This window comes from Peribacillus phoenicis, from assembly GCF_047238085.1.
In the GTDB taxonomy this organism is placed as follows: domain Bacteria; phylum Bacillota; class Bacilli; order Bacillales; family DSM-1321; genus Peribacillus.
The window spans coordinates 2,201,191-2,662,563 of record NZ_JBDFMF010000001.1; the positions used below are offsets into that span (position 1 = coordinate 2,201,191).

Below are 461,373 nucleotides of genomic sequence, written 5' to 3' on the forward strand. Positions count from 1 at the left end.
AAGCACATAGTCTTTTTCCATTTTTAAATACTTGCACAAGTCACGAAATGTATTTGTCTTACCATTAAAATTATACCATTTACTTCTTTTGTCCTTTAAATTCATGACCGATAAATATTGGCTTTCCAGTTTATTTCTATATTTTTCATCAGTCAGATCGGAAAATTGATTATTGATTTTTTCTTTTGTTATACCCAAAAATTCTCTAACTTCTCTTCCCACAAGCGTTTCTTGAGTAATAGAATCAAATAATTTCACATCATTTATTTTTTGTGATCTATAATAGCTTTCACCCCTATTCTCAGTATCTTTTTCAAGGATGAATTTCATAAATGTATAGTTTTCTAAAATCATTCTGCTCAATGCATCCGTACCATTAAAGCTATTATTTTCAATTAACACTATCAAAGAATTGGTTTTTCCAATCATATCTTCTAATAACCCAATAATAGCTGCATCATGTGTATCAAATTGCTTATCTGAATCAATTTTGCCAAAATGATTATCCATTACATTTTTTGCAACATTGTCTGCTTCCTTTAATAACCTCTTTAACATCTTCACGAAGTAACACTACTCCTCTTTAAACTCCTTAAATCTCAACGTGTTTTGAGTAGGGGCTTGTTTAATCTTAATAATATTATTATCATACTTTTTTCAATATTAAATCGTAAATATATCCCCATGCTTGTTGTACTTCCTTTATTTCTAATCCCAATAATTCTGCCTGCTTTTTGTACTTACCAATTAATGAAGGGGCGCTTTCTAACAGTTCTAAAACTTTCACTACATTTGGATATGGTGTGTAATTTATATCATTATGAAGTAATCTGTAAGTTCCTGGTGCCTCTTTGACTATGGCATTATACTTAGCTAGAATTTTTAATCTGTTACTTACATTTGTTGGACTAATACTCAAGCGAGATGAGAGTTCTTTTTGAGATATATTAGAAATACCATCTTCATTTTGACTTGTTTCAAAAAGGTCTAAAATATCCATAAATATTTTAAACCGACTTTTTAGTTCATCATTCATTACTCTCACCTACAACCAATTATTTCCTATAAGTCCTATATACACGTTCAGCAATATCTAACCTGTATTGTTCACACACATCTTCATTCATTTCCTTTAAACAATATGCCAGTTGTACAATCAGTTGAGCCCTATCTTCAATATTAGTTAAGAACATTAAAGTGAGTAACGACACTAGTAAATCATTATAATCTATATCTGATTCATCATAAATAACTGTTTCTCCGTTAGTTGGTGAAATTTTAGTGGTTCTAACTTCTACTCTTGAACGAAATGGTTTGTTTTCTGATTCTGTAATAATCAACTCATCTATTAACTTAATAAGTTGTGAATTCTCCAAATCTCTATATTCATTCTTATAATTATCTACTGTTTCATTTCCGCCATGTTCATCGAGAATATCTGTCCAAATTAATAATAACCTTTTGTCATCCATACATACTTCTCCTCTAAACTTAGTTTACTCAAATTAAATCAACCATTATAATCAGCTATCAAAATTCCCGGCTCCAACTTCTTGATACAATTTAAAATACACATCAGCTACTGTCTGAAAGTGTTTTCTAGATTCTTCTACACCACCATTTTCAAACTTTTCAGCTTCACCTTGATGATACACATGCATTTCCCATAAGTGATCAAGTAGTTTTTCTTTATTCAATTTGTTCAACTCCTTATAAAATATTTCTTTAATCAATTTCCAATGTCGCTTCTGGGTTTTTTCTTTTTAATTCTTTTGCTTCTGGTACTATATACTTCTTCAACATGGAGCTTTTCTCAATTTTACCGTCGCACTCCAGATTCCAAGTACCTCTATCCTTATATACCTTGATTGAATTAATACGTTTCTTTTCAAAACTTCCTCGGTTCATAAATCTTATAAATTCTTGCTCAGTATCAAAATCATCACGACAATACCTATACATATCCTTTTCGGTTAATTCATGAACAACTTTATCTTTATAAGGAATTTCTCCTTCAATCCTAAACATAATAGGATCTAATTCAAAGTCATGTTCAAACTCTAATCTGCGATAAATTAAGTGATCATCATATTTAATCTCTTTTAAGTGATTTAAATAATCTTCATAATCATCTGTAGTGCAATTATTTACCTTCATAAAATGTTGTATCATTTTTTCTTTTCCTATTTCATCATACACCCCTAAACTCCTACCAATGTGCTGAAATGAATGGCAATCTTTACAAATTAATGATAACTCCTTAAGTGTGACAAGAAATTCATCCTTATGGTGCTCTTCGATTTCATGAACATGTAAGTTACGTAATTCTGACTTTTCATTCGTTGAGTATCCGCATATTTGACAGGTGTTATTATTTTGCTTAAGAACTTGTAATCTTATTTTCCTCCAAAGAGTGTGAGATATATTATTTCTGACTACCTGACCATTATAAATCCTTGATTTCCAATCAATCGTAAGTTTAAATGAACTGAAATCTTTTGACATGTAAAACCTCTCACCCCTTATAGAATGATTATTTCATTCCAAAAAAAATACCATATTCAATGGTATTGAACTCCTATCTTTACTTTTTTTCTTTCTAATAATTTACTCTCCTAAAGATATAGGTATAATAACCTAATATATATTTAAAGTTTAACAGTTATGGATATGTTTGTGAATGAATTTTATTTTTTTAGCTTCAACGATCCACCATTAGTTTGAATTACATTTTTAACAGGTAGAGGCTTAATTTGTAGTGTTGATTCTCCAGACCTGCTTTCTATAAAGTCAGAAATGGAAGGGGATTGATATATTTCAAGCTTTGCACTTTTAACTGCATATCGAGTAGGAGTAATAATTAGGATAGACGGGAACACCTTTTTATCTGGTTTTTGCCAAGGTTCATCTTTCCAATCTCCTGAATCATAATAAGTTTCATAAAGATCAATTTTCTTTTGCATGACTTCTTTTGTATAAACATTTCGTTGAACTTCGATAAAAATGGGGTTAAACCAAATAGCGAATATATCCGGTTCAATTGTTCCCTTGTCACCATATTTAGGTTCAATCATAAGGTTTTTGGTTTCTCTATGTGTTTTCATTTCAATAACAGTATCGACTAATTCAAGGAAGTGGGGGATTTTAATTGAGTCTGGTTTAATATTGCAGTCAGAGTTGAAGTAAACGTATGGAGAGTGAAGAGTACTGCATTTGATAAAGTTATCCCTTGTTAAACGTTTTAAAACACTATTACAAGAATTTATAGGATTCTTAAGATGCTTAAAGTGTAATTCAACTATCTGGTTTCTTGACATCATTCTGAATTGTCTCAAGTCGTTAATAATCGCTTTATCTCTTTGGTTCACTATCAAACACCTCATCTAATGAAAATTCATTTACCTTTCGTTCTGCGACATCTTCAAGTTCTAGTTCATCTTGTTTCACTTTTAATGGATCAAGTAACCCTTTAGCTGTTTTCTTATCCATGTAAGGGACTTGAATCACTCTTTCTTTACTTGCAGTTGAAAGTATCATCCTACCCGGAGAATCTAAATCAACTGATTGCTTCAATCCACTTATTTTTGCATTCGTTTCATCTGACTGTTTACCTGATATTCTAAAGGTAAGGTTATTCTTCAATTGTCCACCTAATGACTTCGCATCACCACGTTGCATTGACAACAACAGATAAACACCATTAGAACGACCTATACAGGATATATTTTCAATTATCTTCATTATTTTTGGTTTATCTTTGAGCAATATAACTTCATCAATACACACCACAATTGTAGGTGGCTTATCTTTTAATTCATAAATACTCTCTACGTCCATCTTATCAAGCAATTTACCTCTTCGAACCATTTCCTTCTCAATTAATTGAAGTGGAGGTAGTAAAGTCTTAGCATCCATAAACACACCCATTACATGAGGTAGTCTTTTGTATATACCGAATTCTGAAAACTTCAAATCACCTAGTAAGAATAGTATTTCATCTGGTGACTTATGCAGAATCAATGAGGTCAATATTCCCCTAATTAAAGAACTCTTACCACTTCCTGTTGTTCCTGTGAGCAACATATGATGTTCTTCTGTCATGTCCTTTACATTCAACTTACCTGACCTATCTACACCGCACATAATAGGGATTATTTTACCCTTCAAATGAGATTGAATTTTTTCAAACTCGTATGGAATATCTTTTTCCATGTCCTTTGAATAACACCACAAGATAAACTTCTTCACCTTACCATCTATTTCAATGTTATTTCCAAAGCACTGTTTGAATACCCATTCTTGTTTCAAAACCAAATCAGGATTAGCACCATCGGGTAAGGTAAAAGTGAATCTGACAGCTTCATTTTCCTCATCAATATGGACATCATGAATCTTGGGATAACGTGTATACGTCTTTGATTGCGTTTTAGTTTGCTTGTGGATTCCACCAAGTTTAAATGCCCTCATTAGCGAACCACGCAGCTTCATCTTTGCTCTCCATAGCTTCATCATAGGAAAGCACCACTAACAGCGAGCATTAGTTTCCATATAAATCCGAATGCTATACAAGGTATAGCTATATTAAAGCCTATGTGGAGTGCTTCAGCTAGGTCATAATTTCCTTGATGTTCAAAAAACTTTTCCAATAAGGCAATGGATACAAGCCCAACACCCATAAGGCAAATTGTTGGATCAAATAAAATAAATGGACTGACAGAATATAGGTTAATATTCGGACTGGCTTTCCTTTTTACCTTCTTTTTATCCTTAAAACTTCGATCCATAAATGAATGTAACTCTATAGTATGCTTTCTTCTCATTAGAATAATTCCTCCTTTTAAATATTCAGTCAATTACGAATTAAATAAATCCCCCTCGCGCTCCCCCTTAATCCCTCACTCCGTTCATCCTTAACAAATTCCTTCAATGCAGTGATACCAACGGATTAAACTTGTTTTTCTTTGGTAATGATAATAAGTAAAAACAAAGTAACTGATCAGTCGATAATTAGTTGATTTTTTTCAGATAATCAGTAGTTGATTCAATAATGGAATCGTATCTACTTTGGTAAATGATATGTAGAAAGTTCGTAGAAGTTGCTTGTACCTACGAGAAAGGGGAAATTTATTTACAATGGTAGAATATGTGGTGTTTTTTGGACTTGTCCTATCAGGGTTTGTCTTTCTAGGCTTGGACATACGAAGAAGCAGAGGAGTGACTGTGGATCAATACATTCCCCCATACTTTGTGGAATTGGATAAATGTCAAAGTCCTATTGAGAAGAGGGTCTTGAAAGCATTATGGATGAGGGATTATAAAGTAACTACACAGTATCCAATAAGAAGGTATAGAATTGATATAGCACTACCAGAGTATCGGTTAGCCATTGAATGCGATGGTAAAGATTTTCATTCAAGTAAAAAAGCTAAAGCGCACGACAGGAAGCGAGACGCATACCTAAGATCAATTGGATGGAAAACGCTGCGGTTTAGTGGAAGCACCATCAATGGGAATATGAGCAAGGTAATTACTCGAATTGAATCTGAAATACAGAAGAAACACTCTGATTAAGAAGTGTTTGTTACGTTTTCTGTCACAAATAAAAATTAATTCCTAATTTATTCACAATACTGTCACGAGGACTTTTTACCTATATAATGAATATATAGGCAATGGGGAGGTTGGTTTTGTGGAATTGAAAGAATTGAGTTTTGAGCGAACCGGTTACATAAAGGCTAAGTTACAGTTATTTGATGATCATGTATTCTTAATGGCTGAGGATTGTATGCCTGTAAAGCTGTGCCGTGAAAAATATGGTGAAGAAGAAGCAATCCAATTTGCAATAAAGGAATTTGAAAAACTGAATAATGTAATTCTGACGTCAATCGATTGATATTTGGAGGTCTAAACATGCGCAACCTAGAAGGATTAAAAATAATTGATACCGAAGAATACACTTATATAGAGGGGATTGGTACAGCTACTGAAGAGGGTACTCTGGATTTAGAGGGGTTAATTAAAACATTGTTACAGGAAAAGTATCTACGTCATCTTTAAGAAGGGAAATTTTCCCCTTCATTTTTTTGACTAAATTAAGAACAAATGTTCTATAATGTAGTTATAGAATGAAATGGAGATGTTCTTATGTCTATAAAAGATCGTGGAAAACTTAAATGGCAACCAGCTTTGATGCTGCCTGAATACGTTAAGTTACTTAATGATGTAAATAAGGATTATTACCGTCAAGTAAAGCCAATACTTGATGAGTACCAGTTGGAGGAGTTTGAGAACAAAATACACACTGCTATGGAGTTTGCTTCACCAGTAAAGTTTACTGTTTGGGAAGATGGATTTGATTGGGAATATACAGGGATGATACATAGACTAGATCAGTTTACAAAGTTAATCCATTTAGAGTTGGAAAAAGAGAAGGGACATATTATCAGGGTGAAATTTGAAGATCTTGTAGACATTCAAATCATTGAATAACAACTTAAGTATGTTTGAAAATTAGAGGAATACCTCTTTTTTTGTCGAATTTTCTTCAACATTAGGGGGATTAAAATGGATAAAAAAATGCAAAGAAATTTATTACTTATTGTAATCTGTACCATGATAGCTTTTCCAATAATTATAAATATTTTAATGTTTATTCAAGTGTTTCCGGTTGCTGGTGATCAAGATTCTTGGATAAGTACTTTAGGTTCTTTCTGGGGAGCCATCATCGGGGGAGTTCTAACTTTATATGGAGTAAAAAAATCTATTGACCATAATGAAGAAATAAGAAGAAAGGAAAATTTTCCTCGTAGGCTATATCATTTAGAGAAAGCATTGTCTTATTTAGAAGAAGTAAGAAAGGAATTTGATAATATACTATCCTTAAGTTTCGGCAAGAATAAACCGAATTTTTTTATGATAAACACAAATTTAAACGTAGAAAAATTAGAAAAATATCATTTATATACTGCTAAACTGTTTGAAAAACTTAATGAGGATTTAATTTATGTTGATTCAAAATCGTATCGTATGTTTTTTGAATTTCGAAGAAGTGTCAATGATTTATTTAAGGAAATAATGGCAGAGGCGAGTATAGAGTTATTTAATTTTTCTCAGACATTAATTACTAAAGAAGATGATGTGCTAAATATTCCTTGGGGTGAACTCCCTATGAGTGAAGAACAGAAAAATCAATTAAATACTATTAAGAAGAAATTTAATAACGCTGAAAGTGAATATATTAGTTCGGAAAGTATATTAATAACCGCATTGTATTTTGATTTAACTGAACATTATTTTAGCTTAATCGAAGAAATGAATTACTAATAGATATAAGCCTCTTAGCTAATTAAGGGGCTTTTTTGTTTGTTAAAATCTGTATTTTATATAATTTTACGTATTACTATTTTTATAGAAACTTTAGGTAAATTTGAATATAAGCTATTTTATTTGGAGATTATTATGTAGGACAGGAGAGTGATAATTGATTGGATAAAAAGTCAAAGAAAATTAATCTTACTGATGTCGATATGACCGACGTAGAAGTTGTCTCAACGGAGAATATCGATATCAATGAATATTTTAGAAAGAAGCTTATCGAGTGTATGGCCAAAGAAGAAAACAGATTATTCTTGTTCTCTAAAAAAAATAAATGATTTATCTAGTATAGGAGGATTGAATTATATATGGCTTATAAAAAGTACATAGATGAACATGGGCGATTAATTGAAGAGCGTACTAATGAAAATAATGAAACAATAACTGAATACGTTGGTGTATTTGTTGAGGAATACATTGATGAAAGGAATTCGAAATGCAAAAAGTATATTGATAAAAATGGAGTTGTTACCCTAATTTGCGAAAAACCTGAAGGGTATAAAGGGCTGTGGATAAGAGAAACTAGATTTTTAGGGGAATTTTCTATTGAGTCTTATAAATTAAAACAATACGCCCTTCTTGCTGAAAAACATGATCTTGATGCAAGAGGAATAAGAAAGGAAATGATTAAGGCTAACAAGGATTTTGAAATAAGAAAACAAGAGAACCTAGAGTTATACGAGAAATTAGCCAAAAAGATTGAAGATGATAAAAATAAAAGCTAATTGATAGGATTATATCATGGCGAAAAAGTGGCCTAAACAAGAAGAAACTAAACAAAAAGGTATGAATAAGCCTCCAATTACTGTGAAGAGAATAAATGAACCTAACTTAAGATTAATAGCAATGGCGTTTTCGAATTTGTATCATCAAACAAAAAATATTGATAAACGATCGAATGATGAGGAATGAAAAAAAGCTAAGGAATATACCTCAGCTCAGTAAAGGGGAAATAATAAAGAAAGAAAAGCTAGTGATGATAATATTATTTACAATTAATTCCCTTTTATGAAGAAAACCACCAGTCCTTTACGATTGGTGGTTTTCTTCTGTACCATCTTCAATTAGGATCAATATGTCACCAATTTTTATTTCCAAAATTTCACAAATTCTTCCAATGGTATCCCTTTGATATTGTTTTGTGTCGTCATTATATAGTCTTCTTAGTGTTTCAAATTTCAAATCAGTCATGGAAGCTAACTGCCTTATAGATATATTTCTCTCATCTAGAATCTTTTTTAAGTTAGATTTAACTCTAATACCCATGAATAACCCACCTTTTTTTTTACATAAATCAATTATATCACATAGAAAAAGATTGACTACAGAAAGTAGTAAGATAAACTACGGAATGTTGTTGACAAACAAACGTAGTCGTAATATACTTTGAATAACAACAACGAAATGTAGTCAGGGAGTGAGATAATGGAAGACAAGAGGACGGTGACTTAAACTCCAAGTCCTCTACATAAGTCAGTGTTAGGTTCAATGTGAACCTAACAAAAATCGAATTTAAAAGGGGATAACCAAAATGATAACTCAAACATTTGAAGCTAAAAAGGTATTTGTATCAGTTGATAACGCTGCACAGTGGATAGTATTTGAAGAAGAAATTCAAGCTGGGTTCAATTATCAACTTGCTTCTATAGAAGATCTTCACGATTATGTGGCAGCTTGCGGTGAAGTATTTACCTACAACATTCAAACATCTGAGGGTGTAGTTCAGTGGTTTACAGAAGAATTTCCTGAAGAATCCCCACTTGATTATGTATGTGAGTATCGGGTGATTAACTAATGGGTCACACCATAAATAACATTAATGAAACTAGGTTAATATTTTATTTACAAGAAAAAACTACTAACTAACAGTTAGTAGTTATGATCAAATTTAGAGTAAATAATGGCGGTTTGAGAGTTTGAATTTTTGTATAAATATTGGTCACAAAATTGGTCACAGATTTGTCTGAAACCCTTGTTATTAAGCACTAATTAGAGTCACATTCCGAGTCACATAACTGCTCACATTTTTGCTCACAAATCATCAACTTTTATTTATGATTTTTTCAATTAGAACTTGCAAATCATCCGGCTTATGAAACTCAATCGGCGAGACACCTTTATCGAACTCTATCGTATCGGATTCTATCATCAATACATACTTCCCATTAATCTTTCCTAAATGGATGCTATCGCCAAAATCGGCTAACAGTCCTTTGACGGATGTACTGCCTAGCTTCATTCGCATTTCGGCTTCAGGTGTATGCTCGACAATCTGGGCTGTGGCTTCGACGACCTGGTGGGTTTCAAGGCGTTCCTGGATTTCCCGTTTATCACTCGTTTCCCAGATTTCCAGGTCCTGTTCGAATTTGTGCAGTTCGTCACTGTTATCTTCGAATTGAGCGGATACATGTTCATGGACCATATGGATGACCTGATTTTTCATGATTTCCGGCATCGATTCGCCATATTCGACGAACTTCAAGAAGTCCTCGAAGTAGCGGGCATGTGAGGCCTGGTGGATTTTCAGTTCGCCTTCTTCGACCATACCTTCTTCGGGCATGTATGGGTATTGAATGGATTTCATATTTTTAGTGGTGATTGCCATTTCAACGTGCCTAATCAAGGTACGTTCATCAGAAATGGAAGCAACTTTCGGCTCGAAATCACATTTTAATAAGAAAACGAATGGTTCATCAAGATATTTCGTTAATTTTGCCGATGCGATTATGAAGACACCGCCACGGACGGCACTTGTATCAATATAAGAGCGCGTGAATTGTTCGTTTTCCTCTTGGAATTCTTGTTTTGTTTTTGCATAACGAACACGGTTAAATACATTGTAATTAGGGTTGGAATCAAGTGCATGTCCTTCTTCGACAATAAAAGAACCGATTTTCGTCGGTATTTGTTCAGTTTTTGGATGACGGTCGACTTTCCGTTTGGAAATCTTCATCAATTCCCCATCCAAAAAATCCTTTAGAGGACTTTCTTCGTATTCTTCAGTATCAAGAGTTTGGAAATGTTTAAAACGCTTATCAGCCTGATCGCCTTTGCCTTCGACTTGGATTAAATAAAAAGACAGATAGGTAATCTCAAAATCCATCAATGTCACCTTCTTCAATTATTAAGCATGATTCCCGTACTTTTTTTAAGACTTAATAAGTATAGTTATGTACTTTGATTCCGTCAAACTATTGGTACATGAATGATTAGCATAATTTTGGTGTATTATTTCATAATAATACATAGAAGAAAATAAATAATGATTCTTTATAGAATTAAAAAAATTAGAACTTTTACAAGATAAATTAATGGAATACTTCAGTAGCTCGCTTTATTAATATTAAAATAATGAATTGTTAATTATACATTGTTAATAATGCATAATTCTGTTGGATAATAAAGCTTTCGTTCTGAAAAATATTAAAAAAACAGAATTTTACAATAGTAAGTCATTGACGATAATAAGGTTAATACGTATAATTTAAAAGTCAGATAATTCAGGAATTGCAGAAATTTGTCGAAATTTCTCCGATATAAATGGTAAGTGAAATTATTTGTCTATAGTTTTCAGAATAGTTTATGTAATTATGGAGGATAGAACATGAGTATTTTTAGAAAGAAGTCCATTGAGGACTTGTTGAAAAACGCAGGTTCCGGCGGTAGGGGATTGAAACGGGAACTGGGAGTATGGGATTTAACGATGCTAGGAATTGGAGCGATTATTGGGACAGGCATTTTTGTTCTAACAGGCACTGGTGCAGTGAATGCTGGTCCTGCACTTTCAATATCTTTCGTCATTGCTGGTCTTGCCTGTTTATTCGCTGCACTTTCTTATGCAGAATTTGCAGCTTCCGTGCCGGTATCAGGTTCGACTTATACGTATGCTTATGCAACTTTAGGTGAATTCGCCGCTTGGATAATCGGCTGGGATTTAATCCTTGAATACTTATTGGCTGTCAGTGCCGTATCGGCGGGGTGGTCGGGCTATTTCCAATCATTTTTAAGTGGATTCGGAATTAACTTTCCGAAAGTATTGACGGCAGCACCGGGTTCGGTCGAAGGTATTACGACTTATATGAACTTACCAGCCCTTTTGATAGTCATGGCGATTACCTTTTTGATATCCATAGGTACGAAACAAACGACTAGAATCAATAATATAATGGTCGTTATTAAAGTGTTGGTAGTCTTGTTGTTCATCGTTTCTTCTATATATTATGTGAAACCGGAAAACTGGCAGCCATTCATGCCATTTGGAATCGATGGGGTATTTTCAACTGCCGCATTAATGTTCTTTGCCTTCATCGGCTTTGATGCAGTTGCATCAGCGGCTGAAGAAACAAGAAATCCAGGTAGGAATTTACCACGGGGAATTCTCGGTTCATTAGTCATTTGTGTGGTGCTTTATATGGCGGTAAGTTTGATCATGACAGGTGTGGTACCGTATGCACAATTCAGTAAGGCTCTTGACCACCCGATTTCTTTGGTCTTGCAAAGCGCAGGACAAAATTGGGTTGCAGGTATCATCGATCTAGGTGCCTTCCTCGGAATGACAACGGTAATCTTGGTTATGTTGTATGGACAAACCCGAATCATGTTTGCGATGTCACGAGATGGGCTGATGCCTAAATCCTTATCAAAACTTCATAAAAAATATAAAACACCATATGCGGCTTCATGGATATTCGGTTTGATAGCGGCCTTATTGGGGGCATTCATACCGCTTGGTGAATTGGCTGAGCTGGTCAACATTGGAACATTGACTGCGTTTACGATGATTTCCATTGCGGTCATCGTGTTACGGAAAACAAGACCTGATATGAAACGTGCTTTTTATTGTCCGGCTGTACCGCTCGTTCCAGGTCTGGCAATCGTTTTTTGTGTATTCTTGATGGTTCAGCTAGGGAGTCATACATGGATGAGGTTCTTGATCTGGATGGCTATCGGAGTAGTCATTTACTTCACTTATTCCCGTAAGCACTCGAATCTTAACCAGCAGGAAAATGAACATTGAAAAAGACACTCTCTGGAGTGTCTTTTTTTTATTTGGACATAAATAGTTCATAAGTCTTGTGTTTAAGAAGAAAATTTATCAAAGTGAATTAAGATTAACAGACTTTATGTCGAAATAGTATATATGGGTAGAAAAAATTGGAGGCAATTCAATCATGAAAAGTATATGGAGAAGTAAACAAAAGATAGATTCGATAGACTATATGCAATATAAGGAGCACGTCGGTATCAATATCAGGGAATATCCGAGCGTATTGAATCAAGTGGAAATGATTCATTTGACGATGGGGGATTTGTGCATAATTCGTTCTTTACAGGAAGAAGTGAAGAAACATTTGACCCAAATAGTAGGGAATTTCTATAAAAATCTAGAAAATGAACCCTCATTAATGAAAATCATATCAGACAATAGTTCTGTTGATAGGTTGAAAAAGACACTGCATCGTCATATGTACGAAATGTTTAGCGGGAACATTGATGATACGTATATTAAACAACGTTATATTATCGCACAAGTACATGTGCGAATTGGATTGCAGCCAAAATGGTATATGAGTGCTTTTCAGGATTTATTGCAGTCATTAATCATTCATGTAATTTCGAATATAAAGAATATAGAGCAATATCAAGAAAACATTCTGGCTGTCACTAAAATTTTTAATCTGGAGCAGCAAATAGTTTTAGAGGCATATGAACTTGAAAATGAGAAGATTCGCCAAAATAACCTAGCAGAAAAAGAAACGATCAAACTGCAGGTCAATCATAATGCAGAGGAATTGGCAGCAATCAGTGAAGAGACTAGTTCAGCAACTCAATTAATGGCAAATAAGGTAGTCGAAATTCATGATTTCACTCAAAAGGGCTCAGAGATTGCGATACATGCAGAGGGAAAATCAAAAGAGGGAGTCGAACTGTTACAGGGATTAGAGAAAAGATTGGTAAAAACGCAGGAGCAAATGACGATCATCTCAAAAGATATGGAACAGCTATCCAATACTTCAAAGGAAATTGAACGAATTGTCACGATCATCACTTCAATTGCAGAGCAAACGAATTTGTTGGCATTGAACGCAGCGATTGAAGCGGCAAGAGCTGGTGAAAATGGTAAAGGATTTGCGGTTGTGGCTGGTGAGGTAAGGAAGCTGTCGGAAAATACCAAGGACTCAGTTTCGGAAGTAGTGAAACTGGTTAATGGAATTGCTCATTTTACCAATGTCATGAACACGTCAATTTCCATGGTTAGCGGGGAAATTACTAAAGGAACGAAACAAGGAAAAGAAACTGGCATATTTTTTACTGATATAGCAAAGGCCATGCTTTCTGTTAAAGAGCAGAATATTAAGATCACCAAGGAAATGACAGAGCTGAATGATATATTCGACGAAATTAATGAAGCATTCAATCAAGTGGCCGTTTCCTCGGATCAATTGACTCAAATGACGATAAACTTGTAATGAAGTTCAACATTTTTGTAAGAACGGCTTTATGGGACTTATTCGTATTTTAATAAACAACTCGATAGAATATTTCTGAACAAACCCCAAGCGGTTTATAGAATAAGAACATACTTTGAAAAAATGAAAAAATGAAAATCAATTCCAAGGGATGCCGTTAACAGACTGCTCAATAAATCACTTGATATAAAATAAGTTTAATGTTATATTAATAAAGCGATGAGCTAATTTGTGTAAGTCGAAGAACATGCTTTTAGCTAAACGTCGGGATGTGGCCTGACGGTTCTGCGCCACAAACGCATCAAAGACGCCTGCTGCGTGCAGGCGTCTTTTTCATTTTATCGATTCTTTTCTTGCAGCTTGTACGTCATCCTTGAATTCCTCTTGTATTTCTTCTGTTATTCCCTTGGTTGCATCCTTAAACTCCCTAAGCGAAGTGCCGACTGCCCGTCCGATTTGAGGTAGCTTGTTCGGTCCAAAAACAATTAAAGCTAAAAGAAGGATTAAAATTAAACCGGGAAAACCAATGTTTGAAAGCATAACTAGTCACTCCAATCAATTCTATTAGTTAATATTATAGACTCCTTCCATGTATTTGCAAATGTTATTTAGGATATATTATAGAGTTCAGCAACCGATGATTCTTACAAGAAACAAGACAAACACTTTCAATCCCGTCCAATTTTATCTTGCACATTCTATCTAAAAATTACTTACCCGAGTATGCTATTACTTAATAAGATATCAATGAAAGTGGGGGACGGTAACAGAGATCAGAGTGCAGCAGTTAATTTTGACGTTTGGGCATGAATAATTTGGCTTCACCTGCTTAATGTGTAACATGAAATTTTTTTTATTGTCCGGGAATGATTAAACTTGCATGATTGAAGATATTTCGGTATTATAACTATACAAGCTGCGTTGTTCGTAATGATAATTAAGTTTTAACCTTTAAGCTGTAATAGGGAGTTTTATATCGAAACAGGAATGTTATGCCTCGTCACTGACTTGGACAACAGGATTGCTTCTGCAAACACCCACTTTGAGGAGTGGTGGTTTAAAACTTTCTTACTTGAATACGGCAATGGCGGCTTCCTACTTTACTAATTAGAAACCAGTTCCGATAAGGGACTGGTTTTTTGTTGTTTTTACGCATGTTCAAAACTTGTAATTAACGATAGCATCAGAAAACATATTAAGACTTTATGATAAATATGTGAAAGTTTTTATTGAAATATCAGATAATTAGCACTTATAATAACAATTAGATAACTCAGTTCACTATTTGTATAAAATTATGCGGGTTAATATTTTTTAAATGATTACGTAAGCGCTATCATTTGGATGGAGTTACTGCAGTCACCTAGAGAGGAGAAAATTTTATGGCTAAAATTAATACGACCGAGGTAATTAGCAACAGTAAATTTAACCGCTTTCATTTTGGATTGCTGGCATGGTGTTTTATCATTATCCTTTTTGACGGCTATGACCTTGTCGTTTACGGTACGGTCGTCCCGTTATTGACGGAGGAATGGAACCTTACTTCCGTGGAAGCGGGGGCTATGGGCAGCTACGGTCTATTTGGAATGTTGTTCGGGGCGATCTTCTTTGGTACATTAGCAGATCGGATTGGCAGGAAAAACGTAATCGCGATTACACTCATTTTATTTAGTTTATTTACGCTTTTATGTGGATTTGCGGATACGCCTACGATGTTTTCAACTTTCCGATTTCTAGCGGGATTAGGGCTTGGGGGCATTATGCCGAACGTCATTGCCTTATTGACGGATTATGCACCGAAAACGATGCGGAGCATGGTTGTTTCAATCGTATTATGCGGTTACTCATTCGGAGGGATGCTTGCTCCGATACTGGGTATCCTGGTTATGCCGACACTAGGTTGGGAATCAATATTTTGGTTTGCAGGAATACCATTGTTATTTTTACCCTTCATGATGAAGCGTTTACCAGAGGCTTCGACGCATCTGATCAGAATTAACAAAAAGGAAGAACTGATCAGAATATTATCCAAGGTAAGTCCGGAAAGTAAATTCGACATAAGGGACGAACTTGTGGAAGTGAAAAAAACAGAAGCCAATATGCCGATTGTTGGATTGTTTAAGAATTCCCGTGCTCTAAGCACATTGATGTTCTGGATCGCCTTTTTCATGTGCCTTTTGATGGTATATGGATTGAATACATGGCTTCCAAAGCTAATGATCGAGGCAGGGTATGCGCTGAATTCAAGCTTAGGTTTCTTGATCGTTCTTCAAGGGGGAGCTATCGTAGGCACGCTTATCATCGCTAAACTTTGTGATCGTTATGGATCAAAGAAAATGCTTGTGCCGATGTATGCGCTTGGGGCTGTCAGTCTGACGCTCTTGGGAATGGGCGGAAGCTCTTTTGTCATTTACACATTGGTAGCGATTGCAGGAGCCTGTACCATTGGTGCCCAAAACCTTGTACAAGCCTATGTTTCCCAGTACTATCCACCAAATATTAGATCGACTGCACTAGGGGTGGCATCTGGAATCGGAAGGATTGGAGGTATGCTCGGTCCCATACTCGGCGGATTTTTATTATCCATCTCGCTACCCATCCAATTGAATTTCATAGCCTTCGCCATTCCGGGTCTCATTGCTGCGGTTGCCTTATCATTCGTTCCAGTGAAAATGGCTTATTATAAACATGATCATTCCGAACCAACTGAAGAAATGGCGGTAGAATCCAATAAAATGAACGTCTTATGAACTAAATGCATGAAATGCAGTGCTGGGATACCAACGCTGTCATTTCATGCATATTTGTTTTATTGGCCTTTTTTGTCATAGTAATGAAATTGCAAATTGACAAGAGATAGCGTAAAGATTTTCCAGGGCTTGACCTATTCTTGAGAAAAGTTGCTTAAATGTTCATAATTTCGCAATACGAGTCACTCTTAATATAAAGAATAAATGTTAGAATGATGATATGGATAATTAATTCCTCCTTGAAGTGGAGCGAACTATACATTAATCTCATCTTTTGTGAGGAGTCATTACTTTGAAAATTTTAATACATGTAATTTTTTGGTTAAGCATTATAGGGACATTATTCTCTATGATTTATTTCTTTGTAGCGGACATTCCGTTATATGTTAAATTGTTAGGCGGAGCCATCATCCTTTATCTCGGTTATGATCTTATAACGGAATCAAGGAAAAGAAAGCGTAAAGAAGCCTTGGACGCTTAATCTTATATTCATTAAAAGCCCTCTTTGATAAGAGGGCTTAGTTTGTGTATAAAAGGGGTTCGGAATGGGATAGGCAAAGTAAATTAATCATGGAAAAACTACGGAAGATCAGAATGACACATCAAGAATGAGAAAAGCTCTTTGATGGCCATATAGGGGATAACTCTTTTCTTTGCACTGATAGTCATAAGCGTTCAAAACATAGATTCTGTTCACAGCAAATTAATGAAGTGGGTTAATAGGTTTAATGGTATTGCAACTAAATATATCAGTAACTATATGTACTGGTTCAAATGGATGGAACTATTTGAAAATGATAAAGTACCAATTAAGGTAAAGAACTTTATGATTCAATGTAATGTAGCCTATGCTTACACAAAAATAGCAGATTTTAAAGAAAGAGAGCTAATATTCGTAAAGGAGATTAAGGTATGACAGAAATCTGGGAATCAAGTTTTATAGAAAATCAAATGATGTGGGGATTTGAACCTTCAGACTCCGCAATCTTGACAAAGGACTTTTTCCTTGAAAAGAGAGTTAAGGATATATTGATTCCTGGTATTGGATATGGTAGAAATGCAAAGGTTTTTATTGACAACGGAATGAATGTATCTGGTATTGAAATTTCAAAAACAGCGATTGAATTGGCAAGGCAAAATGGGCTTAAGATTAATATTTTTCATGGTTCAGTAACCGATATGCCTTTTGATAACAAACTTTATGATGGTATATTTTGTTATGCACTTATTCACTTATTGAATAATCGTGAAAGAGATAAGTTTATTAAAGCTTGTTATAATCAGTTAAACCCAAATGGATATATGATTTTTACTGCTATTTCAAAAGAAGCCCCAATGTTTGGAAAGGGAAAACAACTGGGTAAAGACTATTTCGAAATAACGAAAGGGGTAAAAATGTTTTTTTATGATTCTGACTCGATAAAACAAGAATTTGGAAAATATGGACTGATAGACTTTTCGGAAATTGTTGAGCCACATAAGAATATGGAAAATAAACCTCCATTTAAATTTATAATGGTAAAATGTCAAAAAGAACTATAATTACAATTGCATAACATATCAAAAATAGTAAATTGTTAATTTTAAGGCTATGTGTAACCTATTCACTAAGTCAAAGGACTTACCTTGAAAATCGCTGTAGCCAAGACCCCACTGCCGCTTACGGTGAGGAGGCTTGATTAGACAGTTGGCGGATAGGAAGCGGATTCTGAAAGCAACTGAAACGTTAAAAACGAATATTGCAGGTAAGCTTGAATTTCTTCCGAGTTTGTATATAGCCTGAGCCCTCTTTTATAAGAGGGCTTTTTGTTGATTATTGACAATATTCTAAAAAATAAGTTAGTATATAGTGAACTAAGTTCTATATACGTATAATTAGTATTTGTGATCTGTTGTCATTAAATGTTAGCTCGAACAAAAAAAGAGAAATCCTTAAGACTATGTCAAAAGGAATAGCAGAAAGAGGGGAAGGAAATGCGCACGATCCAAGTGTCTGAAATAATGGATGAACAAAAATTTAACCGTTTTCATTTACAGATTTTATTATGCTGTATCTTTATCATCATCTGTGACGAGTATGATATGTTCATGCTTGGGACAATCCTGCCATCTTTGATGGCGGAGTGGAGGGTAACTGCTGTAGAGGCAGGGTTATTCAGCAGCTATGCTTTGTTTGGAATGATGATAGGAGCGTTGGTCTTTGGGCCGCTGGCCGATAAATCCGGCAGAAAGAAAGTAATATTGATTTGTACGATCATTTTTTCCATATTTACATTTACTTCAGGTTTCGCCGATAATCCAACATCTTTTGGAATACAGCGTTTTATTGCAGGCCTAGGCTTGGGAGGAGTCATGCCTAATCTAATTGCAATCATTACTGAATATGCCCCTAAAAAACTTAGAAGTACCCTGGTAGCAATCATGTTCAGCGGGCACGCTCTAGGGGGAGTTGTCGCATCACTGGGAGCGATGTACCTGATTCCGAACTTTGGTTGGCGGGCAGTGGTTTGGCTAGGTGCACTCCCATTAATATTCATGCCAATATTATATAAATTGTTGCCAGAGTCAATAAATTTTTTCATGATAAATAATAAAAAAAGCAAATTGGTGGACGTTCTGAATCAAGTGAATGTAGACGGGCAATACACGATGAAAGATCATTATGTCCTTCAGGAGCAACTCAAAAGTGAAATGAAAGGGTTTTCAGTTAAACATTTATTCAAAAATGGGAGGACTTTAAGCACGCTCATGTTCTGGATCGCATTTTTCATGTGTTTGTTCGTAATGTATGGTTTGAGTACATGGCTTCCAAAGATCATGGGTGGGGCAGGATATGAATTAGGTTCAAGCCTGACATTCTTAGTCGTATTGAACCTTGGAGCGGTTTTGGGAGCGATCGTTGGAGGCAAGCTTGCAGACAGATATGGTTCCAAGAGGATTCTGGTTACTTTCTTGGTCATTGGATTCATTACCCTTACGATGCTGAGCTTCAAGCCAAGCATGATCATGCTTTATATACTGATTGCCATCGCAGGAGGTACGACAACAGGTACACAAATTGTAACGAATGCATATGTATCCCAGTATTATCCGAATGAAATCCGTTCTACGGGAGTCGGATGGGCATTGGGTATCGGCAGAATTGGCGGAATACTCGCTCCTACTTTTTGCGGGTTCCTGCTTGATATGAAGTTGTCATTGCAAATCAATTTTTTAGCTTTTGCCATACCATGCATCATTGCAGCAATGGCGATTTGGTTCATTCAGGATACCATCAGCAATATGAGGGCAAACAGGCAGGAAAAGAAATTGATATAATGTAAATGTTCAAATGAAGAACCCAAACAACAAGTTGAGATCTTGGTAAAAGAATTAAAGAGCCTTATGCCCTTTAATTCTTTTACTGTCTAGGGCCCCATATAATGACTGAAACCCCGACCAGGCAGATTGAAGCTCCAATTCAATCATATAAATCAGGGGTTTTCTTATCGATGCCCCATCCCCATAAAACCGATAAAACGATGAAAATCCCGCCATATGCAGCATATACACGTCCAAAGGTAGGGAACGTTTGTAAAGTTGCAATGATGCCGTATTATGTATACCTCTCTTTTTGGTTGAAATTTTATCATATATGAAACTGCAAATGACATACTTTACAGAGTTCTTACTAATTGAAAGTTAACTGGCGCATTTCTGTTAATGCATGAAAATGATCTTTAAAAAGTTATTATTAAAAGGTTGATTGTGAGTTGAACAGTTTAGCTTAAAAAAATGCCATATTTATTTTTTGACTCTAACTTGGATTGCAATACAGATGCAAAGGGTACTATACCTAAATAGGAATATAGTAATTTAGTTGAGGAGTTGCAGCCATGAAAACCCGAACATTTGCATACATGTTAGCGCTATTTCATTCAAGTATTGTCGGCCTATCTTTCTTATTCACGAAAATGGCGATTGCAGAATCGAATCCGCTGGATACTTTGGCGTTCCGATTTTCCGTTTCTTTCGTCATCATTTTATTCCTGGTTGCCGTTAAAGTCATTAAGGTGAATTATTCCTGGGAGTCGGTTAAACATCTTGTTCCGTTATCTTTGTTATTCCCAACTCTTTTCTTTGCCTTTCAAACTTTCGGACTTAAGTATTCACAATCCACTGATGCCGGAATTCTGTCTGCCGTCACCCCGATTCTAACATTGATGATAGCTGGATATTTCCTTAAGGAAAAAACATCTTTATATCAAAAACTTTCGATTGTCTTGTCGGTAGTTGGGGTCATATTTATTTTTGTGATGAAAGGGAGTACAATCAATTTTTCCGACATGCTAGGGATGGTGTTGATCCTGCTATCCTGTATTGCAACTGCATGTTATACAACGATGACCCGTTCCCTTGCAAAGGACTATACACCAGGTGAAATGTCCTTTTTCATGATGGGAACAGGCTTTGTCATTTTTAACGTGGCTGCGTTCTTCTCCCACTTAAAACAAGGAACGATGCCGGAATTCTTTACACCATGGTCGAGCATCGAATTCATCAGCTCCATTTTGTATTTGGGAATATTGGCTTCATTGGTCACTTCGTTATTATCCAATACGATCTTATCAAAAATCAAAGCGTCCCAAATGAGTGTGTTTGCAAATCTTTCCACTGTAGTAACGATAGCAGCAGGAGCTCTCATACTAAATGAAAAGATTACAATCTACGATATATTGGGTTCGATACTAATCATTTTAGGTGTGGTAGGCACGAATTATTTTGGAGTGAAGAAAGAGCATTCAATAAAAGTGAATCTTGAGTATAATGAAGGGAAAATGTGAATGTATGAAAATGGTCCATCCCATTAGGAATGGACCATTTAGTTAAACTGAAATGAGTTGTCTACAGTTTTTTAATGGCTGTACAATTTAGCCGTTGATTTCCGCTCCAGGCACTCGCTTTCCGCGGTCGGGGAGCCTCCTCGGCTTTCACCTGCAGCGTCTCCCTTGGACGCGCTTTTTCCGCAGGAGTCTCGCACCTTCCTATCCAATCAACTTAGATATAACATTTAGATAGCAACCATTCCTGAGGAAAGGTATGGTTTTGGGTCAGTTGGTTAGGGAACATTATTTGAAAAGATACGTTTTCCGCACCCTTTTTTTCTACAAACGGAATGGTCCATCCCATTTGGGATGGACCATTTCATTTCCACCATCTTGTTTGAGGGAAATCCGTTGAACCTATCACTACAGGTTCGCCTATTTGAGGTGTGCAGATCTGGACGCCAAGATCATTGGCCGCTTTTGTTACCCGTTCTATCGGATCTGTCCAGTCATGAAAAGACAATGTGAAACCAGCCCAATGAATGGGGAGCATCCGTTTTCCTTGTACATCGATATGTGCTTGAACAGTTTCTTCTGGAATCATATGGATGGTTGACCAGCGTTCATCATATTGGCCGCATTCCATTAAAGTCATATCAAAAGGCCCGAATTTTTCGCCGATTTCTTTAAAATGGCTGCCATATCCACTATCTCCGCTGAAAAATACCTTTTCTTGTTTGCCTTTAATTACCCAAGAACACCAAAGTGTCGTATTGCCATCTCGTAAACTTCTTCCAGAAAAATGCCTTGCAGGCGTACAGACAAATTGCAAATCCATGAATGAAACCTCATCCCACCAATTATGTTCCTGAATCAGCTCTTGTTTAACGCCCCATCTTTCTAGGTGTCCGCCGACACCGAGTGGGACAATGAACTGACTGACCTTATCTTTTAATTTCTTTATCGAGAAATAATCCAAATGATCGTAGTGATCATGTGAGAGCAGGACGGCATCGATAGGAGGCAGCATATCCATATCAATAGGCAGCTCCCCGCTAAAACGCTTGTTCCCGAACCATGGAAAGGGAGTGGGTGCTTTGCCAAACATGGGATCCACTAAAATGGTTTTCCCATCTATCTCCAACAGTAATGCAGAATGACCAAACCAGGTGATTTTATTGGAATTCATAGATCCAGGTTCTTTTGTTCCAATTACGATTGGCTGGTCTGGCCTCCTTTTTGGATTAGGTTTTATGAAATCACGTAAAATCGAACCAGTATGCTTAAGACTCATCGCTTGACTGGCTGGAATCTGATTTTGGAATTTACCCTTGGAAAAATTTTCTTTTGTAGTGAAACTTCTCACTTTTTCTTTGTTTGTCCGTCTTCCAAGTGGAGGATAGAGGTTTAGGAAAAGTAATAATATTATAAAAGAAGAAATGAGGATCTTAATAATTTTCATCATGATAGCTTCCTCCCATATTAATCATGCCTTTTTGTTAGAACATATCATATCACAGAATATATAAAGTTATTTACTATGATGTCCCACAAGAAAAATGATTAAAATATACCTTTCTGAAAAAAAGGGCAATGGATGCTGAAACATATGATTCATTTACTGTAAACCCACATTGGGAGGAGTGTTTTTCAGCTAGTGAAAACTTCTGGCAAGTGTTTAAGTTTCACCCGTCTTAGGCAGGGAATAGAGGTATATATAATGAATAATATAGAGAGCGGGATATGGAATGTAGCAGCTGAAGGGTAGGGTGATAAATCGATTGTTAATGTTTTTCAGAGTCTTTGTATGGGTAGTATTTATTGCTTTATTAGCTTATGTCATACTTTCTTGGAAATATAAGGACAAGGTAAGTAAAAGGATTGAAGCGATTCGAAAAACCTGGTATATCATTTTTATACTGGGAGCTTTGATTTACTGGAATTTCTATCCGATGAGCATTTTTAATGAGTGGAAAAATTTCTTGATTATGGCTATCGTATTCATCCTGATTGATATGTTTGTGTTCTTGAGCATGTATATATCGAAGATTGGCGATAACGAGCTGTCCTATGCAACAAAAGCGGTTGCGGAGAGTGACAAACTTTTAACGGATAATAGGGAAAAGGTCAAAAATATGTTTCATCTCCTAAAGAAAGAAGGAATACCTGAGTATTATCAATCAAATAAGGAATACTTGGCTTATTTGAGCATACTCCTTCAAGCGTATGCAGCTAAGGAAGGGATGAACGTGAAAATCCTTCCTTTCAAAACGGAACAGGACAAGCAATTGGTGATAAATGGGCATCCGAACTTGAATGGCAGTACCATCCGTGCTACATTGGAAAGAGAAGATACGTATTATAATGATGAAGAAAAAATGGCTTTGCAGCCTGTAAGCATTTTGATGGAACCCTATATCCTTGACGTTAAATCGGAAAGCTTCGTTTCAGAAGTCGATTGTTTATTAATAGCATTATTAATCATGATGTTCGATATGGTCATAAAACAAAAACCAGGTGGTGAGGATAAATGAGCATTTATGATAAAGCCGGCAATGATGTGTCAGTTGCTGTAATCAAACCACAGGTAAAAATACCCGATGTAGGTTTAAGTCCCCACACTAAAAAAGTGATGAAACAGAACGAACGCATTATCCTGAAACAAAAAGAAAAAGCTGCACGCTTCAGCCGGTTAAAAAATGTTTTATAAGAGGGAAGGGGTTTTTCCTTTCCTTATGATATTTAATGGAAAACCCGCATATACTATTCAAAATCAAAGTATAGGAAGGGTCTTTCTGAAAATGAACAAAAAACCCGAGAGAGTTAACATCCCGAACCCCTCCGCTTCACCATCCGAAAAACGGATACATAAGGGAAATGCTGATCTGCTCAAGCTTTTGCAAAGGCTGAAAGCTAAACGTTGGATTTTTTTAAGGTAAAAGAAAGCCAGTCTCTAAGGAGAACTGGTTTTTTTATTTTTAAGATAATCACTGCGGGTGGAAGTATTGAATATTCTTACGGCCGGATTTCTTAGCCATATACATGGAACGGTCCGCTTTTTTCAAAAGTGAGTCCATTTCCGTACCATGATGAGGATAAAAGCTTATCCCTATGCTGGCTGATACAAAATGATCATTTCCATTAATGGTAATCGGCATGGTGGATAAACGTTTCAATATTAATTCCGCGTTTTGCTGAGTGCTTTTCATTAAATCCTCACAATGCGCTGTATGTAACAATACAATGAATTCATCACCACCAATTCGAGCCACATGACTGCCTTCGGGAACGGTTTGCAAAAAACATTCGGCTGCCTTTTTAATAACGTCATCACCAGTATCATGACCATAGGAATCATTAAAAATTTTAAAATGATCAAGATCGATGTAAAGAAGGGCCATTTCATCGTTTGATTTATCTTTATGATAATCAAAATAATTATAAATGAAGTTCCGATTATAAAGACCTGACAAAGGATCCCTGATAATCCCTTTTTCAAGATTGATGGTATGACTAATCAAAGTTGCCAAAGACTTAATGAGGATCAGATCATATTCTTTAAATTCATGAGGTTTAATGTCGAATGCACATAATGTTCCAATGATTTCACCCTCATTAATAAGGGGAGCTCCCATAAAACACCCATTCCCTATAAACTTCGTTGCGGGGTGGACACTAGTCAATTCATGTTCCACTAAATTAGGAATAACGAGTGGTTCCAAGCCATTCTCAGCAACTAATTTGCAATAAACCATATTATAAGGAAGGATGTCACCTTCACAAATTAACTTTGCATTTCTATTGAAGGATTTGATCATGAAACTATGTATGGGATTCAATATAGAAACGAAGAATGTATTGACCTCAATGGTTTGACCTAATAGAGCTAATACTTCTTTAGCGATGGAATCGAAATTCTTATAATAGTTGATATCTTGCTGAATCATTCTCAGGCTCCTCATTTATTAATAGTCTTTTTAGATTTCCGGATGTAATTCTCATATTGAACGCCTAGGACACAAAAGCGGAATCTCAATACCGTGACAGTTGTCCGAATTTCCACTAAACTTAATTTAGGGGATGGATTCGTTTTATGGATGAATAATGTTATCGAGAAAGTTTAAAAATTGACCTTTACTTTATTTTCGGCTTTTTTTTAATATCATTAAATTTTTATTTGCCTGATTACAAAATAGCTAAACCTATGTATCCATTTCTGGATTACCGGGATGGGCTTAAACCATAAAGTCCAAGTCAATGATCAGTCTATTCTTGATGGATTATACTGTAAATGAAATGGTAAGAGTAACTCTCGATGTACATATTTGATAGCTTTTTCATATTTACCTTGGAAGTAAAGCATCTTGGCATTTCTTCACCTTCCATGATAACAGAGCACTTGAATTTAAATAGATAAAACGAATGTACCCGCGCTCATTTTAAACAAAAATTTGGGGAGGATAAAAGGAAGTAATAAAGTACATATTGGATAATTCAAAAGGGGATCATTATGGGAAAATTAGAAAGTATATATCCTATTGCGATTGAGAATACAAAGGAAAAAATAATCCAGGATATGGATTTTTATTTAGAGAATCAAGAGACAATGCCTTCTTATTCAGCATATATATCAGACAGGACGACCTTTATTGAGCAAATTTGGATAAATGTTTGGATAAATAAAGCGTCAAATGATGTGCCCAGAAAGGAAAAAAAGGCGTTTTTAAGCGAAAGGGGTTTTGTAACGGAAGGTTCAGATCATAAGCTGATCAATAGCATGTTCCGGAACGAATTAAAGAAGTATCGCCCGTTTGATGGCTTAACATGGATTAAAAAAACCTTTGCTGACAATCAAGAAGAGTGGGAAAAGAGATATAAAAATGCAAGGGAAAAATTCTTTAGGCGACAAGAAGAACAGCGGCTTGCCAAGCAGCGTTGGAAGATACGCGCGAGGCTTCAAGAAGAGGCCAATACATTTTTCGAAAATAACTCCCTTTTATTATATTTACATGTCAGGTATTATATTGCCGGTATATTGACAAAAGATCTTAAGAATAAGCCTAAATTCCAATATGTCGATCCATACTTACTTGAAGAACAATTGGTGGAAGAGGGGGGCTTTCAAGCTGCCGAATACCTAATGGTCACTGATTTTTTTGAAGAGCTTACAGGCGATATTCACTCGTTAGTCGGTTGGGGAAGGAACCGTTATGAATATGAAAATTACTTCTTCAGGTATGAAAGATTAGTTTCGGATTTCATAATGAAATTAGCCCCTGACAAATACTTGAACCATCTATCTGCTGCACTGCATCATGATTTTTTGGAGTCATATGGGGAAAGGCTGACGGTTGATGCCCTTCAAAGTATACTAAGCGATGAATTGGCCGATTTGTCTCAGTCCTGTTTTGATGAACTTCAGGAAGAATACCTTTCTGATTTACTGAAGCTTGAAGGAATTCCTTTTAATGAAACATTGCACGAAGAAATATACGAAAAAGACGTGGAGAACAGAGAGAGAAGAAAAGCTGAAGTATTGGCAGAGCAAGCCAGGAAGCGGGCAGAAGAGCAAAGGATGATCGATGATATCATCGGTAAGGCGTATACTCCATCATTAGGGAAAAAAGTTCGATATGTTTTGCATATAGGAGAGACAAATACCGGGAAAACGCATAAGGCCCTGGAAAAAATGAAAGAAGCGGAAAGCGGTTTGTATCTAGCTCCCCTTAGACTGCTGGCCCTTGAAGTGTTTGATAAATTAAATGCTGACGGTGTACCTTGCTCATTAAAAACCGGTGAAGAAGAAAAGGCAGTGGTGGGTGCTAAACATGTCTCCAGCACCGTTGAAATGTTTCATGAAAAAGACTACCATGAAGTAATCGTCATAGATGAAGCCCAAATGATTGCCGATAAAGATCGAGGCTTTTCATGGTTTAGGGCAATCACGCAAGCTAATGCGAAAGAAGTACACATAATCGGGAGCAATAATATCAAAATGATGCTTCTGAACCTTCTGAATGAAGCTGATTTGGAACTCCACGAATACAGACGGGAAATACCGCTTGAGGTAGAACAAAAGGAGTTTGGACTGAAGTATACGAAAAAAGGGGATGCGCTTATTTGTTTTTCGAGAAGGCAGGTACTCGAAACCGCTTCCCGGCTAAAAGAGAGTGGACATAATGTCAGCATGATATACGGAAGCATGCCTCCTGAAAATAGGAAACGGCAAATAGAGCTATTCAATCGCGGTGAAACATCAGTTGTCGTTGCCACCGATGCAATTGGAATGGGATTGAACTTGCCAATACGCCGTATCGTCTTTCTTGAAAATGAAAAATTCGACGGGACACGAAGAAGAAGGTTGACTTCTCAAGAAATCAAACAAATCGCAGGCCGAGCGGGTAGAAAGGGTATTTATGACACTGGAAAGGTAGCATTTACAGCAGATATCAAAATCATGAATAAGTTGCTCGAACAAGTAGATGAGCCAGTTCAAACCTTCACAATTGCCCCAACCTCTGCTGTATTTGAACGTTTTCAAAAATATTACCGGAACCTAGGGACATTTTTCGAAATGTGGGAGAGGTTTGAGCCCCCTAAAGGCACGAAAAAGGCATCGCTATCCGAAGAAAGGGAGCTTTACGAACTAATACGGGATACTGAAATCGAAGCGCGTTTTTCTTTAATGGATTTATATGGTTTCCTGCATATTCCTTTTTCGGCAAAAGAACCAAGTCTTATCAGACAGTGGCTGGAAACGGTCGAAGCTATTGCCGAGAACAGTGACCTTCCTGAACCGGTCATCAAGACAAGGAATCTGGAGGAATTGGAGTTATCTTATAAAGCGATAGGTCTTCATCTATTATTTTTATATCGGATGGGTAAACGGACCGAAGCTGTTTATTGGGAGCGTATCCGTGAAGAAATCAGTGATGGCGTTCATGATCAGTTAAAAGACGAAATGTTGAATTATCAAAAAAAATGCAAGCGCTGTGGAAAAAGGCTGCCGGATGACTCGCGTTTTCAAATATGTGACGCTTGTTATCATAGAGGGCTTAGGAAGACGCACAGATTCAATTAAACGAATTCTTTCGATAGTAATAACCCGAATAAAATGCACCTTGGTGCTTCATTCGGGTTATTAGTGGTTGTCTAAATCACTTAGTCGTTTGTTTCGATTTAGAAATAATTGCTGTTTGCTGCTTCATTCGTTTATCAGCTTTCTTATCATGCACCACTAAGAGTGCATGAATTAAACCAGGGACATAAAAAAATAGTGTGAGGACCAAATTAAGCACAGACTGAACGGGTTTACCGGCTAATAATACGGCTAATGGAGGGAAAATAATCGCAATTAAATAAAGAATGGTGAACACTCTCCAATATATTGATTTTTATCTACTATTACGGTTTGACTTTTATTCTAAAACAAATGCTTGTTTTACTGATGATACCTCTTGCTATCGCCTTGATAAATATATGCTTGAAAGCCGGATTCATACCAACTGAGCCTTCCTCAAAGAAGCAGTCTTTTACCCCTCATAATGGCAGGAGAGGGCTATGGCTAATGATCGTTTTTCCCGGCAGCGGTCAATGTACCGCTGCTTTTTGTGTTAGAATAATCAGAATACTAACTGATGAAGGCGGGAGATTTATGAAAAAAAAGATAGGCTGTTTGCATGCTCACTATACAAATATAGAATACATAGAAGCCGCATTCTCGAAATACGATATTGAATGGCTTCATTTTGTTGATCCGGGATTGATGCATCGGGTGTCATCTGATGCAACTTTTAACAATTCGGATGCTCAAAAAAGGGTAAAAGAACAGGTCGAATGGATTGCCGAATGTAAAGTGGATGCCATTCTTATAACCTGTACAAACTACATCGCCTTTTTAAACGAAGAACAACTATCCTTACCTATGCCTATCATTAAAATCGATGAACCATATTTTGAGCAAATTTGCCAATTACAGCAACCGCAAATGATTTTATTCACGAACCCAGCAACTGTTGAAGGAACAGTCAAACGATTAAAAGCCCATGCTGAAAAATATGGGGCTGTGGATTTTGAAGTTATCATTATCGATAATGCCTTTGAATTGATTATGCAGGGATTGGGAGAGAGATATAACCAGGAAATCATGAACTGCCTATACCAGTTTAATAACGAAGAAAGACCGCTGTCGGTGGCTCAATTATCAATGGTCGAAGCAGCTATGAGATATGAGCTTGAGACAGGAAAGACAGTTTTAAATCCATTGCATGCATTAGTGGATTACATGATCGATCAACTGGAACTAAGGTCATTGAAAGTTGAATAAAGGATTTCTGGTATCACATATAACGTAAATTCAAAAATATGTGTTTGTATATAATAAGAAAGTAAAATTCCCTGCATGATCAGGTTAAATCCCGATGCAGGGATTTTTTTTATTATGCCTTTGTACGGATTTGTTCACGGATGTTTTCAAGTTCTTCAAGGGATAGATCCGTCAGGGAATTTTTTATTTCTTCTTCGACCCGTTTTCGATCAAGCTCCCTATATTCGCTCCACCAATCTCTCAGCCCTGCGGTGTTTTCGAGAAGATACTCTATATCAATTTCTTCTTGCTCATCATCTGATAAATATCGCATGACCGCACCTAATAATCGATTGAGTTTGTCTGTTTCACTTTCCTTATCAGGTGAAGCCGGGGTATCTTTCACTTCTAAATCATCTTTAGCAGGAACATTCCGAGGTGTCATAATATCCTCCTGTTTTTAATACTAGTGTGCCTAAAAAAAGGGGTTTCAATATATGCTTTTGGTATTTTAAAAATTTTATCTTTTAAAATATTTATTGCCATTAAAAAATTTCAACATATACCTCGCTAGAATATATTTAATATATCATCATCCCTTAATAGATTTAATAGAAGAATGGGTAGGTAAGAGGGAAGATTAATCAAAGGAATAGCTTATTGCTATTCCTTACATCAAGCGACTAATTTTCTGCATTCTTCTGCGCATCTCAAGCATGCCTCAGCACATTTTTGACAATGTTCATGATCGTGTTTTTTACATTCGTTTCCGCAGCTTTCACAAATCTTGGCAAACACTTCAGCCAACTCTGAAATAAACGGTGTTCCTCTTGCTATCGCCTGTTCTAAATAAGAGCAAATATCCGCACATTCCCGATCCAAGCGAATGCATTCCACCATCATGTTTACATGATCTTCTTTTAAGCATGCGTCGTAGCAATGATTACACGCGGACATACAATCATTTAAAGTTTGGATAACAGATGAATAATTCTCATGTGGCATGAACAAATTCCCTCCTAAATATGGTCTCTCCCTTACTATTAACCTTTAAACTACCCTTTAAACTTCTAGGAAAAAGGTTCTTTAAAACTGACCGGACAGAGTGATGTACTTTAGGGAATGATTGGAAGGGACAGTGCATAAATTTAAATGAAGGGAGTGGATATATGAAAATGTTTATTAAATTAAGTGTGGCCAGTGTCTCCGGAGCTGTCGTGTATTTGATATATAATGTCAACCAAACGCTGCGTAAAGGAATGGGAACACTTGAAGAAACAAATAAAACACTGGAAGAGGTAAGGAATGCAGTACATGGATTGACGCAAGAGTCCAAACAATTGATCCACTCTGCCAATCAAATTACTGCGGATGTAAAAGGGAAGATGGAAAATGTCGATCCATTGCTAGAATCCGCTCAAGATGTTGGGGAAATGATTCATAATGTAACCAATTCCATGAAAGAAGCCAGTTTGGAAGGCCGCCACAAGGAATTATCCGCTCCGACAGCTCCTTTGATTCGAACTGAAGCTGAGGGGGTTCAAATCAAAATCAAGTAGTACCATTTTACTTTAAAAACAGGCACCCCGGGATCCACTAACATATTTGAAGCAATTGATTCTACTATTTAATTTAGAGGGGGAGCTTTATCTTGATTATTGAATATAGTGTAGCTGCGATCGCCTTAGCCTTCATTTGGTTGGTCGTATTTTTAATCAGTACCCTTCAAAAGGGAATGGTCACGATAGGAGAAGCCAATCAAACCTTGGCTGAAGTGAGAAAAGCCATCCACGATCTATCCGGCGAATCGAAACAACTTTTGCAAACTGCAAATGAAATCACCGACGATGTAAAAACTAAAATGAAAACGGTTGAACCATTATTGGATTCTGCCCAGGATGTTGGTGAAGCGATACATTCAGTTACAGACTCTGTTAAAAAAGCCACTAACGGTTTTCGTACAGAGTTTTCCCCGAAAAAAATCAATGCCATCAAACCCAAAAGCCAATTTAGATAAAAAGAAAATATTAAAAATGCGAAAGACACTACCGGGAATTGGAGTGTCTTTTTTGATGGTATGTAAATGAGCCGTACTTCTTAAGCTTCATATGGATATCGTGCGTGGTTTATATCTATAATACCCATTTATCTCATACAGATCTCTTAACACCCTGTATGAGAATATGGAACAAACATAAAATTTTTTGTGGGTTTTAGGACAAGCACTTATTTATCTGTCTTGTCGCCTGCAGCATGACCGGATGCTTTTGAGTCATTGGAATGTTTGACGCCTTTACTTACATATGGTTTGGCGCTTTTTTTCTTATTGGCACTTGTTTTCCAACGATTCCAGCCCTTCTTGCCCGTTCCTGTGCCGGTACCTTTACCCGTTCCGCTCTTAGCCTTAGCTTTACTCATGAAATCACTCCATTACTATTGTATGGTTAGTTTAAACCATTTTACTTGATTATTACCCAAGTATGTTGAAATATACAGTAACGAAGATGATATGTACAGGGAAAGGCTCAATTTTTTTAAACTAAATCTTTATATACCAATAACAGCAAGAGATTTTGCTTTGGTTTTGCCTCACTTTATCGATATCGATCTTGATTTCGTCAGTAAGATGCTTATGCCGATTTTTTTGCAAATGGTCAAGTAGTGCATGAAAGTTAATAATACAGCGCCTGTATTCATTCCTAAAATGATTCCTCCCATATTAAGAGAAGCCTGAGACCCTAGGATATACATCATTAAAAACGCAACAATATGGGACCATACGGTATGGATGAAAGCATCCTTCACTAAACCAAGGCCGATGAGATAGGCTTGCATGGGAATGACAAAAAAATGAAAAAGGAAATAAGGACATAATAACTTTAAATAGTATGCGGCAGATGTTGAAGAAAAAAAGAGGGAGGTCAAAGGTTCCGCAAAGAAATATATGAAGATCACAGCCGGAACTCCATACAGTACGGTGAAAGACATCGATTTTTGCAATAAAACCCTCAATTTTTCCTTATCCTGCCTCTTGTAAGCATTCGAAACATTCGGAATGAGCATGATCATTAAGGAATGTGCGATAAAGGCTGGGAAGAAGCCGATCGTCATCGCTACTCCAGTGAGCATTCCAAAATGCTCTGTAGCCACTACCGCACCGAATCCTGCAGATAGAAGGGCGGTGTGGATCAAAAAAGGTTGGATCGCATTTGTTATCGCATGAAAGATCCTTAACCCCATGGTGGGCAGCGAAACCGCCAATAACTTTTGCCGGGCATGTTTACCGGTTGTCCGTGAGTTTGTACCGCGCCTCATGATTCGCATTTGAAGAACCAAAAGGTTGATCAAGTATAGAAAAACGAGGAACTCACTGCCAATCAAAACAAAAAAGGCCATCAACAATGACTTTTCCTGGTTAAAATGAAATAAGTCAAAGATGAGGAAAAGCAAGCCGAATTGAATGATATCCTTTAAAAAGTTGGAAAAGGCAATTTTACCCATTTGCTGAACACCCATGAAATAGCCTCTTGCAATCGACGAAAAGGCAACTATTGGGATCAATGTGATGAGCAGCCATTTAATATAGGGATGGTATTTGTCCATTATGGATGAGAAGGAAAGTATGAAAGGCATGATTACACACATTACCAATACGACGACTGCAGCCATTTTAAGTGCATGAATGATAAGATTATAATGCATTGCCTGTTTATTTTCCGCAACGAATTTTGAAATAGAAATATGTAATTCAAGGCTGGCGATCACATATATCAAAAAGAAAATTGGCAATATCGACATATAAAGCCCCATGCCCTCTTCGTGTAATTCCCTGGCTAGGAGCATGTTCACTAAAAATTCGATACATTCACCAAAAAACGCTGCAACAATCAAAATGAGCGTTCCTTTATAAAAAGACTTCATGTTGGTCCACTCCTAACAAGGTGTTTGTATAAAGATATGAGACATGCCATGGAATATTCATGAGGAACTGCATATCCTGGCGATACAAAATGCGGTTATGCCTAGGGCAATCCTTATTAATCGCTGTTGAAAGATAAAAAATTAAATCATGGTAAAGGTGGGAAAGTGGATGAAATCGATTGGTTACACTCATTTCTAATGGGGGATCCTTACCCAAACAATCTTCATCAAAAGGCTTCATACGGGTGATATTCCAAACAAGGGCAATTTTTTATGTCATTTTCCTCTTCAAAAGTGTCATATGAATCATGAATATATGAATGGGACATGAATTTCGCTTTGAAATTCATGCTTTATTTTGCTATCCTTTAGCAGAGGGGATGATCAATATGAAATTCACATCTATTAGTCAATCAAATATAGATGAATTGTGCATTGCGTTTGAAAGTTGTCTTACGAAACATGACATTGCATTTAAATATGTAGATATGAAGGAAGATAACGGAATCATATCGTTTATTTTTTGTGATGACCCGGAAAATGCGAGATCGGTCGACATGGAAAGTGAACGCTTCATTGGATTGGATACCGATTACATAGCCAAGGAAATTTTAGAGCCAATCCTGCCTAAATTAAAAGAATTTGCACAATATAAAATCATCGATTAAGATGATTTTTTTGTTTTGATATTTGTTTTTATTGCCTAGATGGAGCTGAAAATTTAGCTTCCTATTATATGCGTAATTTTACAGGGAATAGTTTGGGGAACTAAAAAGCTGGAAGGGAAAAGGAAGGTTTCTTACAGTGGATTACCATTACCTAGCTATTTAAGGAAATGGTGATTAAATAAAAGAAATACCCTGGGTGTGATAACATCCAGGGTATTTCTTCTTTGAAAAGCAATCTTAATGAATTGTGAAGATCGCTTTTCACCACTTACTCTACTCCGCGGAATTCTGGATCAAATGACCATTTTTTTACCGGCATTTAATTCAACTTCCTGCTTGGGAGTTTCTATTTTCTTGATTTTCTTCACTCTAAAGTGATAAACCGCATAACATCCAAGGAAGAATGCTCCCCCGCAATAAAGAGCCATTCGCTGCTCAGGAACAAATGCTAAACTGATCATGACGATGCAGTTTGTTATTAATGCAAGTATGGGGATGAATGGGTATAGCGGAACTTTAAATTTCAGATCTTCTATCTTTCCGCCTTGGCGGGTATAGGATCTTCTAAAAGCAAGAAGACTAGCCGATATGGCAATCCAGCCAATTTGTGCACCTAACCCTGCAAGGGAGAGAAGAAAGACAAATATTGTGTCTGCAGCTACTACACTTGAAAGTAATGATAAACCGGCAATCGCCAGGGTGATGAGCAGGGCATTGAGCGGAATCCCTCTCTTATTCACCAAACCGAGCTTCGGACTTGCCATACCTTCCCTTGAAAGCGAGTAGAGCATACGTGTCGCAGCATAAAGACCGGAGTTCGCCACTGACAATAGTGCTGTAAGAATGATGAAGTTCATGATGTCAGCTGCATACGGAACTCCGATACTATCAAGTACAACAACGAATGGACTTTCTGAGATACCGGCTTTTTCCCTTGGGATCATCGCCGAAAGTACAGTGACAGAAAGAACAAAGAAGAAAAGGGTTCTCCAAACGGTTTGTTTGATGGATTTTGGTATGACCTTTTCCGGGTTTTCACTTTCTCCAGCGGCTATTCCGATTAATTCAGTGCCCTGGAAGGAAAAGTTTACTGTAATCATTGTGATTAGCAGGGCCGATATCCCATTGGGGAAAAGACCCTCAGCGAAAAAGTTAGAGAAAAATGGAGCTTCTTGTCCACCTTTCATATCAATCATACCAAACATAGCAGCACCGCCAACGATGATGAAAAGAATGATGGCCAATACTTTTATGCTGGAAAAAACAAACTCCGATTCGCCAAATGCCTTTGCTGATAAGGCGTTCAGTGAAAAGATGAGAAAAGCAAAGATTGCGCACCACATCCAAACGGGTGATTCAGGAAACCATCTTTGCATTAGCTGTCCTGCTGCCAGAAACTCTAAGGCAACTGTAACGGCCCAACCTAACCAGTATAGCCATCCGATGGCAAATCCGGTTCCAGGACCGATGAACTTAGTCGCATATGTCTGAAACGAACCGGATACAGGCATGGCAACTGATAGTTCACCAAGGCAAAGCATCGTTAAATACATGATGAAGCCGCCGACTATGTAAGAGAGGATAGCACCGAAGGCTCCTGCTTCATGAATGGTATAGCCTGAACCGATGAAAAAGCCCGTACCAATACATCCCCCTATTGAAATCATAAATAAATGTCTTGCTTTCATGCTCCGTTTTAATTCATTTGGTTGATTTTCTGCTGTTTTCATTGAAAAACTCCTTTACCTGATGGGTGCAAACGGTTTCATTTATGTTGGGACGTTATTAGGGAATTTGTGTTTTTACAAGTCTAATAGCTTTGATTCTGATTCTTAGATGATGTCGAATTCCCTCCGAAAAGAGATTACTTCTGCATTAAAGAAGCATGAGTCAATGAACATAGGTACCTATGCAGAATTAATTTCGAAAGCGCCGCTTAATAAAGAAAGAGAAGCCAAGCGTCAGGAAACTAGGGATGTAAATTGATTCATGTCGATCATCCGCTAATGGGAAGAAGCTCATAAAAGAAGTATGGGCTTTTCCCATGGAGCATCACTTTAACGAACTCTCTATATTTCTATCAAAAACATAGAGTCCGATTATTTAACATGAGCCAATAAATCAGGAGAGATATGATCTTCCGCTCCATATAGTAATTTTTCCCCAAGCAATGAGCCCATTAATGCGACAGCAACTTCAGCCGTTTTATTATGCTCGTCCAATATTGGGTTTATCTCAACAAACTCTGCTGATGTAATGATATTAGCTTCAGCTAGCATTTCCATGGCAAGATGGCTTTCACGGTAACTAATGCCTCCCATTACAGGCGTTCCGACCCCTGGTGCATCATCTGGATCAAGACCATCAAGATCAAGTGATAAATGGACAAGGTCCGTACGTTCTTTCAGGTAGGCAATCGATTCTTCCATCACTTTTGTCATACCCATTCTATCAATCTCATGCATAGTATAGACTTTAATTCCTTTTTCCCTGATTAACTCTTTTTCACCTTGGTCTAAAGAACGGGCACCAATGATGACAATATTCTCTGGTTTGACTTTTGGAGAATATCCGCCAATTTTAGTCAGTGCAGGGTGGCCAAGGCCCAAACTTACTGCTAAGGACATACCATGTATGTTTCCTGATGGTGATGTTTCGGCAGTATTTAAATCTCCATGTGCATCATACCATATTACTCCTAAGTTTTCAGTATGCTTCGCTAAACCGGCTAATGTCCCGATAGCAATGCTGTGATCTCCCCCTAAAACTAAAGGAAAACGATTTGCTTGGATGACTTCATCCACTTTTTGACTCAATTTTTCATTACCTTCTGCTACGTCCTGCAGATTCTTCAAATTTGTGTCACTATCACTTTGTGCTCTTTCCTGTATTTCTACTTTAATATCACCTTCATCACGGACAGTATAGCCAATGTTTTCAAGTCTTTCACTCAATCCTGCATATCTGATGGCACTAGGCCCCATATCCACTCCTCTTCTAGTTTGACCAAGATCCATTGGCACACCAATGATTGAAATTTCCTTTTTCATATGTAATTCCTCCTTCGATTTTTCTACCCTAGTATAAGGGTAAAAGGAGTGATGACTCAACTCGACATTTTTTTGAATATTTATACGATTGAGAAAAGGGTGAAAGTCCTGGGGTAAAATTCCTATTATTGATTTTTTATGAACATAATATATTACCTTAAGGGGTATTAGTGACAATGGATGAATCCTTGTAAAAACTGCAATTGTTGAGATTTTTAACCCAGGAATGGAAGTGATAGCGCTACCAATCAGAATCTTTCGCTAAGGATGATTCAGAAGATATTGAATATAATTTACTAGATACATTTATTCAGGAAATGGGGCAGTTACACCTATAATGCATGGAAGGATTTTTCATTTTTATATGGAATATATAAAAAAAAACTAAAAATATTTAGTTGCATTTAAAATATCATGACTTTTTTTCATCTAAAACACTGAGTACTTTGTATTTAGACGCAGTTTGAACTAGGAGGTATTCATGTTGAATAGCAATGAGAGACAGAGTGGAAAAATGGAATCGAACCAAAAAAATGAGAGCCTTAAGTATTTATCGTACCGCTGGTCAAGCAAAATTAATAATTTTTTGGTTCTTTGCATATATGAGCAAAACAATCAATATCATGATTTCAATAATAAATTCAAAACACACAAATTAAAAAATTCAAAGGGGTTTCTAACCTTTAAAGATGGATTGAACAATAAAAGTTTTGTTATTTGGGAACAAGCATATAAAGAGAATGAAGAGCTATTTGCCAAGCTGAGGTTAACGGCGAGAAACGAAACATTGTCACATATTGCCCAACATGTCGTATTCTATCTATTAAGTGAATATGAAAGGGTTTCTACAAAAAAACATGCTGTTTTAAAAGATAAACATTTAATGGAAGATTCAATTTACCAAATGGAAAAAAAATTAAAAAATGAAACTTTTTTGGCTGAGAGATCGGTTTGGGAGGAATTTTACAGCTGGTTTAGACTGCTAGTAAAAGAATGGGTCCTTGAAGAAATAGCCTTATCAATAGGTGTTAATGAAATGGAAAGACTTGATGATCAAGCATTAAATAAGTTATTTTACGATCATCTCACAAAACATTTTACTGAAAACACTGGATTTTTATCGAGAGTAACAGATATCGTTAATGAATATATTAAAGAGTGGATCGATAAAATCATGATTGAATTTAATATTGAAAACAATACCATCGAAAAGATAGAAAACCTGCTATGTTTTAAGAGGGATTTTCAAACATCAGATTTATTATTATCCACAATGAGAGATTTCGCTTTCAACTTTACCGTCCAAGATCATTTGCTTGTTATGAATAGTGCTCCATATCAGTCGGTTAGAGATGCAATTTATAAAAAAAATTTCGAAATCATTGGAAACATTCCTTGGCCTGCAACACCAATATTAAAGGGGAATACAGAAGGTTTCATACAAATAATCCCTTTTGGTAACGATCATAAAACCTATGGGCAGACGAATGTGAAAGAAGCTTGGAACCGAGTCCACTCTTTATCTGATGTGGATGTAGATGTTTTTGATGCTCTTTGCAGCCTTTTCCTGTCAAAGGCTGCTCATAATGAGGAAACAGTGGAAATTTATTTAAATGACCTCCTTTCAATTCGAGGATTAAAGCCAAAACTTGGTGGGTTTGGGCGTCGGGGTGGTTACGAGGCCAAACAGCGTGCTCAAATTTTGAATTCGCTTACAAATATACAAAGCATATGGATTAACATTAACAAAGCTACCATCTATGATAAAGGTAAGCCTGTTCAGACAAAGCTACAAGGGAGGACGTTTATCTTTAAAGATCGTAATGGCGTGGAATATGATATATCAGAAGAAGCATGCAGGAAAAAGATAACGTTCACGATCGATAAGGTTTTCGCCAAATATCTTAATGGTTCTGCAAGACAAGTTGCCTTACTTTCAATAAAAGCACTTCAATATAATCCATATAGGCAAATTCGGGAAAAACGGCTTACAAGATATTTAAGCTGGCGTTGGAGGACCCAAGCAAGAAAAGGAGACTTTTTACAACCGAATAAAACCAGTACCCTATTGGAATCGATCGGTGAAAAATTAAATGAACGAACACCATCGCGTACTAGGGAACGTTTCGAGAAAGCTTTGGATGTTCTACTAGATGACGGCGTAATTGCATCATGGCATTATGAAAAGTGGGATGAATCCATAGCCGATTATAAAGGATGGGCCAGTATTTGGCTGAATTCGATGATATTAATAGAACCGCCTGATATCATAAAAGAGCAATATCGCTCCATAGAAAAAAAACAAAGATCTCACACTGACAATCGTCTTGCAAAGCAAGACCCAGCTAACCTGAAGAACAGTAATCATATTGGTGAGCAAATAAGAATCACAAGAAAAAAACTTAGCCTCTCCTTATATCAATTAGCAGAAGAGCTGGAGATATCAGCCCCATATGTCAGTAACATTGAGAGAGGGATGAAAATTCCATCCTCTAAAATTCAAACGAAAATGAAGAAATGGCTGGAAAAACAGAAACATATTAATTGATCATGAACAAATTAACCCTATTCCTTTATCAGGAAGAGGGTTGTTTGTGTTGCCATATACATAAAAAGCAAAGGCGTTTATCTTGTTCCAATGTCGGGGCTATCAATGTAAGAAGTCGGGGTCATCCAGAACACATATTTTTCATACTATTCTTTTGACCCTGCTGTATAAGAGAATTTTCGTCTATTAAAAATAATTAACTGCCTAATGTTTTAAATGAATTTAACAAACTATGATTTTTCAGGATATTAACGCCCTCCATGTAAGATTAGTTCAAAGATATCTTTTTAATGTAGGAGGGAAGATTCATGATAGAAAACCAACATTTAAACAATTCCCATGAAACTCTTGAGCCGTTATTCAATCCAAGATCCATCGCAATCCTAGGTGCCTCCAAGAGTGAATACAAAATCGGGAATTTACAGGTCAAAGCTCTTTTGGAGGGTCATTTTAAGGGAGAGATTTACCCGATCAATCGCAATGCAAAAGAAATTGAAGGGATAAAGTGCTATGAATCATTGTCAGATGTTCCTTATGAAATTGATTTAGCCATTTTTTGCCTTGGGGCGGAGCAAGTGCAGCAAGGTTTAGAGGAATGTGCTCAAAAGAAAGTGAAGGCAGCCATCATTTTTGCTGCTGGTTTTTCGGAAACAGGAAAAGAAGGCATTAAGCAACAGGAATTGCTAACCGATATTGCAAGAAAGAATGGAATACGGATAGTGGGCCCCAACTGTGTTGGATTAGTGAATTTGTCGAATGGTTTGATTGGCACTTTTTCCCCTGCCATTCTATCTGTGCCCTTTAATGACCAAAGAGGGGTAGGATATGTCTCCCAAAGCGGTGCATTTGGTGTTTTGACCTATATGGCAGCAGCTCAGAATGGATTGAGCTTCAACTACTTCGTGAGTGTAGGAAATGAAATGGAAACTGAATTCTCGGATGTAATTGAATATATGATCCATGATTCAAAAACAAGTGTGTTAAGCGGCTACTTGGAAGGTGCAAAAAATCCGGATAAATTACGAAGCCTGGCAAAAGAGGCATTGGATAGAAATAAACCCATAATTGTAATGAAAACCGGGAGGAGTTTGGCCGGAAGCAGAGCTGCTGCTTCTCATACAGGATCACTTGCGGGATCGGATAAAGTATATGATGCCTTTTTTAAACAAGCTGGCATCGTAAGGGCCGACGATTATGAGGATATCATATCTTTTTCAAAGCTATTCCTATCAAAGAAGCTTCCAAATGGACGCAATACGGTAATCATCACTAGTTCTGGCGGGAGGGGGATAAATGAAGCGGATCGCTGTGAATCATACGGACTTACCATCAACCCACTCAGCATAAAGACAACAACAGAAATCAAACGTAATATACCTGCATATGCAAGCGCTTCCAACCCTGTGGATTTAACAGCGGCCGCCTCTGTTTCCAATCCTGAGTTATTCCTTGCGCCATTGCGGGCACTTGTGGAAGATCCGGATGTCGATAACATCATTTTTACGGAATTTCCTTTTAATTGGACTGCCGAGCACCCTTTGCTTCAAGAGTTTATTGAAATTTGCAGAAGCTCAGATAAATTTGTATTCATTACAACTTTTCCATTAGATGGCATGACACTCCCGCATGCTACCGCTGAGCTCGTGAAAAATGGCATACCAGTCATTCCGGGAAACCTTAATCCGATAAGAGGGTTGGCGAAACTAGTTGAATACAGTGAATTTTATCGAAAAAATCTTGAATCTCAAGTTTCTGATAGTACAAAGAAAATAGAGAAACAAAGCTTACAGGACATGCTGAACCCCGGTGCTACATTAAGTGAATCAGAAGCCAGTCTGGTTTTGGAACGATACGGGATTGCTGCCACGAAGCGTTTTATAGCTGAAAATGAAAACGATGCAGTACAATTCGCTAACAGTATCGGTTATCCGGTTGTGTTAAAGGTCGATTCGCCGGATATCCCACATAAGACGGAAGCGGATGCGATTCGATTGAATGTAAGGACTGAACTTGAGGTCAGGAAAGCTTTCACAAATATTAAGCGCAATGCACTAAATTATAAACCTGAGGCTACAATAAACGGCGTTTCCGTTCAGGAAATGTTACCTGATGGAGTGGAAATCATTGTTGGAGCAAGTGATGATCCCGTATTTGGACCGGTTATCATGTTTGGTCTTGGGGGAATATTTGTTGAGATTTACAAAGATATTTCGTTTAGAATTGCTCCGCTGTCAAGACAAGATGCACTTGAAATGATTGAAGAAATCAAGGGGAAGGACATTTTAACGGGAGCACGCGGGAAAGCACCAGTTGATATCGAAGCCATCATTGATGTGTTATTAAAGGTTTCCGCGCTAGTTACAGATTATAAAGATTCCATCGACGAATTGGATATTAATCCTTTGCTGGTATATGAAAACGGTATCAAGGCAGCTGATGCCATGATTGTTGTAAAAAATAATGTGAAAGATAATACCGTTATTAGGGGGTAGAGAGCAATGGAACTCGATCATTTGAATGGTTTAACTGGAGCTGAATTTATATTTGAAGTCGAAAAGAGGCATATCCGTCAATTTGCTGAGGCGATTGGTGATTTTAATCCCTTATATATGGATGAAGAATTTGCTGCGAAAACTTCATATGGTGGCATTATAGCACCGCCAACCTTCCCGATTGCCATTGGTCAGGATAGCGGCGAAAGCCTTGACTTGGGCCTGGAACAAAGGAGAATGCTGCATGGTGAACAGGAGTTTATTTATTCCCGCCCCATTAGACCAGGGGATAGGTTGTACTGTCAGATGAAAGTTGCAAATGTATACGAACGGGAAGGAAGAAAAGGAACGATGCAGTTCTTGGTACTTGATACAGAAATGAAAGATGAGTCAGGTGAAATGGTGGTCATAAGCCGAACAAATATCATTTATCGGCCCATCAAGAGTGATCATGCTCCTGTTTGAATTCATGGCATTAAAGTATCAATATCAAATTCTAGCAAACTGCAAACAGGAGGAATCAGGGATGTTGAAATATGAAAATTTACATGAAGGGCAAAGACTTGAATCTTTCATCAAGCCACCTGTAACCAAGGTTCAACTTGTTAAATATGCCGGTGCTTCAGGAGATTTCAATCCATTGCATACAGATGATGCATTTGCACAAGAAATTGGCATGAATGGTGTGATTGCTCATGGAATGCTGGTAATGGGGTTTCTTGGTGAATATGTAATGAAACTGGCTGGTGATCATGCTGTACCAGCAAACTTTAAAATGAGATTTGGTGCTGTAACCGTACCAGGAGATCGACTCACGTGTTCTGCTTTTGTGAAAAGTTTATATGAAGAAAGAGGTCAACGCTTTGTAAGGCTGGACCTTATTGCTGAAAAGGAACCAGAGCAAATTGTGGGTTCAGGTGAAGTCGTTTTACAGATTAAATAAAGTTATCAAGTTATCAAATAGGAGGGTTTATTATGGAAAGCATTAAAAATCGCTATGCCATTGTCGGTGTAGGGGAAAGTGAGCGTTCTAAGAATTCCGGTACAACCCCGTTACATTTGGCGTTGGACGCTGCTCGAGCTGCATTGAATGATGCTGGGCTTCAAGCGAAAGAAATTGATGGGTTCATGAGCTATTCGGAAAACGATTCTTGTACATCTCATCAATTAGCAACATATTTAGGGGTCCGTCCCAAATATGTTAAGGATATTTTGGGCGGGGGAAGCAGTACCGAAATGCTGATAGCTGACGCTGTTGGATTAATCGAATCAGGTCAATTGAATACGGTGTTGATTTATCGTTCCATGAATGGACGCTCAGGGGTAAGGATGGGTGGAGGCGGATGGGATGTGAATATGCTTCAAACAGCCATAGAAGGCGGAAGCTTCATCATTCCTTACGGTGCTGGCAGTCCTGCTCAGTGGTTCGGACTTTTTGCGACGCGACATATGCATGAAACCGGGCTGACAGAGGAACATCTAGGGCATGTCTGTTTAGCTTTTTACGAACATGCTCAAAGGAATCCTAAAGCTTACTTTTATGGTAAACCACTAACGATGGAGGAATATCTTAAAACGCCCTATTTAAGCTATCCATTTAAAAAACATGATTTCTGCCTGGAGTCCGATGAAGCAAATGCAATCATTGTCACTTCAGCAGAACGAGCTGAAGGATGCAAGTCCAGACCGGTATACATCATGGGTTTATCTGCTAGGCAGTGTGTGTCCCATGCACATTATTGGAATGATTTAACCGAAGTGGCTGCTGACTATGTCGCGCCTGAGGTATATAAAATGGCTGGAGTAAAACCTGAAGATATTGACGTTGCATCCATATATGACTGTTATAGCTGGGTTGTACTTCGGCAGCTGGAGGCTTATGGATTTGCTCCGCGTGGAGAGGTCGGTAACTTTGTAGCCGAAGGAAACTTGCGGATCGGTGGGAAATTACCTTCGAATACCGCAGGAGGAATGTTATCGGAAGGATATACACATGGAATGAATAACGTATTGGAAATCGTTCGTCAAGTTCGCCATGAATACAAAGGAACCGTTCGTCAAGTTGAAAATTGTGAAATTGGAATCTGTACTGGCTGGGCTGGACCTGATATGGCCGGTGCCATGATTTTAAGAAATTAGGAGGGGACAAAATGGGATACCAAAAACCTATTCCGCTAAAAACACAGGATAATAGTCCATATTGGGATGGCGCAGATCGTCATGAACTGATTCTTCAAAAATGCAATAGCTGTCATCAATATTCCCACCCTCCCGGTCCGAGCTGTGCAAAATGTGGCAGTTCTGAACTTAGCTGGGAAAGCCAAGGCAGCGATATTAACGGTAAAGTCTATTCATATATCGTTTCCTATCGACCCTTTTTACCTGGATTCCAGGATGATTTACCGCTCGTAATTGCCATAGTCGAATTAGAAATGTTGCCCCAGGTCAAGTTAATCGGAAATATTTTGCAATGTTCACCAGAGGATATTGAAGTGGGTATGCCAGTAAAGATGGTTTGGATGGAAATTGCGGATGAACGGTCACTGCCGCAATGGATTCAGTTATAGAAGTGTAATTTGCAAGCATTAAAGGAGGAAAGTATCTATGGATTTTTCGTTTACAACCAAGGAAGAAGAATTCCGTCTTGAATTGAGGGCGTGGCTTGAAGGAAATTTACCTGAAGGTTGGCTTGAAGGAATCAGTAATGTTTCAAAAGATGAAGGTGAGTATGCCGTTTTCCTCAGGAATTGGCAAAGGAAATTATATGAAGGTGGCTGGGCAGCGATTGCCTGGCCCAAAAAATACGGCGGACGAGAAGCGACGTTGATGGAGGAAATAGTTTATCAACAGGAAATGGTTAGAGTAAAGGCTCCGGCGCTTGTGAATTATGTAGGCATCCATATGGTTGGACCCACTCTAATGCAGATTGGAACGGACGAACAAAAAGCAAAATATATCCAAAAAATTCTCACAGGAGAGGAAGTATGGTGTCAAGGATATTCCGAACCGAATGCTGGATCTGATTTATCCGCCATTCAAACAAGTGCCGTAAAGGATGGAGATCGGTGGATCATTAATGGTCAGAAGGTTTGGACAAGCTTTGGACACTTAGCTGATCGATGCTTTTTACTGGCTCGGACGAATCGTTTTGATAAAAAGCATAAAGGGATAACGGTTTTCCTATTGGATATGAATCAGCCGGGGGTGGAAACAAGGCCCATCATTCAAATGGATGGTCAGCATGATTTTAATGAAGTCTATCTGAATGATGCGATTGCATACGATGCTGAAATAGTTGGGGAGGTAGATGAAGGCTGGAAAGTTACGATTGCATTGCTTATGCATGAAAGAACGGGAATCGGAGCGCAAGTTTTTACATTGGAGCAACAATTTAATGAACTTGTAGGGTTAGCTAAAGAATTGAAAGAAGATGATAAGCCATTGTTGGGCAATCCGCTTGTTCGTCATACAATGGTAGATTTATATACTCGCTCCCGGGGTTCACTTTTGAACTATTATCGTAATCTAACTAAGACATTAAAAAACGGTCATCCTGGTGCAGAAGGTTCAATGGATAAATTGATGGTAAGTGAACTTACCAAGGAGCTGTTGTCCCAATCTATTTCATTACAAGGACATAAGGGCGTTCTATGGAAAGAAGATGCAATCTCCTCCAACTCATATTGGCAGGATAATTATCTTTATTCTTTTGGACAAACAATTGGAGGTGGAACGAGCGAAATTCAAAAGAACACTATTGGGGAAAGAATTCTAGGTTTACCAAAAGATATGGGACGTTAAGATGAAACGGGGGGAATAAAGGTGGATTTTTCTTTAAATCAAGAACAAGAAATGTTTCGCGGATATGTCCGGAAATATTTAGATGGTGCCGGGCAAACAAAAACGGCCCGTGCATACATAGAGGGTGAAACTGGATCTCTAAGGGCCTTATTATCGGGGCTTGCCGAATTAGGATGTACAAGCATCAATATATCGGAAGACTACGGGGGAATGGGCTTGGGTCCCCTTGATTTAATACCTGTACTTGAAGAAACCGGCCGTTCTTTATTCCCGGGTTTATACTTAGAAACGAATGCACTAGCTGTGCCATTATTAGAGAAATTCGGTACGGAAGAACAAAAAGGTAGGTATTTAGCAGAAATTGCGGCCGGTACAAAAACATTCTCACTAGCTTGGTTAGAACCAGGTCGAAGTTACGGTCCTTCTGGGATTAACTTGGAGGCAAGATCCCTAAACGGTCAGTTGATATTAAGTGGAGTGAAAACAATGGTTCCCGATGCTGAGTTGGCTGATCATTATATAGTGTTAGTCCGCACAGGCAAAGGTAACCGAAATGAAGGGATTACATTACTTATCGTCGATCGAAATGAAACGAATTTGACGCTTGAAAGCCAGAAAAACATTGATGAAACCCGACAATTGTCAGCATTGGCTTTCAATGATGTTGAAATTCCCATAGGTCAGGTACTTGGGTCAATGCATCAAGGATGGGATGCCCTCCAAGAAGGATTACTCTCTTTCAATGCAGCTCTCTCCGCAGTAATTGTCGGGTGTATGGAGAAAGTGGTAGAAATGGCAGCAGAGTATGCGAAGATTCGTGAACAATTTGGTCAGCCCATAGGAAGATTCCAAGCGATTAAACATAGAATCGTCGATATGAAAATGGATCTCGAAACAGCTAGATCTTTAGCTTATTATGCTAACTGGGCTTTGGAAAGCGGGGCAGAAGATCGTGTTCAAGCCATTTCCTGCGCACGAATATTTGCCACGAAAGCATTCGTACGAATTTCGTCAGACAATATTCAGATTCATGGTGGAATTGGGTTTACAGAAGAAATTGATTGTCACCTTTTTGTTAAGCGTGCAAGGTTCTATGAGAATTATTTGGGAAATACTGAACAATATTACAAACAGGCCGCTACGGCATTAGGTTGGTAGAAAAGTAGAAAGGGTTACACTCATGTATTACTAATCCGAAGGGTGGAGATGAACGTTGGAAATTTCATATAAAGTGAAAGAGTACCAGAATATGATTAATGGCGATCTGGTTCCAGCTTCTTCCGGGAAGCGGATTGAGAGCCACGATCCGTCAACAGGCAGGGTTTGGGCAACCATTCCTTGCAGTATGGCCCAGGATGCCGAAGCGGCGGTAGAAGCAGCCCGAAGTGCTTTTGCCGATTGGTCCTCGAGGCCAGCTATGGATCGGGCAGCTTACCTGAGGAAAATAGGTGACTTAGTCATAAAGCATGGTAAAGAGCTAGCTGAGTTGGAATCAAGAGACAATGGTTGGGTGATCAGGGAAACGAGCCACGGCCTCATTCCCAGCTTAGCAAGCCTTTGGTATGATGCAGCAGGTGCAACAGCTATTGGAAGTAAGGGTGATACTGTCCAATTGGGACCTTCAAGTGTAGGTTATTCATTGAGGGAACCTTTAGGGGTAGTAGTAGGAATCCTTCCATGGAACTCACCGCTTTTCACTTTTACCATTAAAGCGGCTTATGCGATTGCAGCAGGAAATGCTGTCATTATCAAACCATCTGAATTGGCTTCTATCGCTTCACTACGATATGGAGACCTGATTAATGAAATCCTCCCGCCAGGAATCCTGAATGTCGTATCAGGAACTGGAGCGGAAGTGGGGGATACTCTAGTAAGCCATCCAGATGTGAACAAAATCAGCCTGACTGGTTCTGGAGGAACGGCAAGGGCGATAGCACAATCGACCGCACGAAACCCTAAGCCCATGATTTTGGAGCTTGGCGGGAAATCGCCAAACATAGTCTTTGCGGATGCAAACCTTGAAAAAGCAGCACAAGGAGTGACAAACTATGGGATATTTAGCGGCAACGCAGGCCAACTATGTGTAGGCGGATCGAGGATTCTAATTCAAAGGTCCATATTCGATGAAATGATCATTAGGATGAAAGATGTGATAGAACAACAAATTCAACTGGGTGATCCAATGAATCCAGCCACTTCAATGGGACCGATCGCTAACGCTGTTCAATATGAAAAAGTCCTCTCATATATAGAATTAGGCCAAAAGGAAGGAGGGGAAATCATCATCGGTGGCCGTCATGGAGGTGTTAGCCTATTACCTGATGAACCCAATTTAGCTGATGGCTATTGGGTTGAGCCAACACTGATCAAGGTCAATAGTAATTCTCTCCGTATCTGTCAAGAAGAAATCTTCGGTCCGGTAGCGACCGTTATCCCCTTTGATACGGAAGAGGAAGCCCTCACCATAGCTAATGACAGTGATTTTGGTTTAGGAGCTGGAATATGGACCTCGAATTTGGATCGGGCACACCGGATGGTCCGTAAACTGGAATCGGGTAATGTGTGGGTGAACTTGTTTCGCAGGGTGGGACCTGAACTCCCATTCGGAGGCCAAAAAAGCAGTGGATTTGGAACGGATACCATTCTTGAATATACCCGTGAAAAGACCGTTTATATGGAAATAGGATGAGTTCTTATGAGATTAGCAGGGAATTCACTGTAAATAGTGGACTGGGGGTTCTGTAAATGGCACAAGATTCTAAAGGCATTTTTTATGGATGGTATGTTGTGTTGTGTGGCTTTTTCATAATGTTCGCAGGTTTCTCGATAATAAATTCCCTGCATAGTTTGTTCATGGTCCCGGTTACTGAGGATTTAGGAATAAGCAGAACCACTTTTTCCATTGCACTTTCCATTGCTGGCCTTGGAGTGGCTGTTGCTTCTCCGATCATGGGTAAATTACTCGCTAAAGGGAATATGAAATTGATCATGTCAATTTGCGTAGTAATGGCCGGAGCAGGATTCATGTCATACTCGCTTGCCAACTCAGCTGTATATTTTAGTATCATAGGCTTTGTAATTGGCATCTGTGTTGCAGGCTTTTCCAATATTCCCATATCAATCATGTTAACCAATTGGTTTTATGAGAAAAAAGGAAAGGCCATGGGTTTGGCATTTGCGGGATCGGGAATTGGGGCAGCAGTACTCAGTCCGATCATTACAAATTTAATCTCAAATTATGGTTGGAGAACGGCCTACGTAATAGCAGGGATACTGATAATTGTCTTAACATTACCCTTGGTTCTTCTATTTGCAAAGAAAAGTCCCGCAGAAAAGGGCCTTGTTCCATTGGGCTCTGACAAAATGGAAATGGCCGAAACTAATGTGGAATCTGAACAGAATGGCTTAACGATGGGGGAAGCAAAGAAGACAGCGATGTTTTGGATTTTCGTACTTGGAATCGTTTGTTTTGCATTAGTCGCTGGCGGGGTGCAAATGCATATCCCGGCATACTTGATCGATATAGGGCATCCAGCCATTTTTGCTGGCACCATTTTTGGAATACTATCTTTGGCAAATACGGTTGGAAAATTGATTTTAGGAGCTGTTTTGGATAAGTACGGTACGGCAGGAGGCGCCATTTATGTAGGCGCTTGCATGACGATTGCTATGGCAGCGCTATTGTTAGCTAAGACACAGGCATTCGCATTCTTATTCGCCATCGCCTTTGGCTTTAGCATTGTGATATCCACTCTAGGGCCTCCCTTCATGACAAATGATATCTTTGGAAAGAAGGACTTCGGCTCCATCTTTGGCATAGTGCAAGTTTTTTTTGTGGCGGCAGGCTCATTGGGTGTGATCGTTTCGGGTGTAATCTATGATTTGACAGAAAGCTATCGTGCAGCTTGGATCTTCTTTCTTTGCTTATTCATCTTCAGCATGGTTTGTGTACTAGCGGCAAATGGCATGAAAAAAAAGACGATCAGAAGAATCAAAAATATTTCCGACCAAAAAATTGGATAGTTTGCCAGAGATAAAAAACAAATGGAAGGGGGTATTTTCCGTAAATAAAACCGGGTAAAGAGCGGCAGTCTAGATTGCTGCTCTTTACCTTATTGTTAAAATTTTTCATTCCATTCTTCATCTTCAAGTGGCACACCATTGGTACTAATATATTCTACAATCATATTTCCATGTTTAAGAACTCTATCTTTTTTTAGTGAATTGATAATTTCGGTAAAGCGGTCTTCATCTGCGTCCTGTTTCTTACGTGAAAGGGTAATCCGTATGGTTGGGGAAACATCGTAATCTTTATAGCTGGCTGGTTTATTCGGATCAATTTTCAATTCTTTCCCGACACCCTCATCAAACACCAAGAGTAATTGATTATTATCGCCTATTTCTTCTTGAATCTCCTCCCAATCTTCCTTCTCTGTAATATCTCCCAGTTCCTTTGATATCAACACGTCACCCAGTTCCTTTTCAACATAAGGCCTGATTTCTTTTTCTGCATCATCTTGCCATTTATCAGATAGGAATGTATCCTCCATTTCCCCTGTTTCATCATTAAAGAAAACTAGAAAATGAGTCCCATATTTTTCATGTTTCACTTTAGCTGCGTATTCAAAATAGCCCCAATTCCCCATGTTATCGTATAAGACATCATATATTTCGGTTTCTTCATCAAAAGTTTTCTCTAAATATCGTTCAGCTTATCCCGGACTTTCTTTTCTTCATCAGGATCTGCTTTCATACTCTGTGTGAATGAAAACATAAGGATCATCACACCGGCCAAGATGATTAAAAAAACACCTAGTAAAGTCAGTAAAACCTTTTTTGTTTTGCTCAAGTAACACCCTCCTGTTATCTCTGTTACATCTCAATAATTACCATATTATTCTAACATTTTTATCGCTTATTTTACTATGCGAAATCTAAATTACCTGACCTCCAAAATATCGGGATACTTTGTTACAATATATAAATGGTTAGTACCCTAAAGGGAGAGATCAACTTGGAAACCTATCAAAGAAAAATGAATCATAATCGGGATGAATACAGAAAGTTGCGATGGAAACAGCATCGTCTACAAGTTACAGGGTTATTCGATGCCGTTTTTTCGAAAAAAGCGTTCGTTGATAAAGTGGCTATCGTTGGTGCAGGCAATTGCGATGATTTGGATTTAGAATATTTGGCAACTAAATGCAACTCTATATATTTATTTGATATTGATATGGAAAGTATGGAAAAGGGTACGGCGAATTTGCCTGAATGGACCCGGGAGAAAATTCAACTTGTTGCAATCGATGTAACAGGCCTCGATAAAGTGGATTTTGATCACCACCTATCTTCCATGCTGAATCGTGGTGAAACGGCAAAGGGAATTATCCAATATTTAAAGGAAACCGAAAATCGGTTAGGTCAGCTTTCTGAAAGGGTTTTTGCTAATTATTATAATGATTTTGATATCATGGCAACTTCCGCCATTTATACGCAACTATTTTATAATTGGGCCAAGGAACTGCTTTCTGATCATGCAAACCTCTATCAGAAAAAAGACGCAGAAGAGCTGAAAAATGGAATTTTAGATCTAAGGGATGAAATCGTTCGTACAATGAATCACTCTATATCTAAATGTACCAAGCAGAATGGATTCTGTATTACATGGTCTGATATCTTAAAAATCGAACCTGAGTATATGGATACCATTAATGAAGGGCTGAATGCCATCTTTGCCTTGGCCTCGAACGTGGGATATGGGGCTGCATTGATAGGGATGAAAACGTTTATTGAAAAAGTGGATAAAAGCGAATTAAGCCTTCGCTACTGGACATGGGATTTTAATGCAAACAAACAGTATTTGACCATTGGTATTATCGGGAGATTGAATGGGTTGTAAATTGAAAAATGGAAGGATAGATAAGCATATCAGCAGCTATCTATCCTTTTTTTGATCGGTTATAGTCCCTTATCCTTTAGGCGTGATAAAAAGGGGGCTTGGCCAGGAAACCATAGGAAATAAGACATAATTATATAAAAGGTATAAAAAAACGATGAAATTTTTGACTATTTGTCTAATGATTTCACTAACTGGTGTGGATATAATGAATCTGTTAAAAACAGAATATTCCGATTAGTAGAAGTGGGGAAAGCAAAGGTAGAGGAAGGTGTAATGAGGGTGACCAATAAAGAAAGGGGTGTTTTGTTTGAAAGCAGATATTGTGTTCATAAACGGCGAGGTCATAACCGTAAATCAAAAAAGTGAAGTCGCAGAAGCCCTGGCAATTAAAGGTGATCGTATTTCGGCAGTCGGAACGAATCAGGAAATCAAGGTATTTATCGGAGAGGAAACAAATGTGATTGATTTGCAGGGAAAGTCATTACTTCCTGGGTTTATAGATTCTCATATTCATCTAATATTGTACGGTGTCAATCAATTGGCAGTAAGTTGTAAAGCTGAACATATCAGATCTGTAGAAGATTTGTTAATCGATCTGAAGGAGAAAGCTTTGACGATCCCTAAAGGTGAATGGATTCGTGCCTGGGGCTTCAATGAGACTGCTGTGAAAGAAAAACGTTATCCTACAATAGCAGAATTGGATGCTATTTCAACAGACCATCCCATTATCGTAACCCGTACATGCAGCCATATTAGTGTGGTGAATAGCAGGGCCTTAGAGATTGCCGGAATAGATGAGAACTCAGAGAATCCAACTGGAGGGATCATTGAAAAGGATAGGGAGGGGAGAATTACAGGCAAACTCATTGAAACGGCAAATATGATAATGGCCGATAGAGCAAGTTATTCTGAGAGTGAACTGTTGAAAGCAGTGAAAATAGCATCTGAGCATTTCATCGCAGCAGGAATAACAAGCATTCATGAAGCAGGTGCTCATGGTCCTGAAAGTTTCCGTTTAATGCAGCAGGCCATAAAAAATAAGGATATTCGTGTCCGTATCTATGCGATGGTCGGTTCATTGAATAATTCTCATGAATTTGTAAATAAAATGATGGATTCGGGAGTGATAACCGGAGCTGGGGACGAAAGATTCAAAATCGGACCAGCCAAATTGTTTACGGATGGCAGCAGTACCGGTCCGACAATTGCTACCCGTGAGCCCTATTCGAGTGATCCAGGTTATTCCGGAATTCTTTATTATAAAGAAGAGGAAATCTATCAAGTATTAGGTCAAGCACATAAAAAAGGCTATCAGATCACAGTCCATGCCCAAGGGGACAAAGCGATAGAGATGTATTTAAATTGCGTGGAAAAGGCTTTGAATGAATCGCCAAGAAAAGATCATAGACATAGGATCGAGCATGCCGGAATATCTTCTCCAGATTTACAAATGAGGATGAAAGAACTTGAAATCATCCCAATCCCCAACCCCCCATTTCCTTATGAATTCGGTGATATATATATTGAACATTACGGCAATAGGGTCAACCACATGTACGCCGCCCGTGATTTTATTGATAATGGGATCTTGGCCGCAGGCGGTTCCGATGCTCCGGTTACTGATCACGACCCTTTATTAGGCATACACGTTGCTGTTAATAGAACAAGCAGGTCAGGTACGAAAATAGGTACGGTTCAATCTATTAGCGTTTTGGAAGCCATTAAACTATACACATGGAATGGCGCGTTTGCGAGTTTCGATGAAGATGTCAAAGGCAGCCTGGAGGCTGGTAAGCTGGCCGATCTAGTAGTTTTGAATGATAGTATATTGAAAGTGGATTCCCAAAATATCAAGGATTTGAAAGTTGAATCAACGATTCTGAATGGGGAGATTCTTTATCATAGGGAAACATTGGTAGAAATATAATCTAGTGTAACTACTCTAAAACATCAAGAGCTTCACTTTCATTTTTTTGGCTTAAGCGAACGTAAGTGGGATTTAGCAAGTTATTAAAAAAGGGGGATATTCGCTATGAAAAAGCAAAAATTATTAATTAATGGTGAGAGGCTGAGTCGTACGCTAGAGAAATTTGCTGATTTTGGACGAACAGAAAACAACGGAGTCACACGGCTATCCCTTTCCGAAGAAGATCGATTAGTCCGTGATTACTTTTGCGCTTGCTGTAAAGAATTGGGTATAACCATTAAGGTTGATGATATGGGGAATATTTACGCTACTTTGGCGGGACTTGAAAATAAACCTCCTATTGTAATGGGATCACATATGGATACCGTAAAAAAGGGCGGTCGGTTTGATGGTATCTTGGGTGTAGCTGCAGGCTTGGAAGTCGTGCGGACTCTGGTGGAAAATAACATCCAACCTAAAATTCCGGTAATGATCGTCAATTTTACGAACGAAGAGGGAGCCAGGTTTGAACCTTCCATGATGTCGTCGGGAGTTCTTTCAGGTAAATTCGAAAAATCCATCATGCTGCAAAAGACGGATAGTGAAGGAACCACTTTCAAGAGTGCTTTGAATGCCATTGGATATGCAGGGGATAAAGAGTCTCGTTTAAAAGAAGCGACTGCATTTCTAGAGTTGCATATTGAACAAGGGCCCATTCTTGAACGTGAATCACTCACGATCGGGGTCGTTGAATGTGTCCTTGGTATGGTGTGCTATGAGATAGAAGTTACAGGCGAATCCGATCATGCAGGAACCACCCCAATGAATATGAGAAAAGATGCTTTCTTCACTGCGAATAGCTTGATTATGGAGGCTCGTCAGAAGCTAGGCATGCTTGATGACGATTTGGTTTTTACGATGGGAAGGGTAAATGTGTTTCCCAATATCCATACGGTGATCCCTAATAAAGTGGTTTTTTCGCTAGAAGCGAGACATAAGGATTCCAAAGTCATCGAAAAGGTGGAGGAAGTCATTAAAAGCCTTATAACTACAGGTTCAGAAGACGGCTGCGACATCCAAGCGAAAAAATTGTGGGACAGGGATACCGTTTGGTTCGACAAATCCATTTGCAATTTGATTGAACAATCGACCAATTATCTAGGCCTACCTTATAAAAGAATGGTAAGCGGTGCAGGACATGATGCACAGTTTATTGCTAGTTATATACCTACTGCCATGGTTTTCGTCCCAAGCATCAACGGTAAAAGCCATTGTGAAGAGGAACTTACTAGTTGGGAAGATTGTGAAAAAGGCGTCAATGTAATACTGGAAACGGTCCTTGCCATCCAGTCATCTTAAGACAAATATATGGTTGGTTGAAAGCAGGTAATGAAAGTAAACAAAGGGTGCTATCAAACCATCAGTTTAGTATGAAAGTCAGCTTGACTGATGGTGATGCATCCGTGTAAGGAACCTAAAAGGGGGAGGGTATAATTTGGATGCTATTAAGCTATTACTTTTTGTTCCATTTATAGGGTTTTTAGGTTTTTTGCCATACGCAAATAAAATAGAACCGTACATATTGGGGATGCCTTTTTTGTTATTTTGGGTTGCATTTTGGATGGTGATGGCATCGATTATCTTAATGATTGTCTATAAGTTCGATCCTGATAATAAAGGGAGCGATTCTGAATGAATATCTCATTACTCATCATTTCCATCTTCTTGGTTCTAGCACTTTATTTAGGGATAAAAGCAAGAAAAGGGAAGGATATGGATATGGAGCAATTCGCCGTAGGGGGCAGGGGCTTCGGTACATTCTTCATTTTTCTCTTAATAGCAGGTGAAATTTATACAACTTTTACATTCCTGGGCGGAAGTGGGTGGGCTTACTCGAAAGGTGCCGCTGCTTATTATGTTCCCGCCTATATTTTCTTAGCTTACGTCCTATCATATTGGCTCGTCCCTAAAATATGGAGATATTCAAAACGTCATTCCATTATCTCTCAGCCAGAGTATTTTGCGTCTAAATATAAAAGCAGGTCAATGGGAATGATCGTTGCTGTATTGGGAAGCTTAGCCCTCGTGCCGTACATAGTCATTCAGCTCAAAGGATTAGGTATCATTGTTTCCGAAGCATCTTACGGAGCCATTTCACCAGTTGCTGCAAGTGTGATCGGTGCTGTGGTTGTAACTACCTATGTGATGATTTCAGGCATTCATGGTTCGGCATGGACAGCCATACTGAAAGATTTCATGATTTTGGTGGTTGTTATCTTTTTAGGGATTTACATTCCAGTTCATTACTTCGGAGGCATACAGCCAATGTTCGAGACCGTGCAGGCTGCTAAACCGGAAATGTTGGTTTTAGGAGATCAGGGATTGAGTCAGTCCTGGTTTGTGTCCACCGTTTTGCTCAATGCCCTAGGATTTTATTTGCTGCCACAAACATTCATGGTCGTTTTATCGTCCAATGGGGAAAGGACCCTTCGCAAAAATGCGATTGCGTTACCGTTATACACATTGTTATTGCTTTTCGTTTTTTTCATTGGGTTTACAGCCATCATGGAAATCCCGGGTTTGCAAGGAGCTGATGGGGATCTCTCACTTTTAAGGCTGGCGATTCAAACATTCGATCCATGGGTGATAGGGGTTATCGGAGCTGCAGGTTTATTGACGGCGCTTGTACCGGCTTCAGTCATGCTAATGGCTGCATCGGTAGGTCTGACAAATAGCTTTTTTAAAGTTTTGGTCCCTGCTGCGACTGAAACACATCAATTGATTGTCTCAAGGATCATTATTATTGGTATCTCAATCATTGCTTTAATTGTAACTGTTACAGGCGGCGAGGCTTTAGCCATCTTGAATATCATGTCATACAGTTTAATTACGCAACTGGCACCTTCCTTGTTTTGCAGTTTGCCAAAAACCAATATAATCAATAAGTATGGTGCGATGGCAGGTATATTGGCAGGTGTCCTGATTGTTTTATATTCGACAATTGCAGATGTGAAGGTTGCTACATTCCTGCCAAATACCCCGCATGTAATTAATGATATCAGTACAGGCGTCATAGCTTTGTTGATTAATATACTAGTAACATTCATTGTAAGTGGACTGACTAAACATATCTCCATGCAACAGACCGAAATGAATGATCTGGATAAGATATCCTGATTTCTTTAAAACAAGGCTAATGGAAGTACTGACTGGAAGAACGGATAAAGCATGATTTGGGAGGACTTTTGTGAAAATTAAAATAACGGCTTGTCAATTTCGTGTAGAAAAGGTGTCAACTTTCAATGAATTTCAGGAACAAGTAGAAGACTTGATCAGCCAAGTTCCCGAAGACTCGGATTATATCATTTTTCCTGAACTGTTGACCATCGGGTTATCAGCGGCCTTGGGAGAACAGGATGCTTCGTCCGTTACCAGGATTGATGAATATACCAATCAATACAAAGATCTTTTCAAGTCACTTTCAAGAAAAAGAAAACAGGTCATCATTGCCGGCACGCATCTGGAACGACGCGGAAAAGAATACTTCAATATTGCATATATTTTTGATAAAGACGGATCAGTCGTAGAGCATAAAAAAACTCATATCTTTCCTGCTGAAGCGAATTGGCATACTTCTGAAGGTGATGAACTGAAAGTTTATTCGATCGGTCCGGTTAAGATAGGAATAGCGGTATGTTATGAAGCGGAGATACCTGAAATTTCAAGGATATTATCAGTGAACGGGGCGGATATCATTTTTTGCCCATCATACACATTTACAGAGGCTGGTTTTTGGCGAGTTCGCCATTGCGCTCATGCGCGTGCAATCGAGAATCAGGTATATTTTGTTCATTGCCCCACTGTTGGTGAACCAGGGTCACCCCTGCCGAACGGGTATGGGAGCGCCAGTATTCTTAGCCCCTGTGACAGCGCTTGGCCAGCAAATGGAATAATAGCCGAGGCGGTAATGAATGAACATACGATCATAACCGGTACAGTCGATATGGACGAGCTTTATGAGAATCGAAAAAGTGGTGCAGCAACCACTTTCAAGGATCGCAATCGCCGAAAAGAGTTGTATGCGAAATATAAGCCGTATGAAGGGCTAAAATGATCTGTTGGATCCCGAACCATAGTCCGAATAAAGTGCGAGTTGTCGAATAAATTCATGACGGCCGAATAATGTGCGGGGTAGGTCGAATTAATTCATGAACGGTCGAATAAAGTGCGGGGTAGGTCGAATAAATTCATGAACGGCCGAATAAAGTGCGGGGTAGGTCGAATTAATTCATGAACGGTCGAATAAAGTGCGGGGTAGGTCGAATAAATTCGTGAACGGCCGAATAATGTGCGGGGTAGGTCGAATTAATTCATGACGGCCGAATAAAGTGCGAGGTAGGTCGAATAAATTCATGACGGCCGAATAAAGTGCGGGGTAGGTCGAAAAAGGACCCCTGAACATTAACAATACCTAGTATCTTTCTTGATTTTCCCCGTTAGATGGACGTATTAGCTATAGTACTTATCTATTCTCTTGCCGAAGGAATCGAGAATTGACTTAATATACAAAATATATTGTCAAATGCTTGCTGTATATATTAAAATATATTTAACCATTTCATATTGTAATAATATAGATAGTCACCCTATTTATACCTGTTATGATGTCTGTAATGGCAGGAGGCACAACAATCATGTTTGAACAGAATACAGTATATATAGTTGGCGAATCGAAGGCACCGTCCAATAATCCAATTACACAGCAATTCAACTGCTTTTTTATCGGGTTCGTCATTGATCGTGATACACATGAAATAGTGGATGCGGAATGCTCGACCACGATATCGATTACATCACGCTTCATTCAATCCATGTTAGTTGGTAAATCCATTCTTCGGCCCGATGAATTGGAGACAGAAATTGAGCAACGGTATTTTGGTTCATCTCAGAAAGCACTGACCGTCGCCCTAAGAAATGCCAGCATCAAATATCAGCAACTTTATAAGTTATAGCTGCTTCTTTTGTCAGTCGCAATTGAAATCCAGCTGTTGAAGAGTGTTTACGTGCTCTTTGGCAGCTGGATTTTTCTATTTAGCTCCATGCAATAGTTAATAGATGAGTGTGAATAAAATGGAAATTACCTTTTGTTATAAAATTTAAGGAGGTATGGAATATGATTCAAGATGGTGTGATGTTTGTCTGTTTTTTATTGGCATTTACTGCAGTGATTGCCGTAGCGGAAAAAAAGATCGGAGGAAAGTTCTTCAAGTATGTTCCTGGGATTGTCCTTATTTATATTGGAGCGGCTCTGATGAAAACATTCGGGGTCTTTTCAGATAGTGAGTCAGTTGAAAGTGCATATACCACCATACGGGGGCTCCTGCTGCCTGCCATGTTGATGCTTATGCTTTTGCAATGCGATATGCGGAAGATCATCAGGCTTGGACCAAAGATGCTGTTAACTTTTTTTGCGGCTTCATTCAGCATTATTGGAGGGTTCACTCTTACTTACGTTTTAATGAATGGCTTCTATGCGGAAGGAACTTGGAAGGCATTCTCGGCTTTAAGCGCAAGCTGGACAGGGGGCTCTGCCAATATGGTGATCTTGCAAGGCATACTCGATGTGCCGGAAAATATTTTTGGTTATGCGTTGATCATGGATACAGTCAATTATTCCATTTGGGTCATGTTCTTGTTTTGGCTGGTGCCTCTTGCTGGAAAATTCAATATTTGGACTAAAGCGGATACATCTTACATTGATCAAATGACTTCCGAGCTTGAAGCGGGGGAAACCGCCAAGACGGAATTTGGATTTGGGGAACTGATCGGTTTCTTGGCGCTGGCTTTAATTATTTCAGCAGGGGCAACCAAAATTGGGGAAAGACTGCCGGTACTCGGTGCCGCTGTGAATGGGACCACTTGGACGATCATTATCGCTTCAACCGTAGGATTAATTCTGGCTGTCACGAAGGTTGGACGTATTGCCGGTTCCATGGAAATTTCCAAAGTCATGCTTTATATCGTCATTGGTTTAATTGCTTCCCATGCCGATTTTTCACAGCTGTTTCAAGCACCTGTGTATATTATTTCCGGCTTTATGATTCTATTCTTTCATGGATTGATCATGGTCATTTTGGCCAAAATCTTTAAGTTGGATCTATTTACAATGGGAGTTGCCTCTTTGGCCAACATAGGGGGCGTGGCATCAGCCCCTATATTGGCAGGTGCATTCAACCGGGCGCTAATACCGGTCGGGATATTGATGGCAGTACTTGGCAGTCTTCTGGGCACCTATTTTGGAATTCTTACATCATATATACTCTCAAGCTTTTAAGGAAGGGTTGTTAATATGAAGATTGAAAGTTTACAAGTATCAGTGGAAACCTTGCCACTTATCAAGCCATTCAAGACTGCATTACGCACCGCAATGGAAATTGAAAACATCATGGTTTCCGTAAAGTTGGAGGATGGAACGGAAGGCTTGGGGGCTGCAGCCCCTACGGTTGCCATCACAGGTGATTCTACAAAAGGAATCATGACGGTCATTGAGGAAGTGATCACACCACATCTAATTGGCCGTGACATCGAGAATATAAATGCATTGTCTCAACTTATCCAACAATCCTGTGTAGGTAACACAAGTGCAAAAGCTGCTGTTGAAATCGCTTTGTACGACGCAGTCAGCAAACGATGGCAGCTCCCTTTATATCAATATCTTGGCGGTAAATCGAATGTCCTTAAAAATGATATGACAATCAGCGTTGGTGAACCCGAAGAAATGGCAAAGGCGGCATTGTCTCTCATTGATGGCGGATTTACTACGATGAAGATAAAACTGGGGAAAGATTGGGAGAGTGATGTGGAGCGGGTTGCCTGCATTCGTGCTGCTGTTGGCAACCAGGTTATGATCAGGATTGATGCAAATCAAGGGTGGACAACAAAACAAGCGATTTCCATCATTCATGAACTCGAGGAAAGAAAGCTGAATGTTGATTTGGTGGAACAGCCCGTCAAAGGCCATGATATCGAAGGATTGAAAGAAATAAAGAGGTCTGTCCAAGTGCCGATCATGGCCGATGAAAGTTTGTTTTCCCCTCGTGACGCCATGAAACTCCTGAATGAACATGCTGTCGATCTCCTTAATATTAAATTAATGAAAACAGGCGGAATTAGACGTGCACTCCAAATTGCCGATATGGCAGAAGCAGCCGGGGTGGAATGCATGATTGGGAGTATGATGGAATCATCCGTGAGTGTAGCGGCCGCGGCTCATCTGGCAACCGCCCATCCAAATATAACGAAGATTGATTTAGATGCCCCATTATGGATTAAGAATGAGCCATTTGAAGGTATTCAATTTATGAAAGATCAACTGCTAATTTCCGATAAACCTGGACTGGGAGTCAAGAGGAAATCCTCTTATACTCAATAAAAACAAATTTGAAAGGGTGATTATTTTGAAAAGGTTAACCGTTTTTGTGCTATCTTTATTTGCTATTGGTATTTTAGTATTCAGTCCCAATGAAGCTAGTTCAAGAGAGAAGCAGAGAAATGCCTATGTTGATGTAAGCGTGGCCACTCTTTGGACTGAGCCGGGATTATTAAGGGAAATCGATGCTCCTTCTGCATCGAATCCCGTTGATTTGAATGCATGGATCGGCTCGATGAAATATGAAGACAAGCTGTGGCTTGTAGGTAACCTGGAAACACAAGCTTTATATGGTTCTAAAGTGACGATTCTTGAAGGTCGGGGTGAATGGGTGAAAGTAGCCGTTGCCAATCAACCGACGCCCCGCAATGATATTGGTTATCCAGGATGGATGCCAAAGGCACAATTAAAAGACGGAAATTCTTTTGAGAAGCAATTTAAACGAGGATTTGCCCTTGTAAATGCCCCAAAGACTTGGCTTTATTCGGATTCGAAACTTCGGTCCGAATTCATGGAGGTCAGCTTCGATACCCGCCTCCCGTTATTGCAGGTGAAAAAAGATAAAGTGAAGGTGATGACACCGAGTAATGGAGCGAAATGGATAGAAAAGCAGGACGTATCAGTCTATCAAAATGACAATCAAATACCTGCTCCAACCGGAAAGGACATCGTTGAAACAGGAAAAGGTTTTTTAGGGCTACCTTACCTATGGGCTGGAATGTCCGGTTTTGGATTTGACTGTTCTGGATTTACGTATACCATGTATCATGCTAATGGAATAACGATCCCAAGGGACTCTTCCGTTCAGGCGCAACATGGAAAAAAGGTGGAACAAGAAAATCTTCAACCAGGTGACTTACTATTTTTTGCCTATGATAAAGGGAAAGGAAGGGTCCATCATGTCGGAATGTATATTGGTGACGGCAAAATGATCCATTCGCCTAACAGCTCAACACATGTAAGGATAGATGAAATAAAAACATCGGGATACGGAGAGGAATATGCCGGAGCAAGAAGATATATCGATTGATACTCAATAATATAAACTCCGATAAAAATGGAAATAGATTATTGTTTTGATAGTAAAAGTTATAGGAGAATCCTAGGTGATGATTCTGACAATAATCGAAAAAAAGGAATTTTATTGATATAATAATTTTGGGGATTTAATTTGAAAAGAAGATTATTAAACCGCTTTTATTTTCTAGCAGGTGGTTTAATTGGAGAATGTATGATGATAAAGATGGTTAAAAGAAAAGTTAACCATAAAAAACATCAGTAGGGGAAAATAATGATTGTCCCCCACTGATGTTTCTAAATATAAGTTTTGCTAAAAACTATTTTAATATAATATTTAAGTGGAAGAATTGTAACTTTTATTTGATGGTTTCAAAAAGACGTTCCAAATCCTTATCCATAATGAAAACTTCGATTCTTTCGCCTGTTTTAGTGCTAATATCACTGTGGGATGAAAGTACTTTACAACCGGTAAGATCTTCAACTATTTTTTCATAATCCTTAGTGTACATTTCACGAAGTAGTGAACGCATTTTTTTCACAAGTTTTTTGCCTGAATTGTGACTCACAAGGTGCTTTTCCTCTACAGTAAGGACACCCTTGAAACGGGTTATCAACATATCATTGATTATATATGTTTTAGTTTCCTGAGGTCCTCTTCCAATCAATTCACGCTGGAATTTAATGAATGCTTCGCTTATTTCAGCTTCGATCCTTTTCTTTGTAATTGACATAATGCCTCCAGTTAATCTGACGAATTTATGGGATTTATCATAATGCCACGTCTAAGTTCCTGTCAATGAAATTTTGTAAAACTTTAGAAAAAAGTGAAAAAGTTAGGAAATAGAAGAAATATATTATTCTTGCTGATAAATTGGGTGAATATCGTCTTAATTAATCAAATATGGAGGTTTTTAATGGTTTTTATTAGTTTACAAACCTTGAATGAGGAGCGTACAATAATCCTCATGAAAAACAATTAGATACCGGCCAAATCTCAAGTGATTGAGAACGGAGGACCCACTATTTTTGGGGTTAATTCTGCATTTGCAGAAGGGATGAGATACTCTTTCGCCATCCTACCCGTCAGCTAACTTCGTCGGCTAAAGCGAAGGAGGTCATAAGAACCACCTTGATTCAGGAGGCTTTTTTGTTATGCTATAGCAAATTGGCAATCTGACTTTTCCGTAGGTCTTTTTATTATGCCTATAATTGAAAAGGTTTCTTGGAAGACGGATCGTGGAGTAGGCGCTAATGCTTGCTGGGCGTTAAGTAGACCAATGATTACTTTTTCTCCAACAAAATGTTTGTTTCTGTATATCTTTCTTTTTCTGATGCGTCATGGTTCATGACGCTGTAGGAAGGAGATTGCATTTGTGCAGCGCTGCAAACTGGGGGAAAAGTAACATTGGTCTATTTTTTTTATGCCTTAAAGCACATCTTTCTGAGCAAAAGAACAGTTTAATGAAACGTATCTTAAAGGAGGTGAAGGAGAAGGAGAAAATAGGCTTTATAATGCGGGAGGAGAGAAGAAAAAAATGGATAGTATAGCAATTTCATTAATGGCTATACGGTTAGTATTCTTTTTAGGATTCATTCATTTTTGTAATAAAGTCATTGCAAAGGGAGCGTAGGGAGATGTTCTTATTGATAATCGTCGGGGCGGTAACATTGTATTTAATACATGTCCTCATATATCCGGAAAAATACTAAGGGTGACTTACGGAGGAGAAGTAAATGGATCTATTGCAAATCGTTGTGGTATTGGCAATTGCGGTTGTATTGGCGATACCAATGGCTAAATATTTAACGGATGTTTATTCCCTTGAATTAACGAAACAAGATCGCGTGTTTGGAAGGATGGAAAGGTTTATCTTTAAGCTATCCGGCATTAAAACGGGAGATATGAAATGGCAGCAGTACGCCAAGGCACTGCTGATAAGTAATTTAGTGATGTTCATAATCTCTTATATTATCATTCGCTTCCAAGGGGAGTTACCTGGCAACCCCAGTAAGATTGACAACATGGAGCCATTGTTGGCACTGAATACAGCTGCAAGCTTTCTTACGAATACCAATTTACAGCATTATAGTGGAGAATCGGGACTTTCTTATTTATCTCAAATGGCAGTGATCATATTCTTGATGTTCACGACCCCGGCCACCGGCATTGCTTTATGTATGGCTTTTTTTAGGGGCTTAACAAGCCACCGGAGTCTAGGAAACTTCTATGTGGATGTAATCCGAACGATTACCCGGGTTCTGCTTCCCTTATCGATATTGATTGGTTTAGTCCTAGTATCCCAAGGCGTACCGCAAACATTTAGCCCAACGGCAGTTGCGACAACATTGGAAGGAGACACCCAAAATATAGCAAGGGGACCTGTAGCGGCATTAGAATCCATAAAGCACATAGGCACAAATGGGGGAGGGTTCTTTGGGGTCAACTCAGCCCATCCATTTGAAAATCCTAATGGTTTCACGAATGTCTTAGAAATATTATCCATGTTTCTTATACCTTCTGCCCTTCCGTTGACTTTTGGATATATGGCGAGGAATAAGAAGCTAGGCTGGATCCTATTTTCGGTGATGGCATTCATGTTATTACTCTTCTTAAGCATTACGTATATTAATGAGAAAAATGGTAATCCAGCTTTGGAGCAAATTGGCCTCTCGCAAACGGAGGGGAGCATGGAGGGGAAAGAGGTGCGCTTCGGGGTGGCTCAGAGTGCATTATTCACCAGTATAACTACAGCTGCAACTACAGGATCGGTAAATAATATGCATGATACCTTAACACCGCTGGGAAGTATAGCTCCACTTGCAATGATGATGGTGAACTGTGTATTTGGCGGCGATGGTGTGGGTACGGTCAATATTCTCATGTACTCAATATTGGCTGTATTTCTTGCCGGACTTATGGTGGGACGTACACCTGAGTTTTTGGGTAAGAAAATTGAAGGCCGGGAGATGAAGTTAATAGCTATAGCGATTCTGATCCACCCATTGATCATATTAGTTCCATCTGCCATCGCTTTAGCGACACAAATGGGTTCAGCAGCTATATCAAACCCGGGCTTTCATGGTATTACTCAAGTAGTTTATGAGTTTACCTCTTCAGCAGCAAATAATGGTTCGGGTTTTGAAGGATTAGGAGACAATACCCCTTTTTGGAATGTTTCCACTGGTTTAGTCATGTTATTCGGACGTTATTTTTCAATGATTGCCATGATTGCAGTCGCAGGATCATTACTGGTAAAGAAGCGTGTTCCTGAGACTATCGGAACATTCAAAACGGATAATGGTACGTTCTTTGTCATTCTTTTAGCTTCAGTTTTGATTATTGGAGCTTTGACTTTCTTTCCAATAATTGCACTTGGACCAGTTGCTGAGTGGCTTACGATAAGATAAATGTTGAAAAGGGGCATTTCAAATGAGCATAGAGCGAATAGCGAATGTAAATAAGAATATTGTTTACGAGGCTGGTAAAGATGCACTCAAAAAAATGAATCCAAGAGTTATGTCACGCAATCCAGTCATGTTTGTAGTAGAAGTGGGGTTTGCCATAACGCTTCTTCTATCAATATTTCCTGCGCTTCTTGGCGGAGTGTCTGATAGGGGGTATAACGTTGCAGTAACCATCATTTTATTCGTAACGATCATTTTTTCTAATTTCGCCGAAGCTCTAGCAGAGGGACGTGGAAAAGCACAAGCCAATAGTCTCAAAAAGACAAAGCAGGATGCTAAAGCTAGGTTGATTCAAAAAGATGGTTCCGTAATGATAGTCGATGCCTTGCAATTACGCAAAGGCGATATGGTTTTAGTGAAGGCAAACGACATAATACCGTCGGATGGAGAAATCATTGAAGGAGTGGCCGCTATCGATGAATCAGCGATCACGGGTGAATCGGCATCCGTAATAAAAGAACCTGGGGGAGATTTCAGTTCGGTAACAGGAGGTACAAAAGTCATCAGTGATTTTATCAAAGTTAAAGTCGGTGCAGACCCTGGTGAATCCTTCCTTGATCGTATGATCAATTTGGTCGAAGGAGCAAAAAGGCAAAAAACACCGAATGAAATCGCACTTGGTACATTACTGATTAGCTTAACCATCATCTTTTTACTTGTATGTACCACTCTGGTACCGATTGCGTCATATATTCAAGTTACCCTTCCAACCGCTACCCTGGTAGCTTTGCTGGTTTGCCTGATCCCCACAACAATCGGGGGCTTACTCTCGGCGATAGGAATAGCAGGTATGGATAGGGTAACTCAATTCAATGTAATTGCAAAGTCTGGAAAATCGGTGGAAGCCGCAGGTGATATCAATACGATCATCCTTGATAAAACAGGAACAATAACACATGGTAACCGCATGGCATCTGCCTTAATACCGGCTATCGGCATTAGTCAGGAAGAGCTTAACCAATATGCCGTATACGCATCTTTACATGATGAAACCCCTGAGGGCCGGTCTGTTTTGGAATTAGCCCAAAAAAATGGATTACCTGAAAAATGGCTGGATAAAAACGGTACGGAAGGTATTGAATTTACGGCGGAAACCAGAATGAGCGGAACGGACTTTCCTGACGGAAAAAGGATCAGAAAAGGTGCAGTTGATACGATAATGAAATATATAATGCATCAGGGAGGGGAAGTGCCTTTCGGTTTGAAAGACACTTGTGATGAAGTGGCAAAAAAAGGCGGCACTCCATTGGTTGTCACAGAGGGAAGCCGTATACTCGGCACAATATATTTGAAAGATACAGTGAAACCAGGCATGAAGGAACGTTTTGACGAATTAAGAAAAATGGGTATTAAAACCATAATGTGCACAGGAGATAACCCGTTAACAGCTGAAACAATCGCCAAAGAAGCAGGTGTCGATGATTTTATCGCCGAGGCTAAGCCTGAAGATAAAATCTCTGTCATCAAGCGGGAACAAGAGGATGGCAAGCTTGTTGCCATGACTGGAGACGGTACAAACGATGCGCCAGCATTGGCGCAGGCAGATGTGGGATTGGCGATGAATACAGGGACAAACGCGGCGAAGGAAGCCGCTAATATGGTGGATTTAGATTCAGATCCCACCAAAATCATTGAAGTGGTAGCCATTGGCAAACAGCTGCTCATGACCCGGGGGGCATTGACAACCTTTAGCATCGCTAATGATGTAGCTAAATATTTTGCGATAATCCCAGCCATGTTCATGCTGGCGATACCTCAAATGAAAGCCCTGAACATTATGGGATTGGCGACACCCCAAAGTTCCATATTATCAGCTTTAATATTTAACGCCATCATCATTCCATTGCTTATCCCTTTGGCTATGAAAGGTGTTAAATATCTTCCTATGAGCGCAACAAGATTATTGACCAGGAATTTGTTCTTGTATGGATTAGGAGGAGTGTTAGTCCCCTTCTTGGGAATTAAATTAATTGATTTGCTTCTTGTTGTCTTAAAAGTGGCTTGAAAATATAAATTATGGGTGGGTGGAAATCCATGTTGAAAAATATCAGATTGGTTTTGGTGCTTCTAATCATTTGTGGGATGGCATATCCGATTTTGATGACGGGAATGGCACAGTTGATGATGCCCGCAAAAGCAGAGGGCAGTTTAATTAAAAATGAATCTGGTGAATGGATCGGTTCGGAAATGATCGGTCAATCTTTTAAAGATCCTGGGTATTTTCATGGCCGTGTTTCTTCTATTGAATATGATGCGGCTGGTTCAGGTACGCCGAACTTTGCTTCTTCAAATGAGGAATTCATAAATCGGACAAAAAAAGACATTTCAAAGTTTTTAAAAGAAAACCCTGCTATCGATAAGGCGGATATACCATCTGACTTAATGACGAATTCGGGTTCAGGACTTGATCCCAATATTTCCCCTAATGGTGCGAAGGTACAGGTTCCTCGTATTGCTCTCGAAAGGGGATTATCTGAAAAAACAGTATACCTTCTAGTGGAAAAACATACGAGCAGCCGATCAATTGGGATTTTTGGTGAACCCCGAATTAATGTTTTGGAGTTGAATATGGCATTGGATGAATTGAAATAACTATGTTCTGGAGAGTTTAGTAGACTCTCCTTTTAATATAATAATTGGAGGGCTAATATGTCGGAACAATTTCGAAGGAAAACACCAGATGAAATTCTAGAGTCGATTTCCAATATCAAAAGGGGAAGGCTCAAAATTATACTTGGTGCGGTAAGCGGTTCAGGCAAGACCTACCAAATGCTGCTTGAAGGAAATGAATTAAAGAAACGTGGGATTGATGTAGTTGTCGGTGTGGTCAACAAGTCCTGTAGTCCTGGAACACTTAAACAATTAGGCAGTCTTGAACTTATTCCCACTATAGAATGGGAGCAAAATGGACACATAGAACAGGATATTGATTTAGATAAGATTTATAAACGGAATCCCGAAGTTGTTTTAATTGATCGATTGGCACATGAAAACCATATAAATGCAAAAAACGCCACCCGTTTGGATGATGTTAAGGAACTGATTAATCATGAAATCAGTGTAATTACGACCATAAATATTTATGAGTTGAAAGGAGTGAAGAAAGTCGCAGAGCAATTACTGAATCTTTCACTTCACGTAGAGGTTACGCTTCCAGAAGATACATTGACAAAGGCTGATGAAGTACGTTTATTGGACGTCACACCTGAAGCCATATTAAAACGTCTGCAAAAAGGGGAAATAAGTGAAAAAGACGAAGGTCCATTACAGTTTTACAACAATGGTAATCTAGCCACTCTTAGGGAATTGTCACTTCGGTTTTTAGCGGAAGAAGTGGAAGAGGACCTGATTGAACAAAGGGAACAAGAAGGGCTATTGGGGCCTTCTGGTGCTACGGAACGAATATTGGTCTGTGTACAATATCATTGGAATGGCTCCATATTAATAAGAAGAGGAGATCAAATTGCCAAGCGGTTGGGCGGTGAATTTTTAATCGCCAGCTTTATCCCACTATCAAAAAAACTATCAAAAGAGGAAGAAATCTTTAAAAGCTCCATGCAAAAACTGGTCAATAAATTAAATGGGAGTTTTTTTGAGATTATAATGACTGGAGACGAAATAGCAGAAGAAATAGTCGGATTTTCCATGCAGCATCAAATAACACGAATTATCTTGGGTCAATCAAAAAAGCCAGTGTGGGAAGAAGTGGTCAACGGTTCAATAGTCAATAAAATAATGAGAAAGTCAAAAAGCATCGATGTATATATTATGGCAGACCGTGTAAAAGCATTTGGCGAGAGGATCATCCCCGCAATCAAGACGGAAAAAAAGAAGAAAAATCCTTATCGCAGACTCTCCCCTGATGAAATGCACGATAAAGTGGAACGGGTGAAAAAAGGGACATTTAAGATTTATCTCGGAGCTGCTCCTGGTGTTGGTAAAACCTATACAATGCTAAGGGAAGCAAATCAATTGAAGGAAAACGAAATTGATGTAGTGATTGGACTATTGGAGACCCACGGTCGAAAAGAGACAATTGCCCAAGTGGGAAATTTGGAAATCCTGCCTAAAAAACTAATTCGATATAAAAACGTATTATTGGAGGAAATGGATCTAGATACCATTATCATTCGGAATCCTGAAGTGGTCTTAATAGATGAATTAGCACATACGAACGTACCGGGAAACAAAAATCAAAAAAGATATCAAGATGTAATGACCATTTTGGACGCTGGAATATCGGTTATTTCCACGATGAATATTCAACATATAGAAAGCTTGAAAGATAGTGTAAAGCAAATTACAGGTGTTTCTGTAAGAGAAACAGTACCTGACAACATTCTCCAATTATCGGATGAACTTGAGTTGATCGATATTTCACCAAATGAGCTTAGAAAAAGGATGGAGGAAGGTAATATATATGCCATGGATAAAGTGGAACAGTCCCTTGGCCATTTCTTCAAGACAAAGAATCTTATAGCGTTGAGAGAACTTGCGCTCCGTGAATTGGCGGATGATGTGGATGACAGATTAGAATCAATGAAACGTAAGGAAGGAGTAAGGGGGCCATGGAGAAAAGATGAAGTGATATTTGTCTGTGTCAATCTTAGAGAGGATTCTGAGCGTTTAATTAGAAGGGGGTTCCGTATAGCCTACCGACTTAAAGCGGAGTGGTATGTTATTTTCGTCAAACATCAATATGAAATGCAATCTGATGAAAAGTTGATACTTGATAAACTGTTAAGCCTTACACATCGCTTAGGAGGCATTTTTGAAATATATACAACCAGGGATAGACGATCTGTGTTCAAGGAGATCAAGAAACAATTACAGACAAAAAAAGCAACACAAGTCATTTTAGGACAATCAGCAAGAACGAGATGGCAAGAAATTATGGGTGGATCTATTGTAGCTCGTCTTCTACGAGAAGTCAGACATCTTGATGTTTTGATCGTAGTTGATTAATTCATTTATCAGGCAGCAATTTTTTGCGGGAGTTTATTTACCTGTAGTTACAAGGAAAAATATGGTATAATTATTTACGGATATTTCTTAATATTATAAAAGTAAGGGGTTGCCAATGATGATCACTTTTCCAAAACCTGATGTTGAGCAATTTTTACGAACTTTTTCCATTGCTGATTTTGCCGTAAGTCCAGATGAAAAACATCTGGTTTTCAGCACCAATTTGAGCGGCAAGTATAATTTATGGGGAATGGATTTGCCAAACTCCTTTCCTTATCCGCTTACAACCATTGATCAAAGCTGCCAAGCACTGATATATGTTAAGAAAAGCCGGTTCATAATTGCTGGTTTCGACCAAGACGGTAATGAAAATACCCAGTTTTACGGTGTTCCTTTGAATGGCGGGACAATGAAGGAAATCGTTCATCATGAAAATACACGTAATTTCATGCCGAAATTATCCAATGACAGTAAAAAGCTTTATTACACGACATCCAGAGGAAATGCTTCCTTTCTAAATGCCTATTGTTTAGATTTAGAATCAGGACAGGAAAAGCTGGTATTGGAGGGGAAGGATGCAGCGACCTATTTATTTGGCTTCAGCCCTGATGAAGAAACCTTACTTTACTATAAACACTTTTCCAATACAAATACGCTTCTATATGCAAAACAAGGGAACGAAGATATCCTGCTCACTCCGCCCACTGAGAAACAGCATACAGTGAATGATGGTGTTTTTGTTTCGGATTCGATGATATATTTATTGACTGATTATGATTCGGACTTTACCTATTTGGCTTCATACAACCTTGAAACAAACAAATTCTGTAAAGTTAAAGAATTGGAGAATGAGAGTTTTACTGCCATTAATTATAGTAAAGAGAATCAACTTTTATATATAACCAGTCAAAAGGGTGTAGAGGATCAATTATATGAATTCAATCTGCAAAATGAAAATTGGAGAAACATCCCCGTACCATGCAGCGTCATTAATAAGCTTGAGGTTGCTGCATCAGGCACGCTTTACTTATTTGGCATGGGCGCAACAAAGCCTCATAATATCTATAAAAATACAGGTGATGAGTGGGTATCATTAACTAAATATACTGTTCCTGGCGTCGATTCTGATGAATTGGTTGAACCCGACATCATTACATACACTTCCTTTGATGGCCTGGAGATCGAGTCGTTATTTTTTAGGGCAAAAAAGGAAAATGACAATGGTGAAGTCATTTTTTGGCCTCATGGAGGACCTCAAGCGGCAGAACGGAAGTCCTTCAGAGCTTCATTTCAATTTTTCCTGAATCACGGTTACAGTATTTTTGCGCCAAACTTCCGCGGTTCTACTGGTTATGGCTTGGAATTCACGAAAATGGTAGAGGGAGATTGGGGAAATGGGCCACGACTTGATAATGTAGCCGGCCTTGATTGGCTAATAGACCAAGGATATGCACAAAAAGGTAATATCTTATTGATGGGCGGAAGCTTCGGAGGGTATATGGCACTTCTGCTGCACGGACGACATGCAGATTATTTTAAGGCAGTTGTCGATATTTTCGGTCCATCCAACCTCTTCTCATTTATCAATTCCGTTCCAGAAGACTGGAAGCCAATCATGGATCAGTGGGTAGGAAATCCGGAAAAAGATAAAGAAAAACTAATCGAGTATTCCCCTATCACCTATTTAGAATCGATGATAAAGCCAATGCTTGTCATTCAAGGAGCAAACGATCCCCGTGTCGTCAAAGAGGAATCAGATCAAATCGTTCAAGCCTTGAAGGATAAAGGAAGAGATGTCGATTATATGCTTCTAGAAGATGAAGGACATGGATTTTCCAAAAAAGAAAATGAAATTGCCGTCTACCAAAAAATACTTTCATTCTTAAAGCGATTCACAGCAGTAACAGAGAAGGTATAATCAAGCATCTAAATACTTCATTTATTTAAATTAGAAACCCTGCAACTCACGTTCAAAGTGATGAAGCAGGGTTTTTCTTGTTGTAAAACTGGATGTTTATTTTGTTCAGCGGTTTGGGGTGTATGTAAATAGGGGATTTAAAATTCAGAATTCCCCATTTTTAGAATAACACTCTCCCAGTCCAGCTTTCTGTGAAAGTAGATTACAAAAAGAAATTGCATCATTCCAAGAAATATTCACAACAGGTTTTAGATTCCGATCAAAAAAATTAGGTGATTTATTTGTAATGGCATAGTAGAAATCCACAGTAACAGGATAACGGGCAAGTAGGAACGGTCTTATTTCAGCTTTCCATTCGCTTTTAATTCTATCGTCCCTTAATTCTATTTCTCCTCCTGGAATTTTCTCCATTGGATAGTCAATGTAACTTATTAATTCTTTTGACAATCTACCTGCCTCCTACCGACTTTAATTTGAAAATTTCACTACTTTCAGAACGATTAAATCAATATAAATATAAGGTTGGTTTAAATTTGTATTAAGCAACTCCAATACCACATTAATTTGTTGGTGTGAGAGCAATCTGCTGGTATAGGATCAAGTTAAGGCTTCATTACGCCTTATATAATTTATATTAATATGTTTGTAGGTTTAGGAATATTATAAGTGAGTTTCTTATACTTTAAATTATGGGGGAGAGAAAATGAACGAGTTTTTGGAGAAAACAGCAAGATTCGAACATCGGTTTTGGCTGCAAATCTTAGGAGACCATGCGAGGTTCATCCATGAGTCTTTAGCTCCGGTTGAAGTGGAAAACATTGAAATTGCCTCTGAATTCATTCAAGTTTTTGATGCTCTCCTTGGTAAAGCCAATTCGGAAGAGATTTCGCAACTTACTGCCATCGCAGAAGAAGAGACATTAAGATTTCGGGAGTTTAAGTTAAGCCTGATTAAAGAACATCTGGTAGGTAAAATAAAAATACATCTTTCACCCTCATTCCTTAATCATATGGTGAACGAATTAGAAGAATATTTAAGATTATTGAAATACTTCAATTCAGATCAAATGCCGCCGGTTTTTCATGAACTTCATCATCATTTAGTTTGGCTGTTAGATGCAGCAGGACATGCAGGTGCAATATCATCCAATATGGATGAAGTTGAAAAAAGATTAAAAGAGAAAAGTGACCAATATAAAAAACATTTTAATGATTTTTATTTTAAAGCTGTTGAAATGGCTGGATTTTTACGAACCAATCTGTCAACATTCCCAGCATTGGAAAAAATGAATGCGGACGTCACATTGGAAATTAAATTCTTCCAGCACTTCCTGCTTGAATTGGAGGAGCTTGACCTTAGTGCGCAGGCTCTTGGAACGCTTTCGCCATTAATGGCAGATCATATGTGGCGTGAAGAATGTTATTATGTAACGAAACTCGCTGAATCGACAGACACGGAAAAGCCAAACTGCGATCCAGCGAAACCGAGGCTAGTTGATTAGAAAGTACACATGGAGCCCTTTATATTAAAGAGGCTCTAGATCTGTTGCATTTTAACTCTAAAATCAGTAGGGTATGTATAACTCTTCGAACCAAGCGATTGGACATTAAGTCTTTTTGAACTTTTCCATATAGGAAAATATGTTTTTCTTGGCTGGTTAGCATTAAGGATGTAATTTTTAAAGGAAGTTAATTCCTATCCTTATGTTATACTAAAACAACCACAATTAATTATAGAAGTATAGGAGTGCTGAAAGATGTTTGGAAATACTTCCAATTTAACAGATGGCATTTATTTTGGAGAATCGTTACCACAACAAATCGCTAAACATATTTTAAAAAAAATCATTGAAGGTGAAATAGAAGCTGGAGAGAAAATCGTCGAAGAAGACATTTCCAAAGAATTGAATACTAGCCGTGCACCAGTACGCGAAGCCCTTTATCTACTGCAGGTTGACGGTATTGTTGAGAGAATTCCGAGGCGGGGAACGATCGTCAAGCCATTTTCACAAAGGGAAATCATTGAATATAATGATGCTACGATCGGACTGATCCAGATGGGCATTGAATTTTCCCAAGGGAATTGGCACGCAGAAAATAAGCAATCATTACGAAAGCATTTGGAAAGCGCAACAGATGAGTGTGAAAAAGGTAATGTTATCGAGTATCAAAAAAGGGCTACACAGATATTTCGATATATTTTTTCAATCGCAAATAATAAAGCATTATCAAGATTTTTTGAAGAAGCCAGTCATATCCTCATGGTTTTTGCCCAAAGTCAATGGAATACAGAAACGATGGAAAGCTTCCATTTTAAATTAAAGATGTCCATTGAGGCCATTCTAGAAGATGATTTAGTTAAAGCAAAAAATGAAATTCATGAAGCCCTGAATCGTGGAGTGATGTAGAGTCTTTGACTCTAAAACCAAATTGTCGACAATCGACAAAAAGAATGTTATTATGTAATCGTATTCAAGCAAGAATATTATCACCAAGATCAAAGGGAGAAAGGGAGAATAATATGCAAGCATTTGATTTTACAGAAAAAGTAGCAATTGTTACCGGCGGCGGCGGGGGTATCGGTCGGGCAGCGTCTATTACACTTTCAGAAAATGGTGCCAAAGTGGTTGTTGTAGACCTTTCCGAAGAGGCGGGCATGCTAACGGTAAATAAAATCAAAGAAAAAGGCGGCGAAGCGAAATTCGTTAAAGCTGATGTTACAAAGGAAGACGATATAAAAAATTATGTTCAAAAAACGATAGATTTCTATGGGAAAATCGATATTTTCTTGAATAATGCAGGTTGGGAAGGCAAAATAATGCCGCTTATCGACTATCCTGCTGAGGTTTTCGATCAATTAATGTCAATAAATGTACGCGGTGTTTTCTTGGGCATGAAACATGTATTGCCCCATATGATTGAACAAAAAAGCGGGGCGGTCGTGAATACAGCTTCTGGAGCTGGTTTACTGGCAACGCCAAACATGGTGGCGTATGGCGCTAGTAAACATGCGGTTCTAGGAATGACGAAAACAGCTGGTGTCGAAGTTGCTCCACATGGTGTCCGGGTGAATGCCGTCTGTCCAGGTGTCGTCAACACGGCTATGATGCGGTCGATTGAAAGCGGATTTGGTCAAGGAGATTCCGCGGCAGCTGAAACGGCTAGAAAACAGTTGGAAGCAACGACTCCGGATGGCAGGTATGCTGAGCCGCAGGAAATTGCAAATCTAATGATGTACTTAGTATCCGAACTTTCCAGCCACATTACGGGTCAAGAACTTGTAATCGACGGAGGGGCCATTTTAATCTAATAAGCAACGAACTTTGTTATAGGGGGACGAATACATGAGTTTACTAGGAAAGGTCATAATAATTACAGGAGCGGGCAGCGGAATTGGGAAGGAAACGGCATATAAATTAGCTGACCAGGGAGCTATCGTCGTAGCTGCAGATTATAATGATATTGCCGCTAAAGAAACGGCAGAATCTATTCAACAAAAGGGAGGCACGGCATCTTTTGTGAAAGTGGATGTAGCTAAAGCGGAAGAAGTGGAAGCGATGGTCGAAGCTGCAATTGCCAAACATGGCACCATCAATGGCATTTTCAACAACGCTGGAATTGGACTAGTAAAACCATTTTTGGAGATGGATCCAGAATCATACCACAGAGTAGTTGATGTTGATCAACACGGTGTTTATTATGGCATGTATTATGCAGCAAGGAAGATGGTCGAGCTTGGTGTAACAGGCGCAACGATTGTTAATACAGCCTCAATATATGGGACGATGGTTTCTATTGGCAGCTTTAATTACCATGCTGCAAAAGCAGCAGTCATCGCGATGACTAAATCCGGTGCAATTGAACTTGCGCAATATGGGATTCGCGTTGTCGGTGTTGCACCAGGTTTTATCGAAACGCCGATCATTGGTGAAGATCCAGAGTTCCTGGACAGTTTGGCACAACTTCATATGAGGAAAAAATTGATTCAGCCAGAAAAAGTTGCTGAAGTTGTAACGTTCTTGTTCTCTGAAAAAGCGGATGCCATTAATGGACAAGTCATTCCTGTTGATGATGGATTCTTAAGCTTTAAGGGCTAATCAATATAATCAAATACAATTTTGAGATAACTTAAAAAGGGAGTTTTGACATATGAGCAAACGATTCGATGGCAAAGTTGTAATCATTACTGGGGCAGGGTCAGGTTTAGGACAAGCAGCCGCATTGGAAATGGCTAAAGAAGGGGCAAAACTTGCATTAGTTGATTTAAACGATACATCTTTGGAATCGACAAAAAAATTAATCTTGGAAATTGCACCACAATCGGAAGTGCTCCTCGTCACTGCAGATGTATCGGATGAAGAAGCAGTAAAGAACTATGTAGACCAAACAGTCAGCAAATATGGCAGAGTCGATGGATTCTATAATAATGCGGGTATCGAAGGTAAACAGGCCCCTATGGCTGAATACGATAGCAACGTTTTCAACAAAGTAACGGACATCAATATCAATGGTGTATTCTATGGTATGAAATACATTCTGCCAATCATGAAAGAACAAGGCTCAGGGGCAGTCGTGAACGTGGCTTCTGTAGGCGGGATTCGTGCTGTGCTTAACCAAGCTGCATACGTTGCAAGTAAACATGCTGTAGCAGGCTTAACAAAGACTGCTGCCATAGAATATGGTCAATATGGTATCAGCATAAATGCCATTGCACCAGGAGTAATCTTAACAGCGATGGTAGAGGGATCATTCAGGCAAATAGGCGGAGAGAATTGGGAAGAAGCAATGGCGGATTTCGTCAGTGTGAATCCTAAGAAACGCTTCGGTAAACCTGAAGAAGTCGGCCGTTTAGTCGCCTTCCTATTATCAGGGGAATCAGAGTTCATCAACGGTGTAGTCATTCCGATTGATGGCGGACAATCTTCACAATACTAATTGAGCAAGGGAGTGACAGTAGGTCACTCCCTTTTAATCGTATCCTTTTAGTTAATGACCAAATGAGTTTAATTTGGACAAAACGAAGACTTTCTCGGTTTTCGTTTTTTTGCATATTCAAAAATCAGTTCATATGAAACTATATACGAACTTTTAGAATATGAACACATAGAAAAACGCCATATAAAGCGATTTACAAATTTTCAAGAAACCCATCTTTACTTTTCTTTATCGTGTAGCTTATCTTCATATTCAGTTTCCAGCATACCATACAGACCATTCATTTCTTGTTCATCTGGATCTGCCCCAAACTCGTTTCTATATTTTTTCTTTTTATCATCAAGGATTTCTTCTTTTTCATTCTTCTTGTCCATACATATCACCTCCAACCAGTAGGGTGTCTCATAGTCAGATAAAATATGCACTGTGTGACTTTGTTCCTTTTAAGATTTTTGCGGTTAAGTTTAGAATTGAAGAAAATATATTAATTTCAATTACTGATAATCTCATTTGCAGAACATTTAATTGGGTATTCTAAATAGTTATTAGTCTTACTATTTGTTAAGATATAAATATATTAACTTATAGATATCGGAGAGAGAATGTGAAGAAGAAGAAACGTAAGAAATCAAAGAAAGTTTTTACCATTTTTATCCTAGTTTTTGCGTTTTTGCTCATTAAGGAGATTATGCAAACCCCCTATTCCGAAAATGTTACCACATCAGTAAATACGCTTGATTCTTTTGCGAACGTGAAAAAGTATAGTTCACTTCTGCGAGACGAGTTGGCTAAATACGGACTTGAGGAGCATACTTCGACATTGATTGCTTTGATGCAGCAGGAAAGCCGAGGACGGGGCGGTGACCCAATGCAGGCATCTGAGTCAGCGGGCCTTGATCCAAATACAATCACAGATCCAACGGAAAGCATTAAGTATGGAGTGAAACATTTTAAAAGGATCAATGAATATGGCAATGAAAAAGGCGTGGATTTTGCCACGATCCTTCAAGCATATAACATGGGAATTGGTTATATTGATTTCGTTGCGAATGAAGGGGGTAAGCATAATGAAGAGCTTGCAAAGAAGTTCTCCATGCTTCAGGTCGAAAAAAACCCCACGCTCTATGATTGCGGCGGTGACAAAGATAATTTTCGATACCCATATTGCTACGGTGACTACTCATACAGTGCGAAGGTATCTAAGAACATTGAGGATCTTGCCGACAGTATATCGGCTCAAGCTGATGGTGAGTGAGGGAGAACAAAAAGCCTACTGAATGAAGTAGGCTTTTTTTCATGTTGTCGAGTTTAAAGAATCAAAGCCAATGTCATTTGTTGTTCAGCAATGAAAGGAGGTCTTTATGTTTAAAGAGCTTCTCGGATTCTGAAATGGTTTGTGAAAGAAGAATATCAATGGAATCAAGTAAAGAGATTAGAACTTGTTTAACAGAACCACTCTCAAATTGCTCTAATGACACAGGTAACTCTTCCTCGTCTAAAATAAAATGTGCCCCACCCGGAAGCACCAAGATATCAATGATCAAATCCTCAAAGGATACCAACTTATCCGCCATATATGTATTTCTTACAATATTAAAATAGGATCCTAAATAGTTTCCGTCGTTATCTCTCCAAATGTATAAATTATAAGGACGGTCTTTCCAATAATAAGCAATCGTATAACTGCCTATAGGGATGGTTAATTTTATAGGACCCGCTTTCATCGTGAACGAATCCATGATTTCATGAAAAAGCACGACATGTTGATTTTTTGCTTTTAACAGCAAACAGATATGTTCTACTACTATGGAGTCGTAGCGGATTTTTCTTTCTATGATTTCATCGCCATGTTGTAGTGCTGTTATAAATATATTGTCCATTGTTTCTATTTCTCCCTTAAAACCATCTAGATCATTTATGATATTATACTTAAGAAAGTTTATCCTTTCTAATAGGGGCCATCGCCAGGAAAATCCGGATTTAAACTTTTAGGAAATTCAAATATCAAAACCTATTTTCACAGCTGTGAATACCGAGAAACTAGGCTTTAGTTACTTCAAAAGGAATGAATACAACTTACTAGTTAGATGTTTCTTAGGAACCTATCCTATATACGCCTGCTTTAAAGTTTTAATGTCAATTTTCTTCATTTGGAGCAGCGCTTTCATTACTCTTTCCGATTTTTCAGGGGCGGAGTCGTTTACCATCTCGGTTAGATTTTCAGGGACAATTTGCCATGACACACCAAATCGATCTTTCAGCCAACCGCACACTTGCGCCTTTTCATCTCCACCTTCGGATAGTTTTTCCCAATAATAATCCACATCTTCTTGGTCCTCGCAATTGATGATAAATGATATTGCCTCGGTGAATTTGAATTGCGGACCGCCATTTAATGCTACGAAAGCTTGTCCGTCCAGTTCAAACTCCACGGTCATCACTGATCCCTCTGGCTTCCCGTGGATTTGATTTCCTGCATTTCCATAGCGAGTGATTCTTCCGATCTTAGAATTTTCGAATATGGAAGTGTAGAAATTCGCCACCTCTTCAGCTTGTGTATCAAACCACAAGTTGGTTGTAATTTTTTGAATTTTATTTTTCATGATTTTTCTCCTTTATTGTTTTTCATGTTAGCCAGGAAAACGGTACCCTATTACTATATACCATTTATCATGACCCAAGAAAATTATGTAAGGGTTAGTGTAACGTTTTGTGTATTCTAACCCATCATTTAACTAATCCCCTTAATCCTATGCGAGTTACAATATCCTTGCCTCACGGTGATTGAAACACACAAAAGGATATAGAAACTTCTCACCAGTGAAAAGTCCTATATCCAAATTTCGTTTCTCAGCTCTCGAAGTTAAATTGCCATTGGATCCCGAATTTATCGGTTAACTGACCGTAAATTTTACTCCAGAATGTTTCTTGGAGCTCTAGCCCAACCTTGCCGCCTTCACTTAATTTGTTAAAAATCGATTTAATTTCATCTAAATCATTACTGACATATGCCAGGCTGATATTGTTTCCTTCTACAAAAGGCATACCAGGAAAAGTATCTGAAAACATGATATTGCTTCCACTAATATTTAGCCTTGTATGCATGACTAGATCTTTCGCTTCTTCTGGAAGGGGAAATTCCGGATTAGGGGGTGTTTCCCCAAAGGTCATGATATTTGGTTGTTCCGTTCCAAAAACCTCTGCGTAGAACTCTACTGCTTGTCGACAATTCCCATTAAAATTAAGATATGCATCAACTGACATTTATCTCACTCCTATTTTCTTATTTCTTATTCATTGCTCCAAATTTATTACATGATGAATTATTACCTTACGAAAAATTCCGGTGGTTCAATTCCGAGTGTTCTGAGATAGATATACCCCTGTCCCCTATGGTGGATCTCATTTTCCAAGGCATATTGAAGTCTATCAAAGTGGCTTTGTGAGGGACCGAAAAAAGGATCCTTTTCAACCACTCCAAGCGTTTCCTCGGTCATTTCCTCCCAGAGTTTCCTTGTATCATCCCTTACTACTTCGCATGCTGATACAAGTTCTTCTTTGGTAGAAATTCCGGCAAACGAATCTGGAAACTCCCAAACACCCAGTGCAATTCCACGCATATATGCAGTCTCAATGTTCATGATTTCTTTAACCATCTCTGCGAAAGGGCGAAGCTTCCCGGCCGGTGTATAATGAAACAATTCTTCTTCAGGGAAAGCTTCAACCACCCGCAACGTCAAGCTCCTGTTGCCTTCCAATATATTTAACAAACCCTCTTTCGATAGAACCACCATTTCACTCTCCTTTGAGAAATACTCTGTATAGAAGTTCTGTGAAAAATCGAAAAGTCCTGCAAATTTCTGTATATAAAGATTGCATAGCTTTTTTTATCTACCGGTGTAGACTAATAATTAACACTTCCTTAAATAGAACAAAATTGATTAAAAATGATTTAAAAGGCATTGCGAAACTAATGTATCAGGATGTATCAAAAGATACTTGGGATCAAGAGAACCTAACAAAGAGAAATTTAGATTTTAGATTTCACTATTGAAAGAATTCGCTATATAGATGCCTATACGAAAAGATTATGTACTACCCAAATGGGCAGTGAACTTTTAAAGAATCATTTTGATAATTTTGTGATAAGAATGGGTGCCTATATTGGAGAAATTATAAAAAGGAATATAAATCAAGATTTTAAATGGTATGAATATGATTCTGTATATCATTTTTCTGCACTTGATGGGTGAATAGGGGCATTAAAACAGAAACGGTTCTTTCCTCCAAAAAGAGTGATAGAGTCATGGTTCCATTAACTGTGGTAGCGCAATATCTGGAAGAGAAGTCGACATATACAGATTTTTTGGAATATGTAGAAGAAACAACTAAGCAAAATTTGTAAGAGATAACTGCTTTTCTAAGCAATTGTATAGGTTTCAAAAACCTCCCTAAAAATTCAATTTTGGTAAATATTGATTAAATCTTGCATTTATAATACGATTTAATCAGCTATATATTTCCAACCAACAGGATGCTTATACATAAATGATTCAATTAAAAACAGAATCATCAGAAAGGGAGAGAAGCAAATGATTAATAAAGTCGGTCAAATTATGTTATATGTAAATAACCAAGACGAGTCATTGAAATTTTGGACGGAAAAATTCGGTTTTAGCGTAATTTCTGAAGAAGATAATGGCCAAGGGCTAAGATGGATTGAAATAGCCCCAACAAAGGAAGCAGAAACGAGTATCATCCTGCATAATAAGGAATTCATTGCTAAAATGCAGCCTGAATTAAATCTTAATACACCTTCGTTAATGTTTTACTCGGATAATCTTGATGAATTATATAAAGACTTTTCAGAGAAGAATATCAAAGTGGGAGAGCTTGTAAATATGCCATCTGGAAGAGTTTTCAATTTTGCTGATAATGAAGATAATTACTTTGCGGTCATGGAAAAGAAGTAATTCTTTTGGCTAAAGATTAAAAAAACATCAAAACAATTGTTTTGATGTTTTTTGATTAAACTGCGACACTTATGAAACTATTCAGTCAGCAGGCCTTGGCCCAGCAGGAATTCCAGAGTTTTCTACCGTCTTGATCGGCCGAACGGTAATGTCTCCATTCACGTAAATTTGACAAGATAAACGTAAATGATCTTCCATTCCTTTTTCCTCAAAGATTTTTTTTTCTTTATGTGTCACCTCCAAAAAATCACCTGCCAATATTTCAACTCTGCAAGTTGTACATTTAGCCTTCCCGCCGCATCGGTGGAGAATATTTATACCGTTATCTTCCAATGCCAATACTAATTTTTTTCCCATTTCTACTTCAAACGTTCCTTGGTCAAATACTGTTACATTAGGCATCTAATACCACCTCTTATTATAGGATATCTATCAACAGGTCATTAATATATCTATTCTCTTACCTTGTCCATATGACATAAAAAAATGTGAAGTCACTACTGATTTCATAGTAAAGATGAATAATTAATTATCGTGAAGACAAACTTTAAGTACATTCATAATTATAAATTTAACAAAGCATATATAGAGCTAGGAAAAATAAGAAGGGTCTTTTAGAGGTAAATTAAGATTTATTGAAAAAAAGAGAGTGAATAATAAAGGGGAGGTGCATGCCTGTGAATAATGGCAATTGTGATTTTTCACCAATGAAACAAATGTTAAAAGAGGATTTACGACAAGTAATATCAGCATTACAGGATAACTTAGAAGCAATGGGGGATGAAAATTATTGTCTTCTTGGGAATTTCGAGAAAATAAAAGATAAATTTATATACATCGATATGAAAGCAGCTACATTTTATTTGAACTGTTATTTGTCACCGTTTACGGACAAATATCCCGAGTTATCAACTTGCGTACAAAATTTGTCGAATTTGAGACATGGCGGCTTGATTGTGATTCAACGGGGAGACCCTATTGATTCATTGATTCAACCCGGTATTTCAATAGGAGCGGAGTTAACCCATTCTTTATTGGAATCAATTTTTTTCCCTGGAAATCCACTGCATGATGGTGCCGTTTTGGTTAATAAAAATCAGATTGTTTCCGCAGCAAATGTCCTTCCGCTTTCAGACAGATCAACAGGGGGAAAAAAACTTGGAACACGCCACCGCTCTGCATTAGGTTTATCTGAACGAAGTGATGCCCTGGTATTGGTAGTATCAGAAGAAACAGGAAGAGTTTCATTTGCGTTAGATGGAAATCTGTACCCGATTAATACACATGGACCTATATAAAATTTTTGAGACAATTAAGTCCAATCGTGATTATAAATACCAGGTAATTCTCACCTGGTATATTCAATTGTGTAAAAAACGTAAACGCTGGCTTCCATTTTTTATTTTTCTCGGAATTAAAGGTACAAAAAAGGTCATGAATTAATTAACCCGGTGATTTTTACCGGGTTTTTTGTTGCTTTTTATATAAAAAAAGGCATATGATAAATAAGGAGTCTCAATCAGAAAAGTTATAAAACGAAAGAGGATTTTAAATGATAACCATTAAAAGTGAACGAGAAATAAATTTGATGCATGAAGCGGGCAAACTTCTTGCTGCGACGCATAGAGAAATTGCAAAAATGATAAAACCGGGCATCACGACTTGGGAAATCGAAGAATTTGTCGATAAGTACTTGGCTGAGCATGGTGCTACACCTGAACAAAAGGGCTATAACGGCTACAAATATGCAACGTGTGCGTCAGTGAATGATGTAATTTGTCACGGCTTTCCGCAAAAGAAAGCCCTAAAAGAGGGAGACATCGTAACGATTGATATGGTGGTGAACCTTAACGGCGGTTTGGCGGATTCCGCTTGGACATATGCGGTCGGTGAAGTTTCCGATGAGGCTCAGCGTTTAATGGATGTAACCAAGAATGCTTTATACAGGGGCATCGAAGTTGCACGTGCAGGAAATCGTCTCGGGGATATCGGGCATGCAATCCAGTCATATGCCGAAGGTGAGAAGTTTTCTGTAGTCCGCGATTTTACAGGTCACGGAATCGGTAAAACCATGCACGAGGACCCAACCGTCCTACATTATGGTAAGCCAGGTAAAGGTGCCCGTCTAAAAGAAGGTATGGTCATCACGATCGAGCCAATGCTGAATGCAGGAACATGGCATATGAAAATGGACCAAGACGGCTGGACGGCGAGAACTGCAGATGGAAAGCTTTCCGCGCAATATGAACATACCCTTGTCATTACAAAAGGTGAACCGATCATTTTAACGGAACAGTAAACCATAAGAAGAAACGGCCTTATCATGGACCGTTTCTTCTTTTTATTTTCAAACTATTTCATAATAAACCTCGACGGAATATTCAGAATCCAATCCATCCCACAATAGATCGAATCCGAAAAATTAGCACTAGGCAGTTAGGCATTAAAAACTTTACTATTATGTGGCAGCACAGGATAATAAGGGGAAGGAAGAAATATTTAATGATGTGTTATATAAACAGTATATAAAGGGGGTTTTGACAGTGAAGAAAGGGGAGAAACTGTCTGCAACGGTTGAAACTGTTGGTTTGAGCCAGCGGGAATTTTTAACGATTTTCTTACTTCACTCTTTGAGGTTAAAAGCGAATTATCCAAGGGCGATTCATCAGGACCTGAAAAATACGTTCACTGGAAAAGTGCATAGCTATGACTATTTATGTAAAATATCCAATACGCTAGTCGAATCCAATCATTTATCCTTATATACGAATAAGGGAAGAAATTATTATCAAATAACGGAAAAAGGCAAAGAGCTTTACATATGGTACCAAGAAAATTTCCTGGAACGGTTTTCCGAAGTGAAAAAGGTCATTGATCGCTTCATGTTCGATTTAAGGGGATCTGGTGAAAACCCACCGGTTGTTAATGAGCTTCCTGAAGAATACAGGTCGTATTTCTCGAAAATAATATCGGTGAAGGATCTTGTCCGTTATGTAACCTTAAAAGCCGCTTTCACTAAGAAGCCCATATACATGGGGGAAATTGGCGATCTGCTTAAAAATCAGTTCGGTTGGATCGCTTCTAACGGTTATTTATACGATTTATCTCATGAAATGGAAGAGAACGGGCTACTTGTCGGCAGGTGGGAAAGTGAAAAACGAACTAAACGCTATTTACGAATCACCGACGAAGGACAGCATCATTACAAACAGATTGCGGATTCTGCCGCCTTTCAAGTCCAGGAAGTCCAAAAATACATGGCCAGTGTCATTATGTTCTTAAAAGAAAAGAGTTAAATGAATAAAAGAAATGGGCCCCTTAATTTTGCAAGGAGAATGAAGTTACATGCTTAAATTGAATCGTTCAAGGGTAAATGTTACTTAAAACACTTCTTAACAAGGGGGAATGAGTGATGGTGGAAAAACACGATGAAATGGGAAGCATATTCAGTTTCATTAAAGGCCAGGTAGATAAGCTGCCCATTTCACAATCGAAAAAGAACAAAATGCTCGACCAGCTCTTAAAGCTTAAATCGATGACAGTTGATGCAAGGGAACCGCGAATTGCTCTTGTCGGTAGGCGTGGTTCCGGAAAATCATCACTGATCAATGCGATGTTTGGTCAGGAACGGCAATATGTCAGCTCCGTTAAGTCCGGAACGGGAAAGGGAAAATGGCTATGGTACCCGAGTGATGCCGAGCCCAAAATTCGTTTGCTGGACTCCCGGGGGCTTGGTGAGAGTGAAGCTCCTACGGAACAGTTCGAAGAAGAAACACCATTGGATGAATTGATAAAAGCGGTTACAGAAGAACAGCCTGATGTGTTTCTTTTCTTGATTAAAGCAAAAGAAACGGATTCACGGATTGAAGAAGATTTACAAGAATTGAATAAGCTGCGCAAGATCGTTAAAGAGAATCACCATTATGATGTACCAGTCATATGTGTGGTCACCCAAGTGGATGAATTAGATCCGCCACATTATAAACAAACGCCTTTTGATGCCAATCCTAAGAAAAAACAGAATATTGATGAAGCCATCGCTTTGATGTCAAAAAGATTTAAAGAGAGTGAAATACCACTTTTGAACATCATTCCTACTTGTTCATATATTGATTTTGATGATAGTGGAAATATTGAATATGATATGCGTTGGAACATAGATTTGCTGTCTGATTACTTAATTGAGGCCTTACCCAGTGAAGCGAAGCTGAAGACAGCCAAAGCGATGCAGAGCCAATTCGTAAAGAAGAAATTCGCGCGGACGATAGTGGGAACGTTTACGGCAATCGCAGGTTTAATCGGTGCAGAGCCAATACCTTTTGCCGATTTTCCCATTTTGACCGGCATTCAAGGTTTGATGATTGTGGTGATTGGTTTTATCGCGGATAAAGAAATCAATACAAAAACGGCAAGTGAATTCATTGCAGCATTAGGGATCAATGTCGGAATCGGTCTCCTTGTCAGGGAAGGTGTCAGGGCTGCAGTCCGTTTCATCCCAGGAGCCGGCCTAGTCGTTTCGGGTGCGGTAGCGGGCGCAGTCACATATGGAATCGGGCAAGCAGCCATAGCTTACTTTCTCGAAAACAAAAATATTGATCAGGCTAAGGAAGCTTACAAGAACGCGAACAAAGAATATAAAAATGAAGACATCGACTCTTAATAGGCAGTTTCGAACCATAAACTACACTATGGTGATATGATAAAGTGGAGTTAGCAGTTCTGTTTCTGCTGCTGGATGGTTCAGGATTTTTGTTTACTACAGGAGGGATGATCTTCATGTCGTTTTTTCAATCACAGAAGCAAAAAGAATATATCCAAAAATTAGAGGAAGCGATTCAGTCCTTTTCCGGCCGATCTGAGGCACTTGATGATTCTAAGGGATTTCCTTTTGATAACATTCAGGAGTTAAAGGAATTCGGATATCCCCAATTAACGTTAGCAAAAGAGGATGGGGGGTACGGCGGTTCCTTATATGATTTTCTTCTATGCCAAGAAAAAATAGCTCAATATTGCGGCCCAACAGCCTTAGGAATAGGCTGGCATGTCGGAACCGTCCTCTCCTTAACGGAGAAGAGACCGTGGGAAAAAGATGTCATGAAAGAGTTGTTTGATGAAGTGTCTAAAGGCGCTCTAATCAATACGGCTGCATCTGAGGCTGGAACGGGGAGCCCGACGCGCGGAGGCCGACCGGAAACGATCGCTATCAAAAAGGGTAAACAATGGAATTTGAATGGCAGAAAGACTTTTACTACACTCTCTCCCATCCTTGATATTTTTCTTGTAACGGCATGGGTACCCGAGGATGAGTGTTTAGGCACTTTTTTAGTTCATCGTGATGTAACGGGTGTAAGTATAGAAGAAACTTGGGATATGATCTCCATGCAGGGGACAGGAAGTCATGATTTGGTGTTAACTGATGTCAGCCTGCCTGAAAAGTATTATGTCATGAAAAGCAATCCTGGTGAAAAAAGAAAACCTGAAGCGTGGCTATTACATATACCGGCTTGCTACTTGGGAATTGCAGTGGCTGCCAGAAATTATGCAGTCGAATTTGCGAAAACCTATTCTCCCAATAGCTTACCAGGACCAATCAGGGACCTTCCGAATGTTCAACGTACAATTGGGGAGATGGAACTGGAATTGGGGGAAGCACACCATTTCCTCTACTCTGTCGCAGAAAAATGGGTGCGGCAGCCTGAAGATCATGATGAATTATCGAAGCAATTGGGTGCTGTTAAGTTATCGGTCGTCAACAAATCGATTTCAATCGTCGATAAAGCGATGAGAGTCGTTGGAGCTAAAAGTTTACAACGAAACAATCCCCTGCAACGGTACTATAGGGATGTACGCGCAGGTCTCCATAATCCTCCGATGGATGATGCGACTATAACGATGCTCGCAAAATCCGCTCTTTATTAAGTTCGTATTCGAATATGGCACTGAAATACTTCGTCGTTTTCAGTGTTTTTTTCTGTTCTTTTTCTAACGTTATTTTGTATTTGCGTTTCAAATGCAGTTTTTTAGGAGGGGGCTAGTAGCTATTAGGTGTAGTCTTTTTTTTCGTACACATGTACGACTTCTAGAGTGTGGGGGAAATTAGAACTAAGCATTTATAAAGTAAGGGAGGAAAATCCAGGTATTCACAAACTTAAGAACAAACATCTGAACGAGTTAAATGGATACAAATGCAAAATAAAAAGAGTCAGGAAAAAATACTATTCACACCTAATCAATGGGTAGGTGCCCTGCCACCCAAATATTGGTTAAAAGTAACCATAGGATAATTTTAAATATAATGTCCAGTATATTTGTTGGAGATATTCAAATTGCTTATTGTATGGATTATTTTCATAAGATATCCACAAATTTAAAGTTCTGTAATTAATTTTTAAATCTACTATAGACATATCAATTTCCGGAAGATGTTTGGGGTATTATAGATATTTTGTAACTTCTGCACTAATCCTGCATAATTTTGTAATGATAATGTAAATTAAGGTGTCACTTAAGGATGATAAAATTATAAAAAAGAGATTTTATCGGGGGAATATAGTAAATGAAAAAAATTATAGCTTCAGTTGTAGTGACTGGATTGTTACTTTCAAATCCTTTGGTTAGTAATGCTGCATTAGGAGATCGTACGTTAAAAAGTGGAATGACTCATACAGAAGTAAAACAATTACAAGGGGTTTTAAAGAATAAAGGGTACTTCACTAATAAAAACACTACTACATATTTTGGAACAATCACTAAAAGTTCGGTAGTGAAATTTCAAAAAAGTAAGGGCTTGAAAGCTGACGGTATTGTAGGTCCGAATACATATAAGGCGTTGGGGGTTAGGAAAAACACTGCTCAAAAGTCAAACGGTAATTCATCTACTAATCTGGTAAATAACGCTAAAAAATATTTGGGTGTATCCTATGTATGGGGAGGGAGTACACCAAAAGGTTTTGATTGCAGCGGATTTTTAAAATATGTTTTCGAAAAAAGTACTGATGTGAATTTGCCTAGAACTGTTGCGGAAATATATAAGAAGGGGAATAAGGTTTCTTCGCCAAAAGTTGGGGATCTTGTTTTTTTTGAAACCTATAAAACTGGCGCCTCTCATGCGGGCATTTATATTGGAGGGAACCAATTCATTCATAGTTCCTCCTCAAAAGGTGTAAGTATTACTTCGATGAATAATAGCTATTGGTCAGAAAGATATTTAGGTGCAAAATCATATAATTGATAGAGTGACTTTTAACTTTTAAGACATTAAATCCAGTTCTTTTTCAAAGGACTGGCTTTTTTTCATTAATCTACAAATAGGTTATTATATCGAGAAAGTCCTATGATGATGATAACCACCAACCCATGCAACTAAAATAACTCCTATTAATAGAAAGTCTCTGAATCGGTGCTTGGCTTTTTTATGTCTAGTGGGCATTGCATTAAAGCGATTAAAGGTAGAGTAGAGAAATTACCTGGAGTTAACGCTGTGAAAGCAAACTTGGATTGAGGGACCGTTGAAGTGGAATTTAAACCAGACATGTACAATAACATTTAATAAAGAACGTGCGAATTGAAGCACGATTTCTTTTAGAACAACATATACTTTACCAGGGTATGGTTTATCATAACCGTGGTCGTTAATTCTTTCCTAACATCCTTTGGAAAAAGGAATGGCGTTTATACTCTGAAATTCGACCTACCTGAATACTCTTATAAAACGTTTGTTGATATAAAACCTAGAAACCGGTTAGTCCGATTGAGCTGCATGTGGGGAGAGGTCATGGTGAACATAAGGGAAATCCACTTAGGGTTGATAAAAATTAAATGAAAACAGTAAATGAAAATACAATTGAATTAAACTACAAATCTGGGAAAAAACAAAGATAGAACGTTAAGTTGTGATACGAAAGGGGTTACTCCAGTTCCTTATCTGGGTGCTTAAGCCATGTTGTTATTTTGGATGATAAGGGTGAGAAATTTGTTCATGTGCACCCTACATCAGAAGAAAAGACTCTATTTGAAACAAAATTTGATAAACCAGGCATATACAAAGTGTGGGGAGAATTTAAATTTCATGATAAAGTCAATAGCTATCCATTTGTTATAGAGGTCAAAAAAAAGAAAAAAGGGGAATTTATATGAGCTTAGATGGGGTTAGCAAACATCTATTAATTTGCAACGGGAAAACATGCACGAAAAATGGAGCAGAAGAAGTAACAGAGACTATAAGGGCGGAATTGAAAAACCTAGAACTACAAAAGGAGATTCACACAACAAAAACATTATGCAACGGCCAATGCAAGCATGGGCCGATCGCTGTTCTATATCCACAAGGAACCTGGTATAAAGAAATGAATAAAACAAAAAGTAAAGAACTTATTCGTCAATTAAAAGAAAATGACAATGTTCATCTAGGCTCTGAACTTTATTACCATGATGGGAAAACATTCAAGAACCATGAGAGTGGATGAACTGTAACATCTTACTTCTATATCTAAAAAGGGTTTCTTTACAGGGTCTTTTGCGATATTCAATGGACTGATCATTTTTACCAATCAGTCCATATTTCCAAAATAGGGTTTACTTCTCCCCATTAATACTAATTGAAAATTGTTCTCTTAGAAAAAATTGAAGTTTTGAAAGGGCATTAACGTCTATGTCGAAAATTCAATAAGGGGGAACAATACCCGCTCGTAAAAGTACACTTTTATGAACGGGTATTTTTTTATAACATTACCTCAAATTCTTACCTGGATGGCGGAAGAGAAACTTTTAATCCCTCATGTTAATTACACTAGCTTATCATTCTCTAACTTGTTATGATTGATATACCTGTCTAAATCTTCGAAAAATATCGAAAGTTCGGTGTAAAAATGAATCTTATGACAAAAGATTTACTGATTAACTTTTTAATTATCCTTTTTCCGATCTTTTTATTGCAAATGAGCTATCTAGTGAAGTACGTATACCGTTTAGATGCATTAAAAGGATCCTTCCTATCGATTTTCCCTATTCTTTCACTTGTTCTATGCATGTTATTTCCCGTTGTTATAGAAGAGGATTTTGTTTGGGACCTTAGATGGATCCCTTTTCTATTAGGCGGTTTATATGGAGGCTACCGGTTAGGAATCATATTGATAGTCATCACTCTTGTTATCCGCTATTTATCAGGGGGTGATAATGGATTTTATATATCATGCATCACATTTCCACTAATGGGAATTTCCCTGTTTTTTATATCTAAGTACTACCTAAAAATGTCTGTCAGTAAAAAAATCCTTATTGGTATATCATTAATATTCATTGTCCATATTCTCACGCAGTTTATTTCAACAGTCGTATTTGAACTTACTATCGGCATAAGTCTATGGAAACAATACTTCACGATCCAAGTCATTGGAATCGTTGTTGTAATCTTACTATGGGAGGTCATCCTCACTAATTTTCAGGTTCTCGAAAAATTAGTGAAAGCGGAAAAATTGCAGATCGTTAGTCATCTTGCTGCAAGCATATCTCATGAAGTCAGAAATCCCCTTACAGTTACCAGGGGATATATTCAAATGTTAAGCGAAGACGTGTCTTCCCATACAAAGGTCAAATATGCAAATATTGCACTGAAGGAATTGGATCGGGCCACGGATGTCATTAATGATTATTTGACGTTTGCTGCCATAAGCCCTGAAAACACGGAGCGATTAAGGGTATCCGAAGAAATTCAGCATGTCGTGAACAGCATAAAACCCTTGGCTAGCAATAATGGAACAGAATTGAAATTATCCTTATTCGAAGATGGAGCTTATTATATCATGGGGGAAAGGAAGAAATTCCAGCAGTGCTTGTTCAATATCTTAAAGAATGGGATAGAATCGATGGACCATGCTGGCGAAATTTACATAGATTTACTTCGTGCTGCCTCCACCATCCAAATTAAGATCCAAGATCAGGGAATTGGAATGACACAGGAACAGATATACCGTTTAGGTGAGCCTTACTTCACGACAAAAAATAAAGGGACGGGATTAGGCATGATGGTTTCATATAGCGTTATCAAAAGCATGGAAGGAACGGTACATGTGTCAAGTGTACAAGGGAAAGGGACATGTTTCTCTATTAACCTGCCCATACATAAATACGAGCCTATTTAGTTTAGTGTAAATTGACGGTTTTACACTCATAGATTACAATTTAAGTAAAATACCAATATTATGAAATGTTTCAATGACGCATTTGATACCTAAGGGAGATGATTGTATGAAATCGCTTACAGATGGACAAATCATTTGGGAACCGACAAAGGAACAAATCGAGCAAACGGTATTGACTCAATATGTGAAATGGTTAAAAGAAAAGAAAGGTATAACATTTCATGATTATCATGAATTATGGAAATGGTCGGTAGATGAACTGGAGGAATTTTGGGCTTCAATTTGGGATTATTGTGATGTAAAAGCAGCCAGGAAATATGACAGGGTTTTAGCGGAGCAATCAATGCCAGGTGCGAAATGGTTCGAGGGGGCAAGGCTTAATTATGCTGAAAATGCATTATGGAATGAGCAAGAAGAGAAAACGGCGATTTTTTTTCGTTCCGAACACATCAGGCAGCAGGAAGTCAGCTGGAAAGAGCTGAAAGAAAAAGTAGCTTCTGTCGCCCATTCATTAAGGAAACTTGGTGTGAAATCCGGTGACCGTGTTGTTGCCTATATGCCAAACATACCTGAAGCTGTCATAGCTTTCTTGGCAACAGCAAGCATAGGTGCCATTTGGTCCAGTTGTTCACCTGACTTTGGGGCAAGAAGCGTCATAGATCGTTTCAAACAGATTGAACCAGTTGTATTACTGGCGGTTGATGGATATCAGTACAATGGAAATGTATATGATAAAACATCAGTCGTCTCCCAGCTTAAACAGGAATTGGTCACTGTAAAGCATACCGTGCTGGTTCCTTACATAGAAAAAAAGATTTTGGATGTGAATCTGGCAGATACGGTTCCTTGGGATGAACTTTTAAAAGAAAAGGCAGAATTATCTTTTGAAAATGTTCCGTTCGATCATCCGCTTTGGATTCTATATTCATCCGGTACAACCGGAATGCCAAAACCAATTGTACAAGGGCATGGCGGTATATTATTGGAGCATTTAAAATCAACAAGAATCCATCAAGGCATGACTTCCGAGGATACTGTATTCTGGTTTACGACTACAGGCTGGATGATGTGGAATCTCCTTATGGGCGGTTTGCTTAATGAAGGGACCATCGTCCTTTATGACGGCAGTCCTTCTTTTCCGAATATGGATGCCCTTTGGGAATTGGCTGAAGATACAGGCATGACCTTCTTTGGAACAAGTGCACCATTCCTTACGAATTCCATGAAGTTAGGAAACAAGCCAATGGGAAAATATGATTTATCAAAATTGAAGGCTCTTTTTTCAACTGGGGCTCCATTGTCTGGCAACGGTTATAAATGGGTGTATGAGAATGTCAAGAAGGATATCTGGCTCAGTTCATCCAGTGGCGGAACCGATGTTTGTGCCGGATTTGTAGGTGGCGTTCCAACATTGCCCGTAAGAATCGGAGAGATACAAGGAAGGGCATTGGGTGTTTGTGCAGAAGCTTTTGATGAGCATGGTCAAACATTGATTAGTGTAGTCGGTGAATTGGTCATTACCAAACCGATGCCATCCATGCCGCTATACTTCTGGAATGATCATGACGGGACAAGATACTACGAGAGTTATTTCGATTCGTATCCAGGCATATGGAAACATGGTGATTGGATAAAGATTGACGACAAGGGCAGCTGTATCATTTATGGTCGTTCCGACTCGACGATCAACCGTTCTGGTGTACGGATGGGAACTAGCGATATCTACCGGGTCGTCGAAGCGATCGACGAGGTGATGGAAAGCCTTGTCATTGATAGGGAAGTGCTTGGCCGCGGTTCCTCACTGCTGCTGTTTCTTGTCCTTAAGCCCGGTAATAGCCTGGATACAGCATTGACGGCAAAAATCAAGGAACAAATCAGAGGGCAAGTGTCCCCTCGCTTTATCCCTGACCAAATCCATGTCGTTGAACAAATTCCTAAAACGTTGAACGGAAAGAAAATGGAAGTCCCGATACGTAAAGTGTTATTAGGTTTCGAGTTTGATAAAGTAGTCAATGCAGACTCCATGGGAAATCCAGAATCGCTACAGTTCTTTAAAGAATTAGCTCTCGAGTTGAATGAGAAAAAAATATTCTAGCAATCAGGCGGAGCAAAATGCTCCGTCTTTTTTTAGACTGTTTAGTTTAGATTGTTATTTTTTCCACCTACTAACTTAACATTGATATAATCCGTTTTATAGGAGGCGTTTAGTGATGTGGGAAAATGTATACGAAGGTTTCAGCCAACTGCTAAGTCACAGCAAATGGCTTTATTTGAGGCCATAAAACAAGCTTTGTTTCCAGAGAATCTGATAGAATTGAAAAATTGTTCAGATCTATACGTGAAGCTCGATTGCTTCAAGTATAGGTTGCGTTCATTTTGGAAGTACACTGTAAAACGCAATGGGAGATTTCGTTCAAGGCAACGCTATTTATGTAAGGACTGCAATAAATCCTTCAATAATATGACTAATACTACATTTTCAGGCTCTAAATATCCAGAAAAATGGGTCAAAAATATTGAGTTTATGATTGAGGGTGTTACTTTACGCAAGATAGCTAAAAATACATATCTCCACTGCATTCTATTGGAGACATAAAATCTTGAAAGCAATCTTCAAACAATTAGAAGGTATTGTCGAGAGTGATTAAACATTTTTTCGTGAGTCTTTAAAAGGCCGCTGCATGATCAATCATAGAAAAATGAAAAAAGAAGAGAAAAGGATAAAAAAAGAGGAATTTCTAATCTAAAGATTGCCGTAGTAGTAGCTCAAGACCACAATGGAAATATGGTTGCACGTAAAGCCTGTACTGGGCGGGTTAAAGCTGAAGAAATTGAAGCAATTATAGGTGATTTTATTCACCCAACTGCTTTGTATGCACTGATACCGCAACAAACTATAAAAAATTTGCTTAGGTAAAAGGCTTGCTGCACGAGACGATTAATGAACGTGAGAAGCAACGTGTAAAAAAAGCTTTATTTCATATACAGCACGTTAATAACTTTCACAACAGACTAGAGGGTTGGATGGAGAGTTTTTAAGGAGTCGGAACATATTATCTTAATTACCTTTACTGGTTTTCGCTGTCTAGAAATAGGGGAAAATATGGCATATGATAAACGAGTTGAACAAATGCTTATTTCAGCTTGTCATAAATCTAAATATTATACTGTTGAGACGTTCAGAAGTTAACCAGCTTTGGGGATTCGGTGTACTAAAAAACGCTCAGAGTATTTTTCCTCTAAGCGTGATAATACAAGTGATCCGGTTACTCCATTAAAGCCCTCATTTTTTGAAAAGCAAATATTTAAAAATAAGCATTGTAGACTTTACCAATAATACCTTTTAATTGATGAACACCTAGATCGGTATTTATCATAATGACTAATCCCGTTTCTAAATAAGGATAAGCTACCATCATACATTGAAAACCAACGCCCCAACCAAGAGATGAAATCTCAATTCCCTTTTCGTTTTTATCTAGGAAAATTCCTAGCCCAGTCCACTCTTTATAACCTTGGGAATTTATAACTTCAATTGCTTTACTTACTGAAAGCTTAAGCTTACTTTCACCATTTAAAGAATTCATTAATTCAATGACTAAAAGAGCTAAATCTGTAGGCGTTGTCCATAACCCAGAAGCTGCTGGATATGGATATATTGGATATTTTCCATTTACTAATTCTCCACTTTTGTTATGACCGCAAGAGAAATATTTTTTGGTTGCTTCTGATGTTGGAAGTTCAAATGTGCTATTTTCCATATTTAATGGTTGAAAAATATGTTCAATCATTACTTCCTTAAAAAGTTTTCCAGTAACGTCTTCTATCAAAAGCTGTATAATGCAAAAACCTGCGTCTGAATATTGAAAGGTGCTCCCAGGCTCATACTTAATTTCAATAGGAGTTTTACAATAGGGTGTTCTTCCTTCTAAAAGCTCGACCATTGTGGGGTTACCTAACCTCGAATCGAGTTCAATAAAACTTCCTTCGGGGTCAATAACACCAGATTGGTGACTAAGTAAATTTCTTAAGGTAACTTTTTTATTTTTATTTAGTTCACTATGAGGAACCTTCCACGATGAAAGTTTTTCATTTACATTCTCATCTAAATCAAGAATATTTTGTTCCGTCAATTTCATCACTAGAATTGAGGTTAAAAATTTACTGATTGAACAAGCATTAAATATAGAATTACTTTCCACTCTTTTATCTGTTTCTGCTTCAAGAAAACCATAGCATTCTGTACTTCTTATGTAACCACCATCAATTTCTGCAATGCTTAATCCAGAAACATTATAATCTTCCATGAGCTTTTGAATGTTGATATTTTGTGTTTTCATACTAACAACCCCCAAATTAACTCCTATGTACAAACGTTTAAAATAAAACTCATTTAAACTGCCCGTTTGTTGAATAAGAACCACTTATATTTTACCATAAAATTCAAGTGGTTAGTTTTTATCCTGAGAGCAACAATCTTTTAGAAAACAGCCTTTTTATATAATTCTCTTGAATAATCTTGGTGATAATTCTAAAAGCGTGCAACTTGTCCATTTCTGGATATTGGTCTGGATTTTCGAACGTGATGCCAATCGGTCTCCCGTTATAATGGCCATCTATGACATGAAAGGCAACTCCTATGTTTGTTTAGGTAACTTTCGTATACAAGCAAGAAAATTGCTAACTGATAAAGCAATAAATGGTTGCCCCTTTTCCCGTTCTATCATTGGATCGGCCCACCATCTTAAAAAGAATATGTATTTCTGGGAATATTTTCTTGACATTTTTAAAACAGCTGAATAGAATAAAATGCATAGTCAGTAAGTACTGACAGTCCATTCAGAGGAAGTGAGAGCATGAGCAGCAGTAATAAGCTAAGTACCGATGATAAGCTGCTGTTGGCGGCAATCGATCTAATCGCAGAGAAGGGGTACAATGGTGTTACTACTCAGGAAATTGCTGGTGCCGCAGGTTTGAGTGAAAAAACACTGTTTCGTCGGTTTGGAAGCAAGCTAAATCTTCTAGAAACAGCATTTGATCGATATCATTATGCCGAAGAGATGACAAGACTTTTTAATGAAGAGCAAATCGTGTGGGATTTACATTCAGACTTACAACTGATCAGTCGAACGTATCATGAAATCATGAATCGTAACCGGAAAATGATTATGATAAGTATCAAGGAGGAAGGCAATTTACCTGGGTTTCGAGAAAAAACACAAAAGCACCCTCGACAGTTACTGGAAATTTTGACAAACTATTTTAACACGATGTATGAAAAAGGAAAGCTTATCAACACAGACCCAGAGCTTCAGGCGTTGTCGTTCATGATGATGAATTTTGGTGCCTTTATGAACAATCTGGATGGTGATGGAAACTATCCAACCGTGTCCCTGGAGGCATTTATAATGGGGAGTGTACAAACATTTACTAGGGCTTTAACGCCCTAGTTTTTCATTAAAAAATGACAGTCAGCACTGACGCACTTTGAGAATAAAAGGAAATGGCGATTATTAATGAATTGAAAAAAATATGTTAAATGACAGGAGATTATGAATATGAAATCAAGTAATACAATAGTATGGATTAATGTATTTACAGCTAAACCAAGCAAACTAGATGAATTGGTTGCTATCCAAGCTGAAGAACTACTCAATTTTAAGAAGGGATCACAAGGTGTTCCTGGTTGGATCAGTAGCCGTTGGCATCGTTCTGTGGATAATAATAAGGCAATTATGGTAACTACCTTTGAGAGTATTGATTTTCATGAAAATTGGTTAGAAAAAAGTGAATTTAGAGAACATCTTAACAAAATAAACCATCTCATTGAAGATACAGAAGGTGGGTACTACACGTTAGTGGAAGAGATTGAAAATATGTAAATTCATCAAATCATGAGGTTATATTCTTAAACAATTAATTTGCCAGTCAGTTTTTACGAGGAGGAGAAAAAATTGGAAAAATTAAAGATGGGAATTATCTTAGGAAGCACACGAATAGGACGCGTAAGTCCACAAGTGGGAAATTGGGTTAAAGAAATAGCTGATGAACGAGAAGATGCAAATTATGAAATCGCCGATATCGCAGATTTTAACTTGCCATTTGTTGGAGAAGGCACTGGTAAAGAACGTGGATTATTAGCTTGGTCAGAAAAACTTTCTAGCTTGGATGGTTTTGTGTTTATCGTACAAGAATACAATCACAGTATTACAGGGGCATTAAAAAACGCACTTGATTCCGCACGTGATGAATGGAACAACAAAGCTGCGGGCATCGTGAGCTATGGTTCAACTGGCGGAGCCCGAGCAGCCGAACATTTGCGCGGCATCTTAGGGGAATTACTAGTTGCGGACGTTCGGGTAAATCCAACATTATCGCTTTTTACAGATTTTGAAAACTTCAAAACGTTTAAACCAGCTGATTTACACCGTGGTAATGTCCATGCAATGTTAGATCAAACGATTGCATGGAGCGGTGCCTTAAAAAGATTACGATAAGCTTGATAGTTTACTAGCTATGTCCTTCCCCCTCCAACTTTTTAACAATATTCATGTTAGCAAGCACTAACACCTAAGCAAATGGTGCATAAAGAGCATATTCCTTAGACAGGCTGCATTCACATTCAAACCATCCTTTCACTTCAGTGATAAGTGATATGAATAGTATAGTTTAAAAAAACGAGACAAAACGAGACAACAATCTCATTTTGTCTCGTTTTGTTTCGGCTGAAAATAGATACATTCCCAATTTTACCGCCCCACATTTTGGCACGGCAATTGCAATATATAAAATTGACTCATTATTAATGATTGGGGGCTGAAAAATGGAAACGGTACAATCGAATGAAATAAAGTTATCTCAGGACAAGGCTTATTGGATGTACAAAAAAATGCTGGAGATCAGAAAATTCGAAGACCAGGTTCATGAATCTTTTGCAAAGGGGATTTTACCAGGGTTTGTCCATTTGTATGCAGGGGAAGAAGCGGTTGCTGTCGGAGTATGTGCTCACCTATCCGAAAAGGACAGCATCACAAGCACCCACAGGGGGCATGGCCATTGTATTGCAAAAGAATGCGACCTTAACGGGATGATGGCTGAAATCTATGGGAAGGTGACAGGGCTTTGCAAGGGGAAAGGCGGTTCCATGCATATTGCCGATTTGGATAAAGGGATGTTAGGTGCGAACGGAATAGTCGGTGGTGGCTTTCCGCTCGCATGTGGGGCAGCATTAACTGCCAAATATAAAAAGACCGATCATGTTAGTGTTTGTTTTTTTGGTGATGGTGCCAACAATCATGGAACATTCCATGAAGGGATAAATCTGGCGGCAATCTGGAAGCTGCCCGTTATATTCATCGCTGAAAATAATGGGTATGGGGAAGCCACGCCTTTCAACTATGCTTCAAGCTGTAAAACGATAGCCGATCGGGCGATAAGCTACAATATCCCGGGTGTCCGGGTTGATGGGAAAGATGTATTGGCTGTGTATAAGGCTGCTGAAGAAGCCGTTCAGAGGGCTCGCAGGGGAGAAGGCCCATCATTGATCGAATGCGTTACTTATCGTAATTATGGCCACTTCGAGGGAGATGCACAGAAGTACAAAAAAGAACAAGACAAAAAGGAGCATAAACAAGAGAAAGATGCGATTGCCCTATTTAGGAATTACTTGCTGAATCAGAATCTGCTGGCGGAAAAAGAACTGATTTCTCTTGAGAATGCCGTTGGGGAATCTATTAAACAAGCAGTCAAGTTCAGTGAAGATAGCCCGTATCCAGAGGCATCCGATTTATTAAACGATGTTTATGTATCCTATTAAACTATAAAAGGAGGAATTGAGATGAGTAGAAAAATCAGTATGTCACAAGCAATAAATGAAGCAATGGCCATGGCAATGAGAAAAGACGAAAATGTCATCCTTATGGGAGAAGATGTAGCCGGCGGTGCAGAAGTCGATCATTTGCAGGATGACGAAGCATGGGGTGGTGTTTTAGGTGTCACAAAAGGATTGGTTCAAGAGTTTGGCCGGGATAGAATCCTCGATACACCCATTGCGGAAGCAGGATATATGGGAGCGGCCATGGCAGCCGCTTCGACAGGCTTACGACCGATTGCCGAGTTAATGTTCAACGATTTCATTGGCAGCTGTTTGGATGAAGTATTGAATCAAGGTGCGAAGTTCCGCTATATGTTTGGCGGAAAAGCACAGGTTCCCGTGACGATCCGTACGATGCATGGTGCAGGGTTCAGGGCTGCAGCTCAGCATTCACAAAGCCTCTATGCTTTGTTCACCAGCATTCCTGGATTGAAGGTCGTCGTTCCCTCATCCCCCTATGACGCAAAAGGGCTCTTACTTTCAGCCATTGAAGATAATGACCCTGTCATCTTTTTTGAAGATAAAACGCTATACAACATGGTAGGGGAGGTTCCGGAAGGCTACTATACAATCCCAATCGGCAAAGCTGAAATTAAAAGGAAAGGCTCGGATTTGACGGTCGTTGCCATCGGTAAACAAGTTCACACCGCGATGGAGGCTGCTGAAAAACTCACAGCTAAAGGCATTGAAGTTGAGATTGTCGACCCGCGGAGCTTGTCACCACTGGATGAAGAATCGATACTCTCCTCTGTGGCAAAAACAAATCGTTTGATTGTGATCGATGAAGCGAACCCAAGATGCAGCGTCGCTACGGATATTGCCGCACTGGTGGCGGATAAAGGATTTGACACGCTCGATGCACCAATTAAGAGGATTACGGCACCACATACACCTGTTCCTTTTTCTCCATCGCTAGAAGATATTTACCTTCCAACATCGGAAAAAGTGATACAAGTCGTTTCAGAATTATTGGGGGAACCTTCCATTCTTGGGGTGTAATTAAATCAATATGATGCATGCTCCAGCTTTTTCGCATAGAACTGCAAAAGTTGGAGCAACAAAACCAAAGAGCCACAGAAACCAATCTGAAGGGAGAAATAAGATATGGCTGTCGAAGTGGTAATGCCGAAACTGGGCATGGCAATGAAAGAAGGCACTGTTTCGTTATGGAGTAAGGCTGTTGGGGACCCAGTCGAAAAAGGTGAAGCAATTGCCAGCATCAATTCAGAGAAAATAGAAATGGAAATTGAATCTCCAGCTGAAGGTACGATTCTGAATATAGCTGTTCAAGAAGGACAAGGAGTACCTCCAGGAACCGTTATCTGTCATATCGGTAATCCGAATGAAAAAATAAAGATCGATGAACCTGTTGCAAAAGAAACACAGTCGAAAATTGCTGTACAAGAAAAGTCGAAAACAAAAGACTCACCCATTTTGCCAATGGGAGATCGATTGATGATCAGCCCGGTTGCGCGAAAAATAGCACAGGCAGCGAATCTTGACATCGAGAAGATACAAGGTACGGGGCCAGGCGGGAGAATCACAAAAGAAGATGTACAGAAAGTAATTGAGAAAAGGGATTCCATGCCGGTAAATACAGAAAAAAGCATAGTTTCCCCACCCCAACCTGCTTTAGATAGTCCGCAGCAGATTCCTGTTACGGGCATGAGGAACATCATCGCTAAACGTATGAAGGAGAGCTTGCAAAGCAGTGCCCAATTAACTATAACGATGAAAGTGGATGTCACTGATCTAGTCATTTTGCAAAAACAGGCTGCTGAAGCACTGCAAAAACATGAATCAACTAAATTGACTATAACGGACTTTATTGCCAAGGCTGTCGTGATTTCACTTAAAGAGCATCCTAAAATGAATAGTGCTTATATTGAAGATAACATCATTTTGTATGAGCATATCCATCTTGGATTAGCGGTGGCCTTGGAGAATGGACTCGTTGTTCCCGTCATAAGAAATGCCGAAAATTATACCTTAAGGCAGTTATCGAATAAGGGGAAGGAATTGGCTCGATGTGCACGTGACTCTCAATTGCCTATTGAAGACATGCAAGGGTCCACTTTTACAATCAGTAACCTCGGGGCATTTGGAGTTGAGCACTTTACACCGATTCTCAATACACCGGAAACGGGGATACTCGGAATTGGATCTGCTTACGATACCCCGCTTTATATTGGCGAAGAACTGGAGAGGAGAACGATCCTGCCACTCAGTTTAACTTTTGATCACCGTGTACTCGACGGTGCACCCGCTGCTGCCTTTTTACAAACACTAAAACGGTATTTAGAAGAGCCGATCACCGTGATTTTATAGAATAGGAGGGAAAGGTCTTGAATCGTATAGCTATTATAGGCGGAGGTCCTGCAGGGTATGTAGCGGCAATCACTGCTGCCCAGCAGGATAAGGAGGTCATATTGGTAGTCGATGGGCCAATGGGGGGCACCTGTTTAAATGAAGGCTGCATGCCAACGAAGTCATTATTGAAAAGTGCCGATACGTATGACTTGGTGAAAAATGCCGGGCAAATGGGAATTCGCCTTCCCCCCAATTCGATAGAAGTCGATTGGGATACCGTACAGGAACGAAAGAGAGATGTCATATCTAAGCTAGTGAACGGCATTAGATATTTAATGAGTAAGAATAAAATAAAGGTCATTCAGGGAAGGGCTTCCATCCTTTCAAGCAATCTACTGCGGATCGAGAACGGAAATAAAAATGAAGTAATTGAAGCAAGTAAGATTATCATTTCAACGGGGTCAGAACCAATTCCACTACCTTTTGCGCCGTTTGATGGTGAATGGATCATCCACAGTGGCCATGCCATGTCACTTCCTGCCATTCCCGATTCACTGCTAATTGTCGGAGGCGGCGTCATCGGATGTGAATTTGCCAGTATTTATAGCAGGCTGGGCACCAAGGTCACCGTTATCGAAATGGGGGAAAAGCTACTTCCAGGGGAAGATGATGATATCACAAGCATTCTCCATGACGAATTGAAAAACCAAGGCGTTACAGTCCATACCTCCACATCAGTCAAAAACATCAATACAACCAGTAAGACGGTATATTTAGAGAATAGCGAAGGCAAATTGGAAGAAATGATTGCTGATTACGTACTCGTATCAATAGGAAGAAAACCAAGAGTGAACGGAATAGGCTTAGAGGGAAACGATATTGATTTTTCCCGACTTGGCATTTCGGTGGATGATCGAATGCAAACAAGCAATCCATCGATTTATGCCTGCGGTGATGTGATAGGAGGCATACAACTTGCCCATGTTGCTTTTCATGAAGGGCGAGTGGCAGCTCTGAATGCCTGCGGTCAATTTGCACAAGTGAATTACCGGGCAATACCTCGCTGCATTTATACCTCCCCGGAGATTGCCAGTGTAGGCTTGACCGAAAAAGAAGCGCGTAGAAAATATGGAGAGATTATAGTTGGTGAATTCGCTTTTTCGGCAAACGGGAAAGCTGTCCTTTCCAATAAACCGGTAGGAAAGGTCAAAGTCCTAGTGAACCCACAATATAATGAAATTCTAGGTTTTTCCATTGTTGGTCAGCACGCAACAGAATTGATTGGTCAAGGAACGGTCATGCTGCATGCAGAAATAACGGCAGATATGATGGAAGATTTAGTAGCGGCACATCCAACCTTGTCGGAATCCATACATGAAGCTCTTTTAAATGTTGTAGGTCAAGCTGTGCATTGCTAAAGCTGAAGGGGGAATTTGTATGGCTAGCGGTCAACGGACGGCGGTAGTCACTGGTGCAGGTCGTGGTATCGGACGTGCCATTGCATTAAGATTAGCTCAAGATGGATTGAATGTGGTCATTAATGACGTCAATCTGGATACGGCTGAATCGGTCGTGAATGAGATTAGGGAACTTGGACGTGAAAGCTTTGCCGTTAAAGCGGATGTAAGCAATAGACGGGAAGTATTCGAGATGGTGAAGCAAGTTGTGGAACGTTTTGGACAACTGGATGTTATGGTTTCAAATGCAGGAATTGCACAAATAAAGCCTCTGTTGGAAGTAACTCAAGAGGATCTGGAACAGATTTTCAATATAAATGTAAATGGTGTCCTCTTTTGTCTGCAAGCCGCGGCTGAACAAATGAAAAAGCCAGGAGGCGGGAAAATCATAAGTGCTGCCAGCATCGCCAGTTATAAAGGTTTTAGCTTACTAGGTACATACTCGGCCACGAAATTTGCCGTAAGAGGAATTACACAAGCGGCAGCACAGGAATTGGCCCAGTTTGGCATTACGGTGAATGCATATTGTCCAGGAATTGTCGGGACGCAAATGTGGGATTTAATCGATGAAAAAATGGGTCAATATATGAATCTTGCTAAAGGGGAAACATTTAAAAAGTTTACAGATTCCATAACCTTAGGACGCTCCGAAACCCCAGAAGATGTGGCGAAATTCGTCTCTTACCTCGCTTCACCGGATTCGGATTATATGACAGGGCAATCCATCATGATTGATGGAGGAGTTATTTTCTCATAAACTATATTTTTCAATGGAGAAGCATCATGTGAATGATCACATGATGCTTTTTTTTGCAAACTTAATCTATATATTGTAAGCGAATACATAATCTACTATAATTAAAAAGACCTCGATTAACATCCTAATTAATACTCCTTGGTATTTTTCCTCTAGATTGACTGGTCAAATGAAGGTATAAACCAAATGATTAGAGGAGGATTATATGCTATCCACTAGTTGTTATCTACGTACATGGGAACGCTTTGTCAGTGAAGGTGTTCTCGATTCAAATCGTCTGAACAAGCGAATAATGGAATCCTGGCATCGCTGCAAAAAAGGTCAAGTCAATCCATACCTTAATAAAGGCAACCACATTTTGACGAATGAATTATTGGACATTCAAAGAGAAAGAAACTCCTTTCTATTAGAAGTGGCATCACCCCAATTATCCAGGATGAATCAATCGATAAAAGAATCGGGAATGATGGCCTTATTGGTCGATCCGGATGGATATGTCCTTTCACTTTCCGGAAACGAGAAAATCCTCGATGAGGCAGGCAAAATAAATTTTGTGGAAGGTGTATGCTGGACGGAGGGTGAGGTCGGAACGAACGCAATTGGAACAGCGTTGAAAACGGGTGAAGCCGTAATGATCCAAGGTACCGAGCACTATTCAATTGCCTCACACAAATGGAGTTGCTCTGCGATGCCCATTTTAAATGAAGACGGTAAGATATTGGGAGTTTTGGATATATCATGTCCAGTAGAATATTTCCATCCATCCATGCTGGGTATGGTAGCCAATCTGGCGTATACGATCGAACAGGAAATGGGGGTGCGTTCCTATAAAAAGGAGCTGGCACTGACCCAGCACTCGATAGAACTTGCAGAGACCTATCCAGATCTGCCTTTTATCGTCTGTAATCATAAAGAAATGATAATCTCCGCCAGTAAACAGGTTCGCAAAAAAATTCCTCAATCCATTGGTATGGCATTGGCCGATCTGTTAAATCATGGTTATCGAATAATAAAGGAAAATCCGCTTCTATCCAAAGAGGATAATAGGATTTCCGGTAAGTGTTTATTCTTATCAGAGAATTATGGTCATGAAACCAATAGGCTTTTTCCTGCTTCAATGCCTTCAGAAAGGTTTGCCTTCAAAGGAGAAAGAGGGATTAGCGAGTCCTTTAGTAACACATTACATAAAGTGAAGCTCGTTGCACCAACAGAAGCAAATGTGTATATATCCGGTGAAACAGGGGTCGGGAAAGAGCTTATTGCCAAGGCTATTCATGAAAATGGCATGCGCAAAAAAGGACCGTTCGTCACGATAAATTGTGGAGCCATACCTAAAGATTTAATGGAAAGTGAATTATTCGGGTATGTTGATGGCGCTTTTACTGGGGCTAAACGGCAAGGGCACAAAGGGAAGTTCGAGCAGGCAAATGGAGGTACCATTTTTCTCGATGAAATCGGTGAAATCCCGTCAGCGATGCAGGTTGCCTTACTGCGAGTTCTTCAGGAAAGAAAAATCGTTCCGATCGGAGGGACAAAAAGCATTTCATTGGATATTCGCATTATCACTGCAACACACCGTAATCTTGAAGAGCTTGTCAATGAAGGGTCCTTTCGTAAGGATTTATACTATCGGTTGAACGTTTACCCGATTCATGTAACTCCATTAAGGGAAAGGATTGAAGACATTCCTTATCTAGTCAACTACTTGTGTTCGAAGAATAATTGGAATATTCCATTAACAGAAGAATTATTGAATCGTTTAAAGGAGTACAATTGGCCAGGCAATATTAGAGAGCTGCAGAATGTACTTCAGCGATTGACCATCTCACTTGCAGAAGGACCTCTGGATTATGTTAAAGTGTTGAATTCCATACATTCTCAACCCTTCACACGGCATGATGATTTCCCTGCATGGGAGGAACCGGGAAAAAAGGGCATCAAGGGAAATGAACTGACGATCCGTGAAAAAATTCAACGGGATCTAATGATAGAGGCATTACAAAAATCAAGAGGAAATGTCACTGCTGCAGCAAAGCTGATGGATATACCAAGAAGTACATTTTACAAGCGGCTCCATAAGTATGGTATATAGACATGCGTGTGTAATTATGTTTAAGAAAAGCAGACTTATAGAAATTCTTGAAAAATGAAAGGGGTATGGCAAATGAAAACGAGAATTACTGAATTATTGGGGATTGAATATCCGATTATATGCGGCGGGATGTTTCAAGTTGGCCGAGCCCCGCTCGCAGCCGCTGTTTCAGAAGCGGGGGGACTTGGCATCATCACTTCGAAAACACAGGTGACACCAGAAGGTCTCCGTGATGAAATTCGCAAAGTGAAATCTTTGACCAAGAAACCCTTTGCTGTCAACCTGAACCTGTTCCCAAGTCAAACGGCAACCCCGAATGATGAGTTCATCGATATTTTAATTGACGAAGATGTAAAAATTGTTGAAATGAGTGGCCGAAGCCCAGAAAGTTTAATGCCCAGACTTAAAGAGCACGGCTTTACCGTGATACATAAGGTAGCGAACGTCAAAAACGCAATATCGGCAGAGAAATTAGGGGTCGATGCCATTATTATTGTAGGGAATGAAACAGGCGGCCATCCCGGCATGGGTGATGTAGGAACGCTTGTCATGCTCCCTAGAGCTGTTGACTCTGTTACTATACCAGTAATAGCAGGCGGGGGATTTTCGGATGGCAGAGGACTTATCAGTGCCTTGTCACTCGGTGCTGAAGGTATCGTCATGGGGACTCGCTTTATGGCAACGCAAGAAGCGCCGATTCATGATAACGTGAAGCAGTGGATGGTATCGGCCAATGAAACGGATACCGTTGTCATCCAACGGAATATAGGCAGTCCGTCGCGTGTAGCATTAAATGCCGTCAGTAAAGAAGTGGACAAACTTGAAAATGAAGGTGCCACTTTAGAGGAATTGATTCCGCTAATTACGGGACAAAGAAGCAAGAAAGTATACTTTGAAGGAAATTTAGACGGAGGCATCTGGTCATGCGGTCAATCCGTAGGACTGATAAAAGAAATATTGACCGTCAATGAACTAATAAAACAAATCGTCCAAGAAGCAAAAACCTCGTTCGAATTCATCCAAAGCCGCATCGAATCCGTTCGAACATAAATAACCTAACAGGAACATGAGATCAATTGTGATTTCGTGTTCCTTTTTTTATCTATTAGACATAAGGTTCCATAGGTGGTCAAGTTCAAAAGTGCATTATCGTTATTTATAACAGAAAGTTGAAGGAAGGCTGATTTATTCGCAACGCGAAAAGCCAATTCAAGAAAGAAAAAAAGGTACATAATTCATCAATTACTTGCTAACCAACTTTCAGCAACTTCTTAATAAAGATATTCACATGTAAAAAAAACAAAGAAATAGGTAATCAACATTTCGTGATCAGTGTTTACATAATATTATTATTCCGCTTAATCAGACTACCTTAGATCTTTACTGGTATTTCTCAATGATTTTTAGAAACTTATTAAATACTTTTATATAGAATGTAAAAATCGACTTTTACGATTTACTTATAAATGAATTGCACTCATGATACCCAAGAACTGATTGCTGAAGGTAGGCAGTGTTTCTAAACAAATTCGTTTAAAAGGTTTACCTTAAAACTCTTAGCTGCTACCTACTGATTCTCAGCATGTTGTTGCACTTATGAAAGTGGTCAAAGGTTGAACATCATTAAGCTTTAAACACTTATTATAGGTTATTCATGCTATAAGTTAAGCGGAACTTTCATGATAAAAACTTTTGAATTGCCAATCAAGATAATTATATTTATATAATTTTTCAGAAGTGTTAACCCGTGATTTTTCTCATTTTGCCATTTAATTTATATATCATAATAACAAAATTGATAAATCAAGTCAGTTAAGCAGGATTAATTCATATTACTACAGAATTATTAGATAACGCTTTTTTAAATAGGTCTTTAGGAAAGGATAAGCAAATGAAGAAAAGGATTAGTGGGGCACTTACCATAGCTGCATTATTAATAATAGGCGGGGCAATCATTTATTACTTCATTTCTTCTTCATACACAACTACAGAAGATTTATACGAATTCCCTGTACCTAGAAATGCTGAATTGGTTCAGATAAATGAACAAGGGAATAGATATGAATGGTCAAGGGCTTCTGAAGAAAATGGCATACCATATGGATATGACTTAGCCCTTAAAGCGAATGGATGGAAAAGGGGGAAAAGTGAAGGAGCTTCCGTTTTTTACACGAAGGGAAATAATAAAATAGATTTAATTACTTCAACAAAGCAATTAGAGATTCTTAGAGTGAATGACTAATTTTGTTGTCTGGCATGACAACTTATTTACTTGATCAGGCATTTCATATCATTAACGGGCAACCGACTGCTGAAGATATTACCACATATTTTAGTAAGATGATTGTTCATTCTTTAATGGTTACGCTTATTAGTTTAATACCACTCTTTTTCTTTGGTATTTGGAAAAGAGAAACGATACCGACAGTTCTTTGTGCAATATTTCTAATGCAATTTCAAGATTTCTCTTTTCTACTGAATGTCAATCTTAATACTAATATTGTGAACATAGTGCTATGTTTATTAGGAGTAGTTAGTGTTTATCTCTCGATTAAAATGGTGGACAGAGTGGGGGACATTTAGTTTTGCCAATTCGTTACAAATTGATTAGAGCCTGGTATTATTCGGAATCATACATTGCTGGAACTTATATTAGTTAAGTGATTAAGAATGAGAATAAAGGAATGACTGGTTTTTTTGTAGAAAGTGGATTTTAAAGCAACATATTAAAGGATAATACATATTAATAATCATTAATATGTATTATCCAATATTATTTTTTAATCACACAAAGTAAGTATTGAAATAAATCTTAAATCCAATAAAATCTTTGTGCCAATGTTTAACTTTAACTAATTGATCAAACATTATTACTAAATAAATGTAACTGTAATTAGATAAAAAGATTATAGATAAATAATAGCCATGATTAAATATAAAAATTTGCATTTCGTCTCACTAAGTTAAGTATTCTTAAGATATGAGACGAAATTAACATTAAAAATATGACTTCCTATAATATATATTATGTAAACTAGAATAAAAATTATACGAAATGTTCACAGTTTCATATTCCCCTTTTGTACGGAGACACAAAGATAAGTACATTGGGGACATGAATTTGAGTACATAGAGTTATTAATCCACTCAAAACCGCACCAATTCAATCTCTAAACTGTTTTGAGATACAAAATCGAGTACATTATAAACAATATATTTTTAATCTTCTTGATTATTTTATAAAAAAGATTGATTATTTTTGTGATCCTTAATCTAACGCACCCGTTAGTGAAATAACTATAAACTCTCTGGTAAATGATGTTTATACATTTCTAATGTATCAGTATGTTCTTCTAACACAGCTATCGTTTTGGGATGTGGCTTTACATAAATAACTGAATAGTCCTTTTCATCAAATTCTTCATGAATAGGAAAAGCTAATTTTTCTTCATCAATTGAAAATTGGGCATCAATTCCCTTTTTATTTCCACGAGCATCTAATCTTATCCATTTATTAAGTGATTTTAAAAAAACAGCGTTTAAAGCGTGAATACAATACCCTTTTTCTGGTGTATCAAACAACATCAACCTTTGATAGCAGAAACCGGTTGGTATTCCTTGTGATCGTAATAAAGAAGCTAATAGATTTGATTTTGCATAGCAAATTCCCTCTTTATAGGCTAATACATCTGATGCATTACAAGTAACACGTTTCCCTTGAATATCCCAAGAATGAGATATTTCATCACGAACAAATTCAAAAGCTACTTTTGCTTTTTCAATTTCTGTTTGAGAAGGTTTGAAAAGTTCATCCACTTTTGCTCCAATTATAGGATTAGAATAATTAACTTCATTTAATTCAAGTAAATAATCATCCAATTTTTCAGACTCACAAATCATATTTATTAACCCCACTCCCTTCGTTTGTGTAAATATGTATATACTAGTATTATTATACAGTAAGAGAAGATGAATTTATAGGTGTACTGTTGAACTAAACTGCCCCGTTAGTTGCATAAAGAAAAAGCTGCCTTAAGACAGCTCAAATCTTCAGCTAAAGCACATGTTAGTTGAAGTAATTTTTAATTTCTTTCTTATTTGTCACAACTAATATCTTATTATCGTAAATCCCAAATTTATTATAGAAATTTGGTTTCCCTACTTCTTCAAAGTATCTATTCCACTTAAACATTTTAAAAAATATATTTAATGTGGGTTTATAGTTTGACCTTTCTAATCCAATCTTTTGTAAGATAAATCTTTTTATTATTCGATAGATTCTCACTGAATAATTTGTATCTAAGAAAATAATTAATTCCGCATTACGAAAACTATCAGACACCCATTCTTCATTATGAACCCCCTCTACGATCCATGTTTCAGAATGAATAATAGTATTAAAATGTTCTTCTCTTTCTTCTTCAGTTCTTCTAATATCTCCAGATTCATACCTTTTCCAAATAACATTATCCAATTCATAAAGTGGGATATTTAACTTAGAGGATAACTCTCTTGCTAAGGTTGTTTTTCCACTACCAACTGAACCAATAATATGTATTTTATTTGGAATATTTTTTTCAATTTTGACCACCACCACCGTTATTAGAGTTCTCTATATCAAATTTATTCTATTTATTTATTGGAATGTCCTCTTCCAACTTCCACTATCCTGCCCCGTTAGTGCCATAAGAAAAGAGCTGCATTAAAGACAGCTCCGATCTTCAGCTAACGCACCCGTTAGTTCATTAAGAAAAGCGAAAATTCTTCAAGAATCGCGCCCGATTGCAGAGGATTAAAAAGAATAGAGTTCTAATATTTTTTCTAAGGGTAATTTATTCGGATTACACATGTCAACAAAATAGGGTAACTGCCATTTTTGAGTTTTCATCGCTTGATTACTACTCGGACTATCCCAGCTAGGATAAACTCTTATTGCCATTTTGCCCTTTGTTGAAGTAGACCTAAGAATGTTCTGTTTTAAAAGAATTTCTTTTGGAAAAATAAATTGACCAAACTCATTTTCATTTTTAAAGGTAGTTATAACTAATAAATCAGGGGCTTCCTCATATAAGTAGGGTTGATTTTTATTATTTTCGTCTTTTTCCCAAAATGCAACAAACTGCCCTACTTTGGTAGGGGTTATATTCGCAACTCTGAATCGAACTGTTTTAGAAGATAATTGAAATGTACCAGCACCATACTTAGAATTTTGCTTCTCTTCTTGAACTGACTTTACAGTTAAGTGATTCGACTCATAAATCATTTTATTTACATAAGTTAATGCTGTAAAAAAATTATTCATTTCTTCACTCCTAAATTTCAAACAAAATGGCCCAATTGTTGAATAAAGATCAAACAGTACTCTTCAACTATCCTGCCCCCTTAGTTCCATAAGAAAAGCTGCCTTAAAGACAGCTCCGATCTTCAGCTAACGCACCTGTTAGTTCATTAAGAAAAGATGGTAGTTAGGATTCAATAGTTGCTATTGATGTAATTCGTATATAATATCCATCTGGGTCAATTAATCTAAAATCCTCTAATCCCCACGATCTTTTTGTTAACTTAGTCTGTATAGAGTACCCTTTTTCAACTACTTTGTTATAAATATCGTTTATATCTTCAACTTCTAATACTATTTCAACCCCTAATCCTGTTTGTTGACTACTATTAGAAACTTTAAGAGGATGGCTTTCAGGTAAATTTTTCATTTCTCCCAACCCTAATGTAACACTTCCTTTTTTAACTGGAACGTAAGTATGTATAATCTCATTTGGTGCATTAAATTCTAGTATATCTCTATAAAATTCCACTGATTTTTCTATACTTTCAACAAATAATTCAAGTCTTAAATTCACTTGTACATCTCTCCTTTTAAGAATTATTACATAAATAATTCTTGTTTCTTATTCAACTATCCTGCCCCGATAGTTCCATAATAAAAAGTTGCCTTAAAGACAGCTCCGATCTTCAGCTAACGCACCCGTTAGTTCATTAAGAAAAGCGATTCTTATTAAAGAATCGCGCCCTTTACTTGAATAAGACTTAATCTTTTCTACTTATCAAATTACTATTGGTTCTTTACACTTTTCAATGCAACAACAACTATTTCTGGACGATTAAAAACCCTTAAAGGAATAATACTATTTCCAAGTCCTCTATTAACAATCATCGTTGTCTTATCTACATCGTGCATTCCTGAAGAGTATTCTGGGAACAACCCTTGATTTGGAGCAACTAAACCTCCAACAAAAGGAATTCTAACCTGTCCGCCGTGAGCGTGACCTGAGAAAACAACATCAAATTCATATTGTGTATAAAGTGAAAATAATTCAGGCCTATGGGATAATAGAATTTTAAAATTCACTCCTTCTTCTAGTCCTTTGATTGCATTCTTAATATCTTCTTCAGCTATAGCTCGTTCTACATAGGACTCATTAACTTTTGCTGGATCATCAATTCCAATAATTTGAATTTTATCTTTTCCAATGGTTATTTCTTCTACTGTGTTTCGCATTACATGTACTCCTGTATCTTTTAATTTATCCTCTAATGAATTGAATTTCCCAGACCACCATTCGTGATTTCCAGTTACATAATAAACTGGAGCGATTTGAACCAATTTTCCCATCAACGTCAGACTGGTTTTCTCATTGTATCTGTCTGAGTCTATTAAATCTCCCGTAAATACAATTAAATCTGGCTTTACTTTTTTCACTTTTTTCACTAATTCGCTGTGGTTATTTTCAAAAGACTTACTGTGTAGGTCAGACAATTGAACAATTTTATACCCATTAAAATTTTGTGGAACCTTATCCGAACTAAAATTATATGGAGTTGTCACAATAGAATTGTTTTGAAAATAGAAAAAACAAGTCAATAAAACCAATCCAAGTAATAAGTATAACAATCTCTTTTTAATTTTTTTATTCAAAACTTGCCACCTCATGTTTTATTAAACTGTCAGTTAGCTTACGTACATTTCTTCACAATCTTCTCTATACTCTAACATAAATATCCAATTGCGTTTGAGATTCTTGCTACATTAAATGGCCCAATTGTTGAAAAAATCAATATGCACTCTTGAACTATCCTGCCCTGTTAGTTGCATAAAGAGAGAGCTGCCCTAAAGGACAGCTCCGATCTTCAGCTAAAGCACCCGTTAGTTCATTAAGATATTATTACTTATTCCAATCCTTAACTAACATACCGTAAACAATATGGTCAACATAATGGTCATACAACCATTCTGCTTGTCTGATACAACCTTCATTAACAAAACCTAATCTTTCAGGAATTCCTCTACTATTCTTATTCTCCACAGCAACCCTAATTTCAACTTTATCTAGTTTCAATTCTTTAAATGCATAATCAGTCAATGCCTTAGCTACTCTTGTCATAATTCCATTTCCTTGATATTCTTCTCCGAGCCAATAACCAATATATGCAGTTTTATTTGACCAATTTATTTGGTTATAACCTGCTATACCAACAATTTGTCCCTTATACATAATAAGTGTATTGACACTCTTGTTTTCAGCAAAACCTTTTAAACAAATATTAATGAACCCTTTTGTATCTTCAAGTTTTGTTGTATTATCCAGCCAAGGAAGCCATACTCGTAGATATTCTCTGGATTGATTTGTTATTTCAAAAACTCTTTCTGCATCCTTTAATTCTAATAGTTTCAATGATAACTCCTCATCAATCTTATGTAAGAACATACTCATCCCCCTGATTTTTTTATTGGTTTATTTTGTATATTACCATATATGATTAATAGATAAATTACTTGTTTATTATGGAGCTAACCTGCCCCGTTAGTTGAACAAGCAAAAATCCACACTAGAGTCATTAAATGAATTAATAACACAATGCTACAATAACACAAGTGTGTAATGTAAATTTTGAGTACACTCATAGTAGACAATTAAAAATGCTATTTTTTTCTTCATTTGTATTTTCTGTAGTTGCTTCTGCAGGAAACGATTCAATAGATGTTTCTAATAAATCAGTGCTAAATAATTTTCTTAAGAAAAAATACGCAGAAGAAGGAAAAACATTTAATGGGGGAGGGATTGAGGCTCCAGGGGAATTGCCTGGTGTAGTTACAGTGTACAACGCAGTTAAATAAACAAAAAATGAACTATGATAATCATAGTTCATTTTTTGTTTATTTAATGGAAGATATGGTGAATTCAATACATGCTCCCTGAGGTTTATTATTTCTAGCCTGAATTTCACCACCATGTTTTATAACCAACTCTTTTACAATATATAATCCCAATCCATGGTGAAGTTGGTCGTTCCTTGAAGGATCTCCTTGATAGAATTTACTAAATAAGAAAGGCAAATCTTTGGCGTCAAAACCTTTTCCTGTATCGGAAATAGAAAAAGACATCATATCTTTCTCTATTTGAACCTGAATATCAATACTTCCATTCATTGGGGTAAAACGAATACTATTAGAAATTAAATTAGTAAGAATTTGATGCAATCGTTTTGGATCTAATGCAAATTCGGAATTTCCCTCTCCAGACTTTCTATTCAAGCTGTAAGTGAACTTTATTTCTTCATCATCTGCCCATTTTTTAAATTCCTCTAGCATTTCTGGTAACATTTCTATAGGAATAACACTTTCAATCTCAAGCGTAAAATCTGGATTATCTACCTCAGACACTCTTTTCATTTCCTCTGTCAAATGCAATACTCTTTGGGTATTATTTTTTATTGTTTGCAAATATTGTGGCAAACGTTTCTGTCCATTTAATGATGGATCCATTAAGACCTCTACATGGGATAATATAATTGTTAGAGGTGTTCTTAAATCATGGGCAATCGAGGCAACCATATCTCGACGCTCTTGCTCTAATTTCCATTGAAGATAAAGTGACGTTTTCAACTCTTCTTTCATACTGTTAAAAGAGTCAATTAATACACCTATTTCATTTTCACTCTCATATTTAATCTCAAAATCCAAATCTTGATTTTTAATTTTCTGAGAAGCAGCACTCAATTCTTTGATCGGCTTATTTAATTCTTTTCCTAAACGTCTCGCAAATATGTATGAGTAAAGTGTTAAAAATAAAAAAGGAATCAATAATATTATAAGAAATATGTATTTTATATAATAATCAATAGATGATGCTAACACATATCGTACAGCTAGAACGCCTACCATTTGATTTTTGTCGAGGATAGGAAGATATTTTGTTATGACCTTTCCTTTTTGATCAGATCTATTAACTTTTTCATATATACTTTTGTTATTTTCTATTAATTGATCATCTAATGTACCATATATTTTATTTCCTTGAAGATTTATAACCTGATATGTAATTCCTTCCATAGGAATAACTTTTTCTAGATTTTTCTGAAAAGCTACTTCTACGATCTTTTCCCCTTTTAACTCGACAAACTTTTCTATACTAGGAACTTTTTTCTCGTAATAATTAGCAGGTTGGACTGACTTTTCATTATAAACGGAGAGAAAATAATATACTAAAACTAAGGTACCAATTGTACTTATGAGGCTTAAAAAAATTACTGAAGCAAAGGTTAAGATAAACTGATTTTTTAAAGATAGCCTTTTAATCATCAGCGTTTTTCCAATTTATATCCTACTCCCCACACTGTTTTAATGTGATAAGTTGACATCCCTGAAGTTAGTTTAGCTCTTAAATTGTTAATATGAACTATGATAGTATTTAAGTCACCCATTGCATCAATACCCCAAATTTTCTCATAAATCTGTTCTTTAGAAAATATCTGTCCTAAGTTTACGGTTAAGAGTTCTAATATCTTAAACTCTTTACTTGTTAAGTCTATCTTCTTACCATCCAATAAAACGTCATGTTGTGAATAATTAATAGTTAAATTGCCTAAAAGGCGTTGATTTTGAGTGCTAACTCGATCCCTCTGTTCACGTCTTAAGTGCGCCTCGACGCGGGCAATAAGTTCTTTCACTTGGAAAGGCTTTGTTATATAATCATCTCCCCCTAAAGTTAATCCCTTTACTTTATCCATCTCTGAGTGCTTCGCGCTTAGAAACAGAATAGGACAATGAATTTGTTCCCTAATGACTTTACAGAGATCAAAGCCATCCATCTGAGGCATCATAACATCTAATATTATTAAATCTACCTTCGCCTTTAACTGATCTAATGCTTGTTCTCCATTATAAGCTTTAAGAACTCTATAACCTCGATCTTCAAAGATATCAGAGATTATATCTACAATCTCCAGCTCATCATCGACCACAAGAATACTTTCTTGCATAAGTATATACCTCCCCGTCCCCCTAATATTTGAATTATCTAGGAGAGATAAATTAGTTAGTACTCTCCTAGACAAAAATACCTTCTTTTCATAGCACCTTTTTAGAATAAAAATAACTAGAAATAAGATAGATAATAAATTGAGACACTCCGAATATTAAAAATATTACTATTATAGAATAAACTGTAATTCCTTCCAATATATTTTGCAAGGCATTAGTAGCTATAAATAAATTTAATCCCCCTAAAGATAAAGGAACAAAGAATATGACTGAAATTTGAATGTACAAAGTCCTTTTAACTTCTTTATCTGTAAGACCAACTTTTCGTAATGAGTGAAATACTTTTTTATCATCATTCATATCTTCATACAGTTTAAACCAAAGCAGACTAGCTAAAGCAAGAAACAAAACTAAGCATATAAACAGTCCTGTAAGTCTCAGTATTGAAGATAATTGCACTGTATTTTCATAATCGAGAAGTCGAACATTATGAAGATTATCTGATTTTAACAAGGCTGTATCTGATAATTTCTTAAAAAGGTTATAACTTTTTGCATCCTCTTTAAAATCTAGTTTATAAAGTGACAATTTCTTTTCAGAAATCGTTGTTCTATATATTTCACTAAAAGTATTTTTCGGTACAGAGATAATACCCTCAATTCCATCTATGGGATTAAGAACTCTTTTACCGTTCATATCTTTAACTTTTAGATCTCTCTCCCTTTTTTCAGATTTTAATTTTACGATTCCATTAGTAATATCATTCTTTTTTTTATTATTAAAAATATAATTGTTATTTTTTAATGCATCTTCATTTTTTATAAAAGATGGGTCATTCTGTATTATTAAAAATTCCTTTTTCCCACTCTTTGAAGAAATTTTTAGTCCTTCCCATTTCTTCGTTTGTAAATCCTTTATTCCTTGTCTCTTCAATTCATTTATACTATCTTCTATTTTGTTTTCCTTCCCCTTTGATGCAACAAATAATGCTCCTTGAGGGTGAGTGCTTTGCATTCTTTGATTGTTCTTTTCTATATATAACTGAATAGAACCTATTGATATCATAATTGCAGATAATAGAATAGATACGATAAAGATAATTTTTGAATTATAATATAATTTTTTTCTTAAACTTATAAGAGTTAACATCTTTATCCCATTTAACTGCCGTTTTTCTTTATTATTTAAGTAAGATATTACACCTACTAAACCATTTGAACAGAATAGGTGTGTGCCTACTAGCACTAAGGCTAATAAGGGTAAAAAAGTAAATAATAGTATAGGTAAAGATGCGTAAGAGATAAATATATAAGAGGCTAAAAGAAAACAGATAGATAAAATGAATTTAACCCTAGAGAATTGAGCTGAAGGTTTAGGTTTTCTTTCTTCTTGAAATAACTCTAGAACTGCAATTCGTTTAATCTTTAAGTAACTTCGACACGAAACAAGTAAAAATACTATTCCAAATAAAATAACCGTAACAAAAACAGCCACGGGAGAAAAAGTATAAATGAACGATTGATTCAAAAATAGAATATCACTCATAAAATTAAAGAAAACCTTTGATAACAGCATTCCCAATAAAATACCCACTAAAATAGAAAACGTACCAACTACGGCGTTCTCTAAAACGATCACGTTAAACAATTGCCTTCTAGAGGCTCCAAATGTTTTCCAAATACCCATTTCTTTTTTTCTTTCTCTAAGGAAATGCTCATATGAATATGTAATAAAGAAACAAGAAAATAGCAAAATAATAATTTCACATACAATTAATAACTGTTCTGTTCCTGAAATCTTTGGATATAAAAGAAAGGCTGCGTACATATAAAAAAATGCTACAGAAAGAATGCTACTAAGTATGTATACTGTATAATGAGAAAGATTACGGGTTATATTCTTAGTTATATATTTCCACATTGACATCATTATCCTCCACTTCCTTAGCGATAAAAGATAAGATTCTTTGATTGAACTTAGACGTATCTTCTAATTTAGAACGCTTCATCTCATGGACAATTTGGCCATCCTTTAAAAAAATGACCCTGTTACAAAAGCTAGCAGCCACCGAATCATGAGTTACCATTAAAATAGTTGTTTTGTACTTATCATTTAACATTTTTAAAGTATGTAGAACATTTTGAGCAGATTTAGAATCTAAATTCCCTGTAGGTTCATCAGCAAATAATAAAGCAGGATTGTTAATAAGAGCACGAATGATAGCAGCTCTTTGCTGCTGCCCCCCAGAGACTTCATAAGGATATTTAGTTAAAAATTTTGTCACTTCCAATTCTTTAGCAAATGTTTGAAGTTTATTCTGTACACCTTTCTTATCTCCTTTTTTTAAAGCAGCAGGTAATAAAATATTTTCTTCAATAGTCAAATGATCTAACAAGTTGTAATTTTGAAAGATGAAACCAATATGCTCACGTCGGTAAATACCTAATTGTTCTTCTTTCATACCTGTAAGAGTAGTTCCCCCGACCTTGATATCCCCATCTGAGGGGATATCAAGGGAAGAAAGCACATTTAATAAGGTAGACTTTCCACTTCCCGAAGGACCCATAATTGCTACAAAATCGCCTTCTTCAATATCTAAACTTATATTCTTTAAGACAGGGTACGTTCTGTACTTAGTTTTATAAACTTTTGTAATTTCTCGTGCTTCCAATATAGCCATTTTAATTCTTCCTCCTATCTTTATTTAAGAAGTAAATTCTTTTTTACTCCAGATCCATACACAAGCACCAAAACCAACTAACATAATAATGAGTGCAAAAATATATAAAGAATTGCTAGTGGTACTCAGAGTATGAAAGATACTTTGAACTGATAATAAGAAAAATGAAAGTTGGCTAGAAACATACAAACAACCTACATATAACCCAATTAATAAGAAAAAGCTAATAACCGCATTTGAAATAATTACACTAATTAAACTAGCAAGAGCTAAACAGCACATTTGAATGATGAAAAAGAGACCATACACTTGTACTGTATATAATATAGCTTCTATAGCATTCTTCTGTTGACCATAAAAAGTAAAATCATTATCTGGTTTTAAGAAGATAAAACCAAACGCTATACCAACCCCTAGAATAATTAATAAATGTACTAGTACCATTAAGGCAAGAGAGAACCATTTTGAAATTAGAAATGATTTTCTTTTAAAAGGTCTAATTAAAAAAAGACGATATGCCCCTGAATTATATTCTACATTAAGGCTATTTAGAAAAAAAACAGGCATAAAAATCAATGTAAGTAAGAATGAAGATTCTTTTAATAAAAACCATGGAAAATTCCAAGTATTTAGAGGTACTTGCTGATCGTTATTATAAATTCCAACTCCATAGTATCTTAAAAACCATGCTTGAAGAAGTACAATTACAGTAAAGATTCCAATCATCCACTTACTTTTTTTTTGAATCCAAAGTCTCTCCCATTCGCTTATAAATAATGCTTTCAATTAAAACCCTCCCTAATTCAAATAAAATAATCTCTTTTCACAAATGTCCAATAAGCAATTAAACCAAATAGAGCAATGTATACCGTTTGAACTAAAATGATATAGGAATTTAGATTGTTAGTTGATGAAAGTAAAAATGCTATTCCCGTGTGCTGAATTTTCACAATAGACATGTACATAAGGTGAATCACTGTGCTGTGCCCGATAATCGTTTGCGTCGAGAATTCTAAGAGCTGAGGAATGGCGATTGATAAGAAAATAAAGCCAACCCCTGCCCCAAGTGTAATCATTGTACTTCTGCTTATTGATCCCAATAATGTAAAGACTGACACAACGCTAATCATTGTCACAAAACAAGCAAAGAAGTATTTAACGTTATATAATAAAGCTGCTGTCAAAGATAATTTCTGCTCATCTAAAAATGTTATTAAGGTATCAACCTTGGGAAAAAAGATATAACCAGCAACAGTATTTAAAATCCAAAATAGAGTTAAATACAAGAACATGGTTGTTAAAATAGTAGCTAATTTTGCTAAAAAAAGTTGAGTTGTAGAAAAAGGACGAATGAGGATCATTCTTAACTGCCCATTTTCTATCTCATTAGCTATAACCGTAGAAATTAGTATTATAGCTATGATATTAAAAGAAACAACGAGATGTTCAGAAATGCTGATTATAGGAAAGTTTAAGGAAGTTACATAATCTGGTTGCCCTGGTGAAACTCGTTCATTCCAACTCAAGTAATATTTAACTGAACCTATCGACATCAAGGGTATAAAAAATAGTATGATCCATGATATCTTTTGGGACCATAATCGTTCTAACTCTGAAGTGAAAAGTCCTTTCATGATGTCATCATCTCCACAAATATATCTTCTAGTCTCTTACTTGGATCTTTAATTAACTCCTCTTTGCTTCCTTGTGTAACAAGTTTACCGTTACGAATAATGACAAGACGATCACACATTTGTTGAATTTCGTCAAGTAAATGACTAGAGATGAAAAATGTTAGGTTTTTCTTTTCTCGAAGTTCAAGAATTAATTCCCTTAATTCTCTCATTCCCATAGGATCCAGACCGTTTGCTGGCTCATCTAATAAAATGACATCCGGTTCTCCTAAGAGGGCTTGAGCAATTCCCAGCCTTTGTCGCATACCTAATGAATAATTCTTGATTTTTACATCCGCATCCTCTGTTAGTCTTACAATGGATAATGCTGCCTCCACCTGTTCTAACTGTTCTTTTCTCGATAGGTCAGGATATAGTCTCGCTAGATTTTGTAACATCTTTCTTCCTGACATGTAAGGGAAAAAGATAGGGGATTCTATAATCGCTCCTACATTTCTTAAAGCCTGTTGTCTATCTTTATTTACATCTTTACCCCCTACCATTATTGAGCCTTCAGTAGGACGAATAAGTCCTGTAAACATTCGCATAACAGTTGTTTTTCCTGCTCCATTGGGTCCCAAGAAGCCGCATATATCTCCTTTATACACCTTAGTTGAGAATTGGCTTACAATATTCTTTCCACTCACTGCTTTTGTGATGTTATTTGCTTCTAAAACAATTTCTTTTTTCATATTCAATCCCTCCTTATGGTTTAATATAAAAGACAAATATAAATAAAAAATAAAGAAAAGAAAAAAACTCACATTTTTGTGAGTTTTTATTGAACTTCAACTTTTTCACAAACATTCAAAAGTGTATTTCTTTCTTCTAATTGTTTAGAAATGATATTTAATATATTTTGCGGATTAGGTAACACGTAGTTAGGCCTCAATGACATAGTTGCAATTTCAAAAGATGTGGTTTTACAGGAGGTACAATAATATGATCATATTGTTGTAGTAGCTTAACATTATGCTGAACTACTTTCTTTTCCGACATTAATTTATTCATGTTTGGGGTACCGCCACATGCCCATCAAGCTAAGTTTAAACAATACCTTCAAAAATGAAAAAACGCTATGCTTATCGTAAGAAGTTTACGAGAAAGGATGGTGTTTTTTTATGAATCCTATCGTCTCTATTGTAAAATTGTTCAATCTCAAGTGGTCTTTCGCAAAAAGTACTTATTTGTGGGTTTGTTTCAATCAGTACCCAAAAATCATATTCCAAATCACTAAATAAACGAACATTTCTTTTAACTTTTGGGCTATATGCTTCCCAATAGTTATTTCCAAACTTACTGCTTCTCTTGTTGGAATGGGTAAATACATGATATTACCCCCCCTCCTTAAACGTAGTTTCTGAAGCGTTGTTTTAAAAGTCAGATATTCTACATTACTTTACAGAAACCTTTGTCGAAATCTCGGTAATTTGTAGAAATATGCTGTTAAATGATAAAGAATTGCTTCATTCTACACTGCTTAAAATGATCACACTTTTGCCTTCCATATAAAGAATGTACTCACTTTTGGTTCCTACTGATTAGACACAAAAGTGAGTACATTAATTTGTGAAATAGTTGATTAATAAGCAATTATAGATACCTTAAATGTTCTTGCTTTTATGACCTTCTACACTTTTGTACACAGACACAAAAAGTTCAATACATTAAGGACATCCTCATCACATTCACTCTCTAACTGTTTTGATATACAAAATCGAGTTTATATACATCAATCGTATAAATTTAACTGTAAACACACATACCACCGTTCTGAAATTTCAGAACGGTGGTATGTGTGTTGCCCTTTTAACCTATAACTCCTCGCTGGATAACACATTCCAATCTAGGAAAAAGATATAATGTTCAGAGGGGCGGTTTTTTCTGTGTTTTAAACCCTCACGGTGATGATTCATGTTCCATCTTGCTTGCTGGATCGATAAAAAGCTGGTTGAATGAACTGAGAACAACCAACAGATCCGTCTGTCCTGATAGATGTTTGTTGCCTTTACTCCTCTTCATAGAGCGTAAGAAAGGAATCCGGCACGGCACGACCCTCTGCAATCGCGTTTACCCTGTCGACGTATTCCGGAAGAATCAGATGACGCAGAGGCTGGTCTACTTGATTCAATCGTTTAAATGCCTCCCGAGCCAACTCATCCCATTCCTTGTAGCGATGCAGATAATCATCCGGCATCACTACGGTGCTAGACGTCCCTTCCTCCGGTTCACACTCAAACGGTTCGTCTAACCCGAGCGTAGCATAGTCGCATGTGATTTGCTCTCCGGGGAGGATATCCCTCGACGCCAACTCAATTTCATAGACCGTCGAAACCACATTTGGACTGAAGCTGTGATTCATGTATCTGGCATGATCCCAGCACAGCACATAGCGGTCGTCATCGTTGAGGTAGGCATATTTATAGACGATTTCCTTTCGCACTAGATCAAGCGATTCAATCTCATCTTCCTCTAGGATGATGTCCAAATCATCCAATGCCCAGATAATCGTTCCTTTGGGAATCATTTTTGTGGCAAAGACCCCCACACCAATCTTTTCATTGACAAACCGAATCTCGGTATCTGGATGTATCATCGATTCTGTTCACCCTTTCTCAAAACTTACTATTATAATATATAGCAGATTCGTTTAATTGACTGTTCATTCGCGTATTTTATCCAAGTTCAATCAGCGGAATTTTCCACTAGAAAAATGAAATTGGTCGCTTTAATGGAAAAACCACAGAAATTTAGAAATAAACAGAAAAGAAGATGCATGATAACTTTCATCAAAACTTCACCGGAAAATATTGATCTTCATAGAATAAGTGAAGAGTATAATTATTAATGAAGGTGCTTACGGAAACAAAAGAATTTCTAGCTATATTACTTGATAGGTGAAATTATTTTGTAATTCATCATCATAGATCATCTTTTGAAAAATTCGAGGATAAAAAGTATGCAGTAAGCATCGACAAAAAAAGATGGTACTTAAATTTTAATTTAATAAGGAGAGTTCTCTAATTTGGTGACCTTACAGGAGCTTACAAATTAATACCTAAATATGATCCGAAGCCAATAACTAGTGAATTAATGATGGGGAAAGTTAATTTAGCAAATCAAACGATTTTAGATCGAGGAAAAAGAGAAAAGAACGCCACCTCCCCCTTCATCTCATTGCCTTACCGATTTCAAGACTATAAAGAAACACTTTTGGATCAGCAAAAACATTATAGTGAACCTTTTATAATCAGAAAAAATATGCCATTAAATCCTTGTGGACTGCACAAAATATTTAAAGAGATTTTAGAACCAGCTGATCTACCCCGCTCACCGATTTTCTCTGCATCATTTAAGGTATACTTTTGCTACCTTACTATTAAAAATTTGCAAATATCATATGTTTCAGTTGGTTCCTTATCTGTTTTTAACTCCAACAAGGACAAGTATTTTCATTCGATCACCTTAATTCCTACCTATCGTTCAATTAACATGCCCCTGTAGTTAAAGTAAAAAAGCCTTACTTCTTTTTGAAGTAAAGCACCCATTAGTTATATAAATTTTTGAGACAGTCAAATACAAATAAAGCTTCACCCCTTATGTCCTATTAGGAGCATTGACTCGTATTTAGGACTATGTTTTATTTGTTTTCCTTTTTTCAATTTCTTTTTTTACCAAAGGGATTACCTTTTCTTTTACTGTTTTTTGTACTTTTGGATCACTTATTAATTTTTTAAATTTGTTTAACACATTCATACCTCCGATTTATTAAATTTAGGATTTAACTAATATGGCTGTGTACTAAAAGGAATAAACGATTCTTCTTCTTGTCAAACATTTCACAAATGTTAAAAGTGGCAGGCCACTCTTAAAGTAAATTACCCAAAAGAATAAAAAAATCTAAAGAATTCCACAGTGCATAAATATATAATCCTCTTCTAAGAGCTGTTTTTAGTCGTTAAATCTACCTTCGTTTAACAACCACTTTATATACCATATATGCAATTACAATTATAGCTAGAATAAAAATTACTTTCATCCAAATCTACTCCCCATCTACTTTTTTCTATCCTCTCTTATACCCGTAATCTGTATTAAGAAACAATGAGATCAAGGAAAGGTTAATTAACCATAATTGATTTGTTATTAAATAAAACATAGTTTTCATAATAAATGTCTTGGTTGTAATAACCCAGGTAGAAAATGTATACGACGCTGAAAAAATAATGCGTTTAGCACCTTACTATACTCTTTGGACTTCTTACCAATAATGAGATATCAATTTGCAATTTGTAATCAGGTAGTTCCCACATTTCCTATAGTCAATAGGCAAGATTACAGGATTTTCTTCTGTAAGAGCCAAGTTAATTCGAACATTGGCATACATTATGACTATCCGCGAGGTGATGCACCACTCCCCCTCCTTTAAGTTTCTTACAGTATCTCGTAATTGGATTCAAAAAAAGAAAAATAAATAAAAATATTGCTTTGGTGTACATAATATAAGGAATAACCAATGATAGTAAAAGTGTTATGAAAAGGGTGAACAAATGGAAAGAAATAGCGCGATTGACTTTATTAAATTTTTTGCAATTTTTTCTGTTGTAGTCATTCATGTATTCCCAAAGGATAGCCAAATTGGTCTATTTATTCTCGATAACATCTCAAGGTTTGCGGTGCCATTCTTCTTTACTGCCTCTGGTTATTTGTTCGGTAAAAAGATGATACATACAAGGGATTCCATTGATTATTTTAAAAGGTATATTATAAAAATCTTAAAACTGTATTTATGCTGGCTCTTCTTTTATATGATGTATGATGTTCTTATTCTTTATAAAGTTGCTACCGATGCAGTAAAGGAATTAGCGCAATACATTAATCATTTTTCCTTTCTTGACCTTATATATTACGGAACTGGGACTAGCGGATACCAATTGTGGTTTTTAACCGCATTAATTTGGAGTGTTATCATTCTTTTCGTTTTTTTTAAATTAAAAAAAGTAAGGCTTCTTTTAACCATCAGCCTAATATTAAACTTGATAGGTCTTTTCGGACAATCGTATTCTGTGTTCTATGATTTTCCTCAAAGTACACGGGATGCTTTATTTATTGGTCTTTTTTATACAACTTTGGGATTCTTCTTAGCGGATGATAAATTCTTTAAAAAGTCAAGAGCAATAACAGCCAAAACCTACCTATTATTAATTTTTATCTTCTTTACTTTCCAAGTGGTAGAAGGATACTTATTAGATAAGGTATTATCAGGAAGCCATGGAGAATATTTTATTTCTACTATCTTTTTAACTGCATTTCTTTTTTTATTTGCATTAAATAATAAAACATTGGGGAAGGATTTGTTCATTACTAAAGTAGGAGGAAGAGCCCTAGGTATATACATTGTTCATGTAGTCTTCATCGATATTTTTGATTTGATTTTATCGGCAGTAAAAATGGATCATATATCCGACAATTTATTGTTAAAACTATTTGAGACACTCCTTATAATTTCTATGTCGTACATTTCTTATGACCTCCTTCAATATTTCAAAAGGCGTTTAAGCAAAATGATAAAAACCTGTTAGTGGAGAGTTACAACGATAAAAGCGCATGAGACCTCAAGTCCCAATAATTCTTCTTAAAAATTACACTTAAAAAACCACAGGTCCAAGCGTTATTAAGTCGATGTTCTCTCCTCTATAAATGAAAAAAATCTGTTTTTTGCTTTCAACTAAGTTTGACAGAAATTTGTTGTCACTCCCTTTTTTTGAGAATTTTATCTTTATATTTGCAAACCCTGAATTAATTCAATTATGTTAAATCCTTTTTTGACACTTCGATTTAACTTAGTGCGACCAAGACTTTATGATGCCAATTAAACAGATTTGCGGTGATATGGTTTGTTCTCCCGCTTTCTCATATATAAGTAATGATAGGTTTGATACTACTTTGCCCATTAAAAAAGCGCCTTTCTCAAAGGGCTAAGCTGGTTATTTATAGTTAAAAAATTGATCCCCTATACAAGTAAATGTTGGTTTTATCCTTTTGACATAGTGAAGGAATCAACGTTACATTCTTTTAAAGCATCATTAATCAATGTAAGCTGATCATTAATCATTGATAAGTAGGAAATATGATAATCATTTATTTGTTCCTTTAACTCCAACAGCAGCGTTTTTTCCCTAAGTACAAGGTAAATCTCGTCTGGATGTAACATATCACTTCTCCTTTTAGTCAAGATATTACCTTTTACCCAATTTATTACAATCATTAACTTGTAAATGGATGTTTTGTACCATATTTCACAAGGGATATTAAGAAGAAGTTGGACTATACGTTTTTTATTACAAACCATGCAACATAGTTTCATAATGGGCTCAGTGACAGTTCCTCCTTTTAGTAAAGTTCCGTCAGTTGAGGTAGCACAACGATAAGTATATAGAATATTTATTAAAAAAAGCTGTCGTATATTAGTCTTTAACGTCGAATATGCCCCCTTCTTAGATTGTTATGTTAGACTTAAAATATCAAACCATATTTTCTTGGGTTTGATAGACTTTTCTTAGTCACACTTGTATAAGGAAAGGAGTGTAGTAAATGGAGAAAATCAGCGTTTTTCTGGATGACTATCGGAAAGCACCCGATGGCTATGTGTTAGTCGAGACTATTGACGAATGTATAGAGCTATTGCAAAACTTTGATATTGAACATCTTTCTTTGGACCATGATTTATTAAATAAAACCAGGAATGGTTTTATGCTTGTTCAAAAGATGGTCAAAGAAAAACTATTTGCCAATCGCATTACTATTCACTCTGCCAATTCAGTTGGCGGTAAAGCAATGTACAACTGTTTAAAGCAAGCACAACGGAATTCAACTATGCCCCCTGCCATTATTGTATCCTTACGACCCTTGCCTCTCAAATTCTTCCCGTCAAAGGTTCTGCAACATTATATAGATATACGGTAAACTCTTCTCAATCTCAATTACATTTCATCCATTGTAAATGTAAAATAAACTATATTGAAAAGGCAACTTTATTCATAGTTGCTTTTTTGTATTTTTATTTTGACTGTTGTACAGATAGAAGCAATCCTTAATAAAAAAAGATCACTCCCTGATCAGAATCTATCAGGGAGTGATCTTTTTTGGTCCAAAAGCTATAAGCACCTTCTGTAACCATTGATTTAAATCATGATTTAACTTCATTAAAAAATTGCGGCAGGTCTTCTTTATGCGCTTCGAGCATTTCATCCAGTATTTTTTTGGCGATGGTGTCTGATGGTACTAAAGGATTTATGGTCATCGCCACTAAAGCTTTATGATAATCTCCTGTGACAGCCGCTTCAGCAGCCATCCTTTCGAAAGATTTAATTTGCTGGACCAATCCCCGGACTGCTACAGGCAGGTCGCCAATGGCGATTGGTCTTGGCCCTTCTTTGGTGATCACACAGTTAATTTCAATGGCTGATTCATTTGGAATACTCGCTATCGCCCCGTTATTGCGTGTGTTGACTGGCTGTATATCCCGCTTATCATTGTAAATCGAATTGATGAGACTGCATGCCGCTTCGCTGTAATACGCTCCACCGCGCTTTTCTAGTTGAGCCGGTTTAACATTCAGTTCAGGATCTCTATACAATTCAAATAGGTCCTTTTCCAGTTGTTGAACGACCTCGGCCCGCGTCCCATTTGTTGCTGAAGATTCCTTTTCTTCGGCAAGCATTTCATCGGTCTTGTAATAATAACGATGGTATCCGCAAGGAATAATGCCCATTCCTTTGATGAAATCACGATCCCAGGCAAAGCCCGCAATGTTTTTCATCGTCATTTCATTTTTTGGATCCCCAAGCGCATTTATTACTTTATCCTTCATGCTTTTTCCGTCCACATATACATCCAGTCCGAATACCATATGATTCAATCCTGCAAAATCGACTTGAACCCTGTCTGGCTCTACATCCAAAGCTTTTGCTATGCCCATTTTCATCCCGATGGGAACATTGCATAAACCAACAATTTTTTTGATGGTGCTATACCTTAAGACTGCCTCCGTAACCATTCCAGCTGGGTTGGTGAAGTTCACAAGCCAGGCATCCGGACAAAGCTCCTCCATATCCCTGCAGATTTCAAGTATCACGGGTATGGTCCGAAGTCCTTTGAAGAGACCTCCAGGCCCATTTGTCTCCTGTCCGATTACATCATATTTTAATGGAATCCTTTCATCCTTAGCTCTTGCATCAAGTAATCCGACCCGGAATTGGGTCGTTACAAAATCTGCATCCTTCAATGCTTCACGTCGGTTAAGCGTAAGGTGAATGTCAATTGGCAGACCTGCCTTTTCAACCATTCTCCTAGCAAGGTTTCCGACGATCTCCAGTTTTTCGTTACCTTTGTTTATGTCAACGAGCCAGATTTCACTTACAGGAAGTTCATCATACCGTTTGATAAAACCTTCAATCAGTTCCGGTGTATAGCTGGAACCGCCGCCTATTGTCACGATTTTTATCCCATTCTTCAAAATGACATCCCTCCATTCTTATTTTTGTCTCATTTCCCGATACATTTTAATCATTTCTGCAACTAGGTCCCTTATCGTCTCAGCACTCATCATTTGATCCTCTGCATGCATAAGTAGAAGCGAGAATTCCACCTTTTGTCCTGATGCTTCCTGCTGGATGAGCCCTGAATGGGCATGGTGGCCTTCAACCATATGAATCTGGGATTTCTTCAGTTTTTCCTCGGCCGCTTCATATCGTCCTTCTCTTGCCTCATACAAGGCTTCCATGATCAAGCTCTTTGCGGTCCCTACATTGCTGATCATTTCAAAAGCTACAGCTTCCAATCCTTCCATGACTATTCCCTTCTTCCTTGGTTTACATATGTTTGCAGATGATGAAACAAGGCACCGAACATGCCTGCATCATTGTTCAAAAAACATGCTTCAATACAATCTCCATTTATATATCCATTTAATGATTCGACTCTTCTTCTGAGCTTTGGTATCAATTCTTGCCTGGCACTTACAGCTCCGCCAATCAAGATTTTGCTTGGATTGAACATGAAATACAAATTGTGGATTCCAATTGCAAGGCTATCATAGAACCTTTCCACTTCATCGCGAGCTATAGGGTCTCCAGTTTCATATGCATGAAAAACATCCTGTCCGGTTACTTCCTCAACCAAAATTCCTTTATGTTTTGCATACCGTTCCCTGATGCCTGAAATAGATCCATTCCAACTCAAAGTATTTTTAAAAGCTGATCCATCTTTGCTACCATGGGTGATCATGAATCCAAATTCACCGGCCCCAAAGGAAATGCCCCGGTATAATTGATTGTTAAGGAAAACCGCTCCGCCAACCCCTGTACCGACAGTCATGCAGAGAAAGTGTTCAGTGTCCTTTGCGTTCCCCTTCCATTTCTCGGCTAGAGCGACACAATTCACATCATTTTCCACCGTGACAGGCAGATTCGTCCGTTCCTCCATATATGTTTTAATGTTGAAACCATCAAAATCCTTGATGGCTCCACCCATTTCTATAAAACCTGTCTGGTCATTGACAAAGCCGGGAGCGCTAATTGCGATTCCTCGTAAACTGGGAAAAACGGAAACTTTAGCTAAGATCGCTTCAAGGATAGCTTCCCCATTGTTGCGAACCGTCGGAAATCTTCCTTTTTCCAAAATATCGCCTAATTCTGTCAGCAATCCGTATTTTATTTCCGTTCCCCCTATGTCAAAGGCTAGATAGTTGGACATGATATCCTGTCCCCCTTACTAAATTTTTTTGATAGTATAATATAGACCAGGGCCGAACTTGGATTGCTGAAAGACCTGTTTAAGGTGCTTCACCGCTTCCTCTCCTTTGAGGGCGGTCATTGCTTCAAATATTGCCTGAACCCGATTTGAGGATAGAAGAGTTGTTTTTATGCGTTCATCTTCATATTCCGAGAAGAAATCACAAAGATATGATATCTGTCCGCAATTCATTTGAATTTGATAAGTATTCATGCATTCTCCTTTCTAAGCAGGTAAATCGTTATTGCCGGCATCCGTTGGTTGCTGTATGGCTGCAGCCTTATTGGAAGCTAGCACGAACGGTAGATAGACAAGCGTTGAAACAGCCAGACAGACGAATCCAATAACCAAGGCCATCCAGTTTCCGCCAGTACCAAAGAATGCAATAAGCGGACCAGGCGTCGTCCACGGCACAGTATAGGCTATCGGCGGTATCAGCTCTGTTGTGATCGCGATATAGCCGATCAAGTTGTTTACTGCCGGCACCAGGATGAAAGGGATGATCAATATTGGATTAAGTACAACTGGCAATCCAAAGATGATCGGTTCATTGATATTGAAGATGCCCGGTGCAATGGAAAGCTTTCCGATATCGTGATAATCCTTTCTTCTTGATGCGATGAAAATGGCAATGATCAATCCCAGGGTCATGCCTGATCCACCGTAATTGGCGAAAGCATCATTGATAGCCCAAGTAACAGGGTAGGGAGCTCCCCAGGCAGATCCATGTGCAGCGACATAGTTCAGGTTTTCAAGCGTTGCCTCCGCAAACATTCCTTCCCTGATTGCGGCAACTGTATTAGGACCATGAATCCCGAAGACCCAGAGGAGATTCGATACTATGGCCAGGATAATTAACGAGAATATATTGGTTCCCAAGTTTTTTAATGGGGTCTGGATCGCTGCATATATCAATTCATGGATCCCATTTGGGTAGATAGCTAGAATGATTGCATTACCAACTGAGAATAAAACTGTAATGATGACGATTGGAAAAAGAACCTTGAATGTTCTCGAGATGGCTGGCGGTACGGACGCAGGCATCGTGATTTGAAGACGTTTCGATTTGGATAAACGGCTGAAGATCTCGCCCACGAGCAAGCCGATGATCATGGCTACGAAGAGACCCTGTGCCCCCACCCATTGAGTGGAAAGGAAATTCGTCCCGTCAACCACCGTATAAGCGGGATATACAATGAAGAAAGTGGAAAGGGCAGTTAATCCGCAAAGAAGGTCATCCGCCTTCATGGCTAAGGCGATATTCCTGGCAATTAGAAAGACGATGAATATGGATAAAATACTGGTTGAACCATTCAATACTGGTGCGAATACCTGCTGGAAATCAGCCAAATTAGGAAATAGCTTATTCAAGAACAGCATCTTTGCAATGAATCCATCCGGAGCCAGTACAGCAAAATTCAGTAAAACGATCAATGAACCCGCAAGCGTGATTGGAAATGCTAATATAAAAGCGTCACGAATAGCAACAATATGCCTTTGAGAGTTCAGTTTAGCCGCGACAGGAACAAGGGCTTTTTCCATACCACGCTCAAAACTAGCCATGAATCCCATAAAATACCCCCCTGAATCATTCTTTTTTTTGTTTTATTGATCTTGACCAATAAGCTCTAATGCCCGATCGAGGATCGCGCTCCCGTTCATCGTTCCATATGCTCTCATTTCTATAACCTCTACTGGCACCCTTCCGTCTACAATGGCATCCACCTGTGCTTTTTGATATCTGACCTGAGGACCCAATAATACGACGTCCACTTCCTCAGCGGCTTTTGAGCATTCTGAAATGGGCAAGGCAACAATATCAATGGCGATGCCCTTATCCTTTGCAGCGTCATTCATTTTATTAACGAGCAAGCTGGTGGACATTCCAGCTGCACATACCAATAGTATTTTTTTCATTCATTATTCCTCCTTTTGAATAATAGATTGAATATTCTGTAAATTATTTCCGTTATTTTCTATCAATTCTTTATACCAATAGAAACTTTTTTTCTTAATGCGCCTTAAATCCTTTTCACTATGTTCATCTCTGTTCACATAAACGAAGCCGTAGCGCTTCTTGTAGCCATTAAGCCAGCTAAGTATATCCGTGAATGACCAAGTGCAATATCCAATTAGGTCCACACCGTCACTGATGGCATCCTGGCAGGCTGCTACATGACTTTTCAAATACTCAATGCGGTACTCATCATTCACCACATCCCCTTCAAGGAGCGTATCATATTCACCTAAGCCATTTTCAGTGATGAGGATAGGGAGCCTATATCTGCTGGTCAATCTGCGAAGTCCGATACGAAGGCCTGTAGGGTCGATTTCCCAATCCCAGTTCGTTGCATCCAAGTGAGGATTTCGCTTTGATTTGAAAAGTCCGGGAACACCGCTTTCCTCTGATGTTCCTTTCTTTCCGGTCGTATTCATGGTCCCCAGTTCAATGCCGTCAAGCGGGTTCATTTCGACAGTTCCCGATCTATAGTAATTGACTCCGATGAAGTCAGGCCTTCCAAAGGCCAGAAGTTCCATATCCCCATCCATGATGGACGGAGCCAGACCATTTCTCTCTAAATACTTCATGCTTATCATAGGATAGGTTCCCCAGCAATAAACATCCAGCCACCAATGGTTATTGAGGTCCTCGGCATTTTCATAAGCAAGGATATTATCCGGGGCACAAGTAAAAGGGTATGTCGGTCCAAAAGCAAAGCTGGGACCGATTTTGCCTTCAGGTACGAACCTTCTGAATGATTGGATGGCTTTAGCATTGGCCAAGTTTGCAATATGATTGGCTTCATACATCCTTTTTGCATCTTTCACACCCGGTGGATGCAGCCCTGTACGGTATCCTAATCCGATAAATACATTTTGCTCATTCAAAGTGACCCAGTACTTAACCCGTCCGCCGAAGCGTTTGAACAGCGTGATGCAATATTCGTTGAAGTCATGAATGATTTCCCTTGATTCCCAGGCACCATATTCCTCCATTAATGCTTGGGGAACATCCCAGTGGTAAACCGTTAAAATGGGCTCAATGCCGTGTTGTAGCAATTCATTAATGAGGTCATCGTAAAATTTCAGGCCCGCTTCATTGATTTTTCCTTTCCCTTCAGGATAAATCCGGCTCCAGGCAACAGAAAAGCGGTATGCCTTCAATCCCATATCGGCCATCAAGGCAATGTCTTCCCTGAAACGATGATAATGGTCAACCGCCACATCACCGTTCGTACTTTCATAAGTCGTACCATTCTTTTTTGCATAAATATCCCAGACAGAAAGACCCTTTCCATCCTCATTCCATGCTCCCTCCACTTGGTATGCTGCCGATGCAGAGCCCCATAAAAAGTTTTCTGGGAAGCGTTCACTCTTTTGATGAATCATTATCTCACCTCTTCCTAAGAAAATTGTATCCGCTTTCAATGTTGCGGTAAATACCATTCCCCCTTTCTGTTTTTTGTGACGTCAGTTGTCATCTGTTACATAAAAGAAACAGGATGTTTCTCGTGATCTATATCTTGTATATTTCTTTGGCAATCGCCTCTAACAGATAAACGACCGGAATTTGGGTGGTTATATTCGATTTACCGCTGTATTCCTCTGTCACGAAATAGGATATATTCAAATCTGATATCCTTGCAATCGTACTGACTTTATTATTGGTTATGCTGACGATGGTGCTTCCCTCTTCTTTTAAACATTTTATAAGGTCAATGATCTCTATCGTTTCTCCAGACACACTCAAGGCAATCGTTACACTGTTACTTGAATACTTTGAATGGATTGGAAAGAAAGGATCCTTAATATATAAGGAAGATTTCCCAAGGCTGGAAACATAGCGTGACCCATATTCAGCCATAATGCCCGAGCTTCCAATACCAAGAAAAATGACACTCTCCGCTTTGGCAATCAGCCTCGCCGTTTCTTGAATATATGACTCGAAGCTTCCCTTCAGTGTCCTCTCTACAAATTCCGACAAAGAATGTTGGGTACTCTTTAGCTTGACATGCTGTTTCTCACTTATATACATCTTAAGCTTCACTTTGAATTCAGAGTAACCAGCGCAATCAACCTTTCTGCAAAAACGAAGGATAGTGGAAGTAGAGACATGTGTCTCATCTGCGAGCTCCCTTATCCTCATATAAGAGACCTTTTCTGCGTTTTTGGTAATATAACCATATAACGAACATTCCAATTCATTAAAAGATGCAATGGCTTCTCTAGTAAACATATAAAAACTCCTTCTGAGTGTCAGTTAACGACCAAAGTCTCATTTTCATTTTCCATACTCGTATCTATATTTCGATTTCTATGCCATTTCTCCTTTTATTACTTATAATACATAGGTTATTTGGAAGATTGGTTCTGCTGGATAAGTTGCACAGTCTAAATAACGGCCTTTGAATAGCCAAATGTTGCGTAATACTCGTAAAATACAAAAAAAGCAATTCACATGAAGTGTAATTGCTTTTTAAAGAAGTGTATATTTTCGAGCTTCGTCCACTCCATAGTAGATTATTAGTTTTTTCATTAGCATCTGACATTACTTGTTTTTTACGATCGATAAAATCGTAATGGTGCTAATAATGCAGAGCGTGCCAAGCCACTCGGCAAAACCAAATGTTACATTCAGCCAGAAAACGGATATTAAGGTTGCGGATAATGGTTCAACCGAAGCAAATAAACTTACCTCAGAAGCCGAGATGAATTTGGTACTTTCCAAATAAAAATAAAAAGCAATGATCGTACCGAAAATGATGATGAATAAAACCGCTGAAAATGAAGGTAACGTCCAATTGCCTTCAAATGCCCATGGAGGATGGATTACGCTAAAGCATATGCCTCCAATCAACATGCCCCAACCCACAACAATCATCGCTCCCCATCTAGAAAGGAGTTTATAAGGCTGCAATGTATAGAACGCCAATGCAAAGGCTGATGTTACTCCCCAAAATACTGCCCAGCCGGAAATGGATAGTGTACGAATGCTTCCTCCCGTCACAAGCAAAAAAGTGCCTAAAATCGCTATGATTACAGCTACACTCACAGTAATGCTTGGAAAACGTTTGGAGCGAATGGCTAAATAACAAGTGATAAGCGCCGGTGCCAAGTATTGAAGGACTGTGGCAGTGGCTGCGTTGCCATGTTCAATCGCTGCAAAATATGTGTATTGAACAGCGAGCATTCCTAGAATGGCAAAAAGGATAATTTGAAGCGCATCTTTTTTGGTTTTCCAAATCTCAAAAACTTTCAGCCTTTCATTCTTATAAGCGACACCCAATAAGATGATTCCAGAAAGCAACAAGCGTATAACAGTGAGCCACTCAGGACTGAATCCTTGCTGCTGAAACAGATATTGAGCTGCCGTCCCTGACACTCCCCATAACGCAGCACCAGTCAGTACTAGTGCAATCCCTTTGTTTCTTGTAGGTGATATAGCAACTAAAGTATCATTACTCATTTTTTTCTACCCCGCTTTTTACACGTTCCGTATGGGCTTGAATTCTTAAATAACTTTCTTTCCAATTCTTTTCTATCACCTTAAGCACCATAGTGAGATTTCCATTCCTTAATGCGTGTATGATCTGATCATGCTCATCAACGGAAAGATGAACATCACTTACCTGATTGAAATAAAACAGTTCCATTCGTATAAGTTTTTGTTTGAGTCCCGATAGGATCCGCTTCATTTCATCATTTGTAGAAAGCTTGATGTAAATGGAATGAAAGTCATTATCTTTCTGAACGGCCACCATTTGATTTCCTTCGTCGATTGCTTTTTTCACTTCATGATTGATGGCTTCCATTTCTATTAAGTGTTTTTCTTCAATGAAATCAAAAGCCTGTTCCATAGCCAGCTTTTCCAGTGTCCAAACAATGGAGTATATGTCTAATACACCATCGAATCGTATAGGGGAAACAATTGTTGAACGGCTTGGCTTGGTCTCGACAAATCCTTCATCCTCAAGCCTTAATAGTGCTTCTCTTATTGGGGTTCTGCTTACACCCAATTGCTCGGCTAATTCTTTATCGCGTAATTGCTGGCCTGGCGTTAGGTTTCCCTGGACAATCCAATCCCGCAATATCATGTATGCTTCTTCACGTACAGAAGTACGTTTTATTTTTTGAGATGAATTTGAATGCTTCAACGGCTATACCTCCTTAAATTACCGATATATAATATGCAATATATCACATATTGCATGCCGTAAGAAAGAAATTATAGAAAATTTAAATCTGGATTCTTTGTTAAAACATCAAGCACATTTTAATAAAAGGGAATACTTCCATAGTAAAAACATTTTTTTCGAATGATGAAAGTAATCCTTCTACCATGAGTCCTCGAGCTTTAAGATTTACAACGATTCACTGAAAATAAGTTCTATTTTTCTGTATATCCATAGTATGTATTTTTAAATTTTTAGAACACTAGACTGAGACTTACGACATTTGTAGTTTAGTGCTCCTGGAACTCACAAATATTGGATAGTTTTCGCGAATGAATTGGATACTTCTCACTTTATGACCATTTCAAGTGAAATTTGGTGTTTCTAAAAAAATGTCTTGAAAATGTCTTGGTGCTGACCGCACTCATTACATGAATATTCTATTTCCAATGCATCTTCAGTTACTGTATGAACTGTCTCTTTTTTACAAGTTTCACAAAATCTCTTTTCGGATATTTCTTTCATTTATCATTCACACTCCGTTTTATCATCTTTTTTGTAGTCTTGTTAATATTATTTTGCGAATATCCAACAGAAAAAATACCTTTTTCCTGAAGGACCTAAAAAAGAAGGTAAAGAACTCAGAGAAAAAGGTACTCAAATTGTTAATTTAACCTTGGATTCCAATACATCAAAGCTGCATGAAACGGATATTCGTATTCGAAAACTCCCTCTTTTTCCAGCACATATTTATTTAGGATCGTTTTTACTTCATCGTAGGAAAAATGTTCATCAAGAATTTTTGTTGTATTATCTCGGATCACTTCTTCAAAGGTGTAATAGATTTTTTTACTTTTCAATTTAACGATCTTACAGTCCGCCAGTATTCCAAGTTGATACAAAACATTCAAGATGTGTATGTAATCCCGTTTTCTTAAATTGATTGTATATCCTTGTTGCTGCAATTCCATATAATGAGGTTTTTCAGGGCCGGTTGTCATACCTACTATCACTAAGCGGGCTGCAGACTCATTCATTTTTAATAAGGTTTGACCGATTTCTTTCATACGGTAATAACAATTAAAACCAAATACTACGTCAAATTTGTTTCTTTTGGTCTCACTTTCCCACTTATCATGAATCAACTCCATGTTTTCGAAACCTTTTTCGTTCGCCTGGGATTCCAAAAAATTGATAATGCTTTTGGAACTATCTATACAAGTTAGCTTCCTGACTTCTTTTGCAATATCAAATGTATAATTTCCCCATCCAGGGCCGATTTCCAATACATGATCATCCTGTTTTAATAATGCCAATAACTCCTGCTGTACAATTTTTGCATAAGGGTCCGCTTTATGTTGCTTTTTCGCTGCAACCTTGGAAGCCCAAAAAGCTTCTTCTGCAGCATCATCTTTTAGCCTGTTAGGTATATTCCCTGTATGATCCGCCATTGCCTGTTTCCAAAGTTCAATATAATCTGTCATCTTTTCTCCCCTGAATTCGTATGTATTTATCGGCTTTCACAGTGGTTTGGAGTTGCATATTAGTTTGTTTCAAATTAAAGCAAACAGCCAAATACTTCCTCTTTTAAATATATTAGCATACCATAGCTAAAACTTTGTTTTACACATAAGAAAAAGGAGCAAAAACTTTGCTCCTGCAACAAATATTGCTTATTATCCTTTACACTTTTATCTTTTCGATAAAGCTGACCACGTATTTTCAAGCCATTTATCAAAGTCTGCTCCTTTTTCACCCTCATATGTATCATATATATCCATTCTCATCTTCTGGAGTTTCTCTTTGAATTCAGTATATGTGTGATTTTCTGGTAAACTCTTCTTGATCCTGACTAAGATTTTGGTCAAACCTTCGACCAACTCTCCTTTTTTCCTTGCTGGCAATTGAACATCTTCACCTAAACTTTTCAATTGACGGTAGGCTGCCTCTTGAACTTTATATACAGAATCATTACTCATGATATGTGTGAGAATGTCGATTACTTGTTTATTTTTTGACTGGCCTAATTCTTCGATCGCATCTAAACGTTCTCTCCAATTAGATTTGCGATTGGCAGATTTTTTTAATTCCTCATAGTTGGCAGGTAACTCGATACCCTTTGTTTCTTTGTTATTCAAATGAATCATTTCTCCTTCTGTCTTAGTATTCCGGATATCAAAATGTTAATCCGCTACTACAATAATCCCATTACCAGGAATGGTTTATTACAATCCTTATTATACCCTTTTCCATATTTTAATATAGTTAAATTCCTAAATCATCTGTTGTATCCTCAAATCAGTCGGGTGCCGGGGGTGCGATGCTTTGCTCTACAAACTTACTTGCACCTATAGCTCCAAAAGTAGCTTCAACAGTAAAAGGCATAAATCCTGCCTGGATTCATGCCCCTATAGTTGACTATGAAGTATGCAGACAATAATAGCAAATCTAGTCCACGTAATGTTTTTTATAATCTGGATGGATAGAAAACTTTTTACGTAAATTGGCGAGATTTACACCAAAGCTTTCTTCTAATAGTTCTCTATGCTTCTCCATGATTTCCATCAGATACAAATCATGAATCATGACTTCTGTAATGGGCATCACTAATCCTACATGCATGGTCCATGCTGCACGGCTATCTTTACCAAGCGAGACAATGCCTGCTACTACTTCTGAATCATCTCCACTGATAACAAGCCATCGTCCGCCATACTCTTCTGTAATTGCATAACCCATATAATGGAGGTAAACATTAGCAAAATCACATACGATTTCCCCATAGGCAATAATTGTTACATTGACCCCTTTATTTGCTGCCTGTCTTAGTTCATACTCTAATTCTTCGAATTCGTCTTCCCAAATCTCTAAGAGTATTCTTTTTTTAGCAGATAATATACAAGCTTTTACCTTATCGAGTATTTCATTGCGTCCCATGATATTCCAGATATTTTCACGGTCATTTGCAGAACGTTCAAACTCCGCTAATGATTTTTCTGCCCGTTCAAAATTCTCTTCTGCTTTTATCCGTCGGTTTTTTATTAGTTCCTTTGCAGGTACAGGCGTATATTGTGGTATGTTTCCAGGACTAACCAGAATATCTCCTCTTATTGCGAGACTGTCCAGAATTTCATAGATTCTTGAACGTGGTACACCGGAGTTTTTTGCTACTGCATAGCCTGTTAATGGCGATTCTTCCAATAAGGTAAGATATGCTTTCGCTTCATATTCGGTAAAGTTTAGATTTTTTAATGTTTCTAAAATGTTTTCTTTCATAATCCCTCCAACACAACCTTAGTCGCTACCTTTGTAACTAATATTTTAACAAAATCTGTTGACGTTTTCCATTTTCATCTAATATACTTACATAAGTAGTTACTTGAGTAGCAACTATTAAAAAGAAGGGAGAAATAGTATGGATAGCTTACTTACATACATATCAATTGTTGCAATGATGGTTATTATACCAGGAGCAGATACTATGCTCTTAGTGAAAAACACGCTTAGCCATGGTACAAAAGCTGGACGGTATACGGTTCTCGGAATGGCAACGGGACTTTCTTTTTGGACGCTTATTGCAATTCTTGGACTATCTGTTGTGATTGCGAAGTCTGTGATTCTTTTCAGTGCAATCAAATATTTGGGAGCCGCCTACTTAATTTATTTAGGGATAAAAAGTTTTTTTGCTAAAAGCGTTTTTTCTTTAAAAGAAATTCAAGCACAAGCAAATACACCTGCAAAGCATTCAAACCGGCATAATAAAGATTCCTTTATGCAAGCATTACTTAATAATATTCTTAATCCAAAGACCGTTTTAGTTTATATTACAATCATGCCGCAATTTATCAATTTGAACGGAAATGTAAACCAGCAATTGATTATATTAGCCTTCATCTTAACCTTGCTCGCTGTAATGTGGTTTCTATTTCTTGTTTATCTAATTGATTACGCAAAAAAATGGATGAACAACTCCAAATTCCAGAAAGCATTCCAAAAATCAACTGGCTTAATTTTAATTGGTTTTGGGATAAAAACAGGAATATAAATTCATTTACTAACACATCTAATTTGATTCCATCCGTTCAGATAATTGAACGGTTTTTTTTATTTACGAACCGGCACCGATAATGGCATAAACTCAATCTTTTGTTCGTACATATGGCACTGCATTATTGATCTGCAAAGATTTTTCCGCCTTCATCATTAAAAACAAAAACGTCAGTATTTTGCCATAAGAGCAGGAAATACTGACGGGTAATGTCCTATGAAGTTTGAAGTATCCCTTTTTGTCAATCCAAGCCGCAAGCCTTGGCGAGTATTTCAACAAGGTGCAAACTTTTCATTTGGTTTGCCGCTCCCTCCCTTTGGATGCCAATGCTCATTTGCATTTGGCATCCAGGGTTAACCGTCACTACGGTTGTTGCTTTCGTTTCTTTTAAGTTCTTCATTTTCTCATCAAGAATTTTCATGGATTCATCAAAGTGGAGAAGATTGTAAATACCTCCAGATGCACAGCAGCGGTCAAACCCTTCCATTTCCACATAGGTAACCCCTGGTATGGATTGCAATAATAAAAGAGGTTCCTTTTGGACCTTTTGAACATTGCGTAAATGACATGAATCTTGATAAGATACGATGCCTTGCCATTCTTCAGTAAAAGGAAGCGGCCCCAATTGATGAAGAATTTGACTGATATCTTTTGATTTTTCCGAAAAGACCCTTGCCGCGCCAGCCCATTCGTGATCATCTGCCAATAGATGTCCATATTCAAGAAGTGAGGCGCCGCAGCCTCCTGCGTTATTTACAATGACATCAGCATCTGTTTGCATGAAGGCCTGGATATTCCTCTTTGCCAATGCTTTCGCTTGTTTTATTTCACCTTGATGGGAATGCAGGGCACCGCAGCAATTCTGATTTTCAGGGAGAATGACCTCACAACCCGCTAAGGTGAGCAACTCAATGGTAAGACGGTTTATTCGTGACATCATGGAATCCATGATACACCCAGCAAAAAATGCCACCTTTAATTTCGTTTCCCCTTTTGCCGGCATAATCGTACCTGTCCGGATACGTTTGGAGGAAGTCTCGATGGCTGGAAGTGCTTGTTCTAAATGTGCAAGGGCAGGGGAAACCTTTTGCAGTACATTTGATGAACGGATAAGCCTGGATAAGCCTGTTTTTTGATAGAGCTGTACTGCACTTCCAATCCTGTTCATTCGTTTTGGATATGGAAAAAGATGAACCAATGCCAGTTTTTTGATTCTTGTCATTTTGTTTTTTTGATTTGCTGACGGGGAGTTTTCAATGGCTTCTTTTGCCGCTTCCAGTATATGTCCGTATGGCACACCAACAGGACATGCTGTTTCACAAGCACGACAGCCTAAGCATAGGTCGATCGGTTCAGCTAAATCTTTTTGGAAATCTATTTTTCCTTCGGCTGCCATTTTCACTAGATTGATACGACCGCGTGGAGAGGCGGATTCCACCCCCATTGATTCATATGTAGGGCATGCCGGTAAACAGTATCCGCATTTTACGCATTGGTTTGTCCAATCATAGGCATCTGAATATAAATTTTGGACCGCAGCATTTGACTCGTTCGGTTTGGCGGGTAGATTCATGTAACCAACACGACCCTTGTCTGTCCTTTATCAGGAAAAATCTTCCCCGGATTCAGGATATTATTGGGATCCCATGCTTCTTTAATTTTTTTCATCATATTCACCCCTGTTATTCCTAATTCCATTTCCATATATGGTGACTTTAAAGTACCGATTCCATGTTCCCCCGAAAGTGTTCCGCCTAATTCGATTGCTGCTTCAAAAATTTCACTGACAGCAAGCTCCACTTTTTTCATTTCTGTAATATTTCGTTTATCGGTAATGATGTTCGGATGTAAATTGCCATCCCCTGCATGGCCAAATACAACCAAGTTCAATCCGTATTTCTCCCGGATATTGTTTAATCTCTCCATCATGGCCGGTATTTGACTGCGCGGAACGGTCGCGTCTTCAGAAATTTTTGTAGGGCCCATTTGTGTAATGGCCGGGGAAACCGATTTACGCGCACTCCAAATCGTTTGGCGCTCGTCCTCTGTCTCCGCTATCTTGACGTAGGAAGCACCCTCCGCCCTGCATATATCAGCGCATTTATTGATTTCTTCCTCAATCGCCAAAGGGTGACCATCTATTTCTATGATCAGAATCGCTTCTGCCTGAAGAGGCAAACCGGAAGGCCGATAGCTTTCAACAGCACGGATGCACGCATTATCCATCAATTCCAAGGCAGATGGTAGAATTCCTGACGATAAAATGCTGGTAATGGCATGGCCAGAGTCTATCAAATGATTGAAGTGGGCGACAAATGTTTGTTTAGATTGAGGTTTTGGTATCAAGCGGATGATTGCTTCTGTAACGATGCCCAGAGTACCTTCCGATCCCACGATCAATCGGGTCAAATCATACCCTGTTACATTTTTAACGGTCTTTCCGCCAGTACGAATGATTTCTCCGGTCGGGGTGACCACCTCCAGACCTATCACGTATTCTTTTGTCGTTCCGTATTTCAATCCCTTTGGCCCGCTGGAGTTTTCTAATAGATTCCCGCCTATTGTGGCTACATTGGAGCTGCTTGGATCCGGCGGATAGAATAAGCCGGCTTCTTCAGCCTTTTTATGAATATCTGCCGTAATCACACCTGGAGAGACAATGGCAAGCATATTTTCCCGATCAATGATCAATTTATCCCGCAAAAGGGTCATATCAAGAACCATCCCCCCTTTAACAGGTAAAGGGCCGCCGCTTAGCGAAGTTCCAGATCCTCTAGGGTAAACAGGTATTTTGTGAGTATTAGCCAATTTAACCACTTCACTGATTTCCTCCGCGTTTTTTGGCTGGATGACGATTTCGGGTAAATATTCCCCAAAAGAAGCGTCGTAGCTATAACAATACCTTTCTGCCAAATCAAGAAACATTCTGTCACCTGGAATTACCTGTCGAAGATCGACCAGGGCTTCTTTCTCCATGCTTCTCACTTCCTTTCTTAATAGAAATTGGAAAAGGTCTATCCGTATGTAATATAATGGCATTTTAAGATTCTGCTTGATATAATGATGAAAGAAAAGGAGGATTATATTTGAAAATCGCCCTGATTCATGCAACCACAACTGCACTAAAACCAATTGAAGTTGCCTTTCAGACCGTTGCACCGAACATTGAACTTCTTCATTTCATGGACACGGGTCTTCTCGCCTTGATGGAAAAGAGCGGCAAGTTAACTCCGGAAATCATCCGCCGCTTTTCTGCATTAGTGAATATAGCCTATGATTCTGATGTTTCATGCATCCAACTTACTTGCTCTGCTTTTAATGACATCACTGCAATTTTACAACCTTTATACCCTGTAAAGTTATTTCGTTCAGATGAGGCCATGCTTGATGAAGCACTTCGCTACACTAGCATCGGCCTGGTTTCAACCGTAAAAGAAACGCCGATCGCCCTTCAAAATTACTTATTAAATAAGAATCCGGACTGTATGATCGAGTCATTGGTGGATCCAGGAATCATTCATTTATTATCACAAGGAAAAAAAAGGAACATGACGATCGGGTTAAAAAGATGGTGAAACAATTGGATGGAAAGACAGAAGTGATTTTGCTTTCACAATATAGTATGGATCATATTGCAAAGCAGGTTAATCCTTCTGTCCCTGTCCTAACGGCGCCGCTATTGGCTGCCAAAAGGTGTTTGGCTCATTTGAATGGAACGTTTAAATAATTCTTTTCGTAATAAATCAGAGCTTAGCAAGAATGATCGTTTGTCACATCTTATATATCGTTTTTAACCGTTTGTATGATGCGAACCGCCAAAAACTTTCCCGACGCCTTGAATTTTTTCAAGTATGACGATCAGAAGGACTGATATGAAAATAACCACGCTTGACACGGATGCAACGATTGGATTGTAGGCATCCTGCATTTGCGAGAAAATCTCGATCGGCAGCGTTCTCATTTCCGGTGATACCATAAAGAGAGAGACCGTTACATTATCAAATGATGTCAAAAATGCGAATAATCCCCCTGAGATGGCCGCAGATCCAATTAGCGGCAGAGTCACTTTCATGAATACTGTTAGTGGATTCGCTCCTAGAATGGCAGCGGCCCGTTCGAGATTATAATCAAATCCACTTAAACCGGTCAATACGAGCCGCATGACATATGGTATGCAAATGACGATATGGGCAATTAAAAATCCTGTAGACGTACCGGCAAGCATCATTGGTGTAAAGTACATTAAGAGTGCAATCCCTAAGACTAATTGCGGCACACTTAATGGAGAAGTTAAAAGGGCCGTAATATACGATTTTCCCGGAATATCATACTTTGCGATGCCAAGGGCACCCAAAGTACCGAATATGACGGAGAAAAGGGCAGCTAATGCTGCGAACTTCGCACTGTTCAAAAATGCTTCCAAAAATTCAGGACGCTCCAAGATCTTGGCATACCATTGCAGTGAAAAGCCTTCAGCCGGAAAGCTTGGATAATTGGCACTTGTAAAAGAAGCGGGAATAACGACAATGAGCGGGATCAAGATATAGATAATGGCCAACACGGCAACGGCAATCCGCAGGCCGCCAAACGTTTTCATCATCGGAACACCTCCTTGAATTTCCCTTTTTCAAACGCTCTGGTAAAGACGGCTACCGATATGACAGTGGTTGCTAATAGAATATAAGAAAGAGCAGATCCGAATGTCCAATGCAGCAGGTTATTAATTTGATCATAAATGACGACAGGCATCACGGGCACGTTGGCTCCCCCCATTAGTGCAGGCGTAACATAAGCACTCATTGACAAACTGAATACGAGAATGCAGCCAGATACGATACCTGGGATGCTTAGCGGCAATGTAATGGAAAAGAATCTTCTGAATGGGCTTGCCCCAAGTATCGCTCCTGCCTTATCAAGAGAAGGATCGATATTATAAAGACTTGCAACGATGGATAAGATCATGAAAGGAAGATATGCGTTGGAAAGTCCAATTACTACTCCGATTTCCGAAAACAATAGTTTCAATGGTGCATCTATTATGCCAAGGGCCATCAAGGTTTGATTAATCGTTCCATTAGGCAATAGCAGGAGGTACCAGCCAAAATTACGGACAACTATACTTACCAAAAGCGGTGACACGATCAAGAGCGTGATATACCCTCTGATCCGCGCTGAACTTTTGGCCATCGTCAAGGCTACCGGATATCCAAGAAATAAAGCAACCAAGACCGAATATAAACTTATCTTCACTGTCAGCCATAAAGAAGATAAGTAATAGCTATCGGAAAATAATTGTGTATAGTTTTTTAGGCTATAAACTGCCTCCGCTCCTCCCAGATTATCTGTGGATATGAAGCTTAAATATAAAATGTATAACATCGGTATGACAAAGAAACCAAATATGAAAAGCAAAATCGGCGTTAAAAGGAGTAATCCTGGCACCCAGACTTTCCTTTTCTTGATTTTAGGTTTCTTTTGCGGCTCAATAGGATTCGTTTCCTGTTCTATTTCTTGACTAGCATAACTTCTGATGGGCTCCATCCTATCAGCACCTCACTTCCATTTTGCCATGATGAATCGAAAGCGGAAGTCAATACTTGGATACTTTTCCCCTGTAATCGAACATTGATTTCCCAAGAAGTACCAAGATAGTTAATTTGGCTGATCTTAGCACGATGGAAATCCAAAGGAGCTGTAGATTTTTCATCAAGAGAAACAATTTGCAGTTTTTCCGGTCTAATATAAAGCTTCACCTCATCACCGGTTTTCAAATCACGATCATTACCCATGATGTTATTTGCATCGACATGAGTGATATCAGGCCCTATCTTGACTGAAACTTTCCGCTTATCCACAGCAGACACATTCCCTTCAAAACAATTCGATTTCCCGATGAATTGAAAGACGAATTCTGTCTTAGGATGATTGTAAATCTCAGTCGGTGTACTGATTTGTTCAATCTTCCCTGCATTCATGACCACGACCCGATCAGACATGGAAAGAGCTTCTTCTTGATCATGAGTCACAAAAATGGTCGTTACGCCAATTTCCTTTTGTAAACGTTTTATCTCGGCCCTGAGTTCATGGCGCAGCTTTGCATCAAGGTTTGAAAGCGGCTCGTCAAGCAATAGGAGCTCCGGTTCCACTACCAGTGCCCTGGAAATCGCAACACGCTGACGCTGACCTCCAGATAATTCCCTTGGATAACGATTTTCCAATCCTGACATTTTCACTAATTCAAGAGCTTTACTTATTTTCTTTTTTTGCTCGGCTTTACCGACCTTTCGCAGTTTCAAGCCAAAACTAAGATTTTCATAGACTGTCATGTGAGGAAAAAGCGAATAAGTTTGAAAAACCATTCCTAAATCTCGCTTATAAGGCGGAACCTTCGTAACATTATTGCCCTTAATATGAACCTCGCCCCGATCTGCATCGAGGAACCCTGCAATGAGGTTCAAGGTTGTTGACTTTCCGCACCCGGAAGGCCCAAGAAGAGTGAGTAACTCTCCTTGTTTCACCTCCAAATCAATGCCATTCAGGACAACATTCGCTCCAAATTGTTTAAACGCGCCTTTTATCTCTACATCATTTTTATTTGATCCAAACCCCTGAACTGACTCCAGGTGCTGCCTATTAATTTCCACATCTTTTTTTAATACTTCCATGTGATCAACACGCTCCTTTTATTTGAGTTTTTTCCCTAATTCAGGAGTAACCTCTTTCGCCCATTTGTCTGACACCTCGGCACGGATCTCGGCAAACTTGGCGAAATCAGGTTTAAATGTTTTATCACTTGCTTTAAGGCCGATTGACTCTTCATATTTCTCTGGGATTTTCATGCCTTCCACCGTCGGATAAAATCCTTTTTCGGAAATTAATGCTTGAGCTTCTTCACTGATTACATAGTTGATGAATTCAAGGGCTTCTTTGCTATTTGGCGTATTTTTCACTAGACCAGCGCTGAAAGCTTGAAGCGGCACGCCTTCTTTAGGCACGGCCATCTTGATCGGAATACCTGAAACGGCTAGTTCACCTATGGAATAACTTCCCATGACCGTTACGTCAGCAGCTCCTTGCTGGATCGCTGGCATCATTTGCGTTGAGTTTTTATAAAATGTATTGGAATACGCTGCAAGATCTTTAGCCTTTTCTAGACCTGGCTCCATGTCTTCTGTACTGCCGCCGTTTGAAATCGCCAGACCATTAAGGGTATTGAAGCCCCAATCATTCGTAATATCTGAAAATGCCGTTTTACCCTCGTACTCAGGAGAGACAAGATCATTCCATGATTCAATTGATTTTAACCCTTTCTTTTTAAAGGTTTCCGTATTATAAGCAGGTGCAATGACTAAACCGAATGCTGGCGCGGCCGCCTTTTCAACCGGAATGAAACGTGAATCCACTAATTTCATATTGGGAACATTGGACTCATCAATTGGAACGATCAGTTCCTTCTCCTTAGCGCGAATTACATCAACCGGTACAAAAAGGGCAACATCTATTTGCGGAGCGTTTTTCTGTAATTCCACTTTGGATAAGATTTCACCTGATAAACCGGAAATATAATTGACAGTGATTCCCGTTTCTTCTTTGAACTTTGGTGCAATCACATCTCGGATGGCACTTTCAATGACACCGCCATTACCTGCTATTGTTATTTTCTTCTCTCCTTTTTCCCCTGTACTTGTTTGTACGGATTCCCCCGGCTTTTGCGGAGTGGGATTACCACACCCCGCAAGAGCGATCAATACTATTATCGATAAAATACACATCAGTTTTTTCATAGTCATTGCCTCCCGTTTTTCATTGATTTTCAATCATTCCTTGTTCGGTAAAATAATTCATGGCCCCTGAATGGAAATCCAGTGGAACTTGTTTGGTTGCTTCCTCTATTGAAATATCAGAAGCCGCCGGATGTGTATGCTGCAGTTCAGGGAGATGTTCATATAATGTTTTCACAAGATTGTATGCATGAGGGTCAGACATTTCCTTGTAGGTTACCAAGACATTTTTAATTGAAATCGTTTGGACATTTTTTTTCATTCCCCTGTATGTATCTCTGGGAATTTCATCATGAGTATAAACTTCATATTGTTTCTGAAGACGTTCAATGATGTCTCCCGGTATTGGAATGAAAGATAGTTCCATCTGCCTGGATATGAAAGCGATTTCATTATTCGGAATTCCCGAAGAAAAGAAAGCTGCATCAATGGTACCATTTCTTAATGCTTCTGCAGATTGAGAAAAAGAAAGATAGGATAAATTCAATTGATCAGTCGGTAAATCAGATTCTAACAGTATCCGCTCTGCAATAAGCCTTGTACCGCTTCCTGCCGTTCCCACACTAATGCGTTTACCAACTAAATCATCTAAGGAATCCAAATCATTTTGTTTAGTTGTAACAATTTGAACATAATTGGAATATAGGGCCGTTAAAGCTCTTAACTTGGATTTATCCGTCTCAGGCAAATCCAGTACATCCACTGTGGTAAAGCCAATTTCTGCCCGATGGCGGCTAACCAATTCAGTATTTTCGATGGAAGCATCGGTTACCTGGGTTCCTGACACAGCTCCATTATATTTTTCATACATATTTGATAATCTTTGTCCTAATGAAAAATAAACACCTGTCATATCACCGGTTCCAATGATTAGCATCCTATTATTTAAATCCTGTCCTTCAGAGGTTAGTTGACTCTGAATCAAGGTAGAAGCAGGTTTAGATATTTCCTGCTGCTCATTCATAAAAGAACATCCTGTCATGAAACAAAATAACAAAGCGACTTTTATAAAGAGTGCTCCATTCTTCATCGTGGCCCTCCTTTCTTAATGAATTTAGATGCAAATAGCATGCCAAGTCGATTTTCTGCTTTAATACGCAAATCCTGCCGATTTCTTGGATGTTATCCAAGTATAAATCGGCAATTTTTTCCGGTTACCCAGAAAAAATTGCCGGTTAACACAATAATCCTGTTATTCTCCATTTGAAATGAGCTTGATTTTATCACGAAGGCTTCTTTCAGAAATTTTTAAGATTTGAGCTGTTTTTTGCCGATGGTTTTTACAGTATTGAAGAGTGGCCGTTATGACCTTTTCTTCTATCTCTTTCATGGAAATGCCGATGGGAATCCTGAAACTGTTAAAATCGTCGTCATTGCCATCCGGCTGGAGAATGAACTTTTGTTCTTGTACATATTGCGGCAAGTCGGTTTCTTCCATTCTTTTCGAGTTTGATAGGGCAATAGCATATTCTATAATGTTACCAAGCTCACGGACATTCCCAGGGTAATGATAATCCAGTAAAATCCGACGTGCGGTTGCCGAGAACATCTTTTCTTCACGATTCATATCCTTAGCGTGTTTTTTTATAAAATAATCCATAAGGATCGGTAAATCTTCTTTTCTATCTCTTAAAGGCGGCATCAAGATGGGAATGACATTTAGCCTGAAAAACAAATCCTCCCTAAATTCCCCTTCCATCACCATTTGTTCCAGGTTTTTATTGGCTGCACTTATAATACGGACGTCCAATGAGATTTTTGTATTGGATCCCAGAGGCGTCACTTCCCGTTCCTGCAATACCCTTAATAATTTGGCTTGAAGTGGAAGGGGCATTTCACTAATCTCATCCAGAAAAAGGATGCCTCCATTAGCAGCAACGAATTTCCCTTCCTTCCTCTGAGTTGCACCGGAAAATGCTCCCTTCTCGTAACCGAACAATTCAGATTCCAGCAGCATCTCAGGAATTGCTGCACAATTGACAATCTGAATGGGATTGTTTTTCCTTCTTCCCAGCGTATGGATGTTTCGGGCTACAAGCTCCTTTCCAGTACCACTCTCACCCGTGATAAGAACACTGGAATCAATATCTTTCACTCTTTCGATCATTGAGAAAATACGCTGCATCGCCTTGCTGTTACCAAGGAAGTTACCAAATCCCTTTTGAATCTCTAATTCTTCATGTAATGTCTCCAATTGATTGGACATCTGTTTGAATTCGGCTGCCCTCATCAAGAGCAAAGAAAGCTCTTCTATATTAATTGGCTTTTCAATATAGTAGTAGGCGCCTTTTTTTATGGCCTCGATGGAAGTTTCAATGGAAGAATAGGCAGTCATCATGATGACTGTCACGTTAGGTGATATTTGTTTGATTTTCTGTAGGACATCAAGTCCACTTTTATTCCCTATTCTCAAATCAAGTAATACAATATCAAAGTGCTGATTCTCGATCTTCCGAAGACCCTCATCGGGGTCAGTAGTTGTTACGACTTGATAGGAATCTTCCAATGCAAAACTAAGAGCGGTGCAAATAGCAGGTTCATCATCAATCACCAATACATGCATTTTCATATTATTCCTCCTCTTTCCAGGCTTCTATTCGATATATAAAGGTAGTAAAATGGTGAATTTCGTTCCTGAATTAGGATAACTTTTCACATGGATATCTCCGTAATTCTCTTTAATTAGCCTATACGATAACGTAAGTCCCAAACCGACTCCCTTTTCTTTATTTGTGAAAAAAGGTTCGAAAATATGGTTCAGTTCCTCCTGTTTCATCCCTTTTCCTGTATCGGATATGGTAATCCGCCCTGTCTTTTCGTTCTCTTTATCAATGGTGATATTAATGGTCTTTTCCTTTGTTTCTTCAACGGCATGAATCGAATTCAACACCAAGTTAAGAAGTACTTGTTGAATTTGTTGTAAATCTATATAAAAAATAAGGTCCTCCTCAATCGTCTGCTCGAAATTTATTTGGTTTTTTTCCATTGTCACCTTATGAAAAGCAAGTAATGATAAAAGTTCATAAGCGTGGCAATTAGTAATATTGGGCGGACGCGGACGTGCATATTCAATTAAATCGGTAACAATTGCATTCAAACGATTAACTTCAGTAGGCAAGTGTTCCATTAGAACTTGTCGGAATTGAGGATTATCATATTTACTCGGAAGTAAATCAATGAATGTTTTTATCGATGTCAAAGGATTCCTTATTTCATGTGCGACACCTGCAACTAGTTGACCAAGAGCGTGCAGCTTTTCTTGTGTGACCAATTTTTTCTCCAATGTTTTCTTTTCCGTCTCATCACTCATGGAAAGCAAGTATCCGGTTTGCATATCTTCAGAATTGAACATCTTATGCATCGAATATGAAATCATCTTCTGTTCATTTCCCTCATTAAGTACCAAGATCCGAAAAGAACCCGTACGATTATTCTCATTTTGTTCTTGATGTAAAGCTTCGAAATTCTTCATTAATTGCGAATGATTCATAAAATTCAGAATCATTTCCTTGGAAATGTTGAGAATGTCCGATGCCTTTGCATTGCAGCTGGTAATCATGAAATTGAGATCGAATGCAATGATTCCATTATTGATATTGTTTAAGATTTGATCTTTGAATGCTTCAGCGTTAGCGATGTTTTGCCGTTGTTTCTCTAAATCCTTATTTAATAAATGTAATTTTAACGTCTGGTTATGAACGGATTTTTTTAGCTTTTGATTCCATATGTAAATGATTAAAAGGATAAGGGCTACCGCAGTTAAGCTGATAATCAACCAGAATATGAATTGCTCCAGCCTGGCAATTTTTTGATTGGATTGTGGCATGACCCATTTATCGATTATCCCATTGATATTTCGGTTTGCTTTAAGTTCTGTGAGTGTATTGTCCATCATGAAAAGAAGCGATTGATTCCCTTTTTTTACTGCAATCGTATAATCCGCGGGTTCAATGACTTCATCGAGAATGATGTAATTCTTTTCTTGGCGGAACTTTTTCAAATAGAAATCTGCAGTCCATTTGTTTCCGATGAATACATCTGCACGGTTGTTCAATAATGTTAAAATACCCGAGTATTGATTCGAAACGGTCGTTAAATTTGTATTCCTCATATTGAGAAATGTACTGATTACTGGAGTGTTATGGTCAAGGACAACATGTGAATCACGTAAATCAGTTAACGTATGAATATCCTGTTTCCTATTACTAGGAATGATTATTGATTGGGACATTGTAAAATAGGATTGAGTGAAATCAAGTTGGTTATCTTTTTCGGTATTATAGGTACTTCCAACAATTGCATCGATTGTTCCGTTACTTAAGGCTTTTTCGGCATCTTCCATCCTCATCGGAATATATTTGAAATCTACACCATTATATTTTGCTATTTCCTCCATTAAATCAATATTGATGCCTGTCAGCTCACCAGCTTCATTTTCATATGAAAATGGTGGAAGAGCACTTTCTCCAGCAATTATAAAAGTCTTTTGGTCAGCAAAAACAGCGGGAGACCAAAGCGATTGAACAAAAACTATCAAGCAAAATATACTTAGTTTAAACAGCTGCTTTTTAATTAAAAGCCCTCCTTCTGTGTCAAAATCCTTGCAGTCAGTAATCCTCGGCTAAAAACATCATGATTATATACTTCTCCAATTAAGACTTGAACCCTTTAAAATGGAAAGAATTCTTGACACAATCTAACAATTATCTACAAAAAGGTATGTGATTCTGTCTTACCAAATAAATATAACCCCAGCAACCTGTGAAGGGTTTTAAGATTAGAAATAGGTTTCTTATTTTAAATAGTAAGAAGATCCAGTTTGTTTTTTTAATAAATCCAGTTGATTTCAGAAATCCGCTTCCTTTCCACTACCTGTCTGCTGAACCTCCTCGACGCAAGCGTCTGTGGGGTCTCAGCTAGCCAGTTGAGCAGGGATGTCGCATATTTCTTCAATCTAATGAGGGTTTCATTCTAAAAACATTAAGGATAAACAAGTCTTTCTATAAAATCATGGTTTGTTTTCAGAACTTACGGAACATACAGATACATTGGCCAAATTTATGTTAAAGTATTTTCAATTTCAATGCTTTTTAACATTTGCCGTAACGCTCCAAGATGATGAGCCGAGTGGGCAATGGTCGCATTGACATTTGTCGGCCATTTTCCTATATAGAAATTTCAAAAAAAGCCCAATTTCTCAGTATTAAAATTGAGAAATTGGGCTTTTTGTTACTCGATAAAAGCACCCTATAATGGAATAACACTTTATTTTTATTAGGTAGTTTTGTTGAAGATCATTACTTTTTTTCTTATCGAATATACTAATCCTTTAATCCCTTTCCATTGAGAATATTCTGCATGCATTTTTCAACTCTTGACTCTCGAGTTTTGGATTGTTTTGGTTGAGAAAAATGAAGAATGTATGCTCTTTGCCGTCCCGGGGTCAATGCTTCAAATGCAGTTTTCAAGGCAGGGATTTCATCGAATTTGTTTTGAAGCTCTTCAGGAATTATGAATTCTGTCTTTTTAAAATCCACTTCCAAACCGGCTTTTTCAACTTCAATGGCTTCATGAATATAGGCTTTCAGAATGGATTCCGTTGCAACTATTTCTTGAAGATTGGTGAACCGAATCTGGCGCGCCCCCTGTACATTCTCCGTTTGTTGGATTAGAATCCCATGGGTATCCTTTAACAAGGCACCTTTGTGAAACAGAAGCGCACAATATTCTTTAAATCCATGTATTAAAACGATGTTTTTTTTCTCAAACGTATAACAAGGATGCATCCACTTAAATTCTTCGGTCAGCTCACAGTCAAGAACGATATTTCTCAGCGTCTCATATTCTTCCTTCCACTTTGTAGCTTTACTTAAAAATTCATCAACCTTAGGATTCATACTATTTGTCATCACGGAACACTCCTCTTTCCGAGCAGTTTGCTTTTCTTATACGTTAGCTAAAAACTAAAAAACTTACATTTCCTCTAACAATTTATTAAGATCTTCGCCCATTTTCGCCCAACCATATTTCGCACCATTGAACGCTTGATCTTCTTTTTCAAATCCTGATTGTTCAAGATGTAAATAGGTTGTTCCATCCTCGTGCTTTAATGTCCATGTGACTGTAGTATTTATCCCGCCACCTACCCAAGTGTAAGATAACCTATAAGGCTCCTCAACTTCAAGAACTTCGGAATCGATAACTAAATTCCACTGTTCATTCCGGAACTGAAATTTATGTCCGACGACAGGTTTAATATCATTAGCCATTACCCACTTCGCAAGAGTATTTGCATCCGTTAAGGAGTGCCATACCTTCTCGATTGGGCTCTTAAAATTAAATTCTTGTGATACTGTTAAATTCATCTTTTGTTCCTCCTCTAATATTTGGTTTAAAAGTAGCATTCTTTCACTCCAGAATTTCCTGTAAAACGATACCCAATCCTCAATTTCCCTCAACGGGGCAGCATTCAGCCGATAACGCGTTTCCCTGCCGACCTTTCTGCTGATTACGAGACGAGCCTCTTTAAGGATTGCCAAATGCTTCGAAACCGCAGTTCGACCCATTTCAAAATGAACGGTCAACTCATTGAGTGGCAATTCTTCCACGTCCGCCAACAAACGTAGCAATTTACGTCTTGTTGGGTCAGCGATGGCCACATAAATATCACGCTCTTGATTTTGATTTTGCTCGTTCAAAATCACCCCCCCTTTATTGGACACCAATTAGTGTCTTTTATTATATGACACCAATTGGTGTCCTGTCAATTTTATTATTGACATCAAGGTATTTGTTTTATTCGCCTATCATCAAGTATATAGGTTCCATCTTTAATAGTTGTTGAATAGAATAGGCTTCAAACTTATTAAATCCTTTTACAACTAAATTTCCCTGTTTGATAAACTACATTTCTTCACAAACTATCGCTTTTACATAAATGACCAGCTAATAGCCGCTTTGTTGCAAAAGATCACAAACGAAAACGGGCATCCTAAAAAATTTCGTGATCTTGGAATTGAACAGCGATATATCCTCATTGATAAGCAAAGTGGAAAGAATTTAACCGGTCCTCAATATCAGGCAATGCTCTTAATCATTTGCGAAGGCGGAGATTTATTATTACTTGATTCACTAGCAGAGGATAGAGATTTTGCTGGTATCATTCGAGAATGGAAGTATATTACCCGAGATCCGAACGCAGATATTGTGGTACTAGAAAATGAGACACTTTTGATAGGAAGAAATCCAGAGGGTGGGTGATAGCGGCAAATTAATGGAGGACCAAATTTTAACTCTGCTTTTATATGTTGCTGAGTAGGAACGTATAAAAATTAGCAACGACAGGCTTAAGGAATTGAAGTGGCAAAAGTAAAGACGTGAGATTGGGAAGAGGTGAGATTGGGAAGAGGTAAGTCTGAAATTAATAGACTTCATTCAAAAGGAATCAACGATCAGATTTTACAAACCCACAAATAAAAAGATCCAAGATTTTGCATCATATAAAATAGTGAAAAAATGAAGGATAATCAAGTTGTTTTAAAAATGAGGTAAAAATCCCCCTCGATAAAATCATGAGAGGGGTTGGGGATGAGTCCACTCCATTAGGTCGAGAAACTCACTGAAAAGCACCTGTTTTTTTTCATTTAAAAAACATTCAAGTTAATTGGAGAAGGTATACGAGACTCCTGTGGGGAGAGCGCGTACAGGGAGACCCTTTACGCGCAGGCGGAGTGCCCTCGGAAAGCGAGTGCCATACGTTCCAATCATTTTACAAACCCTCAATATGTTTCAAGGCTTTTTATCATTTGCCGTAACGCTCCAAGATGATAAGCCGAGTGGGCAATGGTCGCATTTACATTTGTAAGCCATTTTCCTAAATCGATTGTATCGATTTCTGCGAAAAGAGATACATATTCTTTATGTAATTCCTCTCTGATTTCAGCCCATTTCACCTCATCAACAGTAGCAATGGTCCAGCTTGCTTCCCAATCTTTTTCAAAGTCTGTGCCACTGATCATTGTTCGGATCACCCATAAATAATACCGTATGTGGTCTGAGTGAGCCGCAATTGTCGATCCGTTTATGAAATGTGAAGCATCTTCTGCGGTTAAATCATCAAGAGTACCAAAAATCCCTGTATTCGGTTTTGATTCAGTATAATAGCTCCCTTCATTTCCCGGTCCTTCAAACGTTTCTTTCAAAAGCATTTTTATGGAACTTGCCAACGTCTCGCTCATCTCAAATCCCCCCAATTAATTTAATCGACTTCATTACTTTATAATACAATAAGACAAACCATTAATCCTTTTTATTTTGTTAAATTAATCCAAAAATATCGCAAGTTTAAAGAATTACTCACTAAACTGGCATAAGGTAAGGGCTTCCTTTAACAGTTAACAACCTTATATGGTATTGACGCTGCTCTTAACATTGTAAATAAAATAAAAACACCTTAAAAAGGCCATTCCTTAAATAAACAGGAACGGCCTTAATTATTTATTTAAAAAGTTTAAAAAGTATAGAATGCTAAAACTAAAGTTTTAGTAGCTTTTCAAACGCTCTTCCAGGGACACAATTCTAAACTTTAACTCTTGATTCGAGTCTAAGCCCCCTATTACAATTTGATTATCTTCCGTAATGGTGACATATCTGAAGGTTTCTTCTCCGTGAATCTTGATTTTTGTCTCCAATGTCGTTTCCATTTTTGCAAAAACTTGATCTGTGTATGTAAGCGGAAGAAGATCATCTAAACCTTCTTCGGGGCTGCCGAGCCACTTAAACATGAAATCTTTCAATGAATATTGTTCAATCATCGATAAATGATCTTTAAAAATTAATTTGTCAATTGTTATCTCTTTCAACTTAACCACTCCTCAATAGTATCTAAAGTTTATATGGATAAACTCCTAACATCAAGGGCATTACAATGACAAACCATTACATTTTGATTACTTGCTTACTAAATAAACCCTTACCTTCCGTAAAATGGAGTTCTGTAACCTTGAAAACAGATTTTAGGTTTTATTTTTTCTTAAGAATACCCTTGGATTAACATGAGAGGGATTATTTTCTGTGATTTGCACGTTTTGGTATAGGTGATTATCCATGAACCGAGGATGTTCATTTCAGTCAAAACAGCCCCATTTACATAGGAAAATGGAGGCTGTTTTTCTTATATGGATGTAAAACAACTTTCTGTTAAATGATAGTCCCTTAAATTACACATTATAATTCTTTTTTTCCTTTAACACCATTTATTGAATAGCTGATTTTGATGTCGGCATTTAATGAGTGATATACTGAACAGTACGTATTTTTGGATAATTGAATCGCACGGACCACTTTATCTTCAGGCAGATCACCCTCCAAAAAATAGTGAATATGAAAATCGGTAAACCGTTTAGGGTGATTTTCAGATCGTGCCCCTTCTATTTCTATTTGAAAAGCCTTTGTTTCAAATCGCATTTTTTTTAATATCATTACAATATCAATACCTGTGCACCCAGCAAGAGAATGTAAAAGTAACTCCGTGGGTCTGGCTCCGCTATTTTTTCCTCCTACTTCTTCGGCAGCATCCATCTTAATTTCATGTCCCGACGGAGTTGTGCCAGAAAAGGCCATTTCCCCTGTCCATGTAATCATTGTCTTCATATATTTCAATTCCTCCCTTTCTTGATGTTTTGTTCTAAAAAAAGTCCGTATTTCTATTTAATGTAAATGCAGATCATTTAAGTATTAAAAAAATATTTCCGCAATGGGGTCAGAAGGCAAATATACAGTGCACTTAACTTCTGGATTTTTTTGATGACTTTCCATAGCTTATATTCTTCCCACAAGTCCTGCTTAGTTAGTCATACTGTAAAATTTGAACGTTGATTACCTCTTCAGGCTTTAAAACATGATCTCAGAAATCCGCTCCCTTTCCACTGACTGTATGCCAAGCCACATCAAAGCAAGCGTCTGTGTGGTCTCGGCTAGCCTGTTATTCGGCAGGAGTGTCGCAAATTTCTTAAATCTATTCAGGGTTTCATGCATATAAAGAAGTAAAAAAACCAGAAGAATATTAAGTTTACCTTTAGAAACATGGTTGTGAGAGCATTCCGAACCTCCTTTTGTCGACAAAATGGTTTCTATCTAAAATTTTAATCTTAGCCCTATATATCCATCTACCATGAAGTTTTATAGTTTCCTTCTCCATTCAAAGGAGTTTTATAACTATTATTTTCCCCATCTTGCCAAATTTTATTGCCATTTTCATCTTTCAGGACGAACTTGAATTCATAAAATCGATCTGCAGCTAAACGAAATGTTCCACTCCAGTTGCCTTCTGTGCTTTGAGTAAGTTTATATTCATAATCCTCAGGATTCCACCTGCCGATTTCCCCTCTATCCCCAATTAAGTAAACTCCCTGTGTGGCAGGTACATTTTCAACTGTGAATGTAACTGGAATCGACTTGCCTTCCAATTTATCAGCCATCATCCTGAATTCATTTGTTGGATTTCCTTCATCGTCGAATAAATAAGACATCCTTAGCAAGGTAAATCCCTCAAAACCATGGTTAAAAACCATTTCTGCTATATTGTCAAAGCCCGCTTCATTGTTGATCAGCGGGAGTGCATTTTCCCCGTTTAATGAAATTCCTTTTTCATTAGCCAAAGAGGCAATATGGGTCACCAACGTCTTAGGAGCGCTATAGGATGGGGCAGTATGTGCGTCTTGATCTCCCATTTCCAAACAGGTGAATGTGAGGGCCATATTCGATTTCTTAAATTGATTCAGTAATTGGGAGTAGTTATAATACCCGGCACTATACTCTGCAGAATGCGGCAGTACTGGATCATTCATTTTCCAATGGACTCCTGAGATTTTAGCTCCAATTGGAACGCCAAAGACTTCATCGAAATGTTTATGGGCAAATTTAGAGATTTTTGCAAGATGCTTTTCGAGTGCTCCTTGATACCACTGCATAAAGTCGTATCCAAATTGAGTGTCGATTGCTCCGCCCCTGGTGAAAAATTCATCCCCATTTCCTGGCGGCTGAATCTCATTCCAGTTTTTATACGTTTTGCCCCAAGCAGCATTTAATTTTTTTATCGTTGAATATTTTTCTCTCATGGTAAGTCTGAAATCACGTTTCGCTCCTTCTGTATAAGCTTGGAGCTGTCCTCTTTCAGGATAATCCCAGCCATCAGCATTTTGATAGGAGGGATATCTTAGTTCCCCAGCTGGTCCTGCACTTAAATATATTTTAGCTATTAAATCCTTCTTATCAGCAAAGTTCTTTGCAAAGGATTTATACAATTCGTTGTATTGATCGGCTGTACCTTCCCACCAAGGAGCAAGTACTTCCTTATTCCAGAAACCACTTTCACTCTTGAATGCCATGTTTTCTAGTGTGTCTTTATTCCAGAGCCAACTCGGGATGGGATAGTTGCAATCATCCCCCACATTACCGCCGCATTGGTGCGTAGACAAAATGGGCACCCATTTTAAACCGGAAGCTTTCACGGTTTCCGCATATTTTTTATAATAGGACCAATCAAACTGATTATCTTTTTTACTCTCGACCAATCCCCACCAGATATCTGTCGTAATTGCATATACTCCATTTTCCTTCAACTGGGTCAGCTCTGCTTTAAATGCCTCCCAATCTGTTATTTCACCCAATGGGGCCATCACATAAAGCTTGTAATCTGGTTGTACTTCTGCTATTACAGGTGTATTTGATAAAGGAACAAAATACAGCATAAAGGTAAAAACGCCAACAGATAATTTGTTCATGAAACGCCAACCTTTCCCCTATAACTTTATTTGTTTAAATTTCGGTTCATCACCGAAACCGCTTATATTTTTTTATTTTTTAGTCATTCCTTTACTAGAATTATATTTGTTATGGAAATATTTATCAATTATTTCATCGGAGGAATGTAGTTCAAAAATCGACAAAGTAAAAATGGATAGTCTAAGAGACTATCCAGAGCAGCTGGTTATAAAACTATATAAACATTATCATCTTCTATTTCAACATGGAATGTCTTTACACAACCATTATCAGGTTTTTGGACTTCTCCATTCTTGACACTGATTTTCCAGTCATGCATCGGGCAAAATACGTGATCACCACTCACAATGCCTTCCACCAGAACCCCACCTTTGTGTGGGCAACGATTTTCAATAGCCCGGAATTCACCATTTGCTAAATGAAAAAGAGCAATTTCATGAGAGCCTATGGTTACTGTTTTCCCTAGGTTTTTTGGCATCTCATTTACTGTTGAAACCTTTATCTTTTGAAGCGTTTTCCCCATTCAGGCTTCCCCCTTATTCATTTATTTGATATAGCTGGAATTTTCACTTTTTGAAATAAACCGGTTTGGATCGCATTGCTCTCAATGATTTCTTTCCACGGTTCTTGTAATACTGATAAGGCCTCATCCAAGTGTTGATTAAGCTCCATTCTTTTTTGCTTATCACCAATAATCGCCTTAATGGTATCGAACCCTACACGCTCAACCCAGACAGATGTTCTTTCTAAATAATTGGCAGTCTCTCGATAATGTTGGATGTATGCACCCGTAATTTCAATTACCTCATCACTTGTTTTCACTTTGCATAATAATTCAGCAGCTCTTAAATGGGTTCCGCCGTTGCCGCCAATATAAATTTCCCATGCACCGTCCACTCCGACAACACCAAGATCTTTGATGCCGGATTCAGCACAATTACGAGGACATGCCGACACAGCCATCTTAACCTTATGCGGAGTGCCTACACGTTCAAATTTCTTCTCCAGGGCAATGCCCAGCCCAATTGAATCTTGGGTGCCAAAGCGGCAAAAGTTTTCACCGACGCATGTTTTCACAGTTCGAAGGGTTTTTCCATAAGCATATCCAGAAGGCATATCCAGGTCAGCCCATACTTTTGGAAGGTCTTCTTTTTCAACGCCGAACATATCTATTCTTTGCCCGCCTGTAACCTTAAGTAACTTAACATTATACTTATCGGCAACATTTGCTATTTTCCGTAATTGATCAGGATTAGTGACGCCGCCATACATTCTTGGCACAACGGAAAATGTACCATCCTTTTGAATATTTGCATGTAGTCTTTCATTGACATAGCGGGATTCTTTTTCATCTTCATAGTCAACAGGATGGATCATGCCTAAGTAATAGTTCAGTGCCGGTTTACACTTCGAGCAACCATCACTTGTATTCCAGCCAAGAACATTCATGACTTCTCGAGTATGGGTCAGATTTTTTTCGCGTATTTCAGAAACAACCTCATCTCTGGATAATGTGGTGCACGTGCATATGGATTCCTTCTGGTTTGACTTACTGAATTCAGCGCCTAATGTCAGCTCTAGAATATCACCGACTAATGGCTTACACCCTCCGCATGATCTCGAAGCACTTGTGCAGCCTTTTACTTCCTCAATACTTGTTAACCCATTAGATTCGATAGCCGTCACAATATCGCCCTTGGTTACACCATTACAACCACAGATGATTTCTTCATTTGACATCGAAGTGACAAGGCTAACACTGGGTTCACTTGTTCCAGCATTTAAATACTCCGAAACGTCGGCATTTTTATTGATCATGCTCAATAGGTTATTGCTTTCCTTTGTATCCCCGAATAATACGGCACCAGAAATTTTCCCATTTCGAATCATTACTTTTTTGTAAGTGCCATTCCATTCATTAAATTCCTTGATTGATTTAGCTTGTTCATCCTCGAAAATTTCTCCAGCCGAAAATACATCAACACCAGATATTTTTAACTTAGTGGACAGCACTGAACCCTCGTAAGCTTTGTCTATCAACCCGCAAATCCTTTTGGCCAATACTTTGCCCTGTTCATATAGGGGAGCAACCAAACCATATACCATTTCACGGTGTTCCGCACATTCACCAACCGCAAAAATATTCGGGATTCTTGTCTCCATATAATCGTTCACGATAATTCCTCGATTGACAGGGATGCCGCAATTTTGGGCCATTGCAACATTTGGCTTAATCCCAACTGCCATGACCACTAAATCGGCGCTGATTTCCTCGCCATCACTAAAGCGTAATCCTTTGACATCAAATTCACCTAAAACCTCCTGGGTCTGTTTCCCAAGATAAAAATTCATTCCCTGACTTTCAAGTTCCCTTTGCAGCATTTTTCCTGCTGTTGGATCTAACTGCCTATCCATCAAATATTCAGAAAGGTGAATTACATCTACCTTCATACCTAGATTCAAAAGCCCCCTTGCTGCTTCAAGACCCAGCAATCCTCCACCAATGACTGCAGCCTTTTTATTGTTTTTGGAATATTCGATCATTTTTTCACAATCTTCAATATTTCGAAAGGCAGTCACTCCTTTTTTATCAGCCCCCTTTATCGGTAGAATGAATGGGATTGATCCGGTAGCTAAAATTAATCGATCATATGCGACTTCACGATTTGCATCTGAATATATGATTTGCTTAGTGGTGTCGATGTTCGTGACTGTTTCACCTGAAAAAAGTGTAATATTGTTTTCTTTGTACCAATTCCAATCATTTATTGTAATATCATCTATCGTCGTAGCCCCTTGCAATACATTCGATAGTTGGATTCGATCATAATTCGGATGCGGCTCACTTCCGAAGACAGTCACCTCAAACTTTTCCGGTTGAATTTTCAAAATTTCTTCTATACATCTTACTCCAGCCATACCATTCCCAATGAGTGCCAATTTCTGCTTAGCCATGTTTTGTCCTCCAATAAGATTTTTTTGAAAGGATGATATGATTGATTATAGGTGACGTCACTTTTTAATGCCATAAATGTGTTATAAAATCTTACATAGTTTTTTAAAATTAATAATTAATGTTAGTTTTTATTACAAATATTCAGAAAATTAGGATATAATATCCTTATTGATTCAGCATAAATCCAAAATGAGGTGATTTTCATCGTCCAGCAAAAAGAATCTTATTTAGACAGAAAAGTAATTTCCATAGGGGTTGTCAGAGAATTAACCGGACTATCCGATAGACAAATCCGGTACTATGAAGAAAGAAAACTCGTTTTCCCCGAAAGATCTAAGGGGGGGAACCGTAAATACTCTTTTTCCGACGTCAAGGCATTAGTGGAAATTGCCGATAAAATAGAGGATGGAGTGCAAACCAATGAAATTAGGCAGGAAAAATTAAAAGAAAACAGAAAAATTGAGCAGGAAAAAATGCGAAAAAAAATGCTGCAGGGCCAATTAAATGCACACTTCGGATTACGTAATTGATTTTCGCTAAGCAACCGCAATTATTAGCCGATTCACTTGTCCATATTTCATACTTCGATTAGCCAGGTAACAAATTCACCTTACATCTATAAAATAGCTGTTAACATTGTTAAACTGGACATGATGACTTTCATGTCCAGTTTTCCTTTTGCATTACAGTAAAAGTATTCTAGCTAATCATTCCTTTTCTAAGCGAAATCCTTATCTTTTGACTTCTCTGAAAACCATGATAATTTCTTGGATAAATTCACCACTTCTCCTATTACGATCATGGCGGGATTGGCAACCTGCTCTCTTGTAACGATCCCCACTATTGAATCAAATGTTCCTGTAAAAGTTCGTTGAAAACCGGTCGTTCCTTGTTCAATGACAGCAATGGCAGTTTCAGGCTTCTTTCCGCAGGAGCGTAATTGTTTACAGATATATGGAAGGTTTTTAATCCCCATATAAATAGCAATTGTGTCAACACCATGTGCCAAATGATGCCAGTTGATGTTATCAGGTTTGCCGGTCACGCAGTGTCCTGTGACAATTGCGAAGGAACTCCCCCATTCCCTGTGAGTCACGGGAATTCCAGCATAAGCTGGCGCAGCGATTCCAGATGTGATTCCAGGGACTATTTCAAATTGAATTCCGTGCTTTGCTAGCACTTCTGCTTCCTCGCCCCCTCGACCAAAGATGAAAGGATCTCCCCCTTTTAGACGAACAATCGTTTTTCTCTCCATTGATTTACTTATTAACAATTGATGAATGTCCTCTTGAGGGACACATTGTAGACCAGGCGCTTTACCGCAATAAATGTATTCAGCTTCAGGTTTACTGTACAAAAACAATTCACGATTTACCAATCGATCATACAAGATGACATCCGCTTCCGCGATGCATTTGATTGCCTTGACAGTAATTAAGTCCGGATCACCAGGACCGGCACCAACAATATAGACCTTACCTTTTTCCATCCTTGATCCCCTTTTGTTGTTTAGTCATGATTCGATTATGGTAGAACCAAAAAAAATTATGGTGAATGGGAAGAAAACCTCCCCTTAATGAGACGTTAACTCTAATATAGGATGTACTTTTACAGCACTGACTTTAAAGCCAGGCATTTTGCATGTCGGGTCTAAATCCTGTGAAACGAGGAGATTGACATTTTGGGAGTCTGCCCAATGAAAAGGAACGAAAATAGTATCATGGCGAATGGTTGCTGACAACTTGCTTCTTACAACAATACTTCCCCGCCTTGATTCGATTTTCACCAAAATATTGTCTGTAATATGATATTTCTTGGCTGTTTCCGGATGGATTTCCATATATGATTCAAAATATCTTGCGGCTAATGATGAGCTTTTTCTCGTTTGTACTCCTGTTAAATAATGTGACATGATTCTTCCTGTTGTTAAATAAAGCGGAAATTCCATACATGGCTGTTCTTTTGGAACAAGAGGCACATTATTAACCACAACCATGGCCGCCTTTCCATCCGGGTGGGCAAAAGAAGTTTCGAATAACCTTTTTGTCCCTTTATGGTCAATGGTTGGGCATGGCCACAATATGCCTCCTTCTTTTCTTAAGCGATCATACGTTATACCATAATAATCAGCGGTCCCTCCGCGGCTTGCCACTCTTAATTCTTCGAATATCTCATTTGCAGATTGAAAGGGAAAATGCTCCCCTTTTCCAAGAACTTTTGCTATATCACAAATGATTTGCCAATCATGCTTTACTTCCCCAGGAGATGAAAAACTTGCTTCCCGCAACGTTACACGTCCTTCTAAATTCGTCATCGTTCCCTCATCCTCTAAATAAGACGAAGTAGGTAAAATCAAATCAGCCAATCTAGCAGTTTCAGAAACGAACATATCTACTGCGACTAGAAACTTTAATTTTTTCAAAGCCTTTTTGACAAAGTTAGCATTGGGATTCGAAACAATTGGATTGGAACACATTAAAAACATGCCGGTAATTTCACCTTCATTTATCTTCTCTATCATTTCGTATGCCGATACACCTTTACGCGGCAAATCAGCCTCATCAATACCCCATATTCTTGCAATATGTAATCTATGTTCCTCATTTTCAATCATGCGATACCCCGGCAACTGGTCTGCCTTTTGGCCATGCTCTCTTGCTCCCTGTCCATTCCCCTGCCCAGTGATAGCTCCATAGCCCGAATTCACTTTTCCGATTTTTCCTGTAACAATAAGAATATTAAGAAAATTACGGACGGCCGCTGAACCATCTGTTTGCTGCTCAACTCCCCTTGCTGTAAAAATCATTCCTGATTCTTCTTTCCCGAACATTGCAGCCGCTTTTTGAATTTGGTCGCTAGGCACCCCTGTCATTTCTGCAATTTCCTCCAACTTTAAAGATGTAACATACTCTTTAACTTCGTTGTAGCCATTTGCACGTTCCCGGATAAATGCTTCATCAGTAAAATCCTCTTCAATGATCACTTTCAATAATCCGTTTGCCAAGGCGGCATCCATCCCTGGTTTTACTTTTAGATGTAAGTCGGCCATTTTCGTTGTTGCTGTTTCCCGTGGATCTACAGCAATGATATATGCCCCATTTTGTTTCGCTTTCTCAAAGTAAGGCATGATTGTCGGCTGGCATTCCGCAATATTCGTGCCCGCCAAGATTATGCACTTTGTGAACGGAATCTCTGATAAGCTGTTGGTAAGGCCCCTGTCCATACCAAATGTTTGGCTGGCTGCCGAAGCAGCTGCGGACATGCACAAACGGCCATTATAATCTATATACTTTGTTTTTAAAGCTACTCTTGCAAATTTCCCAAGCAAATATGCTTCTTCATTTGAAATGGATGCACTCCCATAAACAGATAATGCATATACACCATCTTCCGCTTGAATTTTAGTGAAATTCTCCTTAATGTGGCTTAATGCTTCCTCCCATGATATTCGAATAAATTCCCCATTTTTTTTAAGTAATGGGTATTTAATTCGATCTTTATGCAAAGCATGTTGGTGTGCATTCATTCCTTTAATGCATAAGCGCCCCTCTGAGGTTGGATTATCTTTTCCGATCGCCATATACTTTTTTCTTGTCACTATTGTTTGTTCCAAGAGCTGCATCTTACATTGCATACTACAAAATGGACATTGCGTTTCATATCGTTTTTCTGATTGGACCTCTTGTTGCTTCGTTCGGAAATACTTTAATAATAATTCGGTCAAGGCTCCTCACCCTTTACTCATTGATTTCTTATGTTACAAACATTTATCCGTTTATATAAAGGTATTTCCTCTTAGTTCATTCTCGGATCTACGCCATTTCCAATCGTTGAGACAGTTGCTGACTAAGTTCATTATCAAACAAAACTTCTCTAACATGAATTAAACCCACTCGTTCAATCCATTGCCAAGTCCGTTCTAAGTAATTGGCTGTTTCACGATAATATTGAATAAAACCGATGATGATTTCAATCGCTTCATCATTTGTCCCGGCTACACATAACAGTTCACCGGCACGAACATTACGCCCGCTGCTTCCGCCCACATATATTTCCCAGCCCCTGTCAACGCCCATAACACCTATATCTTTCGTTGTTGATCCTGCACCGTTATGCATACAAGCAGATATGCCCATCTTAATACGATAAGGTGTTGATACATGCTCCAATCTTTTTTCCAAATCTACAGCAAGTAAAAGGGATTGCTGTTTATCACAAGAACAAACATGCTCACCGATACATGTTTTGACGTTTTGAACGGCGTTACCATATTTCGAACTTAACGGCATGTCTAAATCAGCCCACACACCTGGAAGGTCTTCTTTTTTCACACCCATTAAATGAATCCTTTGTTCACTTGTTACCGCTACCTGAGATATATCATATTTATCTGCAACATTTGCAATTTTTCGCAAGTCCTTCGCATTCGTCATCCCGCCGTACATTTGCGGGATAACAGAGTATCGATTATCACTTTGAACTGTTGCATTCTTTTTTTCATTAATGAAGAGGGTTTGCTGTCTGATCTCGTATTCTGGATGAATCATCCCTAAATAATAGCTAAGGGCCGGCCGGCATGTTGAACAACCTCCTGTATTTTCCCATCCAAGAATATCCATCGCTTCTTGGACGGATGTTAAATCCTGGAGCTGCATTTTATACACGACTTCATCTTCCGTTAATGTCGTACACGAGCAAAACGCAGTTTGTTTCTCATCATGAGTAGAAAGATTACTTTGAATATAGGTCAAAAGCTCGGTAACTGCCGGCTTACATCCACCGCAAGAACCGGAAGCCTTTGTGCATTGTTTAACTTGTTCCACAGTTGTTAATCCCTTTTTTTGAACCGCTTCAATGATTGCCCCTTTTGAAACAGCATTACAATTGCAAATGATTTCATGGTTTGCCATCGAAGCGATTATTCCCTTACCCGTACTTGGTGATTGGAACAGTGCACGCTTTTCCTCTGACGATACTTCTTTCCGCTTTAAAATCATATCGAGTAATCGTGAACTCATGTTTGTATCTCCATAAAGAACAGCACCTATGATTTTTCTACCTTGAAAAACCAATTTTTTATAAACACCATCTAATTCATCAATAGTTGTGATTGATTTCGATGTTTCATCACCAAGGAAATCTCCAACAGAGAATAACTCAACTCCTGATATTTTCAACTGGGTCGATAGGACCGACCCTTGGTATCCGTTACATTTCATCTCACAAATATGCTTTGCCAGCACTTCACCTTGTTCATATAGAGGTTTCACCAGTCCATAAACAATGCCTTGATGTTCAGCACATTCACCAACCGCATAAATATTTGGGATGCTGGTTTCTAAATAGTCATTTACAATAATGGCACGATTTGTATCAATTCCGCTTTCTTTGGCCAACTGAATATTCGGTCTGACTCCCACAGCCATAACGACCAAATCTGCCTCCAGCTCCGTTCCATCTTTAAAACGGACGCACTCTACACGTTCGTTGCCGATTATCTCCTGAGTTTCCTTTTTTAAAAGAAAGTTCATTCCTTGGTTTTCCAACTCTTTTTGCAGCAAAAGTGATGCCTTTGAATCAAGCTGCCTTTCCATTAAATGGTCAGCAATATGAACGACATGCACTTCCATACCAAGGTTCAACAGCCCTCTCGCTGCTTCTAAACCTAATAAACCGCCTCCGATGACGACTGCTTTTTTATGTTTGCGTGAAGTTTCAATCATCTTTTGGCAATCTTCAATCGTCCGAAATGCAATGACGCCCTCTTTATCAACACCGGTAACAGGAAGAATAAATGGGACAGAACCTGTGGCAATTATCAGCTTATCGTAGTAAACTTCCCGTTCTTTGTCCGTTTTTATCTTCCGGGTCTCATTATCAATTTTTACAACCGTTTCCCCTGTGAACAATTGGATATTATTCTTCGTATACCAGTTTCGATCATTTATCGTAATATCTTCAAAAGAAGTGTTGCCTTGGAGCACAGTCGACAATAAGATTCGGTTATAGTTGACGTGTGGTTCACTGCCGAAAATAGTAATCTCGAAAGCAGCCGGATCATTCCTGATAATTGACTCAACACAGCGTAATCCCGCCATTCCGTTCCCGATAAGGACCAGTTTTTGTTTAAACATTTTATCCCCCCAAACAAGTACTGTAACAAGCCGATGTAATTAGTTAACAAAGTTCTAAATCTTAACTGAATTCTTTCCGAGTACCCACGTTTTTCTCCATGAAAGCTGAGCTAGACCCAGGATAAGCAACGCCACGATTCCAACTGCGGAAAATACTAAAAATCCTGTAGCATATGTGCCAGTAATCTGTTTTAACGTTCCTAGTATGTTTGGAACCAAGAATCCGCCAACACCTCCGGCAGCTCCTACAATTCCTGTGATAAAACCAATTTCTTTAGAAAATCGCTGTGGAACTAACTGAAAGACAGCCCCGTTGCCCATACCGAGAAATAGCATTCCGATGAACAGCAGGATCGTAACGACAGTAAGGGAATAAAGAAAACTAATCCCAAACATGCATAATGTGAGTCCAATAAACAAAAACATAAGCAGCTTAACTCCACCTATTTTATCGGCAATAAATCCTCCGACAGGACGAAAGAAGCTTCCGGCGATGACACATAATGTAACAAATTCGCCAGCCCTTATTCGTGTTAACCCATACTCATCAACAAAAAAGATGCTTAGAAAGCTAGTAAACCCGACAAACCCTCCAAAAGTCACACTGTAAAGAATACAGAAATACCACGTATCCGTTATTTTAAATACATTGAAATATTCCTTGAGTGGTTTTGCAGGCGGTTGAGATGGTGCGTCTTTTGCGATTAAAATATAAATGACAAATACAATGGTTAAAGGAATCAAAGCTAATCCCATAACATTATGCCAGCCAAGAGACTCTGCAATACGCGGTCCAAACAATGTCGCAAAAAGAGTTCCGCTGTTACCGGCTCCCGCAATGCCCATCGCTAGACCCTGCAAATGCGGGGGATACCAGCGGCTAGCCATAGGAAGTGCTGCAGCAAAACTTGCACCTGCCACTCCGAGCAAAATCCCAATTAAATAAAGCTCGGCTAAACTTTCGCCGAATAACCAACCCCAAAAAAGCGGTATCATCGTAACAAGCATCCCGCCGATTGCTGTTTTCCGCGGTCCGATGCGATCAGTCAATAAACCAAGGACGATTCGAAAAAACGAGCCTCCTAAAATCGGAATAGCTACTATCATGCCTTTTTCAGCTGGGGAAAGTCCGAAATCCTTGGTAATATAGACACCAAGTGCACCCAATAATACCCAAATCATAAAACTGATATCAAAATAAAGGAATGAAGCTAATAATGACGGAGCATGACCGCTTTTTTTCAATTCAGATATTTTCACTTTTCATCTCTCCAATACTTTATTAATTGAATATTCGTTTATTTTACTCTTATAAAAGCAAGATTTCTTTGTTTATGTCAGAAAACATTACACACTTTTTTTGTAAGTTATAAAATGTGAATACTTTGAAGTCGTTATTGGTCAAAATTTAATAATTTCATTTCTTTTTTCTTATATAAATTGAATGATAATGTGGTTTACTTAGGTGAGGTATAGTCCCAAGCTTGTTTAACTTTTCAGTTATGGCAGGTGATATACCAAGAATACCTCCAATAACTTTTCGAAATATCTCCATACAAAAAAAGAGAAGCCTAATGCTTAAGCTTCTCTTCCAGACTGTAGATAAACACGACTATAATAACTGAGTTTGTTTACAGTTGTAATATTTGTCCGTTAATTTCCACTCCACGCACGCACTTTTCCCGCAGGAGTCTCGAACACCCGCTCCAATCATGTTTTAACATCAAGATAAAACTCCTTTTGCCTCCAGTCTTTTTTGTTTAAAATAGAAGAAATAAAACTTGAGGTGATATCTATTCAGCGAGATTAACTTTAAATGATGATTGCATCTTCATTAGAAGGCGGGTTCTTCCCACAGCACGAAACAAGGACCTTTTTCATATGATGTGTTATGAGCGGCATGAGATTTAATAATCTGATTATATCCGGAGAAAGGTTGGGTGCAATAATATGAAGCAATATCCATTTCATAACATCCCATTTCAAAATCTTCAGAAAAAAGACATGTCATTTGAAGAGGTATTCGTTCATATTGTTGAGTTCATGAAATTAAACCCTTCCGGTAACTATCGATTAATGGTCGGTACAGATTCGCAAGTACATAAAAAACATACTGTTTTCATCACAGGCATCGTGATACGGCAGGTCGGAAAAGGTGTATGGGGTTGTATAAGAAAAGTGATGATTCCTAGAAGGATGCTGCATTTACATGAACGTATTTCCCAAGAATTGTCGTTAACAGAGGAGATTGTATCACTGTTTACGGAAGAAAGAAAAAATCAATTAATTGATATTGTCCTGCCTGCTGTATACCAAGGGGCAACGTTCACAATGGAAGGGCATATTGATATCGGGATTGGAAAGCGGAACAAAACAAGTGAATTTGTAAAAGAAATGGTAGCCAGGATGGAATCAATGGGCGTGGAACCGAAAATTAAACCCAATGCTTTCGTCGCTTCTAGTTATGCCAACCGGTATACAAAACAAGAGTAAATGTCTTTAGAAAATGTAATAAGCCAAAGCAACCTACACTGGATTTGTTATAGGGCTGTGAAAATAAATCAAAACGGTACATAGAATTATTGTACGGTATTTGAAAATAGCAAAAAACCGGCCTCAGACCGAGACCGGCTTCAACATTTAAAGATATAAGCCGCCATTGCCGTATTCAGTAAGAAAGTTTTAAACCACCACTCCTCAAAGTGGGTGTTTGCAGAAATAATCCTGTTGTCCAAGTCAGTGACGAGGCATAACATTCCTGTTTCAATATAAAACTCCCTATTACAGCTTAAAGGTTAAAACTTTATTATCATTACGAACAGTGCAGCTTGTATTGTTATAATACCTGAATTCCTCATATGTTACAATGTTAATAATCACCATATTAATAACCTATGGCTGACTAAGGGAATGGACGTCGTATTAACCCTTTATAATAGCATTCGTTAAAATCAAACTATTGATCAAAATAACCGATAAAGTCCGCTTCGTCTTTATTTTGCAGATATAATACCGTTTCTTTGTCAGAAATAGTAGGCAGTCCGAAATTTTGTTCATACTTCTCAATTCCTTTTCCTGTAATGATAATCCAATCCCCTTCCTTTCCAGCTTGTATCGCCTCCTGGATAGCAAGTGTCCTATCTGGAATAACTTTCCCATTTCCAGCAGAGTAATCGCTTTGCAGTTTATTTAGTGACGATTCCATCCCCTCCATTCCCTCCGAATTCAGATCATCCATCGTCAAAATCGAAACATCACTATGTTCAGATGATACTTTAACCATTTCAGCCCTTTTGGTTGTATCTCGTCCACCCCGGAAACCAAAGATATGATAAATCTTTTTGGCCCCGCATTCTTTGGCAGTTTGAAGCATGTGATGTATGGCATCTGCAGTATGTGCATAATCGATGACGATTGTCGGCCCATATTCTTTCTTATACATTTCAAACCTTCCAGGCACACCGGAAAATTGTTTCAATGAAGTGAGAATGTCCTCTCTTGAAATTGGAAACATCTTCGCTACGGAATAGGCAGCAGTTGCGTTATATAAATTATGAAGTCCAGGTATAGGTAACTCAATTTTCACAAAGTCATGATTCTCATTCAATATAATAAAGGGGTTTGTTGCAGTATTATAATTGGTGATGGTTAAATCGCAGCGTTTGGATTTTCCAAATACAAAGGCACTGACATTCTTTTCCCGTAAGTATTCTTGTAGTTTTTCTCCCCAAAAATCATCCCCATTGATGATCGCAAGACCATTAGGCTTCAATTTTTCAAAAAGAAGTAATTTTGCCAGGAAATAATCCTCCATCGTACCGTGGAAGTCGAGATGGTCATGATACAAATTCGTGAAGACACAGAAATCAAATTAAATTCCTTCTAAACGGTATTGAGCTAATCCATGTGAAGACACTTCCATTATGACAACCATGTCCCTACTTGCAGCCAGTAAGGAATTCAACTCCATGCTACCTGGAGTCGTATTATTGGAATCGACTTTGTTTCCATTGATAATATGCTGTATAGTACCAATGACGGAACAGGTTACCCCATTTTCTTTCAATATTTGCTGAAGCATATAACTCGTTGTGGTTTTTCCATTTGTACCCGTAATTCCGATCATTATTTTTTGCTTGCTTGGATCCCCATAAAACCTTTTGGCGATTAGCCCTAATGCTTTACGGCTGTTCTCCACTCGTAAATAAGGAACTTCCAACCCCTTAATATCGCGATCGCCAATCACAGCTGATGCCCCTAAACGAATTGCATCTTTAATGTAGTTATGGCCATCTGACTTATATCCGGTTACGGCAACAAAAAGGTATCCCTTTTTTATTTCTTTAGAGTTATCGGTTACACCTGTGATGGATATATGTTCAACGTCCTTCGGCAAATCCCAGTTTATCGCTTCTTTCAATATGTCTTTAAGGATCATTAACTTTTCTCCTTTTTCATTTAAGCTATTCACCTAACTTTTTTGAAAATGAAATGCATAAGTTCCAACAAGCCATTTTTAGTATTTACCAGTACTCTAAAAATAATTGTCAATCCAGAATTTGTTAGTTGAACAGTAAAAAGAAAAGCAGCCAATAAGGCTGCTTTTCTTGGCTATTGCTGTATAGAGGTGTGGGCACACCGCAGTATACTTACGATTGGATTTCCAGTGGTTTTGATTCGGCCTTTTGATTGTACAATGGCAAAATGAAAAACATCCCTAGAATAAAAAAGAAAGCGGCGGTTTCAAATATGGCGACGAGTGAAAATTGCTCTTTCAGCACGCCTGCCGCACTCATGGTCAAAACCATCGATCCAGTGAATAATGGGCTCAAGATTCCATTGACCCTTCCGATGAACTCGCCTTCGGTTCTCTGTAATATCAATGTATTGATCCCGATTTGGATACAAGGCAGCATTAGCCCATTAAAGAACTCGGCAGTAAGTGTAATCCAAAGATTTGTTGAAAGCCCCATTACCGCTAATCCTATGGCATTCACAAGCATTCCGAAAGCTAATAATCTCTGAGGTGCCACTTTTTTAGCAAAAATCATCACCCCAGCTCCGCCTAAAATCATACCAAACCCATTCACCATAAATAACCATTGCAGATTTTCCTTAGGAAGTTCCAGTTGTTCGGTAACAAGGAATATAGAAAGCGGCTGAATGAAACCCAGTCCAAGCCCGGCTGCCAGAAAACATAAACCAAGCAAACTTAGTTCTTTTTTTCGCAACACATAGCTCACTCCGCTTTTCATTTCCTGCCATAACGTTGTTTTTGCTGTCTCTTCATTCAGTTTACGATCTTTTGGAAGAAAGGCGAGTGCTCCAGCTGAAAGTAAAAACGCCAGACCAGTAATCGCAATAGAGATGTTTATCCCAAATGATTGGAAGGCAAATGTACCGAGAATCGGACCTAAAACCATAAATACTGCGAAGACGGTCTGATAAACAGACATCCCTGTCTGAATTTGACTTTCAGGCAAATGCATCTTAAATAGCTTCATGCCTGATGGCTGAGAAAATTGAGAAAGTATCGCCGAAATCAAAGTAGCGAAGAATACCATTTTCCAACTGCCAAAGATAAGCGAGATTAGCACAGCAAATACGGATATTGCACTTAATATATCACACCAAACCATCGTTTTTTTCGGACTCCAACGGTCCGCAAACGTCCCTCCAATGAATGAAAAAATAAAGATGGGAGCGAATTCCGCTACTGATATCATGGAAATGGCAAAAGCATCCCCGTTTGTCTTTTCCATGACGAATAACAAAACTGCAAAATTCCGTACCCATATCCCTATTTGTAAAAACAAGCCTGAAAAGATAATGGCCCGGAATACACGATTTTTAAAAATGTTAGGTTCTTTATTACTTAATGTTACGGACGTGTTTTTTTCCATATAAAAACCTCCTGTGAGATTTCTGGACAGGAGGCAGTACAATACAAAATTAACAAAACAAAAGAACCAAATGGACGGAACACAATGATCTTTGTTTGTATTTTAGTACAGACTAATCCTATCCAGAAAAAAGTTCGTATTTAGCACGCATTTTTTCTTAAGAATAGGATTAAATGATCATTGTTTAAAGGTCACCCTTCCATTTTATGCTAATTTGATAATAATCTATTCAATCTGATAAATCAAGGTAAAATTTAAAAATAAAATCATTTTCCGGAAAAGTTTGTTCAATTTCCCGCATAAAAAATAGGCTTCCTTTAAAGAAAGCCACAGACTGGAGACAAACCCAAAAAAAGCGAGTTTCACTCCAGATTTTTAACATTCGAATACTTTCTTTATAAGAAGCCGTTTAATATCCTTAAGTTCCCAGCACTGTCACTAATTTCGATCCTTTCTTACACTCACCATCATTAGTTCATGATAATTCCTGGAATACCTCAGGCAATTGCGTTTCTTCTTTTCAGTTCTCCAATATACGTTCTTGATTAGGATTGCCCTGTAAAAGCAAATGGGAAGATGGCATTAGAATTTGATGCTCATGTAGAGCAGTCATCATTTCAAACCTTACGCTTCTCGATGTTTCAAAGTAATCATCAGGTTTCACAAGGCCGACTATGCATAGTTCATATCCAACATATTTAAGATTCGGATTTAAATCCGTAATGCCGATGTATCTAAAATCCTCTTCAGGTGTACCATCTTCTAGCCTTAGAAGGCTTTCACCATACTTATCATTACAGATAATACATATATCCTCCAACAGCCGTTTTACCTTTTCAGGATTTTCTTGGTAACTTACTGTAATGCGTTCAATGATCCGCATTCTCCCTTTATTAAAATTTTGAATCGTCCTGATTTCACTGTGTGGGATGGTCAGCAATTTCCCTGACCATTCCCTGATCTGCATGAACCGGATACCTATTTCTTCTATTGTCCCAGAGCTTGTCCCATTGAATGTAACGAAATTCCCCACCCGGAATTCATTATCTGAAAGCCTTACAAATCCCAATAAGATATCCTTAAGCATTTGCTGAGCGGCAAAACCGATCACGACCCCTAAAATACCAGCTCCAGCTAAGATTCCTTTTAGGTCTATAAACTGTCCAATCAAATATATAAGGAAAAGCCCGGAAATACCGTACCTAAGAGAAGAACGAGTAACCCCCTGTATTGTTTTTTCGACTTCTTCGTCGAAAAAATTGGATCTTCTAAAGAACCATTCAACCAGTTTATTCAAAATATAATAAACCGCCAATAACAGTAAAGCCAATATGAAAAGCCTCAATAATAAAAATTCTTCCCAGTAATCCATAGCAAGCTCAGAAAATTTCAAGATATTCATGTTTTCACCTCCATTTTCACGTTTATTCAGAATCGATTAAAATCCAGTCATCATCCTTTCCTATTATCCCTTTATCAAGGATAAGTCTCGTTTTAAGGCGATAGGATACCCCTCGCTTATAAGGCTCCTTCAATATAGGCAGACAAAAGTTGAAAGGAATTTCGTTGCTTTCTCCTGAATTTATCTCCCTTGTAGATAAAATGGTGCTCGTTTTAAGGATCTCTTCCATTCCCGTAGAATGAGTATCCATGATCAAATCACATTCAATCCTCCTTATTCTTTGCGCAAGAGTACCACCCTTAATCAAAAAATATCCATTTATGCATTCACCAGATTTATACGTATTTTTCGGAAGGATTAAATCTATTTGTGCAGAACCTATCCCTAAAAGTAACAAAGATTTTCTAAGTATCAACTAATACACTCCATTTATATTTATTTGTTTTTCTACTAAACCCACATGTTTATACATTTCCGTAAGGGCTGCATGATCTGGACTACAAAAAAACCTTTACCATTTTGGTAAAGGTTTACTAAAAGAAAATAGACCTTTACCAATAGGTAAGGTCTGGCTAACAACAATATGCTGCCAACAACACCGAGAGCAAGAGCTCCGTAATGACGACATTGTTGTAAAAGCTACTCCCCTTTGGAGAATGTATTCAAGTATATAATTTATAATACGGTAGGATTAGAAAGTTTGTCAAACCTTTATATTTTATTTTTTTTAGGCGCTGCCCGGTTAATTCGAGGTCTTTGTACATATCTTGATATTAATGAAAATATAATGAATTAACATGTCCCGTTATTGAAAAAGAATTAACTGCTGGGTTTTAAATAGGCCAGTTCGTGGAATATGAAGTATGTAACAGTAGTGACCTTCTATTTACAACGCCGCTTTCAAAAAGAATAATATGAACAAACTATGTATATTTAATGGAAAACTAAAATTATATTTAAAAATTAACAAGATTTCTCTTTTACTTACGCCAATCATGTTGTAATATAAATGTAACAATTGTAATATTTATTAAACTTTCGTTACATAAGTATCCTATTAGGGATTGGGGAGATTAATTATGAAAAAATCTTTAGGTATGCTATTATCCATTATCATTTTATTTTTCACTCTAAGTGGTCAGGTTACCGCAAAAACGACATCACAGAATTTGTCTGATGCAAATGCATTAAAGATAGCCGATAATGCCAGCAAACATTTTTGGAATGCTTTACATGGATATAAAACCCGTTCATGTTCACAAAAAACTTTCAATTATAAAGGGACAGAGTATTCGTACCTTTGCCAAGAGTTTGATACAAAAGATAAATTGACTACCTACTTAGCAGAGACATTTACTAATAATGCAGTTGAAAAAGGGCTGACCAAATATAATTACATTACTCATAAAGGGAAATTAGCCCGTCCAATCGGAGACGGCTTCAGCATGTTAGAGTGGAGAAAAGCAAAAATTAAATTGGTTTATCAAAAACTAAACGTTAGGTCCTACAACTTAACTGTACCTACCGTCGACGGTGAGTCAGTAAAAAGAACGGTTACCTTTTATAAATCCGGATCCACTTGGAAAGTCAATCAGTTCGATGCAGTTCAATAAAAAGTTGGTTTAAATGTAACACCTCATATGCCGTATAGTTCGTTAAAAACTATATTCCATATGAGGTGTTTTTCTGTTTTCCCTTTTATCTTGAGAAATCTTTTCACATCATGGAACTTTAAAAACAAAAAAACACAGCTAGGTTGCTGTGCCTTAACGGATTTTTGCCTTTCGAAAGCCTTGATAGGAATCATAGGCGGCAAAAAAGATTGTGATGAGTATGAGACCCCAGTAAATCGAGGTTTTCCAATCATCGATTGAAAATAGTGTTATTTGGTATGCAATGAATTCAGGGTTCAATAAATTAGGATTACTGATGATGATGATGAAAGTCAAAGTCGACAACAGCTGGTATATAGCATGGAATATAGCTAATTTCAGGGTCCATTGTCTTAAAAATAATTTATAAATCGCCAAGAAAACCCCAATGATAACGACGCAAGATACCGGCAGCCAATAGGTATTCAACACCTCTTGATTAAAAGAGGGTGTCACGAAAATGAGACTGTCATTTCTTTTTTCATAGACGCCCAAGAGGTTTGCTGCATTGAAATAAAGGGCCGTGAATACAGAAAGACCTAACAAACTTGCAAATATCTCGATCATGGATATCGCTTTTTGCTTTGAAATGTTCGGAATATCTTTTAGGTTTTCCGGTGTCCATGGTTTCAAGTCTTTGGTTAAAGGCGACTGATCTTTTGAAGTATCCATGCGTTCTAAAATGGCAAATGAGAGCGTCAGCCAGAAAAACACTTGGATACCTGTACTGATGATACCGGAAATTCCTTTCCCGATTATTTTTAAAATTGCTTCCATAACCGTATTCCCCGTATCCCGAAGCGGATTATCCCCTAATAATGCGATTAGAGAAATGACTGCAGCGATTGGTAAAATCATTTTAAGCAGACTGATATAAACATCATAATAACGCGGTCCAATCAGATGCATTGGCCGATCGCGATAACCACTTGCCAGTGTAACCGGATCTCCTAATTTTAAAAGTACCGCTTTCACGTCTTGCTCCGTATGATCCTCCGGAAGCATATCTTCGATTGTAGATTGAAGCTCAAGCGCAATATCCACGCGGTTTTTTTCTGGCAGCCTGCGGGTAACTTCCTGAATATAAAGTTCAATCAGCTCCATCTTCTCCCTCTCCTTTTAATAATATATAAAGCTCTTGAGAAGTTTTTTCCCATTCTTCCTTTAACTGAGTGTAGATTTCTCCTCCATAATCACTTAAAGAATAGTACTTGCGCGGCCTACTTTCAGAAGTATCCCAGCTGCTGGTCACCAATTCTTGTTTTTCCAGGCGGCGAAGTAAAGGATATAAAGTACTTTGATCAATGGTAATTCCCGACTTCTCTAAACGCTGGACAAGCGAGTACCCATACTGAGGGGTTTTGAGCTGACTCAGAACAGCTAAGGTCAAAGTGCCTCTGCGCAGCTCAGTGGTTAATGAATTCAGTAAAGTGCTCATCCAATCACCTCTTCCCTATACTATGTGACGTACACCATACCTTATACTATGCATCATACACTATTTTAGTTCTTATAACACCATAAAAATGAAAATATATTCTATTTAAAGCATAAAAAAGAGAAGCGTTTCACGCCTCACCCAGACTGCAGACAAACTTGATGATAATTGAGTTTGTCTGTCTTTTTTAGTTTTTTTAATAATTGGCCGTTGATTGGAACGTAAGGCACTCGCTTTTCGCGGGCGGTCCAGGAGCCTCCTCGGAGCCTTTACGCCTGCGAGGTCTCCCTTGGACACGCTTTTCCCGCAGGAGTCTCGCACACCCGCTCCAAAAATGATTATTTTGGTTAACTGGTGCCAATAACATTTGATTACCCTCTATATTTAATCGCTGCTAAAAAAGTCCGCATTACCTGTTCGGCTAAAACTTCCAACAATTCTGCTCCTCTTCCCATGGCTTCCTTTAAAGGCATAGGAGCGTTCACCAAACTATGAACACTAGTTATTCCATGGTCATATAAAACTTCAATACCTGTTCCGATCGACCCAGCTAAAACAAATACAGGAATACCATGCTTTTTAGCTTCTTGTGCAACTCCCATTGGTGTTTTGCCCGAAACAGTCTGGTAATCGATTTGGCCCTCACCCGTAAAGACACAATCGGCATCGGACAATTTATCACCCAGTTTTGTGTACTCCATAACAATATCGATGCCCCTTTTTGTTTCTGCACGGAAAAAGGCTTGAAATGCACCACCAATTCCACCTGCAGCACCGGCGCCTGCTTTATCATGCAAGTGTATGCCTGTCTTGATTTCCACCAAATCAGCCCATGATGATAAAGCTTTATCTAGCATTTCAACCATGTCAGGAGTCGCCCCTTTTTGAGGTCCGAATACACTTGATGCCCCATCGGGACCGACTAATGGATTTTGGACATCCGAGGCAATCAAAAACTCGGAATCTGCTATTCTGGAATCAAAATCCTCCGTATTAATTTCTGATATCCGCGATAATTCGGCACCCCCGAATCCCAACGATTTACCATCTTCATCAAACACCTTCATTCCCAAAGCCTGGAGCATACCAACACCGCCATCATTTGTAGCGCTTCCGCCAACCGCTAAAATGAACTTTCGACAGCCATCATTCAATGCCATTTGAATAAGCTCCCCTGTTCCGTATGTTGTAGTGATCAATGGGTTCAACTCATCTGGATCGACTAGGCACAGACCGGATGCACTGGCCATTTCAATCACGCATGTTTCCTGATCGCCCAATATTCCATATGCTGCTTGAACTTCTTCAAGTAAAGGTCCCTTAACTGTCACTTCGACTTTTCGACCATTCGTAGCTGCAACAAGACTATCCATCGTACCTTCCCCGCCATCCGCTGCAGGAATTAATTCTGTCTTCGCATCCGGCAGTGCCTTCCTGACCCCTCGCTCGATTGCTTTGGAAGCTTCTAATGCTGACAAACTTCCTTTATAGGAATCTGGTGCAATAACAATTTTCATGCTTAATCCCCCTATGAATATATTTTTATAATAATTTAATTATAATCTTCGGAAATATTTTAATCATATACAAAAAATGATTTTACCTTCAAAAGTATAAGAATGCTAAAGGCGTAAACTAACGCCCCCCTTTAAAACGGGAAAGCCACTAATCATTCACGAAAATGATCGTCATCAATTGGGGGATCCTTCCCGGAATTAATTTGCCCATTTTTTAAAATGTAATTATTGGCGTTATCGGCATCACAGGGGGAATCGGTGATAATGATTAGTGAAATGATGCTTCATCAAGTTTTTATTGCGAAACATCTCGATGAAAAAAACACTAAAATTATTGGTTGATGACTTACTAAAAGAGCATTCGATTGATGGGAGACTTGAACGGATTGGAATGAAATTAGGACATCCCTCTCAAGTGGGAATGACGGATATGAAATTAAATCGGTTAAATAAGAGTGAAGTTGATCGAGTAACTGCAACAATTTATCCTTAGTAACTTAAATATCGGGGTGTGTACATCCAATAAAAATCAACTAATCACCGTTGCTGCATGATCTAAAACGTTGCAGTTAACCAAGTTGGATATGCCAATCGAAAAGGAGAAGTTGAAAAATGTTGTGAGAACAAGACTGCTTACGTTCTATTCCTATTAAGACCATGCATTGGATTCTGTATAATTGATCGAGTTACCGAGTAGATTAACAATACATGATTTTTTAACCAGGAGGGATTGAATGAGTGCTATCGCAAATCTTTTAATTATCCTTGGATTTACCGTTATCTTCATCATTATAATTGTCTTGGTTTTCCTATTACTTTATATGGTTTTCTTTGACCGAATGCAGAAGCATCATGCAATTTTAAGGAATTACCCCGTGCTTGGGAGAATTCGTTACTTTCTGGAAAAAATCGGGCCTGAAATGCGGCAATATTGGTTTAACAGTGATAACGAAGGAAAACCCTTTTCCCGGGATGACTATGAACATATGGTGAAAAGTTCAAAATATTTACGGGATGTCATAGGTTTTGGCTCAAAACGGGATTTTGATGAAGAAGGCTTCTTTGTTAAAAACAGCATGTTTCCAAAGTTAGCCGAAGAAGAAAAATACGATCGAGAAACAAAAGTGACGACTAAAAGATACATTCTATTAAAAGACCCACTTTTCTCACAGCGAGAGGAAAAATGGGGAGATGAAGTAACCTCTGCGTTCTTATTGGATGATGAAGATGCCGTGATCATCGGCCCAAACACCAAGAATCCCTTTCGATTAAAAGGGCTTATCGGTATGTCCGCCATGAGTTATGGTTCTTTAGGGAAGAACGCAATCACTGCCCTTTCTGAGGGATTGGCTGCAGCAAAAGGCACATGGATGAATACAGGGGAAGGCGGACTTTCTCCTTATCATTTAATCGGCGGTGTGGATATAATCATGCAAATCGGTCCAGCTATGTTTGGGGTTCGTGATAGTATCGGCGAAATGGATTGGGATGAGTTAAAAAGAAAAAGTGAAATACCCGAAATCAAAGCATTTGAAATCAAATTGGCTCAAGGTGCCAAAACTCGCGGAGGGCATATCGATGCTGAAAAAGTGAATCCGGAAATCGCTGATATCCGCAAGGTCGTACCGTTCAAAGCGATTGATAGTCCGAATCGGTTTCATCAATTCAATGACGTAAAATCCATGTGCGATTTTATCGAAAAAATCAGGGAACATACAGGTATCCCGGTCGGCATCAAAATGGTCATCGGTGGCAATGACAGTGTTGAAGAGCTTGCTAGCTACATGAAAGAAACCGGGAAAGGTCCGGATTTCATTTCATTGGATGGCGGTGAAGGCGGCACTGGTGCATCTTATCAGGAATTGATCGATAGCGTAGGATTACCGATAAAATCCGCCTTGCCGATTTTAGTATCTACTTTGGAAAAATACGGTGTCCGCAATCGCGTTAAAATCATTGCCTCCGGTAAATTGTTCACGCCTGATAGAATAGCGATAGCTCTAGCCATGGGAGCCGACCTTGTTAACATAGCTCGAGGTTTCATGATTGCAATAGGATGTATACAGACGATGAAATGTCAATCCAATGCTTGTCCTGTCGGGGTAGCAACCACTGATCCTGAATTGCAAAAGGCACTTGTCATTAATGAAAAGAAATACCGTGTGGTCAACTTTCTTGTTACGCTTAGAAAAGGATTATTTAGAATCTCAGCCGCTGCTGGTTTAGATTCGCCGATCCATTTTCAACCTAAGCACATTAGCTATAAGGACGATAAAGGAATTGTCACATCCCTTGAAGATATTATGAACGAAGTTAAGGGACAAATAGGTGTCAGGCAATGAACAATCCGCCGCCCAGATTATTTGATGGGCGGTGGTTTTTTCTTAATAAAGGATGCAAAAATATATCAGGCGTGTAATCGAAATATCCCCCTACCTCCCACTTTTCCCTTCCCATTAGCTCCCCATAGCGATAATAAACATAGGCTGCAGCAATAATAGCCGTTTTAGACGACAAGAGCTAAAATCTTTCGATACGTTAGCATTCAAAATATCAAATGGATTGATAATACCATTTGCCATCACGTTTAAACTTTCTGCATTGGTCATTTAAAAGAAGGTATTCTAGGTGTGCCAATGTTTCACCAACAGCAAACCTGGTCTCGTGAATGGACAGATTTCCAAATAAGATCTGGCAAGCACTATTTACTGTAATCGGCTCTTTCATGTTTTCATGAATAACATGCAACCGGTCCTGATGGTGATCCAACAATTCAACAATTCTTTTATTTGCATTTTGAAACGGTTTCCCATGTGAAGGGATGACATTTTCAACGTCCAGCTTTTGTATTTTTTTCAAAGAATTAAAAAACTCTCCCAATGGGTTGCTGAAACCTTTAAACCAATAAGAAATATTTGGAGATATCCTGGGCAATATATGATCTGTCGAAAAAAGGACACTTTCTTCCTTATTGTATAAAGTAATCAGGCCATCAGAATGTCCCGGCGTGAAGATCACTTCATACTCATATTTGCCAAAATGCAGTTTCATTCCTTCTTCAAGATGATGATTTACGGCAGGGTAGGGTTTTACTTGTGGCATGAATCCGCTTTCGTCACTGGATAAGGCCACGGATAAATCGTCTTCCATACCACATGCTTTATAATTTTCTTTAAGCAGATTCAGCGAATCCGCTTCCCAATACGTAGTTCCCGCATGTTCATCCACTTGTGTCATCCAAACATCCGCATCGGTTAATTGTTGTAATGTCCCTGCATACCCGAAATGATCTGGGTGATAATGGGTGATGATAATATCGGTAATATCGTGTTTTTCGATAATTGGGTTCCATAAATCCCTTGTCGTTTTGTTATTTAATCCCGCATCAATGATTGTCCACCCTTTTTCACCTTCCGCTAGGAAACAATGGACATGGTCCAGCCTAAAAGGCAATGGAATGGTAACTTGAGTAACTTTCAGTTCATTCAGCAAGTATAACTTCCCCTTCCGATGTAACTTCATTTACATAAAACAAAAAATTGAAATTGCTAAAAACAAAACATTTAAGTTTATTAAATAAATGTATATCATTAATCAATTCGACGAATTCTTTCAAGTTCCTTTTATCAATATCCAGAAGCATCGATTAAAATCCAGAAGCAAAGCCTAGGGGCATTGGTTAAATCAAGAAATAAAAAAACCGCCATTAATATTTATGGCGGCACCTCGTTTTACATATTTTCCTCGATTGTTTGAACAAGGATAAAAAGAAAATGATAGATTAAATTAAAAGCTTCCTCTAATGTCATGTCTTCTCGGAATCCTTTTACGTTATCCAAGGCTAAATTCACATCCCATAGCCCGTCGCCCTGGTTAAACATTAAACTGAACGAACCAATTTCTGCTTGGAGTTCCTTAGTTAAATACGTTTTTAAAACTTCTCCCATTTTTTTCTGGAATTTCAATCCGAACATCGCATTATACGTACCAAAAACATCATCGACTTCTAAAGAAAGTGCCTCAACACCGATTAATTCGAACCATTTTGACTCAAAGTAAAGGAACTCATCTTTGTTATTTTTCAAATACTCGATCGGTTGTGATAAAAATGCAGAGTTCTCTTCAGAGATTAATTCTTCGCTCTCTTTGTTACTGCGTTCCATATAAGCATCTGTAAAACGGGATGCATTTTCTTTTTCCACTATAATGATATCATCGGCGATTAATTTATGCATTTCGACATAATCCTTTTCTTCTTTAAACAACTCAACCTTGTTTTCGATTACGGATTTTGATATGTATGATTCCATTTGTTTTTTTAGCATGATATGTCCTCCTAGTATCTTTTCAAGCTTTCGCAATATCAATCATAGCATATTCACTATAGATAAAATAACTTTGTGAAAGAAATTACAATATCAGTTGTGGCAATCATTTCGTGTCTTCGATATAGTAGTGGTAAGCGTTTATACATATGAGAGAAATGAGATGTTGAATCATGCAAAAAATCATTGTAGTTGGTGCAGGAATTTTGGGAGCTTCCACTGCCTATCAGTTGGCTAAAACTGGTGTTGAAGTGATCATTATTGACCGACAAGATATCGGTCAGGCAACATCTGCAGCTGCAGGAATCGTTTGCCCGTGGATTTCGCAAAGACGCAACCAAGCTTGGTATCTCCTTGCCAAAAATGGTGCGGCTTTTTATCCGGGTTTAATTGAAGAACTTGAACGGGACGGGGAAACCGAGACTGGGTATGCCCAGGTCGGGGCCATAAGCTTACATACCGATGAAGATAAACTGAATGCCATGAAGAACCGGGCGGCAAAACGGAAAGAAGAAGCACCGGAGATCGGGACGATCACAATACTTTCCGCAGAGGAAACACGTGCCTTATTCCCGCCTCTTTCCAGTGAATATGCAGCCGTTCACGTGAGTGGTGCAGCGCGGGTCGATGGACGCGCACTACGTGATTCCTTATTGCGGGCATCACAAAAAAACGGTGCAAAACTTATGTATGGTGAGGCCATACTTACATATAACGGTGCACAAGTGACAGGTGTAACACTTGGAGATGAATTCATATCTGCCGATAAAGTGATTGTTTGTGCTGGCGCCTGGGCACCGCAATTACTGAAGCCACTCGGCGTGAATTTTCAAGTCACCTTCCAAAAGGCTCAAATCATTCATCTGGAAACGCCAAATGACAATACAACTGACTGGCCTGTAGTCATGCCTCCCAGTGATCAATATCTTTTGGCTTTCGATAATAATAAAATCGTTGCTGGGGCGACTCACGAAAATACGGAAGTTTTCGATACCCGAATGACCGCAGGAGGACTCCGGGAGGTTTTCGATAAGGCCTTGCAAACCGCTCCCGGTTTGACAGATAGTACGTTTGTTGAAGCAAGGGTCGGATTTCGTCCATTCACGCCGGGATTCCTTCCGGTCATGGGTCCTTTGCCTGACTGGGAAGGAATAATCGTAGCCAATGGTCTTGGAGCTTCAGGTTTAACAATGGGCCCCTATATAGGCTCACTATTGGCAAATCTCGCACTTGATAGAAAAATCGAAATCGATATAGAAAATTATGATGTCAGAGGTGCACTTTTCACATAACTTCCTCGTCCTTGAAAATTACCACCAGTTTTTTTCAAATACTCCTTTTCATAAAAAATCAAGGACCTTTAATTGGTCCTTGATTCAGACTGTAGACAAACTCGATGAAAATCGAGTTTGTCTACAATTTTTTTTGCTTGTACAAATTTGGACGTTGATTTCCACTCCAGGCACTCGCTTTCCGCGGGCGGTCCGACAGCCTCCTCGGCGCACTTGCGCCTGTGGGGTCTCCCTTGGACTCGCTATTCCCGCAGGAGTCTCGCACCTTCCGTTCCAATCAACTATGTTTAAAATTTCAGATAGAACTCCTTTTGCCCACAGTCTTTTTTGTTTTATAATAGAAGTATTAAAACTTGAGGTGATGAGGATGCTTTCGAAACATAATTCTATTCAGCGAAATCAACTTGAAATGAGTAATGTATTAAGATTCTTCTATGTTCAAATTTTTTTCATTTATTTATTAATATCAGGTTCACTTACTTCTTCATAAATAACTTTTAACTCTTCAATAGTGAGTGATTTTAAAAATTCCTCTAGTTCATCCATGTTAATGCCTCCTATAATAAAGAACATTTGTTCTTATTATAATCTCCAAAATAGCACTAGTAAATAGTTAATTTTACTTTTAACACTAAAAGATGAATATGAATTCTTAATCAAATGTTTCCTGTCCTTTAATACCTATATAAGTTTTATTGAGCACTGTCCTTTAACCAACGGTCATTTCCTTTGAAAAATAGTGCTGAAACATCATTTTCATTTGCTCTTTATTTGCTGCAAACCGCTTATGACGATGACCATTTCCCCAGATGGATGAGGAAATCCTAGAAGCATGTTGTTAGCATCTAAATAATTGTGACCAGCTAAATAGTTTAAGACCTTGGAAACATTAACGCCTAAAGGAATAATAAGCGTGATTTCAATCATCCCTATTTCGGCAGCAAAGCTTTCCATTATATTTTTTTAAGCAACTCGGTCTTTAATATGTTCGGAGTTGTTCCATTGTAGTTTTTCCCGTTATAAAAAACTGGATAGGTTAAAACAGAGGTAGTATGAACGAGGTGACTTGCTTCGTTAAAAAGATCCAGTGCGGACGATATGTTTAAGTATGTATGTAATCCAAGCTCATCCAACATTGAATTAAATTGTTTCTCATCGTTCCTTCAAAACTGGAATTCTTTTTTACTTCGTGCAGGATCTCTTCATCACTATGTATGTGCCTTTTTGCATTAATTACGGTAGAATAAGATTTTTTCATTTTATGTAATCCAGGAGTGATTCAGACAATCACCACTTTTGCCCGTTCATTTACATATTCAAAAGGTGCGTAATAGATTTCGAGCTTTTTCTTTTCATCTCTTTCAAGCAAAAATTGTTCGCTCTGTATCATTTCATCTGTATAGGCAGCAGGTAAAGCATTAATTAGATTCTTAAATCGCGTAAAATTAGAAAAATTAGCAATCCCCATAAAATACTATCCCCTCTTTCTTCTATTTATTTTGGTCATATCAGTATATCAGAAATTTAGATTTGCCCCGAACATTGGTTCATTAAGAATCTTGTTGAATCCATTAGTAAAACTTAACCCACTCAAAAAAAAGATAAATTGCTTCCAACCCTTGGGTTGAAAAGAATTTATCTTAAAAATGGTATTTGGGGATGAAAAAAATTAGGTTTACAAAATGAAACTATTGATTGAATCTTCCGCGCTGGCGAAGCAATTCACGGTTCAGGTTCGGATCTTTTTCAAATGCAGCGCGGCCATGAAGCCAAAATATATTGTTGACGACAACTAAATCTCCAACAGGCAGTTCCAGTTCTAGTACACTTTCATCGTTTTCTAATGAAGTAGATAAATCGCGTAAGTATTGGGCTTGTTCGATTGATTCAGGGTATACAAATTGATCGATAAAACATATACCAGGTTTGTTATTATGATTGAAGAATGTCAATCTTTCAATTTCCTGATCAATGTTCTTGCTTTTCGGTGCCTTATACGTGAATTTCTGGCTTGATAATGGATGATTTACATACATATCAAGCTCTTTCCAATCGTCTAGGTGCAATAAGCGTGATTCGCCACCGCGGGCATTTTGTTCGATCATCTTCATCATCAGTAACCAGTCCGTTGGTTCATCAACAAAGGTTCCGTCCGTATGAAGTGTAAATAAACGATAGGCCTGACGCAAATATGAATCACTGCTATCCGTGTCTTGAACACTAAAACGGGCATAATATTTTCCTGACATGGCATCATGATTTGGAGTTCCGAGCAAGTATGAAATGGCCGTTGCAAAAATGACATATTCATCTGTATTCTCCGTGACACCCTCCAAGCCAAGAGTGAAGCCGCCGGATTCTCGATCATGAACGATGTTACGAAGCAATTCACCAAAGTCTTCCCCTACTTGATCCAAAAGATATGAAGCAATGATGAGTCGTGCATATGGCGTATATTCCAGATGTTGAACAGACTGATTATCCTTGGATACCGTTTCTAAAAAAGCAGCAATCGCCTCTTTTGAAATTTCAATATGATATAAACGGCTGGATTGAGGGTGAACTATCACCTCGTATTTTTCTGTTTTCCTTTCAAACTTCGCTCTCTTTTTTTCTGCAATGTTCATGAATGATTCCTCCTGTTATTTGTAATATAGGTGACAAAGTTAACAGGAAATATAAAAAGCCAGTCGCACAAGATCCCCAAACAAAATGGGAATCCAACTGTACAACTGGCTTATATTCACTTCACTGCTCTATGCAAATAGAGTCACAGCGAATATGCAGTTTATGTATGATTTATTTTTCCTGTTTCCAATCATTAAGAGCTTTACACGATTCTGAAAAGGTATTTTCCAAAAGGTGTTAATGTCATAATATTGGCTTAATTACATTAAAACGTTTTTCCGTAAAAATGTCAACATCTTTTACAAATTATTCTGATAAATCATCTTACTAACTTGGTAGTTTCGTTTTTTCTGCCGCTTTAATTTGCTGAAAATGGAGATCCAGGTCCTTCAAGGCAGCAATCAATGCATTAGCCGCTTTCCCCCGATAATAAGATGTAATCGATTCTATCGCTTCATCAACACCATCATTTAAACTGATCCCTTTTAATAAACGCCCAATAAATTCCCGTCCATGCTCTGTTGCCAGTGTACAAGAAGCCTCCAGGACAACACCATATTTAGCATCGACTTCCGCGGTGATGGTCAATGTTTCAAAGACACTTTTCGCTGCCATCCCTTGAGGTAAACGTGCATGACCTGCAATGAAAATTGTTTTACCATTGAACATGTGGCCTCTTCCTCTCTTTAACGAATTTTATTTTGTATATGCAGCTTCCAATAAGTGTGATTGTTCCGGAATGCGATTAACAACCTCTTTTCCAATTTCAATTGATGCTGTTGCAGCAGGTGACGGTGCATTACAAACATGAATGGTCCGTTTCCCCATTATAATATGAAAATCATCCACCATATTACCATCATCCTGTAACGCTTGAGCCCGGACTCCAGCAGGTGCAGGGATTAAATCATCTTCTTGAATTTCCGGAATCAATTCCTGCAGGCTTTTCGTAAATTGCTTTTTACTAAAAGAACGGACATATTCATCCATCCCTTCCTTCATGAATTTACTGGCCAGTTTCCAAAAACCTTTATAGCTTAAAACTTCAGCTAAATCCTTCGCATTGAAGTCAGTTTTTTTATAACCCTCCCGCTTGAAACTTAGTACAGCATTTGGACCGGCATCTACTTCCCCACTAATCATCCGCGTAAAATGAACCCCTAGAAATGGAAATTTCGGGTTAGGTACCGGATAAATCAAATGATTGACAAGGAAGCGCTTTTCGGGCTTCAATTTAAAATACTCACCGCGAAACGGGACAATTTTCATATCTGTTTTATACCCCGCAGCTGCTGCGATACGGTCACTGTACAATCCAGCGCAATTAATGACCACCCTTGCCTTTATTGTACCGTTGTTCGTGTCGATGATGACTTCATCAAAATCCTCGTCAATCTTCTCCACCTTTGTATTCAGCTTGATTTCACCGCCGTTGCCTCGGATGATATCCGCCATCTTTTCACTTACCTGACGATAATTGACGATGCCGGCTTGCGGGACGCGAATCGCACCAAGTCCATTAACATGTGGTTCGATTTCCTTTAACTCATCCACACCAATTCTTTGGATAGCTAGCTCATTTTGCAAACCGCGTGAATATAAATCATCTAGAAGGGGCAACTCTTCTGGTTTTGTTGCAACAATGACCTTTCCGCAAATATCATGTTCAATTCCATGCATCCGGCAGAATTCCGTCATTGATTTGCTTCCTTGACGGGCAAACCGTGCTTTGAAGCTGCCTGGTTTATAATAAATTCCTGAGTGGATGACGCCGCTGTTATGCCCCGTTTGATGATCTGCAACAACAGCCTCTTTTTCAATGACTACCACTTTAGCATTAGGAAAACGCTGATAAAGAGCCATTCCCGTCGATAAACCTACAATTCCCCCACCAACAATTGCGAAATCATACACAATTAACACTCCTTTTATTGATGATTTTTAGTATTCAGCAACTCCATATACGTAATTAAATTGTTTTTAGTCCGCAAGATGTGAAATTCTACTGCTGCCCTTAGTTCTGCAGGATCCCCTCTTAGTGCCGCTTCATAAATCATCCGGTGTTCCCGTTGCGTTTCTGGGTAATAATCAATCAGCAAATTCGGCGCAATGGGTGAGATACCCAACGTTTCAACCATTTTTTGAACCCTTGGCCATGGGCACCCTTTTCGGAGGGTTTCATGAAAAGCCCCATTCAAAAGGATATAATGCTCATTGGTTTCGTCAGATAACTGAATCCCTTCCATTTCACTCAAAATACCCTTTAATTTTTCTTTGTCCTCCTTTGTTAAATAAGGAAGCGATTTTTCTACTGCAAGGCCTTCAAGCAGAGACCTGGTATGATAAATTTCTTCAATATCATCCCGGGTAATCGGTGTGACGATTGCTCCTTTATGAGGAACCATTTCCACCAACCCTTCCAATTGAAGCTGTGTAAGGGCTTCACGAATCGGCATCCTGCTTACTTCCAGGCGATCGGCCCACTCCTCTTGGATGAGTCGCTCCCCCTTTTTCAACGTCCCATTCAAAATCGCCTTCCTAAGACTTTTCGTTACGTTCTTAACGATAGTTGATTTATCTCTTTTAGAATTAGCATTATCCAATTCAGCGTCCACCTTTCGATATTGGATACAATTTAAACTATATCAACTTAATAAAGCGATTACAATACAGAAAATTAAATAAATTGTATCCAATTTAAAAAACACTGGATACAATATATAGAGTAAACAACTAATTCACATCTGAGGATAGATTGGTTCCCTTTAACTGTTTAAGCACCTTTGTATTGTTCAATTCACAAATTCCAAACCAGGAACTAACGCCAAAACTTTTCAAAAAATTCCATCATCATGATATCATTATTGTGTTATCCAAATTTATTTAAATAAGGGGTTGCTAGCTAATGAGTAAAGTAGTCTACTTGATTGGCGAAATAAGGACTAATAATTTCACCGATAAAAATCTTTTCGAGAAAATCGGATCCCTTTGGAGCAAAACAAATGTTCTTAATATTGAAAATGATATCAAATATGGGATATACCATCAGTACGAAAGTAACTATCATGGAGATTATACATTAGCTATAGCCACCGAAACCCCCGTATCGAAAGAAAATTTTGTCATCCCAGATCAAGAGTACGCGGTGTTTGAATGTTTACAAGATGAACATTCCATAACTGAAACCTGGAAAAAGATATGGCAGCTGGAGGAAGATAAAAATTTGAACAGGAAATATAGTCTGGATTTTGAAAAGTATTATCCTGATGGAAAAGTGGAAATACATATTGCGATTTTATAAAAGGAACCTACTATGTGAAAGAAACCCATAATAGCTAAAAACTTTATTTAGCAGCCTTAAGGGCTTGAATCGGTTCCCACCGAGACTCATGCCTTTTTATTTCACCTTTGTACACTAGGGATTTAAAATAATCATCTCATATTGTTCAGTTCATTATAGAGTAGTTTTTTGGGGAAGAACTTCTCTTTAAATACAAGTTTTTTTGTATCAGAATGCATTAATATCTTATCTGAAAGCTTCAACCGTGATAAAATCAAACAAATATGGTTATGAAACATCGAATATAAAAGATGAAATTGGCAAAAAGTCATTAGAATAAAGGGGAAAATATGAATGGCAGAATTAATCGATTGGAAAAATAGTGCTCGCGGTCATAAGTTCATAGCTTCTTTTAGCGGAGGAAAGGATAGTGTCTTAGCCCTTTATAAAGCAATGAACATTGGAGAAGCTGTAGGACTGATCGTCATGCTGGAGGAAGAAGGAAAACGTTCCAGATCCCATGGAATGCCTCCGGAACTCATACATGCCCAAGCTGAATCAATAGGATTGCCTGTATATACTGCAGCTGCCAGTTGGACTGATTATGAAGAAGTATTTATGCGCCTTTTGGAAAAAGCTAAAAATCAAGGAGCAGAAGTTTTAGTAACAGGAGACTTGGATATGCCTGCCCATGGCTGTTGGCATGATAAGGTTACGAAGAATGCCGGGTTGAAGCTTGGAATGCCTTTATGGGAAATGAATCATCGTGAAGCTGTCGAAGAGTTCATGAATCTAGGATTTGTAACGATCATCGTAACCGTTAATTTATCATTGGGAATGACAGAGGATGATTTAGGGCGAAAGTTAACCCATGAATACGTGAAGGAACTTGAAGCTCGCGGCATTGACCCCTGCGGAGAAGGCGGAGAGTTTCATACGACAGTAATTGATGGGCCTATTTTTAAACAGCCAATCCACGTTCGTAAATGTGAGATTATTAAGGACGGAGAATATGCTTTTTTACCTTTGGAGCTGGATAAAATGAAGAATATAAGTACCTTATAACCGAACTAATAACCAATATTCCTGGCAACCACCCTGTGCTGCACCCCAATTATGAGATTTTCTCTAACGATTGAGGTGCAGTTCATCTGCTGAGTCCTTTGACAGGAGCATAATATCGAGTAATAGTTGACATAACATTATTATAGTAACGTCATTTTGCAGCAACAATTCGTTACTGATACCTTTCTGTTTCATTATTTGTTAAACAGGAAAACAACAGAATTTTAGAAAAATAAATGTTTCTAATATACTAAATCGAGTGTTTCTTTTAAAAATCAGTACGGTGTTATCAAGAAAAAAAGACTATATATTCTAGTCTTTTTTGAGAAGTCATACGGTTGATTTAAAACACTGTCCATTAACCGGCCAAAACTCTTATAATTTTCAAAAATCCTCAGTGAAGTCGATATTCCTAGCAAAAGGCGCGTATCCCATTCCGAAAGCCCTTTCACCTCTCCACACCAATGATACTAGTTTTATCTACCCATTCAGATATATCGAAATAATGTTTACTCTGAAATAACTCCCAATTGAAGGATTGTTATAGCCCTATAAAATACTGAGTAACAGGAGTTGTCTTCGTCCGTTCAGTTAATAATAGAAATCCATTAATGTTTCGTCCATTAAATCTTGTGTGAGTCCTATGTAAATCATCGTATCTTTTGGATTGGAATGATTAAGGATTTGCTGCAGTAAAGCGATATCCTTGAATTTTTGGTAATGCAAATAGCCGAAGGTTTTTCGAAGGGTATGTGTACCGACATCTGGAATGTCTGCCATTTCAGCCGCCTTGTTCAAGACCCGATAGGCCTGTACCCTAGTGATTGGACCATTACCTTTTCGACTTGGAAATAAATACTGTTCATTTTTCAGGTTCGATTTGCGGACATACTTCCTAACTTCCTTCCGAAGTTGAGGATTGACAAGGAACCGCTTAATTTTATTTGTTTTTTGCTCCACAATGACAATATGCGTACCCTCAAGAATGTCTTTCACTCGCAATTGTAAAAGATCCCCTATACGTAACCCGATGTTTATTCCGATCGAAAACATCATATAATCCCTGTAGCTGCAATATTTTAATAGTGATTTTTTCATCTTTTCTATGTGATCCAACCTGCGTATCGGTTGGACATTTTTAATTCTTTTAGAGGTTGCTTGCATGAATGGCTCATTCCCCTTTCCCCTTCTTTCATTGTACGTGAACAGCTTAAAAAAAGGCAAGTTTTAAAAAATTTGATACGCTTATAAACCTTGATTTAATGCGTTTTCGAATGTATCAATAGAGGTCCTTTGTTACATTCGGAATATTCTTATAAATCCTTCTGTGAAACCCATATAATCTATTAACCGCCATTAACCGCTTATATAGCCTCATGGAGCGATTTTAATTAAATCTGGAATAAAGACTCTATGTATTTCAAACAATAGCTTTAAACCCCAAATATGAAGGTCGTTTTTTTGTCATTAATAAGACTTTTGTAAAATAATGTACAAAATATTAATCATCCTATCAATATTAATAATGACTTCCCTTTCCATTTATTATGCACCCCTAATATTAACGGTAATTATGTTATGTAAACTATTGCGTTAGATAAAGAGAAACTTATGCCTACCCTCTTTATCAAATCATACCGATTGATTAATGAATATAAAAACTGGCATCATCAATGATCTCTATGTCTTTGTGACTTTTCAGTTCATCCATCAACTGGAAAAGTGCTCCATCCTTTTGTTTAGCTTCAATCATGCAATCCAGCTGTGGTAAGCTTCCCTTTATTTGTTGTAAAAATTCCATGAACATTCCAGTATCCACAAAATCAGCATGTGCTCGAAATTCTTTATCGGACCTTGGACTTGAAATATGCATTTTAGGAGGTAGCTTGGAATTACTCCATGTATTCAATATTCGGTCCCAATGATCTTTCCAATCTTCATTTGGTAACTGATGTGCGAGGTAATGGTGATAATCAAACACCATTGGAATGCCTAATTTTTCACATAAATAAAGTGTTTCCGACAACGTATAGGTAGTATCATCATTCTCAAGAATGACCATTCTTTGAATCGATTCCGGAATCAAACCCCAATTATGGATAAACTGCTCTAATGCCTGTACATGCTCGCCATAACCGCCGCCAACATGCAAAACACAGCGATGCTCGGGATCCACTCCCATTTTTTTCAATAGAGTAAAGTGCATCCTTAATGTTTTTAAGGATGTCTTCAGTATATCGATATTTGAACTATTCAAGATGACAAAATGATCTGGGTGAAAATCTATCCTTACTTTTGGGTGATTCTTTATGAATGTTTTTAATTTAGCCAGTTCTTCTGAAATAGGATCTATGTAATCCCATTCTGGAATTTCTGGATGGTTGGCTAAAGGTATAAGTTTTGAAGAAAGCCTAAAGAACTGAATATCATTAGCTTCGTTATGAATCAGTAAACGCCAGCAATTATGAAGATTGGATATTGAAATGCGTTCGAGCTTCCTTATCGCTGCATCTCTGTCCTTAATTTTGGAAAACTGCGCAAAAGTCATCGTTTGGGATGGTGAACAGTTTGGCACATGATTACTCATGGCTACATAACCGAGGCGGATTAATGTCAAAGTGATAGCTCCTTTCACGTTGAATGTTTAATGGAAGTATTCCCCTATGTGACCAATATTATATATGTGAAAGAATCCATCAATACAAAAAAAAGGCCTTTTCCGAATGAATACCGGGCAAAAACCATTTTTCTAAATTATTATTTTTAAGCTAGAATTTCATAATTTTTTTACTTACACTTCGGGGGTAGGAGTTGGTTTGGCATATCCGCTTTTATATTTTTCATCGACTTTATTCCGGATCTCTTTGACGCTCATACCGTCATTCAAGTCCAATATGGATTGCGCAGCAATTTCCAAGCAAACTCCGCATCTTGTCCCGTGGTCATCCCAAACCACTTCACCATTTTTTTTATTCTCATGGATAAAACAATCATAATTATTTTTATGGTTAGCTGACTCTCCGCAACCGCAGTAACAAGGTATTTTTTCTAGTAAATCTTTATTTTGCGCAACAGCTAAATAGATTGTCTTCATATCCTCTGGTTTTTCAGCTAAGAAATCCGGTGCTATTTCCTTACTGCTGGTCTCCTCCTGAAGATCTCCGGATGCCGTATGCTCTGAATGGCCTTCATGACCGCTTTCTTTTTGTACAACACTTTCCTCTTCACTTGAACAGCCTGAGAGTATTAAAGAAGAACAGATCCCCAAAGTGACGGTCAATAATTTTAACTTCATTTATACACTCCTTGAACTTTTTTATACTCCCATTTTATGGTACGAAAGGTATTTCTACAAGCATTAGGTTCCAAAATTTTAAGGATTAATGACAAGTATCCATGCTACATAGACTAAATTGCCATTCTGGTACGACTCCGTACATAATTTTAAAGTATTTACCACACTTTAAGATAAAAGAATGAGGTGATACTGTGATAAGAGCGCTACCATCATTGTTAATTTTGTTAGGCACGTATTTACTTATTATACTCCTCGACAACCTACAGGGCTTGAATATATGGCACTCTTTCTATAGCTTAAACAATATTTGATAGTAGGACGTGGAGAAGATTACTTTCTGCTCTTGTTATATACCATAATTTTTTTATATTTTTTTATATCCTCAGCGATCAAAAACCGGCAGCCTCCCTCTTCATGAAGCAGCTGGTTTAATTTTTTGTTTTATATATGCGGTTATCAATAACAAAATGGGGATTCCAATGAGTAAAGGAAGATGTAAAAGGTAAGGGACGACTTTTAACCCTTCATTTATATGAGCCTGATAGCTAGGAGCAATCATTATCGAAGAGAAGAAAATAACACCGCCAACCAGATAAATGAATATAGGTGATGGTTTCATTTGAAATAAGTCCCCTGCGCCAATAATGGCACAAAAGAAAAAGATCGAAATTTTAATGAAGCCTAAAATGATCATTAAAACAAGTATAAAGGTATCCATTCTTTCAATAAAATCAGCGATATTAATATAACTCACGGCTGTAAGAGCTGGGAAATTAGACCTTAATACCGCCTCGGGACCTAATACAGACAAGAGAATGATCGAATTAAGAGTTAATGAAATCCCACCTATAATTATCGCAAAAAAGCCCACTTTAACGGCAGAACTCTTTTTATTCAAGTACGGAAGAATCATTGTAAACGTAATTAATTCTCCAAAAGGCACGGTGATACCTGTAGGAATCAACTCTTTCCATACCATTCCCCATCCGTTGCCTAATACAGGCTGAAGGTTTTCCAATTTTGTATATCCTCCTAATACAAACATAAAATTTAAAATCAAAAGGGTCACGATAATAATGGCAAAGCATAAGCATGCAACACGTGCAAATGCTTCCAATCCTAGATGAACTCCATAAATTAAAACAAGTATCATGCATATCCCCAGCGTTATAATGGAAGTGCGTCTATAAGTGGAGCTAATTAATAATTCTTCAAAATCGCGTAATACTCTTGAAGCAAGATAAACAAAATAGATGATATAGGAAAAACTCAATACGCTGCCGATATATTTACCCCAAATTTTCCGGACATAGCCGGTCATCGGTATGTCAGGATATTTTTTGAATAATGAAATATACACGAAATACAGTAAACATCCGAAAAGAGTTGATAAAAGGTTAACAATCCAGACATCCTGCTTGGCACCCTTTCCTATTATAAGCAGTAGATTACTGCCAAACATAAAAATGATCATCATACAAAATAACTGAAATCCATCAATTTTTATTTTAGGCAATGCATCCTCACCTCCCCATTCATTTATTTCGGTTCATAAGGTTCCATTAGCAATCCGGAATTGATAATCTCTACATGAACCTTCAATGATATCTGCGCATCTGAATATAGGTTATCCCAATTCTTTTTGTTTTGGCGCCAATAAACGGGATTTGTTCGGGACAGGGCATCACCAAAACCAAAAATATCTGACTTTTCTTTTTGAGTGATGCCAATCGTCTTTTTAATTTGCTTTTTTAATTCTTTTTCCATCTTTTTTTCGAATTTTTTTAACACTCTCGGATCACTTAAATTAAGCTCACATGATGTTTCCAACAGTTCTCCCATCACGTTGATATCAGTATGGATGACAGGTTTTTCATGATGGATTTCGGTTAACATTTTACTTTTCACACCGATTGTGTTGATTGTTACATTTCCTCTTTCACAAGGTAACACAACGGGGGTATTTTTTACTTTCGATGTAACGAATTGAACGGCTCGGGCCGTTTCTCCATCCAACCATCTCACCAATTTGCCTTTTCTGAAAACGGCTAATCCTTTAACCTTAATAGTAGTCGGGTTCGTCGTCTCTAAATTTCCTGTTTGCTTCCCCTTCTGGGAAGCATTGCTTATACTGATTCCCGGAAGTGATACATCTTTGCCTTCACTCAACAGTGAAGCAATGATTTCATATGCTAACACCTCACTAGATGATCCATACAACTTTTGATTATTTTGTGTTGTACTGATGATATTTTTACCTGGAGTAATCTCAAGAGGTTCAATTACTCCAAGTACATCCATCGCAGTCTTCCCGCGCGCAATAAAGATCGGGATACTTACCCGCGAATATTTACCTCTATCTAGACCATCGAATATTAAATCCAAATCATTTCGAGCTAACTTCTCGCCAATAATAATGAGCGAGAGATGTGTTGTATTATTTTCCCTCGGAATAACGGAAGCTGACTTACCTAAAGCCTCCAAAAGCGTTTTTCCTGTTATTGTATAGTTGATGACAGCGAGACCTTGTCCTCCTGTTGTGTTGGTTTGGGATAGGCCGCTAGGATTTATGACTTGATATGTTACTCGGTACGGTTGTTTTGGATCGTCATTTTGGTCAACTCCCATAGCAATTATGACACCTAGCTCGTTTAATTCCCGGTAATTCGAACAACCTGAAATCAATAAACAAAACGCTGCAATCCATAAAAGTGAAATATTAATTTTCATTTTTCATCCTCATTCTTTTTTAAACGAGTTTTATTTGTTTGTAGGTTTTTTCATTAGTGACTGTATGGGAAAACGAAAAAAACCATCTTTTTGCTCTTTGAAACGAAATGGAGCAAATGGGGCAAAATAGGGAACACCAAAAGACCTCAGGCTGCTCATATGAAGCCAGATACATAGAGTGAAAAGCAATATGCCATATAAGCCTATAAAAGCCGATATAAAAATCAACATAAATCGAATTCCACGAGTAACATTGACTAGACTGGTATTTGGCAGTGTAAAACTGCTGATTGCAGAGATGGCTACAATGATGACAACTGCCGCTCCCACAAACCCCGCTTCAACAGCTGCCTGCCCTAAAATAAGTGCACCTACAATTGATACGGCTGGTCCGATCGCCCTTGGCATTCGAATTCCCGCCTCGCGTAAAATCTCGAAGGCCATTTCCATGACCAGTATTTCGACAATCGCTGGAAAAGGAACATTTTCTCTTTGAGCCATTAAACTGACAAGTAAAGTAGTAGGAATAAGCCCCTGGTGATGAGTAATTAGTGCCAAATATATAGCGGATGCATACATCGATAGAAAAAAGGCTCCAAATCTTAACATCCTTAAAAAAGAGCTGATATATTGATTTTGATAATAGTCCTCCGGAGATTGAAAAAATTGAGAAAAAATCGCCGGGACGATTAAAACAAATGGAGTTCCTTGGATAATGATGGCGACTCGACCTTCCAATAAATTCCCAACTACCGCATCAGGACGTTCTGTATTCAAAAGAAGCGGAAAAATCGTAGTTGAATCATCCCGGATTAATTCCTCAATGTAATTCGATTCAAGAACCCCATCAATATCAATGCCCTTTACTCGTTCTTTGACTTCCTTCACAATACTCTCATCCGCGATTCCCTGAATGTACATGATTCCAATATCCGTTTGAGTGACGTTTCCGACTTTCAAGCTCTCTAAGCGTACATTAGGATTTTGAATCCTAGCACGAATTAAAGACGTATTGGTTCTTAAATTTTCAGTAAAACTATCTTTTGGTCCTCTTATGACCGTTTGACTTGTCGGCTCAGTTATCGCACGGGATGGCTGACTTTTCGTACTGGCGATGAATGCTTTTGTACTGCCATTCAACAATACAACCGTATCTCCTGTCAAAACCGCTGATACGAATTCCTGCCAACTTTCTTTAACGGTTAATTGGGATACCGTTAGAATATGGCTAGCTCGTTCTTCTATCTCTGTCAACATTTGTTTATTTTCTTTGAACCAATCTATTAATGGTTCAACTATGTTTTCATTAATGATGTTAGCATCAGCCAAACCGTCAAGGTGGATTACAGCTGCCTGTACCGATTTTTCGTGTGGAGACTAAATCATTCGAACAGACAAATCTGAACTGTTCCCGAGCTCGTTCTTCAATCTTTTTACATTTTCATTTACCTCGCAGGATAAGGTGCCATTGGTTGTAGATTTTTCTTTAGCTCTTTTAAGAGAACGTCCTATTTGCACTTTTCCGCCCCTTACTGATTAAGTGTGTGTATATGTTCGTTTCACTGATGATTGATTTTATTATTTGTATCTAATATAAATATATGTAATAAAAGGATGGTGAGAAAAATTTTGATATCACTTCCCATCGAAAAAAGCCGATGTTTCCTTATAAGGGAATCATCGGCTTTAATATTTTGGTGGAATTATTCACATCACTCAAGTCAAAGTCATTTTCGCAGACGATTTTACTTCATTTCAATAATATTAACGAGCTACTTTATTTCTTACCTTTAGATAAGGTTAGCGGAATGGTTACGAGCGAAACTCCTGCAGCGATCCAAAACCAGCTGGTGTTTCGTTTTTTTTCGCTTCCGCTTTTACTGGGTATACTCGATCCGTATGATTTTCTGGAGGTCGGCCGTTCTATGTCCGCTGTTTCATTCGCCCTATGCAAATGCTGATTCTCTGGTAATTGGGTGGTTCTTTCTAAATCGCTTGTATCTTCTCCCATTCCTTTAAGAAAGGTCATCAGAAAAGTCATAGCTTGTTTGACTTCTTGGTCATTCAAGGAACGCAGCAATGCTAGGTAGCTTGGCTTTTCCGGCATTTTATCAGACTCTGCCACACGGGCAATCCCTGTATTGACCTTGAGGATAAGCGGTTCAAGCTGCTGAACATTAAGTGTACCTAACGTGCCAAGTATGAGAAGCAGATTTTTTAGCATATTTGCCGTTTCTGGGGTGTCTGCTGTCTTGACAAGAATGTTCAGCACTTTGTCCCCTTCCTGCAACAAGCTGTTAACCATTGATAAAATCCCACGATCCTGCATGCCCTTCATGACTTCAAACGTTTCTTTAATCACTTCTTTATTTTCCAAAAGGGTACGCTCGATATCCTCGAGTTCAATTCTTCTTCTTTCTTCATCGCTAATGGAGATTCGATTGATCACTTTTGTCGCTTTAGCCACGGTTCCTCTCCTCCTTTTTGATCTTCAAGAGGTCACCAGGGAAAATATAATCTTCGCGGGCCCATTTTTTTTGTACTTGTACACCTATCTGCGGTTGTGGATTACCATTACGATGGTTGATACTCGGCAACGGATTGTCTCCTTTAACCCTGAGCACTTCCATTTTTGCTTGAACTTCCTTATAAGCAGGAGTATCAGTATCTTTATCTGAATGGCTGCTTGTCAATTGGTTGATTGCCCCATCACCTGAATCGTTCATCGGCAGATAAACTTCTTTACCTTTTACACGATCCGTAATCAGGCATTGCACTTTTGCATTTCCATATGGTGAAGTAAGCCGAACAAGAGTGCCATCCTCAAGCCCTCTATCTTTTGCCAATTCCCGGGATACCTCAAGGAAGACTTTTGGCGTTTTGGAAGTAATGCCTTTTGATTTATAAGTCATGTTTCCTTCATGGAAGTGTTCCAATAAACGGCCATTATTCACATGGATATCAAACTCATCCCCAAAGTCAATCGGTTTGGTCCATTCGACTGGAAATAACCTTGCTTTTCCATCAGGGAAAGGAAAAGCTTCCGTGAATAACAGTGGCGTATCTTTACCATCTGGAGTCACTGGCCATTGAAGACTGTTATAACCCTCCAAGCGTTCATACGTTACTCCTGCATATAATGGTGATAGTTTGGCTGCTTCTTCCATAATTTCACTTGGATGCTCATAATTCCAGCCGGCTCCTAACGAATTAGCGACATTCTTTATGATTTGCCAATCAGGCTTTGAGTCGCCAAGCGGTTCAAAGACTTGATAAAGACGTTGAATACGGCGTTCCGTATTCGTGAAAGTACCTTCTTTTTCAAAGCTTGGGCTTGCGGGAAGGACGACATCCGCGAATTCAGCCGTTCTTGATAAGAAGATATCTTGTACCACAAAGAAGGCCAGTTTTTCAAATGCTTTATGGACATGATTGATATTCGAATCGACCAGACCCATATCTTCACCTTTTAAGTACATTGCTTTGATGGTACCTGCATGTATCCCTTCGACCATTTCATGATTATTCAGGCCAGGGTTTTCTGGTATTTTTGCTCCCCAGATGTTTTCATATTTCACGCGGACCTTTTCATCCGTTACTTTTTCATAACCTGGCAGGCGATCCGGCATACTGCCAAAATCGCTGGCTCCTTGAACATTATTATGGCCGCGTAAAGGGTAAGTACCTGTTCCGGGTTTACCATAGTTGCCTGTTATGAGCAATAAATTGGAAATTGCAGTACTTGTATCGCTTCCTCCTCCATGCTGGGTAACGCCCATGGCCCAAAGCGATGCAACGCTTTCCGCTTCATGAATGGCCTCTGCCAACGTAATTAAATCTTCCTTAGCTACGCCTGTTACTTTTTCAGCATATTCCAATGTGTAAGGTTCCAAAGTCTTGATGTATTCTTCCATTCCATTTACACGATTTTTGATGAAGTCTGTATCTGTCCAACCTTTGTCGACGATATATTTAGTCACGGCCGACAGCCATATGATATCCGATCCCGGTGCAGGCTGGATGAAGAGGTCGGAACGTTCAGCCATTTCATGCTTTCTGATGTCCGCCACTATCAGCTTCTGTTTACCCAGTTTATGGGAACGTTTGATTCTTGTAGCCAACACGGGGTGTGATTCGGATGTATTGGAGCCTATGATCAATACAAGTTCGGACTTTTCGATATCCTTTATGCCCCCTGTATCTCCGCCATATCCAACCGTTCTGAATAGTCCTAAAGTAGCCGGTGTCTGACAATACCGGGAACAGTTATCCACATTATTGGTGCCGATGATTCCCCTAGCCAGCTTTTGCATTAAATAGGACTCTTCATTAGTGCACTTGGAAGAAGTTATGAAAGCCATCGAATCCGGACCGTGAGAATCTTTGATTTCAGTGAATTTACGGGAAATCAATTCAAGGGCTTCTTCCCATTCAGCTTCCCTGAACGCATCCCCTTCCCTAATTAAAGGTTTTGTGAGTCTTTCTTTACTATTCACGAAATCCCATCCGAATTTCCCTTTTACACAAGTCGAAATTCCATTAGCAGGTGCCTCCACTTGCGGTTCGATCTTAAGGATTTTACGATCTTTGGTCCAAACGTCAAAGCTGCATCCTACCCCACAGTATGTACAAACCGTTTTTGTCTTCTTGATCCTTGCATCCCTCATGGCGGATTCCATATCTGAAATCGCTAAAATCGAACCATAACCCGTTTCAACATTTTTTGTAATTTCTATCATAGGTCTAAGTGTTTGTTTGGCAATGCCGGTTAAAAATCCGGCTTCCCCTTCCATTCCTTTTTCCATCATTGCATTACACGGACATACAGTAGAACAATGTCCACATGACACGCATGAAGATTCATTGATCGGAACATTATCATCCCAAATGACACGCGGGCGTTTTGCTTCCCAATCAATGGTCAATGTTTCAGTGACCTGTACATCTTGACATGCTTCAACACAACGGCCACAAAGAATGCATTGATCCGGATCATATCGATAGAATGGATTTGACCGATCCACTTCATATGGTTTTTGATCAAAAGGAACACTTTGATGATTTACCTTCATTTCCTTAACCGTATTGTGTATTTCACAACCGCCATTGTTATAATCACAAACTGTACAATAAAGCTCATGGTTATACAATATCTTGTCCATCGCCATGACCTGTGCCTCTTTTACATCAGCTGCAACTGTATCAATTACATCACCATCCCTGATTATGGTGGAGCAAGATCTTACAAGTTCACCATTAACACTCACTAAACATGTATCACATGTTTCGATAGGACCTAGGCTAGGATGGTAACAAACATTCGGGACCTCAATGGAGCTATCCGTCAGCATTTGTAATATTGTTTGATTACCTTCCATACTGGTCTCAGCACCATTGATTTTTATATGCACTTTCTCTGGCATAATAATCGCTCCCCTCTTACACAACGATAAAATTCATCATTTTGTATTTTCTACCCCCGCACATTTTTTCTCAAACTTGCGAAAGTAAATAATGGAAGACTCCTTTAACCAATTTCATATCAGCAAATGAACAAAGCCGAAGTGAGACATAGTATTCCCTCACTTAGACATTATGTCATTGGTTAGAATTTGCTTTTAACACAAACGAACTTAAAGGGGCAACGGTTATCTGACTCCCTTTAATCCTTTCTATTTCTTCCAGGCCAGCCCGCTGACCATCCACTAGAACGGACCAATTATCTTCGTGGGGAAGATTAATCGTTATCGCATCCCAATTTGCATTATGAATCACTGCAATTGTTGAATCTTCTGTTTTTAAAGAGAATGCAACCACATTTGGCGGAGCATCAATGAATTGTAAATGCTCTTCAATTTCTTCGGGTGTGCTTAACCTAAAAACAGAATGATTTTTCCTGAGCGAAATCAGTCCTTTCATATACTCCACTTCCCGATCGAAATCAGCTCTTCTTTTCCAATCCAATCGGTTAATCCAATCAGAAGATTGATAGCTATTTTCATCTCCATCCTTTGTGCGCATAAACTCTTGTCCAGCATGTATCATTGGAATTCCCTGTGACAGTAAGACAATTGCCGAAGCTAATTTATGCATTTGTTTCCGTTTTTCTTCTGTCGCATCTGGATTAGTGATGAGAAGCTTATCCCATAAAGTATAATTATCATGTGCTTCAACATAATTGATCACTTGATCTGGTCTTTGATATGTCGCGATATCATCATCATATTCCAAACCACCAGCAATGCCTTTTTTTATAATATCTTCCATTCCTGGTTTGCCATTCACGAATCCTTTATCATGTTCATTCATTACAAACCCTTTTAAACCATCACGGATCGCATCATTAAAGTGAGCGATTCCAGGCATTTTAAAAGCATTCTTTTGATTTGCTTTCAGCTCTTTGGCCAAGGGTGTATCCATATCCCAGCCTTCACCCAAAACAATGAGGGTCGGATCAATTTCTGCCAGTGCCTTTTTCACTTCATTCATCGTTTCCACATCATGAATCCCCATTAAATCGAAACGGAAACCATCAAGGTTAAATTCCTTCGCCCAATAGGTTACGGATTCAACAATGAATTTGCGCATCATTTTACGTTCAGACGCGGTGTCATTTCCTACACCAGTTCCATTAGATAGGGTTCCGTCAGCGTTATAGCGAAAAAAGTAAGTGGGAACGAGTTTATGGAAGTTTGAGTCCTCCACAGAATAAACGTGATTATAGACAACATCCATGATGACTCGTAAACCGTGATCATGCATTCCTTGAATCATTTCCTTTAACTCCCGAATCCTGACTTTTGGTTGATACGGATCAGTCGAATAAGAGCCCTCGGGAGCGTTATAATTCTGTGGATCATATCCCCAGTTATATTGTGGTTCATTCAATTTCATTTCATTGACTGTAGCAAAATCGAATATCGGGATAAACTGAACATGAGTAACGCCTAGATCTTTAATATGATCAAGACCCGTTTTCGCTCCTTCTGGACCTTTGGTTCCGGCTTCAATTACTCCTATGAATTTACCTTTATTATTTATTCCGCTTTCTGGATGAATCGACAAATCCCGAGTATGCAATTCATAAATGACTATGTCCTCAGCTTTTTCGAGAGGTGGTTTATCCCGTGTCCACCTTTTTGGGTTCGTATCTGTTAAATCTATCACGACTCCTTTAATACCATTAACAGTAACTGCACGAACATATGGATCGACGGCTTCACTCCAGATTTCTCCCACTCTCACTTTATATGTATAAATCAATCCATCCTGATCACCGTCCAACTCAATCGTCCAGGTACCTTTTTCCGAACGAACCATCGGAATCTCCATTCCATCTGAATCATCCCAATGTTTATAAGTAACTAGCTTAGCTTCAGATGCAAGTGGCGCCCATAACCGGAATGCCGTTTTATCTTTAAGATAGGAATTTCCTAAATCTTTGCCTTCATAGAAATATAGGTCATCCAATTCCGACGGATTTACTGGATTAATATTAGCAATCGGCAGGGATTCCAACTGATTTTCCGTTTCATTATCCGTAGGTTTTCGATTATTTTTATTTTCCTCTTCAAAATAAGAAAGTGAATCTTTAATAGGTCATTCCTCCATTGAAATTCCCATTTCAGAACAGGAATTATTAATTTTTATAATCATGAGCGAATCTTCACTTATGTTATGATTCCACAGGCATTACCCATCAAAACATTTGATCGGCAAATTATGTCGAAAATTCAGAAATCTATATTTTTATCGAAAGCTGTAGGTCATTTAGCCGGACCTTACCCTTTTATGAAAACGAAGCCTAAAAAAGATAAAAAAATGCCTCCATAACAGTTTTACGGTCTTGGAGGCATTTCTAGTACTCTTTATGGTGTTTTAATAATTTTCACAGAGTTATCTTCAACAATTGCAGTGAAGTTCTTAACTTCGGGCTGCTCAAAGATAAAGTCAGTGATGCCGTCTTCGAGCTGTTCTTGTAGAACCCGGCGTAGCGGTCTCGCCCCGAAAGTTGGGTGATATCCGAGTTCAATTAGCCTTTGTTTCGCTTCATTAGTTACATCTAAAGATAAACCATTTGCAGCAAGTGTTTCGTCAAGCTCGTGAATCATGATATCAACGATTTGCAGAAGATCTTCTTTCTTCAATGCCGAGAATTCAATGATGCTATCGAATCGATTCAGGAATTCCGGTTTGAAGAAGCTGCCTAAAGATTGTAGGATTGAAGCTTCTTCTACAGCTGAACTTGTACCGAATCCCATTACTTTTTGTTTCTCACCGACTCCAGCATTACTCGTCATGATGATCACGGTATCTTTAAAAGTAACGGTCCGGCCTTGACTGTCGGTTAAGCGGCCATCTTCCATGATTTGCAGGAACATATGCATTACATCCGGATGTGCCTTTTCGATTTCATCCAATAAGATGATACTGTAAGGCTTTCGGCGAACTTTTTCCGTCAATTGTCCAGCTTCCTCATGTCCTACATATCCAGGAGGAGAACCGATTAATTTAGAAACACTGTGTTTCTCCATGAATTCACTCATGTCAAGACGAATCATCGCTTCCTTGTCCCCGAATAATTCCTCAGCAAGACTTTTTGCCAATTCGGTTTTACCGACTCCTGTCGGACCAACGAAAAGGAAAGAACCGGTAGGACGGTTTTTTGATTTTAACCCGGCACGACTTCTTCGAACGGCCTTGGACACCTTTTTGACAGCTTCTTCCTGCCCGATTACTTTTTTCATCAGCTCCGCTTGGAGGTGAACCATTCTTTCTTGCTCATCTTCTTGGAGCTTACCTACAGGTATACCAGTCTTTTGTTCGATGATATTTTGAATGTCTTCAACGGTAACGGTTGGCTTAATTGCAGCTTCCCCAGCCTGCAATGACTTTTCCAGTTTTTCTTCTTCATCACGAAGAACGGCAGCTTTTTCATATGCTTCTTCTTTTAAGGCCATTTCTTTTTCTTTATAGATTTGAGCCAGACGCTCTTTCATGTTTTCTACTTGGCCGTCTTCGATGGTCAAGTTCAATTTGGAACCTGCTTCATCCATTAAGTCTATTGCCTTATCAGGCAGGAAACGGTCTTGAATGTAGCGGTTCGAAAGTTCAACAGCCGCTTTAAGGGCTTCCTCACTATATGTCACACCATGATAAGATTCGTAACTATCCTTTAATCCACGTAAGATGACAAGTGCCTCAGCCGTTGTCGGCTCATTAACGTGTACAGGCTGGAAGCGCCTTTCAAGGGCACCATCTTTTTCAATTTTCCTATATTCTGATAAAGTGGTTGCTCCGACAAGCTGGAGTTCGCCGCGTGCAAGTGCAGGCTTCAAGATATTTCCTGCATCCATTGATCCTTCGGCCGAACCCGCTCCCACTAGCTGATGAATTTCATCGATGAATAGTATGACATTTTTTCTTTCCTGTAATTCGCTGATCAATTGCTTCATTCGTTCTTCGAATTGCCCTCTAATTCCAGTATTCGACACAAGGGACGCTACATCAAGCATATATACAAGCTTATTACGTAATTTAACTGGCACTGAACCTTCAACAATCGCTAAAGCAAGACCTTCAGCAATGGCTGTTTTACCGACACCAGGTTCACCGATTAAAACTGGATTATTTTTATTGCGCCTATTTAGAACTTCAATGACGCGTTTAATTTCTTCATTTCGTCCGATAACCGGATCAATAAGTCCTGCTTTAGCAGCATCGGTCAAATTGCGGCCATACTCCTCAAGCAATCCTCCATCCTCGCCATGTTCAGCTGAATCCGGTTTTGGTACACCATTATAATTAAATGGATTGAATGAATTTGGAGATCCGTTAAATTGGAATTTCCCTATATCCATTCCGCCCATAGCTGCTCCAAGTTTGTTTCGCTCTTCTTTATAACAAGTGGAGCACAGTTTCACATCATGCTCCTGACCATTCATATTTAGGTGAACTTGAATATTAGCTTGGTTTACATGGCATTTTTCACAAAGCATGTAGTACTCCTCCTTTAAAAAATGAATTTAAAAATCTTTGACCTTCTTTGACTTTCTGACTTTATTATACATTGACCTTCTTTGACTTTCAATAATTTTGTCTGGGAATTTTTTTGATAAAAAAAGAAATTACCTTGAATTGGTTTGCTAAGCATATTAAACTATCCATTTCCAGTCAAATAAAAAGATTCTATGTATGCCTCTTAGTATATTCAGTTAGTATTGATTACCCACTTCAGGACTCACCATAACCTTAACTATTAACAAAACGCCAATTCTATTGTCCATATGCACCTCATCCACTCTAATTTTTTAAAACAAAAAAAGACTTTATTAAGTCTCTTTAAGGTTTGTACAATTTTTAAACGTTGGATTTCCACTCCAGGTACTCGCTTTCCGCGGGCGGTCGGGGAGCCTCCTCGGCGTCTTCGCGCCTGTGGGGTCTCCCCTTGACGCGCTTTTCCCGCAGGAGTCTCGCACACCCGTTCCAATCAACTTTGTTTTAACTTTAAGATAGAACACTTTTGCCTACAGTCTTTTTTGTTTTTAAGTAGTATTAATACTTGAGGTGATATCGAACTTTCTAAAAAGTCCCCTCGTTGTCCAACCCATGCCATGCTTTCCTTTCCGCTATAGCTGCTTCAATTCCAATAAAAAATCAAAAAGGTTTCGGAATGAAACCTTCCGAAACCTTTTTGGCTACAAATTGAAAGAGACTTCATTAAGTCTCTTAGCTTTTTTATATTAAGAATGATTTTCTTCTATTATATACGTTTCGCACCAATATACTTTGGCTTCCAATAGGTATTATTGGTTTTAGCGTATGACACTCCTTTAGATGATGAAGAGTGTATGAATTCATTGTTTCCTATGTATATAGCCACATGTGTAGGTTTATTCGCTTTATTTGGTGCAAAAAACATTAAGTCACCTTTTTGCAGGCTTTTAACTTTCTTACCTTTTTTATATATGTCAGCAGCAGTTCTTGGTAAATTCTTACCAGCTTTTTGATATGAATACTTCACTAAACCGGAACAATCAAAACCTGAAGAAGAAATGCCACCCATTTTATATTTTGTACCTAATTCACTTTTAGCCACTTTAATAGCTTTTGTATGATATGAAGCAGCTTCCACTTGGTCCCCAGCAAAGGATGCGGTTACAAGCGTAATAGCCAATGACAATCCGACGACAATTTTCTTAAACAAATTATTTTACCCCCTGATGTGATTTGCTAAACCTAATATACTAGAAAAGGTATATCACTCGCATCACAGGATCTTTACAAATATGTTACATTTAGTAGATTTAGGAAGAATGACCATATAAAACATAAAAATAAGTCGAATGATGTGTCCATTTAGCTTAAAACTTACTTTTTCTCATAGAAAAAACAGTAGTTAGATAACCACTGTCCAGTTTATCGATAAAAGAAGATTCGAGAATTTTAATATCCTTCATGTTTTTTATTTGATTATACGAATGGATCCCGCTCTAAAATGAAGAAATTTGCGACGAAATCCAGCTAGCCGAGACCCCACGTCCGCTTGCTTTCATGGTCGGCGGGAGCGAATTTCTGGAATCAACTAACTGCAGGCAAACTGGCTCTACTCCAATTTGTCTGCAGCCTGAACAGCGATAAAAAAACACTGTTAAAATTCTTTTGAGAAAAATGGAAGAAATAATTTCACCCCACGTTTATTAAAAGGTAAACATTTCAAATCTGCAATTAAATGACTTATGTATCCTAATGAACAAGTTGCGAAAATTCCGTCAATCCCCATAAAGGCTTCGAATTGAAAGGCAATGAAACCAAAAAAAGCGATACCGGCAATCGAATGGGTATAACTTCTATGTGGTGTAAAGGATGCCAGGATAATATAGACGCCCAACAGCCACAACCAGCTTTCCTGCAAAGATAAACCGCCGCCTAAAACCGCTAATCCAGTCAAGGTCAGCATATGCCTTTGCCTAATGAATGAAGAAATAATGATGATTCCGATTCCTGCACCTACACCGATCCACTTTTCCGTATCAGAGCCTTCCAAAAGACTATAAATGATCATTAATATTCCAATCGTTTGTGCTATCGTTCGGATAAACTTATGTGAAAAGGTAATCCTATTACTTAACTTCCCATCAATATCCATATCGGGCATCAGCCCTGAAACTCCCCCGATGCCCACCAAGAATAAAGTGGTGGTTGGATCTGTTTGAAGTGTGTTTGCCGTCAAGAATCCAACTGTTGCCCCTATAGCCATGTGTGCTGTACCGTTCACTGTCTCTCTCCTGTCCCTCTAAGATGTAATCTGCTTCCAAGAAACGAATGTTTGTTCGAATCCCTGCATACTAACTATACAACATTTTGGGGAAAATTTCTCTAGTTCTTATAAATAAAGCCATAGAAATCAGTAATTAGACCATATAAAGAACGTTATCATTTTAGTTTCTTAGCTCGTTAATATAAAGTATACTTTCAACCTTTTTGGGTATTGGGAAATTAAATTCAGCCAGTAACATTTATTTTTGGAGATATAACCAATTACGAAGCTCAATTATGGAATGTTTAGGTGAATCAAAACTTAGAAATGAATAGTCAATGAAGTCCACATACTTATTGATTGCAGAATTCCTTTTGTTGAATAAAGTCGGAATATAGTAAGGAAACTCTTTAACTGAATGAAGAATAGGTAACTGCTCATATACAATCGATAACGTTCTGATGATTCTTTTTTTTGTTTTGTGACGCTTAGCATCCGCTAGTAATCTTTCAAAATCGATATCCAGGTTTATAAGAAGTTGAATGATATCTATAAAATACTTTAATGAATCCATGTTATGCCGCCACCCATGGAGACAAATCGTATAAAAAAGATGGTAATCGGAAAGTTGTTTAACATGAAGTGAGTCATTGATGAGATATCCTTCTTTCCAAAACTCGGTGATTTCCAAATTAGCCGTATCTTTCTTTAAAATATCCCAATGAAGTTCGATGGTTAGTGGTATTTTGGATTCAGGAAGGTATTTACTGAACGAAGTATGAAAATGATTAGGTATTTGTTTCTCCTTTTGTTTATACCCTAATTGTTTGACCGATTCAATTGCCTGATCCATGTCACTAGCTTTAATTAGTAAATCGATATCAGACGTGGGCCGAGCTCCAAGATGGCCGAACTGTTCCTCAGAAAAAAGCGTCCCTTTTAAAGGAATAACATCTAAGCCGTTATGTTCAAATTCACGCAAAACCAAATCTGTTTGACTTTTAATCAGGATATTTTGATAAAAGACACTTTGAAATTTTTCAATTATTACTTGCTGAAAGAACGCTGGAGTATCCATAAACCTCCCATTCCCTTTCATTAGGAACAATATTTGCGGATGAATTTTCGATTTTTCTATTTCATTTAGAAGCTGCCAATAATATTCTGAGTCAATTGGCAACTTTACTTGCGGTTCAAATAGTACCTGCAGTATCGTTGGATTCAATGGGAAAGTCTCCCCTTTACTCTTTGTTGTAAATTTAGGTGCTTTCGTAACATCCTCGATATAAACGGAAATGTAAGTATTAATCCACCCCATGCTTTTGCTAGAAAACCAGAAGCATGCAATTTGGAATTCCGTTTTTGGACATAAACAAGTTTACCAATCAATTGTTCCAATTGTACTGTATGATCAAAGCTTACATTAGTATCTCCTTTGAAAAGGTATCCGGGTTGCTGATCACTTTTCATTTCCTTATAATACCGGTGGGCAATCAATCGATTAGATGAAGTGTAAAACAAAATAATATCCCCTTTTTTTAAATGAAAAGGATTGCATTCATTAAAGTTACATATATCCCCTTCCTCTATAAAAGGATACATACTACATCCTTGCGCAGGTAAATTAAGTGAGCCCTCTTTTTTCAGTGTCATCTTAAATAATTCGACAATCTCTTTGTCAAATAACATGCTGAATTAATCCAAAGTGTAATAAATCCAATAAATACGACTCTATGTCATCTTTTGCTATTTCCTCTGCCGTTAAATATTGATCAGTTAATGTCTGAATCAAGGAGTCCACTGTTTGTGCTTGGTTTAAAAGCCCCCAGCAAAACCCACCGATTTCATTTAGCTTTGTCACTGTGAATTTTTCAGTATGTAAAATAATCCATTCATCACCAAGTTGCGTGGCTTCCACATGATTACTTTGAATATATTGGACCATTACGAAATCAACTCCCAAAAAGTATCGTTTTTCTGAAAAAAGAGGTTATATATAGGTACTTGGTTAACCAGTTCCGTTAACATCCCTAGTATCACTTTTTTATTTGCTGGATGATCTGACCAATAAAACACTTTATTTATCATTGTTATAAGCGAATCCGATTTAGTAAGTATTTCTCTTTGGTTTTGAAGAGACTGATGTAAGACTTGAATACTCCCTAATGGGAAAATTTCTTCTTCCCCAGCAGCTAGGATTTCACTTCGGAATGGCGAATTATATACTTCCATTTTTTCGGATGAAATTTTTAAAATGGTTGTTTCATCCGAGAGAAGGTTTCGCGGATAAGATAATTTTGCTGCCGTTGATTTTCCAGCACCAGAATGACCTGCAAAAATATGAGCTTTACCATTTTCTATTACGCAAGAAGAGTGAAGCAGCAGCCCCCATTCATGGTATACAATGAACGAACTGTATAAATTAATTAATGCATGCTTTAAAGCCAATTCATTATAAGCGGAAACATCTGCATATTGATATTCTGCATCTACTTCCACTAGGTAATCAGACCTTCGAAAATAAATTCTATCAGCCTGCCTATCTTCTTTCACATCATAGTTCACAAAAGGTGATCCAAAGTCCATCTGGATTGTTACGGTAAGGTCAGGCCGATAATTTGCGCCCTCCAATTCTCGGAACATCCCATTTATATATTCGGGGGCATTTTCAAATTGAATGAAATGATCCCCTATTTTAGTGTGAAATATTTTCATAATTAGATTCCTTTCTCCCCTTTTTTAGTGTTTAAACAGAATATCCAACATTAGGATAATACTCCTACACAGGCTATTATAATTCATTATATATTCTTTTTAAAGAACATTTTTAGCTACCTGAATTAAAAATATAAGAATATAAAGCACAGATATCTTATACATTACCTTATTATTTAATTGTTTTTACTGAATTAAATAATTTTCATAAACGCATATTGTTCTTTATGAAGAACGATGGTATTCTAAAAAAAGTCAGGTATTTAGTTCTAGTAAATATTATAAAAATGAGATGTAACGAATGAGTGAGGAAAACATACCACTACAAACATCCTGTTTTTTCTAGACTTATTCTTTATAAATAAAGGCTTCATGTGTGAAAAGGAGTGGATTTACAAGAAAATTCAGCTTATATAAACATTTAACACAGGGGGAAATTTCATGTCATTTGTAAGGAATATTAAAACGCTCACAATTTTAACGATTGCAATCCTTTTTTTATGTCTTGTGGGCAACTCGCAGGCATATGCGACAAATGGAGGTGGAAAAGGAAGTAAACCTGTTCATGTGACAGGGATTTCTCTAGCTCCAGAGACTATAAAAATGAAAATTAATGATAAAGATGTGGAACTTGTTGAAACGATCAAACCTTTTAATGCTTCAAATAAGCAAGTGACTTGGTCTTCATCAAACACTCGAGTCGCAACGGTTTCTAACGACGGTATAGTCCATCCGAAAGGTCCGGGTACAACAACCATTACAGTCACGACAAAAGATGGGAATTTTAAGGCGAGAACGAAAGTAATAGTATGTGAACCGGATATTGCCGTAAAAAGTGTTACGTTAAATCCGAAACTAGTAAATCTTACTGTTAATGATGAATCGCAATTAACAGCCAAAGTCATACCGGAGAATGCGACTGATCAAGAGCTTAGTTGGTTTTCTTTAAACCCACGAGTAGCTACCGTTTCAAACGGTAGGGTTCACGCCGTAAGGCCAGGAATCGCCATAATAAAGGTTTTCACTAACAATGGGCGGTTCGATTGGTCAATAGTTTCCGTTTGTGCTAGTAAACTAGTACCTGTTGAGAGTCTATCACTTAATCCGAAGAATATAGACATGACTGTTGGTGGAAAAGATGAGATCTTAACTGCGACCATCACTCCATCCAATGCAACAAACAAAAAATTAATATGGACTACATCCGACTCGAATGTGGCAACTGTTATAAATGGAATAGTCCATCCAGTAGGTCCAGGGTTGGCTACCATCACTGTTTCTACAGAAGATGGAAAAATACAGGAAACAGCTAAAGTGACCGTAACAGTCCCAGTGACTGGAGTAAACATTAGCCCGGATTCTTTGAATCTAACGGTTGACGGTGAGGATAAAGCTTTAAACGCCGAGGTTTCACCATCCAATGCAACCAACAAGAATGTCACTTGGTCAAGCTCAGATTCAAGTGTTGCCACCGTTGATAATGGTATCGTCCACCCTGTCGGACCAGGCCAAGCCACAATCACTGTTACCACGGAAGATGGCAGCTTCACAGCTTCAGCAACTGTTACTGTCAAAATACCTGTTACGGGTATTTCACTGAATCCTGCATCTCTGGAATTGATTGTTGGTGGAAAAAACGGAACCTTAACAGGAACGGTTTCACCATCCAATGCAACAAACAAGAGCGTCACTTGGTCCAGTTCAGATTCGGGTGTAGCAACAGTTGATAACGGTGTCGTTCATCCTGTAGGACCAGGCCAAGCCACAATCACTGTTACCACGGAGGATGGGAGCTTCACAGCTTCAGCAAATATTACTGTTACCGTACCAGTTACTGGAGTAACGGTTGACCCTGACACACTTGAACTTATTGTTGGCGGAAAAGATAAAAGTGTAACAGAAACGGTTACACCATCTAATGCAACAAACAAGAATGTCACTTGGTCCAGTTCAGATTCAAGTGTTGCCACCGTTGATAACGGTGTTGTCCATCCTGTTGGACCAGGTAAAGCCATCATCACAGTTTCAACAGAAGATGGCGGGTTCACGGATATTGCTACTGTCATTGTCACAGCCCCAATAGTAAGTGTATCTCTAGATCCTAAAAGCCTGAATTTCAAGCTTGGAGACGCAGATCAAAGTTTAACAGCAAAGCTTAATCCCTCCAATGCAACAAACCAAAATGTAAACTGGACTACATCAGATTCTAGTGTAGCTACAGTTGTAAACGGGGTTGTCCATGCGGTCGGTATAGGTCAAGCAACAATTACAGTCACAACCGAGGAAGGTGGCTTTTCAGACTCAGCTATCATAACAGTTGTCGATCCGGATACCATACCACCGATTACGAAAAATAAAATGACTCCTATTTTTAACGACAAAAATACCTATGTAATAGCCTTGACGGTTACCTACAATGCCTCAGATGATAAAACTGGAGTAAAAGAAACATTATATCGAATAAACGGAGGAACTTGGCAGGTCTATACAAAACCTTTTGATGTCACTGCCGATAAAACCCACACATTGGAATACTACAGCATTGACAATGCTGGCAATAAAGAAACAATCAATTTATATGATTTTGACAAAGGAACATGCCCATGTTCTAAATAATTGGGAGGAATAATTATGGAAAAGCAAATCAAAGCAAAAAAGAAATACGAAGCGCCTAAAGTATTGCATCATCAAATTGTTACCTTTGAAACAGCCATCTCTTCTGCAACGGGACATTGGGAATTTCAATATATAGATGGATGCTGGGTAAGGGTTTTTGTTCCTTGATGGTTATAATAAAGTAAAATAGCGCGTTAAGGTCTTTTCTAAAGATCTTAACGCGTTTTTTTGTGCAACTTTTTATATTATCTTGTTTACGTTCTGTAACTACACCTATCCCCCTCCTTTACGTTAGTGATACAAATTTGAAAATTGATGCATATAACTGTGCACTTTTGCCCTTACAACTTGTCCATAGATGAATATCATAATCATATAGATTCTTTAATCGATGCTATTTTGTGAGGATTTCTCGAATTACTAAGAAAATAAAGTGTGAGAAGTCTAATTCTTTTAAATGAAGGAGAATTTTTATGGAAAGTTCATATGTACTAGAATTGGACCGATGGAACGTGAAAAATAATAATACTGACCCTGTTAACACTTCTAAAGGTATAAATAGCGCATTAGACTGGGCAGCACAAGAAGGATATATAGAATTTGTATTACCAAAAGGCACCTATTTAATAGATGAAAACAATCCCATTCAGCCCAAAAGTTTTATGACATTTAATCTAGGCGGATCAGTTTTGAGGATTAGAGATAATAGCTTGATTGGATATGCAATAATCTCTCTTAAAAATAAGCAGCAATATGCCATAATAACAAACGGAAAAATTGAAGGTGACCGATACAATCATGATTATTCTAGTGGAGAAACCCATGAATTTGGAGTGGGCATTGAATTAAAACAAGGAGTTCGTTATATTACTCTAGATAACTTGGAAATTTATAATACTACCGGTGATGCAATTATTGCCATTACATCATACGGAGGTATTGTCGGTGGATACCCCTCAATTGGTGGAAATATAGAAAGTGGAGGAATAAATACTTCTAACGGCACATTAGTGAACGATACAAAGAGAGTACGCACAAGTATCAAGCTGCCCATCGTCAACCAGATATTAAACACAGGTTATTTTGGCTTATATGGAGATAGCTACGGTGGCATTGGTAATGAAATAACAACTGATATATATGACGTGGTTTTTTATAAAAGTAATGACACTTTTTTATCATCTGTGACAAATGTACATTTTTTTGATGAGGTAGAAGTCCCTTCTGGCGCAAGTTATGCTAAAGCAGTATTACATCAAAGTGCAGTGCCATCAAAAAACGGGAACACACTAGTTGTAAGAACCCCTGAGTTCCCCAAACATGTTTATATAGAAAAATGTAATTTACATCATTGTAGGAGGTTAGGAATTGCTATTTGTGGTGTTAAGCATTGTTATATCCGAGGCTGTGAGATTCACCATATTAGTGGGACAGCCCCAAGTGGAGCCATAGATATCGAAGATGGATATGACTTAAACCAATATATATATATAGACGGTAATAACATATATGAGAATTCCAATTATAACATTATCGCTGTTTCAGGGCGTCATGTAAGTATTACTAATAATAAAATAAAACTTGGATTATTCACTATAAACCCTGGTGTTAACAAAGCAATTGTGAGTAATAACTATTTTCATGAAGCGGGCCAACGACTATCTGGCGATACACTTTTCACTAACAATCATTTATATAATTGTAGGTTAACCCTATTAGAAGAAAAAGAGGCACTTATAGATAATTGTTTCTTTCATAATAGTCCCTTATCCTTTGATAAAAAGAAAGACTATGTTGCCCAAATCAATAATTGTAAATTTCTTTACGATGAAGATTTTTACTCAGCATCTGTGAATCCTGGTGCACCCTTAGTATTTAGTGCCAAACCTCAACATATATCTAATTGTGTATTTGAAGGTTGTGGCATTGAAGCATTTACAGCAGTACCAACTGGAACGTATGGATGGAGTTTAATCAATGTGACTTTTATAAATATTAAGCATCGAGAAAATAGAATAACTAGGCTCCCGGCTGGTACTTATATTGGGTGTAAGTTTGTTAATACCGGTCGTTTAGGCGAAGGACCTTCACCATTAAAACCAGTTTATCATTTTGAAGGTTGCTACTTTGAATGGGATGGTTATTCTCAATTCTATATGGGTCCCACTGCAAAAATAGACCATTTTAAAATCAATAACAGCTATTTTGCTGGGAAGTCTAATGCTTTTTATCTAAGTGGCGTTTGGAGGAACTTAGAGTTTCATAATAATATGTTTAATTATCCTGTGTCGTCTACTGGTCGAATGATAGAGCTAGTAAATACCCTAGCCGCTGAAACAGTTTTAATTACTAATAATAAATTTACATCTAACAATTCTCTGGTTGCTGTCTATGCTGAAAATTCTCCTTCTGTCCCTTTATTGTTTAAAGATAATGTTCTTCAAAATGTACAATTAAAGCTTAATTTTAATCATATTAAACTAAATAATTTTGTTAATGGAGTTTTAAATCCTAATTAACTTTGATAATTCCACTTAAACCAAATCCCATATTAATCCAAGAGGTTTTATTCGATGGGTTGTTCTCCAAGATGGAATTTCAGATAATAATTTGAAGTCGATAAATATAAAATAATCCATCTCTCTTGTGTTAGATGGATTATTTTTACATGAACGATTTTTTAATACTTTTATGATTAAATTTTCCCATTCAACACAATACTGCTCATTAATTTCTTATTAGGATAATCCAAAATTTCATACTGTTGAATAACTTCCTGAACATCATAATCAACTCTAATAATAGATGCTTCAAAACTATCTTTTTCAATATTAAGTAATGCATATGATGATTTTCTTAGTCCATCAAATGGTAAACCAACACTACCAATATTTATAATGCACTTACCTTCTATATATCTGATGTATGGTTTATGAATATGAGCATAAATGAATATATCGGCTGAATTATTTTTTATTAATTTTTCATTTATAGTTTCATCACTTTCTGAGGGCAAAACTACTTCGAATAAATCATCTGGAGTTGCATGAAACGCATGAATTTTAATATTTTCATATTCTAAGTTTAGTTTTAAAGGTAGATTTTTTAAGTACTCTTTATCTTCAGATGTGAGTTTAGAGTTTGTCCAATTTACTTCTGTGTTCATAATTTCCAACACCTGTTGAGGTACCTCTCCTTCATTTATACCCCGAACTACCCATTCATCTGCATTCCCTTTAATTACAGATGTCTTTAAAGAACGCACTAGGTCAAGTGATCGCTTTGGTTCAGGTCCGCGAAAACAAAGATCACCAAGAACAATAATTTTATCCACATTTTGTTTGTTAATATTATTCAATACTGTCTCTAATGCTATGGCATTCCCATGTATATCAGATATAAATGCAAGTCTCAAAATAAAAACTCCTTTGCTAAGTTAGGCTTGAGTATGATTTTAAACCGTGTTTCCCGCTAAATTATTTTAGTTTGTCCTTTTGAATGAATTTTACTTTTTATTATGTCTGTAAGCAACATGAATATATATTGAAACTCTTTGTTTCTGTAAAACAGTAAAAAATAAATTATATTTGGAACTATTAAACAAATTATCCCTTTAAATATTAGAGGCAATATACCCATGCCTTCTATTAATATATTACAAATAAAAGTTGTTATACTACATGCCACTACTGTTAAGATTACATAATATAAATAAATAAGGAAATATGAGTTAACGGGTTTCTTGAAAAGGTATTTATATACGATTATGGGCTGAGTCCAAAAAATAGTTAAAATAGTACTTATTGTGGTTCCCATAAATATCCCTGCTAAACCAAAATAGTTACTTAAGATTATAGAAGCTAATAAATTTATACCACCTTCTAATAATGGGATATACTTATCTTGAACAAATAAACCTGCCTTAATTTTAAAAGTAGAAATAGTTGTTCGCATTCCTGCTAAATAAAAATTGATTAATATTAGAATAAATGCATTATTATTAAATAAATATTGACTCCCAAGCCACCAAGAAATAAACGGTTCTAATAAATTATATAAAAAAATAACACATAATGAATAAATCCAAAAATTAACCAAATATGAAACTTTAAATATAGAGTAATTTTTCTCGTTACTTTCTGTTGCTATTAAATTACCCACGCTGGCTCCAATTCCACCTAAGATTGGGTTTACTAAAGCTGCTAGTTGTTGTGTTATCATTAAGTAGTTAGAATAAATTCCAACCATCGTGATACTAACCAATGAAGAAATTAGTATATTATCAGTACCAAATACTAAAAAACCACCGATGTTATGTAAAAACATAGCTTTTACATTCGTGATTAAATTCCCTTTCGTCTCAATGTCAATAGGATACTTCTTTTTTGTTAGAATATATGAGTATCTTTTATTCACAATGTTTCCATTCACAATATTTTGAATTATAAATAATAATAATTCTAGAGACAAATAAAGTATATAGTTATTGGTTAAAACTAAGATTATTATTTTGACAATTGTCGTCAATATCTGAAAAACTAGGTTAGTTTTTGCGATTACATAGCCTCTTTGATCTGCATTTATCAAGGCTAATTTGTATGCGTTCAAAAAGGAAACTATATTTTTAGCTATAAAAATATAGTATATTATCGTGAAGTTAGTTATAGATTCCCCACCTTTAACAAGGTTATCCATAAGTGGATATAAGCAAAGACCCAATATTAGAACGATTATAGCTAATACTCTATAAACTTTTTTATATAATTGAATGAGTGAAATAATTTTTTTCTGATCATTTTCTGAAAGAGGTTTATATAAATAATAAACAATGCTAATACCTATACCACTTTCAATTAGCGCAATAACAGATAAAACATTGGTTAATAATCCATCAATTCCTAAATAATCTATTCCTAAGCTATCTAGAAAAACTTTCCTTGAGATAAATCCTAGTAAAATGATTATTATTTGAGAAAGAATGCCTATTGATATATTTTTCATTGAAAGAATGGTTCTCATTTTATTTCCTCATTTAATTCAAGATTTATGATAGCCGTTCAAAAGTTTATTTTAAAAAAATTTTATTCTGGTCCATGTTAATAGTAGCTTTTCTATATCAGTTTATTTTTTCAGTTTTCTGAAAAAATATTTTATTAGTGATAACACATTTATTTTTTATTCACAAATTAAAAAGCAGCTTGTTCTAACTAGAATTTACTCATTGCTGGGAGTAAGATTCAATAATTAAGAGGTACTATAATACTGTTCATGTATCAATTTATAATTCCTCTTTACTTTATATATGCAATTAGCTTTTCAATTTCACGTCTCGTATCGAAATGCTGATTTGATAAATTTTTACTTAACTCGTTCCTTTTATCCTTATGATCTATTAAGTATTTTATTTTTTCGAATAAATCTTCTTCATTACAATTAGCTATTACCCCAGTCTTTCCATCGACAATTTGTTCAATAGCTCCCACAAAATTTGTTGCTACTATTGGTTTATTTAATATTTTTGCTTCTGTTAAAGCTAGACAGTACCCATCATGTAGAGAAGGCTGTACATAAATATCTGCCTTTGATATCTGAGGATAAGGATTAGTTGTTGAACCACAAAGAATGAAATCATGTTTTACTTTGTATTCAGTAATTAATGTTTCGAGTTCTTTTCTATAATTTCCTTCCCCAATGCAATACCACCTCACATCATATCCATTTTTTCTTAATCGTGATAAAACAGATATAGCAATATCTTGGCCTTTTTCTTTTGAAAGTCTCCCAACAGTGACAATCTTTATACCAGAAAAAGACCGATCTAAATACTCTTCCTTTTCCGACATTTCTTTAATTACTTTACTTGAGATAATATTCAAAAATGTACTTGTTTTTGATTTGTAATATGGGAATTTTTTAGTTAATTCATTCCTAGCCTCTTTTGATACGACATAAATTTTACTGAACTTTTTATAAATTTTTTTGTAGAACCTATCATTAATTTGATGATTGGAAATATCAAAGTGAACCCATGATATTTTCTTTTTTGCTTTCACTTTATTTATAATGTAATAATCATTAATATCTGTTGGTCCTTGATAAGAGATAGCTACATCATAGTAATCATTATGATTGGGAACATTTCGAAAAATATTTTTGTAGTAGAAATACCTTTGATTGAACTTTTTGTCCAGATAATAGCTAAATAAAAAAATCAAAAGTTCAAAAAAATTTTTATTATGAATGTAAGTTTTTACTGTCATTTGAGGAGGTTGCGTAATTATTGGCTTGATATATTTATACCAATTAACCTCCTCTACTTTTACCCAATCTGGTAGATAATTTAAAAACTCACCTTTTTTCTCTAAAAGTAAGATCGTTACTTCATAATTTTCTTTTGGAAAAACTGACAGAAAAGATAGTAGGGATTTTTCTACTCCACCTATATTCATACTACTCAACATAATTAAGATTTTTTTCATTTTTTCACCGATATTCTGAAATATTTCAAAAATTCTTTAATGAATTATTTGATATTATATATTCACTATTTTCTTTATCTCATTTTTCGTATCTATTGTTTCTGCAGACAAATTCTCTATGAGTTTTTTGCATCTATTTGTTTCATTTATCAACGTTACAATTGCTTGATATATTTCATCTTCATCACAGTTAACGATTACACCAGTTACGCCATTTTTTATTTGTTCCTTTGCTCCGGTAAAACTTGTAGTTATGATAGGCTTATTTAAGCATCTTGCTTCAGCAAGGGTAATACAATAACCTTCATGTCTAGACGGTTGAACGTAGATATCACAATTTTTTATATATGGGTAAGGATTTGGATCAGATCCTAATAAAATAAAATGTTCTGAAACGTTATTCTTCTGTATTAGTTTTTCAAAATTCAATCTTGAATTACCTTCTCCAACACAATACCACCTCGCTTTATATCCATTTTGAATTAACCTAGTTAAAGCTTGTATTGCTATATCTTGACCTTTTTCGAATGAAAGTCTACCAACTGTTAAAATTCTTACCCCTTCAAATTCGTCAGTGAATCCTCTTCCTTTTTCAGCTTGAAATTTAATTAACTCTTGTGAAAGTAAATTTGAAAAAACTTCTGTCTTTTCTTTTATAGAAGGAAGGATGCTAACTAAATGTTTTCTGCCCTCTTTAGATACGACGAAAATTTTATCGAATTTTTTATAAACCTTAGACGCAAAAAATTTATTAAAACCTATCTGACTAACATCAAAATGAATCCATTGGATTTTTTTTTGGGCATTTATTTTATTAATAACAAAATAGCTTATGAAATCCATTGGACCTGCATAAGCTACCGCTATATCGTATTCATCTTCTACAACTGGAAATCCTCTTAAAATATATTTATAATATAAACTTCTTTCCTTCGAAACCTTTGATATTAAGTAAAAAAACATTAAAACAAAAGATTTAATGAGATGCCCCTCTTTAAAAAGATCTAAAGCATACTTATGTAATGGGGTATTCAGTGAATTTTTAATGTGTTTATATTCTGGCACGATTTCAACTCGAACTCCATCAGGAAGATAATTTAAAAAGCCCCCGTATTTTTCTAACATTAAGATAGTAATATCATATTTATTTTTCTTAAGTTCTGAAATCATATTTAGCAAAGCCTTTTCAGTTCCCCCAATATTCAAATTTATTAACATAAATAATATTTTTTTATTCATGGATTGACTCCTTCGAATATGATGTTATCCTATTAAATTGTATATCTTTTCCATTTCCTCTACATTTCCTTTTTTTTCTGTTCTAAGATAGTTAATGATTTTTTCTTTTAACTTTTCTTCTTTAATCAAAGTACGTATACCTTCACTAACCGCATTAGAGTCCATATCAACAACTAAACCATTTTTTTTATCTATCATTTGATTGTAAACAGCATCAAATCGCGTTGTGACTACTGGTGTATTTAGCATTCTTGCTTCAGCAATTGCTAAGCCAAAACCTTCGAATCGAGATGTTTGTACATATATATCTGCATCTTTAATGAAGGGATATGGGTTCGCTTCAACCCCTAATAATCTGAAATGATCATTTAACCCCTCCTTTGCAATCTGTTCTTCCATTTCATCTCTTAATGGTCCTTTCCCTAAAACATACCACCTAAAATTCACTCCACTTTCTTTTAGTGTTTTACAAGCTGCTAATGCAATATCATATCCCTTTTGTTTAGCAAGTCTTCCGATAGTAAGTATTCTTATTCCCTTAAAACCATCCTCGTAACTTTTTCCCATTTCAGCCATTTCCATAATTAAATTCGCATTATTAATATCATAAATTACTTCAGTATTTAATTTGTATTGATTAAATGTTTCAATAAAAACCTCTTTTGCCGTTTCAGAAACCGCGATTATTTTATCAAATTGATCATAATATTTCTGTTGAAAGTTCTTCTCTACTTCATCTAATCGGTAAATTGCATTTACCCATGCAAATTTTTTCTTTGCTTTTATTTTTTCAGCAACATAAAAAGTGGGTACACCTTGTGCGTAACTTATAGCAAAATCATACACTTTAGTATTATGTTCAATGACATCACTAACGGATTGCCAAAAAATCCTAGCCTTTTGAGGATTGTTAAAATGTTTACGACGGATTTTATATGAATATTTCAATCTGGAAGATATCATCTTGAAATTCAATTTTCCTAATGAGTATTTGAATGCTGATGATAAACTAAGGTTTGAAAATTTTGTATAAGTTAGAGGTTCTAATATATTTACTTCTCTAGGTACTGATTTTATTAAAATTCCATCATGCGCAAATAACATTAAGTCTACCGAATACTCTGAGTAATCTAATAGTGAAAATAAAGAAACTAAGCTTTTTTCTGCACCAGCACAATCCAAAGAATCAATTACAAATAGAAGGTTTTTTTTCATTTTTCTCACTTCTCTTTTAATAATTTTAATAAAATATATATAAATATAGAATTATATATATTTTACTTTTGTTATACTTTGCCTAATTTTATTTTTAATCTAACTGATTCTTTTTTGAAAATATCTATCTTTAGATCCATCGTTTACAAAAATACTTCGCCTTAGTTAAAGACTATGAAATTATACTATTTTAAATATTCACTTAAATAATTATCATAGTTATAAATAGGTAAAGTTAGTTCCTATAGTTTAATTTTCTCTTTGACAATTGATGTGGAGACTCCCTTCGTATAAGGGAAATAGATGATGTCTACACCCACCTGTTTAAATTTCATTTCCAATTCATTGAATAGAGGGTCACCTTTCCAATCATCCCCTACAAACATCCGATTGAATTGAAGGCTTTCCCATGCAGTAAACTTATCCCGATTCGTTTGAGAAACTACTTTATCTACATATTTTATACCTGCTATGATTTCCATTCTTTCATTATGAGGGATTACAGGCTGTTGACTTTTATATTCCATCACAAGTTCATCTGTACTTACGCCAACAATAAGGTATTCACAGTTTTCTTTTGCTTTTTTCAAAATATTAAGGTGCCCAACATGAAATAAATCAAACACTCCTGTTGTATAACCTATTTTGTATTGATTCATCAATTTTCCCTCCTGGTTTATTAAAGCAAATTTTTTCTATATGATTTAATAAACTTTCACTTGCTTTACCATCTTCATATGTTTTAATTCGTTCAAGAAAGCCGCTCAATTCGTTTTCATACATTTCAGTATTAAATTGTAAAATTTCCATATTTAAATCTGCATTATTGGCTGAACTAATATACGGTAAATCTGAAATGTCATAGTACAGTTTTCGATCCGTGTTTGTATATTCCAATAAATCTGGCACATATAAAAAACATGGCCGTTTCGTGATTGAAAAGTCAAAAATCATGGATGAATAGTCCGAAATTAGAATATCTGATATAGATAATAGTTCTTGAATATCGTCATATGCTGTTACATCCATAACATTTTCACCCTTTATTAATTTATGCGCTTCAGAGAGTAAATGAGGATGTAGTCTAACTAAAAAAACCCAATTACCACTGAACTTTTCTTTCAAAGTTTTTAGGGTACTTGAGTAGTCAAGGTTATAAATTTCAGTGCTGTTGCCTTTTCTGAAAGTAGGAGCATATAAAATTACTTTAGTTCCTTCTGGAATGCCTAGTTTAGTCAATATTCCTTGTTTTTGTTTAGGATCGGAATGAAAAAGGAAATCATTTCTTGGTATACCCTTTTTGAAAATTTCTCCATTATACCAAAATGCTCTTTTGAGAATTTCCGTACTATCGTGACACCCGGATAATAGTAAATCACATTTTAAAGAATCCTTTTTAGCCATTTGAATATACTGTTCTGGTAAATTTTCTTCAGCGTCTTTTTCAATTTGTTTTAACCTTAAGGAACTGTGCCAAGTTTGAATGTAGTATTGATTTTTCCTTTTTATGAAGAATTCATTAGTTCTATAATTAGTTATGATTATCTTAGAAGTACATAATTCATAAAAATACTTAAAAGTCATGGTTTTAACTTTTCTGATGTTTGTTATTTCTGTTTTAGATTCTAAGTCATTAAAAGCCCAGACTAGATCGAAATAGTCTTGAGGGTAATGTTTTAGTATATATTCAGTAATATATTTAGGGTTACACCCATATTGGCTGCCATAATAACTATAAAGAAATATCTTATTTTTTTTAACAGGAAGCAGATTTAATAAATGAATAAGAAGAAAAGTGATTCTTTTTTTTAGAACTAGCCATAGTGTACCCATTATTCAGGAATCCCCTTTATGTTGTTTGATAAATTTATACGTTCTAGTTTAGGAGACTTTGCATGAAACCCTGCCAATCTAAAAAATTTGTTTACAGCCAAATATAAAGTATGCAGATAAGGGTGTATGTTAAAGAGATGTAATTGAGTTTGTAATTGGCGATTATACGAAACAGCTTCATTAATTTCACGATAATGAGTCTTTAAATAGTTTTGAAGATCTTTCCTTAACAATCCGCCTTTGTCTTTTGATCGGTTAGCTAAAAGGAGATTATAATGAATGAGAATATTCTTTAGAAGAGATTGGTACGAATCATTGGCCAAGTTTTCATAAAATTCTTCTATAAAACTATGTCTTTCTTTTAACCCTTGTATAATATCCAAGTTCCTTGTGGTATAAGAGGCAACGATGCTGTCATCTCTTTGAAAATAGTAACACAAGGGTTTATGAACAATTACATAAGAATTGACTCGCTGCATAACATGATGAGCCCAAAATACATCCTCGAATAAAACGCCCTTTTTGAAAGGTATATCCTTTATAATGCTGGTCCTATAGAGCTTCCCCCATGCAAAATTCTTCACTCTTTCATTAATGACTAACTCAGCCATTAATGATTGATTGTCTAATATTAATGGGGGGGCATCTTTGGTAAAATATCTATTATCAAAAATTAAATGATCTTCATGGGCATAATAAAAAGCAGATTGAACTATATCTGCTTTAAATGTTAAACTCGTACGGACAAGTTCTTCAATCATATTAAGCTCCAACCAATCATCACTATCTACAAAAATAGTTAATTCACCTGTAGCTATTCTCATCCCGTAGTTTCTAGCATCGGATAGTCCTCCATTTTTTTTATGAATTACTTGAATTCGGGAGTCCTTTTTTTCATAATCATCTGCGATTTTTCCACAGTTATCGGGTGAACCATCATCAACTAATATTATATCAAGATTAGTGAAGCTTTGATTGACGATACTATCAATACACCTTGTTAAGTATTTTTCCACGTTGAAAATAGGTACAATAACACTCACTTTCGGTAACATTATCATTGTAACCACCTAACTTTTATGAAAGCTTTATCTCATTTATTGGATGTGTTATTTTGCCATTTTATAAAATCAATTAATGGTTTGTACTGAGGAATATGTTCTTTCTCAAGACCATTCCTTTTTAGTTCTTGAACAAATTCAATCCATTCTTTTTCTAAATAATTTGGAGCGACCTTTGTAGTCTCTTGTAGAAGTGAAACAAAATCGACATTCAATACATGCGCAATTTTTTCCATAATGTGAAGTGAGGGATTGCGATTTAGATTGCGCTCAATGTTACTTAGATAAGACTTCGATATATTTGCCTGTTCAGCCAATTCAGATAACGTATATCCTCTTTTCTTACGCAATTCTGCAATATTTTTTCCAATCATTTGATTACCTCTTCATCCTTTTTTACCCATTTCCAACTGGATTCCCTTTGGATGGATGGGTGTTATCAATTCCTTCATTTATAGCATTTTTTATTGAATTGATGACTCTCATTTGATCATCCCGACTCATGTTTGATCCGGATGGTAAACAGATCCCTGTAAAAAATAACTGTTCAGAAACGCTCGTTTCTCTATAATGAGGGTAATAGACATACCCTTTAAAAATAGGTTGCATGTGTAGCGGCTTCCAAACATGTCTAGCCTCAATATTTTTTTCCTGTAGATCCTGTAATAATTTTTTTATGGAAATTCCAAATTCAGCTTCATTTATGGTCAATGCGGTCAACCATCTGTTTGAACGGGTATTTTCTAATTCGGGCATGAATTTTAAACCAGGTAAATCAGCCAATTGCTGATAATATAAATCATAAACCGCTCTCCTTGCTTTTACTCTTTCCTCCAATACCTCTAATTGCCCTCTTCCAATTCCAGCAAGAATATTACTCATACGGTAATTGTAACCAACCTCACTATGCTGATAATGAGGAGCAACATCTTTAGCTTGAGTAGCTAAAAACCGAGCTCGTTGTATTGCATTAGTATCGTTAGAAATTACCGCTCCGCCACCAGAGGTTGTGATGATTTTATTTCCATTGAATGAGTAAATTCCGAATTCCCCAAATGTCCCACTCGCTTTTCCTTTATAAGTGGCACCTAATGACTCGGCTGCATCTTCGATGATCGGGACTTCATACTGATTACAAATAGTTACTAGTTCATCCATTTTAGCTGGTTGACCGTATAGATTAACTATTATGACGGCTTTAGGGAGTTTGCCGGCATTAGCAGCTTCTTTTAATGCTCTTTCTAAAGCATTAGGAGACATATTCCAAGTTTCTGGTTCAGAATCTATGAAAATAGGTTGTGCATTTAAATAAAGAATCGGATTGGCGGTTGCCACAAAGGTAAGACTAGAGCAAAAAACAGTATCATCTTTTCTCACACTCAATAAAGAAAGAGCCAAATGAATTGCGGCAGTTCCTGAGCTGACTGCAAGCACTTCTTTGACTCCTACATATTTGGCTATATCTTTTTCGAAAGCATCCAGATTTGGCCCCAGCGGTGCAATCCAATTTGTTTGAAATGCTTCTTTAATATACTTTTCTTCATTTCCGCTCATATGGGGAGATGATAGTAAAATTCTTTTTTTGCTTGTTGCATTTAGCATTTCTACACATCTCCTATACCTATTTTTTTCATTTTTGCAGGGGTTCCGACTGCTAAACTATGGGATTGAATGTTATTTATAACAGTAGCTCCAGCACCAATCACGGACCATTCTCCGATATTCACATTTGGTATCAGTGTAGAACCGGCACCTACATGAGTCCCTTCATCTACTTTTACGGCACCAGTTAATGTCGCATGGGGTGATATATGTACAAAATCACCTATTTCGCTATCATGTTCTATGACTGAAGCTGTATTGATGATTGAATGACGGCCAATTTTAGCATCAGCATTGATGACAGTTGATGGCATGACTACTGTCCCAACTCCTATCTTTATGCTTGGACTAATAATGGAAGAAGGGTGAATCACCGATACATAATAAGAATCAGGTATATTCAATTCCTCTACAACTTTTTTACGAATATGGTTATTACCTATTGCAACAATGAATTTTATATCCTTGAATTGCTCTAATAAATCGGATACGATTGAAAGCGGTGCAAAAAACAGATGACTTTTCACGATTGTTCCATCATATTTATCGTCTAGATATCCAATTAATTCGTAACCATCAGCTCTATCAATCATATCCTTTATAACTTTACTATGACCGCCTTCCCCAATTAATACAATTTTCATCCCTGCCCCTCTCTTTCCTGATTATCAGATCCTCTAAAGGGAAGCATGGTTTCATTTGTCCCTGAATTTACTCCTTCAGATCTAACCACTTTTACTATCGTGAGTAATAATATTTTAAAATCGAGTAAAAATGATTGATGATTTACATACCAAACGTCCAATATAAATTTTTCTTCCCATGATATCGCATTTCTACCATTTACTTGTGCCCAACCAGTTATACCAGGACGAACATCATGACGTTTAGCTTGATCGTCGTTATATAAAGGAAGGTATTCCATTAATAAAGGACGTGGTCCGACTAAACTAAGATCACCTTTAACAACATTAACTAACTGTGGCAATTCATCTAGACTTAACTTTCTAAGCGTATTTCCAAATCTGGTTAATCTCAAATGGTCAGGAAGAGGTATACCGTGTTCATCGGTTTGATTATTCATGGAACGAAATTTATAAAGGGTAAAAGGCTTTCCATTAAAACCTGGTCTTGTTTGTTTAAAAAGTATAGGCGTTCCAAGGTTAAACTTTATTAAAATTCCTAGTATCACCATTATTGGACTTAGGATACCCAATAAAATAAATGAAATTAAAAAATCAATTATTCTTTTCATAATTTTCACTTCCGTGCTTTTTATTTACCATTTGTCATGACAATTTTTTGTTTGATTTCTTCTATTATAATAGATACTTTCATATCTGATTGATTACCCAAGTTGTAGGCAACTAATAAAATATCTTTAAAATGTTCCTTCTTTGCTTTTTTGCTCATCCTTTACACCATTTTTCTAATTATTTGGTATTAAAAAATCCTCGCTTTGTATTAAGCGGGGATTTTCCAATTCTTCATTTATTTTATATCCATCAGGATTACGTGATTGCCATCTCCAAGAATCCTCACACATATCGTGAATGCTTTTCTTTGCAATCCAGTTTAATTCTTTTTCCGCTTTCTTAGGGTCTGCATAACAAATGGCGGCATCTCCCGGCCTGGGATGTGTAATGTTAATGGGGATTTTCACTCCTGTTGCTGATTCAAAAGCTGACACTACTTCTAAAACGCTGTATCCTATTCCGGTTCCAAGATTATAAATATTAACACCGGTGGATTTTATAGTTTTATCCAGTGCTGCTACATGGCCATTTGCAAGATCAACTACATGTATATAATCTCTTACACCTGTCCCATCTTTCGTTGAATAACCATTCCCGAAAATATTAAGTACATTTAACTGACCTACGGCCACTTTAGTGATATATGGCATTAAGTTATTAGGGGTTCCGCTTGGATCTTCACCTATCATACCGCTTTCATGTGCCCCTATTGGATTGAAATATCTCAGGATTGTAATGCTCCATTCATTGTCTGAAATATATATGTCCTGAAGAATTTCTTCGACCATTAATTTTGTCCTGCCATATGGATTCAAAGCTTTTAAGGGAAATCCTTCTGATATTGGAACTGTATCCGGCAATCCATATACAGTGGCAGATGAGCTAAATACCAGTTTTTTCACACTATATTTTTGCATAAGGTCACAAATTATAATGGTCGTAGTGATATTGTTTTTATAATATTTCAAAGATTCTTTAACAGATTCACCTACCGCTTTAAGTCCGGCAAAGTGGATAACTGCATCAATTTGATTTACTAGGAACACTTTTTCTAAAGATTGCGAATCTAAAAGATCTAAATGATAAATCATGATGGATTTTCCTGTTATTTCACAAACACGTTTTAGCGATTCGGGTTTACTATTAGAAAAATTATCTACCACAATAATCTCATAACCTTCATTCAAGAGCTCTATGCATGTATGGCTGCCGATGAATCCAGCTCCGCCGGTGACCAGTATTGCCATTTATTAGTTTCCCTCACTTTCATTTAAATTTAATTGTTAATTAATCCATAGATTTTATTAATTTCATTTTCATTGCCATAATCCTTTGAAAGTACGTTCGAAACTATTGCCCCCCTAAATTCATCGTCTACAATCATTTTTGCAATCCCTCTGGCAATTCCATCCTGACCGCACTCTGTAATTAAAGCATCAAACCCATTATCCGCTTGGCTTTTTGCGGTAGGGAAATTGGTTATTACAACTGGTTTACCTAGTACTTGTGCTTCTCGTATTGTTACTGCTTTACCTTCATAGCGTGAGGGTTGAACATAAATATCACAAGCTGCAATATATGGATATGGATTGGTTTTCTTCCCTAATAATATAAATTGCTTTTCTACTCCTAATTTCTTTATTAAATTTCTTAACTCGTTTTCGAGAGGTCCATAACCTACCACATACCACTGAATGTCAAATCCCTCGTCTATTAGTTTTTTACAAGCTCTTATTGCTTCATCTAAACCTTTTGCATGTGTTAAACGTCCCACTGTTACTAATATGGTTTTTCCAGGCAAATTAATGATTTCTTTTGGAATATCTGCCTTTGCTTGTTCTCTAACAAAATCTGGAGAAAGAATATTTTCGATTACGGTTGTTTTTTCCTTGAAGTCAGGAAAAACATCTAAAAAAGTTTGTGAACATTCTTCAGAAACCACTACAATATCATCTATTTTCCCCCACATTTTCTTCTCTATTTTCTTATTCACATAAATATTGGAATAATCGGTATGAATCCAACCGATTTTCTTCTTGGCTTTGACTTTATCCCCGATAAAGTGATGCGGCCATAAAAAACCTATGGCAACATCATATTCTTTATTAAGATTTGGTAAATGACGGGTAGTTAGCTCCCAACCGTACTGAATGGATAAATAACCTGGTTCTTCAACCTTTTTTACTTTTCCATGTACTACACCTGAATACTTTGCGATGACTCTAGAGATAGCGATAGGATAAAAACCCTCTTTTACTATTTGTTGAATTGATTTTCTAAAGGTTGTATACGAAGGTTCTTCCGGTAATAAATTGGGACCGTCCGGGATATATGACAGGAATTCTCCTTCATGTTTAAATAATAATAAATCGACATCGTATTTAGCATAATCGATTTGATTTAACAATCCTATTAGACTTCTTTCGACTCCTCCGATTGCCAAGTCAAAAGATGTGATCAAAATCTTTTTCTTCATCGTAAAAACCTCTTTTTCAGGAAACATCATATAGCCTTAACCAATCCCTAACATTCCCATGTATATCATAACCCTTATTCGATATTTTTCTTTTAATAGTTTCATTGTCAGGTGTATCGATCAATAAGGATCTAATTACTTCGTTACACCAAACATCTAGTGGCTCCTGCAAACTAATAAATGATGCTAAGCCCAGGTCCATATCTATACTTTTTGGTAAAGTATCCGACATAATGCAAGGCGTTCCAGATCCTTGTGCTTCTAATGCAGCAATTCCAAAGCCTTCGAATAATGATGGGAATATGAAAACATCAAAAGCTTTCATTAATCTAGGAATATCCGTTCTTACACCTAAGAACTTGATATTTTCTTGAATTCCTAACGCTTCTGCTTTTTGCTCTATTTCCAGTCTTAAAGGACCATCTCCGATTAAAAGGGCAAAAAACCTTCTATCTTTCTTTAATAATGTATTTAAAAATTGCAAAATAAAAAGGTGGTTTTTCGACTCCGAAAACCGCCCCACATGTCCAATGATTTTTACATCTTCGTTTAAACCAAACTCTCTAATGATACTATCCTTACAATTTACATTTGTTTCAGTAAAGTCGTTTACATTTATTCCATTCTTTAATATCGTGACTTTTCCATTTTTTACTCTTTGTTTACCAAACATGAATTGAGCGGCCTCAGGACTACATCCGCAAAATCTATTAGCAGAAATTTTCATGATTGTTTGAAGGAGCTTAAGCGTAAATCTTTCTTTGAAATGGTTTCCTTTTGCCCAATTATTACTGTGTGAATGACAGATCCTTATTTTAATCCCTGCTATCTTTGCTGCTAATGCTGGAAAGCCTGCTTGATAATCCGTATGGGCATGAACAGCTTGGTAAGGGTTGGAAGACATAATTCTATTTAGTTCTTTAAGATAGGATATTGGACCAACTTTACCTAAGCTTGGTATTTTAATCAGTTTTCCACCTAAACCAATAATTTCATCTTCAAAATCTTCTTTCTTATTTGAATGGGTAACAAAGTCAAATTGAATCTTCTCTCTGTCCAGATTTCTATATATATTCATAATAATTGTTTCTGCCCCGCCACGATCCATTGCACTGACAATATGTAATATTCTCAAAGGAGCACTTAATTTAACCAATATATTTCCCCCCTTCCGTCAAAATAGGTTTTCTAATATTTCACTTTTATACAAAATATTCAAACTGGTAACATTTTCATAAAAATAAAGAACAAAAAATAAAGCAATTATTGAATAATATAATAGTTTTTGATCTTTCTTACTGAATAGCTCAATAAGCCAGGAAATCAGAATGAGTTGATATAAATTAAAGTAGATGGAAATCCTTGCAAATATCCATTGTTGAGTTGAAACAATCATAAAAATCAGACCCAACAATGCCATATTTACTATATAGTCACTTTTTGGAAATATTTCACGAAGTTTATCTTTACCTAAATATGCAATAACTAAGGGAGCGGCGCTTACAGCTACTCTGAGTATATTAGCTCCCCCTTCATTAAATTTAGAATAGTCACTATATTGTGAGTCCTCGATAGCTGAAAATAATAAGGAAGAGAATTGTTCATAACCCAAAACGACAATGACCGAAAAAGATAACCAGGCAATAGTGGACTTTGTCCAAGCTTTTGTTCTAACTAAAAAATAAATGGGTATAAGGATAAGAGCACTTTGGTGAAATGTAGATGCAATTAGTACAATTAATGTGTATTTCACAAAATTTCCGTTTAATAAATATTTGGTAGCTGTAAAAATAATGGCAGCTGCAAGCACTTGCCGTATTCCATTCATTGATACTAAATGCAAACCACCTGTAATATATACAAAGGTGCTTAGTTCAAAAAGTCGTGAATATTTATATAAAACCATGACAATTAAAACATTTGTGATCATAGCAGTTGTAAAAATCAGTATCTGAGGGTCATCCGAGAATTTCTTTAATAACATCTGCAGAATGCCAAATCCCATATCCTTTTGTGAAGATATATACTCCCAAGTAAAGTCATTTTCGATATAAATATTTTTATAATTGAAAGTATCACCAATATTTGTCCTGAGTCCCGAAACACATACTAAACATACAGCAGCTAAAAAAACCAACATCTTATTCGGTTTAAAGTCATATAATCCAGTCGGTGTTATAAGTGAATATGTTGAAAAATACCTACCTAAATATGAAAAAATAAATACGATGGCGAGATTGATCCAAAGTATGGTCATTTAACATTAATTCCTTTCAATTAACCTAGTCCTTGTTTTACTGATGATCAAAGCATATAAAAGTATGCCTAATGGAAAGGCCAAAACAGTGAGTGCTTTCTTAGGAGTTTCAATGAACAGCTTCGGGTTTTTCATTAGTAGGTTGCTTGATACATAATGAATGGCTTGCTTATATTTGAAAAGCTTCCCTCCAAAAGGTAACTTCATAAGCTCTTTCCGGTAAAATGAGAAGCCTCTAGGATTTTTAAGATATTGGTTATACATATTTCGAGAGGATCCATCAGGAAGATATTCAACATGACACAGCACTTCATTCATCAGTAACAATTCATATTTCTTATCCAGCATATAGTATTTATATGCTAGCCCTACATATTTCTCGTTTTTAAAAACAGGATAGGGATATTGCTTCGTCAATTCTGTTCGATAAACCAATTTCTTGTCTCCTGTTACACCATATTTGTTATAGAGATCAAACAATGTAGAACTTTTTAATTTCTCAGGTAACCTTGACCCTATAATTTGATGATCAATTGTTGCATCTAAAGCTGCTATTCCACTTACATTTTCGTTACCATGCTTTCTCCAAAATGAAAGGATACTTTCTGCTGCCCCATCCGCCATATAGTCATCGGAATCAATACAAACATTCAATTCCGTTTCAATTATTTTATAGGCTGTATTATGTGCACCATGCATTCCTTGATTTTCTTGCCAGTAATACTTAATATCAATTTTCTTTTCCTGAATCCAATGATGTGCCATTTCTTTTGTATTATCTGTTGATCCATCATCAATAATTAACCAAATAAAATCTTTATTGTTTTGACGTACTAAGCTCTTATAACATTTTTCTAGACAATAAGCCCTATTATAGGTTGGTGTAAACACTGTTAAAGTTTTCATATGATTCACCCTGACATTGATATATAAAAATCTTTTAGTTCATTGGCTGTTTCATTTATCGAATACCCCTGTTTGGATAATGAATCCGGTTGTATACTTCTTTTCGTATTGTTAGTAGTTAATTTCATTAAATGGGAGGTCCATTCTGATTTACTGGTAATGGGCAGAAATTTAATAAGATTGATACCCAAATCTACCTCTTTGGAAATTTGGTCCGAGATTAAGCAAGGCAGTCCAGCTGCCTGAGCTTCGATAAGTGAAACCGGCAATCCTTCATGTAAAGAAGGAAAGACAAAAACATCGAAGGCTTGTAGGACTTGATTTATATCACTCCGTATCCCAAGGAATTTAACTTTTTCTTCTAATTTATGAGCTTTAACCTTTGCTAAGATTTCTGGTTTCAATGGCCCATCTCCGACTAAAATCAAGTAGGAGTTTTCCTTTTCTCTAATAAAATTTGCAAAGATATCAATCAACAAAGCATGATTTTTTTGTTGAGCAAATCTTCCAACGTGTCCTAAAACACATGCATCACTTTCGATATTTAATTCTTTTCTTAATTTACATCTTGTCTCAGGTGAGAAAGAAAATAATTGGTATTCAATGCCGTTTTTTAAAATATTGGCATTATTTGTCTTATCTTTAAATAACCACTGTGCTGCCTGTCTAGAACAAGCTAATAAATTTGTAGCATTGGGCAGGATCAATGTCCCTGCATACCATTTATAAATCCTGGAAGCTAAGCCACCTTCACTTTGGGTGTTATGACTATGTGAAATTCTTTTTGGAATTCCTGCTTTTTTAGCTGCTTGAAGAACGATTCCGCTCATTTTATCCATATGGGCATGAACGACCTTATAGGAATGATTTTTCCTAAAGAATCCATCTAACTGTTTTTTATAAGCAAAGTGACCTACATCAGAAATATAAGGAATTCTATGAATCTTACCGCCAAGTTTTACGATTTCATCATCAAATACGCCTTCTTTGGATGTAAGAAAATCAAATTGAATTTTCGAGCGGTCCATATTGCGATACAAGTTCATGATCAAGGTTTCCGCTCCGCCCCTATTCATATTAACGACAACATGCAGGATCCTTAGTGGATTCCCCATACTCTTTCCTCCGTATCTTCCATGTATGATTTATAAAGTTGGCTTTTAGCTTCCAAGATTTTTTTTGTACTATATTTCCTTTCAACCATTTTATAGCTACTTTCACCAAGCATTTTTCTCATACCCATATTTCCAGCAATTTTTATGACCTTTTCAGAAAATGATTTTTCATCATTCCTGCCAATTAACCACCCATTTTGACCATTGAAGACCAACTCCCTATGGCCTCTATTTTCATTAGCTATTATTGGCAGCCCACAAGCCATTGCTTCCATGATATTTACCGGTAGTCCTTCTCTCAAACTTGACGCTACAGCGAGATCACTGATTTTTAATAATTCATCAATATCTTTCCGAAAACCAAGAAAATCAACCCTATTTCTAATTCCTAAAGAATCTGCAAGCATCTTGCATTCTTCTAATAATGGTCCATCTCCGGCCAATAGTAACCTTGCATTTGAAACCTCCTCTTTTATCAAGGAAAAAGCTCGAAGCAATAGTTGCTGGTTTTTGTTTTTATTGAACTCGGCTGCATAAAACATAAGGAAATCCTCTTCACAATACCCTTTTTCTAACCTTAGTTCAGTTTTCTTATTTGTGGAGACAGGATGATATTGATTTGTATCAACTCCAACACCAAGGATATGAGTAATCTCATGTGCCCTGAAGTTTCTTTTTATGGCAATTTGAAAATCTTCACTATTGATCGTAATCAAACAATCTGTCATTCTTGCTAAAAATTTTTCAATGGGATAGTAGACTAGCCAGTTTAGGATAGGAGCGCCTTTGAAAAAATGGAAGCCGTGTGCCGTATATAGCATTTTTGTATCACGTTCTCTCGCTTTCCGACCAGCAAGTCTGCCTAGAACTCCCCCCATTGGCGTATGACAATGAATGATTTGAAAATTATTGTTATCGATGATGTACTTTAATTCTTTGTATGCCATAATGTTTTCTTTTTTAAATGGAGACCTCTGAATGGGAATAACGTGCTTTTTATCAACAAATGGGAGATTCAAATCACCATGTGCTGCTGTATGAACCTTATACCCTTGCTCTTTAAACCATTTAAAATATGGCAAGTGAAACGCTTCAAAATGATAATCCTTTGTTGCACAAAATAGGACTTTCTTCTCCATCATTCACTATCCTTTCGATATCCTGTTCCTTGTCTCATTCCATGTTTCGTGCAGCAATATTTTCTTATATATAAGATCTTAATTATCGTTTAGTTGTTTAGTTGGAAACTTGCACAAGTAAAGGGGCAGTGTCACGCTCATTCGCCAGATCTACAAGTTTTTTTCTTAGTGATTCTTTATCCATATCAGGATAACTGTTTATAATATCTTCAATCTCCTTTGAATATAAATTCCCTGTCTTTCCTATGTAAATATTTGGATATATTTGTTTTTCATGAATTTCATCTTGATTCAACAGCTCTTCAAATAGTTTTTCACCTGGTCTTGTTCCCGTGAATTCTATTGATATATCATCTTCAGAATGTCCGGAGAGTTTAATCAAGTTTTTCGCCAAATCTACAATCTTCACTGGATGGCCCATATCAAGTACAAAAATCTCCCCGCCTTGTGCTAACGCCCCCGCTTGGATGACAAGTCTTGAAGCTTCAGGGATAGTCATGAAATAACGAATCATATCAGGATGTGTCACTGTGACTGGCCCGCCTTTTTCAATTTGTTTGGTGAATAGCGGGATGACACTTCCTCTGCTCCCCAGCACATTCCCAAAACGAACGGCTACAAACTTCGTTTTGCTTTCTTTATTTATTTGTTGAATCGTCATTTCCGCTAGCCTTTTTGTGGAGCCCATAACACTGGTAGGGTTAACTGCCTTATCACTGGATATCATCACAAAAGTCTTTACTCCGCTCCAGCTAGCCGCATTGGCAACATTCCTTGTACCTATTAAGTTATTTTTGACGGCTTCTTCAGGGTTTCGCTCCATCAATGGTACATGTTTATGTGCTGCTGCATGATAAACGACATCTGGTTGATATTCTGCCATAACAGCCAGCATTTTTTTTTGATCTTGAAGATCAGCAATTTCTGTTAAAAACTCGATTTTTTTGTTTTTATATGTTTCTTTCAACTCCATTTCTATTGTATAAATACTGTTTTCACCATGACCGAGTAAAATTAACCTTGATGGATTAAATTTAGAAATTTGGCGGCAAATTTCTGATCCAATTGAACCTCCAGCCCCAGTGACTAGAATTACCTTTTCGGTTACATACTCTGAAATTACATCAATATCTAATTCTACAGGTTCTCTTCCAAGAAGATCTTGAACCTGTACATCTCTAAATTTATTGACTGAAAGCTTTCCTGTTAATAAATCTTCTAACATTGGGAGGATTTGTGTCTTAGCATTTGTTTTTGCACATTCATGGAAAATTCGATTCATTTCCTGTTTATTCAATGAAGGAATGGCAATGATAATATGTTCGATATTCAATGCTTCAACTTTTCCGGAAATTTTGCCCACTCCTCCCACAACAGGTATGCCTAAAATATCAAGATTATGTTTTCGTACGTTATCATCAATAAATGCTACTGGTAATAAATCCACATCATTATTCTTTAATAATTGCCGGGCAACCATCGTACCTGCTGAACCTGCCCCTATTATTAACGTTCTTTTCTTATTTTCATATTTGATTAAGTATTGATCTCTAAACATCCTCCAACAAAATCTTGATCCGCCTATCAATAGCATGTGAAGTAACCAAGTTACCGCCAACAACCGATAATATACATCTTGAAAAAGGATTGCCTGTACGATTGATGTAATAAAAATGGATACCGTAACAGTTTTGAATATAATGACTAATTCACCTATGCTCGCATACTCCCATGCTTTTTTATATAGATGAAAGGTAATAGCAAAAATATGATGGCTGAGGAGAATCGTAACAGAGCTGAGCACAATCGGAATAGTAAAAACATAAATACTGGCATCTACTAAAAATCGCCCTAAAAAAATAGCTGATAAGACAATACATGAATCTATTAATATAAAAAGTGATAGTCTTTGCTGATATGTCAATACTTTCCCCCCTTTTAGATCAATTTATTGTTACAGTTAAACGGAATTAAATGATAAAGTGCTAATGAATGCTGTCTTATTAAGACAGCATTCATTAGCACTTTAATAGAATTATAGGGCATTTAACCCTCCCTCACCCCACACTCTTGACGACTGGCGTCTAAGGTCTATTAAACCCACAGCATGATCGAGTGCCTCCGTTTATAATGGCAAGGAGACATCACCAAATACTTTATTAATTTTATTTTTGTTCGCAATAAAGAACATTACTATAAAAATTTTTTCGTCTTTATAGGATTTTCTTCAATAAATTGGTAAAGAGATTTTCTGGATTATCGTTTAAAACGACTCCTACAATCTTTTCTTCAACAAATTGAAGGATTCATTTTGTAGCTAAAGCTTTTTTTAACTCTGTTTTGCCGTTATTGAACACCAGAATGATCCCATTGCAATAATTGGCCAAAATTTTTGTGTCTGTAACCTCCAATATTGATGGGGAGTCTATCAGAACAATATCGTATTGCTCTTCACACTTAACAAGGAAGTCCTGCATGATTGGCAACCCTATTATTTCGCCTGGATTGAAGGGTATAGGCCCACTTGTCAAAACATCTAAATCACCCATTCCCGTCCTGTATACAGCCTTTTCAAGAGATGTGAAATTTGAATCAGATAAAATATTTGTCAATCCTACTTTATTTGGAATCTTAAAAATCGAGTGAATTGCAGGATTCCTTAAATTAGCATCTATCAGTAAAACCTTTTCTTTGTTTTGGGCCATTGAAACAGCTAGATTTGCAGCAGTGGTTGATTTACCTTCTCCAGATGATGGAGAGGTTATCATGATGATATTCCGTTTTTTCGATACGGAGGAAAACTTAATATTTGTTCGAATCGTTCTATATTGTTCGGAGATAAAAGAATCCGGACTTGAAAAAGCTACAAGATTCCTTTTCTTTAGTCTATCCCCGATTTTTTGTTTATTCATCGTCATTCAAACCACCTCACAATTCTGCTCTTGTTTCTTTTGAATGTTTAGCTTGTTGCACTTCTTTAATTTTTTTTATATTGTTTTTACTGACATTCGAATTCTTTTTATTCATTTTAGATACATGTCCTATAACTGGAAAACCTATGATATCCTCTACTTCTTGCTCGTTACGAATTGTATAATCCAATGAATTCAATAAAAATGTCAGCCCGATGCCCAAAAATAAACCTATAATTCCGCTTTTTATAATTGTTCCATTATTGTCTCCGTTAATGGGCACTAAGTTTACCTTAGCCGGGGACAAGTTTCGTATTTTTTTAAAGTCCACTATATTAGGAGCCTCATTTTTAAATACTCTCGCCGTCGTATTGGCGATATCGGCAGCTGTATAAGGATTGGATGATGTGACGCTGATACTGACTACTTCTGATTCCTCTACACTGGTTACGTTTATAGACCCAGCCAATGCTTCTGGTGATAGCGGTAATTCCATTTCATCGATAACTTTCTGTAAAACTGTTGTATCTTTTATTATGACTTGAAGAGTTTTCATTTTATCTTGATTGGCTTCAATAATAATTCTCGTAGATGCCTGGTAAAGAGGGGTTGTTGTTAAAGTTTTCAAATATCCTGCCAGTATGAATAAGAGTGTGACAATAATGACGATCCAGATACGCCTACTAATGATTCCGATCAGTTCTTTTAAATTTATCTCTTTGGCAGGTTGTTGATTTTCAAAGTTCCTTTTTGAGTAATTTGTCATTGAACCACCTTTTCAACTTACTTTTCTTTATTAAGAACAATAGTGTTTTAAGCCTCGATGTAAAACAGCTAAAACTGTACTATTCTTCTTATGTGTTAATTTTCCTATGAATATATCCTTATTTTAGTTCTTTATAAAGAACGAGTCAACTAGTTATCTACTTTTATTTTAGAAATTCTTTCATGAATTTATCGTATCCACTTCTCTTGTTAGCAATTGTTTAAATAAACCTCTTTCTTTAGACAACTCACTATATTCACCGTTCTGTAAAATTTCACCTTTCTCTAATACGATGACTTGATCGGCATTCCTTATGGTGCTTAAACGGTGTGCAATGACAATGATGGTCATGCGGCCCTGTAAAGTTTCGATAGCTTTTTGAATTTTGGCTTCAGTGTCGTTATCAAGGGCGCTGGTAGCTTCATCCAAAACCAGAATCGATGGTTTACGTAATATAGCCCTTGCTAGAACTAGTCTCTGTCTTTCTCCCCCGGATAACCTAATGCCTCTATCCCCAATTACCGTATCTATATTTTGAGGCAATTTAATCACAAAATCAGCTGCGGCAGAAAATTCCAATGCTCCCCATATTTGTTGGTCGCTTGCCTTCGGATCGACTAAAAGCAAATTCTCCTTTATACTTCCATTGAATAAAAATGGATCTTGGGAAACATAACTAATCGATTTCCTTAAACCGATTAAATCTTTTCTAGAAAGTTTTTTACCATCAACTATAATCTCTCCCACATCAGGGAGCATGAGGCCCATTATTAGATCGATTAATGTGCTTTTACCTGCCCCGGATGGACCAACGATAGCCGTCAACCTATTAGCGGGTATTGCTATATTGATATTTTGCAGAGTATAGTCTGCTTCAGTTTTGTTATAACGAAAAAAAAGATCATGACATTCCAGTTTTTGTTCGATGACAATTGGCATGATATTCTCAAGACTATAAGCCTCTTTGTAGCCTTTCGCTTCACCTTCTATTTTCATAATGGATTTGAAAGCTGGTAAAGTTGAAGAAATATTTTCCATATTGCTTTGTATGGCTGTAAATCTAGGCCATAACCTTGAAAAAATAAGGATAATGAGTAAAAGTTCTTCCTGTTGAGCAGCAAAAAGTGTAATGGATAAAAAAACGAAAGATGCAATTAATAAGGCAGATGATACTTTATATGATAATTGAGATTTTGTGTTTAATTTAATATACTCAACTTGCTCGTTGTTCATTTCCTTAGTTAAAGAACTGATCCAATTTACATGTGATTTCTCTAAATGATAGCTTTTTATATCCTTAATTCCATTTAACTGATCGGTAACGCTGGCTAAATATCTTAGTGCTAATTGAGACGTCCTACTTCCTAATGACTTAGCTTTTCGGATGAATTTCCTTGAAAATAAGGCCAGGACCAAACCAGCAACCAAAACGAATATTGTAATTTTCGGAGCTAACCAAAACGCCACACAAATTTGAATGAAAGTAAAGATCACTGAGGCTAATAATTGTAAGATTAAATTAATTCCTGCACTAACTCGTGCTAAATCGTTTGTCATGATATTTATTAAATCCGATTTCCGTGTTTTAATAAAGAACTCCCAGTTGGCATGTAATAATGACTGATACAATTGAATCCTTAAATGACTTATATATGCTTGCTGCATTCTCACATCACGTATTGTAAGATTTCGTTGCAGGATGTTTTGGAGAATCACTAAAACAATATAAAAACCTAAAATAATTGATAGACTTATCATTTTAGGTATCTCGACTATCCATGAGAGCGTGGAAGGAAGATTATTTGATAGATCTATATCTATAATTCCACTAACACTTATCATCGGTACTAATAAAAGAATGCCTACACTGTCCAATAAGCTAACAATGACCATTCCTAGCATATTGATAAAAAGTATTTTCCCTGTGAAAGTGTATAGCCTTTTGAAAAAGAACCACAGCTGTTTCATCTTATCCTCCTATGACATTTCGTATTCTCGTTTTTCTCCAAAACCATAAAAAAGGCCTCAAAGGAAAATATAAAAAATGGAGCTTTTGAGGCAACGGCAAGGTTTTTGTATCCTCAAAATAAGGATGAAGAAAACTGAGGATGAATAACAGTTTATTCTGAAATGACATGAGTGAAAATAGATGCTTTTTATGATAACTAGCAATCTCTTCAGATAGTGGTTCATCATGAAGGTTAATGAATCGTTTAATATAAAATAGTGCTTCTTGTGCCAATCGATTGGAACGGTATTTTAATGTAAGATCGTTTACTTCCTTGTATATCGGTGTATTTAACAATTGGGAAGTCAGGACTAATGTTTGACCTGCAACATGCATATATTGATATTTTTTTAGCAGGCTAATGATTTTATCCCAATCCAATTTTTTTTGGCAAAGTCGGTCGATATCCACTAGCCAGCGAAGGCGTGACCATCCATGACGTGCCCCATGTGAAGTTAGAAATAAAAAGAGATCCTCATTACCTAAACAATATATCGGATATGAAGTAGTTAGTGAGCTAACCCTTTTTCTTAGCCATAATTCATTAAAAGTTGGTTCCTTGGCTGGACCTGGGTTTAAACGCCAATGAATTTCAAGTTTAATCTCTTTCTCGGTATGAAAATAGACAAAATGATGATGGCGCCACTTCCAATCATTTAATACGGTTTGTATATATTCATCTTTTACATATCCCATTTGAATTAAAAGGGACTCGATCTTTTCTAGATCATCGATGTTAACCAAAATATCAACATCACTTGACGTCCTTTGGGATATACCTCCATATAAGTCAGCTGCCAGTATAGGTCCTTTTAAAAAAAGCGTCGAAATTTCATTTTCAAAAACAACTCGGGAAATTCTTTCGATTTCCCCACTTAGCTTTAACATTTTAAAGGTGTTTTTTTGATAATCGTAGTACATCGATTGAGTTATAGGTGCAGGAATATAATTTGCGGATTTTAGTTTTGGATAAATAAGTGGGTAAACCCGATGATGCCTGGCTAGTTTCAAGAACAAATTCCAATCAAGGTTTTGTTCTACATTAAATGGAAACTGCTTGTTTGTTTCACTTTTCAGACAATCCAATAAAAACTTTAATTCATTAGATATGCTTGAAGAATCGAAATTGGTTTTGTCATTCATTTAATTCCCTCTTTTTAAGCTTTTTTTGTTTTAGCGAATTTCCCGACAACAATGAATTTACCCATTTCTTCTGCGCCCGTTACATAATACGGACCACTCCGCAACCAAGCATGAGCAATCAAATCACCTTTTTCATCTCTTGCCGTGCCAAAGTAAACTGTACTTTCCATTCCTCTTCTTTCAAGCATTTTCATTCCAGCTACCGCCTTAACTAAACATTGGCTCTCCCAGAATGTATAACGGCTCATGATATGTATGGCATCTGAAATATTCTTGATTACTTCTTTATCTAAATATTTTATAGAATAGCTGGTTTCTTCCATGTGGTTTCCCAATAATCGGGCACTCTTAATAAATGGAAACAATTTAAAAATACGGCCCACTGCTAAAAAAAATAAAGCTTCAAACAATAACCCCTTCATGCTCCTATTGAATGATATGAACGTGTTAATTTTTTTATAAAGATTCATATTTTGCCCCTATATAAACTGGAATATAAATGCTTAAATTTCAGCTGGTAAGATAATTAATCCCTCATTATATAAATCACTTAAAAACGATAACACTTCTTCTTCGCATTCTTGTTGACTGACGTCATACTGTGAAATCAATTTATCTAGTAAGTCACTAATTATAATTGGTTTTTCAATTAAACTCCAAATTTCCCCACCTAGAACTCCCAGATTATAATAATTCCCTTTTTCAATGCTAAGCATGACCAATTCCCCATCCATATCACTAACAATATTTCCCTGGCTTTGAGTAATTACTTTATTTTTTGATAGAACTGATGCGTTAATCATTTATTTTCTCTCCTTTAATTACACTTAGAACCGTGGTTACAATTTCGTGGGCTGTGAATGTTGAGGTTGGACGACTTAATCGATAAATCGGCACGGAATTCATACACTTTGCACAAATCTTGAAATGCCAATCCATCATATGCATTCTTTCAATTAGAGATCGTCTATAGGTATGTTCGTGCATTACTTGAAATCGATGAAGCTTTTCAATAGTTTGAAGTTCAATCGATTCTATATCAGCTCCAACTAATTCGAATATCCCTCCAAGTGGCAAAGGTTTGTTATAGAAGTCTGCTTGCACTGGTATCGAAAATTTTGTCGTCCTATCGAATAAAGGTTGGTAATCAGTTGAATTCAATCCAAAAGCGTTTAAACTTTCCTGCCATAACTTTTGTTGAGGGTATGAGGGGTTAACCCATGGCTGGTTTTCCTCCATTAGAGATATTGCCACTACATCATCACTTAAAAGTTTATACCCCTTGTTTACGAAAGAGGAAGCTAGAGTAGATTTGCCAGCTCCTGATTCACCAATAAAAGCATATGCTTTTCCTTCAATCGCTATTGCACTTCCATGCAGTGGCAATACCCTTTTTTGCATCAATAAAATTCCTAAACAGCTTCCTAAAATATAAAGCCGAATTTTATCGTCGTTATCATTGCCGTAAGTTGAAAACGTAATGGTTTTCCCACCTTCTATTGAAAAAACAGCGAGTCCCGGCACTTCGAACATAACCTGATTTCCTTCAACGATAAAACCTCTACTATTTAAAGGGTTTATTTCAGACCAAACATTTGATAAATCTTTCTTTGTGATCGTTAAATCTACTTCCCTCTCTTTATCTGTTACTTGCTCTAATTCAGGTAGGGGCAGTTCACTTTCTACAATTAACCCAAATGTGGTATACGTATATGTTTTTTTGGTGCTTAACATTCTTCTTCACTCCAAACATATCATCACTTTTTTCAATAGAAACCCTTACACTTTCAAGGTGTAAGGGCTTTAATCCTCTTTAAATGAAACTCAACTGTATTTTACCGGATCATCCGGATCTGGTTGAACCGCATCCGGAAGTCTCCTTCCTGGTCCAGCCATTGTCAAATTAACATTAAGTATTTCTAATTTTGGTTTTTCCCATTCTTGTTTCATCGTTTCACCTCCCTTCAAAAATGTTTTTTTATAAATCGTGACACGATTATGCTTCGCATTAAAATCCTGAAATCATCATCAAACACTTTTTCTGGAAGAGGGTTTTGTTCGACGCTACTAAGTGCTTTTCTAACTTCCTCCATATTTAAAAATTCGGACATGACTTCATCTTTACTAAGACTATGCATTTCATCTATGAAAGAACTCCATGATGATGCCATCCTATGAATTCCATCTGATCCTTGTATTCCGCGCGTTTTATTATTCAGCCTAACATTATCAGGCAGATAGTCCTTAGTGGCCCTTCTTATTAAGGAGCGATCCTGACCATTTAATACATATTGTGATTCTGGAACTGAATTGCAAAATTGGATGATACGCAGATCGTTAGTTGGATCACGTTCAGCTATAGAATGTCTTAAGGATAGCTTGGTGGAAATATTCCCATTGATATTCCAATAGTATAATTGTTCAAATTGAGTTCTTTTCATAGTAAAAACATTTTGTCTAATGGTACCTTTAACATCAATGTTATGTTCTTCTAATTTGGTGAATACTTTCGTTCTTCTTGCGAATTCAGGGTTTATTAACATTGGATAAGGTTCTCCTGCTGAGGATAATGATGGGAAGGCTTTTTTTCTTACCTCTGTCATAACTCTTGATTTGTTCACTCCATGATTTTCACAGAATGAATGTAATTCTTTGTAAAAGTGAACCAGTTTAAACTGCTTTAATAAACTAGCTTGATAGTCTAAAGCATGTCCCCATGATATGGTCCAATTACCTCTTTGACCATTTAGTAGCACCCTGATATTCTCTTGTGCAGCTTTTTCATAAATTCCTTTTAACCAAAAACTATTTTCATAATATTTATAAGGCATTTCTAGCACTTCAAGCCAATCATCCACCTCTGATAAAGGGCTTTTATCTTTAAAATCCAAATAGTGATCCCTGATATTTCCTACATGTTCAACAGTAGAAGAAATGAAAGGCCTTTCATCAGCTACTCTGCTTTTAGGAGTCCAATCGACAAAATCCTCAACTGGTACATAGCTGTATGTATATAACTGTTTTTTTTGCTCATCTAAAGCCCTGGCTGCAAAGCTAACGACGGATCCAGAGTCCAGTCCTCCACTTAAATGTGAACCAATATTAAATGTGGTCCTTAATTTGGATCTCACTACTTTATCGAAAACTTCTCTGAAAGCTTCCTCATATTCTTCATTAGTCTTTAACTTTAGCTTCACTTCGTTTTTAATAAAGGAATAACGTGAAAACGTTATATTTCCATCAATGATCGTTATTGAATGTGAAGGGGATATCTGTTTAATGTTTTGATAAACTGTTGAAGAGGAATCTACTGATTCCACATTAATGGGAATGGCCAAAAACTCCGATAACCACTCCTCATTCAATCTCTTTTCTATATATGGCAAATTAAGCAACGGTTCAACCGTAGTACAAAATGCTAATTTATCTTGATTTTTAAAAAAATAAAGAGTGCGACTTCCTGAAAAGTCACGAGCTCCAAACAATTTGCGTTGTTTTTGATCCCAAATCATGAAAGCAAATTCACCAACCAAATACTTTGGTGTTTCCTCTTCCCACTTATAATAGGCAAGCAGAATCAATTGGCTATCCGTCATATTCAGTCGGTCAGAATTCTTAACCTGTAATCGTTCAAATAATTCTTCCCGATTATCAATGATTGCGTCGGCGGTAATGGCAAGCTGTCTGGCATAATCATAAAATGGCAGAGTTTCATTCACCGATTCAGGGGTAATCCATTGATTATGGCAGCCAAATAGGACTCTCTCATCATTCCATATTTGAATGCTGTCTGCCGGAAATTTATGTAATGATTTCATTAATATATCCACATGATGGAGATTGATTGGTTCTTGGTTTAAATGATAGAGGCCAGCGATTGCACTCATATTTTTCCTCCTGCCGGTGAATGCTCAAGATAAAATACATCATATGATATGTACTTAAAAAAGAACTTCCCAAACCATAATTCTTGTAAGCTTTCAATATTCGTTCTTTATAAAGAACGCCTATGTATAAAGTACCACCTTCGTTAATCAACTGTCAATATACAACAAATATATTTTACGAATATTTTGATTTTCCTTTTTTATTGACATTTATTTTATTTTTCGGAAATCATCTTTTAATACTATATTGAACGCGGAACATCATAAAGGAAACAACATTAACATTTTTTAATAAATTGAGGTTTTTCATGAAATTTTATCCATCATATGAATATACTAATCTATAAGGGGAGTGATTCAGATAGCTTTTTTAAATGCCTTCAATAATTTTAAAAATGGGAAAAAGTCTAAGAAAATAAAGAACATGGATTTTCGGGAACAGCATGTCAATAAATCATCTGAGCTCATTGGGAACAATGAAATTGTCCAAAATATAATTAACAATCACCTTTCCAAAAAAAATAACCACTTGTAGGGTGGTTTTTTTAATTATTATGGGGAATGGTTTCATTCTTTTCCAACTTCTCGCTCGCTTCGTAAATATAGTTATATTGTAAATAGTAATCGTAAATGACGTTTTGCAGGATTTTTAGCAGTGATTTATCGAATGTATCAAATTCAGTTTGATAACTATTTAAGACAGTGACGAATTTCCCGTCCATGTTTTCGAAATAAAAAAGAAGGAAATTCTTGTAATATTCACTATCGCTGTTACTTTTATTCGTAATGCACGGATCGCCGGTTTGAATGGACTTATCAAGCATCGCTTTGATGGATTTAGGCAGCTTTGCTTTTTTGAACTGGTTCAGGGTATAGATATCATAGGTAAAGGAAAGTCCTAATTGATCGGAATAAAAATCCACGGCACAGTCCAATGTATAGACTAAGGGTGCTTTAAAATCCTTGCTGTTGGCAATTTCCTCTGATATCTCCAATTGAAATTCCTCGGATGTTAAATACGCAGCAAATTTCATTTTTGAACTGCTCATGCTGAATACTTCATAAACGGCTGCATCTTGTTTTTCAATTTCAATTTCGATATTAAAAAATTTAAAGTGTTTTAAACGGTAAAAAGCAATCGGTGCTAATAGGAAAAGCAATATCCAAACTAGGTAAAGAAATAACGTGTTAAAGATGATTTGATAAAATTCAGATGTTACGATCGGTTCGATGATTAACGATATCAATGTATGTTCAAAGCCTTGAGAAACAGGGGGGGCAGGTACAACGGTTTCCTCTGGCTTTTTCAAAGTTTGGATACCTAAATGAGCCATCGCAACTAGCGTATAAACAAAAATTAAAATTGTTCCAATCACATAAAATTTCGGCATGAATCCAATAATCCTGTCGAAAACAGAAATCCGTTTATCTTTCTGCTCCTCTATAGCCAATGTGGTTGCTCCTTTTAAGATTATTAATATCAGGAAAAGTCTACAGGGACTTAGAACTTCCTGGAGACTGCCTATTAAATTTATATGTTTGCTATTATGTTAAAATACGTAAAATTCGTTTAATCATTGACATATTCCAAATTACTTTCGACGTTTTCATTAAAATTAATAATATTTCGTCGTTAAAAATGCCCAACCTCTTCATTGAAAATGAAAGGATGAGCAAATGTTTAAGGTTTTATTTAGGACGGCCCTTTATCGCAAATTCTTCGACCTTCCTTAAAAACAACTCCATGGCTTTTGATGCTTCGAAGTCCAACTTTTTCACGATCGAAAAAGGTCTTATAATGGGCTCATTTTTCAAATGGAAGGTTTTCAATTCATTGGACTTCAATTCTTTTTGTACAGTCAATCGGGATAAAAGGGCAATGCCAAGCCCAGCCATCACCGCTTCTTTCACTCCTTGGATACTGGTGAAAATAAAGGTTTTCTTTATGTCTAACTCCAGACTGCTGAGAAGTTTATCGGAATATGTACGGGTTCCCGATCCTTGCTCCCTTAGTACCCATGTTTGGTTTTGGAGCAAGGTGCCCTCGATGAGATCCATCTGTGAAAGTGGATGATCAGGGGGGACGACAACTATCATCTCGTCATTCATGAATGGTCTGACATCTATATCTTTATAATCCGTTTCACCTTCAATCAAGCCGATATCAAGCTTATTCGAACGTATTCCTTGAATGACATCATTTGAATTCGAGATGATGATTTGTATGTCCACCATCGGATATTGAGCCGCAAATTCTGCCAATACTTTTGGAAGGTAATATTCTCCTATCGTGAAGCTTGCACCTATTTTCATCGTTCCGCTAACCACGTTATTAAATTCATTTATTTCTCTTTTTGCTGTCTCATAATGATTAAGCATTTGCTTTGCATGTCTATACAAAATTTTTCCCGGCTCTGTTATTTGAACTTGTTTGGGAGAACGATAAATTAATTTCGTTCCTAACTCATTTTCCAGATTCCTTATGTGAAGACTGACTCCTGGCTGCGACAGGTTCAGAATGTCCCCTGCTCTTGAAAAGTTTTTCTGTTCGATTACGGTTACGAATACTTTTAATGGATCCATGGTTACCTCCCTATTTACCTATGCGTTTCATTTTATCATAAGTAGAAGTAATCATTGAAATAGCAAAAATATATTTCACTTATTTTTAATTAAGCTTTAAAGTTAAGGCATCAACATAGATGGAGTGATCACACTGGAACAAACAAAGGTTATAACTAAAAAACTTGGATTTACAAAAGGAATAGCATTGACTTTGCTAATTGCCATTGCAGCAAAATACTTAGCAGAGCTTCCATTCCTTCATATAATGGGACAGTTAGTCATTGCGATACTGATTGGTGTTGTTTGGAAATCGCTAATTGGCGTCCCAGCCTACGCCGTTGCAGGGACAAATTATTCAAGTAAAGTCCTTTTGAGAGTGGGCATTATCTTATTGGGCATGCGCTTGAACCTAAAGGATATTTTTAATGCCGGTCCGAAAACATTTGCAGTTGGTGCCATTAGTCTTGCATTTGGTATATTAGTAGTTTATGGATTGACCCGCCTATTTAAAGTTGAGAAAAAACTTGGCATATTGACAGCTTGCGGAACGGGAATTTGTGGAGCTGCTGCCATCCTGGCAATTTCCTCGCAAATAAAAGCAAAGGAAAAAGATACAGCAATAGCTGTAGCGACGGTTGCTGTTTTAGGCACAACCTTCACTTTCGGATATACGATCCTATATCCATTATTGCAGTTATCCGATCAAGGATATGGTATTTTTTCGGGTGCGACACTCCATGAAATTGCTCATGTCATCGCTGCAGCAGCTCCAGGGGGAAATGAGGCAGTCGACTTGGCAGTGGTGGTCAAATTGACAAGGGTGGCACTGCTCATTCCCGTTGCCATTTTAATTGGGTTCATCATGAATTGGAAAGACCGATCAACAGTTACCGGAAAGAAATTTTCCTGGAATTCCATTAAGATACCGTGGTTCATTTTTGGATTTTTAATAATGAGTGCCATTTACTCTACTGGTGCAGTTCCTGAACCTTTAGCTGATAAACTTGTTATGCTTTCCTATATCCTCATGGCTATGGCCATGGCAGGACTAGGATTGAATATTGACCTTGTAACTTTTAGAAAATATGGAGGTAAACCTTTTTTAGCTGGACTGATCGGCTCTATCTTATTGACATGCCTCGGGTATGTATTGGTGCAGGCATTCCATTTAAATTAACTTTTCAAAAAAACAAGCATCCCTTAATCGGCATGCTTGTTTTTTTCTATTGGATGCGGAACATTGGCACCATAAAAAATTTCATCCATCTCCGTTTGAAGCCTTTCTATAATTTCTTGCCTTTCCTCTTTATTCAGCTTTTCCTCTGTATAACCGAATAAGTAATTATTAATATCAAATCTTTTCAGCTTACATTTTGTATGGAATATATTTTCCTGGTATACATTCACATCAATCATGTCATATAAACCCTTTACTTCATCAGGAATATAGTTTTGAATGGAATTAATATCATGGTCAATAAACAATTTTCGCCCATCTTTATCTCTCGTAAAGCCTCTCACTCGGTAATCGATCGTGATAATGTCGGTATCGAAGGAATGAATGAGATAATTAAGGGCTTTAAGAGGTGATATTTCTCCACAAGTAGAGACATCAATATCGGCCCTGAATGTGCTAATGCCTTCATTTGGGTGGTATTCAGGGTATGTATGTACGGTAATATGGCTTTTATCCAGTTGCATGACCACATTATCAGGTAAAGGTCCTGGTGATTCCTCATAAGTCCCCATAGGTACTTCGACGACAGGTCCTTCTGAAACAAGAATGGTTACACTGGCGCCTTGAGGGACATAATCCTGTTTGGCCGTATTTAAGACATGCGCCCCTATTAAATCCGCAACATTGTGCAAGATCTTCGAAAGCCGCTCTGCATTATATTGTTCATCGATATAATCCAGGTAGGCCTCCCTCTCTTCCCTGGTTTTTGTGTAACAAATATCATACATATTAAAGCTTAAAGATTTCGTAAGATTATTAAAGCCATGAAGTTCAATACGCTGCTCTGGTGTAAGTTTCATGATTGATTCCCCTTATATTTTTTTAGTACTATCCTTATAGTTACCCTTTTTCTGAAATAAAAAACTAAGCAGGCAGGGCTCAACTTCCATCTTCTAAAAGGAAAAAGTTATTTTCTGGTAAATAAACCTGATAAAAAGAGCCATTGCATCAGCATTGGCTCTGAGTCTGTAGACAACCGTTAAAATGAGTTTGCCTATAGTTTCTTCATGGCTTGTACATTTTGAACGTTGATTTCCGTTCCAGGCACTCGCTTTCCGCGGGCGGTCCGGGAGCCTCCTCGGCTTGTGCCTGCGGGGTCTCCCCTAGACGCGCTTTTCCCGCAGGAGTCTCGCACACCCGCTCCAATCAACTTTGTTATAAAATTTAGATAGAAACCATACCTGAGAGTTGAAGGCGTTGCTTCAAATCAGTTGTTTTGGAAACATCACTTGAGGAAAGATTCTATTAAACGAAGCAATCACACCTGCTTTACCCCTATACGTTCTCGCACAAAAGAAGGATTCTTTCACAACAAAAATGACTTTGTTTACGATGAACACCTTGATTGTTAATGTTACCTTTGCCCCTTCGGACGAAATTTTTAATTACTCAACAATTAAAGAAGGTTATCGCGAGTATCGCCAAAACAAATTAGTGCAACATGCTCATCTTTATCACGATGTACAGAAAGCAAAGACCATCAAAAGGTAGTGACACGGCATCTGGCAAGCTTATTAGAAGAAGCAGATTATCTGCGGGAATCATCAAGGTGTAAAACCTATATATGCGAAACGAAAAGTAACGAGCGTATTTTCGCAGATGCAACAGAAAACCAAAGGGAATTTTAAAAGGGGTTCGGAATTTTTTTAATTCCGAACCCCTTTTGCCTAGAAATTGAGAGCCGTTTCATCAGCATTGGCTCTTTAATTGTCTTGATTTTGTTCTATGCAGTATGAATTTTTTTCTTTTTTATCGGTGAAAGAATTCGTTCCAGCCATCCGAGTATAAGATCTGAGAGAATGGCCATCAATGCCGTCGGGATTGCTCCTGCAAGTATGATTGCCGTTCCATTTGAAGCATTCGTTCCCCTGACAATGATATCCCCCAGTCCGCCTGCCCCTACGAATGTACCGACAGCAGTTACTCCAATTGCAACGACAAGCGCTGTACGTAAGCCAGCCATGATGACAGACAGAGATAATGGCAGTTCGACCATTCTTAGTAACTGCAGCTTCGTCATCCCCATTGCCTTTCCAGATTCTAAATAAGCATGATCTATACTTGTAATACCGACATAAGTGTTCCTCAGGATCGGCAGTAAGGAATATAAAAACAATGATAAGATTACTGTATTTGTTCCTAACCCCATTACTAGCATCAAGAGTGCGAGCATAGCCAATGCTGGTGTGGTTTGTATGACATTCGTTATCGAAAATACCCAATTACTCAATTTCTTATGTTTAGCGATGAAAATGCCTATCGGGATGGCTACAATTGCTGCAAATAAAACCCCATATGCTGACATTAAAAAATGGCGATAAAATTCAGTAAGTACATACATCCAATTCTGTGAATAATAAGTTCCCAGCTGTTGCAAGGTTTCCATTAGTTTGCACCTCCCATTTATTCAAAATATTTATGTGCTTTAAGGAATTCTGAAGCTACGACCGATGGCTCCTTCAAGTTCCCATCAACTTCATAGTTCAGTTCCTGCATGGTTTCAGTAGTGATTTCGCCAATTAACTTATTAAGTTCATCTTCAATCTCAGGATATCGTTCCAATAATTCTTCGGTAACGACCGGTGAACAGTCATATGGTGGGAAATATTGTTTATCGTCTTCTAAAAGCTTCAAATCATTAACCTTAATCCGTCCGTCTGATGAGTATGCAAGAACAATATCCATCTGTCCATTTTTGACTGCATCGTATACCAGGCCAATCTGCATCGGATAAGTTTCCCCAAATTCCAATCCATATGTATCGACGAACCCTCTATAACCATCCCCTTTTCTTTTCAGCCAAGCACTATCTACACCTAACCTTAAATGATCTGCATCCTTTTCCAAATCAGATATTTTCTGATACCCTTTTTCCTCAGCCAATTCATTTGAAATCGTAAAGGCATACGTGTTATCGAACCCATAGGAATCAAAAAATTTGAACCCATATTGTTCTTTGAATTCCCTTTGAACAATTTCCATCGCCTTTACTGGATCCTTTTCGATTTCCTGTCCCAGGACACTCGTTAAATCCGTCCCTGTATATCGAGTTGCGGCAATGTCTATATCACCGGTCTCCATCGCTTTTTGCTGAACGAAATTGGAACCTAGATTTTTGATGATTTTCGTATCAAGTTCCGTATTCCTTTCAAGGAGTTGAGCAATCATGTTCGCAAGAATTTCGGATTCGGTCATGCTTTGGGCACCGATCTTGACAGTAGATTCAGAAGATGACCCTAAACCAGGTAAAGAACAACCGGTGATCATTAATGAACAAACTAAAAGGGCCATTAAAATTGTACGTCTCATTTTTTTATACATGGTAATCCTCCTCAAGCAACTTCCTTCATACCTTTCAATCCTTTTGGAACGACTTTTCGTTCAATGATCGAGAATACATAATCCACAAGGATAGCCATGATGATTACCGGAACTGCACCTGCGATGATATATTCTGTTTGGTATAAATTCAAACCGATAAAAATGTAATCTCCAAGTCCTCCGCCTCCAATAAAAGAAGCCAAGGTGGCCCACCCGATTAAATAGACGGAAGCCGTACGGATACCAGCCATAATGACTGAAAGTGCCAGCGGGAATTCTACCAGACGAATTCTCTCCCAGCTTGTCATTCCGATGCCGCGGCCGGATTCCAGCAGATTTTCATTCACGCCTTTAATGCCTGTGTATGTATTCCTGAGTATGGGTAAAACAGAGTAGAAAAATAACGCAATTATTGCGGGTGTTTTCCCAACGCCGAGGAAAGGAATGAAAAAGGCCAGGACTGCAAGGCTCGGCAGTGTCTGCATTATGTTTGCAATTCCGATTATTATCGAAGCGCTCCTTTTCATTCGGGTCAACATGATCCCTAATGGTACAGCAACTATTATTCCGAGGAAAACAGCGATCATGGATATATATAAGTGCTCCCATGCCTTATAAATCAATTCTTGCCAGTTCGTTTGTAAAAAATTGAGCAAAGCTTCCATCTGATTCACCTCCTAAAACATTTCTGCCATTTCTGCCATTTGATTTTCTTCCTCTCCCCAGATGCTGTCATATACGATGTCGACCAATGTTGCCCTAGTGACAATTCCGACCAAATGTTTATTCTGGTCAACCACCGGCACATATTTGAACCCTCGCTTTAAAATCTTTTGAACGGAATCACGGATTAAAGTATCCTGTTTCACTGAATAGATTTCAGTATTAATGACTTCACTGATAAATTTAGCTTTTTTTCGATATTCACTGATCGTTTCAACATCTACGAACCCTTTCAAAACATTTTGCTCATCGACCACAAGTAAAGAATCGACTCTTTTCTCCCGCATTATCGTTATAGCATCGGTAAGGGATTTTTCTTCTGTAATGGATATAGGGTTTCGACTCATGATTTGTTCGACCAACTCAACATTCGGTCTTGTTTGGAGCAATCGATCTTTGCCGATGAATTCTTCAACGAACTCATTGGCCGGGTTTCTTAGGATTTCATCCGGTGTTCCCACTTGGACTATTTCACCAGCCTTTAAGATGACGATCCTGTCGGCTAGCTTAATGGCTTCATCCATATCATGGGTAACAAAAACGATTGTTTTATCAAGTGTGCGCTGCAGATTTTTAAATTCCTCCTGAAGGGCATCGCGGGTGATTGGATCTAATGCGCCAAAAGGTTCATCCATTAAAATGAGTGGAGGATTGGAAGCAAGTGCTCTGAGAACGCCTATCCTTTGTTGCTGCCCGCCGCTCAATTCGTAAGGATACCTTTCCAGGTATTCGGGTCCCATATCGACAAGCTTAAGCAATTCCAGTGCGCGTTCCTTTTTTTTCTGTTCATTCCATTTTAGAAGTTTTGGAACGAGGGTGATATTTTCTAGAATCGTCATGTGAGGGAAAAGTCCGATTTGCTGGATAACGTACCCAATCTGTCTTCTTAGCTCGACTGGATCTTTATCCATGATATTTTCACCATTAATAAGTATTTTGCCTTCAGATGGTTCGATAAGGCGGTTAATCATTTTCATTGTCGTTGTTTTACCACATCCACTCGGACCAATGAAGCAAATGAACTCCCCTTTTTTAATATCCAAAGAAATATTCTTTACAGCTTTCTTTCCTCCCTTATAGATTTTCGATACATTTTCGATTTTTAACATAACAAGCACCTCCATCATTCGCATACAATTACAAATTTTACAAATATATTAATTTTTCATATGCACTGTCTCTTGTACCCATAAGATAAGCTGTATAAACCTTTTCATTTAAAAAACTAGTCATATGTAATTATATTGAAAAAATGGTATAAAAAAACCACCTCATTTTAATTGAGGCAGTTGATTGATTTAAAGTATTAATAATGAATTAAAACCCGATATTTTTAGCAATCAGAATTTTTACTGTTTCATCTGTCCCTGTAAAGAATGTTGACAAAGGAATGTCCCGGTGACGCCGGGTAATTTTATCGTCTTCCATATATCCGTATCCATCATGTAACTGCATGCACTTTTCAGATATTCGCTTAGACATCTCTGTTATCCAATATTTAGCCATCGATACTTCAGTAATGATATTCTCCCCAGTCATATGTTTACAGATCAACTCATCAACAAACGTCCTTCCCAGGTGAATATCGGTCGCTATTTCAGCAATGGTAAACTGTGCATTTTTAAATTTACTTATTTTCTTATCAAATGCTTTTTGTCTTTTTATAAAATTCATCGTTAAGTGAAGCATGTCTTTCGCTGCGATTAAGGACCTGATCGCACATATTAGTCTTTCCTGCTGCAGTTTTTGCATGATATATGAAAGACCCTTCCCTTCCTCACCAAGGAGGTTGCCAACAGGTACTAAAGCATCATCGAAAAAAAGCTCGGCTGTGTCTGATCTTCCCTGTCCTGCATTACCAAGCTTTCTTCCTCGTGAAAACCCTGACGTATCTTTATCAATGAGCAGCAAACTGATTCCGTCCTGAGAAGGAACAGCATTAAGATCAGTTTTGCATGCTACTATCATGAAGTCAGCTTTAAAACCATTTGTGACAAACGTTTTAGCTCCATTGACTATATAATACCCGTCTTTCTTGATGGCTGTGGTTTGAATATCCGCTATTTCCGAACCCATTCCCGGCTCTGTGAATGCAAATGCGGAAATCATTTCTCCTGTAATGGACTTTGGTAAATACCTTTGTTTTTGATCTATTGTTCCGAATGAAGCTATATAAGGGGCTACAACATCCGAATGAATGGATATTCCCCCTAAGGCTGATCCAACCATTTCCAATTCTTCTGTCAGCACAACTGAATATCCAAAATCTGCTCCTAACCCACCGAATTCCATATCAAGCCACGGACATAAAAATCCATTATCTCCAATCTTTTTCCAAAACGAGCAAGGTATCCCCCCTTCATTTTTCCATTGATCATAAAAGGGGACAGCCTCCTTGGCGAGGAATTCACGAATTGATTGTTTAAATAATAAGTGCTCTTCCGTTAGGAAGGAACGGGAATCATCTTTATTGATTGCCATCGTGCTAACCATGGGTTAACCTCCATTCGCTAATGGTTTTGTTAAATACATCAATGTGAAAATAACCTATAATCACTCCCACGAAAATATGTTAAATACCCAGATGTAAACGATTACAATAACACATCATCAAACAGTAAAAATGTTCCACAATATTCATGTTCAACAAAAGTATTGAATTCCCTTTAACAAATCTATTTTTTACCATTTTAATTATGTATTACTTAACTGCTTTGAATATGGTTTTATCATATATTCTACCGAGGTTATTTTTGGAATACTGATTGGAATAAATTAACACGACTTCTTTTTTAAATCCCATATCCCATTTTTTCGACAAAATGTTCAATTAAATTATCTCAATATAGATGTTAGCAGAATAAGAAACAGTTATATAACAACGTTTATGGTATAATTAACAGGGAAACCGCTTACAGAAACTAATTGTTCGGAAAATTCATTCTTTTAGGAGTCGATGAAAGTTGACAGTTAAAGAACAAACCATCTTTAATCATATTGGAAATAAAATTATAACAGAAGATCGAGAAATTAACGTAATTGCTAGATTAGAAGAACCTCTAATTGTAGTTTTAGGAAATGTTTTAAGTGAGGATGAATGTGACGAACTTATTAGATTGTCAAAAGACAAAATGCACCGTTCCAAAATTGGAGTTACACACGAGGTAAATGAAATAAGAACAAGCAGTAGCATGTTTTTTCAAGAAAATGAATTTGACATCATAACCAAAATTGAAAAAAGAATATCAACCATCATGAATATCCCCATTGAACATGGAGATGGTATTCAAATTCTTAAATATACTCCTGGTCAAGAATATAAAGCTCATTTTGATTTTTTTACATCTACAAGTCTGGCAGCAAAAAATAATAGAATTAGCACAATCATCATGTATTTAAATGATGTGGAGCATGGAGGGGAAACTTTTTTTCCTAAATTGAATTTTTCAGTGTCACCGCGAAAAGGAATGGCTGTATATTTCGAATATTTCTATAACGATAAAAACCTAAACGAACTAACTTTACACAGTGGAGCGCCAGTTATCACTGGTGAAAAATGGGTTGCAACACAATGGATGAGGAGACAAAAAAAATAGTCTGCAGCTTGATAATGTAAACGCTGGACTATAAATGTTTCAATTTTAGGTGCCAAATGAACTGAGGCACCTATTTGTTCATTTGGAATCTGTTTATTTAAAATGGCCAAATGAATGGAATCAAAATATTAATGTTCCCTTGAACTTCATAGCGCTCTGGATCCTAAACAATCGATTCGTTTCAAAACATGCTTTTTCCCTGGAATTCTCGTTAAGTTTGATTTGATCATACTTTGTATTATTTAAACACTCTCATTTACCTTTGTTGCTCTTTCTAAAATTATCGTAATCAGTCTTAATGTAATGAAATACCTTCGCGTTGCCATTATGGTCAGGATGAGTTATTTTTAATAACCCTTTATATTCTGCTAACACTTCTTTATTGCTCGCCATTTTAGAAAGCCCTAATTTTTTACTATAATCATTTGATTGAGCAGTGGTGTCAATATTGTAATTATTTCTGATGTTTTCTTTTAATTTTATCAATTCATTACGTAATTCAATATTTTCTTTTAATAAATCCTTTGTTTCATTTTGTAATTCACTTTTCTCATTCTTTAGTATGGCAACTTCCTTTTTGAACATATCCCTTTGCTGAATCAATATTCTTTTTGCAGTTTCATGAAGTTCTTCGATTCCTTCTATATGCTTATCTTGAGTTTGTATTTTCAATTTTAATCGGTGTATGATTTCGTCCTTATTTTGATCTATAAAATCATTTATAGCCAGCTTTGAAGCAGTTTCATCGCTTATGTATCCAGTGTTCCTCTTTCCGTTTCCCGCCTTTTTAATTTTACCTTCACGAAGCCAGCGCCTAACAGTTTGTAAGCTATTACTTTCTGTTATTCCTGCATCTTTTAACATTTCAAATGCTTGATCTGTGTCATCCATTATGTATCCAGTTTTTCTAATCCCGTTTCCTCCCTCATATTTAATCTTACCTTCACGAAGCCAGCGTCTAACAGTTTGTATACTGCTGCTTTCTGTTACTCCTGCATCCTTTAACAGGTCGAAAGCTTGATCTGTGTTCACGTTGTTCCCCCTTCCCCCTTATTACGCAATGTAATATTACTTCGATTGATATTAGCCTATTAAAAGGAATATATTTTACAAACAATGCGGCTAATTTGTATGCCAATGTTTTAAATGATAGCATAGCCATTTTCTAAACAAAGAACAAACAGATGAAGAATATATGACGAATATCACAGAGAGATAACGATAAGGTATCAAAGTTAAAAGTGGACCAGAACGGAGCACGGAAAATTGTAGATAAGGACAAATGACAGCGAGAGCCCGTATGGCAGTGAAGAAAGCACGTGAATTGACCCGGAGGAAAAGTGTTTTATTTTGGAATCTTTCTGAAGGCCTATATAATACATAAACGTGGTCTTACCTGACATGATATCCTACCGCCGGAATGAACTTAGACAGCATAGGAAAAGCGATAGGTATCATTCCTATAATTCCATAAGCAGTAAGGTTAAGGATACACACCAATATTAAAAATCCCAATCCCTCAGTGATATAAAATTGAGAAATTGGGTTTTTTATTAAAGCTGTTTTCGCATACTTTGTTGCTATTTACTAAGTAGTGCGGTGTGGTTGATTTCCCCTCCAGATGCTCGCTTTCCGCGGGGCGGGCGGTGAGCCTCCTCGGCGTAAACGCCTGTGGGGTCTCACCTGTCCCGCTGCTCCCGCAGGAGTCTCGCACTTCCGCTCCAATCAACCTTAAATAGTTTCGTTTTAAAAACAACAATCTTTACGAAAAGAGCCTTTAATAACAGTTGTAACTAATAATTACCAAAGCAGCCGCTATTATTTAACTAGAGATTATTGTTGACCCTCTGTATAAACTTGAAAGGTTACACCGAATTTGTCTGTTACAATTCCATATGCAGGGCTGAAAAAAGCTTCCTGTAGCGGCATTTTCACTTCTCCGCCTTGAGACAAAGTTTCAAAGATTCTTTTTGATTTTTCAATATCGTTTATTGAAATACAGATCGTGACTTGATCTCCAGATTGACTGGGTTGACCTGGAAAAGTATCGGAAAACATGAGGTCCGTTTCCCCAACCCTTAACATTGCGTGTGCCACAAGATTTTTTGCTTCTTCTGGCAGAGGAAATTCCGGATTTTCTGGCATTTCTCCAAAAGATTGATTAAAAAGGACTTTTGCATCCAATGCTTGTTCGTAAAATTGGATCGCTTCCTTCGCATTTCCGTTCATCATTAAATATGGAGACAGTCGCATGGTCATAATTAAATTGCTCCTTTTGCTATAATTTTTACAAAGCTTAACTCAGATATCCAGCTTCCTTTTGAACTGATCAATGGCAATAACCACTATACCATTATTACCCATGATTGTATTTTATAACAAGGAACAGGTGTTCGTCAAAAAAACTTGAATACTAACAATTTTTCAGGTGACAGACTGGTTTAAACTAGCTTAAAGTATTTTTTTGTTCATGACCACATTGTTACAAAACACTGAACCATTCACCTTGGAATTTTCTTCGATTAAACACCAACAGATGCTTTTGAATTAAAAAAATCTATTTTTTGTTTGTTATTCATAAAAGCTATAGAAGCAGGAGAAACCACGGTCCTTATCAAGCCTAATGATCATGACACCTAATTACGTTTAAGATGGAATTTCTTGAATCTCTTTTCTGGACTAATAGAAAAATCCTTCAGTGTTCCTCTATTTGCAGTACTTAACTAAAAAAGGAACCTGATGGATTTCATGGACCAATCAATTCTTTTTTCTTCCGCAGCCGATTCGTCTTAAAATTCCCCGCCCGGTACATGGTAGATTTTCTCTCCTGCACTTTGCCTTCCATATGCAGAGTACCAATAAAAAATGAAGCGAACAAAAAGTAGTCCCGAAATACACCACTTATGTAGTATATTTTGGGGCTACATTACGTTTACTTAATTTTAGCTTTCATAGTTTACTTAAATATTGAGTAGTCAGTCATATATTCCTGACTATCAGTTCTTTTCATTCCCAATTTTTTTGAAAGTTTGTCTAGTCTTTAATCTTTTGTAGCTTAGAATCGTACTAATTTGCCCCTGGTTGACCAATGGCTCTCAGACTAAATTTGTATCCCACTATTATTTAAGTTACGCATCTCGTTTAAATTCTCACGTTCTAAAAAAGATGGAAAATAGCTATAGAATGTTGATATATTAATCTTGAAAAAATAAGAGATTTATTGTTTGTAGCACAGATTTAACTATATAACCAAAAAATTAACGTTTTTCTTCTAAAAATAATAGAATGATGTCTTTAGTAACAAGCAAGAATTATAACCAATTTTACTTCCCAATTAACTATAACTATTAAATTATTTCATGTACAATTCCTAAACTCAAACCTTCGTCATTTGCAAACATGTACCATTCTTCATCTTCCTTTTCAGCATACAATTCTTCTGAAATGTTTGTATTTTCCACAACAAACTTCTTAATACGATTATCTAAACGATCATAGAAATTCATTGTATTTTTAGCCTTCTTAGAAGTTGATTGAACAGACATACTTCCATCATGAATAAGAATTATTGTATTGGGATATGCTTTCCTATAATGTCCACTAATCAACAGTAACGCACCCATAGAAACACAAGATCCTACACCAATGGTTTCAACTTTCGTTTTACTTGATTTAATTGCATCAATGGCAGAAAAACCAGCCACCACATCTCCACCATTAGATGTTATATAAATTTGTATTGTCTTTCTTTTATCTATTGGAATATTTAACTCTTCATCTTCTCGATTCCATTCTTGAATCCAATAAACAATTTTATTGACAATGGTTGTATCCACATCATAATTATAATAAATTTTCCGTTCTTTCAGTCCAAGGTAAAACTGATACTCCTCAAGAGAATCCGGTAAATTTCCGATTAATTCCAAATATTCTGTATTGAATTCAACTTTTTTCATTATTAATCCTCCTTAATAATATGCTGTGTTATAGGAAGAAAAAGGATTATACACAATCATATCTATTTATTAATTTATTCAGCAAGTACAATCTTCGCAACAACATTCATCATCATTTTAAAGTCCATTATTTTTAGAAAATAGATAAGTGAAATGAGAATGTAGAACCTTTACAAAGGGAAAAACACAATAGCCCAATTTTGAAATTCCATACCATTACACCTGACTCGATTTTCTTTAGCGATTATTTGCATACAATAGTAGAAAAAATCAAAGGTTCTGGTGCATTTCAACAGAATATCGATCCCTCAAAAAAAAGGACCTATTCGATTAGGTCCTTTTTGACTTTAGTCTATTCGTTTCAATTTGGTGAGCTATAAACTTAACACTGTGATATTGTTTATCTTTATTAACTTGCTTTCATTTCTGAATCTTGTCCCTTTTTAAGGGCAGGTAACTTAGAATCTATCGATAGGAATCGACTTCCATTTAAAACTAGATGAAGTGCAATAATCATAAGAACGAGATCCAGTTCGTACCCTGAAGCTTCTCCACTCCCCATAAAACCTGCAGGGAATTTCACATAAACAATTGCACCAGCCATGATGAATACAAGGAGGGCAGATATTATTCTTGTTCCAAGACCTAAAATTAAAGCAATTCCTCCAAACAATTCAATAACACCGACTACATAGGCCATAAATCCCGGAATGCCTATACTTTGAAACCATCCAGAAGTGTTCTCCAATCCACCTTGGAATTTTGACAATCCATGTAACAAAAATGAAATTCCCAACATAACTCTTAATAAAAAGGTACCGATCTCTTGTTTATTCATGTCACATCTCCTTTTTTTATTTTACACTACAAAGTGTAGTGTAATGTGGTAAAAAAATCAAGTGAAAGTCATCAGACAATCACTATAGTCATTCCCAAAAGTATAAGTAAAACATAAATAGAAACAAAAATCGTAGCAGTTTCAGCCCTCAAAGGAATTTTTTTATGGGGATCGATTAATTGCTGAAGTCTATAGTTAACTGATTCATTGGAGAAGTGGACAAGGACGGGCGAGGATTTATCAGTGTAACCATGTTTAATTAACTTCAACAAAGCAGTACTTATGCCTAATTCAGTCCCCATTTTATTTACCGCATTTTCGTCGGCAGATAATTCACTTATTATTTTGTAATTTTTATGACACCATTTTGTCAGTGGGACAAACCATAAAGCATCCGATATCAACTGTAAAATAAAGATTACCAGCGGATGATATTTTTTTTGGTGAAAGGCTTCATGCTCTACTACCGCTTCTAGTTCATCCAAATCCAATAATTTAATTAAACCCGAACTGAACACAATGAATGGCCGCCAAAAACCAAGCGTAAACGCAAGAGGCTGATCAGCATTCACAACTAAGATATCATCGTTGACCCGGTTGAATGTTTCATTTATAAACCTTGTCTTTTCAACATTTTTGGAAAGAAAAAGCTTTTGTTTAAACCTTCTGGATAAGAAATATTGCTCTGCAATTTTGAATAGGGTGCTCAATATGCTATAGGATATTATTATACTGAGCAGGGTGACGACTACAAAATAGTATACTGAATCTTCCTTGAATAGACTAAAGCAAAATTTAAAAAAGTTGGCTTTAATATTCACACCAAAAAAGATGTGTACCAAAAACGCTCCCATTTGGCACCATACTACACAGGCAATTAAAAGACTCAGGCTTATCACAAAAAAAGACTTCCTCTTCCACATTATAATTTATCCTTTTTTAACGATTGGATTTTTTGTTCCAATTTTTCAATTAAACCTTGGTCAGCGTCTTTCATGGCATCCAGCATATGGCTTATGACCGCTCCACCAAATTCATCGAGCAAATTCTCAGTCAGTTTCTTTGACTGCTCTTCTAAAAACTCCGCTTTTGATTGTACCGGGCGAAATAATGAGAGCCTTCCTTCAGACCTCTTTTCAAGTATGCCTTTTTCGACTAAACGATTCATTACGGTCATTACTGTGTTGAAATTGATAGGTTTGTCAAGTTCCAATGATTGCTGAACCGCTTTGATGCTCTGTTCATCTTTATCCCATAAATATTCCATGATATTAGCTTCCAATGGACCAAAGAAACGATTCAGTCCAACTTCATCATATTTAAAATTTTTAATATTCATCCTTTACCACCTCCCACTACAAATTGTAGTGGATATCACTGTTACAATCAAGTTTCATCTGGAAGATTAGTATCAAGGATTTCTCTAGATTGACTTTAATTGATATTAAAAAATCTTTTGGCCTTGCTTTTTCTTCTGGTTAACTGCCTCTATTACACTCCACTACCTTTTTACAGTAGCAAAAGGTCATCCGTTCTTTTTCCTTTTAAGCGTATTAGATTAAAAAACGAGCCTTTTGCAGGCTCGTTTCACTAATTAACCCTTTGTGCAAGTTTCTCTATTTCATCAGAATTATAAAAATGATATCCTTTTGCCGTCGTTTGGGCAGCAGCGTACATTGCAGCAGCTACTTTGTTTGCTTCTATTGCACGATATGGGCGTAAAGGGCCTACAAAGACAAATTTAGCAAAATTGCTTAACAGCCCAGAAATCTTTTCACCTGCCCTGAATTCCTCGCGTTCTCCAAGAAGTAAGGAAGGGCGGAATATATGTACAGTATTCAATTCCAGGTGTTGTAGTGTTTCTTCCACATCTCCCTTAACACGACTGTAAAAAAACTTTGATTTGGAATTGGCGCCCATGGCCGTTATGACGAGTAATTTTTCAACATTGGATGTCTTCGCCATTTTAGCTGCTTCGATTATATAGTCATAATCAACTTTACGAAAAGCTTCCTTCGATTTAGCCTTTTTGATCGTTGTACCCAAACAAATGAAAACATCGGTGACATTGAACAAATAGGCATACTGGGACAAATTATCGAAATCCACAACATGTCCTGTGCACTTGGGCTCCGCGAATTTCATTTCCCTTCTTGTCAGCAAATGGATTTCACTATATTTATTGCTGTTGCTCATTTCTTTAACCAACTGGGTGCCTACCACACCTGTAGCGCCTAAAATCAATGCCGTCTTATTAGTCATGATATCCCACTTTCCTTCATTAGCTACTGAATAATATAGGACTAGGATAAATGATTCACTTGATTGAAATCATCAATTATCCAAGAATCGACTTCAAATCTAATCGTACTCAAACATGCATTGAACAAGCGCATTTCATTTGATACGATTGACTCGTTTGACATCAAGCGTAAAATAAAATGAATGACTGCACCATGTGCAACAAGGATAACTTTCTTCTCAGGATACTCCTTCAGAATTTCCTGAAGTCCATTCATCAGCCTGCTTCGTAAAGATTCCTGATTTTCCTGACCAGGATATTCTTTATCAATGAATGTTGACGCCCTTTCAGCTGCTGTCATTCCTTCAGCGACGCCAAAGTTCTTTTCAATGAATTCCATTTTTTCAATGACCGGGACTTCAATATAATGCGAAATGATATCTGCCGTTTCCCTTGCCCTTTTTAGGGGGCTCGAGATAATCACATCCCAAGTAGCCTCTTTTGACAAAAATTCACCACATTGCCGTGCCTGTATCCTTCCTAGTTCATTTAAAGGAATATCAGTCTGCCCCTGCAGTTTCCCTAGTGCATTCCAATCTGTTTGACCATGCCGCACTAAACAGATAGTAGTAATTGTCCTCAAACCCTTCTATGTAGATTGTTATTTTTTCACTTCTTCAATGATGGAGTGTCCTTCAGTCTGTTCTAGATCTGACCATTTCCATTTTTCATGCAAGCGTATCCTACCATCTGGCAATAATTCAGGAGTGGAAAGACAGCTGCCTCCTCTAATTTCACCTTTTTCATTGATATGATTATACCTGAATTCTAAGGAACCATCCATATTGACAAGCCCTATTAAAGTTCCTTTAACAATCTCTCCACCATGATAACTTGCTGAAAGAATTGAGCCTTCTTGTGAATAGTGGAAGGAAGTATTTCCTGATACTTCTCCATTTTCAGAATTGACTAAAGCTTTGAAAATCCTACCATCATAATTAAACATCATCATTCCCCCATATGAATTAATAAGGATAATGATACCAAATTAATCAAAAAATGAATATTCAAAAATCTTATGGGATTTTAATTCTGTGTCAATGGAAATGACACAAAAAATACATAATATTCCCCATTGAATTCCCCTATTATGTTGTGGTTAGATTATGGAAGATGTTACTTATGGAATGAACAATTCCTTAGTTGAAACGTCTAATCAAACTGGAAGATGTTGGTGAGGTGCTCAATTGAAAGAAATACTTCTGATTCTACTATTACAACTTATTTATGTTCCGATTTATACGTTGCGAACCATTTTCTTAGTAAAAAATATTACCATACTTGCCTCGATACTGGGTATCGCAGAAATGTTAATATACGTTTTTGGATTATCCCTAGTATTTGGCGGTGACCAAAGCATACTCGCCATGGTTGTATATGCAGTCGGTTTTGGAATCGGAATAATTTTTGGTACGAAAATTGAGCAAAAACTTGCCATCGGTTTTATTAATGTAACCGTAAATACTCAAACCAAAAATGAACAGTTGGTAGATACATTGAGGAACAACGGATTTGGTGTGACTCTTTATACGGGCGAAGGCCGGGATAGCAACCGTTATCGGATGGAAATTTTGACAAAACGCAATCGGGAACAAGAATTGATAGCAACCGTTGAAAAGTACGAACCTAAGGCTTTCATCATTTCATATGAACCACGTTATTTTAAAGGTGGTTTTTTATTGGACCGGTTGAAAAATAAAGCAAGCTGAATGTAATGCAAAAGCCCATCTTTTTAAGATGGGCTTTTGCATTATTTCGTTTTTGATTTTCTAATCTTCACTGCCCTCGTTACCGGCTGTTTTTTGATCCACTTTAAGTATTTTTTTAATGCTTCATCATCTTTTAACAAAAGCACGGTATATAGTCGGATGGCCAGTTCTCGGTTTGAATACAGTGCGTGAATCTGTTTGTGACAAGGTTTACAGAGATAGGCAATGGGTAAATGGCTGCCACCTAATTCTCTAGGTGTTAAATGATGGATGGTCAGTTCTATCTCACCCCTGTCACAAAGCTCACAAGTACCTTTCATCTCATTAATCGACCGTTAAGGCTTAACGGATTTTCCTTCTTCAACAATATGAAACATCAAATGGGCAAGATGATGGATTGGTCCATACTCTTCATTGTCATCATCTTCTTCATCTTCCACTTCCACTTCATCCATGCCTTGTAAATAAAGTGCCATGAACTCATAAAAATCATTTTTAGTAAAAGAGTAACAATCACTTGGATCCTGATTATCTTCTTCATACTGTAAAACTAGATGAGATAAATCACCCTCATCATCTTCAGCATCAAAAAATACAAAATATCCAATATTTGTATCCAGTTCAAATAGTCTGCGAAAACCGCGTGATGTTGCTTTTTCAAACTCAGCCGCCGTCAATTTTTGCACTTGCATGCTGTCTACATTATCTTCTTGATGAAAGCCCACGATAAATGTGTTCATAATCAAACCTCCTGTTGAATATGGATAACCATTAGTATCCCCATTTAACCGAATTTATTCCATTTAGAGGTTTGTTTCCAAGACGACCGGGCAATGATCGCTGCCCATGACATCACAGTGAATATTAGCCTCTTTTAAATATTCCGCCAGACGTTTTGAAACAATGAAATAATCGATTCTCCATCCTATATTCCGCTCCCTAACTTTTGCCATATATGACCACCAAGAGTAAGCACCTTCCTGGTCTGGATAAAAATGGCGAAATGTATCGATAAACCCTGCATCAAGTAATTCAGTCATCTTTCCACGCTCTTCATTAGTGAAACCGGAATTCCCAATATTGGATTTTGGGTTTTTCAAGTCGATCTCCTGATGTGCAACATTGAGGTCCCCACAAAAGATAACCGGCTTCACCAAGTCCAGTTCACTAAGATAATCTATCATCCCATCTTCCCATTCAAGACGATAATCAAGCCTTGATAAATCCCTTTTTGCATTGGGGGTATAAACGTTCACCATATAGAATTTTTCGAATTCCAGTGTTATGATCCTGCCCTCCGGCTCCTCGTCCAGCTCCCCTACACCATATTTCACTGAAAGCGGTTTTTCCTTCGTGAAAATGGCTGTACCTGAATATCCTTTTTTCAGTGCATAATTCCAATATTGATGGTACCCTTCCAATTCAAGTGTAATCTGCCCTTCTTGAAGCTTAGTTTCTTGAAGGCAAAAAATATCTGCATCCACATCTTTAAAGTAATCTAAAAATCCTTTTTTAACACAAGCTCTAATTCCATTCACATTCCAGGAAACCAATTTCATATTCTCTTAAATTCTCCTTATGGCCAATTAATTTCTTTACATTTCAACTATACTATTTATCTGCTGTTTTTCCCATTAGAGTACATTCGAAAACAATCTGGCAAATGATTCTTTTGAACGTTCCAGCAAACCCCGATTGTTATATCTAATAGGATCTAGTTTGTCACTATCCATCATATCCTCTTTGTAGTGAGTGATGAGATCTTCGATGGAACGGCTGCCCATTAGAAAGACATTCACTTCAAAATTCAGGTGAAAGCTCCTCATATCCATGTTTGCCGTCCCTATGGAAGCCATATCACCATCTACGATAATAAGTTTCTGATGTAGAAAACCTTTTTTATACGTGTATACCTCTACACCGAATTGAAGCAGCTCCCCGAAATAGGAGCGACTGCCGTATTGGGTTAAAAACCCATCATTTACTGCCGGAACCATAAGCCTAACTTGTATCCCCTTAATTGCGGCATGTTTAATTGCTGCTTTAATCGCTTGATTTGGTACGAAGTATGGACTTGCAATCCAGATTGATTTTGTGGCGCTTGTAATAAGTGAATAGTAAAAATCACTCATGATTCCCTGTTGTGTATCAGGTCCGCTTGCCACCACCTGGACAGCTCCATCCCCTTGTTCCACTATATTGTTGAATTCTGGACGCTCTTCTAATACATCTTCCCCACTGACATATTCCCAATCCAAAAGGAAAACAGTATGAAGCATATATACCGCTTCACCTTTAAGGACCATATGTGTATCTCTCCAAAATCCGATCGTTTTATTTCGCCCTAAGTATTCCTCTCCTACGTTTAAACCTCCTACAAAGCCAACTTCCCCATCAATGATGATTATTTTCCGGTGATTCCTAAAATTAAACTTTTGATTAAAAAAACCATGTTTCAATGGTGAAAATGGATAAGCCTTTATCCCTGCATTTTTCATCCGTTTAACTTCATTATTTGAAAGGCTTAAACTACCGGCAGCATCAAAAATGAATAAAACTTCAACACCATTTTTCGCTTTTTCAATAAGGATATCTATAATTTCAGTACCAAGCCTGTCGGAACGAAAAATATAATATTCTATATGAATGAACTTTTCAGCTTTTTTTAACTGTTTTATGATTTCTGTAAACGTTTCATTGCCATTTTTCAATACTTCCGTTTTCGATGATGTACTAATGGTGGTCTCAGATGCATTTTTGGCAAAAGCTGCGAATGATTGCTGATGATCATTCAAGAACGATAAATCTGGAGAGGATACCCGTGTAACAAGACTCTTCCATTCTTCTCGATCTTTTTTCCTTTTACTTCGGAATAAATACCCCTTTAAATAGAGCTGACCTGAGAATAGATAAAACACATATCCAAATACCGGAAAAAACAAAAGCACATACATCCATAAAAGTGTCTCGTGGGCAAATCTATTTTCGAGCATGAGTGAAAATAGGGTAATAAACATGACCAAAATATATAATCCAATAAAAAATAGCTTCACGTCGAAGCTAACATGAGTGAACAGGATCATATAAACTGAAGCAATTAAAATAAATAAAAATACAATTTCCATCCTTCTTCTTTTCATCTTTTCATTCTCCTACACAGCAATATTTTATATATAAATTACATATACCCATATTTGATGGTAAAAGAAACAAAACACTTACGAAAACAATGTTCGCAAGTGCTTTGTGTATTACCTATCCAATTATCACTTCATGACAGGAATCAAACTTTCATACAGCTCCATATACTTTAATGAGGATGATTTCCAACTGAAGTCTAACTTCATTGCATTTTCGGCCATTTTCCTCCATCTTTTCGGCTGGAATTTGTACAGACCAACAGATTGCTCAATTGTATGGAGCATATCGTGTGCATTATAATTCGTAAAACTGAAGCCATTGCCTTCACCAGTAAATTGGTTATACGGTATGACCGTATCACGAAGTCCGCCAGTTTCCCTCACTAAAGGCAGTGTACCATAACGCAGTGCCAAGAGTTGGCCGATACCACATGGTTCGAATTGTGACGGCATCAGGAATAAATCAGAACCTGCATAAATCCTTCTTGCCAACCCCTCATCAAAATATGTATGGACTGAAACCTGATTTGGATATTGGTCAGCTAAATGACGAAATGCTGATTCATATTGCTCTTCACCCGTACCTAAAAGAATGAATTGAACTCCTTGGTTCATCATTTCATGAAAAACATGAAGAACAAGATCTATTCCTTTTTGATCAACAAGCCTCGTTACCATTGATAAAACCGGTACGTCATCATTGACAGGAAGACCCAGCGATTCCTGTAGCTGACGTTTATTCTCCATCTTACCCTCATAAGAATCGAATGGAACAGCAAGATGTTCATCTGCCGCAGGATTATATTCCTCATAATCGATTCCGTTGATAATTCCTTTAAGCTCACCTTTTCTCTTACGTAAAAATCCATCCAGATTTTCCCCGAAATAAGGAATCTGAATTTCTTCCGCATAACTTGGGCTTACAGTTGTGACTATGTTAGAAAAAGCTAGGCCGGCTTTCAAATAACTTACATTCCCATGAAATTCAAGACCATCGATATTAAAATATAACTCACTCAAATCGAGTAATTCAGCTAATACAGCTTTAGGATAAACTCCTTGATAGCGTAAATTATGTATCGTAAATATCGTTTTAATATCCTGATAGAACGGATGGTTATGATAATGGGCTTTCATCAAAACGCTGACAAGGCCCGTTTGCCAATCATGGCAGTGTATAACATCCGGTTTTTCTTCTAAATAGGGTAAAGCCTCTAAAATTGCACGGGAAAAGAAGGCGAACCTTTCGCCATCATCGAAGAAACCATAACTACCATGCCTTTTGAAATAATATTCATTATCCAGAAAATAATATGTAATTCCGTTAGCAACAAGTTTTTCGATGCCGCAAAATTGCTGGCGCCAACCAACAGGAACTTCAATACTCGTCATATGTTCCAATTCCTGTTTGAATCGGTTAGGAAGATCCCCGTATTTAGGAAGGATGACACTTACATGGACTCCCTGTTTTTTCAGCGCTTTCGGGAGCGCGCCTATAACGTCTCCGAGCCCTCCCGTTTTTATAAAAGGGGCGCATTCTGAAGCAGCAAATACAATATTCATTGCCGCACCTCCTCTATTAAATTACTTCCGCTTTTTTTATTACAGTAGGCTGTTTTAAACCAATAACTGATTTTTCACTAGTAATTCTCACTTCTTTATCAGTTATGATATTTTCAACGATGGCTCCTTCTTCAATCACGCCTTTTTGCATGATGATGCTGTTTCTTATTATCGCTCCCTTTTTCACCTTTACCCCACGGAAGAGTATACTGTTTTCCACAGTCCCTTCAATATCACAACCGTTGGCTATCAATGAATTGGTAACCTTCGAAGAACTTGAATATTTGGTCGGTGCCTCATGTTTGATTTTCGTATAAACATCCCAAGTATCCCCGAAGAAAGAACGGATTACCGAAGGGTTCAGGAAATTCATATTACTGGAATGAAAGCTTTCAATGGAATGAATGAATGGCATATCTCCAGTAAAATTGTAGCCTTTGACGGTAAAACGATGAAGATTGGCTTTCACGGCGTCTTTCAAAAAGTCATATTCCCCACTCGCAACACAGCTTTTGATCAAATTCACCAATAGCGTTTTACTTATGATGAAAGTTTCCAGACAAACATGGTCACCAGGTCTAGGGATCGTATAAAAGCTAATGTCAGTAATGTCTTCATCCGAATCTACCGAGCAGGTGTGATAGATTGGTTTTTCAATCAATTCCCCTACATAATCCTTATATACGACCGTGATATCCGCTTTATGTTTTTTGTGATAATCAAGCACTTCATTAAAATCCAATTTGCATACATGGCTGCCAGGGGAAATGATGACAGTATCTGCCTCTGCACGTTCGAAAAAGCTGAGGTGATCATAAAATTGCTTCATATCGCCTGTTACCGTTTCATCCGGGTGGATAGGGGGCAAGATGTATAAGCCTCCTGAACGCCGATCCAAGTTCCATTCTTTACCTGAGCCAAGATGATCCATAACTGAAAGATACTTTTCTTTTGGAAAAACGGCTACTTTTGATACATCTGCATTAATGAGATTCGACATCGTAAAGTCAATCAAACGGTAGCGTCCACCAAATGGCACGGATGCTACATTACGGTGAGCAGTCAGATCTTTTAAATGTTGTCTTTCATTGATTAAGTTAATAATACCCAACACATTTTCCATAGCATCTTCCCCTTTTTCTAGTTAAGAGTGATCTTTTTTTTGTTTGGATTGATAATGGTCTGATTTTCACCAATTAAGGTTATATCGGATGTAACCGCTGAATTGCCAACTATGGCACCATCTTCAATAACACAATTGCTGGCTATGATGCTTCTTTCTATATGAACGTTTTCACCAATCGTAACATTAGGCATGATGACTGAATCTTTTATGGTTGACCCGTAGCCCACCTGTACATTATAGGATAAAACCGAATGTTCAATGTTCCCATGAATCATGCACCCTTCATTGATAAGCGACTGACTGACCTTGGCATCCGGTGATATATATTGCGGCGGGTGATTTGCATTGCGGGCAAAAATTTTCCATTGCTGATCATCCAACTGGAAATTTGGCGTATCCTCCAATAAGTCCATATGGGCCTGCCAAAGGCTTTCGACCGTTCCAACATCTTTCCAATAATCATTAAAACGATAGGCAAATAGCTTTTTTCGGTCTTCAAGCATCTTTGGAATGATGTTGCTGCCGAAATCATTGGATGAATTTTCATCTTTTTCATCATTTATTAAATACCGTCTTAAGGTTTTCCAATTGAAAAGGTAAACTCCCATGGAAGCAAGATTACTCTTTGGATACTTTGGTTTTTCATCGAATTGAGTGACTTTATCATCATCATTGGTATTCATGATTCCGAAACGACTTGCTTCCTGCCATGGCACTTGAATGACAGCTATGGTAGCCTCGGCATTTTTTTCGATGTGATAATCCAGCATCTTACTGTAATCCATCTTGTAAATATGGTCACCAGAGAGAATCAATACATGTTCCGGATCATAGTTATCAATGTATTGGATATTTTGATAAACAGCATTTGCCGTCCCTTTATACCATTCACCGCCTTCTTTACCTTGATAAGGAGGAAGTACGGAAACTCCGCCAACATCAAGATCAAGGTCCCAAGCTTTGCCATTACCAACATAATCATTTAGAATCAATGGCTGGTATTGGGTCAGTACCCCAACCGTATCAATACCAGAATGAGTGCAGTTACTTAATGGAAAATCGATGATTCTATATTTACCGCCAAAGGGAACAGCTGGTTTTGCCAAACCGATTGTCAATTCACCTAACCTTGAACCCTGGCCTCCTGCCAATAACATTGCTATCCATTTTTTTGCTCCCATTATTCGTTCACTCTCCCCCGCCTTTTTTTTGTTTGCTTCATAAAAATAGAAATGCCTAATGGAGGTACAGTTATTTCCATGCTGTATGGTTGATTATGGTATGGTTCCTTTTTGACATTAATGGGTTCTTCATTGATCTGACCCGATCCACCGAAAGCTGCTGAATCACTGCTGAAAACCTCTATATATTTGCCTTGGGATGGTACACCTATTTGATATTGAGCATGAGCCTGCGCAGAAAAATTACAGACAACGATGCAATAGTCGCCTTTCCGTTTACCTTTTCTTATAAAGGTAATGACACTCTGATTACTATTGTTCGGATCTATCCATTCAAAACCTTCCGGGTCATGATCCAATCTCCATAAAGAGGAAGTTTGCCTATAAAAATCCTGGAGAGTACGGAAGTAATAGGCCAGCGTGTCGTGTGATTCATATTCCAAAAGCAGCCAATCCAATTGTTCCTCATCTTTCCATTCTATGAATTGGCCAAATTCACTGCCCATAAATAGAAGCTTCTTTCCAGGATGCGTCATGAAATACCCAAAGAGCAACCGTAAATTTGCAAACTTCTGCCAGTAGTCACCTGGCATCTTATTCAATAATGACTTCTTGCCATGAACCACTTCATCATGTGAAAAGGGCAAGACGAAATTTTCTGAAAAAGCATAGAAAAATGAAAATGTTAAGAGGTTATGATGATATGGCCTTTCATGTGTTTCAAGTTTCATATAACGAAGGATATCGTTAGTCCATCCCATATTCCATTTATAATTAAAGCCCAGTCCGCCTATATCGGTAGGAGAAGTAATGAGCGGCCGGTCTGTTGCTTCTTCAGCCATCATTAATGCATTGGGATATTTTTTGAAAACCACTTCGTTAAGTTTTTGCAAAAACTGTATGGCTTCAAGGTTTTCCTCACCGCCAAACTGGTTTTTCAGCTTGACCGGCAACGGATTATCATGATTAAGATAAACCATGGACGATACCGCATCGACACGGATCCCATCTATATGGTATACATCCATCCAAAACATAACATTTGAAATAAGGAAACTGATTACTTCCGGTTTGGTAAAATCAAAATTGTATGTCCCCCATAACGGGCGATCTGCTCTAGTGTGTTCAATTGGTTCATAGAGAGGCGTACCATCGAAACGGGAAAGTCCATGTGCGTCTTTACAAAAATGGGCGGGAACCCAGTCAAGGATCACACCTATGCCCTTTTGGTGGCAAAGGTTAATTAAATATTTAAAATCTTCAGGTGAACCGTACCGACTGGTTACCGAATAATAGCCCGTGACCTGATATCCCCACGATTTATCAAATGGGTGTTCCATTATAGCCATGATTTCAATATGTGTAAAACTATTATCAATCACATAATCAACTAATCTATCAGCCAATTCACGGTACGTATAAAATTCGCCATCTTCTTTCTGTTTCCATGTTCCTGGGTGCACTTCATAAATGGACATGGGTTTATGATAAATGTTTTCCTTTTTCCTATCGGCTATCCACTTCGAATCTTGCCATTCAAAATTATCCAGCTTTTTAATGACCGAGGCTGTATTTGGTCTGACTTCCGAATAAAAGGCATATGGATCGGCTTTTAGGATACGTTTATTTCCAGGTGTATGTATTTCATATTTATAGAGTTCCCCTTCTTGTAGCCCTGGTACGAACAACACCCAGATACCTGAACGCTCGATCCGTTTCATCGCATGATCTTTTCCGTCCCAATTATTAAAATTACCGACTACTGAAACTTGCTTCGCATGGGGGGCCCAAACGGCAAACCTTACTCCTTCATTACCTAATGATGTCACAATGTGTGCCCCAAGCATCTTATAGCTTTCATAAAGGGTGCCTTCATGAAACAAATATAAATCGAAATCGCTTGGATAATTCTCTTGCAGCTGGTCCATAATTGTACTCAATAAAACCCCTCCATCAGTATTAACTCGATAGTATTTTACCCATCCTTCCCCAGTTATTATATATATTCGGTAAAAATGGTATTAATCCTTCAAATGGAGGTGAAGTTATTGTAATAAATGCCCGTTTTTTTGATAAATAAAACATTTTTTTGCGAAAAATAGTCATTTATTGTAAAAATATTATTATACCAATAAAAACTCTTCCCATTTTTCAGGAAGAGCTTTAAGGTATCAAGTATGAATGCTTCATGTTATTTGTTCAGTTCGAATACTGTGAGTCTTCGTCAAGAATAAATAGGATAATGAGACTGACCATGCCAAAGGAGTATTCCTGTTTGGTACATTACTGCCTCCTATATATAACTCGGGAACTTCCCAATTTTCCGGTATGATCATTTTCGTTTTATCTATATACTCCTTAACTTTGTTCATCATGCCAAGTTCAAGGTAGCATAAGCCCAGCCATGGAAGCCCGAAACACCATTCCGCTTCTTGACCGTCATTATAATAAAGGTCATTTTCATATCTAATGCAACCTTTTGTTCTTTCTAGGCGCTCTGTGACATTCTTCAATATTTTAAGCGCTATTTCACGGTCTACCAGACGATAAGGATAAATTAAGGATAAAAGGGCTAAATCCGTCTCTTTTGAATAACTTTCCCTTGGAAGCAGGAAACGAAGAGTTTCTTCTCCTTTTTTAATCAGTTCTTCCTTGACGTTGACCAGCATTTTGACTGAATTCAAACCAGCAACACATGCCCCTATGCTTGAAGCATGGATTTCGATATTCTCTTCCCACATCCCGTTATCTTCCGCTTGCCAATATTGCAGGCATTCCAAGTAACTGACCAACTTTTGAACGATCTTTAAATCACGTTGGTTTCTTATCACCTTTTTCCCATGCCTATATCCTTCACCGACACCCCATAAAAAGGCACCTATCGCATCATTTTGGGCATGGCCCCACTCATCGGGCAGTTCTTTAAGCTCAGTGGAATACCGTGCATGGATATGTTCAAATAGAAACTGGGGTTTCTGTTCCGTATGAATATCTATCTTCCACTCATAGGATTGAAATAAGTCGAATAAAGCATGATATGCTTTCTCATAACGACTGGACGGATCATTTATAAAAGGTATTACTGTATAAACGACATCCCTTATCCAGACATAATTATAATCATCGGAAATACTTGCAGTATATGCGCCATTAGGAAGCCGCATCCGATCAAGAACCTCTAGGGCACCATTTACATTCATTAATTGAACACCTCCATAGTTATTTGCTTATTCCCATTGTTGACAGACTCCCATTTTCTAAACGTTGGTTGTTTCATTTTTCAATTAAAAGCGCTTTCAATTCAGTTATCCAAAACGACTTTTTCAGAAGTTCATTCACCATAGTTTATGTAATCACTGCCCTTTTTGATAATCAAGCTTCCAATGTTCATTAAAAAAGCGTCATTTGCCTAACCGTAATGAAGTTGCCGTTATGAAATACGTTCTTTGGAAAATAAAAACCCAGTAATGGCAATCCATTACTGGTTATATCGGCCTATCATTCAAATGTTTAGTAGTTATTAAAAGAATAATCGCAATATCATCAATGAAAGCACGCCAATCATTACCGTACCCAATAGACATCTCGTAAACATCGCAACCAGGAAAGCTGGTAAAAGCTGCGGCCAATTATAAAGCATTACCCTTAATTGAAAAGACCTGTTCCGCACAATTGATGCGCCAAGGATGGGGGCAAGGCTATACCCGCTTATTTCCATCTGTCAATCCTCATCGCTGAAGCTATTACCTTTGCAACTATGACGCCAGTACTGCCAGGAAAGAAGAAACCTACTGCAACATCGATTAATACGCTGCTAAAATCGACTGCAAGATCTATAAAAAGTTTTTTTACTCAATATTCACAAAACTATAAAGGCCGATGAACATGGCTGTCAGGGAGAAATCCATCCCATATTTTTCTCGGGATTTGAAACCCATTGGCGCAAAGAACCGCCGGCATATTTGGTAGTAACCAATTTAAATAGGCTCCAGATTCAGACCTAGCATCCATTTAAAATCAAGCTGTTTCCTCTGCTGTGCCGTTGTGACGGCCACTCCAAACGTTTCTTCAGATAGTAAGGCTCCAAGTTATCAGGTATTGTTTCAAACCTTGCTGCCTGAATTACGGAGCCAATGCAGCAATAGATGACGACTGTTAACAAAAAAATCGTAAAAATCATGGACGAGACTGGATGACTAGCAGCTATCATCCCTGCCGCTATGAATTGTCCAGAGCCTGCATAGAGAAAAAAGCGACATTAGTGCCGCTTCAATTATGCTTAATCCTGATGTATTTTTCGATTACCCCTACAGCGAAACCGATACATTACTCCTTGCTCAAAGCATTCCCCATAATTGGAAAAGCCATCGCTTTTCCAATCCACCCTTATATTAATAATTTCCTTCAATTGCTTTTCAGCTTGCCAAGCAGAAGTGGCAACTCACTATATATTTCGATGATCTCATCTATCGGCATTCTAACTAAGCCGCTGGAGGAAGGGGCAACGAATTCCATGGATTTATTCGATGAAGGTTCTTCTTGCAGCCCCCAAGAGATTTTTCGTAATTGACGGTATTCCTGATAAACACCCTTGCCTACAAAACAGACAAGTTTTGGTTTATACTTTTCAATTTTCCTTTTTAATTGATTCCTTCCTATTGTGTACTCTTCTTTAGTGATATCTTCCGCACCTTTTGTAGGCCTGGAAACGATATTGGTAAACCCATAACCTAACTCCAGTAATGACGAGTCTTCAGTTGGGGCATATTTCCTTGGTGTCAGCCCGGACTCGAAGAGGATTTTCCAAAAGCGGTTGTTTGGATTCGCATAATGATGGCCAGTCTCGCCTGAACGAATGCTTGGATTGAAACCTACGAACAATATATCCAAATTTTCCTTTAAATGATCAGAAATGCCTTCCATTTTAAAACTCCTTTTCAAATTTCCTATTTAATCATTGTACAAAACTGAAAAATAATTGACTACCTTTTCCGCCATTTACACAACATATATCCAAAACTTAACACGTTTCTTGGAGAATGAGGGATGATTGTTTCATAGTGATAACCTTATTATTGATGACATATAATTCCGCTTTTAATTTACATATAAGATAACTGCCTTTTAAACAGGAAAAAACCAAATTCATGTCTCTGTCTTGACATGAGTTTGGTTTAGAAGTATCAAGAATCATAGGTGATCCCGACCTTTATTAACACAGTTCCTTTTATTTACGAGTGGAATGGCTGATTATGAAATATAAAAGGTAGGGAAACGATGCATTTTACTCGTTCAAAAGAAACAGCCACCTTATAGATGGCTGCTTCTTCATATAGCTTATTGTGCGTGACTTACGCGAACATAATTTATTTGATTTAGTGGAATGGTTATGATATCTAGATTGTCTTCATAACCTGGTGACGTTTCTGTTAATCGGCAAACATCATCAGTTACTTCATGTAACACTCCCTCGAATAAATCACTGCTCGTTGCCACTGTGACCGTGTTCCCAATGTAATGTCTTAATTGTACATAAAAAATACTAGCTAACAATGCATTCTCCCCCTTATATAGGCTCTCTAACAGAATTGATGGCACGGAACGGAACAAATACTACAGTTCCTGCAGTTTCAGTAATTACAATATAATCAGTTTGAATTGAACTTAATATTCCCGTTACCGGGGCTAAATCAGTTGAAATAGTTACCGTTCTTCCTAATAATCTTCCTAAAACACTTCTCAAATCATAGTACAGATCCCCTGAAGTATCAGGTGTCCTTGGTGTTGTTTGACCATTTTCAACAAGCCATTTATAGTAAAGATAGTCGCAACTATTCTTTTTACATTGCTTCTCACTTTGCTTCTCAGTGTTCATTTTTTTACCACCTTTTTTATTGTCTATTTTATTACCTTCGTCATGGTTCTCTTCTTATTTCCTTCATCCCCATGCTCGCATTTCTTTCCCTTCTCTCCTTGTTGCAACGGTCCCCCCTTCCTTATCTTTACTGCAGCACTGAACTCGTTGTCGACCGAGAATGTGAAACCTTTTATGTCCAACCGAAAATGAATTTCGATTGAATTTTTGCTGAATATTTTGCCTGGATTCGATCTCCTTGAATTCCTTGATCCACTTGATTCCTTTGAGGATCTTGACAATTTGCTGCTGCTTCTATATCGCTTCAAAAGTAGTATATTGATGACTGATGTTTTCGGCTTGGACTAATCAACCTTTTTTTAAATTCCTTTACTTTTTTTTGAAGGTTTTACGAAATCATGTCCATTTCTTTAATGAATGAATATGATACGGTTGAGGTGATAACTATGACAAACAAACAAAAAAAGGATTACATAGGCATTGTAATCCCTTCATGTCACAAAGAGTCTGCATTAAAAGCAGAATGTATGGAACAATCAAAATCCCCATTTTTAAAATATTCTCTTCCTATTAATAAAGGTTTTTCTGAAGCGGACGATACTAATTGTTGCGCACTTATAAATGAGCCAGGTTCCCACATTAAATTGTTACTTTCACCATTAAAATCAAATAAAATTAAGCTTCATTCAATTCCTGGATCGGATGAATTTTCCCAAAGAGGTAAGGCATCATGAAATCCATAAGAGTCCTGATGGTGTTAGATACAATGGATGTAAGCGGAACGGAAACGCATGTATTGAGTCTTGTGAAGGAATTACAGTCTAGAGGAATATATACAGCAGTTGTTACTGGAAAAGGCAGCATGATTAGCCGGTTACGAGAAACGGGATGTAAAGTTCACCAAATGAATTTCCCTAAAACATTAACGATTAACTCGAATGAGGAATCTCCATTATTGAACAGCTTGGTAGAATTGTTACGAAAAGAACAGATTACACTAGTGCACGGGCACCAGATTATATCCGGCTACCTCTCTGCAAAGGCAGCTAAGCTCTCCAATATTCCCTTCGTCTTCACTCTGCACGGGACATACTTCCAGAAATCGGATATAAAAAGTGTGTTACAGTTTACAGATGCTGCGGTTGCAGTTAGTGAACCGGTAAAAAAACATATTCAGCCACTTTTCCCAAAGAATATTTCAGTCATTGCAAATGGAATTGATACAGCAGATTTTTCCCCTTCCCCTTCATTAGAATTAAGAAGAAAAATGAATATTCCCCTGAATGCAAAAGTAATTCTTTACTGCAGCAGGATAACTCGGCATAAAGCAAAGATCTGCATGCTTTTAATCAAAGCTTGCAGGGATTTAAAATTAAAGGATATCCCCAACCTTCATGTAATCATCATCGGTAACGGCAGCCAGCTCAAGGATATTAAGAATGTGGCGGCGAGCATCCAATCTTTATATAAAGAAGAATTCATTCATTTCACTGGGGAACAAAAGAATGTGAAAGACTTTTATGCACTTGCAGACTATGTTGTAGGTACGGGCAGGGTTGCTTTGGAAGCAATGGCATGCGAAAGACCCGTTATTTCTTGTGGAAATCTCGGATATTTTGGGGCAGTGAATAAGAAAAACTTTCAACAAGCCTGGGAATGCTACTTTGGGGATCACGCTGCAAAACAGACTTGCAGCCAAGCCATTCTTTATCGGGACTTACGCAACCTCCATCTATCAAATGCCGGTGCTCAAACAGGCAGGGATTTAAGGAAATTGGTATTGAAACAATTCGATATTAAAAAAAATATATTACCGCTTATTGAATTATATGAAAGTACAATTCAATCATTTGAACAGCAGCAGGCCATAAATTAATGGTTCTGCTGCTGTTCAAACTCTCACGATGGCCATCTTTAGTATAAGGGTTCTATTGATTCTTTATTAGGGGAATTAACTACATATATATTGGCGGCATAGATCTCTCGATTAAAAACAGCCAATAAATGGTTCTAGAAAATGAATGAATCTATTAAATAGAGTTTAGAACAATATTAAAATTTAAAGGCGGAATCCCATTTGTCAAATGGCTTTACTCGTAGGTATTTATGTACCTACGAGTTTTTATGTTACGTATCGCAATATACTTTTGAGTAAATTCGCTTCTATCAAACTCGGGGTTCAGGAAACATTCTGCCGTTGTTCGATATGATCATGTTTTCTCGCATTGGACATCTTATTGATGGTAACAAGAATTCCAGAAAGCCATATAATCACGATGCCTGTATAAATATATATGTGGGCTTCAATCGGAATCCATGTAGCTAATAATGTTCGTACATTGATCAAGATAATGAAACCACCGACTAAAACACCCATTAATTGAGCAGGAAGCATCCGGACTAACCAGGCTGCAATTGGTGCAGCAACCACCCCGCCAATTATCAACGCTACGACCCAAAGCCAATTGACAGCTTCCCATCCAAGCGAAATGATAAAACCAAGACTTCCGAAGAAAGCAATGGCAAATTCACTCGTATCAACAGTCCCTACAGCTTTCCTCGCCGTCATTCCTTTTTTTGACAATAAAACAGGCGTTGCAATAGGTCCCCAACCGCCTCCGCCTGTTGCATCACAAAAGCCTGCAAAAAGGCCTAACGGAATGGATTGTTTTGCGGTCAATGGCCTTACGGTTTCATTGTCCTTTGACGGTTTAAAAATAAATAAAAAGCGGAATAAAACGTATACACCCAGGCCAAATAAAAATATGGCAATATACGGTTTAGCTAATTCGGCTGGCAGGTTACTCAGGAAACATGCACCTACAAATGCACCAACAGAACCTGGAATGATCAAGCGATAGACCATATTCTTATCCACGTTCCCAAACTTTATATGTGAAGCTCCGGATACGGCGGTGGTCACTACTTCCGATAAATGTACGGATGCTGATGCTACTGCAGGGGCAATCCCGAATGTCAACAATAAGGAAGTGGAACTCACTCCATACCCCATTCCAAGCGAACCATCGATTAATTGGGCTAAAAACCCGATAAAGGCTAAAACGATTAACTTTTTCATGACATTCCCCTTTTTCCACTTAAATAGAACCTAGATAACATCGACCCGACGTTGCTGCCTGTATAGATTATTTTGATCTATAAGACACAAAGAGGCACCTAACCAACATGAAATGACATGTTGGTTAGGTGCCTTCAGTTTTTCTGATCAGCCCATATTTTTTTATTCAGCTTCTACTGGCATAAGCCTAGCTAAGAAACGATATCTTTCTTTTAGGGAATATTTATAAATATCCTCTATTGAATCTTTCAATAACTTAGATTTTTCCTCTTTTGAAAAGGAACCACTTTTAATGATCATCCTTGCTTCGAAAAGGAATTCAAGATAATCTTCATAAGATTCATCATATACTTTACCTAGGTCATTCCGAATTTTTTTTGCGAGAGTTGGACTTGCTCCATTGGTAGAAACACTAATGGAAAGCATGCCTCTATTCAATGTGGCCGGTATATGAAAGTTACCCAGCTCATGATTGCTGATTACGTTCACCAGCTGACTTTGGGATGCATTCTCGTACACTCGTTCATTAACTTCAGTAGAATTTGTAGCAACAATGATTAAAAACGCATCTTTATAGTCAGTTTCTTCCACTTCTTTAAGTAAGACTCGAATCTTACCTTCTTTCTCCAACAGTTGAAAACCCGTGCATATCTCGGGGCTTACGACGGTCACTTCGGCACCAGCTTCCAATAAGGGGCCCGCTTTAAAGTAACCTATTTTACCACCGCCGATGATGACACACTTTCTGTTCTCAATATTAAGCGTAATTGGATACATAGGCTCCCTCCCCACTCACTTCATGAATTCGTTCCGATATTGCTTGTTCAATCTTTGGATGATAACCTAGATATCGGCAAAGTATGATTTTTTGCTTCCCCTTTTTTTGGATCTTTTTTATACTATTTTCAATCGACTGCATTAAGAGACCGGTAAACAATAGGTAAGGAATGATAAATACTTGGTTTGATCGAGATTCCCCTGCAAATTCCAATGCTTCTCCAAAGCTTGGTGTGGCAGCTGTCAAATAACACTCTTGCACACGGATTTTAGGAAACCTGTTCCTTAGCAAATCAGCCAATCGAGACAAATCCCTTTTCACGTCGGGATCGCTGCTGCCCCTTCCAACCAATAAAACCAAGGAATCCTCCGAAACCCTTACATTTGTTTCCTCCAACCGTTCCACTAAAATGTCAACCATTTTATCACTGACACCAATCGGTCTCCCATATTTCAATTCAACGGCAGGGTACCGTTCTTTCATTTTGTTCAAAATGACCGGAATATCATGTTTTGCATGTATAGCCGTTAGCAATAGAACTGGAATGGCGATGATTCTCGTCGCACCTTTTTGCACGCATCGTTCGTAGGCCTCTTCTATCGTAGGAGTTTCCAATTCCAAGAAGCATTGCTCCTGAATGGAATTTGGCTGTGCTTGCATACAAACTTTAATAAAATCAATGGCTTGGGCTGAAGCTTCTTTAACGCGGCTTCCATGGCAAATATATAAAATGGCTTCCATTAAAAGGCCTCATTCGCCAACAAATTTTCGGTTTGTTTTCCTTCAAACCATTTAATTTTTTCCCGTAAATTAACGACATCGCCCACGACTATCATGCAAGGATTGGAAATCTGTTCGTTATTGGCGGTTTCCACTACATTAGCCAACGTACTGACAGCTGTTCTTTGCGTTGTTAATGTCCCCCAATGGATAAGGGCTACCGGAGTCTCTGGATTTTTTCCATGTTCCAAAAGTTTCCCTTGAATATATGGCAGGTTTTTAACACCCATGTAAATGGCTAGTGTATCGATACCTTTGGCAAGGGATTCCCACTTGATATTATCCTCTTCATCCTTTTTCCGATGACCGGTAACAATTGCAAAAGATGAAGCGTGGTCCCTGTGTGTAACTGGAATTCCCGCATAAGCTGTAGCGGCGATTCCGGCCGTAATGCCTGGTACGATTTCAAAGCTCACGCCACTTTTGGCGAGGGCTTCAGCTTCCTCCCCGCCTCTGCCAAAGACGAATGGATCGCCGCCCTTCAAACGGGTGACCACTTTTCCCTTTTTTGCATATTTGACCAGGAACCGATTGATGGTATCCTGTTGCAACAAATGATAATCCGGCAGTTTACCGCAATTAATCAGCTCGACACCGTCTTTTGCATGATTCAAAAGTTCTTTATTGACAAGTCTATCATATAAAATGACATCAGCTTCTTGAATGCATTTTAATCCTTTTAATGTAATTAAATCTGGATCTCCGGGACCGGCTCCTACTAGATATACTTTCCCCATTTTTGCAACCTGCCTTCCCTTAGAGAATCGTTTCGAATTCCGATAAAACGAAACCTGCTCCATTTTTAATTTTCTTTTTTTCGTATAATGAGATGTCATCCACTTCAGGCATTTTCAAATAATGCTTTTCCAGCTCGATATCAACAAGTTCAAACGCCTTTTCATCTGAATCGGCAACAATGATGACATGAATTGGTTGTTCCTTGATAGTGACTTCAAAACGGTATAGATTCATCGATTGCTTACCTTCCCCTATTAAACGGCCACTTCCGTTAATATATCATCAAGCTTACTTTGTAACTCGGATATCCCTACCCTTTCCACAAAATCAAGAAAGGTTTCCGATAGAAGTTTTGTTTCTTTGAAAAATAGAATCAGTTCTTTCAGAACATGATAGAGCTTTTCAGCTTCCACTTTCCCTTTAAGTTTTTCATTGAATTTCCCGCCCTCATTCAGCGTTCCACCGACGTATATTTCAAAAGCCTCGACCATCTTTTTGTCCTGGTTTTTCATTTTTATGCCTTGCAGGCCAATTTCGGCGATGGCTCTTTGACCGCAATTATTCGGACAACCGACCATATGCATCCTTACAGGAACATCGAGATCTATTTCCTTGTCCAATGATTCAGAAATGGTCCTCATTCGTTCTTTTGTTTCAACGAGTGCCAGGTTGCAATACTCGATGCCTGTACAAGAAACGGAATAACCAATGAATTTTTTTGGGTGGTATGGAAATCTTTCAAAGATGGATTCCTGTTTTAATTCCTCAAGTTTTGCATCCGGCACATTTGGAATGATAAGATTTTGAGAATTACAGTTTCGGATTTCACCATTTCCATATTTCTTCGCAAGTTCGGCAAACTCGATCACTTCGTCTGGGTTTAGGCGACCAACTGGTATATTGACTCCAACATAGTTCAGACCATCTTGTTTTTGTTTATGGATGCCGTAGAAATAACCTGCATTCCATCCCTCCACCGCACTTTCACCCTTTTCAGGAAGCGGACCGGTGTATTCCAGCAGCTTTTCCTTGAATTGTTCAGGACCCCAATCAGCGACAAGGAATTTCAATCGTGAGCGATGACGTTTTTCACGGTACCCGAAGTCACGGAATATCGTCGTGATGGCTGCCGCTACTTCGACTGTTTTTTCAGGTAAAATGAATAAATCAAGTTCCTCTGCCAGCATCGGAACGGAGGACAGCCCACCGCCTACTTTTACGTGAAAACCAACTTCCGTTACTCCATCAATTTCTTTAGTTGCTGGATTGAAAGAAACGCAGTTGATTTCAGCATTTGATGCATTATGGATATTAGCACTTATGGACATTTTATATTTCCTAGGAAGGTTCGAATAGTCTTCGTTAAGGCGGAAATACTCAAATACATCATATAGAACCTCGCGTGTATCGAAAAGTTCGTCAGGATCGATGCCTGCCAATGCATTCCCGATGATATTGCGTGTGATATCACCACAAGCACCAGCCGTAGTCATTCCAACCTTTTCCAAACGATTTAAGATATCCGGGACTTGTTCAATGGTCAGCCAATGGAATTGAATGGCTTGACGGGTTGTAATGTCATATACACCCCTCCCGTAATCTTTAGCGATGTTTGCCAGCGTAATTTGTTGATCATAAGTCAGGATACCGCCGGGAATAACGACACGCATCATCCAATAACCAGCTTCTTTTGGCCGTTGCAGGTAGAGACCCGCCCACTTGAACATATCCCAATTTTCCTTAGGGATGGAATCAAAACCATTTGCTGCGTAATGTGGAATATCATCAAATATCTTCAAGCCGTCTTTTTCCAATTTCCAGACTTCCGTTTTATTTTTAGCGATTAGTGGATTTTCCGACCAAAATTTCTCGTAAACCATTATATTATCCTCCTTGATTAAATCGCTTTCTTTGCTGACAAATAACCGATTACCTGTTCAACGCACTCTTCAATGCTGTACTGGTCGGATTCTAAAATGATTTCCGGTTGTTCAGGTTCTTCGTAAGGAGAGTCGATTCCGGTAAAATCTTTAATGATTCCCTTACGCGCCTTGTCATAAAGACCTTTAGGATCACGCACTTCGCACTCTTCGATCGGACACTTTATGTATACTTCAATAAACTCCCCTTCTTCAAGTAAATCACGTACAATCTGCCGATCTGCCCTGAAAGGTGATATGAAGGCGGTCAATACGAACTGCCCACTATCCACGAATAACTTGGAAACCTCACCGATTCGCCTAATATTCTCGGTTCTGTCCTCTTCAGAAAAACCTAAATCTTTATTCAAACCATGACGGATATTATCACCATCCAAAACATAACTTCGAATATTCCGATTATATAACTCTTTAGCGACTGCATTCGCAATCGTTGATTTTCCGGAGCCCGAGAGACCAGTGAACCATAGAACTGTGCTTTCATGGCCGTTCTGCTTCCGGCGGAGCTCCTTGGTCAATGACGTTTCATGCCAAGTGACATTCGTACTTTTACTCATTAAAAATCCCCCTCTTCATGTGATCCTTCAATTTATGTCCGATCAGTTATAAACTTCATTCTTTTTTAGACCTTCGATCAACACCTCGATGACTTCCTTACGGCTAAAGGTAGCTGGAGGAATTTCTCCGTTACGCAGCATTTCCCTTACCTTCGTTCCAGACAGGATGACATGGTCTTCCTTGCCATGCGGACAAGTTTTAGCGGAAGCCATATTGCCACATGCTTTACAGTAAAAGCTATGTTCAAAGAATAATAGCGTGATCCCTAACTCATCTGCGTTGAAATTCCCAAAGATTTTTTGAGCATCATATGTTCCATAATAATCGCCCACACCCGCATGATCACGTCCGACGATAAAATGTGTGCAACCATAATTTTTACGGACCATCGCATGGAAAATGGCTTCCCTAGGTCCTGCATAACGCATGGCAGCAGGGAAAACTGCAAGGGAGACGCGATCCTTAGGATAATATTTTTCAAGCAGCACTTTATAGCTTTCCATTCTTACATCTGCCGGAATGTCATCTGATTTGGTGGCACCTACAAGAGGGTTTAAGAATAAGCCGTCGACTATCTCCAATGCTGTCTTTTGAATGTATTCATGTGCACGGTGAACAGGGTTCCTCGTTTGGAAGCCGACAACCGTTTCCCAGCCTTTTTCAGCAAAAGCTTTCCTTGTCTCGACTGGGTCCAAATAGTGAGCTTGAAACTGCGGACGCTCTATTCTCTTGATCAACTTTATTTCCCCACCGACATATACATCACCGCGGTTATATAAATTTTTCACTCCAGGATGCTTCTCATCATCCGTTTGATATACTAATGTCGCTTCCAATTGCTTATCTGGCGTGTAAATATCGGAAACGGAGAGAATCCCGTATGTTTCACCTTCATGAGTCAACGTTACTTCTTCACCTATAGTAAGGGTTTCTGCAGTTTCTTCGGTCAAAGGAAGCGTAATTGGGATGCTCCATACATGACCGCTGCTAAGCCTCAAATCCTTGACCACTGTCTCGTAGTCACTTTTTGTAAAGAATCCTTTAATTGGACTGTAGGCACCAGTGCCTATCAATTCAAGATCACTTAAAGCAATTTGATCGATTTCGATTGACTTTGTTATTTTACTAATATCATAATTTGGTTCCCAAAGATCGATTAATGTTCCTCCGTGCGGTAAACTGATTGTCATGCTAATTTCCCCCTATGGTTTCTATTTATTTAAGCCTATGGTTTCTATTTATTTAAGCCTATGGTTTTTATTTATTTAAGATAAATGCAATCCGCATTCCGTTTTTTGAGCTCCTTGCCAACGGCCAGAGCGTAAATCATCTGCATTGAAGGCTGGTGCTGTACATGTTTTACATCCAATGCTCGGATATCCATTATCATGCAGGATATTATATGGAAGTCCGTTTTTGTGGGCGTAGCGCCAAACATCTTTCCATGTCCAATGTATGAGTGGACATATTTTAACTGACTTGAACTTATTATCCTTATTGATATACTCGGTTAAAGCCCTTGTTTCGGATTGCTCCCTCCGCAGTCCCGAAAGCCATGCTGTTGCCGTTGAAAGCACATCGGTAAGCGGAATGATTTTACGGATATTACAGCACTTATTTGAATCTCTAACCCATAATTCATCCCCATATTCCGCTGCTTGTTCCTCTAGCGTCAAGGCAGGTTTCTTCATTTCGATCGAAAGCTTTGGATATCGCTTTTTCACTTGCTCGATCAATTGATAAGTTTCCTCAAAATGAACATCTGTATCAAGGAAAACTATTTTGGCAGAAGGATTGACCTTCGCCAATAAATCCGTAAGCACGATGCCTTCAATGCCAAAACTGCAAGCATAAATCAGTTCGTTTCCAAAATGGTCATTCGCCCATTGCAGAACTTCCAAAGCACCTTTTGTCTCACTGTCTTCGGGAAATACAGGGAAATCCCCAGTGTTGAAATTTTCATAGTTTATTAATGCAGCCAACTTTGTAGCCCCCTCTAAAAACTTGCTGTATCAGGTTAGAGTAACTGTTGATCAATGCCCGTTGTAATCTTCTCCAGTTTGTTTGACTCTAGGAAAAAAGAGACGAATCTAACCAATACTCTCTCTATATCAGTTAAACCCGCCTCTAGTTTTTCTAGTCAGCAGATACCTTATTTAATTCTTAATTTTTCATTTCTTTCCATTTGAATGATTTTACCATCCTGGACAATAAGTGTAATGGATCCATATTTCATAGAATTAAGCATTTCTTGAAGTCGTTCAAATATTTCTTCAAGCTGATTCTCTTTATCCAAGCCTGTTCCTCCTTTAAGAAAATCCGCGAATTTCTTATTTTCACCGCTGGTTCAATGAATTTCTTAGATTTATATAATTCCAAACAACCTTACATTGTTATGGTTTGCCTACAACTTTCCCAAAAAACAAAAATCTTTCCATGATGGAAAGATCCCAAGGTAAATATCTTTACCTTATCTTCCAAAATGATCAACATTTTGTTGGAGGTAGCACCTTGCATCGATCATGCAGGTTGCTGGACTTCAAAGGGCCAATTCCCTCCGTCGCTCTGGATAAGTTTTATTATTTTAAATATTAACATATATTTAATCCTTGTCAATGGAGTTTTCTTATAAAATAACTTGGTTTAATATTATGGATGAACTGTTATTTTTATACACACTATTCCGATTATGATTTTATGTTCATGTAAATATGAAAATAGACTCGTCTTTTTAGATAAAGCATCCAAAAAAATGAGTCTATTTTCATTAACAAACCTATTATTGGCGCCTGTCATTCTTTGAAAAAATAATTTCTCGAATTCCAGTACTTTTTATAGAAGGAATTACTCGAATTCATTAATTTCTTAACTGTATCGCTTCTACAAATTCTTGAACTTGACTCTGGACGCGATCAATTAAATGCAAATCATTTATCGGGTTTTCTGAATTCTGTTTATCTATTTCTTTATCAACGAAATAAATCCCCTGCAGCGGCTCGCCTTTTAATATTGAAATTAATGGTTTAAGTGCATAGTCAATCGCCAATAGATGCCTGTTACTTCCGCCAATCATGATTGGCAGTACTGGCTTACCCTTAAAAGCACCTTCTGGCAACAAATCGATCAAGGCCTTCAATACACCTGTATAAGAAGCCTTATAAACCGGTGAACCAATAATGACACCTCTAGCTGCTTGAATTTTCTCTGAAAGCTTTAAGATATCTTCGCTATTATATTTGCCTTGGAATAAATCATCTGCTGAGAAATCCGTAATTGAGAAATAAGCTGTGGTAAAACCTTCGTTTTCAACTAATGATTGAATATGTTTTAGTGAAATGTCCGTTCTGGACGGAATAGCCGGACTTCCTGATAAAATTACGATATCGGTCATTTAATCTCCCCCTCCAATATTACATGATTTCCAGATAAAATCTTCGTAAGCATTTCGTACAGCATGCATTTATCGTAATAGTCTGAAAAATATAAGTCAAATCTTACACTCTGGTTTAAAAAATTTTCAAGTTTACTCCATCGGATCTTAAGGAAAATAAAACGGTCATATTGAAGGGCTTGAGCATCAAGCCGTAAATATGACCGTTTCATTATGTATGTTTTTGTTTGCCATGAATACCATATACCAAAAGTTGAGCAATGCTCTTAATTCGTTCAGAAGTAAAATATGGCTCCTTTTTCTGCTGATGGATCTCATAATGTGTAGATAATGCCAATGTGAAAGAAATGATCCCTACATTAAATAGGATAATATCAGAGATATACTGTATCTCACCACTATCTATTCTCTTCTGTATTTCAATATGCCTGGCATTCGGCTTGAAAATCTGATCTACATATTGCTTAGAAATATCTTGATCAAATTGTGTTTCCCTGAATAGTATCGAAAACTGTTCTTTATTATCAAGAATTTTATTTATCATGGTGCAAACATGATTCTCCACTAGATCATCCGTAGATAGATGGCTAGTCCCATCTTCAGATTCCTCTTTCTCATCAGGGGTAATGGTAGCCAATAGCAAATCTTTTTTGCTGTCAAAGTATTTGTAAATAGTAGCTTCGGAAACATTGCAAGCAGAGGCAATTTCATTCGTTCTTGTCATGTCAAAACCTTTAGTGGCAAAAAGAGTCCGGGCTACATTTATGATTCGTTCTTTCGTTTGCTGCCCTTTTTTCAAAAATATCAACCTTCTTTTATAATGATAAGACCGGTTTCACCAATCTATTTTCCATGATATCCCGATGGTATCAATCGGTCAATATTACCTTTGATTCATTAGAATTCAATATTCCCATATATCATAAATAGAAAACATCGTCTGATTGGGACGATGTTTTCTTATAGAGAAAATCACTTAAAGGATGCATAGCCATCATCGACCATGACTACACTTCCATTGATCGCATCCGCTTCCTCTAAAGATAATAGATAGACGGCATTTGCAACGGCTTCTGGCTTAATTAATTTACCGCGCATTTGACTTGCATTCAATTTATCGATGATTCCCATATCTTTATAGCCTTGAATGATAGGAGTGTCAACCCCGCCTGGCGCAATGCCCACTACCCGTATGCCATAAGCACCCAATTCCAAAGCAGCTGTCTGTGTCATCATTCTTACAGCTCCTTTAGTCGCCTGATAGGCAAAGGTTCCGTGGGAAGCTAAGTAACCAAACACAGAAGCCGTATTAATAATGACACCCTTGTTACCTAGCTCCTTCATTTTCCGTCCTGCTGCCATGATTCCAAAGGCAACTCCGTGCTGATTCACTCCAATCGTTTTGAAGTAACCCTCCATATCTTGATCGAGGATCATACCGCCTGCACCGATGCCGGCATTATTAAACATGATATCGATCCTTCCGAATGTTTCCACTGCTTTATTGATTAAGGATTCAACATCTTCCTGCTTAGAAACATCCGTTTTTACAAAAATGGCCTCTCCGCCATACGCTGTAATCTGTTCAACGGTTTCCTGTCCCATTCCTTCATTAAAATCCGCAACAACGACCTTGTCCCCTTTTGCTGCGAATTTCAAACATGTGGCCCGGCCAATACCGCTTGCTCCTCCTGTAATAACTGCAACTCTTGCTGTCATGTACATTCCCCTTTCAACACTAAAAATATAGTAAGTGTTTACTTACTTTTTTATTATAAAAGTAAGGAATATTTAATTCAAGCAATATGTATTTATATAGGGTTTTGAGCTTTCATAAGTAAAGCTGTCCTATTACTAGGACAGCTTCATTTTTTTAACAGGTTTTCAATTCGGCCTTACTTATGGATGTCTTCACCATTTCAATGAAAAGCTGCATAAAACGATCATCACCTGTTAATTCTGGATGAAACGCACTAACGAGGACATGGTCTTGTCTCGCAGCTACTACATTCTCTTCATAAACAGCCAATACTTCTACACCTTCTCCAATTCCATCAGCAAATGGCGCCCGGATGAAAACTGCCTTATAAGGGGTTTCCATTCCTTTGATTGATAGTTCAGCCTCGAAACTATCCTTTTGACGTCCAAATCCGTTCCTTTTCACGGAAATGTCCATTAGTCCAAGATAGGCCTTCTCATCGCCAGTCAATTCATTGGCCGCCAATACCATCCCTGCACATGTACCGAAAATTGGTTTTTTATCTTCGGAGAAAGTTTTGACTGGTTCCATAAATCCATAACGATCCATTAGCTTCCTCATCGTCGTGCTTTCTCCGCCTGGAATGATCAAGCCATCGATTTCCAGCAACTGCTCCGGCTTTTTTACTATAACTGCTTGTTCGCCGGCAGCTTTGATTTGATTCAAGTGTTCTTCAACTGCTCCCTGTAAACCCAAAACACCGATAGTTATCATATTACCATCCACGTTCCTGCATCCGTTCTGCCGGAGCTAGTTTGGAAATATCAATTCCTTTCATTGCACTGCCTAACTCTTTGGACAACTTGCCAATCAATTCATAATCGGTGAAATATGTAGTCGCTTGAACGATTGCGGATGCGAATTTTTCTGGAGTTTCAGATTTAAAAATACCAGACCCTACGAAAACGCCATCTGCTCCCAATTCCATCATCAATGCTGCATCTGCTGGAGTCGCAATTCCACCGGCTGCAAAATTAACTACAGGCAATTTACCTGTGCGTTTGATTTCTCTTAAAATTTCATAAGGGGCTCCAAGATTTTTTGCCTCTGTCATTAATTCATCATCACTCATGATGCTCACTTTACGAATTTGTGACTGTACCTTTCTCATATGACGCACAGCTTCCACAATATTACCCGTTCCTGGTTCTCCTTTTGTACGAAGCATTGATGCTCCTTCGCCAATACGGCGTGCAGCTTCACCTAAATCACGGCAGCCACAAACGAAAGGTACGGTGAAATCACTTTTTAGAATATGGTATTCTTCATCAGCAGGAGTCAGCACTTCACTTTCATCGATATAATCCACTCCCATGGATTCCAGGACCCTTGATTCAACGATATGACCAATCCTTGCTTTAGCCATGACCGGGATGGACACTGCATTCATTACTTCCTCTACAATTCGCGGATCTGCCATTCTTGCTACGCCGCCAGCCGCACGGATGTCGGAAGGAACCCTTTCCAATGCCATGACAGCCACAGCACCTGATGCTTCTGCGATTTTTGCTTGTTCTGCGTTAATGACGTCCATGATTACGCCACCCTTTTGCATTTGTGCCATTCCTCTTTTTACTGTGTCAGTTCCTAATAATTTTTCCATTTTTCTCTTCCCCCTAATATTTGCATTTTTTAGATTTGTTAGACTTAGTATAAAAAAGAGTTGACCGCATTGAAAGTGTCAGTTTTAATAAATTTAATGGGGTCAGTAAATTTATAAAAAAAGGTGGAAACAAAATGAATATGCTTTCTTGCGATTTAAATCGGTTAAGTGAAGTACCATTGTACGAACAATTATATTCATATATTAAAAAAGAAATCATTGATGGCCGTCTTCTTTACGGCACAAAACTGCCTTCCAAACGGAAATTGGCAGAGTTCCTTCAAATAAGTCAAAATACTGTCGAGACTGCATATGAACAATTGACTGCTGAAGGATACGTTGAAGTCATACCAAGAAAAGGGTACTATATTCAAACATTCGAGGATTTAGAGTATACACAAACTAACCAAGTTTCAGTGGAACAAATCAATCATAAAGAAGGGGAATTGCTATATCATTTTCATCCCAGCCAAATTGACACGGAACACTTCCCATTTGAAAAATGGAGAAAACACATGAAAAGCAAAATCGATGAATCACATCAAGATCTTCTTTTACTTGGGGATTCTCAAGGGGAATATGAATTACGATATGAAATTGCCCATTATTTGTATCATGCACGTGGTGTACAATGTGTTCCCGAACAGATCATCATTGGTGCAGGAATGGAAATTTTATTGCAGCAGCTTGTCCTTCTTTTCGATAAAAATGCCATCTATGGTGTTGAAGATCCTGGGTATCACTTGATTCACCGGATTTTACGCAGCTACCCAAATGAAGTCCATCCTCTGCAAATTGATGAAGAAGGCGTAAAAGTGAACCAAATTGAAGATTCAAACATCGACGTCGTGTATGTCACTCCCTCACATCACTTCCCCAATGGGACAATCCTATCCGTTAACAGACGGACGCGATTGTTGAACTGGGCTCAAGGGGCAGGAAACCGCTATATTATCGAAGACGATTATGATAGTGAATTTCGTTATAGTGGAAAAACAATTCCTTCCTTACAAAGTATGGATGCTGGTGATAAGGTGATTTATTTAGGGTCATTCTCAAAATCATTGATGCCATCAATTCGGATTAGTTATATGGTTCTTCCCGCTCCATTGTTACAAATGCATCAACAGGAATTATCTTTTTACCATTCAACCGTTTCTCGGATTGATCAGCATGTATTGACACAGTTCATGAAGGAAGGGGATTTTGAAAAGCATTTGAATCGGATGAGGAAAGTTTACCGTCGGAAGTTGGATAAAGTGATCGAGCTGCTTAAACCCCATCAACATATAAAAATCATTGGTGAGCGGTCAGGATTGCATATCGTCCTCATCGTTAAGAACGGCATGGATGAACAGACACTTATTCAAAAGGCAAACGAAGAACATATTAAAATTTATGGATTATCGACATATTCGATCGAAAAAATTGACGAACATCCTCCAAAAATCATATTGGGCTTTGCAGGGATCCCTGAATCCGAATTGGAAAAAGCCATTCACCTTTTATTGAACTCATGGGGTTTATAAAGAAAAAAGAAGTTCACTTTCGTGAACTTCTTTAAGCTTGTCGACAAAATGGGGTTCGGAATGGTCTCTTCCTAATTCCCTTTCATGATTTTAACCAATACTTTTATTTGGAATGAAACCACAATCGATTGAACCTACACTCTTGCCGAATGCTGGCTAGCCGAGACCCGCCTAAATGCTTGCTTTGATGAGGCTGGGCAGGAAGTTGACGGAATGGAACGGTTTCAATATATGGACCGCAAAATGAATGCACGGGGTCCGAATAATATGGTGAACGGTCGAATAATGTGCGGTGTGGATCGGATAAAATGGGTGAACGGTCGAATAAAGCACGGTGTGGGTCGAATAAACTGCGTGAACGGTCGAATGATGTGTGGTCAAGGTCGAAAAACTGCTTTGGCTGAAACAACTGAGACGTTTTTTCAATAAAAAACTGCAGGCAAACTCGCTTTTCTTCGAGTTTGTCTACAGTCTGATAAATTAACTCTAGTGAACATTTTTTACCTTTTAGATAAATACTGGTCCATCATATCCTTTGGCACCATGCTCCCGCCGGTCGCCCAGATGATATGTGTGGACTGGTTCATTTTATCCACCAGTTTTTGGTCCATGAGATATTTCTTTCCTTTTGGAGCTTTAAAAAGTTGTACCGGACCCAATGCTCCTGCGAGGGCAGATGGCTCTAAATAATGACCTTCCGTCTCTGCCATTCCCCTGAGCAGATCAAATAACCTTTTATCCTCTATGGTATAGCTGCCGCTTAACATGCTCGTCATCATACGGGAAACCAATGCTGAAGGCCTTCCGACAGCAAGACCATCAGCTTCCGTCTTATTATCGATGCCAAAGTCCTGCACCGAGATTTTGTCATGAAGGCCTGTCATCAATCCGAGCGTCATGCATGGTGAATGTGTCGGCTCTGCAAAAAAACAATGTACATCATCTTCAAATGCTAACTTGAGCCCATATGTAATACCACCGGGCCCGCCGCCGACTCCGCATGGCAAGTACACAAACAAAGGGTGATCTTCGTCTACTGGTATGGACATATCTTTCAGTTGTTTCTTCAGGCGCGTTGCAGCTGTCGCATAACCTAGCAGTAGATCCATTGAATTTTCATCATCAATAAAATGGCAATCGGGATCAAGTGATGCTTCATTACGGCCTTCTTCTACAGCTTTACTATAATCATCATCATATTCCTTTACAATGACTCCAAGACTTGTTAATTTATCCTTTTTCCACTGTTTGGCATCTGCCGACATATGGACCGTTACTTTGAATCCCAGCTTAGCGCTTATTATTCCAATACTCATTCCTAAATTGCCGGTTGAACCGACTGCAATCGAATATTTTGAAAAAAGCTCTTTGTATTCATCGCTCGCAAGTATCCCATAATTATCAGTCCGTTTTAAACCACCATGCTTCATTGCTATTTCCTCAGCACGTTTTAAGACCTCATATATACCTCCGCGAGCCTTGATGGAACCTGATATTGGTAAATGACTGTCACATTTCAGCAAAAGTTTCCCAGACATTTTAGTTCCATAGGATTTTTCCAAGTTTTTTTGCATGGAAGGAATCTCGACTAGTGGTGATTCAATGATCCCCTCCATTGGTTCGGTTTCTGGAAAAGCTTTAATTATATAATTGGCAAATCTATTTAATCTTTCTTCAGCAGATTTAACTTGTTCAGCTTGGACGATTGGGTTTTCTTGCTTGTTACCGTAATCTGGATTCGTCCAGAAGACTTCGTTCATCTTTATCACATTATTAAGTATAGGATCTTTCGCTTTCCAATCCATGATCGATAAACCTGCGATTTTATGCATCTCCACAGCAGTCCCTCCCGGAAATGTAGTTTTCATCTTCTACTATAACTCAACAAACTGCGATAAAGATTACAATTTTCACTTTTTTTCGAATAATCAGCTTAGAAAGTCAAATTCACTTTTAATTTCCCTCGCACACTATTAATAAACCAAATTTCCTCAGCGTTATTAAGGTCAGCCTTTGAAATGGGTTTTTCTATGATTTCCTTCTTCCTGATCAAGTCTTGACGAAATGTTCCAGCAAGCAGACCTGCTTCCACCGGAGGGGTATAGAGTTCACCATTTATCTTCACCACCACATTTCCGTTCGTGAATTCCGTGATGAATCCTTCTTCATTCCAAAGCAAAACATCATGGAAGTCAGGATTATTCATTTGAAAGCCTTCATATACATCACGATTGGTGGTCTTATGAAATAGAAATGGATTTGCACTTGATATTGGAGTTTCAGCCAAGATAGCCGTAAATTCTGAATCAAGGGGCTTGATTGCTTGTCCAGAGACTTCAATTTCACCATTTTCATTAAGTAATACCCTTACCTTTTGTAACGTCCCTTGATCCATATCCGCATACTTTTGGAGTTGATCTCTAAGATTCAATTCAGGGAACCGGTAATCGAAGTAATCAGCGGATTGTTTCATCCGATCGATATGATCAGTCAACAAATAATATTCGCCATCGCTGAGCTTCATCGATTCCAATAGTTTGTAAGCAGGCCTTTCCACCGTCAATAATTTGGCTTTTAAAAACGCTTCGTCATATTCTTCAGATAGCTCGGAATCCCAAGTGATTCCACCTCCTACCCCATACTCGGCTTTCCCAGTTTCGTTATCGATCACGACCGTACGAATCGGCACATTAAAAACGGCTTCGGATTCAGGGGTGATGAACCCGATTGCACCGCAATAAACTTCCCGTGGTGAATTCTCGATATCAGCGATGATTTCCATCGTTTTAATTTTAGGTGCCCCTGTTATCGATCCACAAGGAAAAAGAGCCCTGAATATATCAATGATTGTTGTTCCTGGATTCGTATCGGCCGTAATCGTGGATGTCATTTGCCAAACGGTCGGATATTTTTCAATTGCCTTAAGCTGTGGAACCTTGACGCTTCCTGGTTCTGCAATCATTCCCAAATCATTTCTGAGCAGGTCCACAATCATGTAGTTTTCTGCTTGATTCTTTTCCGAGGCTGCTAACCAGTCTGCATTAAGCTGATCCATTTTCAGTGTCGTTCCCCGCTTTACCGTTCCTTTCATTGGCCGAGTAATCAGCTGACCATCTTCCCAACGGAAAAACAACTCGGGTGAAGCAGATAGGATTCGATGTGTCCCCACATTCAAATATGCACTATAGTTCGAGCGTTGAGCTCTCTTCAAGCGATCAAAGAAAGCGAAGTCATCTCCTTCGAACCTGGATTGCAAACGCATCGTGTAATTGACTTGATACGTATTGCCTTTCTCGATTTCCGATTTTATCATTTGAAACCCGGAATGATAGTTATGTGAATTCGTTTCTGATTGCCATTCAGCTAAATTAAAAGCCCCTGTCATTTTTTCAGGTAATTCTTCTTCCGGTTTATCGAAAATCCCGAACCATAATAATGGCATTTTGGCTCCATCTTTTACTTTAAAAGATTTTTCAAAAGCAGGTGCCGCTTCATAGGAAACGTATCCCGCTGCATAATGCCCCTGTTCTATCGCTTCCTGGACTTTTTGGAATTGGGGAATGACATCCTCAATTGAATGGGCGGTGAACACTTTTTTCGGGTTCGTAAAATATAGAGGCCTGCTGTCACCTTGTTTATCTGTGAAGTGAAATATTAAGGATAAAGGATCTTCTCGTTTCATTCTTGTCTCCTAACTTTGTTTATGAAGTAAATCGGTATGTATTTTATAAAAAAGCTTGCAGACACGGAATCTGCAAGCTCATTCTTTGACACTTATTTCATTCCAGTAACCTCTGCAATGATTTCATAAGAACGAAGGCGTGCAACCTGATCATAAATGGCAGAGTTTATAATCATTTCGTCCGCCTGCGTTTCATTTAAAAATGCCTGCAACTGCTCTTTAACCTCTTTTGGATTTCCTATGATGGAAGCGTTCAGCTGCTTCATGACAATGGCCTTTTCATATTCTGTCCAAAGGCCTTCCATTGTATCAACTGGAGGAGCAAGTTGACCGGGCGTGTTCCGTATCAAATTCAAGAACTGCTGTTGATAAGATGTAGCAATCCTTTGCGCTTCTTCTGTAGTATCAGCTGCAAAAACATTGACACCAACCATGACATAAGGTTTATCGAGAACGTCGGATGGTTTGAAATTATTGCGGTAACGGGCTAAAGCTGGTTGAGTATTTTCAGGGGAAAAATGACTTGCAAATGAAAATGGTAATCCCAGCTGTGCTGATAATGCTGCACTGAAGCCGCTTGAACCAAGCAGCCAAATCGGGATATCCTGTCCTTCGCCAGGGATGGCGCGTACACGATTATGTTTGGAATCCGCATCTAAATAACTGCGGAGCTGCGCCAATTGTTCAGGAAAATCCTGACCGTTATTACGTACGTCACCCCTGAGTGCCATGGCTGTATATTGGTCGCTTCCCGGAGCTCGCCCAAGCCCTAAATCTATTCTACCAGGATACATTGCTTCCAATGTCCCAAATTGTTCTGCGATAACAAGCGGTGCATGATTCGGCAGCATTATGCCGCCAGAACCGACGCGAATTCTTTCCGTCTTTCCCGCAACATGGCCTATAAGCACTGACGTTGCAGAGCTTGCGATCCCTGGCATGCTATGGTGTTCTGCAACCCAGAAACGGTTATAATTCCATTGCTCCACATGCTTGGCTAAATCTACTGTATTTTTAAAAGCTCCCGAAACTGTACCACCCTCAACGATTGAAGCCAGGTCCAGAACGGAAAAAGAAATGTCGCTAAGTTTTTTTGCATGTTGATCAGCATTCATATCTTCATCTTCTTTCTTTCAATTATGATAAATTGGACGCAAAGCCATCATATAGAAAATGCACACAAAATGCACACAAAATGCTCGAACGGATTAACTGTTAAGAATTTCCCTGGCAATCAAACGAAACGAATTAAGCCTATCCTCCAACTTATGAGTGATGGTTATCAGCATGATTTCATCTGCTTGATATTTCTCCTGAATCTCGTATAGCCGATACTTCACTTGTGAAGGGGTACCAAAAATCAGTTTTTCATGCATCGTTTCCATCAGTGCTTTTTCTTTTTCAGTCCAATCATGGCTCCTTACCTCTTCTATGCTTGGAACCTGCTTTCTTCCACCTTGTCCACTTTGAATTTTCCATAGAATGTTGCTAAGGGCGATTTCTTTCGCATGTTCCTCCGTTTCTGAGCAAATGGCCGAAACCGTAACGATCGTTTTAGGTTCTTTAAGCAACCCTTTTGTTTGAAAGTGTTCACGGTACTGATGAAAGCTCTGCACTCCATCATTTTCACTCATGAATTCACCAAACGCGTATGCAGTTCCATTCTCAGCGGCAAGCTTTGCACTTTTCCCGCTTGTTCCCAATATCCATGGTTCAGGCGGCACCTTTGGGATAGGAGCAGCAGAGACATTTGAAAATGGATGTTCATTCGGAAATTCATCTCTTAGAAAATTCAACAGTTCTTGAACTAGTTCAGGCATTTTATAAACATTCTGAAGAAAATTATCGGATAATGCCATCGTTGCTTCGGCAGATCCACCAGGAGCACGCCCGATTCCCATATCAATCCGGCCAGGAAAAAGTGTAGCTAGCATATTATAAGTCTCTGCTATCCTGTATGGCTTATAATGTGGAAGCAGCACTGCCCCTGAACCAATTCGGATATTTTTTGTTTGTGCACCAATATAGCTTATCAAAACCTCTGGAACGGAACAGGCCAATCCTGGGAGATCATGATGTTCAGTTAACCAGATTCTGCTATAACCAAGTCTATCTCCTTCTTGTGCGAGTTGCAGTGAACCCTGTAAGGCTTCTTGTGCTGATTGTCCTGATGCAATTGGGGATTGATCTAATATACCCAGTTTCATTTTATTCCCCCTTTCTTATCTTTCGTAACTTAATAGTAAATCATAACTAGTCGAAAGTCGCCTGAAACGCTTGCTATGTTATTGTAGTTTGCAGCCTTTAGCAGAAAATATAAGGAGTTGAATCCAAATTGGGGAGTATAAGTAAATGGTATATTCTAGCGAGGTTTTTGATTTAATACATCAAGAAGGCAAGTGACACAAATGGTCGTCACTTATTCTATCGAGGTCTTTTTAGGGATATATGTAAAAAAGAAAAGCCCTTTTAAGGGGCTTTCCAGTTTGTAGACAAAAGGAGTTCACATGTGTTTGCCAGATATGCCGTGTCACCAGGTTTTAATACTTCTATTTTAAAACAAAAATGACTCTAGGCAAAAGTGTTCTATCTAAAAGGTAAGACAAAGTTGATTGGAACGGAAGGTACGAGACTCCTGCGGGAAAAGCGAGTCTAGGGGAGACCCCGCAGGCGAAAGCCGAGGAGGCTCACGGACCGCCCGCGGAAAGCGAGTGCCTGTAGTGGAAATCAACGTCCAAATTGTACAAGCCATAAAAATAGACAAACTCGATTTTCATCGAGTTTGTCTACAGTCTGAAAAGCCCTTATTAAGGGCCTTTCCCGAGCTATTCACTTTTTTTGAATTGAGATAGTAATTCATCTGCCATGATTATAGAATCCAAACGAGCCGCTATATATGGAGGCTGGACCCGATTATTGGACTCTACGGGCAAACCTAGCCAGACAACTCGTTTATCCAAGATGATAAACGAAAAGGAAACAGGTGAACAAATAAATTGATCAGAGTGGATATCAGGGTTTCTTTTTGCTGAAATGATCGTCAATTTCACTGCAGGGTTTCGTTTCATTAAATATTGCTGCCATTCTTCTGACAAACTGTTCAAATCCGGAACAGCGAAAACCATATCTTGTTTTGTTGATTCAATATCTTCCTGAAAGTCCCCCAATTTACGGGCATGCATCCATTGTAATCTAGGATGCTGGTGTTTAACCCATTTTCCAATGTCTTTCTTTGATACAATCTGATCATTTTGAATTTGATGATCGACAAGCTGACGAAGTGTTTTGCTGCGATAAACGTGTTTGTTAACAAATGAAGTGTCACATACATGTACGAACTTTCCCTTTGTCCTTGTTATGGCCACGTTAATGAGCCTTTCACTTTCTCTCCCTGTCAATAACATTCCAGCCCTGTTTTGCGGATAACTATCAACTGTGTCAAAAATCATCATCTCCCGTTCACTTCCCTGGAAACGATGTACAGTTGCAGCGATGATATCCGCCGTTTGCCGTTCTTTGTCATATAAGTCATCCAATAGTTTTTCCATCAAATCCGCCTGGGCACGATATGGGGCGACATAACCGATTGATCTTGCCCCACCCACATAAGCTTCATGAATCAGTTGAAAAGATAAAAGCAATTGCCATATATTCATTCTCGAGTGGGATGTGCGTTCAGTGATGCAATATTCCCCTGCTAAGCTAGTATCGAGCAGTGCCGCTGCCTTATTGGCAAATGGTTCCGCCAGCATTATTCCCTCCCTGCTGGTCGCAACACTTTTATGATCGCCAACATAATTGTTATAGACGACACGATTAGTGAATGCTGAAATATCCGGATGCATGCGGCGCTGTTCCTTTAATAGGAATAAATGGGGATGAAGTTCTCCTTCTTCAACAGACTGGGCGACACCAGCCCGATGAAAAATGTCTTCCTTCAGCCAAAGTTTCACTAGGGAATCTCGAGCCGAAGCAATAGGAGGCAATTGTTTGAAATCACCACAAACGATAATATGCTTGGCTAACGCTGCAGCAAAAGCCACCTGAGGTACGTATGCCATACTCGCTTCGTCCAAAATGACCAAATCATATTCCTTTTGATAAACCGTTTCATCATTTGCGGCTTTAGCCAAGGTCGTTCCGATGACTTTTGCTTCTTTTACGAATTGAATCTCTTTTTGGCGGATTTTCTCCAAGACTTTGGCCAGCTTTTTCTCTATCTCAATTAATTGATCTGTATCCCTTTTACTGAAGGACCCTGCCAAGTCATGCTTTAACAGACGTTTCTCTTCGCCAAGCTCTTCTTTTTCTTTAATTAATGTCGGTTCATGTTTACCTAATAATTGCCCTGTAACAATATCATCATGAATGGCTAGTGATTCACCGATTTGAGATCCATAGCGAAGCACATCGCCTTCTTTGAAACGATCTTTCTTTTTAATGAATGACGAAATTTCAGCCATCAAAACATCGACAGCCTGGTTGCTATGGGACAAAACCAGAACTTTTTTATCCTGTAAATAATGATTGGCTACTGTACGAGCCAATGTATAGGTTTTTCCTGTTCCAGGGGGTCCCCAAACAAAAGTGACAGGGTTGAATTTCGAGCGCGCATATAATTCTTTCACGCTGCTTTGTTTTTCATTTAAAGGATGTTTTTGCGGCATGGACGGATCCATCAGGCGCTTGATCCGAAGCCTTTTCCTTTTGCTTCTCTTGGTTTCATCCAAGCGGATGATCAATTGCTCAAGCAATTCCCAGGGGTCGTGGTATAAAAAGGCTTCATCGATCATATCACCTAGCGAGCGATCAAAAACAATGATTATACTTTTCCCTTCAGATGAGAGGATTCTTCCCTCCTGCTTAATTCCTCCCCATTCCAGTCGAACGAGGGAACCGACAGGGATTTTTATCGATGAACCTGTTTCGAAATAATAGTTGAAAGAATCGTCACCTGTAAGCAGATGGCCGTTCGAAACCAGGTATTTTGTACTGCCATATTTTTTTAAATGCAGGATTTCAAGTTGAAGCGCCTGCTGCCATTCTTTTATATAATTAACTGTCGAATTCATTTTTCACTTTCCTCACAAAATATGCCATTGAACAAAGAAACTGGCCCATTGGCTAGGCTCCGAAGTAGAAAGTAACGCTGTTACCCAGACTTTTTCGCGCATTTCCTGTTTCATAAGCATATAAAATAAGGCCCAATCAATAGATTGGGCCTCTCCTACGCCAATGTTTTAACTATAGCATTTTTTAAACACACATACCATGGGCTCTTTTGGAAGAAATGGTTTAGATTAGCCTTCTGTTAACTCAGTGAATTGGTCGACAAGATCGCTAAAAATCTTCATTGCGTTTTCGATTGGATCAGGTTTAGTTAAATCTACGCCTGTTTTCTTAAGCAGCTCCAATGGGAAATCGGAACTACCGCTTTTCAAGAAGGTCAAATAACTTTCAAGTGTTTTTTGGTCCCCAGAGAGGATCTTATCAGCGATAGTGATGGCTGAAACGTAACCAGTAGCATATTTGTAGACATAAAATGGACGATAAAAGTGTGGGATTCGTGACCAGCCATACTTCACTTCTTCATCGAAAATCATTTCATCTCCATTATAAGCCCGAAATATCGATTCATAGGCTGTATTAAAAACCTCGGCATTTAGAGGTTCATCATTTTCAGCTTTTTCATGTACGATCTTTTCGAACTCCGCAAACATCACCTGTGTGAAGAATGTTCCTTTAAAACTATCTATGAAATGGTTAAGTAAGTGTTTTTTCTTCTGCACGTCTTTTGTAGTCTTGATTAAATGGCGAATCAAAAGGATTTCATTCACAGTGGAAGCAACTTCAGCGACAAAAATGGAATACCCGGCACTTATTTGCGGTTGATATTTTGAACTATAGTATGAATGCATACCATGTCCAGATTCATGTGCAAGTGTAAAGACACTGTCTAAATCATCACGGTGATTTAATAAAATGAAAGGATGAACACCATAAAGTCCTAAATTGTAAGCACCTGACCGTTTTCCAGGTGTTTCCCTGACGTCGATATATCTTTTTTCCTTAAAGGTTTTCAGGATTGTGATATACTCTTCGCCAAGAGGCTTCAGTGCTTCAACCATCAAAGAAAAACCATCATCGTAAGAAATCTCCTCTTTAGCGCCTTCGACTAATGGCACACTTAAATCATAGGCACGCAATTCTTCTACACCCAGCAATTTTTTTCTTAAATGAATGTATTTATGCATGGGTCCGATATTTTGCTTAGTAGACATAATCAAATTATCATAAACCTCTTTTGGAACTTGATCCCCAAATAAGGATTTTTCCAAGGCTGATGGATAATTTCTTAGTTTTGAAAGATTCACATTATTTTTGATTGCCGTGGCAAGTGTGGAAGCGATTGTATTCTTCAACTGTACATATGGCTGATAATAGGCGAAATAAGCCTCTTTTCTTTTATCGCGATCATCGTCTTCAATCAATTTGGAATACATTCCCCGTGTCAGCTCTACCCTCTCGCCGTCTTCATTCGTAACTTCCCCAAATTTTATATCCGCATTGTTGATCATCCCGAACGTTTTTTGAGGTGCTGAAAAGGCTTCGCCTATTTGGGAAAGCACCTCTTCTTGTTCTTTCGTTAACACATGGGCTTTATAGCGGAAGGAATCCAATAAATCCTCTTCAAAATATTTCAAACCCTCGACTTCTTTTATGTACCCTTTTAATGTTTGTTCTTCCAGGCTTAGAAGAAACGGCATGAAGAATGCAGAAGCATTACTTATTTTCTGCCCTAACTTACCAGCTCGATCCAGCAATGCTTGTGATGAGGTGACCCGTGTATCCAAATCGGCTTGAAGCATGGCAAATACATATAGCTTGTTATAAATGTACCCAACTTCCTCACTTAACCGTAAATACTCGAATAAATCTTGAGCGGACTGAATATGCCCATCGTAAGTTTTTAATTTTTCTGTCATCTTAAGGACTTCTTGATAATCTTTTTCCCAATTAGCCTGATCTTCGTAGATATCCTTTAAATTCCAAGTTTCTTCTATCTTTAATTCGTCACGTGATTTAAACGTTTGCATATCGTCAGCACTTCCTTTCATGCTTATAGCTTACCCTTTATTATAATCGACTTTCAGAAAAATCTGCATAGAAAAACCAGTATGCTAAAAAATACATACTGGTTTCCCCTTTAAAGAATTAGAATTTTGCTGCAGTTTCAGCAACTTTCGCCAATCCTTCTGCAACGATATCCTGTGAGCGATCTGGATATTGATTATGTCCCTCGATTACAACTGTTTCTGGGTTTGATATGCCCCATAAGTTTAAATTCATCGTTACGTATTTCTCTGCCATTTCGCCAGCATCCATTCCAGGCAATGCATAATCGGATCCGCGTGCATTAAGTAAGGCCACTTTTTTACCTCCAGCTAAGCCGACTGGGCCTTCAGCTGTATATTTGAATGTTGTTCCCGCTTGAGCAAGATAAGAAATATAAGTTACTAAAGGTGCTGGAACCGTTGCGTTCCATAACGGGAAGGCAAATACCACTTTATCGGCAGCAAGGAATTGATTCAAGTATTGTTGCACGATATCAGCAATTTCCACTTCTTGTTCAGTCAATTCCATGCCTTGGTTGCGTTTATATAAGGCAGTGATTGCAGTATTTCCGTAGTAAGGCAAGTTCAGTTCAAATAAATCCAATTCAGTTATTTCATCGCTACTATTTGCTTCCTTATATGTGTTCAAAAACGTTTCATACATTTTGACACTGATTGCTTGATCCGCTGGACGGTCATTTGATTTAACAAATAATACTTTAGACATTTTTGTTCCCCCAATTGTTAATTTTGTATGTTTTTTTAAAAATAGCATTTAATCCATATATCTCGATTTAACTGCAATTACTACTTTCACATTATAAAACTGAAAATCTCATAAGGCAAGAAATATGTTTTTTATTTTCATTTTACATTTCATGAATTTGCGCGACTGTATTATTTTATCCCGACGCCCTCTAAGTAGCGCGAAAAAAACCGAGAGCATTTGCCCTCGGTTAAGTTAACTCTTTATGATTGAAGGGGCACTTACCTTTTATCGGTTCTATATCATCCCCTATGAAAAATTGTTTCCATTCATTATGATTTACATCTCCAAAGTGACTTATATCCGGATGTTTAGGAAGGTTATCCCATTTCTCCACTCGTTCACGAACTTTTTCACGCGACATGATTCCGCCTTTTTCCGTTCCTTCCAAGCCTTCAAATATCATCCGGGGTTGGAATCCAAGTACAAGGCTATTTCCTAAATCACGGGTTTTACGCTGTTTATAAGCAGGTGCATTACCAAAGACAAAGATTGGCTCCCCTGCAAAATGATAGTCCCATAAATAATGCTCAGGGTCTTTCGGCTTTTCAATTGGCCAAGGTTTTTCATCCGCTTTATGCAAGTATTGCAGGATATCCCAAAACCTTTTACGGTAAAATTCTATATCACCCTCTATTGATTCAGGCTCCATAAAGACGAAAAGGCCGTGCCTGATATATGGCGGTTCCTGAAATAAATCAAGAAAGCTTTCCACTGCTTTTGGGAGATTGGACCAATCTTTCTGTGTGATATAAGCATAACGAAGTTCCCCTTTATTTTCAGCTTTCATACCAAAATAACAAGGAAAGGTTTTATCGGTCACTGTATTATGGAATGTTTGATATTCCTTAATTAGCCATTGCGGCACTCGATCGGGATTTGTCATATCTTCTTTTGTTAACAAACTTGAATTAGCAGTCAGCATCATTTTTCTCCTTAAATCGTTTTATTATATGTTACCCGCTTTAAATAAACTAAAACTTCTTCGGAGCGCAAAGCAGCTCAATCAGGTGCCCCTATATAATTACTTCTTTATTAAAGAGTTTATGACTTCCTCAAGGTTCATCGTAATTCAATTAAAAAACATTCGATCTGCATGTTAATCATTTTTTTTAGGATAACCTAAGAAAAAAACAGGAGTGATTTTTTATGGCAAGGAGAAGGAAAATTCTAGTATCTGAAGCGAGAAAAGGACTCGATGATTTAAAAGCCAAAGTTGCTGGTACAAAGAATCCCGAAGAAGCAAAGTTTGAAGTGGCAAAGGAAATTGGCGTACCGCTGAAAAAAGACTATAACGGTGAGCTGACATCCAAGCAGAATGGAAAAATAGGCGGAAAATTAGGCGGAGGCATGGTCAAGGAACTTATAAAGATGGCACAGGAAAACTTAGGAAAAAAACATTAACAAGAGTCGATCCCAGGTGGTAGTGCTCCACTTCAAAAGCTCATATATAGAAACGAACAGACTTAACGAAAAAAAATTTGGGACTTAACACTTTGGATGGCATTAAACTGTAAAAAAAGCCAACCTTTACGGGCTGGCTTTTTAATATTAACTAATTCTCACGGGTGAAACTCTTGAAACTACTGACATTATTAATTCCTCCGACATCGGGTAATTAGTGGCAGCTGGATCCGTCCTTACTGCTTTAAGAATTCTTTCCATATCGGATTGGTTAATTCCATAGGCGCTGAAGTCGGAGGGCAGCCCAAGATCGGATAGGAAAACACGGAGCTTTTCCACCACTTTCGCTAAGGTCCCTTTTGAATCTTCATCATGGATTTTCACATTAAAGGCTTCGGCTATCAAATGGGCCTTTGGAAGATATAAATCCGGGGTTGATTCCATGACGACCGGTAATAACACAGCATTTGCCAATCCATGAGGAATACGGAATAACGCCCCATATGCGTGGGCAAAGTTATGAACAGGGATCGCATTCAATGCACTACAAAATGCAGTGATTCCCATCATGCTTCCATGAAGCATTTCCATTCTGGCCTCAATATTCGTTCCGTCCTTTACGGCCCTTGGTAAATTTCTTTCAATAACTCGAATGGCCTGAAATCCATAAGCATCGGTTATTGATGTCGCCGCAGGTGAAACGATCGCTTCCATTGCATGTGTCAATGCATCTGCACCAGTAAACGCCGTAATGTCAGACGGCAGTCCGACTGTTAACTCGGGATCTAGAATGGCAACATCCGAACTTAAAAAAACATTGTATATATTCATTTTCACTTTTTTATGTTCATTATATATGACTGCGATCGGGGATACTTCAGAACCGGTTCCTGCTGTTGTGGGTACGGAAATATGCGGGATACTCATGGATTGGGCTTTTGGAAAACCCTCGAACAGATAACCGCTTGGAATCGCATCTTTAATTTCCGTAATTCCTTTGTATAATCCGAATTTCAATGCCTTTGCGGTATCAATGACACTCCCTCCACCGATGGCCAGTATGGCATCGGCATTCACTTCGCGTGCATATTTCAATGCTTCATTTACACATACACTCGCTGCGTCTTGTGTAACACCCAGAAACTGTCCAACTATTTCAGCTTTGGCACCTAATTTCTGCTGATCAAAAGTTTCGGCAACTTTCTTAACTACACCTGCATTTTCCAAGCCCGCATCACTTACGAGTAGAATCCTTTTGGCCCCGAGACCATTGAAAAGGTTTGGAATGAGTGATCGAGTGTTAGTGCCACTGTAAACCGAAGTCCTTAGCCAAAAATTCGAATGAGCGTTTACGTTCATACAGATCACCTCAGATATATTAGTCTATATTCACAGTTAAGAATTGTTCATACCCTGCCTCAAAGTTCCTGATGGCCACAACTTAACAAATATACTAAATAGTAAGCTTGTATCTTGTATCGGCTTTACAAAACCCCATATTCCTTTTCGTTACTTTGATAGATCTCTTCAATCCCCTTCCCTTTTGCCCTGGCTAAAATCTCCATCCGCACCGTTAATTGTTTCATGGTAAAATTCAATATAGCTTGTTGGTCATTGCCAAATGGATTTCCTAACCGATCATATCCCTCCGTATTTAACGCAATGGCCAGAGGTGAAAGTTCCTCCATTCTCTTTTCAACCTGTTTAAAGATATGTGGATGTTTACTGATGATTCGCTGCAGCAGGAAGGTCCCATAAGCAATATGACGTGATTCATCCTTCTTCAAAAGACCCACGCCTTTTAATAAACCAGGCATCATTTTATTAGCTTCGAGAGTCTGATAAAACCCGAAATATCCAGTTTCTGCAAGAACACCCTCGGTAAACATATTATAAACAGTGGCTGCTTCTGCCAAAGCTTCAGGGGATTGGTCGGATAAAAGTTTCTCCATCGCTTCAGGCAATATTTCATAAAAAATCGATTTATAAGTGTCTGAGTGATAAACCGTCAAATCACCCGTTTCACCAATCTGATCTAATGTATAACGAAAGAACTCCATATGCTTCGCTTCCTCGAACAGAAATGTCGTTAAATACATTTCTTCTTCGATCCTGCCTTCTTTGGCTATCGTCATAATGAGGGGCAGCAAATCCAAGGTCACCGCTTCTTCTCCGCCCTGAAAAAGGGATATGATCCTTAATAACACTTGCCTTTCAATATCAGTAAATGACTTCCAATCTTCTTTATCCTGGCTGAAATCAATGTCACGAGGATTCCATATACCGAATTTCTTTGCCTTTTGATAAAGTTTAAATGGCAGGGTATCTTCTCTAAAACTCCGGCTGGTGGTCGTTAAAGTCTTTCTTTTCATGGTAATGCCTCCTTGAAATTATGAACTTTGATTCTCTAAGGAATTTTTTGATTTGTAAGAGTTTTCATTATATTGTAAGATATTAGTAGCATTTATCCTAGCACTGATAATGTAGGGAGGAATAAAGTCGAATGCTTGAGGAAACTCTGATGAATCATGTAAAAAAGATTTCCCATCAAAAAGATATGGCAAATAAATCACAAATGATCGTAAAGGGCTGTGTGGATTTTTTTTCATTTCAACGCGCTTCTTTATTCAGTTACTCATGTTTAACAGGAATGGGTGAAGGAATATGTGCATGTACAAGTGAAGATACCTTTTCATTACATAATGTTAAAGAAAATATTCATGATATATACCCCATCCACCAAGCAGTCATCCATAACAAACCCATATACTTAACCATCCAACATGCGAAATCCTCCATCCCTGCAAAATACGTTAAAAGATTTTCCATCTCTTCATTGGCTATCATTCCGATAAATGTGAATGACATGGCCATCGGTTTAGTGTTGGTTGATCCCATTCACGCCAACGAGCCTGTTACCAAGAATGATTTAATGAAGCTTTCCCATTATTTAAAACTGGCTGTCGGTTCGACATTGGATTCCGCCCCTCCAACTTACCTTCTAAGCAAACGTGAAGTGGAGGTCCTTCAATATTTAGCCAATGGGTTGGGTTTAAAGCAAATGGCACCAAAAATGAGCGTTAGTGAATTTACAGTCAGAGATCATATTTCTTCTGCTATCAGGAAATTGGGAGTGAATCACCGGACCGAGGCCGTCGCTGTTGCCATAAGACACAAAATGATTATGTGAAACAAAAAAAACCTTCAAAGATGGTTTCGGACTGTAAACAAACTCTATGAAAATCGAGTTTTTTACGGTTTGTACAATTTGAACGCTGATTTCCTCTCCAGGCACTCGCTTTCCCGCGGGCTCCCCTGGACTCATTTTTCCCGCAAGAGTCTCGTACCCTCCGTTCCAATCAACTTTGTTTTTTTTAGATGAACCCTTTTGCCTATAGTCTTGATTTTAAGGTGATGAGGATGCTTTCTAAACCAGGATTTTATTCAGCGAAGACACGGAGGTCTCGTTGAGCCCCAATACTTAAATCTAGGCCAAAATTCAAAGGGAGTTTCAAAAGGGGTTCGGAATTTTTTAATTCCGAACCCCTTTTTTTTAAGTCTCATTGAGTCACTTTTTCTTCAACTTTCGTAGTCCAATTCAATTCGTCTGCGACTTTACCTGTTTGGACACCTGTCAGTGTATCGTAAAGCTTTCTGGAAAGTTCGCCAGTTTCACCGCTTTGAACAATCATTTCTTCACCATTCCACAAAAATTCACCAATTGGTGATATGACCGCGGCTGTTCCCGTTCCAAAGGCCTCTTCCAAGTGACCTAATTTATGGGCTTCATGGACTTCCTCCATCGAAATGCGTCTTTCCGAGACGGGAAGACCCCAATGTTTCAGCAATTCTATAATGGAATCACGAGTAATGCCCGGAAGGATGCTTCCATTTAAAGCAGGGGTGATGATTTCACCATTAATTTTGAAGAACACATTCATGCTTCCAACTTCTTCGATATACTTTTTCTCCACTCCGTCTAACCAAAGAACTTGGGCATAACCCATCTTTTCGGATACTTCCTGGGCTTTTAGGCTCGATGCATAATTACCGCCCGTTTTGGCTTCACCTGTACCTCCATTAACTGCACGTGTAAAAGCTGACTCCACTGCAATTTTAACTGGATGAATGCCTTCTTTATAATACGAACCTACTGGTGACATGATGATGATGAATTGATACTTATTCGATGGAGATACTCCAAGATAAGGCTCAGTAGCTATAATGAATGGCCTGATATATAAAGATGTCCCTTCTACCTGGGGAACCCAATCCTTATCAACGCTAATTAAAGTCTTTAAGGCCTTCAACGCAAAATCAACGTCGATATCCGGTATGCATAATCGGCTATTTGAACTATTTAAGCGTTGGAAATTCTTTTCCGGACGGAATAAGATAATTTCATCCTCTGGTGATGCATATGCCTTCAATCCTTCAAAAACGGATTGACCATAGTGAAAAATCATAGCTGACGGCTCTAATGAGAGCGGTTGATAAGGAACAATTCTTGGATCATGCCACCCTTGCCCTTGTGTGTAATCCATAATAAACATATGATCGGTAAACTGCTTACCGAACTCAAGCTGGTCCGCTTGTGGTTTTTCTTTCTTTGTTGTACTAAGCGTGATTTGCATGTCATGTTCCTTCATTACCAAAACCCCTTGTTGATTAAATTTACAAGATTTCACTTCCATAAAATCTATCTTTAATTAGTTTACTCCTATAAGGAATCATAGTTCAAGTCTTTAAGACGAAATTTTCGGAATTTTTTTAAAATAAATGGGTTTTTCTTTGATTTCCAGACTATGATTCCTGAAAAAAGAACCAATTATCCTGAAACCTCTAAAAATATCAATTCCGAGTGTACGCTAAGATGTCTTGAATATTAGATTAATTTTATCAAAATAATCACATTAAAGCCAATGAGAATAATTCTGGTTCATGGCACCTCAAGATTAAATTCAATCGTTTCCCCTTTTTGTAACCAGGAAAATCGATAAATGAAAAGACTTTTAGCAGATTCGTGAATAAAACACTAAAGCAAATACCTGAAAACCTTATATGTATAATAAAAAACCTAAGAATATATAACATTTTTAACCCGAATCCCTAAAGTGTTTTTTTCTTACCATTCCCATTTTTAAGCCAATGGAATATAGAGGGAATTTTTTCATGAATTTCAAATTAGTAGTTTACTACTAATTAATATTCTTATATACTTATTCCACAAGATAGATAAAACGCATGCAAAACGTTATATTATAGATAAAACGCATGCAACTTTCTTATTTTTGACGAAAAGGGGTAACAATATGACAAAAAACAGATGGTTAATCGCTTTATCCGCTATCGCCATTCACCTTTCAATTGGTGGGGCATATGCATATAGCGTTTACAAAAAACCATTAGTTGAGACTATGGGATGGTCAGAAACTGAAGTAACGTTAGCATTCACAATAATGATGGCGCTTGCAGGAACTTCAGCTGCTTTCTTTGGCAAATTCGTAGAAAAAAATGGTCCAAGGAAGTCAGCCATGGTCGCTGCTGTATTATTCGGTTTAGGACAAGCTGGTTCCGGTTTAGCAGTAATGGTCGATTCACTTCCGCTTTACCTATTGACATATGGGGTTTTAAGTGGACTTGGTATGGGGATCGGGTACATTTCACCAGTATCCACTTTAGTCAAATGGTTCCCAGATCGCAGGGGATTGGCAACAGGAATGGCAGTATTAGGTTTCGGGGCCGGAGCACTCATTACAGCGCCAGTAGCTGCAAGCCTAATGGAATCCGTTGGCATTTATTCTACATATTATATTTTAGGCGCAGGCTATTTCATACTGATGTTCTTAGGGGCATCCTATATTGCCCCTCCAAAGGCCAACTGGCTACCTGAAGGAATGAAGAAAGATATTGAGTCAGGTAAGAAAGAACTGAAGAAAGACCTAAGGCAATTAACTGCAAAAGAAGCGGTTAAAACTAAACACTTCTGGATGTTATGGTCCATGAAATTGATAAATACAAGTGCAGGTATCATGATGATTTCGGTAGCTTCACCAATGGCTCAAGACGTTGTTGGTCTGTCTGTAGCAGGTGCAGCAACATTAGTCGGAATTATGGGAATCTTTAATGGCGGAGGAAGACTTGGCTGGGCAGCAGCATCAGATTATATTGGACGTCCAAATGTTTTCGTCATTTTCTTCATCATTCAAATCGGAGCGTTCCTTTTACTTCCAACGACTACAAATACACTATTGTTCCAAGGACTTATCTTGTTGGTCGTTAGTTGTTATGGAGGAGGATTTTCAAATCTCCCTGCATTTGCCGGGGATTTATTTGGAACTAAGGAAATTGGTGCCATCCACGGTTACCTTTTAACTACATGGTCTCTAGGCGGGGTTTGCGGACCTATGTTAGTTACCGCAATCAGGGAAAGTACGAACAGTTATATCCCGGTATTCTACGTTTTCGCAGCATTAATTGCAATAGCATTTGCCATCTCCATCTGGTTGCGTCTGGACATTAAAAAAATGCAAACAGCACAGAAACAAGGAGTAACGAACACATTCAGTAAAATATCCTAATTTAAATCCTTGCAAAAAGGCATTATCAAGTAAAGTTCCATAACCGGAATTTACCTTTGATGATGCCTTTTTTGTTTATGACCTAAACGGTGGCTGCTCTTAAAAAGCCTTCGTATACCTTCCGAGATTGAGATAATTCGAAATCTTTTTGGAACTTTTTATGATTTATCATCCCAGCAGGATTCTTTGCTGGTGCAATTTTCAGCATTGCTTAAACTAAATCGCAATAGTCTAGGGAAATGCAGTTATTGGGATTATCGACTTATGAACGTGAGGACAGGTAAAAGTCATAGTGACCAAATATTTTTTTATGTTGACCTTCATTTTGCAATGAAAGTCTTGTTTTCGTTTGCTTGCCGCTATTTTAACAGGCTGTATTCCCATTTCCTTCTGATCAGCCCAAACAATTTGAACAAGTTATTTAGTTTAACATTAAGCTAAATCAGGGAATCAAGTAAGAGATAGAATTAGGGGGGATTGTCTTGTGGATCAATAAACCGTTTTTCAAATATGCATGCGCGATCATTTTGATCATTTTAATTATTTTTTTACTAGGTAAAATTGATTATGTTCTGCAGCCGCTACAAAAAATCATTGCTGCCATGTTTTTCCCTATTATTGTGGCTGGGCTTTTATACTATATATTACGGCCGGTCGTTAACTTTTTAACTGAATTTATCCCGAGGTCAGCTAGCATCTTCATCGTTTTTTTAATTATATTTAGTATGGTTGGGATGGTAGGTTACTTTGGCAGTCCTGTAATCGTGGACCAATTTCAAAAATTATCTGAAAACCTACCCAGCAAAGTGAAGGAATTCTCTAAAGAATCTGAAGTCATGATTGAAAAAAATGATTTTGGCATGGTTAATATGGAAGAATGGAAAGAAAAAGCGGTCACACATTTGAAAAATTACTCTGAAAAACTCATAGTGAATGTCAATACGATTTTTTCCACGATCACTAGTGTATTAACAGTATTGGTCATTACACCATTCATTTTATTCTATTTCTTGAAGGATGGAGATAAATTAAGACCATTTCTATTAAAATATATTCCGACCGATGTAGAATCAGAGGGAAATACGATTTTAAAAGACGTCGATAAAACCCTTTCAACTTATATTATCGGTCAATTCATCATATCAATCGTCATTGGGACTTTAATGTATATTGGCTACCTTATTATCGGTCTCGATTATGCACTTGTATTAGCCCTATTCGCCATGATTTTTACCGTTGTACCATTCCTTGGTCCATTAATAAGCATCATCCCTGCCCTCTTCATTGCCTTACAGCAAGACATTGGGTTGGCAGTAAAAGTACTCATTGTCCTTACCGTTGTTCAACAAGTCGAAGGGCACTTGGTTACACCGAATATTATGGGAAAACGTCTTAACATTCACCCACTTACCATTATCTTATTGCTGCTTGCTGCAGGATCAATATACGGTTTCATTGGCATTTTAATCGCTATCCCCACTTATTCCGTAGTAAAAACGATCATAGGAAATTTCAGGAAGTTTTATAACTTACGGAAAAGGGTTGCATAATCAGGAATGGTTGTCTACACAATTAATTAAAGACCCTATAAAAAATAAAAACAAAAATCATTCATAAACTTTTCAGACGTAGACAAACTTTAGGATAGGTGAGTTTGCCTGCAGTTTTTTGATTTTAAAAACGTTCCAGTTGGTTCATCCACATAAAACAGTAAAAAACAAGAAGGATAACCTTCTTCCGTGCCTCCTTTTGTAGACAAACTAAAAACGTTGATAATTCTATCAACGTTTTAATAATTTTTTAACAAAGCGTTTAAAAAACGCTTTGAAGCTTTTCTTTTTGATAACTTGCTGGGCATGAAATTTCTTCTCGATATGAATTTCCTCTTTGTTTATGGCATTATTTTCTGCTAATACCAAACCCAAATCGGAGTTGTGATCTTTGTTTAGGACAATTTTATAAGGAATATTATGACTCATTGCCAATTTAATATATTTCCCTAAATATTGATAGTCCATCTGACCATTTAAAAACAAATTGGAACGGGGATACTGCTTCATCATTTGCTCTATCTCGGGATATACATTCGTTTCAAAGACTTGGCTTTTTTTTAGTACGATGACGACGCGCTCCCGTAATGTGCCCAGAAATTCCCTTCGTTCGCCTGGCTTTATTTCTTTTGGACCATGGATTCCTTGTTCTAGATAGTCCTCCACATTTAGGCGTGACAATTCTTTTCCTCCTCCGCTTTCACTTCAATAATGTATGTAATATGGCCAAAAATAGTGCCCATCATTCTTTAAGTATGCATAAAAGTGAAATTTGGTCTGAGTTTGACTTTTCCCATAGTTATTTAGTCTACTCTTATTTTAAAAAAATGTCACTTTAGCCTTACTTCATGCATAGGATAGTATATGTGTAAATGTAGGTTGCTTAAATGAGGGACGGGGAAAAACATGAAAAAATTAATTGTATTTGTATTGATATTCGCCTTTAGTTTTTTGGGGTTCAGTAATACTTCAGGTGCGGCAGCAAGACAACTGATTATCATCAATAAAACCAATAATCAGCTTGCCTATTACGAAAATGATAAATTGGTGAGGGTATTTATCGTGGCGACTGGTAAGAAAGCCTCCTACACTCCTGAAGGAAAGTTCAAGGTAGTGACAAAGATTGTGAATCGTCCCTATTATAAAGGCAACATTAGAGGCGGAGACCCAAAAAACCCTCTAGGTAAAAGATGGCTGGGGATCAATGCAAGGAATACACCAGGAAATACGTACGCAATACACGGCAATAATGATTCTACAACCATTGGGAAATATATAAGTGCCGGTTGTATTCGTATGTATAACAATGATGTTCAATGGCTTTACGATAGGGTGAGAATGAACACTGTAGTCTTGATAGCCAGTTCGAATAAATCATTTGCCAACATAGCTGCAACGAATGGATATAAAGTGAGCGGATCTGTGAGCCTACCTGTAAATACCAACTCTACCCTAAAAAAAGGAAGCAGTGGCCCCCAAGTAATTGAACTGCAAAAAAGATTAACTAAACTTGGATTCAGCACTAAAGGAGTAGATGGGTCATTTGGAAAAAACACAGAAACAGCTGTAAAAAAATTCCAAAGTTCTAAAAAGCTTACTTCTGATGGGATCGTCGGACCAAAAACGAAAAAAGCGCTTGGACTTAAATAATTTTCATTGCCGATATCCACTTTTAGAGGATATCTTTTTTGTGTTTTAACTTTCCGACCTATACATTATTACCCATATCGTCTTTAATTTTCCACCATCAGTTATTGACTTTATGTTATAATTTATACATCAACAGCTAATCATAATCGCACTGTCATTACATACAAGGAGGTATTACAAATGTACGATGAAATTCTCGTAAATTCCATTAAAGCAATTTTTGTTATTGGCACCATCTCGATGTTCGTGATATTAGGATTCGTAAAAGGACGACGGTTTTAACTTTATCCAATTCTTTAAAATATCCTCACTTGCCTGATTACTTGTATTTTTTTCATACCGGTAATCAGGTTATTTTCAGTCAGAAAAAAAGCATATCCTCTCTGGGCATGCTTTTCCTTACCAATTATCCGTTTTATCTAAAAGTTGATCGATGTCAAATGTATCAAGATGGAATGGAACTGACTCTTCTGCAATCGCTTCAGTGGCTAACAATAATTGGTCGATATCGATAATGGCCAAAACAGTCCTCTCCCTTTTTTAATGGTTTTACCCTCATTTTTAATACACTAAACAATTCGTTCAAAAGATATATTATTAGAGGGTATCCTTTAAATTTTACATTTGACAATTATTTAAGATGCAGAGAATCCTTTTCAGATCCTTCCGGAGAAAGCGTATGTATCAATTTAACCAGCTTATAAAAGGTCCCGCTGCATATTGTTACCTCGGGAAGATTATGAAATATTGATTTTTTATTAATATGATAATTGTCTTTCTCAGGTGAATACACAATAATTTTCTTATTTAAAGACAAAGCATATCCAAGCTCATATAGATTACCTTTTCCTGCTGTTAGGAAGATCAGCATGAAATCGGCTTCCTCAATCCCCTTTTTCTCATATTCTCCAATGCCGTCCGTTATTTGGTTTTTCTCATCATTCGTAATTAAATTCAAGTCATTCACACATGTAAACCCTTTTGAAGTCAATTTCTTGATCAATGATTTGACTTGCTTTAAATTTTTTTCATCTGATGCTATATAATATTTCACACATACACCTCCAAAAAATATAACTATTGATACTTTTTACCTACGTTACCTATACTATACATATTCGTTATAAAGAACGCAATATCCTTTCCCAAAAATTAAAAAATAATTAATTGGAAATTTTAAGCGAAACAAAAAACCATCATTCCTTTACAGGTCATGATGGTTTCAGACTGTAGACATACTCAATGAAAATCGAGTTTGCCTGTTTTTTTAGGGGTTTGTACAATTAGACCGTTAATTTCCTCTCCAGGCACTCGCTTTCCGCGGGCTCCCCAGGACTCGTTTTTCCCGCAGGAGTCTCGCACACCCGCTCCAATCAACTTTGTTTAACTTTTAGATAGAACCCTTTTTTCCAAAAGTCTTCATTGTTTTAAATAGAATGATTAAAACTTGAGGTGATGATGGTGCTTTCCCCTGGATAAATACTTGGGCGTCCTACTCTGAAAACATATCTTTCACCAAATCATAAATGAAAGTGAAGTCGATCCGGGGTATTTTATACAGGGAATCAAGATCACCGTCGAGTTCTCATTACTACAAAAAATAATACTATGTACGTATTGACATTCCGAGTTACAAAATTTCCATAGGATTTCAAGAAATACAAAATAAAAACCTTGTCCTTTAACCGGCAAGGTTTTTTATTTTTCATATGTGATATTTTCTATTTCAATCCTGAAGGGTGCAGCCTCACAAATATTGATTCCCCTATCCAGATTTACCTTTTCCATTTCACTTGCATCCGGAATTGTTTTTTTATCGTGAATAAAATGTTCGACCATGGATTCCAGCAATTCTTGAGCACAAGCTAAGGCATCTACCCGATTCCTACCGCTAACGGAAGAAATGATTCCTTCTCGCCTAAAATCCGGGAAACAAACCTGAACGGAAAAAGAGTCGATAATCAACGGGTGTTTTTCATAATAGAATACGGCTGGGTACTCAAAGATTTGAATGGTCAAAATATCATCCCTTCATACAAAATTTAGGCTTTTATATTAATTATAACATGAATTTCCATTTTATATAGGTTTAATTTACTTTTCTTTGTTTGTCAAGTTAATGTTAGCACTCAATAGGTTGTTATGTCCGTATTTACTGTGAAATAAAAAAACACCAGGAAAATCAGAATCACGAGAACATTCAAGATTATACCTACAATGCTGCACACTTTTCCAGCTGTCACCAATCCATCTCCAGATTCACCAGTAAGCTTAATTTCTTGTTTACTCTTCGATGCAAATATTAAACCGAGAATACCTAATATGATGCCTACGAATGGAATAAACAGGGATAATACCCCCATGATCAATGATACAATTGCTTTGCTATTGCTTCTTTTAATTTCCGACATGCATTCCACCTTCTTTCTTCCATTATATATACGGTTATTAAAAGCAAAAGATTCATTTTTTGTTTACTCATTCATCACTAATATTCCAGTTGATTCCAGAAGTCCGCTCCTTTTCCGCCGACTGTCTGCCAAGCCTCTTCAAAGCAAGCGCCTCCGGGGTCTCGGCTAGTTAGCTATCCGGCAAGATTGTCGCATATTTCTTCCATCCATTAAGGATTACAGTTATAAAACCATGAAGGATAACCTAGTCTTAAACTTAGTTTGGGATGAGTCCTGCCTACGGTTTCTTCTTAAAATAATATTCCAGTTGATTTCAGAAGTCCGCTCCTTTTCCGCCGACTGTATGGATCATGGAATATAAACGAGTCTTCTTTTAAAACAAGGTTGAGGGTAAGACACTTCCGAACCTCGTAGACAAGTAAAAAACGACTCATTTCTGAGCCGTTTTTTTTAGGTTCGTTTCAATTCAAGTCTCTGGGCTACCAAAGAAAGGCTATAATTCACAATGAAGTACATGAGAGCCACCAGGATCAAAATCGGTATTAAATACTTTTGACTTTGTCCATATATGATTTGACCATGATGGGTCAGCTCCGGCAAAGAGATGACAACAGCTAAAGAGGTATCCTTTAATAAAGAAATGAATTGGCTGACAATGGGAGGAACCATACGGCGCAGCGCTTGGGGCAGAATAATATGTATCAATGCCTGTGTATAGCTCAATCCTGATGAACGGGCAGCTTCCATTTGGCCTTTATCAATGGATTTTAGCCCACTTCGAATGACTTCAGAAAGCATGGCTGACTCAAAAATTGTCAAGGCAACTATGGCTGCTGGAATGATTTCCAGTTTAATCCGTATCTCCGGCAAAGCAAAATAGGTAAAAAATATTATTAATAACAGAGGCAAATTACGAACCGTTTCTACAATCAGAGCTAATATTTGTGATAACACCGGCACTTTTGCGTATCGGATTATACCTACAAGACCGCCAATAATGAAACTTAGAATAATGGATATAAAAGCTACCTGGAGCGTTACCCAAAATCCTTCTAATAAAAACTTAAGATTATCTGGTGTATAGGCACCTGCAAAATCCATATCTTATACCTCCCTCAATTACTCTTAGCCAGACGTTTTTCCAAATAACCAACGCCAAAACTTAAAGGAATGGTAAGAACTAAGTAAAACGCTGCAACGAAAATGTACACATCAAACACGACAAATGTCCTTGAAGAAATCAAATCCCCGTGGTACATAAGATCGAGTCCTGCAACAACGGCTAAAATGGAAGAATTCTTTACTAGATTGATAAATTGGTTTCCTAAAGGAGGAATGACTATTTTAACGGCCTGCGGCAGAATGACGAACCTCATTGCCTGTCCATATGTCAGGCCTGAAGAACGGGCAGCTTCCATTTGACCCTTTGGCACAGAAAGTATACCTGCTCGAATTGCCTCAGCTATGAAAGATGATGTGTAAATGGTCAAGGCTAATGTCCCGGCGTATAGACCGCTTAGTTTAAGACCGAGAAAGAAGAAAAAGGTAATGATCAATAACGGTATGTTCCGAATGAACTCGACATAGGCGGTACCCAGCCAGTTTAGTGGCTTTATTGGCGCAATCCGCATGATGGCAATTAGCACACCAAGAATCAAACTCGCTATCAACGCGACCAAGCTCGACATGATCGTATTTTTAAAGCCTAATAAATACATATCCAGATTCTCTGTTAAAATGGAGAAATCAAGCACGGCATACACTCCTTTAACTAGTAAGGATGAGCAAAACGCTCATCCTCACAGACAAATATTCAAATGTTATTTTAGGTCAGCTTTCCTTATCAATTGCTAAAATGTTTAATGTTTAATGTTTAATCCATTTATCATGGATTTCATCGTACTTGCCTGAATCTTTAAGTGACTTAAGGGCTTTATTCAACTCTTCAACAAATTCGGCATTTCCTTTTTTCACGGCAATTCCATAAGGTTCTTCCGTAAATGTACCGCCAACAAGCTCATAACTTGGATCTTCATCTGCCATTCCATAAAGGATGGAATCATCCGTGGTCAATGCATCTCCTTGTCCGGATTTAAGTGCAGCGAACGCTTCGGAATAGTTTTCAAATTCAAGCACTTGTGCCTCAGGAGCTTTTTCACGGATATTTATGGAAGAAGTAGAGCCCTTGACAGCCAATACCTTTTTCCCTTTTAAACTATCAATACCCTTGATATCGCTGCCCTTTTTGACTAACAAAGATTGTCCGGCGTCGAAATAAACATCAGTGAAGTCTACTTCTTTTTTACGATCTTCCGTGATTGTCATGGTCGCTACAATCGCATCAATATCACCATTATTTAATAATGCCATCCTGGTTTTAGATGTCACTTCTTTAAATTCAACTTTATTCTCATCACCAAGGATTTCTGCTGCAAGAGCTTTGGCAATATCAATATCAAAGCCTTCAACCTCTCCTGTACTAGGATTCTTCAATCCGAATAGCCTTGTATCATTTTTCACCCCAAAAACGATCTTATCCTTTTCCTTCACTTGTGCGAGAACATCTTTTTCTTTGTCTTTGCCTCCACCCTCTTCAGCTTTGTCTGAATCGTTCCCCCCGCCGCATCCAGCTAATAAAATGACAGCCAGTAAGGATAGCAAAGATAATTTTAACCATTTCTTTTTCTTCAACATGTAATTCACCCCTGTTTTTTTAATGATTTAATATACGGCTAAGGAATAAACGAGCCCTCTCTTCACGAGGATTGGCGTAAAACTCAGCCGGTGATGCCTCTTCTAAAACCCTGCCTTCGTCCATGAATACGATTCGATCCGCTACTTCACGGGCAAATCCCATTTCGTGCGTGACCACGACCATCGTCATTCCTTCATGGGCAAGTGCTTTCATTACATCCAGTACCTCGCCAATCATTTCTGGATCCAAGGCTGAGGTAGGTTCATCAAATAGCATGATTTCGGGGCCCATTGCCAAACCTCTGGCAATCGCTACCCGTTGCTGCTGTCCACCTGAAAGCTGAGAAGGAAATGAATTCGCTTTATCTCCAATCCCCACTTTGTCCAGATACTTCAGTGCAATCTTTTTCGCTTCCTCTTCAGATTGTCCTAGAACCTTCCTGGGAGCAAGCATGATATTCTCGAGCACTGTTTTATGGGGATACAAGTGAAAATGCTGGAAAACCATACCGATATTCCGACGAAGTTTGTTTATGTCCGTTTTTTTATCCGCTACATTTAGACCATTTATGGAAAGGGAACCTTGCGAAATGGTCTCTAGACGATTAATGCATCGAAGCAGTGTACTTTTCCCTGAACCGGAAGGACCGATGACCACTACCACCTCCCCCTTCTTAATTGTAAGATTAATTTCTTTCAATACATGGAAATCACCATAATACTTATTCACTCGGTCAAAAACTATCATAATTAGCCCCCTGCCCAAAACTAAAAATTTATAATAATCAGAATTCTAAAAGCGTAATATAGCACTCTCTTAACTCGAAACAAATCTTATGTATAATCCTTTCTTCAAATATTATTTCCCAATATTTCTTAATTCATAGTGAATAGTCCATCTCTATTGTTATTTTAAACTAGTAATTTAAATAATATATTCAATATTCACATTTTTTATTATATATAATATTTCTTAAAATTACCATATAAACTTTAAATTGTTAAAAACGATATTATATTTCATGATATTATTGCTATATTTCATAAAACTGATAAATTTAAACTGATATCCTATTAAAAAATTCCCTCTTTTTGTAAAAAAATATTTATTTCCCGAGGGCTTAATCAGCTCTTAAAAATACAAAAAGACAGCAATCGCTGTCTTTTTCATCATTCCTTTATCGCGTCTTCAAATGGCGCTGAATATAAACCCCTCGGCGCCAGCATATCCGTATCCGATTCACGGATTTCCCCGCCGTGAGTATATGGACCTGCTGGAAAAAAATCAAACAAATCACTTTCCTTATGTATGATCAAGAAATAATCGTATAAATCATCCATAAGTTCCTGATGTTCATCTATGTTCATGATTTCACCACATTCATCAATTTCAAAGTTTTCATTTATCGCATCCTGAAGTTCCTCATTATTTGAATACGCGATATAAAAATCGACATCACCGCACTCCATGCATAGCAAGAGTTTTTCTTCTAGTGACTCTTCATAGGTTTTCAGAACGATTCCCTTTAAAATGGTATCAATCTTTCCAGTATTAGTAAGTTCAATTTTAGTCTGGAACATAAAACCCCTCCAATCAAATACAGGCATTAAAAAAGTAAACGCCATGTTTAACAAGCTTGCCCTTTAAATTTAAATGAAAATTTTTGGACACCTAAATCCAGTTGCCAAGTCCGTTCACTAACCGCGAGGTCAAGGGTTATTCATATAATCTTTCCGGATCCCACTTTTAATTAGCCAGGATTCCTCCGCTTCTTGTATATAATAAGTTTGCCCACATAATTAGAATGATAATCTCCTATAATACAAAGAAAAAGATGATTGGAAGCGTAATCAGGCTTAATGATGTACTTATGAACGTAGCACTTGATACGAATTCAGGCTCCGTGTTGAATTGGAGCGCATACATCGTAGTGTTTGCCGCCGTTGGCATGGCAGCTACGATGATCATGATATGCCTGACCATTTCACCCACTGGCAAGGCGAGAGATAACAGGAAGGCAATGGCCGGTGACACGGCAAGTTTAAGGATCAGCGAAACTGATAGCTTCCGATAGGCTATTTTTTTCAGCGAAATGTTCGCCAGCTGCATTCCCAGTGTAATCATTATTGTGGGGATCGCTGCATTTGCAACAAGGTTAATAGCTTCCATAACCGAATTGCTTAAAAGTATGTTAACGAACTGAAATACTGTACCGGCAATAGCTCCATAAACAATTGGCATTCGACATACTGCTTTAATCGCCGTTTGAACTCCGTTACCTTCCGGGCTGCCCTTTGCTGCGAAATAAATGCCGATCGTGCACATCACTAACTGCTGTCCTACCATAAGGATGATTGCATAATCGAGTCCTGCGGCTCCGAATAACAGGAAAATGACGGGTGTTCCGTAATTTCCGTTATTCATGAATGCCGATGCCAATATCATGCCGCTCGTCTCAGTGACTGTATAATTGCGAAAATAAGATATGATGTAGACCACCAGTATAAGAGAAAGACAAAGTACTATCGTGAATAAGAACAGGTAGAAATAATTAATCGTAAATTCTGCGGAATAAAAAGTCCTGAACACAAGAAAAGGTGACATTAAATATAATGCCATCGTGGAAATCGATTTTGTATCAAGTTTGAACTTTTTCTGACCGATGAACCCTAAAACAAAAATACCGAATATCGGTAAAAGAACTCCCAAAAACCCCATGCACATCACCTTCATAATCCCAATGATTTTCTTCTAACAATATCAGTTTTATTATTATTTGTAAAAAATCTTTTAAACCATTTTGCTTGCACGTCATATATTCTAACACAAACTGATTTTTCTTTATTTTCAGAAAATAATATTCCATTTTCCCATGCATATGGTATATTGTTTATTATATTTACGTTATTAAACGTAACATCAGTACTTTGGGTTATAAATATATATGAAGGGGTGTTTTTATTGGATGTAAAATTCATGGAGATGGCTGTTCAGCTTGCAAATGAAAATGTATTGGCGAAGAACGGAGGTCCTTTCGGTGCTATAATCGTAAAAGATGGCAAAGTCGTAGGCAGAGGATGTAATAATGTGACAACGGCCAACGATCCTACTGCTCACGCCGAAGTACAGGCGATTCGTGATGCATGCAGGAACCTCGACAGCTTCCAGCTTACAGATTGTGAAATATACACTAGCTGCGAACCTTGCCCCATGTGCATCGGTGCTATTTATTGGGCACGTCCAAAAGCCATTTATTACGCATGCACTAAAGAAGACGCTGCAATTATTGGTTTTGATGATCACTTTATATACCAAGAACTTGCCCTGCCAATGGAAAATCGCAGAATTAAAATGAAACAATTGTCTTTTAATGATCATGATTTACCATTCCGAACATGGGAAACCAATACTGAAAAAGTGAAATATTAAACTATGATTGAGTAGAGTCGCGGTAAGTTAAAAGATATCGTGGGTAACTGTACCAGTCTGCACAGTGATTGTATAGCTGCATCTGCTGGGTATAAAAACCGAAAATTGTGCCAATCCGAACTGAGGATTATAAATTGATAATAGAAAAACATTATACTTTTAAACATTAATTTGTTCTGTATCTAATCCGCAATTCCTATTTTTTTAGGTGTGTGTTTTACCAGCATGACTCGCGGAGAAAATAATGCTGTGCCAAGTGCTGAGTTAATCGTGAAAGTGAACGATTAATACAAACAGTATTAAATGCAAAAGATTCAATGGAAGTGTTAAGATACAGGGGATTGGAAAAGCACGAGTATATTTATGAAAGAAGAGATGGATGAATACCTCCGCTCTTTTGCAATACGCAATTTACTAATGCCTTTAACTCCTGAAATCAAGGTAGATGATTTAATTCCAGCACCTGCGTGCGTCCGTACTCAGACAATAAAGGACGATGGAAATATGATGGGTGTTTTCACAGAATTATAAGAAAATTCACTTTATATGTATTGCACCATCGCCCGAAGCCACTACTTCTATTAAAAATTTAACTTGTTAATCCGAATTCTGAAACAAACACTTAGTAAAATAAATTACGCTGGGAGAGGATATACTTCATGTTTAAGGTACTTGAGTTAATGATTACGTAAAAGACAGTAAGCAACTACAGACGGAAAACGATATTTTTTAGAAAGCTGGGCTGATCTATGTCAACCTCATAAACATTGAAGCAAGGAGGAGTATTAGTTAATTATAAAATTCTTTCTCTGCTATTTTTTTGTAGATTAAACGTTTTCATTTTGTTATACAATGTTTTTCTAGTAATCCCGAGGAGCTGAGATGTTTTTGACATATTTCCGTCAAAGACATCTAATGCTTTTTGAATGAATTGTTTTTCCATATTTTCCAAAGAGGTTAATTCAATTTTTTTAGGCATAAAAACATGTTCAATCACTTTATATGGAAAATATTCCAATGTTAGCTTTTCACCTTGGGATAGCACAACCGCCCTCTCAATATAGTTTTCTAGCTCTCTTATATTTCCTGGCCAATGGAATGATTTCAAATACTCCAAAATATCGCGATCGAATTCAGGACATTTTTCATTTAGTCGCTTACAAATCTTATTTAATAAGTAAATAAATAATTCAGGAATGTCTTCCGTTCTTTCTCTTAATGGTGGGATTTGGAGTACAATAATTCCTAATCTATAATATAAATCTCTTCGAAAATCCTTTTTGTCTACTAATTTTTCAAGCGATTCATTAGATGCTCCTATTACTCGCACATTGATTGGAATGGGTGTTGTACCACCCACACGTGTCACTTCATTCTCCTGTAACACCCTCAGTAACTTAACTTGCATGTCTTCAGGCATACTGTTAATTTCGTCCAAAAATAGCGTACCGTTATTTGCCAGTTCAAACTTTCCTGGCATTCCACCCTTTTTCGCTCCGGTAAAAGCACCGTCATGGTATCCAAATAGTTCGCTTTCAATTAGTTGAGCTGGAATGGCTCCGCAGTTTACTGCAACAAAAGGATATTCACTTCTCTCGCTTGCATGATGTATGGCTTGGACAAATAATTCTTTTCCCGTACCACTCTCGCCTTCAACAAGTATTCTTGTGCTCTTTTTCGAAACTACTCTTGCCAAATTAATTGCAGATTGAATCCCTTCTCCACTTCCAATAATGTCTTCAAAAGTAAAATAGATTTTTTGTGATAGTTTGTTCTTCTTTTCTTTCTCTAAATTTTTTTCATTAAAAAGAAGTTCTTTTTCGATGACTTTGGCAAGAGAGACAACCATTCCAAGAGTATGAGTGTGCTTGAGTGAATAATGCCCGGAAAGAGTGAGGACACCCCTTAATTCCCCTTTGCTATCGTGGATTGGAGCTGCTGCACAAGAACCATTGATGAAAGTTGACGTTATAATGTTCAGGCCCTCCAATGTGTATAGGTTTTCCAGTAATAATCGCGACACTGATTGCATTTGTTCCAGCACCTTCGAAACGGTTTGCACCAATTACAAAATTACTTTTTTTGGCTTGCTCGACAACGTGTTTTTCACCTCTAACCTCTATCACATTTCCGTTTTGATCTGTTAACACATATAAAAAATTTGTTTCTTTAGTTAGATCACTAATTAGCTTAATAAAGGGTCCTACGACATTAATTAAGTATTGGTTTTTACTTATGATCTCTTCAATTTCATATTCATCCATTATAGGTGGTATTTTAAAGGGATTCACATTCAATTTTTTGCATCGCTTCCAAGAATCAGCTACTTCTTTCCTCAAATGTGAAGTATCGTTTCCACCGTTAATAAATATTTCCCATCTATTATACATCTCTTTGTATGAGTACTCAGTTGTCACAATGATATCCCCCCTTTTTTTAAATAGGGTTTTGTTAAACTAAAAATTATGTATTTGTACATTTCCACATAATAACAGATTTTCTTCAATTTCAAAAGTATATTATCTATTAATAAGTACTGAAATTCCCCTTATTATTTAATAATACTGTTTATAAGAATTTTGTCCTGGATTTCATAATTTTAGTAATTACTTAAACAAAAAAGCCTGCACTCGGTAGTTTGTACCTGAAAGTGTCAGGCACTTAGTTGATTGCCTCTATCATTATTACTCTATACAACGAACTATTAGAAAGAAACCAAATAGATTATTGATGAATTAAACATTTCTTTTTCTCTAGCCACGTTCTTGCGACTTCCCAGATTCCTTCTGATACAGTAGGATGTGGATGGATCAACGATGCTAGTTCATCTACAGTCCCTTCTAGAAAAATAGCTGTTGATACCTCAGAAATCATTTCGGTTACATGAGGACCAACCATTACCGCTCCTAGAATTTCGTCGTAGCTGTCATCTGCAATAAGCTTGATAAACCCGCTTGGCTCATCCATTGCCAATGTTTTGCCGTTTGCTCTTAACTGTATTGTTTCACACCGATAAGAATATCCGCTTTCTTTTGCCTCTTTTTCTGATAATCCAACACTAGCAATTTCAGGAAAAGTATAGATACAGCGAGGTACCACTTTATAATCAATTTCCTGATATATACCAGATGCGTTTGCGGCTGCCACTATACCTTCGGCACTGGCAACATGCGCCAATTGCCAGCCACCAATAACGTCTCCAACAGCATATACATTCGGAAAGCTTGTTTCCATTTGCTTATTCACTGCGATAAACGGTCCATTCATTGCCAACCCCAACTTAATTGTACCGTTTAAATTTGGCTTTCGCCCAGAGGCAAACAGAACTTCTTCGGCAGAAACTGTCAACAGCTCGGAATTCGCAAGTTCAACAGTTAATGTCTTTTCCGAATCATTTTCTCCTGCCTCTTTCAATCTTGCAGATGTAAGAATGGCGACACCTTTTTTCTTAAGTTCTTTGGTCATTAACCTCGACGCATCTTCATCTTCTGTGGCAAAAAGCCTGTCTCGCATTTCAATGATGGTCACGTCCACGTTTAAGCTTGAAAAAATACAAGCAAACTCGACTCCTATAATACCTCCACCAATAATGACGATCGACTTTGGAATATAGTCCAATTCAAAAATCGTATCACTTGTATGCGCTTTTACATGTTCAATACCCTTAACCGGAGGAATGAATGGTTTTGAACCAGTAGCAATGATAATTTTTTTGCCATACAACTCTGATTGTGAATTCTTTTCCTCTATTACAATGCGATAATCAGGAAGAACGGTTGCCATCCCATTGTATATATCGACATTAGTGCTTAATAGCAGGGATTCTACGCCTTTGCGCAAATTCTCAACAACACTGTTTTTCCGTTGCATCATCTTTTCAAAAGAAAGTGTGACATTTTCTGTTTCTATGCCCCATTCCTTTGCTTTTTCTAACATATCGAGAAATTCTGAATGCCGTAAAAGCGTTTTTGAAGGAATGCACCCAGTATTAAGGCACGTTCCTCCAAGGTATTGTTTTTCAATGAGTGCCACTGACAAACCCTGTTTTGCGGCATGCACAGCTGCAATATAACCGCCAGGACCTCCACCGACAATTACTAAATCGTACTTCTTCATATCAATCACCTCAAATCATTAATTCATAAGGATTTTCTAATAAATTTTTAAGTTCAGTGAGAAACTCGGCTGCAGGAGCTCCATCAATCACTCGATGATCAAAGGAAAGGCTTAAATTTACGAATTGCTTGGCCACAAATGACCCGTTGTCAGCTACGACTTTTTCCAATATTCGCCCGATTCCAAGAATAGCAGACTGTGGCTTATTAATAATTGGCGTAAAAACATCTACAGCATACATTCCTAAATTACTGATGGTGAACGTTCCACCCACCAAGTGTTCCGGATCCAGCTTATTTTCCCGTGCAAGTTTGACTATCCTCTTGTTTTTTTCTGTGAGATCTGAAAGCCCCATGATATCTGCGTTTCTGATAACTGGAACGACTAAACCATTGGGTATAGCAACAGCTACTCCAACATTGACTTCGGAATGAAGTTCGATTGTATTTCCGTTTAATGAAGCATTCATCATTTTATGTGCTTTTAATGCTTGTGCTGTCGCTTTAATGAAAATTTCAGTATAGGATAAACGATATCCTGTGACCTTGCTAATTTTGTCTAAAAGTTTCGTTCTTATTTCTGTCGCCGCCGTCATTTCGACTTCAGTTGTAAGTGTTACATGAGGCACAGTAGTAACACTATGTACCATTTTTTCCCCAATCACCCTTCTCATGCCAGTATATTGAATCGTATGGCTCTGGGGGATTAGACGATTTTTCACTACATCTTCTGTTATAATTTTTCCGTTCAAACCCGTACCTTTGATGGTTGCTAAATCAATATTTTGATCATTCGCAAGCTTACTAGCAAGTGGGCTGACTCTTTGTTGACTATTGATAAATAATTCAACATCCTTTACATGGATGCGTTTGTTTAGACCCGTACCTGTAATTTGATGCAAGTTAATGCCATATTCTCTTGCCAACTTCCTCGCTGCTGGTGTTCTTCTTGGTCTGTTAACCGTGATATCCATTTGCTTTTCCAAACTTGTTGAAGAACTGGTACTTTTTATTACTGGTTCGGATGCTCCCTCAATTTTGACACTGTTTTTTTGATAGCTTTGTATATCCTCAACTTTTTCACCAGGCTCGCCAATATAGGCAATTACCTCCAAAACAGGGACTTCATCATCAACATCAAACAATCTCTTTAACAAGATGCCTGAGGTCGTGGCCTCCACTTCAAGGTTAATTTTGTCAGTCATGATTTCAAGAATTGTTTCACCCTTTTCAACTCTATCCCCTTCACTCTTCATCCAATCCAATATCGTTCCACTCTCCATGGTTGCTCCGAGCTTTGGCATCAAAACTTGTTCAGCCATTGTTTCCCACCCCCATCAGGCATACGTTACTAACGTTGATTTAATAGCTTTCTTAATATCTTCAACTTGTGGAACAGCTTTCTTTTCAAGTGTTGGATTATACGGAATTGGCACAGCCTTTCCACCTACTCTGATTACTGGTGCATCAAGATAATCAAATGCTTCACTTTCGTTAATCATACTGGCAATTTCTGCTCCATATCCACCTCGTTGAACTGCTTCATATACGACGACAGCACGCCCAGTTTTTTTCACTGATTTAACGATTGTTTCCGTATCAAGCGGTACTAACGTACGTGGGTCAATGATCTCGACACTAATTCCGTCTTTTTCAAGCTCTTCAGCTGCTTGCAATGCCCTATGAACCATTATTGAAGTAGCAACAACTGTAACATCCTTACCTTCACGTTTAACATCCGCTTTGCCCAGTGGAATCATATAGGATTCTTCCGGTACATCGTCCTTCATTCCATACAAAAGCTTATGTTCATAGAAAATAACCGGATTGTCATCATCTAACGCTGCTTTAAACAAACCTTTCGCATCATAGGCTGTTGATGGCTGTACTACTTTTAAACCTGGAATGTGTGTCATCCAAGCCTCTAAGCTTTGTGAATGCTGGGCCGCAAAACCAGCTCCAGAACCTCCTGGAGTACGGATAACCATAGGAACTTTTCCCTTTCCACCATACATATAACGTAATTTAGCTGCTTGGTTTACGATTTGATCCATCGCAACCGTCACAAAGTCAGAAAATTGGAGTTCTAAAATGGGACGCATGCCCATTAAGGCTGCCCCAATGGCAACTCCTGTAATGGCTTGTTCTGAAATAGGAGTATTTAATACTTTTTCTGGCCCTAACTTTTCAATCATTCCTTTAGTTAATCCGAACGCTCCACCATATATCCCAATATCCTCCCCTAAAATAAAAACATCTTCATTTGCTTCAATTTCTTGGCACATAACCTCATTAATTGCTTCTGCATATGTTATATTACGCATGAATATTCCTCCCTTCTTACCTTTTCTTATGCAAATATGTCTTCTTCAAGCGAGCTAAGTGGAGGTTCAGGACTATTTTCCGCAAACTCAATCGCTTCAGCCAACACTTTCTTCACTTTTTCTTCTACTTCAACAATCTCTCCACTTGTGATAAAACCCTCGTTTAATAATTTTTCTTTGAACTGCTTGATTCCGTCTCGATTTGTCATCCAATCCTGTTCTTCATCACGGGTTCTGTATTTTCTAGCATCACTTTTGGAATGTCCTCTCCACCGATAAGTTTTTGCTTCTATTAAGGTAGGGCCTTCACCATGTCTAGCACGATCTACTGCTTTTTTTGTCTCTTCCATTACTGCAATAACATCTGTGCCGTCAATTGTAACGCCTGGAATTCCATACGAACTTGCACGGTCTGCTAAATTCTTGATATTCGTCATTTCTTTGATGGAACTAGACATTCCGTACTGATTATTTTCACAGAAGAAGATCACTGGTAATTTCCAAGCAGAAGCTATATTAACAGATTCATGGAAGGCTCCTTCGTTCGTCGCACCGTCACCGAAAAAACAAACAACGACAAAGCCTAAATCCTTCTTCTTAGAAGTAAGGGCTGCCCCACAACCAATCGGCAGGCCTCCTGCTACAATACCATTTGCTCCTATATTTCCTATGTCTAAGTCGGCAATATGCATGGAACCGCCCTTTCCTTTACAATAACCGGTTTCTTTCCCTAATAGCTCAGCCATCATATATTTCACTTCTGAGCCCTTGGCAATACAATGTCCATGTCCACGGTGAGTACTCGTAATTTTATCTTGATTGGTTAATACCGCACATGCACCAACAGCGCTTGGTTCTTGGCCGATACAAAGATGCATCGTTCCGTGAATTTTCCCTTGCATAAATTGTTTTTCAACCGCTTCTTCAAAATCGCGAATAAGTATCATTTGATATAATAAATCCTTCGATTTTTCTTTTCCTATCTTTTGTAAGCTTCCAAACATGCTTGTCTCCATTAGGGAAACCCCCATCTCATTTGCATTTTTATTGCTATAACGATACTTGATCAAAACCATCTCTTCATTCAAAGTCGTAATACATCAAAACTTTCCCGCATTCTCTTGATTCAATAATTTCAAAAGCTCTTTCCCATTGGCTAAGCGGAAAAACATCTGTAATAATGGGCTTTAAATCAATCTTATTCGTCGAAAGAATCTTTTTAACTTTTTCCCATGTTTTCATAGAGTGAGCATATGATCCGAATAGTTGAATTTGCTTATACAAAATGGAGTCCATATCCATCTCGACATCGCTTCCGATGATTCCAACTTGGATATATTTGCCCATTTTCTTTATTGCTTTTATGACCGCATTGACCGTTGAAGGAGCTCCAGAGCATTCAACTGCAATATCAACACCTACACCTTCAGTCAATTCTTCCACAATTTCCTGTAAATCTTCTATAAAAACATCAACTATAGTATGCGCTCCAAGTTCTTTGGCAATTTTCAGCCTTGTTAAATCCTGACTTGTCCCTGTAACAATTACATTGCATCCCTTTCTCACTAGTAAACTCAAACAAAGTAAGCCAATTGGTCCTGGTCCTGAAAGCAAGACCCAATCACCTGCATGAAACTCTGTCAATTCCTCAATCGCCTGTACTGCACATGCTAATGGCTCTGCTAGAGCTGCTTCTTGTAATGAGATGGCGGATGGTACCTTATAAACCATCTCTTCATTGACTACCACATATTCTGTAAAGCTGCCATTTACCCCACTCCCAATACTTCTGCGTTCAGAACAAAACATATAATAGCCTTGTTTGCAGTACATACAATTCTTACAAGTCCAGGCAATCGAAGGCAACACCATTACAATATCTCCTGGATTAATATTTTTTACGTTCTTACCGGATTCAACGACTTCTCCTGAAAATTCATGTCCTATCACAACTGGTGGATAGCTCTTATAGCTATCATGATAAATATGCATATCTGTCCCGCAGATACCTGAATACCGCACTTTTATTTTTATTCCAGTAGCATCACAAACCGGTTCAGGAATATCAAGTAAATGTAAATTTCCAAAACCGGGCTTCGTCTTCATAAGTGCTTTCATCTCTAAATCCACTCGCTTATATAAAATTGGTGTACCATTCATTCTAATAGGTGCTAACACAATATTTAATTTACCCCTACAATTGAGGGGAAATATCCTCCTAAAAGAACCGATTGCCCTTCCAGAAGGAACTTTCTGATCACTTATAGTTCAAGAGAAATATACTTCTCTTCTAAGTAATCTCTAATTCCTTGGTGTCCGCCTTCACGTCCGTATCCACTATGATTCATACCACCAAATGGAGCTTGAGCAACTCCAGGAACTGCATCGTTTAGTCCAATTACACCAAAGTTTAATGCTTCGGAAACTGTAACTGCACGTTGAATGTTTGAAGTATATAGATAAGCTGCTAATCCATATTCAGTATTATTAGCTTCGTAAATAACCTCTTCATCATTTTGGAAAGTAGTGATTGGAGCAACTGGTCCGAAAGTTTCCTCTGTCATGATAATCATGTCTTTTGTAACATTACCAAGAACAGTCGGTTCGTAATAAAAACCTTTCTGATCACCAGTTATTTTACCTCCAGTTAATACTTCTGCACCTTTTGATATAGCATCTTCTACATGCTCTTGTACCTTCCCAAGACCCTCTTTACTTACTAATGGTCCAATTTGTACAGTTTGATCTAAACTATTTCCCACTTTTAATGCTAGAACTTTTTCAACAAAAAGCTTTGTGAATCTTTCTTTAATATTTTCATGAACATAAATGCGATTTGCGCACACACATGTTTGGCCCGCATTTCTAAATTTACTAGCTACAGCTCCTTCAGCTGCTTTTTCTAAATCTGCATCTTCAAATACGATGAACGGGGCGTGTCCGCCAAGCTCTAAAGAAAGCTTTTTCAATTGATTCGCGGATTTTTCTACTAACTTCTTTCCAACTTCTGTGGATCCAGTAAAAGAAATTTTCTTTACTACAGGGTTTTCAAAGATTTCATCAGAAATTTCTGCTGTAGCACCTGCCACAATATTCACTACCCCTTTTGGTATACCAGCTTTTTTGACTAGCGCTGCAAAAGCAAGAGCAGAAAGAGGTGACTGGCTTGCAGGCTTGACAATACCTGTACAACCAGCAGCCAAAGCAGGTCCAAGTTTTCTAGTCATCATTGCCAATGGGAAATTCCAAGGAGTAATGGCGGCAATTATACCAACAGGTTGTTTCACGACAAACAATCTTTTGTTTGGAGAAGATGCTGGAATTGTTTCACCATAAACACGACGGCCTTCTTCTGCATACCAAGTTAAGAAACTGGCAGCATATTTTACTTCACCACAAGCTTCCGTGTATGCCTTCCCCATTTCGATACTCATAATTGTAGCCAGTTCTGCCTCATGTTCTATCATTAGATCGCGTACTTTTAATAAATAGTCCGCTCTATCATTTGCAGTAAGCTTAGCCCAGTTTGGTAATGCTCCATTTGCTGCTTCAATAGCAGCTTTGGTTTCTTCTTTTGCTCCTCTTGGAACTTCAGCAACGACTTCACCAGTGTTTGGATTTTTCACTGAAAATGTAGAACCATTGCGAGCAGATGTCCATTCACCATTAATGAATAATTTAACATTTCCAAAGTCAATCAAAGATAATTGTTTTGTAGCTTGCAACATTGTAAAACCTCCTACTATTATACGAATCGAATGATCCATTTTTTTACAAATTAAACCCTGGAAATATTTTTAAAATATAAATCCCTTGCATTACTTTTTATGAAAATACCATTCCACCATCAATTACGACTGCTTGCCCTGTCATATAATTTGAATCGTTGGATGCCAAAAATGAAACATAGTTAGCGACATCAATCGGCTCCTCAATTCTCCCTAAAGGGATACCTTTTATACGATTATTCAAAGACTCACCAAGTGGGACATTATGGTATTCGCTCATTTGACGATCAATTTCTTCCCACATTCCCGTACCAACAATACCTGGACAATATGCATTCACTGTTATGCCGTGTGGTGCAAGTTCTTTCGCAGAAGCTTGGGTTAACCCAATGACCGAGAACTTAGTTGCACAATAATGCGCTAGTAATTCAACACCTCTTTTTCCAGATGTACTACTTGCATTAATGATTTTTCCATTTTTTTGCTTTATCATTTGTTTTGCTGCTGCCTGTGTGCAATTAAGGACGCCAAATACATTAATACGAAAGATTCTTTCCATATCTTCTTCTGTTATTTCCATTAGTGGCTTTACCTGTACAATCCCAGCATTTGCAACCATGACATCAAGTCTGCCAAAATAATCAACCGTCTGATCTACCATGGAAAAAACTTGGCCCCTGTTGCTGACATCTGCTACAATAGCCAATGATCTCTGCCCTAGCTGTTCAATCTCGTTTGATACATTTTTTATAGAAGCTTCACTTATGTCATTTACAATTACATCAAAACCATCGCTCGCTAACCGAAGAGCGATCGCTCTGCCAATACCTGCACCGCTACCAGTAACCAGAGCTACTTTATTCTTATTCATTTGATCACCTTATTTCGGATAAGTTATTTTAAATAAAAACCTTTTGAATTCACGAAGGATTTCATATGTTCTCTTCTTGGTACGGAAAGAAAGTCACTCATCTCTTTTGTCCAATTTGACTTTTTCTGATTTGTAGCACGGTTTCCGTAGTAATCTTCTAATTGAGAATCATATTGATTCAAAAGCTCATCGTACTTTTCTTCGTTATATACATTTTCATGAAGGATTGCATGTACTGGTAATCTCGGTTTAACCGATTGATTTTCATCCGGAATCCCAACTGTCATACCGAATAAAGGGATTACTTTATCAGGTAAGCCTATAACTCTACTAATGTCTTCTGGATTATTTCGTACCCCGCCAATGTAGCAAATTCCATATTTTTGAGATTCTGCAGCAACTGCAAAATTTTGAGCGAATAGTGCTGTATCAATGACTGCTACAAGGAAATTTTCAAGGATTTTGTGTTCGATACTCGTTCCCTGTACCTTACAAGCGTACTCCAAGCGTTTCATATCAGCACAGAATAACAATAAAACAGGTGCAGAGTCGATTTGCCTACTATTTTTTGATAAAGTAGCAATTGCTTCTTTTTTCTCAGGATCCGTAATCTGAATGACCGAATAAGCTTGAACAAAGTTTGAAGATGCAGCATACTGTGCAGAAATTAACATCTTTTTTAGATCTTCAGGCGAAATGCTTTCCTTTTTATAGTTCCTTATGGAAGTATGACTTCGTAAAAGATTAAGGGTTGAATTTATTTGATTCTCAAGAGACATTCAATTACCTCCACACTTATTAACATAATGAAATAACTGGTTTTAATACAACTTGATTTAGCCCATCTTCAAAGGCTTGAGATACGTCTGTTAATGGATAAATCGTCATAATGTCCATTAACTGTTCAGATAATAATTTCAACACTACAAATGCTTCATTAAAATCTTCTGGGTTTGAACCATAGCTAGTATTAATGGATACCTCATTTCTAACTAATTCTGTTAAAAAGAGGGCTGTTTCTTTTTCATACAATGCAACAAAAATTGCTTTTCCACCTTTTTTCAAGCTGCTAAATCCTGATTTTACTGCTGCGTTTGATCCGGAGCATTCAAACACAATATCCACCTTTTCTCCTAAATTCCCAGATTCAACAATGTGTGGGATCACTCCGAATTTCTGGCATTTTGACAATCTGTTTTCATAATCTTTCTCTAGTCCAGAAAGATAAACCTTCGCCCCTTTCTGAGCGAGAATTACACTTACAAAAAATCCAATAATTCCTGGTCCTTGAACGAGTATCGTATCAGATTTTGAAATTTCTCCTGATTGATGAACGGCATGAACGGCAACCGACATCGGCTCACTCAATGCTGCTAATTGGAGAGGAATTCCATTTGGAATTTCCCTTACATAACGCGCCTCTGTTTTAACAAATTGCGCCATGCCGCCATCAAAATGGAGGCCCATTACTTTATTTTGAGTACATATTGATTTGCGGCCATTCACGCAGTTTTCGCATTTACCACAATAATTCATTGGTTCAACAATTACGCTTTTCCCTTTTAAATGTTCATAAGAAGCATCCAAACAATCAACGACAACTCCCGAAAATTCATGACCTAAAATAATGGGTTTAGAAACAAACTCATAGCCTTTTGAATGCTTATATGCATGAAGATCACTTCCGCAAACACCACAATAATCTACTTGAATAAGCACTTCATCACTGTTGAGCTTTGGCAGTTCTTTTTCTTGAAGGATAATTTCTCCTGACTTAACTGTCTTAATGGCCGCTCTCATACATGTCACCCCTACATTCCAAGGTACGCTTTTTTCAAATGTGGATCCTTAATTAATTTTTCTGCATTTCCGGATAATGCAAGTCTTCCATTTTCCAGCACATAGGCTTCATTAGCTATAGCCAATGATTGCTGAACATTTTGCTCTACTAATAGAATCGTAATTCCAGTATTTCGTATATTCACTAAATCCTTTATTAATTGTTGAACCAATATTGGTGCTAATCCGAGAGAAAGCTCATCAATAATTAGTAGTTTTGGATTGGACATTAATCCTCTAGCAATAGCAACCATTTGCTGCTGTCCGCCACTCAAGTCCCCTGCCATTTGACTTTTCCTCTCCTCTAAAATCGGAAACAGATCATACACGAAGCGGAGATTTTTTTTGTAATCTTTTTTTGCTCGTTTTGAATAAGCACCTAATTCCAGATTTTCTTGAATCGGCATAAAGTTAAAAAGCTTCCTTCCTTCTGGTACTTGGATAATCCCTTCTTCAACAATTTCATTCGGGCTCATTTTATGGATTTCTTTTCCCAAAAACGTTATCTTCCCACTGATAATTTTTTCAATTCCAGAAATAGCATTAATTGTACTTGATTTCCCTGCAGCATTTGCACCTAATAATGCTGCAATTTGACCTTCTTTAATTTCCAATGATAAGTCCCATAATGCCTGGATTTCGCCGTAGAATAAGTTTACATTGTGTAGTTTAAGCAAAGCTCAATTCCTCCCCAAGATAAGCTTTAATTACTTCTGGATTGTTTGCAATCTCCTTCGGCGTACCCTCGGCTATTTTTTCGCCATGATGAACAACGACGATGCGATCACATACAGTCATGACAACTTCCATGATGTGCTCAATAAGGATGATAGTAATTCCACTGTCTCTTAATCCTTTTATCATCGGCAATAATTCTTTCACTTCACTTGGATTCAATCCAGCCATAACCTCGTCCAACAGAAGTAGTGTAGGTTGAGTTGCTAATGCTTTCGCTACCTCTAAACGCTTTTTATCAGCTATGGTTAAGCTTTTTCCGATTTGGTCTTTCTTTTTTTCTAAACCTACTTTAAATAAAATTTCCAGGCTAAATTGTTTTGCTTCCTTAGTACTGGATGCTTTATTAAAGGCTCCCACCATAACATTTTCAAGTACAGAAATATTGCCAAATGGCTTTACGATTTGATAAGTTCTCCCAATTCCTTTTTTACAAATAATATAAGGCTTTTGACTTGTAATATTCTCATTATTAAAAACTACTTGTCCGCTTGTTACCGGAAGCGAACCTGAGATCAGGTTAAACAATGTGGTTTTACCAGCACCATTTGGACCAATAATTCCAACTATTTCATTTTCTTTTACATCAAAAGAAACACGATTCACTGCTTTTAACCCTCCAAAATGTTTGGAAACTTCTTTAACCTGAATAATCAACTTTTTCACCATCCTTTACTTCGATTTTCTTTCTATTCAAACTTTTCAATTTTTCAGGAATCCGTTTAATAAGTGGAAGCAATCCATTCGGCAAAAACGAAACGATTAAGATCAAGACAACTCCATATATTAGATAATTCATTCCATTCAAGGATGGAAAAGTAGAACGTAAAATCTCATTTAATGGGATGATAATGAATGCACCTAAAACAGGTCCAAATACCGTACCTACCCCACCAATAATTGCTATCAAAGCAAATTCAATGGATAAATTCATGTTAAAAACGGACGTCGGTTCAAAGAACAACATGTATTGAGCGTAAAATACACCTGCAATCCCTGTCATTCCAGCGCTTATAGCCATGGCAATCATTTTATACTTCGTTACATTAATTCCAAGCGTTTCAGCACCATCTTCATCTTCACGTATAGCTTTCAAGTAATAACCAACTTTCGTTTTATCAACCCAAAATGCAATGGATATGCTTATAGAGAATAATACCAAAGCCAAAAAATAGTAAGCGCTGTATTCCCTAAAAACCAAATTCGTAAAACTCGGTTCAAATTTAATATTAACTCCAATAGCACCATTTGTTAGGTCTTTGAAATATAACGTTAAGTGACGAATAACTTCTGCAAATGCAATAGTTGTTAAAGTGAAATATGTTCCTCTTAATCTGAAAGCTGGCCAGCCAATTAATGCCCCAACTATGATGGATATCACTGCAGCTATGATGAATCCCAACCAAGGACTCACACCGTAGTTAAGATATAATATCGTCGAGGTGTAAGCTCCTAATCCAAAGAAGATTGCATGACCGAGTGATAATTGACCACCGTAACCCCCTAAGATATTCCACGCTCCCGCAATAGTCGCATATAGCAAGATGAGAATGAAGATATTTAAATAGAATTTATTTTGAATAACAAATGGAATTACAAATAGCAATATCCCAAATAGAAGCAGAAATTTTTGTTTAGATAATAGGTGCATCATTTTAAGCCAACCTCCTCTGCCCCTTTACCAAGACTGAAAATACCGGAAGGGCGAACCAATAAAACCATAATGAAAATCACAAAGTATACCGCTTCTTTTAGACCTGGATCAAAAATGACACCGGAAAGAGCTTCCACTACCCCAATGATTAACCCGCCGAAGAATGCACCGAACATACTTCCCATTCCGCCTAATACAACAACAACGAATGAAATTAATACAAATGATGTTCCAATAGTTGGATAGACGGAGTAAATTGGCATGAGCATTGCACCTGCAAGACCAACTAAACCTGACCCGATTCCAAAGGCTAAGAGATAAATTCTTTTTACGTTTATCCCCATCAGAAATGCTGCGTGCCTTTGCATAGCGACCGCCCGTATCGCTTTTCCAGTCATTGTTTTTTGTAAAAACAGATATAAAATAACAGCAACAGCAATTGCCGTGCAAAAAGCAACTAACCTTGGTACACTAATAGCAAGTTCCCCAATATTAATAACTTCTGTTTGATAACTTGTTTTGACAGAAAGATGGTTGGCACTTAATGTCATTAAAGCTAAGTTTTGAAGTGCGATTGATAATCCTAACGTTGCAAATATTTTTGTTGATGCAGGTGTATCTAAAATTGGCTGTATCATAAATCTCTGAGTAACAACACCTAGCAAAAATAAACAGATTATTACCAGGATGGCAGATATATAAGGATCTAACCCCATAGTCGTATAAAATAAAAAGCTAATATACATGGCAATCATAAGCAACTCACCATGGGCAAAGTTGACGATTCTTACTACTCCAAGAATTAGATTCAAGCCCATGCTGATTAAAGAGTAGATACCACCTAACAAAAGGCCGGATATAAGTGTTTGAACTAATGTCATTTTCACACCTCACTATTTGATATTTCTATGGGAATTACTCACAAAGCCCGGCATACATCTGCAGTTACGCTTTAGTGAGGAGACTAATACTCAAGCTTACAATGTGTATCTACTTATGTTGCCATGCTTTTAAGTTTCCTTATCCCCATATATTATTAAATTAGAAAACTAACTCCTTATTGATTTACTATTTGAGGTTCTACCACAGCTACGTCTTCCGGCCAAACGGTCTTAAGCTCTCCATCGATCCACTGATGGACATAAGGTTTACTCAACTGGTTTTGTCCACTCTCCTTGTCGAACTCTACTCCCCATCCAGTAACTGTTGTACCTGCTTCAGCTGTGTATTTCAAAGCTTCTTCTTTTAACTTGTCAGGGTCAATTTCGCCGACTTTATCAATTACGTCCAAGGCTACTTTCATTCCCATGAAGTTTGCTAAAGAATGACCTGAACGTGGTTCTGTACCATACTTTTCTTTGTATAGCTTAAGAAATTCTTCGATTCCAGGTGTAAAGTCTTTATTAATTTGGTATTGCGGGAAATCAACATTCAATATTCCATTCGCTTTTTCCCCCATAGCATCTTTAAAATCAGTCATTGTATGACCACCACCGGAGCCGATAAAAACTGGAACATTCAGTCCTAACTCTTCACTTTGTCTAGCAAGAAGAACTGAGTCATTTAAGTAGGAAACCGCAATCAAAACGTCAGGTTCAGCTTTTTTAATATTTAATATTACTGAACTTAAATCATTCGTTCCAGCACTGTAGCCTTGGTTTGTTATTATGTTGATTCCTTCTTTTTTTGCAAGTTTACTAGCTTCGTCTGCAATCGTTGTACCATAAGAAGAATCTTCATGAGCAATTGCGACCTTTATATCACCTAGTTCTTTTCCAAGTTTTTTTGTAACAACCTCTTTAATGAAATCCAAATGCACTTTTGAAAAATAAGAGGCAGGAGGGTTTGTACGTAGTACATATTTATATTTACGGTCAGTAACCGTATCAGCTACTGCGCCAAGCTCCCAGTACAACACTCCACTTCTTTCAGCTACTTCACTAGCTGCAAAAGCAATAGAGCTTGAAAATGATCCGACAATGGTTTTTATGTTTTCTTGGTTGATTAAACGATTTGCTTCTGCTTGAGCAGCATCTGCATCAACTGCATCCCCCTTAACCAGTTCAATTTGCTTTCCACCTGCAACACCGCCATTTTTATTTGCATATTCAATGGCAAGTTCTGCACCACGGAAGCTTTCCTCACCAAGAAGTGCTAATCCACCGGATAAAGGAAATAATGCACCAATTTTCAATGTTTTAGAATCAGTTTCTCCACCACTTGAACCTTCAGAGCTACAAGCGGATAAAAAGATTAGAAAGCTAACCATAATAGCGCTTACAATTTTTTTCATGTATTTTCCCCCTTTTTATTACTACTTATTATTTATCTGTGGTTCCTGTACAGCCACTTTTTCTGGCCACACAGTCAACAGCTTTCCGTCAATCCACTGATGCACATACGGCTCACTTAGCTTGTTTTGACCCGTTTTCGGATCAAATTCAACACCCCATCCTGTCACTGTTTTACCCGCTTCTACTTTGTAGTTCAAAGCTGCTTCACGTAATTTGTCAGGATTAATGTCTCCAACTTCATCGATTAGATCAAGAAGGACATTCGTACCCATAAAATGTACGAGTGAGTGCCCAGAACGAGGTTCTTCTCCATATTTTTCCTTATAAAGATTTATAAACTCTTCCATTCCAGGCGTAAATTCATGATTAATTTGATATTGTGGGAATGCTACATCTAAGATTCCATCTCCCATGTCACCAACACCTTCTCTGAAATCAGCCATATCATGGCCACCTCCTGAACCAACTACAACTGGAACTTTTAACCCTAATTCTTGACTTTGTCTGTGTAATAGAATTCCGTCATTCAAATAAGATACTGCAATGAGTACATCTGGCTTAGCCTTTTTTAGATTAAGAACTACAGAGCTTAAATCGTTTGTTGCAGCACTATAGGGCTGGACTGTTACGACGTTGATTCCTTCTTTTTTTGCTAGTTTTTCTGCTTCGTCAGCAATTGTTGATCCATAGGAGGAATCCTCATGCGCAATCGCTACTCTTATCTCACTTAAGTCTTTTCCAAGCTTTGCTGCCACATAGTCTTTGATAAAATCAATGTGAGTTTTTGATAGATAAGATGCAGGAGGGTTCGTACGTAACACATATTTATAGCCACGGTCTGTAATTGAATCGGCAACGGCACCATACTCCCAAAACAAGACACCATTTCTTTCAGTCACTTCACTGGCTGCCTGCGCGATGCCAGAAGAATAAGAACCAACAATTGTCTTAATATTCTCTTGATTAATTAAACGGTTTGCCTCTGATTGTGCAGAGTCTGGGTCTGGAGCGTCCCCTTTAATAAGTTCAACTTTTTTACCGTCTGCCACTCCCCCATTTTTGTTTCTTTGTTCAATTGCAAGCTCTACTCCGCGATAGCTTTCTTCACCAAGCATAGCTAACCCACCTGATAAAGGAAAAATCGCACCAATTTTTAGAGTCTCGGAGCCTTTGTTTTCTCCACTGGTCTGATCTGATCCGCCGCAAGCAGTCAATATCAGGAGAAAACTTATCACCATTAAAGACAAAAACTTCTTCATAAATCGAACCCCCATCTTATAATTAACTGCTTAACCAACCGCCATCGACATAGATTGTTTGACCGGTTACATAATCAGAAGCACGCGAAGCTAAATATACTGCTGCTCCTTGTAATTCTTCAACCTCACCGGTTCTCTTTAATGGGATGCGAGAATTCATCCAGGCTACTTTTTTTTCGTCTTCAAAAAGAACTTTCGTCATTTCTGTTTTGAAATAGCCCGGTCCAATTGCATTGACCAGGATTCCATCATCTGCAAACTCAACTGCTAATCCTTTTGTTAATTGTGATACCCCCCCCTTACTTGCTGCGTATGCTGACATGTTAGGAAAAGCTATTTCACTTGTTAGTGAAGCAATATTGATAATTTTTCCATATTTTCGTTGCTGCATGTATGGTATTACAGCTTGTGTTGTAAATAGTGCTGTTTTTAAATTGACTCCCATGACAAAATCCCAATCTTCTTCAGTTATTTCTAAAAATGAAAGGCGTTTATTTGAACCCGCACCATTCACCAAAATATCGATTTTCTCTTCTTGTTTAATGATATCTTGTACAAATCCTTTTATATCTTCTGGATTTCGGGCATCCACTGCTGCATAATAAACCTTTCTAGAAAATCCTGTAATGGTCTCGGCGGTTTCTTTAAGCTCACTTTCTGTTCTGCTCGTTATTGCTACGTTCGCACCTGCTTCTGCCAATGCCAATGCAATCGACTTACCTATTCCACGCCCCCCACCCGTTACTAACGCAGTTTTACCGCTTAAATCAAATAACTTCAACTAACACACCCCCGATTGATCTACGATATAGTTCAATTACATCTTCGTATGTAGTTATTCTAGGATTTGCTGCAATATTTCCACTTAGCATAGCATCCTTTGCCATACGGTCAATTTGAGACTCGTCAACTTTGTACTCTGAAAAGGTTGTAGGGATTCCTATATCCTTTGAAAGCTTTTTTACAGCATCTACTGCAGCAGCCGCTCTTTCCATTAATGTTAATCCTTCAAGGTTTTCTCCCATATCCTCTGCGATATCGCTAAACAATTCTGGTACTGCTAATGTATTAAATTCCATAACATGTGGTATTAAAATGGAGTTTGCTACACCATGCGCCACACCATAAATGGCACTCATTGGATGACTTAATGCATGGCAATTTCCTAATCTCGTATTATTAAAGGCTAATCCGGCTAATAGGCTTCCCATAAGCATGTTGTCACGTGCTGTTATATTGTCCCCATTGTAAACGGCTTGCCTTAAATTGTTACTGATTTTTCGAATCGCTTCTCTTGCAAGCGCTTTCGTTATTGGGTTAGCCATTTTTGAAGTATACGATTCAATCGCATGGACTAAGGCATCTAATCCAGTTGAAGCGGTAATATGTTTTGGTAACGATAAGGTAACTAACGGATCAACTAATGCCCATTTTGGTGCAATCTTTACGCCACCTACTGTCAGCTTGTATTGTCGTACCTCATCAGTTATAACAGTAAACGTTGTGACTTCACTCGCAGTTCCTGCAGTTGTAGGAATGGCGATTAATGGCAAAAGTTCATTGACACATGTATCAATTCCTTCATATTCCTTAATGGATCCGCTGTTTGTGGCGAGCAGACAGACTGCTTTTGCAACATCAATAGAGCTTCCGCCTCCCATTGTGATAACAGCATCAGCATCAACTTCACGAAGCAGATCCAATGCATCATTACAATTCTTCACCGTTGGGTTTGGCTGTGTTTGATCATAGATTGAATAGTTGATATTATCCAATTGACGTGTGATTTGATTAATGAGACCAGTCTTTACAATTCCAGCATCAGTAATAATCAAAATGTTCTTATAATTTTGTTCGTCAATAATTTTTCGAATTTGATCCGTTACTCCCAGACCGTACAAAATTTGAGTTGGATTTTTAAAAACACCAATTGTGTTCACTTTCTCTTCCTCCTTGTAAAAAAATTTTTCATTAATTAACAATGCAAGAATTATGCCAAGATTGATAATTGTTTAAACTTCAATAATATTAATGTTTTACTTGTCATTACAGGAATTGCAGGACTTTCGTATTGGGTAAATTTTATACAGTTAAATAAATTATGTATAAAAATTACCCTTAATAATAAACAGAAAAAGATTCATTAGTAATCTCGCTAATAATATTGAGATTACTCCAACAGCTTGATTACAAAGCATTTGCTTGAACCGATTGCACTTAAACATGATGGGCTATTCCACTTCTCTGAACTTGTTGACGACTTCAGGCTTGCTGTTATTGAAGGCATCACATGGACCAAACAAATAGGTCTTGGAGTAGTCAAACGGCTCGTTTGAAATCAGGCACAATTGTCACTTAGTTTAATCATTGCCGGGACGACTGACCAAGAAATGCTAATGACTGAAAAGAAAATCAAAAGATGCAGGGGAGATTGGACGTAATCCAAAATGGGAAAATACTAGCTTGCCTTCCCCCTTCCTATTACGGTATAGATGAGTGAATGGGATTATATAGATGTGGTTCATTCCTTGAAACAAGTCAATGAAGCACTTTTTTAAACTCGGTGCAAACAGCCATTTCAACCCTTTCTTTACACTTGCGTTCTTGGCGTACCTGTCATCCCCGAAATTAAACTGAAAAACCCCCTAAAAGGGGGTTAAATTATTTCCATATTATCGACTGGCAATACGACTTAGATAGGAATAGACGTAAACTCAGAACAGAAAACAAACCCGATCCTTCCTATTCACCCCAAAATTTTCTAAATAAAAAAAGGTTCCAACTCAACAGAATACGGGAAAAGGATATATGGGTATCATCTATGTTAAAATAAAAATAAACACAAATCTTTCTTGGAGGAGATAAATATGGTAAAACATGATCAACAGAACATTATTGGATACATAGGCACTTACACAAAAGGAAACAGCAAAGGTATTTACCGATTTACTTTAGATACAGCAGAAGGAAAACTCAGCACACCGGTTCTTGCAGCAGAATTGACCGATCCTACTTATGTCGCCATCAGCCAGGACAAAAAGAATCTCTACGCCATTTTAAAAGAATCGGGCAGTGGAGGAGTTTCAGCCTATTCGATTAATGAAGATTCAGGTGAGCTTACCTTCTTGGGCAAACAACTGACACCAAATGGCTCTTCCTGCCATATAAGTGTCGACAGCAAGAAACAGGTTTTGGTCACTTCCAGTTATGGAGAAGGCGTGATTGAATCATATCCGCTTCATGACGATGCGACCCCTTTGCCTGTATCATCAACTGTTCAACATGAAGGTCAAGGACCGAATGAAGAACGTCAGGAAAAAGCACACACTCACTTCGCTGGTTTCACACCAGATGAAAGGTTCATTGCTGCAGTCGACCTCGGGATAGATAAAGTAATAACCTATAAAATACATAGTGGGGTTTTGGAAGAAGTAAACAGCTTATCTGTTGCTCCCGGCAGCGGACCACGGCATCTGACCTTTCACCCAAACGGAAAATTTGCATATGTTATGGCAGAACTGGTACCAGAAGTCATTGTTTTGAGCTTCGATAGTCAAACTGGAAGTTTTTCTGAATTACAAACTGTTCGGACCGTCCCGGAAGATTTTAAGGAAAATAACCAAGGAAGCGCCATTCATATTTCTGATGACGGGCAATTCGTATATGCCGCAAACCGGGGACATGATAGTATTGCCGTTTACCAAATCAATCAAGAAACAGGCAAACTGGCATTCGTGGAACTGGTTTCTACCGAAGGTCATTGGCCACGTGATTTTTCATTGGATCCTAGCGGAAAATTCCTGATCGCTTCTAATGAACAATCAGGAAACCTGACACTATATGCACGGAATGAACATGACGGAAAATTAACATTATTGCAAAAGGATGTTCAAGTTGCCTTCCCTGTTTGCGTAAAATTCTTATAATCTTTAAAAAGAGGATTAAAGCTTGTACTACAGCTTCAATCCTCTTTTTAAGATTTTTCTTTAATTCCATTTCTCCGCCATTTCGGGAAAATCTATATATGGGTTACGATTACCCTGCATTTCATGTATAGCCTGATTTCTATGTTTTTCATAAGTGCTGACGGGAAAAAGCCGATGCCATTCCAAAAGCAGCGCCAGGTCGATTTTGCCGCTATCGATGATTCCCTCATATCTGAGTAAAAAATACAAAGTTGCCCTCGCCACGATTCCTTTTCCATATTCAGGCTCGAATTTACTGTCGTCTGATTTCCCGCAACCCGCTTTTATACCGGCAGCCGATCTTTCAGGGATATAATCCTCAAAATCATGATATGGATAGTTACTCCGGCTGCTATTACACGTTGGTTCACAGGCAAACAGATGATGCAAATCCCCCCTCATCGGTTCTTTTTTATCGAACCATGATTGAGGTACTACATGTTCACAATTAACGAGAGTGTTCTCCGAATTTGTTGATTCAATATCTCTTGACAACACTTCCAGTATACGGATATCTTCCTCAATCACTTGTACAGGATCCATCCCTTTACCGGAATACAGACTTTTCAGCTGGCCATTTTCCTGTAAGTCCACCCATGGGTAAACATGACGATGCGGTGAGTAGTTCAGCTGGTTTTTATGGGTTGCCACAAGTAGGTCCTTCAATCCTTCCCGGTCCAATGAACCATCTTTGTAGTATGCTAGCTTAAGTTCCTGATCTTTGGTTTCATCATAGTATTCGCGGTTATCATTGAAGTTGACTAGTGCAGCCATTGCCATTTCCCGTTCTTTTTCAAGTACTTCAAAACTATACTTCATCTACTCATCCCCCCGCTTCTATTAAAAACCTAACTTTTACCATAATTAAAGCTTAATAGAAATAGACCGAAAAAAAAAGGTGCTTTAGAAGTGTCTAACGAAGAATTTCAATAAAATGGGTAAGGATTTTCGCCGTCATTCCCCAGATTACCCGACCATTATATAAGTAAAAATATTCTTCCATCTGTTTCGGCTGCCATTTATAATTCTCCCCGCCAACGACTAAATCATGGGGGAAGTTTTCATGCGGTTCCACTTTATATTCCACATGGTAAATTTCTGGCGGTTTTTCCATGAAGAAGGATAGCGGTACCGTAAAAATGGTTTCCACTTCAGCTGGATTGGGTATTATCCGTTGATGGTTACGAACAAACCCTGCATAAGGATAGACGATCATCCCAAATGGAGATACCAAATAATCGATAGGAAAGACATTATCGATATCTTCTTTTCTCAAATTAAGTTCCTCATATGTTTCCCTTAGGGCCGCCGCCTGTTCATCATGGTCCAGCTTGTCTATTTTCCCGCCCGGAAAACATATATCCCCCGGCTGCCTCCTCAGTTTGTGTGAACGTTCTTCGAAAAGAACATGAATTCCATCTTCTTTCTCTATAAGCGGTACCAATACAGCATACTTTGAAAAATTCCCACTCCCTAAAATTTCAGGGATATGTAATGTTAGTTTTTTTGTTATATCTTCATTATTCATGTCCCTCACCTCTTCTGCCTGTTAATATTGAGTTTCTACCACTCCTTATCATTCCATTTTCGAACATCTGCTATAACTAAGCAAGGAAAACGATTCCAAAATATCGCCTATAATTTCTACTAGATTCCTTTTCCTCTTATTCTTCCTTGATCATAGACAAAAGCACCGTTCAAAGTTCTGATCGGTGCTAAAACTAAACGCATCAGTACCATTTAAAAAGCAAGGTATGTGTATCAACAGGTACACGCGCGGACTTAATTGAATATTCAGGTTTTTATCCTTATTTTCATAGTTCAGCTAGCGTTCGCTTTACCGTCGTTATGATGAATGAAAAATCCTCTTCAGTTATACTAAGTGGGGGAGCAAGAGTCAGGACATTATTGAAACCTGCGACTGTATCACCATTTTTACCTATGATTAGCCCCTTTTCTTTACATGATGCAATCACTTTATTGATTTTGGAAAGTTCGATCGGTTGTTTTGTCAGTTTATCTTCCACTAGTTCAATCCCTACCAACATGCCTTTCCCTCGCACATCCCCAACATTGGGATGAGTTTTGATTTCTTCAAACTCTTGCAGAAAGCGTAGCCCTAACTCCTTAGACCGTTCTATAAGTTTTTCATTTTCATATATTTCAATATTCTTCAAAGCGACGGCACATGCAGCCGGATTGCCTCCAAATGTATTTACATGCCGAAAGCGGTCATATACGTCAGAACCAATATACGCTTCATAAATTTCACGTTTGACGGCTGTAGCGGATAATGGCAGATAAGCGCTCGTGATTCCTTTAGCCATTGTTACAATGTCTGGTTTTACATCATAGTTCATAAATCCGAATCTCTTACCAGTACGGCCAAACCCGCAAATGACCTCATCCGAAATGAGAAGGACACCTTTTTTCTCACAAATTTCTTTGACACGTTTCATATAACCATCAGGTGGCATTAAAATTCCACCCCCAGTGATGATTGGTTCCATGATGACCGCAGCCACCGTTTCGCTTAGTTCCCATGTAATGGTACGTTCAATTTCCGCTGCACTTTTTTCACCGCTTTCATCCTCAGGATTTCTGTAAGAATCTGGCGGTGATACATGAAGAAATCCTGGGGCCAGCGGTTCATATTTATATTTTCGCTGCGCCTGCCCGGTAGCTGACAGGGCACCCATTGAATTGCCATGATAGCCGCGATAACGCGAAATGAATTTATAACGTCCATGTTCACCTTTTTGCTGATGATACTGCCGCGCAATTTTAAAGGCAGTCTCATTTGCTTCTGAACCGCTGTTAGAGAAGAAAATCACATAATCCCCACCAAGCCATTCATTTAATTTCTCTGCTAGCTTAATAGCCGGAATGTGGCTATTCGTTAAAGGGGCATAAGGAAGTTCCTTCAGTTGCTCGTAAGCTGCTTCAGCCAGTTCCGTGCGGCCATAGCCAACGTTGACACACCATAAACCTGACATCCCATCCAGGAATCGATTCCCATCAACATCCGTAATCCATGCTCCTTGCCCTTTTTTTATCACCATTGCCCCAGGGGTGGGATCAGCCCCTTTCATATGATGCCACACATATTTACCATCCATCGCTTTAAGATCCTGACCCTGTTTTTCAACCTGCATAAGCTACACTCCTCCTAAAAAGATGTATAAAGGAAGGCCGACCACAATTTGAGCCGACCCCCTTTTTCCTATCAGTATCTTGCCGTTAACATTTTCTTTCTAGTGTAAAATTCCACTCCGTCTTTCCCGTTGGCATGAAGGTCTCCATAAAATGAACTTTTATAGCCGGAAAATGGAAAGAATGCCATTGGCGCGGGTACCCCAAGATTAATGCCAAGCATCCCTGCATCAATTTCTTCGCGAAATTCCCTAATGGCTTTTGCACTATCCGTATAGAGGCAGGCACCATTGGCAAATTCGGATTGATTGGTCAATTCAATTGCTTCTTCAAGGGTATTGACCCGTACTATGGATAAGACAGGAGCAAAAATTTCATCCCTCCATATTTTCATGTTTGTTTTTACATGATCAAATAATGTCGGTCCAACATAATAGCCATTTTCCTGATCGCCTTCATTCCTGCCATCACGAAGGAGGACAGCTCCTTCTTTCTCCCCGATTTCAATATATTGTTCTGTTCTCTTTTTATGAGTATCACGAATCACAGGCCCCAAGAAAACGTCCTTATCCATTCCATTTCCTATCTTGATGTCATCCGCTGCAGCCTTTAATCTCTCAACGAGTGAATCTCCCACTTCTCCCACCGCAACAACCACTGACGCAGCCATGCAGCGCTCGCCTGCAGATCCGAAAGCGGCATTCGTAATGTTCGTTACCGCATTATCCAAATCCGCATCAGGCATGACGATTGAATGATTTTTCGCTCCTGATAAAGCCTGGACACGTTTTTTATTGGCAGCTGCCGTTTTGTATACATACTCTGCGACAGGCTGGGATCCAACAAATGATACCGCTTTAATGTCTTCATGTTCCAATATCCCATTCACGACATCATGGGCACCATGGACAATATTGACAACACCATCCGGAACACCGGCTTCTGTCAATAATTCCACAAGACGGTTGGCTAATAGCGGTGTCCGTTCTGATGGTTTTAATATAAACGTATTTCCACAAGCTATTGCCAGCGGGAACATCCAACATGGCACCATCATCGGGAAATTAAACGGCGTAATCCCTGCAACGACACCCATTGGATAACGATACATGCCAGATTCAATACCTGGGGAAATATCAGGAAGCTGGCTGCCCATCATCAAGGTAGGCGCACCTGCTGCGAACTCCACGCATTCAATCCCACGCTGAACCTCACCATATGCTTCTGTATAGCTTTTTCCATTTTCGATTGTGACCAGCTTAGCAAGCTCATCCCAGTGTTCTATCAATAATTGCTGATAACGGAATAAGAAGCGGGCTCTTTTTGGAACGGCGACTTTTTTCCATTCTTTATACGCCTTTTTAGCAACCTGCACCGCTTGGTTTACATCTTCCTTTGTTGAAAGGGGAACGATCGCCAAAGCTTCTCCTGTTGCCGGATTAGGCACTTGTTCATGTTTCGATGTTGTGGAATCCACCCATTTGCCACCGATATAATTTTTCAACGTTTTTACTTCATTTATTACTGCCATTAAAGAAACCCTCCATTTCAACACGATTTTATAGTTTCATTATATTTTTCAAACGGACTTTTTACATTAGACGTTTTGTATAGTTTTTGATTCAATATTTGCACATATTGTTCGTTTTTGATTTTCCAATATTCATTATACTCATGAACAGAAATTCCCGCTGTCAAAACCGATGTATTTTTCCTTATTTCTTCTTTAATCAGCAGACTTCAAAGCCATCATTTTATAATGGAATATAGCTTTAAGTCTTGATGCTTCCCCTTGACGAACATTCCTTTTCTTATGATTCCCTCGAAAGACATACCAGCCTTTTGCATGACTCGCTCTGAACCCAAATTTTCAACGAAGCACCTTGCTTGTATTCGAACTAGGTTCATATTTTCGAAGCCAAAGGCGATTATCTTTTGGGCTGCCTCCGTCATCAAGCCACTCCCCCAATATTCTGGTGCAAGCACATACCCGATTTCTGCACTATGATGATCAACCTGCCATGAAACAAAATCAATAGTACCAATCAACTTACCACTTTCCTTGTGTTCTATGCCCCATGGAGCTATTTTCTTATCCTCATAATTTTGCTGGATAAATTTGATAAAATCTTTTGTGTCACTTAGGGAACGATGAGCTTCCCATGTGACGTAACGGGAAACTTCACTGTTGGATGCATAAGCGAACATGTCTTCGGCATCATTCATGGTGACTTTCCTCATGACCAAACGTTTTGATTCTATAATAGGCAGCTGTCCATATATGTCTTTCACGTTCATGAATACACCCCATTCCATTGATTATTAGTATTATAGCAAGATTTTTTTAAGCAATCGCTTTCCCAATTGAAAGATTTTCAAAACTTACGTATAATTCAGAAAAATAGATACAGGAGGTTAGTTATGCCAAAAAGGAAACTCATAATAAGCCAAAATTTGAATGAGATCTTACTACAGAAAATTAAAAAATTGGTTCCCGAGTGGACGGTTATCACCGGAAGATCTCCGGAAGTATGGAGAGATCATATAGCCGATGCTGAAGTGATTGCAGGCTGGAAAGCGGAAATGTCTGTATCGATTGATGCAAGCAAAGTAAAGTGGATCCAGACATGGAGCGCCGGAGTGAATGCTTTACCCCTGGAAAATTTAGAACAAAAGAATGTTCAGATTACAACTGCAAACGGTGTTCATGCGTATCCCATTTCAGAGACTATTTTTGCGTTAATGCTTGCCTTAACAAGAAAAGTAGATACATATATTAAGCAACAGCAGACAAAGACCTGGCATCACGCACATATGAAGCAGGAAATTCATGAAAAGACCATCGGAATCATCGGTGTCGGAAAAATCGGAAAGGAAACAGCAAAAATTGCAAAGGCTTTTGGCATGACCGTATTAGGGATGCGCCATTCCGGTAAATCAGAAGAATTTGTCGATGAGATGTTCACTCAAAAACAATTGAATGACCTTCTTCCTAGATGTGATTATATTGTCGTGACATTACCTTTGACCCCAGAAACAAGGAATATGTTCGGGAAAAAGGAATTCAGGTTAATGAAGCGCTCCGCTTTTTTCATTAATATTGGAAGGGGAAACCTCGTCATTCAAAACGAATTGATTCAAGCGCTTAAGGACAAAGATATTGCAGGTGCTGGTCTTGATGTGTTTGAAACGGAGCCACTTCCTGAGAATAGCCCTTTATGGGAGTTGAACAATGTAATCATCACGCCGCACACATCCGGAAATACGGAATTTTACGACCAAAGGCTCATTCAGGATATTTTCATGCCGAATTTAAAGAACTATCTAAATGGTAAAACACCTTCAACAAATTTACTTGATTACAAAAAGGGGTACTAAAAGGGGTACTAAGAATGGTTCATTGAATCCGTACATAAATAATCTTCCCATGTTAGCTTGCAGATTCCGACATTATCTGTTATATTTAAAAAGAATTATTTTTGTTCGGGAAGATTGATAAGTGAAAAACTTTTCGTCTAATGATCAAGGGTAGTAACACAATGTGTGGATTCACACTAGGAGGCAACAACAATGGAACAAGGTAAAGTAAAATGGTTTAACGCAGAAAAAGGATTTGGCTTCATCGAACGCGAAAACGGAGACGATGTATTCGTACATTTCTCAGCTATCCAAAGCGAAGGATTCAAATCATTAGACGAAGGTCAAGAAGTTACTTTTGAAGTTGAGCAAGGTCAACGTGGACCCCAAGCTACTAACGTTCAAAAAGCATAATTTTAAATACAATATATAACGGACCCTACTTGTAGGGTCTGTTTTTTTGATTAAAAAAGCAATCATAAAAAAACCCTATTCACGGGGAATAGGGAACATGAAACAAGTTTAGTAAATGGTAAACCCAGTATAACACACTAAGAATAGAAACCCTAATTTATCCGAAAAGTAAAAATTATCACGCACTTCCCCTGGTATCCCTGGCCCATTCCACTCAATCATTTCTTATCCACTTCATATGTTCGATCCGTTCCCCAAGGATAAAACGGAGGCATATCACTACTGCTTTTCATCTTGAAATCAGCTTTCCTTTTTTCGAGGAAAGCTTCGATCCCTTCTAGTGCATCCGCTTGTTTTCCGGTCCAATGAATCATTTTCGATTCTATTTTGTGTGATTCAACAGGATGGTTTGCACCGAGCATGGTCCACATTAATTGCCGGGATAACGTCACAGAAACGGAAGATGTATTTTCCGCAATATCTGTTGCAATTTCCATTGCAGCAGACATCAATTCGTTTGGCTCGACGATCTTGTTTACCAACCTTCCCTCATATGCTTCACTGGCCGAAATCATCCTGCCGGTAAAAATCCATTCGGAAGCTTTGCCCATTCCGACAAGCCTGGGTAAGAACCAGCCGCTGCATGCCTCCATCGTTATCCCCCGCCTCGCAAATACAAAACCCATTTTTGCATCTGTTGAAGCGATTCTAATGTCCATGGGCAAAGTCATTGTTATCCCAATCCCGACTGCCGCTCCATTAATGGCCGCTATCATAGGTTTCTTCATCTCGAAAATCCGCAATGACAACATTCCCCCTGCATCGCGATATTCAACCAGAGGAGTGTGATCCATAAAGGTTTCTGCGCCTTTTTCCAAGTCCATTCCAGCACAAAATGCATCCCCTGCGCCAGTTAAAATGACGGCTCGTACGTCATCATTTTCATCCGCTTCATTAAAAGCGTGAATCATCTCCTCACACATCTTTTCATTGAAAGCGTTCATTCTCTCAGGACGATTCAGAGTAACAATCATGACACGATCGACGATTTCACTAGTTATCGTGGAATACAATAACAGTCCCTCCTTCTCTCACAAATTGAAACATTCAACAGAATTTAATATTTACATATAATTACATATTATATGTTTTATTTTCAGATTCCTAGTTTTTTATTTTGACATACTGATAAATAATTTGATAATCGTTTCTATTCTAAAAATATTTTACATAAATGTGTAAAAAAAGACCAGTCGCAAATGCAACTGGTTTTTTGTTTACCAATATAAATGACAAGCAACGAAATGCCCTGGTTTTTGTTCTTTCCATTCAGGTACAGCACTGGAGCATATCTCCATCGCCTTAGGGCAGCGAGTCCGAAATACACAGCCGCTCGGCGGATTGATCGGACTTGGTACATCGCCTTTAAGGACGATTCTTTCCCGTTTAATAGTCGGGTCTGGTATCGGCACTGCGGATAGCAAGGCCTGTGTGTATGGGTGTAGTGGATCTTTCGTTAAAGAATCACTATCCGAAAGTTCCATCATCCTTCCAAGGTACATGACTAAAATGCGATCTGAAATATACTTGACCATCGATAAATCATGAGCGATGAATAAATAAGTCAATCCCATTTCTTTTTGTAGCTCTTTTAATAAATTGACCACTTGGGCCTGTATCGAAACATCCAAGGCAGAAATTGGTTCATCACAAACGATGAATTTAGGATTTAAAGCCAATGCCCTTGCAATTCCAATACGCTGGCGTTGTCCGCCACTGAATTCATGCGGAAAACGAGTGATATGTTCCGGACTTAAACCAACCAGCTTTAACAGGTCTTCCACCCGGTTTCTTCGCTCTTTACCTTTTGATATCCCATGAATGGCAAGTGGTTCCCCAATCAATTCCTCCACCTTCATCCTTGGGTTCAAGGATGCGTAAGGATCTTGGAAAATCATTTGTATTTCACGGCGGATATGTGACATTTCCCCGGGTTTGTAATCGAAAATATTTTTCCCCTGAAAAAGAACTTCTCCATCTGTCGGTTCATATAATCGAGTGATTGTACGACCTGCAGTCGACTTACCGCAACCGCTTTCCCCAACAAGTCCGACAGTTTCCCCTGGATAGATTTTGAGATCCAAACCATCTACCGCTTTCAGCGATTGAGAACCAATAGGAAAATGCTTCTTCAGATTCTTTATTTCAACAAGAGGAGAATTTTCGTTGTCTGTCTTTTCTTTTACGGCCTTATTTTTCAGTGAAACCATTGTTTCTCCTCCTTTATACATTAGTCGGTGCTTGTACCTGTGCTGCCTTGGCCATCGGGTGGTGCAGCCAGCATGCGGCTGTCTGACCTTCTTCCACTACTTCAAGCTCCGGATCATGGTCTTTGCACACTTTCATTGCTGATTCACATCTTGGGTAAAATGGGCATCCTTTTGGCGGATCCAATAAATCCGGTGGTGATCCGATAATCGGAACTAACGGAGCCGTTTTTTCCATATCCAGTCTTGGCACCGTTTTAAGCAGACCTCTTGTATATGGATGCTGCGGGTTTGAAAATATAGCCTCTACCGTACCCGTCTCAACAACCTTGCCTGCATACATGACGACTACCCGTTCACAAGTTTCCGCAACCACACCTAAATCATGAGTGATTAAAATGATGGAAGTATCCATTCTTCGTTGGATATCTTTCATCAGTTCCAAAATTTGCGCTTGTATCGTTACATCCAATGCAGTTGTAGGTTCATCGGCAATCAGTAATTTCGGTTCACAAGCAAGGGCCATCGCTATCATTGCCCTTTGGCGCATACCACCTGAAAACTCATGCGGATATTGCTGCATCCTTTTTTCCGGCTGTGGAATACCTACCAGTTTCAGTGTTTCCAACGCCCGTTCGTATGCATCATTTCGGGACATGTTTTTATTATGCTTTAAAATGCCTTCCATGATCTGGCTGCCGATTTTTGTCGTTGGATTGAGCGAAGTCATCGGATCCTGGAAAATCATGCTGATTTCATTTCCACGAATCTTCTGCATTTCCTTTTCACTCATTTTAAGAAGGTCTTTACCGCCAAAGTTTATCGACCCTTTTCCATACTCTGCTGGGGGTGTTTCCAATAATCTCATGATAGATTTCGCTGTAACACTTTTGCCGCATCCGGACTCCCCAACAATCGCAACGGCTTCCCCTTTTTTCACGTCAAAATTCACACCGCGAACCGCTTGCACTTTTCCTGCATAAGTATGGAAGGTGATTTGTAAATCGTTGACTTCTAATAGGTTCTCCATCATCGTCCCTCCTATTCTAGTAATATCACATCATTATGTTAGGACTCATTATTTCCGTAGTTTTGGATCTAAGGCATCCTGCAATCCGTCACCAGCCACATTGAACGCGAACATCGTTAAGGAAATCAATATTGCCGGGATTAAAAGTTGATAGAAATTCCCTACCAGAATGCTTCCCAGTGCATCACTTGTCAATGTTCCCCAGCTTGCCTGAGGTGCCGGAACTCCCAGTCCCAAAAAGCTAAGTGTAGCTTCGGCAAAAATGGCAGTAGGTACAGTCAACGTTAAATTGACAAGGATCGGTCCCATTGTATTTGGAATCATGTGTTTTCTTAAAGTCCAGCTCGTATTGGCTCCAGAGATTGTTGCAGCATGGATATATTCATTCTCTTTCAGTTGTAAAACCTGTCCCCGTACCAGTCGCGCCATTGGAATCCACCCTGTAATCGACATTGCAATGATGATTGGCAGAATACCAGGTTTTAATACGACCATCATTAAAATAACCATCAATAGGTAGGGAATCGCATAGATCACCTCAGCGAAACGCATCATGATATTATCCGTGCGTCCACCGCGAATGGCTGAAATCCCGCCATAAAGGACACCAATTAAAAAGTCAATCAACGCGGCCATCAATCCAATGAACAAGGATATCCTCGCACCATACCAAGCTCGCGTAAATAGATCCCTTCCTGATGAATCCGTTCCAAACCAATGCTCGCTATTTGGGCTAAGATTCTTTTTCTCGAAATCTTGTCCATAATAAGTATATCCGTTAATGTACGGACCAAAAATCGCCATCAAGACCAAGAGGATTATAAGAATAAATCCAGTCATCGCCAGCTTATTTTCTTTAAATCGACGCCAGACGTCAGACCAATATGAAACTGTAGGTCTTGCTATTTTTTCAGCTTCCTTAAAGTTGCCTTCGGCGGGTTGAAACATATCTTCGGTTAAATGCACTTTATCTGCCATTATTTCTTCTCCCCCGTCACTTTAATTCTAGGATCAATCAACGTATAGGCTATATCAACGATGAATATCAATAGAATAAGCACCGCACTATACACAATTGTGGAACCAAGAATCACCGGGTAGTCCCTGTTGGATATTCCCTTTACGAACATATCTCCCATGCCAGGAATACCAAAAATACGTTCAATGATGAAGCTTCCTGTCACGATATTAGCCGTAAGGATGCCCAGAACCGTGATAATCGGCAATAACGCATTCCGAATCGCATGTTTGATTATGACACCGCTCCGTTTCAATCCTTTGGCTTTTGCTGTCAAAATGTAATCCTGCCCCATTACTTCAAGCATGCTTGTCCGCATCAGTCTCGCGATGAAAGCAAGCGGCATCATGGAAAGGGCAATGGATGGTAAAATGGTATGCTGCCATGTCGCCCATGTAGCAACAGGGAATATATTCCATTTAATTGCAAAATAATTGATTAAAATAGTCGCCAGGATAAAGTTAGGAACGGAAATCCCTACGATGGCAATGATCATTGATAAATAGTCGGGCCATTTATTTCTTTTCAGTGATGCCACGACACCCAAAATGAGCCCAAAGAAGATGGCAATCACCAAAGCTTGTGCCCCTAAGTGCAATGACACCGGAAACCCCTTCAAAATGTAATCATTCACGGAAATGGATGAAGATTTCAATGAAGGACCAAAATCAAATTGAACGACTTCCAATAAATAATTCCCATATTGGGTCAACAACGGCTTGTCCAATCCATAGTGGACTTGAAGGTTTTCATAAACAGCAGGAGGCATGGCTCCTTCTTTTGCAAATGGATTTCCCGGAATCGTATGCATTATGATGAACGTTAATGTAATAACAGCCCATAAAGTAATAATCGCCCATTTAAAACGGTTTAATGTATATCTCAACATGGTAATCACCCCAATCATCGATTTTCTAAGAAGTTGAAAACGGAAATGAATTCATGAAATATTCAAATTCGCAATTGAAAAATGGAGTATGTCCTTAATCGGACATACCTCCCATTTCACTATTATCCTTCTATTATTTTTTATCCGCGTAAATAAAGTTCGGATAAGCGTTAATTGGAGCAAAAACTCCAGTAACATTCGATTTAACCATATATGGTTTTGTATAGAAGTAAACCGGAAGGATCGGCATTTCGTCAATCATGACTTTCTCTGCTTTATGCAAAGCATCCATGCGTTCTTTTGGATCCATTGTAGATTTTGCTTCTTTTAATAAATTATCATATTCTTTGTTTGACCAACCTGCATCATTATACGCGCCGTCCGTTTCCCAAAGCATGAATGTCATCGGGTCAACATAGTCACCAACCCATCCTGCACGGGAAATTTCAAAGTCACCAGCTTTTTCACGGTCAAGCTTAACTTGGAATTCTGCATTTTCAAGTGTCACTTCAACACCCAAGTTATCGCGCCACATTCCTTGAACCGCTTCAGCAATTTTCTTGTGTGAATCTAAAGTGTTATACAAAATTGAAAACTCTGGTAATTCTTTCATGCCTTCTTCAGCAAGTCCTTCTTTTAACAATTTCTTAGCTTCGGTAACATCTTCCTTAAATAGGTTACCTGTATTTTCCTGGAAATCTCCAGATGCATCAGGAATACCCGGAGGGACTACGCCGAAAGCAGGCTTTTGTCCGCCTTGAGCAACATTTTCGGTGATTTTTTGACGCTCGATAGCCATTGAAAGCGCTTTCCTTACTTTAGCATTATTGAAAGGTTTCACTTCTGTATTAAAGTTGTAATAGTAAACGGCAAGTTCTTTGCCCATTTTGAATTCTTTATCATCAGAATTGACCATTTGACCTTGAATATCCACTGGCAGTGGATAAGCGAGGTCCAATTCGCCACTCTGATACATTTGCCATGCTGTATTTTCATCTTCAATTAGAGCAAAGTTAACTGCATCCAATTTGATTTTATCTTTATCGTAGTAATTTTCATTCTTTTCGATTTTCAGGCTTTCTTTATGTTTCCATTCCGTTAATTTGAACGGCCCGTTTGAAACGTGAGTTTTTGCATCCAAAGCCCATTTTGGATTTTCTTCCTGTACCTTTTTATTGATTGGATAGAAAGTGTAGAAAGAAGTCAAGTCAAGGAAATATGGTGTAGGCTGTTCCAAAGTAACGACTAATGTATGTTCGTCTGTCGCTTTAACTCCTACATCCTCTTCCTTCCCTTTTTTACTGTTGTATGCTTCCCCGCCTTTAAGATAATAAAGTTGGTAAGCATAATCTGCAGCCGTTTCCGGTTTCAAAGCATATTTCCAAGCGTATTCGAAATCATTGGCTGTAAGCGGATCTCCATTTGACCATTTCAAACCATCTTTCAATTTGAATGTCCAAGTTAATCCATCTTCACTGATTTCCCATGATTCTGCAGAACCAGGGACGATTTTGCCTTCCTCTGTTTTCTTTGTCAGCCCCTCGAACGTATGTTCAAGAATCCATGATTCATGAGTACCTTGAGCATTTGCAGGGTGAAGCGAACCAGGTTCACTCGAATTGTTTACGTTTAATACTTTTGATCCGGATGAGTCACCCGAGCCTCCTTCTTTTTCATTCGAAGTTTCCTTCGAACCGCCGTTGCACGCCGCAAGCATAAGCATGATGGCCATAAGAAGAGCAAGCACTGAAAATTTAGACTTTTTCAAAAAATATTCCCCCTCATCTTTAATCTTTCTTAGAATATTCCCATTTAAGAGATTATCCTTCTAACACCTATTAATCTTCCGTATAGTACATATAATGATTGCGAGGAAAAGTAGAAGCATTCATTGCAGAAATTCACCCAAAACAATTAGCGAACCGTTTGCATAAATCTTAATTTCTACCTAAAAAAGCAATTAATGCAGTTTACTAGGTAAAAAATCACCTTTTTTTCACCTCGCCAAGGATACTATACCTCGAATTAAAGATGTTGAATTTTAAGTATATTACGAATAAATCAAAAAATCAATAAACCGGTGAGTACTTTTTCACAATATAGTAATTAATTGCTAATCAATTCGATCTAGATACTAGGTAAATAGAAATGATCACCTAAAAGGACTTCCGACTTCCAGGTGTTTTTCCAAACACCTCTAAATCAGTATTCATATAGGTTCTCTCGTCTATTTATTTCTAAATATTCTAATAATTCATATCAAGTTGATTACTAAGACAACTTTCCTAGCAAACCATCCCCGCTCAAATAATATATTTTAGCAGGATAATGCATTACTTCATTAAAATATTTAGTTCTCTGTAATCAATCTCCAAATAATAGGCATTAACTATAGGGGAATAGAAATATTCCCCTATATGTACCCGTCGTTTCAATGAAAAATGACCCTTCTTCATTTATGATTAAATAAATATAATGACACGAAAAGTAAACATATGCCTGCCACCTTTTTTGCGTCCAATGGGATGCGTTCCCCTCCAAATAAACCGAAATGGTCAATGACAGCCCCAATCAGTATCTGGCCTGCGATAACCCCGACCAATGCAGGTGCCACTCCGATCTGAGGGACAACCAATATTATAACAATGACATAAATAGCCCCTAACAGTCCGCCTATCAATTGCCATTTTGGTACAGACGCGACCGCCGAAATATTTCCATTTCCTGCAAACAAAACAATAAATAATAAAGCGAGTGTCCCGATTCCAAATGAAATGAAAGAAGCTTCAATGACCCCCACTTTTTTCCCTAATCCACCATTGATTTGTCCTTGTATGGCAATGGTGATGCCGCCTAGGACCGCAAGCAACGGAAATAGTATCTTCACAATGATTTTTGCTCCTTTTTATGTCCAGCCGGACTGATTAATGAATCCGCATTCCATTTTAACATGAAAAATATGTATATTGTCCTTTACTGATATAAAATCATCTGCAAAAAAAAAACTGGCACTTGGGCCAGCTGCAATCTTCTATATTAAACTAAAATCTATTTGATCCCTGAACACTTTGTTGCCTTAACTGGCAATACTCTGTGCTTAACAAGGAAAATACCAGGGCATCATGCGACTGTTCACGAAGAAATAGATAACTTCGGAGGCTGCCTTCCTCTTTAAATCCAAATTTCTTCAATAGGTTTCTGGATGCAATATTATCCTTGAAAGTTAAAGCGGCGATTCTTTTTAGTCTCAATTCTTCAAAGCAATAGCGCAATACTTCGTTGACAGCTTCAGACGTAAAGTGTTTCCTCCAATATTCAGGATGGATTTCATATCCTATTTCGGCGCGTTTGTTGGCTAGGCTCAATTGATGCAGGCCAACAGTACCGATAAATTTGCCTGAATCCTTTAGAATGACTCCCCACCGCATCCCTCGTTTGTTTATATAAGCACTTTTAAACGAGTCGATTAAGCGGCGGGCATCTTCTACTAGAGTTAAACTTTCTATCCCATCATATTTGGTCACTTCATCTTTAGAGAGGATTTCAAACAGACTCTCGGCATGATGGTGACCTATTTCAATTAAATGCAGCCTTTCTGTTTCCAATTCCTTAAACCACATCGAAGAATCCCTCCGTATATTCAGCTGTCTACTTAATTCTATTCATGATGAAGAGATACCTGTCTTAATGGACAATACTTTTTGAAAAATGCCTTTCCTTAACGTACAATGCCGAGTCCTCATGTCCTCCCTTTGTAATCAAATCCAGACGATTTATGGCACTTTAAGCCATCCGTTTCAGCCAAAACAATAATAAAAGTACTAATAGGATGATATTTTTTTCACTTAGTGTTATATAACCACTTATCATTTTTGATGTCCTTATTATTTACCCATGACAACATAGTCAGCAATCGTAAAATGATTCTTTTTCTGCATGATATATTTTTTCCGCTCTATCAAAAAGCCCTATGATTTTGGTTTACCATTAACACTTACAGGGCTATAAGGACCCTTATAATTCTGTTCCCATTTGATACCTTTTCCCCATAGCAACCAAGAATTTCAATGAGCTAATTTTACACAAAACTATTTTTATAGCATACTATACTTCCAATCCAGATATTCTACTAGGAGGAATCAAAATGAAGAAAATCATCCTTATATCGGCACTGTCCCTATCCCTACTATCTCCAAAAGTTGCAATGGGAGCCAATACTTACGAGGTGGCAAAAGGAGACACCTTAACGAAAATTGCTTCTGAATATGATGTCAGCCTTGACGAATTACTCAAAACGAACTCTGCTATAAAGGATGTAAATCAAATTCGAATCGGACAAATCATAAATCTTCCGGCATCCAACACCACAGTAAATCAAAAAGAAAGTCAATCAGTTGAACAGCGGGTTCTTAATTTAGTTAACGAAGAACGTTCAAAATCGGGCCTCCCTCCCCTTGAAATGGATACAGCCGTTTCTAACGTAGCAATTCTGAAATCTGAGGATATGCGTGATAATAATTATTTCAATCATACAAGCCCTAGTTATGGATCGCCTTTCGATATGATGGAATCCTTTGGGATCAGCTACGAGTACGCAGGGGAAAATATCGCAGCTGGTCAACCTAGTGCGGATGCTGTCATGAAATCATGGATGAATAGCCCCGGACATAAGGCCAATATCCTGAACAAGAACTATACACATATTGGAATTGGGCATGTGACAGGAGGGAAATACGCCCACTATTGGACCCAGCAATTCATTGGAAATTAAAATCGTTAGAGGCGGCAGATTGCCGCCTCTTTTTTTATCCTTATATTCCTAATCTAATGCTTGCTATTATCCGTGATTATATACCTTTCTCACTTTTTATTGATAAGACGGCATATTAGTTCGCTTCAATAAAAAAAACGTAATTCATAATTTTTTGTGGTAGGGATACGCAAAGTAGTTATATCATACTATCTTTCAATTATCTTACTGATAAAAATTAAATTATGTTAAAATAGAATTCTAGACATAGGTACAAAGGAGCAATTGTAATGAAAATAGAGGTTGGCTCTGTTATCAACGAATTACGAATAAAACAAAATCTTACAAGGGAAGAACTGGCTAACGATATATGTGAACCTAATGCCCTGTCAGATTATGAAAGAAGCATCACTTCTCCAAACATTGATGAATTGGCACTTTTTGCGGATAAACTTAAAGTTGACCTGCCGTATTTCTTCACTTCCAAAAATGAACCGATTTATAATTACATAGAAACCATTAAACTTTTGGTAAACAAATACAAACGGACACGTAATTATGAAGCAATTTATGAAATCGTCCAAAAAGAAATGGCAACTGCACCGGAAAAATCGATATCATTTTATCAATTCTTAAAATGGCATGAAGGTATCTCTTTTTTTTATTTATACAATGACAAACAAAAGGCTATAGAATTATTGAATGAGGCCATTCAGATTACGATGGGTAAACGGGTCATTCTTCATCAACAGGAGATAGAAGTTTTAAATAGTATCGGGATCATCCATTTTAAAACGAAGAATTATGAAGAGGCCATCACCATCTTCAATGAAGCACTGGAATTTATCGAGAATATTCCCCATGTGAATCAAGAAGGTACCATAATCGTGAAGATTATTCATGGATTAGCACAAACATTGACTGAACTTCATTATTATCAGGAATCATTAAATCATACTCTTAAAGGGATTAACATTTGTAATTCGATAGAATCGTTATATTTATATGCGGAACTCCATCTTTTAACTGGTAAGAATCTGGTTCATCTGAAACAACCTGAAGAAGGACTGCACTATATAAGGCAATCCAAGAACATTTTCAGCCTTCAAAAAAATGAAGAATTCGTACAAATTGCCGAACATGAATTGGAAAGCATTTTGCAATGCTTATGAACTTCAATGGATAAAAAAAGTTAGAGATTGCTTAAAATTTCTATCTCAGTTTGTAGGCAAAAGGAGTTCTATCTAAATTTTTAAACATAGTTGATTGGAACGTAAGGTACGAGACTCCTGCGGGAATAGTGTGTCCAAGGGAGACCCCACAGGCGTATATGCGCCGAGGAGGCTCCCGGACCGCCCGCGGAAAGCGAGTGCCTGAAGTGGAAATCAACGTCCAAATTTGTACAAGCAAAAAAAACTGTAGCCTCTAAGATAGTGATTGCTTAAAATCTCTATCTTTTTTTAGTATCGTCAGTTCACCCTTGCCTTTAACCAATTTCAAATCCTTTAAAACGATCATTACACTTCAATAGCTCTTCTATGTCAGCTATAATAGAAGAATGTAACCCAACTGGAGGAAAAAAAATTGTCTAATAGATTAGGTTTAGTACTCGACGTAGAAACAACTGGTTTACGTCCCTCTTCAGATGAAATTATTGAGCTTGCCCTTATACTCTTTACATACAGCAGTGAAACAGGGGAAATCATTAATCTTATTGATCAAGAATCATTTTTAAGGGAGCCTCTCTCCTTTGGAGCAAGAAGGAATTATGATCAAGCATACAGAATTCATGGAATTCCATACAGCTCTGTAGAAGGAAAAAGTTTTCACGATGAAAAAATTAAATCCTTCATTGCCCGTACCGATTCGATTTTCGCACATAATGCTTCTTTCGACAGAAGTTTTCTCTACCAAATGTATCCGGAAATCAATGATCAAAAGTGGTTCTGTACGATGCGGAATGTACCTTGGAAGCAATACGGATTTGAGAATAGTAAACTATTAACATTACTGCAGGCACATAATATCACCAATTTTCAAACACACAGGGCCATGGACGATATTTCTTACCTAATGGAACTTATGAGAAAACCAGGTCCTTCTGGCCATCCCTATTTAAAGGATGTCATTGCAAAAAATCCGATGAAGAAATATGCACCTGCATCTCAAAAGACAAGGGTATAGCCGTTTAAATATTTACTTCATTGTTCAGGCTGCACCAATGTTTTGTCACAATCAACCGTTGCCCATCCCGTTAGAAAATGAATACATATCTTTACAATTGGTGTTATTTTAGGGGCACTTTTATATTCCTGCATTTCACTTATTACCTGATATTTATCAAAAAACAGCGACCCGTGACGGGTCGCTGTTTTTTTTTATCATTGTACAGTTACTTCTTCCTGTTGTTCTTTTAACGCGCCGTTCAATTTCTTATACCGATAAATAAAGTAAAGAAGTGATAATATTAATGCAGCAACGAGGAATATGGCCAATATGCCAAGATTATGCCACATGAAGCTATAATCTCCTGTTGAGATGACTGCCCGAAAAGCATTAATAGAATAAGTCATCGGTAAGAACGGTGTGAACCCTTGCAGGAAGCCAGGAACCAATTCATTTGGGAATGTTCCGCCACTGCTGGTCAGTTGAAGAATCAAAATCAATAATGCTATGAACCGGCCAGGATTATCAAAGGCTGAACCAAGGAACTGAATGATTGCCATGAATGTGCAGCTAGCAAGAATGCTTACTGCAAAAAATAGTGGCAGGCTCGTAACATTGATTCCAAGGCCTAAAATTAAAATCGAGTCCACCAATATGGCTTGACAGATTCCTATGAGAGCCATGACGCTGTATTTACTAATAAACCAGCTAAATCCACTCGCCGGTTTAACAGCAGGATCTCTTAACGGGAAAATGATCGTCAGAACGATAGCCCCGATAAATAAACTTAATGAAATTAAATATGGTGCAAAACTTGTGCCATAGTTCGGTACATTATTAATTGGTAATTTATCCACTTTAACAGGGCTTGCAAACATGTCATATACTTCTTCATTGGATTTTATCTTGCCTGCTTCGTTTGCCCCATCATTCAATTCATCATGTAATTCTGCAGATCCATCTGAAAGTTTGGCGATTCCATCTTGCAACTTAATGGCTCCATTCGCCAGTTCTCCCATACCGCTAGTAAGGCTGGATGAACCTTCTTTCAACTTATCCGTTCCCGTAACCAGACCTTTCGAACCTTCGGAAAGCTGTGAGGTTCCGCTTGATAATTGCTTGGAGCCATCTTCAAGCTGATCAAGCCCGCTTACCAAGTTATTGCTGCCTTCGGTTAACTGTCCAAGTCCACTTTGCGCTGAATCTATACTATCGCCAAATGTTGTCAAACCAGACACCAATTGGCCTTGACCATTTTTCAGTTCATTCGCCCCATTGGCGAGTTTATCCTGAGCTTGCTTTAATTGAGTGAAACCGCCGCTTAATGCACTTGTGCCTTCACCTAACTGATTTGCTCCATCACTAAGGCTATTTGAGCCTTTAGCAATTTCAGTTGCACTGGCTGATAGTTTCCCTACTCCTTCAGAAACTCCTTTACTACCTTCACTGATGCGGGTTAGAGAAGAAATCACTTCCTGCAAACGCGCTTTCTCCGCAGGATCATCTGTAGCTTCAGATTGTTGTTTCAATCCGGAAATAACCTCATCCAAACCTGCCGACACTTCAGATGCCCCCGCTTTTGCTTCGTTCGATGCTGCGCTCCAATCAGACAATGAACCTGAAAGCTGGGCAGCACCAGCCGCTACACCATTTGCTCCCTCAGTCAAAGCGGGCAGCTTTTCTTCTATTTGATTGAAGCCCTCTAATGACTGCTGCAGTCCAGAGGCCAATTCACCAGTTCCTGCTTCAGATTTCTTGGCTCCTTGCAAAAGCTCGGATTGCCCATCTTTCATTTGTCCAACACCAGAGCTAAACTGTTGTAACCCTTGATTGAGTTCTTTTGATCCCGCAGCCGCCGAACCGACCCCATTCGAAAAGGTCAATGATTTTTCGGCTAATTTTTCCAAGTTTTCGTGGATTTCTACAGAACCTGAATGAAGGGAATCAATTCCTTCATCCACTTTTTTGGAACCTTCTTTAGCTGAGTTAATCCCTTCACCAAGTTCACTGGATCCGTTCTTCACTGTATCTGTCCCATCTTTCAATTCCCCAGCTCCATCACTGGCACTTTTGAGTCCGTCAGCCACTTCGTTCAAATTATCGAACATTGACTCCGCATAGGTTTTCGTAACGGCTGACGATACCTCACCTTTAATTCTCTCCGAAGCTGCGTCACCTATTTTAGTCGATATATAGTTGAACCCTTCATTGGACGTATAAATTAAATCAAGTTTTTCCGGATTGTCCTCCTGTAAGGTCGTTGCATTCTTCGAAAAGTTTTTCGGGATTTCTATTTTCATGTAATAATCTTGATTTTCGAGGCCTTCATTGGCTTCTTTTTGACTGACGAAATGCCAATCGAAATCCTTCTTTTCCTTTAATTCCTTGACTAAATCTTTTCCTATTGTAAGTTCCGAGTCATTGAACTCCGCACCCTCATCCATATTGACAATGGCAACAGGCAATTGGTCGACCTTACCATATGGATCCCAAAATGCCCACAGGAACGTGCCGCTATATAATAAAGGAATCAGTATGATCCCTATTATGGAAATGAGTATCATAGGATGTTTTATTATGGCTAAAAATTCACCCTTTAAAGATTTTAACACGCTTACCAAGCCCTCCTATACGGCGAATATGCCGTTTATTAATCTATCTAGGTGAAAACTGATTGAAGAATACATAATTAAGTCATTTGCTTCTGCAATATATAATTTAAATTCTTGTTCACCTTAATATATATAATTTTTAAACAAACAATAATTACTGACCGTATTGTTCATTTGGTCAGTATCACGAAAATAATATAACATTTATCCTTCTTTTTATCAATATTTTTTCACAGACTTATATCGTATATTTACTGCTTTTCTCTTTATATCCTATTTAGATTGCCCTTTTAGCTGATTACGAACTTATCATGAAATATCTCTGATATTACATGGCAAAAAAGGGTATCCATAATGGATACCCTTTTTGTTAGCTATATTAGCATAATTAATAAAGCGCTTTCATATCATTTCGATATAATTCCTTTTAATTTTTCCGCCTGCCCGGTCAATTTCTCCAAGGACTCCTGATACTCTTTTTCCAATTGTTTAATGATGCCGGCAGCGGTATCTATTTTTTTAATTGCCCCTACACCATGACCCGCTGACCAAATATCACGCCACGCTTTAGATTCCGATGGTTTGGACATGCTGTCAAAATCGACTTTTTCTTTTTTGGCTAATTGTTCCGGGTCCATGCCTTCCTTTCTGATGCTCGGTTTCAGCATATTACAATTAACGCCTGAAAATGCATCAGTCAAGATGATGTCATCATGATCACAATCGACAAGCATTTCACGATATTCATCATTTGCCCTGCTCTCTTTCGCCACGATAAAACGAGTACCCATATATGCAAGATCCGCTCCAGCTGCCTGAGCTGCCAAAATACTGTGACCAGTACTGATGGATCCGGCAAGCAAAATGATTCCGTCCCAGAATGTCCTTACGCTGTCCACGAAAGCAAAGCTATTTATCTCACCCGCATGACCACCGGCTCCCGCGGCAACCAAGATCAATCCGTCCACACCTGACTCCGCAGCTTTTTTTGCAAAATCCACAGAGCTGACATCCGAAAAGACCAAGCCGCCATAGCTATGTACGACATCCACCACATGTTTGGGTGAACCTAATGATGTAATGACGATGGGAGGCTGATGCTTTTTGACCAATTCCAACTCTTCTTCAAGCCGGCTATATGTACGGTGGACAACCATATTCATTGCCCATGGAGCAATCTTAGAGCCTGGTTCTTTAGCCTTTGCTGCAATCAATGTGTCGTTTATGTCACCCATCCATTGATCCAGTACCTCTATCGGACGCGCATTCGGTGCTGGAAAAGAGCCGATCACCCCATTCAAACAGCATTCTTTCACTAACTCAGGACCGGATATTAAAAACATAGGTGCTGAGATAACTGGTAAAGATAATTGATTCCACCACTGTTCAGGCAAACTTCTAGTCATCCATTAAACCTCCCATTATTAATATATTACCAAAATATAACACTACAAGATTATCATACTTCTAAAATACACAATTTTCAAGAAATTAATTCGGCAGCGCCATTTTAATAAAAAAACTGTATATGGAGTAGTTCCCATATACAGTGTCGATTCAATTTGAAAGCACCCATTTGCGAATGGCCTTAGCCACACCATCTTCTTCGTTTGTCGCTGTAACCCAGTCTGCTTTTTCTTTCACAATTTCTTGGGCGTTTCCCATTGCCACACCCACTTTTGCTTCAGAAATCATTGCAAGGTCATTAAGGCTGTCACCCACTGCCATAACATTATCCATAGTAATATCGAGTAATGAACATACGAGCTTTATCGCTTTCGCTTTATTTACGCCCATGGCATTCACTTCAATATTCGTCGGGCTTGAATTACTTATTTCAAAGTTTCCTTTTGATACCAGTTCATCCATGATGATTTTGCGAATGCTTTCATCATCTGTATCAAATCCGAATTTAAGCCATTGCGAATCATGGATTTTCTCAGGCATTTCAGCCCTGTAAATATTATCGCAGCTTATTGCCCAGAAATGAGTACCATGTTTTTGGCTTAATTCCCACATCCATTGTATGGAATCGCTATCGACGATATTCCTTTCCACCAGTTTTCCTTGATTATCGTAAATTTCGCTTCCGTTTACCGTAATGAGGTATGATTGAAGTTCCATTGACTTTGCAAAATCACTGCATGTCGCATAGGATCTTCCTGTGCTCAATACCACAAAAACCCCTTGATTTTCGGCTTCTTTTATCGCTCTGCGATTTTCTTCAGATATCTCTCCAGCCTTATTGAGAAGCGTGCCATCCATATCAAGTGCAACTAGCTTAATATCTTGTTTCTCCAATCTTTTTCACCCTTTCATAATCCTTCTTTATGTAACTAAGTCCATGATAGCTTATAATGCATACGTAAGGAAAGTACGTGAAGAATTGAACAGGCATTATCATTAGTGTCATGATATTTATAACCCAACAAATTTCTATCATGACACTTTATATTCTGCCATTCTTTCTACTCCCTGTCTTTTTTCATTTCATTCAATTCTTTTTTTATTTGACCTTCCCATTTTGGGACACCATCATTTTCATCAAATTCTATAATGACATCCGTTACCCCTCTTTCCTTGAATATCTCATTAAACAGCCGATCTTTAATGTCATCCGCTTGGGCGATTGAAATATGGGGATCAAGTTCGACTTCAAGTTCAACATGGAAGTCTTCCCCTTCTTTTAATACGGCCAGTTTCTGTATATCCCTTACGTCTGGATCATCCATGACCATCGTACCGATTTTTTGTCGCATTTCAATATCGGCTTCCCCAAGAGCACCTGCAGCATTATCAAGAAAAACCCTTCCAACCACATAAAACATACCGAGACCGATCATGACGGAAGCAACTCCTTCCGCTTGGATGAAGGGAGTGAAGTTTGCTAATAAAATGGCAATTATCGCAAGCACCCCGCCACCGGTCGCTACCATATCTTCCATGAATACCAATTTCGTAGCTGGTTTTGCTCTTTTTAAACCAGAGAAGCTCTTAAATATGACGGCTGCTCCTTTAGCTTCGATTCCAGTCTCATGCACCACTTCTTTCATCGCTTTAAATAATACATATGATTCCAACACAACCGCTAACGAAAGGACGGACAAGTTAATAAGGATACCAGTTGATTCTGCAGGGTGCAAAATGTGATGAAACCCTTCTTTAATCGTTTCATAAGACATGATCCCGACAACCAATACTGCCCCTAATAATACGAGGTTAACCAAACGTCCAAAACCATCAGGGAATCGATCAGTTGGTGCCTTTTTACTTAGTGCGGAACCAATGAAGACGAAAAACTGATTCGCAGCATCGCCCAAAGTATGTAAAGTTTCAGCAAACATAGCTACATTCCCTGTCATGAAGTAAGCAATCCCCTTTAGCACAGCGATGATACTATTCACACAGGCAGCAATGAACGCCGATTTATTACCTTGTTTCAATAACCGAAATAATTCTTTCATTTAAAAACCCCCCCTAATCTTTTTATAAATCCATTTTCATAATGTATTATCCCCAACACTGGAATATATGAAACCACAAAAGCGAAACCCTTAACTATACGATTGGCGAATAATTTGCATTACTTTGGTTTTTAAGTTATATCTCCCACAAACGAATATATTCCAGAATCGGACTCATCTATTCTAATTAGTTCACAATGAACGCATCCATTTCTTTAGAAGACTGATTAATGAAACAAAAAAGGAGTAAGCGGCGGCTTACTCCATATCATCCAAGAACTTCAAGCGTTTATCCTTCCTTTTTCACTAACTTAGATGGATTATTTACTTTATAGCGTATTTCTTTATTATATTTTTTGTCGACCACTTTTCCATCAAATTCGATTTTGTCCCCTTCTTCGAGCTCAGCTTTTTTCAATGTCTTGCTATATCCACACCAAGCATCGCCGATGGTCAATTCAGGTTCCGTTGTCACTTTGACATTCTCTAATAGTATGACTTCATCTTCTTCACCAGTGAAATGGTTCATTTTCGCCGTAAACTCCTTGACGGTCGCGGTGAAATGCACTTTTTCCCCAGGTAAGTCCAACTTAGGTTTTGCTGTCGTTTTTTTAGTTTTGGCCTTTGCCTTTTTTGGTTCTTCACTTAGTTGATCGGCGTTTTCCGTAATTGGCGCTTCCATTACCTGCTCAGTTTCACTTGGAACTGCGGCGGTTTCCGAAACAGGTCCACTCAACAATTCTTTTCCGAAACTGGAGCTTTGCATTTCCTTTAAATAGGAAGGGTTAATGCAACTAAGCTTACCATTTTCAAATTGAACGACTACAGTGTCCAGTCCGTTGCCATATTGTTCATAACCTGCCAATTTGACTTTTGCTTGAAAACTTCCGCTTTTATATACTAGTTCTCTTTTTACCGAACGGGCAGTGAATAATTTCCATTCCAGTCCTTTAGCGATATAGTCCGTATCATCTAAAAAAGGGATATATTCTCCTTTTGGTGCGATATAATGAATCAAATCTTCAGCTGGAGTTTCAGCCACAGTAACCACTCCTAATCTTTTCTATAGATTATATTCTAGCAAAGGATTTCAAAGTTGCAAATGAATGAGTATCGTCATGGGTTGATTGCAGCCAGAAATCCGAATACGCTTAAATCCTTTCCATGAAATGAATGCGATCATTTTTGGAACCAGAAAAAAGCTGCCCACTAAGAGCAGCCTTTTTATTTGAATAGTCAATCTTTTATTTCTGTAATTGGAAAAACTACTTTACCCTTCCTTAACGTGAATTTTTTTTAGTTTTGCATCTTGTTCAGGAGTAATTTCCTTTTTCTTATGATAAAACAGAAAGTATGACCCAATTACTAGAATCGTGAGAAGGGTTGTAAGAAAAAATTGCAATCTCATGGAATCAATAAACGCTTGAGCAACGAATATTATAAATAATACGGCAATGGTCACGTAGGTTAAATAAGGGAATAGCCACATTTTCACTTTGAGTGTCCCTGGGTTTTCTTTTTCCGTCTTTTTCCGTAAATATAGATGAGAAAATGCGATAAAGATATACATGATCATAGTGACTCCTCCAGAGCTGTTTGCGAGAAAAGCAAACAATTTATCAGGAGAAACAAATTTAAATGTCGTGAACACATAAGCAAAGAAAACACTTGCCATTAACGCCCAAATCGGGATTCCCCGCTTATTCACTCGGGAAAGGATTTTCGGTGCATCACCTTTTTTTGATAAAGAATATAACATACGAGAGCTTGTATATAGGCCTGAATTCAAAACAGAAAGCAATGAAGTGAAGATTACGATATTCATGATTTGCCCCGCTGCCGGCAGGCCTGCCATGTCAAATACGCTGGCATAGGGGGTTTTCAGTAAATCTTCAGCACCTTGGGGGATTACGAGAACCAACACGGTCACTGAACCAACAAAGAAAAGAAGGAGACGCCATACAACACTGTTTATGGCTCTAATAATATTTTTTTCAGGGTTTTCAGACTCTCCTGCAGCAATGGCAGCTACCTCACTTCCCGATAAAGAGAAAGTAATGAATATCACACTAAGAAGGACAGGCAGAAAACCTTTTGGTAAAAATCCTCCATCTCCTGTAATGTTTGAAAGGCCTGGTGAATCAAAACCCGGAACTAATCCGAAAATCATGGCGGCACCCAGGAAGAGGAATATTACAATGGCAGCCACTTTCATGAAAGCTAACCAGTATTCAAATTCCCCATAAGCTTTAACTGAATAGATATTCGTAATCGTCATTAATATAGGGAAGGATAGACTAGCAGCCCACATGGGTATACCAGGAAACCAATCATGAATCATAGTACCCAATAACGTAGTTTCTATAGCAATGATGATAACCCAGTTGAACCAGTATAACCAGCCGATCGTGTATCCGGCCCAGGGACCAAATGCTTGATGCGCATATGTTGAAAAGGATCCGCTATCAGGATTTACCACAGCCATTTCACCCAGCATACGCATTATAAGCACGATCATCAATCCTGCAATTATATACGATAAAATAGCACCAGGCCCAGCTGAATCTATTATTGTTCCGCTTCCGATAAATAGTCCTGCCCCAATTACCCCGCCAATGGAAATCATTGTGACATGCCTGGTCTTGAGACCATGTTTCAATTCATTTGTTTGAAGTGCCACTATTGTCACCATCCTTTAAAACTGTCTAATTACCGTTTTGTAAGCAGTAAACCTTTGCTCATGGGTACCTTAGTAGAAATCTTTCATTCAATAACAATGTAATGAGGCCAAATTCACTATCGAAATATGTATATTGCACAGTATACTCTATTAACCGTAACCGCTTTTCTATTTATACTCCCTCTTTACTAACATCAGATCTCAACGGAAAGTACAAAGAACCTTGCTGATTTTCACTTTTTGCTTTTTGTTGAGTCCTTTTATGTAAAAATATAGTTACCCAGCTCTATCCTCTCTTTCCTTACACTTCTTTTTTAATAAATAAAAGCACCCTCTCTCACTAAAATTTTGTACATATATAAAATAAAAGCAATATCCATGCCAAAAAAAGGATAGTTATTTTATTAGGGTTTAACGCTTTTATGTATTTAAAACGATTCAATTTTGAATTATAAATTCAATTTCCGATTCATACATTAATTATCGACCCTTTTTGATTCATAATCGAATCAAAAAATGACAATTTATTTGTTTTCTTTTACTATTTCGACACATATATACTGAAAAATAACCGGGATAAAAAAGAAGATGCTAAAATCCTAATTGTGATTTCTTGGCATCTTCCAAATAGATTTATTTTCACTGAGAATGATTTTATGTAAAATACCGGCAGAACCGGAATGCCCTCCTGCTAATAATTAAAATACTATGTTTACAAGCTTCGAAAAAATTCGATATGTATATAATGCTGTGAAAATTATCCTATGATATGGTTGAAACACATATGATTCAATTCTGAACTTCAGGGAAATGGATGCTGAATGTGGTTAAATTTTCATTGGAGACACAATTCATATATCCATCATTACTTTCAATGATCTTTTTACACACGTATAATCCAATTCCCGTTCCTAACTCTTTCGTTGTGACAAAGGGCTCAAAAATAGATTCGATCAATTCACTGGCAATGGCCGGTCCATTATTTGAAATTCGAATTATTCTTTCATTCGCCTCAATTATAGAGTTTATCCTCAAAATTCTAGGATGTTCCTTATCCTTTAAGGCATCAATGGAATTTATAAAAAGATTCAAAAACACTTGTTTTAACCCATCCTTGCTCGCTGTCATGACGAAGTTTGGATAAATATCTATTTCCACATTAACGCTGGCATCCACAATATTTGCATAAGTCAATTCTTGTATTTCTTTAATTAACTTTAGTACGGAAATTTCCTCTCTTTGTTCCTCATTAAAATCAGATTTAGAGGTATGGAGGAATTGGGTTATCCTGAAATTCAGCTGATTTAACTCATAATCAATGATATCCAAATATTTCAAGTCGGGATTCTCCCTCTTCAGTAATTTATTGAACCCCATGATTGCTGTAAGAGGGTTACGGAACTCATGTACAAAGCTTGATGATATTTGACCCAGTACCGCTAATTTATCTTTGTGGTTTTCACTAATATAAGACTTTTTTTCCTCAATCACTTCATTTGTAAGATTCGTATATCTAGTTACTGCATGGTAGCTGAACGTATCAAAGTGCAGGTTAATGTCATTAATGAATCTCTGCATATATTTAATTGGGATATTGGCGCCAAAAACATTTCTGATTATGATATTTCTCCCTAAATTGATATTATATAGAAAATCCCCAATGTTGATATTTGCTTCAAGACGTTCTTTTGCAACCCGGTAAGCCAATTTTATCAGCACATCATCAGACAATACCTCCTTGAACGTTTGGATGACCAGTGAGTACATCCCATAACCATTTTCCTTAATTCTTTCTTTGTAGGGGTCTATTTCATTGATCTTAATAGTCTCGTTCCATTCATTTAAAAACACAGATTCATTTTCTTCCAAATATTGAATCAATACATGTTTATACTTCTTATGTTCAGATGACAACTCCATACTATTGATCACACATCCCCTTGCGGAATTTAGTTACTACATCAATAACATCATTCTATATGAGATTTTGATATCCTGCACTTCATTATTTATTGTTTTTCAAGGTGAAATGTAGCTTATAAGGAAACAGGTATGCTGGTCCGCATATAGTTACTTGCGATAACAAAGAACCGACCATATCAGGTCGGGAATCTGAAATTGTCATAAAAAGATTCTTCATATTTTTTTATATACTGAGAGTCTCTTACTTTTGAGGGTTGATTCCATATTTTTTCATTTTTCTATATAGCGTATTGCGGCCGATGTCGAGCTGTTTCGCTGCGTTACTGATATTCCCATTTGTTCGTTCCAATGCATTCCTGATAAGTAGGGTTTCTTGTTCTTGAAAGTTTCTTGGTTCTCGATCGGCATTTGCCCCTTCCTCATGTGTCATGGAAGAAACAGGACAAAGTGCCGCAAGCAATTCCCTTGTAATCGGGCCATTATCAGCTAGGAATGCAGCCTGTCCCAGCACATTTTGCAATTCACGGAAATTACCTGGCCACGAATATTCCAAAATGAATGTTTTAGCTTCGTCAGTTAGTTCTGCATGTTCGCTCTTATAAGGTAAATCCGCTAAAATATATTTTGCTAACAGCAATAAATCTTTACGACTCCTTAGATTTGGAAGTTTTAAAGATAATCCACAAAGTCGGAAAAATAGATCAGCTCGGAATTCTCCAGCTTCAATTTCTTTTTGTAAGTCTTTGTTGGTGGCGGCAATGACCCTTACATCGATTGGAATGGAAGCATGCCCTCCGACACGCGTCACACATCGTTCCTGAAGCACGCGGAGCAGAGTCACTTGAGCTTTAAGCGGCATGTCCCCGATTTCATCCAAAAACAGGGTTCCGCCATCTGCAGCTTCGAATTTCCCCTTATGCCCGCCGCTTTTTGCGCCAGTAAAGGCACCCTTTTCATATCCAAATAACTCACTTTCCAATAAGTTTTCGGGAATTGCGCTGCAATTGATGGCGATGAATGGCTTATCACTTCTTAAGCTAACCCCATGAATGGATTGAGCGAACAGCTCTTTTCCCGTTCCGCTCTCCCCAGTGATTAGCAGGCTGATATCAAGCGCTGCAGCTCTTTTAGCAATGGATATGGTTTGATTCATTTGCGGATCATTACTTATTATATCGGTAAATTGATAACGATTAGTTTTTAAACCATCAAACAATTTTTGTTTTTTTAACCTTACGATCACGGAGGATTGATGTTCTATATTTTTGCCAAGGGTTTGAACCAGGAATTCCTGGTCTTTAATTGAAACCTTCTGTTCTAAAACAAGTGGGTCTGTTCCTGATATTATATTCGATACTCGTTTTTCCATTGTGCCGATAACATGTGACGCCGCTATATTGAGATCTGTAACTTTTCCCTCTTTATCAAGGGTAATTAACGGATCAGGGTATGAATCATATATAAAATAAAGGTTTTTCTCCCTTTTTTGTGTATGTGACAATAAGAGTGCTTGTTTGATGCTATCAGCCACCCTCTGAACTAAACTAATGGAAAAAGGATGATAATTCTGTTGATGACTGCTTAAATTCAGAACACCAAGCAGATGCCCCTCAGGGTGATAAATGGGCGATGCGGCACAAGTAAGGAAATGGTTATCCTGATGAAAGTGTTGACTGCCATGAATTAGTACAGGGTTTTTCTCTACTATGGCTGTTCCTATTGCATTTGTTCCTTTTGATTCCTCTAGCCAATTGGCCCCTTTTCTCAGGGAAACATTATCTGCATGTCGAATGAAAGCTGGATCCCCAACTGTTTCGATGATATATCCTTCAGGAGCAGCAAGTAATAAAATGGACTCCAAACCATTAATCGAGCGATAAACCTCTTCTAAAATGGGAGAAGAATGGTACAGGAGTTCCGCATATCGATCGTGGTATTCGGCCAACTCAAATGCACCAAGCATATCTTCCTTATCCATCATGCTTGGCTGAAGGCCCTTCGAAATGCACCGCTGCCATGATTCTTGAATAAATCCCGGTACGGTTCCTTTATCCGCGCTTATATTAACAGACATTGAATAATCCTCCCCGTATGTATAATCCAGTAAATCGGCCACTGTTTTTTATTCAATTTCAAAACTCTATGTAATCAAAAGTTTCAGAGCATTCAGGGTTCGTTCATTCAGTTTAATTATAGCAGAAAATTCAGATATCCACCAAAATGAAAACGCATTATGCCAACTACTAAACTTTTTTGTTCCATATTGGTACAACTTCCTGTTCCAATATGGAACAGTTTGCTACCTTCCCATGTCCCTCCAGCATCTTCTTTAGCTGGTATCATTGGTTTTTTGTGATGGCATAAGTCTTGCATAATTACATGTCGAGAAATTGATTCCTTATGATAAGGGGGGAAAGAATTCAAGTAATCCAGTTTTTAAAGATATTCAGACTTGCTGCAAGTCAGCCAAAGAGAAAGATATCAAAAACATAAGATTATGCCTGGTCCTTTTACTTAGAGGAACGCCATTGTCCGAACAAATATCGAACTTAAAATCCAAATGAAAAGGGGTATTATACATGGAACAAACTATTAAGCTTAATCCAAGAGTGCAAGAATTCTTGAAGGGAACTAAAAAGCTTTTGATTAATGGGGAATTGGTGGAAGCTGCTTCAGGAAAAACCTTTGAGACCCTCGATCCTTCAAACGGCAAGGTTTTAGCGGTTGTGAGTGAAGCAGGTCCGGAAGATGTAGATAAAGCAGTCAAAGCAGCGCGTAAGGCTTTCGACAACGGTCCATGGAAAAAAATGAGTGCATCGGAACGCAGTCGCCTCATTTATAAATTAGCGGACCTCATGGAGGAACATAAAGAAGCGTTAGCACAATTGGATACCCTGGATAATGGCAAGCCGATTGGCGAAACCACCAATGCCGATGTCCCCCTTGCAATCGATCACTTCCGTTATTATGCTGGATGGACCACTAAGATAGTGGGACAAACAATACCTGTTGCTGGGAATTACTTCAATTATACCCGTCATGAAGCAGTCGGGGTGGTAGGGCAGATCATCCCTTGGAATTTCCCTTTACTTATGGCCGCATGGAAATTAGGCGCAGCCCTTGCAACCGGATGTACGATCGTATTAAAACCAGCGGAGCAAACGCCGCTTTCAGCATTATATTTAGGTCAATTGGCGCTTGAAGCAGGTTTTCCTCCTGGCGTTCTCAATGTCATACCTGGATTTGGTGAAACAGCTGGGTCTCCGCTTGTAGACCATCCTGATGTCGATAAAATTGCCTTTACCGGTTCAACCTCAGTAGGGAAAATGATCATGCGCCAAGCTTCGGGAACCGTGAAAAAAATCTCGTTGGAATTAGGCGGAAAATCACCTAATATCATTTTACCGGATGCAGATATGAGTAAAGCCATTCCTGGAGCTTTAATGGGCATCATGTTTAATCAAGGACAAGTCTGCTGTGCCGGTTCCCGCCTGTACATTCAAAAGAAATCCTATGATAACGTGGTAGCTGACCTAGTGTCCCATGCAAAGAACATTAAACAAGGGGCCGGTCTTGATCCATCTACCCAGATAGGGCCTTTGGTATCCAGTGAACAAATGGAAAGAGTCGGCGGTTATATTGAAAAAGGAAAATCTGAAGGAGCTGAAGTGGTTACCGGGGGCAATTACGGACAAGGTGAGGGTTATTTTGTAACGCCTACAATATTTGCAGGCGTTGAAGATGAAATGACAATCGCTAAAGAAGAAATCTTCGGTCCTGTTGTAGCTGCGATGCCTTTTGACGATTTGGATGATGTGATAAACCGTGCAAATAACTCAGAATATGGATTGGCTGCAGGTTTATGGACACAGGATGTAAAAAAAGCCCATTATGTGGCTAATGAATTAAAAGCGGGTACAGTTTGGGTAAACTGCTATAACGCATTTGACGCGGCTTCCCCATTTGGCGGTTATAAACAAAGTGGAATCGGTCGGGAAATGGGCAGTTATGCTTTGGATAATTATACGGAAGTCAAAAGTGTATGGATTAACTTAAACTAAATAAAAGAATGAATGCACCATATGATCATTTGGCTCAGATATCGTGATTGAAATGCATGTTATCGTTTCCTAATTCGCAAAAGGATGTACCAATGTGCTGACTTTGGTACATCCTTTTTCTTGTTTTGTACTTATATGGAGCAGACAAAAAGAAGAGACCTTTCATTTCGAAAGGTCTCTTTGTATCGATTATCCATTACGTTCGATTTGCAATTTTTCTCTGTTTGCTTTTTCTTTTTCGATATTTTTCTGTCTTGAAATCCCGGCAACCAGGATTCCAATCACCACTATTGCTTCAAATCCATATTTAATGAAGGGATTTGCAAAGTAGTCGTGCATGAAAGGTTCAGCTACGATCATTTTAGCAGCTGTCCAGCCTAGTATTCCCGCACCAATTATTATGATGAATGGGAAGCGTTCGATCAGTTTAAGGATCAAAGTGCTTCCATACATCACTACTGGAATTGATACAAGTAAACCGATTACCACTAAAGTGAAGTTACCATGAGAAGCACCTGCCACAGCTAGGACATTGTCCAATCCCATCAATGCATCTGCAATAATGATAGTTTTTATGGCAGCCCACATCGAGTCTGCAGGCTTCACATCATGTTCTTCTTCATCGATAAGGAGCTTATAAGCAATCCATACAAGAAGTAATCCCCCTATTAAATGCAGTCCTGGCACCTCTAAGAGCCAAACAACCAGCAGCGTTGCGATGATCCTTATCACTATTGCCCCGACCGCTCCCCATATTATCACCTTTTTTTGCTGTTCTTTTGGAAGCTTTCTTGCAGCCAATCCAATAAGGATCGCATTATCACCGGCTAGAACCAAATCTATCATAATGATCGCTAAAAGTCCTGAAATGAATTCACCTGTTAAAAAATCCAACATAATTTCCTCCTTTTCACAAAAATAAAGAGACCTCTGCCATAAATGGCAAAGGTCTCGCTAAGCACTAAATGAATTAGGCCAATAAAGCCGGTGGGATTCCCACGTAATGACGACTTTATTTCAGGTTATCCCTGACGCTACTCCCCTTCACGGGAATAAAGAATATGTAATTCTTTTAATATCTTTCCATTAGGAAACTACCAAGAAAAAATATCACTAATTCAGTATACCAAAAATACAAATAAAATAAAGAAAAAAATAATAGATAGGAATGATATTAAATGAACTTAACCTTGTCCAAATCCTTTCAACGGATAATTTCAGTCAATCATCCCTTCTAGATATTGGCATAATTCGTTTCCAAGGTTCGGGATATCGCTCAAATCCTTCCCCCATAGATATTGATTACTTAAGGTTGCCTCTACCAATTGTCTAAGCGGGAGTTCTTCCCTCTCATAACGAAGCCATTGTTCCCTGAAAAATTCAATTGCCTTTATATCATCTTTAACGACATAGACTTTACCCGCAAAGCTTTTACCAATATAACTCCCCTTGGTTTCGTTAACTCTATAAAATCGGATCAGGCCCGAAAAACCTCTTACGATACAGTCGGGCAGCCTTCCTTTCGCCTTATGATATTCCTCCAAGGTAGGCAGGAGACGAGCCTTGAACTTCGAAATACTGTTCAGCGAAATATCGGCCAGGAGGTGATGTACAAAAGGATTCTTAAATCGCTCAAGAACACTTTCCCCATATTGCATCATCTCATTTTGATCAAAAGGTAATGAAGGAATTATTTCCTTTTCGATGGCATTGCTCAGAAATTGGTTGAATTCCGGATGATCGATTGCCTGTTTTACTTCTTCCAATCCAGATAAAATGCCTAAAGGAGCCAACAAGGTATGTGAACCATTAAGTATCCTTACCTTCCTCATTTGATAAGGTGTCAAATCTTTTACCCAATGCACATTTAAGCCGGATTGTTGTAAAGGAAGACGTTGATCAATACAAGGGTCACCTTCAATAGCCCATAAATGGTAGGGTTCTGCCGTATTTAGCAGGGTATCCTTATATCCCCATGCCGCAAATAGGTTGTCCGACTCATTGGCTGGGAATCCTGTAACGATACGGTCTACAAGCGAGTTTAGGAATAGGTTGTCCCGGTCCACCCACTCCATGAATGGCTTTGGTAAATCCCAATCCCTGCTATGCTTAAGAACATATTGCTTCAATGAATCACCATTTCTCTCTAAAAGCTCACATGGAAGCATGATCAGTCCTTTTTTTGCATCTCCGTTGAAATACAGATAACGATGATACAAAAAAGCAGTCAGCTTTCCTGGATAAGATTCAATCGGCTTTCCTTCTTCCAAAGGAATCTGCTGGTATTTGAGCCCTGCTTCAGTCGTGTTGGAAACTACAAATTCCAATTCAGGATTTTCTGATAGTGCTAAAAATTCCATCCATTCTTCATATGGATCAATCACCTTTGAAAAAACGGAAATGATCTCTGTATGTTCCACTTTTTCGCATTGGTGAAAACCACGTAACATTAACGTATACAGTCCATCTTGCCGCTTTACTTCCTCTATTTTCCCTTTTCCGGCGGGGCGGGGCTGGGTAACTGCAATACTTCCCATGAAATGACCTTGTTTATTACATTCATGAATCATCCAATCAAAGAAGCCACGAAGAAAATTCCCCTCCCCAATCTGCAATACTTTTATGGGAAAATCCATCATATGTGAATATTGGACAGCTTTTGTATCTTTACTCAGACGTTGCAGTTGACTTTTATTAATGTTCATGATCAAGGAACTCCTTTCTAATAGAAATATCCAATTCGGATTGCGTTTTATGTGGTTGCCTTTACGACAGCATACCTAATGCTCATATTTCGACAATTGCCTTGATCACTTTAGCTTCAGGAGTTAACCAACCTTCAAACTGATTGATCATTTCATCCAAATGTGTGCGGTGTGTAATATACTGGCTCATATCCAACAAATCATTTTTCAGCGTATTCACGACATAATCAAAGTCATCCCTTGTTGCATTGCGGCTTCCCATTAATGTAAGCTCTTTACTGTGGAATTCTGGATCATTAAAGGAAATATCTGCTTTAACTAAACCTACATAAATCAATCTTCCGCCGTGAGCAGGATATTTAAATGAATCCATCATTGATTTTGCATTACCTGTCGCATCAAATACCACGCTTGGCATATCTCCATTCGTCAATTGGGCTAATTTCTCCATTGGATTATCCAAAACGTTCAAAGTATAATCGGCATTTGCCCATTTGCCGGCAAATGCAAGGCGTTCATCATTTACATCCATTGCGATCACCTTCGCACCTTGTTCTTTAGCGAATGCCATGACTCCCAAGCCAATGGGTCCAGCACCAATTACAAGTGCAAATTCCCCTTTATGAATAGCAGCGCGCCTAACTGCGTGAGCCCCTATACTTAAAGGCTCTATCATTGCGGATTGGTCAAGTGTGAGACCCTCGGTTTTCACCAAATGATTATAAGGAACCGTAATCCACTCACTCATGCCGCCTTCAGCATGTACACCCAACACTTTCATATCCGTACAGCAGTTCGTTTTTCCACTTCTGCAAGCCAGGCATTCTCCACATTCCATATAGGGGATGATCGATACTTGATCCCCGACATTAAGCCCTGATTCATTTTCCGGTATGGACTCAATATAACCGGATAATTCATGGCCAAGTATTCGAGGATAGCTAAAAAAGGGTTGATTGCCTCCATAGGCATGAATATCTGTACCGCATATACCTATGCGCCGCACACGAATCAAAGCTTCCCCTAAGTTTGGTACGGGTTTTTCCGACTGTATCATCTTAAATTCAAAAGGTTGTTCACAAACGATACTTTTCACTGATTAACACTCCTTTTTAATAACTTGATAGATATTGTGTATGTCTTAGAGAATGACTCCTTCTTTAAAGATGCTTATCTCCCTATATCCGAATTTTTCATTATTCGTTTTCTTTTTACCGGATGAAAGCTCAAGAATGTAGTGGAATAAATCGTCCTTTAATTCATCGATCTTTTGACCTTCTATCAACCGCCCGGCATTATAATCAATCCAGTGCTTCTTACGATCGGCTAAATCCGAATTCGTAGCTATTTTTACAGTTGGCACCGGTCCCCCAAATGGCGTTCCTCTTCCCGTAGTGAATAGAACGATATGTGCGCCGGCTGCTGCCAAAGCCGTTACCGAAATCAGGTCATTTCCAGGAGAATTGATTAAATTCAAACCATGCTTCACTACTCGTTGTCCATACGGGCTTACATCCACTACAGTGGCATGGCCCCCTTTTTGCGTGCATCCAAGTGATTTTTCCTCCAGTGTACTTATGCCGCCCTCCTTGTTTCCAGGTGAAGGGTTTTCATAAATTTCCTGATCATGGCGAATGAAATACTGTTTGAAATCATTAATAAGGCCAACGATTTTCTTAAAGGTTTCTTCATCCCCTGCCCTGTTCATCAATATCGTTTCCGCTCCAAACATCTCAGGAACCTCTGTCAATATCGTGGTCCCGCCATTTTCTACTATTAAGTCGGAAACCGCACCAACCAATGGATTAGCGGTAATGCCTGAAAAACCATCGGAACCCCCGCACTTCAAGCCTATTTTCAACTTTGAAACCGGTACTTCCTGGCGTACGAACCCTTCCGCATATTCCACTAATTCCCCCATTAAACGTAAGCCGCTCTCCAATTCATCTTGAACCTCCTGGGCTTTTAAAAATTTAATCCGATTAGGAGGAAAGTCACCTATGACTTCTTTAAATGATTCGATTTGATTGTTCTCACACCCTAATCCCACAACTAAAACCCCTGCTGCATTTGGGTGTTGAGCCAAGGCTGCCAATAGTTTCTGCGTATGGGTCAAATCATCTCCCAATTGAGAACAACCGTAGGGATGGGAAAAGTGATGAACCCCATCGATTTGACGATTTTCAAACTGCTCATTGCCCATTTTAGCTAGAAGTTCACATGTTTTATTGATGCAACCTACCGTATTGATGATCCAGATTTCATTCCGGATGCCCACTTCCCCATTTTCTCGGATATATCCTTGGAAGGTATGATTTTCACTTGGCTCTTTTGTATCTTGAATGCTAGGTTGATAGGAATAATCCAATATACCATGCAAACCGGATGCTAGATTATGGGTGTGAACCCAATCGCCAATGGCGATATCTTCTTTAGCTTTTCCGATCGAGTAGCCAAATTTGATTACGTCCTCAGCTCGTTTAACCGGTTTCACTAACATCTTATGCCCTTTAGGAATGTCGTCATTTGCCTTGATATGAATCATTCCCCTGTCTGTTTGAATCTGGAGACTCTGTCCTTTATGAATCCACTCCAAGGAAATAACAACATCATCATTTGAATGCAATTGAACATATTTATTCATTCTGTCCCTCCTTATCATGAATAAGACGTTCAGAACCAAACGTCACTCCATTCCGAAAGCCCTTTCATTTTTCCTTGAATTTTTTAATTTTTAAATCTATTTTAATTTTAACATCAATTTATGAAATATAAATTGCGAATTTTGCTATAAATATACTCATTCTTGTTGTATTATACTTTCAGGAGATGAACAAATGAAAAAAATTCATAATGCATTAAACCATGATTTACTCTTCCCATTCTCTTTTGTCTATCAAGATACGAAAAGTCCCCAGAATGAATTGTCCGATCATATGCATGACCATTATGAAATTGTTTATGTTTATAACGGTAAAGGGACCTTTTTTATCGGTGATGTGTTTTATGATATGCAGCAAGGGGATGTATTCCTGATCCCGAATAATACCATTCATAGGGCATTACCGAATAAGGAAGACCCTGTCACCTCCACCATTATTTTTTTCAGTCCCACATTAATATATAAAGATGTGGTTGATGATTCTTTTTCATATTTGCACTTGTTTGATCTGACAAAAAAGAGTAAGAATTATAAAATATCATTGCCGCAGAAGAAACAAGTAAAGATGGAGGAACAGCTACAGCTCATCCTGCAAGAAACAACTAGCCAATCAATAGGCTCGAGACATGCTTGTTTGCTGATCGTTCACCAGATCATACTTGATTTATACCGCACCCGGATAAATGGCAAAGAAGATTTATCCCAGGGCAGCTATAGTTCAGAATGGATCAAAGATATTTTAATCTATATTAATGAACATATTGATGAACCATTAACACTGACGGCACTTGCACAAAAAGCTTTGGTCAGTCCCGCTCATTTCAGCAGAGTTTTTAAGGAAACGACTGGAATTGGCTTAATCGTGTATCTAAACACGAAAAGAATCATCAAGGCAAAGGAACTTTTGCTGGAAACGAATCACACCATTGCCAATATTGCTGAAATGTGTGGTTTTGAAAGCATGCCCCAATTTTATCGTACCTTTAAGAAATACAATGAAAAGACACCAGCTACATTTCGAAGAGAAAATCGGATTCGCTAGGCGTGCCTAATACACATGAAAAATGGAAGTGTCTTCCCTTTGGGAGACACTTCCATTCTAACAATCTATTACGCAGGCTTTACTATCGGTCGTACAAAACGGATGACTGCAAGCGATGCAACGATGGCCAATCCACCTGCAAGCAAGAATGCAACTGTGTATGTGCCTGAGGTATCGACAATGTATCCTGTTAAAGTCGGTCCGATGATTCCTGCTGTATTTGCCAAGAAATGCATAAAACCTCCAACAGATCCAACATTACCAGGGTCTACGACATCGTTGACGATTGCCCAGTAAATGGCACCAGTCAAATATAGGAAGAAGACGGAAAGTGCGACAAGCGTTACCGCACTGAGTGTCGTCGATACAAGCCCGGCAAACCCGATACATACTGCCGATAAGAACAAACATGTTACAAGCACGAGTTTACGTGAGAATAAAACACCTTTTTGAGCGAATTTTTTAAAGAAGAAATCCGATACGAATCCACCCAAAGCAAGTCCGATGAATCCAAATATCCAAGGAATCACTGTAATGATACTCATATTTTCCACACTTAGGCCGCGTGCATCCACCAAATAGCTTGGGAACCAAGTTAAGAAAAAGAAGAGAATATAGTTGTAGGAAAAAAAGGCTAGAGCTGTAAATAAAACCGTTTTTTGTTTTAAATAAAAGGTGAATTTCACCTTTTCTTCCGATGTTGCCGCTACATAAGATTTTCCTGTATGTTTCTGCTCTTTTGACTCTTGTGGTTTTTCTTTAACGAACTTCCACCAGCAAACCGCCCATATAAGAACCAATTATCATTATGGCAATGAAAGAAACTCTCCATCCATATGAGATTGCAATGAATCCAACTATCGGACCTGCAATGGCGCCACCAAGCGGAGTCCCGCTATTCGTCAAACCAACGACAGATGCCCGTTGATTTGCCGGGAACCAGTTATTGACCATTTTATTGATGGTGGCTGAAAGAGGGCCTTCACCCATCCCAAACAGGATGCGGATGACTATCATACTGGCAAAACCGACAGCCAGCACAAGTGCACCACTGAATAAAGACCAAACGATCATCGCCACGAAAAGCGTAAGCTTTGCACCCCATTTATCGGACGCCATGCCTCCAAGGAAGTTAAATACGGCATAACCAACTGAAAAGCTACTAAAGATAATTCCCATCTGTGTTGCTGTTAAGGATAAATCATCTTGGATGAACGGAGCTGCAATGGACAGTGCAGATCGGTCCAGATAATTTATTACCCCTGCCAAGAACAAGAAAACGATAACCATTCCTCTACCATTTGAAAACATAAAGTACCCCCCTATACGTTTCTATAAAAGCAGCAGCATTTTTGGAAACGTTTCCATTTAATAACCAAGAGTAAAGCCTATATGACCCATAACTAAATCGGTTTAGAATCCCCGTAAAAAAAGCGCTTTCTTTTTCACAGGAATTCTTACATCCGGTTCTAGCAAGAATTCCTTGAAAGCAAAGTCGGTTTCAAGCGATGGACGCTTGTATCCTCTTTTCCTGTTTTATTGATTTGACTAAGCAGTAACTCTGCTGCCAAGTTGGCCATTTCAATGGCCGGCTGATTAACCGTTGTGATGGTCGGTGTATAGAAACTGGCATACGGAACATCATCGATTCCTATGACTGCTATGTCATCAGGTATATTGATTTCGTGCTGTTTCATAAAACGCAATACTTCATTAAGTACGATATCATTACCTGCCAATATGGCTTGAGGCGGCTTTTCCAATTCGAAAAATTCTGAAAGTGCAACCGGAATTTCATCTGCATTCACAGTTTTAATGTATTCTGAATTGAATGGTATCCCATGTGACTCGAGTGAATCCTTGTAACCTTGGATCCGTTCGATTCGAGGACTGATATCGCGTATTATTGAAGTGGTTATGATTGCAATGTTTTCAAAACCCTTTTCAATAAACCGATCGACCGCTAACTTGGAAGCAAGGTGATTATCGAGCATGACTGTAGCAATATTCAATTCTTCGATCGTCCTATCCATGAAAACAATCGGGAATAGATCACTCTTCATACGTTGATATAAATCAAGATTGTCCCCTGTGGGGAAAATGATGATCCCATCCACTTGTTTAGCCCTTAGCATTTCAATATAATTCTTTTCCTTTTCAGGATTGTCATCTGCATTGCATACGATAATGTGGAACCCTTGTTCATAAAAGTAGTTTTCTATAGCTCTAATAACTTGCGTTGAAAACGTGTGAAGGATATTGGCAACCACTACCCCAACGGTAAAAGTGGATTTTTGCTTTAAACTGCGCGCTATTATATTAGGCTGATAGTTTAACTCTTCTATTGTTTCTTCAATTTTTTTCCTTGTTTTTTCACTCATATATTCATAGCGTTTGTTCAGGTATTGAGAAACTGTACTTTTTGATACTTTCGCGTGATTGGCGACATCAGTAATTGTAATGGTTTTCATTTCATTCATTCCTGTCGTGTGATTTCAATTCTCTGCCTAATACCAAAATGGCTTATATATAAGGAATATTCTATTATAATAAGTAAAGCTTTACAATCACCTTCTGATGCAGAAAAAAGACAATTTCCCAACCCGTGGAACTAATTTAATCACGTTAACTTGTTCGCCTTTTTATTGGACCTGGCTTCAGACGCCCGAGTATGCCATGAAGCCCCCATCGACCGGTACCGTAATTCCTGTGACAAAGCCCGAATAGGATTCATCAACGAGCCAAAGCAAGGTACCAAGTAAATCTTCCGGCTGCCCGAAACGCTTCATGGGTGTTGAAGTAATGATTTTATCAGACCTTGCCGTCAGGCTGCCATCTTCATTAAGTAAAAGATCCCGATTTTGCTTCGTCAAAAAGAATCCTGGAGCAATGGCATTCACCCGTAAACCTTCTTCGGCAAAATGAACAGCCATCCACATGGTAAAATTATTTATCGAAGCTTTGGCAGCACTATATGCTGGTACTTTAGTCATTGGAGCGTAGGCGCTCATGGAAGATACATTTACGATAACTGGTGCTTCCACTTGCAATAATTCTTTTCCAAAAACCTGACTTGCCAAAAATGTACCGGTGAAATTACTGGCAAAAACTTGGGAGAAACCATCTTCATCCAGATCAAAAAATGATTTTCCTTCTGCTTCTTCCCCATATTTCTCTGGAGCTGTAATGGCATCAGGATGATTGCCTCCCGCTCCATTTATCAATAGATCCACTCTTCCGAACGTTTCTATTATTCTCCCTCTTGCATCCTCCAATGAGGTTCTATTCAAAACATCTGCCGCGATTGATATCGCAGTCCCCCCTGCTTGTTCAATCAGGCCGACCACTTCTTGCCCTTTTTCTGCCGTTCTGTTCAATATAGCTATCTTGACACCATGACGTGCCAATTCCACAGCCATTTTGGAACATAAAACACCGCTGCCTCCAGTGATCACTGCCACCCTGTTCGTTAAGTTTTCATGGATGGGAATCATGATTCCCCACCTGATTTACCAGCTTCATATGCATCCCATAATCCGAGCAAATACATGATTCCCAATGCTCGGTCATATAAACCGTAACCTGGGCGGCACTCTTCACCCCATATATGGCGGCCATGATCCGGTCTGACATAACCAGTATAATTTTGCTTATTCAATTCTTCCACGACGCCCTGTATATTGATGGATCCATCCTGGGTATGATGGGATGTTTCCACAAAGTCACCATTTTCATAAATCTTCACATTTCTTATATGGGAGAAAGGCGAACGGTTTGCATACTTTTTAGCCACTTGGACCATATCATTTTCAGGGTTTGCCCCCATCGAGCCTGTACACATGGTGAACGCATTCGACGGTGAATCCGAAATCGAGATCAGTTTTTCATAGCTTGACTCTCCGGTGATGATTCTTGGCAAGCCAAAAATGGACCATGGCGGATCATCCGGGTGTATTGCCATTTTTATACCGCAAGCCTCGGCAACAGGTAATATTTCCTTTAGGAATATTTCAAGATTCGCCCACAGCTGCTCTTCGTCCACAGTTTTGTATGCTTCGAATAATTCAGAGATTTGATCCATCTTTTCTGGTTCCCAACCTGGTAAAGTTAAATCTGAGGCTTCCGTTACCGTACGAATTAAATCTTGTGGATCTAACGTATCAACTTTCGCCTTTTCATAAAACAGGGCAGTTGAACCATCTTCCAAAGGATGGAACATTTCAGTCCGAGTCCAATCAAAGATCGGCATGAAGTTATAACAAATGACCTTCACTCCTGCTTCCGAAAGATTCCGGATCGTCTCTTTGTATTTCTATATATATATCATACGATCTTCGTTACCCAATTTAATCGATTCATGGACATTTACACTTTCTACGACATCCGTGTGAAAACCAAATGATTGGATATACTCGATTTCTTTTTTAATTTCTTCCTTTTCCCATACCTCACCAACAGGTTTTTGGTGTAGTGCCCAGACAATCCCTTTCACTCCGGGAATCTGTTTAATGTGCTCCAATGTAACAGTATCATTGTCTTTCCCGTACCATCTAAATGTAATGTTCATCATGCACCTCCATCATTCCGCAATTTTCTGCATGTATTTTTTGCTTAACTCCACTGCGGCCTCATAGCCGCCATTCTGATAGGCTTTGTTCAAGTCACTGCCGATACCGATTGCTACCGCGCCTGCATTAAGCCAGTCCTTCATGTTATCTAAATTAATTCCGCCGGTTGGCATGATCCTTACATTGGGCAGTGGACCATTAACCGACTTGATGAAAGAAGGTTCGAAATGGTTTGCCGGAAATAACTTTAAAACATCACAACCTGCTTCCAATGATGTAGCCATTTCTCTAATTGTCATGCAACCAGGCATATAGGGAACGCCGTATCGATTACAAAGTTCGGCTACGGCATTGACAAAATAGGGACTGACGATAAAATTGGCGCCAGCTAAAATCGCATGTCGTGCCGTTTCAGAATCAAGTACGGAGCCTGCCCCTAAGAGTGCTTCCGTATTTTGCAGTTCTTTGAAAGCTTCTTCAATTCCCGGTGTTGTATAAGTCAATTCGATTGCCCGAACACCGCCTTCCACAGCAGCTTTAGAAAGCTGTGCCGCCTCCTTTGCATCCTGTCCCCGGATAACAGCTACAACTTTCGTTTCCGTTATTCGATGTATGATTGAGTGTTTATCCATGATCCCTACCCCCTTAATTAAAAACGATGATCGCTTTTCGAACTTGTTCGGGATGATTTTCAACAAAATTAAATGCTTCCTGGATATCATCGAGCGAAAATGTATGGGTGACTAAACCTTCATGTCTGAGTTTGCCTTCATTCAAAAGTTTAACCACTTTTGGAAACTGGTTCGTTTGCAATCTAGATCCTTTCACTGATACTTCCTTTTTAGTGATCGGCAGCTGGGAAACCGCTGAAGGACGTTCATCAAAACCGAGTACGACAATCCGCCCCGCCGTTGACACGACATCGAAGGACAATTCAAATGTCATCGGCAAGCATACTGCATCAATGACGACGTTGGCACCTTCTCCATTCGTCCATTCTTCCACTCGTTTTTGAACATCTTCCTTTCCCGCATGGACAGTGATATCAGCGCCGCTTTCTTTAGCGAATTCCAAACGTTCATCACTTAAATCCGTTATCATCACTGAGGCCCCTTGAAGCTTTGCCATCTTTAATATGCAAATTCCAATAGGCCCAGCTCCCTGGATAAGCACGGTTTCCCCTTCCTCCACTTCGCCTCTCCAAACGGCCTGTGCGCCAATTGTGTATGGCTCAGCCAAAACTATTTCTTCCCAGGCTAAAGCGGAATCCACAACATGTAATTGTTTCTCGGGAAGGACGAACCATTCCCTCAACCCACCATCTTCATGCACACCAAAAACGGAAAGTTTTTCACAAACATTTTGGCGACCTTTGCGGCAGGCGTAACACTCCCCGCAATAACTGATGGGCTCAATCACAACGTGATCACCAACTTTTATGCCCGAAACGCCTAGACCTATCTCCACAACTTCTCCCGCTACTTCATGCCCAACGACCCGAGGCAAAGTTGCAAGGGGATTGGTACCATGGTAAATATGCATATCCGATCCGCAAATCCCGACGCTTTTTACTTTTACAAGGACATCCGTCGAGTTCGAAATCTGGGGTTTTTCCACTTCTTGAATGATAAGTTCATGAGCTTTACGTACTTGAACCGCTTTCATTTCCCCACCTGCTTTGTAAGAAATTCGTAAACACTTGATGCTATCGTAATACCTTGTTTCAGGTTTTTTTCTTCATTGATTTGTTCAATCTCACCCGGTACATAAACGCGATCGAACCCTGAAGCAGGTTCAACCTGTTGCAGCTCTTCGATCATTCGATCCATTTGCTCTAGAAATATATCAGTATCAGTAAAGAACGAAGGATTAATTACGCAAAAATAATGTCCCAGCTTCCGTTTCTTATCAAGATCGTCATACATTTTCCCAATGTGCGGGCCAAATGCAGCACCGGCCAATAATCCAGAAAACACATCTACAATTACGGATAGACCATAGCCTTTCGGGCCTCCGAAAGTGGAAAGGGAAACGACTTTATTCGGGTCTGTGACCGTAGCTCCATTTTCATCCACTCCCCATCCTTCAGGGATTTCCTTTCCCTCTTCACGTGCCTGGAGGATTTTCCCCAGTGCAACATTGGATGTTGCCATATCAAGAATAAAGGGTTTCTTCGTTTTGGCAGGAACTCCGTAAGCGATTGGGTTGGTACCAAGAAATGATGTTTTTCCTCCGAACGGGACCACGATTTTATCAGTATGTGACATCGCGATGCCAATCAACTTTGCATCGGCAGCTTTTTGAACGAAATAGCTTAGTGCTCCGCAATGGCTGCTATTAAAAACAGTCACCATGCCCACGCCATTATCTCTGGCCATTTCGATTGCATGGTCCATGGCCACGTCGCTGATCACATGCCCAAAACCATCATCTCCATCAACCACACCGGTAACGGGCCCTGTCTTTTGAAAGGAAATCTGTGCATCGGGATTTATGCCTCCTGCCTGTAAACGGTTCACATAATGCTCTGTTCGCAAAACACCATGAGAATTGACATTTCTGAGATCGGCATGAACCAATACTTCCGCGATTTTCCCGGCATTTTCTTCATTTAAACCCACGTTTGTCAGCTGTTGTATGACTAATCTTTTTGCTTCCTCGGCTTGAATCGTAACTGTTGCCATTTCCTTCCCTCATTTCTTTCAGTCATCTTTCTATAACGGCCTCTTTCTGTATGAATGGCATTACTTCATCCAAATATGGTAATCCTTCATTGTCCCCTGCAACAGTTGTGACAAGAGCTCCTACACCATTTGCGAATGTCATTCTTTCTTCAATTGATAAGCCATGTAGATATCCGTAAATATAACCGGCATCATAACCATCTCCCGCACCAACAGTATCTACAGGTATAACTGGGAAGGCGTCTTTTTCATGCCATTCATTTTTGGTATAAAGTTTTGAACCATGTTTACCGTCCTTGATGACAAGCTGATCAATATCATTCACCTTTGCGAATTCCGCCAATGATTCTTTAGAGTCAGTTCCGATGATCAATCTTATTTCATCTAAACCTGTAAGCAAAATATCAACATATGGAAAAATATTATAATAAACTGATCTTGCTTCCCCGATGGACCATAGCTTTAAGCGGATATTCGGATCAAAAGAAACAGGTATATTTTTTTGTTTCGCAATGTCCATTACCCTCATGGCAATATCCACATTTTTGGGATCTATAGCCAAAAATACTCCAGTAAGGTGGACTATATCAATCTCTTCAAACATCTTTTCAGTTATATCTTCCGGTTTTAAAGTTAAAATGGGTGATTGATAGCGGTAATAAAATGTCTTTCCGGAACCATCCTCCCTGATTTCTTTAAAGTTAAGGGATGTTGGATATCCATCTACATAGGCAACATCACTCATGTCCACGCCTTCCCCACGAGCGAAATTATAGATAACTCTGCCGAACTCGTCCTTGCCTAAACGGCTTATCCATTTTGCCCGCATGCCTAGCCTTGCACAGCCAATTGCAAAATTCAGTTCAGCGCCTCCTACTTTTCGCTCAAAACGGGTTACGAATCTTAAAGGTCCTGTTTCTTCCGGATTTAGCGTAATCATGGCGTCGCCCAGCGTTAAAACACCATATTTTGATGACAATACAGTACCTCCTTCTTTCGAACAATCACAAATAAAAAGAAAAACATTTGATCATATCACTTTTTGCTAAATCGATTTAGTTAATTACTAAACCGGTTTGGTAAATCATAAGGAAATTGTAAATGAAAACCCTACCAAAAACAATAGAAAAGTTTGATAATTTGTAATTTTATTTTTATTTGCTATTTTTATATTATATTCCAGCTAAATTTACAATATTAAGGGAAATCAGAAGGAATTATTTCTTCCCTCTTTTTTTATGATTAATAGTTTCTCATTTTTCATCCAAGGGCTTTTCAATCAAATTTTACTCTTTGCTATTAATTTGGAGAAAGTTGTATAATATATCAATTGTTAAATAAGTTTGAAAGGTTGTTTGGAATGAGTTTTTTGAAAATATACATCTTACTTACCGGAATAATGATAACTTGGGGGTTAAATGTCTCAGTTATTAAAATTTTAGTTGCGCATACGCAGCCCGTAACAATCACTTCATTGAGAATTTTCACTGCTTCTCTTGTCGTCATCCTTATCCTTTTCTTCTTTGGATTAATACGTCTTCCTAAAAAAAGTGAACTTTTTTACGTTTTTGGAGGAGCACTTTTGAGTGTCGTTTTTCATCATTATTTTTTAGCTGAGGGATTGACGAAGACTTCCGCTTCGAATGCTGGACTGATTTTGGGCATGGGGCCAATATTGACTGTCATCTTGACCATGATATTCTTTCGTAAAAAGCCCACTTTAATCCGGCTTCTTGGCTTTATATGCGGTGCTCTGGGCGTGAGTTTTACCGTTATGGCAGGAAGTGGAGGACTTCATTCTATTAATCTGGGAGATGTGGATATTTTACTTTCCATTCTTTCACAGGCATTGAGTTTCATACTCATTAATAAAGCCTCAAAAACCATGGATCCACGATTACTAACCGGCTACATGATGCTGATCGGGTCATTTATTCTTTTTGCCATCAGCTTATGGAAGGAACCAGAGGGCTTATCTTCATTGGCAACGGCACCGCCATCCATCTGGGGGGCTTTCTTGTTCTCAGCGATTTTTGCCACTGCCCTCGGGCACATGAGCTATAATTATGCCATTGGTAAGGTAGGCGCAGCCGAATCATCGATATTTCTTAACTTAAACACCTTATTCTCTTTGTTAGGTGCAGCATTTTTCCTTAATGAAGCCATTGTTCCTGCACATTTCATTGGACTTATCTTCATTGTTTCAGGAGTATTGCTTGGCTCCGGTGCAATAGAAATATGGATTCTTCAACGGAAAAATAAACGCATATCTTCATAACGGCTACAGCAAAACCTGACTTTCTTTAAAAAATAAAGGCCCTATGACACTACCATCTTTAAAAAATGGCTTAGCACTGTCACAGGGTCTTATTATTCCCCCCCTCTCCAATTCCTTCATACTCCTTTAGATTCTGCTTTAACATAAAAGTTTAAAAAACTCCACCCGAAGCTTTTAAAGTCTCATTAAATATATTCAATTATTACCGATATATAAAACATGGTTAATATATAACACGGGGAAGGAATAAACAAAGATGAATAAACTCAGTACGAAAATAGGTTTTGTTCTTTTAACAGGCATGGTAATTACATTAATTGGAAGTTTACTATTGATGTATAAGAGTACAAATGATACGGTTGAGAAAACAATCGCTATGAGCAGCTTAGACATCGCAAGCAACATCGCCCAAGGAATAAATCCAACATCTTATGCCGATTTTTTAAGTAATCAATCCGAAACCTCTACATATTGGGAGATACGCGAACAGTTAGACGATTATAAACAAAAAACTGGAGCATTATATGTATATACATTGGGGATTGATGAAAGCAGCGAAAAAGTACATATTCTTATAGATGGAATGGGGAAGGAAGATAAAAAAGCATCTCCCATTTTAACCCCCACAACCGCAACTTCATATCAGGATGTAGAAAGCGTCATGAGGGGAAAGGTTTCTACCACTTCCATCGTTCAGGATTCTGAATATGGTGACTATTTATCCGTTTTTGTCCCCATAAAGAAAGGGGACGAAGTCATTGGAATACTAGGGGTGGATATTGATGCCAGTAAAGTCGATGCTACGGCCAGCAAAGTACTGGGTGGCATCCTTCCCCTGATGATAATAATCAATGTAATTTTAATGGCAATCGTAGTGGGTGCATTAATATGGTTCTTGACTAGAAAGTTAAGCCCCCTTCTCAAGGTCAGCATGGCTGCAAAGGAAATTTCAAATGGAAATTTATTAACAGCCAATAAACTGATTAGCAACACAAGGGTTAAGGGGAACGACGAAATCAAGGTTTTAGTGAAATCCTTTGAAGAAATGATCACCAATACAACTATGATCGTCAACTCCATGAAAAGCTCGTCATTCCAGCTATTGGAGTCATCAAGTGATATCGAACACAAAATCAAAGAAATGGATACTTCCACACAATATATCGTTAAAGGCATTCAGCAAGTTGCAGGAGCTGCGGAAGTACAATTGCACAGAAGTGAAGAATCATCGAGGGTCATCGAGGAAATGACCATAGGAATACAAAAAATTGCCGAAGCTTCTTCAGAAGTCAGCGAACAGACAAATCATGTTTCAGCTAGAATGTCCATTGGAAATAAAGATATAAATGAACTCTCAAATCAAATTCTGCAAGTAAAAGATGTTATGCTGCAAACAAGTTCAGAAATTAAGAAATTGGACGAACAAGCAAATGAGATTGTGAATATTGTACATTTAATTACGGGAATTGCCGAGCAAACAAACCTGCTGTCATTAAATGCGGCCATTGAAGCTGCTAGAGCCGGTGAACAGGGTAAAGGTTTTGCAGTGGTATCGAACGAGGTACGGAAATTGGCAGTGGGTACGAAGGAATCTGCGATCAATATACAAGAGTCCCTACTTCATTTTAAATCCATCATAAATGAATCAGTGAAAATGATGGAAACTGGAACTAAAGAGGTGGAGGAAGGGACAAAATTTGTCCTGAATACAAGAGAAACATTTAAACAGACCATAAAATCTTTTGAGCATGTTAGTGATCAGATTCAAGAAATATCCGCCATTACAGAGCAAATGGCAGCAAGTTCTCAAGAAATCAATGCTTCGATAGAAGATTTTGCAGGGTTAACAAGGGAAACGGCAGTGGCTTCAAAGCAAGTGGCCCAATCAACCGATCAACAAGCGAAATCCATGGAGGACATCTCCTTCTCAACGTCTTCGATGGTAAAGCTCGCTAATGACCTGGAAACATCTGTTGAACAGTTTAACGCGTAATAAGCTTGAACTACATTCTATTACTATATCAAGAAAGGGATTTTGCTATTAATGCAAAATCCCTTTTTTATTTACTTAGTTGATTTTAGCTTCAAATCACCTTCATAAGGTATATGTTCAACTGTTATCGTTATATCTTTGCCTTCTTTATCTTTACCGATTCGTTTATAAGTGAATTTATTTTCATTAAGCTCCGTAAGTTCAAGAACTGCACCATACTTATTTTCCCCTTGTGAAACATGGGCTCTAATCTTATTTCCATGTACAACATCGTAATAACCGTAATCACCACGGCTTTCACCGGTTTTAGCATCAAAAAATTCATACTTATTTGTTTTATCATCATATTTTGCCAGACCTAAATAATTCGAGTTATAGCTTGATACATCATTTCCCTTTTCATCCAATGCCACTGTACCTTTCCATGTGGTGCTTGATAAAATTTTGTCTCCATCAACGTCTGTAACTACATCTCCTGTGTAAGTTTCCAAATTTTTGTCTGGATCAGTAAAGGAAAGTTCTGTTTTAGTATAAGGAATATGATCGACAAACACTTCTACGTCGTTCCCATCTGCATCTTTGCCCATTCTTTTATAAGTAAACATATCCTTATTCAGTTCAGTTATTTCAACAACGGCTTGGTAACCCATCGATTCTGAAATTAACACTCGCATCTTCCCATTGGTAATAAAGAAAGTTCCCTTATCACCACGACTTTCTTTTGTATTTTTATCAAAAAATTCATATCTCGATGTTTCATCGTCATATTTCGCGAGACCAATAAAGTTAGCATTCTCCTTTGTTAAGTCATTATTATTCTTATCATAAACTTTTGTTCCTTGCCAATTCGTGCTAGTAAGAATTTTAGTCATTTCCTCTCCTGCGGTTAACTTATTTTCTTGTTTACTCTGTTTTGCAGTTTGTTCCTGCTTTTGAGCACTATTATTGTCTTGTGCGTTTGTGTTACATCCTGTTATGGCCAATGTTAACCCAAGTAGTAAAGCTGATGAAATTTTTGCTTTTTTATTCATTTCTTTACGTCTCCTCATCATATTGTGTTTTTTTTGTAGTGCAATTGATATTACAAATTGAAAGTATAGCGATCTGGTTATTTTGCTCCTGCCGTAAGTAAAATTTGTTCGATTTCCTTAAACCCTTTCTCGCGGGCATGTTGTAAAGGGGTCATACTACTATTATCGGGGATGTTGACATCTGCCCCATAATCTATTAGCAATTGCACTGTTTGCTGCTGTTTTCCATCACCATCATTCAAAATGATAGCTTCTAGCAAAGCGGTCCAACCGAGATCATTCACATGATTCACTTCAATATCAGTTTTAGTAAGAAGTTCTTTAATAACCTCTACATAACCATGTTCAGAAGCAGGGATTAAAGCCGTTCCTCCATAACGGTTGGTTATAGTGGGGTCTGCACCCGCTTCAATCGCAACTTTAAGTATTTCTATATAACCTTCAGCACCGGCATACAAGAAGGGGCTATTTTTCATGTCATCCTGTATGTTGACGTCTGCACCCGCTTCAATAAGGATTTTTGCCGTCTCTACATCATTGTTATAAGTCGCAATCATAGTGGCGGTTCGCCCTTCTGAGTCCTGTGCATTTATATCTGCACCTTGCTCAATCAAGCTTCTTATTCTTTCCGTTTCTTTACGTTCTACAGCTTGAATCAATTGTTCATTCATTCCCTTTCCTGTCTCCTTTTCTTGTTTATTTAGCACTACTTCATAAGTCAAGACACAGCCTTGAAGGATGAAAAGGCTTCCGATGACAATCTTTAGCCGTCTCCACATGAAACACACCATCCTTTCCCTGTATGTACTTCACAGCTGCAAAAGGATTTCCCGTCTTTCTTATGTAGCAAATCGACATGTTCTTTAGGTTCCATGATGTTTTTTTCTCCCTTTTATTTTTAGTTGCTTACTTATTCCGTCTTCATAATGTTAATGCTTAACCTTAAACTCCCTCTAAACAATTTCTTAAAAAATGATTAACTTATTAATAAAATTTCTTAATGTTTATAAAAAAAACCGCCACCTTCGTGACGGGTCATTAACATGCTATTTAAACATTAAAGCGATACCCTGCTCCCCAAACGGTTTCCAAAAATTTGGGATGTGCAGGATTTCTTTCGATTTTTTCACGTAGCTTCCTGATATGGACGGTGACAGTCGAAACATCTGCAGCCGATTCCAATCCCCAAATATTTTCATAAAGCTGCTCTTTGCTTAATACTTGATTCGGATGCATGACAAAAAACACTAAAGTATCGAATTCCTTTGTTGTAAACGGGACCACTTCTCCGTTTATGTGAACTCTGCGTGCTGACTTATCTATTGAAATTCCATGAACATAGATTGAGTTAGATTTGGGGTGACTTCCTGATAAACGTTCATACCGCGCTATATGCGCTTTCACTCTTGCAACTAGTTCACTTGGACTAAATGGCTTTGTAATATAATCATCTGCCCCTAGACCAAGCCCCCGGATTTTATCGATATCTTCCTTTTTGGCGGATACAAGCAAAATCGGGATATTCTTGACAGCACGTATTTGTTTGCATATCTCAAATCCATTCAACCCTGGAAGCATGATATCCAAAATGATTAAATGATAATTTCCTTGAAGGGCCTGTTGGAGACCTGCATCACCAGTATGTTGAATATCGACACTAAAATCATTAATTTCCAAATAGTCCCTTTGCAATTCAGCAATACTGACTTCGTCTTCAATAAGTAATATCTTTTTCACATTTCCTCACCTTTCTTTATGGAAAAAAAGACACTTGTACCTTTTCCTATCTCGCTAGTAGCCCAAATATCTCCACCATGCTCGCCGATAATTTTTTTTGCAATCGCAAGTCCTAAACCACTTCCACCTGTCCGGGAATTTCTAGATTCCTCAGCACGATAAAAGCGGTTAAATATATAAGGCAGAGCAGAAGATTCTATTCCATAGCCATTATCCGTTACTTGTACAACAACATCATATAGTCCTTCATGCAGAGAAATGGAAATGTGTTTTTCATCTTTATTCATATACTTTACACAATTGCTGATCAGGTTGGCCAATACGCGTTTCAGTTTCTCTCTATCCGCTGTCACGTATATCGGTTTATTCACCTGATGAAGTTCAATCTGGATTCCTAGTTGAAGTAAATCCAGTTGAAGTTCTTCTACGTAGTCTTTTAAATACTTATCTAATCTGACCGTTTCAAAAGTAAATGGTTCTTTTTTCAAATCCAACTTGGAAAATAAAAATAATTCATCTATCAATGAATCCATATCTCTTGCTTTTAGGTATACAGTCGATAAATACTTGTCCATTTTCTGTGGGGTGTTTGCTACTCCGTCTTTAATCCCCTCAACATATCCCATAATCGAAGTGATCGGTGTCTTCAAATCATGGGAAATATTAGAGAGAAGCTCTTTGCGATTTTCCTCATACTGAAGCTGAATGTTTACGGACTCTTTTAACTTTTTTCTCATTTCCTCAAACGCTCTATTCAATTGTCCGATTTCATCATTCGAAGTCGCTTTGATTTCAAAGTTTAAATCTCCTGATTTTATCCGCTCTGCGCCTACTTTAAGAATTGAGATCGGTTTGATGATGCTACGTGAAACTAAATAATTTAATAGTCCAATAATCATTACAAACAGTAATAACAATAGAGCGAATAAAATGGGAAAGAGCTCTCGAGTCAGCTCGGCATATGAACTTGCCTTTCTCAATACAAAAATGCTTCCTTCACTTTTATCCGAAAAATAATAATCAAACTTCACATAAGTGAAAAAAGCGTCTTTCATTTTGATTGTGTCCCGCGTATTGATGTTCGTTTCTTCGAACTTGGGAAGTGATTGTAACAAGCCTAGCTTATCTAGTGTTTGAGACGCATACTCAATGTTTTTACCTTTTCTAACGACAATCTTTATATCTCCATGTTCAATCTTCTTCAGCTGTTCTTCGTTTAGAAGCTGCTCAGGGTTACTTTTGGCCAAAAGCTTTAAATCGAGGAACACACTTTCCTCTACTGCAGTCAAAGGTTTTTGGAGATAAGATTTTTTGTATAAATGCTCTATCGCTTTTACATCACCTGTTATCGCAAAAATAAGTAAAAATCCAGCTGCTAAAAACAAAGTGATGGAAATAAGAATTACGCCAACGTAGGACAACAGAAACCTCATTTTAATTGACAAATATTTTCACCCCGTATCGATCTTTCGTTTACTCTTTTATAGAAAAGTTGTTTATCTACTGTTCTTGCATAAAAAAATGTTTCCCACGATAACTTTTCTTAGTATTTAAAGAAACATATCACACAAATCTTAAAATTTTCTAAAATACACAGAAAAAATCCTGATTTTTCATCAAATTCAAAAAGACCTGTCAATATCTACTGACTGGTCTAATCTGGTTAATGAAGTTTTTACGGAATAACACTTCTGTAAATATCATAATCATCCAAGTTTATCGCTAACTTTTTTCTTTACTGGCATCCAAATTTCGCTATATACATTTTCCGATGTACCATTGTGCTTTGTAAAAGAAATTCCAGGTATATCTGCTACTTCATAATCTGAAGAAGGCAACCATTCAGAATAAATTTTTGCGGTAGTTTCTTGAAGCGTAGCAGGAAATGGTCCTTGATTAGGGAAAATTGCCCATAAACTTTCTTCAATAGAAATTTGCTCTAAATCATCGAATGGATTTTCTTTTGTAGTTGCAAAACCAATCATATGAGTTAAGTAGCCTTTTTCTTCCAAGAAACCATCATCAAAATCATAAGATACATTCAAGACTTGATGAGGATATAAATCAGCTAATTGATGCATTTCTTTTCTTTGTTGTTCGGTAATTGACTGGGCTAGTTCTAAGATAGCATTATTTTCACCTTCGAATTGAATTGGCACTCTTTTCGATACACCTACTATATTAAACTTCTCTTTTTTTTCAATTTTGAATTCCATGGATATTCCTCCTCTTATATCTATAAAGAATGAAAATTTGGGAAATGATTTTTGAATTTTGTTTTTAGCTACTTCTGAAGGTAAAAAACCACTCCATCCACGAAAGGCTCTTGAAAATCCTTCTATAGATTGATAGCCATATTTATAAGCAATATCTGTCACTTTTGCTCCGTTTATTAATTCAACATTCGCAACTGATAATCTCCTATTTTTGATATACTCATTCAATGACATTCCAGCCATATACGAAAACATTCTTTTAAAATGATAATCAGATAGCCCTACAATATTTGATATATCTTTTCCAGAGATTTCTTCCGTTAAATGTGTTTCGATGTAATCCATTAAATTATTGAATTCTTGTAACATTCATTTCCCTCCTTTACAAATACATATTATCGTTAAAATTTATTACTCACTCGATATTTTTTATACGGAATTTATCGGAACTTGTCTTCCATTATTATTATAGTCACTTAAACAATCATTTCATAACATTCTTTATTAGTCATCTATGTCGTCAAATAGCTATTAAACGTACTCAACTTGTCTTAAACGAATATCATTATTGGTATCAGAGACATTATTCATTAGCACATCCACTGCAAGCTCAAATCTTAGCTGATGATAGTTGAACAATGTATGACCTTCTAGGTATTTCGTAGAAATACCATAGAAGCGATTGAGCCATCGTTAGAGTGATAGCTATTGAATTTTGGATATGGTAGATTCCTTTGACACGTTTCTCCAGTTTTGAACACATACTGTTGAATATGATGCTTCTTTGCAAGTAGTTTATAACCTCTAAGAGCATCGGAACAAAGAACAAAATCTGTTCCTAGCCGATTACCTAAATGGAGTTCTAAGATATCTTTTGTAGGTTTTCCACGTCCAATGACTTTATAGAATGTATTTTTCTCTCGATCACTAGCAATCAGCACACAGATTTGTTCAGTGGAAAGACCTCTTTTTTTAGCACTTCCACCACGTTTTCGAGAAGATCGGTGTGTTGGGATTGCCCCTTTTTGTGATTCTAAAAAATAGGTTTCGTCAACTTCTACGATTTCATTTAGTTCCTCTGCATTGATTTGTGCAAGGGCTGTTAGGATTTTATGTCTCCAGTAGAATAGAGTGACGTAATGAACGCTAATTTCTTTGGCACTATCACGCAAGCTCATACCATCAATCAAGCATGATAAAAAGTCAATCCATTTTTCAGATTTTCGACAATGATAGAGAGGCGTATCAGCAGTTTCCGTAAATGTTTTATCACAACATTTGCATTTATAACGTTGACGATCCTGTGCAGTTTTACCAAAGCGAACAATTTCATCCATTCCACAGTAAATGCAGCGAAATCCTTTATTAGCTTTCCGTTCATTCACTTCATGAAATATGGATTTTGATTTAAATAATGGTGTAATGGTAGTTTTTAACCACGCAAATACACGCTCCTTACCAAATTGGTCTAAGCGTTCAATATCAGTACGAATCTATCAAGCCATTGAAACCACCCCATAAAATTGAAGCATCTATACAATTATCACAGAACGTAAGTTCTCATTTTTCAAATATCAACACATTAGTTTCTATTTGCCCAGAGTTTGTGAGCCATAGAGAAAAAGCGAACGTCCCCATAAGGAAAGTCCGCTTTTTACAAATTTCAAAAAAAGTTCACCTGTTCTTCTCATTAATTTGGTGAAACGATCATTTGGTCATCCAATCTAATATCGTCAATCGACCAAAACCAATTATTTTTCGCATTATGCATTCTCCATTGTAATTTCATAGAAGAAGCATCTTCAGGAACCTTAATCGATTTAACTTCATACTTATTCAAAACATGTCCATTTTTATTATCCGAAGCAGCTTTATTGTCATAAACGAGAACTTGTTGTTTTTCCCCATTATCAAAGACAGCAGTTACTTCAGCTGTTTGCGTTCCTTCTTGTTTATAGTGGGATGCAAACCCTAGGTATAAATCTTTTGCATCATCAACTTTTACAGAAGGTGAAGTTAAAGTACTATCAAAAAAGCCTTTTGCTGCTGGTGAACCGTTATCATCCCATTCATCAGGATCCGCTACTGCTATAACACCTTGACCAAGTTCAAATTTGTTACGCTCCTGGTCTTCTGCTTTTGTCCAAAAGTCCTTTGTTGTGAAGCTCCAACCTTGCCACTCTTCTGTACCAGCTGGCATATTCGAGCTATTTGTAACCGACCAGCCATTAGGAGCTGTATGGCTCCACCCGAGAATGGAACTTGGAATGTTTTCATTCACTGCTGGCTTTAATGCAGACTCTAATTGGTCAAAACTTTCTCCAAGCATCATGTTGACGAATACATTTATATTCTTGGAGCCAATTATTTGGCCTCCCTCGTAAGCAGTAATCTTAAATTGTGATGAACCCGAAATCTCCTTGCTAGGTGTAGCTTTTATTGGCAACATTTTTTCTTCAGTTCCTGATAGCTCATACTCAAGTTCATTGTGCTCCACACTCCAACCTTCTGGTGCATCAACTTTAATTTTCCCTTTCACACTTTTACTTCCATAATTTTTCATCTTCACTTGGAGTGCAGTCGATTCACCATCCGTTACTAAAGCAGGAGAAGCTTGTGCCGAGACCATTTCCAGGGCTTTTGTCTGACCATCAGCCAGTAACACCCTTTTACTGCTATTGTTAAATGAATCTAGTGCTTGTACCTTAATTTCATAATCAGTACCTGGCTTAAGTCCAGCAACTGGGAACTCTAAATTCTTTGGCACAGGGTCATAATAGAATTCAGAAAATGCGGTGAAATCTGCGTCCAGCTCCCCTGTTTCCTTGTTTTTGGCGGTAATGTGATAAGAATGTACGAGTGCGTTATCTTTTGCCTGTGGAAATGTTACATTTAAACTTCTTAGTGTCGATTTTTCTTCTACAATCGAAGCCTTGTCTTTAACTGCAAAAACCGGTGGTAACTGATCTCGATCGTCTGTATATTTAAATATATTTTTTTTAGAAGGATTTTTTATTACCCATGGTTTTCCAGTCCAATCGTCTTTATGAAAGTCACGTTTTTTAATGACAACTTCATTATTATAAACTTCTACAATCATTCCCTGACTAATATCCCGATATCCTTCTGGATGGAACCCTTGAAGTTTGCCTGGCTCCAATTCCAAATAACTAACAGAAGACGTGCCAACTGACGTAAAGTCTTTTTGATGAATCGTTCTAGGGTCTTCAAGTGGATAATGAGAATGGCCTGAAAATGTAATAACCTGTGGATGTTTCTTTAAAGTATCATATAAAAGTTCTTTATTTTCCTGAGTTCCCCACAAGTCACTTCCATACACAGTGTCTTTAATGTGTTGATGAAGAAAAACAAAGATTGGTTGGTCCGGATTTTCTTTTTCTGCTGCAGCTAATTTTTCACCTAGCCAGTTAATTTGATTAACAGAATATAAACCATGCGTATTACCATTTTCCGGACTTAACGTAATAAAATCATATCCATTTACTTTTTTATGATAGTAAAGAGAATCCATTCCTGTTTTCTCGAGAAAACGATCTTGTGCCTTTTCAACGGAAAGTCCATTCCAATAATCATGGTTCCCCATTGTAAACATGGATTGGACATCACCTTGTTTCTTCTCATTATAAATGGAGAAGAACTTATCGTATTCAGAAGCGTATCCATAGTCCGTTAAATCCCCAACGACAACAAAAGCATCCTGTCTAGGCGCAGCTTTATTTAATTGATCCATGGCTGTTCTGAACTTGTTCATATCAGCTGTTGATCCATCATCAATATGTACATCACTGATTACTGGAAAAACGAGCTCTGGTTTACGTTTATTATCTGAATTTGAAGATTCCGAGAATGCTTGTACACTTGATAAAGAAGTTGTTAATCCTACCGTTACAACTGTCAGCATCGCTGCAAATTTATATTTCCCTTTCAAAATCAATACCTCCTATTTATCGTTTAGCTAATTATGTATTTTTTTAACAGATCGACAAATATCCTCCTTGTTTATAAATTTTTATGGTGTTTACCAATTAAAATAGTAACTTTACATTATTAATAAAATATAAAACCAATGTAATTTATATATTAATAAATCAAATAAAACTATGTCCAGTATTCGTTCCATTCACTTTTGTCTCGTTTTTGGTATTGATTTTCCTTTTCTTAATGGGAATGGGGTACTATCCCTTAACTCCGTAGATACCCGTAAAATGGTAATATTTATACAGATGGTAAATGATTCCATAGTACATAGAAATACCAATTTTCATATGGTAAAGTCTAGAAGAAGGAAAGGAGAGAGGTTATTATAAAAAAATTATTAAATATTGTGATGGTAATGACTCTTGTCTTTGGAGTTTTTTTTGCGATTGCACCGATGAATAAAGCATTTGCCTTGTCCTACGATAATACAAACCCTTATTCGACAGGGTGTGCTTCTAAAAGCCCAATCACCTATGAAACAGAATATATCTATAAAAACGGTGTGAAAATTGGATATGTGCAGCTAAAAGGAAGTGCGTATTGTCATACGGCGTGGGGTTACTTAAAGTTTTATTCATCTGCTCCTTACGATTATTATGCAAATGTTTGGGTTGACAGTTTTAATGGCACGACTAAGAGAGCATTTACAAGTTGTGCTAGTTCCGGTGGAAACGGATGGATAATGAAAGGGCAGACATCATGTTATACTGCACAATTATGGAATTTAGATCCGTATAATGCTTTGGCCAAAGCAGGTATTTATTCTTCAAGCGGGGCTCTCATTATTTCTGCGAACACCGGTCGTTATTAATGAGATACTAATGAAAACTTCCTGTTAACGACGGTAGAATTGCATTATTGCCATCTTTCCCATTTTGCCTACTATGCACAATCCATTTCGCAGTTCAATGCGTGATCAATTTTCTTTGTTAACACCCCCACGAATCTTAATGGTTTTTTTCATTTCATCTCATGGATTTGGAACGAGATACGTATGCTGTTTATATGTATCTCGTTCCAATCCTGAATCAATGGTATCCTACTGACAATTGAAGCGATCGTTTTCTTGCTTTCCACGTCACGGATTTTCATATCTTGCTGTCTTCCCCCACCTTGATTCCTTCTAAAAGATATATCTATTGTCAAAACTGACTATAAAAGGTTGAAATTTTTCACACAGTTTGTTTTATAAATCTATAAATATTGAGATTACATAATACTAAAAAAGATGAATCCAGCCCTATACCGTATCCATTTCCATTGATAATTCATGTATTCTAAAAATTATTTCTAAATTGGCCTTGCAATAGAAAGGATTCCTTGTTATATTACAGTCAATTAAATATTTTCTTACTTCATACTTTTTGAAGTGAGGATAGAGGAGCAAAGACCATTAGTACACATTTTGAGGAGAATGAGATCCTATGACTATTGTGGAAAGGGGAATTTGCCGAAGTGGAAAGAATCTCATGTTCTTGAAGCTGGTTCTGCTATTGAATAAATACAGGACTGTCATATAGGAAACTATATGGAGGGCTATCTTATGCGCGGAAACATTTTTTGGTAAATATTGTTTCTACTGCAGCAGCGAATCCTCGTTGTTGCTTTTTTGCGTTTACTCCTGAATGGCCCTAACCACCTCTGAATTTTTAAAAAAATATTATACAAAAGGGTGTGTAGTTATGAATTTTGGCCAAGTTTTAACCGCAATGGTTACCCCGTTCAATCATAATGATGAGATTGATTTTAATGCTACGAGAACTTTAGTAAACTATTTAATTGCTAATGGTTCTGATGGATTAGTTGTAGCTGGTACAACTGGAGAGTCTCCTACATTAACAACAGAAGAGAAACTGGATTTATTCAAAATTGTTGTAGAAGTTGTTGATGGAAGAGTTCCAGTCATAGCTGGAACTGGCTCAAATAACACGAGAGCTTCTATCAGCTTGACAAGGCAAGCAGAGGCAGCAGGAGTCGACGGAATCATGCTCGTTACCCCATACTATAACAAGCCGTCTCAAGAAGGATTATTTCAGCACTTTAGCGCTATTGCCCATTCAACATCATTACCGGTAATGCTTTATAATATTCCAGGACGAAGTGTTGTAAACATGTCAGTGGAGACGATTGTTAACCTCTCAAAAATTAACAATATCGTGGCAGTAAAAGAGGCAAGTGGTGACTTAGATGCCATGGCACAAATCATTAGCAAAACAACTAGTGATTTTACATTGTACAGCGGCGATGATGGGTTAACATTACCGGTTTTAGTCATCGGTGGAACAGGCATTGTTTCGGTCTCTTCACACATAATTGGAAATGAAATGCAAGAAATGATCAATAGCTTTAAAAATGGTGATGTCCAAGGTGCTGCTTCTACGCATCGTAAACTTCTTCCAATCATGAAAGCATTATTTGCTGCACCAAGCCCGGCACCAGTAAAATCAGCATTAAATATGCGGGGGTTAAATGTTGGAGGTGTCCGTTTACCGATGGTCCCTTTAAACGATGAAGAAAAAAGAGCACTACAAATAGCTTTACAACCTAGTAATGAAGAAGCTGTTTTGTTAAATAAATAAAGATAATGATTCTTTCAGCTATACTTTAATACCGATTTTCTAATTAAAGACCATAATAAACGGGATAAAATTTTAAAAAGCAGTGCAACTCATAAAGAGTGCACTGCTTTTTAATCGATGCAAGGCTCATTGCTTAAACTAGTTGAGCAGAATGGATTTATATTTACTAATATAAATTGATAATGAATAAATAGCCTATGTTTCTCTTTAGAAAGGCCATTTTTTTCTCCAAACCCTTTTATTTCATGGCCTGATGTTGCTGTTCTTCATTTTGATCCTTGCTGCAAACTTTATGTTTCCAAATTTAAGGACTTCATTTTTTTATTCCTTCTTCTACCTTTCTCTCGTTCTCTTGTTCTATCAAAAAACGTGCGATAAAGTGTACTTTTACGAACGGGACTTTTCTTCCTATATGGGTAAAACTGTTGAATATTTAATTTCTCTGAGAGCTAGGCTAGTTTGAATTTTTGTTATACCTAGTTTATTTAACTTTCTAATAAATATTTCTAATTCCTTCCGATCTTTGTTAGCCACTTTTAGAAGATAATCATACTCACCTGTTAAACAATGACACTCTAATACTTCTGACATAGAAGCTAATGCCTTTTCCAATACTTCCAGTTCTTCAGCTTGATGTATATTCGTACTAATAAAAATGAAACATAATAAATCAAAACCTAGCTTCACCTGGTTTAAAATTGCTACTTGTGCATTAATAAACCCTTCATTTTCCAAACGTTTTATCCTTGAATGTATAGCTGGTGGAGATAATTTGACACGCTTTGCAAGCTCAGTATTGCTTAACTGTGCATCCTTTTGCAGTAAATCTAAAATTTGAATATCAACATTATCTAGAACCTTGCTTACGATAGATTCCACTTATAGTCACTCCTTTTACAATTGTTCCAAAAACGGTATCACCTTAATAATAAAACTTAATTTAATTCTGTATATCAGCAATATTTTTTAATATTATTTTAAGTTTCTTCTATTATACAAAATAACATATTAACTAACGAACTAAAATGTTAAAATAATTAGTAATTAATTATGAAAATTGAAATGTCATTGTGCACAATGGCTTCGATCTTTTTTCACTTAAACTGTGAAAGATGAAAAGGAGCAAAAAGATATGAAATATTATTATTTTTCGTTATTACTTTTAACAAGTTTATTATGGGGTGGAAACTTTGTCGTAGGAAAATCGCTTGTCGGTCATGCTTCTCCGATGACGTTGACAAGTTTAAGGTGGATCATTGCTATTAGTTGTCTTTTGCCAATTGTATGGTGGAAAGAAAAAAAGATATTTCCCCCTCGAAGTGCAATCCTTCCTTTATTTTTGATGGGAATTACAGGTGTGGTTCTATTTAACCTATTACAATTTGTAGCATTAGAGAAAACATCCGCAACTAATGTTGGATTAATATCAACATTAAACATGATTTCAATTGCTATTTTTTCATTTTTCTTTTTAAAAGAAAGAATTAATATTCTACAAATGTTTTCTATGTTATTTTCGCTTATTGGCGTAATACTTGTACTTTCTAAAGGAAATATGGATCTATTCCTTTCATTACGATTTAATACAGGTGATTTATATATGATGGCTGCTGTATGCGTTTGGGGAATATATTCCGTTTGTAGCAAATGGGCAATGATAACAACAACACCCATGATGTCTACATTATATTCTGGTATATTTGGACTTATAGTTCTTCTTCCGTTTAATTTTTCTAATTTTGCAGTTTCTAATATAAATACTTCTTTCATACAATCTATTTTATATACAGGCGTTATCTCAACTGTAGCATGTATGGTACTTTGGAACATTGGTGTACAAAAATTAGGTACAACAACATCAGGTATTTTCTTGAATTTCAATCCTATTTTTACTGCAATTTTAGCCTTTCTATTATTAGGTGAAAAAATGACGTGGGTACAAGGAATTGGTAGTGGTATCGTGATTATAGGTTGTTATTTGTTCTCTTATTTTAAAGCGAAGGTGATTTTCAAAAAGAATTCTAGACAATCGCAGATTCAAGGATGATTTTTTTAAAAGTCTAAAAACGTAATATCTCTCGTGATTAATTTTCTATATATACAAACAAGCCTGATCCAAGGTGGATACAGGCTCATTTGTTCAAAAACTTTCCCGATAAGGAATTAATAAAAAAGTGCTTATTTTAACATCTTACATGCTTGCGTTTAAATCCAATCCTTCCTGTATCGACTTCTTTTTGAATACTTTTGTAAGCATTTAGAAAACTGCTTTTTTTCTTGTCCAATTTGACTATTCCTATTGCCTTTGCGGTCTCGACTTCCTTTTCATGGAGCGGCAAATATAAAATCCCCATTCATAGCGGATTTCGTTCGTTCTGGCGAATCGTGAATTTTATTTTTCACAAGGTCAAGCATATTGAAATTTTGCTTTCTGAAAATTCATCGTCTAGTCGATTCCCTAAAAGCACCGTCTAGCTGAAGAGCTTTATTCCTCGGGGACCTACGATGCTATGTCCTATGAAGGCATTATTCGGATTATGATCGTTGGATGGATGCTGCGTATTTTTATCTGTCCGATTTAGTAGACGCTGTAACTTTATCAGAGTCAGATATTGCACAAGAAGTTGCTGATAAATGGAATTATTATTTTGCACTTCCTTCTTTTTGAAATTTTCCGCTGTGAGTGATGGCGAATATTTTACAAACTGATTTGATAAGAATCTCCTTTTTCTGGATCAGACATAACATTCACCTTTTTTACTGGGATTTCATCACTGCCCATCAAGCTTTATCAAATCATTATCATATGCTATTTTTTATGTAAATGTGATGGTAAATAAGTTTTTAATTCTATTAGTAAGGAAAAGCCGCTCCTCCCCGCTTTTTGTAGTAAAGCAGTTATCAAATTAGTGAGGAGCTATAATACAGTCACAAATTAAGCGTTTGTTAATATATTAATTTTTCAAAACCAGTGCTTTGGATATTGTCTAGTTTGAAATAAGTTATTATAAATCATCGATATAAAAACTAATAATAAGGTACCTATTACAATTGAAATCAGGAATCCCCAACCAGCTTGGGAATTAATAGAAACAAGGGCACTTGCCGCTGCGGGGGGGTGAACAGTTTTGGTGAAAGTCATTATAATCAATACAATAGCCAATGTTAGACCGATAATGAGCAGGCTTTTACCAAAGATGCTCCAAATGATAAGAGCTGATGTAGTAGAGATAATATGTCCTCCAATAACATTACGTGGTTGAGACAAGAGACTTTTATGCGCACCAAAAACAATAACACAGCTCGCCCCAAGAGGAGCCAATGCCATAGGATATCCTAAATGGACAGCTATGAAACTAATAATGATAATAGCAATGAGCCCACCTATAGCTGAAACAAAGGAATCCATATAATCAATTCTGTCTTTTTCTCTAGCTTCACCCTTAATTTTCTTAAAATATGCTGTTAAACCTAAATTCTGTTGATCGCTCCAACTTTTTTCAAGACTTTTTACGAATTCCATAGTTTATGTTTTCCTCGCGTTTTCTAAGTAAGTCGACAGGGTTTTTATATATTGTTATCTTACAGGAAAACAATGAATTTTAAAATATATATCTGAATTTTCATTTTTTGTTTCCCATAAAACAGTTAACAATTTCCCTTATGTCTGTGTGCATGGCGCGAGTGTTCCTAGTACTTTGTTAATTCATTTAGGCTTTACCGTTATTAAAGAGTATAGATTAGTATCAAACGAAACATCATTTTGGTACATGTAATCTCTCAATATCCCTTCTTTTTTGAAGCCTAAATTTGTCAGCAACTTATTGGATGCTTTATTTTCAATAAAAACAATTGCTCCAATAAGCGTTAAGTCAAGCTCTTTAAAACCATAAGAAATCACCTTACGGACAGCTTCTGTTGCATAACCGTTGCCCCAATATTTTGGTAAAAGTGCATAACTCAGTTCTGCTCTCTTATGTTCATGGAACCATTCTTGAAATCCGATCGTTCCAATAATGCCATCCTTTCCTTTCAATTCAATTCCCCATTTAATACCACGTTTTTCATCGAAATTCTTTGAAAAATTCCTAATGATTTGCTTCACCTGGTCTGTATTTGTTAATGGAGGTTGCCCATAATGTCGTAATACATCTGGATTGGAAAAACATTTTAATACATCCAATGCATCCCCTTCAGCCAATTCTCTCAAGACCAACCGTTTTGTCTCTAATATCGGAAACATTGTTCCACTCCCTTTGCTAAAACTAGATTTATATCGTTCCAGAGGCACACCTCGATAATACCGTACGTACTACCGTGACATATATCAGATTTCCTTTTTTCAAAAAAAGGTCAACCAGTATACACCGGCTAACCTTATAATTAACGCATCCCCTAGCTTTATAAAAGCTTGATTACTTACCCTATTTCATTTATTAGGATTTTCCGTTATGTACCATAGTTATGACGACATTTCCCTTCTTGTGTCCTTTATCTACATATTTATGGGCTTGAACTATTTCTTCAAACGCAAAATATCTGTCAATGACCACTTCTAACTTCCCCGCTTCTACAAGTTTTTTGAGGAAGTTTAGAGCTTCGGGAGTTTCAGGGGAATTTTGACTCAATATCAGTTTCTTGCCGGTTGTCAATTTAGTCCATAGCATTCGAAAACCGGGTAACGGCTTGGCGACATTTAGATAAGTTCCGTCCTTCTTCAGCGATTTCATACAAGCTGAAAACGGACTCTTGTTTACCGCTTCAAAAATAACATCGTAGGTCTCACCATTTTTGGAAAAATCTTCTGAAGTGTAATCGATAACCTGATCGGCTCCAAGAGATTTTACCAATTCTATATTCTTTTTACTGCAAACCCCTGTAACTTTTGCTCCGAAATACTTTGCTATTTGCACTGCATAACTTCCTACACTTCCTGAAGCACCATAGACAAGAACCTTTTGCCCCCTCTGAATGTCAGCTTTTCTAAGATAAAACAATGCTGTACGTGCCCCAATTGGAATGGCTGCGGCTTCCTCATAGGATAAATTATTGGGTTTAATGGAAACTGGCCCGTCTTCAGGCAGACACTTATACTCGGCGTAAGCACCATAACCCACTTGGGAAGCTGCAAAAACCTGGTCACCTGCTTTAAACAGCTTAACACCTTTACCTACTGACTCAACTTCCCCGGATAACTCCAAGCCCAATATGGATTTCTTGGGACGTCTTAAACCCATTATTATCCGGGCAGGAAGCCAAACAGAGAGTGGAACTGTAAAGCTCCGTGACCGAATATCCCCCATTGTTACCGTTGTCGCTTTTACTTTTACCAGTATTTCATTTTCCTTAGGAGAAGGTTTTTCTACCTCTTTCAGTTGAAGAACGTCGGGGGAACCGTACTTGGTGTAAACGATCGCTTTCATTAATCCTCCTCCAATTCGTTATCTTCACTTAATATCTACGAATCTACAAAAACTGTACTCGGACTATACTGCTCCGCCAGTTTAAAAAATACTAAATCTAAACGCGTTTACAATAGCTTACTCGCCTTCATTTATTTTCATGCCTCTAATAAGAACTTCGGCCACTTCAGGACGTGTAAACTCAAGTGGCGGGACAAGGCCGTTCCGGAGCATTTCCCTGACTTTGGTCCCACTTAATATAAACCTATCTTCATCTTTATGGGGACATGTTTTCAAGGAAGCCATATTCAAACATTTTTTACAGTAAAAGCTATGTTCAAAGAATAGAGGTTTTATGCCAATTTTCAGCGGATCAAACTGGCTAAAGATTTCTTGGGCATCATATGTGCCATAATAATTGCCTACACCCGCATGATCTCGGCCGACAATAAAATGCGTGCACCCATAATTCTTTCGGACAATTGCATGAAATACTGCTTCCCTGGGCCCAGCATAGCGCATTGCTGCTGGGTATATGGCAAGTAAAACCCTATCCATTGGATAGTAGCCTTTTAGTAATGCTTGATAGCTTTCCATCCGAACATCAGCAGGTATATCATCTTTTTTCGTTTCACCGACAAGAGGATGCAATAATAGTCCATCAACGGTTTCCAATGCAGTTTTTTGCAAGTATTCATGTGCACGGTGTACTGGGTTCCTCGTTTGAAAACCGACAACAGTATTCCAACCTAAATCCGTGAACATCTTTCTCGTTTCGGAAGGGGTCATATGAAATTCCCCGAATGGCTCATGCGATGATCCATTTATTAAATAAATTGGTCCGGCAACATAGATATCCCCTTGTCCAAACAGCTTTTTAACCCCAGGGTGATTGGGATCGTCTGTTTTATATACGAGTTTTGCTTCCTCCAGTTTATCGTATGCAAACGTTTCTTCCACCTGTATGATACCAGCAAGTTCCCCGTCATAACTGTATAAAGCGACCTCATCGCCAATGTTCAGCCGACTTGCCTCTTCCTTCGTGACAGGAAGAGTGATCGGTATCGTCCATGGCAAGCCATTTGCCAGATGCATATCTTTAATGACACTTCGGTAATCCTCTTTTCCCATGAATCCTACAAGCGGGCTGAACGCTCCGTTTGAAATCATTTCCAGATCGGAAATATTCCATTTCGAGATGGTCAGGGACGATAAGGATTTACACTTTTCCAAGTATTCCACACGGTCTTTTCCTGATAATTCACGTTGAATCAGTTTCCCGCCATGTGGATCGATACTGGTTCTTTGAACCTTCATTTATAACCCCTCACTCATTTGATTTGGTTTTTTTCATATTCTCTTTTTCAAATTCGGCCATGTCGATGTTAAAGATCATTATCCTTTAAATAGTTCATGACCTGCTGCACACATTCTTCAATGGTGTATTGACTGGTTTCAATTAGTATCTCCGGATTTTCCGGTTCTTCATATGGAGCCGAAACGCCTGTGAAAGAGGTGATTTCCCCACTTCTAGCTTTCTTGTACAATCCTTTGGGGTCCCGTTTTTCGCAGGCTTCGATGGGACACTTTACATAAATCTCAATAAACTCATCCTGTTGTACTTTTTTTCTTACATCCTCCCTGTCACTTGCATAAGGCGAAATGAAAGTGGCCAATACTACTATTCCACTATCCACAAATAGTTTGGTGACCTCTCCGATTCGCCTTATATTCTCTTTACGGTCACCAGAGCTGAAACCAAGGTCTTCATTTAATCCATTCCGTAGATTGTCTCCATCTAAAATATATGTCGATATTCCCATCGCATGCAGTCTTGCCTCGACCATGTTGGCGATGGTGGACTTACCTGACCCTGATAAACCAGTAAACCAAAGAATATAGCTTTTATGTCCGTGCTGAGCTTGCCTTAGCTCTTTCGTAATGGAAAAAGGATGTTGATGGATATTCTTTTGTCTACTCACGCTATCTCCCCTTTAATCTTTATGGAACCCCTTTTTGTTGTTCCGGATGACAAATACCAAAGAACCTGCCCACCCGATCAATATCAGCATATATATGACGGTGACCCAATGATCCTGAAGAGACCATGTAGCAAGCAGCGTTCGAGCATTCGTCAAAATGATAAAACCCCCGACAAGGACTCCCAATAAATAAGATGGCAATTTCGTAACGATCCATGCAGCAATCGGGGCAGCAATAATTCCTCCTACCATCAGGGAGGTTACCCAAAACCAGTTCACTTCCTGCCAACCTAATGCAATGAGAAACCCTAGGGTTGCGGAAACAGCAATTGCAAACTCACTAGTGTCAACTGTACCAACCACTTTTCTGGCAGGAACACCTTCTTGGGATAATAGGACTGGAGTTGTGATAGGACCCCAACCGCCCCCACCCGTTGCATCTGCGAAGCCCGCTATCAATCCCAAGGTGATCGATTTTTTTCTTGTAAGATTAATTGATTTCTTTTCACTTTTTGTCGTAGACGTTCTTAAAAAGCGGAAAAGTACATACACACCAAGAATCAGCAGAAATATCGAAATGTATGGCTTTATCAGATCACCAGGTAAGTTACTTAAAAAGCACGCTCCTGCAAATGCCCCAATAGATCCAGGTATGATTAATTTGAAAAGAGCCTGGCGGTCGACATTCCCGAACTTCATATGTGAAATGCCTGATGCGGCCGTTGTCACGACTTCTGATAGATGAACGGATGCAGAGGCCACTGCCGGTGCGATTCCGAATGTCAGCAACATCGATGTGGATGTAACCCCATATGCCATGCCTAATGAACCATCGATCAGCTGCGCCAGAAATCCGATAAACGCAAATATAATGAGTTTTCTCATTTTCTCCTCCTACAAAGCATTCCTTTTTTTATAACGTACCTGTTGTCCCGTGTTATCAACCAATGCACTGACGCTCGTCCACTGTCGATTAACGCAATGAAGCCCTTCCTGACAAAAGCTTTAATTGGTGACAGTCCCTTTTTATTAAGGAAAAAAAATGATTTCTATAAGATATGCAAAGAGCTTTATGTATGTTATAGACTCATATATGAAATTAGAAATTTCATTTGGCCACCCTCGTGGTCCCGTGATGAAAGTCAGGCCCTTCCAACAACTAAAGGAGGTCCCTGTTTTGAAAAAACAGGGACCTCCTTTACATCATGCTCACCTATTGTTGTTTCCTAAGTTCATTTACCAATAATTGTTTCATTTTGGCATGATGTCGATTAACCACCAGCCTATTTTCCATTTTAATGAGGCCTTCATGCTTTTTAGAGCCCATTTCTGTATGATTCCTATATAGTAATAGCGGTTGAGGCACAAAGTGAAATTTGAAATTTTGCAAGATCCGCAACCATAAATCATAATCATGTGTGTATAGAAGTGACTCATCAAATATTCCGATGAGCTCAAATACCTTCCTGTGAATCATGACCGAGCAGCCATTAATAATATTTCCTCTGATCATTGCTTTAATAAGTTCAAGCTGATTAGGTGGGTATATCCCTATAATCGGAGTAATGATTTCGCCATTATCATCAATGCAGTAATAACTGGTATAACTGAATCGTGCATCTTCCCTTACCATTGCTTCCAACTGGATCTCTGTCTTCTCAGGGTAAAAGATGTCATCTGAACTAAGCCAGCATACATAATCACCTGTTGCATTTTTGATGCCGGTATTCAATGCACTGGCAGTTCCCCCATTTTCCTTTTTGATATATATTATTTTATCCAGAAACGGATCGATTTTTTCTGAATATAATGTAGAACCATCATTGACTACGATAATCTCAATATTCTTGTAGGTTTGGTTGAACAAGCTCTCCAAAGCTTTATCGATATATGGACAATTATAGAATGGAACAACAATCGATACTTTATGCACATTCCCCCTCCTTCAAAGAACAGTGAACCCTATTTAAGGATGCATAGTTATACTCGTAATATATGAGCCCGATAAAGCGATTATTAACAGATTACACTTTCCAATAATCACCAATAAATCCAGTCTCTTATCTGTAATATATTCTAAAAATTGGAAGAAGGACATATATTGATAAAAGCTTTCCACCATTTATAACAACTTAAGTGCTGAATTAATGTACATAAACTAGCCCCATTACATAAACATGCATTTGATTCTTTTTAAAAAAATTGCTGGAGGTTTTCAATTATGCAACACAACACTTTTCCTGCTTTCCAAAAGAATGGCACCATAACGACTAAAAAAAGACTATTCACAGAAATTCAAAATACATTTACCATAGAATTCTGGGCAAAACCAGAACTTCCTCATGAAGTCAAAAAAATAGCTACAAGCGGCTTCTCAAAAATTATTAACGAGCGATTTGCCATCGTACCGGTATTTGGAGCATACGTTGATGGGGATGGTACTCGGGCAGGTGTTGGAGTATCGGTTGGAACAAATGGAATCTCAGTATATGAGCATACAATTGACCATTTACCTGCGACTTTAGTTCACGAAGCGCCAATAAATGATTGGACGCATATTGCTGTTGTATATACTAATAAAAAACCCACATTATATATAAATGGAAGATATACTAAAACGGGAAAAGTCAGTAGAAAAAAAACAGTAGTTCCTTCGGGAGTTTTTGCGGGAATGAAGGGTTTAAGCTTTTATGTTGGTGGTCTAAATGAAATACGAATCTGGAGCACAGCAAGGAGGCCCCATGAAATCCAACAAAATATGAGTAAAAAACTTACCGGGAATGAACCAGCTCTTTTTGGCTATTGGAAATTGGATGAAGGTACCGGTATAATCGCCCACGATTCAACCATTAATAAAAACGACGGGACGATTGAAGGAGCAGACTGGTACCCACCTGAAAATTCAGAAAAGCCGAAAAGAGAAATGAATGTCTTGTTTACTTTTTTTGTTCCGAGCGGCGGAATTGAAACATTAAATAGACAACGCTTTTATGCACTTTCAAAAGAACAAATAAACTGTCACTTTTTATATACACAAAATGGAACGGGACTACAAAACAAAATTAATACTTCTATTTTTGTATCAAATAACGATAATGAAATTAAATCAATTATCCTAAATGGAAATTATGATGCTATTGTTGTTGCTTCCGATCTTGTGCTATTACAAACAATAAAGAATTTTGGGTACGAGGGAATTTTAATTTACGAAAATCAAGGGTTAGGTTTCAACAAAGAATATGCAAATAATTATTTACAAGTTCACACAACCATAATAGATGATTATTGTGACGCAATTTTATACCCTCAAACACCTCATCTTATTCAAGCATTTGAGACTTATTTTCCTAATAAGAAAAAATTTTGTTTTCATAATTGCTTCAATACTGATGATTTTAAATACGAGATACACACAAGGAGAGAAAATCCAATTATTGCCTGGGTAGGAAGGTTGGAAGAAAATAAGAACTGGAGAGATTTCTTAACAATTGGGTCTAAATTAATTACTAAGACCCCTTCTATCCAACTTTGGATGTTTGAAGATAACACATTGTCAACTCAGGAAGAAAGGTTAGCCTTCAAAGAAAAAGTTAACGAATTAAACTTGAAGAGCCACCTTACCATGTATGTAAATCAGCCACATAGTAAAATGGCTGAATATTTTTCTATCATTGGTGACTCCGGTGGCTTTTTATGTTCTACATCAAAAGTAGAAGGGTTTGGATATGCTGTACTGGAAGCAATGGTTTGCCGTTGCCCTGTCCTATCAACAGACTCTGATGGGGTACGCAGTTTTATCAAACATAATCAAACAGGAAAATTTTTCGATCTGGGAAATATCGATCAGGCAGAAATAGAAGGAAATGAGTTATTGTCAAACATTCCTTTAAGAGAAGAAATTAGACGAAAGGCTGTCGAGCACATCGAAACAAACTTCTCACCTGGTAAATACTCAGAAAATTTTATAAACATGATCCAAGAACTCAAAAATGCAAATCATTGAGACCCATTCCACTCTCCAGCCTTTAGTTGGATTTAGAGGTGAGAATACACCATAAAAGGAATGACCGCTTCCATTCAAAAGGAAGCGGTTTTTCTACATGTTAATTTTCCTTTATTTATCCTGTTTTGCAGGGGCCATTAGAGCTGCCCCTATAGAATTAACATATATTTATGGCCTCTTCAATTATATATTACGGTTCTCAATTCTCAATATTTTAAAAGATTAATAGTTTAAATCTATTTGATATCGAATTATTTAATCTGAATATATTGTTGCATTGAAGCTTTCGGGGCCTACTCTTATAGTTCCTATTGCACTAGCTGTTATGAACGCCGTATATACAACTTGGTTATTAGCGGGAATGGGAACATTAAAATCAGAAGCTGAAAATGATAGTATCTGAGGTCCTAAAATTGATAATTCAAGATCTTCCCGTGCAGAATAAATAAGGAAATCAGTGGGATTATTTCCCCTCACTATCGTCATGGTAATAGACGTAGTAACAGGTAAAAGTGGTAGCTGAACCGTTACTGTTCCAGATATTTGAGTGCGTACAAGTCCTGTTGCACCCGCTGCATTAAGAGTTAGTCTTGCAAAAAGTTGAGGTGTTGTAGATACAAGAATTCCAATAGAGTTTGCATAACTAGCATTTTGGGAAGTTCTCGCATCAAGTAACTTAACCAAAATCATCATCCTTTCTTTGTTGCTATTCAATAATATATGATATTTTTCCGTTGATGCTTGTACATTAGTACATAAATCAATTATCATTATCAAAAATCTTAAGTGGTTTAACCTTTCTAGAATAATATTGATATTACAAAAGGGGAATTCTTCACACCAACACACCCTACTTGGAAATCTCGTCCTACTCATTAGAGAATCGAGGTGAGCGACTAGCAGGACTGCGTTACTTTCTAGTATCAGAAATGAAGGGAACATTCTTATTTATAATTATTTTTTAACTGTTAATATCTAATCTAAAATTTAAAATTAAAAATTCAATAGTTATACGCTCTATCCAATTAATAACCTCAATTTATTAATTGGATATTTTCACCAGTTATTATTCTCCTCAAATCCAAGTTCGATTAAAAAATCACCGGTTTTCTCTTTAAAATTAAGTTTATTTTCTTCTGTGAACTCTTCACGCCAACTTCCAGTTTTTCCTTCACGAAACGTCCATGACCTTTTAGGATCGATATTTTTTTTCATTAAATGTAATAAATCACGCTTCTCAATATCTAATCCAATTAAATCTTCCCATAGATAATCAATAATCTTTAGAATTACCTTATCTTTTGTTTCATAATTAATTAGGTCCTCATAGCACAAACTGCAAACTGTTGGATCTTTTCGCCATTCATATATCATATGAAACTCTTCATAGATTCCCGGATAACGAATTTCTAATCCCCATTTATTATTTTTTTCTTCACCTATTAAGTCTATTCCTAAAATCACCGCATTTAATTGATCTTCAAAGTTAAATAATCTTTTTTGAAATACAGGATACAGTGGATGCTCGTGTAATTTCTCATTAATAAAGTATACCATTGAAACAGCTACATCACGTAAATCACGGTATATGAATACTTGTTTAATGGATTGGGATTGAAGTTCACTAGAAAATATAGAATCATAGGGAATATGAGAGGACAGCATCTCACCCTGTTTTAGTTTTAAAACTTCGTTCTCGTGTCCTCCCCCAAAGAAACGCTCTTGGTATATATTTGGAATTCCTTTTATGATTTGGGTTAATAGGTTCGTACCGCTTTTAGGAACAGAATTTATAAATATCTTAGGCAAAAGCAATTTATTTTGAGTCAAATCAATCTCCCCTATATACTAGTCTTATCTTTTGATTTGGAGTTTTAGTTTTTCACAGAAATTTAAAGACGCCCTATAAGTCTAGTCCAGTGATCTTTTTGTTCATTTATTCTTACGGTAAAAATTAAGAATATCTAATATAGATGTATCAAAAGAAATAATGGGCTGCCATCCCAATTTCTTTATATCATATACATTAATTTCGGTATGGTCTTCCGTTGTACTGTTTGAACTTGTTTTAGTTTTAAATTCCACATTTGTGAAAGATTTAAATTGGATAATAATGTCTGCTAATGAACGACTTTGCCCTGAAGCAATATCATAGATTTCCCCTGATTTCCCCTGGGTTAAAAGTATTTCATAAGCATTTACCGCATCTCTTACATCCACAAAATCCCGTTTTGCTTGCAGATTACTTACTTCAAGTACTTTTTCAGCTTTATTTTCTTCCATATCGACTATCTTTTTTGCAAATATGGAACAAACACCATTTGATATTCCGGGGCCAATCAAGTTTGAGGGCTTAGCTATAACGACATTCATGTTGTAAAGTACTCCCCATGATTGTGCAATAAGTACCTGAAGCGTTTTACTTAAACTATAAGGGTGTGTTAGAGTTGAAATATTTTGAGGGTCAAATTGCAGGGCTGAACCGACTATAACCACTTTACAGGCTGAATTTTCTTGCCTTAGTGCTTCAATTAAATAAAGCGTTGACATGGAATTTGCTTCCAGAGAAGAAACAGGATCAATCCATGATTTTCCTACATGGTTTTGCCCTGCTAAATGAAGAAGATAATCGGGTTTCACTTTCTTTATTAACTTACCTACATTTTCCTTGTTTGTTAGATCACAAAGCTCTGTCTCAACTTGACCATTTCCGAAACTCTTTCTAGACACAGCAGTAACAGCAAAACCTGCGTTTACAAAGTGATTACATGCATGCTGACCAGTGAATCCGCTTGCCCCCGTAATTAATAATTTAGGCATCTGGCTCATTACTTTTCCATCCAATTTTTTAATTCTTTTAGCATATGTTCATAAGTGGGAATCTGATAATAAAAATCGTTCCTTGTATTTTTTATTGTTCTATCCAGTACGATATGTGAGTCAGGTAAAATCTCAACATCTGTTTTATTAAAGGTCCTCTTGATTAATTTCAATAGATTATATTTTGACACTTTATTTTCAGAACCTAAATGATATAAGCCTGTTACGTTATTCTCAATCAATGCTTCAATGGCTTTAGCCAACTCAAGTGTTGTCACTCCATTCCACAGCACTTTCTCATAACCAATGATTTGATCTCTTTGCTTCATAAACCATTGAAACAACCCTATGCCATCTTCTTTTAGCTCTGGACCGATAATTGAGGTGCGAATAGTTAAATGTTTATCACTAATGATTTCTCCCAGTTGTTTTGATTGAGCATAAAAAGAAGTACCGTCAGGAATATCAACCTCCGTATAATTTCCTTTCGTTCCTGAAAACACGCAATCTGTACTAACATGGATTAATTTACCATTGTTCCGTTCAGTTAATTTGACCAGTTCATGTGGCAGTAAGCTATTTACCTGGAAGGCCAGCTTTGGATTATTGCTCGCATGATCATTTAATATACCAATACAGTTAACAATTATATCCGGCTTTATAGATTCAATGATTTCCTCCAACTTTGTTGGGATAGTAATATCTAGGTAGATACTATCCTTATCTTCGGGGTCCCTTGAAGTATAGAACACTTTATACTGTGGATTTTGTTGAAAATAAGCTGTTATTACGTGTCCTGCCATCCCTTTTCCGCCAAGGATTAGTACTTTCATTTAAATGAACCTGCCTTTTTGTAATATCTCTTTGATTTCGTCTTTACTCATCAATTCTTTGCTGGAATTGTAGTTCAATAAGTTTACAGGTTTATATTTTGAATAATGTTCCTTTAATTCTTCTGATTGGCTTGTAGGGAGAATAACAAAGTACTCATCATCAAAAGTAATCGTCGTTTTACTTTCGTATTCGGAGAGGAGGAGTTCATGCAATTTTTCTCCAGGCCTAATACCTAGGATATCCACGTCCACATTTTCCACATCAGAAGAATCAATCAATACTTGAGCAAGGTCAATAATTTTACAGGATGGCATTTTCATCACGAATATTTCTCCGCCAATGCTTTCAAAGGTTGCCTTAAATACCAATTTAATAGCTTCTTCAATGGTTAGAAAGAATCTTGTCATATTTAAGTCCGTTATACCGATTTTTCCCTTTTCTTTTATTTGCTTTTTGAATACATGAATGACACTTCCATTTGTGCCCAGCACGTTTCCGCCCCTGATACAAACAAATCTTGTTTTTGTGTTTAATGTATTAGCGTGTATGATCAATCTTTCAGCCATTGCCTTTGATAGACCATAAAAATTGGATGGATTCGAAGCCTTGTCCGTAGAAATGTTTACAACCGAGTGTACATTACAGCTTATAGCTGCCTCTATTACATTCTGTGTTCCAATTACGTTCGTCTTTAAAGCTTCAATGGGTTGATCTTCACATACAGGAACATGCTTTAATGCTGCCAAGTGGAAGATATAATCAACGCCTTGGCATGCTTCCAATAAAGCTTCCTTCTCTTTTACATCCCCGATTATGAAATTCAATTTCGGGTTATTATCAAACTCTTGTTTCATGGTAAATTGATTGGACTCATTTCTTGAAAAAATCCGTATTTCACGCGGTTCAAAATCCAATAGCTGCCTTACCAATTCATATCCCCATGAGCCTGTACCGCCTGTTACCAAGATTGTTCGATTCTTAATCAATTTTATGGCCTCCCAGTATTATTTTAAGCACTTTATCTGAAACGTTTTTATGGTCGTAGCCTTCTGGAAAAGTCCAGTCTTTTTGCTGGTTAACCATAACCTTTACACAATTGACGATTTGTTTAGCATTAATTCCCGATAACATATTGCTGCCTGACTCAATTGTTTCTGGCCTTTCCGTTGTTTTTCGTATCGTAACGGTCGGTACATGGAACAAACAACATTCCTCTTGAACGGTTCCACTATCGGTCAGCACACAAAAAGCGTTTTTTTCAAGCTTTACGAAATCAAAGAAACCAAATGGCTCATGAAATTCAATTAATGGGTGCACTTCTAATTTGGGACTGAGTTCTATACGGGATTTTGTTCGGGGATGTAAACTGCATATGATTCTTTTTTGATAGGTTTCGGCAACCAAATTAATGCCGTTCATAATTTCCATCAAACGGTCTTCATAGTCAACATTTTCGGCTCGATGGGCAGTTACGAGGAAATAATCCTCCTTTTTCAAATTCATTTTATCCAAAATTCCACTTTGCTCGATCTCATTGTTATAATGGTTCAAAACCTCGAAAATAGGGTTTCCCGATAAATATATCCTTTTGCTGGGGATACCTTCTTTCAGAAGATTCTCTTTACTTTGAGGAGTGTAAGGTAAGTTCAAGCTTGATACAGCATCAATGATCTTTCGATTTTTCTCCTCTGGCACTTCCAGGTCAAAACAACGGTTCCCTGCTTCCATATGAATGACGGGGATGCCCATCCGCTCTGCTAAGATAGAGCTGAGCCCAGAGTTCGTATCCCCCAACACTAATACTTTGTCAGGCTTTTCCTTTAATATGATAGATTCTAAATTCTTATAAATGGCTGCTAACTGTTCTCCTAGAGTTTGCTGTTGATTCAACAAGACATAATCAGGGGTTCTAACCTGTAGCTGTTGGAAGAATATTTCACTTAAGGATGTAGTGAAATTTTGTCCAGTGTGCACTAGAATATGTGAATCAGCATATTGATCCAATTTCTTTATTATTAGACTTAATCTGATGATTTCAGGTCGAGTCCCTAAGATGGTCATTACTTTCACGATTTACACTCCTTACTCTTTTCTGGTTTATGGCCTCTCCGTCTACCCTTTATTGTATGCACAGCTAATCCTATTGACATAGGCTAACCTATTAGATTTCGGTCTATTTAACACAAGTAACCGCCTTTATAGACTGCACTTCCGACCATGGCCTAGACCCGTTTATAGACTTTTTTTCATAAAAAAAGACATGGAAGGACTCCAAGTCTTTTTTTGTAGAACATCTGCCTCGATAGCCATAAAGTTCGCTGAAGCATTATCATTCTTTGGAAAAGGTAAATGTTTCATCCATTTTTCAATTACCTTGTTTGTTACCCTTCGAACTATGTGAAATCATTCTGAATTGAATTCTACTCCAATCTATTAAAAAAGCTATATGTCCTTATGGGGACATATAGCTTTTTATCATTTTTGAAATTGTAATTGATGCAGATTGGCAAAAATGCCCCCCTGCTTAAGTAAGTCATCGTGACCGCCCTCTTCAGCAATTCCTTCTTCCGTAACAACCACGATCTTGTCAGCGTTTCGAATGGTTGCCAATCGATGTGCGATAATTAACGTAGTTCTGTTTTCAGCTAGTTCGGTAAGAGCCTGCTGAATTATTCTTTCCGTCTCAGTATCGAGTGCAGATGTTGCCTCATCGAGAATTAATATTGGCGGATTCTTCAAAAACATCCTGGCTATTGCAATTCGTTGTTTTTGTCCTCCAGATAATTTCAAGCCACGTTCACCTATTTGAGTTTCATAGCCTTCTGGAAGTCCTTCAATGAAAGTCTCCAAATGGGCTTTCCTTGCAGCATCTTGAATTTGTTCATCCGATGCACCAAGCATTCCGTACGCAATGTTCTCTTTTACTGTTCCTGTGAAAAGAAACACGTCTTGCTGGACTATGCCAATTTGTGAGCGCAATGACTTTTTCGTCATCTCACGAATATCAATTCCATCAATGGATATTGAACCGGTCTTAACATCATAAAATCTTGGGATCAATGAACATATTGTCGTTTTCCCAGCTCCTGAAGGCCCGACAAAAGCAATGGTCTCACCAGCTTTAATTGTAAGATCAATACCTTTTAAAACTGGCTTTTTGTCTTCATAGTTAAAAGAAACATCTTTAAAGGAAATATCCCCCAACAGGGTGGTTACCTCTATTGCATCCTTTTTATCGACGACATCAGGCGCGACATCCAGAAGTTCCGTAAAACGCTTAAAACCGGCCATCCCTTTTGGATAGAGTTCCATCAACGCACTGATTTTGTCGATTGGCTTAAACAATACGTTAACATATAAGACGAATGCAACCAGTTCACCATAAGAGAGCTGCCCATGAAAAGTTAGCCAAGCTCCAATCACCAACACGGCAAGGGTCATAAACCTCGTCATCATATAAATGCCTGATAAGCTAAAGGACATAACCTTATATCCAAGAAGTTTCGCTTTACGGAATCTGCGATTATTAGTAGCAAATCTTTTCATTTCATATGTTTCATTAGTAAAGGATTGTACAACCCTCACTCCTGAGACGCTATCTTCCACACGGGCATTTACATCTGCAACTTCTGTATACATTTTCTTCCAGGCTTTATTCATCTTTAAATTACTTATGACAATTAATAAAACGAGGAACGGTAAAATACAAACCGATACAAGTGCCAATTTCACATTGATTGTCAACATAATCCAAAATGCGCCTATAAAAGTCATGAAGGCAATGAATAAATCTTCGGGACCATGGTGAGCAAGTTCACCAATATCGAAAAGATCATTGGTTATGCGGCTCATGATATGGCCGGTTTTCGTGTTATCAAAAAAACGAAAAGATTGTTTCTGCACATGCTCAAATAATTCTTCACGCATATCAGTCTCGATATTGATACCCAATTTGTGACCCCAATACCCTACGATGAACTGTAAGAAGGTACTAATGATATAAAGGAGGAACAAACCGGCACTTACCGAAACTATTGCAGACCAATCGTCGCCAGGCAGCAGTGTATCTATGAACCACTGAACAGCTAGCGGAAATGCAAGTTCAAGTACAGCAACGACCACTGCACTGAAGAAGTCAATAATGAATAACCGCTTATGCGGCAGGTAATATGAAGCAAAACGTCGAATCATCAAATTTTTCTCCTTTTTTACATATATTAAGGAGTATAATTCCATATTCAATATTCAGCAAGCATTTCAGAACCCCCATGTTCATATTATGGTAAAATCATCTATAAAACAGCCTAACCCGGCTCAAGCAATCTAGTAAATTAAGGAGTGAATCCAGTGTAAAAATTATAACCATTCTAAATATCCAGTAACTTTATTTTCGCAAAAGGATGGTATATATGAAAAACTCATCGTTTCGATGCCTTTGGATCGGTCAGGCGTTTGCAAATCTAGGGGATATATTTTATGTAGTCGGGTTGATTTCATTATTATATACTTTGACGGGATCTGCCTTTTATTTGAGCTTGCTTCCGTTCACTACAACGATTTTTCGGTTTATCAGCAGTTTACTCTCCCCCCTTGTCATCGACAGGTTTCCTTTAAAAAGAATCCTTGTACAATCTCAATGGTGGAAGTCCATCTTACTCGTTGGTCTAGGAATCTATATAACAAATTTCAATCATGGTTTTGCTGTTGCCGTCATTTGCTTCAATGCCTCCATTTCATTATTGGATGGAGTCGCTGCCCCGGTCAGCGCAGCTTTGGTTCCTCAATTAGTTCCAAAAGAAGAACGGATGAAAGCGAATGGTTTCTTGAATATGATCACCCAGACCATCTTTGTAACAGGATGGCCACTAGGTTCCGTCTTATTGATAAGTACCAACAGCAGTTTCATTATTTGGCTTACGGTCATACTTTTTGCCGTTTCAACGATCTATACAATGAGAATAGAAGTCTCAGAACGAACGACAGATTCTGTTGTTCCGTCAATCTGGGGTTCGGTTAAATCCGGATGGGTTTCGATTCGACAAATCCCAACTATCCGTACACTCATTTCCATTGATTTTATAACTACTTTGGCTTCAAGCGTGTGGGTGGCTGCCGTTATATATGTATATGTTGAACAGAACCTGCAACTGGGTGAGGAGTGGTGGGGCTATATTAACACAAGCTACTTTGTCGGCATGATATTCAGTGGATTGATTGTCATCCGTTTTGCCAAGTTACTAGAAAAATATATAGGATTCTTCATCACTTTCGGGCTATTTCTCAGTTCAATGCTAACCCTGCTTTTTGGAACTACCAGTATTCCTGCTTTGGCTTTGCTGCTGGCATGCCTGTACGGTCTCCCGGAACAAATCCGGGAAGTGATCTATGCAAAGCTACTCCAAGACCATGCTTCGGAAAAAACTCTTGCAAAAATTCATGCCGTTTGGGGAGCAGTCATCAATCTTACATTTGCAGTCTCTGTCTTACTATTAGGCTATATAACGGAAACATACAATGTGAAAACAACGTTCCAATTTTCTTCCACCCTGATATTCCTTGCCTTTCTTTATGCAATTTTTAAAAAGAAAGACTTACAGGAAAAAAAAAGAGCATTCGATGCCAAATCAGTCATCAAATATTCCGAGATGATGCATTCCATTCGGTTAACCGTTAAAGTAAAGGAGCCTTGGTTTTCCATGGCTCCTTTTTATTGATTAATTGCCATTCGAACGATATTGGCTCCCTTTAAATTCTTCTAGGTGTGATTGGCTTGGCCTGATAAAAGTTGCACATCCAAACAAGGGAAAAATATAACACTTCTATTAACCGCCTGCACCCATTCATCTATTTAATAATCAAAATATTCTTTTCTATAAACGCCCAATTCTGAGGGAATTCCAAACCAATCTGCCAATAAGTTGCACCTATCAGTTCATATGCATCAATCATTTCATATTTTGCGCTTATCGATCGAATATCTTCAAACCAAACCACATGATTCGAATTTTCTCTTTGATAAGTATAGGTAGGTGATGCTGCAGACGTGTCAAAAGTTATTTCAGCGCCAGTTGCTATGGCAAGATTTTGGGCATTTTGAGCTGACAAAGCTTTCGTTTCGTGGCTTGGTACTATCCAATCGTATCCATACATAGGAAATGCCGACTGCAATTTATATTCAGGTATATTCGTCAAAGCATAACGAAGTACCTCGCCCATCCACCAAAGTGGGGAAATTGGTTCAGGCGGTCCAGTAGGATACCCATAATCAATGGTCATCACGGCAACAAGGTCGGCTGCCTCTCCGATCCCCCGATAATCATGGCCGCCTACAATTCGATTATCAGGATTATCCGCTGTTTTTGCGTGTACGTTCACATGAAGGATCAGTTCTTTCAACCCCTCCTTTAATTCTTTTAAAAAAAGCACATAATCGGAACGCCGAGCAGGTGGGATGAATTCGATGTCCATACTGACACCCCCATACCCTTTCTCCCTAACGAAATTCAGCATACTATTGATTAAATTCGCTCTGTATACTGTACTAGCAAGGACATCACCCGCCAAATCAGCATCAAAATCACCATCTTGAAAGTTCCGGATCATCAGTAGGGGCGTCACCCCGGTTTGCTCGCATTTCGCGATAAGCGGGAGATCATCACCATCAACGTATGCATTTCCTTCCCTTGTAAACGAATAAGCTACGATGGCTAAATAGGATAATTTATCACCATTCTCCTCAAGTGTTTCAAATACTGCTCCACCTGAAGTCGGAAAGGCAAAACCCAGTGTAATCAATTGATTTTTGTAAGGAGACGGAATCAAAATTTCCGCGCCGGCTTTAAGCGAGTTTGCAACGATTCCAGGATTGGCTTCCATGATTGCCGCTGCACTCGTTCCAAAACGACTGCCGATTCTAGTAAGGGTATCCTGATTTTTAATTAGATACCTTCGATTCACCGCTTTTTCATCAGGTATATACAATGCCAGGCCAGGAACCAAAGCTGTTGATTCCAAACCGTTGACTTCAATTACCCTTGATGGTTCAACTTTATTTTTTCTGGCAATTTCCCAAAGGCTGTCACCTTTTTTCACAATAATGATCGTCATTCATAACCCTCCAAACTCCCTCCAAAAAAGTTTATGTTATTCAGGTAATTGGATAGAACGAATTATCATATTTCCTTGATGATATCCTGTTTTTTTATATAATAAAGGATCACTTAAAAAAGAGGCTGTCCACAGGGACAACCCCACGCTATTTCGTTTCACATGCTTCCATTCATTAAAGTAAATTCTTAATATCGTAGAACTTACCATTCTCCAAATCTCCCGAATCAAGAAGCTGCAAAAGTTTATCTGCCACAAATCCAGGGCTTCTTAACATGCCCTTCTCTTTATATTCATGAAATTTGTCTCGATCGGAAAAGTCCCGTTCGTCTGCTGACCGGATTGTCCCTTGCATCTCCGTATTCATTACTCCAGGTGAAAAAGATATGAGAGACGTAGGGAAAGACGTTTTATCCTGCTCCACCCCTGCAACCCGTGTAAACATTTCTAGCCCCGCCTTAGTACTGCAATAAGCTGCCCAACCATGATAAGGATTTTTTGCTGCACCTGATGATATGTTCACCATTACCTTCTTTCTGTTCCAGTCCTTTGTCTGTTTAATGAATTCATCAGCCAATACGATGGGTGCCATGAAATTCACCCGCATGCTTGTTTCCAAATTTCCCATACCAAGCTTTCCTACCGGCTTTATCGGTTCAATAACGCCTGCATTATTAATGAAGTAAATGTCACTTGTATCATCGACAGCAGCAAAAATCTCATTGACTAAGGAAGGTAACTTTTCAGTTTCATTCAAGTCCATCGAAATAAATGTAAGTTTCTTCCCTGATCGGTCAGCCAGCCGCTGCATTTCAGGATTGGCTGTACGGGAAACTAAAATGCAATGATCACTCGTCTGCAAACATCCTTTGGCGATGGCAGCACCTAAACCTTTTGAAGCTCCTGTGATTATAAACGTTTTCACGGCTTTTCCCCCTTTTATGGATATAAACTATTGTACCAAAATCGAGTTCGGAATGGTCTCACCACAAACCGTGATTTTAATATAAGACTTGGTTATACTTTATGGTTTTTACTGTTTTATGGAATCAAGCTCCGTACTTGTTTTAAATTGCAGGAAACTCAATTATTGAGTTTGTGAACAAAAGAAGTTCCATCTAAATTAAAGCAATGTTGATTGGAGGGATGTGCAAGACTCCTGCGGGAAAAGCGCATCCAAAGGAGACCCCGCAGGCGCAAAAGCGCCGAGGCGGACCCGCGGAAAGCGAGTGCCTGGAGAGGAAATCAACGATTTTTGCAAACTCAATTAATAACAATTTTGTCTACAACTGAAAGGAGCAGCGGATTTCTGAAATCAAGCTCCGTAGTTTTTTAAATAAAAAGACTGCAGGCAAACTCCATTTCTCGAATTTGTCTACAGCCTGAGCAGACCATGTAGTAATGGTCCGTTTAGTTTAAAAATTATAATATCGGTGATACCAGCCTTGCAATGGACTCTTTAAAACGAATCCACTTTGAACGCTTTTCAAACTCTTCAATTGTAAGCTGCCTGCATACTTCGACATCCTTATAAAAAATCCTTGTCAGTGTTTCGGCCATTCCTTCATCATAAATGAAGGCATTGACTTCAAAGTTCAATTTAAAACTACGGACATCAATGTTAGCTGTCCCCACCGAGGAGACCTCTTCGTCCACCACGATCATCTTCGCATGAATAAAGCCGTTATCATAGATGTATATCTTAGCTCCCGCTCTTAATAACTGCCCTGCATTGAAAGTTGTTGCCCAATAAACGAAAAGGTGATCAGGTTTATTCGGAATCATGATTTTCACATCTAACCCTGATAAGCTGGCGATCCTGAGTGCATCCAATAAACTTGCATCCGGTATGAAGTAAGGTGTTTGAATGAGAATCGATTTTTTTGCTGAAGAAATTAATTTAATATAGCCATTTTTAATTTGTTCCCATTCAGAATCCGGCCCACTTGTCACTATTTGCAAATCTATATTTCCTTGAGGCTTTACAATAGGGAAATAATGAGGCTGATAAGTTATATCATGGTGCTTTGATGCCTGATTCCAATCCAGGATGAAACGGGTTTGAATGGCTTTGACAGCCGCCCCCTTTATTCGAAGGTGTGTATCACGCCAATAACCGAATTTTGGATTAAGCCCTAAATATTCATCACCAACATTAAAGCCTCCAACGTACCCTACTTTTCCATCTATGATGACGAGCTTTCGATGGTTACGGAAATTCAGTCGTAAATTTATGAATTTTAATTTGGATGGAAAGAATGCCTCCACTCGTCCTCCAGCCTGCCTAAATTCCCTGAAGAAACGTTTAGTCATCCCTCTAGACCCCAGCTCGTCATAAAGCAACCGAACTTTGACGCCTTCATTCGCCTTTTTGGTCAAAGCTTCAATGAATCGTTTACCCAGGCCGTCCCTTTGAATGATGTAATATTGTATATGTATATGGTTTTCGGCCGCTTCAATATCTTTAAAAAGCTGGTCAAACTTATTTTTCCCTTCCGTAAAAATATCGACTTGATTATCTTCAGTAAGTACGGCATCATTGTTCCGGAGATGCATATAAATCAAATCACGATAATTACTCGAAGAAGCATTTCGAAAAGGAAAATGATTCGTTGAAAGCTCTTCCATCTGTTTATCAATGATTTCTTCGATCCCGATCTTCTTCTTATCCTCCCATTGGAATAAGTGTGCGTGCCTTAAACTTGTTCCAAAAAGCAGATATAAAATAAAACCGACTACAGGCAAAAAATATAAAACCAATAACCAAGCCCAGGTCGTGCTCGCTTCCCTTCTTTCAAAAAATATGACAATAGTGGCAAATAAAATATTTAGAATGATGACGAGGCCGAGCAAAACCGATGTAACATGCGTAAATTCCATAGCATACCCTCACTAAATTTTTATCCCTTTAAGGATACCATGCAAATTCTTTATATCAAAGGATTTGCCTATCAGAAATGAAAACAGAGAATTCACAAAAATGGACCTCTTCTTGTAGAGGTCCATTTTAAAAAATCCATCCACCCCGGACACTGAAATTTCTCAGATTGGTCAAGTTGTCTAATAATCTTTGTCTTAAAAATTCCTATTTAACAATAATTTAATTGCTTACCGGCTTTTCACTAATAAATTCACAGCTTCTTTCACTAGCTCTTCGGGATTCTTTTCTCCGGATTCATTAGCCTCCCGGACGCATTCAACAAGATTGGAACTTACTATTACCCCAATTGTCCGATCGATTGCAGATCTGGTTGCAGACAACTGCGTTACTACATCCCTGCAATCTTTATTATCCTCCATCATTTTCAAAATCCCACGCAGCTGTCCTTCAATTCGCTTCACTCTATTTTTAACCTGCTTATCATATTCCATGTGAGGCCTCCTACCCTGCCTATTACTTATGAATCCGATCCAAACATCCATCATAAAACCCATTCAGTCGAAATGAAGGTTTGATAAAAATCTTACAATTTATAATACATACCACATAGGTATAATTGTCAAGTGCCAATATCCAATAAAACTCCAATATGTAATCCCTATTTTTGTACAAGGAGACTTTGTGCAACAGCCTCAGAAAACTCGATCGTCATTTGGGGAACGTAGGTTTTTAACAAAGCATTGACGATTGGGGCTTTGGCCCCTTTTGCCGTAATCACCAGGCAGCCAGTCATTTTAGTCTGTCCTATTTCGCACTGTTCCGCTAAAAAATAGCCATGCCCATCAAATTTTTCATTTAATCCCTTAAGACTAAATGTTACCTTTTCAGGTTCAATCCATTCCAATATATTCACTTCAAGTTTAATTTTCTTCTTCATTAATCCCAAATCGCTTTTAAACTCCCAAATAAGTGTCTCCTCATTAATCATCTCATGATTGATATATCCTGGGACAAGAGGTGCCCACCGGTCTATGCTACTTACAAATCCCCATACTGTTTTTATTGAAACAGGTAAAATGATACTATGCACACCTTCTGACAAAGCAAATCCCCCTTAATCATTCTACTTACATCTTTTTAATATATGGCTGAACAATATTGAATAGAACGGTAAGATTAGATTCTTAAACAAAATACTCCCGGTGGTAGTAAAAAATCGCCCCTCTGCAATAAAGGGACGATCCTTTTTTGACTTATTAATCTGACGCAAATTCAACCGTATACATATTCAATCTTGGATCTGGGTTAATCCAGGCGCTTTCAAACACGAAAACCACTTTGTAATTTGCGTAATCGGTATAAGTGACATAGTACATCCCTTCTTGCTCCACTTCACTTACAGGTTCACCGATCAATTCCTTCAGCATGGATAAATGGATGGTTTGCAATTGCGGATCAAAATCATCAATGGCGGTAATCGTCTTTCTTCCTGTTGAACCGTCATAGAGGAACCGGACATTACGGCTCCAATAATTGGCTGCAACGGTACTTAAATCTTCCGGTGCACCCCAGGCTTTTTCCACTTTCTTCAACGAATCACCTACAGAAAATGGTCCACTGCTAACGGATTGTTGGGATTCATAGGCTAAACCCATGATCTGCCTAATCAAAAGGTCTGGCGTGGATTGCGATGATATTGAATTTGATGAAGCAATTGCAGCCTGCCCACTAAACATGAGAAATGCCAGCATTAGAAATGTAACGCTTCGGATAAAACGATTCACTTGTTTCAAAGTTATCCTCCTTCTCCACCTGGAAATGACTGATTAAATTATATTAGAAGATACCTTAATAAAGATAAAAAATTGCGAATGTCATTCCATTTGGCTTTACCTTTACCATTAATATTCATCGGAACTTTGGACACATACCATTCGTTCAAAAAAATCTTTAAAAGAAATATTAATACGGATTCAATTATTTCTATATTTATCTTGATTTTAAAACTGGTCCTAAAAATGACTTAGGCAGTTAATTTGATGGTGACTTCTTCCGTCCGAACGGGCAAAAAAAAATGTTGACAGCGTTTTCTTATGAAGATAGTATAATTATTACAAGTTAACGATGGTGGAGATTTGGAGACTCATGCTTTAATAGGACCTTTTAACATAAAGGGTTACTATTTTGGTATGAGTTTTTTTATGTATCATCATCAATACTTTACTTAAATAGTTCAAAAATATCATATTAAGGAGGAATTGGATGCTCAAATTTTTTAAGCCAGCTCTACCGGTTGAAAGATTACCTGAAGGAAAAATAGATTCTGAATATAAGAAACTCAGATTACAAGTTTTCATCGGTATCTTCATTGGTTATGCAGCGTATTATTTAATTCGTAAAAACTTTTCCATGGCGATGCCATATTTAAAGGAGGAAGGCTTTACAACTGGAGAGCTGGGTCTTGCATTATCAGCCATTTCGATTTCATATGGGATAAGTAAGTTTGTAATGGGAACTGTGTCAGACCGAAGCAATGCAAGGTATTTCTTGCCAGTTGGTTTGATACTTGCTGGAATCGTCAGCTTACTTATGGGCCTTGTTCCATTTTTCACATCGTCTGTTACGATTATGTTTATCATGTTATTCATTAATGGATGGTTTCAAGGGATGGGCTGGCCACCATCAGGCAGAGTGCTTGTTCACTGGTTCAGTGTGAGTGAAAGAGGAGGGAAAACGGCAATATGGAATGTTGCCCACAACGTGGGTGGTGGCTTAATGGCACCATTGGCGATTGCAGGTGTCTCCATCTTTGCAACAATAATGGGTCCTTCATATGCAGGTTATGAAGGGATTTTTATACTACCTGCTCTAGTTGCCATATTAATAGCAATCATTTCATTTATCTTAATACGTGATACACCACAATCAGTTGGATTACCACCGATTGAAGAGTATCGTAATGATTTTCCAAATAAAATGAAAAAAACGTTTGAAACAGAATTGACAACAAAAGAGATATTATTTAAATATGTATTGAATAACAAATGGGTCTGGGCGATTGCGATTGCAAACATCTTTGTTTATTTCGTCCGTTATGGGGTACTTGATTGGGCACCAACCTATTTAAGCGAAGAAAAAGGCTTTAACATGGACGAGTCCAGTACGGCTTATTTCTTATACGAATGGGCAGGCATTCCGGGAACTTTATTATGCGGTTATATCTCGGATAAGGTTTTTAAAGGACGTCGTGGACCGGCGGGGGTTGTCTTTATGCTAGGAGTATTAATCGCAGTCCTTGTATACTGGTTTAACCCTGCGGGCAACCCAATGATCGATATTATTTCCCTAATTGCGATTGGATTCTTAATTTATGGACCTGTAATGTTAATAGGTCTGCAAGCACTGGATTTAGTTCCTAAAAAAGCTGCAGGCACTGCAGCAGGACTGACTGGCTTATTTGGATATTTAGGTGGATCTGTAGCCGCTAATGCTATAATGGGATATGTAGTTGACTTTGCAGGCTGGAATGCAGGCTTTACATTAATAACGATTTCTTGTGTTCTGGCAGTAGTGGTATTTGCATTTACATGGAATGTTCGTGGACAGGAAGTAGTAAAGGGCTAATACAGGCATATTATTGAGCTAAAACTTCCCCATCCCCCCTTAGATATTCTAAGGGGGGATGGTTTTTTTATGAATAGTTAAACACCTACAAGATTAGATCGAGAATCAAAAATAACCGAATATTCAGTTTTTAGTACCCGCAAGTAGTTGACAAACTGTTGGGGGTAACATTTCATATGTATATAATTAATGACTATGCCTAAAAAACCAACGGTCCTAAAGGCATAGTCATTACATCAAAAATCTTAGATAGATTAATGCTTTCTACTAATATACTGCTTATTGCCGATCAAAAAGAGAAGCTCCCGCTATGCCGGGCTTTGTCATCTCATAAGGATTTAGAATCAGATCCAATTCTTCCTCTGTCAGTACATCATATTGTAAACAAAGTTCGCGAACTGATTTGCCTTTTAAAATCGCTTCCCGCGCAATACGTGAAACCACTTCGTATCCAAGGTGCGGATTGACTGCTGTAATCACTCCAACACTTTGTTCAACATAATCTTTTAAATGTTGCTCATTTGCTTCAATACCTTCTAAACAATAATCTGTAAAGACATTGAAAGCATTGTTCATAATGCTGATTGATTGCAATAAGTTGAATACAAGCACTGGCTCCATTACATTCAACTCTAGTTGTCCTGCTTCTGATGCTAAACAAATCGTATTATCGTTCCCGATCACTTGGAAAGCGACTTGGTTAATCAATTCTGGCATTACTGGATTTACTTTTCCTGGCATGATGGATGAACCTGGTTGACGAGCTGGAAGTGTGATTTCCCCTAATCCCGCTCTTGGTCCTGAAGCCATCAAACGTAAATCATTAGCAATTTTAGACATATTCATCATACATACTTTCAATGAAGCTGACACTTCAGTATAAGCATCCGTATTTTGAGTTGCATCTACTAAATGTTCTGCTCCTACAAGCGGCAAGTTACTGATCTCAGCTAAATATGTAACAACATTTTCAATGTAACGCGGATCTGCGTTCAATCCCGTTCCCACTGCTGTTGCTCCCATATTCACTTCATATAAATGTTGACGTGATTGACTGATTCGTTTTATATCGCGATCCAACACACGACTGTAAGCCTCAAATTCTTGACCGAGGCGAATCGGCACTGCGTCCTGAAGATGTGTGCGTCCCATTTTGATAACATGATCAAATTGTTTTGCTTTATTCTTTAAGACCGTACTCATCTTGGTCATTGTTTGCAACAATTGCTCTAAAAGTCGTAGTGTTGATAAATGAATGGCAGTAGGGAATACGTCATTGGTTGATTGCGACATGTTAACATGGCTATTTGGACTAACATGTACATAATCACCTTTATTGTGTCCCATAAGTTCTAACGCACGGTTGGCAACGATTTCATTAATGTTCATATTCATCGATGTCCCTGCGCCGCCTTGTATTGGATCAACGATGAAATATTCATGCCACTTTCCATCGATCACTTCATCTGAAGCTTTAACGATAGCGTTTCCAATACCTTCATACAAGCGTTTGGTATCCATATTTGCTAAAGCGGCTGCTTTTTTTATCATAGCAAGTGCACGAATCATTTCTTCATTGACTTTATAACCGGTAATCGGAAAATTTTCTACAGCGCGTAAAGTTTGTATTCCATAATAAACATCTGCTGGAATTTCCTTTTCCCCAAGAAAGTCTTTTTCAATTCGGTATGTTCTCTCATCTATCAACATTTCCTCTTGCCCCTTTGTTTGTTCTAGAATGTAATGTCCTCTGCAATCGGTGTTTCCATCAATTCCTTCACCTTTTTGGGATCCTGTGTCTTTGCTAATATCCACATCAACTTAGGAACGATGGCTTCTGTATTCATATTTCTGGAACGAATGATGACATTCTTATTTACTTTACGTCCCACTTCGTATATATCCATATCCTCCCCTTCCTCTAAACATTGGGTAGTAATGACAATGGATATTCCACACTCGACCAACTCATTCAACTTCTCTAAAATATTTCTTCCTTGAAACGGAATACCCCCGCTCCCATAACTTTCAATTACAATTCCCCGGTATTGATTTTTCAGAAAATCAAAGAATTCGGGCTTAATCCCCGGATATAGCTTAACCAAAGCAACATCAGTACAAATGGAAGCATCTAACTTGGCTTCCTTATTCTTTGTTGATTGAACTGGCTTAAGATACTCAATTTTATCTTTTGATATGGAAGCAATATAAGGATAATTAATACTTTCAAACGAATCATAACTTTTCGTTCTCAATTTAATGGCCCTTGTACCCTGGATGACTCTACCATCAAAAACTACATATACGCCTCCAATATCTTCACAAGCAAACCGAATCGCATCGGAGATATTTCTTTTGGCATCCGTCTTTTTAAAGGCAATTGGGATTTGAGAACCTGTAATAATAATTGGTTTCCCTAAGTCTTGTAACATATATGAGAGCGCAGCTGAAGTGTAAGCCATCGTATCTGTCCCATGGGTGATCACAAAGCCATCGTAATCATGGTAGTGCTCATGGATGGATTGTGCCATTTCTGTCCAATCTTCCGGCTGCATATTTGTACTATCGATATTCATCAAAGGCTTACTATCAATCTGACATAAATCTAATCCCGGAAGGTGACCTAAAATTTCGTCAGCTTTCATCCCTGGAACCAGTCCATTTTCCCCTTCTAACGATGCAATTGTACCACCGGTAGTAATTAACATCAACTTCTTAATTTTTGACTTCAATTTCTCCAATATACTACCCCCTATAAAACCTCCCTGTATCCCAATCATTCTAAGCATCTCAGAAAGGATGTATCCATTGTAAATGTTCATGTTACGCGTACATCACATGTAATTATAGTTCTGTTCAAGGTCGAAATCAAGCTAAAGTTATTCATTACGCGTACACTTTATTGTCATATGATGGTATAATGGATTTATATAAAAGGAGAGTAATAAAAATGATATTAAATAGATTGACTACATTAAGGAAGGCCAAAAGGTGGTCTTTGCAATATACGGCTGACAGGCTCGGAATCGCCAAGAGTACCTATGCAGGTTATGAATCGGGCCACCGCCGCCCTTCATTAGAAACGATTAATTTATTGGCAGGCCTATATGATACATCCACTGATTACATTCTAGGTCGGGTAGATCATCCAGCTAAAGATATTACCACAGAGTCACCTCAAGTCATGGAATTAACGGATTTACCAAATATGGAGCTAGCCGTTGATGGAATCTCTCTTTCTGAAGAGGAGACGATTCAATTTATCGCTTTTATTAGAGCAAAACGAGAAGTGGAAATAAACCGCGATAAACAAAATGAAACATAGCAGAAATTGGCTTAAGACTTGTATATGGGGAACGATCCGTACTTCATCAGGTTCTTATAATATTCACGATTTACCTGGCATGTTTATTTAAAACTGTAAAATTCCAGGGTTTTAACCAATTAGGATAAGCCGGTTCTGATTAATTAAGTTCACCTTTTTTAGACGTTACCCTTATTTATTTCTGGATGACAATGCAGATTATACTTACTAATCCCTCTTAGTGACTTAAGACTAATGATGCCCCGAGCTGAGAAATTAAGTTTTATTATTTATATAGAAGAAAGTCGGCATATTATTTAGCTTACTTCCTTTTCCAACAAGGTATGTATTAGTAATGAAAGAAAAAACCATAGCAAAAGCTCATGGTTTTCCCCCCGTATATACATGAAATATCAATATATTAAGGCATCTCGTCTTCTTTTTCCCGATTTTTAAAAGCTTCATGTGTGACAATATCCTCGATTTGTTCATACTGCCGGCTGTGTTCCTTCTCTTCGCTAATTCTATTATTAGGTAAATTTCCTGGATGGCCTTTTTCTTTGTGATTAAAATTTTTCCCACGGCTCATACTCATTACTCTCCTTTCTATTCATTGTTTGTTTAGTTTTCCCAAGCACACAAATATTATGATTTAATTTCTCCTATTACTGTTTTTGCAGCGGTTCTTTTACAGCCTAGGAGATAAGATAACTCGAATTTGAATAATGAACTCAAAAAGGAACAGGAACCGTCTGATTATGACGCTTCCTGTTCCTTTTAGTTAGGCTCTATATACTACCTACATACCTTATAACAGTTTGATAACAGAACAAGGGCTAGGAGGATAACACCACGGAAGGTCGCCACTTTCTTGAAATGTCTCCGATATGATGTGGAGCCGTTCTGCAGCACCCTCCAATTAAACGCGCCCCTGCATGGTGCCATTCTTCAGATTTCAGGTCGAGCCTGTTACATGATTCTTGACCATGCCATGTTTTAGTTTCTGGATTATATGTTTCACCTGAATTCGGATAAACAATGATTGGTTTATCCGTGTTTGCGCGCAACACCTGGATGGCTTCCGTGATACATGATACTGGCGCACAGTTGATGCCGATTGCTGCAATTTGCTCACTGTCCCCAAACAATCTTGTACACTCTTCGAGTAAAGTGCCGTCACTTATCGCTTTTTCATTTTTCAATGAAAAGGATAGCCAAGCATACACTTCTGGATAATCCTTCAATAATGAATATAATACTTTTGCTTCTTGCAGGGAAGGAATCGTTTCAAATGCTAAAAGGTCAGCTCCTGCTTCAATCAACGCTGATATCCGTGAGCGATGAAATGCCGTTAAAGTTTCATCCGATACACCATAGTTTCCTATATACTCCGAACCATCTGCAAGATAAGCCCCATAAGGGCCAACAGATGCAGCAACCAATGGCTTAGGCCTAAGCGTTTGGTTTTCTTCCTTCCAAAATTCATCTCTTGCTTTTCTTGCGAGTAAAACCGTTTTCCGGATTAGCTCCAAAGCCTCTTTTTCTTGTATTCCGCGGAGGGCGAAACCTTCAACAGTGGCTTGGTAGCTAGCCGTAATCGCACAGTCCGCTCCAGCACGAAAGTAGTCAGAATGCACTTGATAAATCACTTCTGGATTTTCAAGTAATACACGTGCAGACCAGAGCGGGTCGTCCAAATCACATCCATGCCTCTCTAGCTCTGTAGCTAAAGCTCCGTCCAAAATCATGACTGAATGATCTCGTAAAATAGCGTCAATTGGGTTAGTTTTATTGTTCATGATCTACTCCTCTTTTCTTTATATGTTTTTGTCACATAATAACTTCCATAGCAAAACAAAATAAATGGAATGCCACAATATAGTGCAATTCGTTGTGTAGGATCAAATGCAATTCCTATACAAGAAGCCAGGCATAGCATAAAAGAAACGATTGGTACGAGTGGATATAATGGCGTTCGATAAGCCAAGTCATTTACTGAATTTCCTTCTTTTATATATCGTCTGCGAAATCGAAACTGTGACACGCTAATACTCATCCAAACTATAACCACGGCTAGACCAGAAATCGATACAAGCACTATGTAAACAGTATCCGGTGCAATAATACTCGAGAACAGGGCTAAGCAGCCGCCCAACATACTGAAAAGGACTGCATTTAGCGGAACTCCCCGTTTTGTCAATTTTGCAAATATTGGTGATATAGTTTCCTTATCTGCAAGTGACCAAAGCATTCTGGATGATGCATACAGTCCTGAGTTTGCAGCAGATAAAATGGCAGTTAATATAACAAAGTTCATAATATCCGCTGCATATGGCACACCAATCCGTTCAAGAACTGCCACAAAGGGGCTTTCTAATACGCTTGCATCCGAAATAGGCAATAATGCGGACAATACAACGATGGTTCCTACAAAAAAGATAATCAATCTCCATAATGTCATACGGATTGCCTTTGGTATCGTTTTTTCTGGATTCACAGTTTCTCCAGCTGCAATTCCGATTAATTCAGTTCCAGAGAATGCGAAATTCACCGCAAGCATCGTCATTAGAATGGCAAAAGCACCATTCGGAAATAAACCTTCACTTGTAAAATTGGAGAATAACGGAGCAGATTGTGAATGAATTATTGGAATAAAACCTAGCATTGCCGCTGCTCCCAAAATAATAAAAATTACAATGGCAAATACCTTAATAGACGCAAACCAGAATTCGGATTCAGCGAAAAATTTAACGGTCCACGCGTTTAATGCCAAGACCAATATGGTAAATAGTGCACTCCATATCCAGACATTGATTGATGGAAACCATCTCTGCATCAACAATCCTGCAGCCGTGAATTCCGAACCTAGTGCAACAGTCCAAGTTAGCCAATACAACCAGGCTACTGTATACCCTGTCCCAGGACCTATGTATTTAGCTGAGTAGCTATGAAACGCACCTGTCTCGGGCATATGTACTGCCAGTTCACCCAGACATAGCATGACTAGATAAACCACTAATGCCCCAATCAGATACGAAAGGATGGTGCCAAATGGGCCAGCCTGTTGAATCGTATAACCCGAACTTAAGAATAAACCTGTTCCAATCACCCCGCCAAGCGATAGCATTATTATATGCCGTGCCTGCATTTTCCTTTGAAAATCATGATTCCTTTTGTTCTCCATTCTTACTCTCCTTTATCTTGCATCCAGAAAAAACGAAAACGCACTCTAAAAAAGAGTGCGTTACTGACAAATAAACACGTACGGTCTTATCTATCAAGGTTTCACCCCCTGGAATTAGCACAGTGTCATTGCAGACCTGTTGCTGAGGTTTCATAGGGCCAGTCCCTCCACCTCTCTGGATAAGAAATTATTTTTTTATAACTTTATCAATCTATGCAAAAATTGTCAAGTTTTGTTTCGGTTTGTAAAGACTTCCTTTAAAATCCAAACGATCATCGCACCTTTGGCATAGATATGAACTTGTTTTTGGAACAGTCGCTTACAGTATTAGAATTGCAGATAATGCTAACCGGGAATAATTTTAAAAAAATGACGACACCTTAAAAGATGACGCCATTTTTTCTTTCTTATTCCTTAAGGTCGTTGTATTTCAAATAATTCCCCTAGTTTTGTATAAGTATGACCCGCTAATCTTGCTACAGGTTTTAGCCCATTCTGGTCAATCCGGCCATTATGGTAAATCTCCTGCTCTATATGATAGCAGACTATTTTCCCTATCAATAAATCACAACCAGGTTTATTCTTGGAACCTGCCAATGGTATCGCATGCTCCAATGTGCATTCAAAGCGTACCTTCGCTTCTTGCAATCCTGGTACCGACACCTTCTCACTAACAGCCTGAGTGAAATTGGTAAGACCCAATTCACTTTCGTCAGACGGGAGTTCCTTGGCCGTTCGATTTGCATCAGCAACATTATCTTCATCAGTGATATGAACAACGAATTCACCTGTTTGAATTGCATTTCGGGCAGTGTCCTTCGAAACTCCTTCTTTCCGTTGAACAGAAATAGAAATCATAGGAGGATTGGAACTGACTATGTTAAAAAAACTGAACGGAGCTATATTGATTGTACCGGTTTCGGATTGTGTCGTAACCAGGGCTATTGGTCTCGGTATGATGCTTCCAGTCAAAAACTTATAATTCTCCCGTTCAGTAAGACTTTCAGGATTAACTGAAATCATCTTCATCCCTCCCATTCTTATAAAAAGTTCTTTTGAAACCATGAACTTGCTGCATCAACCTCTGAACGTGTTAACTGATGACCGTAATTTTCCCAGTGAACATCCACCGCAGCACCAGCTTGCAGTAAAATTTGATTAAGTTCATCAGTTTCTGCTGCCGGGCAAATCGGATCGTTTTTACCTGCAGCAATGAATACAGGTATATCCGAAAGGGACGGCAAAGCAATCCCGCGTCTAGGCACCATTGGATGATGAAGAATCGCTCCTTTTAATGCCCCTTCAAAATGGAACATCAAACTTGCTGCTATGTTTGCACCATTAGAATAACCTAATGCCACCACTCTGTCACGATCGAAGTCATATTGTCCGGACGCTGATTCCAAGAAGTCATAAAGCTCCTTCGTACGGAAAATCAAATCTTCTTCATCAAAAACTCCTTCAGCCAGCCGGCGGAAATAACGGGGCATTCCGTTTTCAAGTACATTTCCCCGTACGCTGAGTACGGATGATCCCGGTGAAACCATTTCAGATAATGGCAAGAGATCCGTTTCCGTTCCTCCAGTGCCATGTAAAAGCAAAAGCAACGGTGCATCTGGATTACTTCCTTTTTGAAAAATATGCTTCATCATTTATCCTCCTCTAGTACTCTCGGCACTGCCGGCAGTAACGTTTTTTCCATGATCTCCCTTTTTTCTTCAAGCCAGGGCGGCAGCATTAATTTACTACCCATCGTTTCCTTCGTTTCATCATGAGCAAAGCCAGGTGGATCTGTGGCAATTTCAAAGAGTATGCCTCCATCTTCCCTGAAATAAATGGCATCGAAGTATTGGCGGTCTGTAAAGGGTGTCACGCCATAGCCATGGTTTGCGATATGCTCCCTCCATTCTTTATGATCTTCATTATCGCTTGCACGCCATGCAAGATGATGGACAGTTCCCACTCCGATTTTCCCATTTGGCAAAACAGTTTTTTTAACATCTACCAAATTTCCGATGTCCGATGTGGATTTGAAGCGGATGAAATCACCCTCTTCCCCCATCTTTTGCAAACCCATCACTTCCTCTAATAGTTCCATCGTTTTGATCGGTTTCGACGTCAATAATACCGCACCGCCGAATCCCTTGATCGCCTTGTCAGCTGGTACACCGCCGAATGACCACTCGCTATTTTTACCTTCTTTACGCTCAACCAGTTCAAGTTGCAATCCATGTGGATCCTGAAATCCCAGATAATCCTCGCCGAAGCGTGAGATCTTTTCAAAGTCAATATTAAATTTACCCAAGCGCGTTTCCCAGAAGCCCATTGAACCTTCCGGAACGGCATATGTTGTAATCCCCACTTGTCCGGAGCCAATTGTCCCTCGGTATGCCCCAGGCCAAGGAAAGAAAGTGATGATAGTGCCCGGTGAACCTGATTCATCTCCGAAATATAAATGATAGGTGCCTGGATCATCAAAATTAACGGTTTTCTTCACCATACGCATTCCCAGCACTCCAGCATAAAAATCCACATTCTCTTGAGGATTGCCTACAATTGCGGTTATATGATGTATTCCTGCATTTTGGTTTTGCATGCCGATTACTTCCTTTCCCGTTGATTAATTTGTTGATTTTGTATTCAGTGGTTTTAAATTCGATTCAATATCCTTTCTTTTTGATTCTAAAAATGGCGGCAGGGCAAGGTTCTCACCTAGGTGCTGCTCTGCTTCATCCACTGCAAAACCAGGTCCATCAGTAGCTAGTTCAAATAATATGCCATTCGGCTCCCTAAAATACAGTGAACGAAAATAAAAGCGGTCCACATATCCAGAGTTCACGAATTTTGATTCACTAATTTTTTCTATCCATTTTCTCAGTTCTTCTTCATTATCCACCCGAAAGGCAACATGGTGTACTCCACCCCTCCCCAACCTTTCCCGAGGAATGTCATTCCTTTCTTCAATATGAAGTTCCGCTCCTGTTCCTCCCTCACCTGTCTCGTAAACGACAATTGGATTTTGCCCCCTAATTGAAGAAGGATATGTGCCTGATTTCCTGAACCCCAATACCTCGGAAAGAACAATTTCTGTTTGTTCAATATTAGGTACAGTAAGTCTTACCGGTCCTAACCCAAGGATGGAAAACTCTTTCGGTACCGGGCTTCCAACCCATGGTGATCCTCCCTGAACGCCGTTATTATCCTGATCGGAAACTAGAAGTAGCCTCTGCCCTTCAGGATCTTTAAAAGAAAGCACCTTCCTTTCAAAACGGCTCGATATTTCATCATGCTCAACATTGAATTCCACAAACCGTTTTTTCCAATATCCTAGAGCTTCATCATCTCTAACCCTTAAAGAAATTTCTGAAATGCTATTGTTTCCCTCATGAGTGCGGGCAGCATTGGGAATTTCAAAAAACGTCAATTCCGTACCCGGAGAACCAATTTGATCTCCATAAAATAAGTGATACACACGAACATCATCTTGATTCACCGTTTTTTTGATTAATCGCATCCCTAAGACTTTTGTGTAGAAATCAAAGTTTTTTCCCGCTTTAGCTGTAATCGCCGAAACATGATGTAATCCTTTTAATTCCATCCTTACCACTCCTATCTTTATAAATCTCCCCTTACAGAGATGAAATAATCCGTAAATAATATCTCGAATTCGAGGTATTTAACCAAACATATAATACTTTTAATAAAAATATCTTGATTTAAAGATAAATGACAGCGATAAATTTGTCAACCATTTTCATTCAAATAATTTCACCCGTATACACTTTTCATAAAATAATAAAATCAGGTCAAAATAAGTCGGTATAATGAATGGAGGTTTGATATATGGCTAAAGATTTTTTTAGCGCAATTGAAGATAGACGCTCTTATTATTCCCTTAGCAAGGAACGTGTTGTCCCTAATAAAAGGATTAAAGAAGTTATCGATCATGCCGTTCAATATTCCCCTTCCGCTTTCAACTCCCAAAGTGCAAGAGTGATTGTTTTAACTGGTCAAAGCCACGACCAATTATGGGATATCACGAAAAACACATTAAGAAAAGCTGTCGGTGACAAAGATTTTGAAAAAACGGAAGAAAAAATGAAGTCATTTATAAATGGTTATGGTACGGTTTTATTCTTTGAAGACCAGGCCATTATAACAAGGCTTCAAGAACAATTCAAAACGTATGCCGAAAACTTTCCGATTTGGTCGAACCAATCGTCTGCCATTTTACAATTTGTCGTATGGACTTCCTTGGAAATTGAGGGTTTTGGTGCAAGCCTTCAGCATTATAATCCTTTAATCGATGACGAAGTGAGAAAAACATGGGATATATCACGCGATTGGAAACTCATCGCTCAGATGCCCTTTGGAAAACCCACTGCAGAGCCTGGTGATAAAGACTTCACACCACTTGAAGAACGAGTGAAATATTATCAATGATACAATAGGGGCTGGCTCTACACAATGAGCCAGCCCCTTCATTTATTTCACCTTAGTAATCCGGAAATGTTGCAAAATATTTTGAAAATATCAATGCCGCAAAGCCCATATATTCAATAACCGGCATAATTTTAAAATTCTCACTGGCGTTAAACACGTATATTTCACATCCCCCAGTAACCTATTGAATTGGTGATGAACGTCCTGGTAGCCATTCCTTCAAATAATATGGGAGTCCACCGGAATATTGTTTAGCCGCATGGCCGCTTTTCAGTAGGCTATATGTCTTATCCTTACAAGTTAAATGCTCCATTACCGGATAAATCATTTCCTGAGGGACCAATCGATCATACTTACTTGCAATGACCAAAACACTAGCATCAATTTTCGATAGCTTCGCTTTTTTCCCCCTTACCTTAAAGCCCCCATTAACCAAGCGATTTTTTATCAAAAGGTCTTTGGTTATTTGTTTGGCAGCTGCTCCGGATAACGGCACATGCCCATTGATCCACGCATTGAAGCGGCGCCAATTCTTAACGTATTCCTCATCATCCGCTTGATTCAATAATGATAAATACGGTGATATATAGATAGGAGATGTAATTAAACGGATTCCATATTTAACAGCACTGGCTGGAATCGTTTGATAAATATCAATCGTATCGTCGAAATTCACGGTACCTTCTTTTAATGCTTCCTGCCACTGATCAAAAGATTCCGAGGCACTGAAATCTACCGGTGTAACGGAAAGAATCAAGTTCTTGATTGGCTCGTCAGCAATGGCAGCATATATTGCGGCTATTGTACCGCCGATGCAAAATCCCATTACTGTAATTTCCGATGCCCCAGAGTGGCGCAATGCACGCTGCACTCCTTTTTGAATATAATCGACGATATAATCTTCGATCGATATTTCCCCATCTTCAAAACCCGGACTTCCAAAATCAAGCAAATATACATCAAAGCCTTCATTTACAAAAGATTCTATTAGACTATTCCCTGGGGACAGATCAAGAATCAAAGGAGTATTGATTAGTGAATATATAAGAAAAACCGGCACATCATATTTTTTTTTTGCCGACGGATAATACCAAAGCGATGATTTGTTTTTTTTCCACACCGATATTTTAGGCGTCAGTCCCATTTCAGGCATTGGCTGATTGGGAATATCCAAAAAATGTTTCCACTTTGGTATGGTTTCGGATTGATTTTTCGGCACTTTCCGTTTAGACATTAGAATTCCCCTGTCTAAAAGAATTGAACTCCAACTGTGAACTTATCAACAGGGAATCATTTAAGAAATTCGATATCCTTTTTTTACTCCCTTCCATTTCAATGGAATCCCAATTTGACTTCTTTTTCTTACTGCGAGATGAAAAAGCATTGCGTTTATTGCGATCTGAAGAATTACCTCTGACGTTCCCGCCCCTATCATCATCAAGTGTAGAGAGCAAATCTTCTATCCTATCAATTTTTTCTTCGAGCTGGATCACTAATTTCGCGATTCCCGCCACATCCTTTTTTGTTGGATAATTCATGATGATGGACATTCTTTCTGAAGCTTCCTGCATTCTATTTATTCTTGGAACCTGCATTTGGGCATTGTCGCTTACTGCTTCTATTAACTCACGATTATTTAGCAAATCCTTAATTTTATCATTAAGCTGTTGTTCTTTTTGTGCGCCTAGCAATTTAAGCCCTTTATAAAAATTTGATTTTTCCGCCATATATATCTTCCTTTCTCCTCCGTTTATACTAATGCCGATATACCTCCGTCTATGATCAAAACATGACCAACCATATAGTCAGAAGCCTGTGAGGCTAAAAATACGGCAGCCCCCTTTAAATCTTCTTCATCGCCAAACCTGCCAGCAGGAATTTTGCCTAATATGTCATAGTCGGACTTTTCAAGAACTTTCTTTGTGATTTTAGTCGGGAAAAATCCAGGGGCTATCGCATTGACTTGGATGCCGTATCTAGCAAGCTTAACTCCTAAATCCTTCGTCATTGTAATGATGGCACCCTTACTGGTGTTATAAGCTATCGTATCCAATAGCTCAGGAAACGTCCCGCCAAGACCTGTCACCGATGCAATATTTATGATTTTCCCTGAATTTTGCCGCTTCATGACCCTCGCTACAGCTTGTGAAAACAGGAATGTACCTGTAACATTAACATTCAATACTTTTTCCCACTTATCCTTAGGAAGATCCAAAAGCGGACCTGACCAGGACGTACCGCTATTATTGACAAGAATATCAATCGTGCCAAATTGGGCAACCGTTTCCTGGACGACACGGTCAATGGCACTCTCATCCGTGATATCACATTCAAAGGCAACGGCATTAACACCCATCGATTGCAAGTCTTCACATACCTCCTTACATACAGGAAGATTTCGTGAAGCAATGACTATATTAGCACCAGCCTCCCCCAACGCCATGGCGATCTGTTTGCCCAGCCCTCTGCCGCCGCCGGTAATGATAGCCGTTTTATTAGTCAAATCGAACATATTACTCAATGTAGTCAACTTTTCAGCCCTTCCTTAATGAAGTATTATTTATATTAAACCGTCTATATCATTATAGATAAGCCTATCCAATATTGTGCTTAAAATAGCCTGATGCCTCTGCCTTTTGTTTCATCAACAGTATCCTCTATATCAATAATGCCTATCCGCTCGACCGCTACGGTCGGCTTGCTGAATTGGCATACTGAAAACTTAATTTGACCCACTGCTGTATGATTACTCACCCGAGTGAGCAAAATCGAATACTTAGCCTGTTTTATCGTTTACACTATAGAAATGGTAAGGAGGTAAAAAAAATGACGATACATCACTTTCATTTAACCGCAGAGTGGCCAGGCGGCAGAAATGATATCGGCACAATTCATTCAGGGAATCTTCTAACACAGATAAGTATTCCAACTGAAATGGATGGACCAGGGATCGGCACTAATCCCGATGAAATGCTGCTTGGGGCGGCATCGACCTGCTATATCATTACCTTTGCTGCCATGTTAGAGCGAGCCCATATAGAAAAGGTGAGCTTGACCATGCAATCGGAAGCGTTAGTGGATGTTACGAATGGTGTATTCACCTACAAGAAAATCATTCATCG

The 461,373-nt window shown here is 37.9% G+C and carries 422 protein-coding genes, 2 other RNA genes, 16 pseudogenes and 4 riboswitches (2 of these 444 cut by a window edge); of the genes and pseudogenes, 133 read left to right on the top strand and 307 right to left on the bottom strand.

Going from position 1 to position 461,373, the window contains the following annotated elements:
- The 8 genes from ABC374_RS10800 to ABC374_RS10835 all read right to left on the bottom strand — a co-directional run.
- On the bottom strand, nucleotides 1–558 hold the 5' portion of the coding sequence (locus ABC374_RS10800) for a DUF5677 domain-containing protein (protein WP_413020322.1). It extends 237 nt beyond the left edge of the window; the window shows 558 of its 795 coding nt (coding positions 1–558); it begins with the start codon at nucleotides 556–558; the stop codon falls past the left edge of the window.
- Nucleotides 559–646: 88 nt separating this feature from the next.
- Entirely contained in the window at nucleotides 647–1,036 is a 390-nt protein-coding gene (locus ABC374_RS10805) for a winged helix-turn-helix transcriptional regulator (protein WP_413017629.1), read from the bottom strand.
- A gap of 19 nt (nucleotides 1,037–1,055) precedes the next feature.
- Entirely contained in the window at nucleotides 1,056–1,472 is a 417-nt protein-coding gene (locus ABC374_RS10810) for a hypothetical protein (protein WP_413017631.1), read from the bottom strand.
- 51 nt (nucleotides 1,473–1,523) lie between these two features.
- Nucleotides 1,524–1,697: a hypothetical protein gene (locus ABC374_RS10815; RefSeq protein ID WP_413017633.1), complete on the bottom strand. Its 174-nt coding sequence runs from the start codon at nucleotides 1,695–1,697 to the stop codon at nucleotides 1,524–1,526.
- A gap of 28 nt (nucleotides 1,698–1,725) precedes the next feature.
- Nucleotides 1,726–2,505 carry an HNH endonuclease gene (locus tag ABC374_RS10820; RefSeq protein ID WP_413017635.1) on the bottom strand — a complete coding sequence of 260 codons (780 nt, stop codon included), beginning with the start codon at nucleotides 2,503–2,505 and terminating at the stop codon, nucleotides 1,726–1,728.
- Nucleotides 2,506–2,687: 182 nt separating this feature from the next.
- Nucleotides 2,688–3,368, bottom strand: coding sequence for a hypothetical protein (locus ABC374_RS10825; RefSeq protein ID WP_413017637.1), 681 nt, complete (start codon nucleotides 3,366–3,368; stop codon nucleotides 2,688–2,690).
- The gene (locus tag ABC374_RS10830) at nucleotides 3,352–4,488 is read right to left on the bottom strand and encodes an FtsK/SpoIIIE domain-containing protein (RefSeq protein ID WP_413017639.1); all 1,137 of its coding nucleotides are present in this window, start codon (nucleotides 4,486–4,488) and stop codon (nucleotides 3,352–3,354) included. Before ABC374_RS10830 ends, ABC374_RS10825 begins: the two co-directional genes overlap by 17 nt.
- A 20-nt stretch (nucleotides 4,489–4,508) precedes the next feature.
- A complete protein-coding gene (locus ABC374_RS10835; RefSeq protein ID WP_413017641.1) occupies nucleotides 4,509–4,820 on the bottom strand; it encodes a hypothetical protein in 312 nt (103 codons plus the stop codon).
- A gap of 313 nt (nucleotides 4,821–5,133) precedes the next feature.
- Between ABC374_RS10835 and ABC374_RS10840 the strand changes: the two genes are divergently transcribed.
- From ABC374_RS10840 to ABC374_RS10875, 8 genes are all read left to right on the top strand, one after another.
- Nucleotides 5,134–5,571 (top strand): endonuclease domain-containing protein, encoded by a 438-nt coding sequence (locus ABC374_RS10840; protein ID WP_413017643.1) that lies wholly within the window; start codon nucleotides 5,134–5,136, stop codon nucleotides 5,569–5,571.
- Nucleotides 5,572–5,689: 118 nt separating this feature from the next.
- Nucleotides 5,690–5,893, top strand: coding sequence for a hypothetical protein (locus ABC374_RS10845; RefSeq protein ID WP_413017645.1), 204 nt, complete (start codon nucleotides 5,690–5,692; stop codon nucleotides 5,891–5,893).
- Between the two features lie 17 nt (nucleotides 5,894–5,910).
- Nucleotides 5,911–6,057 (top strand): hypothetical protein, encoded by a 147-nt coding sequence (locus ABC374_RS10850; protein ID WP_162604373.1) that lies wholly within the window; start codon nucleotides 5,911–5,913, stop codon nucleotides 6,055–6,057.
- 87 nt (nucleotides 6,058–6,144) lie between these two features.
- Nucleotides 6,145–6,489: a YolD-like family protein gene (locus tag ABC374_RS10855; protein ID WP_413017647.1), complete on the top strand. Its 345-nt coding sequence runs from the start codon at nucleotides 6,145–6,147 to the stop codon at nucleotides 6,487–6,489.
- A gap of 75 nt (nucleotides 6,490–6,564) precedes the next feature.
- A complete protein-coding gene (locus tag ABC374_RS10860; RefSeq protein WP_413017649.1) occupies nucleotides 6,565–7,323 on the top strand; it encodes a hypothetical protein in 759 nt (252 codons plus the stop codon).
- Nucleotides 7,324–7,484: 161 nt separating this feature from the next.
- Nucleotides 7,485–7,652 carry a hypothetical protein gene (locus ABC374_RS10865; RefSeq protein ID WP_413017651.1) on the top strand — a complete coding sequence of 56 codons (168 nt, stop codon included), beginning with the start codon at nucleotides 7,485–7,487 and terminating at the stop codon, nucleotides 7,650–7,652.
- A gap of 30 nt (nucleotides 7,653–7,682) precedes the next feature.
- Entirely contained in the window at nucleotides 7,683–8,099 is a 417-nt protein-coding gene (locus ABC374_RS10870; protein ID WP_413017653.1) for a hypothetical protein, read from the top strand.
- 16 nt (nucleotides 8,100–8,115) lie between these two features.
- Nucleotides 8,116–8,286 carry a hypothetical protein gene (locus ABC374_RS10875; RefSeq protein ID WP_413017655.1) on the top strand — a complete coding sequence of 57 codons (171 nt, stop codon included), beginning with the start codon at nucleotides 8,116–8,118 and terminating at the stop codon, nucleotides 8,284–8,286.
- Nucleotides 8,287–8,403: 117 nt separating this feature from the next.
- Here the strand turns inward: ABC374_RS10875 and ABC374_RS10880 are convergent, their stop codons facing one another.
- The gene (locus ABC374_RS10880; RefSeq protein WP_413017657.1) at nucleotides 8,404–8,640 is read right to left on the bottom strand and encodes a helix-turn-helix domain-containing protein; all 237 of its coding nucleotides are present in this window, start codon (nucleotides 8,638–8,640) and stop codon (nucleotides 8,404–8,406) included.
- A gap of 265 nt (nucleotides 8,641–8,905) precedes the next feature.
- Here ABC374_RS10880 and ABC374_RS10885 point away from each other — a divergent pair, with 265 nt between their 5' ends.
- The gene (locus ABC374_RS10885) at nucleotides 8,906–9,169 is read left to right on the top strand and encodes a hypothetical protein (protein WP_413017659.1); all 264 of its coding nucleotides are present in this window, start codon (nucleotides 8,906–8,908) and stop codon (nucleotides 9,167–9,169) included.
- 246 nt (nucleotides 9,170–9,415) lie between these two features.
- Here ABC374_RS10885 and ABC374_RS10890 read toward each other — a convergent pair whose 3' ends face one another.
- Entirely contained in the window at nucleotides 9,416–10,477 is a 1,062-nt protein-coding gene (locus ABC374_RS10890; protein ID WP_413017661.1) for a DUF3900 domain-containing protein, read from the bottom strand.
- Nucleotides 10,478–10,978: 501 nt separating this feature from the next.
- On the opposite strand from ABC374_RS10890, the gene bcaP reads away from it, so the two are divergent.
- The 3 genes and pseudogenes from bcaP to ABC374_RS10905 form a co-directional block, all read left to right on the top strand.
- Nucleotides 10,979–12,391 carry a branched-chain amino acid transporter BcaP gene (gene bcaP, locus ABC374_RS10895; RefSeq protein ID WP_413017663.1) on the top strand — a complete coding sequence of 471 codons (1,413 nt, stop codon included), beginning with the start codon at nucleotides 10,979–10,981 and terminating at the stop codon, nucleotides 12,389–12,391.
- 202 nt (nucleotides 12,392–12,593) lie between these two features.
- A pseudogene (locus ABC374_RS10900) lies at nucleotides 12,594–13,085 on the top strand (protoglobin domain-containing protein); the annotation flags it as partial.
- 288 nt (nucleotides 13,086–13,373) lie between these two features.
- A pseudogene (locus tag ABC374_RS10905) lies at nucleotides 13,374–13,844 on the top strand (methyl-accepting chemotaxis protein); the annotation flags it as partial.
- A 333-nt stretch (nucleotides 13,845–14,177) separates the two neighbouring features.
- On the opposite strand, the gene tatA reads toward ABC374_RS10905, so the two are convergent.
- Nucleotides 14,178–14,384: a twin-arginine translocase TatA/TatE family subunit gene (gene tatA / locus ABC374_RS10910; protein ID WP_101222064.1), complete on the bottom strand. Its 207-nt coding sequence runs from the start codon at nucleotides 14,382–14,384 to the stop codon at nucleotides 14,178–14,180.
- A gap of 370 nt (nucleotides 14,385–14,754) precedes the next feature.
- Here tatA and ssrS (ABC374_RS10915) point away from each other — a divergent pair.
- From ssrS (ABC374_RS10915) to ABC374_RS10940, 6 genes and pseudogenes are all read left to right on the top strand, one after another.
- Nucleotides 14,755–14,942: non-coding RNA, 6S RNA (gene ssrS, locus ABC374_RS10915), on the top strand.
- Between the two features lie 284 nt (nucleotides 14,943–15,226).
- Entirely contained in the window at nucleotides 15,227–16,594 is a 1,368-nt protein-coding gene (locus ABC374_RS10920; protein WP_413017665.1) for an MFS transporter, read from the top strand.
- 292 nt (nucleotides 16,595–16,886) lie between these two features.
- Entirely contained in the window at nucleotides 16,887–17,075 is a 189-nt protein-coding gene (locus ABC374_RS10925; protein ID WP_413017667.1) for a hypothetical protein, read from the top strand.
- 68 nt (nucleotides 17,076–17,143) lie between these two features.
- Nucleotides 17,144–17,510 (top strand): annotated as a pseudogene (locus tag ABC374_RS10930) (IS1595 family transposase); the annotation flags it as partial.
- Nucleotides 17,507–18,136, top strand: coding sequence for a class I SAM-dependent methyltransferase (locus tag ABC374_RS10935; RefSeq protein WP_413017669.1), 630 nt, complete (start codon nucleotides 17,507–17,509; stop codon nucleotides 18,134–18,136). The pseudogene ABC374_RS10930 and the gene ABC374_RS10935, both read left to right, overlap by 4 nt.
- A 432-nt stretch (nucleotides 18,137–18,568) precedes the next feature.
- The gene (locus tag ABC374_RS10940; RefSeq protein ID WP_413017671.1) at nucleotides 18,569–19,912 is read left to right on the top strand and encodes an MFS transporter; all 1,344 of its coding nucleotides are present in this window, start codon (nucleotides 18,569–18,571) and stop codon (nucleotides 19,910–19,912) included.
- 142 nt (nucleotides 19,913–20,054) lie between these two features.
- Here the strand turns inward: ABC374_RS10940 and ABC374_RS10945 are convergent.
- Nucleotides 20,055–20,189, bottom strand: a pseudogene (locus tag ABC374_RS10945) (YnfA family protein); the annotation flags it as partial.
- Nucleotides 20,190–20,469: 280 nt separating this feature from the next.
- On the opposite strand from ABC374_RS10945, the gene ABC374_RS10950 reads away from it, so the two are divergent.
- Entirely contained in the window at nucleotides 20,470–21,417 is a 948-nt protein-coding gene (locus ABC374_RS10950) for a DMT family transporter (protein ID WP_413017673.1), read from the top strand.
- 361 nt (nucleotides 21,418–21,778) lie between these two features.
- Here ABC374_RS10950 and ABC374_RS10955 read toward each other — a convergent pair whose 3' ends face one another.
- Nucleotides 21,779–22,864, bottom strand: a complete 1,086-nt coding sequence (locus ABC374_RS10955) for an MBL fold metallo-hydrolase (protein ID WP_413017675.1) — start codon at nucleotides 22,862–22,864, stop codon at nucleotides 21,779–21,781.
- 322 nt (nucleotides 22,865–23,186) lie between these two features.
- On the opposite strand from ABC374_RS10955, the gene ABC374_RS10960 reads away from it, so the two are divergent.
- Both ABC374_RS10960 and ABC374_RS10965 read left to right on the top strand, forming a co-directional pair.
- On the top strand, nucleotides 23,187–23,933 hold the full coding sequence (locus ABC374_RS10960; RefSeq protein WP_350302866.1) for a type II toxin-antitoxin system SpoIISA family toxin: 747 nt from the start codon (nucleotides 23,187–23,189) through the stop codon (nucleotides 23,931–23,933).
- Entirely contained in the window at nucleotides 23,930–24,109 is a 180-nt protein-coding gene (locus ABC374_RS10965; protein ID WP_076369116.1) for a hypothetical protein, read from the top strand. Before ABC374_RS10960 ends, ABC374_RS10965 begins: the two co-directional genes overlap by 4 nt.
- A 277-nt stretch (nucleotides 24,110–24,386) precedes the next feature.
- Here the strand turns inward: ABC374_RS10965 and ABC374_RS10970 are convergent, their stop codons facing one another.
- Nucleotides 24,387–25,346 (bottom strand): sensor domain-containing diguanylate cyclase, encoded by a 960-nt coding sequence (locus ABC374_RS10970; protein WP_413017677.1) that lies wholly within the window; start codon nucleotides 25,344–25,346, stop codon nucleotides 24,387–24,389.
- A 563-nt stretch (nucleotides 25,347–25,909) separates the two neighbouring features.
- On the opposite strand from ABC374_RS10970, the gene ABC374_RS10975 reads away from it, so the two are divergent.
- A complete protein-coding gene (locus tag ABC374_RS10975) occupies nucleotides 25,910–28,480 on the top strand; it encodes a DEAD/DEAH box helicase (RefSeq protein ID WP_413017679.1) in 2,571 nt (856 codons plus the stop codon).
- A gap of 76 nt (nucleotides 28,481–28,556) precedes the next feature.
- Here the strand turns inward: ABC374_RS10975 and ABC374_RS10980 are convergent, their stop codons facing one another.
- Nucleotides 28,557–28,766 carry a YqaE/Pmp3 family membrane protein gene (locus tag ABC374_RS10980; protein ID WP_350302867.1) on the bottom strand — a complete coding sequence of 70 codons (210 nt, stop codon included), beginning with the start codon at nucleotides 28,764–28,766 and terminating at the stop codon, nucleotides 28,557–28,559.
- A 287-nt stretch (nucleotides 28,767–29,053) separates the two neighbouring features.
- Between ABC374_RS10980 and ABC374_RS10985 the strand changes: the two genes are divergently transcribed.
- On the top strand, nucleotides 29,054–29,725 hold the full coding sequence (locus ABC374_RS10985) for a hypothetical protein (RefSeq protein WP_413017681.1): 672 nt from the start codon (nucleotides 29,054–29,056) through the stop codon (nucleotides 29,723–29,725).
- 112 nt (nucleotides 29,726–29,837) lie between these two features.
- Here the strand turns inward: ABC374_RS10985 and ABC374_RS10990 are convergent, their stop codons facing one another.
- Nucleotides 29,838–30,149 (bottom strand): hypothetical protein, encoded by a 312-nt coding sequence (locus tag ABC374_RS10990; RefSeq protein WP_413017683.1) that lies wholly within the window; start codon nucleotides 30,147–30,149, stop codon nucleotides 29,838–29,840.
- Nucleotides 30,150–30,379: 230 nt separating this feature from the next.
- On the bottom strand, nucleotides 30,380–30,709 hold the full coding sequence (locus ABC374_RS10995; protein ID WP_413017685.1) for a four-helix bundle copper-binding protein: 330 nt from the start codon (nucleotides 30,707–30,709) through the stop codon (nucleotides 30,380–30,382).
- A gap of 164 nt (nucleotides 30,710–30,873) precedes the next feature.
- Between ABC374_RS10995 and ABC374_RS11000 the strand changes: the two genes are divergently transcribed.
- Nucleotides 30,874–31,263, top strand: a complete 390-nt coding sequence (locus ABC374_RS11000) for a DUF948 domain-containing protein (protein ID WP_137024467.1) — start codon at nucleotides 30,874–30,876, stop codon at nucleotides 31,261–31,263.
- Between the two features lie 92 nt (nucleotides 31,264–31,355).
- The gene (locus ABC374_RS11005) at nucleotides 31,356–31,721 is read left to right on the top strand and encodes a DUF948 domain-containing protein (RefSeq protein ID WP_413017687.1); all 366 of its coding nucleotides are present in this window, start codon (nucleotides 31,356–31,358) and stop codon (nucleotides 31,719–31,721) included.
- 209 nt (nucleotides 31,722–31,930) lie between these two features.
- Here the strand turns inward: ABC374_RS11005 and ABC374_RS11010 are convergent, their stop codons facing one another.
- Nucleotides 31,931–32,122, bottom strand: a complete 192-nt coding sequence (locus tag ABC374_RS11010; protein ID WP_137016732.1) for a DUF3934 family protein — start codon at nucleotides 32,120–32,122, stop codon at nucleotides 31,931–31,933.
- Nucleotides 32,123–32,293: 171 nt separating this feature from the next.
- Nucleotides 32,294–33,625: an oligosaccharide flippase family protein gene (locus ABC374_RS11015; RefSeq protein WP_413017690.1), complete on the bottom strand. Its 1,332-nt coding sequence runs from the start codon at nucleotides 33,623–33,625 to the stop codon at nucleotides 32,294–32,296.
- Between the two features lie 389 nt (nucleotides 33,626–34,014).
- Here ABC374_RS11015 and ABC374_RS11020 point away from each other — a divergent pair, with 389 nt between their 5' ends.
- Nucleotides 34,015–34,293, top strand: a complete 279-nt coding sequence (locus ABC374_RS11020; RefSeq protein WP_350302623.1) for a hypothetical protein — start codon at nucleotides 34,015–34,017, stop codon at nucleotides 34,291–34,293.
- A 293-nt stretch (nucleotides 34,294–34,586) separates the two neighbouring features.
- Here ABC374_RS11020 and ABC374_RS11025 read toward each other — a convergent pair whose 3' ends face one another.
- Both ABC374_RS11025 and rocF read right to left on the bottom strand, forming a co-directional pair.
- Nucleotides 34,587–36,023 (bottom strand): amino acid permease, encoded by a 1,437-nt coding sequence (locus tag ABC374_RS11025; RefSeq protein WP_350302624.1) that lies wholly within the window; start codon nucleotides 36,021–36,023, stop codon nucleotides 34,587–34,589.
- A gap of 369 nt (nucleotides 36,024–36,392) precedes the next feature.
- On the bottom strand, nucleotides 36,393–37,343 hold the full coding sequence (rocF, locus tag ABC374_RS11030; RefSeq protein ID WP_350302625.1) for an arginase: 951 nt from the start codon (nucleotides 37,341–37,343) through the stop codon (nucleotides 36,393–36,395).
- A 481-nt stretch (nucleotides 37,344–37,824) separates the two neighbouring features.
- Between rocF and ABC374_RS11035 the strand changes: the two genes are divergently transcribed.
- The 10 genes from ABC374_RS11035 (at nucleotide 37,825) to ABC374_RS11080 (ending at nucleotide 50,207) form a co-directional block, all read left to right on the top strand.
- Nucleotides 37,825–39,891 (top strand): helix-turn-helix domain-containing protein, encoded by a 2,067-nt coding sequence (locus ABC374_RS11035; protein WP_413017693.1) that lies wholly within the window; start codon nucleotides 37,825–37,827, stop codon nucleotides 39,889–39,891.
- Nucleotides 39,892–40,199: 308 nt separating this feature from the next.
- On the top strand, nucleotides 40,200–42,383 hold the full coding sequence (locus tag ABC374_RS11040) for an acetate--CoA ligase family protein (RefSeq protein WP_413017695.1): 2,184 nt from the start codon (nucleotides 40,200–40,202) through the stop codon (nucleotides 42,381–42,383).
- A gap of 6 nt (nucleotides 42,384–42,389) precedes the next feature.
- On the top strand, nucleotides 42,390–42,848 hold the full coding sequence (locus ABC374_RS11045) for a MaoC family dehydratase N-terminal domain-containing protein (protein WP_350302628.1): 459 nt from the start codon (nucleotides 42,390–42,392) through the stop codon (nucleotides 42,846–42,848).
- Nucleotides 42,849–42,909: 61 nt separating this feature from the next.
- Nucleotides 42,910–43,326, top strand: a complete 417-nt coding sequence (locus ABC374_RS11050; RefSeq protein ID WP_350302629.1) for a MaoC/PaaZ C-terminal domain-containing protein — start codon at nucleotides 42,910–42,912, stop codon at nucleotides 43,324–43,326.
- A 32-nt stretch (nucleotides 43,327–43,358) separates the two neighbouring features.
- Nucleotides 43,359–44,522, top strand: a complete 1,164-nt coding sequence (locus tag ABC374_RS11055) for a thiolase C-terminal domain-containing protein (protein WP_350302630.1) — start codon at nucleotides 43,359–43,361, stop codon at nucleotides 44,520–44,522.
- A gap of 11 nt (nucleotides 44,523–44,533) precedes the next feature.
- Nucleotides 44,534–44,950 (top strand): Zn-ribbon domain-containing OB-fold protein, encoded by a 417-nt coding sequence (locus ABC374_RS11060; RefSeq protein WP_413017698.1) that lies wholly within the window; start codon nucleotides 44,534–44,536, stop codon nucleotides 44,948–44,950.
- A 37-nt stretch (nucleotides 44,951–44,987) separates the two neighbouring features.
- A complete protein-coding gene (locus ABC374_RS11065; protein ID WP_413017700.1) occupies nucleotides 44,988–46,184 on the top strand; it encodes an acyl-CoA dehydrogenase family protein in 1,197 nt (398 codons plus the stop codon).
- A gap of 21 nt (nucleotides 46,185–46,205) precedes the next feature.
- Nucleotides 46,206–47,342: an acyl-CoA dehydrogenase family protein gene (locus tag ABC374_RS11070; protein ID WP_413017702.1), complete on the top strand. Its 1,137-nt coding sequence runs from the start codon at nucleotides 46,206–46,208 to the stop codon at nucleotides 47,340–47,342.
- 55 nt (nucleotides 47,343–47,397) lie between these two features.
- Nucleotides 47,398–48,873, top strand: coding sequence for an aldehyde dehydrogenase family protein (locus ABC374_RS11075; RefSeq protein WP_413017704.1), 1,476 nt, complete (start codon nucleotides 47,398–47,400; stop codon nucleotides 48,871–48,873).
- A 56-nt stretch (nucleotides 48,874–48,929) separates the two neighbouring features.
- Nucleotides 48,930–50,207, top strand: a complete 1,278-nt coding sequence (locus ABC374_RS11080; protein ID WP_413017706.1) for an MFS transporter — start codon at nucleotides 48,930–48,932, stop codon at nucleotides 50,205–50,207.
- A gap of 95 nt (nucleotides 50,208–50,302) precedes the next feature.
- On the opposite strand, the gene ABC374_RS11085 is transcribed toward ABC374_RS11080, so the two are convergent.
- Nucleotides 50,303–50,830: a hypothetical protein gene (locus ABC374_RS11085; RefSeq protein ID WP_413017708.1), complete on the bottom strand. Its 528-nt coding sequence runs from the start codon at nucleotides 50,828–50,830 to the stop codon at nucleotides 50,303–50,305.
- 50 nt (nucleotides 50,831–50,880) lie between these two features.
- On the bottom strand, nucleotides 50,881–51,033 hold the full coding sequence (locus ABC374_RS11090; RefSeq protein ID WP_413017710.1) for a hypothetical protein: 153 nt from the start codon (nucleotides 51,031–51,033) through the stop codon (nucleotides 50,881–50,883).
- A 165-nt stretch (nucleotides 51,034–51,198) separates the two neighbouring features.
- Here ABC374_RS11090 and ABC374_RS11095 point away from each other — a divergent pair, with 165 nt between their 5' ends.
- The 10 genes from ABC374_RS11095 (at nucleotide 51,199) to ABC374_RS11140 (ending at nucleotide 62,448) form a co-directional block, all read left to right on the top strand.
- Nucleotides 51,199–52,083 carry a hypothetical protein gene (locus tag ABC374_RS11095; protein ID WP_413017712.1) on the top strand — a complete coding sequence of 295 codons (885 nt, stop codon included), beginning with the start codon at nucleotides 51,199–51,201 and terminating at the stop codon, nucleotides 52,081–52,083.
- Nucleotides 52,084–52,390: 307 nt separating this feature from the next.
- Nucleotides 52,391–54,010 (top strand): amidohydrolase, encoded by a 1,620-nt coding sequence (locus tag ABC374_RS11100; protein ID WP_413017714.1) that lies wholly within the window; start codon nucleotides 52,391–52,393, stop codon nucleotides 54,008–54,010.
- A 105-nt stretch (nucleotides 54,011–54,115) separates the two neighbouring features.
- On the top strand, nucleotides 54,116–55,348 hold the full coding sequence (locus tag ABC374_RS11105) for a Zn-dependent hydrolase (protein ID WP_413017716.1): 1,233 nt from the start codon (nucleotides 54,116–54,118) through the stop codon (nucleotides 55,346–55,348).
- Nucleotides 55,349–55,484: 136 nt separating this feature from the next.
- A complete protein-coding gene (locus ABC374_RS11110) occupies nucleotides 55,485–55,685 on the top strand; it encodes a DUF3311 domain-containing protein (protein ID WP_348964932.1) in 201 nt (66 codons plus the stop codon).
- Nucleotides 55,682–57,166, top strand: a complete 1,485-nt coding sequence (locus tag ABC374_RS11115; protein ID WP_413017719.1) for a sodium:solute symporter family protein — start codon at nucleotides 55,682–55,684, stop codon at nucleotides 57,164–57,166. The genes ABC374_RS11110 and ABC374_RS11115 overlap by 4 nt, the downstream gene beginning before the upstream one ends.
- Nucleotides 57,167–57,236: 70 nt before the next feature.
- Nucleotides 57,237–58,103, top strand: a complete 867-nt coding sequence (locus ABC374_RS11120) for a carbon-nitrogen hydrolase family protein (RefSeq protein ID WP_413017721.1) — start codon at nucleotides 57,237–57,239, stop codon at nucleotides 58,101–58,103.
- A gap of 580 nt (nucleotides 58,104–58,683) precedes the next feature.
- Entirely contained in the window at nucleotides 58,684–59,001 is a 318-nt protein-coding gene (locus ABC374_RS11125; RefSeq protein WP_413017723.1) for a DUF3870 domain-containing protein, read from the top strand.
- 161 nt (nucleotides 59,002–59,162) lie between these two features.
- On the top strand, nucleotides 59,163–60,323 hold the full coding sequence (locus ABC374_RS11130) for a DUF819 family protein (RefSeq protein WP_413017725.1): 1,161 nt from the start codon (nucleotides 59,163–59,165) through the stop codon (nucleotides 60,321–60,323).
- Between the two features lie 15 nt (nucleotides 60,324–60,338).
- Nucleotides 60,339–61,421: a dipeptide epimerase gene (locus tag ABC374_RS11135; RefSeq protein WP_413017727.1), complete on the top strand. Its 1,083-nt coding sequence runs from the start codon at nucleotides 60,339–60,341 to the stop codon at nucleotides 61,419–61,421.
- Nucleotides 61,422–61,446: 25 nt separating this feature from the next.
- Nucleotides 61,447–62,448, top strand: a complete 1,002-nt coding sequence (locus ABC374_RS11140; protein WP_413017729.1) for a C40 family peptidase — start codon at nucleotides 61,447–61,449, stop codon at nucleotides 62,446–62,448.
- 346 nt (nucleotides 62,449–62,794) lie between these two features.
- Here the strand turns inward: ABC374_RS11140 and ABC374_RS11145 are convergent, their stop codons facing one another.
- A complete protein-coding gene (locus ABC374_RS11145) occupies nucleotides 62,795–63,169 on the bottom strand; it encodes a Na-translocating system protein MpsC family protein (protein WP_350302645.1) in 375 nt (124 codons plus the stop codon).
- A 244-nt stretch (nucleotides 63,170–63,413) separates the two neighbouring features.
- Nucleotides 63,414–63,555: riboswitch (cyclic di-AMP (ydaO/yuaA leader) on the top strand.
- Between the two features lie 617 nt (nucleotides 63,556–64,172).
- On the opposite strand from ABC374_RS11145, the gene kdpA reads away from it, so the two are divergent.
- The 5 genes from kdpA to ABC374_RS11170 all read left to right on the top strand — a co-directional run bounded on the left by kdpA (nucleotide 64,173) and on the right by ABC374_RS11170 (nucleotide 72,786).
- Nucleotides 64,173–65,846: a potassium-transporting ATPase subunit KdpA gene (gene kdpA, locus ABC374_RS11150; protein ID WP_413017731.1), complete on the top strand. Its 1,674-nt coding sequence runs from the start codon at nucleotides 64,173–64,175 to the stop codon at nucleotides 65,844–65,846.
- A 22-nt stretch (nucleotides 65,847–65,868) separates the two neighbouring features.
- Nucleotides 65,869–67,908: a potassium-transporting ATPase subunit KdpB gene (gene kdpB, locus ABC374_RS11155; RefSeq protein WP_413017733.1), complete on the top strand. Its 2,040-nt coding sequence runs from the start codon at nucleotides 65,869–65,871 to the stop codon at nucleotides 67,906–67,908.
- A 29-nt stretch (nucleotides 67,909–67,937) separates the two neighbouring features.
- The gene (gene kdpC, locus ABC374_RS11160; RefSeq protein WP_413017735.1) at nucleotides 67,938–68,495 is read left to right on the top strand and encodes a potassium-transporting ATPase subunit KdpC; all 558 of its coding nucleotides are present in this window, start codon (nucleotides 67,938–67,940) and stop codon (nucleotides 68,493–68,495) included.
- 57 nt (nucleotides 68,496–68,552) lie between these two features.
- Nucleotides 68,553–70,868: a histidine kinase gene (locus ABC374_RS11165; RefSeq protein ID WP_413017737.1), complete on the top strand. Its 2,316-nt coding sequence runs from the start codon at nucleotides 68,553–68,555 to the stop codon at nucleotides 70,866–70,868.
- Between the two features lie 118 nt (nucleotides 70,869–70,986).
- Nucleotides 70,987–72,786, top strand: coding sequence for a S9 family peptidase (locus ABC374_RS11170; protein WP_413020323.1), 1,800 nt, complete (start codon nucleotides 70,987–70,989; stop codon nucleotides 72,784–72,786).
- A 162-nt stretch (nucleotides 72,787–72,948) separates the two neighbouring features.
- On the opposite strand, the pseudogene ABC374_RS11175 reads toward ABC374_RS11170, so the two are convergent.
- Nucleotides 72,949–73,197 (bottom strand): annotated as a pseudogene (locus tag ABC374_RS11175) (formylglycine-generating enzyme family protein); the annotation flags it as partial.
- Nucleotides 73,198–73,489: 292 nt separating this feature from the next.
- Between ABC374_RS11175 and ABC374_RS11180 the strand changes: the two are divergent.
- The 5 genes from ABC374_RS11180 to ABC374_RS11200 all read left to right on the top strand — a co-directional run bounded on the left by ABC374_RS11180 (nucleotide 73,490) and on the right by ABC374_RS11200 (nucleotide 77,720).
- Complete coding sequence (locus ABC374_RS11180; protein WP_413017739.1) at nucleotides 73,490–74,287, top strand: DUF2935 domain-containing protein; 798 nt, start codon at nucleotides 73,490–73,492, stop codon at nucleotides 74,285–74,287.
- A gap of 255 nt (nucleotides 74,288–74,542) precedes the next feature.
- Nucleotides 74,543–75,193 carry a GntR family transcriptional regulator gene (locus ABC374_RS11185; RefSeq protein ID WP_350302652.1) on the top strand — a complete coding sequence of 217 codons (651 nt, stop codon included), beginning with the start codon at nucleotides 74,543–74,545 and terminating at the stop codon, nucleotides 75,191–75,193.
- Nucleotides 75,194–75,306: 113 nt separating this feature from the next.
- A complete protein-coding gene (locus ABC374_RS11190) occupies nucleotides 75,307–76,095 on the top strand; it encodes an SDR family NAD(P)-dependent oxidoreductase (RefSeq protein WP_350302653.1) in 789 nt (262 codons plus the stop codon).
- Between the two features lie 34 nt (nucleotides 76,096–76,129).
- The gene (locus ABC374_RS11195; protein ID WP_350302654.1) at nucleotides 76,130–76,882 is read left to right on the top strand and encodes an SDR family NAD(P)-dependent oxidoreductase; all 753 of its coding nucleotides are present in this window, start codon (nucleotides 76,130–76,132) and stop codon (nucleotides 76,880–76,882) included.
- A gap of 52 nt (nucleotides 76,883–76,934) precedes the next feature.
- Nucleotides 76,935–77,720 (top strand): glucose 1-dehydrogenase, encoded by a 786-nt coding sequence (locus tag ABC374_RS11200; protein ID WP_350302655.1) that lies wholly within the window; start codon nucleotides 76,935–76,937, stop codon nucleotides 77,718–77,720.
- Between the two features lie 218 nt (nucleotides 77,721–77,938).
- Here the strand turns inward: ABC374_RS11200 and ABC374_RS11205 are convergent, their stop codons facing one another.
- Nucleotides 77,939–78,094 (bottom strand): DUF4021 domain-containing protein, encoded by a 156-nt coding sequence (locus ABC374_RS11205; protein ID WP_082609346.1) that lies wholly within the window; start codon nucleotides 78,092–78,094, stop codon nucleotides 77,939–77,941.
- 230 nt (nucleotides 78,095–78,324) lie between these two features.
- Between ABC374_RS11205 and ABC374_RS11210 the strand changes: the two genes are divergently transcribed.
- The gene (locus tag ABC374_RS11210) at nucleotides 78,325–78,975 is read left to right on the top strand and encodes a lysozyme family protein (RefSeq protein WP_350302657.1); all 651 of its coding nucleotides are present in this window, start codon (nucleotides 78,325–78,327) and stop codon (nucleotides 78,973–78,975) included.
- A 73-nt stretch (nucleotides 78,976–79,048) separates the two neighbouring features.
- Here the strand turns inward: ABC374_RS11210 and ABC374_RS11215 are convergent, their stop codons facing one another.
- The 4 genes from ABC374_RS11215 to ABC374_RS11230 form a co-directional block, all read right to left on the bottom strand.
- The gene (locus ABC374_RS11215) at nucleotides 79,049–79,600 is read right to left on the bottom strand and encodes a DUF402 domain-containing protein (RefSeq protein ID WP_413017742.1); all 552 of its coding nucleotides are present in this window, start codon (nucleotides 79,598–79,600) and stop codon (nucleotides 79,049–79,051) included.
- Nucleotides 79,601–79,822: 222 nt separating this feature from the next.
- Nucleotides 79,823–80,323, bottom strand: coding sequence for a VOC family protein (locus ABC374_RS11220; RefSeq protein WP_413017744.1), 501 nt, complete (start codon nucleotides 80,321–80,323; stop codon nucleotides 79,823–79,825).
- A 247-nt stretch (nucleotides 80,324–80,570) separates the two neighbouring features.
- On the bottom strand, nucleotides 80,571–80,984 hold the full coding sequence (locus ABC374_RS11225; RefSeq protein WP_350302660.1) for a VOC family protein: 414 nt from the start codon (nucleotides 80,982–80,984) through the stop codon (nucleotides 80,571–80,573).
- A 62-nt stretch (nucleotides 80,985–81,046) separates the two neighbouring features.
- Nucleotides 81,047–81,514 (bottom strand): DinB family protein, encoded by a 468-nt coding sequence (locus tag ABC374_RS11230; protein ID WP_413017747.1) that lies wholly within the window; start codon nucleotides 81,512–81,514, stop codon nucleotides 81,047–81,049.
- Between the two features lie 798 nt (nucleotides 81,515–82,312).
- Between ABC374_RS11230 and ABC374_RS11235 the strand changes: the two genes are divergently transcribed.
- A complete protein-coding gene (locus ABC374_RS11235) occupies nucleotides 82,313–82,693 on the top strand; it encodes a VOC family protein (protein ID WP_309518964.1) in 381 nt (126 codons plus the stop codon).
- A gap of 81 nt (nucleotides 82,694–82,774) precedes the next feature.
- Here ABC374_RS11235 and ABC374_RS11240 read toward each other — a convergent pair whose 3' ends face one another.
- Entirely contained in the window at nucleotides 82,775–83,095 is a 321-nt protein-coding gene (locus ABC374_RS11240; protein ID WP_350302663.1) for a 2Fe-2S iron-sulfur cluster-binding protein, read from the bottom strand.
- Between the two features lie 275 nt (nucleotides 83,096–83,370).
- Here ABC374_RS11240 and cdaS point away from each other — a divergent pair, with 275 nt between their 5' ends.
- From cdaS to ABC374_RS11295, 12 genes and pseudogenes are all read left to right on the top strand, one after another.
- Nucleotides 83,371–83,991 (top strand): sporulation-specific diadenylate cyclase CdaS, encoded by a 621-nt coding sequence (cdaS, locus tag ABC374_RS11245; protein WP_350302664.1) that lies wholly within the window; start codon nucleotides 83,371–83,373, stop codon nucleotides 83,989–83,991.
- A gap of 254 nt (nucleotides 83,992–84,245) precedes the next feature.
- Entirely contained in the window at nucleotides 84,246–84,992 is a 747-nt protein-coding gene (gene map / locus ABC374_RS11250; protein WP_101222117.1) for a type I methionyl aminopeptidase, read from the top strand.
- 244 nt (nucleotides 84,993–85,236) lie between these two features.
- Entirely contained in the window at nucleotides 85,237–85,989 is a 753-nt protein-coding gene (locus ABC374_RS11255) for a PadR family transcriptional regulator (RefSeq protein ID WP_350302665.1), read from the top strand.
- Nucleotides 85,990–86,105: 116 nt separating this feature from the next.
- On the top strand, nucleotides 86,106–87,353 hold the full coding sequence (locus tag ABC374_RS11260; RefSeq protein WP_413017750.1) for a GTPase family protein: 1,248 nt from the start codon (nucleotides 86,106–86,108) through the stop codon (nucleotides 87,351–87,353).
- Nucleotides 87,354–87,469: 116 nt separating this feature from the next.
- Nucleotides 87,470–88,612 carry an acyl-CoA dehydrogenase family protein gene (locus tag ABC374_RS11265; protein WP_413017752.1) on the top strand — a complete coding sequence of 381 codons (1,143 nt, stop codon included), beginning with the start codon at nucleotides 87,470–87,472 and terminating at the stop codon, nucleotides 88,610–88,612.
- A 637-nt stretch (nucleotides 88,613–89,249) separates the two neighbouring features.
- A complete protein-coding gene (locus tag ABC374_RS11270) occupies nucleotides 89,250–89,924 on the top strand; it encodes a C40 family peptidase (RefSeq protein WP_350302668.1) in 675 nt (224 codons plus the stop codon).
- Nucleotides 89,925–90,107: 183 nt separating this feature from the next.
- Nucleotides 90,108–90,194, top strand: coding sequence for a cation transporter (locus ABC374_RS11275; RefSeq protein WP_350302871.1), 87 nt, complete (start codon nucleotides 90,108–90,110; stop codon nucleotides 90,192–90,194).
- A 434-nt stretch (nucleotides 90,195–90,628) separates the two neighbouring features.
- A pseudogene (locus ABC374_RS28815) lies at nucleotides 90,629–90,829 on the top strand (hypothetical protein); the annotation flags it as partial.
- On the top strand, nucleotides 90,826–91,158 hold the full coding sequence (locus tag ABC374_RS11280; RefSeq protein WP_350302669.1) for a (2Fe-2S) ferredoxin domain-containing protein: 333 nt from the start codon (nucleotides 90,826–90,828) through the stop codon (nucleotides 91,156–91,158). The pseudogene ABC374_RS28815 and the gene ABC374_RS11280, both read left to right, overlap by 4 nt.
- Before the next feature lie 402 nt (nucleotides 91,159–91,560).
- Complete coding sequence (locus ABC374_RS11285; RefSeq protein WP_413017755.1) at nucleotides 91,561–92,832, top strand: ATP-binding protein; 1,272 nt, start codon at nucleotides 91,561–91,563, stop codon at nucleotides 92,830–92,832.
- Nucleotides 92,833–92,905: 73 nt separating this feature from the next.
- Nucleotides 92,906–94,927 carry an acetoacetate--CoA ligase gene (locus ABC374_RS11290; protein WP_413017757.1) on the top strand — a complete coding sequence of 674 codons (2,022 nt, stop codon included), beginning with the start codon at nucleotides 92,906–92,908 and terminating at the stop codon, nucleotides 94,925–94,927.
- A 115-nt stretch (nucleotides 94,928–95,042) separates the two neighbouring features.
- Nucleotides 95,043–96,022, top strand: a pseudogene (locus ABC374_RS11295) (IS1595 family transposase).
- Nucleotides 96,023–96,137: 115 nt separating this feature from the next.
- On the opposite strand, the gene ABC374_RS11300 reads toward ABC374_RS11295, so the two are convergent.
- Nucleotides 96,138–97,172, bottom strand: coding sequence for a serine hydrolase domain-containing protein (locus ABC374_RS11300; RefSeq protein ID WP_413017759.1), 1,035 nt, complete (start codon nucleotides 97,170–97,172; stop codon nucleotides 96,138–96,140).
- Between the two features lie 516 nt (nucleotides 97,173–97,688).
- Between ABC374_RS11300 and ABC374_RS11305 the strand changes: the two genes are divergently transcribed.
- From ABC374_RS11305 to ABC374_RS11355, 11 genes are all read left to right on the top strand, one after another.
- On the top strand, nucleotides 97,689–98,282 hold the full coding sequence (locus ABC374_RS11305; protein ID WP_413017761.1) for a TetR/AcrR family transcriptional regulator: 594 nt from the start codon (nucleotides 97,689–97,691) through the stop codon (nucleotides 98,280–98,282).
- Nucleotides 98,283–98,390: 108 nt separating this feature from the next.
- Nucleotides 98,391–98,714 carry an antibiotic biosynthesis monooxygenase family protein gene (locus ABC374_RS11310; RefSeq protein ID WP_413017763.1) on the top strand — a complete coding sequence of 108 codons (324 nt, stop codon included), beginning with the start codon at nucleotides 98,391–98,393 and terminating at the stop codon, nucleotides 98,712–98,714.
- A gap of 87 nt (nucleotides 98,715–98,801) precedes the next feature.
- Nucleotides 98,802–99,329, top strand: coding sequence for an NADPH-dependent FMN reductase (locus ABC374_RS11315; protein WP_413020324.1), 528 nt, complete (start codon nucleotides 98,802–98,804; stop codon nucleotides 99,327–99,329).
- Nucleotides 99,330–99,655: 326 nt separating this feature from the next.
- Complete coding sequence (locus tag ABC374_RS11320) at nucleotides 99,656–100,648, top strand: thiamine pyrophosphate-dependent dehydrogenase E1 component subunit alpha (RefSeq protein WP_413017765.1); 993 nt, start codon at nucleotides 99,656–99,658, stop codon at nucleotides 100,646–100,648.
- A gap of 21 nt (nucleotides 100,649–100,669) precedes the next feature.
- Entirely contained in the window at nucleotides 100,670–101,704 is a 1,035-nt protein-coding gene (locus tag ABC374_RS11325; protein WP_413017767.1) for an alpha-ketoacid dehydrogenase subunit beta, read from the top strand.
- Between the two features lie 105 nt (nucleotides 101,705–101,809).
- Nucleotides 101,810–103,033: a dihydrolipoamide acetyltransferase family protein gene (locus ABC374_RS11330; protein WP_413017769.1), complete on the top strand. Its 1,224-nt coding sequence runs from the start codon at nucleotides 101,810–101,812 to the stop codon at nucleotides 103,031–103,033.
- Nucleotides 103,034–103,050: 17 nt separating this feature from the next.
- Nucleotides 103,051–104,433 carry a dihydrolipoyl dehydrogenase gene (gene lpdA / locus ABC374_RS11335; protein WP_413017771.1) on the top strand — a complete coding sequence of 461 codons (1,383 nt, stop codon included), beginning with the start codon at nucleotides 103,051–103,053 and terminating at the stop codon, nucleotides 104,431–104,433.
- 19 nt (nucleotides 104,434–104,452) lie between these two features.
- Nucleotides 104,453–105,229: an acetoin reductase gene (locus ABC374_RS11340; protein ID WP_413017773.1), complete on the top strand. Its 777-nt coding sequence runs from the start codon at nucleotides 104,453–104,455 to the stop codon at nucleotides 105,227–105,229.
- A 205-nt stretch (nucleotides 105,230–105,434) separates the two neighbouring features.
- Nucleotides 105,435–107,321: a sigma-54-dependent Fis family transcriptional regulator gene (locus tag ABC374_RS11345; RefSeq protein WP_413017775.1), complete on the top strand. Its 1,887-nt coding sequence runs from the start codon at nucleotides 105,435–105,437 to the stop codon at nucleotides 107,319–107,321.
- Nucleotides 107,322–107,393: 72 nt separating this feature from the next.
- Nucleotides 107,394–108,371 carry an NAD(P)H-dependent flavin oxidoreductase gene (locus ABC374_RS11350; protein WP_413017777.1) on the top strand — a complete coding sequence of 326 codons (978 nt, stop codon included), beginning with the start codon at nucleotides 107,394–107,396 and terminating at the stop codon, nucleotides 108,369–108,371.
- An 841-nt stretch (nucleotides 108,372–109,212) separates the two neighbouring features.
- Entirely contained in the window at nucleotides 109,213–109,563 is a 351-nt protein-coding gene (locus tag ABC374_RS11355; protein WP_413017779.1) for a hypothetical protein, read from the top strand.
- Between the two features lie 1,055 nt (nucleotides 109,564–110,618).
- Here ABC374_RS11355 and ABC374_RS11360 read toward each other — a convergent pair.
- The 6 genes from ABC374_RS11360 to ABC374_RS11385 all read right to left on the bottom strand — a co-directional run bounded on the left by ABC374_RS11360 (nucleotide 110,619) and on the right by ABC374_RS11385 (nucleotide 115,042).
- Nucleotides 110,619–111,221 carry a transglutaminase-like domain-containing protein gene (locus ABC374_RS11360; RefSeq protein ID WP_350302686.1) on the bottom strand — a complete coding sequence of 201 codons (603 nt, stop codon included), beginning with the start codon at nucleotides 111,219–111,221 and terminating at the stop codon, nucleotides 110,619–110,621.
- Nucleotides 111,222–111,387: 166 nt separating this feature from the next.
- Nucleotides 111,388–111,903, bottom strand: coding sequence for an AAA family ATPase (locus ABC374_RS11365; protein WP_413020325.1), 516 nt, complete (start codon nucleotides 111,901–111,903; stop codon nucleotides 111,388–111,390).
- A 210-nt stretch (nucleotides 111,904–112,113) separates the two neighbouring features.
- A complete protein-coding gene (locus tag ABC374_RS11370; protein ID WP_350302687.1) occupies nucleotides 112,114–112,623 on the bottom strand; it encodes a MepB family protein in 510 nt (169 codons plus the stop codon).
- 163 nt (nucleotides 112,624–112,786) lie between these two features.
- Nucleotides 112,787–113,176 carry a VOC family protein gene (locus ABC374_RS11375; protein WP_413017781.1) on the bottom strand — a complete coding sequence of 130 codons (390 nt, stop codon included), beginning with the start codon at nucleotides 113,174–113,176 and terminating at the stop codon, nucleotides 112,787–112,789.
- A gap of 212 nt (nucleotides 113,177–113,388) precedes the next feature.
- A complete protein-coding gene (locus tag ABC374_RS11380; protein WP_413017783.1) occupies nucleotides 113,389–114,252 on the bottom strand; it encodes a metallophosphoesterase in 864 nt (287 codons plus the stop codon).
- A gap of 247 nt (nucleotides 114,253–114,499) precedes the next feature.
- Nucleotides 114,500–115,042 (bottom strand): GNAT family N-acetyltransferase, encoded by a 543-nt coding sequence (locus tag ABC374_RS11385; protein WP_413017785.1) that lies wholly within the window; start codon nucleotides 115,040–115,042, stop codon nucleotides 114,500–114,502.
- 212 nt (nucleotides 115,043–115,254) lie between these two features.
- On the opposite strand from ABC374_RS11385, the gene ABC374_RS11390 reads away from it, so the two are divergent.
- On the top strand, nucleotides 115,255–115,452 hold the full coding sequence (locus tag ABC374_RS11390) for a hypothetical protein (RefSeq protein WP_413017787.1): 198 nt from the start codon (nucleotides 115,255–115,257) through the stop codon (nucleotides 115,450–115,452).
- A 39-nt stretch (nucleotides 115,453–115,491) separates the two neighbouring features.
- On the opposite strand, the gene ABC374_RS11395 is transcribed toward ABC374_RS11390, so the two are convergent.
- The 9 genes from ABC374_RS11395 to ABC374_RS11435 all read right to left on the bottom strand — a co-directional run bounded on the left by ABC374_RS11395 (nucleotide 115,492) and on the right by ABC374_RS11435 (nucleotide 124,546).
- Entirely contained in the window at nucleotides 115,492–116,916 is a 1,425-nt protein-coding gene (locus ABC374_RS11395; RefSeq protein ID WP_413017789.1) for a HAMP domain-containing sensor histidine kinase, read from the bottom strand.
- Nucleotides 116,916–117,596 (bottom strand): response regulator transcription factor, encoded by a 681-nt coding sequence (locus tag ABC374_RS11400; RefSeq protein ID WP_061462520.1) that lies wholly within the window; start codon nucleotides 117,594–117,596, stop codon nucleotides 116,916–116,918. The genes ABC374_RS11395 and ABC374_RS11400 overlap by 1 nt, the downstream gene beginning before the upstream one ends.
- An 88-nt stretch (nucleotides 117,597–117,684) precedes the next feature.
- Nucleotides 117,685–119,526, bottom strand: a complete 1,842-nt coding sequence (locus ABC374_RS11405; RefSeq protein ID WP_413017791.1) for an FtsX-like permease family protein — start codon at nucleotides 119,524–119,526, stop codon at nucleotides 117,685–117,687.
- Nucleotides 119,498–120,277, bottom strand: a complete 780-nt coding sequence (locus tag ABC374_RS11410; RefSeq protein ID WP_061462518.1) for an ABC transporter ATP-binding protein — start codon at nucleotides 120,275–120,277, stop codon at nucleotides 119,498–119,500. Before ABC374_RS11410 ends, ABC374_RS11405 begins: the two co-directional genes overlap by 29 nt.
- Before the next feature lie 24 nt (nucleotides 120,278–120,301).
- A complete protein-coding gene (locus tag ABC374_RS11415) occupies nucleotides 120,302–121,063 on the bottom strand; it encodes an ABC transporter permease (RefSeq protein WP_413017794.1) in 762 nt (253 codons plus the stop codon).
- Nucleotides 121,064–121,080: 17 nt separating this feature from the next.
- Nucleotides 121,081–121,911 carry an ABC transporter permease gene (locus ABC374_RS11420; RefSeq protein ID WP_413017796.1) on the bottom strand — a complete coding sequence of 277 codons (831 nt, stop codon included), beginning with the start codon at nucleotides 121,909–121,911 and terminating at the stop codon, nucleotides 121,081–121,083.
- Entirely contained in the window at nucleotides 121,908–122,642 is a 735-nt protein-coding gene (locus tag ABC374_RS11425) for an ABC transporter ATP-binding protein (RefSeq protein WP_043981771.1), read from the bottom strand. The genes ABC374_RS11420 and ABC374_RS11425 overlap by 4 nt, the downstream gene beginning before the upstream one ends.
- A 512-nt stretch (nucleotides 122,643–123,154) precedes the next feature.
- Nucleotides 123,155–123,280 carry a hypothetical protein gene (locus ABC374_RS11430; protein WP_413017798.1) on the bottom strand — a complete coding sequence of 42 codons (126 nt, stop codon included), beginning with the start codon at nucleotides 123,278–123,280 and terminating at the stop codon, nucleotides 123,155–123,157.
- Nucleotides 123,281–123,958: 678 nt separating this feature from the next.
- Complete coding sequence (locus ABC374_RS11435) at nucleotides 123,959–124,546, bottom strand: SET domain-containing protein (protein ID WP_413017800.1); 588 nt, start codon at nucleotides 124,544–124,546, stop codon at nucleotides 123,959–123,961.
- A gap of 1,954 nt (nucleotides 124,547–126,500) precedes the next feature.
- Between ABC374_RS11435 and ABC374_RS11440 the strand changes: the two genes are divergently transcribed.
- The gene (locus ABC374_RS11440) at nucleotides 126,501–127,532 is read left to right on the top strand and encodes an acyltransferase (RefSeq protein WP_413017802.1); all 1,032 of its coding nucleotides are present in this window, start codon (nucleotides 126,501–126,503) and stop codon (nucleotides 127,530–127,532) included.
- Between the two features lie 452 nt (nucleotides 127,533–127,984).
- Here the strand turns inward: ABC374_RS11440 and ABC374_RS11445 are convergent, their stop codons facing one another.
- The gene (locus tag ABC374_RS11445; protein WP_350302703.1) at nucleotides 127,985–128,164 is read right to left on the bottom strand and encodes a hypothetical protein; all 180 of its coding nucleotides are present in this window, start codon (nucleotides 128,162–128,164) and stop codon (nucleotides 127,985–127,987) included.
- A 380-nt stretch (nucleotides 128,165–128,544) separates the two neighbouring features.
- Between ABC374_RS11445 and ABC374_RS11450 the strand changes: the two genes are divergently transcribed.
- Entirely contained in the window at nucleotides 128,545–128,916 is a 372-nt protein-coding gene (locus ABC374_RS11450) for a cyclic-phosphate processing receiver domain-containing protein (RefSeq protein WP_413017804.1), read from the top strand.
- A 223-nt stretch (nucleotides 128,917–129,139) separates the two neighbouring features.
- Here ABC374_RS11450 and ABC374_RS11455 read toward each other — a convergent pair whose 3' ends face one another.
- The 13 genes from ABC374_RS11455 to ABC374_RS11515 form a co-directional block, all read right to left on the bottom strand.
- Entirely contained in the window at nucleotides 129,140–130,468 is a 1,329-nt protein-coding gene (locus ABC374_RS11455; protein ID WP_413017806.1) for a 6-phospho-beta-glucosidase, read from the bottom strand.
- Nucleotides 130,469–130,486: 18 nt separating this feature from the next.
- Entirely contained in the window at nucleotides 130,487–130,801 is a 315-nt protein-coding gene (locus tag ABC374_RS11460; RefSeq protein WP_350302705.1) for a PTS sugar transporter subunit IIA, read from the bottom strand.
- Between the two features lie 2 nt (nucleotides 130,802–130,803).
- A complete protein-coding gene (locus ABC374_RS11465; RefSeq protein WP_413017809.1) occupies nucleotides 130,804–131,706 on the bottom strand; it encodes an ROK family protein in 903 nt (300 codons plus the stop codon).
- A gap of 18 nt (nucleotides 131,707–131,724) precedes the next feature.
- Nucleotides 131,725–131,958 carry a hypothetical protein gene (locus tag ABC374_RS11470; protein WP_350302707.1) on the bottom strand — a complete coding sequence of 78 codons (234 nt, stop codon included), beginning with the start codon at nucleotides 131,956–131,958 and terminating at the stop codon, nucleotides 131,725–131,727.
- Between the two features lie 12 nt (nucleotides 131,959–131,970).
- Entirely contained in the window at nucleotides 131,971–133,317 is a 1,347-nt protein-coding gene (locus ABC374_RS11475; RefSeq protein ID WP_413017811.1) for a PTS sugar transporter subunit IIC, read from the bottom strand.
- Nucleotides 133,318–133,350: 33 nt separating this feature from the next.
- Nucleotides 133,351–133,662, bottom strand: a complete 312-nt coding sequence (locus tag ABC374_RS11480; RefSeq protein WP_350302709.1) for a PTS sugar transporter subunit IIB — start codon at nucleotides 133,660–133,662, stop codon at nucleotides 133,351–133,353.
- Nucleotides 133,663–133,665: 3 nt separating this feature from the next.
- A complete protein-coding gene (locus ABC374_RS11485; protein ID WP_413017813.1) occupies nucleotides 133,666–135,135 on the bottom strand; it encodes a glycoside hydrolase family 1 protein in 1,470 nt (489 codons plus the stop codon).
- A gap of 127 nt (nucleotides 135,136–135,262) precedes the next feature.
- Complete coding sequence (locus ABC374_RS11490) at nucleotides 135,263–135,982, bottom strand: MurR/RpiR family transcriptional regulator (RefSeq protein WP_350302711.1); 720 nt, start codon at nucleotides 135,980–135,982, stop codon at nucleotides 135,263–135,265.
- A gap of 312 nt (nucleotides 135,983–136,294) precedes the next feature.
- Nucleotides 136,295–137,212 (bottom strand): DMT family transporter, encoded by a 918-nt coding sequence (locus tag ABC374_RS11495; RefSeq protein WP_413017815.1) that lies wholly within the window; start codon nucleotides 137,210–137,212, stop codon nucleotides 136,295–136,297.
- On the bottom strand, nucleotides 137,205–137,900 hold the full coding sequence (locus tag ABC374_RS11500) for a GntR family transcriptional regulator (RefSeq protein ID WP_413017817.1): 696 nt from the start codon (nucleotides 137,898–137,900) through the stop codon (nucleotides 137,205–137,207). Before ABC374_RS11500 ends, ABC374_RS11495 begins: the two co-directional genes overlap by 8 nt.
- Nucleotides 137,901–138,583: 683 nt before the next feature.
- Complete coding sequence (locus tag ABC374_RS11505) at nucleotides 138,584–139,402, bottom strand: methyltransferase domain-containing protein (RefSeq protein ID WP_413017819.1); 819 nt, start codon at nucleotides 139,400–139,402, stop codon at nucleotides 138,584–138,586.
- A 207-nt stretch (nucleotides 139,403–139,609) separates the two neighbouring features.
- Nucleotides 139,610–140,065: a HEAT repeat domain-containing protein gene (locus tag ABC374_RS11510; protein WP_413017821.1), complete on the bottom strand. Its 456-nt coding sequence runs from the start codon at nucleotides 140,063–140,065 to the stop codon at nucleotides 139,610–139,612.
- A gap of 301 nt (nucleotides 140,066–140,366) precedes the next feature.
- Nucleotides 140,367–141,194: a TrmB family transcriptional regulator gene (locus tag ABC374_RS11515; protein WP_413017823.1), complete on the bottom strand. Its 828-nt coding sequence runs from the start codon at nucleotides 141,192–141,194 to the stop codon at nucleotides 140,367–140,369.
- A 139-nt stretch (nucleotides 141,195–141,333) separates the two neighbouring features.
- Here ABC374_RS11515 and ABC374_RS11520 point away from each other — a divergent pair, with 139 nt between their 5' ends.
- Complete coding sequence (locus tag ABC374_RS11520) at nucleotides 141,334–141,963, top strand: homoserine/threonine efflux transporter (protein WP_413017825.1); 630 nt, start codon at nucleotides 141,334–141,336, stop codon at nucleotides 141,961–141,963.
- A 244-nt stretch (nucleotides 141,964–142,207) separates the two neighbouring features.
- On the opposite strand, the gene ABC374_RS11525 is transcribed toward ABC374_RS11520, so the two are convergent.
- On the bottom strand, nucleotides 142,208–143,539 hold the full coding sequence (locus tag ABC374_RS11525) for a (Fe-S)-binding protein (RefSeq protein WP_413017827.1): 1,332 nt from the start codon (nucleotides 143,537–143,539) through the stop codon (nucleotides 142,208–142,210).
- Nucleotides 143,536–144,942: an FAD-binding oxidoreductase gene (locus ABC374_RS11530; protein WP_413017829.1), complete on the bottom strand. Its 1,407-nt coding sequence runs from the start codon at nucleotides 144,940–144,942 to the stop codon at nucleotides 143,536–143,538. The genes ABC374_RS11525 and ABC374_RS11530 overlap by 4 nt, the downstream gene beginning before the upstream one ends.
- Before the next feature lie 110 nt (nucleotides 144,943–145,052).
- On the opposite strand from ABC374_RS11530, the gene ABC374_RS11535 reads away from it, so the two are divergent.
- Both ABC374_RS11535 and ABC374_RS11540 read left to right on the top strand, forming a co-directional pair.
- Nucleotides 145,053–145,541 (top strand): hypothetical protein, encoded by a 489-nt coding sequence (locus ABC374_RS11535; protein WP_413017831.1) that lies wholly within the window; start codon nucleotides 145,053–145,055, stop codon nucleotides 145,539–145,541.
- A gap of 5 nt (nucleotides 145,542–145,546) precedes the next feature.
- On the top strand, nucleotides 145,547–145,693 hold the full coding sequence (locus ABC374_RS11540) for a hypothetical protein (RefSeq protein WP_413017833.1): 147 nt from the start codon (nucleotides 145,547–145,549) through the stop codon (nucleotides 145,691–145,693).
- A gap of 63 nt (nucleotides 145,694–145,756) precedes the next feature.
- Here the strand turns inward: ABC374_RS11540 and ABC374_RS11545 are convergent, their stop codons facing one another.
- The 10 genes and pseudogenes from ABC374_RS11545 to ABC374_RS11590 all read right to left on the bottom strand — a co-directional run.
- Nucleotides 145,757–146,563 (bottom strand): ABC transporter permease, encoded by an 807-nt coding sequence (locus ABC374_RS11545; protein WP_094246734.1) that lies wholly within the window; start codon nucleotides 146,561–146,563, stop codon nucleotides 145,757–145,759.
- On the bottom strand, nucleotides 146,563–147,507 hold the full coding sequence (locus tag ABC374_RS11550) for an ABC transporter permease (protein WP_413017835.1): 945 nt from the start codon (nucleotides 147,505–147,507) through the stop codon (nucleotides 146,563–146,565). Before ABC374_RS11550 ends, ABC374_RS11545 begins: the two co-directional genes overlap by 1 nt.
- Entirely contained in the window at nucleotides 147,471–148,631 is a 1,161-nt protein-coding gene (locus ABC374_RS11555) for an ABC transporter ATP-binding protein (protein WP_413017837.1), read from the bottom strand. The genes ABC374_RS11550 and ABC374_RS11555 overlap by 37 nt, the downstream gene beginning before the upstream one ends.
- Before the next feature lie 18 nt (nucleotides 148,632–148,649).
- Nucleotides 148,650–149,750 carry an ABC transporter substrate-binding protein gene (locus tag ABC374_RS11560; protein WP_350302723.1) on the bottom strand — a complete coding sequence of 367 codons (1,101 nt, stop codon included), beginning with the start codon at nucleotides 149,748–149,750 and terminating at the stop codon, nucleotides 148,650–148,652.
- Nucleotides 149,751–149,769: 19 nt separating this feature from the next.
- Entirely contained in the window at nucleotides 149,770–150,777 is a 1,008-nt protein-coding gene (locus tag ABC374_RS11565) for a TAXI family TRAP transporter solute-binding subunit (RefSeq protein ID WP_413017839.1), read from the bottom strand.
- Nucleotides 150,778–150,939: 162 nt separating this feature from the next.
- Nucleotides 150,940–152,316, bottom strand: a complete 1,377-nt coding sequence (locus ABC374_RS11570; RefSeq protein ID WP_413017841.1) for a sigma-54-dependent transcriptional regulator — start codon at nucleotides 152,314–152,316, stop codon at nucleotides 150,940–150,942.
- Between the two features lie 24 nt (nucleotides 152,317–152,340).
- On the bottom strand, nucleotides 152,341–154,284 hold the full coding sequence (locus ABC374_RS11575; protein ID WP_413017843.1) for a transporter substrate-binding domain-containing protein: 1,944 nt from the start codon (nucleotides 154,282–154,284) through the stop codon (nucleotides 152,341–152,343).
- Nucleotides 154,285–155,068: 784 nt separating this feature from the next.
- Complete coding sequence (locus ABC374_RS11580; protein ID WP_413017845.1) at nucleotides 155,069–155,656, bottom strand: YdeI/OmpD-associated family protein; 588 nt, start codon at nucleotides 155,654–155,656, stop codon at nucleotides 155,069–155,071.
- 63 nt (nucleotides 155,657–155,719) lie between these two features.
- On the bottom strand, nucleotides 155,720–156,112 hold the full coding sequence (locus ABC374_RS11585; RefSeq protein ID WP_413020327.1) for an SRPBCC family protein: 393 nt from the start codon (nucleotides 156,110–156,112) through the stop codon (nucleotides 155,720–155,722).
- A gap of 93 nt (nucleotides 156,113–156,205) precedes the next feature.
- Nucleotides 156,206–156,469, bottom strand: a pseudogene (locus tag ABC374_RS11590) (ArsR/SmtB family transcription factor); the annotation flags it as partial.
- A gap of 238 nt (nucleotides 156,470–156,707) precedes the next feature.
- Here ABC374_RS11590 and ABC374_RS11595 point away from each other — a divergent pair.
- Entirely contained in the window at nucleotides 156,708–157,007 is a 300-nt protein-coding gene (locus tag ABC374_RS11595; RefSeq protein ID WP_413017847.1) for a hypothetical protein, read from the top strand.
- Between the two features lie 518 nt (nucleotides 157,008–157,525).
- Here the strand turns inward: ABC374_RS11595 and ABC374_RS11600 are convergent.
- The 6 genes from ABC374_RS11600 to nirB (ABC374_RS11625) all read right to left on the bottom strand — a co-directional run bounded on the left by ABC374_RS11600 (nucleotide 157,526) and on the right by nirB (ABC374_RS11625) (nucleotide 164,486).
- Nucleotides 157,526–157,984 carry a hypothetical protein gene (locus ABC374_RS11600; RefSeq protein ID WP_350302729.1) on the bottom strand — a complete coding sequence of 153 codons (459 nt, stop codon included), beginning with the start codon at nucleotides 157,982–157,984 and terminating at the stop codon, nucleotides 157,526–157,528.
- A 303-nt stretch (nucleotides 157,985–158,287) separates the two neighbouring features.
- A complete protein-coding gene (locus ABC374_RS11605) occupies nucleotides 158,288–158,608 on the bottom strand; it encodes a hypothetical protein (RefSeq protein WP_350302730.1) in 321 nt (106 codons plus the stop codon).
- A gap of 364 nt (nucleotides 158,609–158,972) precedes the next feature.
- Nucleotides 158,973–159,398, bottom strand: a complete 426-nt coding sequence (locus ABC374_RS11610) for an OsmC family protein (protein ID WP_350302731.1) — start codon at nucleotides 159,396–159,398, stop codon at nucleotides 158,973–158,975.
- 515 nt (nucleotides 159,399–159,913) lie between these two features.
- Nucleotides 159,914–161,530 carry a family 14 glycosylhydrolase gene (locus ABC374_RS11615; RefSeq protein WP_413017850.1) on the bottom strand — a complete coding sequence of 539 codons (1,617 nt, stop codon included), beginning with the start codon at nucleotides 161,528–161,530 and terminating at the stop codon, nucleotides 159,914–159,916.
- A gap of 206 nt (nucleotides 161,531–161,736) precedes the next feature.
- The gene (gene nirD / locus ABC374_RS11620; protein ID WP_241591630.1) at nucleotides 161,737–162,054 is read right to left on the bottom strand and encodes a nitrite reductase small subunit NirD; all 318 of its coding nucleotides are present in this window, start codon (nucleotides 162,052–162,054) and stop codon (nucleotides 161,737–161,739) included.
- Between the two features lie 17 nt (nucleotides 162,055–162,071).
- Nucleotides 162,072–164,486 (bottom strand): nitrite reductase large subunit NirB, encoded by a 2,415-nt coding sequence (nirB, locus tag ABC374_RS11625; RefSeq protein ID WP_413017853.1) that lies wholly within the window; start codon nucleotides 164,484–164,486, stop codon nucleotides 162,072–162,074.
- Nucleotides 164,487–164,690: 204 nt separating this feature from the next.
- On the opposite strand from nirB (ABC374_RS11625), the gene ABC374_RS11630 reads away from it, so the two are divergent.
- On the top strand, nucleotides 164,691–165,017 hold the full coding sequence (locus ABC374_RS11630) for a MerR family transcriptional regulator (RefSeq protein WP_137015855.1): 327 nt from the start codon (nucleotides 164,691–164,693) through the stop codon (nucleotides 165,015–165,017).
- 188 nt (nucleotides 165,018–165,205) lie between these two features.
- Here ABC374_RS11630 and cobA (ABC374_RS11635) read toward each other — a convergent pair whose 3' ends face one another.
- The 4 genes from cobA (ABC374_RS11635) to ABC374_RS11650 form a co-directional block, all read right to left on the bottom strand.
- Nucleotides 165,206–165,976, bottom strand: a complete 771-nt coding sequence (gene cobA, locus ABC374_RS11635; RefSeq protein ID WP_413017855.1) for a uroporphyrinogen-III C-methyltransferase — start codon at nucleotides 165,974–165,976, stop codon at nucleotides 165,206–165,208.
- 84 nt (nucleotides 165,977–166,060) lie between these two features.
- Nucleotides 166,061–168,211 (bottom strand): assimilatory nitrate reductase catalytic subunit NasC, encoded by a 2,151-nt coding sequence (gene nasC / locus ABC374_RS11640; RefSeq protein ID WP_413017857.1) that lies wholly within the window; start codon nucleotides 168,209–168,211, stop codon nucleotides 166,061–166,063.
- 88 nt (nucleotides 168,212–168,299) lie between these two features.
- On the bottom strand, nucleotides 168,300–170,621 hold the full coding sequence (gene nirB / locus ABC374_RS11645) for a nitrite reductase large subunit NirB (protein WP_413017859.1): 2,322 nt from the start codon (nucleotides 170,619–170,621) through the stop codon (nucleotides 168,300–168,302).
- A gap of 54 nt (nucleotides 170,622–170,675) precedes the next feature.
- Nucleotides 170,676–171,881, bottom strand: coding sequence for a nitrate/nitrite transporter (locus ABC374_RS11650; protein ID WP_413017861.1), 1,206 nt, complete (start codon nucleotides 171,879–171,881; stop codon nucleotides 170,676–170,678).
- A gap of 690 nt (nucleotides 171,882–172,571) precedes the next feature.
- Here ABC374_RS11650 and ABC374_RS11655 point away from each other — a divergent pair.
- On the top strand, nucleotides 172,572–173,114 hold the full coding sequence (locus ABC374_RS11655; RefSeq protein WP_230175939.1) for a ribonuclease H-like YkuK family protein: 543 nt from the start codon (nucleotides 172,572–172,574) through the stop codon (nucleotides 173,112–173,114).
- A gap of 153 nt (nucleotides 173,115–173,267) precedes the next feature.
- Here ABC374_RS11655 and ssrS (ABC374_RS11660) read toward each other — a convergent pair.
- From ssrS (ABC374_RS11660) to ABC374_RS11685, 6 genes and pseudogenes are all read right to left on the bottom strand, one after another.
- A non-coding RNA gene (gene ssrS / locus ABC374_RS11660) (6S RNA) lies at nucleotides 173,268–173,454 on the bottom strand.
- A gap of 123 nt (nucleotides 173,455–173,577) precedes the next feature.
- Nucleotides 173,578–174,135: a glutamate ligase domain-containing protein gene (locus tag ABC374_RS11665; RefSeq protein WP_413020328.1), complete on the bottom strand. Its 558-nt coding sequence runs from the start codon at nucleotides 174,133–174,135 to the stop codon at nucleotides 173,578–173,580.
- A gap of 18 nt (nucleotides 174,136–174,153) precedes the next feature.
- Nucleotides 174,154–175,059 (bottom strand): annotated as a pseudogene (locus ABC374_RS11670) (Mur ligase family protein); the annotation flags it as partial.
- A gap of 211 nt (nucleotides 175,060–175,270) precedes the next feature.
- Nucleotides 175,271–176,524, bottom strand: coding sequence for an MFS transporter (locus ABC374_RS11675; RefSeq protein ID WP_350302739.1), 1,254 nt, complete (start codon nucleotides 176,522–176,524; stop codon nucleotides 175,271–175,273).
- A 520-nt stretch (nucleotides 176,525–177,044) separates the two neighbouring features.
- The gene (locus tag ABC374_RS11680; RefSeq protein WP_350302740.1) at nucleotides 177,045–177,926 is read right to left on the bottom strand and encodes a mechanosensitive ion channel family protein; all 882 of its coding nucleotides are present in this window, start codon (nucleotides 177,924–177,926) and stop codon (nucleotides 177,045–177,047) included.
- Between the two features lie 22 nt (nucleotides 177,927–177,948).
- A complete protein-coding gene (locus tag ABC374_RS11685) occupies nucleotides 177,949–178,341 on the bottom strand; it encodes a sporulation protein (protein WP_063594970.1) in 393 nt (130 codons plus the stop codon).
- A 664-nt stretch (nucleotides 178,342–179,005) separates the two neighbouring features.
- Between ABC374_RS11685 and ABC374_RS11690 the strand changes: the two genes are divergently transcribed.
- Entirely contained in the window at nucleotides 179,006–179,539 is a 534-nt protein-coding gene (locus ABC374_RS11690) for an IseA DL-endopeptidase inhibitor family protein (protein WP_413017865.1), read from the top strand.
- A gap of 153 nt (nucleotides 179,540–179,692) precedes the next feature.
- On the opposite strand, the gene ABC374_RS11695 is transcribed toward ABC374_RS11690, so the two are convergent.
- The 3 genes from ABC374_RS11695 to ABC374_RS11705 form a co-directional block, all read right to left on the bottom strand.
- Nucleotides 179,693–180,682, bottom strand: coding sequence for an HAAS signaling domain-containing protein (locus ABC374_RS11695; RefSeq protein ID WP_413017867.1), 990 nt, complete (start codon nucleotides 180,680–180,682; stop codon nucleotides 179,693–179,695).
- The gene (locus ABC374_RS11700) at nucleotides 180,669–181,016 is read right to left on the bottom strand and encodes a PadR family transcriptional regulator (RefSeq protein ID WP_125160783.1); all 348 of its coding nucleotides are present in this window, start codon (nucleotides 181,014–181,016) and stop codon (nucleotides 180,669–180,671) included. Before ABC374_RS11700 ends, ABC374_RS11695 begins: the two co-directional genes overlap by 14 nt.
- Before the next feature lie 371 nt (nucleotides 181,017–181,387).
- Nucleotides 181,388–182,533, bottom strand: coding sequence for a glycerate kinase (locus ABC374_RS11705; protein WP_413017869.1), 1,146 nt, complete (start codon nucleotides 182,531–182,533; stop codon nucleotides 181,388–181,390).
- Between the two features lie 313 nt (nucleotides 182,534–182,846).
- On the opposite strand from ABC374_RS11705, the gene ABC374_RS11710 reads away from it, so the two are divergent.
- On the top strand, nucleotides 182,847–183,026 hold the full coding sequence (locus ABC374_RS11710) for a hypothetical protein (RefSeq protein WP_413017871.1): 180 nt from the start codon (nucleotides 182,847–182,849) through the stop codon (nucleotides 183,024–183,026).
- A gap of 241 nt (nucleotides 183,027–183,267) precedes the next feature.
- Nucleotides 183,268–184,875, top strand: coding sequence for an FMN-binding glutamate synthase family protein (locus tag ABC374_RS11715; protein ID WP_413017873.1), 1,608 nt, complete (start codon nucleotides 183,268–183,270; stop codon nucleotides 184,873–184,875).
- Here ABC374_RS11715 and ABC374_RS11720 read toward each other — a convergent pair.
- From ABC374_RS11720 to ABC374_RS11730, 3 genes are all read right to left on the bottom strand, one after another.
- The gene (locus ABC374_RS11720) at nucleotides 184,865–185,050 is read right to left on the bottom strand and encodes a hypothetical protein (RefSeq protein WP_413017875.1); all 186 of its coding nucleotides are present in this window, start codon (nucleotides 185,048–185,050) and stop codon (nucleotides 184,865–184,867) included. The two genes, ABC374_RS11715 and ABC374_RS11720, sit on opposite strands and share 11 nt — an antisense overlap.
- Before the next feature lie 36 nt (nucleotides 185,051–185,086).
- Nucleotides 185,087–186,025: an MBL fold metallo-hydrolase gene (locus tag ABC374_RS11725; protein ID WP_413017877.1), complete on the bottom strand. Its 939-nt coding sequence runs from the start codon at nucleotides 186,023–186,025 to the stop codon at nucleotides 185,087–185,089.
- Nucleotides 186,026–186,264: 239 nt separating this feature from the next.
- The gene (locus ABC374_RS11730) at nucleotides 186,265–186,858 is read right to left on the bottom strand and encodes a branched-chain amino acid aminotransferase (protein WP_413017879.1); all 594 of its coding nucleotides are present in this window, start codon (nucleotides 186,856–186,858) and stop codon (nucleotides 186,265–186,267) included.
- A 173-nt stretch (nucleotides 186,859–187,031) separates the two neighbouring features.
- Here ABC374_RS11730 and ABC374_RS11735 point away from each other — a divergent pair, with 173 nt between their 5' ends.
- On the top strand, nucleotides 187,032–188,150 hold the full coding sequence (locus ABC374_RS11735; RefSeq protein WP_413017881.1) for an NAD(P)/FAD-dependent oxidoreductase: 1,119 nt from the start codon (nucleotides 187,032–187,034) through the stop codon (nucleotides 188,148–188,150).
- Between the two features lie 1,279 nt (nucleotides 188,151–189,429).
- Here ABC374_RS11735 and ABC374_RS11740 read toward each other — a convergent pair.
- The 5 genes from ABC374_RS11740 to ABC374_RS11760 all read right to left on the bottom strand — a co-directional run bounded on the left by ABC374_RS11740 (nucleotide 189,430) and on the right by ABC374_RS11760 (nucleotide 193,381).
- Nucleotides 189,430–189,618, bottom strand: a complete 189-nt coding sequence (locus tag ABC374_RS11740) for a hypothetical protein (protein ID WP_413017883.1) — start codon at nucleotides 189,616–189,618, stop codon at nucleotides 189,430–189,432.
- Between the two features lie 220 nt (nucleotides 189,619–189,838).
- Complete coding sequence (gene glaH, locus ABC374_RS11745; protein ID WP_413017885.1) at nucleotides 189,839–190,777, bottom strand: glutarate dioxygenase GlaH; 939 nt, start codon at nucleotides 190,775–190,777, stop codon at nucleotides 189,839–189,841.
- Between the two features lie 328 nt (nucleotides 190,778–191,105).
- Nucleotides 191,106–191,447, bottom strand: coding sequence for a DUF3870 domain-containing protein (locus ABC374_RS11750; protein ID WP_053535078.1), 342 nt, complete (start codon nucleotides 191,445–191,447; stop codon nucleotides 191,106–191,108).
- Between the two features lie 27 nt (nucleotides 191,448–191,474).
- Entirely contained in the window at nucleotides 191,475–192,692 is a 1,218-nt protein-coding gene (lhgO, locus tag ABC374_RS11755; RefSeq protein WP_413017887.1) for an L-2-hydroxyglutarate oxidase, read from the bottom strand.
- A 14-nt stretch (nucleotides 192,693–192,706) separates the two neighbouring features.
- Nucleotides 192,707–193,381, bottom strand: a complete 675-nt coding sequence (locus tag ABC374_RS11760; protein WP_413017889.1) for a GntR family transcriptional regulator — start codon at nucleotides 193,379–193,381, stop codon at nucleotides 192,707–192,709.
- A gap of 302 nt (nucleotides 193,382–193,683) precedes the next feature.
- Between ABC374_RS11760 and ABC374_RS11765 the strand changes: the two genes are divergently transcribed.
- Together ABC374_RS11765 and ABC374_RS11770 are read left to right on the top strand one after the other, a co-directional pair.
- Complete coding sequence (locus ABC374_RS11765) at nucleotides 193,684–194,079, top strand: GyrI-like domain-containing protein (RefSeq protein ID WP_413017891.1); 396 nt, start codon at nucleotides 193,684–193,686, stop codon at nucleotides 194,077–194,079.
- A gap of 333 nt (nucleotides 194,080–194,412) precedes the next feature.
- Nucleotides 194,413–195,123 (top strand): Dph6-related ATP pyrophosphatase, encoded by a 711-nt coding sequence (locus ABC374_RS11770; RefSeq protein WP_413017893.1) that lies wholly within the window; start codon nucleotides 194,413–194,415, stop codon nucleotides 195,121–195,123.
- A 591-nt stretch (nucleotides 195,124–195,714) separates the two neighbouring features.
- Here the strand turns inward: ABC374_RS11770 and ABC374_RS11775 are convergent.
- The 16 genes and pseudogenes from ABC374_RS11775 to ABC374_RS11850 form a co-directional block, all read right to left on the bottom strand.
- Nucleotides 195,715–196,287, bottom strand: coding sequence for a tyrosine-type recombinase/integrase (locus tag ABC374_RS11775; RefSeq protein WP_413017895.1), 573 nt, complete (start codon nucleotides 196,285–196,287; stop codon nucleotides 195,715–195,717).
- 481 nt (nucleotides 196,288–196,768) lie between these two features.
- Nucleotides 196,769–197,740 carry a UV DNA damage repair endonuclease UvsE gene (gene uvsE, locus ABC374_RS11780; protein ID WP_413017897.1) on the bottom strand — a complete coding sequence of 324 codons (972 nt, stop codon included), beginning with the start codon at nucleotides 197,738–197,740 and terminating at the stop codon, nucleotides 196,769–196,771.
- 174 nt (nucleotides 197,741–197,914) lie between these two features.
- Complete coding sequence (locus ABC374_RS11785) at nucleotides 197,915–198,418, bottom strand: PCYCGC motif-containing (lipo)protein (RefSeq protein ID WP_413017899.1); 504 nt, start codon at nucleotides 198,416–198,418, stop codon at nucleotides 197,915–197,917.
- 415 nt (nucleotides 198,419–198,833) lie between these two features.
- The gene (locus tag ABC374_RS11790) at nucleotides 198,834–199,937 is read right to left on the bottom strand and encodes a GerAB/ArcD/ProY family transporter (RefSeq protein WP_413017901.1); all 1,104 of its coding nucleotides are present in this window, start codon (nucleotides 199,935–199,937) and stop codon (nucleotides 198,834–198,836) included.
- 23 nt (nucleotides 199,938–199,960) lie between these two features.
- A complete protein-coding gene (locus ABC374_RS11795; RefSeq protein ID WP_413017903.1) occupies nucleotides 199,961–201,151 on the bottom strand; it encodes a Ger(x)C family spore germination protein in 1,191 nt (396 codons plus the stop codon).
- Nucleotides 201,152–201,181: 30 nt separating this feature from the next.
- A pseudogene (locus ABC374_RS11800) lies at nucleotides 201,182–202,501 on the bottom strand (spore germination protein); the annotation flags it as partial.
- A gap of 595 nt (nucleotides 202,502–203,096) precedes the next feature.
- Nucleotides 203,097–203,618, bottom strand: a pseudogene (locus ABC374_RS11805) (helical membrane plugin domain-containing protein); the annotation flags it as partial.
- The gene (gene fdhF, locus ABC374_RS11810) at nucleotides 203,611–206,574 is read right to left on the bottom strand and encodes a formate dehydrogenase subunit alpha (RefSeq protein ID WP_413017905.1); all 2,964 of its coding nucleotides are present in this window, start codon (nucleotides 206,572–206,574) and stop codon (nucleotides 203,611–203,613) included. The gene fdhF and the pseudogene ABC374_RS11805, both read right to left, overlap by 8 nt.
- Before the next feature lie 175 nt (nucleotides 206,575–206,749).
- Nucleotides 206,750–208,636: pseudogene (gene pulA / locus ABC374_RS11815) on the bottom strand (type I pullulanase); the annotation flags it as partial.
- 383 nt (nucleotides 208,637–209,019) lie between these two features.
- On the bottom strand, nucleotides 209,020–211,149 hold the full coding sequence (locus tag ABC374_RS11820; RefSeq protein WP_413017907.1) for an ATP-dependent Clp protease ATP-binding subunit: 2,130 nt from the start codon (nucleotides 211,147–211,149) through the stop codon (nucleotides 209,020–209,022).
- A 764-nt stretch (nucleotides 211,150–211,913) separates the two neighbouring features.
- Nucleotides 211,914–212,357: a C40 family peptidase gene (locus ABC374_RS11825; protein WP_413017909.1), complete on the bottom strand. Its 444-nt coding sequence runs from the start codon at nucleotides 212,355–212,357 to the stop codon at nucleotides 211,914–211,916.
- 444 nt (nucleotides 212,358–212,801) lie between these two features.
- The gene (locus tag ABC374_RS11830; RefSeq protein WP_413017911.1) at nucleotides 212,802–213,428 is read right to left on the bottom strand and encodes a metal-dependent hydrolase; all 627 of its coding nucleotides are present in this window, start codon (nucleotides 213,426–213,428) and stop codon (nucleotides 212,802–212,804) included.
- A gap of 241 nt (nucleotides 213,429–213,669) precedes the next feature.
- Complete coding sequence (locus ABC374_RS11835) at nucleotides 213,670–214,635, bottom strand: nucleotidyltransferase family protein (protein ID WP_350298855.1); 966 nt, start codon at nucleotides 214,633–214,635, stop codon at nucleotides 213,670–213,672.
- Entirely contained in the window at nucleotides 214,632–215,099 is a 468-nt protein-coding gene (locus ABC374_RS11840; protein ID WP_214768319.1) for a signal peptidase I, read from the bottom strand. The genes ABC374_RS11835 and ABC374_RS11840 overlap by 4 nt, the downstream gene beginning before the upstream one ends.
- The gene (locus ABC374_RS11845) at nucleotides 215,089–215,355 is read right to left on the bottom strand and encodes a PqqD family protein (protein ID WP_413017914.1); all 267 of its coding nucleotides are present in this window, start codon (nucleotides 215,353–215,355) and stop codon (nucleotides 215,089–215,091) included. Before ABC374_RS11845 ends, ABC374_RS11840 begins: the two co-directional genes overlap by 11 nt.
- Entirely contained in the window at nucleotides 215,355–216,125 is a 771-nt protein-coding gene (locus ABC374_RS11850) for a hypothetical protein (RefSeq protein ID WP_413017916.1), read from the bottom strand. Before ABC374_RS11850 ends, ABC374_RS11845 begins: the two co-directional genes overlap by 1 nt.
- 441 nt (nucleotides 216,126–216,566) lie before the next feature.
- On the opposite strand from ABC374_RS11850, the gene ABC374_RS11855 reads away from it, so the two are divergent.
- The 3 genes from ABC374_RS11855 to ABC374_RS11865 all read left to right on the top strand — a co-directional run bounded on the left by ABC374_RS11855 (nucleotide 216,567) and on the right by ABC374_RS11865 (nucleotide 221,260).
- Nucleotides 216,567–218,741 (top strand): Ig-like domain-containing protein, encoded by a 2,175-nt coding sequence (locus ABC374_RS11855; protein ID WP_413017918.1) that lies wholly within the window; start codon nucleotides 216,567–216,569, stop codon nucleotides 218,739–218,741.
- Between the two features lie 15 nt (nucleotides 218,742–218,756).
- Entirely contained in the window at nucleotides 218,757–218,909 is a 153-nt protein-coding gene (locus ABC374_RS11860) for a hypothetical protein (RefSeq protein WP_214768322.1), read from the top strand.
- A 305-nt stretch (nucleotides 218,910–219,214) separates the two neighbouring features.
- Nucleotides 219,215–221,260: a right-handed parallel beta-helix repeat-containing protein gene (locus tag ABC374_RS11865; RefSeq protein WP_413017921.1), complete on the top strand. Its 2,046-nt coding sequence runs from the start codon at nucleotides 219,215–219,217 to the stop codon at nucleotides 221,258–221,260.
- A gap of 176 nt (nucleotides 221,261–221,436) precedes the next feature.
- On the opposite strand, the gene ABC374_RS11870 is transcribed toward ABC374_RS11865, so the two are convergent.
- From ABC374_RS11870 to ABC374_RS12025, 32 genes are all read right to left on the bottom strand, one after another.
- A complete protein-coding gene (locus tag ABC374_RS11870; RefSeq protein ID WP_350298859.1) occupies nucleotides 221,437–222,156 on the bottom strand; it encodes a metallophosphoesterase family protein in 720 nt (239 codons plus the stop codon).
- A 56-nt stretch (nucleotides 222,157–222,212) separates the two neighbouring features.
- Complete coding sequence (locus ABC374_RS11875; RefSeq protein WP_350298860.1) at nucleotides 222,213–223,760, bottom strand: lipopolysaccharide biosynthesis protein; 1,548 nt, start codon at nucleotides 223,758–223,760, stop codon at nucleotides 222,213–222,215.
- 272 nt (nucleotides 223,761–224,032) lie between these two features.
- Entirely contained in the window at nucleotides 224,033–225,220 is a 1,188-nt protein-coding gene (locus ABC374_RS11880; protein ID WP_413017923.1) for a glycosyltransferase, read from the bottom strand.
- A gap of 54 nt (nucleotides 225,221–225,274) precedes the next feature.
- Complete coding sequence (locus ABC374_RS11885; protein ID WP_350298862.1) at nucleotides 225,275–226,459, bottom strand: glycosyltransferase; 1,185 nt, start codon at nucleotides 226,457–226,459, stop codon at nucleotides 225,275–225,277.
- Between the two features lie 24 nt (nucleotides 226,460–226,483).
- Nucleotides 226,484–227,674: a glycosyltransferase gene (locus tag ABC374_RS11890; RefSeq protein ID WP_413017925.1), complete on the bottom strand. Its 1,191-nt coding sequence runs from the start codon at nucleotides 227,672–227,674 to the stop codon at nucleotides 226,484–226,486.
- 242 nt (nucleotides 227,675–227,916) lie between these two features.
- Nucleotides 227,917–228,333, bottom strand: coding sequence for an FAD synthase family protein (locus ABC374_RS11895; protein ID WP_350298864.1), 417 nt, complete (start codon nucleotides 228,331–228,333; stop codon nucleotides 227,917–227,919).
- Complete coding sequence (locus ABC374_RS11900) at nucleotides 228,293–229,507, bottom strand: CDP-glycerol glycerophosphotransferase family protein (protein WP_350298865.1); 1,215 nt, start codon at nucleotides 229,505–229,507, stop codon at nucleotides 228,293–228,295. Before ABC374_RS11900 ends, ABC374_RS11895 begins: the two co-directional genes overlap by 41 nt.
- Nucleotides 229,507–230,562, bottom strand: coding sequence for a glycosyltransferase family 2 protein (locus tag ABC374_RS11905; protein ID WP_413017928.1), 1,056 nt, complete (start codon nucleotides 230,560–230,562; stop codon nucleotides 229,507–229,509). Before ABC374_RS11905 ends, ABC374_RS11900 begins: the two co-directional genes overlap by 1 nt.
- Nucleotides 230,563–230,600: 38 nt before the next feature.
- Nucleotides 230,601–230,942, bottom strand: coding sequence for a helix-turn-helix domain-containing protein (locus ABC374_RS11910; RefSeq protein ID WP_350298867.1), 342 nt, complete (start codon nucleotides 230,940–230,942; stop codon nucleotides 230,601–230,603).
- A gap of 22 nt (nucleotides 230,943–230,964) precedes the next feature.
- A complete protein-coding gene (locus ABC374_RS11915; RefSeq protein ID WP_413017930.1) occupies nucleotides 230,965–232,170 on the bottom strand; it encodes a DegT/DnrJ/EryC1/StrS family aminotransferase in 1,206 nt (401 codons plus the stop codon).
- A gap of 2 nt (nucleotides 232,171–232,172) precedes the next feature.
- Nucleotides 232,173–232,814, bottom strand: a complete 642-nt coding sequence (locus tag ABC374_RS11920; RefSeq protein WP_413017932.1) for an acetyltransferase — start codon at nucleotides 232,812–232,814, stop codon at nucleotides 232,173–232,175.
- Nucleotides 232,811–233,425, bottom strand: a complete 615-nt coding sequence (locus ABC374_RS11925; protein ID WP_413017934.1) for a sugar transferase — start codon at nucleotides 233,423–233,425, stop codon at nucleotides 232,811–232,813. The genes ABC374_RS11920 and ABC374_RS11925 overlap by 4 nt, the downstream gene beginning before the upstream one ends.
- Before the next feature lie 20 nt (nucleotides 233,426–233,445).
- On the bottom strand, nucleotides 233,446–233,583 hold the full coding sequence (locus ABC374_RS11930; RefSeq protein ID WP_413017936.1) for a YwzD family small protein: 138 nt from the start codon (nucleotides 233,581–233,583) through the stop codon (nucleotides 233,446–233,448).
- Between the two features lie 16 nt (nucleotides 233,584–233,599).
- Nucleotides 233,600–234,673 (bottom strand): UDP-glucose 4-epimerase GalE, encoded by a 1,074-nt coding sequence (galE, locus tag ABC374_RS11935; RefSeq protein WP_413017938.1) that lies wholly within the window; start codon nucleotides 234,671–234,673, stop codon nucleotides 233,600–233,602.
- Nucleotides 234,674–234,702: 29 nt separating this feature from the next.
- A complete protein-coding gene (locus ABC374_RS11940; RefSeq protein WP_350298873.1) occupies nucleotides 234,703–235,902 on the bottom strand; it encodes a glycosyltransferase in 1,200 nt (399 codons plus the stop codon).
- Between the two features lie 16 nt (nucleotides 235,903–235,918).
- Entirely contained in the window at nucleotides 235,919–237,058 is a 1,140-nt protein-coding gene (locus tag ABC374_RS11945) for a glycosyltransferase family 1 protein (RefSeq protein ID WP_413017941.1), read from the bottom strand.
- A gap of 18 nt (nucleotides 237,059–237,076) precedes the next feature.
- Nucleotides 237,077–238,159: an EpsG family protein gene (locus ABC374_RS11950; protein ID WP_413017943.1), complete on the bottom strand. Its 1,083-nt coding sequence runs from the start codon at nucleotides 238,157–238,159 to the stop codon at nucleotides 237,077–237,079.
- A 6-nt stretch (nucleotides 238,160–238,165) separates the two neighbouring features.
- A complete protein-coding gene (locus ABC374_RS11955) occupies nucleotides 238,166–239,065 on the bottom strand; it encodes a glycosyltransferase family 2 protein (RefSeq protein ID WP_413017945.1) in 900 nt (299 codons plus the stop codon).
- 5 nt (nucleotides 239,066–239,070) lie between these two features.
- Nucleotides 239,071–240,180, bottom strand: a complete 1,110-nt coding sequence (locus ABC374_RS11960) for a glycosyltransferase family 1 protein (protein WP_413017947.1) — start codon at nucleotides 240,178–240,180, stop codon at nucleotides 239,071–239,073.
- Nucleotides 240,165–241,322, bottom strand: a complete 1,158-nt coding sequence (locus ABC374_RS11965) for a glycosyltransferase family 4 protein (RefSeq protein WP_413017949.1) — start codon at nucleotides 241,320–241,322, stop codon at nucleotides 240,165–240,167. The genes ABC374_RS11960 and ABC374_RS11965 overlap by 16 nt, the downstream gene beginning before the upstream one ends.
- 94 nt (nucleotides 241,323–241,416) lie before the next feature.
- The gene (locus ABC374_RS11970; protein WP_413017951.1) at nucleotides 241,417–243,243 is read right to left on the bottom strand and encodes a polysaccharide biosynthesis protein; all 1,827 of its coding nucleotides are present in this window, start codon (nucleotides 243,241–243,243) and stop codon (nucleotides 241,417–241,419) included.
- 382 nt (nucleotides 243,244–243,625) lie between these two features.
- Nucleotides 243,626–244,231, bottom strand: coding sequence for a CpsD/CapB family tyrosine-protein kinase (locus tag ABC374_RS11975; protein WP_413017953.1), 606 nt, complete (start codon nucleotides 244,229–244,231; stop codon nucleotides 243,626–243,628).
- A gap of 16 nt (nucleotides 244,232–244,247) precedes the next feature.
- On the bottom strand, nucleotides 244,248–244,997 hold the full coding sequence (locus ABC374_RS11980) for a YveK family protein (protein ID WP_413017955.1): 750 nt from the start codon (nucleotides 244,995–244,997) through the stop codon (nucleotides 244,248–244,250).
- Between the two features lie 180 nt (nucleotides 244,998–245,177).
- Nucleotides 245,178–246,965: an ABC transporter ATP-binding protein gene (locus ABC374_RS11985; protein WP_413017957.1), complete on the bottom strand. Its 1,788-nt coding sequence runs from the start codon at nucleotides 246,963–246,965 to the stop codon at nucleotides 245,178–245,180.
- Nucleotide 246,966: 1 nt separating this feature from the next.
- The gene (locus tag ABC374_RS11990) at nucleotides 246,967–248,148 is read right to left on the bottom strand and encodes a nucleotidyltransferase domain-containing protein (protein ID WP_413017959.1); all 1,182 of its coding nucleotides are present in this window, start codon (nucleotides 248,146–248,148) and stop codon (nucleotides 246,967–246,969) included.
- Nucleotides 248,149–248,162: 14 nt separating this feature from the next.
- Nucleotides 248,163–248,618, bottom strand: a complete 456-nt coding sequence (locus tag ABC374_RS11995; RefSeq protein ID WP_350298883.1) for a lasso peptide biosynthesis B2 protein — start codon at nucleotides 248,616–248,618, stop codon at nucleotides 248,163–248,165.
- Nucleotides 248,619–248,651: 33 nt separating this feature from the next.
- Nucleotides 248,652–248,951 carry a lasso peptide biosynthesis PqqD family chaperone gene (locus ABC374_RS12000; protein ID WP_350298884.1) on the bottom strand — a complete coding sequence of 100 codons (300 nt, stop codon included), beginning with the start codon at nucleotides 248,949–248,951 and terminating at the stop codon, nucleotides 248,652–248,654.
- Nucleotides 248,944–249,882: an aldolase gene (locus ABC374_RS12005; protein ID WP_413017962.1), complete on the bottom strand. Its 939-nt coding sequence runs from the start codon at nucleotides 249,880–249,882 to the stop codon at nucleotides 248,944–248,946. Before ABC374_RS12005 ends, ABC374_RS12000 begins: the two co-directional genes overlap by 8 nt.
- A 90-nt stretch (nucleotides 249,883–249,972) precedes the next feature.
- The gene (locus ABC374_RS12010; protein ID WP_413017964.1) at nucleotides 249,973–250,098 is read right to left on the bottom strand and encodes a paeninodin family lasso peptide; all 126 of its coding nucleotides are present in this window, start codon (nucleotides 250,096–250,098) and stop codon (nucleotides 249,973–249,975) included.
- 14 nt (nucleotides 250,099–250,112) lie between these two features.
- Entirely contained in the window at nucleotides 250,113–252,035 is a 1,923-nt protein-coding gene (locus ABC374_RS12015) for an asparagine synthase-related protein (RefSeq protein ID WP_413017966.1), read from the bottom strand.
- Nucleotides 252,036–252,580: 545 nt separating this feature from the next.
- On the bottom strand, nucleotides 252,581–253,486 hold the full coding sequence (locus ABC374_RS12020; protein ID WP_413017968.1) for a hypothetical protein: 906 nt from the start codon (nucleotides 253,484–253,486) through the stop codon (nucleotides 252,581–252,583).
- A 238-nt stretch (nucleotides 253,487–253,724) separates the two neighbouring features.
- Nucleotides 253,725–254,618, bottom strand: a complete 894-nt coding sequence (locus ABC374_RS12025; protein ID WP_350298888.1) for a selenium metabolism-associated LysR family transcriptional regulator — start codon at nucleotides 254,616–254,618, stop codon at nucleotides 253,725–253,727.
- A 133-nt stretch (nucleotides 254,619–254,751) separates the two neighbouring features.
- Between ABC374_RS12025 and ABC374_RS12030 the strand changes: the two genes are divergently transcribed.
- Nucleotides 254,752–255,777 carry a YeiH family protein gene (locus tag ABC374_RS12030; RefSeq protein WP_413020329.1) on the top strand — a complete coding sequence of 342 codons (1,026 nt, stop codon included), beginning with the start codon at nucleotides 254,752–254,754 and terminating at the stop codon, nucleotides 255,775–255,777.
- A gap of 23 nt (nucleotides 255,778–255,800) precedes the next feature.
- Here ABC374_RS12030 and speD read toward each other — a convergent pair whose 3' ends face one another.
- The 6 genes from speD to ABC374_RS12060 form a co-directional block, all read right to left on the bottom strand.
- Nucleotides 255,801–256,637 (bottom strand): adenosylmethionine decarboxylase, encoded by an 837-nt coding sequence (gene speD, locus ABC374_RS12035; RefSeq protein WP_095391141.1) that lies wholly within the window; start codon nucleotides 256,635–256,637, stop codon nucleotides 255,801–255,803.
- Between the two features lie 923 nt (nucleotides 256,638–257,560).
- A complete protein-coding gene (locus ABC374_RS12040) occupies nucleotides 257,561–258,223 on the bottom strand; it encodes an ABC transporter permease (RefSeq protein ID WP_096339450.1) in 663 nt (220 codons plus the stop codon).
- Nucleotides 258,224–258,240: 17 nt separating this feature from the next.
- Nucleotides 258,241–259,158, bottom strand: coding sequence for an osmoprotectant ABC transporter substrate-binding protein (locus ABC374_RS12045; protein ID WP_350298890.1), 918 nt, complete (start codon nucleotides 259,156–259,158; stop codon nucleotides 258,241–258,243).
- Nucleotides 259,159–259,169: 11 nt separating this feature from the next.
- Nucleotides 259,170–259,823 (bottom strand): ABC transporter permease, encoded by a 654-nt coding sequence (locus ABC374_RS12050; protein WP_133346510.1) that lies wholly within the window; start codon nucleotides 259,821–259,823, stop codon nucleotides 259,170–259,172.
- 12 nt (nucleotides 259,824–259,835) lie between these two features.
- Complete coding sequence (locus ABC374_RS12055) at nucleotides 259,836–260,990, bottom strand: betaine/proline/choline family ABC transporter ATP-binding protein (RefSeq protein ID WP_413017972.1); 1,155 nt, start codon at nucleotides 260,988–260,990, stop codon at nucleotides 259,836–259,838.
- Nucleotides 260,991–261,198: 208 nt separating this feature from the next.
- Entirely contained in the window at nucleotides 261,199–262,374 is a 1,176-nt protein-coding gene (locus tag ABC374_RS12060) for an acyl-CoA dehydrogenase family protein (protein ID WP_413017974.1), read from the bottom strand.
- 470 nt (nucleotides 262,375–262,844) lie between these two features.
- On the opposite strand from ABC374_RS12060, the gene ABC374_RS12065 reads away from it, so the two are divergent.
- Nucleotides 262,845–263,477, top strand: a complete 633-nt coding sequence (locus tag ABC374_RS12065; RefSeq protein WP_350298893.1) for a 2OG-Fe(II) oxygenase — start codon at nucleotides 262,845–262,847, stop codon at nucleotides 263,475–263,477.
- A 252-nt stretch (nucleotides 263,478–263,729) separates the two neighbouring features.
- On the opposite strand, the gene ABC374_RS12070 is transcribed toward ABC374_RS12065, so the two are convergent.
- Entirely contained in the window at nucleotides 263,730–264,509 is a 780-nt protein-coding gene (locus ABC374_RS12070; protein ID WP_413017977.1) for a hypothetical protein, read from the bottom strand.
- A gap of 218 nt (nucleotides 264,510–264,727) precedes the next feature.
- Between ABC374_RS12070 and ABC374_RS12075 the strand changes: the two are divergent.
- Nucleotides 264,728–264,825: pseudogene (locus ABC374_RS12075) on the top strand (hypothetical protein); the annotation flags it as partial.
- Between the two features lie 485 nt (nucleotides 264,826–265,310).
- On the opposite strand, the gene ABC374_RS12080 reads toward ABC374_RS12075, so the two are convergent.
- The 8 genes from ABC374_RS12080 to ABC374_RS12115 form a co-directional block, all read right to left on the bottom strand.
- Nucleotides 265,311–265,736: a VOC family protein gene (locus ABC374_RS12080; protein WP_350298895.1), complete on the bottom strand. Its 426-nt coding sequence runs from the start codon at nucleotides 265,734–265,736 to the stop codon at nucleotides 265,311–265,313.
- Between the two features lie 1,088 nt (nucleotides 265,737–266,824).
- A complete protein-coding gene (locus tag ABC374_RS12085; RefSeq protein WP_413017979.1) occupies nucleotides 266,825–267,433 on the bottom strand; it encodes a ClpP family protease in 609 nt (202 codons plus the stop codon).
- A gap of 409 nt (nucleotides 267,434–267,842) precedes the next feature.
- Nucleotides 267,843–268,271 (bottom strand): DoxX family protein, encoded by a 429-nt coding sequence (locus tag ABC374_RS12090; protein WP_133346561.1) that lies wholly within the window; start codon nucleotides 268,269–268,271, stop codon nucleotides 267,843–267,845.
- 71 nt (nucleotides 268,272–268,342) lie between these two features.
- Nucleotides 268,343–269,170 (bottom strand): M56 family metallopeptidase, encoded by an 828-nt coding sequence (locus ABC374_RS12095; RefSeq protein WP_413017982.1) that lies wholly within the window; start codon nucleotides 269,168–269,170, stop codon nucleotides 268,343–268,345.
- Between the two features lie 23 nt (nucleotides 269,171–269,193).
- Nucleotides 269,194–269,610 carry a BlaI/MecI/CopY family transcriptional regulator gene (locus ABC374_RS12100; protein WP_101225362.1) on the bottom strand — a complete coding sequence of 139 codons (417 nt, stop codon included), beginning with the start codon at nucleotides 269,608–269,610 and terminating at the stop codon, nucleotides 269,194–269,196.
- Nucleotides 269,611–269,861: 251 nt separating this feature from the next.
- Complete coding sequence (locus tag ABC374_RS12105) at nucleotides 269,862–270,533, bottom strand: NAD(P)H-binding protein (RefSeq protein WP_413017984.1); 672 nt, start codon at nucleotides 270,531–270,533, stop codon at nucleotides 269,862–269,864.
- A 41-nt stretch (nucleotides 270,534–270,574) separates the two neighbouring features.
- A complete protein-coding gene (locus ABC374_RS12110) occupies nucleotides 270,575–271,147 on the bottom strand; it encodes a histidine phosphatase family protein (RefSeq protein WP_413020330.1) in 573 nt (190 codons plus the stop codon).
- Between the two features lie 27 nt (nucleotides 271,148–271,174).
- A complete protein-coding gene (locus tag ABC374_RS12115) occupies nucleotides 271,175–271,525 on the bottom strand; it encodes an avidin-fold protein (RefSeq protein WP_413017986.1) in 351 nt (116 codons plus the stop codon).
- Nucleotides 271,526–271,760: 235 nt separating this feature from the next.
- On the opposite strand from ABC374_RS12115, the gene ABC374_RS12120 reads away from it, so the two are divergent.
- Nucleotides 271,761–272,282 carry a DUF2179 domain-containing protein gene (locus ABC374_RS12120; protein WP_350298901.1) on the top strand — a complete coding sequence of 174 codons (522 nt, stop codon included), beginning with the start codon at nucleotides 271,761–271,763 and terminating at the stop codon, nucleotides 272,280–272,282.
- A 41-nt stretch (nucleotides 272,283–272,323) separates the two neighbouring features.
- Here ABC374_RS12120 and ABC374_RS12125 read toward each other — a convergent pair whose 3' ends face one another.
- The 13 genes from ABC374_RS12125 to ABC374_RS12185 form a co-directional block, all read right to left on the bottom strand.
- Entirely contained in the window at nucleotides 272,324–272,602 is a 279-nt protein-coding gene (locus ABC374_RS12125) for an HNH endonuclease (protein WP_413017989.1), read from the bottom strand.
- A 15-nt stretch (nucleotides 272,603–272,617) separates the two neighbouring features.
- Complete coding sequence (locus ABC374_RS12130) at nucleotides 272,618–273,022, bottom strand: cytosolic protein (protein ID WP_241594546.1); 405 nt, start codon at nucleotides 273,020–273,022, stop codon at nucleotides 272,618–272,620.
- A gap of 63 nt (nucleotides 273,023–273,085) precedes the next feature.
- Complete coding sequence (locus ABC374_RS12135) at nucleotides 273,086–273,841, bottom strand: exodeoxyribonuclease III (RefSeq protein ID WP_413017991.1); 756 nt, start codon at nucleotides 273,839–273,841, stop codon at nucleotides 273,086–273,088.
- Between the two features lie 75 nt (nucleotides 273,842–273,916).
- On the bottom strand, nucleotides 273,917–275,422 hold the full coding sequence (gene cls, locus ABC374_RS12140; protein ID WP_413017993.1) for a cardiolipin synthase: 1,506 nt from the start codon (nucleotides 275,420–275,422) through the stop codon (nucleotides 273,917–273,919).
- Between the two features lie 126 nt (nucleotides 275,423–275,548).
- A complete protein-coding gene (gene glgA / locus ABC374_RS12145) occupies nucleotides 275,549–276,985 on the bottom strand; it encodes a glycogen synthase GlgA (protein ID WP_413017995.1) in 1,437 nt (478 codons plus the stop codon).
- A gap of 16 nt (nucleotides 276,986–277,001) precedes the next feature.
- On the bottom strand, nucleotides 277,002–278,108 hold the full coding sequence (gene glgD / locus ABC374_RS12150) for a glucose-1-phosphate adenylyltransferase subunit GlgD (RefSeq protein WP_350298907.1): 1,107 nt from the start codon (nucleotides 278,106–278,108) through the stop codon (nucleotides 277,002–277,004).
- A gap of 17 nt (nucleotides 278,109–278,125) precedes the next feature.
- On the bottom strand, nucleotides 278,126–279,292 hold the full coding sequence (locus ABC374_RS12155; protein WP_413017997.1) for a glucose-1-phosphate adenylyltransferase: 1,167 nt from the start codon (nucleotides 279,290–279,292) through the stop codon (nucleotides 278,126–278,128).
- Entirely contained in the window at nucleotides 279,292–281,220 is a 1,929-nt protein-coding gene (glgB, locus tag ABC374_RS12160) for a 1,4-alpha-glucan branching protein GlgB (protein ID WP_413020331.1), read from the bottom strand. The genes ABC374_RS12155 and glgB overlap by 1 nt, the downstream gene beginning before the upstream one ends.
- Nucleotides 281,221–281,478: 258 nt before the next feature.
- Entirely contained in the window at nucleotides 281,479–282,492 is a 1,014-nt protein-coding gene (locus tag ABC374_RS12165; protein ID WP_350298909.1) for a glycoside hydrolase family 15 protein, read from the bottom strand.
- Between the two features lie 320 nt (nucleotides 282,493–282,812).
- Nucleotides 282,813–283,010 carry a hypothetical protein gene (locus tag ABC374_RS12170; RefSeq protein WP_350298910.1) on the bottom strand — a complete coding sequence of 66 codons (198 nt, stop codon included), beginning with the start codon at nucleotides 283,008–283,010 and terminating at the stop codon, nucleotides 282,813–282,815.
- A gap of 686 nt (nucleotides 283,011–283,696) precedes the next feature.
- Nucleotides 283,697–284,215 carry a mismatch-specific DNA-glycosylase gene (locus tag ABC374_RS12175; protein ID WP_350298911.1) on the bottom strand — a complete coding sequence of 173 codons (519 nt, stop codon included), beginning with the start codon at nucleotides 284,213–284,215 and terminating at the stop codon, nucleotides 283,697–283,699.
- A 414-nt stretch (nucleotides 284,216–284,629) separates the two neighbouring features.
- Nucleotides 284,630–284,845 carry an LSm family protein gene (locus ABC374_RS12180; RefSeq protein WP_350298912.1) on the bottom strand — a complete coding sequence of 72 codons (216 nt, stop codon included), beginning with the start codon at nucleotides 284,843–284,845 and terminating at the stop codon, nucleotides 284,630–284,632.
- A 13-nt stretch (nucleotides 284,846–284,858) separates the two neighbouring features.
- Nucleotides 284,859–285,167, bottom strand: a complete 309-nt coding sequence (locus ABC374_RS12185) for a DUF2642 domain-containing protein (protein ID WP_350298913.1) — start codon at nucleotides 285,165–285,167, stop codon at nucleotides 284,859–284,861.
- A gap of 446 nt (nucleotides 285,168–285,613) precedes the next feature.
- Between ABC374_RS12185 and ABC374_RS12190 the strand changes: the two genes are divergently transcribed.
- Both ABC374_RS12190 and ABC374_RS12195 read left to right on the top strand, forming a co-directional pair.
- Nucleotides 285,614–285,901, top strand: coding sequence for a hypothetical protein (locus ABC374_RS12190; RefSeq protein WP_413018000.1), 288 nt, complete (start codon nucleotides 285,614–285,616; stop codon nucleotides 285,899–285,901).
- Nucleotides 285,898–287,043: a glycosyltransferase gene (locus tag ABC374_RS12195; RefSeq protein ID WP_413018002.1), complete on the top strand. Its 1,146-nt coding sequence runs from the start codon at nucleotides 285,898–285,900 to the stop codon at nucleotides 287,041–287,043. The genes ABC374_RS12190 and ABC374_RS12195 overlap by 4 nt, the downstream gene beginning before the upstream one ends.
- A 303-nt stretch (nucleotides 287,044–287,346) precedes the next feature.
- On the opposite strand, the gene ABC374_RS12200 is transcribed toward ABC374_RS12195, so the two are convergent.
- From ABC374_RS12200 to pdxS, 15 genes are all read right to left on the bottom strand, one after another.
- Nucleotides 287,347–288,246, bottom strand: a complete 900-nt coding sequence (locus ABC374_RS12200) for a sulfite exporter TauE/SafE family protein (RefSeq protein WP_350298916.1) — start codon at nucleotides 288,244–288,246, stop codon at nucleotides 287,347–287,349.
- Between the two features lie 162 nt (nucleotides 288,247–288,408).
- The gene (locus ABC374_RS12205; protein WP_241590770.1) at nucleotides 288,409–289,023 is read right to left on the bottom strand and encodes an NAD(P)-binding protein; all 615 of its coding nucleotides are present in this window, start codon (nucleotides 289,021–289,023) and stop codon (nucleotides 288,409–288,411) included.
- A complete protein-coding gene (locus ABC374_RS12210; RefSeq protein WP_413018005.1) occupies nucleotides 289,004–289,765 on the bottom strand; it encodes a sirohydrochlorin chelatase in 762 nt (253 codons plus the stop codon). Before ABC374_RS12210 ends, ABC374_RS12205 begins: the two co-directional genes overlap by 20 nt.
- Nucleotides 289,765–290,541 carry a uroporphyrinogen-III C-methyltransferase gene (gene cobA / locus ABC374_RS12215; RefSeq protein WP_350298918.1) on the bottom strand — a complete coding sequence of 259 codons (777 nt, stop codon included), beginning with the start codon at nucleotides 290,539–290,541 and terminating at the stop codon, nucleotides 289,765–289,767. The genes ABC374_RS12210 and cobA (ABC374_RS12215) overlap by 1 nt, the downstream gene beginning before the upstream one ends.
- Nucleotides 290,542–290,560: 19 nt before the next feature.
- On the bottom strand, nucleotides 290,561–290,776 hold the full coding sequence (locus ABC374_RS12220; protein ID WP_350298919.1) for a DUF3906 family protein: 216 nt from the start codon (nucleotides 290,774–290,776) through the stop codon (nucleotides 290,561–290,563).
- Nucleotides 290,777–290,796: 20 nt separating this feature from the next.
- Nucleotides 290,797–292,422: a nitrite/sulfite reductase gene (locus ABC374_RS12225; protein WP_350298920.1), complete on the bottom strand. Its 1,626-nt coding sequence runs from the start codon at nucleotides 292,420–292,422 to the stop codon at nucleotides 290,797–290,799.
- A 17-nt stretch (nucleotides 292,423–292,439) separates the two neighbouring features.
- Nucleotides 292,440–293,039 (bottom strand): adenylyl-sulfate kinase, encoded by a 600-nt coding sequence (gene cysC / locus ABC374_RS12230; protein WP_283914658.1) that lies wholly within the window; start codon nucleotides 293,037–293,039, stop codon nucleotides 292,440–292,442.
- A 42-nt stretch (nucleotides 293,040–293,081) separates the two neighbouring features.
- Nucleotides 293,082–294,230, bottom strand: coding sequence for a sulfate adenylyltransferase (gene sat, locus ABC374_RS12235; protein WP_413018008.1), 1,149 nt, complete (start codon nucleotides 294,228–294,230; stop codon nucleotides 293,082–293,084).
- A 75-nt stretch (nucleotides 294,231–294,305) separates the two neighbouring features.
- A complete protein-coding gene (locus ABC374_RS12240; protein ID WP_413020332.1) occupies nucleotides 294,306–295,010 on the bottom strand; it encodes a phosphoadenylyl-sulfate reductase in 705 nt (234 codons plus the stop codon).
- A gap of 182 nt (nucleotides 295,011–295,192) precedes the next feature.
- Nucleotides 295,193–295,336, bottom strand: a complete 144-nt coding sequence (locus tag ABC374_RS12245) for a YezD family protein (protein ID WP_072273036.1) — start codon at nucleotides 295,334–295,336, stop codon at nucleotides 295,193–295,195.
- Between the two features lie 171 nt (nucleotides 295,337–295,507).
- Nucleotides 295,508–295,616, bottom strand: a riboswitch (SAM riboswitch).
- Nucleotides 295,617–295,897: 281 nt separating this feature from the next.
- Nucleotides 295,898–296,431 (bottom strand): NADPH-dependent FMN reductase, encoded by a 534-nt coding sequence (gene ssuE / locus ABC374_RS12250; protein ID WP_350298922.1) that lies wholly within the window; start codon nucleotides 296,429–296,431, stop codon nucleotides 295,898–295,900.
- A 211-nt stretch (nucleotides 296,432–296,642) separates the two neighbouring features.
- Nucleotides 296,643–297,230, bottom strand: coding sequence for a TetR/AcrR family transcriptional regulator (locus ABC374_RS12255; protein WP_350298923.1), 588 nt, complete (start codon nucleotides 297,228–297,230; stop codon nucleotides 296,643–296,645).
- Between the two features lie 173 nt (nucleotides 297,231–297,403).
- Nucleotides 297,404–298,150, bottom strand: a complete 747-nt coding sequence (locus ABC374_RS12260) for an SDR family NAD(P)-dependent oxidoreductase (protein WP_350298924.1) — start codon at nucleotides 298,148–298,150, stop codon at nucleotides 297,404–297,406.
- Nucleotides 298,151–298,304: 154 nt separating this feature from the next.
- Nucleotides 298,305–298,904 carry a pyridoxal 5'-phosphate synthase glutaminase subunit PdxT gene (pdxT, locus tag ABC374_RS12265; protein ID WP_413018011.1) on the bottom strand — a complete coding sequence of 200 codons (600 nt, stop codon included), beginning with the start codon at nucleotides 298,902–298,904 and terminating at the stop codon, nucleotides 298,305–298,307.
- Nucleotide 298,905: 1 nt separating this feature from the next.
- Nucleotides 298,906–299,793 (bottom strand): pyridoxal 5'-phosphate synthase lyase subunit PdxS, encoded by an 888-nt coding sequence (gene pdxS, locus ABC374_RS12270; protein WP_350298925.1) that lies wholly within the window; start codon nucleotides 299,791–299,793, stop codon nucleotides 298,906–298,908.
- A 134-nt stretch (nucleotides 299,794–299,927) separates the two neighbouring features.
- On the opposite strand from pdxS, the gene pdxR reads away from it, so the two are divergent.
- Nucleotides 299,928–301,322 carry a MocR-like pyridoxine biosynthesis transcription factor PdxR gene (gene pdxR / locus ABC374_RS12275; RefSeq protein ID WP_413018014.1) on the top strand — a complete coding sequence of 465 codons (1,395 nt, stop codon included), beginning with the start codon at nucleotides 299,928–299,930 and terminating at the stop codon, nucleotides 301,320–301,322.
- Between the two features lie 103 nt (nucleotides 301,323–301,425).
- On the opposite strand, the gene ABC374_RS12280 is transcribed toward pdxR, so the two are convergent.
- From ABC374_RS12280 to ABC374_RS12320, 9 genes are all read right to left on the bottom strand, one after another.
- A complete protein-coding gene (locus ABC374_RS12280) occupies nucleotides 301,426–301,731 on the bottom strand; it encodes a hypothetical protein (protein ID WP_413018016.1) in 306 nt (101 codons plus the stop codon).
- A gap of 91 nt (nucleotides 301,732–301,822) precedes the next feature.
- The gene (dsdA, locus tag ABC374_RS12285) at nucleotides 301,823–303,154 is read right to left on the bottom strand and encodes a D-serine ammonia-lyase (RefSeq protein ID WP_413020333.1); all 1,332 of its coding nucleotides are present in this window, start codon (nucleotides 303,152–303,154) and stop codon (nucleotides 301,823–301,825) included.
- A gap of 101 nt (nucleotides 303,155–303,255) precedes the next feature.
- Nucleotides 303,256–305,004: an aminodeoxychorismate synthase component I gene (pabB, locus tag ABC374_RS12290; RefSeq protein ID WP_413018018.1), complete on the bottom strand. Its 1,749-nt coding sequence runs from the start codon at nucleotides 305,002–305,004 to the stop codon at nucleotides 303,256–303,258.
- 92 nt (nucleotides 305,005–305,096) lie between these two features.
- Nucleotides 305,097–306,119 carry an LLM class flavin-dependent oxidoreductase gene (locus ABC374_RS12295; protein ID WP_413018020.1) on the bottom strand — a complete coding sequence of 341 codons (1,023 nt, stop codon included), beginning with the start codon at nucleotides 306,117–306,119 and terminating at the stop codon, nucleotides 305,097–305,099.
- A 93-nt stretch (nucleotides 306,120–306,212) separates the two neighbouring features.
- Nucleotides 306,213–307,211, bottom strand: coding sequence for an LLM class flavin-dependent oxidoreductase (locus ABC374_RS12300; protein WP_413018022.1), 999 nt, complete (start codon nucleotides 307,209–307,211; stop codon nucleotides 306,213–306,215).
- Nucleotides 307,212–307,829: 618 nt separating this feature from the next.
- Entirely contained in the window at nucleotides 307,830–310,076 is a 2,247-nt protein-coding gene (locus ABC374_RS12305; RefSeq protein WP_413018024.1) for a DEAD/DEAH box helicase, read from the bottom strand.
- A 228-nt stretch (nucleotides 310,077–310,304) separates the two neighbouring features.
- Complete coding sequence (pepF, locus tag ABC374_RS12310; RefSeq protein WP_350302877.1) at nucleotides 310,305–312,101, bottom strand: oligoendopeptidase F; 1,797 nt, start codon at nucleotides 312,099–312,101, stop codon at nucleotides 310,305–310,307.
- 118 nt (nucleotides 312,102–312,219) lie between these two features.
- Nucleotides 312,220–312,894, bottom strand: coding sequence for an FMN-dependent NADH-azoreductase (locus tag ABC374_RS12315; RefSeq protein WP_413018027.1), 675 nt, complete (start codon nucleotides 312,892–312,894; stop codon nucleotides 312,220–312,222).
- Nucleotides 312,895–313,075: 181 nt separating this feature from the next.
- Nucleotides 313,076–313,810: a YqcI/YcgG family protein gene (locus ABC374_RS12320; protein WP_413020334.1), complete on the bottom strand. Its 735-nt coding sequence runs from the start codon at nucleotides 313,808–313,810 to the stop codon at nucleotides 313,076–313,078.
- Nucleotides 313,811–314,034: 224 nt separating this feature from the next.
- Between ABC374_RS12320 and ABC374_RS12325 the strand changes: the two genes are divergently transcribed.
- Nucleotides 314,035–314,289 carry an alpha/beta-type small acid-soluble spore protein gene (locus ABC374_RS12325; protein WP_305161567.1) on the top strand — a complete coding sequence of 85 codons (255 nt, stop codon included), beginning with the start codon at nucleotides 314,035–314,037 and terminating at the stop codon, nucleotides 314,287–314,289.
- A gap of 147 nt (nucleotides 314,290–314,436) precedes the next feature.
- Here ABC374_RS12325 and ABC374_RS12330 read toward each other — a convergent pair whose 3' ends face one another.
- Nucleotides 314,437–315,648 carry an iron-containing alcohol dehydrogenase gene (locus ABC374_RS12330; protein WP_350298933.1) on the bottom strand — a complete coding sequence of 404 codons (1,212 nt, stop codon included), beginning with the start codon at nucleotides 315,646–315,648 and terminating at the stop codon, nucleotides 314,437–314,439.
- Between the two features lie 125 nt (nucleotides 315,649–315,773).
- Nucleotides 315,774–316,661 carry a R2-like ligand-binding oxidase gene (locus ABC374_RS12335; protein ID WP_413018029.1) on the bottom strand — a complete coding sequence of 296 codons (888 nt, stop codon included), beginning with the start codon at nucleotides 316,659–316,661 and terminating at the stop codon, nucleotides 315,774–315,776.
- Between the two features lie 131 nt (nucleotides 316,662–316,792).
- Here ABC374_RS12335 and ABC374_RS12340 point away from each other — a divergent pair, with 131 nt between their 5' ends.
- Entirely contained in the window at nucleotides 316,793–317,479 is a 687-nt protein-coding gene (locus tag ABC374_RS12340) for a response regulator transcription factor (protein ID WP_350298935.1), read from the top strand.
- Nucleotides 317,480–317,849: 370 nt separating this feature from the next.
- Here ABC374_RS12340 and ABC374_RS12345 read toward each other — a convergent pair whose 3' ends face one another.
- Entirely contained in the window at nucleotides 317,850–318,938 is a 1,089-nt protein-coding gene (locus ABC374_RS12345; protein WP_350298936.1) for a branched-chain amino acid aminotransferase, read from the bottom strand.
- A gap of 663 nt (nucleotides 318,939–319,601) precedes the next feature.
- On the opposite strand from ABC374_RS12345, the gene ABC374_RS12350 reads away from it, so the two are divergent.
- Nucleotides 319,602–320,870 carry an L-lactate MFS transporter gene (locus ABC374_RS12350; RefSeq protein WP_413018032.1) on the top strand — a complete coding sequence of 423 codons (1,269 nt, stop codon included), beginning with the start codon at nucleotides 319,602–319,604 and terminating at the stop codon, nucleotides 320,868–320,870.
- A gap of 482 nt (nucleotides 320,871–321,352) precedes the next feature.
- Nucleotides 321,353–322,420 (top strand): AI-2E family transporter, encoded by a 1,068-nt coding sequence (locus ABC374_RS12355; protein WP_413018034.1) that lies wholly within the window; start codon nucleotides 321,353–321,355, stop codon nucleotides 322,418–322,420.
- Between the two features lie 231 nt (nucleotides 322,421–322,651).
- Here the strand turns inward: ABC374_RS12355 and ABC374_RS12360 are convergent, their stop codons facing one another.
- Nucleotides 322,652–323,101: a YueI family protein gene (locus tag ABC374_RS12360; protein WP_350298939.1), complete on the bottom strand. Its 450-nt coding sequence runs from the start codon at nucleotides 323,099–323,101 to the stop codon at nucleotides 322,652–322,654.
- A gap of 225 nt (nucleotides 323,102–323,326) precedes the next feature.
- Between ABC374_RS12360 and ABC374_RS12365 the strand changes: the two genes are divergently transcribed.
- Entirely contained in the window at nucleotides 323,327–324,070 is a 744-nt protein-coding gene (locus ABC374_RS12365; protein WP_350298940.1) for a L,D-transpeptidase family protein, read from the top strand.
- 399 nt (nucleotides 324,071–324,469) lie between these two features.
- On the opposite strand, the gene ABC374_RS12370 is transcribed toward ABC374_RS12365, so the two are convergent.
- From ABC374_RS12370 to ABC374_RS12415, 10 genes are all read right to left on the bottom strand, one after another.
- Entirely contained in the window at nucleotides 324,470–324,592 is a 123-nt protein-coding gene (locus ABC374_RS12370; RefSeq protein WP_272492815.1) for a hypothetical protein, read from the bottom strand.
- 109 nt (nucleotides 324,593–324,701) lie between these two features.
- A complete protein-coding gene (locus ABC374_RS12375; protein ID WP_350298941.1) occupies nucleotides 324,702–325,124 on the bottom strand; it encodes a nucleoside 2-deoxyribosyltransferase in 423 nt (140 codons plus the stop codon).
- Between the two features lie 644 nt (nucleotides 325,125–325,768).
- Entirely contained in the window at nucleotides 325,769–326,089 is a 321-nt protein-coding gene (locus ABC374_RS12380; protein ID WP_048686335.1) for a type II toxin-antitoxin system HicB family antitoxin, read from the bottom strand.
- Nucleotides 326,090–326,199: 110 nt separating this feature from the next.
- Nucleotides 326,200–326,481, bottom strand: a complete 282-nt coding sequence (locus tag ABC374_RS12385; RefSeq protein ID WP_350298942.1) for a DUF4190 domain-containing protein — start codon at nucleotides 326,479–326,481, stop codon at nucleotides 326,200–326,202.
- A 450-nt stretch (nucleotides 326,482–326,931) separates the two neighbouring features.
- Nucleotides 326,932–327,582: an amino acid ABC transporter permease gene (locus ABC374_RS12390; protein ID WP_034307000.1), complete on the bottom strand. Its 651-nt coding sequence runs from the start codon at nucleotides 327,580–327,582 to the stop codon at nucleotides 326,932–326,934.
- Between the two features lie 14 nt (nucleotides 327,583–327,596).
- Complete coding sequence (locus tag ABC374_RS12395; protein ID WP_413018038.1) at nucleotides 327,597–328,235, bottom strand: amino acid ABC transporter permease; 639 nt, start codon at nucleotides 328,233–328,235, stop codon at nucleotides 327,597–327,599.
- 112 nt (nucleotides 328,236–328,347) lie between these two features.
- Nucleotides 328,348–329,175 (bottom strand): transporter substrate-binding domain-containing protein, encoded by an 828-nt coding sequence (locus tag ABC374_RS12400; protein WP_101225415.1) that lies wholly within the window; start codon nucleotides 329,173–329,175, stop codon nucleotides 328,348–328,350.
- 19 nt (nucleotides 329,176–329,194) lie between these two features.
- Entirely contained in the window at nucleotides 329,195–329,923 is a 729-nt protein-coding gene (locus ABC374_RS12405) for an amino acid ABC transporter ATP-binding protein (protein ID WP_048687119.1), read from the bottom strand.
- A 422-nt stretch (nucleotides 329,924–330,345) separates the two neighbouring features.
- Nucleotides 330,346–330,756, bottom strand: coding sequence for a hypothetical protein (locus ABC374_RS12410; RefSeq protein ID WP_350298944.1), 411 nt, complete (start codon nucleotides 330,754–330,756; stop codon nucleotides 330,346–330,348).
- 235 nt (nucleotides 330,757–330,991) lie between these two features.
- A complete protein-coding gene (locus ABC374_RS12415; protein WP_413018041.1) occupies nucleotides 330,992–331,894 on the bottom strand; it encodes an AEC family transporter in 903 nt (300 codons plus the stop codon).
- A 258-nt stretch (nucleotides 331,895–332,152) separates the two neighbouring features.
- On the opposite strand from ABC374_RS12415, the gene ABC374_RS12420 reads away from it, so the two are divergent.
- Both ABC374_RS12420 and ABC374_RS12425 read left to right on the top strand, forming a co-directional pair.
- Nucleotides 332,153–332,605, top strand: coding sequence for a nucleoside deaminase (locus ABC374_RS12420; RefSeq protein ID WP_413020335.1), 453 nt, complete (start codon nucleotides 332,153–332,155; stop codon nucleotides 332,603–332,605).
- A 363-nt stretch (nucleotides 332,606–332,968) separates the two neighbouring features.
- Entirely contained in the window at nucleotides 332,969–333,136 is a 168-nt protein-coding gene (locus ABC374_RS12425) for a hypothetical protein (RefSeq protein WP_413018043.1), read from the top strand.
- Nucleotides 333,137–333,398: 262 nt separating this feature from the next.
- Here ABC374_RS12425 and ABC374_RS12430 read toward each other — a convergent pair whose 3' ends face one another.
- The 19 genes from ABC374_RS12430 to ABC374_RS12520 all read right to left on the bottom strand — a co-directional run bounded on the left by ABC374_RS12430 (nucleotide 333,399) and on the right by ABC374_RS12520 (nucleotide 353,364).
- Nucleotides 333,399–334,637: a sigma-54 interaction domain-containing protein gene (locus tag ABC374_RS12430; RefSeq protein ID WP_413018045.1), complete on the bottom strand. Its 1,239-nt coding sequence runs from the start codon at nucleotides 334,635–334,637 to the stop codon at nucleotides 333,399–333,401.
- Complete coding sequence (locus ABC374_RS12435; protein ID WP_413018047.1) at nucleotides 334,525–335,022, bottom strand: sigma-54-dependent transcriptional regulator family protein; 498 nt, start codon at nucleotides 335,020–335,022, stop codon at nucleotides 334,525–334,527. The genes ABC374_RS12430 and ABC374_RS12435 overlap by 113 nt, the downstream gene beginning before the upstream one ends.
- Nucleotides 335,023–335,329: 307 nt before the next feature.
- Entirely contained in the window at nucleotides 335,330–336,721 is a 1,392-nt protein-coding gene (gene lpdA, locus ABC374_RS12440; protein ID WP_413018049.1) for a dihydrolipoyl dehydrogenase, read from the bottom strand.
- A gap of 10 nt (nucleotides 336,722–336,731) precedes the next feature.
- Nucleotides 336,732–338,042 carry a dihydrolipoamide acetyltransferase family protein gene (locus tag ABC374_RS12445; RefSeq protein ID WP_413018051.1) on the bottom strand — a complete coding sequence of 437 codons (1,311 nt, stop codon included), beginning with the start codon at nucleotides 338,040–338,042 and terminating at the stop codon, nucleotides 336,732–336,734.
- Between the two features lie 15 nt (nucleotides 338,043–338,057).
- Nucleotides 338,058–339,044, bottom strand: coding sequence for an alpha-ketoacid dehydrogenase subunit beta (locus ABC374_RS12450; protein WP_413018053.1), 987 nt, complete (start codon nucleotides 339,042–339,044; stop codon nucleotides 338,058–338,060).
- 26 nt (nucleotides 339,045–339,070) lie between these two features.
- Nucleotides 339,071–340,060 carry a thiamine pyrophosphate-dependent dehydrogenase E1 component subunit alpha gene (locus ABC374_RS12455; RefSeq protein ID WP_413018055.1) on the bottom strand — a complete coding sequence of 330 codons (990 nt, stop codon included), beginning with the start codon at nucleotides 340,058–340,060 and terminating at the stop codon, nucleotides 339,071–339,073.
- A 64-nt stretch (nucleotides 340,061–340,124) separates the two neighbouring features.
- On the bottom strand, nucleotides 340,125–341,222 hold the full coding sequence (locus ABC374_RS12460) for a zinc-dependent alcohol dehydrogenase (RefSeq protein ID WP_413018057.1): 1,098 nt from the start codon (nucleotides 341,220–341,222) through the stop codon (nucleotides 340,125–340,127).
- 83 nt (nucleotides 341,223–341,305) lie between these two features.
- Nucleotides 341,306–342,772, bottom strand: coding sequence for an NAD-dependent succinate-semialdehyde dehydrogenase (locus tag ABC374_RS12465; protein WP_413018059.1), 1,467 nt, complete (start codon nucleotides 342,770–342,772; stop codon nucleotides 341,306–341,308).
- A gap of 97 nt (nucleotides 342,773–342,869) precedes the next feature.
- The gene (locus ABC374_RS12470; RefSeq protein ID WP_413018061.1) at nucleotides 342,870–343,643 is read right to left on the bottom strand and encodes an acetoin reductase; all 774 of its coding nucleotides are present in this window, start codon (nucleotides 343,641–343,643) and stop codon (nucleotides 342,870–342,872) included.
- A gap of 23 nt (nucleotides 343,644–343,666) precedes the next feature.
- Nucleotides 343,667–344,404 (bottom strand): oxygen-insensitive NADPH nitroreductase, encoded by a 738-nt coding sequence (gene nfsA, locus ABC374_RS12475; RefSeq protein WP_413020336.1) that lies wholly within the window; start codon nucleotides 344,402–344,404, stop codon nucleotides 343,667–343,669.
- A 37-nt stretch (nucleotides 344,405–344,441) separates the two neighbouring features.
- Nucleotides 344,442–345,443 carry a zinc-dependent alcohol dehydrogenase gene (locus tag ABC374_RS12480; protein WP_413018063.1) on the bottom strand — a complete coding sequence of 334 codons (1,002 nt, stop codon included), beginning with the start codon at nucleotides 345,441–345,443 and terminating at the stop codon, nucleotides 344,442–344,444.
- Between the two features lie 11 nt (nucleotides 345,444–345,454).
- Nucleotides 345,455–346,096, bottom strand: coding sequence for an ABC transporter ATP-binding protein (locus ABC374_RS12485; RefSeq protein WP_413018065.1), 642 nt, complete (start codon nucleotides 346,094–346,096; stop codon nucleotides 345,455–345,457).
- Between the two features lie 55 nt (nucleotides 346,097–346,151).
- A complete protein-coding gene (locus tag ABC374_RS12490; protein ID WP_221416643.1) occupies nucleotides 346,152–346,874 on the bottom strand; it encodes an ABC transporter ATP-binding protein in 723 nt (240 codons plus the stop codon).
- A complete protein-coding gene (locus ABC374_RS12495) occupies nucleotides 346,858–347,871 on the bottom strand; it encodes a branched-chain amino acid ABC transporter permease (RefSeq protein ID WP_144476621.1) in 1,014 nt (337 codons plus the stop codon). The genes ABC374_RS12490 and ABC374_RS12495 overlap by 17 nt, the downstream gene beginning before the upstream one ends.
- On the bottom strand, nucleotides 347,868–348,752 hold the full coding sequence (locus tag ABC374_RS12500; RefSeq protein WP_144476624.1) for a branched-chain amino acid ABC transporter permease: 885 nt from the start codon (nucleotides 348,750–348,752) through the stop codon (nucleotides 347,868–347,870). Before ABC374_RS12500 ends, ABC374_RS12495 begins: the two co-directional genes overlap by 4 nt.
- 176 nt (nucleotides 348,753–348,928) lie before the next feature.
- On the bottom strand, nucleotides 348,929–350,164 hold the full coding sequence (locus ABC374_RS12505) for an ABC transporter substrate-binding protein (protein ID WP_413018069.1): 1,236 nt from the start codon (nucleotides 350,162–350,164) through the stop codon (nucleotides 348,929–348,931).
- A gap of 21 nt (nucleotides 350,165–350,185) precedes the next feature.
- Nucleotides 350,186–351,424: an ABC transporter substrate-binding protein gene (locus ABC374_RS12510; protein ID WP_413018071.1), complete on the bottom strand. Its 1,239-nt coding sequence runs from the start codon at nucleotides 351,422–351,424 to the stop codon at nucleotides 350,186–350,188.
- 22 nt (nucleotides 351,425–351,446) lie between these two features.
- Nucleotides 351,447–352,205, bottom strand: coding sequence for an SDR family NAD(P)-dependent oxidoreductase (locus tag ABC374_RS12515; RefSeq protein ID WP_413018073.1), 759 nt, complete (start codon nucleotides 352,203–352,205; stop codon nucleotides 351,447–351,449).
- Nucleotides 352,192–353,364, bottom strand: a complete 1,173-nt coding sequence (locus tag ABC374_RS12520; RefSeq protein ID WP_413018075.1) for an iron-containing alcohol dehydrogenase — start codon at nucleotides 353,362–353,364, stop codon at nucleotides 352,192–352,194. The genes ABC374_RS12515 and ABC374_RS12520 overlap by 14 nt, the downstream gene beginning before the upstream one ends.
- 243 nt (nucleotides 353,365–353,607) lie before the next feature.
- Here ABC374_RS12520 and ABC374_RS12525 point away from each other — a divergent pair, with 243 nt between their 5' ends.
- Together ABC374_RS12525 and ABC374_RS12530 are read left to right on the top strand one after the other, a co-directional pair.
- On the top strand, nucleotides 353,608–353,760 hold the full coding sequence (locus ABC374_RS12525; protein ID WP_413018077.1) for a hypothetical protein: 153 nt from the start codon (nucleotides 353,608–353,610) through the stop codon (nucleotides 353,758–353,760).
- A gap of 531 nt (nucleotides 353,761–354,291) precedes the next feature.
- A complete protein-coding gene (locus ABC374_RS12530; protein WP_413018079.1) occupies nucleotides 354,292–355,350 on the top strand; it encodes a lactonase family protein in 1,059 nt (352 codons plus the stop codon).
- 60 nt (nucleotides 355,351–355,410) lie between these two features.
- Here ABC374_RS12530 and ABC374_RS12535 read toward each other — a convergent pair whose 3' ends face one another.
- The 5 genes from ABC374_RS12535 to ABC374_RS12555 all read right to left on the bottom strand — a co-directional run bounded on the left by ABC374_RS12535 (nucleotide 355,411) and on the right by ABC374_RS12555 (nucleotide 360,840).
- Complete coding sequence (locus ABC374_RS12535; RefSeq protein WP_413018081.1) at nucleotides 355,411–356,208, bottom strand: endonuclease I family protein; 798 nt, start codon at nucleotides 356,206–356,208, stop codon at nucleotides 355,411–355,413.
- 94 nt (nucleotides 356,209–356,302) lie between these two features.
- Entirely contained in the window at nucleotides 356,303–356,917 is a 615-nt protein-coding gene (locus ABC374_RS12540; protein WP_413018083.1) for an NUDIX hydrolase, read from the bottom strand.
- Between the two features lie 286 nt (nucleotides 356,918–357,203).
- Nucleotides 357,204–358,544, bottom strand: a complete 1,341-nt coding sequence (locus tag ABC374_RS12545; protein WP_413018085.1) for an aspartate aminotransferase family protein — start codon at nucleotides 358,542–358,544, stop codon at nucleotides 357,204–357,206.
- Between the two features lie 71 nt (nucleotides 358,545–358,615).
- Nucleotides 358,616–360,073: a CoA-acylating methylmalonate-semialdehyde dehydrogenase gene (locus ABC374_RS12550; RefSeq protein ID WP_413018087.1), complete on the bottom strand. Its 1,458-nt coding sequence runs from the start codon at nucleotides 360,071–360,073 to the stop codon at nucleotides 358,616–358,618.
- A 218-nt stretch (nucleotides 360,074–360,291) separates the two neighbouring features.
- Nucleotides 360,292–360,840 (bottom strand): GNAT family N-acetyltransferase, encoded by a 549-nt coding sequence (locus ABC374_RS12555; RefSeq protein ID WP_413018089.1) that lies wholly within the window; start codon nucleotides 360,838–360,840, stop codon nucleotides 360,292–360,294.
- A gap of 123 nt (nucleotides 360,841–360,963) precedes the next feature.
- On the opposite strand from ABC374_RS12555, the gene ABC374_RS12560 reads away from it, so the two are divergent.
- Nucleotides 360,964–361,920 carry a D-2-hydroxyacid dehydrogenase gene (locus ABC374_RS12560; RefSeq protein WP_413018091.1) on the top strand — a complete coding sequence of 319 codons (957 nt, stop codon included), beginning with the start codon at nucleotides 360,964–360,966 and terminating at the stop codon, nucleotides 361,918–361,920.
- Between the two features lie 192 nt (nucleotides 361,921–362,112).
- Nucleotides 362,113–362,313, top strand: a complete 201-nt coding sequence (locus tag ABC374_RS12565) for a cold-shock protein (protein WP_029714163.1) — start codon at nucleotides 362,113–362,115, stop codon at nucleotides 362,311–362,313.
- Nucleotides 362,314–362,531: 218 nt separating this feature from the next.
- On the opposite strand, the gene ABC374_RS12570 is transcribed toward ABC374_RS12565, so the two are convergent.
- From ABC374_RS12570 to ABC374_RS12605, 8 genes are all read right to left on the bottom strand, one after another.
- Nucleotides 362,532–363,386 (bottom strand): crotonase/enoyl-CoA hydratase family protein, encoded by an 855-nt coding sequence (locus tag ABC374_RS12570; RefSeq protein ID WP_413018093.1) that lies wholly within the window; start codon nucleotides 363,384–363,386, stop codon nucleotides 362,532–362,534.
- A gap of 204 nt (nucleotides 363,387–363,590) precedes the next feature.
- The gene (locus tag ABC374_RS12575) at nucleotides 363,591–364,583 is read right to left on the bottom strand and encodes an ABC transporter ATP-binding protein (RefSeq protein WP_413018095.1); all 993 of its coding nucleotides are present in this window, start codon (nucleotides 364,581–364,583) and stop codon (nucleotides 363,591–363,593) included.
- Nucleotides 364,584–364,596: 13 nt separating this feature from the next.
- On the bottom strand, nucleotides 364,597–365,610 hold the full coding sequence (locus tag ABC374_RS12580) for an ABC transporter ATP-binding protein (RefSeq protein WP_350298954.1): 1,014 nt from the start codon (nucleotides 365,608–365,610) through the stop codon (nucleotides 364,597–364,599).
- Between the two features lie 48 nt (nucleotides 365,611–365,658).
- Nucleotides 365,659–366,588 carry an ABC transporter permease gene (locus tag ABC374_RS12585; protein WP_076369602.1) on the bottom strand — a complete coding sequence of 310 codons (930 nt, stop codon included), beginning with the start codon at nucleotides 366,586–366,588 and terminating at the stop codon, nucleotides 365,659–365,661.
- Nucleotides 366,588–367,517: an ABC transporter permease gene (locus tag ABC374_RS12590; RefSeq protein WP_034311122.1), complete on the bottom strand. Its 930-nt coding sequence runs from the start codon at nucleotides 367,515–367,517 to the stop codon at nucleotides 366,588–366,590. The genes ABC374_RS12585 and ABC374_RS12590 overlap by 1 nt, the downstream gene beginning before the upstream one ends.
- A 133-nt stretch (nucleotides 367,518–367,650) precedes the next feature.
- Entirely contained in the window at nucleotides 367,651–369,285 is a 1,635-nt protein-coding gene (locus ABC374_RS12595; protein ID WP_230175882.1) for a peptide ABC transporter substrate-binding protein, read from the bottom strand.
- 684 nt (nucleotides 369,286–369,969) lie between these two features.
- Nucleotides 369,970–370,404 carry a DMT family transporter gene (locus ABC374_RS12600; RefSeq protein ID WP_413018097.1) on the bottom strand — a complete coding sequence of 145 codons (435 nt, stop codon included), beginning with the start codon at nucleotides 370,402–370,404 and terminating at the stop codon, nucleotides 369,970–369,972.
- A 154-nt stretch (nucleotides 370,405–370,558) separates the two neighbouring features.
- Nucleotides 370,559–371,137 carry a GNAT family N-acetyltransferase gene (locus tag ABC374_RS12605; protein ID WP_413018099.1) on the bottom strand — a complete coding sequence of 193 codons (579 nt, stop codon included), beginning with the start codon at nucleotides 371,135–371,137 and terminating at the stop codon, nucleotides 370,559–370,561.
- Nucleotides 371,138–371,661: 524 nt separating this feature from the next.
- On the opposite strand from ABC374_RS12605, the gene ABC374_RS12610 reads away from it, so the two are divergent.
- The 3 genes from ABC374_RS12610 to ABC374_RS12620 all read left to right on the top strand — a co-directional run bounded on the left by ABC374_RS12610 (nucleotide 371,662) and on the right by ABC374_RS12620 (nucleotide 374,451).
- Nucleotides 371,662–372,288 (top strand): CAP domain-containing protein, encoded by a 627-nt coding sequence (locus tag ABC374_RS12610; protein WP_413018101.1) that lies wholly within the window; start codon nucleotides 371,662–371,664, stop codon nucleotides 372,286–372,288.
- 269 nt (nucleotides 372,289–372,557) lie between these two features.
- Nucleotides 372,558–373,439: a helix-turn-helix domain-containing protein gene (locus tag ABC374_RS12615; RefSeq protein WP_413018103.1), complete on the top strand. Its 882-nt coding sequence runs from the start codon at nucleotides 372,558–372,560 to the stop codon at nucleotides 373,437–373,439.
- A 412-nt stretch (nucleotides 373,440–373,851) separates the two neighbouring features.
- The gene (locus ABC374_RS12620) at nucleotides 373,852–374,451 is read left to right on the top strand and encodes an exonuclease domain-containing protein (RefSeq protein WP_413018105.1); all 600 of its coding nucleotides are present in this window, start codon (nucleotides 373,852–373,854) and stop codon (nucleotides 374,449–374,451) included.
- Between the two features lie 197 nt (nucleotides 374,452–374,648).
- Here the strand turns inward: ABC374_RS12620 and ABC374_RS12625 are convergent, their stop codons facing one another.
- The 8 genes from ABC374_RS12625 to ABC374_RS12660 all read right to left on the bottom strand — a co-directional run bounded on the left by ABC374_RS12625 (nucleotide 374,649) and on the right by ABC374_RS12660 (nucleotide 387,186).
- Nucleotides 374,649–377,045, bottom strand: a complete 2,397-nt coding sequence (locus ABC374_RS12625) for a YhgE/Pip family protein (protein ID WP_413018107.1) — start codon at nucleotides 377,043–377,045, stop codon at nucleotides 374,649–374,651.
- 407 nt (nucleotides 377,046–377,452) lie between these two features.
- A complete protein-coding gene (locus ABC374_RS12630; RefSeq protein WP_350298961.1) occupies nucleotides 377,453–378,451 on the bottom strand; it encodes an NAD(P)H-dependent flavin oxidoreductase in 999 nt (332 codons plus the stop codon).
- Between the two features lie 151 nt (nucleotides 378,452–378,602).
- Nucleotides 378,603–379,346, bottom strand: a complete 744-nt coding sequence (locus ABC374_RS12635) for a Cof-type HAD-IIB family hydrolase (RefSeq protein ID WP_350298962.1) — start codon at nucleotides 379,344–379,346, stop codon at nucleotides 378,603–378,605.
- Between the two features lie 167 nt (nucleotides 379,347–379,513).
- Nucleotides 379,514–380,509 carry a cation diffusion facilitator family transporter gene (locus ABC374_RS12640; protein WP_350298963.1) on the bottom strand — a complete coding sequence of 332 codons (996 nt, stop codon included), beginning with the start codon at nucleotides 380,507–380,509 and terminating at the stop codon, nucleotides 379,514–379,516.
- 289 nt (nucleotides 380,510–380,798) lie between these two features.
- Nucleotides 380,799–381,551, bottom strand: a complete 753-nt coding sequence (locus ABC374_RS12645) for a hypothetical protein (RefSeq protein ID WP_413018110.1) — start codon at nucleotides 381,549–381,551, stop codon at nucleotides 380,799–380,801.
- Between the two features lie 228 nt (nucleotides 381,552–381,779).
- Nucleotides 381,780–383,198 carry an amino acid permease gene (locus ABC374_RS12650; RefSeq protein WP_413020337.1) on the bottom strand — a complete coding sequence of 473 codons (1,419 nt, stop codon included), beginning with the start codon at nucleotides 383,196–383,198 and terminating at the stop codon, nucleotides 381,780–381,782.
- A 780-nt stretch (nucleotides 383,199–383,978) separates the two neighbouring features.
- On the bottom strand, nucleotides 383,979–385,121 hold the full coding sequence (locus ABC374_RS12655) for a histidine kinase N-terminal domain-containing protein (RefSeq protein WP_413018112.1): 1,143 nt from the start codon (nucleotides 385,119–385,121) through the stop codon (nucleotides 383,979–383,981).
- Between the two features lie 232 nt (nucleotides 385,122–385,353).
- The gene (locus tag ABC374_RS12660) at nucleotides 385,354–387,186 is read right to left on the bottom strand and encodes a sigma-54-dependent Fis family transcriptional regulator (protein WP_413018114.1); all 1,833 of its coding nucleotides are present in this window, start codon (nucleotides 387,184–387,186) and stop codon (nucleotides 385,354–385,356) included.
- 505 nt (nucleotides 387,187–387,691) lie between these two features.
- On the opposite strand from ABC374_RS12660, the gene ABC374_RS12665 reads away from it, so the two are divergent.
- Nucleotides 387,692–389,173 (top strand): aldehyde dehydrogenase family protein, encoded by a 1,482-nt coding sequence (locus ABC374_RS12665; protein WP_241590872.1) that lies wholly within the window; start codon nucleotides 387,692–387,694, stop codon nucleotides 389,171–389,173.
- Between the two features lie 189 nt (nucleotides 389,174–389,362).
- Here ABC374_RS12665 and ABC374_RS12670 read toward each other — a convergent pair whose 3' ends face one another.
- From ABC374_RS12670 to ABC374_RS12685, 4 genes are all read right to left on the bottom strand, one after another.
- Nucleotides 389,363–390,067: a TerC family protein gene (locus ABC374_RS12670; RefSeq protein WP_350302880.1), complete on the bottom strand. Its 705-nt coding sequence runs from the start codon at nucleotides 390,065–390,067 to the stop codon at nucleotides 389,363–389,365.
- Between the two features lie 323 nt (nucleotides 390,068–390,390).
- The gene (locus tag ABC374_RS12675; protein WP_413018116.1) at nucleotides 390,391–391,878 is read right to left on the bottom strand and encodes a tagaturonate reductase; all 1,488 of its coding nucleotides are present in this window, start codon (nucleotides 391,876–391,878) and stop codon (nucleotides 390,391–390,393) included.
- An 82-nt stretch (nucleotides 391,879–391,960) separates the two neighbouring features.
- Nucleotides 391,961–392,974: a zinc-binding alcohol dehydrogenase family protein gene (locus ABC374_RS12680; RefSeq protein ID WP_413018118.1), complete on the bottom strand. Its 1,014-nt coding sequence runs from the start codon at nucleotides 392,972–392,974 to the stop codon at nucleotides 391,961–391,963.
- A gap of 45 nt (nucleotides 392,975–393,019) precedes the next feature.
- Nucleotides 393,020–394,522, bottom strand: coding sequence for a UxaA family hydrolase (locus ABC374_RS12685; protein WP_413018120.1), 1,503 nt, complete (start codon nucleotides 394,520–394,522; stop codon nucleotides 393,020–393,022).
- 193 nt (nucleotides 394,523–394,715) lie between these two features.
- Between ABC374_RS12685 and ABC374_RS12690 the strand changes: the two genes are divergently transcribed.
- A complete protein-coding gene (locus ABC374_RS12690) occupies nucleotides 394,716–395,582 on the top strand; it encodes a helix-turn-helix domain-containing protein (RefSeq protein WP_413018122.1) in 867 nt (288 codons plus the stop codon).
- A 68-nt stretch (nucleotides 395,583–395,650) separates the two neighbouring features.
- Here the strand turns inward: ABC374_RS12690 and ABC374_RS12695 are convergent.
- The 8 genes and pseudogenes from ABC374_RS12695 to ABC374_RS12730 form a co-directional block, all read right to left on the bottom strand.
- Nucleotides 395,651–396,893, bottom strand: a pseudogene (locus ABC374_RS12695) (MFS transporter).
- A 158-nt stretch (nucleotides 396,894–397,051) separates the two neighbouring features.
- Nucleotides 397,052–398,053 carry a LacI family DNA-binding transcriptional regulator gene (locus ABC374_RS12700; protein ID WP_413018124.1) on the bottom strand — a complete coding sequence of 334 codons (1,002 nt, stop codon included), beginning with the start codon at nucleotides 398,051–398,053 and terminating at the stop codon, nucleotides 397,052–397,054.
- A 186-nt stretch (nucleotides 398,054–398,239) separates the two neighbouring features.
- Entirely contained in the window at nucleotides 398,240–399,076 is an 837-nt protein-coding gene (locus tag ABC374_RS12705) for an SDR family oxidoreductase (RefSeq protein WP_350298973.1), read from the bottom strand.
- Nucleotides 399,073–400,149, bottom strand: a pseudogene (gene uxuA / locus ABC374_RS12710) (mannonate dehydratase). Before uxuA ends, ABC374_RS12705 begins: the two are co-directional and overlap by 4 nt.
- A 12-nt stretch (nucleotides 400,150–400,161) precedes the next feature.
- Nucleotides 400,162–400,782 carry a bifunctional 2-keto-4-hydroxyglutarate aldolase/2-keto-3-deoxy-6-phosphogluconate aldolase gene (locus tag ABC374_RS12715; protein ID WP_350298975.1) on the bottom strand — a complete coding sequence of 207 codons (621 nt, stop codon included), beginning with the start codon at nucleotides 400,780–400,782 and terminating at the stop codon, nucleotides 400,162–400,164.
- 13 nt (nucleotides 400,783–400,795) lie between these two features.
- On the bottom strand, nucleotides 400,796–401,815 hold the full coding sequence (locus tag ABC374_RS12720; protein WP_413018127.1) for a zinc-binding alcohol dehydrogenase family protein: 1,020 nt from the start codon (nucleotides 401,813–401,815) through the stop codon (nucleotides 400,796–400,798).
- Nucleotides 401,812–402,834, bottom strand: coding sequence for an ureidoglycolate dehydrogenase (allD, locus tag ABC374_RS12725; protein WP_350298977.1), 1,023 nt, complete (start codon nucleotides 402,832–402,834; stop codon nucleotides 401,812–401,814). Before allD ends, ABC374_RS12720 begins: the two co-directional genes overlap by 4 nt.
- Nucleotides 402,835–402,856: 22 nt before the next feature.
- The gene (locus tag ABC374_RS12730; RefSeq protein WP_413018129.1) at nucleotides 402,857–403,813 is read right to left on the bottom strand and encodes a sugar kinase; all 957 of its coding nucleotides are present in this window, start codon (nucleotides 403,811–403,813) and stop codon (nucleotides 402,857–402,859) included.
- 381 nt (nucleotides 403,814–404,194) lie between these two features.
- Between ABC374_RS12730 and ABC374_RS12735 the strand changes: the two genes are divergently transcribed.
- Nucleotides 404,195–405,112 (top strand): DMT family transporter, encoded by a 918-nt coding sequence (locus ABC374_RS12735; protein WP_413018131.1) that lies wholly within the window; start codon nucleotides 404,195–404,197, stop codon nucleotides 405,110–405,112.
- Between the two features lie 256 nt (nucleotides 405,113–405,368).
- A complete protein-coding gene (locus ABC374_RS12740) occupies nucleotides 405,369–407,105 on the top strand; it encodes a methyl-accepting chemotaxis protein (RefSeq protein WP_413018133.1) in 1,737 nt (578 codons plus the stop codon).
- A 71-nt stretch (nucleotides 407,106–407,176) separates the two neighbouring features.
- Here the strand turns inward: ABC374_RS12740 and ABC374_RS12745 are convergent, their stop codons facing one another.
- From ABC374_RS12745 to ABC374_RS12775, 7 genes are all read right to left on the bottom strand, one after another.
- Nucleotides 407,177–408,136, bottom strand: a complete 960-nt coding sequence (locus tag ABC374_RS12745) for a DUF4822 domain-containing protein (protein WP_413018135.1) — start codon at nucleotides 408,134–408,136, stop codon at nucleotides 407,177–407,179.
- A gap of 77 nt (nucleotides 408,137–408,213) precedes the next feature.
- Nucleotides 408,214–408,915, bottom strand: a complete 702-nt coding sequence (locus tag ABC374_RS12750) for an ankyrin repeat domain-containing protein (protein ID WP_413018137.1) — start codon at nucleotides 408,913–408,915, stop codon at nucleotides 408,214–408,216.
- Between the two features lie 271 nt (nucleotides 408,916–409,186).
- Nucleotides 409,187–409,873, bottom strand: a complete 687-nt coding sequence (locus tag ABC374_RS12755) for a response regulator transcription factor (RefSeq protein ID WP_101225055.1) — start codon at nucleotides 409,871–409,873, stop codon at nucleotides 409,187–409,189.
- The gene (locus ABC374_RS12760) at nucleotides 409,870–411,318 is read right to left on the bottom strand and encodes a sensor histidine kinase (RefSeq protein ID WP_413018140.1); all 1,449 of its coding nucleotides are present in this window, start codon (nucleotides 411,316–411,318) and stop codon (nucleotides 409,870–409,872) included. The genes ABC374_RS12755 and ABC374_RS12760 overlap by 4 nt, the downstream gene beginning before the upstream one ends.
- A 261-nt stretch (nucleotides 411,319–411,579) precedes the next feature.
- A complete protein-coding gene (locus tag ABC374_RS12765) occupies nucleotides 411,580–412,458 on the bottom strand; it encodes an AraC family transcriptional regulator (protein WP_350298983.1) in 879 nt (292 codons plus the stop codon).
- Between the two features lie 281 nt (nucleotides 412,459–412,739).
- Entirely contained in the window at nucleotides 412,740–413,474 is a 735-nt protein-coding gene (locus ABC374_RS12770; RefSeq protein ID WP_459564381.1) for an IS1595 family transposase, read from the bottom strand.
- 305 nt (nucleotides 413,475–413,779) lie between these two features.
- Entirely contained in the window at nucleotides 413,780–416,038 is a 2,259-nt protein-coding gene (locus ABC374_RS12775; RefSeq protein ID WP_413018144.1) for a metallophosphoesterase, read from the bottom strand.
- A 405-nt stretch (nucleotides 416,039–416,443) separates the two neighbouring features.
- Between ABC374_RS12775 and ABC374_RS12780 the strand changes: the two genes are divergently transcribed.
- Together ABC374_RS12780 and dapA are read left to right on the top strand one after the other, a co-directional pair.
- Nucleotides 416,444–416,899 carry a DUF2690 domain-containing protein gene (locus ABC374_RS12780; RefSeq protein WP_413018146.1) on the top strand — a complete coding sequence of 152 codons (456 nt, stop codon included), beginning with the start codon at nucleotides 416,444–416,446 and terminating at the stop codon, nucleotides 416,897–416,899.
- Between the two features lie 557 nt (nucleotides 416,900–417,456).
- Nucleotides 417,457–417,635: riboswitch (Lysine riboswitch) on the top strand.
- A 135-nt stretch (nucleotides 417,636–417,770) separates the two neighbouring features.
- Nucleotides 417,771–418,667 (top strand): 4-hydroxy-tetrahydrodipicolinate synthase, encoded by an 897-nt coding sequence (gene dapA / locus ABC374_RS12785; RefSeq protein ID WP_413018148.1) that lies wholly within the window; start codon nucleotides 417,771–417,773, stop codon nucleotides 418,665–418,667.
- A gap of 408 nt (nucleotides 418,668–419,075) precedes the next feature.
- On the opposite strand, the gene ABC374_RS12790 is transcribed toward dapA, so the two are convergent.
- On the bottom strand, nucleotides 419,076–419,546 hold the full coding sequence (locus tag ABC374_RS12790) for an Lrp/AsnC family transcriptional regulator (RefSeq protein WP_413018150.1): 471 nt from the start codon (nucleotides 419,544–419,546) through the stop codon (nucleotides 419,076–419,078).
- Between the two features lie 253 nt (nucleotides 419,547–419,799).
- On the opposite strand from ABC374_RS12790, the gene ABC374_RS12795 reads away from it, so the two are divergent.
- On the top strand, nucleotides 419,800–420,714 hold the full coding sequence (locus tag ABC374_RS12795) for a DMT family transporter (RefSeq protein WP_413018152.1): 915 nt from the start codon (nucleotides 419,800–419,802) through the stop codon (nucleotides 420,712–420,714).
- 136 nt (nucleotides 420,715–420,850) lie between these two features.
- On the opposite strand, the pseudogene ABC374_RS12800 reads toward ABC374_RS12795, so the two are convergent.
- The 8 genes and pseudogenes from ABC374_RS12800 to ABC374_RS12835 form a co-directional block, all read right to left on the bottom strand.
- Nucleotides 420,851–421,132 (bottom strand): annotated as a pseudogene (locus tag ABC374_RS12800) (DNA alkylation repair protein); the annotation flags it as partial.
- A 497-nt stretch (nucleotides 421,133–421,629) separates the two neighbouring features.
- Nucleotides 421,630–422,190: an HPP family protein gene (locus ABC374_RS12805; protein WP_413018154.1), complete on the bottom strand. Its 561-nt coding sequence runs from the start codon at nucleotides 422,188–422,190 to the stop codon at nucleotides 421,630–421,632.
- 183 nt (nucleotides 422,191–422,373) lie between these two features.
- The gene (locus ABC374_RS12810; protein ID WP_413018156.1) at nucleotides 422,374–422,910 is read right to left on the bottom strand and encodes a GNAT family N-acetyltransferase; all 537 of its coding nucleotides are present in this window, start codon (nucleotides 422,908–422,910) and stop codon (nucleotides 422,374–422,376) included.
- 193 nt (nucleotides 422,911–423,103) lie between these two features.
- Nucleotides 423,104–424,090 (bottom strand): NAD(P)-dependent alcohol dehydrogenase, encoded by a 987-nt coding sequence (locus ABC374_RS12815; RefSeq protein WP_413018158.1) that lies wholly within the window; start codon nucleotides 424,088–424,090, stop codon nucleotides 423,104–423,106.
- A 117-nt stretch (nucleotides 424,091–424,207) separates the two neighbouring features.
- Nucleotides 424,208–425,386, bottom strand: a complete 1,179-nt coding sequence (gene sat, locus ABC374_RS12820; protein WP_413018160.1) for a sulfate adenylyltransferase — start codon at nucleotides 425,384–425,386, stop codon at nucleotides 424,208–424,210.
- A gap of 68 nt (nucleotides 425,387–425,454) precedes the next feature.
- Nucleotides 425,455–426,051, bottom strand: a complete 597-nt coding sequence (gene cysC / locus ABC374_RS12825; protein ID WP_350298994.1) for an adenylyl-sulfate kinase — start codon at nucleotides 426,049–426,051, stop codon at nucleotides 425,455–425,457.
- A gap of 12 nt (nucleotides 426,052–426,063) precedes the next feature.
- On the bottom strand, nucleotides 426,064–426,936 hold the full coding sequence (locus tag ABC374_RS12830; RefSeq protein ID WP_350298995.1) for a sulfite exporter TauE/SafE family protein: 873 nt from the start codon (nucleotides 426,934–426,936) through the stop codon (nucleotides 426,064–426,066).
- 328 nt (nucleotides 426,937–427,264) lie between these two features.
- On the bottom strand, nucleotides 427,265–427,984 hold the full coding sequence (locus tag ABC374_RS12835; protein WP_413018163.1) for a glycosyltransferase family 2 protein: 720 nt from the start codon (nucleotides 427,982–427,984) through the stop codon (nucleotides 427,265–427,267).
- Nucleotides 427,985–428,272: 288 nt separating this feature from the next.
- Here ABC374_RS12835 and ABC374_RS12840 point away from each other — a divergent pair, with 288 nt between their 5' ends.
- Nucleotides 428,273–430,054, top strand: a complete 1,782-nt coding sequence (locus ABC374_RS12840; RefSeq protein WP_413018165.1) for a glycosyltransferase — start codon at nucleotides 428,273–428,275, stop codon at nucleotides 430,052–430,054.
- 255 nt (nucleotides 430,055–430,309) lie between these two features.
- Here ABC374_RS12840 and ABC374_RS12845 read toward each other — a convergent pair whose 3' ends face one another.
- From ABC374_RS12845 to ABC374_RS12875, 7 genes are all read right to left on the bottom strand, one after another.
- Nucleotides 430,310–430,825 carry a hypothetical protein gene (locus ABC374_RS12845; RefSeq protein WP_413018167.1) on the bottom strand — a complete coding sequence of 172 codons (516 nt, stop codon included), beginning with the start codon at nucleotides 430,823–430,825 and terminating at the stop codon, nucleotides 430,310–430,312.
- A gap of 285 nt (nucleotides 430,826–431,110) precedes the next feature.
- Nucleotides 431,111–431,884, bottom strand: coding sequence for a sulfotransferase domain-containing protein (locus ABC374_RS12850; protein ID WP_413018169.1), 774 nt, complete (start codon nucleotides 431,882–431,884; stop codon nucleotides 431,111–431,113).
- A gap of 102 nt (nucleotides 431,885–431,986) precedes the next feature.
- Entirely contained in the window at nucleotides 431,987–432,883 is an 897-nt protein-coding gene (locus tag ABC374_RS12855; protein ID WP_413018171.1) for an NAD-dependent epimerase/dehydratase family protein, read from the bottom strand.
- Nucleotides 432,883–433,707: a dTDP-4-dehydrorhamnose reductase family protein gene (locus ABC374_RS12860; protein ID WP_413018173.1), complete on the bottom strand. Its 825-nt coding sequence runs from the start codon at nucleotides 433,705–433,707 to the stop codon at nucleotides 432,883–432,885. Before ABC374_RS12860 ends, ABC374_RS12855 begins: the two co-directional genes overlap by 1 nt.
- Nucleotides 433,708–434,694 (bottom strand): polysaccharide biosynthesis protein, encoded by a 987-nt coding sequence (locus tag ABC374_RS12865; RefSeq protein WP_350299003.1) that lies wholly within the window; start codon nucleotides 434,692–434,694, stop codon nucleotides 433,708–433,710. It abuts the gene before it with no gap.
- Nucleotides 434,687–435,778: a non-hydrolyzing UDP-N-acetylglucosamine 2-epimerase gene (gene wecB, locus ABC374_RS12870; protein WP_413018175.1), complete on the bottom strand. Its 1,092-nt coding sequence runs from the start codon at nucleotides 435,776–435,778 to the stop codon at nucleotides 434,687–434,689. Before wecB ends, ABC374_RS12865 begins: the two co-directional genes overlap by 8 nt.
- 405 nt (nucleotides 435,779–436,183) lie before the next feature.
- Nucleotides 436,184–437,899 carry an ABC transporter ATP-binding protein gene (locus tag ABC374_RS12875; protein ID WP_350299005.1) on the bottom strand — a complete coding sequence of 572 codons (1,716 nt, stop codon included), beginning with the start codon at nucleotides 437,897–437,899 and terminating at the stop codon, nucleotides 436,184–436,186.
- Between the two features lie 218 nt (nucleotides 437,900–438,117).
- Between ABC374_RS12875 and ABC374_RS12880 the strand changes: the two genes are divergently transcribed.
- On the top strand, nucleotides 438,118–439,422 hold the full coding sequence (locus ABC374_RS12880; protein WP_413018177.1) for an MFS transporter: 1,305 nt from the start codon (nucleotides 438,118–438,120) through the stop codon (nucleotides 439,420–439,422).
- A 130-nt stretch (nucleotides 439,423–439,552) separates the two neighbouring features.
- Here the strand turns inward: ABC374_RS12880 and ABC374_RS12885 are convergent, their stop codons facing one another.
- The 6 genes from ABC374_RS12885 to ABC374_RS12910 form a co-directional block, all read right to left on the bottom strand.
- A complete protein-coding gene (locus ABC374_RS12885) occupies nucleotides 439,553–440,815 on the bottom strand; it encodes a glycosyl hydrolase family 18 protein (RefSeq protein ID WP_413018179.1) in 1,263 nt (420 codons plus the stop codon).
- Nucleotides 440,816–440,990: 175 nt separating this feature from the next.
- Complete coding sequence (locus ABC374_RS12890; RefSeq protein WP_413018181.1) at nucleotides 440,991–441,740, bottom strand: (S)-benzoin forming benzil reductase; 750 nt, start codon at nucleotides 441,738–441,740, stop codon at nucleotides 440,991–440,993.
- A 497-nt stretch (nucleotides 441,741–442,237) separates the two neighbouring features.
- Nucleotides 442,238–443,695, bottom strand: coding sequence for a cardiolipin synthase (gene cls, locus ABC374_RS12895; protein WP_413018183.1), 1,458 nt, complete (start codon nucleotides 443,693–443,695; stop codon nucleotides 442,238–442,240).
- A 228-nt stretch (nucleotides 443,696–443,923) separates the two neighbouring features.
- Nucleotides 443,924–444,187, bottom strand: a complete 264-nt coding sequence (locus tag ABC374_RS12900) for a metal-sensitive transcriptional regulator (protein WP_034307218.1) — start codon at nucleotides 444,185–444,187, stop codon at nucleotides 443,924–443,926.
- A 167-nt stretch (nucleotides 444,188–444,354) separates the two neighbouring features.
- Nucleotides 444,355–444,798 carry an SRPBCC family protein gene (locus ABC374_RS12905; RefSeq protein ID WP_413018185.1) on the bottom strand — a complete coding sequence of 148 codons (444 nt, stop codon included), beginning with the start codon at nucleotides 444,796–444,798 and terminating at the stop codon, nucleotides 444,355–444,357.
- 154 nt (nucleotides 444,799–444,952) lie between these two features.
- The gene (locus ABC374_RS12910; protein WP_350302882.1) at nucleotides 444,953–445,480 is read right to left on the bottom strand and encodes a DUF4309 domain-containing protein; all 528 of its coding nucleotides are present in this window, start codon (nucleotides 445,478–445,480) and stop codon (nucleotides 444,953–444,955) included.
- A 478-nt stretch (nucleotides 445,481–445,958) separates the two neighbouring features.
- Between ABC374_RS12910 and glpT the strand changes: the two genes are divergently transcribed.
- Entirely contained in the window at nucleotides 445,959–447,320 is a 1,362-nt protein-coding gene (glpT, locus tag ABC374_RS12915) for a glycerol-3-phosphate transporter (protein ID WP_350299011.1), read from the top strand.
- 279 nt (nucleotides 447,321–447,599) lie between these two features.
- Here the strand turns inward: glpT and aspA are convergent, their stop codons facing one another.
- Complete coding sequence (aspA, locus tag ABC374_RS12920; protein ID WP_350299012.1) at nucleotides 447,600–449,030, bottom strand: aspartate ammonia-lyase; 1,431 nt, start codon at nucleotides 449,028–449,030, stop codon at nucleotides 447,600–447,602.
- A 23-nt stretch (nucleotides 449,031–449,053) separates the two neighbouring features.
- The gene (locus ABC374_RS12925) at nucleotides 449,054–450,040 is read right to left on the bottom strand and encodes an asparaginase (RefSeq protein WP_413020338.1); all 987 of its coding nucleotides are present in this window, start codon (nucleotides 450,038–450,040) and stop codon (nucleotides 449,054–449,056) included.
- Between the two features lie 230 nt (nucleotides 450,041–450,270).
- On the opposite strand from ABC374_RS12925, the gene ABC374_RS12930 reads away from it, so the two are divergent.
- Nucleotides 450,271–450,645, top strand: coding sequence for a helix-turn-helix domain-containing protein (locus ABC374_RS12930; RefSeq protein ID WP_413018188.1), 375 nt, complete (start codon nucleotides 450,271–450,273; stop codon nucleotides 450,643–450,645).
- A gap of 400 nt (nucleotides 450,646–451,045) precedes the next feature.
- Here ABC374_RS12930 and ABC374_RS12935 read toward each other — a convergent pair whose 3' ends face one another.
- The 7 genes from ABC374_RS12935 to ABC374_RS12965 form a co-directional block, all read right to left on the bottom strand.
- Nucleotides 451,046–451,213: a hypothetical protein gene (locus ABC374_RS12935; RefSeq protein ID WP_162878727.1), complete on the bottom strand. Its 168-nt coding sequence runs from the start codon at nucleotides 451,211–451,213 to the stop codon at nucleotides 451,046–451,048.
- Between the two features lie 247 nt (nucleotides 451,214–451,460).
- The gene (gene mmuM / locus ABC374_RS12940) at nucleotides 451,461–452,423 is read right to left on the bottom strand and encodes a homocysteine S-methyltransferase (protein WP_413018190.1); all 963 of its coding nucleotides are present in this window, start codon (nucleotides 452,421–452,423) and stop codon (nucleotides 451,461–451,463) included.
- On the bottom strand, nucleotides 452,420–453,808 hold the full coding sequence (gene mmuP / locus ABC374_RS12945) for an S-methylmethionine permease (protein ID WP_413018192.1): 1,389 nt from the start codon (nucleotides 453,806–453,808) through the stop codon (nucleotides 452,420–452,422). Before mmuP ends, mmuM begins: the two co-directional genes overlap by 4 nt.
- An 83-nt stretch (nucleotides 453,809–453,891) precedes the next feature.
- A riboswitch (SAM riboswitch) is annotated at nucleotides 453,892–453,994 on the bottom strand.
- Nucleotides 453,995–454,222: 228 nt separating this feature from the next.
- Nucleotides 454,223–454,831 carry a flavin reductase family protein gene (locus ABC374_RS12950; RefSeq protein ID WP_413018194.1) on the bottom strand — a complete coding sequence of 203 codons (609 nt, stop codon included), beginning with the start codon at nucleotides 454,829–454,831 and terminating at the stop codon, nucleotides 454,223–454,225.
- Between the two features lie 17 nt (nucleotides 454,832–454,848).
- Complete coding sequence (locus ABC374_RS12955; RefSeq protein ID WP_137017487.1) at nucleotides 454,849–455,457, bottom strand: alpha/beta hydrolase; 609 nt, start codon at nucleotides 455,455–455,457, stop codon at nucleotides 454,849–454,851.
- Complete coding sequence (locus ABC374_RS12960; RefSeq protein ID WP_413018196.1) at nucleotides 455,457–456,404, bottom strand: ring-cleaving dioxygenase; 948 nt, start codon at nucleotides 456,402–456,404, stop codon at nucleotides 455,457–455,459. Before ABC374_RS12960 ends, ABC374_RS12955 begins: the two co-directional genes overlap by 1 nt.
- A 24-nt stretch (nucleotides 456,405–456,428) precedes the next feature.
- Complete coding sequence (locus ABC374_RS12965; RefSeq protein ID WP_413018198.1) at nucleotides 456,429–457,406, bottom strand: ring-cleaving dioxygenase; 978 nt, start codon at nucleotides 457,404–457,406, stop codon at nucleotides 456,429–456,431.
- Nucleotides 457,407–457,651: 245 nt separating this feature from the next.
- Between ABC374_RS12965 and ABC374_RS12970 the strand changes: the two genes are divergently transcribed.
- Entirely contained in the window at nucleotides 457,652–458,251 is a 600-nt protein-coding gene (locus ABC374_RS12970) for a nitroreductase family protein (RefSeq protein ID WP_350299018.1), read from the top strand.
- Between the two features lie 181 nt (nucleotides 458,252–458,432).
- On the opposite strand, the gene ABC374_RS12975 is transcribed toward ABC374_RS12970, so the two are convergent.
- From ABC374_RS12975 to ABC374_RS12985, 3 genes are read right to left on the bottom strand one after another with little or no spacing between them, the layout of a single operon-like run.
- Nucleotides 458,433–459,485 carry an alpha/beta fold hydrolase gene (locus tag ABC374_RS12975; protein ID WP_413018200.1) on the bottom strand — a complete coding sequence of 351 codons (1,053 nt, stop codon included), beginning with the start codon at nucleotides 459,483–459,485 and terminating at the stop codon, nucleotides 458,433–458,435.
- Nucleotides 459,478–459,978 (bottom strand): hypothetical protein, encoded by a 501-nt coding sequence (locus tag ABC374_RS12980; protein WP_413018202.1) that lies wholly within the window; start codon nucleotides 459,976–459,978, stop codon nucleotides 459,478–459,480. The genes ABC374_RS12975 and ABC374_RS12980 overlap by 8 nt, the downstream gene beginning before the upstream one ends.
- Before the next feature lie 23 nt (nucleotides 459,979–460,001).
- On the bottom strand, nucleotides 460,002–460,763 hold the full coding sequence (locus tag ABC374_RS12985; protein ID WP_350302884.1) for an SDR family oxidoreductase: 762 nt from the start codon (nucleotides 460,761–460,763) through the stop codon (nucleotides 460,002–460,004).
- A 314-nt stretch (nucleotides 460,764–461,077) separates the two neighbouring features.
- Here ABC374_RS12985 and ABC374_RS12990 point away from each other — a divergent pair, with 314 nt between their 5' ends.
- Nucleotides 461,078–461,373, top strand: the 5' portion of a protein-coding gene (locus ABC374_RS12990) for an OsmC family protein (RefSeq protein WP_350299021.1). 154 nt of this gene lie beyond the right edge of the window; the window shows 296 of its 450 coding nt (coding positions 1–296); it begins with the start codon at nucleotides 461,078–461,080; its stop codon lies beyond the right edge, outside the window.

Coding starts and splice junctions, on each gene's coding strand:
- ABC374_RS12960 (WP_413018196.1), bottom strand. CDS start 456,404: ATGCAAAACCAAAATGCAGGAATACATCATATAACCGCAATTGTAGGC.
- ABC374_RS12610 (WP_413018101.1), top strand. CDS start 371,662: ATGAAGAAAATCATCCTTATATCGGCACTGTCCCTATCCCTACTATCT.
- ABC374_RS11235 (WP_309518964.1), top strand. CDS start 82,313: ATGATTAATAAAGTCGGTCAAATTATGTTATATGTAAATAACCAAGAC.
- ABC374_RS11765 (WP_413017891.1), top strand. CDS start 193,684: ATGAGTAAAGTAGTCTACTTGATTGGCGAAATAAGGACTAATAATTTC.
- ABC374_RS12115 (WP_413017986.1), bottom strand. CDS start 271,525: ATGATGATGTTTAATTATGATGGTAGGATTTTCAAAGCTTTAGTCAAT.
- ABC374_RS12155 (WP_413017997.1), bottom strand. CDS start 279,292: ATGGGAGCAAAAAAATGGATAGCAATGTTATTGGCAGGAGGCCAGGGT.
- cls (WP_413018183.1), bottom strand. CDS start 443,695: ATGGAATTTACGCATGTTACATCGGTTTTGCTCGGCCTCGTCATCATT.
- ABC374_RS11330 (WP_413017769.1), top strand. CDS start 101,810: ATGGCTGTCGAAGTGGTAATGCCGAAACTGGGCATGGCAATGAAAGAA.
- glgD (WP_350298907.1), bottom strand. CDS start 278,108: ATGGAAAATGTGTTGGGTATTATTAACTTAATCAATGAAAGACAACAT.
- ABC374_RS11345 (WP_413017775.1), top strand. CDS start 105,435: ATGCTATCCACTAGTTGTTATCTACGTACATGGGAACGCTTTGTCAGT.
- ABC374_RS12325 (WP_305161567.1), top strand. CDS start 314,035: ATGGCAAGGAGAAGGAAAATTCTAGTATCTGAAGCGAGAAAAGGACTC.
- ABC374_RS12885 (WP_413018179.1), bottom strand. CDS start 440,815: ATGACGATCATTATTGTGAAAAAAGGTGACAGCCTTTGGGAAATTGCC.
- ABC374_RS11615 (WP_413017850.1), bottom strand. CDS start 161,530: ATGAACAAATTATCTGTTGGCGTTTTTACCTTTATGCTGTATTTTGTT.
- ABC374_RS11900 (WP_350298865.1), bottom strand. CDS start 229,507: ATGGGTACACTATGGCTAGTTCTAAAAAAAAGAATCACTTTTCTTCTT.
- ABC374_RS12830 (WP_350298995.1), bottom strand. CDS start 426,936: ATGAGAAAACTCATTATATTTGCGTTTATCGGATTTCTGGCGCAGCTG.
- ABC374_RS11860 (WP_214768322.1), top strand. CDS start 218,757: ATGGAAAAGCAAATCAAAGCAAAAAAGAAATACGAAGCGCCTAAAGTA.
- mmuP (WP_413018192.1), bottom strand. CDS start 453,808: ATGGAGAACAAAAGGAATCATGATTTTCAAAGGAAAATGCAGGCACGG.
- ABC374_RS12640 (WP_350298963.1), bottom strand. CDS start 380,509: ATGAAAGAATTATTTCGGTTATTGAAACAAGGTAATAAATCGGCGTTC.
- ABC374_RS11980 (WP_413017955.1), bottom strand. CDS start 244,997: ATGACAAATTACTCAAAAAGGAACTTTGAAAATCAACAACCTGCCAAA.
- ABC374_RS11920 (WP_413017932.1), bottom strand. CDS start 232,814: ATGAAAATTGTATTAATTGGGGAAGGCGGTCATAGTAAAGTTATAAAG.
- pepF (WP_350302877.1), bottom strand. CDS start 312,101: ATGCAAACGTTTAAATCACGTGACGAATTAAAGATAGAAGAAACTTGG.
- ABC374_RS12605 (WP_413018099.1), bottom strand. CDS start 371,137: ATGTGGTTTAAGGAATTGGAAACAGAAAGGCTGCATTTAATTGAAATA.
- glgB (WP_413020331.1), bottom strand. CDS start 281,220: ATGGACCAGCTGCAAGAGAATTATCCAAGCGATTTCGATTTATATTTG.
- ABC374_RS11055 (WP_350302630.1), top strand. CDS start 43,359: ATGGAAAGCATTAAAAATCGCTATGCCATTGTCGGTGTAGGGGAAAGT.
- ABC374_RS11195 (WP_350302654.1), top strand. CDS start 76,130: ATGAGTTTACTAGGAAAGGTCATAATAATTACAGGAGCGGGCAGCGGA.
- ABC374_RS11845 (WP_413017914.1), bottom strand. CDS start 215,355: ATGGTCCAATATATTCAAAGTAATCATGTGGAAGCCACGCAACTTGGT.
- ABC374_RS10805 (WP_413017629.1), bottom strand. CDS start 1,036: ATGAATGATGAACTAAAAAGTCGGTTTAAAATATTTATGGATATTTTA.
- glgA (WP_413017995.1), bottom strand. CDS start 276,985: ATGAATATTGTATTTGCTGCTTCAGAATGCGCCCCTTTTATAAAAACG.
- ABC374_RS11550 (WP_413017835.1), bottom strand. CDS start 147,507: ATGGAGCCCATCAGAAGTTATGCTAGTCAAGAAATAGAACAGGAAACG.
- ABC374_RS11915 (WP_413017930.1), bottom strand. CDS start 232,170: ATGCTAAATGCAACAAGCAAAAAAAGAATTTTACTATCATCTCCCCAT.
- ABC374_RS10920 (WP_413017665.1), top strand. CDS start 15,227: ATGGCTAAAATTAATACGACCGAGGTAATTAGCAACAGTAAATTTAAC.
- ABC374_RS12185 (WP_350298913.1), bottom strand. CDS start 285,167: ATGAACACTGAGAAGCAAAGTGAGAAGCAATGTAAAAAGAATAGTTGC.
- ABC374_RS12765 (WP_350298983.1), bottom strand. CDS start 412,458: ATGTTACAAGAATTCAATAATTTAATGGATTACATCGAAACACATTTA.
- ABC374_RS11740 (WP_413017883.1), bottom strand. CDS start 189,618: ATGGGGATTGCTAATTTTTCTAATTTTACGCGATTTAAGAATCTAATT.
- ABC374_RS11600 (WP_350302729.1), bottom strand. CDS start 157,984: ATGAGCGAGACGTTGGCAAGTTCCATAAAAATGCTTTTGAAAGAAACG.
- ABC374_RS11610 (WP_350302731.1), bottom strand. CDS start 159,398: ATGAAGACAATGATTACATGGACAGGGGAAATGGCCTTTTCTGGCACA.
- mmuM (WP_413018190.1), bottom strand. CDS start 452,423: ATGAACAATAAAACTAACCCAATTGACGCTATTTTACGAGATCATTCA.
- ABC374_RS12705 (WP_350298973.1), bottom strand. CDS start 399,076: ATGATTCCCATCCATGAAAACTTAACGAACAGGGTGGCAGTGATCACT.
- ABC374_RS12585 (WP_076369602.1), bottom strand. CDS start 366,588: ATGGCAGATAAAGTGCATTTAACCGAAGATATGTTTCAACCCGCCGAA.
- aspA (WP_350299012.1), bottom strand. CDS start 449,030: ATGTTGATAGATGAGAGAACATACCGAATTGAAAAAGACTTTCTTGGG.
- sat (WP_413018160.1), bottom strand. CDS start 425,386: ATGAAGGTTCAAAGAACCAGTATCGATCCACATGGCGGGAAACTGATT.
- ABC374_RS12985 (WP_350302884.1), bottom strand. CDS start 460,763: ATGTTCGATTTGACTAATAAAACGGCTATCATTACCGGCGGCGGCAGA.
- ABC374_RS12345 (WP_350298936.1), bottom strand. CDS start 318,938: ATGAAGGAACATGACATGCAAATCACGCTTAGTACAACAAAGAAAGAA.
- ABC374_RS12510 (WP_413018071.1), bottom strand. CDS start 351,424: ATGAAGAAGTTTTTGTCTTTAATGGTGATAAGTTTTCTCCTGATATTG.
- ABC374_RS12400 (WP_101225415.1), bottom strand. CDS start 329,175: ATGTTGAAGAAAAAGAAATGGTTAAAATTATCTTTGCTATCCTTACTG.
- ABC374_RS11990 (WP_413017959.1), bottom strand. CDS start 248,148: ATGAATGACAAAACCAATTTCGATTCTTCAAGCATATCTAATGAATTA.
- ABC374_RS12420 (WP_413020335.1), top strand. CDS start 332,153: ATGGAGATGGCTGTTCAGCTTGCAAATGAAAATGTATTGGCGAAGAAC.
- ABC374_RS11910 (WP_350298867.1), bottom strand. CDS start 230,942: ATGATTGGAAAAAATATTGCAGAATTGCGTAAGAAAAGAGGATATACG.
- ABC374_RS12025 (WP_350298888.1), bottom strand. CDS start 254,618: ATGGATCCATTAAAAGTATTCGTAACCGTAATCGAACAGAAAAACTTT.
- ABC374_RS11360 (WP_350302686.1), bottom strand. CDS start 111,221: ATGATTTGTGAGTCTGAAAAATTGGATGATTATTTACTTGAATTAAAT.
- ABC374_RS10960 (WP_350302866.1), top strand. CDS start 23,187: ATGTTTTTCAGAGTCTTTGTATGGGTAGTATTTATTGCTTTATTAGCT.
- ABC374_RS12720 (WP_413018127.1), bottom strand. CDS start 401,815: ATGAAAGCGGTTCAAGTACGTAAAGCTCATGAACTTATCATTCAAGAA.
- ABC374_RS11490 (WP_350302711.1), bottom strand. CDS start 135,982: ATGTTTACTAGAGAAGCCATTGCATCTTTTAATGAATTGGAATGTTCG.
- ABC374_RS11465 (WP_413017809.1), bottom strand. CDS start 131,706: ATGTCCAACTATCTAGCCTTTGACATAGGGGGAACGGAAATAAAATAC.
- ABC374_RS12880 (WP_413018177.1), top strand. CDS start 438,118: ATGAAAAACTCATCGTTTCGATGCCTTTGGATCGGTCAGGCGTTTGCA.
- ABC374_RS12630 (WP_350298961.1), bottom strand. CDS start 378,451: ATGACTAGAAGTTTGCCTGAACAGTGGTGGAATCAATTATCTTTACCA.
- ABC374_RS12470 (WP_413018061.1), bottom strand. CDS start 343,643: ATGAATAAGAATAAAGTAGCTCTGGTTACTGGTAGCGGTGCAGGTATT.
- ABC374_RS12950 (WP_413018194.1), bottom strand. CDS start 454,831: ATGATTTCAGTTAATCCTGAAAGTCTTACTGAACGGGAGAATTATAAG.
- nirB (WP_413017859.1), bottom strand. CDS start 170,621: ATGTTTAAACAAAAACTGGTCCTTATCGGGAACGGAATGGCGGGATTA.
- ABC374_RS12735 (WP_413018131.1), top strand. CDS start 404,195: ATGAGTTTTTTGAAAATATACATCTTACTTACCGGAATAATGATAACT.
- lpdA (WP_413018049.1), bottom strand. CDS start 336,721: ATGAAGAAGTACGATTTAGTAATTGTCGGTGGAGGTCCTGGCGGTTAT.
- ABC374_RS12365 (WP_350298940.1), top strand. CDS start 323,327: ATGAAAAAATTAATTGTATTTGTATTGATATTCGCCTTTAGTTTTTTG.
- ABC374_RS11275 (WP_350302871.1), top strand. CDS start 90,108: ATGTCTAGTGGGCATTGCATTAAAGCGATTAAAGGTAGAGTAGAGAAA.
- ABC374_RS11220 (WP_413017744.1), bottom strand. CDS start 80,323: ATGAAAAATAAAATTCAAAAAATTACAACCAACTTGTGGTTTGATACA.
- ABC374_RS11905 (WP_413017928.1), bottom strand. CDS start 230,562: ATGTTACCGAAAGTGAGTGTTATTGTACCTATTTTCAACGTGGAAAAA.
- ABC374_RS11545 (WP_094246734.1), bottom strand. CDS start 146,563: ATGAAAACGTTTGGCGGCCTGCGGATTGCCGTTGCCGTGTTGGCCATT.
- ABC374_RS12005 (WP_413017962.1), bottom strand. CDS start 249,882: ATGTTAAGCACCAAAAAAACATATACGTATACCACATTTGGGTTAATT.
- ABC374_RS12700 (WP_413018124.1), bottom strand. CDS start 398,053: ATGAAAACCATTACAATTACTGATGTCGCCAATCACGCGAAAGTATCA.
- ABC374_RS12975 (WP_413018200.1), bottom strand. CDS start 459,485: ATGTCTAAACGGAAAGTGCCGAAAAATCAATCCGAAACCATACCAAAG.
- ABC374_RS11410 (WP_061462518.1), bottom strand. CDS start 120,277: ATGGCTATATTGGAAGCACGAGAAATTACAAAAGTTTATAAAACTAAG.
- ABC374_RS12875 (WP_350299005.1), bottom strand. CDS start 437,899: ATGATTCGACGTTTTGCTTCATATTACCTGCCGCATAAGCGGTTATTC.
- ABC374_RS12200 (WP_350298916.1), bottom strand. CDS start 288,246: ATGAAAAAGTTAATCGTTTTAGCCTTTATCGGGTTTTTAGCCCAATTA.
- ABC374_RS11750 (WP_053535078.1), bottom strand. CDS start 191,447: ATGTTCAATGGTAAAACAATTTTCATTGCAGGTCATGCACGTTTACCT.
- ABC374_RS11735 (WP_413017881.1), top strand. CDS start 187,032: ATGCAAAAAATCATTGTAGTTGGTGCAGGAATTTTGGGAGCTTCCACT.
- ABC374_RS11855 (WP_413017918.1), top strand. CDS start 216,567: ATGTCATTTGTAAGGAATATTAAAACGCTCACAATTTTAACGATTGCA.
- ABC374_RS12085 (WP_413017979.1), bottom strand. CDS start 267,433: ATGAAAAAAGTTGAATTCAATACAGAATATTTGGAATTAATCGGAAAT.
- ABC374_RS12300 (WP_413018022.1), bottom strand. CDS start 307,211: ATGAAACTGGGTATATTAGATCAATCCCCAATTGCATCAGGACAATCA.
- ABC374_RS11515 (WP_413017823.1), bottom strand. CDS start 141,194: ATGAAAGAAAACATTTTAGAAACATTAAAAAATCTAAACTTTACCGAA.
- ABC374_RS12660 (WP_413018114.1), bottom strand. CDS start 387,186: ATGTCTGTTAATATAAGCGCGGATAAAGGAACCGTACCGGGATTTATT.
- ABC374_RS11435 (WP_413017800.1), bottom strand. CDS start 124,546: ATGATACATCCAGATACCGAGATTCGGTTTGTCAATGAAAAGATTGGT.
- ABC374_RS11940 (WP_350298873.1), bottom strand. CDS start 235,902: ATGAAGAAAAAGATTTTGATCACATCTTTTGACTTGGCAATCGGAGGA.
- ABC374_RS10965 (WP_076369116.1), top strand. CDS start 23,930: ATGAGCATTTATGATAAAGCCGGCAATGATGTGTCAGTTGCTGTAATC.
- ABC374_RS11400 (WP_061462520.1), bottom strand. CDS start 117,596: ATGCAAGAAAGTATTCTTGTGGTCGATGATGAGCTGGAGATTGTAGAT.
- ABC374_RS11475 (WP_413017811.1), bottom strand. CDS start 133,317: ATGGGATTCATGGCTAGTTTTGAGCGTGGTATGGAAAAAGCCCTTGTT.
- ABC374_RS11890 (WP_413017925.1), bottom strand. CDS start 227,674: ATGAAAAAAAACCTTCTATTTGTAATTGATTCTTTGGATTGTGCTGGT.
- ABC374_RS12350 (WP_413018032.1), top strand. CDS start 319,602: ATGACAAAAAACAGATGGTTAATCGCTTTATCCGCTATCGCCATTCAC.
- ABC374_RS11525 (WP_413017827.1), bottom strand. CDS start 143,539: ATGAATCTACCCGCCAAACCGAACGAGTCAAATGCTGCGGTCCAAAAT.
- ABC374_RS11425 (WP_043981771.1), bottom strand. CDS start 122,642: ATGAAAAAAGAAATTGTTTTAGAAGCAAATAACATCACAAAAGCAGTG.
- ABC374_RS11115 (WP_413017719.1), top strand. CDS start 55,682: ATGAATATCTCATTACTCATCATTTCCATCTTCTTGGTTCTAGCACTT.
- ABC374_RS12575 (WP_413018095.1), bottom strand. CDS start 364,583: ATGGTTTCACTGAAAAATAAGGCCGTAAAAGAAAAGACAGACAACGAA.
- kdpC (WP_413017735.1), top strand. CDS start 67,938: ATGTTGAAAAATATCAGATTGGTTTTGGTGCTTCTAATCATTTGTGGG.
- ABC374_RS12805 (WP_413018154.1), bottom strand. CDS start 422,190: ATGGAATTCGTAAAAAGTCTTGAAAAAAGTTGGAGCGATCAACAGAAT.
- ABC374_RS11035 (WP_413017693.1), top strand. CDS start 37,825: ATGTTGAATAGCAATGAGAGACAGAGTGGAAAAATGGAATCGAACCAA.
- ABC374_RS11405 (WP_413017791.1), bottom strand. CDS start 119,526: ATGATGTCAATGTGGAAATATATAACTAAGAATATAACCCGTAATCTT.
- ABC374_RS10830 (WP_413017639.1), bottom strand. CDS start 4,488: ATGAAGCTGCGTGGTTCGCTAATGAGGGCATTTAAACTTGGTGGAATC.
- ABC374_RS11050 (WP_350302629.1), top strand. CDS start 42,910: ATGTTGAAATATGAAAATTTACATGAAGGGCAAAGACTTGAATCTTTC.
- ABC374_RS12390 (WP_034307000.1), bottom strand. CDS start 327,582: ATGGATTTTGCAGGTGCCTATACACCAGATAATCTTAAGTTTTTATTA.
- ABC374_RS11240 (WP_350302663.1), bottom strand. CDS start 83,095: ATGCCTAATGTAACAGTATTTGACCAAGGAACGTTTGAAGTAGAAATG.
- ABC374_RS11885 (WP_350298862.1), bottom strand. CDS start 226,459: ATGAATAAAAAAATATTATTTATGTTAATAAATTTGAATATTGGGGGA.
- ABC374_RS11355 (WP_413017779.1), top strand. CDS start 109,213: ATGAAGAAAAGGATTAGTGGGGCACTTACCATAGCTGCATTATTAATA.
- kdpA (WP_413017731.1), top strand. CDS start 64,173: ATGGATCTATTGCAAATCGTTGTGGTATTGGCAATTGCGGTTGTATTG.
- ABC374_RS11530 (WP_413017829.1), bottom strand. CDS start 144,942: ATGGAGAAAGAAGCCCTGGTCGATCTTCGACAGGTAATTCCAGGTGAC.
- ABC374_RS10985 (WP_413017681.1), top strand. CDS start 29,054: ATGAAAAAAAAGATAGGCTGTTTGCATGCTCACTATACAAATATAGAA.
- ABC374_RS11350 (WP_413017777.1), top strand. CDS start 107,394: ATGAAAACGAGAATTACTGAATTATTGGGGATTGAATATCCGATTATA.
- ABC374_RS11180 (WP_413017739.1), top strand. CDS start 73,490: ATGAACGAGTTTTTGGAGAAAACAGCAAGATTCGAACATCGGTTTTGG.
- ABC374_RS11715 (WP_413017873.1), top strand. CDS start 183,268: ATGAGTGCTATCGCAAATCTTTTAATTATCCTTGGATTTACCGTTATC.
- ABC374_RS11390 (WP_413017787.1), top strand. CDS start 115,255: ATGCTATTTTTTTCTTCATTTGTATTTTCTGTAGTTGCTTCTGCAGGA.
- ABC374_RS11930 (WP_413017936.1), bottom strand. CDS start 233,583: ATGAGCAAAAAAGCAAAGAAGGAACATTTTAAAGATATTTTATTAGTT.
- glpT (WP_350299011.1), top strand. CDS start 445,959: ATGCTCAAATTTTTTAAGCCAGCTCTACCGGTTGAAAGATTACCTGAA.
- ABC374_RS11865 (WP_413017921.1), top strand. CDS start 219,215: ATGGAAAGTTCATATGTACTAGAATTGGACCGATGGAACGTGAAAAAT.
- ABC374_RS11695 (WP_413017867.1), bottom strand. CDS start 180,682: ATGGAGCTGATTGAACTTTATATTCAGGAAGTTACCCGCAGGCTGCCA.
- ABC374_RS11010 (WP_137016732.1), bottom strand. CDS start 32,122: ATGAGTAAAGCTAAGGCTAAGAGCGGAACGGGTAAAGGTACCGGCACA.
- nirB (WP_413017853.1), bottom strand. CDS start 164,486: ATGGCTAAGCAGAAATTGGCACTCATTGGGAATGGTATGGCTGGAGTA.
- ABC374_RS10820 (WP_413017635.1), bottom strand. CDS start 2,505: ATGTCAAAAGATTTCAGTTCATTTAAACTTACGATTGATTGGAAATCA.
- ABC374_RS11950 (WP_413017943.1), bottom strand. CDS start 238,159: ATGACCATACTTTGGATCAATCTCGCCATCGTATTTATTTTTTCATAT.
- ABC374_RS12330 (WP_350298933.1), bottom strand. CDS start 315,648: ATGAACGTAAACGCTCATTCGAATTTTTGGCTAAGGACTTCGGTTTAC.
- ABC374_RS10995 (WP_413017685.1), bottom strand. CDS start 30,709: ATGCCACATGAGAATTATTCATCTGTTATCCAAACTTTAAATGATTGT.
- kdpB (WP_413017733.1), top strand. CDS start 65,869: ATGAGCATAGAGCGAATAGCGAATGTAAATAAGAATATTGTTTACGAG.
- sat (WP_413018008.1), bottom strand. CDS start 294,230: ATGACAATCAGTTTACCGCACGGAGGAACATTAATCGATCTTTGGGAA.
- ABC374_RS11655 (WP_230175939.1), top strand. CDS start 172,572: ATGAAGCAATATCCATTTCATAACATCCCATTTCAAAATCTTCAGAAA.
- speD (WP_095391141.1), bottom strand. CDS start 256,637: ATGAAACTTACACCAGAGCAGCGTATTGAACTTCATGGCTTTAATAAT.
- ABC374_RS11795 (WP_413017903.1), bottom strand. CDS start 201,151: ATGAAAATTAATATTTCACTTTTATGGATTGCAGCGTTTTGTTTATTG.
- ABC374_RS11965 (WP_413017949.1), bottom strand. CDS start 241,322: ATGATGGAGAAGAAAGTCCTATTTTGTGCAACAAAGGATTATCATTTT.
- ABC374_RS11190 (WP_350302653.1), top strand. CDS start 75,307: ATGCAAGCATTTGATTTTACAGAAAAAGTAGCAATTGTTACCGGCGGC.
- ABC374_RS11675 (WP_350302739.1), bottom strand. CDS start 176,524: ATGGAAAAAAACACGTCCGTAACATTAAGTAATAAAGAACCTAACATT.
- ABC374_RS11385 (WP_413017785.1), bottom strand. CDS start 115,042: ATGTTCTTACATAAGATTGATGAGGAGTTATCATTGAAACTATTAGAA.
- rocF (WP_350302625.1), bottom strand. CDS start 37,343: ATGAAAAAGGAAATTTCAATCATTGGTGTGCCAATGGATCTTGGTCAA.
- ABC374_RS11485 (WP_413017813.1), bottom strand. CDS start 135,135: ATGATTCATCAAAAGAGTGAACGCTTCCCAGAAAACTTTTTATGGGGC.
- cobA (WP_350298918.1), bottom strand. CDS start 290,541: ATGGGGAAAGTATATCTAGTAGGAGCCGGTCCCGGAGATCCAGATTTA.
- ABC374_RS11955 (WP_413017945.1), bottom strand. CDS start 239,065: ATGAAAACTTTAACAGTGTTTACACCAACCTATAATAGGGCTTATTGT.
- ABC374_RS12930 (WP_413018188.1), top strand. CDS start 450,271: ATGATATTAAATAGATTGACTACATTAAGGAAGGCCAAAAGGTGGTCT.
- ABC374_RS12715 (WP_350298975.1), bottom strand. CDS start 400,782: ATGGATAAACACTCAATCATACATCGAATAACGGAAACGAAAGTTGTA.
- ABC374_RS12170 (WP_350298910.1), bottom strand. CDS start 283,010: ATGGAAATAAGCGGGTATAGCCTTGCCCCCATCCTTGGCGCATCAATT.
- ABC374_RS11680 (WP_350302740.1), bottom strand. CDS start 177,926: ATGAATATCTTGAAATTTTCTGAGCTTGCTATGGATTACTGGGAAGAA.
- ABC374_RS12050 (WP_133346510.1), bottom strand. CDS start 259,823: ATGGAAGCTTTGCTCAATTTTTTACAAACGAACTGGCAAGAATTGATT.
- ABC374_RS10840 (WP_413017643.1), top strand. CDS start 5,134: ATGGTAGAATATGTGGTGTTTTTTGGACTTGTCCTATCAGGGTTTGTC.
- ABC374_RS11165 (WP_413017737.1), top strand. CDS start 68,553: ATGTCGGAACAATTTCGAAGGAAAACACCAGATGAAATTCTAGAGTCG.
- ABC374_RS12555 (WP_413018089.1), bottom strand. CDS start 360,840: ATGAACGTGAAAGACATATATGGACAGCTGCCTATTATAGAATCAAAA.
- galE (WP_413017938.1), bottom strand. CDS start 234,673: ATGGCAATACTGGTCACCGGCGGAGCTGGATTCATCGGCAGCCATACA.
- ABC374_RS11895 (WP_350298864.1), bottom strand. CDS start 228,333: ATGAATCAATACAAAATAGGTTATACAACAGGAGTGTTTGATTTATTT.
- ABC374_RS11025 (WP_350302624.1), bottom strand. CDS start 36,023: ATGAAAACAGCAGAAAATCAACCAAATGAATTAAAACGGAGCATGAAA.
- ABC374_RS12500 (WP_144476624.1), bottom strand. CDS start 348,752: ATGACATTAGTTCAAACACTTATATCCGGCCTTTTGTTAGGTGGTATC.
- ABC374_RS12675 (WP_413018116.1), bottom strand. CDS start 391,878: ATGAACATTAATAAAAGTCAACTGCAACGTCTGAGTAAAGATACAAAA.
- ABC374_RS12900 (WP_034307218.1), bottom strand. CDS start 444,187: ATGGAATATGATAAGCAGGTTAAAAATAGAGTGAAGCGAATTGAAGGA.
- ABC374_RS10885 (WP_413017659.1), top strand. CDS start 8,906: ATGATAACTCAAACATTTGAAGCTAAAAAGGTATTTGTATCAGTTGAT.
- ABC374_RS12550 (WP_413018087.1), bottom strand. CDS start 360,073: ATGGCAGTAATAAATGAAGTAAAAACGTTGAAAAATTATATCGGTGGC.
- ABC374_RS11265 (WP_413017752.1), top strand. CDS start 87,470: ATGTCGTTTTTTCAATCACAGAAGCAAAAAGAATATATCCAAAAATTA.
- ABC374_RS11555 (WP_413017837.1), bottom strand. CDS start 148,631: ATGGAAGTATTAAAAAAAGATGTGGAAATTAATAGGCAGCACCTGGAG.
- ABC374_RS10875 (WP_413017655.1), top strand. CDS start 8,116: ATGGCGAAAAAGTGGCCTAAACAAGAAGAAACTAAACAAAAAGGTATG.
- ABC374_RS11185 (WP_350302652.1), top strand. CDS start 74,543: ATGTTTGGAAATACTTCCAATTTAACAGATGGCATTTATTTTGGAGAA.
- ABC374_RS10850 (WP_162604373.1), top strand. CDS start 5,911: ATGCGCAACCTAGAAGGATTAAAAATAATTGATACCGAAGAATACACT.
- pabB (WP_413018018.1), bottom strand. CDS start 305,004: ATGAAACGAGAAGATCCTTTATCCTTAATATTTCACTTCACAGATAAA.
- ABC374_RS12615 (WP_413018103.1), top strand. CDS start 372,558: ATGAAAATAGAGGTTGGCTCTGTTATCAACGAATTACGAATAAAACAA.
- ABC374_RS12450 (WP_413018053.1), bottom strand. CDS start 339,044: ATGCGTAATATAACATATGCAGAAGCAATTAATGAGGTTATGTGCCAA.
- ABC374_RS11340 (WP_413017773.1), top strand. CDS start 104,453: ATGGCTAGCGGTCAACGGACGGCGGTAGTCACTGGTGCAGGTCGTGGT.
- ABC374_RS11730 (WP_413017879.1), bottom strand. CDS start 186,858: ATGCTAAAAAAACAAATGGAATCATACATATCAAAATCCGTAATCGAA.
- ABC374_RS10880 (WP_413017657.1), bottom strand. CDS start 8,640: ATGGGTATTAGAGTTAAATCTAACTTAAAAAAGATTCTAGATGAGAGA.
- ABC374_RS11690 (WP_413017865.1), top strand. CDS start 179,006: ATGAAAAAATCTTTAGGTATGCTATTATCCATTATCATTTTATTTTTC.
- ABC374_RS11280 (WP_350302669.1), top strand. CDS start 90,826: ATGAGCTTAGATGGGGTTAGCAAACATCTATTAATTTGCAACGGGAAA.
- ABC374_RS12980 (WP_413018202.1), bottom strand. CDS start 459,978: ATGGCGGAAAAATCAAATTTTTATAAAGGGCTTAAATTGCTAGGCGCA.
- ABC374_RS12810 (WP_413018156.1), bottom strand. CDS start 422,910: ATGTTTCCGATATTAGAGACAAAACGGTTGGTCTTGAGAGAATTGGCT.
- ABC374_RS12060 (WP_413017974.1), bottom strand. CDS start 262,374: ATGGTTAGCACGATGGCAATCAATAAAGATGATTCCCGTTCCTTCCTA.
- ABC374_RS11085 (WP_413017708.1), bottom strand. CDS start 50,830: ATGGGGAATTGGGGCTATTTTGAATACGCAGCTAAAGTGAAACATGAA.
- bcaP (WP_413017663.1), top strand. CDS start 10,979: ATGAGTATTTTTAGAAAGAAGTCCATTGAGGACTTGTTGAAAAACGCA.
- ABC374_RS11785 (WP_413017899.1), bottom strand. CDS start 198,418: ATGAAGTTAAAATTATTGACCGTCACTTTGGGGATCTGTTCTTCTTTA.
- ABC374_RS11460 (WP_350302705.1), bottom strand. CDS start 130,801: ATGGAAGGATTGGAAGCTGTAGCTTTTGAAATGATCAGCAATGTAGGG.
- ABC374_RS12795 (WP_413018152.1), top strand. CDS start 419,800: ATGAAATATTATTATTTTTCGTTATTACTTTTAACAAGTTTATTATGG.
- ABC374_RS11700 (WP_125160783.1), bottom strand. CDS start 181,016: ATGAGCACTTTACTGAATTCATTAACCACTGAGCTGCGCAGAGGCACT.
- ABC374_RS12190 (WP_413018000.1), top strand. CDS start 285,614: ATGACAAACAAACAAAAAAAGGATTACATAGGCATTGTAATCCCTTCA.
- ABC374_RS12540 (WP_413018083.1), bottom strand. CDS start 356,917: ATGAATAATGAAGATATAACAAAAAAACTAACATTACATATCCCTGAA.
- ABC374_RS12845 (WP_413018167.1), bottom strand. CDS start 430,825: ATGATAATTGATTTATGTACTAATGTACAAGCATCAACGGAAAAATAT.
- pdxR (WP_413018014.1), top strand. CDS start 299,928: ATGAATATGCTTTCTTGCGATTTAAATCGGTTAAGTGAAGTACCATTG.
- ABC374_RS12195 (WP_413018002.1), top strand. CDS start 285,898: ATGAAATCCATAAGAGTCCTGATGGTGTTAGATACAATGGATGTAAGC.
- ABC374_RS12055 (WP_413017972.1), bottom strand. CDS start 260,990: ATGTTAAAAATCGAAAATGTATCGAAAATCTATAAGGGAGGAAAGAAA.
- ABC374_RS11320 (WP_413017765.1), top strand. CDS start 99,656: ATGGAAACGGTACAATCGAATGAAATAAAGTTATCTCAGGACAAGGCT.
- ABC374_RS12010 (WP_413017964.1), bottom strand. CDS start 250,098: ATGAAACAAGAATGGGAAAAACCAAAATTAGAAATACTTAATGTTAAT.
- pdxS (WP_350298925.1), bottom strand. CDS start 299,793: ATGGAAAAATTATTAGGAACTGACACAGTAAAAAGAGGAATGGCACAA.
- ABC374_RS11310 (WP_413017763.1), top strand. CDS start 98,391: ATGAAATCAAGTAATACAATAGTATGGATTAATGTATTTACAGCTAAA.
- ABC374_RS10950 (WP_413017673.1), top strand. CDS start 20,470: ATGAAAACCCGAACATTTGCATACATGTTAGCGCTATTTCATTCAAGT.
- ABC374_RS11585 (WP_413020327.1), bottom strand. CDS start 156,112: ATGAATTTAACAGTATCACAAGAATTTAATTTTAAGAGCCCAATCGAG.
- glaH (WP_413017885.1), bottom strand. CDS start 190,777: ATGAACATTGCAGAAAAAAAGAGAGCGAAGTTTGAAAGGAAAACAGAA.
- ABC374_RS11135 (WP_413017727.1), top strand. CDS start 60,339: ATGAAGATTGAAAGTTTACAAGTATCAGTGGAAACCTTGCCACTTATC.
- ABC374_RS11480 (WP_350302709.1), bottom strand. CDS start 133,662: ATGAAAAAAATACTATTGGTATGTGCAGCTGGAATGTCCACCAGCTTG.
- cls (WP_413017993.1), bottom strand. CDS start 275,422: ATGAAAAGAAGAAGGATGGAAATTGTATTTTTATTTATTTTAATTGCT.
- ABC374_RS11395 (WP_413017789.1), bottom strand. CDS start 116,916: ATGATTAAAAGGCTATCTTTAAAAAATCAGTTTATCTTAACCTTTGCT.
- ABC374_RS12965 (WP_413018198.1), bottom strand. CDS start 457,406: ATGGAATTAAAAGGATTACATCATGTTTCGGCGATTACAGCTAAAGCG.
- ABC374_RS12560 (WP_413018091.1), top strand. CDS start 360,964: ATGCCAAAAAGGAAACTCATAATAAGCCAAAATTTGAATGAGATCTTA.
- ABC374_RS12590 (WP_034311122.1), bottom strand. CDS start 367,517: ATGTTGAGATATACATTAAACCGTTTTAAATGGGCGATTATTACTTTA.
- cysC (WP_283914658.1), bottom strand. CDS start 293,039: ATGAGTAAAAGTACGAATGTCACTTGGCATGAAACGTCATTGACCAAG.
- ABC374_RS11840 (WP_214768319.1), bottom strand. CDS start 215,099: ATGTTATTTGACAAAGAGATTGTCGAATTATTTAAGATGACACTGAAA.
- ABC374_RS12260 (WP_350298924.1), bottom strand. CDS start 298,150: ATGACAGCAAGAGTTGCAGTTATTACAGGAGGAGCAAGCGGTATTGGC.
- ABC374_RS12410 (WP_350298944.1), bottom strand. CDS start 330,756: ATGTTCCAGACTAAAATTGAACTTACTAATACTGGAAAGATTGATACC.
- ABC374_RS11325 (WP_413017767.1), top strand. CDS start 100,670: ATGAGTAGAAAAATCAGTATGTCACAAGCAATAAATGAAGCAATGGCC.
- ABC374_RS12455 (WP_413018055.1), bottom strand. CDS start 340,060: ATGGAGACAAGCATGTTTGGAAGCTTACAAAAGATAGGAAAAGAAAAA.
- ABC374_RS11430 (WP_413017798.1), bottom strand. CDS start 123,280: ATGTATTTACCCATTCCAACAAGAGAAGCAGTAAGTTTGGAAATAACT.
- ABC374_RS11580 (WP_413017845.1), bottom strand. CDS start 155,656: ATGACAAATAGTATGAATCCTAAGGTTGATGAATTTTTAAGTAAAGCT.
- ABC374_RS11470 (WP_350302707.1), bottom strand. CDS start 131,958: ATGAATACTTATCAAATTCAAATGAATTGCGGACAGATATCATATCTT.
- ABC374_RS11020 (WP_350302623.1), top strand. CDS start 34,015: ATGAAATTCACATCTATTAGTCAATCAAATATAGATGAATTGTGCATT.
- ABC374_RS11065 (WP_413017700.1), top strand. CDS start 44,988: ATGGATTTTTCGTTTACAACCAAGGAAGAAGAATTCCGTCTTGAATTG.
- ABC374_RS11710 (WP_413017871.1), top strand. CDS start 182,847: ATGAAAAAAACACTAAAATTATTGGTTGATGACTTACTAAAAGAGCAT.
- ABC374_RS11290 (WP_413017757.1), top strand. CDS start 92,906: ATGACGCATTTGATACCTAAGGGAGATGATTGTATGAAATCGCTTACA.
- ABC374_RS11270 (WP_350302668.1), top strand. CDS start 89,250: ATGAAAAAAATTATAGCTTCAGTTGTAGTGACTGGATTGTTACTTTCA.
- ABC374_RS11960 (WP_413017947.1), bottom strand. CDS start 240,180: ATGGGGAATCCACTAAGGATCCTGCATGTTGTCGTTAATATGAATAGG.
- ABC374_RS11285 (WP_413017755.1), top strand. CDS start 91,561: ATGAATCTTATGACAAAAGATTTACTGATTAACTTTTTAATTATCCTT.
- ABC374_RS12040 (WP_096339450.1), bottom strand. CDS start 258,223: ATGGAAACCTTGCAACAGCTGGGAACTTATTATTCACAGAATTGGATG.
- ABC374_RS12165 (WP_350298909.1), bottom strand. CDS start 282,492: ATGAATGTAAATGGTGCCCTAGAGGTTCTTGATCGGATGCGGCTTCCT.
- ABC374_RS12530 (WP_413018079.1), top strand. CDS start 354,292: ATGGTAAAACATGATCAACAGAACATTATTGGATACATAGGCACTTAC.
- ssuE (WP_350298922.1), bottom strand. CDS start 296,431: ATGACCGATATCGTAATTTTATCAGGAAGTCCGGCTATTCCGTCCAGA.
- ABC374_RS11130 (WP_413017725.1), top strand. CDS start 59,163: ATGATTCAAGATGGTGTGATGTTTGTCTGTTTTTTATTGGCATTTACT.
- ABC374_RS12425 (WP_413018043.1), top strand. CDS start 332,969: ATGAAAGAAGAGATGGATGAATACCTCCGCTCTTTTGCAATACGCAAT.
- ABC374_RS11445 (WP_350302703.1), bottom strand. CDS start 128,164: ATGTTACATCCAGACGAGATTTACCTTGTACTTAGGGAAAAAACGCTG.
- ABC374_RS11705 (WP_413017869.1), bottom strand. CDS start 182,533: ATGAAAATTGTTATTGCACCAGATTCCTATAAAGGAAGTTTGTCAGCA.
- ABC374_RS11875 (WP_350298860.1), bottom strand. CDS start 223,760: ATGAGAACCATTCTTTCAATGAAAAATATATCAATAGGCATTCTTTCT.
- ABC374_RS12745 (WP_413018135.1), bottom strand. CDS start 408,136: ATGAATAAAAAAGCAAAAATTTCATCAGCTTTACTACTTGGGTTAACA.
- ABC374_RS10890 (WP_413017661.1), bottom strand. CDS start 10,477: ATGGATTTTGAGATTACCTATCTGTCTTTTTATTTAATCCAAGTCGAA.
- ABC374_RS10855 (WP_413017647.1), top strand. CDS start 6,145: ATGTCTATAAAAGATCGTGGAAAACTTAAATGGCAACCAGCTTTGATG.
- dsdA (WP_413020333.1), bottom strand. CDS start 303,154: ATGCATAAAATCGCAGGTTTATCGATCATGGATTGGAAAGCGAAAGAT.
- ABC374_RS12385 (WP_350298942.1), bottom strand. CDS start 326,481: ATGTCGGAAATTAAAAGAAGCAATAGCAAAGCAATTGTATCATTGATC.
- ABC374_RS11080 (WP_413017706.1), top strand. CDS start 48,930: ATGGCACAAGATTCTAAAGGCATTTTTTATGGATGGTATGTTGTGTTG.
- ABC374_RS10970 (WP_413017677.1), bottom strand. CDS start 25,346: ATGATTCAGCAAGATATCAACTATTATAAGAATTTCGATTCCATCGCT.
- ABC374_RS11775 (WP_413017895.1), bottom strand. CDS start 196,287: ATGCAAGCAACCTCTAAAAGAATTAAAAATGTCCAACCGATACGCAGG.
- ABC374_RS10955 (WP_413017675.1), bottom strand. CDS start 22,864: ATGATGAAAATTATTAAGATCCTCATTTCTTCTTTTATAATATTATTA.
- ABC374_RS12495 (WP_144476621.1), bottom strand. CDS start 347,871: ATGATGCACCTATTATCTAAACAAAAATTTCTGCTTCTATTTGGGATA.
- ABC374_RS12220 (WP_350298919.1), bottom strand. CDS start 290,776: ATGAATCTATACCGTTTTGAAGTCACTATCAAGGAACAACCAATTCAT.
- pdxT (WP_413018011.1), bottom strand. CDS start 298,904: ATGATAACTATCGGTGTTTTGGGTTTACAGGGAGCAGTTGAAGAACAC.
- ABC374_RS12690 (WP_413018122.1), top strand. CDS start 394,716: ATGAAAAAAATTCATAATGCATTAAACCATGATTTACTCTTCCCATTC.
- ABC374_RS12505 (WP_413018069.1), bottom strand. CDS start 350,164: ATGAAAAAAATTGTAAGCGCTATTATGGTTAGCTTTCTAATCTTTTTA.
- ABC374_RS11060 (WP_413017698.1), top strand. CDS start 44,534: ATGGGATACCAAAAACCTATTCCGCTAAAAACACAGGATAATAGTCCA.
- ABC374_RS11015 (WP_413017690.1), bottom strand. CDS start 33,625: ATGAAGTCTTTTTATAAAGGAACGCTCATTTTGATTGTTGCAGCGTTT.
- ABC374_RS12665 (WP_241590872.1), top strand. CDS start 387,692: ATGGAACAAACTATTAAGCTTAATCCAAGAGTGCAAGAATTCTTGAAG.
- ABC374_RS10870 (WP_413017653.1), top strand. CDS start 7,683: ATGGCTTATAAAAAGTACATAGATGAACATGGGCGATTAATTGAAGAG.
- ABC374_RS12130 (WP_241594546.1), bottom strand. CDS start 273,022: ATGAACACATTTATCGTGGGCTTTCATCAAGAAGATAATGTAGACAGC.
- ABC374_RS12210 (WP_413018005.1), bottom strand. CDS start 289,765: ATGGAAGCCATTTTATATATTTGCCATGGAAGCCGCGTTAAAGAAGCT.
- ABC374_RS11880 (WP_413017923.1), bottom strand. CDS start 225,220: ATGAAAAAAATCTTAATTATGTTGAGTAGTATGAATATAGGTGGAGTA.
- ABC374_RS12125 (WP_413017989.1), bottom strand. CDS start 272,602: ATGAAAGGTACTTGTGAGCTTTGTGACAGGGGTGAGATAGAACTGACC.
- ABC374_RS12135 (WP_413017991.1), bottom strand. CDS start 273,841: ATGAAATTGGTTTCCTGGAATGTGAATGGAATTAGAGCTTGTGTTAAA.
- ABC374_RS11770 (WP_413017893.1), top strand. CDS start 194,413: ATGGCAGAATTAATCGATTGGAAAAATAGTGCTCGCGGTCATAAGTTC.
- ABC374_RS12565 (WP_029714163.1), top strand. CDS start 362,113: ATGGAACAAGGTAAAGTAAAATGGTTTAACGCAGAAAAAGGATTTGGC.
- ABC374_RS12860 (WP_413018173.1), bottom strand. CDS start 433,707: ATGAAAGTACTAATCCTTGGCGGAAAAGGGATGGCAGGACACGTAATA.
- ABC374_RS11975 (WP_413017953.1), bottom strand. CDS start 244,231: ATGAATAAACAAAAAATCGGGGATAGACTAAAGAAAAGGAATCTTGTA.
- ABC374_RS11105 (WP_413017716.1), top strand. CDS start 54,116: ATGAAAAAGCAAAAATTATTAATTAATGGTGAGAGGCTGAGTCGTACG.
- ABC374_RS11495 (WP_413017815.1), bottom strand. CDS start 137,212: ATGAGTAATGATACTTTAGTTGCTATATCACCTACAAGAAACAAAGGG.
- ABC374_RS11450 (WP_413017804.1), top strand. CDS start 128,545: ATGGAGAAAATCAGCGTTTTTCTGGATGACTATCGGAAAGCACCCGAT.
- ABC374_RS11305 (WP_413017761.1), top strand. CDS start 97,689: ATGAGCAGCAGTAATAAGCTAAGTACCGATGATAAGCTGCTGTTGGCG.
- ABC374_RS12445 (WP_413018051.1), bottom strand. CDS start 338,042: ATGGCTGAACAAGTTTTGATGCCAAAGCTCGGAGCAACCATGGAGAGT.
- ABC374_RS11665 (WP_413020328.1), bottom strand. CDS start 174,135: ATGTTTCCAATTTCAAGAGAGGACATTCTCACTTCATTGAAACAATTT.
- ABC374_RS12955 (WP_137017487.1), bottom strand. CDS start 455,457: ATGAAGCATATTTTTCAAAAAGGAAGTAATCCAGATGCACCGTTGCTT.
- ABC374_RS12225 (WP_350298920.1), bottom strand. CDS start 292,422: ATGGTTTACGAGAAATTTTGGTCGGAAAATCCACTAATCGCTAAAAAT.
- ABC374_RS12045 (WP_350298890.1), bottom strand. CDS start 259,158: ATGTATAAAAAAATGAGACGTACAATTTTAATGGCCCTTTTAGTTTGT.
- ABC374_RS12340 (WP_350298935.1), top strand. CDS start 316,793: ATGCTTGAGGAAACTCTGATGAATCATGTAAAAAAGATTTCCCATCAA.
- ABC374_RS11145 (WP_350302645.1), bottom strand. CDS start 63,169: ATGTCAATTACAAAGAAAAGGATCGAAGCTGAAATAAGCGAAGCATTC.
- ABC374_RS11225 (WP_350302660.1), bottom strand. CDS start 80,984: ATGTCAGTTGATGCATATCTTAATTTTAATGGGAATTGTCGACAAGCA.
- ABC374_RS12740 (WP_413018133.1), top strand. CDS start 405,369: ATGAATAAACTCAGTACGAAAATAGGTTTTGTTCTTTTAACAGGCATG.
- ABC374_RS12970 (WP_350299018.1), top strand. CDS start 457,652: ATGGCTAAAGATTTTTTTAGCGCAATTGAAGATAGACGCTCTTATTAT.
- ABC374_RS12080 (WP_350298895.1), bottom strand. CDS start 265,736: ATGACCATGCGACTGTCTCCATATTTAATGATGAACGGAAATGCGAAG.
- ABC374_RS12780 (WP_413018146.1), top strand. CDS start 416,444: ATGACTCTTGTCTTTGGAGTTTTTTTTGCGATTGCACCGATGAATAAA.
- ABC374_RS11850 (WP_413017916.1), bottom strand. CDS start 216,125: ATGAAAATATTTCACACTAAAATAGGGGATCATTTCATTCAATTTGAA.
- ABC374_RS12935 (WP_162878727.1), bottom strand. CDS start 451,213: ATGAGCCGTGGGAAAAATTTTAATCACAAAGAAAAAGGCCATCCAGGA.
- tatA (WP_101222064.1), bottom strand. CDS start 14,384: ATGCTTTCAAACATTGGTTTTCCCGGTTTAATTTTAATCCTTCTTTTA.
- ABC374_RS11260 (WP_413017750.1), top strand. CDS start 86,106: ATGGTGGAAAAACACGATGAAATGGGAAGCATATTCAGTTTCATTAAA.
- ABC374_RS11040 (WP_413017695.1), top strand. CDS start 40,200: ATGATAGAAAACCAACATTTAAACAATTCCCATGAAACTCTTGAGCCG.
- ABC374_RS11000 (WP_137024467.1), top strand. CDS start 30,874: ATGAAAATGTTTATTAAATTAAGTGTGGCCAGTGTCTCCGGAGCTGTC.
- ABC374_RS10860 (WP_413017649.1), top strand. CDS start 6,565: ATGGATAAAAAAATGCAAAGAAATTTATTACTTATTGTAATCTGTACC.
- ABC374_RS12205 (WP_241590770.1), bottom strand. CDS start 289,023: ATGTATCCAATTACGCTTAATATTGAGAACAGAAAGTGTGTCATCATC.
- ABC374_RS12090 (WP_133346561.1), bottom strand. CDS start 268,271: ATGAATAAACAAGAGATCGGTACCTTTTTATTAAGAGTTATGTTGGGA.
- ABC374_RS11505 (WP_413017819.1), bottom strand. CDS start 139,402: ATGACAGATTATATTGAACTTTGGAAACAGGCAATGGCGGATCATACA.
- ABC374_RS12405 (WP_048687119.1), bottom strand. CDS start 329,923: ATGATAGTTTTTGACCGAGTGAATAAGTATTATGGTGATTTCCATGTA.
- ABC374_RS12175 (WP_350298911.1), bottom strand. CDS start 284,215: ATGGAAGGCATTTCTGATCATTTAAAGGAAAATTTGGATATATTGTTC.
- ABC374_RS12105 (WP_413017984.1), bottom strand. CDS start 270,533: ATGACTAATAAGACGGCATTGATTTTAGGCGCTACAGGTGTGGTAGGC.
- ABC374_RS12415 (WP_413018041.1), bottom strand. CDS start 331,894: ATGGGGTTTTTGGGAGTTCTTTTACCGATATTCGGTATTTTTGTTTTA.
- ABC374_RS12000 (WP_350298884.1), bottom strand. CDS start 248,951: ATGATTAACGCATCAGTTCTATCAAAAAATAAAGTAATTACTCAAAGC.
- cobA (WP_413017855.1), bottom strand. CDS start 165,976: ATGGAAAAAGGTAAGGTCTATATTGTTGGTGCCGGTCCTGGTGATCCG.
- ABC374_RS12315 (WP_413018027.1), bottom strand. CDS start 312,894: ATGCTATTTTTAAAAAAACATACAAAATTAACAATTGGGGGAACAAAA.
- fdhF (WP_413017905.1), bottom strand. CDS start 206,574: ATGCCAGAGAAAGTGCATATAAAAATCAATGGTGCTGAGACCAGTATG.
- map (WP_101222117.1), top strand. CDS start 84,246: ATGATAACCATTAAAAGTGAACGAGAAATAAATTTGATGCATGAAGCG.
- ABC374_RS11560 (WP_350302723.1), bottom strand. CDS start 149,750: ATGAAAAAACTGATGTGTATTTTATCGATAATAGTATTGATCGCTCTT.
- ABC374_RS11300 (WP_413017759.1), bottom strand. CDS start 97,172: ATGAAAACACAAAATATCAACATTCAAAAGCTCATGGAAGATTATAAT.
- ABC374_RS12535 (WP_413018081.1), bottom strand. CDS start 356,208: ATGAAGTATAGTTTTGAAGTACTTGAAAAAGAACGGGAAATGGCAATG.
- ABC374_RS12015 (WP_413017966.1), bottom strand. CDS start 252,035: ATGAGTGCAATCGCTGGCCTCTATCATTTAAACCAAGAACCAATCAAT.
- ABC374_RS11420 (WP_413017796.1), bottom strand. CDS start 121,911: ATGAAAGGACTTTTCACTTCAGAGTTAGAACGATTATGGTCCCAAAAG.
- ABC374_RS12305 (WP_413018024.1), bottom strand. CDS start 310,076: ATGAATTCGACAGTTAATTATATAAAAGAATGGCAGCAGGCGCTTCAA.
- ABC374_RS11315 (WP_413020324.1), top strand. CDS start 98,802: ATGGGAATTATCTTAGGAAGCACACGAATAGGACGCGTAAGTCCACAA.
- ABC374_RS11925 (WP_413017934.1), bottom strand. CDS start 233,425: ATGAAAAGAATAATTGATTTTTTAATTTCATTTATTTTATTGGGTATC.
- ABC374_RS12480 (WP_413018063.1), bottom strand. CDS start 345,443: ATGAGAGCGGCCATTAAGACAGTTAAGTCAGGAGAAATTATCCTTCAA.
- ABC374_RS12320 (WP_413020334.1), bottom strand. CDS start 313,810: ATGCTGACTGCTAATTCAAGTTTGTTAACAAAAGAAGATATGACAAAT.
- ABC374_RS12685 (WP_413018120.1), bottom strand. CDS start 394,522: ATGAATAAATATGTTCAATTGCATTCAAATGATGATGTTGTTATTTCC.
- ABC374_RS11205 (WP_082609346.1), bottom strand. CDS start 78,094: ATGGACAAGAAGAATGAAAAAGAAGAAATCCTTGATGATAAAAAGAAA.
- ABC374_RS12430 (WP_413018045.1), bottom strand. CDS start 334,637: ATGCAATCAGTGTCGCGATTATTACTGGAAAACCTATACACATTGGAG.
- ABC374_RS11230 (WP_413017747.1), bottom strand. CDS start 81,514: ATGGTGGTTCTATCGAAAGAGGGTTTGTTAAATATATTGGAAGGCAAC.
- ABC374_RS10835 (WP_413017641.1), bottom strand. CDS start 4,820: ATGAGAAGAAAGCATACTATAGAGTTACATTCATTTATGGATCGAAGT.
- ABC374_RS11045 (WP_350302628.1), top strand. CDS start 42,390: ATGGAACTCGATCATTTGAATGGTTTAACTGGAGCTGAATTTATATTT.
- ABC374_RS10975 (WP_413017679.1), top strand. CDS start 25,910: ATGGGAAAATTAGAAAGTATATATCCTATTGCGATTGAGAATACAAAG.
- ABC374_RS11570 (WP_413017841.1), bottom strand. CDS start 152,316: ATGAAAATGCATGTATTGGTGATTGATGATGAACCTGCTATTTGCACC.
- ABC374_RS12295 (WP_413018020.1), bottom strand. CDS start 306,119: ATGAATGCTGATCAACATGCAAAAAAACTTAGCGACATTTCTTTTTCC.
- ABC374_RS11440 (WP_413017802.1), top strand. CDS start 126,501: ATGGAAAGAAATAGCGCGATTGACTTTATTAAATTTTTTGCAATTTTT.
- ABC374_RS11125 (WP_413017723.1), top strand. CDS start 58,684: ATGTTTGAACAGAATACAGTATATATAGTTGGCGAATCGAAGGCACCG.
- ABC374_RS11995 (WP_350298883.1), bottom strand. CDS start 248,618: ATGAATCTTTATAAAAAAATTAACACGTTCATATCATTCAATAGGAGC.
- ABC374_RS12840 (WP_413018165.1), top strand. CDS start 428,273: ATGCAACACAACACTTTTCCTGCTTTCCAAAAGAATGGCACCATAACG.
- ABC374_RS12335 (WP_413018029.1), bottom strand. CDS start 316,661: ATGAAAAGAAAGACTTTAACGACCACCAGCCGGAGTTTTAGAGAAGAT.
- ABC374_RS11510 (WP_413017821.1), bottom strand. CDS start 140,065: ATGATTCATTTGAATAACAAAGAAACAAAGGGTATCGAGTTACCTGCC.
- ABC374_RS12815 (WP_413018158.1), bottom strand. CDS start 424,090: ATGAAAGCGATCGTTTACACCAAGTACGGTTCCCCCGACGTTCTTCAA.
- ABC374_RS12545 (WP_413018085.1), bottom strand. CDS start 358,544: ATGCAGGTTGAAAAACAGGGTCAGGATCTTAAAGCGATGGATGGTAAA.
- ABC374_RS11985 (WP_413017957.1), bottom strand. CDS start 246,965: ATGAAACAGCTGTGGTTCTTTTTCAAAAGGCTATACACTTTCACAGGG.
- nirD (WP_241591630.1), bottom strand. CDS start 162,054: ATGGGGAAAACGCTTCAAAAGATAAAGGTTTCAACAGTAAATGAGATG.
- ABC374_RS12100 (WP_101225362.1), bottom strand. CDS start 269,610: ATGAATATTAAAAATTTTAAATATGATGAAGTTGGACTGAATCGTTTC.
- allD (WP_350298977.1), bottom strand. CDS start 402,834: ATGGCAACAGTTACGATTCAAGCCGAGGAAGCAAAAAGATTAGTCATA.
- ABC374_RS11520 (WP_413017825.1), top strand. CDS start 141,334: ATGGATAGCTTACTTACATACATATCAATTGTTGCAATGATGGTTATT.
- ABC374_RS11565 (WP_413017839.1), bottom strand. CDS start 150,777: ATGAAGAATGGAGCACTCTTTATAAAAGTCGCTTTGTTATTTTGTTTC.
- ABC374_RS11170 (WP_413020323.1), top strand. CDS start 70,987: ATGATCACTTTTCCAAAACCTGATGTTGAGCAATTTTTACGAACTTTT.
- ABC374_RS11215 (WP_413017742.1), bottom strand. CDS start 79,600: ATGGACAATATATTTATAACAGCACTACAACATGGCGATGAAATCATA.
- ABC374_RS12580 (WP_350298954.1), bottom strand. CDS start 365,610: ATGGAGAACCTATTAGAAGTCAACGATTTACAAATCACCTTCCATACT.
- ABC374_RS11820 (WP_413017907.1), bottom strand. CDS start 211,149: ATGCTTTGTGAAAAATGCCATGTAAACCAAGCTAATATTCAAGTTCAC.
- ABC374_RS10935 (WP_413017669.1), top strand. CDS start 17,507: ATGACAGAAATCTGGGAATCAAGTTTTATAGAAAATCAAATGATGTGG.
- ABC374_RS11370 (WP_350302687.1), bottom strand. CDS start 112,623: ATGAATAATTTTTTTACAGCATTAACTTATGTAAATAAAATGATTTAT.
- ABC374_RS12750 (WP_413018137.1), bottom strand. CDS start 408,915: ATGTGGAGACGGCTAAAGATTGTCATCGGAAGCCTTTTCATCCTTCAA.
- ABC374_RS11200 (WP_350302655.1), top strand. CDS start 76,935: ATGAGCAAACGATTCGATGGCAAAGTTGTAATCATTACTGGGGCAGGG.
- ABC374_RS10990 (WP_413017683.1), bottom strand. CDS start 30,149: ATGACACCTCGGAATGTTCCTGCTAAAGATGATTTAGAAGTGAAAGAT.
- ABC374_RS10810 (WP_413017631.1), bottom strand. CDS start 1,472: ATGGATGACAAAAGGTTATTATTAATTTGGACAGATATTCTCGATGAA.
- dapA (WP_413018148.1), top strand. CDS start 417,771: ATGAATTTTGGCCAAGTTTTAACCGCAATGGTTACCCCGTTCAATCAT.
- ABC374_RS12855 (WP_413018171.1), bottom strand. CDS start 432,883: ATGAGCCAGATGCCTAAATTATTAATTACGGGGGCAAGCGGATTCACT.
- ABC374_RS12465 (WP_413018059.1), bottom strand. CDS start 342,772: ATGTTGCAAGCTACAAAACAATTATCTTTGATTGACTTTGGAAATGTT.
- ABC374_RS10940 (WP_413017671.1), top strand. CDS start 18,569: ATGCGCACGATCCAAGTGTCTGAAATAATGGATGAACAAAAATTTAAC.